This is a genomic window from Streptomyces parvulus (assembly GCF_014648855.1).
In the GTDB taxonomy this organism is placed as follows: domain Bacteria; phylum Actinomycetota; class Actinomycetes; order Streptomycetales; family Streptomycetaceae; genus Streptomyces; species Streptomyces parvulus.
On sequence record NZ_BMRX01000005.1, the window covers coordinates 57,672 to 473,321 of the forward strand.

Below are 415,650 nucleotides of genomic sequence, written 5' to 3' on the forward strand. Positions count from 1 at the left end.
TGCAGCACAGGCCGGACCTCTGGCTGGATCCGACGCAAGGGCTCGTGGTCGAGACGTACCGAGGCGGGCGGGCTCGTCCGGACGGCTCGCTCGCTCCGGCGGAAGCCTTTGTCGGCCAGGGCGAATGGGCCGACCCCACCCCCGTCCTCATGGTCGTGGAGGTCACCTCGTACGACTCCGACACCGACCGGCGTGACCGCACCGAGAAGCCGCGCGCCTACGCCGGGACGGGCATCCCCGTCTATCTCCTGATCGACCGGGACACCTGCGAGGTCAAGGTGCACAGCCGCCCCGACGGCGGGCGGTACGAGACCGTGCAGACGCTGCCCTTCGGCAAGGAGGTCGCGCTGCCCGAGCCGGTGGGGATCACCCTGGAGACCGAGGCGCTGAAGAACTGGGTGCGCTGATCGCGTCCCCAGCGGCGAGGACCCGGACCGTCAGGCGGAAATGCCGTCGATCCGGGCCATCGCGTCCTCCGCGCCGTACGGCTGCAAGTACGGCAGCCAGCGTGGGTCGCGGTGGCCGGTGCCGATGATGCGCCAGGCCAGGCCGGTGGGCGGGGCGGGCTTGTGGCGCAGGCGCCAGCCCAGTTCGACCAGGTGGCGGTCCGCCTTGACGTGGTTGCAGCGGCGGCAGGACGCCACCACGTTGTCCCAGGCGTGCAGACCCCCGCGGCTGCGCGGGATGACGTGGTCGACGCTGGTGGCGACGGCGCCGCAGTACATGCAGCGGCCCCCGTCGCGGGCGAAGAGCGCTCGTCGGGTCAGCGGGACGGGCCCCCGGTAGGGGACCCGCACGAACCGCTTGAGCCGGACCACGCTGGGTGCGGGCACGGTGACGGTCGCGCTGTGCAGGTAGGCGCCGGACTCCTCGAGGCACACGGCCTTGTTCTCGAGGACGAGGACGAGCGCGCGGCGGAGCGGTACGACGCCGAGTGGCTCGTACGACGCGTTGAGAACCAGGACATGCGGCACGGAGGCCTCCTTGTACGCCGGCGGCGCGTGGCTCGCGCCGGGACGATCCGTTGCCAGTCTCCCCTCATGCCTGGTGGAAGCGCCACCATGTCCCGGTAACGGGCTGGGAGTGTTTTCGACCACACGGGGCGCCGCGCCGGGCGGCGTGACCAGTCCCGGTGCGGGTGAGGACCGTCTCTCCCGCCCCTTTCGGGCCGTTCCGGTCCCGGTGCCCCGTTAGTGTGGTGCCTCTGCCCGTCCGGTGACCTTTCCGTGACCTTGGACCGGATCTCCCGGGACGGGCCGCCGCACCTGGAGGTATCCGCCGTGTCCCTGTCCGCCGCCCTCCGACTGGCCGCCGGGCCGTCGCCGTCCCCGACCCCCTCGGGCTCCACGACGCCGCCGGTGCCCTCTCTCCGGGACGCCCAGGAGCACGCGACGAACGCCGCGGGCTGGGTCGAGGAGAACTGGTCGACCTGGCTCGCGATCGGGCTGCGGGTGCTGCTGATCGTGGTGATCGCGGCGGTGCTGCGGGCGGTGGTCCGGCGGGCGATCACCAAGCTGATAGAGCGGATGAACCGCAGGCCCGCGACGGGCGGCAGCACCGCGCTGAGCAGTCTGCTGGTCAACGCCGAGCGGCGCCGGCAGCGCTCCGAGGCCATCGGGTCCGTGATGCGCTCGGTGGCCAGCTTCCTCATCCTCGGCACCGCCGCGCTGATGATCCTCGGCACCTTCCAGATCAACCTGGCGCCCCTGCTGGCCTCGGCCGGTGTCGCGGGCGTCGCGATCGGCTTCGGCGCCCGCAACCTGGTCACCGACTTCCTGTCCGGCGTCTTCATGATCCTTGAGGACCAGTACGGCGTCGGCGACAGCATCGACGCGGGCGTGGCCTCCGGCGAGGTCATAGAGGTCGGCCTGCGGGTGACCAAGCTGCGCGGTGTCGACGGCGAGATCTGGTACGTCCGCAACGGCGAGGTCAAGCGGATCGGCAACCTCTCCCAGGGCTGGTCCACGGCCGGCGTGGACGTGACCGTCCGCTCCGACGAGAACCTGGACAAGGTGAAGGAGACCCTCGACGCGGTCGGCGAGCGGATGAGCAAGGAGGAGCCCTGGAACGAGATGCTCTGGGGCCCCATCGAGGTCCTCGGCCTGGACTCCGTACTGCTCGACTCGATGGTCGTACGCGTCTCCGCCAAGACCATGCCCGGCAAGTCCCTCACCGTCGAGCGGGAGCTGCGCTGGCGCGTCAAGCGGGCCTTCGACGAGGCCGGCATCGCGATCGTCGGCGGGGCCACGTTCCCGGTGGACGGCGTCCCCGCCGCCGCCGACCCGACGGCCGGGATGGCGGCGCCGTCGGCGTACGCGAACACCGGATCGCCGCAGTCGGTCGCCGCGTCGCCCATCACGCCGCCGAGCACCACGAAGTAGCGGCCGGGTCCGCCGCCCCTTCCGCACCGCCCCCGAGGTAACGACTGCGTTGCCCCGGGGGCGCTCTCTTGACGCCCCCTCCCGGGCGGGCCTACGTTTCTCAGCCAACAGGAAACTTTCCTAACAGTCACTTCCGGTGGGACGCGCAGTGGACTTCCCCGTCCCCCGCTGAAAGGCTGAGCGGTCGAGAGGCAGGTGTGGACACGCATGGCAGGAACCGCCGGCACGCCGGGCACCCCGCGCGTCCTGCGCGCCATGAACGACCGGGCCGCCCTGGACCTCCTGCTGGAGCACGGGCCGCTGTCCCGGACCCGGATCGGCAAGCTGACCGGCTTGTCCAAGCCGACCGCCTCCCAGCTCCTCGCCCGCCTGGAGGCCGCCGGCCTGGTGCTGGCCGGCGGCACCACCGAGGGCAGCCCGGGCCCCGGCGCCCAGCTCTACGAGGTCAACCCGGCAGCCGCGTACGCCGCCGGACTCGACGTCACCCCGGACCGCGTCCTGGCCGCGGTCGCCGACGTCACCGGGCGCACCGTCGGCCGGTACGAGCTGCCGACCCCGGGCCGCCGCCCCGCCGCCCCCGTCGTCCAGCAGGTGACGGACGCCCTCGACGGCGCGGTGAAGGCCGCCGGGCTGGCCCGTGCCGACGTCCACCGGCTCGTCATCGGCACCCCCGGCGCCTTCGACCCGGGCACCGGGCGGCTGCGCTACGCCTCCCACCTGCCCGGCTGGCACTCCCCCACCCTGCTGGACGAGCTGGCCGCCGCGCTGCCCATGCCGGTCGAGTACGAGAACGACGTGAACCTCGCGGCCGTCGCGGAGCAGCGCCTCGGCGCCGCCCGGGGCCACGAGGACTTCGTGCTGCTCTGGAACCAGGAGGGCCTCGGCGCCGCGCTGGTCCTCGGCGGCCGGCTGCACCGCGGCTGGACCGGCGGCGCGGGCGAGGTCGGCTTCCTGCCGGTGCCGGGCGCCCCGCTGGTCCGCAAGGTCAGCCGGGCGGGCAGCGGCGGCTTCCAGGAACTCGCCGGCTCCCAGGCCCTGCCGGCCCTGGGCCGGGAGCTGGGCCTGACCGACCTGCCGCCGGGGCCGTACCACGAGGCCGCCGCGGCCCTCGTCGCCCGCGCCGCGCGGACCGACGACGCACCGCACCGCCGGCTGCTCCAGACCTACGCCACCCGCCTGGCCACCGGCCTCGCGTCCCTCGTCTCGGTCCTGGACCCCGAGCTGGTCGTGCTGAGCGGCACCGCCCTCGCCGCCGGCGGCGAGACGCTGCGCGACCTGGTCCGGGACGAGCTGGAGGAGCTGGCCGCCTCCCGTCCCCGGCTCGTCGTCGGCGACGTGACCGACCACCCCGTACTGCGCGGGGCGCTGGAGAGCGCCCTCGCGACCACCCGCGACGAGGTCTTCGACACCTCGCGCTGAGCCACCCCCCACGGCACCACCCGTACCGCATCACCCACCGCGCACCACCGCCCCCGTCCCGCCACGCCCTGCCCCAGGGAGCTGCGTCATGCCCGGAATATCCGCAAAGGCCACCCTCGCGGTCGCCGCCTCCGTCTCCATCGCCCTGCTCGCCACGGCCTGTACCGGCCAGGCGGACTCGGGCGCCTCGGACGACCCGAACGCCGAGACGACCCTCACCTTCTGGCACGGCTGGAGCGCGCCCGCCGAGGTGAAGGCCGTACAGGCCAATGTCGACCGCTTCGAGAAGGCGCACCCCAACATCAAGGTGAAGGTCGTCGGCAACATCAACGACGACAAGCTCAACCAGGCGCTGCGCGCGGGCGGTTCGAACGGGCCCGACGTGGTGTCCTCGTTCACCACCTCCAACATCGGAAAGTTCTGCTCCTCGGGCGCCTTCGCCGACCTGAAGCCCTTCATCGAGAAGTCGAAGCTCGACCTGGACGCGCTCATCCCGAAGCCGATGCTGGACTACACGCAGTTCGAGGGCGTCCGCTGCGCCCTGCCGCTGCTCGGCGACGCCTACGGCCTCTACTACGACAAGGACGCCTTCGCGGCGGCCGGCATCAAGGCCCCGCCCAAGACCTGGTCCGAGTTCGCCGAGGTGGCGAAGAAGCTGACCGAGCCGAAGGGCGACGGCTACGAGCGGCTCGGCTTCATGCCGAACTACCACGGCTACGAGACGGTCGTCGACCACTACATGTCCCAGTGGGACCACGCCTACTTCGACCAGGACGGCAAGTCGAGCGTCGCCGAGGACCCGGCCTTCGCGGAGATGTTCACGTACCAGAAGAAGCTCGTCGACGACCTCGGCGGCTTCGCGAGGCTGGAGAAGTACCGCAACACCTTCGGCGACGAGTGGGGCGCCAAGCACCCCTTCCACACCGGCCAGGTGGCGATGCAGCTCGACGGCGAGTGGCGGCTCGGCATGGCCAAGGACGCGGGGGTGGACTTCGAGATCGGCACCGCGCCGATGCCCGTGGCCGACGACGAGGTGGACGAGTACGGCAAGGGGTTCCTCTCCGGCACCGTGATGGGCATCGCGCCGCAGAGCGCGAAGAAGAACGCCGCCTGGGAGCTGGTGAAGTACATGACGACCGACACCGGGGCCGTCGTCGCCTTCGCCAACGCCATCCGCAACGTGCCCTCCACCTTCCCGGCCCTGAAGTCCCCGGACCTCGAGACCGACCCCGCCTTCAAGACCTTCCTGGACATCGCCCAGCACCCCGAGTCGAACTCCCCGCCGGCCTCCGTCAACGGCTCCACGTACCAGCTGACGCTCCAGGACTTCGGGTACCAGTACGAGTCGGGCAAGGTGAAGGATCTCAAGGCCGGGCTGGAGAAGACCGCCGAGCAGATCGACCGCGACATCGAGCAGACGAAGTAGCGGACATGACGACGTCCATGACCGCGAACACCCTCCGCGCCAAGCGCCGTTCCTCGGCGCTGCGCACGCTGGCCTTCATGTCGCCCTGGCTCGTCGGGTTCGGCGTCTTCTTCGCCTATCCCCTGGTGTCCACCGTGTACTTCTCGCTGATGAGGTACGACGGCTTCGGGGTTCCGGAGTTCCGGGGCCTGGACAACTGGGTGTACGTCTTCCAGGACTACCCCCTGTTCTGGCCCGCCCTGCGCAACACCCTGTGGCTCGTCCTGGTGATGGTGACCTGCCGGGTCGTGTTCGGGCTCGGGGTCGGGCTGCTCATCACGAAGATCAGGACGGGGGCCGGGGTCTTCCGCACCCTCTTCTACCTCCCCTACCTCGCCCCGCCGGTCGCCGCGACGCTGGCCTTCGTCTTCCTCCTCAACCCCGGCACCGGACCGGTCAACTCCGTCCTGGAGGGCCTGGGCGTCTCCGCGCCGGGCTGGTTCACGGACGCCGCCTGGTCCAAGCCGGCCCTCACCGCGCTCGCGCTGTGGGGCGTCGGCGACCTCATGGTCATCTTCATGGCCGCGCTGCTCGACGTGCCCAGGGAGCAGTACGAGGCGGCCGAGCTGGACGGGGCGTCGGCCTGGCAGCGGTTTCGGTTCGTGACGCTGCCGAACATCTCGCCGATCGTGCTGTTCGCCGTGGTCACGGGTGTGATCCAGACGATGCAGTACTACACGCAGCCGCTGGTCGCCGGGAAGGTCGCCTCCGGGATCATCGGCGGCTCCGGCCAGTCCTTCGAGCCGGGCTACCCGGACAAGTCGACCCTCACGCTCCCCCAACTCGTCTACAACCTCGGCTTCCAGCGCTTCGACTACGGCTCCGCGTGCGTGGTCGCCCTCGTACTGTTCGCGCTGGCCATGGCGTTCACCGCGCTGCTGATGCGCCGCCGGGGCGGACTGATCCAGGCAGGTGACCGATGACCCAGGTACTGGAACGTCCGCCGGTGGCCCCGGGCGGCGCGCCGCCCGCCGCACGCCGCGCCGCACACCGCCGCGTCCTGCTGGAGTGGATCGCCGTCCACGCCCTGGGGATCGCCGCCGCCCTGTTCTTCACCCTGCCGTTCGTCTTCGTGGTGCTCACCTCGCTGACGAGCGACCAGCAGGCCCTCACCCGGGACCTGTGGCCGCACACCTGGGAGTGGGGCAACTACCGCACGGTCCTGGACACCCCGGGCTTTCTCACCTGGTGGCGGAACACGCTGCTCTACGCCGGCCTGGGCACCGCCTTGACCGTCGCGTCCTCGGTGCCCGTGGCCTACGCGCTGGCCAAGTTCCGCTTCCGGGGCAGGCACCTGTCCCTGCTGCTGGTGATCTCGATGATGATGCTGCCCCCGCAGGTGATCGTCATCCCGATGTACCTGTTCTGGGCGAAGCAGCTCGACCTGTCCGGCACCCTCTGGCCGCTGATCGTCCCGATGGCCTTCGGCGACGCCTTCTCCATCTTCCTGCTCCGGCAGTTCCTGCTGACCATCCCGGACGAGTACCTGGACGCGGCCCGGGTCGACGGCTGCGGGGAGCTGCGCACCCTGCTGAGGGTCGTCCTGCCGATGGCGAGACCGGGCATCGCGGCGGTGGCCCTCTTCCAGTTCTTCTACGCCTGGAACGACTACTTCGGCCCGCAGATCTACGCCTCCGAGAACCCCGGCGCCTGGACCCTCTCCTACGGCCTGGAGTCCTTCAAGGGCGCCCACCACACCGACTGGAACCTCACCATGGCCGCCACCGTGCTGGTCATGGCCCCCGTGATCCTCGTGTTCTTCTTCGCGCAGAAGGCGTTCGTCGAGGGCGTCACACTGACCGGAGTAAAGGGTTGATGACTTCATGAAACTCACCGTGGTCGGCGGCGGTTCGACCTACACGCCCGAACTGATCGACGGCTTCGCCCGGTTGCGGGACACCCTGCCGGTCGAGGAACTGGTCCTCGCCGACCCGGCGGCCGACCGCCTGGAGCTGGTGGGCGGCCTCGCCCGCCGCATCCTCGCCCGGCAGGGGCACGGGGCCCGCGTCGTCACCACCTCCGACCTTGACGCGGCCGTGGAGGGCGCCGACGCCGTACTGCTCCAGCTGCGCGTCGGCGGCCAGGCGGCCCGCGAGCAGGACGAGACCTGGCCGCTGGAGTGCGGCTGCGTCGGCCAGGAGACGACCGGCGCGGGCGGCCTGGCGAAGGCGCTGCGCACGGTGCCCGTGGTGCTGGACATCGCCGAACGGGTCCGGCGGGCCAACCCGGACGCCTGGATCATCGACTTCACCAACCCGGTCGGCATCGTGACCCGGGCCCTGCTCCAGGCCGGGCACCGGGCGGTCGGCCTGTGCAACGTGGCGATCGGGCTCCAGCGCAAGTTCGCCGCCCTGCTCGGCGTGGCGCCCTCCGACGTCCACCTGGACCACGTGGGCCTCAACCACCTCACCTGGGAGACCGGCGTCCGGCTCGGCGGGCCCGAGGGCGAGGACGTCCTGCCCCGGCTGCTGGCCGAGCACGGGGACGCCGTCGCCGCCGACCTGCGCCTGCCCCTCCCGCTGCTGGACCGCCTCGGTGTCGTCCCCTCGTACTACCTGCGCTACTACTACGCCCACGACGAGGTCGTCGGCGAACTGCGCACCAAGCCGTCGCGGGCCGCCGAGGTGGCCGCGATGGAGCGGGAGCTGCTGGCGATGTACGGCGATCCGGCCCTGGACGAGAAGCCCGCCCTGCTCGCCAAGCGCGGCGGCGCCTACTACTCGGAGGCCGCCGTGGACCTCGCCGCCGCCCTGCTCGGCGGCGCGGGCTCCCCCCACCAGGTGGTGAACACCTACAACCGGGGCACGCTGCCCTTTCTGCCCGACGACGCGGTGATCGAGGTGCCGGCCGCGGTGGGCGCCAAGGGTGCCGCCCCGCTGCCGGTGGCGACCGTGGACCCGCTGTACGCGGGGCTGATGGCGAACGTGACGGCGTACGAGGACCTGGCCCTGGAAGCGGCCCTGCGCGGCGGCCGGGAGCGGGTCTTCCGGGCGCTGCTCGCCCACCCCCTCGTCGGCCAGTACACGTACGCGGACCGGCTCACCGACCTGCTGATCGCACACAACCGGGAGCACCTGGCGTGGGCCTGACCGCGAGCGTGCTCGCCGTCGACGCGGGCAACAGCAAGACCGACGTGGCCGTGGTGACGGCGGACGGGGAGGTGCTGGCCACGGCCCGCGGCGGGCCCTTCCGTCCGCCCGCGGTGGGCGTCGAGCGGGCCGTGGACACCCTGGCGGAGGCGGTGGCGGAGGCCCTCGCGGCGGCCGGTGCCGGCTCCGTGGACCACGTGTCGGCCTGCCTGGCCAACGCCGACCTGCCCGTGGAGGAGGAGCAGCTGGCCGCCGCCCTCCAGGCGCGCGCGTGGGGCACGCGGGTCGACGTGCGCAACGACACCTTCGCGATCCTGCGGGCCGGCGTCGACGAGCCGCTCGGCGTCGCCGTCGTCTGCGGGGCCGGGGTCAACTGCGTCGGCATGCGCCCCGACGGCCGCACCGCCCGCTTCCCCGCCATCGGACGCCTCTCCGGCGACTGGGGCGGCGGCTGGGGGCTGGCCGAGGAGGCGCTGTGGCACGCGGCCCGCGCGGAGGACGGCCGGGGCGGGCCGACGGAACTGGCCCGGACCCTGCCGGCGCACTTCGGGCTCGACTCGATGTACGCCCTCATCGAGGCCCTGCACCTGCGGCACGTCGAGCCGGCCCGGCGCCACGAGCTGACGCCCGTGCTGTTCGCCACGGCGGCGGCCGGCGACCCGCTCGCCCGGTCCGTCGTGGACCGGCAGGCCGACGAGGTGGTGGCCATGGCGACGGTCGCGCTGACCCGCCTCGACCTGCTGTCCGAACCGGCGCCGGTCCTGCTCGGCGGCAGCGTCCTCGCGGCCCGCCATCCCCAACTCGACGACCGGATACGGGAGCTGCTGGCGGCCCGCGCCCCCAAGGCGGTCCCCACGGTGGTGACGGCGCGGCCCGTGCTGGGCGCCGCGCTGCTCGGTCTCGACCGGGTGGGCGCGGGGGCCGCGGCGCGGCAGCGAGTGCGGGAGCGCTTCGCCGCCTGAGCGGCGCGGGCACGGGCGCGGCACGGGGGCGGGACCGGATCGGGGAACCGAACCGGTTCCGCCGGCGTATTCATGGGCAGGGGTGGTGCGTTGCACCCTGATCAAATCAAGATCGGGTGAAGGCCGGTGCGAATGTCGGCGCGGGCAGCGATACTTGCGGCGACGCATGACCATGGGGGAGGTCAGGAGTGACTCGACCGCCGAAGGGCAGCGCGGCGCCGCCGGGCCCCGGCGTGCCCGCGCCGCCCGCCGTGCCGCCGCAGCCCGGCCCCCCGCCCGCCGAGCGCGGTCCGGCCGGCGCGTCCCCGGCGCTCCCTCCACCGCCCGCCGCGCCCCGGCGCACCGCCTTCGCCGAGGGTGCGGACCGGCTGCGCGCGGCCGCGGTCACCGAGCCGGGCCGGCTGCGCATCATCGGCGCGCTGCTCGCCGCGCTGGTCGTCGCCTTCGGCGCCGTCACGGCCTGGCAGACGAGCGACCGCGCCGCCGCCGCCGACGACGTGCTCACCCGCAGCCAGCCCCTCAGCTCCGCCGCGGCCGGCATCTACCGCTCGCTGGCCGAGGCCAACACGGCGGCCTCCAGCGGATTCCTCGCCGGCGGCCAGGAGACCAAGGACTCCCGCGACCGGTACGACAACGGCATCCGCGCCGCCGCCGAGGGTCTCGTGACGGCCGCCGCCAACTCGGACCCCGACTCGCCGGCCGCGCGGACCATCGCCGAGCTGAACCGGCTGCTGCCCGAGTACAAGGGCCTGGTCGAGCGCGCCCGTACCTACAACCGGCAGGGCTTCCCGGTCGGCGGCGCCTACCTGCGCTACGCCAACGAGAAGATGCAGAAGGAGATGCTCCCGGCGGCGGAGGACCTCTACAAGACGGAGAACCGCCGGCTCGGCGCCGACTACGGCGACGCCAAGCCCTACCCCTGGGCGGCGATCGCCCTCGGCGTCGTCGTGCTCGCCGCGCTGGCCTGGGCCCAGCACCGCAACTACCGTCGCACCAACCGGGTCCTGAACCACGGCCTGGTCGCCGCCACCGCCGCCGCAGGCGTCGTCCTGCTGTGGCTGGTCGTCGGCCACAGCGTCGCCCGCTCCGGCCTCACCGACTCCTACGAGCACGGCGTGCGCTCGCTGAACGCGCTCAACGAGGCCCGCATCGCCTCCCTCAAGGCCCGCGGCAACGAGAACCTCACCCTGGTCTCCCGGGGCGCGGAGACCACCAAGGTGGGCGACACGACGTACGACTCCTACGACCTGGCGTTCGGCCGGAACATGGAGGACCTGGGCAAGGCCCTCGGCGCGGCGGGCCGGCTGGCCGACGACGAGGCGGGAGAGTCGCCCGTCGAGGCGGCGAACGGCAACATGGCGGAGTGGAAGAAGCGGCACGCCTCGGCCCGTGAGCAGGACGACTTCGGCAACTACCAGCAGGCGCTCGACCTGGTGATAGGCGGCGAGGGAGCCACCGTCGAGTGCTTCGACGGCGTCGACGACTCGCTCGCCCGGGCGCTCGCGCACGAGAAGGCGGAGTTCGAGCGCGCGGCCGGCGACGGCCGGGACGCCATGACCCTGCTGCCGCAGGGCGCCGGAGTGCTGGCCGGACTGGGCGCGGCCGGGGCGCTGCTCGGCATCGGCCGCAGGCTGTCGGAGTACCGGTGAGCCGGGGCGCGGGGCCGGCGGGCCGGCGGGCAGGGACACCCTGGCAAGGAGGCGCGGGAGGCGGAGGGGTCGTGAGGAAGCGTGCGCGGCGGTTGCGGACCGGGCTGAAGGGCTGGGGCGGCGTGGGCGCGATGGCCGTCGGCTGCGCCCTCGCGGTGCTGTTCGTCCTGCTCCTGCCCCTGGTCAGGTCGCACGGCGAGAGCGGCGGCCCGGGCACCGGCCACGGTCTCGCCCACGGCAGCGCGACCCGCGCCGCCGAGGAGTGCGCGGCCCCGGAGAAGCAGACCCTCGCCCCGTCGGGTGCCGACGGCCCCACCATCGACGAGATCCGCGGCCGCGAGGGCGAGAAGCGCAAGCTGATCGTCGGCGTCGACCAGAACAGCTACCGCTGGGGCTACCGCGACCCGAACAGCGGCGGCGACGCCGAGCTGGAGGGCTTCGACATCGACCTGGCGCACCGCATCGCCGAGGACATCCTCGGGGACGCGGACGCGGTGCAGTTCAAGGCCATACCGACCAACCAGCGCGAGCCGGCGATCCAGGACGGCCGGGTCGACATGGTGGTCCGCACCATGACCATCAACTGCGCCCGCCTGGAGAAGGTCGCCTTTTCCGCCCCCTACTTCCGCACCGGGCAGCAGCTGCTCGCCCCGAAGACGTCCCCGATCACCGGGTACGACGACACGCTGGCCGGCAGGAGCATCTGCACGGCGGCCGGTTCCACCGCGCTGAGCACGCTGGAGCAGGACCGGAAGGACGGCCGGCTCGCCGCCGACGCCGACCTCGGCACCACCGTGCCCAACCAGCTCGACTGCCTGGTCCGGCTCCAGCTCGGCGAGGTCGACGCGGTCGTCACCGACGGCGCGCTCGCCGCCAGCCAGGCCGCGCAGGACCCGACGGTCCAGCTGAAGGGCGACCCCTTCACCACCGAGTACTACGGCGTGGCGATGAAGAAGGACGCCGACGACCTGGTGCGCCGGGTCAACCGCATCCTGGAGCAGTGGCGCGCCGACCGGAGCGACGGCTGGCGGAACTCGTACGACACATGGCTGTCCCCGACGATGGGCGACGACCCGGCGCGGTCGGAGCCGCCGGCCCCGGAGTACCTGCGCAGGAGCTGAACGGCCGCCGTACACGGGGAAAGAGCACAAGTCAGCGACAGCGAGGGGTGATCGATGGGCGACACGGGACCCACCGGGCCGGTGATGGACCGGGACGAGGTGGACCGTGCGCTGGCGCGGCTCGGCGCGGAGCACGAGGCGGTGGAGACCTCGCTGCTCGCCCTCCAGGACCACGCGGGCCGCAGGCTCCTCGAGGGCGCCGAGCTGACCGGCGTCACCGTCGAGCGCTGGAGCGCCGCCGAGGCGTCGATCACGCTGCTGTGGTCCTACTTCGACGCGTACACCGGCGCGCTGCGCACCGCCCGGGAGATCCGCTCCCGGCGCCGCTGGTCCAGCCGCGAGGACCTGGCCGAACTGACCGAGCTGCTGCGCGGCGAGGCCGTCACCGTGGCCGGCGGCACGGCCGCCCTCGCACAGGCACCGGCCCCGGACCAAGGCCCCGGCCGGCTCAGCGAGCGCTACTCGCTGGCGACGCTGGTGGACCGGATGAACCAGCTGTACGCGACCTCCCTGGACATGGTGGTCGCCGCCGACGCGGTCTGGTCGGCGCTGCCCGCGCGGATCGATTTACTGGCCGCCGAGCTCCAGCGCACCCGCAAGCTCGCGCACTCCGTGGGCGTGCGGCCCGGCGAGCACCCGTCCGGCGACGACCTGGAGCGCATCACCCGCACCCTGACCCGGCTGCGCGAGCGGGTCATCTCCGACCCGCTGGCCTTCTGGCTGCCGGCGGAGGGCAGTTCGGCGCCCGGCGGCGGCCGCCCCGACACGACGGTGTACGACCGCGAGGCGCGCGCCCTGGAGGAGGTGCGCCGCGAGATCGACGCCGTGCTGGCCGTGCGCCAGGACGCCGAGCAGCGCATCGTGCGGCTGCGGGACGTGCTCTCCCGCGCCGACCGCACACTCGCCGAGGCGCGCACCGCGCGCGGCGAGGTGCTGGCGAAGATCGCCGCGACGGAGGTGCCGGTGGTCAGCGGGCCGCCGATCGTGCTCCAGGAGCAGCTGGCGGCGGCCGCCGAGTACCGCAGGCACGCGCAGTGGCACCGCCTGTCCCCGCTCCTGGAGTCCCTGGAGGAGAAGGCGGAGGACGAACTGCTGCGCGCCCGCGAGTCGTTGACCGCGGTCACCGCCCCGCTGGCGGTCCGCGCGGAGCTGCGCGGCCGGCTCGACGCCTACAAGGCCAAGGTCGCCCGCCTCGGTTTCGCCGAGGACCCGGAGCTGGCGGAGAAGTACGAGAGGGCGCGCCGCATGCTGTGGAGCGCGCCCTGCGACCTGCGCGTCGCCGAGCAGGCCGTGCTGCGCTACCAGCACGCGGCGGCCGAGGCCCTGGCCTCCCCGGGACGGGTGCCCGGGCAGGGCGGCCCGGCGGACCGGACGGAGCCCGGCGTATGAGCGACGAGGGGGAGGCAGCGTCATGAGTGAGGCGGGGCGGACGTGTCAGCGTCCCGGCTGCGGCGGGACCTACGAGGACATGGGCGGCGGCGAGCTGTACTGCGACACGTGCGGCCTCGCGCCGGTCGTCGCGTCGAACGGCCTGGTCGGCTCCGTGCCGACCGGCGTCACCGCGGGCGGCGGTCGGGGCTCGCGCGGGTCGGCGGGCAGCGCCGGATCGTCCCGGTCCAGCGGCCGGGGTTCGCGTGCCTCGTCGCCGTCGTCGCGCTCGTCGAGGTCCCGGCGCTCGGTCTCCGGCCGGCTCTCGCGGGCGGTGTCGGGCCGGTCGACGGGGCGCTCGGTGTCGGTGCGCAGCTCGGGCTCGGGCGCCGGGTCCACCGCGCGGGGGCGTCTGGGCGCCGGGCTCGTGGAGGTTCCGGCGGTCCCGCGGCCCGACCCGCGCGAGATGGTCATGGAGCGTCCCGAGGTGCCGGAGCGCAAGCGGTTCTGCTCGCGCTCGGACTGCGGGGCCCCGGTCGGGCGGGCCCGCGGCGAACGGCCGGGCCGCACCGAGGGCTTCTGCACCAAGTGCGGCCACCCCTACTCGTTCGTTCCCAAGCTGACGGCCGGTGACGTCGTGCACGGCCAGTACGAGGTGGCGGGCTGCCTCGCGCACGGCGGGCTCGGCTGGGTCTACCTCGCCGTCGACAAGGCCGTCTCCGACCGCTGGGTGGTCCTCAAGGGCCTGCTGGACACCGGCGACCAGGACGCGATGGCGGCGGCGATCTCCGAACGGCGGTTCCTCGCCGAGATCGAGCACGCCAACATCGTGCGGATCTACAACTTCGTCGAGCACCTCGACCAGCGCACCGGCTCCCTCGACGGCTACATCGTCATGGAGTACGTCGGCGGCAAGTCGCTCAAGGAGATCGCCAACTCCCGCCGTACACCGGCGGGCAGACGCGACCCGCTGCCGGTGGAGCAGGCCTGCGCGTACGGCATCGAGGCGCTGGAGGCGCTCGGCCACCTGCACAGCCGCAAGCTGCTGTACTGCGACTTCAAGGTCGACAACGCCATCCAGACCGAGGACCAGCTCAAGCTCATCGACATGGGCGCGGTCCGCCGCATGGACGACGACGAGTCGGCGATCTACGGCACGGTGGGGTACCAGGCGCCCGAAGTGGCCGACACCGGACCGTCGGTCGCCTCCGACCTGTACACCGTCGGCCGCACCCTGGCCGTGCTGACCTTCGACTTCCAGGGCTACACGAGCGTCTACGCGGACTCGCTGCCCGACCCGGACACCATCGAGGTGTTCCGGCGGTACGAGTCCTTCTACCGGCTGCTGGTCCGCGCCACCGACCCGGACCCGGCCCGCCGGTTCGCCTCCGCCGAGGAGATGGCGGAGCAGCTGACGGGTGTGCTGCGCGAGGTGGTCTCGCTCCAGACCGGCCGGGCCCGGCCCGCGCTCTCCACGCTGTTCGGGCCCGAGGTCCGGGTGACGGACACGGAACTGTTCCCGCGCCTGGACGGCGAGGTGTCGACGCTGGGCGCCCGGACGACGGTCCGCGGACGCCGGCGCGGCGGGGGCGCGAGCGCGTCGCTGCCGGGCGGCGCCGGGTCCGCGCCCGCGCTGCCGGGCGCCCCGGGGCCTGCCCTGGGCGCGCCGGGCGGGACGGTCACGGGGGGTGTGCCGGGCGCCGGTTCGGGCGGTGCGGCGGCGGGCGGCGGCGCGAGCGCCTCGCTGCCGGGCGCGGTGAGCGCGGTCGGCGGGCTCGGCGGCGGGACCTCCGGGCTGGTCAAGGGCGCGGACGCGCCCGCCGCGTCCCTCGCCCTGCCGGTCCCGCGGGTGGACGCGGGCGACCCCAACGCGGGTTTCCTGGCCGGTCTCATGGCGTCCGCGCCCGCCGAGTTGCTGACCGCGCTCGCCGCCGCCCCGGCGCCCTCCACGGAGACGCGGCTGCGGGAGATCCGGGCCCGGCTGGAGAACGGCGACGCGCCCGGGGCGCTGACGGCCCTCGAATCGCTGGAGGGCGAACGTCCGGACGACTGGCGGGTGGTCTGGTACCGGGGGCTGGCCGCGCTGGTGACCGGCGGGCACGAGGACGCGGCGCTGGCCTTCGACGCGGTCTACGACGCCTTCCCGGGCGAGACCGCGCCCAAGCTGGCGCTCGGCCTGTGCGCGGAGGTGCTGGGGCAGCTCGACAACGCCGCCGAGTACTACCGCCTGGTGTGGTCGACCGACCCGAGCCACGTCAGCGCCGCTTTCGGGCTGGCCCGGGTGCAGCTGGCGGGCGGCGACCGGGCGGCCGCGGTGCGGACCCTGGAGTCGGTGCCGGAGTCGTCGGTGCACTGCACGGCCGCCCGGGTGGCGGCCGTCCGGGCCCGGCTGCGGCGGCGTACGGCGGGCGCCGGGGACGTGGCCTTCCTGGACGATCTGACCGCCGCCGCGCGGCAGGTCGAGGCGCTGGACGTGTACGGTCTGGATCCGGCGCGGCGCGAGCAACTGTCGGCCGAGGTCCTCGGTTGCGCGCTGGACTGGGTACTCTCCGGAGGTCGGGGTTCCGTCCCTCCCGCCGCCGGGGGACGGACGCTGCTCGGCAGCGGCCTGGACGAACGCGGCCTGCGCTTCGGCCTGGAGCGTTCGTACCGCACGCTGGCCCGGCTGGCGCGGGGCGGCGAGGAGAGGATCGACCTGGTGGAACGTGCAAATCGTTACCGCCCCCGGACGTGGGTGTAGTTGATGTCGCAGATGCCCCAGCAGGCCGCTGTGTCCAAGTGCCCGAGCTGCGAGGAGCCCCTCGAGTCGGGTGACCGTTTCTGCGGTGCGTGCGGATACGACCTGTCCGCGGTGCCCCCGCGGCCCGACGACCACCCGGCCGTCGCCGCCGGCGGCGCCGTACCCGCCCCGGCGCCCGCGCCGGACGGCGTGGACTGGCCCGCGGCCCGCGACTCGGACGGCCAGGGCCGCCCGGTTCCCGTGCACGCGGCCGCCGAACTGCCCGGCACCGACTCGGGCGGCTCCCCGCTGCCGCCGCCGCCCGCGGCCCCGCCGGTGCCGCCCTCGCCGGGCGTGCGCTTCGACCGGCCCGGCGAACCGGAGGAGTACCCCTTGCAGGCGCCCGACCCGAGGCTGGACACCGCGGCGGCCCCGCGGCCCGACTCCCCCGCCGCCCCGGCTCCCGGCGCCAAGGTGTGCGTCGCCTGCCGCGCGGGCCGGGTCGACGACGACGGCTACTGCGAGAACTGCGGACACGCCCAGCCCCGCGAACGCGACCACATGGAGCAGGAGTCGGGCCCCGTCGCCGCGGTCAGCGACCGGGGGCTGCGCCACCACCGCAACGAGGACGCGTTCTCGGTGGGCTGCACCGCGCTGCCCGACGGCGCCCCCGCGAGCGTCGCCATCGTCTGCGACGGCGTGTCCTCCGCGACCCGCCCCGACGACGCCTCGCTCGCCGCGTCCCGGGCCGCGGGTGAGTCGCTGCTGACCGCCCTGCCGCGCGGCACGCACCCCCAACAGGCCATGCACGACGCCATCCTCGCCGCCTCGCACGCCGTGAACGCGCTGGCCGACGAGCCCGCCACCGCCCGCGAGCAGGGCCCGCACCAGAACGCGCCCGCCTGCACCCTGGTCGGCGCCGTGGTCACCGCCGGCCTGCTGGTCGTCGGCTGGGTCGGCGACAGCCGCGTGTACTGGGTGCCGGCCGACCGCGCCACCCCGCCCGCCCGGCTCACCGAGGACGACTCGTGGGCGGCGCAGATGGTCGCCGCGGGCCTGATGAGCGAGGCCGAGGCCTACGCCGACGACCGCGCCCACGCGATCACCGGCTGGCTGGGCGCCGACGCCTACGAACTGGAGCCGCACACCGCGTCGTTCAAGCCGGACCGCCCCGGCGTGGTCGTGGTCTGCACGGACGGCCTGTGGAACTACGCGGAGTCCGCCGAGGAGATGGCCGACGCCATGCCCCTCGACGCGGCCGTCCGCCCGCTGCACGGCGCCCGCGTCCTGGTCGGCCACGCCCTGGACGGTGGCGGCCACGACAACGTAACAGTGGCCCTCGTGCCGTTCCCGGCCGTGCCGCAGGGGGCAGGATCGGCCTGAGGCCCCCGCACGGGTAGGGGTACGCGCGCGGGGCGGCCTCACGGGCCGCGGGGGCGGCCCGTGCCACAGCCAACGCCCCACCCGCGTGGGGACGTAGAGGGGGATGCGATCCGGCATGGCCAATTTCTCGAAGTCGAACGTGCCGCAGTTCGCGGTGGACGTCTACCAGAACGAGTACCTGCCCGAGGGCGGCCGCGAGGTCAACGCCATCGTGACGGTCACCGCGACCGGCGGCGGCACGGTCGGGAGCGCGGTCGCCGCGCCCCACCTGTACTCGCCCGGCCAGGGCCCGTCGGCGGCCGTGGCGCTGCTGGTCGACTGCTCGGGCTCGATGGACTACCCGCCGACCAAGATGCGCAACGCCCGCGACGCGACGGCCGCCGCGATCGACACCCTGCGCGACGGCGTGCACTTCGCGGTGGTCGGCGGCACCCACGTGGCCAAGGAGGTCTATCCCGGCGGCGGCCGCCTCGCGGTGGCCGGCGCGGCCACCCGGGAGCAGGCCAAGCAGGCGCTGCGCAGGCTCAGCGCGGGCGGCGGCACCGCCATCGGCACCTGGCTGCGGCTGGCCGACCGGCTGCTGGCCACCGCGGACGTCGCCATCCGGCACGGCATCCTGCTCACCGACGGCCGCAACGAGCACGAGTCGCCGGAGGACCTGAGGGCGGCGCTCGACTCGTGTGCCGGCCGGTTCACCTGTGACGCCCGGGGCGTGGGCACCGACTGGGAAGTGAAAGAAGTCACAGCGATAGCCTCCGCGCTGCTCGGCACGGCCGACATCGTCGCCGATCCGGCGGGTCTGGCCGCCGACTTCACGCGGATGATGGAGACGGCCATGGGCAAGGAGGTCGCGGACGTCGCGCTGCGCCTGTGGACCCCGGTCGGCACCACCGTGAAGTTCGTCAAGCAGGTCGCGCCCACGGTCGAGGAGCTGACCGGCCGGCGCACCGAGGCGGGTCCGCGGGCCGGGGACTACCCCACCGGTTCCTGGGGCGACGAGTCCCGCGACTACCACGTCTGCGTCGAGGTTCCGGCCGCGGAGCTGGGCCGGGAGATGCTGGCGGCCCGCGTCTCGCTGGTCATCCCGGAGCCTGACGGCAGTGTCCAGAACCTCGGCGCGCAGGGTCTCGTACGGGCCGTGTGGACGGACGACATGGCCGCCTCGACGTCCATCAACCCGCAGGTCGCCCACTACACGGGGCAGGCCGAACTGGCCCAAGTCATCCAGCAGGGGCTGGATCTGCGCAAAGCGGGAGACATCGACGGAGCAACGGCCAAACTGGGCCGCGCGGTTCAGCTCGCGGGGGTCTCCGGAAACGGTGATACGGCGAAACTGCTTGCGAAGGTGGTGGACGTGGTGGACGCGGCGGCGGGTACTGTGCGACTGAAAGCGAAGGTCGAAGAGGCCGACGAGATGACACTCGAGACCCGGTCGACCAAGACTGTTCGTGTGAAGAAGTGACGCGGGACCATCCGCGCGACACGCCCGCAAGAGAGGGAAGCCCCGACATGCCGACCTGCCCGAACGGACACCAGTCGGGTTCCGACGACTGGTGCGAGGTCTGCGGTCACCGCATGGCCGGTGCCGTGCCGCCCCCTCCGCCGCCACCGGCCCCCGGCGGCGGCTACGGCTTCCCGCCGCCGGCCGGCCCGGGCGGCCCCGGCGGCGAGCCGCAGCTGTGCCCGCAGTGCCGCACGCCCCGGGAGGGCGGCGCGCCCTTCTGCGAGGAGTGCCGGTGGAACTTCCTCACCAACACGGCCACCTCGTACACCCCCGCCGCCCCGCGCCCGCCGGCCTCCGGCGGCCCGGCGCCCTTCCAGCAGCCGCCGGGGGGTCCGTCGTACGGCGGTGGTGACGCGTACGGCTACCAGGGCTCGCGCCCGTCCCAGATGAACCGCCCCGCCGAACCGATCCCCCCGGGTCCGCCCTTCGGCGGCGACCCGTCGGGCCGGGGCGGTCCGGGCGGACCCGGTGCCCCGACCGGTCCGGGTGGGCCGGGCGGTCCCGCGGGTGGACCCGGCGGTCCCGGAGGACCGGCCGGCGGTCCCGGTGGTCACGGCGGCCCCAATGCTCCCTCGGGTCCGTTCGGGCCCGGTGGTCCCGGTGGCCCGGCTGGGCCCGGCGGTCCAGGTGGGCACGGTGGTCCGGGACCCAACGCTCCTGGTGGCCCCGGTGGACCCGGCGGCTTCGGTGGCCAGGGCGGCCCCAACGGACCCGGCGGTTTCGGCGGCCAGGGCGGTCCCAACGGACCTCAGGGCCCCGGTGGCCCGGGCGGCTTCGGCGGCCCCGGCGGTCCGGGCGGCCCCGGGAATCCCGGTGGCCCCGGTGGCCCCGGTGGCCCCAACGGCCCCGGGGGCCAGGGCGGCCCCTCCGGTCCCCCTTCCCCGCCTCCGTTCCCCGGCGACCCGTCCCGGCCGGTTCCGCCGCCGCCCGGTCCCGGCGGTCCCGGCGGTCCCGGCGGTCCGGGTGCGCCGCAGGGCGGCTACGGCTTCCCGCAGACCGGCGCCACGCAGGCCCCGCCCCCGCCCGGACAGGGCTTCCCGCAGGAGACCGGCCGACCGCAGCAGGGCGGCCCCTCCTTCGGCGGCGGTGACGACGACTGGGTGCTCTCCCCGCCGTCGTCGGCCGGTCCCGGCGGACCCGGCGCGCCGCAGGGCGGCTACGGCTTCCCGCAGCCCGGTGCCACGCAGGCACCCCCGCCGCCCGGCGGCCCGCAGGGCGGTTACGGCTACCCGCAGACCGGCGCCACCCAGGCCCCGCCGCCGCCCGGCCAGGGCTTCCCGCAGCGGCCCCAGCAGCCCGCCACCTGGTCGGCGACGATCGGCCCGGACCGCGACTACTTCATGGCGATGATGCACCGCTCCGGCCCCGAGGCCGCGGGGCTGAACCTGCCCGCGTACTCGCCCGAGCAGCAGCGCACGCTCACCGGCAACCAGATCACCATCGGGCGCCGCCGGCACTCCACCGGCGACACCCCGGACATCGACCTGGCGGTGCCGCCGGAGGACCCGGGCGTCTCGCACCAGCACGCGGTGCTGGTCCAGCAGCCCGACGGCAGCTGGGCGGTCGTCGACCAGAACTCGACCAACGGCACGACGGTCAACGGCGGCGAGGAGCCGATCCAGCCCTTCGTGCCGGTGCCGCTCCAGGACGGCGACCGGGTGCACGTGGGCGCCTGGACGACGATCACGATCCGCCGGGGATAGCCGGGACGGCGCGGGCGGCCCGTCCGTCAGGCGAAGGGCCAGGCGTACGGGCCCTCGGGGTCGTCCAGCCACGCCCAGGCCCGCGCGCCCCGCAGCGTGATGCCGAAGCGCTCGCGCCGCGGGGCGTCCTCGCGCTCCCAGAGCGCGTACGCCTCCTGCGGGTCGAGGCTGCCCCGGCTCAGCGCCAGCAGGAAGCGGAACAGGTCGTTCTCCCGGGCCCGGCGGGGCACTCCGCCCAAGCCCGGCGCCTCGGGCGCGCGGCCGTCCGCGCCGCGCAGCGGGACGAAGTACGCGGGCGTGTGCAGGAAGCGCCCCTCGGCGTGCTCGGCGTCGCGGACGGTGAGGACGACCAGGCCGGTGGCGAGCGGCGTCAGGATCCGTCCGCCCGGGCGGCACTGGGCCGGCCAGGCGCGCGGAATCGAGGGCAGCGCGCAGGTGGCGAGGATCCGGTCGTAGGGCGCGCGCTCGGGCACGCCGCGGGCGCCGTCGCCGGTGACGACGGCCGGGTGGTATCCCGCGGCCGTCAGGTGCCGGCGGGCCGACTCGGTGATCTCCGGGTCCAGGTCGACGGTGGTGACGAGGTCGCCGTCGCCCAGGCGGTGGGCGAGGAGGGCGGCGTTGTAGCCGGTGCCGGCGCCGATCTCCAGGACCCGGTCGCCGTCGGTCACGTGCAGTTCCGCCAGCATCATCGCCATCAGCGAGGGCTGGCTGCTGGAGGAGAGCAGTTCGCCGTCGCGCATCCGGGTCGCCAGGGGGGCGTCGGCGTACGCGCCGCGCACCCAGCGCTCCCGGGCGTCGCGGTCGGGGTGCTCGCCCCACCGTCGTTCGTAACCGCCGCGGACGCCGACGTAGTAGTACGGCACGAAGAGGTGGCGCGGGACCGCGTGGAAGGCCTCCCGCCACACGGGGTCGGCCGTCCAGGCGCCGCTCAGCTCGATCTCGTGCACCAGCTCCGCCCGCGCCGAGGCCGCGAGGCGGTCCAGGTCCTCGTGCCCGCCCATGCCTCCACAGTAAGGGCCCGGGTGGGGGGACCTAAGTCCGAAGTCCTATGTCCACGTGTCTGAGACCATGGACGGCGTGAATGAGATTCGGCGCGGCACGCTTCAGGAGCAGACCTTCTACGAGCAGGTCGGCGGGGAGGAGACCTTCCGCCGGCTCGTCCACCGTTTCTACCAGGGGGTGGCCGAGGACCCGATCCTGCGGCCGATGTACCCGGAGGAGGACCTGGGTCCGGCTGAGGAGCGCTTCACGCTCTTCCTCATGCAGTACTGGGGCGGGCCGACGACGTACAGCGAGAACCGGGGCCACCCGCGGCTGCGGATGCGGCACGCGCCGTTCGCCGTGGACCGGGCCGCGCACGACGCCTGGCTGAAGCACATGCGGGTCGCGCTCGACGAGCTGGGACTCTCCGAGGAGCACGAGCAGACCCTCTGGAAGTACCTGACCTACGCGGCGGCGTCGATGGTCAACACCGCGGGCTGACCGGCCCGTCCGCCGTCCGTCGGGAGAAATGGCCCGCGCGGTGCGCGGATTCCGGTCGGCCGACGTCGAATTCCGGTCACGATCCGGTCAAGTCCGTACCTCAGGCGCTTACTTTCGCCACACGTCCTCTGACAGCATCGCCAAGAGGTCTGGACAACGGTGCCGGGGGGCCGGGTGGCGGGGTACGGGGGGTTCACGGGTTTCGTGCTGCTGCGCGCACGGGCCCACCGCCTGCTGCTCGCCGCCGCCCTCCTCACCGTGCTGCTCACGACGGCGGTCCTGGCGACCCTGACCGCCTACTCCGGCGCGGTCGGCGACGCGGCCCTGCGCCACGCCCTGGCCGACCCCCGCAACGCCGCGGACACCGCGCTGGTCGTCAAGGCGGACGTTGCCGAGGAAGGGCGCGAGGAGGCCGACCGCACCGTGCGCGAGGGCGCCCGGGACACCTTCGGCGGGCTTCCGGTCACCGTGCGCACGTTGCCGCGGTCGGGCGCGTACAGCCTGCCCGGCACGGTGCGGCCGCGCGGTGAGCGCTCGGACGACCCGGACCTCACGTACTTCGCGGCGCCGGACCCGGCGCAGGTGCGCGTCACCGAGGGGCGGCTGCCGCGCGAGGGCACCGCGTTGAAGGGCGGGGCCGTCGAGGTGGCGTTGCCGGCGGCCGCGGCCGAGCGGCTGGACGTGCGGCCCGGCACCCGGCTCACCCTCGCCGACCGCTTCGACGGCCCGGACGTCACCGTGGAGGTGACCGGCCTGTACCGGCCCGCCGACGCCGGAGACCCCTACTGGCGGCTGGACGACCTCGCCGGGCGCGGTGTGAAGAAGGGCGGCTTCACGACATACGGTCCGCTGCTCGCCGGGCCGGGCGTGCTGGGCGGCGGCCGGGTGAGCGCGGGGCCCTCCGGCTGGCTGGCGACGGCCGACTTCTCCTCGGTGACGGCCGGGCGGACGGACGGGCTGCGCGAGGCGGCCCGGGCCGGCATGGCGTGGCTGCGCGAGCGGCCGGCCCTCAGCGGCAGCACCGCGGCGACCACCTCCCTTCCCGAGACCCTCGACCGGCTCGACCGCTCCCTGCTGGTCTCCCGCTCGACGCTGCTAGTCGTCGCGCTCCAGCTGACGCTGCTCGCCGGGTGCGCGCTGCTGCTGGTGGCGCGGCTGCTGAGCGCCGAGCGCGCCGCCGAACGCCGGCTGCTGCGGGCGCGCGGCGCCTCCCGGGCGCGGCTCGGGGCGCTGGCCGCGCTGGAGGCGCTGCTGCCGGCCGTCCCGGCGCTGCTGCTGGCGCCGCTGCTCGCCGGGCCGCTGACCCGGCTGCTGGCGGGCCGAGGGGCGCTGGACCGGATCGGGCTGCGGATCGAGGTGCCCGTCTGGGGCGGCCCCGGGGTGTGGCTCGCGTCGGGCGCGGCGGCGCTCGGGTGTGCGCTGGTGGTGACGCTGCCCGCCCTGACCTCGTCCCTGACCGCCGGGGGCCGCGCCCGCGCGCTGCCCGCTCCGCTGCGCGCCGGCACCGACGTGGGGCTGCTGGTGGTGGCGGGCGTCGCGTACTGGCAGCTCTCCGGGCAGACCTCGGGCGCGGTGAGCGGCGACGGCGCCGGCGGCCTCGGCGTCGACCCGCTGCTGGTGGCGGCGCCCGCGCTGGCGCTGCTGGCCGGGACGGTGCTGACGCTGCGGCTGCTGCCGCCGGTGGCGCGGCTCGCCGAACGGCGGGCGGCCGGCGGCCGGGGACTGACCTCGGCGCTGGCGGGCTGGCAGCTCGGCCGCCGGCCCATGCGGGGCGCGGGCCCGGTGCTGCTGCTGGTCCTCGCGGTGGCGCTCGGCATGCTCGCGATCGGGCAGGGCGCCTCCTGGGAGCGCTCGCAGGGCGATCAGGCGGACTTCCGCGCGGGGGCGGCGGTGCGGGTGCAGGCCACCGGCACGGTGGGCCCCGGCCGCACCGACACCTACGGCCGGGTCGAGGGCGTACGGGAGGTGGCCCCCGCGGCCCGCGCCACGCTCCCCCTGTCGGCCGACCGCACGGCGACGGTCCTGGCGCTGGACGTGGAGCGCGCCGCGGACACGATGCTGCTGCGGTCCGACCTCGCCGAGGTGCCCGCCGGGAAGCTGCTGTCGGCGCCCGGTGCCGTCCCGGCGGGCGCACGGGTGCCCGCCGGGACGGTGCGGCTCGGGGTGAGCGCCGCCCTGGGCGGCGCGGGCGGCGCCGGGAAGGGCGGTACGGAACCGGCGGAGGTGACCGTCACCGTGCGGGACCGCTACGGCATCCCCTTCCGGCTGCCGGCCGGTGAGCTGCCCGCCGACGGCCGCCGCCACACGCTGGGCGTCGACGTCGCCCCGGGCGGCCCGCTCACCGTGACCGGCCTGGAACTGGTCACGGCCCAGCCGGTCGGCCGCGCGCAACGCCACCGCCTGACCCTGACGGAGCTGACCGCCACGACCCCCGACGGGACCGTGCGGCGGCCGGCGCTGCCCCGCTCCTGGACCGCCTCGGCGCGCGGCTCCGCCGTGGCCGGCCCGCCGGACGAGGACACCGCTCCGACCGAGCCCCGGCTCGCCCCGTCCGGACCGCCCTCGGTGGAGTACGGCACCGGGTACGTCCCGGCCGACCTGTACGGCGCGAGGTCGACGGTGACGCTGCGCCTGGACGTCGTGCAGCCCGCGCCGCCCCAGCTCACGGCCGTCGCGACCGACCGGTACCTGGACTCCGCGGGCGCCCGCGTCGGACAGCGTGTCGACGTCCAGGTGGACGGGCACAGCCTGCCGGTGCGGATCGTGCGCTCGGTCCGGGCGCTGCCCACCGCCGGCGCCCCCGAGGCGGCGCCCGAGGCGGACGGCGCCGCCGGGTCCGGGGCGGCGGCGCGGGACGGCGGCGCCCTGCTGCTGGACCTGCCGTCCGTGAACCGGGTACTCCAGGCGGAGGACGGCGGGGCCCTCGCGCCCACCGAGTGGTGGCTGCGGCCGGACCCGGGTGCCACGCGGGCGGTCGCCGCGGCGCTGCGGGCCTTCCCGGACCTCGAACCCGCGCAGGTCGTCGTGCGCGACGAGGTGGCCGAGGAGCTGCGCGACGACCCGTTCGGCGCCGGGCCGGAGGCGGCCTTCACCGCGGCGGCCGGCGTGGCGGCGGCGCTCGCCGCCGTCGGGTTCGCGGTGAGCGCGACGGGGTCGCTGCGGGAACGCGGCGCCGAGTTCGCGATCCTGCGCGCCCTGGGCGCCCCGCGCCGCCGGCTGGCCCGCGCGGTCGCCGTCGAGCAGGGCGTGCTGCTGCTCCTGGCCCTGCTGGTGGGTACGGCCCTCGGCGCGGTACTGACCCGGGCGGTGATCCCCCTGATCGTGCTCACCCCGCAGGCCGCCCACCCGGTGCCGGACGTCCTGGTGGCCCTGCCCGCGGGCCGGGTCGCGCTCCTGCTGGCCGGCGTCGCCGTCACCCCGCTCCTGGTCACGGCGGCCCTCGCGCTGCGCCGCGCCGATCCCGCGCCGGCACTGCGCGAACAGGGGGGCGAGGCGCGATGACCCACGGTTGCCCGGCGGGGACCCCCGCCCGCGCGAGCGCCCCGCCGGGAGCACCCGCGGGCGTCGGCGGAACGGGAACGGAAGGTGAGGCGCGGTGAGACCGGTGAGCGCTCTCCGGGTCCGCACCCGGCTCCGGGCGGCGCCCGGTGCGGCCTGGGCCCTCGCGGTGCTGGTCGCGCTGACCGCGTGTCTGGCCGCCGCCTTCCCGAGGGCCCTGGACCGGTACGCGGACGCCGGCCTGGACCGGGCGCTGGCGCTGGCGCGTCCCGACCGGACGAGTGTGCTGGTGACCGCCCCGCAGCCCGACTTCGGCCTCTCACCGGGGGAACGGGAGGAGGCGCTGCGTCCGGACCCGCTCGCCGTGCGGTACGCCGGGGCCGTCGCGGCCGCGGACCGCCGGGCGCCGCTCGCCGTCGACCGCGAGCAGTCGACGTACGGGGTGCGCACCACCGAGGGCGTGACGGTGCCGGAGCCCTGGCTGCCGATGCCGAGCGGCATACCGCCGCAGTTCCACTTCGCCGCGCAGCACGGTCTCGGCGACCACGCCCGGGTCGGCTCCGGGCGCCTGCCGCGGGTCGCCGGCGCCCCGGTGACGGCGAGGACGGGCGCGCTGGAGGCGGCGGTGACCACCGAAACCGCCGGCCGCCTGCGCATCGAGGTGGGCTCGGTGCTGCACGTGCCCCGCGTCGGAGGCAGCCCGCTCACCATCCGGATCACGGGCGTCCTCATCCCGCGGGACCCCGACGGCGCCTACTGGTCCACCCAGCCCGTGCTGCGCGAGCCGTCGCTGACGCGGGTGCCGGGGCCGCCGGGCGCGGACCGCGAGCAGTACTGGCTGGGCGCGCTGCTGCTGGCCCCGGACGCCGGCCCCGCGCTCCTCGGCACGTCGGGGATGCCCGTCCGCTACTGGCAGCTGGCCCCCGACACCGGCGCGCTGCACGCCCACGACGTGGACCGGCTGGTCTCGGCGGTCGCCGCGCTGGAGTCCGGGCCGGGCCTGCGCGAGATGCGCGCGGAGGTCGATCCGCTCGCGGACGTCGGCACCGACCTGGACGAGACGGCCGTCGCCTTCGAGGGGCTGCGCTCGGGCATCGGCCCGCTGGTCGCGGTGGCCGCCACCGGCGCCGGCACGGTCGCGGGGGTCGTGCTGCTGATGGCGGGCGGCCTGGCCGCCGACCGCCGCCGCGCCGAACTCGCCCTGCTCCGCGCCCGCGGAGCGTCCCTGCTGGGCGTCGCCGGGCGGCTGCTCGCCGAGACCGCCGTGGTCGCGCTGCCGGCCGGCGCCCTCGGGCTCGCCGCCGCGCTGCTCGCCCTGCCCGGCGCCCGGCTCGGACCGGCCCTGGGGGCGGCCGCCGCGGTCACCGCCGTGGCCTGCGCGGCGCTGCCCCTGCGCGCGGCCGTCGCGCACCGCGCCGTGGGGGTCCACGGCGCCCGGCGCGACGTCGCCTCCGCCCGGCCGTCCCGGCGCCGTACGGTCGCCGAACTCACCGCCCTCGTCCTCGCGCTCGGCGCGGTCGAGACCCTGCGCCGGCGCGGCGCGTCCGGCACCGGCGGCGACCTGGTGTCCGCGGCACCGGTACTGGTCGGAGTGATCGCCGCGCTGCTCCTCGTACGCCTGTACCCGCTGCCCCTGCGCCGCCTCGCCCGCCCGGCGGGACGGCTGCGCGGCGCGGTGGGGCACCTGGCGCTGGCCCGCGCGGGCCGCACCTCGGTCTCGGCGGTGCTGCCGCTGCTCGCCCTGCTGACCGCGCTGACCACGGCCGCGTTCGGCGGCTCGGTCCTCGCCGGGGTGACGGACGCCCGCGACCGGGCGGCGCTGCTCACGGTCGGCGCCGACGCCCGGATCGAGGAGACCGGGCCGCTCCCGGCCGCCCTGACCGACCGCGTGCGCCGCGTCCCGGGGGTGCGAGAGGTCGTCGAGGTGGGCCTGGCCTACCAGGCCAAGGGACCCGACGGCCGCCAGACCCTGCCGCTGGCGGGCGTGGACCCGGCCGCCTACGCGGGGCTCGCCGCACGGACCGGCCTGGGCGCGTTCGAAGCGGACGGGCTGCGGCGCGGCGGTTCCGGGCAGCCGCTGCCGGCGCTGGCCTCACCGGCCGTCGCCGAGCGCTTCGGCACCGGGCCGTTCCGCACCCGCCTGGAGGACGGCACCTCCGTCACGGTCCGGATCGCCCTGGTCCGCGACACCACCCCCGCCGTCTCCGGCGACGACTTCCTCGTCGTGGACCGCTCCGGGCTCTCCGCCGAGGCGGCCCGCCCGTCCGTGCTGCTGCTCTCCGGCGACCGTCTGGACGCGGGCGCGCTGCGCCGTGCGGCGGGCGACGACGCCGGTGCCGGGCCGGGCGCCGTGCTGCTCCGGTCCGAGGAGCGGCACCGGTACGTCGACTCGCCCCTGCAGTCGGGCGCCGAACGCGTCTACGCCGGTGCCGTCGCCGCGGGCACCGGATACGCCGTCCTCGCCCTGCTGCTGTCGCTGCTGCGCGCCGCCCCGGAACGCGCCGCCCTGCTCGCCCGGCTGCGCACCATGGGCCTCACCCGGTCCCAGGGCCGCCGTCTGCTGGTCCTGGAGTCCCTCCCGCAGGCGGTGCTGGCGGCCGCGGGCGGCGTCCTGACCGGCTGGGCGGCGATCCGCCTGCTCGCGCCCGGCCTCGACCTGACCACGATCGCCCTGGCGGGCGCGGCGTCCCCGGCGGGCCGCGCCGAACTGCGCACCGACCCCTGGTCACTGGCCCTGCCCGCGCTCGCGGTGCTGGTGGTGGCGGTGGGGGTGGCCGGCGTGCAGGCGTGGTGGTCGGGCCGCCGGGGGTCGGTGGCGGAACTGCGGGCGGGGGACGCGGGGTGAGGGCGGTCGGCACGGCGCACACCGCCGAGACGCCGATCGCCGCCCGCGCGATCCTCCGCATCGGCGGCGCCCATGGACGACCCGTATCCGCGCTGGAGGCACGATGACGACGAACCCGACCCTCGCCGACCTGGCCGACCGCGCCACCGCCTCCCGCGACCGGCCCGCCTACGGCCACGACGCCCTGATCACCTGCGACCGCCTGGTCCGGATCTTCAGCGCGGACGGGGTGGAGGTCCAGGCGCTCCAGGGCCTCGACCTGCTGGTCCGCGAGGGCGAGTTGATGGCCCTGGTCGGCGCCTCCGGCAGCGGCAAGTCCACGCTGATGAACATCCTGGCCGGCCTGGACACCCCCACCGCCGGGGCGGCCCGGGTGGCGGGCCGCGACCTGCTCACGATGACCGCGAAGGACCGCCTGGCCTACCGCCGCGAGGTCGTCGGCTTCGTCTGGCAGCAGACCTCCCGCAACCTCCTGCCGTACCTGACGGCGGCCCAGAACGTCGCGCTGCCCCTCCAGCTGACGGGCGCCCGGAGCCGGCCCGGACGGCGGGCGCGTGGCGAACGGGTCCTGGAACTGCTGGAGTTGCTGGACGTCGCCGACTGCCACGACCGGCGTCCGCGGGAGATGTCGGGAGGGCAGCAGCAGCGCGTGGCCATCGCCGTGGCGCTCGCGGGCGCGCCCGCGGTGCTGCTGGCCGACGAGCCCACGGGCGAGCTGGACTCCCACACGGCGGAACAGATCTTCGCCGCGTTCCGCACCGCGAACGAGCGGCTGGGTACCACCATCGTGATCGTCACCCACGACCAGGCGGTGGCGGGCGAGGTCCGCCGCACGGTCGCCATCCGCGACGGCCGCACCTCCACGGAGGTCCTGCGCCGCAGCGAGGTGGACGCGGCGACCGGCCGCGAGACGGTGGTGGCCCGCGAGTACGCCATGCTCGACCGCGCCGGACGGCTCCAGCTGCCCGCCGACTACACCGCGGCCCTCGGCATGCGCGACCGCGTCGCCCTGGAACTGGAGACCGACCACATCGCCGTACGCCCGGACGACAACGGCCACGACTGAGCCGCCCCGGAAGACGGCGGAGATGGCTCAGCGCACGCTGAGGCCGAGGGCGCCGGTGCCCGCCCGGCGCAGCGCGACGGACCCGTAGGGCGTACGGAGCCGGAGCCAGGGGCCCGAGGAGAACAGGACCGGCGCGTCCTGCGCGGACCGCGCCCCGGGCCGCAGGAACCCGAGGGACTGTGCCGCGTGCACGGCCCGTACCGGGAGCCCGGTGTCACCGACCGTCCGGGACCATATCTCCCGCCCGATGCGGTCCAGTTCGGCCCGGGTGCGCTGCTCCGCCGCCAACTCCCCCGTGCGGGAACGGAACTCGGCGACCGCGGCGGCGACCAGCGCGCGCAGGGCGTCCGGGGCGGGCAGTCCGGGCTGGGGCCGCCAGCCGCCGCGCGGGGGCAGCACCCCGGCCCACGGCGGCCCGGTCACCGCGCCGGGCACTCCGGCGGTGGCGGGCTGCTCGTCGACCGCCTCCAGCAGCTCACCGGCGGAGACGGTCACGTCCAGCGTGACGTCGAGCCCGTTCTCGTACGGCTTGGCGAGCCGCACCGCGCGTACGGCCAGCACCTCGAAGGAGGGAGGGCGGCCGAAGACCGCGAGGGCCGTGCCGGCCGCCTGGAGCCGGACGGCGGCCGAACGGTCGTAGTGGAGCAGCCGGGAGAGGAAGGCCGCGAGATCCGCGGCCTCCCCCTCGTCTGCCAGGTGGAGCACCGTCATGCGGCGACGGCCTCCTCCTTTTCGTCCGTGTACTCGCGCAGGAACTCCCGTTCCTCCGCGGTGATGCGGCGGGGCCGCTGGGTCTGGAAGTCGAACGGCACGATCACCGTCGAGGCGCGGACGTAGACCACGTCGCCGTCCTTGACCTCGTAGGTGATCGTGAAGGACGCCGCCCTTATCTCCGTGACCCAGAGCTCGATGTCGACCGGGTGGTGCCGGTGGACGAGCTGCCGCTTGTAGTCGATCTCGTGGCGCGCCACCACAGACCCCTGCTGGAAGTCCTTCTCCGGGCGGAACAGGAAGTCGATACGGGCCTCCTCCAGGTAGCGGAGGAAGACCACGTTGTTGACGTGGCCGTACGCGTCCATGTCCGCCCAGCGCAGTGGGCAGCGGTAGATGTGCCGCAAGATCGATCAGCCCCGGGTCAGCTTCTTGTAGGTCGCACGGTGCGGACGCGCGGCGTCGGCGCCGAGCCGCTCGATCTTGTTCTTCTCGTACGACTCGAAGTTGCCCTCGAACCAGAACCACTTGGACTCGCCCTCGTAGGCGAGGATGTGCGTGGCGACCCGGTCCAGGAACCACCGGTCGTGGGAGACGACCACGGCGCACCCGGGGAACTCCAGCAGGGCGTTCTCGAGGCTGCTGAGGGTCTCGACGTCGAGGTCGTTGGTCGGCTCGTCGAGGAGCAGCAGGTTGCCGCCCTGCTTGAGGGTGAGGGCGAGGTTGAGGCGGTTGCGCTCACCGCCCGAGAGCACCCCGGCCGGCTTCTGCTGGTCCGGGCCCTTGAAGCCGAAGGCGGAGACGTAGGCGCGGCTCGGCATCTCGACCTGGCCGACGTTGATGTAGTCCAGCTCGTCGGAGACGACGGCCCACAGCGTCTTCTTGGGGTCGATGTTCTCGCGGCTCTGGTCGACGTAGGAGATCTTGACGGTCTCGCCGACCTTGATCTGCCCGGAGTCCGGCTCCTCGAAGCCCTGGATCATCTTGAACAGGGTGGTCTTGCCGGCTCCGTTGGGCCCGATGACCCCGACGATCCCGTTGCGCGGCAGCGTGAACGACAGATCGTCGATGAGGACCTTCTCCCCGAAGGCCTTGCTGAGGTTGTTGACCTCGACGACGACGTTGCCCAGGCGCGGGCCCGGCGGGATCTGGATCTCCTCGAAGTCCAGCTTCCGCATCTTGTCGGCCTCGGCGGCCATCTCCTCGTACCGCGCGAGGCGCGCCTTGGACTTGGCCTGGCGCCCCTTGGCGTTGGACCGCACCCACTCCAGCTCGTCCTTGAGCCGCTTGGCGCGCTTGGCGTCCTTCTGGCCCTCGACCTTGAGGCGGGTCTGCTTGGTCTCCAGGTACTTGGAGTAGTTGCCCTCGTAGCCGTGCAGCCGGCCGCGGTCGACCTCGCAGATCCAGCCCGCGACGTTGTCCAGGAAGTACCGGTCGTGGGTCACGGCCACGACGGTGCCCTCGTACTTGGCGAGGTGCTGCTCCAGCCAGTTCACCGACTCGGCGTCGAGGTGGTTGGTGGGCTCGTCGAGGAGCAGCAGGTCGGGCGCCTCCAGGAGCAGCTTGCAGAGCGCGACGCGGCGCTTCTCACCACCGGAGAGGTTGGACACCGGCCAGTCGCCGGGCGGGCAGCCCAGCGCGTCCATCGCCTGCTCCAGCTGGGCGTCGAGGTCCCACGCGTTGGCGTGGTCCAGCTCCTCCTGGAGCTTGCCCATCTCCTCCAGCAGCGCGTCCGAGTAGTCGGTCGCCATCTGCTCGGCGATCTCGTTGAACCGGTCGAGCTTGCCCTTGACCTCGGCGACACCCTCCTGGACGTTCTCCAGGACGTTCTTGTCCTCGCTCAGCGGGGGCTCCTGCAGGAGGATGCCGACCGTGTAGCCCGGCGACAGGAAGGCGTCACCGTTGGACGGCTGCTCCAGCCCCGCCATGATCTTCAGAACGGTCGACTTACCGGCACCGTTCGGACCGACAACACCGATCTTCGCCCCCGGCAGGAAGCTCAGGGTGACATCGTCGAGGATCACCTTGTCGCCGTGCGCTTTACGCGCCTTGCGCATGGTGTAAATGAACTCAGCCAAGAGAAACCGTCCGGCAGCTTAATCAGGCAGTGGGCAGATACACCCCATCTTGCCGCACCGCCACCGCTGGGAGGAAACGCGTTCCGGGCGGGGGCGCTGACCTGGGGTTTCCCGGTGGGTGTCGGTCATCCGAAGTCGTCCGGCACGATGCGGAGTTTCTCCGCGATGCGGGCCAGGGCCTTCTGGTCGGCGGTGTTGAGGGCGTCGAGGACGGTGCGGCGTACGGAGCGGAGGTGGGTGGGGGCCGCCAGGTGGACGGCCTCGAAGCCGGCGTCGGTGAGTTCCGCGAGGGTGTAGCGGCCGTCGGCCGGGTCGGGGGTGCGGGCGATCCAGCCGCGCTGCTCGCAGCGTTTGACGACGTTGGACAGGCGCGAGAGCGAACCGCTGGCGAGGAAGGCCAGCTCGCCCATGCGCAGTGTGCGCCGCGGGGCCTCGGAGAGGTGGCTGAGCACGAGGTACTCGAACAGGGTGAGGCCGTGTTCCTGGCGCAGCGGTGACTCCAGTTTGCCGGGCAGCAGCAGGACGAGGGAGATCAACCCCGTCCACGCCGCCTTCTCCTGCTCGTCGAGCCACCGCGGCTCCTCGTCGCCCTTGTGCTCACCCGTGCCGCTCATGTGCCCTCCGCTGTCGTTCCGGGGCCTGCCGCCCCGCCGGCCGCATCCGCGATGACTTTGCGCTTGAAGTCATCGCGCGCTACGCTCACTTTACGCGTGAAGTCATCCGACTGAAAACACGCCCTGCGGTCAGGAAGAGGGAGCACATCATGAGCACCGTCACTTTCGGCGTCACCCCGGGCTTCGGCGAGAAGCTGCACGCGGCCCTCGGCTACAGCGGTGCCGTCCGCGTCGGCGACCGGGTCGAGATCTCCGGTCAGGGCGGGGTGGACGACGATCTCGTCATCCCCGAGTCACTGGAGCAGGAGATCATCCAGGCCTTCGACAACGTGGAGCGCACGCTCAACACGGTCGGCGCCACCTGGAAGGACGTCATCCACGTGAACTCGTACCACAAGGTCGCACCGGGCGACGACGTCATCGGCGACGACCACAACAGGGTCATGGCCGAGCAGTTCCGCCGCCGCCTCGGCGGGCGCGCGCCGATCTGGACGGAGAGCGGCGTCACGGTCCTCGGCCTCGCCGCCATGCGCGTCGAGATCCGCGTCACCGCGATCGTCGGGTCGGGGGACTGAGAACCCCGCGGTCAGTGCGGCGGCGGACGGTGCGGGGCAGGCGCCGTCCCGCCACCCTCCCGGCCGCACGGCAGCCCGTCCCCCTTGGCGGCCCCGTCAGCGACCGGTCGCCGACAAGGCCAGGCGCCGGCCGCGGAAGCGCTCGCGCAGGAGTCGGTCGTGGCTGACGACCACGAGCGTGCCGGTGTAGTGGGCGAGGGCCGCCTCGATCTCCTCCGTCAGCGACGGCGACAGGTGGTTCGTCGGTTCGTCGAGGAGGAGCAGGTCGAGGGGGCCGCAGGTCACCAGGCGGGCCAGTTCCAGCTTGCGGCGCTGTCCCGCCGACAGGTCGCGCACGCGGACGGACAGGTCCTCGGCGCGGAACAGCCCCAGCGCGAGCAGCGGGTCGGCGTGGTCGTCCGGGTGGCCCGGGCGTCCGGCGGCGTAGGCCGCGAGGAGCGTGCGGCCGTCGAAGGCCGACTCCGGGGCGCACTGCTGACGCAGGTGCCCGACCCGCCCCGGCCGGCGCACCGAACCGGCCCCGGGCGCCAGCTCCCCTGCCAGCACCTGGAGCAGGGTGCTCTTGCCGGCGCCGTTGGGCCCGGTGACGAGCAGCCGCTCCCCGGGGTCGAGCCTCAAGTGCGGGACGGAGAGGCGGCCTTCGACCAGGACCCCGTCCAGCCGGATCCCGTTGGGGTGGCCGGCCTCCGCCCGCTCCTCCGTGACCGGCGCGCCTTCGACGCGGGCGGCGAAGCGCAGGGGGGACGGCGGCGGTGGCACCGCGTGCTCCATGAGCCGCTGAAGGCGCTCGTGGGCGTTGGCGATGCGGCTCTGGGCGCCGTGGGACCGCGACCGGGCCCGGAAGGCACCGGCGCCGCTGAAGGCCCGCGGCCCCTTCCGGGGGATCCCGTCCAGCATGCCGGCGTGGGAGGCCAGCAGGGCCCGCTGCCTGGCGACCTCGTCCCGCCACTGCTCGTACTCCCATGCCCAGCGCGCCCGGTCCGCCGCCTTGGCGGTGAGGTATCCGGCGTATCCGTTGCCGTAGCGCCGTACCGTGCGCCGGTCCTGGTCGACCTCCAGCACGGTGGAGGTGACGCGCTCCAGGAACGCCCGGTCGTGCGTGGCCGCGATCACCGTGCCCCGGTGGCGGCGCAGGTGCGCTTCGAGCCAGGCGACGGCCTCGTCGTCCAGGTCGTTGGTCGGCTCGTCGAGCAGGAGCAGTTCGGGCGCCGAGGCCAGCGTCGCGGCGAGCGCGAGCCGGGAGCGCTGCCCTCCGGAGAGGGTGGAGAGCGGCCGCGCCCGGTCGAGCGGCGCGCGCTCCCCCAGGTGGCGCAGGGTCACCTCGACCCGGCGGTCCGCGTCCCGGCCGCCGCGCGCCTCGTACTCCGCCAGCAGCGCCGCATACGCGTCCAGGGCGTCCGGACCGGCGGTGTCCAGCCGGGCCTCCGCGGCCCGGATGCGGTGTTCCAGGGCCCGCAGGTCGCCCAGTACGTGGTCCACGGCGTCGCCGACGCTCGCCGTGCCGGGGAGGTCGAGGGTCTGGGCGAGATGACCGATGCCGCCCGGTGCCGTCACGGTCAGGGTGCCGTTGTCGGCCGGCTCCTGCCCGGCGAGCAGCCGCAGCAGGGTGGACTTGCCGGAGCCGTTGTCCCCGACGACGCCCACTCTCTCGCCCGGCCGGACGGTGAGGGAGACGCGGTCCAGGACGACGCGGTCGCCGTAGCGCTTGGTGACCTCGGCGAGGGCGATCTGGGACGTGGAACGGGCGGGGGCGGCGTGCACGGTGGTGACGGGGGCGGCAGGGCGCAAGGGCAGTCCTTCGCTGGGGGGCGGGGGGTGTGCGGCGGGGCGAAGTCTGATCCTCCGTCGCCAGCCGACATCCATGAGGTTAGACGATACGGTCCGTCTCGTCAAAGCGACCGAGCAAAGTCCCCGGCACCACGCCGACGTGGCAGCCGGGGACTCGGACGGCTTCCTACGCGGTCACTGCTCGCTCTTCCTCCGGAGGAACACCAGCACCGCGCCCCCGATGACCACCAGTCCGATCGCCGCGCCGCCGATCAGCGGGGTGGCCCCGGAGCTGCCGGTCTCGGCGAGGTTGGGGTTCCGCGTGGGGGTGACGACCGTGGCGGGGGCCGGTTCGCCGAGGGTCTGGGTGGTGTCGCCGGCCGCGGCGGCGCCCTGGGTGCGGCAGTCGAGGACGCCGGTGAAGCGCTGCTCGAAGCCGGCCGGGCCGCGGACGGTGAAGTCGTAGGGCCGGTCCTCCGGCAGCGGCACGGTCACCGTGCGGGTCTCACCGGGCGCGACGGTGTACTCGTCCGCCGTCAGGGAGAAGGTGAACGGCTCGTCGCCCGTGTTGGCCGCGGTGACGTCCAGGCCGCCCTCGGCGCAGTTCTTCTCGGCGGACAGCGCCGGTATCGGTCCCTGACCGGCCCAGGTGGCCGTCGCCGTCGCCGCGACTGTGGACTCGCTGGAGCCCGCCAGGATCTGGGTCTGGCTGCGGCTCTCGGAGGCGAAGGCCCGGCCGACCGGCACGGTGGTCGACGCCTGGACGGTCAGCGCCGACGTACCCGCCTCGGCGTCCTCGGGCACGTCGAAGAAGATCTGGGCGCCGTCGGTGACCTCGGTGACCGGCTCGCCCCTCTTGTCGACGATCCGCACACCGACGGCGGTGGCGTCCACCGGAGGCGTCACGGTCGCGCCGCCCGCGTTGGTGCGCACGGTGACCGGGCCGATCCGCTCACCGGGCCGGCCGGAGACCGCGGTCGGGTCCAGGGTGAGCGAGGCCGCGGGCTCGGCGAGGCCGCGGGCGCTCTTCTCCAGGTAGTCGGCGAGCCGCTCGGCCTGCGGGTCGGTCGCCTCGACGTCCGTGTGGTCGGAGTAGCGCCAGATGGCCACCTGGGTGCCGGCCGCCGCGTCCTCCTCGGTGAGCCCGCCGGGGACGCCCGCCTTCTTCGCGAGCGCGGCGAGGTCGTTGACCTGCGGGTAGGAGTTGTCCAGGATCCAGCGGATGCGGCCCGCGTCCCGGTTGGTGCCCAGCGAGGTGCCGCTCCACGGCGTCTCGTAGTACTTGGCGTCCTTCTGCGTCGGGTTCTGGATGTCGACGCAGTACGTCTGCAGCATCCCGCCGCCGTCGACGGACATCTCGAACAGGCCGGCCGGCACCTCCTGGTCGCCGCCCTCCCCGTGGATGACCGCGGTGCCGTGGGTCTTGAGCCCGCCCATGGTGGCCGTCGCCCCGCCCTGGCCGCGCGCCGTGTCCTGGGCGGCGGCCGGACCGGCACCGGCCACCAGACCGGCGACGGAGGCCGCGGACACGAGCACCGCGGCGGCGGTGCGTGCCGTGACCCGACCGGGCAGAGACAGTACGGCGAGCGAAGAAAACACCAAATTCCCCTTCGAGCAGGACCCGTTGGCGTGGGGTGAACGGTCCCACCAGCAGAATCAGCAGCCCCGCAGGGCTCGTTCGGCATCCTAAGGACCTGACGTGGCGTGACCCGGGGTGATGTTCACCCCCGCGGTGATCCGAATCGGAATCGTTATCCCCGACCCACCCCGCGAGCAGGGCTTATCGACAAATCCACCCTGTTTCGCCCGGGCACATGGGCCGATAAGCCCTACTTCGGTCAGTTCCGGCGGATGGCCCGGGTCAGGCCACTGCGGCGGGCTCCGGCTGCTGTTCGCGGTCCGTGCCGTCCGACTCCCCCGTCGGCGTCTCCCAGTTGGGCTCCGGTCGCGGCGGGGCGGCCGCCGCCTCCGTCGTCTCCGTCTTCCCGGTGCGCCTGAACGCGGCCGTGCCGCGGGCCAGATCGTGGCCGATCGCCACGGCGTCGATGTCCGCCGACGTCCGGCTCTGTCCGTCGCGGACGTCCGTGCGGACCTTCAGCCGGCCCTGGACGACCACCGGGTCTCCGACCGCGAGCGACGCCGACGCGTTGGCGGCGAGCTGCCGATTGGCCCACACGGTGAAGAAGTTGGTGTGGCCGTCCGTCCAGGCGCTCTTATCCCGGTCCCAGTAGCGCGCCGTGACCGCGAGCCGGAAGCGCGCCGACGGGCCGTTCGCCAGGTCCCGGAAGACCGGCTGGGTGGCCACGTTGCCCACGGCGCAGATCATCGTCTCGTTCATCGCGAGTCCTCCCTCCCGCACGGGCTCCTCCCGTACGGCTGCGTCCGGCGGCCGCCTTCGTCGCGACCGCCGCACGGCCAGACTGCCCGGGTCCGAGCCGGCCCGCCGAGGGCTGTGGACCACCACCCGCCTGTGGAGAACTCCGTCACCCACGAGGGTGAGGGCCGCGGCCCGCCCACGGTCGGGATCACGGCCCCCGCCCCTCCCCCGAACCCGGCGCCCGCCCCCGGAAGCCGGCGCCGCACCCCGTGCCCGCCGCGCTCCCCTGCCTACCGCGCCCCCGACCCACCCCCCGTGCCACCGCCTACCGCGCCCCCGACCCCACCCCCGTCACCCGCCCGTACTGCTCCCGCACTTCCCGGTACCGCAGCAGTTCCGCCGCCAGCGGATCCAGCACCCTGGCCCGGCCGCACCCGGCGGCCGCCTCGCGCAGCAGCCGTTCCGCCTCGTGGCCGTAGCGGCGGGCCGGTCCGCGGGCGGCCATGCGGCAGCTCCACTCGATGAGGGGGCCGCCGATGATGCCGGTCAGCATCAGCAGCACCGGCACGCCCAGGTTCGGCGACAGGAAGCCGACGATCTGGCCCAGCAGCCACAGGCCGCCCACCACCTGGGTCAGGGTCATGCACGCCTGGCCCAGCACGGCCACCGGCCACCAGCCGGGCCGCGGCGGGCGGCCCGGCGGCAGCCCCGTGCGCTCGGCCAGCTCGTCCAGGGCCTCGGGCAGCCCGTGCGCGCCCCGCAGCGCCGCCTCCCGCATGGCCTGCGCCCACGGCGCCGGCAGTCCGGCCGACGCCCGTTCGGAGACCGTGCGCACCGCCTGCTCGACACGCTGACGCGCGGTGGCCTCCTCGTCCGGCTGGACGCGCAGCGGAAGCCGGCCCGTCGCCGGTTCGCGGCGCTCGTGGTACCAGCGCCACAGCCGCAGCCAGGGCGTGCCGCACGCGCGGTTGGCGTTGCGCAGCCACGCGCGCTCGGCCGCGTCGCCCGCCGCGGTGGCGCCCACCGCGTCGGCGAGCCGGTCCGAGAACTCCTCCCGCGCCTCCTCGCTGAGGCCGGTCCGCCGCCCCGTGACGTACACGGGCCGCAGCCGGCGCGCGGCGGCGTCGACGTCGGCCGCGATACGGCGCGCCGGGGCCTGCCGCTCGGCGACGAACTGGCCTAGCACCTCCCGCAGTTCGCCGATGCCCTCACCGGTGAGCGCGGACAGGGCGAGGACGGTGGCGCCGGGTTCGCCGTGCTCCCCGAGCGCGATGCCGTCCTCGTCGAGCAGGCGCCGCAGGTCGTCGAGGACCTGCTCGGCGGCCTCGCCGGGCAGCCGGTCGACCTGGTTGAGGACGACGAGGGTGACCTCCGCGTGGCCCGCCATCGGCCGCAGATAGCGCTCGTGCAGGACCGCGTCGGCGTACTTCTCGGGGTCGACGACCCAGATGACGGCGTCCACCAGGTCCAGGATGCGGTCCACCTGCTCGCGGTGCTGCACGGCGGCCGAGTCGTGGTCGGGCAGGTCGATGAGGACCAGCCCGCGCAGCGGCGCCTCGGAGTCGGGGTGCTGGATCGGGCGCCGGCGCAGGCGGCCGGGGATGCCGAGGCGGTCCAGGAGGCTGGCGGCGCCGTCGCTCCAACTGCACGCGATGGGCGCGGCGGTGGTCGGCCTGCGGACGCCGGTCTCGGAGATCGTCACGCCGGCGAGGGTGTTGAACAGCTGCGACTTGCCGCTGCCGGTCGCGCCCGCGATGGCGACGACGGTGTGCTGCCCGGAGAGCCTGCGCCGCGCGGCGGCCTCGTCGAGGACCCGGCCCGCCTCGGCCAGGGTGTCGCCGTCGAGCCGGGTCCGGGAGAGGCCGACCAGTTCGCGCAGGGCGTCCAGCCGGGACCTGAGCTGTCCGTCGTAGGCGAGTGGCATCAGGGCGGCCGACGTGGCGGGGGGCCTGCCGGGCAGTACCGCGTACTGCTCCGTCCCGCCCTTCTCGTCCACCCGGCGAGCGATCAGCCCGTCACCCCAGGCGCCCTCCCCGTCCCCGTGGCCACCACCGCCACCGGGGACCGGACCCGAGCCGGAATCGGCGGCACCGCCCGCACCGGAACCGCCCCCGGCCCCGGGCGCACGGCCTTCCCGCTCCCCGCGAACCCGCTCGTCACCGGCCCGCCCCCCACGACCCGGCTCCCCGCCGCCCCGCTCCCCGTCGGCCGCGTCCCGCGTACGCCCGCCCCCGCGCCGCCGCAGCCACGCGCCCCGCACCGGCTCCCCGGGCGCGCCCTCGGCGTCGTGCGCACGCGCGGTCTCCGTCTCGGCGGCGGCGCGCTCCGCCTCCCGGCCCCCGGCCGCGGATTCCGCGTCGCCGGTCCGGCCCGTCCGGTCCGCGTCCTGGGTGGTGTGGTCGGTGTGCTCGGTGGGGTCCTGGTCAGTGACGGCGGTCACCGGGTCACCTCTCCTTCTGCAGTACGGACAGCGCGGCGATGAGTTCGGCCTGCGGCTCGGGGTGCACCTCAAGACCGTCGAGCGGGGCCAGCCGGCGCTCGCGCTCGACGTGCAGGACGCGGTCGACGTGTTCGTCGAGCAGCCGTCCGCCCCGGTCGCGCAGCCGCAGCGCGCCGTGGGCCCCGATCCGCTCGGCCAGCCGCTCCCCGGCGACACGGGCTCGCCGCCCGCCGAGCAGCACGGTGGCGACCAGCCCGGCCACCACGCCGGGGTCGGGAGCGAGGTTCCGGTCCAGCTCGCGGACCTCTTCCTCGGCGTACTCCTCCAGCTCCCGCCGCCAGCGCCGCACGGCCAGCCCGATCCGGTGCTCGGCGCTCTCCGGGCCGGGGTCGTGACCCGTGAGTTCCGGTGCCGCCGCGGCCGGTTCGGCCCGCCAGGCCTCGTCGACGCGTTCGTCGGCGGCGGTGACGGCGCACAGCAGCAGCGCGCTCAGGCTCTCCACCAGGGAGTCGAGGAGTTCCTCCGGGGAGCAGTCGAGGGGGAAGGCCCGCCAGCGCTTGAGAGCGTCCCCGGCGAGCACGGCCCCCGCCTGCAACCGGCCCCGTACGCGCGCGTGCTCGCCGTCGTACGCCCCCTCGACGGCGGCGGTGAGCCGCAGGGCGGCGGCGTACTGGGCGGCGGTGGCACCGGCGAGTTCGGGCATCCGGGACTTGAGGGAGTCCAGGATGCCGTGCGCCGTGCGGGCCATGGTGTGGTGCCGCGCCTCCAGGTCCTGGGCCCGGTGCACCAGCCAGGACCGCAGCGGGGCCACGGCGCTGGCCGGCAACAGCCCGCCGCCCCAGGCCGATTCGGGCAGCTCGGGCACGGTGAAGCGGGGCACGTCGCCGAGGCCGGCCTTGGTGAGCAGCGCCGCGTACTGCCGGGACACCTCGGCCACCACCTGGTGCGGCACCCGGTCGAGCACGGTGACCAGGGTGGCGTCGTACTCCTTCGCGGTGCGCAGCAGGTGCCAGGGCACCGCGTCGGCGTACCGGGCGGCCGTGGTGACCATCACCCAGATGTCGGCGGCGCAGATCAGCTCGGCCGCCAGGACGCGGTTGTCGGCGACGAGGGAGTCGATGTCGGGCGCGTCCAGCAGGGCGACGCCCGGCGGCAGGGTGTCGGCGGTCTCGACGCGCAGGACGCGCGCGGGGTTCTCGCCGGGCAGCAGCAGGTCGTCGTCCGGTTCCCGGTGCGGCACCCACACGCGCGTGAGGTCGGGCAGCACCCGCATCCCGCTGAACCAGTGGTGGTCCTCCGGGTGGCAGACCAGCACCGGTGTGCGGGTCGTGGGCCGCAGCACGCCGGCCTCGCTGACCCGCCGGCCCACGAGGGAGTTCACCAGGGTGGACTTCCCGGCGCCGGTGGAACCGCCCACCACGGCGAGCAGCGGAGCCTCGGGCTCCTTCAGCCGCGGCACCAGGTAGTCGTCGAGCTGGGCGAGCAGTTCGTCGCGGTTGGCACGCGCGCGTGGGGCACCCGCCAGGGGCAGCGGGAAGCGTGCGGCCGCGACGCGGTCGCGCAGCGCGGAGAGTGCGTCGAGCAGCTGAGGCCGTACGTCCAAGGTCACCACATGGGAAGAATGCCCAATTTTAGGGGAATTCTGAAGCATATGAGCATGTCTGCGCGCCGACCGGACACTCCGGACGGAAGCCACTACTGGGACGCGAGCGCGGTCCAGGCATAACGAGTGGACAACACCCGATGCGCGAGCGGCCAAAAGCGATGCACGATTCGTACCTGCCTGCGATTATCAGAACCGCTTCACCGAACCTCCACATCAAGGCACGGAGGGGAAGCATCAGGGACACGGAGCCGGGAGCCCTATCCTTGTCCCCGGCAACGTCACGGACCGGCCCGTACCCGGGCCCCGACGAACGAGGCCACCACACCAGGCCCCCGTAGCTCAGTGGATAGAGCAGGCGCCTTCTAAGCGCTTGGCCGCAGGTTCGAGTCCTGCCGGGGGCGCCACTGCCCGTTTGGCGAGGGGGACCGGACGACGTGCGACTGCGCTGCGCCGTACTCGACGACTTCCAGCGGGTGGCGACCGGGATCGCGGACTGGTCCCCCGTCGCCGACGACGTGGACGTCGTGTCCTTCGACACCCATTTCACCGGCGAGGACGCCCTCGCCGCCGCCCTCGCCGACTTCGACATCGTGGTCACCCTCCGCGAACGGGTGGCGTTCACCGGCTCGCTGATCGCCCGGCTGCCCCGGCTGCGGCTCCTGGTCGCCTCCGGCATGCGCAACAGCGTGATCGACTACGCCGCCGCCGAGGCGCACGGCGTCACCGTGTGCGGCACCGCCTCCTCCTCCACCCCGCCCGTCGAGCTGACCTGGGCGCTGATCCTGGGCCTCGCCCGCGGGATCGTCGAGGAGGGCAACGGGCTGCGCGAGGGCGGCCCCTGGCAGCGGACGGTGGGCGCCGACCTGCACGGCCGCCACCTGGGCGTGCTGGGCCTGGGCAGGATCGGCGGCCGGGTCGCCGCCGTCGGTCTCGCCTTCGGCATGCGGGTGAGCGCGTGGAGCCAGAACCTCACCCGGGAGCGCGCCGACGAGGCGGGCGTGGAACTCGCCCCCTCCAAGGAGGCGCTGCTGCGCGAGGCCGACTTCGTCTCCGTCCACCTGGCGCTAGGCGACCGCACCCGGGGCCTGCTCGGCCCCGCCGAACTGGCCCTGCTCAAGCCCACCGCCTACCTGGTCAACACCTCGCGGGCGGCGATCGTCGACCAGGACGCGCTGCTCGCCGCCCTGCACGACGGCCGCATCGCCGGTGCGGGCGTCGACGTCTTCGACACCGAGCCGCTGCCCGCCGCCCACCCGATGCGCACCGCGCCGCGCCTGCTCGCGACGCCGCACCTCGGCTATGTCTCGCGGGCCAACTACGCGACGTACTACGGCCAGGCCGTGGAGGCGATCCGGGCGTACCTCGACGGCTCCCCCGTACGCCGTCTGCCGGTGTCCCCGGCAGACGCTCAGGCGGTTCCCACCCGGGCGGATTCCACCGGACGGCGGTAGATCCCGTCGCTCCGGCGCAGGTGGCCGAAGTCCACCAGGTGGCGCCGGAGCGTCACATGGTCGACCTCGCCGTCCTCGCACCAGGCCCGCAGCTTCCGGTCGACGGTGCGCTCCGGGTACTCCACGCCCGGGGCGAAGGTCTCCTCGGCGATGTGCCGCAGGACCACCTTCTTCCGCGTCCAGCGGGCCGGCAGCCGCACCAGGCGGCCGTCCCGCACGAAGGTCCGCAGGATCATTCCGGTGCGGTCGCCTTCGGCCGCGCCGGGGTCGCCGGCCGGATCAGGCGCGGGGCGGGCCGCGCGGGCCAGGTCCCGGAACCGCCCGTGGGCGACGACGAGCCCGCCGCCGTCCCCGGGCGCCACCACGCCCTGCTCCCGCAGCCGGCGCAGCGCCCCGGCGGTCTCCTTCGCGGACAGTCCGGCCACCCGGGCCACCTCGGCGTCGCTGCCGGCGCCCAGTGCGACGGCGGCGAAGGCGCGGACCCTGCTCTCCTCGGAGAAGAGGCCGGGCAGCGCGGCGAGGGCGGAGGGGTCGGCGGACGCGTCGGACAAGTCGTTCGGCATGGCGGGGAGGCTAACGGACCGCCCGGCACCGGCGGCACTGGTTTTCCGCCGCCGCCCGCGACTGCCCCGCCCCGCCCCCTGTTCAAGACGGGTGATCCTCACCCTCGTCCCGTGACCCGCCGCAACCGGGTGCGTTGAACCGGCCGCGCGGTGGCGGCCTGCCGCCGTGTTCCCCGAGTCAGAAGGAGAACGTGATGTCTCGCATCGCGAAGGCCGCCGGCGTCGCCCTCGGCGCAGGCGCCGTCATGCTCAGCGGCACCGGCCTGGCCATGGCGGACGCGGGCGCCGAGGGCGCCGCCGTCGGTTCGCCCGGCGTCCTGTCCGGCAACGTCGTCCAGGTGCCGGTCAACGTGCCGGTCAACGTGTGCGGCAACACCATCAACGTCATCGGTCTGCTGAACCCCGCGTTCGGCAACGCCTGCGAGAACGGCGACGACCACAGCGACAAGAGCGGTGGCTACGGCGGCTGAGTCCCCCGCGGCACCCGAGGAGCCCCGGCCTCCCCGGCCGGGGCTCCTCGCGTCCGGGCGTCGGGCGTACCGCCGTCAGGCGTACCGGTAGATCCGGCCGACGTCCTCCAGCGCGTCCGGCGTCACGTCCCACGGCGGCAGCCGCTCGTGCCGGGCGACGACCCGCCCGCGCTGCGCGCTGCCCCGCCCGGGCGGCTCGGCGGGCAGGTAGCGGGCGCCGCGGTGCCGGGCCTGCCAGCGGGACCACTGGAGGTCGACGAAGGCGTGGTGCAGCCAGAAGACCGGGTCGTTGACCGAGGCGCCGCCGACCATGGCACCGCCGACCCACCGGTGCACGCGGTTGTGGTTGCGCCAGGAGACGCTGCCGCGGCCGGTCCCCCAGCCCTCCAGCTTGTTGCGGAAGCCCTTGCGGACCGTGGAGTCCCAGGGGGAGGCGTCGTACACCGGGTCGTCGAGCGCGCCCTCCAGGTCGCCTTTGGCCGGCAGCTTGAGGGGATCGGCGGCCCGCCCCAGGTCCCGGGTCAGGTACTCGGTGTCGGTGACGTTGACCTTCAGGGTCCAGTTGCCCTCGCCGTACGCGAACGGCCCGGTGGTGACCCGGTGGTCGGAGCGCCGCCCGGTGCCGCCGAGGAGGTCGGCGGTCCAGGGTGCGGAGGTGGTGGTGCGGTCCTTCGTCCAGTCCCAGTACGGCACGGTGACCGAGGAGTCGACCCGGCGCAGCGCGTCCTCCAGGTCCAGCAGGAACCTGCGGTGCCAGGGCAGGAAGGACGGCGCCATGTGCGCCGTACGGAGTCCGTCCTCGCCGTCGGAGACGTAGTACTCGATGTGGGTGCGGACGAACTCGTCGTACTCGCCGCGCCGTTTGATCTCCAGCAGCGCGTTGACGAAACGCCGCCGCTCGGTGCGGGTCAGCGTGCTGACGTCCTTACGCGTGTACGCCATGCCGCCCCCCGGAGTGGTGGTCGTGCTCCTCGGCCGACGGGGTGTCGCGCAGGTGCTCGCCGGGGCCGAGTTCGTCGACGGCGCCGCGGGCCGCGGCGAGGGGGGTCGGGTAGGACCGGTAGTGGTCGACCATGGTCAGCCAGCTGCCGTCGGCCCGGCGCATCAGGTGCAGCGGACGGCCGTCCACGGTCACGTGCCAGCTGCCCGCGCCGACGGCACGGCCGGCGGCCGAGCGGACGCCGCGGATCCGGCGGCCCCGGTAGGTCTCGTCGAAGGTGCCGTCGCCCTCCGGCTCGGCGGGGTGCGGTTCGGGGCGGGAGGCGGCGACCAGCGGCGCCAGGGCGACCGCGAGGGCCGGGGCGAGCAGCCCGCGCATCAGCTGCCGCCGGGTGCCGCGCGCCGGGCCGCCTCTCGCCCGGCCCGCCGCCCCGTGTTCCCGCTCGTGCTCCTCTACGGCCTCGCTCCGTGCCGCGTCCGTGTCGGCGACCATGGCTCGCTCCTCGTCCGGTTCGGTTGATCCGCACCGCTAACCGGACGAAGGGCCACTCGGTCACCGCTCGCGGGGCCAGTCGGAGCACGACCCGCCCGGGCGCGGGCGGGCCGCACGGGTTACAGCCCCGGTCCGACCCCCAGGTCGGCCACCGGGACCGTCTGGACGACGGGGGCCAGCACGCCCACCTCGGGCAGCTTGGGCCCGGGCAGACCGAGAGCGTCGGGCCGGGGCGCGGTCAGGGGCGCGTCCAGGGACAGACCGGGGGCCAGGGTGCGCAGCCCCGCGGCGGGGGCGTCCACGGCGGCGTGGTCGAAGTCGTCACCGAGGACGTGCGGCACGGGCTGGCGCACATCGGCGCCCGGCAGCCCGGCGTGCACCGGCAGCTGCGGCAGGGTCCGCTCCGGCAGCAGCCGGCCCTCGACGTAGGTCGGCCCCTCGGGCGCGCCCGCCGACGGCACGGGCAGCTCCCCGGTCACCTCCGGCAGCTCCATGCCGAGGGCCGTCTCCGCACCGCCCAGGGGCACGGGTACGGGGACCGCGTCGGCCGCGGTGGCGGGAGCCGCGGCGACGCCCACGGCGGCGGCCACACCGGTGACGACGGCGGCCAGGGTTCGTCTGGTGGTCGACTTCATGTCAGGCACGGGCCCTTTCGAGAATGCGTGGGGGACGGACGGGAGGTGCGCGGGCTCAGCCGCCCAGCGGGAGACCGCCGAGCAGGCCCTTCTTCGAGTTCAGGTCGGTGGTCGCACCCTTCACGGTGTGCAGCACGGATTCCTTGTTCTCGGTGTCGAGCGCGTCCGACTGGTGCTTCAGCGGCATGACGTCGACGGGCTCCGCGGTGAGCGCGTTCACGGCGCCGTTGAGGCTGGTGGGCGTGAGCGCGGCGGTGTCGGCGGCGTCGTAGGCGAACGCGGGCACGGCGGAGCCGGCGGCGACCAGGGAACCGGCGACGACCGCGGCGGCCTTGAGGGACTTCATCGTGTTCCTTTCTTCGGCGACCCGTGTCACCGGAGGAAATGCTGACGCCCTCTCAACGACCTGTGCCGAACACGGAAACTCCGCCTTCCGGAAGACATATGAGATCTCCGGACCCCCGGACGGCGGAACAACGAAAGGCTCGCGGAAAGAGGGAATGGGGGCGGCGGAAATACGCGAAAGGCCGCCGCGCCCCCGGAACGGGGGAGCGGCGGCCCGGGGACGCGCGGGGCGTCAGGCGGGGTTCGCCGGCAGCGGGCTCGCCGGGGTGGCGGCCTGCGGCGCGGTGGCCTCCGGCGCGCTCGGCACCGCGGGCAGGCCGGCCAGGTCGGCGGCGGGCAGGCCGTTGCCGACGAGGGTGGCGGCGACGACGTTGACGACGCCGGTCACGACGTTCTCGACGGCGGGGCTCACCTGCTCGGCGCTGCCGGCGGTGGTGGCCTTGACCAGGGCGTCGACCTGCTTCTGCAGCTCGGCGTAGGCGGTGGCCGTGAGGTCGGGCGCCGCCGCGGTCTCGTCCTGCGCGGCGACCGGCGCCGGCAGCGTGACCGGGTCCCCGGCCTCCGGCGCGGTCACGGCCGGAGGCTGGGCCGGGGTGGCCGTACCGGGGGTGGTCGCCGTGTCGTCGGTGTCGGCGTCGTCGGCGTCCGCGTCGGCCGCCTCGGCCTTGGCGAGCGCGTCCTTGACGGCGTCGGAGAGCTTGTCGGCGTCGGCGGCCGACAGCCGGCCGTCCTCGGCCTTGAGGACCGCGGTGAGCATGTCGGTGACGGGCGTGAGTACTCCGCCGAGACCGGCCAGGCTGCCGACCTGGCTCTGGAGTTCCGCCACGTCGGGCAGGGGGGCGTGGGAGGCCGCGTGGGTGCGTTCCCGGACCGATTCGCCATCGGCCGCCATCACCGCCGGCCCGGAGATGCCGATCAGCAGGCCGGCGCAGAGAGCGGTGGTGGCGATTCGTCGTGCGGGCAGACGCATGGGGGGGTTCCTTTCGGTGGTGCGTCGGATCTTGTGCCCACCGTGGAATCGCCTCTGACGCTCTGCAACCGAGCGGTGACCGCGCGCGCCCGCCCGGGATTCTCCCCGTGGGCGTCTTACCTGGTGAGACGCCCTGTCAAGGTCCGTGCGCCGTGTCGGCGCCCGCAGCCCCCATTCGGGGCAGCACACCGCCGTCCGCGCGGCAACGCGAACCGGCCGCCCGGTCGCGGAGGAACCGCGGTACGGACGGCCGGTGCGGGGGATTGCGATCCGACGTCAGTCGTTCTCGCACTCGTTGCCGAACGCCGGGTTCAGCAGGCCGATGACGTCGACGGTGTTGCCGCAGACGTTGACCGGGATGTGGACCGGGACCTGCACCACGTTGCCGGACAGGACGCCCGGGGAGTGGGCGGCGGCGGCCTGCGCGCCGCTGTCGGCAGCGGCGACACCGGCGGTGCCCGCCACCGCGGCGGCGGCGACGGAGGTCAGGGCCAGGCCCTTCGCGATACGCGACATGGGGAAGTGCTCCTTGGGGTTGTCACACACATCCGGGCGGCTGCCCGGCGCAGTGTCAACGCGTGGCAGGCATCCGGGTTGTGCCGCCAAAGGGGTGATCTCGCCGGGAGGCGGTGTTCACAAATCCAACACACTTACCCGCTTTCAACGTATTAGTACGGATAGCGGCTAGAGTCCCACTCCGTTCGAGCCTCCCGGTCGCGCCGCCGAGAGGCACCGACCGAAGGCACTCTCCGAGAACTCCGACCGCGGCGGTGACGCGCCGGTTTCCGGCTCGTTTGGCAGCGGGACGCGGCGTACGCCGGCGGACGCCGCGTCGCGGCGGACGCTCCGCCGTCAGACGCGTTCCCGCCCGTCCCGAGATTTCCGTGAACGAGGAAACGCGCATGCACCTGCCACCGACCGGCTCCCGGCCACGGGTTCTGCATGTCACCCAACCGGTGGACGGCGGGGTCGCCCGGGTCGTCACCGACCTGACGCGGGCTCAGCTCACCGCCGGCTTCGGGGTCTCGGTCGCCTGTCCGGACGGACACCTCGCGGACCGGCTCCGGTCCCTGGGCGCCGACGTGCGGCACTGGCAGGCCACCCGCTCGCCCGGCCCGGCCCTGCTGTCGGAGGTGCGCCGGCTCGCCCGGGTGACCGGCGACGTGCGGCCGGACCTGGTGCACGCCCACAGCGCGAAGGCCGGACTCGCGGCGCGGCTCGCCGTACGGGGCCGGGTCCCGACCGTGTTCCAGCCGCACGCCTGGTCGTTCGAGGCGGTCGGCGGTGCGGCCGCGCTGCTCGCGCTGCGCTGGGAGCGCTGGGGCGCGCGGTGGGCGGCGCGGACGGTGTGCGTGAGCGAGGCGGAGCGCGGGCGCGGTGTGCGGGCCGGCATCCGCGGCCGCTGGGCGGTGATCCCGAACGGCATCGACACCCGCCGCTTCCACGCCGGAACGCCGGAAGACCCGGACGCCGTCGACGACTTGGACGCCTTGCCCGCCTCGGACGACCTCGACGAGGCCGGTGGCGTGCGGCCGCGGCACGGCATCGGCCCGCACGCGCCGCTGGTGGTGTGCGTGGGGCGGCTGTGCCGGCAGAAGGGCCAGGACGTCCTGCTGGACGCCTGGCGCCGGGTGCTCGCGCGCGTGCCGGACGCCCGTCTGGTGCTGGTCGGCGACGGCCCGGACCGCGCCGCGCTCACCGCGCGGGCCTCGGCGTACGGCCTTCTGGACGGCGCCCGGGCGTCCGCGGTCCTCGCGGGCGGCGCCGACGACGTGGCCGCCTGGTACCGGGCCGCCGACCTGGTCGTCCTGCCCTCGCGCTGGGAGGGCATGGCGCTGGCCCCGCTGGAGGCCATGGCCTGCGGGCGGCCCGTGGTGGTGACCGACGTGGACGGCGCCCGCGAGGGGCTGCCGCCCGCTCTGGAGCCGCACTGCCTGGTGCCGCCCGAGGATCCCGCCGCGCTGGCCGGCGCGGTCGCCGCCTTGCTGCTCGACGCGCCGCTGCGCGCGTCGCTCGGCCGCCGGGGACGCGCGCACGTGCGGTCCGCGCACGACGTACGGCACACGGCCGAGGCGGTCGCGGCGGTGTACGGCGCCCTCCTCGACGGCGTACGGACGCCCGGGGCGCGGACCGGCGGGGGTGCCCCGTGCCCCACCCACGGCGGGCCGCCCGGCCCCCCGCGTCCCCTCCCCGGCGACCGGCCCGCGCCCGCGGGACGGTCGGCCGTCGTGCCCATCGAGTACAGGGAGTCCACCCACCCGTGACCGCGGAAAGCACCGTCCCCACCCCCGCCGGCCAGGCGCGCGACCTCGGCCAGTCCCCCGTCGCGGTCCTGCCGCGCCGCACCGGTCCCGCCGGCTACCGGCTGCCCGCCGGGCGCCCCGCGCCACGGCCGGACTCACCGCTGCCGATGCTGGTCGTCGACGGCACGGCGGCCCTGCCCGGCTCGCTGGCCCTCACCGGCGCACCCCACCAACCGCTGCTAACGGCCCTGCTGGTCGGCGCCTCGCTGCTGCTGCGCCCGCGTCCGGACCCGGCCCGGCGGACCGCGGGCGCCCTGGACGACCTGCCCGCGCTGTGCGGGCGGATCGCGGTGGTCTGGCTGGCGCTCGGGGCGCTCCTCGCGGCGTACGCCCCGGCGCACGCGCTGTCCGTGCCCACCCTGCTCCTCGGCTTCCTGCTCCACACGGCGGCGGGCTGCGCCGGGCGGGGCGCCGTGCGGAGACGGCGACGCACGGCGCTCGCGAACCGGCCGCACGCCGCCCTCGTCGTCGGCCCCGCCGCGACCGCGCAGCGCGTGGCGTCGGCGCTGCTGCGCCACCCCCGCTGCGGGGTCCGCCCGGTCGGCGTCGTCGCCGACGAGCCGGGGGGCGGCGCCGCCGACGGTCTGCCGGTGCTGACCACCGGCGAGGAGGTGCGGCGCGCGGTCGTGCAGAACGGCGTGCGCGACGTCCTGACCGTCCACCCCTCGGTCCGCGCCCGGCAGGAGCCGATGCTGCGGGCGCTGGCGGAGTCCGGCTGCGCCGTGTGGGAGCTGGACGCCGAACTCCCCTCCCGGGGCGGCCGGGACCGGCTCGCCGGATTCTCCCGCCGGCGCCTGGAGACGGGCGCGCGGGGGCCGGGCGGCGCCGGCAAGCGGGCGCTGGACGTGGGCGTGTCGGGGCTGCTGCTGCTCCTGCTCAGCCCCGTGCTGCTGACCTGCGCCGCGGTGCTGCGGGTGGTGAGCGGACCCGGCGTGCTGTTCCGGCAGGAGCGCGTCGGACAGGACGGCAGGCCGTTCACGCTGCTCAAGTTCCGCACCCACCGCCCGGCCGACGAGCACGAGTCGGCGACCCGGTGGAGCGTGGCGGACGAACGCCGGATGCCGTGGTTCTGCCGCTTCCTGCGCCGTACCTCGCTGGACGAGCTGCTCCAGCTGTGGAACGTCTTCCGCGGCGACATGAGCCTGGTCGGCCCGCGCCCCGAACGGCCCTTCTTCGTCGCCCAGTTCAGCCGGACCTACCCCGGCTACGCCGCCCGGCACCGGGCGCCCGCCGGCATCACGGGCCTGGCCCAGATCAGCGGGCTGCGCGGCGACACCTCCATCGAGGACCGGGCCCGCTTCGACAACGCCTACATCGACGACTGGTCGCTGTGGCAGGACGTCTGCATCCTGCTGCGCACCGCGGCGGCGCTGGTGCGCCCCACAGGGAGCTGACCCACGTGGCCCACGCCCTGCCCCTCCGCCCGGCGGCGCGCTTACGGCGGCTGCCGCCCGTGCTGGCCGTGGTGGCGGTCGTCGCGCTGCTAGCCCTGCCCCTCGGGCCGGACGGCGGGGGCGGCGCGCATCCGGCGGACGCGGTCTCGGCGCTGGTGGTGCTGTACGGCGTGCTGCGGCTGGTGCGGGACCGGCGGCGCCCGCTGACGCGCCGGGCGGCCGCGGTGCTGGGCCTGCCGGTGCTGGGCCTGGCCGTCGCCGCCGCGGGGGCAGCCTCGCCGGGAGCGGGGCTCGAAGGGCTCGGCCGTTACCTCCAGGTGTTCGTGCTCGTCCCCGCCGCCGTCCTGCTGCTCCTGCGCGACCGCGACGACGCGCGGCTGCTCGCCTGGGCGACGGTGATGCTCGCGGTGTGGCAGGGGGCGGTCGGCGTGCACCAGTACGTCACCGCGACCGGCGCCTCCTACCAGGGCGAACCGATCCGGGCGGTGGGCACCTTCGGGGCGCAGGACGTGATGGGGATGGCGACCGTGGTGTCCCTGGGCCTGGTCTGCGCGCTCGGTCTCGCCCTGGGGCGTACGCCGGTGCGCCACCGGCTGCTCGCCGCCGGGTGCGCGCTCGCCCTGCTGCTGCCGCTGGCGGTGTCGTTCAGCCGCGGTGCCTGGATCGCCACGGCGGTGACCTGTGCGGCGCAGTTGCTGCTGGCCGGGCCCCGGCGGGCGCTGGCGGTGGGCGCGGCCGTGCTCGCGGCCGGCGTGGTGCTGGTCGGCGGGCTGGGGGTGGGGACGGCGATGCTCCAGGAACGCGTCGGCAGCATCACGCAGGTCACCGACGCCCCGGACCAGTCGGTGACCGACCGGTACACCATGTGGGCGGCGGCGGCCGGGATGTGGCGCGAGCGGCCGCTGACCGGCGTGGGCCTGAAGGGCTTCCCCGAATACCGCGACTCCCACGCCTCCCTGGCCCTGTCCTCGGGCAGCGAGACCGACGGCGCCGGAGCGGGGTACCAACGGCAGCCGCTGCTGTCGCCGCACAACATGTACCTGCTGGTGCTGGCCGAGCAAGGGCTGCTCGGGCTGGTCGCGCTCGCCGGGAGCTGGCTGGCGCTGCTCGTGCTGGGGCTGCGCCGGCTGCGTGCCGCGCGGCGGGCGGGCGGCGGCGGCCTGGACTGCGGGCTGATCGCCTGCGGGCTGCTGGTCTGGCAGTTGACCGACTTCGCGTACGCCGACATCGGCGGGCCCTCCACGGTGCTGACGGCGGTGTGCTTCGGCCTGGCGGCGTGGTGGGCGCTCGGGTCCACGACGAGCGGAGGGGCGGCGGCACGGTGAGGACGACCTCCCGACGGGCGGCGGACGGGGGATCGGCCCCGGCGGACGCGGCATCCGTCCCGGGGGACGAGGTGTCGGTTCCTGCGGGGGCGGCACCGGTTCCCCCGGCGGCACCGGTTCCCCCGGGCGCGACGCCGGTTCCTGCCGGGGCGGCACCAGGCCCGGCGAACGGCGCCCCGGTCCCGGGGGCCGGGCCACCTTCCCCGGAGCACGACACATCGCCCCCGGCCGAAGGCACGCCGCTCCGGGCCGAAGGCACGCCGCTCCCCCCGGCCCGGACGGCCCCACCGGCACCGGACGACGAGGCACCCCACCCGGGCGCCGGGCCGACCACTCACCCGCGCCCCGAACGGGACACCGACCCACATCCCGAGCCGGCCAACCAGCCGCACCCCGAACCGGAGACCCACCCACACCCCGCCCCGGCCGCCCCCGCGGAGCAGTCCCCCGACGCCCGGTCATCGCGCAGTTTCCTCGCCCGGGCCGCGCTGCTCACCGCCGTGCTGTCGGTGGCCGGGTCGGTGCTCGGGCTGGCCCGGGACCAGGCGCTGGCCCGGCTCTTCGGGGCGGGCAGCGAGACGGACGCCTTCCTGGTGGCGTGGACCGTGCCGGAGTTCGCGGCGACGCTGCTGATCGAGGACGGGCTGGCCTTCGCGCTGGTCCCGATGTTCAGCCTGGCCCTGGCCCGCCGCGCCCGGGGCGTCCCCGGCGACCCGGTCCGCGCGCTGGTCGCCGCCACCCTGCCCCGCCTGCTGCCGGCCTTCGTCGCCGTCGCCGCCCTGGTCGCCGTCTGCGCGCCCGCGCTGGTCCGGGCGCTCGCCCCCGGCCTGGCCGACCACGCCCTGGCGGTGGACTGCACCCGGCTCACCGCCACCTGCGTCGTCAGCTTCGGCCTGGCCGGGTACTGCAGCGCCGCGCTGCGGGCGCACCGGCGGTTCCTGGCGCCCGCGGCGATCTACGTCGCCTACAACACCGGCATCATCACGGCGATGTTCGTGCTCGGCGGTCGCTGGGGGGTGCGCTCGGCGGCCGTGGGTGTCGCGGTGGGCGGACTGCTGATGGTGGCGGCGCAGCTGCCCTCGCTGCTGCGGCAGTTGCGGCGCCGGGACGCGGGCGAGAAGTCCGCCGACGCCGGTGACCCGGCCCGGCCGCTCGCCCTGGCCCTGTTCGGCACCGTGCTGCTCTTCGCGGTGTGCCGGCAGTCCCAGGTCCTCATCGAGCGCTTCCTCGCCTCCGGGCTCCCGGCCGGGGCCATCTCGCACCTCAACTACGCGCAGAAGGTGGCGCAGATCCCGATGACGCTGTCGCTGATGCTGTGCACGGTCACCTTCCCGGTGGTGGCCCGCGCGATGGCCGACGGCGACGTCGCACGGGCGCGGGAGCGGGTCGAACGGGACGTGGCGCTGGCGGCCTGCCTGGTGCTGCTGGGCGCCGCCACCGTCGTGGCCTGCGCCCCGCAGATCATCGAACTGCTCTTCCAGCGCGGCGCGTTCACCCCGGCCGACACGGCCGCGACGGCGGCCGTCATGCGCGTGTACGCCCTCGGGCTGCTCGGGCAGACGGTGGTGGGCGCGCTGGCCCGGTCCTACTTCTCGGCGGGCCGCGCCTCCTGGTACCCGCTCGGCGCGATGGCCGTCGGCATCGCGGCCACCGCCGGCGCCGGCGCCTGGGCCGTGGGCCCGTGGGGCGTGACCGGCATCGCCGCCGCCAACGCCGCCGGCATCACCGTCACCGGTGCCCTGCTGCTCGCCGGGATGGGCCCGCGCAGCGTCCCGGTGCGCGTCCGGCGGGTCCTGGGCGACCTGGGCCGGCCGGTCCTGGCGGCGGCGGTGTCGACCGGCGCGGGCACCTGGGCCGCGCGCGCGGTGACCGCCACCGCCGAGGCCCGGGGCCTCACGCCCGACGCCCGCGCGGCCCTCGCGCTCACCGCGGGCACCCTGGCCGTCGTCGCCGTCTTCGCCCTGCTCGGCCTGGTGCTGGGCGTGCAGGGCGTGCGCCCCGCCCCCCGGTCCGTCGGCTCCGCCCGGCGCCTTGGGCCCTTCCGTTCCTCCGGCACCCTCCGCTCCGTCACACGAAGGAGTCCGCATGGCCGCTCCGGCTTCCGTAGATCCCGTTGACACCCGCACCGGCGCCGGGCCGCGTCCCGGCCCCGTCCCCTGGGTGGCGATGTACCACTCCGTCGGCGATGCCACGGACGACCCGTACCGCGTCACGGTCACGCCCGACCGGCTGAGCGCGCAGCTCGGCTGGCTGCGGCGGCGCGGCCTGCGCGGCGTCTCCATGACCGACCTGCTCGCCGCCCGGGCCCGCGGCGAGGGCCGCGACCTGGTGGGGCTGACCTTCGACGACGGGTACGCCGACTTCGTCGAGCACGCGCTGCCGTGCCTGCGCCGCTGGGACTGCGGGGCCACCCTCTTCGTCCTGCCCGGACGGCTCGGCGGCGTCAACGCCTGGGACCCGCTCGGCCCGCGCAAGCCGCTGCTCACCGCCGACGGCATCCGGCGCGCCGCCGCCGAGGGCGTCGAGATCGGCTCGCACGGCCTCACCCACGTCGACCTGACCCGGGCCGACGACGCCGCGCTGAACGCCGAGACCGCCGAGAGCCGGGCGCTGCTTGCCGAGTTGACCGGCGCGCCCGTCACCGGCTTCTGCTACCCGTACGGCACGGTCGACGCCCGCGCCGCCGACGCCGTGCGAGCCGCCGGCTACGACTACGCCTGCGCCATCGACCCGGGCGCGCTGACCGGCCCGTACGCCCTGCCGCGGGTGCACGTGGGGCAGAACGACACGGCCCTGCGCCTGCTGCTGAAGACGCGGCTGCACCGCCTGCGCCGCCGTGCCGCGGCGGGGGTGTGACTGTGCCGGACCTGAAGGCGCTGCACGTCATCACCGGTCTCGGCACGGGCGGTGCCGAGCAGCAGCTCCGGCTGCTGCTGCGGCACCTGCCGGTCGACTGCGACGTGGTGACGCTGACCAACCCCGGTGCGGTCGCCGACGGTCTGCTGGCCGACGGCGTGCGCGTCGTCCACCTCGGCATGACCGGCAACCGCGACCTGGCCGCGCTGCCCCGGCTGGCCCGCCTCATCCGCGCCGGCGGCTACGACCTCGTGCACACCCACCTGTACCGCGCCTGCCTGTACGGCCGGCTCGCCGCCCGCATGGCCGGCGTACGCGCCGTCGTCGCCACCGAACACTCCCTCGGCGACTCCCAGATGGAGGGGCGGCGGCTCACCCCCGGCGTGCGCGCCCTGTACCTGGCCGGTGAGCGGCTGGGCAGCGCCACCGTCGCCGTCTCCCCCACCGTCGCCGACCGGCTGAAGCGGTGGGGCGTGCCCGCGCCGCGCATCGAGGTGGTGCCCAACGGCATCGACCTGGACCGCTTCCGCTTCGACCCGGTCCAGCGTCTGCGCACCCGCCGGCGCCTCGGCCTGCCGGAGGGCGCCTACGTCGTCGGCGGCGTCGGCCGGCTGACCCCGGCCAAGCGGTTCGACGTCCTGGTGCGGGCCCTTTCCCGGCTCCCCTCCGACTGCTGGCTGCTGCTGGTCGGCGGCGGCCCCGAGGAGCACGTGCTGCGCCGCACCGCCCGCGAGGCGGGGGTGGCCGACCGCGTCCTGCTCACCGGCGAGCGCCCCTACGTCCCCGACGGCTCCCCCGGCCCCGACCTGCCCTCGCTGACCGCCGCGATGGACGTCCTCGCGTCGCCGTCGCCGGAGGAGGCCTTCGGCCTGGCGGTCGTCGAGGGCCTCGCGTCGGGGCTGCCGGTGCTCTACGCCTCCTGCCCGGCGATCGAGGACCTGCCCTCCCGGGACGCGCCCGGGGCCCGGCGCGTCACCGGCGGCGCCGAGGAGTTCGCCCGCGCCCTCGCCGAGGTCCGGGCCGGTGCCGGACCCGGCCCCGGTCCGCGCACCGTGCCCGAGGCCGCCCGCCACTACTGCGTCACCCGCAGCGCCGCCCGGCTGATGGACGTGTACGCGGCCACTCTCACGCATCCGTTGTCCCCGGCACCCCAGGGAGTCAGTTCCGCATGACCGAGCCACTCACCCAGTCCCCGGCCCCCGCGCCGGAGCACGAGGCCGCCCCGCCCGCACCGCGCCGCGCGCCGGCCGCCCTGCACCGCTTCCGGCACCGCCTGCGGTCCCTGCCGCCCTGGTCGCCGCTGGCGGCCGGCATCGTGGCCGGCGGCCTGCTCGGCGCCGGCTACGGCATGCTCGCCACGCCCCAGTACACGGCGACCGGTTACGTCGTCGCCGTCCCCACCGACCAGTCCGACCCGGCGACGGCGCTGGGCTTCGCGCAGGCCTACGGCCGGGTCGCCACGCAGCTCGCGGTGCTCGGGGACGCGCAGATGTGGGCGGACGTGCCGGTGGCGCGGCTGGCTAAGAGCGTGCGGACGCAGACCTCGCCGGACGCGCCGATGGTCTCGGTGACGGCCACCTCCGACGACCCGGAGGAGGCCGCCGACATGGCCAACGCGGTGGCCCGCGCGCTCACCGCGCACGCGGCGGCCTCCGTCGACGACACCCACGTGGAGCTGCGGCAGTTCGCGCGGGCCACCGAGCCGGCCGAGCCGTCCTCGGCGTCCGCGGCGGTGACCGGTCTGGTGGGCGCGAGCGCGGGCGGGCTGCTCGGCGGGCTGGCCCTGCTGGTCCGGCCGCGCCGCGACCCGGCGGAGGGCGGCCGGACCACGGCGGCGGTGCCCGGACCCGCCTCGGCGGCCGGCGTGCGCGGACAGCTGTGACGGACACGCGGGCGCGCACGGCCGCGCCCCCGGCCCGCCGCACCACCGAACTGGTCACCGACGAGGCGCACTTCGCCGACCTGGCCCCGCAGTGGGCGCGCCTGTACGCCCGGTGCGGATCGGCCACGCCCTTCCAGAGCCACGCCTGGCTGCACTCGTGGTGGCGGTCGTACGGCACGCCCGGCCGGCTGCGGCTGGTGCTGGTCCGCGACGGCGGAGAGCTGGTCGCGGCCGCCCCGCTGACGCTCGTACGGCGTCCGGTGCCGGCGCTGGTGCCGCTGGGCGGGGCGATCTCGGACTACGGCGATGTCCTGGTGGACGACGAACGCGGCCCGGAGGCGGTCGCCGCGCTCACCGAGGCCCTGTCCCGGGCCGCCCGCACCGCGCTGGTCGACCTGCGCGAGGTGCGGCCGGGCGCCGCGGCCGAACGGGTCTACGACCGCTGGCGCGGACCGAGGCGCCGGCTGGCGGACTCGCTCTGCCTGGAGCTGCCCGCCCTGCCGATGGAGGAGCTGGCCGCCCGGCTGCCCTCGGGCAAGGCCCGGCAGCGGGTCCGCGCCCAGGTGCGCCGGCTGGACGCGCTCGGCGTCAAGAGCCGGACCGTCCTGCCCGGTGAGGTGGACGCGGCACTCGGGCGGCTGCTCGAACTGCACCGGTTGCAGTGGCAGGACCGCAAGGTGACCGGCGAGCACCTGAAGCCGCGGTTCCGCGACCATCTGGTGCGGGCGGTGGGGCCGATGGTGTGCGCCGGGGACGCGGTGGTCACCGAGTTCCGGATGGACGACGAGGTGGTGGCCGTGGACGTGACGCTGCTGTCGCGCCGGCTGGCCGGGGGCTACCTGTACGGCGCCCACCCCCGACTGCGGGAATGCCGCGCGGACGTGGCGGTGATGCTGCTGGACGCCTGCGCGGCCCGGATCACCGCGCCGGGGCGCGACACGCTGAGCCTGCTGCGGGGCGACGAGCCGTACAAGCACCACTGGCGACCGGACGCGGTCCCCAACCAGCGGCTGCTGCTGGCCCGCCGCCGCACCGCCCCGCTGCTCGCCGCGGCCCTCGGCGACGCCGCCGCGCGCCGGCGGGGCAAGGCCCTGCTGCGGCAACCGGAGCGGAAGGAGCGCGACGGTGGCGGCGGCACCTGACCGGTCCCGCCGCCGTCGCCGCGTACCGCTACTTGTCGCGCGCGTACCAGTCGAGCCGCATGCAGAGCTTCCCGCCGAGCCAGTACTCGACCCAGTCGCCCAGATCCAGCGGCGAGCAGCCGGCCGGCGGCCGGGGCGTGGTCTCCGGCACCGCGGGCACGGGCGGCGCGGTGGGCGTCGCGGGTGCGGTGGGCTCCGGGGTGGCGGCGGGCTCGTCGGTGCGGCCGAAGAGCACGGACCGGTAGACGGCGGTGGAGCGGGGGTTGTCGTCGCACTGCCACACACCGTGCGGGCAGTAGTCGGTGACGGTGTTGTAGACGGGCTTGTGCTCGTCCATCCAGGCCAGCATGCGCCGCATGTACTCGGGGTTGTCGCCGTTGCGGAACAGCCCCCACTCCGGATACGAGACGGGCTTCCCGTGCGCCTTCGCGAAGTCGACGTGCGCCTGGAGTCCGTAGGGCTCCTTCACCTGTTCGTCGAACTTCATCCCGCGCGGCTGGTCGTAGGAGTCCATTCCGATGATGTCGACGGTGTCGTCGCCCGGGTAGCACTGCGTCCAGGGCACGGCGTCCCGGCCCCGGCTCGGGGTGAAGTCGAACCGGAACTTCTGGCCGGGCACCGCCCGCATGGCGGTGACGATCCGCTTCCAGTACGTCTTCCAGGCCTCCGGGTCCGGCCCGCATCGGTGGGTGTAGGTGATGCCGTTCATCTCCCAGCCGAGCACGAGGACCGTGTCGGGGACCTTGAGGGCGACGAGTCGTTCGGCGAGGGCGCGGAAGTGGTGGTCGTAGTCCCCGCGGGCGCCCCGGCGCAGCAGCTCGCGCACGTCGTCGTCGTCGACTCCCTCCTCGTTGCGCTCCATCATCGGCACGTTGAGGACGAGCATCCGGTCGGCCTTGCGGGTGCGCCAGTCCGCCCACACGTCGAGGAAGCCGGGGGCGCCCTCGATGTTGCTCCAGCGGTCGCCGGGCAGGTAGGTGTGGCCGACGCGCAGTTCGGCGTCGCCGAGCCACCTGCTGAGCGCGGCCATCCGGGCGACGCCGCGCGGGCCGTAGTCCAGGTACGCGCCGAACGCGGGTGCGGCGGGCGTCTTCGCCGGGGCTCCGGGTGCCGGGGCCGCGGGCGAGGGCGCCGGCGGGGCCGGTTCGGCCGCGGCCGTGGGGACCGCCGCGGCCAGCAGCGCCGCCACCGCGACCGCCGCCGCGACACCGGCCGGCCGCCTGGACCGGTTCCGTGACTGCCGTAGGGCCATACCGGCTCCTTTCCTCGCCGTGAATTCCACTCCGTTACTGACACTCAGTCATATGAAATGCCATCACGCCACCGCCGTTACGGCTTTCGAGTGCGCCGATCGCCCGCACCGGTGAACCGATTCGAAGACGAAGGAAGTTTCCCGTGTCGCTGTTCGACACCCGCGTCCCCGCCGTTCTGCTGCGGACCGACCGGAATCCCTTTCACCACGGAACGCTGGGCGCCGTCCGTTCGCTGGGCCGCGCGGGAGTGGACGTGCACGTGGTCGCCGACTGCGCGCACAGCCCCGTCCGCGCCTCCCGTTACGTGACCGGGCTGCACACTCCCCCGCCGCCCGGCGCGTCGACGGAGGAGATCGCGGCGGCCCTGCGCCGGGTGGCGGCGCGGATCGCGCGGCCCGCCGTGCTGATCGCGATGGACGACGCGTGTGCCGTGGCGGTGAGCCGGGCGCGGGCGGAGCTGGCGCCCGCGTTCCTGCTGCCCGACCAGCCGGGCAGCCTGCCCGAACGCGTCGCGGACAAGGCCGAGTTGGCCGGGGTGTGCGCCTCGCTGGGGGTGCCGCACCCCGAGACGCTGGTCCCGGACGGTCCGGCCGAGGCCGCGCGGGCGGCGTGGCGGCTGGGGCTGCCGGTGGTGGCGAAGTGGAGCCGGCCCTGGCTGGTGCCCCCGGGCGGCGGGCTGCGCAGCACGGTACTGGTGCGCTCGGCGCGGGAGGCCGGGGAGCTGTACCGGCGGGCCGAGGAGGCCGGCAGCCGCCTGCTGCTCCAGGCCTTCCTGCCACCCGGCCCGGACCGCGACTGGTTCTTCCACGGGTACGCCGACCGCACGGGGGCGGTCCGGGCGGGCGGGCCGGGCCGCAAGACCCGGGCCAGGCCGCGCGGCGCCGGGCTGACCGCGGTGGGCCGGTGGTCGCCCAACCCGCAGGTGCAGGCGCTCGCCGAGCGGGTCACCGGGGAGCTGGGCTACCGCGGCGTCTTCGACCTCGACTTCCGGCGCTGCGGTGCCACGGGCGGCTACCACCTGCTCGACTTCAACCCGCGTCCGGGCGCCCAGTTCCGGCTCTTCACCGACTCCGCCGGGCTGGACGTCGTACGGGCCCTGCACCTGGACCTGACCCACCGGGCGCTGCCGGACGGGGTGGCGCGGCCGGGGCGGACCTTCGTGGTGGAGAACTACGCGCCGCTGAGCGCCCTGCGCCCGGCGCCCGACGGGCGGGAGCTGGCCTGGCACGCCCCGGACGACCGGGCGCCGGGGCGGGCGCTGTGGTCCCTGTGGGGGCGGCACGTCGCCGGCCGGCTGCTGGACCGGGCGCGCCGCCGGCGCGGGCGGCCCGCGGCCGGCGCCCCCGCCCGCGCCCGGGTGGTGCGCCAGGCGGGCGCGCCGCCGGCCGACCGCGCCGACCCCGCCGGCCGGGCGGGGCTGCCGGACCGGCCGGACGACGACCGGGCGGGCAGCCACTGACCCCGGACGCGGCCACGGCGAAGCCCCCGGCGGCCCGTGCGGGCCGGCCGGGGGCTCCCGGGGTGGGGCGGCGTCAGCGGGTGGCGGCGGCCCGGCCCCGGCGGTACAGGATCGCTCCGCCCGCGATCAGCACGGCACCGGCGGCCGCGGCGCCCAGCGTGCCCTCGCTGCCGGTCTCGGCCAGCACGGGCGGCTGCTCCGTCTGCGGGGTCGGCGGCGGGTTCTCCTTCTCGGCGGGCGGCGGGGGCTCCTCCTCGCTCGGGGGCGGGGGCGGCTCCTCCTCTTCGCCCGGCGGCTCCTCCTCGTCCGTGGGCGGGGTGGTGGGCGGCGGGGGCTCCTCCTCGCCGTAGCCCGGGGGCGGCGGCTCCTCCGAGGTGTTCTCGCACTCGTTGCCGAAGACCGGGTTGAGCGCGGCGATCACGTCGACGGTGTTGCCGCAGAGGTTGACCGGCACCTTGACCGGCAGCTGCGCGGCGTTGCCGGAGCCGACGCCGGGCGAGCCCACGGCGGCGCCCTCGGCGTGGGTGCCGGAGGCGGCGTCGGTGCCGGCGCCATCGGTGCCGGAGGCCGCGTCGCCGCCTCCGTACTCGCCGGCCGAGCCGCCCTTGGGCCCGTCCGACTCGTTCTCGCACTCGTTGCCGAAGGCGGGGTTCAGGGCGGCGATCACGTCGACCGTGTTGCCGCAGGCGTTCACCGGTACGTCGACCGGGGCCTGGACGGCGTTGCCGGACGCGGCGCCCGGCGAGTTCTTGGCGGCTCCGTCCGCATGCGAGTCGGCCAGGGCGGGGCTGCCGCACAGGGAAAGGATGCCCGTCGCGGCGGCCGCCGCGACCATCCCCCTGCTCAGAGTCTGTCGCACTCTCGTTGTCTTCCTGCTTGTAGAGATGGCTGGAGAACGATCCGGAGGACAGGCTGCGGAAAGGGGAAAAGCCGGCCCCGAACCAAACGAGTTGGCCAAGGCCGGCCGTGACGCAGCCGGTCGGTGCGGAACGACGTCAGTCGTTCTCGCACTCGTTGCCGAACGCCGGGTTCAGCAGACCAACGACGTTGATGCTGTTGCCGCACACGTTGACGGGAACGTGCACGGGAACCTGGATGACGTTGCCGGACAGGACGCCCGGGGAACCGACGGCGGCACCCTCGGCACCCGCGTCGGCGAAGGCCGGGGCGGCCATGCCGAGGGCCATGATCGCTCCCGCGACGACAGCAGCGCTCTTCTTCATGAAGTTTCCCTTCTCTGCGGTCATGCCTGAATGACGGCCGAAACCGCGCGAGCACAGCATTGACGGCTCGCACCATGACCTGCAGCCTGCAAACGAGGAATTGACGGCCGAAGAAACTACCGAACGTGGGACACCCCGAAATTCACTCGGATGCCTCATGCCACGGCCCGGCCGTTCCTCCAGGAGAGCGAAGAAGACAATCCGCTCCCCGGCGAATTCCCGGCCAGTCGCGGCCGGGCGGCCCACGGGGAAGTCAGTGGGCCGCCCGGACGGGCCGGGAAGGGACTCAGCCCTCGCCGTTGGCCGAGAGGACCGACAGGTCCTCCAGGACGTGCGACAGGGCGCCGTCCCGCTTGGCCTGCGTGGAGTTGTCCGCGCACTGCTGGTTCAGGTCGTCCGACAGGACGTTGATGTCCTGGATCGGCACCAGGTTGACGACGGCGGCGTTGACGTCCTCGACACCCAGGCACGGCTTGTTCAGCGAGCCCTCGACCAGCGACAGCTGGGGGCTCATGTCGCCCTTGGTCGCCGAGTTGCCGAACGACGACGAGGCGCCGTTGCCGTTGGCCACGGCCGGCCCGTTGTCGTCCCCGATGGCCAGAGCCTGGGGAGCGGCGGCAGCCGACATGCCGATCACAGAAGCGGCAGCCGCCGCGGCGACCATTGCCTTCTTGAGCACTTCGCGTTCCTTTCGTCGTAGCGACGCACTGTCCTACGGCCTCATCAACCCGGTGCGCGATGATTGGTTTCGGGCGTTCACCCGGTTGGCCCCCACGGGGTCGGGGAAAGGGCGGCGGAAGGCGCCCGAATACCGGTGGAATCCGGGGGCCGCACAGATTTCCCGCTGTCCGCCGACCGGGTGAACGGGAGAAACCCGGCCGGACTCGTGGAGTTGACCAGTGCGCTCCGGTGGACGGGGTTTCCTCAGAAAGGACTGGCCAGTGATCAAGAAGGTAGCCGCCTACGCGGCGATCGCCGCCTCCGTCATGGGCGCCTCCGCTGCCGCGGCCCCGCAGGCGATGGCGATCGGCGACGACAGCGGGCCCGTCTCGGCCAACGGGAACGGTGCCTCGCAGTACTTCGGCAACTCGGCGACCCACGGCAACATGAGCCCGCAGATGGCGCTCATCCAGGGGTCGTTCAACAAGCCCTGCATCGCGGTGAGCGACATCCCCGTCAGCGTCGTCGGACTGGTCCCGATCCAGGACATCCCGATCCTGTCGGACGACCTGAACCAGCAGTGCGCGGAGAACTCCACGCAGAGCAAGCGCGACGGCGCGCTGGCCCACCTGCTGGAGGACGTCTCGATCCTGTCGGCGAACGGCGAGGGCGGCGGGCGCTGACCATCGCCCCCGAGGGGCGGACCGCCGAGCGCATCGGCGGTCCGCCCCTTTCGCGTGTCAGCGTCCGGGCGTCGCGTACAGGGCCTCGATGTCCTCGGCGTACGCCGCGACGGCCGTGTGCCGCTTCACCTTGAGGGACGGCGTGAGCAGCCCGTTCTCCTCGGTGAACTCGCCCTCGACGAGGCGGAAGGCGCGGATCGACTCCGCCCGGGAGACGGCCGCGTTGGCGTGGTCCACGGCCTTCTGGACGTCGGCGCGCATCCGTTCGTCGCATACGACCTCGGACATCGGGGTGTCGGCGGGCAGCTTGCGGACCGACAGCCAGTGGGCGACGGCCTCCGGGTCGAGGGTGATGAGGGCGCCGACGTAGGGGCGGTTGTCGCCGACGACGAGGCACTGCGCGACGGGCGGGCGGCTGCGCAGGCGGTCCTCCAGGACGGCCGGGGAGACGTTCTTGCCGCCGGAGGTGACCAGCAGGTCCTTCTTGCGGCCGGTGATGGTGAGATAGCCGTCGTCGTCGAGGGAGCCGAGGTCTCCGGTGGCGAACCAGCCGTCGGTGAGGACGGCGGCGGTGGCCTCGGGGGCGCCGCGGTAGGCGCCGAAGACGATGCCGCCCTTGACGAGCACCTCGCCGTCGTCCGCGATGCGCACCGAGGTGCCGGGCACCGGCGGCCCGACGGTGCCGGGGCGGGGGCCCAGCGGCGGGACGATGGTCGCGGCGGCGGTGGTCTCGGTGAGGCCGTAGCCCTCGTAGACCATGATCCCGGCGGCGTAGAAGAACAGGTTGAGGTCGCGGTCGAGCGGGGAGCCGCCGCTGATGGCGTAGCGCATCCGGCCGCCCAGTTCCGCCCGCACCCGCCGGTAGACCAGCAGGTCGTACAGGGCCCAGCCGGCCCAGAGGCGGGGGGCGGGGCCCTTGCCGCGGCCGAGGAAGCGGTCCAGGTGGGCGGCGCCGAAGCGGACGGCGAGGCGGTGGGCGCGCTCGAAGGAGGCGCCGCGGCCGATCTTCTCGGCGGTCGCGCGGCCGGTGTCGTGGATCTTCTCGAAGAGGTAGGGGACGCCGACCAGGAAGGTGGGGCGGAACGACTTGAGGGCGGGGCGCAGTTCGGCGGGCCTGATGCTCGGGAAGTGACCGATCTCGATGCGGGCCAGCAGGCAGGCGATCTGGATCGTGCGGCCCAGGATGTGGGCGAGGGGCAGGAAGAGGAGCGTCGAGGCGGTCTGGCCGGTGACTTCCTTGAAGATCGGGTGCAGCAGCTCGACCGTGTTGGCGGCCTCGGCGTGCAGGTTGGCGTGGGTGAGGACGCAGCCCTTGGGGCGGCCGGTGGTGCCGGAGGTGTAGCAGACGGTCGCCACCGCGTCGGGGGTGAGGGCGCTGCGGCGCTTGGTGACCTCCTCGTCGCTGACGTCCCGTCCGAGGGCGGTGAGGTCGGCGAGGGCCGCGGCGTCGAGTTCGAAGACGCGCGGGCGCTCGGGGTGGGCGGCGGTGCCCGCGTGGACGGTGGCGGTGTTGGCGGCGGTCTCGGTGACCACGTGCCCGGCGCCGGAGTCGCGGACGATCCACTCGACCTGGTCGGCGGAGGAGGTGGCGTAGACGGGGACCGTCCGGCCGCCGGCCGCCCAGATCGCGAAGTCCAGGACGGTCCACTCGTAGCGGGTGCGGGACATGACGGCGACCCGTCCGCCGGGCTCCAGGCCGGCCGCGATCAGGCCCTTGGCCACGGCGGTCACCTCGCGGGCGAACTCCGCCGCGGTGACGGGCCGCCAGGCGCCGTCCACCTCGCGGCGCAGGAGCACCGCGTCGGGCGCCTCGGCCGCGTTGGTGAACGGGATGTCGGCGATGCTGCCCGTGGTGGGGCGGGGCGCGAGGGGGGCGGTGCGGGCCTCGCGGACGGTTCCCGAGGCGTCCCTGACGGTCTCGGTACTGGTGCGGGACACCAGGTCACCGCGTCGTCTCGCCCGTTTCAGGTCCTTGCGTACGCCCATGACGGCTCCCGGTCGCTGATCGGCTGGCGTTGTGTCGTCCGCGCCCACACTACTTACTCCTGAGTAAACTTACCCAGGAGTAAGCATAGGTCAATGGGTACGGCCGGACCGGGGCGGCTCAGGTCAGCCGGTTCGCCGTGCGGATCGCCTCGGCGAGCCGCCGCACCTCCTCGTCCTCCGTGCGGCCGGCCGGCGAGCCCGCGCGCTCGGCGAGTTCGGCGAGGCCCGGTGCGCCCGGCAGGGAGCCTCGGGAGGGCGGGGAGGAGCGGAGCGCGTCCGCGAAGTACGCGGCGGTCGCGGTGACGCGCAGACCGCGGTCGGCCTCCCAGACCGAGTCGCCCAGGTCACCGGTCTCCACGCCGCCCGACTCCTCGTGCGGGGCGCGGCTGCCGGGGTCGAGCCAGCGGACGGTGGCCGTGGCGAGGTGGCCGTCGGCGCCGGGCCGGGTGCGCACGGCGTACAGCGCGGTGACGGTGTGGCCGGGGCCGACCTCGCCGCCGTCGACGCGGTCGTCGCGGAAGTCGTCGTCGGCGACGCGGCGGTTGTCGTAGCCGACGAGGCGGTACTCGGCGACCGTCTCCGGGTCGAAGGCGACCTGGGCCTTGGCGTCGCGGGCGGTCAGCTCGACGTGGCGCGGGAGTTGCTCGCCGAAGACCTCGCGGGCCTCCTCGGCGTCCGACACGTACGTGGTGTGGCCGTCGCCCCGGTCGGCGAGGCGTTCCATCAGGGCGTCGCCGTAGTCGCTGCCGACGCCGACGCCGAAGAGGGTGATGCCGTGCTCGCGGCGCTCGTCCGCGACGCGTTCCAGGATGGTGTCCGCGTCGGTGTCGCCGGTGTTGGCGAGGGCGTCGGAGACGAGGACGACGCGGTTGGTGGCGCCCTCTCGGTGGCCCTCGACGGCGGTGTCGTAGCCGGTCTCGACGCCGGCGCCGAGGTTGGTGGACTCGGCCGGCTCCAGGCTGTCGATCGCGTCGTGCACCCGGCCGCGGTGGCCGCCGAGCCGGGTCATCGGGAGGACCGTCTCGGCCTCGTCGCTGAAGGTGACCAGCGCGACCGAGTCGTCGTCGCGCAGCCGGTCGGTCATGGTGGCGAGGGAGTCCTGGGCGAGGTCCAGGCGGCCGGGTTCGTCCATCGAGCCGGAGACGTCGATGACGAAGGTCAGGGCGGCGGGCGGGCGTTCGCCGCGCTCCTCGGCGGTGCGGGTGGCGAGGCCGACGCGGACCAGGGACCAGTCCTCCTCGCCGGTGCGGGCGCCGTCGACGCTCACCGTGAAGCCGTCGCCGTCGGGGCGCTCGTAGTCCTGGCGGAAGCTGTTGACGAACTCCTCGGGGCGGACCGTCGACGGGTCGGGCAGCCGGCCCTCGGCGAGGCTGCGGCGGGCGTAGCCGTAGGAGGCGGTGTCCACGTCGAGGGCGAAGGTGGAGAGGTGGTCGGGCTCGGGGGCGACGTCCCGGGAGTCGCCGTTCTCGTCCGTCTCCCCGGAGGGCGAGCCGCCGCGGGGGCCGTCCGGCGCGGGCGCGTAGCCGCCGGCCCCGGAGCCGGCTGCGGTGTCCTTCGCGCCGTGGGCCGCGTCGTCCCCGCCCGAGCAGCCCGTGAGCAGCAGGCCGCCCGCCGCCGCGAGCGCGAGCAGCGCGCCGGCCGGCCGCCGGGCCCGGTACCGCTTCATCGTCCTCATCGTCCCTGCCCCCTGGTTGCGTTGACGCCGACGTACGTGACTGTGACGGCGGAGCGGGGCGGAACGTGCGGGACGGGGCGTCACGGGTGCGTCTCGAAGTGGGCACGGCGGCGGGCCCGCGTGACCGGCGGGTGATCCTCCGGTGACCGGGCCGATGTCCGGCCCACGGCACCCGGCCTACGACACGACGTCCTTCCGGGAGAAGTTGCGGAAGGCCAGGGCGAACAGGACCAGGGCGTACGTCACCGACAGCGAGGTGCCCTGGATCAGGCGGGTCCAGTCCAGCTCGGGGCGGACCGTGTCGAGCCAGGCGTACTGCCAGTGGGCGGGCAGGAAGTCCCGCCAGTCGCCGAGGGCGGTCACCTCGTCCAGGACGTTGCCGATGATGGTCAGGCCGACCGCGCCGCCGACCGCGCCGAGCGGGGCGTCGGTCTTGGTGGAGAGCCAGAACGCCAGGGCGGCGGTGACCAGTTGGGAGACGAAGACGTACGCCACCGTGAGGGCGAGGCGCTCGGCCGCGGTGCCGGTGGGCAGGCTGCCGCCGGTGGGCAGCTCCAACGGCCCCCATCCGTACGCCGCCGAGCCGACGGCGAGGGCGACCAGCGGCAGCAGGACGATCGCGGCGAGGCTCAGCACGAGGGCGACGACCAGCTTGGACCAGAGCAGACGGGCGCGGGGCACCGGCGCGGCCAGCAGGTAGCGCAGGGAGGACCAGCCGGCCTCCGAGGCGACCGTGTCCCCGAAGAACAGGGCGACGGGCACCACGAGCAGGAAGCCGGCGGAGGCGAACAGGTTCACCGCGGCGAAGTTCGCCCCCGACGCGGTGGCCGAGTCCATCAGGCTGACCTGGTTGTTGGCGCCGCCCGGCTCGCCGCCGACGCGGAAGGCGACGAGCAGCACGAACGGGAGGGCGAAGAGGATGCCGCCCATGACGAGGGTGCGCCGCCGCTTCAGCTGGCGGACCAGCTCGACCCGGACGGGCAGCGTGCGGCCCGCGCGGTAGCCCTCGGCGACCTCCTGGGCGCCGGTGGGCGCGGCGCGGTCGGCCAGCGTGCTCATGCCGAGTCTCCGATCAGGGTGAGGAAGGCGTCCTCCAGACGGCGGTGGGGGCCCACCGTCTCCACGGGCACGTCCAGGCGGACGAGTTCGGGGATGAGGTCGCGGGCGGTGCCGGTGGCGTCGAGGCGGACCAGGAGGCCGCCGTCGGTGGCGGCCGCCGAGGCCACCCCGGGCAGCGCGGCGACCTTCTCGGCCAGGGGCGCGTCCACGCGCCCGGGGGTGCCCACCAGCAGCGTGTCCCCGGAGCCGACGATCTCGCCGACCGGTCCCGCCTGCACGAGGCGGCCGTGGTCCATCACCACCAGGTGGGTGCAGCTCTGCTCCACCTCGGAGAGCAGGTGGCTGGAGACGATGACGGTGCGTCCGGCCGCCGCGTAGCGGATCATCACCTCGCGCATCTCGCGGATCTGGGGCGGGTCGAGGCCGTTGGTCGGCTCGTCCAGGATGAGCAGGTCGGGCAGGCCCAGCATGGCCTGGGCGATGGCCAGGCGCTGGCGCATGCCCTGGGAGTAGGTGCGCACCGCGCGGGCCAGCGCGTCGCCGAGGCCGGCGATCTCCAGGGCCTCGTCGAGGTGGGCGTCCTCGGCGGGGCGGCCGGTGGCCCGCCAGTACAGCTCCAGGTTCTCCCGGCCGGACAGGTGCGGCAGGAAGCCCGCGCCCTCGACGAACGCGCCGACCCGGGAGAGCACGGGGGCGCCGGGGGCGATGGCGTGGCCGAAGACGCGGATGTCGCCGCCGTCCGGCGAGATCAGGCCCATCAGCATGCGCAGGGTGGTCGTCTTGCCCGCGCCGTTCGGTCCGAGGAGGCCGAGTACCTGGCCCTTCTCGACGCGGAAGGACAGGTCGCGGACGGCGTACCGGTCGGCGGACTTGGCGTACCGCTTGGTCAGGCCGGTGATCTGGAGGGGCACGCCGGCCAGCGCGGGGTCGGGGGGCGGGGCCGAGGTGCGGCGGCGGGCGGTCAGCAGCAGGGCGGCGGCGACGGCGGCTCCCGCGAGGGGGGCCCACCAGACCCAGGCGGGCAGCCCGGCCGTGGCGCCGGTGTCACCGAGGGCGGTGGGCACCGACAGGCCGCCCCGGAGGGAGACGGTGTAGGTGGCGGGCGCGGCCGGCGAGGCGTATCCGAGGTCGGTGGAGGCGAGGACCAGGCGGAGCCGGTGGCCGCGCTCCACCTCGTGGTCGACGGCGGGCAGGGTGACCGTCACGTCCTTGCCGGCCTTGGCGTCCTCGACCCGCAGGGGGGTGACCAGTTGGGCGGGGAGCACCTGCTGGGCGCCGCCCGGGCCGACGTCGTACACCTTGGCGAAGAGCACGGCGTCGTCGGTGGTGGACTGGACGCGGACGGTGGCGGTGGGCGATCCGGTGATCTGGAGGTCCTCGCGCACGGGCGCCGACTCGAAGGCCGCGTACTGGCCGGGGAAGTCGAGGGAGATCCCGACGCCGAGCGAGGAGAGCTGGGAGAGGCCACCGGACCCGCCGATGCCGGGCAGGGCGGAGACGGCGGGCGGGGCCGCGCCCGCCGGGTTCTCGAAGGTCTGCTCGCGTCCGCGCAGTGCGATCGCGCGCGGGTCGCCGCCGAGGCCGGGGTAGCTGTCGGCGCTCACGCCCTCCAGGCGCGGCTCTCCGTCGCCGCTGCCGGTGCCGACGGTGCGCGAGACGCGGAAGGCGGGGCCGGTGCCGGCCGATTCGTCGCCCTTCAGGTAGCGGTCGAACCAGGCGCCGGTGCGGGCCTCGACGCGGCCGGTCTCCAGGTCGCCGCCGTCGTGCCCGCCCGCGACCCAGTCGACGTCCACGGGGGCGCCGTTGGCCCGGATCGCCCTGGCCGCGGCGTCGGCCTGGCCGAGCGGGAACAGGGAGTCGGTCTGGCCCTGGGTCAACAGGGTGGGGACGTCGATCCGGTCGCCGACGGCCTGCGGGCTGCGCTCCCTGAGGAGCCGCACCGCCTCGGCGTCCGGCGCGCCCTTCTCCGCGACGCGCTGGTACATGCGGCAGAGCGCGGGCTCGAACTTCTCGCAGCCGCCGCCCAGGTTGACGAAGATGCCGGCCCAGAGCTTCTTGAACACGCCGTTCGGGAAGAGGGCGTCCGCCAGGTTCCAGTACGTGACGGCGGGGGCGACGGCGTCCACGCGGTCGTCGTGCCCGGCGGCCAGCAGCGCGACCGCGCCGCCGTAGGAGCCGCCGGCGATGCCCACGCGCGGGTCGCCGGCGCCGTCGAGACGGACCTCGGGCCGTGTGGCGAGCCAGTCGATCAGCCGGGAGACGTCGGCGACCTCGCCGTCCGGGGCGTTGAGCCCGATGCCGCCGGTCGACCTGCCGAAGCCGCGTGCCGACCAGGTCAGTACCGCGTACCCGTCCCGGGCCAGGCGCTCGGCCTGGGCGCGCAGGTCGGCCTTGCTGCCGCCGAAGCCGTGCGCGAGCAGGACCGCGGGGCGGCGGCCGCCGGAGCCGGCCGTGAAGTACGAGGTGTCCAGGCGCACTCCGTCACCCACCGCCACGACCCGGTCGGCGCGGTGCACCGGGGGCGGGTCGTCGCCGGCGACGGCCGTCCAGGTCCCGGCGCCGGCGAGCACGACGACGGCGGCCGCGGCGGCGAGCATCCGCCGCGGCCCCCGTAGCAGCCCTCGCACGCGGGGCAGTCGAAGATCCATGTGTCAACGGTACGGGCAGCCGCCGACAACCGAGGCCCTCCCGGGGGTGAACCACCGCCCCTCCCACGGAAGTACGGGCACGGTGGCGCGTACCGCGGGCGCGGTAGGCCGGGTTCACGGCCCGGCGGGCTCCCGCGCGTCGTCGCGTACGTCGTCGGGGACCGAGACCAGCCAGCGGGTGTCGCGGCGCGGGCGAAGGTACAGGGCCCAGTACAGGGTGGCAACGGCGGTGATGGAGCCGGTCCACAGCAGGTGGGACGCCTCCTGCTGGGTCAGCACGTAGGCGAGGACCGCGATCAGCAGGACGGGCACGGCGGGCCACAGGGGCATGCGCCACGCGTGCGCGTGCCGGTGGTCGCCGCGCCTGGCGAGCAGGGCCGCGACCGCCACCAGCAGGTACATGCCGGTGACGGAGACGCCGGTGACCCCGTAGAGCGTGTCCAGGTCGACGAAGCACAGCGCGGCGCCCGGGACGCCGACGGCGAGGGTGGCGACCCACGGTGAGCCGAAGCGGCCGAGCCGGGCGAAGAGGGAGTTCACCGGGGCGGGCCAGGCCTTGTCGCGGGCGGAGGCGAACAGGACGCGCGAGTTCTGGATGACCATCACGATGCCCGCGTTGATGATGGCGAGGGCCACGCAGAGGCTGACGAAGGTGCCGACGGCGGAGTTGGACCAGGCGGTGACCATGGCGCCGATGTCGCCGCCCGTCAGCTCCGCGAGGTCGGAGGCGCCGAAGGTGATGGCGACGACCGGCACCAGGATGATCACGGCGGAGATGGCGAGAGTGGCCAGCACCGTGCGGGCGACGTTACGGCGCGGGTCCTCCAGTTCCTCGGAGAGGTACACGGCCGTGGAGAAGCCCTGGGTGACGAAGAGGGCGATGGCGAGTCCGGAGACGACCAGCATCCCGGTCACCGGGTCCGCGCCGCCGCCCGCGCCGGCCACCTCCATGGAGGCGAGGCTGCCGAGGCCGCGCTCGCCGTGGGTGAAGCCCAGCACCGCGACGACGGCCGCGGCGATGACCTCCAGAACCAGGAAGACGCCGGTGATCCAGGCGTTGGCGCGCAGGTCGAGCAGGCCCGCGAGGGTGGCGAGCGCCATGACGCCGGCGCCGGCGAGGGAGGGGTCGAGGTGGACGACGGGGGCGAGGTAGTCGGCGGTGCCCATCGCGATCACCGGCGGCACGATCATCACGACCAGCAGGGAGAGCACGAAGACCAGCCAGCCGGCCAGCCGCCCGGCGAGGGTCGACACCATGGCGTACTCGCCGCCCGCGCTGGGGATGAGGGTGCCCAGCTCCGAGTAGCAGAACGCCACGGCGACGCAGAGCAGGGAGCCGATGGCGATGGTGAGCGCGGTGGCGGTGCCGAGGGTGCCGAAGAGGTCCGGCACGACCACGAAGAGCGTGGAGGCGGGGGTGACGCAGGAGAGCGTGAGGAGGGTGCCGCCGACGACCCCGATGGACCGCTTCAGCGTCCGCGACCGGTCCGGGTGGTCACCGGGGTCCCGGAGGTCCTCGGGGGCCGTTGGTGCCGTCGCGGCGGTCTGGGCGGGACGGAGCGTGTCGGTCATACGCGGTTTCCGATCGACTCGTGCGGCACGGTGCGCGGCGGAGCGCCACCGCCTCCGGTTCGCCCCCGCGGCAAGATGGAATACCGACGGAAACCAGTGCGTCAATGGCTGTTCATCTACGGAATCAGTCGTCTGAGGCGTGTCGATCTTTCGAAAACGGCATCAGATGCGCAGCCCCAGCGGCCGTTCCGGGTGCGCGGGATCCGTTGCGGACGGAGGGAAAAAAGTACGGCCGTCCGAATATCGGACGGCCGTACGGGGCTGACTCCGGGTGCCTCAGTGGTTGCGCGGGAAGCCCAGGTCCACGCCGGCGGGGGCGTCGGCCGGGTCCGGCCAGCGGGTGGTGACGACCTTGCCGCGGGTGTAGAAGTGCGTGCCGTCGTTGCCGTAGATGTGGTGGTCGCCGAAGAGCGAGTCCTTCCAGCCGCCGAAGGAGTGGTAGCCCACGGGGACCGGGATCGGCACGTTCACGCCGACCATGCCCGCCTCGATCTCCAGCTGGAAGCGGCGGGCCGCGCCGCCGTCCCGGGTGAAGATCGCGGTGCCGTTGCCGAAGGGCGAGGCGTTGATGAGGGCGACGCCCTCCTCGTAGGTGTCCGCGCGCAGCACGCACAGCACCGGGCCGAAGATCTCGTCCTGGTAGGCCTTGGCCGTGGTCGGCACCCGGTCGAGCAGGGAGATGCCGATCCAGTGGCCGTCCTCGTGGCCGTCGACCGTGTGGCCGGTGCCGTCCAGGACGACCTCGCAGCCCTCGGCCGCCGCGCCCTCGACATAGGAGGCGACCTTGTCGCGGTGGGCCTTGGTGATGAGAGGGCCCATCTCGGAGGCCGGGTCATCGCCGGGGCCGATCTTGATCTTCTCGGCGCGCTCGCGGATCTTCTCGACGAGTTCGTCGCCGACGGCGCCGACCGCGACGACCGCGGAGATCGCCATGCAGCGCTCCCCCGCGGAGCCGTAGGCCGCGCTCACGGCCGCGTCGGCCGCCGCGTCGAGGTCGGCGTCCGGCAGCACCAGCATGTGGTTCTTGGCGCCGCCGAGGGCCTGCACGCGCTTGCCGTTGGCGGAGGCCGTGGTGTGGATGTAGCGGGCGATCGGGGTCGAGCCGACGAAGGAGACGGCCTTGACGTCCGGGTGCTCAAGGAGGCGGTCCACGGCCACCTTGTCGCCGTGCACGACGTTGAAGACGCCGTCCGGCAGCCCGGCCTCGGTGAGCAGCTCGGCGATCCGCACGGCCGCCGAGGGGTCCTTCTCGCTCGGCTTGAGCACGAAGGTGTTGCCGCAGGCGATGGCCAGCGGGAACATCCACATCGGCACCATGGCCGGGAAGTTGAACGGGGTGATGCCGGCGACCACGCCGAGCGGCTGGCGGATCGAGGACACGTCGACGCGGGTGGCGACCTCGGTGGACAGCTCGCCCTTGAGCTGCACGTTGATGCCGCAGGCCAGGTCGACGATCTCCAGGCCGCGGGCGACCTCGCCGAGCGCGTCGGAGTGCACCTTGCCGTGCTCGGCGGTGATCAGCGCGGCGATCTCGTCGCGGTGCGCGTCCAGCAGCGCCCGGAACTTGAAGAGGACCGTGGTCCGCTGGGCCAGCGAGGACTGACCCCAGGTCAGGTACGCCTCCTTGGCGACGGCGACCGCGGTGTCCACCTCGTCGACGGAGGCGAAGGCGACCTTGGTGGTGACCTCGCCGGTGGCCGGGTTGGTCACCGGACCGTACGTGCCCGAGGCGCCTTCGGCGGTCTTGCCGCCGATCCAGTGGTTGACGATGTTCGTCATGACCGAGAACTCCTTCACAGATGGCGGCGACGGGTCGAGACGTGCCGTTGGTGCTGCTCACGGGCCGTGACCGGCGACGGTCGGGTCGCGGTGGTGGCCATGACTCCATCCCACCAGCCGGGCGCCGCGGGCGCGCCCGACACTGTGTCTGCGGTTTGGGCGCCCGCGTAGACACGTGGGGCAGTGCGGGCGGGCCGGGCTCGACGGGGGGACCTCCGGCGCGGAGCCGGTGCGAGCGGGGAGTCGGCGCTCGTGCCTCGCTCCTGCCAGGGCGAGGCGGCCTTCCCGCGCCGGAGGCGTTCGGTGGGGGGAACGGCGACGGCGCTTGCGGACCGCGGTCCGCCGGCGATCAGGTCGTGCGCCATCGCGTTCCCTTCGTGCCCGCCCGTGCGTCTCCCCGGTTTCTAGCCCCGTGCGTGCGGCCTGTCAATGTTTTGTCCGGACATTCAGACGACATGTTCCAGGCAGCCCTCCGGGTGGCGGAGTCAACGCGACGCGCCAGCGCTCCGGCGTACGCCTTTGCTGCACTCGTGTCACAAAGGCACCCTCCGTGTCACACATGTCACGCGCACGCGGGTTTTCCGTCACACCCGTGAACGGCCCCTGACCGCGCGGTACTTCGCGTCGTTCACCCGGGACACGCTTGGTGATCGCCAGCGCGGAGCCCGGCTCCCCCCGGCGGCCGTCCCCGGCCGCCGCCGTGGCACGCGCGGGGAGGTGCGACTCGTGACCGACCGAAGGCTCTGGTCCTACAAGGACATCGCGGCCCACATCCGGGTGCAGCCGGACACCGTGCGGTCCTACCGCAAGCACGGGCTGCTGCCGCCGCCCGACCACGTGGAGGGCGGCAAGCCCTACTGGTACGCGGAGACCATCCGGGCCTGGGTGGCGTCCCGGCCGAGCAACCGGAAGCGGTAGCGGCCCCCTCCGGCCCGGAGAAAACCGTTCTGTGCCCCACGGCCACGTGGGGCACAGTGCCGTCCATGGACTTTGCGGCGAAACCCGTCCTGACCGGCGAGCGGACCGTCCTGCGGCCGTTCACGGCGCGGGACGCGGACGCGATGTGGGAGATCGTCAACGATCCCGAGGTCGTCCGCTTCACGTTCGAACCCGGCACCGCGCTCACCCCGGAGCGGCTGCGTTCCTGGTACGGCGTGCGCACCGCCGACCCCGACCGCCTCGACCTCGCCGTCACCGACCGCGCGACCGGCGAACTCGTCGGCGAGGTCGTCCTGTACGACTGGGACCCGGCCGCCCGCAGCTGCACCTTCCGCACGCTCATCGGCGCCCGGGGCCGCGGCCGGGGACTGGGCAGCGAGGCGACGCGGCTCATCGTGGGCCACGGCTTCGAGTACGTCGGGCTGCACCGCGTTCAGCTGGAGGTCTACGCCCACAACGCGCGGGCCCGCCACGTGTACGAGAAGGCCGGCTTCGTGGTGGAGGGGGTACGGCGCGAGGCGGCGCTGCGCGACGGCGTGTGGGTGGACGACGTACTGATGGCCGTCCTGGAGCACGAGTGGGCCGCACGCGCGCGGCGCGGGTGACGGGTGAGGTCCGCCTCCATACCCCCTAGGGGTACAGTGGAGGGTGAGTGGTCCGCGCCGGACCACGCGTACCCGCCCGTGCACCCCCGACGAGGAGTAACGACATGACCGCCCAGACCGACACCCAGGGCTCCGTCACCACCGTCTACAAGGTGAGCGGAATGAGTTGCGGACACTGCGAGGGCGCCGTCTCCGGCGAGATCTCCGAGATCGCGGGTGTCTCCTCGGTGCGGGCCGTGGCGTCCACCGGCGAGGTCACCGTGGTCTCGGGTGCGCCGCTCGACGACGAGGCCGTGCGCGCCGCCGTGGACGAGGCCGGCTTCGAGCTGGCCGGCCGGGCCTGAGCACCGGCGTCCCGCAGCAGCAACCGCCCCCTCCGGCCGGGCCGCGCACGGCCCGGCCGGACCCGTCTGGAGCCCGGACCATGACCAGCACCACCGCGGAGACCGCCACGGCCGCCCAGGCCGGCGCACCCGAACTCGCCGAGGCCGAACTGCTCATCGGCGGCATGACCTGCGCCGCCTGCGCGGCCCGCGTCGAGAAGAAGCTCAACCGCATGGACGGCGTCACCGCCACGGTGAACTACGCCACCGAGAAGGCCCGGATCACGCACCCGGTGACCGTCCCGGTCGCCGACCTGATCTCCACCGTCGTACGGACGGGGTACACCGCCGAGGAGCCCGCGCCGGAGCCGGAGCCGGGGGACGAGGCGGAGGAGTCCGGGCCGGACGCCGCCGATCCCGGGCCGGACGCGCTGCGCACGCGCCTGACCGTCTCCGCGCTGCTGGCCGTCCCGGTCGTGCTGCTCGCCATGGTGCCGGCGCTCCAGTTCGACAACTGGCAGTGGCTCTCGCTGACCCTGGCCGCGCCGGTCGTCGTCTGGGGCGGGCTGCCCTTCCACCGCGCCGCCTGGACCAACGTCCGGCACGGCGCGGCCACCATGGACACGCTGGTCTCGCTCGGCACCCTGGCGGCGTTCGGCTGGTCGCTGTGGGCGCTGTTCCTCGGGGACGCCGGCATGCCGGGCATGCGGCACGGCTTCGACCTCACCGTCGCCCGGAACGACGGCGCCTCCGCCATCTACCTGGAGGCCGCGGCCGGCGTCACCGTCTTCCTGCTCCTGGGCCGCTGGCTGGAGGCCCGCTCCAAGCGCCGGGCCGGGGCGGCGCTGCGGGCGCTGATGGCGCTGGGCGCCAAGGACGTGGCGGTCCTGCGGGAGGGCCGCGAGGTGCGGATACCGGTGGCCCGGCTCGCGGTGGGCGACCGGTTCGTCGTCCGGCCGGGCGAGAAGATCGCCACCGACGGGACGGTGACCGAGGGCGCCTCGGCGGTGGACGCCTCACTGCTGACCGGCGAGTCCGTCCCGGCCGACGTCGGCGTCGGCGACGCGGTCACCGGCGCCACGGTCAACGCCGGGGGCCGGCTGGTGGTCGAGGCGACCCGGGTCGGCGCGGACACCCGGCTGGCCCGGATGGCGCGGCTCGTGGAGGACGCGCAGAGCGGCAAGGCCGAGGTGCAGCGGCTCGCCGACCGGGTCTCCGGGGTCTTCGTGCCCGTCGTGCTGCTGATCTCGGCGGCCACCTTCGGGGGGTGGCTGGGCGGGACCGGGGACACCGTGGCCGCGTTCACCGCGGCCGTCGCCGTGCTGATCATCGCCTGCCCGTGCGCGCTGGGCCTCGCCACGCCGACCGCGCTCCTGGTGGGCACCGGCCGGGGCGCCCAGCTCGGCATCCTCATCAAGGGTCCGGAGGTGCTGGAGTCCACCCGGCGGGTCGACACCGTCGTCCTGGACAAGACCGGCACGGTGACCACCGGCCGGATGACCCTGCACGAGGTGTACGCCCTCGCGGGCACCCCCGAGGAGGAGCTGCTGCGGCTCGCGGGCGCCGTCGAGCACGCCTCCGAGCACCCGGTGGCCCGCGCCGTCGCGGCCGGTGCCGAGCGGCGGGCCGGACGGCTGCCGGACGTCGCCGCCTTCGTGAGCGTCCCCGGCCGGGGCGTACGCGGCCGCGTGGAGGGCCGCGAGGTGGCCGTGGGGCGCCTGCACGACGAGCTGCCGCCCGCCGCGGCCCGCGCCGTGGACGAGGCCGAGGGGAACGGCCGCACGGCCGTCGTGGTCGCCTGGGACGGCGAGGTGCGCGGGGTCCTCGCCGTGGCGGACGCGGTCAGGGAGACCAGCGCCGAGGCGGTGGCTGAGCTGCGCCGCCTCGGGCTCGCGCCCGTCCTGCTGACCGGCGACAACCGCCACGTCGCCGAGTCGGTCGCCGCCGCCGTCGGCATCGACGAGGTGATCGCCGAGGTGCTGCCCGAGGAGAAGGTCGCCGTGGTGGAGCGGCTGCGGGCCGAGGGCCGTACGGTCGCCATGGTCGGGGACGGCGTCAACGACGCCGCCGCGCTCGCCACAGCCGACCTGGGCCTCGCGATGGGCACCGGCACGGACGCGGCGATCGAGGCGGGCGACCTGACCCTGGTCCGCGGCGACCTGCGGGTGGCCGCGGACGCGATCCGGCTGTCCCGGCGGACCCTCGCGACGATCAAGGGGAACCTCGTGTGGGCCTTCGGCTACAACGTGGCCGCGCTGCCGCTGGCCGCCGCCGGACTGCTGAATCCGATGATCGCGGGGGCGGCGATGGCCTTCTCCTCGGTGTTCGTGGTCTCCAACAGCCTTCGGCTGCGGGCATTTCACTGAGGTCTCGATGCGGCGGCACCCCTGGAGTCCGGCACGTACCTCACATAAGCTCTTCACAAGGCTCGCGCATCTTCCTTACGCTGGCATCCGGTCCGCGTTTCGGAGCTCTTGCGCACCTAACGGACATATGCAGCATATGCAAGAGACGCAGATCACAGTGATGCGAACGTAACCATCGAAGGGGTTCGAAGGTCTAAGTTGGCGATGTCAGGCAGCGTCTTGGGGGGCGCGACCTGGCATCTGGGGATGTCTTGGGGGACTTTCCCAGAGCTGCGTTGCCGGGGCACGTACACCGGGAAGCTTTGAGCGGCCCTCCCGGGCGTGCGCTGTCCCGGCAGACCGCACGACAGGTACGGACGTACGGGGACGTATGGCCGTAAGGATGTACACAGCACGACACAGCGAATTCAGGCGCTGTCCTCACAGACGCCCGGCCGGATCCCGTGGGGGGAATCCGCACCGGGACATGGGAAGGCGCCCTGGATCGTCGGCCCGTGGGGGGACCGGCGCCAGGGCGCCTTCTGCTGTTCCCGGGGACCGAGTCCCAGCCGGGGCCGCCGTCCCAGCCGGGACGGCCACCAAAAAATCCCGTACCGCTCGGGGCGGCACGGGACTCTCCGGAATGCGCGTGCGGGGGTGCCTTGCGGCTCAGCGCTCCTCGACCGGGACGAAGTCGCGCTCGACGACGCCGGTGTAGATCTGGCGCGGACGGCCGATGCGGGAACCCGGCTCCTTGATCATCTCGTGCCACTGGGCGATCCAGCCCGGAAGGCGGCCGAGGGCGAACAGGACCGTGAACATCTCGGTCGGGAAGCCCATGGCCCGGTAGATCAGACCGGTGTAGAAGTCGACGTTCGGGTAGAGGCTGCGCGAGACGAAGTAGTCGTCGGAGAGCGCGTGCTCCTCCAGCTTCAGGGCGATGTCCAGCAGCTCGTCGGACTTGCCGAGGGCGGAGAGCACATCGTGGGCGGCGGCCTTGATGATCTTGGCGCGCGGGTCGAAGTTCTTGTAGACCCGGTGGCCGAAGCCCATCAGGCGGACGCCGTCCTCCTTGTTCTTCACCTTGCGGATGAAGGAGTCGACGTCGCCGCCCGCGTCGCGGATGCCCTCCAGCATCTCCAGCACCGACTGGTTGGCGCCGCCGTGCAGCGGGCCCCAGAGGGCGTTGATGCCGGCCGAGATCGAGGCGAACATGTTGGCCTGCGAGGAGCCGACCAGGCGGACCGTGGAGGTCGAGCAGTTCTGCTCGTGGTCCGCGTGCAGGATCAGCAGCTTGTCCAGGGCGGAGACGACGATCGGGTCGAGCTCGTACTCCTGCGCCGGCACGGAGAAGGTCATCCGCAGGAAGTTCTCGACGTAGCCGAGGTCGTTGCGCGGGTAGACGAACGGGTGGCCGATCGACTTCTTGTACGCGTAGGCGGCGATCGTCGGAAGCTTGGCGAGCAGCCGGATGGTGGAGAGGTTGCGCTGGCGCTCGTCGAAGGGGTTGTGGCTGTCCTGGTAGAAGGTCGACAGCGCCGAGACCACCGACGACAGCATGGCCATCGGGTGGGCGTCGCGCGGGAAGCCCTTGTAGAAGTTCTTGACGTCCTCGTGCAGCAGGGTGTGCTGCGTGATGTCGTCCTTGAACGAGGAGAGCTGGTCGACGGTGGGCAGCTCGCCGTTGATCAGCAGGTAGGCCACCTCCACGAAGGAGGAGCGCTCGGCCAGCTGCTCGATCGGGTAGCCGCGGTACCGGAGGATGCCGGCCTCGCCGTCCAGGTACGTGACGGCGGATTTGTAGGCGGCGGTGTTGCCGTATCCGCTGTCCAGCGTGACCAGACCGGTCTGGGCGCGGAGCTTCCCGATGTCGAAGCCCTTGTCACCGACGGTGCTGTCGATCACCGGGTAGGTGTACTCGTCGTCGCCGTACCGCAGTACTACCGAGTTGTTGGTGTGCTCGCTCACGTCTTCCCTCACCGACGTAGTGCCTCATCTTCGAGGTGCCCTGACTGTCTCTACCATCCCCCACTTGGCTCAGGAGAGTGCACTCGGGGTCGACCATCGGGCCTATCGGCGGCACTCAGTGCCGCCAACTTGCTCATCCTGCCCCCTCTTTCCCCCTTCCGGAAGTGCTCTGTGACCTTTCCGACTCGTTTGATCGATCATTTTTTTCACAGAGGCCGGAGGTTTACCGGAAGGTTTCACGAGCGAGGGCCCGTCAGCCGGAAGTCGAGCGCCGTGCAGCGCCGGCCGGCCGACACGGTGCGCACCGCCTGTCCGATCGCCTTGCGGGAGCCGACGAGGACGACCAGCCTCTTGGCCCGGGTGACCGCCGTGTACAGCAGGTTCCGCTGGAGCATCATCCAGGCGCCGGTGGTCACGGGGATGACGACCGCCGGGTACTCGCTCCCCTGCGAGCGGTGGATGGTCACCGCGTAGGCGTGGGCCAGTTCGTCCAGTTCGTCGAATTCGTACGGAACCTCCTCGTCCTCGTCCGTCAGTACGGTGAGGCGCTGGTCCACCGGGTCGAGCGAGGTGACCACGCCCACGGTGCCGTTGAAGACGCCGTTCTCACCCTTCTCGTAATTGTTGCGAATCTGGGTGACCTTGTCGCCGACCCGGAAGACGCGGCCGCCGAACCGCTTCTCCGGGACGTCGGGGCGGCCGGGGGTGACGGCCTGCTGGAGCAGCCCGTTCAGTGTGCCCGCGCCGGCCGGGCCGCGGTGCATGGGAGCGAGGACCTGGACGTCCCGTCGCGGGTCGAGGCCGAACTTGGCGGGGATGCGGCGGGCGGCGACGTCCACGGTGAGGCGGCCCGCCTCCTCGGTGTCGTCCTCGACGAAGAGGAAGAAGTCCTTCATGCCGTCGGTGACGGGGTGCTGCCCGGCGTTGATGCGGTGGGCGTTGGTGACCACGCCCGACTGCTGGGCCTGCCGGAAGACGCGGGTGAGCCGGACCGAGGGGACGGGGCCGCCCTCGGCGAGCAGGTCGCGCAGCACCTCGCCCGCGCCGACGCTGGGCAACTGGTCGACGTCCCCGACCAGGAGCAGGTGGGCGCCCGGCGGGACGGCCTTCACCAGTTTGTTGGCGAGGAGCAGGTCGAGCATGGAGGCCTCGTCGACCACGACCAGGTCGGCGTCGAGCGGCCGGTCCCGGTCGTAGGCGGCGTCGCCGCCCGGCTTCAGCTCCAGCAGCCGGTGCACGGTCGACGCCTCGGCGCCGGTCAGCTCGGCGAGGCGCTTGGCGGCGCGGCCGGTCGGGGCGGCGAGCACCACCTTGGCCTTCCTGGCCCGCGCCAGCTCCACGATCGAGCGCACGGTGAAGGACTTGCCGCAGCCGGGACCGCCGGTGAGGACGGCGACCTTCTCGGTGAGCGCCAGCTTCACGGCGGCCTCCTGCTCGGGCGCGAGGTCGGTCCCCGTGCGCCGCTTCAGCCACCCGAGCGCCTTGTCCCACGCCACGTCCCGGAAGCCCGGCATCCGGTCCTCGCCGGTGCGCAGGAGGCGGAGCAGCTGGGCGGCGAGGGACAGCTCGGCGCGGTGGAAGGGGACGAGGTAGACGGCGGTGACGGGGTCGCCGCCGTCCGGGGCGGGGATCCGCTCGCGCACCACGCCGGGGTCGTCGCCGTCCTCCCCGGGCTCGGCCGCCAGCTCCGCGAGGCACTCGATGACGAGGCCGGTGTCCACCTGGAGCAGCTTGACCGCGTCGGCGATGAGCTTCTCCTCGGGGAGGTAGCAGTGCCCCTGGTCGGTGGCCTGCGAGAGCGCGTACTGGAGTCCCGCCTTCACCCGGTCCGGGCTGTCGTGCGGGATGCCGACGGACTGCGCGATCTTGTCCGCGGTGAGGAAGCCGATGCCCCAGACGTCGGCGGCGAGCCGGTAGGGCTGGTTCTTCACGACGGAGATGGACGCGTCGCCGTACTTCTTGTAGATGCGGACCGCGATGGACGTCGACACCTCGACGCTCTGGAGGAAGAGCATGACCTCCTTGATCGCCTTCTGCTCCTCCCAGGCGTCGGCGATCTTCTTGGTCCGCTTGGGGCCGAGGCCCGGGACCTCGATGAGGCGTTTGGGCTCCTCCTCGATGACGGCGAGCGTGTCCAGCCCGAAGTGCTGCGTGATGCGGTCGGCGAAGACCGGCCCGATGCCCTTGACCAGGCCGGAGCCGAGGTAGCGCCGGATGCCCTGGACGGTGGCCGGCAGGAGGGTCGTGTAGTTCTCCACGTGGAACTGCTTGCCGTATTGGGGGTGCGACCCCCAGCGCCCCTCCATCCGCAGCGACTCCCCCGCCTGCGCGCCCAGCAGCGCGCCCACGACGGTCAGCAGATCCCCGGCACCCCGGCCGGTGTCGACTCGGGCGACCGTGTAGCCGTTCTCCTCGTTGGCGTACGTGATGCGTTCCAGAACGCCTTCGAGCACGGCGAGCCGTCGCTCGCCGCCGGGGGCCGCGGAGGGCTGGGTGGGCATGGGTCGACGGTACCGGTGGGGTGTGACAGGGGTGGGCGGAGGCCGGTTTCAGTACGCTCCCGACGTGGACTACGCGACGATGCGCGCCATCGCCGAAGATCTTGAGACGTACGCGGAACGGCTCGAAGGAACCTGGCGCGTCGAGATCGGCCCCTCTGGCCCAGTCCTGGCCATGACGGCCCCGTCCAAGCGCCGCGAAGGGACGGTCCGTCGCATCCGCAAGCAGGTGGAGTCGCAACTTCCCGCCACCCACCCCGGCTTCACCTGCGTGAACGGCCCCTTGGTCGAACACGCCGCCCGTGGCCGTTTGCGGCGCCCCGATGCCGTCGTGATCCCCGAGGCCGCCCTCGACGAAGACGGCCTCGCTGTCGAGGCGGAGCGAGTGCTGGCCGCCGTAGAGATCACCTCACAGGGGGGCTCGGGTGACGCCCACGCCGAGAGACTGGCCGACTACCCGGCCATGGGCATTCCGCACTACATGATCGTCGATCCGCGCACCGGCACGATCGAGGTGCACTCCGAGCCGTGCAGGGGCCGCTACAGCAGCAAGGAGCCGTACATCTTCGGCGACTCGGTGCCGTTCGGGGCGTGGACGGTGGAGACGTCGGAGTTCCGCAGGTACGGCAGGGACGGCTAGCGGCGGCCGTTGTTCACGGTGCGTCATCCGGATGTGGAGGGCTCCTGCTCAGCGGCGGCGTGCCCGTCCTTTGACATGCAGCCTCTTGGCTGCCTAACCTTATAGGCAACCAATAGGCTGCATGTCAGAGAGGCGGAGATGGACGAGGTCTTCAAGGCGCTGGGGGACGGCAGTCGGCGGCGGCTGCTGGACAGTCTGAACGCGCGCAACGGGCAGACCCTGCGCGAGCTGTGCGCCGGGCTGGACATGGTCCGGCAGTCGGTCAGCAAGCATCTGGCGGTGTTGGAGGCCGCCAACCTCATCACCACCGTCCGGCGGGGCCGGGAGAAGCTGCACTACCTCAACGCCGAGCCGATCAACGCCATCGCCGAACGCTGGATCAGCCGCTACGACCGGGAGCGGGTGCGCGCACTCGCCGATCTCAAGAACGTGCTGGAGGACACCGCCATGGACGGCGACGCGTTCGTGTACACGACCTACATCAGGACCACGCCGGAGCGGCTGTGGCAGGGGCTCACCGATCCCGAGTTCACTCGGCGCTACTGGGGGGTGGAGTTCGGCACCGACTGGGCGGGCGGGTCGCCCATGGTCTGGAAGGAGGGGGGCCAGGAGACCGCGCACCCCGAGCAGGTGGTGCTGGAGTCCGATCCCTGCCGGCGGCTGGCCTACACCTGGCACACCTTCACGCCCGAGTGGGCCGAGGCCAACGGGATCGACGGCGGGACCCTCGCCAAGCTCTCCGCCGAGCGGCGGTCGACGGTCACCTTCGAGATCGAGGATCTCGAGGGGAGCGGGACGGTCAAACTGACCGTCGTGCACGACGGGTTCGAGGCCGGCAGCACCGCGCGCCAGATGATCCAGCACGGCTGGCCGGCCCTCCTCTCCGGGCTCAAGACGCTGCTCGAGACCGGAGAGGCGCTCCCCCAGCCCCGGTAGGTCAGCGGTGCAGGGTCGTCTCCCGTTCCATGCGGGTGAGCTTCTCCGGGTTGCGTACCGCGTAGAGGCCCGAGATGCGGCCGTCGTCGAAGCGGACGGCCATCACCGTGTCCAGTTCGCCGTCGAGGCGGATCAGCAGGGCCGGGTGGCCGTTGACCTGGGCCGGGTCCATCGACATCGCGACGGGCAGCTTGACCAGGCCGCCGAGCAGCAGGCGGGCGACCTTGTCGGCGCCGGTGACGGGCCGCAGGACGGCCTGCTTGATGCCGCCGCCGTCGCCCAGCAGGACGACGTCCGGGGCGAGGATGTCGAGCAGGCCCTGGATGTCCCCCGTGTTCACGGCCCGTTGGAACGCGTCCAGCGCGTCCCGGCTCTCGGCGCGGGAGACGACGCCGCGCGGACGGCGGGCCGCCACGTGGGCGCGGGCCCGGTGCGCGGTCTGGCGGACCGCGGCCTGGCTCTTGTCGACGGCCTCGGCGATCTCGTCGTACCCGAGGTCGAACACCTCGCGCAGCACGAACACCGCCCGCTCGGTCGGTGTCAGGGTCTCCATGACCAGCATCATCGCCATCGAGACGCTGTCCGCCAGTTCGACGTCCTCGGCCACGTCGGGGGCGGTGAGCAGCGGCTCGGGCAGCCACTCGCCGACGTAGGACTCCTTGCGGCGGCCGAGCGTGCGCAGCCGGCTCAGCGCCTGCCGCGTGGTGATCCGGACCAGGTACGCGCGCCGGTCCCGCACCTCGGCGAGATCGACGCCCGTCCAGCGCAGCCACGTCTCCTGGAGGACGTCCTCCGCGTCGGCGGCCGAGCCCAGCAGCTCGTAGGCGACGGTGAAGAGGAGGTTGCGGTGGGCGACGAAGGCCTCGGTGGCGGGGTCCGCCGATCCGCCGCCGGTGCCGGGTCCGGTGATGCCGTCCTGTCCGTGCGTGCCGTGCTCGCTCATGGCCGGTCGCTCCCGCTCGTTCGCCTTCGACGGTGTCACGCGCACAGGACGCCGGCCGCGGCGGTTCTGTGACACCCGCCGCGGGTGGTCCTCGTCACACCGGTGTCCCGTCACAGGCTCCGGGCCGGCGGCGTCTTGTGTGCGTCAAAGCGGCTCCGAGAGTGAGGACGGGACCATGGAAACCCGATTCAACCTGTTCGAGAACGAGATCGGCGGCAGGTTCGCCAAGCGCTTCGCGGGTACCGCCGTGGTGCTCCACAAGTCGGGCCTGCCGCGGTCCACCCAGGAACTGGTCTCGCTGCGGGCCAGCCAGATCAACGGCTGCGGCCACTGCATCGACATGCACACCAAGGAGGCCGCCGCCGCCGGCGAGAGCGCGGTGCGGCTGCACCTGGTCGCCGCCTGGCGCGAGTCCAGCGTCTTCACCGAGGCCGAGCAGGCGGCGCTGGCCCTCGCCGAGGAGGGCACCCGGCTCGCCGACGCCCACCAGGGCGTGTCCGACGAGACCTGGGCGCGGGTGCGCAAGCACTACGACGACGACCAGGTCGCCGCGCTGATCTGCCTGGTCGCCCTGATCAACGCGGCCAACCGGCTCGCCGTGATCACGCACCAGGCGGGGGGCTCCTACGAGGCCGGCATGTTCGAGGCGGCCCTCGGCTGAGCCGGGTCCGCACGACGGCGCCGCTCCCCCGGAGGAAAACGGGTGGAGCGGCGCCGTCGTGCGCAACTACCCTCCTGCCGGGCCGAGTCGACTGCCGAAGGGCGGGCCGTTGTACACCGCGTGAGACACCCCGAGTGCTGATCCGTCGCGCGTCGCACCTGTGCGCCGTGCCGCTGTCCGCTGCGGACCTCTCACCTGAAACCGGTGTACTCCTGTGCTCAACGACTGGTTCGTCATGCCCACTTGCCTGCCGCTCGTCCTGCGCCGCTGCCGTTCCTGCGGGGGCGGGCGCCTCCGGCCCAACGGCAGGTTCCGCGCCAACGCCCACCACAAGCTGATCGACGCCTGGCTCCTTGCGCTCTGCACCACCTGCGGGGACAGCGCGAAGCTCACGGTCTTCGAGCGCACGCGCGTGCGCTCGGTGCCGCCCGGACTGCTGGACCGGCTGCACGCCAACGACCCGCTGCTGGCCGCGGAGTTGCTCCAGGACCCCGCCGTCCTGCGCCGCAGCCGCGTCGCCCTGGACTGGACGGGCGCCTGGCGGCTCGACACGGGCGGGGCGGACCACCTGGACCGCGAGGTGATCGACGTCGCGGTCCGCTTCGCGGCGCGGATCCCCGTCCGGCCCGTGCGGCTCATCGCCGAAGGGTGCGGTCTCTCGCGGTCCGAGGTCGGGAGGCTGGCCGCGGAGGGGCGGGTGGTCTCCGCGGTCCGGCTGGACGCCCGGCTCACGGAGGGCTTCACCTTCACGCTCAAGCGCTAGGCGCCTGTCCAACGCCGCGCCGGGCCCCATCACGATTGGGTCTCGGCGCGGCCCACCCCCTTGCCCGCGACCCGTGTAATCGTTTCCAATCCTCCGTGTAATCGATTCCACGAGGAGGTGGAACGGCGATGGCGAGCATCAAGGACGTCGCCGCCGAGGCGGGCGTCTCCGTCGCGACGGTCTCGCGCGCGCTCAACGGCCACCCGTCGGTCAGCGCCGCCGCGCGCGAGCGCGTACTGGCCGCCGTCGAGACGCTGGGCTACCGCCCGAACGCCGTCGCCCGGTCGCTGCGCACCGACCAGACCCGCACCCTCGGCCTGGTCATCAGCGACGTCATGAACCCGTACTTCACGGAACTGGCCCGCTCCGTCGAGGAGGAGGCCCGCGCGCTCGGCTACAGCGTCATCATCGGCAACGCCGACGAGCGGCCCGACCTCCAGGACCACCACGTCACGACGCTGCTGGACCGCCGGATCGACGGCCTCCTGGTCTCCCCCACCGACGGCGGCTCCCCGCACATGCTGGCCGCCGCGCGCGCCGGGACGCCGATGGTCTTCGTCGACCGGTGGATCCCGGGCGTCGACGTGCCGGTCGTCCGGTCGGACGGCCGGGCCGCCGTGCGGGACCTCGTGGCCCATCTGCACGGCCTCGGGCACCGCCGGCTCGCGATCATCGCCGGGCCCGCCGCCACCACCACCGGACGCGAGCGCGTCGACGCCTTCCGCGAGGCGCTCGCCGCGTACGGGCTGCCCCTCCCGGCCGCCTACATCGGTCAGGGCGACTTCCAGGCCGGCAGCGGGCGCCGGGTCACCGAGGGCTTCCTCGACCTGCCCGAGCCGCCCGAGGTGGTCTTCGCCGCCGACAACCTGATGGCTCTCGGCGCCCTGGACGCCGTACGCGCGCGTGGGCTCCGGGTGCCGGAGGACATGGCGCTGGCCGCGTTCGACGACATCCCCTGGTTCGTGCACACCGATCCGCCGGTCACCGCGATCGCCCAGCCCACGCGCGACCTCGGACGGGCCGCCGTGCGCGCGCTCGTCGACCGGATCGCGGGGCGGCCCGGCGCGTCCGTCGCCCTCCCCGCGCGGCTCGTCGTCCGCCGCTCCTGCGGCGAGGCGAACCCCCAGGAACACCCGTCCCCCGTACGAAGGAGTACGCCGTGAGCAGCCGCAGTCCGGACGAGTTGCTGCGCATCGAGGGCATCCGCAAGACCTTCCCCGGCGTGGTCGCGCTCGACAGCGTCGACTTCGACCTGCGCCGGGGCGAGGTGCACGTGCTCCTCGGCGAGAACGGCGCGGGCAAGAGCACGCTGATCAAGATGCTCTCCGGCGCCTACACCCCCGACGCCGGGCGGATCCTGGCCGGCGGCGAGGAGGTGCGCATCCACGGTGCGCAGGACTCCGAGCGCCTCGGGATCGCCACCATCTACCAGGAGTTCAACCTCGTCCCCGACCTGACCGTCGCCGAGAACATCTTCCTGGGCCGGCAGCCGCGCCGGCTCGGGATGATCGACCGGAAGCGGATGGACGCGGACGCCGAGGTGCTCCTGGAGCGGGTCGGCCTGAGCGTGTCGCCCCGCACGCGGGTGCGGGAACTCGGCATCGCGCGGCTCCAGATGGTCGAGATCGCCAAGGCGCTCAGCCTGAACGCGCGCGTGCTCATCATGGACGAGCCGACCGCCGTGCTGACCTCCGAGGAGGTCGAGAAGCTGTTCGCGATCGTGCGGAGGCTGCGCGAGGACGGCGTCGGCGTCGTGTTCATCACCCACCACCTGGAGGAGATCGCCGCCCTCGGCGACCGCGTCACCGTCATCCGGGACGGCAGGAGCGTCGGGCAGGTACCGGCCTCCACCCCGGAGGACGAGCTGGTGCGGCTGATGGTCGGCCGGTCGATCGAGCAGCAGTATCCGCGCGAACGCACCGACACGGGCGAGGCCCTGCTCAAGGTCGAGGGGCTGACCCGGGACGGCGTCTTCCACGACGTCGGCTTCGAGGTGCGGGCCGGCGAGGTCGTCGGCATCGCGGGCCTCGTCGGCGCCGGGCGGACCGAGGTCGTGCGCGCGGTGTTCGGCGCCGACCCCTACGACGCCGGGACCGTGCACGTGGCGGGGGCTCCGCTGCGACGGCACGACGTGAACGCCGCCATGGCCGCCGGGATCGGGCTCGTGCCCGAGGACCGCAAGGGGCAGGGGCTCGTCCTGGACGCCTCGGTCGCGGAGAACCTGGGGCTCGTCACCCTCCGGACCACCTCCCGCGCGGGGCTCGTCGACCTCAAGGGGCAGCACGCGGCGGCCGAGCGGATCGCCGGGCAGCTCGGGGTGCGGATGGCCGGGCTCGGGCAGCACGTGCGCACCCTCTCCGGCGGCAACCAGCAGAAGGTCGTCATCGGCAAGTGGCTGCTGGCCGAGACCAAGGTGCTCATCCTCGACGAGCCGACCCGCGGCATCGACGTCGGCGCCAAGGTCGAGATCTACCAGCTGATCAACGAGCTGACGGCCGCCGGTGCCGCCGTACTCATGATCTCCAGCGATCTGCCCGAGGTGCTCGGCATGAGCGACCGGGTGGTCGTCATGGCCCAGGGACGGGTCGCCGGTGAACTCCCCGCCGAGCGGGCCACCCAGGACGCCGTCATGGCACTCGCCGTCAGCACCCCCCACACCCCAGGAACCGGAACGGAGGCCTCCCGTGGCCACTGACACGCTCAAGAGCAAGCCGGGCGCGCAGGGCGCCCCGGGCGGTGTGCGCCGCCTGCTGCTGGAGAACGGCGCGCTGACCGCGCTGATCGTCCTCGTCGTCGCCATGTCGGCGCTCTCCGGGGACTTCCTGACCGCCGACAACCTGCTCAACGTCGGCGTCCAGGCGGCCGTGACGGCGATCCTCGCCTTCGGCGTCACCTTCGTCATCGTCTCGGCGGGCATCGACCTGTCGGTCGGCTCGGTCGCGGCCCTGTCGGCCACCGTGCTGGCGTGGAGCGCCACCGAGGCCGGCATACCGGTCGCGCTGGCGGTCCTCCTGGCCGTCGCCACGGGCATCGCCTGCGGCCTGGTGAACGGCTTCCTCATCTCGTACGGGAAGCTGCCGCCGTTCATCGCGACGCTCGCCATGCTGTCGGTGGGGCGCGGTCTGTCGCTGGTCATCTCGCAGGGCTCGCCCATCGCCTTCCCGGACTCGGTCTCGCACCTCGGTGACACGCTCGGCGGGTGGCTGCCCGTGCCGGTGCTGGTGATGATCGTGATGGGGCTGATCACCGCGTTCGTCCTCGGGCGGACCTACATCGGCCGCTCGATGTACGCCATCGGCGGCAACGAGGAGGCGGCCCGGCTGTCCGGGCTGCGGGTGAAGCGGCAGAAGCTCGCCATCTACGCCTTCTCCGGTCTGTTCGCCGCCGCCGCGGGCATCGTGCTCGCCTCCCGGCTCTCCTCCGCGCAGCCGCAGGCCGCGCAGGGCTACGAACTGGACGCCATCGCCGCCGTCGTCATCGGCGGCGCCTCGCTCGCGGGCGGCACCGGTAAGGCGTCCGGCACGCTGATCGGCGCGCTGATCCTCGCGGTGCTGCGCAACGGCCTGAACCTGCTGTCGGTCTCCGCGTTCTGGCAGCAGGTCGTCATCGGTGTCGTCATCGCGCTGGCGGTGCTCCTGGACACCCTGCGGCGCAAGGCCGGCGCGACCACGCCGGCGGCCGGGACCTCCGGCGGCGGGAACCGGGGCAGGCAGGCGCTGACGTACGTCATCGCGGCCGTCGTCGCCGTCGCCGTGGTCGGCGCGACCTCGCTGCTGCACAGCGGGTCCTCGGGCGGCACGTCGAAGAAGGTCGGGCTGTCGCTGTCGACGCTGAACAACCCGTTCTTCGTGCAGATCAGGGACGGTGCCGAGGAGCAGGCGAAGAGGATGGGCGTGGACCTCACGGTCACGGACGCCCAGAACGACGCCTCCCAGCAGGCCAACCAGCTGCAGAACTTCACCAGCGAGGGCCTGTCCTCGATCATCGTCAACCCGGTGGACTCGGACGCCGCGGGCCCCTCGGTGCGCTCGGCGAACAAGGACGACATCCCCGTCATCGCCGTCGACCGCGGTGTGAACGACGCCGAGACCGCCGCGCTGGTCGCCTCCGACAACGTCGAGGGCGGCAAGCTGGGCGCCCGTGCGCTCGCCGAGAAGCTCGGCGGCAAGGGCACCATCGCCGTCCTCCAGGGCCAGGCGGGCACCTCCGCCAGCCGGGAGCGCGGGGCGGGCTTCGCGGCCGGGCTCAAGGAGTACCCGGGCATCAAGGTGGTCGCCAAGCAGCCCGCGGACTTCGACCGCACCAAGGGCCTGGACGTGATGACCAACCTGCTCCAGGCGCACCCGGACATCAAGGGCGTCTTCGCGGAGAACGACGAGATGGCGCTCGGCGCGATCAAGGCGCTGGGCTCCAAGGCCGGCAAGTCGGTCCAGGTGGTCGGTTTTGACGGCACTCCGGACGGTCTGAAGGCGGTCGGCGCCGGAACGCTGTACGCCTCCGTGGCGCAGCAGCCGAGGGAACTGGGCAGGATCGCCGTGCGGAACGCCCTGAAGGCGGCCGATGACGAGAAGGTGGAGCGGACGGTGAAGGTGCCGGTGAAGGTGGTCACCAAGGAGAACGTGGCCGGCTTCGAGGGCTGACCCGGGCGCGGCCCGGCCCGGACTGACTCGATCGGAGAAGGACTGATGTACGACTACGACCTCCTGGTCGTGGGGTCGGCCAACGCCGACCTGGTGATCGGCGTGGAACGGCGGCCGGCGGCCGGGGAGACGGTGCTCGGCTCCGACCTGTCCGTCCACCCGGGAGGCAAGGGCGGCAACCAGGCGGTGGCCGCCGCCCGGCTCGGCGCCCGTACGGCCCTGCTGGCCCGGGTCGGCGACGACGGCCACGGCAGACTGCTGCTGGACGCGCAGCGCGCGGCCGGGGTCGACACGGTCGGCGTGCTGGTGGGCGGGGCGCCGACCGGCGTCGCGCTGATCACCGTCGACCCGTCGGGGGACAACAGCATCGTGGTCTCGCCGGGCGCCAACGGCCGGCTGACGCCGGGTGACGTGCGCGCCGCCGGCAGCCTCTTCCACGCCTCCCGCGTGGTCTCGACGCAGTTGGAGATCCCGCTGGAGACGGTGGTGGAGGTGGTCCGGTGCCTGGCGCCGGACAGCCGCTTCGTGCTCAACCCGTCGCCGCCGCTGCCGTTGCCGCCGGAGGTGCTGGCGGCCTGCGACCCGCTCATCGTCAACGAGCACGAGGCGCGGGTGATCCTCGGCGACGCCCTGGTCAGCGAGCGCCCCGAGGACTGGGCCCGCATCCTGCTGGCCAAGGGGCCGCGCTCGGTGGTCGTCACCCTGGGCGCCGAGGGAGCGCTGGTGGCGTCGGGCGCCGGGGTCGCGCGGGTGCCGTCGGTGAAGGTGGAGGCCGTGGACACGACGGGCGCGGGCGACGCGTTCACCGCGGCGCTGGCCTGGCGGCTCGGCACCGGCGACTCGCTCGCCGAGGCGGCGGCGTACGCGGCCCGGGTGGGCGCGGCGGCCGTCACGAAGCCGGGGGCGCAGGAGTCGTACCCGACGGCGGCGGAGGCCGAGGCGCTGTGAAGAGGGCGGGGATACTCAACCGCCGGCTGGCCGGCGCGATCGCCGGCCTCGGGCACGGGGACGGGGTCCTGGTGTGCGACGCCGGCATGCCCGTCCCGGACGGTCCGTACCTCGTCGACCTGGCCTTCCGCGCCGGGGTGCCGTCGTTCGAGGAGGTGCTGGACGGGCTGCTCGCCGAGCTGGTCGTCGAGGGCGCGACGGCGGCGGCCGAGGTCCGGGAGGCCAACGCCGGGGCCGCCGCGCTGCTCGACGGCCACTTCCCCGGCCTGACCCTGGTCCCGCACGAGCGGCTCAAGGAGCTGTCGGCGGGGGCGCGGCTGGTGGTGCGCACCGGCGAGGCGCGGCCGTACGCGAACGTGCTGCTGCGGTGCGGGGTCTTCTTCTGACCCCTTCGTACGGTGTGGAACTTTGAGAGGGCCCGGTCGCGACCGGGCCCTCTCGGGTTTCCCCTCCCCTTCAGAACCCCGTGAATCCCCCCCGGGTCCCCCCACAGGGGTTCTGATGCCAGGTACGACCCGCGGGGTGCCGAAAGGGTTGCACGGGTCGCCGGATTTATTTTTCCGGGTCCGCGTCCCCCGCTTCCTCCGGGTCCGCGTCCCCCGCGTGCGCGGCGAACCGGGCGGCGGTCTCGGCCAGTACCTCGCGCCCGTCGCGGGCCCACAGCCCCTCGTTGAACAGCTCGACCTCGATGGCGCCGGTGTACCCGGCCGCCTCCACGTACCCCTTCCACTCCCGCATGTCGACGGCGCCGTCGCCGATCTGGCCGCGGCCGTTGAGGACGCCCTCGGGCAGCGGCGTCGTCCAGTCGGCGAGCTGGAAGGTGTGGATGCGGCCGCCCGCCCCGGCCCGGGCGATCTGCTCGGGCGCCCGGTCGTCCCACCAGACGTGGTAGGTGTCGACGGTGACGCCGACCTGGTGGGCGGGGAAGCGCTCGGCGAGGTCCAGGGCCTGCGCGAGGGTGGAGACCACGCAGCGGTCGGCGGCGAACATGGGGTGCAGCGGCTCAATGGCGAGCCGTACGCCGTGCCGCTCGGCGTAGGGGCCGAGTTCGGCGAGCGCGTCCGCGATGCGTTCGCGGGCGGCGCGCAGGTCCTTGTGACCGGCCGGCAGGCCGCCGGAGACGAGGACCAGGGTGTCGGTGCCGAGGGCGGCGGCCTCGTCGACGGCGCGGCGGTTGTCGGCCAGGGCGGCGGCGCGCTCGTCCGGGTCGACCGCCGTGAGGAAGCCGCCCCGGCACAGGGTGGTGACGGTCAGGCCGGCGTCGCGGACGAGCTTGGCCGCCGCCTCGACGCCGTAGGACCGGACCGGTTCGCGCCACAGGCCGACGTTGCCGACGCCCAGGTCGCGGCAGGCGGCGGTCAGTTCGGGCAGCGTCAGCTGCTTGACCGTCATCTGGTTGACGCTGAAGCGGGCCAGGCCGGGTGCGGTGTCGCTCACTGGGTCACTCCGTGCAGGTCGAGCAGGGTGCGCATGCGCGCCTCGGCGAGCTTCGGGTCGGGGAACAGGCCGAGTCCGTCGGCGAGTTCGTAGGCGCGGGCCAGGTGCGGCAGGGAGCGGGCCGACTGGAGGCCGCCGACCATGGTGAAGTGGCTCTGGTGGCCGGCCAGCCAGGCCAGGAACACCACGCCCGTCTTGTAGTACCGGGTGGGGGCCCGGAAGAGGTGGCGGGAGAGTTCGACGGTGGGGTCGAGCAGGGCGCGGAAGCCCTCGGTGTCGCCGGTGTCCAGGTGCCGCACCGCTTCGGCGGCGAGCGGGCCCAGCGGGTCGAAGATGCCGAGCAGGGCGTGGCTGAAGCCCTGCTCGTCGCCCGCGATCAGCTCCGGGTAGTGGAAGTCGTCGCCGGTGTAGCAGCGCACGCCCCGCGGGAGCCGGCGGCGCAGGTCGACCTCGCGCCGGGCGTCGAGCAGCGAGACCTTGATGCCGTCGACCTTGTCGGGGTGGGCGGCGATGACCTCCAGGAAGGTGCCGGTCGCCGTGTCCAGGTCGGACGAGCCCCAGTAACCCTCAAGGGCGGGGTCGAACATCGGGCCCAGCCAGTGCAGGACGACGGGTTCGGCGGCCTGGCGCAGGAGGTGGCCGTAGACCTCCAGGTAGTCCTCGGGGCCGCGGGCGGCGGCGGCCAGGGCGCGGGAGGCCATCAGGACGGCCCGGGCGCCGGACTCCTCGACGAGCGCGAGCTGTTCCTCGTAGGCCGCCCGGACCTCGGCGAGGGTGCCGGTGGTGAGCTGGTCGGTGCCGACGCCGCAGACGACGCGGCCGCCGCACGCCTTCGCCTCGGCGGCGGACCGGCGGATCAGCTCGGCCGCGCCGGCCCAGTCCAGGCCCATGCCGCGCTGTGCGGTGTCCATCGCCTCCGCGACGCCGAGTCCGTGGGACCAGAGGTGGCGGCGGAAGGCGAGGGTGGCGTCCCAGTCGACGGCGGCGGGCGAGTCGGGGGTGGTGTCCGCGAGCGGGTCGGCGACGACGTGCGCGGCCGAGTAGACCGTACGGGACGTGAAAGCGCTTCCTGCGCCGTGCCGGACGACGGCGAGGGGCTCGGTGCGCGGTTCGTGGGCGCGCAGGGTGCCGTCCGCGCCGGGCAGTCGGAGGGTCACAGCGAGATCTCCGGTACGTCGAGGCGGCGGCCCTGGGCCGAGGAGCGCAGGCCCAGTTCGGCGAGCTGGACGCCGCGGGCGCCGGCCAGCAGGTCCCAGCGGTAGGGGGCGTCGGCGTAGACGTGCCGGAGGAACAGCTCCCACTGCGCCTTGAAGCCGTTGTCGAAGTCGCCGTTGTCCGGGACCTCCTGCCACTGGTCGCGGAAGGCCTCGGTGGCGGGGATGTCCGGGTTCCAGACCGGCTTCGGGGTGGCGGAGCGGTGCTGCACGCGGCAGCGGCGCAGGCCGGCGACGGCCGAGCCCTCGGTGCCGTCGACCTGGAACTCGACCAGCTCGTCGCGGTTGACGCGCACCGCCCAGGAGGAGTTGATCTGCGCGATCGCGCCGCCCGCCAGCTCGAAGACGCCGTAGGCGGCGTCGTCGGCGGTGGCGTCGTAGGGCTTGCCGTTCTCGTCCCAGCGCTGCGGGACGTGGGTGGCGGTGAGGGCCTGCACGGACGTCACGCGGCCGAACAGCTCGTGCAGGACGTACTCCCAGTGCGGGAACATGTCGACGACGATGCCGCCGCCGTCCTCGGCGCGGTAGTTCCACGAGGGGCGCTGGGCCTCCTGCCAGTCGCCCTCGAAGACCCAGTAGCCGAACTCGCCGCGCACGGACAGGATCCGGCCGAAGAAGCCGCCGTCGACGAGGCGCTTGAGCTTGAGCAGGCCGGGGAGGAAGAGCTTGTCCTGGACGACGCCGTGCTTGATGCCGGCCGCCTTCGCGAGGCGGGCCAGCTCCAGGGCGCCGTCGAGGCCGGTGGCGGTGGGCTTCTCGGTGTAGACGTGCTTGCCGGCGGCGATCGCCTTCCTGATCGCCTCCTCGCGGGCCGAGGTCACCTGCGCGTCGAAGTAGACGTCGACGCTCTCGTCGGCGAGGACCGCGTCCAGGTCCGTGGAGACGTGGTCGAGCCCGTGCCGGTCGGCCAGTGCCCTCAGGGCGGGCTCGCGGCGGCCGACCAGGACCGGCTCGGGCCACAGCACGGTGCCGTCGCCGAGGTCGAGGCCGCCCTGTTCGCGCAGCGCCAGGATGGAGCGGACCAGGTGCTGGCGGTAGCCCATGCGCCCGGTCACGCCGTTCATGGCGATACGCACCGTCTTGCGTGTCACGTCATTCCCTTCGTACGAGCGATGCCGCGAGCCGCGGGACGAGTCGTGGGGCGAGCCTCGGGACGAGTCGTGCAGCAAGCGCTTTCTACACAGCGAAGCTAGCCTGTGGGCGGCGGTCCGGACAAGACCGCGATGCGGGCGAGTTGTTCGAGGGGGCGAACAGCGGTGTGCGGGGGCCGTAAGGTCACCGGGGACGGCGTTCGGCACAGGGGCGATGCGGAGGACGAGGACATGACGGTGACACTGGCGGACGTGGCGGCCCGCGCCCAGGTCTCCCCCGCGACCGTGTCGCGCGTGCTGAACGGCAACTACCCGGTGGCCGCCACCACGCGCGAGCGGGTGCTGAAGGCGGTCGACGAGCTGGACTACGTGCTCAACGGCCCGGCCAGCGCCCTCGCCGCGGCCACCTCCGACCTGGTGGGCATCCTGGTCAACGACATCGCCGACCCCTTCTTCGGCATCATGGCCGGCGCGATCCAGTCCGAGATCGGCGGTCCCGGCGGCCGCGCGGGCGGCGAGCGGCTCGCGGTCGTCTGCAACACGGGCGGTTCCCCGGAGCGCGAACTGACCTACCTCACGCTGCTCCAGCGGCAGCGCGCGGCGGCGGTCGTGCTGACCGGCGGGGCGATGGAGGACGCGGCGCACCAGGCGGCGGTGGCGGCGAAGCTGCGCCGGCTGTCGGAGGCCGGGACGCGGGTGGTGCTGTGCGGGCGGCCGCCGGCACCGGAGACCGGGGCCGTCGCGCTGACCTTCGACAACCGCGGGGGCGGCCGGGAATTGACCGAGCACCTGCTCGGGCTCGGCCACCGGCGGCTCGGCTACATCGCCGGCCCCCGGGAGCGGACGACGACCCGGCACCGGCTGGAGGGGCACCGTGCGGCGCTGGTCGCCCACGGGATCGAGGAGGACCCCCGCTGGACGGTCCACGGCCGGTACGACCGGCAGTCCGGCTACGAGGCGACGCTGGAGCTGCTGCGCCGGGACCCGTCCCTGACGGCGGTCGTGGCCGCGAACGACTCGGTCGCGCTGGGGGCGTGCGCGGCGCTGCGGGACTCGGGGCTGCGGATCCCGGACGACGTGTCCGTGGCCGGCTTCGACGACCTGCCGTTCAGCATCGACGCGGTGCCGGCGCTGACGACGGTGCGGTTGCCGCTGGCGGAGGCGGGGGCGCGGGCCGGGCGGGTGGCGATGGGCCGGGAGGAGGCGCCGGCCGGGGGGATCGCGACGGTGCGGGGGGAGTTGATGGTGCGGGGGTCCTCCGGAGGGCCGCGGGGGTAGGTGCCGTTGCGTGTCCTGGTGCCGTGTCCCGGTGCGGCCGTGGCGGGGGCTGCCGCCCCCGCGCCCCCGCTTCGGCCTGAACGGCCTCGTCCTCAAACGCCGGACGGGCTGAAGAGCACGCGTCCGGGTCGGGACTGAGGGCTGAGCACCCCCCGCCGGAGGGACTGAAAAGCACACGTCCGAGACCCGACTGGATGCTGAGCACCCCACGCCGGACGAGCTGAAGGCACCCGCCCGGGCAGGCGCGGAGGTCCGCGGAGCCTCCCGCCGACACCCGACGCGTGGGCAGGAGTGCGAAACGTCCCGCCGGGTACGCTCCGTGGTCATGAAGCTGGCGTTCTCCACCCTCGGTGTCCCCGGCCTGCCCCTGACCGATGTGCTGGGCCTCGCGACCGCGCACGGCTACCACGGTGTGGAGCTGCGCGCCCATCCGGAGGAACCGGTGCACCCGGGCCTCTCCGCGGACGAACGGGCCGCGGTGGCGGCCGAGTTCAAGGCGTCCGGCGTGGAGCTGCTGGGCCTCGCCGGGTACGCGCGGGTGGCCGCGCCCGGTGACGACGAGCCGGTCCTCGCGGAGGTCCGCGGCCTGCTCGAACTCGCCCGCGACCTCGGCGCCCCGTACATCCGCGTCTTCCCCGGCGGCGACGCCGGGCAGAGCTCCGAGGAGGCGGACGCGGTCGCCGCCCGGCGGCTGGGCACGGCCGCCGAGTACGCCGCCGACCTGGGCGTCGGCATCCTCCTGGAGACCCACGACTCGCACCGCACTGGGGCCGACGCGATGCGCGTGCTCGGTCTGGTCGGGCACCTCCGGGTCGGCGCCCTCTGGGACGTGATGCACACCTGGCTGGGCGGCGAGCAGCCCGTCGAGTCGTACGCGGCGCTCTCCCCGCACCTCGGCTACGTGCAGGTCAAGGACATCGCCTCCGCCGAGGACACCACCCCGCTGGCGCTGGGCGCGGGCGTGCTGCCGCTCACCGAGGTGGTGGACGTCCTCTCCCGGCACGGCTGGGACGGCTGGCTGTGCTGGGAGTACGAGAAGCGGTGGTACGAGTCGGCGGCCCCGCTGCCGGGGCTGCTGACCGCCGGCCGCGAACACCTGAACCGGCTGCTCACCGACGCGGCGTGAGGGCCGGGGTGGCCGCCCCCTCGGCCGGGACGGGCGCCGCGCCCCGCGCGCGGATCCGGCCGGGGACGCGCCGCGCCCCCGTCAGCGTCGTCAGTGCCACCCCGCCCACCAGCAGAGCCGCCGCGCACCAGCGCAGGGGCGTCACCGCCTCGCCGAGGAAGAGGGCCGCCGAACTCATTCCGAAGACCGGGACGAGGAGCGAGAACGGCGCGACCGTCGACGCGGGGTGACGGCGCAGCAGCCAGCCCCAGGCGCCGAAGCCGAAGACGGTCGACACCCAGGCCACGAAGACGATCGTGCCCGCGCCCTGCCAGTCGAGCCCGCGCAGCGCCGCGAGGTCCGCGGCCGGACCCTCCGTCAGCAGGGACAGGGCCAGCAGCGGCAGCACCGGCACGGTGCACACCCACACCATGAAGTTCAGGGCGTCGGGCGGGGACGCCTTGCGGGTGAGGACATTGGACAGCCCCCACGCGGCCGCCGCCCCGACCACCATCAGGAAGGCGCCCAGCGGGCCGGAGGCGCCCTCGTCGGCCGCCGCCACGCCGATGCCGGCCAGCGCGACGAGCATGCCCGCCGCCTGGACGCGTGAGGGGCGTTCGCCGAGGACGGCGGCGGCGATCACCGCGGTGAACACCGCCTGGATCTGGAGGACCAGGGACGACAGGCCGGCCGGCATGCCCGCGTCCATACCGACGAAGACCAGGCCGAACTTGGCCACGCCCAGCACCAGCCCCACCGCCAGGATCCACTTCCAGGCGACCTTGGGCCGCCCCACCAGGAAGACCGCGGGCAGCGCGGCCGCGAGGAAGCGCAGGGCGGAGAAGAGCAGCGGCGGGAAGTGGCCGAGGCCGATCTCGATGACCGTGAAGTTCACGCCCCAGACGGCGGCGACGAGCACGGCGAGGAGGAGGTGGGAAGGTCGCATGCGTCGAGGATCGCGCCGCCGAACCGTGTAGCACCAGCGATGATTGCTGCATGGTTGGATGAAGTACTGCTAATTGTTTCAGGCTTCTGTCGGCCCTTCCAAGGCCGTCGGCTGTTCCTGTCCCGCCCTCGGGAGGCGCCGTGCTCGATCTTCAGCGGCTGCGTGCGCTGCACGCCGTGTCCGTGTACGGAACGGTGGGCGCGGCGGCCGCCGCGCTCGGGTTCACGCCGTCCGCCGTGTCGCAGCAGATCGCCAAGCTGGAGCGGGAGACCAGGACGGTGCTCCTGGAGCGGGAGGGGCGCGGGGTCCGGCTCACCGACGAGGCGTGGCAGCTGGCCGCTGCCGCCGCCGAGCTGCTGGCCCTGGTGGAGCGTGCGGAGACCCGGCTGGAGGAGCGGCGCGGGGTGCCGTCGGGGCGGCTGACGGTGGCCGCGTTCGCGTCGGCGGCGCGCGGTCTGCTGCCGTCCGTGCTGGCCGACCTGGCCGCCCGCCATCCGGCTCTCGACGCCCGGCTCACCGAGGTGGACCCGCATCTGTCCGTGGACCTGGTGGCGAAGGGCGCCGTCGACCTGGTGGTGGCGCACGACTGGGACATCGCCCCGCTGCCGGCCCCGGCGGGGGTGGAGCAGGCGCCGATCGGCGAGGACCTGTGCGATCTGCTCGTGCCCGCGGGGCACCGCTTCGCGGGCCGGGCCGCCGTCCGGCGCGCGGAGCTGGGCGGGGAGCGCTGGATCTGCCAGCCGCCCGGCCGGGTCTGCCACGACTGGCTGATGCGGACCCTGCGGGGCGCCGGGCACGAGCCGGACATCGTGCACCAGGCGGACGAGAACCCGACCCTGGTCGCCCTGGTCGCGGCCGGGCTGGGTGTCGCCCTGATCCCCCGGCTGGGGCGCGGGCCGCTGCCGGCCGGGGTGGTGGAGGTGCCGCTCGACCCCATGCCCGTGCGGCGCCTGTACGCGCTGTGGCGGGCGGGCGCGGCACGCCGTCCGGCGATCGCGGAGACGGTGCGCACGCTGCGGGCCCACTGGCCGGCGGTGTCGGCGCGCACCGCCGCGTAGGTCCGCCGCCGGGGCCCGGGCGTCAGTCGCGGGCGCGGCGGATGTCGATGTTGCCGTGCCGGGTGCGGGCGCGGACCTCGACGGCCTCCTCGCTCCCCTCCGGGCTGCCGGACGAGGTGAGCGTGTTGCGCACCTGCCCCGAGCGGGAGTTGACGTCGAGCCAGGCGGCGGTGCCCTCGGCGACGCCGATCTCGATGGCGCCGTAGCTGGTCTGCAGCTCGACGGAGCCGCGGGCCACCCGCCCCACCCGCAGGGTGCCGTGGGCGGTGGCGGCGGTGACGGAGTCCTCGGCGCGGGTGACGTCGATGTCGCCGTTGGCCCCGTTGACCCGCAGCTCGCCGACGGCGGTGCCGACGGTGGTGGTGCCGTGCGAGTTCTTCAGGACGGCGGGGCCGTCGAGCAGGCCGACGCGCAGGCTGCCGGAGCTGGTGGCGATCTCGGAGGGGCCCTCGACGCGGTCGACGGTGATCGAGCCGTGGGACGCCGTCAGGTGCAGCGGGCCGGTCGTGTCGAAGCGGACGTCGCCGGAGGAGACCTTCACGCGGACCTGGCCGAGCCGGCCCTCGCCGAGCACCTGGGTCCAGGCGCCGGTCAGGTCGACGCGCGAGCCGGCGGGCAGTTCGACGGTCACGTCGACGGTGCCGGAGCGGCCGAACAGGCCGGCCTTGGGGGTCCTGACGGTCAGCGCGCCGCCGGCGCAGGTGACCTCGGTCTGCTCGGCGGTCCGGCCGTCCACGTCCTTCTTCTCGTTGCGCGGCCGGACCTCGACGACGGTGTCGGTGCGGTCGCCCGCCGTGAACTGGATGGAACCGGCCTCCACGTGCGCGGTGACCGAGATCGGTTCGGGAGTGTCAAAAGAAGGCATGGCTGTCCCCCTCGTGAGTCGTTGGATCGTCCCCGCTGATGGGACGTGATGCGGATGAGGTGGAGCGGGCGCGCGGCGCGCGCCGGTGCTAGCGGACCCAGCCCGTGAAGCTCTGTCCGACGTTGCGGGTGCGTTCGGCCGTACGGGGTCGGGCGCCGCCCTCGACGGCGGCGGACACGGCCCGCACCAGCCAGGCGTTGACCGACAGCCCCTCGCGGCTCGCGGCCTCCTCCGCGCGGGCCTTGAGGTGGGCGGGCAGCCGCAGGTTGACGCGGGCGGTGCCGCCCTCGTCGCCCTCGGCGGGCGCCTGCGGCCTGAAAGGTTCGGCCGGCCCGGCCGGGTCCGCCGGCTCGCCGCCGTCGGCGGGCGGCACGGTCACCACGAAGTCGGGGTCGAGACCGCGCAGCCTCAGGTCGACCGAGCCCGGCGCGAGTTCGCGGGTGATCTCGTCCATCGCGGCGGAGAGCACGTTGAGCATGGTCAGCCTGGTCGCCGACTCCAGGGGCGCGGTGAGCCGCTCGGCCAGTTCGCGGGCTTCGTCACCGCCGGCTTCGGCGGCCACCGCGAGTTCGCGGCGAAGGTGGTCGACATACGGCGTGAGGTCCATGACGTCATCATGGCACCATATTGGCCCCACACGCAAGCCGCACGGCGTCATCCCCGGCCCTGGCACCCGCCATACGCTCCCCACCTGCGAGGATCGATCGACATCGACCCGGCCGTCCCGGATGCCACCGTCCACTGCCAGCGCCCTCAGGCCGGGAATGACATCATCCGGTGCCATGTGGTGCCACGTGGCGCCACGTGGCGCCAGTACGGCGGCGGCACCCCCGCCCGCGCGACCGCGAAACCGGGAACCCCACCGCCGCCCCGCGCGTCCAACCCGCACGCCGCCGGACGAGTCTCCGGGGCGCGGTACCGGCCTCGCCGTCGGCTGCGATCGCCGGCCACCCTTCCACCGCGCCCGGGCCGGCGGCGCGGCCGCCGTCGGCCCGCCCCCTCCCTGGCGCCGGCGGCGGCCCCCGGTCCCGCCCCCGCACGGCTTGGGTCCACTCCTGTGCGCTCCCTTGACTGGCAGAAACTTCCTGGATATTGGTGGCTCCTTGGCAGTTTCCTTCAGCAGCTCTCCAGCGATCCCCCGCGGATCACTCCGGAAGGAGCGCACGTGCACCACAGCAGCACGGCCGGCACGGGAAGCACCGCACACCCCTCCAGACGTACCGTCCTCACCGCCACCGCCGTGGTCACCGCGGCCCTGGCGGCCGGCGGCGGCACGGCCCACGCCGACCCGCACCGGCCCGACGACGCCAAGCTCCGCACCCTGATCTCCCGCATGACGCTGGAGGAGAAGGTCGGCCAGCTCTTCGTCATGCGAGTCTACGGCCACTCCGCCACCGCCCCCGACCAGGCCGACATCGACGCCAACCTCGAGGAGATCGGCGTCCGCACCGCGGCCGAGCTGGTCGCGAAGTACCGGGTCGGCGGCGTCATCTACTTCGCCTGGGCGCACAACACCCGTGACCCGCACCAGATCGCCGACCTCTCCAACGGCATCCAGAAGGCGTCCCTGGAGCTGCCGCGCGGCCTGCCGGTGCTGATCTCCACCGACCAGGAACACGGGATAGTGGCCCGGGTGGGCGAGCCGGCGACCCTCTTCCCGGGCGCCATGGCCGTCGGGGCCGGCGGGTCCCGGTCCGACGCCCGCACCCTCGGCCGGATCGCGGGCGCCGAGCTGCGCGCGATGGGCATCCGCCAGGACTACGCTCCCGACGCCGACGTGAACGTCAACCCGGCCAACCCGGTGATCGGCGTGCGGTCCTTCGGCGCCGATCCGCAGGCCGTGGCGGAGCTGGTGGCCGCCGAGGTGACGGGCTATCAGCGCTCCGGGGTCGCCGCCTGCGCCAAGCACTTCCCCGGGCACGGCGACACCGCCACCGACAGCCACACCGGCCTGCCGGAGATCACCCACACCCGGGAGGAGTGGCAGCGGCTGGACGCGCCGCCCTTCCGCGCGGCGATCGAGGCCGGCATCGACTCGATCATGACCGCCCACCTGGTGGTCCCGGCGCTGGACGACTCCGGCGACCCGGCCACCCTCTCCCGCCCCATCCTCACCGGCATCCTGCGCGAGGAGCTGGGCTACGACGGGGTCGTGGTCACCGACTCGCTCGGCATGGAGGGCGTGCGGACGAAGTACGGCGACGAGCGGGTGCCGGTGCTGGCCCTGAAGGCCGGCGTCGACCAGCTGCTCAACCCGCCCGACCTCGACCTCGCCTGGAACGCGGTGCTGACCGCCGTGAAGGACGGCGAACTCACCGAGGCGCGGCTCGACGAATCGATCCTGCGGGTGCTGCGGCTGAAGGCGAAGCTGGGGCTGTTCCGGGAGGCGTACACCAGCCGCCGGGACGTCGACCGGACGGTGGGCACCCGCGCGCACCTGGCGGAGGCCGACCGGATCGCCGAGCGCACCACCACCCTGCTGGTCAACGAGGGCGGGCTGCTGCCCCTGTCGCGGCGCGGCCACCGCAAGGTCCTCGTCGTCGGCGCGGACCCGGCCTCGCCGTCGGGTACGACCGGGCCGCCCACGGGCGTGCTCGCGGGTGCCCTGACGGAGCTGGGCTTCACGGCCACCGCCCTGTCCACCGGCACCGCCCCCTCCGCCGCCGTGATCGACGGCGCGGTCGCGGCCGCCGGGGACGCGGACGCGGTGGTGGTCGCGACGTACAACGTCACGGCGGCGAGCAGCCAGCGCACGCTGGTCGCGCGGCTGCTGGAGACCGGGAAACCGGTCGTCGCGGTCGCGATCCGCAACCCGTACGACGTGGCCCACCTCCCCGGCGTCCGCGCCCAGCTGGCCGCCTACTCCTGGACGGACGTCGAGGTACGCGCGGCGGCCCGGGTGATCGCCGGGCGGGTACGGCCGCGGGGCAAGCTGCCGGTGCCGGTGGTCCGGGCGGACGACCCGGAGACGGTACTGCTCCCGCTCGGGCACGGGCTGTCCTACCGGTCGTAGGGCGTAGCGCGGCCTACGACACGCGCCGGGGGCGCCCCCGGCGACCGTGCCCGAAGCACCCCACGCGTCTGGCGTGCGCCCGCCCCGGCGGGTCACGCTGGAGCGTGATCAGGGGAAACGGCGATGCGTGAGGGACCGGCGGCGTGGGTGCTGGGGGTGCTGTGCGCCCTGCTGCTGACGGGCTGCCAGAGTCCGGCGGGCCCTGCGGGCGACGGGCCCGGCGGCACGGCTTCCGCGAGCGGACGGCCCGGCGGTGGCACGGCGTCGCGGCCGGCGTCGGCCGCGGTGCCGCCCTCCGGCTTCGGGAAGGTGTTCCTAGCGGTCGGGGAGTGCGGCTCGTTCGGCACCGTCGGCTCCACCGAGGTGCCGTGCGGCAGCGAGCGGGCCGCGGCACGGGTGGTGGCCCGGCGGGACGGACGCGCGAGCGACGGGCCGCCGTGCCCCGCCACCACCGACTTCGTCCTGCACATCAGCGAGCAGCGCCCCGCCGCCGACGAGGACGGCGACGGCGCCGTGCCCCAGGGGTACGCCTGCATGCGCAAGCTCCAGCCGCCGCACCCCGGCGACCCGGGCGAGGGCGGCGGGCCGCGCACCATCGTCGGCGACTGCGTCCACGGCACCGGGGACGGCAAGGTCCGCGAGACCGCGTGCGACGGCACGGGCGAACGAGAGCCCCGCTTCAAGGTGGTCGACGCGGTCGCGGACCGGGCCGACTGCCCCGCCTCGACCGGCCTGTACGTCCGCCTCGGCGGCGCACGGCCGGTCGGGTGTGCCCGGCCCCTGTGAGGGCCGGGCACGGTCACGGACGGCCGGTTACGGGCGCAGCGCCGGCTCGCGCTCGACGTCCCGCTTGTCCAGCTTCGCGTCGAACGACGCCAGCGGCCTGGCCGCCGACGGGTTCTCCTGGACCTTGGCGGAGGCGACGCCCGCCCAGTCGAGGATCCGGGCCGTGGCCTTCGCCTTCTGGTCGGCGACCAGACCGGCGACGTTGGCCCCGTGGTTCATGCCCGGCGCGGTGAACACGTAGGAGTCGCGCGCGCCGTGGCCGAGGCGGAACGGTTCGGCGCCCCACGGGTCGTTCTGGCCGTAGACGAACAGCATCTGGCGGGCGTTGTGCCGCACCCAGCGGTCGACGTCCCACATGGCCAGGGGCTGGAACTTCATCGGGATCGAGCGGGGCACGAAGTTGCGCGGCGGCTGGTAGCCGTAGCGGATGTACTTCTTCTCGATGTGCGGGAAGTGGATCGTGGGCGCGCCCAGCTGGGTGCCCGCCTGGTAGTAGTACGGCGTGTAGGTCTCCAGGCCCTGGTCCGTGTAGGCGGAGAAGCCGGAGATCGAGTCGACGGAGTCCCAGATCGCCTCGTCGGTGGCGTTCTTGGCGTCGGCCGGGATGTCCGCGCAGTCGGCGAGGGTGCTGTACTGCCAGAAGCCCCAGACGTAGTCGAGGACGACGGCCTCGTAGGCGCGGTCCAGGCTGCCGATGGTGTCGAAGGTGTAGCCGTTCTCGGCCGCGTACGCCTCGTACTTCTTCTCCAGCGGCGCACGGCGCACCAGCGCCTCGCGCTGCACCCCGTTCAGCTTGGCGCGGCACTCGTCGGTGCCGACGCGGGCGAAGAAGCGGTCGTAGGCCGAGTCCTCCTTGTTCACCACGTCGTTGGGGGCGACGTAGGCGACGACGCCGTCCATGTCACGGGGGTAGAAGCGCTCGTAGTAGGTGGCGGTCATGCCGCCCTTGGAGCCGCCGGTGGAGATCCAGTTCTTCTTGTAGAGCGGCTTGAGGGCCTCGAAGATGCGGTGCTGGTCGCTGGCGGCCTGCCAGATGTCCAGCTTCGACCAGTCGGCCGGCGCGGGCCGGGACGGGGTGAAGTAGCGGTACTCCATGGAGACCTGGTTGCCGTCCACGATCTGCGTCGGCTCGCGCCGGCTCGGGGTCGTGGAGACGTTGTAGCCGCCGGTGTAGAAGACGGTCGGCCGGTTCTCGTCCTTGTGCAGGACGGTGATCCGCTGCTGGAACGTGCCCTTGGACGGACGCCGGTGGTCGACCGGCTGCGTGTAGTTGAGGACGAAGAAGCGGTAGCCGGTGTACGGCTTCTCCTCGATCAGGCTCATGCCCGGTATGGACAGCAGCCGGTCCTTGATGTCGACGGCCTTCGGCTCGGCGGCGGTGGCCGCGCCCGCCGTGCTGACGGTGCCCACGAGCACCACGAGCGCCAGCAGCCATCTGAGCGCCTTGCGCATGCACCCTCCCTGGGAAACGGATGTCCGCCGGAAGCTATCGGAGCAAGTCGCGCGTGCACCAGGGGAGATGGGGAAATGGCCCGCCGGGTTCCCGGTGGGCGGGCCGGCTCAGCACAGGATCCAGCCGGAGCCGACCGAGCGCGAGGACACCTTGCCGGTCACCCACACGCAGCGCTTCCCGGCGTGCACGGTCACCGGCCCGGCCCGGTAGGCGTACCGCCCCGAGTCCGTCACCGCGCGGCCCCCGCGCGCCCGCACGCTCACCGACATCGGGCGCTTGGTGCCCGGCTTCCCGGGCACGGTGACCGCGCAGACGTAGCCGCCGCGCCGGTGGACGAGGACCGAGCCCGTCGCGAACGCGAGCGTGCGCACCTTGCGGCCCGGGCACGCCGTGGCGGCCAGCGCCTCCTGCGGCGTCGCCACGGTCAGCAGCCCGGCGGCCACGAGCAGGGCCGTGGCGAGCGCCGGCCCGCGTCGTGTCCCAGCACCGGCTCGGCGCACTGTGGTCCCCTCCGTACGGCGGTCACTGGCGTACGGATGTACGGACGCGTGCCGGGTGTCGAATGGTTGCGCGAGCGTCAGTGTGCCGCGCCGACCGGCTCCTCGGGTTCGGGCGCGCCGATGAAGGTCCGCCACAGCCGCGCGTACCGGCCGTCGAGCGCGAGCAGTTCGTCGTGCGTGCCGTCCTCGGCGACGCGCCCGCCGTCCATGACGACGACGCGGTCCGCGCGGGCGGCCGTGGTCAGCCGGTGGGCGACGACGAGGGTCGTGCGCCGGCCCGCGATCCGGTCGGTGGCCTGGTTGACCTGCGCCTCGGTGGCCAGGTCCAGCGCGGCGGTCGCCTCGTCCAGGAGCAGTACGTCGGGGTCGACCAGCTCGGCGCGGGCCAGCGCGATCAGCTGGCGCTGCCCGGCGGAGAGGTTGCGGCCCCGCTCGGCGACCTCGTGGAGGTAGCCGCCGGTGAGGGTGGCGATCATCTCGTGCGCGCCGACGGAGCGCGCCGCCGCCTCCACGTCGGCGTCGGTGGCGTCCGGCCGGCCGTAGGCGATGGCGTCCCGCACGGTCCCCGGGAAGAGGTACGCCTCCTGCGGGACGACGCCCAGCCGGTGCCGGTAGGAGGTGAGGTCGAGGGCGCGCAGGTCCTGCCCGTCGACGGTGACCCGGCCGCCGGTCGGGTCGTAGAACCGGGCCACCAGCTTCACCAGGGTCGACTTGCCCGCGCCGGTCTCGCCGACGAAGGCGACGGTCTGCCCGGCGGGGATGCGCAGGTCGATGCCGGTGAGGGCTTCCTCGGTGTCGTTCTCGGCCCCGTAGCTGAAGCGCACGTCCTCGAAGGCGATGTCGCCGTCCAGGGAGGTGACCTCGGCGGGCTTCTCGGCGGCCCGGGTGGAGGTCGGCTCGCGCAGCAGCTCCTGGATGCGGCCCAGCGAGACCGACGCCTGCTGGTAGCCGTCGAAGACCTGGGAGAGCTGCTGGACGGGCGCGAAGAACAGGTCGATGTAGAGCAGGTACGCCACCAGCGCGCCGGTCGTCAGGGTCGCGTCGTCGATCCGCCCGCCGCCCACGATGAGCACGGCCGCGGCGGCGCCCGAGGAGAGCAGCTGGACGAAGGGGAAGTAGATGGAGATCAGCCACTGTCCCCGGATGCGGGCCTGGCGGTAGCTGTCGCTGCGCTCGGCGAACCGGCGCCCGCCGTCGCCCTCGCGCCGGAAGGCCTGCACGATCCGCAGCCCCGCGACCGACTCCTGGAGGTCGGCGTTGACCGTGGAGACCCGCTCCCGGGCCAGCTCGTACGCCTTCACGCTGGCCTTGCGGAAGAAGTACGTGGCGATGATCAGCGGTGGCAGCGTCGCGAAGACGACGAAGGCCAGCTGCACGTCGATCACCAGCAGGGCGACCAGGATGCCGAAGAACGTGACGACGGAGACGAAGGCGGTGACGAGGCCGGTCTGCAGGAACGTCGACAGCGCGTCCACGTCCGTGGTCATCCGGGTCATGATCCGGCCGGTCAGCTCGCGCTCGTAGTAGTCGAGACCGAGCCGCTGGAGCTGGGCGAAGATCTTGAGGCGCAGTGAGTACAGGATCCGCTCGCCGGTGCGGCCGGTCATGCGGATCTCACCGGTCTGCGCCGCCCACTGGGCGAGCACCGCGACCAGGCCGAGCAGCGAGGCCGCCCAGACCGCACCGAGGGCGAGCCGGGTGACGCCGTCGTCGATGCCGTGCCGGATCAGCACCGGCAGCAGCAGGCCCACGCCGGCGTCCACGGCGACCAGGGCGAGGCTGATCAGCAGGGGCGTGCGGAAGCCGCGCAGCAGGCGGCGCAGTCCGTACGACTCCTCGGGCTGGACGGCCCGTGCCTCGTCGACGTCCGGGGTGCCGTCAGCCGGGGGCAGCGCGTCGACCTGGGCGAGCAGTTCGGGGGTGGCCGGGGTGCCCGCGAGGGCGGTGTCCTTCGGGGTGCGGTCACCGGTCCACAGCCGGGGCGTGACGCCGCGCTCTGCGTCGAACTCCGCGTCCAGTTCGTCGCGGACGGAGGTGTCCTCGCGCGGTCCGGCCGCGGGGACGTGGCCGGGTGAGACGCCGCCCAGTTCGTCGGGGTCGGTGAGCAGGCGGCGGTAGAGGGCGGAGCGCTCCTGGAGTTCCTCGTGGGTGCCGAGGTCGGCGAGGCGGCCGTGGTCGAGGACGGCGATGCGGTCGGCGAGGCCCAGGGTGGAGCGGCGGTGGGCGATGAGGAGGGTGGTGCGGCCCCGCATGACCTGCCCCAGGGCCTCGTGGATCTCGTGCTCGACGCGGGCGTCCACGGCGGAGGTAGCGTCGTCGAGGACGAGCAGCCGGGGGTCGGTGAGGATGGCGCGGGCGAGGGCGACGCGCTGGCGCTGGCCGCCGGAGAGGGTCAGGCCGTGCTCGCCGACGGTCGTGTCGTAGCCGTCGGGCAGCGCGCTGACGAAGCCGTGGGCCTGTGCGGCGCGCGCGGCGGCCTCGATCTCCTCGTCGGTCGCGTCGGGACGGCCGTAGGCGATGTTGGCCCGGACCGTGTCGGAGAAGAGGAAGGAGTCCTCGGGCACCAGCCCCACCGCGGCCCGCAGCGAGTCGGTCGTCAGCTCGCGCACGTCGTGGCCGCCGACGAGCACCGCGCCGCGCGTCACGTCGTAGAAGCGCGGCAGGAGCAGGGACACCGTGGACTTGCCGGAGCCGGAGGAGCCGACGACGGCGAGGGTCTCCCCGGCCCGGATCTCGAAGGAGAGGCCGTCGAGGACGGGCCGGTCGGCGTCGTAGCCGAAGGAGACGTCGTCGAACTCGACGGACGCGGGCGCGTCGGCCGGCAGGGTCTTGGTGCCGTCCTCGATCGAGGGCTCGGTGTCGATCAGCTCCAGGACGCGTTCGGTGCCGGCGCGGGCCTGCTGGGCGACGGTGAGGACCACGGCGAGCATGCGGACCGGGCCGACGAGCTGGGCGAGGTAGGTGGAGAAGGCGACGAAAGTGCCGAGCGTGATGTGCCCGCCCACCGCGAGCCAGCCGCCGAGGGCCAGCATGGCGACCTGGCCGAGCGCGGGGACCGCCTGGAGGGCCGGGGTGTAGGCGGCGTTCAGCCTGATCGTCCGCAGCCGCCCGGCGAAGAGCTTGCGCCCGACCTCCCGGAGCTTGCCGGTCTCCTGCTCCTCCTGCCCGAAGCCCTTCACCACGCGCACGCCGCTGACCGACCCGTCGACGACGCCCGCGACGGCGGCGGCCTGGGCCTGCGCGTACCAGGTGGCGGGGTGCAGGCGGCTGCGGCTGCGGCGGGCGATGAACCAGAGGGCGGGGGCGACGGCGATCGCCACCAGCGTCAGCGGCGGGGACAGCAGCGCCATGATGACCAGGGAGATCAGGAAGAGCAGGACGTTCCCGATGGTCATCGGGAGCATGAAGAGCAGGCCCTGGATCAGCTGGAGGTCGCTGGTCGCCCGGCCGACCACCTGTCCGGTGGACAGCTCGTCCTGGCGCCGGCCGTCGAGCCTCGTGATCGTCCCGTACATGTCGGTGCGCAGGTCGTGCTGGACGTCGAGCGCGAGCCGGCCGCCGTAGTAGCGCCGGATGTAGGTCATGACGTAGACGACGGCCGCGGCGCCGACGAGGAGACCGGCCCAGACAGCCATGTCCCTGGTCTTGTCGCCGATCACGTCGTCGATGATCACCTTGGTGATCAGGGGGACGAGGGCCATGACGGCCATGCCGCCCAGGGAGGCACCGAGGGCGAGGACGACGTCCTTGGGGTAGCGCCAGGCGTATCCCGCCAGTCGTCGTGTCCATCCCCGTTGCGCGTCCACGCCGTGGCCCTCCGTCGGTCGTCCTGCTCGTCCCGCTTCACCTGATCTACCGGAAGGCACCAACGCCCGCGAGCGGGGATTTCATCCCGCCGCAACAATCCGGGCCGGCCGCGGACCCGGCAGCCGCACCCGGCACGCAATCGCCACGTCCCGTACACCCGACCTCCAACATGTCCATGTCACGCTCGATCCACCGTTCTCCTCAACACGCGTAGATCGGACACCCCACATGCTCGCGACACGCACCGGACGCCGCAGGGCCGCCGCCCTCGCCGCGACAGCCGCCCTCGCCGCGCTCGCCGCCCCCTCACTGGCCGCCACCCCGGCCACGGCGACCCCGCCGGCGGCACCGGCCCCGGCGGACTACGACGACACTTACTACAAGGACGCGGCCGGCAAGACCGGCGACGACCTCAAGGCCGCGCTCCACACGATCATCAGCGACCAGACCAAGCTGTCCTACGACGCGGTCTGGGACGCCCTGAAGGCGACCGACCAGGACCCCGCCGACAGCGGCAGCGTGATCCTGCTCTACTCGGGGCTCTCCCGCGCCAAGTCCGCGAACGGCGGCGATGGCGGCGACTGGAACCGCGAGCACGTGTGGGCCAAGTCCCACGGCGACTTCGGCACCGCGACCGGCCCCGGCACCGACCTGCACCACCTGCGCCCCGAGGACGTCGCGGTCAACGCCGTGCGGGGCAACAAGGACTTCGACGACGGCGGCAGCGGCTTCACCGACAGCGGCGGCAGCCTGACCGACGCCGACTCCTTCGAGCCCCGCGACGCGGTCAAGGGCGACGTGGCCCGCATGATCTTCTACATGGCGACCCGCTACGAGGGCGGCGAGGGCTTCGCCGACCTGGAGGTCAACGGCAGCGTCGACAACGGCAGCAACCCGTACATCGGCAAGGTCTCGGTCCTGAAGACCTGGAACGACGAGGACCCGCCGGACGCCTTCGAGGAGCGCCGCAACCAGGTCATCTACGACACCTACCAGCACAACCGCAACCCGTTCGTCGACCACCCGGAGTGGGTCGGGGCGATCTGGTAGGCGGTCGGCCGGGGGAGGCCGCGGCCTCCGGGAGCACACCGTTCACCGGAACGACCCGGGCGCCGCCGTACGGACCTCGGTGTACCAGGCGCGGGCGGCGACGGTCTCGGGGTGGTCCTCGCCCAGGACCGCGGCGCGTCCCTCGGCCACCTCGCGCGCGCTCTCGGCTGCCCGCTCCCGCTTGCCCTGCGCGTACTGGGCCCGGCTGAGCTGGATGAGCACCCCGAGGACCAGGGGGTGGTCGTCCCCGTACCCCGCCCGCTGCCCGGCCAGCACCCGCAGGAAGAGCTCCTCGGCCTCGGCACCCCGGCCGGCGCGCAGGAGCCCTCGGGCCAGCGCGTCGCGCGCCCACACGGTCACCAGGTGCTCGGGGCCGAGACACCGTTCGCACTCCCCCGCCAGTTCCTCGGCCGCCGTCGTGTAGCCGTCGAACTCGTCCTGCGCGAGGCGCAGCTCCAGCATCTCGCAGCGGGCCTTGAGGGTGGCGGCATGGTCCTCGCCGAGCATCCGCCGGCGGCCGTCCAGGACGGTGTCCAGCAGCGTACGGGCTTGCGCCAGACGGCCCAGGCGGTGCAGCACCCGCTGCAGTTCGTAGGCCGCGTCCAGCGTGCGCGCGTCCTGGGGGCCCAGCGTGCGCAGCGCCTCCCGGTGGACCGGCCGCAGCAGGTCGGCGGCTTCGGCGTACCGGCCCAGCCTGAACAGGACGGTGCCCTGGCCCGCCCGGGCCTCGATGGTGGCCGGGTGCTCGTCCCCCAGTTGCCCGGCCGCCGCCTTCGCGGCCCCGGAGGCCAGGGCCAGCGCCGCGGTCCAGTCCCCCGCCTCGTACACCAGCCGCGCGAGACGGACCGCCAGCCCTACGGATTCCGCCGTCACCAGGCCGTGGCGGTGGGAGCGGTGCAGCAGTCCGGTGGCGTGCGGTGCCAGGAGCCGTACCTGGGAACGGGCCCGCCCCGACGCGGCGCCCTCCGGCGGCAGCGCCGCCCGCAGCAGCCGGCCCGCCGCTGCCGCCAGGGGTTCGCGCTCCGCCTCGGGCACGCCCGCGGCGACGCCGTCCAGCAGGACACCGTGGGCTTTCACACAGCGGTGTCCGTCCGTCTCCACCAGTTCGATCAGCGAGTGGTCGAGGAGCGCGCGCAGGGCCGGTTCGACCCGGGGCGCGGCCAGCGGCGGAACGAGGTGTTCGAGGCCGACCCCGCCCTGTGCCGCCGGCATGAGCAGGGACAGCGGTACGGGGTCCGCCGCCCAGAAGGAGAGCAGCCGCAGCAGGGCCGTCGCCTCCGGCAGGCCGGCCTCCGCCAGGCTGTCCAGGGACAACTGCCAGGTGCGGCCCACGAGATGACGGGACTGTCCGCCGCCGGTCGCCGATGCTCCCTGGTCGACCAGGGACGTCGACTCCTCGGTCAGTTTCCGGTCGTACTCGTCCATGGACCACGACTCCAGGAGCTGGTGGGCGAGATGTGCTCCGGCCAGGGTCAGCGCCAGGGGCAGGCACCCCAGGCGGCGGGCGACCTTCCGCGCGGACTCCCGGGTGCCCGCGTCCGGAGCCAGGTCACGCAGGACCAGGGCCGCGTCCTCCAGCGGGAGCACACCGAGCCGGTGGCTGCTCGCCTTCGGGGTGCGCCACAGCGCGGAGGTCGCGTGGCGGGTGGTGACCAGCACCGTGCCCGAGGGGCTCGGGCGCAGCCAGGCGCCCTCCTCCAGGACCGCGGGGTCGTCGGCGTTGTCGAGGACCAGCAGCCAGGGTTGTGCCGAGTGGTCCAGGTGGTGCCAGACCAGGTCGGCCGCGGCGCGCCTGCCGCCGGCCGCGGCGGCCAGTTCACCGGCGGTGGCACCGCGGTCGCCGGCCACGGCGAGCATGCCGGCGCGCAGGGACACGCGTTCCGAGGCGTTGACCCACAGGCCGACCCGGCCGTGGTCCCGTACGGCCTCGTGGAACAGGGCCTGGGCCACGGCCGTCTTGCCGCAGCCGCCCATTCCGTGCAGGACCTGGATGTCCCCGCCGGGTCCGGCCACGGCGGCGCGCAGGCGCTCCATGAGGTCGGTACGGTCCCGCAGCACCCCGGGCGCGCGACCGACCAGGGGCATACGGACGGAGTCGGGGGCGGTCCCCAGGGGTTCGGCCGGGGTGGTCCACGGATGCCCGAACAGCGGGGTCGACCCCGGGGCCCAGTGGTGGACGTGTTCCTCGATGTACTGGTCGCCCCCGCTCTGGTAGATCCGGGCGCTGCCGGAGGCACGGCCCTCCATCGGCCGCGGCACGCTCACCGTTCGGTGATGTGCTGGTCGCGGCCGGCCTGGTAGATCCGGGCGCTGCCCGAGGCGCGGGCCCTCAGGTGGACGTCGCGCGCGTCCGGCTCCGCGGGCAGGGAGGGAGCCAACTCGTCCAGGAGAGCGCGCAGTTCGTCGGCGACATCGGGGCGGGCGAGGAGCAGGCGCCGTACCCGTCCCTGCCACTCGGCGGTCAGCCCGGCCTCTGCTTCGTCGTCGCCTGCCTGCCGCGCGAGGAGCAGCTCCTCGCGGCCCGCTTCCAGCTCCTCGCCGACGCTCTCGGCGCGGGCGGGCTGGAAGCGGCGCCACAGAGCGACCATGCCGTCCCTCGCCGATTCCCAGGCGCTCGTGACCATCAGTGTGACGACGGTCGTGCCCGCCGTCCCCGCCAGTGCGGCGATCTCCGGATCCACGGTCCCCCCTAAGGCCGGCTCCCGATCCTAGGCCCCCGGGCCGCCGGCGGCACCGCGTGTTTCATTCCGTGTGCGTCGGCGCGAACATCCGCAGTACGGCAGGGAGGACGACCACGGACGGTCCCGGGATGGCCAGGGCCTTCGCGAGGTCCGTCTCCAGGGTCTCCGAGGACGTGCGCACGCCCGGTACGCCGAAGGACTCCGCGAGGGCGACGTAGTCCGGGCGGGTCAGTTCCGTGGCCGTCGGCTGTCCGAAGGCGTCGGTCATGTACTCGCGCAGGATGCCGTAGCCGCCGTCGTCGACGATCAGCCAGGTGACGTTCAGGCCGTACTGGCGGGCGGTGGCCAGCTCGGCGATGGAGTACAGGGCGCCGCCGTCGCCGGAGACCGCCAGCACCGGGTGGGTGGGGTCGGCGGCCGCGGCGCCCAGGGCCGCCGGGAAGCCGTAGCCGAGGCCGCCCGCGCCCTGCGCCGAGTGCATCGTGTTGGGGGCCTTGGCGTCGAAGGCCGACCACGCCCAGTAGGCGAGGATGGTCATGTCCCAGAAGGACGGGGCGCCGGGCGGGAGCGCCGCGCGGACGGAGGCCAGGACGCCCTGTTCCAGGGTGAGTTCCTGGGACTCGATGCGCTCGCGGACCTTGCCCAGTACCTCGCGCACGCGTGCGGGGGCGCTCGGGTCGGTGCGCTCCTGGACCGTCTCCAGCAGGGCCTGGAGGGCGAGGCGGGCGTCGGCGTGGATGCCGAGGGCCGGGTGGTTGGACTCCAGCTTGCCGAGGTCGGCCTCGATCTGGACGACCCGGCCGCGCGGCTTGAACGTGTGGTAGTTCGAGGAGAGTTCACCGAGACCCGAGCCGACGACGAGAAGCACGTCGGCGTCCTCCAGGAAGTCCGTCGTGTGGCGGTCCTCCAGCCAGGACTGGAGGGACAGGGGGTGCGTCCAGGGGAACGCGCCCTTGCCGCCGAAGGTCGTGACGACGGGAGCCGAGAGCCGTTCGGCGAGCTGCCGCAGCTTGCCCGAGGCGTCCGCGCGCACGACGCCGCCGCCCGCGATGATCGCGGGGCGTTCCGCGCGGGACAGCAGGTCCGCCGCGACCGCCGTCAGTTCGGGGCGCGGGGGGAGTTCCTCGGGGAAGGCGTCGCCGCCGGTGACCACGGGGACCGGCGTCTCGGACAGCAGGACGTCCTGCGGGATCTCCACCCACACCGGCCCGTGCGGGACGGTCAGCGCGGACGTCCAGGCCTCCGCGATCGCGGACGGGATCTGCGACTGGCTGCGGACGGTGTGCACGGACTTGACCACGCCCCGGAACGAGGCCGACTGGTCGGGGAGTTCGTGCAGGTAGCCGTGGCGGCCGCCGCCCAGGCCTGCCGTGGGGATCTGGCTGCTGATCGCGAGGACGGGGGCGGAGGCCGCCCGTGCCTCCTGGAGCGCGGCGAGGGAGGTGAGGGCTCCCGGGCCGGTGGACAGCAGCAGCGGGGCCGCCTCACCGGTGATCCGGCCGTACGCGTCGGCCGCGAACCCGGCGTTGTTCTCCACCCGCAGGCCGATGTAGCGCAGGTCGGAGCGGCGCAGGGCGTCAAACATGCCGAGGGCGTGCTGACCGGGCAGGCCGAAGACGGTGGTCGCGCCGAGCCCGGCCAGGGTCTCCACGACCAGGTCTCCGCCGTTGCGGCCGGGGGGAGGGTTGAGCGCGGCCTCCGTCTGGGCGGCGGTCGGACGGAGTACCAGGTCGTGGTCGTGGGTCACTTCGCTGCCTTCTCCTGCGCGATCTGGCGGGACATGATCGTGGTGAGTTCGTACGCGGTGTGGGACGCGGCCACGGACGTGATCTCGGCGTGGTCGTAGGCCGGGGCCACCTCGACGACGTCGGCGGAGACCAGGTTGCAGGATGCCAGCCCGCGCAGGATCTCCAGCAGTTCGCGGGAGGTCATGCCGCCGGCCTCGGGGGTGCCGGTGCCGGGGGCGTGGGCGGGGTCCAGGCAGTCGATGTCGATGGAGATGTAGAGCGGGCGGTCGCCGATGCGCTGGCGGAGCTGGTCGGCGACCTCGTCGGCGCCGCGCCGGTAGACGTCGGCGGAGGTGACGATGCCGAAGCCCATCTTCTCGTCGTCGGTGAGGTCCTGCTTGCCGTAGAGCGGGCCGCGGGTGCCCACGTGGGAGAGGGCGGAGGTGTCCAGGACGCCCTCCTCCACCGCGCGCCGGAACGGGGTGCCGTGCGTGTACTCGGCGCCGAAGTAGGTGTCCCAGGTGTCCAGGTGGGCGTCGAAGTGGAGCAGGGCGACCGGGCCGTGCTTCTTCGCGACCGAGCGCAGCAGCGGCAGGGCGATGGTGTGGTCGCCGCCCAGGGTCATCAGGCGGGCGCCGGTGCCGAGGAGGTCGTCGGCGGCGGCCTCCACGGTCTCGACGGCCTCGTTGATGTTGAACGGGTTGACGGCTATGTCGCCGCCGTCGGCCACCTGGGCGAGGGCGAACGGGGAGGCGTCCTGCGCCGGGTTGTAGGGGCGCAGCAGGCGCGAGGCCTCGCGGATGGCGTTGCCGCCGAAGCGCGCGCCGGGACGGTACGAGACGCCCGAGTCGAACGGCACGCCGACCACGGCGACGTCGGCTTTGCCGACCTCGTCCAGGCGGGGCAGCCGGGCGAAGGTCGCGGGTCCGGCGTAGCGCGGGATCCGGGAGGAGTCGACGGGGCCGCGGGGCGTCTCGTTGCTGCTCATGTACTGCCTTCCTTCTTACGCTTCGTCGCGTATGTACTACTGCCGTCCGACTCTACTGGGGTGCCGGGACCGGCGGTTCGGACGGGGATTCGGGGGACCGCCCGGCGAGGCGTTCGCGCCACGCGGCGAGGATCGCCTCGTCGGTGGGGCGGGTGGCCAGGGAGACGGCGACGTAGACGGCGAGGGAGGCCAGCAGGCCGTAGTAGATCGGCTCGTTGGCGAGGACGCCGAACCCGGCCATCAGGCCGACGACGGTCAGGCCGCCGACCGCGACGGCGGCGAGGGCGCCCTGCGCGGTGCCCCGCTTCCACAGCAGTCCGCCGAGGATGGGGACGAGGAGGCCGCCGACGAGGAGGTTGTAGGCGACGGTGAGCGCCTCGACGACGTCGTTGAGGGCGATGGCGATGACGACGACCAGCACGCCCATCGCGAGGATGAAGACGCGGTTGCCCTTCACCTCGTCGTGTCCGCCGTCCCGCGGCTTGCGCAGGGCGCCGCGCAGCCGGGACCAGATGTCGTTGTTGGCGACGGTGGCGCAGGCGATGAGGGCGCCGGAGGACGTGGACATCACGGCGGCCAGGGCGGCGGCCAGCACCAGTCCGCGCACACCCATGGGCAGTTCGTCCTTGACGATGGTGGCGAAGGCGTCGTCGGGGCTGGCGAGCTTCGGGTAGAGCACCTTGGCGGCGGTGCCGATGACGGCGCCGGCGACGGCGTAGACCAGGCAGTAGGTGCCGGCGATGGTGCCGCCCCACTTGGCGGTGCGGTCGCTGCCGGCCGTGAAGACGCGCTGCCAGATGTCCTGGCCGATGAGCATGCCGAACGTGTAGATCAGGACGTAGGTGAAGATCGTCTCGCCGCCGACGCCCAGCGGGTCGAAGTACTCGGTGGGCAGCTGGGCCTTCATCTCGCTGAAGCCGCCGGCCTTGACCACCGCGATGGGCAGCAGCAGGAGCAGGACGCCGATGGTCTTCACGACGAACTGCACCATGTCGGTGAGCGTGATGGACCACATGCCGCCGAGCGTGGAGTAGGCGACGACGATGGAGCCGCCCAGGATGATCGCGAGGGTGCGGTTCACGTCGAAGAGGACGTCGAAGATCGTGGCGTAGGCGATGGTCGAGGTGACCGCCAGCATCAGGGTGTACGCCCACATGACGACGCCGGAGATGACGCCGGCCTTGCCGCCGTAGCGCAGGTCGAGCATCTCGGAGACGGTGTAGACCTTCAGCCGGGCGATGCGCGCGGAGAAGAAGACCGACAGGGCGAGCAGGCCGAGGCCGATGGTGACGACCATCCAGGCGCCGGAGAAGCCGTACTGGTAGCCGAGGCCGACGCCGCCGATGGTGGAGGCGCCGCCGAGGACGATCGCGGCCATGGTCCCGGAGTACATCGCGGGGCCGAGCCGCCGCCCGGCGACCAGGAACTCGCTCTTGGACTTGGCGCGGCGCATGCCCCACCAGCCCATGGCGAGCATGCCGGCGAGATAGACGACGATCACGATGTAGTCGACGGCCATGGGGGGAGCCCTCCTTCGCGCACTCGGTCCGGGTTGACACTAGGTGGCTGAAAAGCGACTGCGAAGTGTACGTTTCATCTACTCGGGACCGCTCGACTGGAGGAAACGTCCATCATGCCGGAGCCGGCCGTCCCCTCAGTGCCCTCCGCGTCTCCCGCGCCGCCCGCGCCGCCCACTCCCCCGGTGTCCCTGGCGGCGCTGCTGTCGCGGGAGGACCTGGGCCTGCGCCAGATCGCCGGGCCCCCGGCGGCGGACGTGCGGGTGCACTGGGCGCACACCTCGGAGATGTCCGACCCCTATCCCTACCTGCTGGGCGGCGAGCTGCTGCTGACGGCGGGGGTGCACGTGCCGGAGGCGGCGGGCTCGGGGACGTACTTCGACGACTACGTGGCGCGGATCGTCGAGGCGGGCGGGGCGGCGCTCGGCTTCGGTCTCGCGCCGGTGCACGACACGGTCCCGAGGGCGCTGGTCGCGGCCTGCGAGGCGTACGGGCTGCCGCTGGTGGAGGTGCCGGAGCGGACGACGTTCTCGGGCGTGGCGCGGGCCGTGTGGCAGCTGATGGCGCGGGCCAGGCTGGCCGAGCTGCGCCGGATCTCGGAGGCCCAGCAGGGCCTGGCGGCGGCGGCCTCGCGTCCCGACCCGGTGCCGTCGGTGCTGCGCAGGCTGGCCGGCCGCCTGGAGGGGCGGGCGGTGCTGTACGGGCCGGAGGGCACGGAGATCGCGGCGGCGGGGCGGGAGCCCGGGGGCGAGGTGCGGCGGGCGCTGGAGGAGCTGGCCCGGTTCGTCACCGGGCACGCCTCCAGCACCGCCACGGACACGGTGGCCGGCACCCGTCTCGCCGCGTACGCCCTCGGCACCGGCCAGGGCTTCGTCCTCGGGGTCGCGGCCCCGCACCGGGAGTCCGGGGACCACACCATCGCGTCGGTCGCCGCCGTCCTGCTCTCGCTCCTGACCGGCGAGCACCAGAGCGGCACGGGCGCGGCCCGCTCCTCGGCGCTGGTGCGGCTGCTGCTCGGCGCCCGGCGCGAGGAGGTCGCCCCGCTGCTCGCGGGGGGCGGCGGGGAGGCGCCCCGCTGGCACGTCGTGCACGCCCGCCCCGACACGGGGACGCCCGACCCCGTCTCCGCGTCCGCCCTGGGCGCGGCCCTCGGCTCGCCCCTGGTCGACACGGCCGAGGAGGTCGTACGGGTGCTCGTACCGGTCGCCGGGTCGGCCGAACCGGCCGGGACGACCTCGACGACCGCCTCATCCCCGGCCTCGCCCCCCGCCCCCCAGCCCGGCTGGGTGCTCGGGGTCAGTGCCGCCGTCGGGCCCGCCGAGTGGCCGGCCGCCGATGTCCAGGCGGCGCGCGCGCTGGCGCGGGCGAGGGCCGTCCGGGCGCCGCTGGTGCGGCACGGCGACCGGCCCGCCCTCGCCGACCTGGTCCCGGCCGGCGAGGCCGAGGCGCACGCGCGGGCGCTGCTGGCGCCGGTCGCGGCCGTCCCGGCGCTCACCGAGACGCTGCGCGCCTGGCTCTCCCTGCACGGCAGCTGGGACCGCACCGCCGTCGCGCTCTCCGTGCACCGCAACACCGTCCGCCAGCGCATCGCCCGCTGCGCCGCCCTGCTGGAGACCGACCTCGACGACCCGGACGTGCGGATGGAGCTGTGGTTCGCGCTGCGTGACCCGCGTCCCAGCGAGTGAGGTGCCGGAGACCGGGACGGCGCGCTGCCCCACAATGGAGCCATGCCGATACCCGGGACACCCAGCCGCGCCGAACTCGCCGAACACCTCGTCAGAACCCGCATCGCGGGCGACGTCGCCACCCCCCGCGAGAACAACCTCTCCCACTACCGGAAGCTGGCGAACGGCGACCGCGGCTTCTGGCTCGGCCTGGAGCTGGGCGACCGCTGGACCGACGAGCAGGACGTGCTCGCGGTGATGGCGGAGCGCGTCGGCGTCAACGACGACCCGGAGTACCGCTACGGCCAGGACACCATCGACCCCGAGCTGACGGTCGCCGCGCTGGAGCGGATGGCGGGCCGGCTGCGCAAGGCGGCGGACGGCGGCCAGCGGGTGCTCTTCGCGACCGGCCACCCGGGCGGCCTGCTCGACGTCCACCGCGCCACGGCCGACGCGCTGCGGGGCGCCGGCTGCGAGATCGTGGTGATCCCGGAGGGGCTGACGACGGAGGAGGGGTACGTCCAGCAGTTCGCCGACGTGGCCGTCCTGGAGCACGGCGCCTCGCTCTGGCACACCCACTCGGGCGAGCCCATGAAGGCCATCCTGACCGGCCTGGAGCGCGCCGGCCGCCCCCTGCCCGACCTGGTGGTCGCCGACCACGGCTGGGCCGGGTACGCCGCCCAGCACGGCGTCGACTCCGTCGGCTACGCGGACTGCAACGACCCGGCCCTCTTCCTCGCCGAGTCCGAGGGCACCCTCCAGGTCGCGGTGCCGCTGGACGACCACGTGGTCAGCCCGCGCTACTACGACCCGATGACCGCGTACCTGCTCGGCGAGGCGGGACTCGCCGGATAGCCGGCCGGCCGGCTCACGGCCAGGGGTTGAGACCCTCCGAGCGGCGCTGCGCGAACCCGGGCGTCGGGTCCAGGTAGACCCGGCGGATCATCGGGAACTCCTCGCGCAGCCGCTGCTCGGCCCGTTCGCTCGCCCACTCGATCTGCGCCGCCGTCGCCACGTCCCGGAAGTCGACCTTGGCGGCGACCAGCGCCTCCCGGGGCCCCTGGAGAAGGGTGGTCAGCTCCAGTACGGCCTCGATGTGCTCGACGGCCACCAGCTCCGCCCGGATCCGCTCGCGCACGGACCGGGGCAGGGGGCGGCCGATGAGGAACTCGGCGTTGGAGCGGCCCAGCACCCACGCGACGTACAGCAGCAGGGCGCCGATGCACAGGGAGGCGACGCCGTCCCAGACGCCGGACCCGGTGAGCTGCCCGCCGAGCAGGCCGCCGGCCGCCAGCAGCAGGCCGGCCAGGGCGGCGGAGTCCTCCATGACGACGGCCTTGACGGCGGTGTCGGGGGTGCGGCGCAGATAGCGGCCGAAGGAGACCCGGTAGCGCCGGGCCTCGCCGCGGGCCTGCCGCAGGCCGGTGCGCAGCGAGTAGCCCTCCAGGAGGAAGGCGACGGCCAGGACGAGGTACGCCACCAGCGGGTCGCCGGGCTCCTCGCCGTGGGTGAGGGTGTGGACGCCGTCGTACAGGGAGAAGACGGCGCCGCCGACGAAGGTGGCGACGGCGGCGAGCAGCGCCCAGATGTAGCGCTCGGGGCCGTGGCCAAGGGGGTGGTCCTCGTCGGCGGGGCGCTCGCTGCGTTTGAGGGAGGCCAGCAGCAGGACCTCGGTGACGGTGTCGGCGACCGAGTGGGCGGCCTCCGACAGCATCGCGCTGGACCCGCTGATCACGCCGGCCACCGCCTTGGCGACGGCGATGCCCAGATTGGCGAAGGCGGCGACCAGGACCGTGAAGGTGCTCTCGCCGCCGCCCGTGTCGTCCCGCGCAGGTTCCGCCATGCCCCTCAGTGTTCCCGAGGGACCCGCACCACGCCTTCCTGGACGACCGAGACGGCGAGCCGACCGTCCCGGGTGTGGATGCGGGCCTGGCCGAGGCCCCGGCCGCCGGACGCGGACGGGGACTGCTGGTCGTACAGCAGCCACTCGTCGGCGCGGAAGGGCCGGTGGAACCACATCGCGTGGTCCAGCGAGGCGCCGACCACGTCGCCGACGGCCCAGCCGCCGCGGCCGTGGGCGAGCAGCACCGAGTCCAGCAGCGTCATGTCGGAGACGTAGGTGGCGAGGACGACGTGCAGCAGGGGGTCGTCCGCGAGCTTGCCGTTGGTGCGGAACCACACCTGCGAGTGCGGGTCGCGGGGCGTGCCGAAGTCGCCGAAGGGCGGGTCGTCGACGTAGCGCAGGTCGACCGCGGCGCGCGCCTCCAGGAACCGTTCGACGGTCTCGGCGGGCAGGTGCGGATAGCTGCGCAGCCGTTCCTCGCCGGTGGGCAGCGTCTCCGGGTCGGGCGCCGGCGGCATGGGGGCTTGGTGGTCCAGCCCCTCCTCGTAGCTCTGGAAGGACGCGGAGAGACCGAAGATCGGCTTGCCGTGCTGGACGGCGACGACCCGGCGGGTGGTGAAGGAGCGGCCGTCGCGCAGCCGGTCCACGTTGTAGACGATGGGGGCGCCGGGGTCGCCGGGGCGCAGGAAGTACGCGTGCAGGGAGTGCGCGTGCCGGTCCGCGGGGACCGTGCGCCCGGCGGCGACCAGGGCCTGGGCGGCCACCTGCCCGCCGAAGACCCGGGGGACGACGGCGGAGCGGGAGCGGCCGCGGTAGATGTCCTCCTCGATCCGCTCCAGGTCGAGCAGATCGAGGAGGGACTGGAGTGCTTCGCTCATGTCCTGTGCTTCTGAGGTCTGCAGACCGGTCTACAGGCCCATGTTCTTCGCGATGATCGACTTCATGATCTCGCTGGTGCCGCCGTAGATGCGGTTGACCCGGTTGTCCGCGTACAGGCGGGCGATCGGGTACTCGTTCATGTAGCCGTAGCCGCCGTGCAGCTGGAGGCAGCGGTCGATGACGCGGTGGGCGACCTCGGTGCAGAAGAGCTTGGCGCTGGCGGCCTCGGCGGGCGTCAGCTCACCGGCGTCCAGCGCCTCGGTGGCGCGGTCGGCGACGGCCTCGGCGGCGTCCACCTCGGCCTGGCAGGCGGCCAGCTCGAACTTGGTGTTCTGGAAGTGGGCGACCGGCTTGCCGAAGACGGTGCGGTCCTGCACGTACTGCTTGGCGAAGCGGACGGCGGCCTTGGCCTGGGCGTAGGCGCCGAAGGCGATGCCCCAGCGCTCGGACGCCAGGTTGTGGCCGAGGTAGGAGAAGCCCCGGTTCTCCTCGCCGAGCAGGTCCTCGACGGGGACCTTGACGTCGACGAAGGCCAGCTCCGCGGTGTCGGAGGTGCGCAGGCCGAGCTTGTCGAGCTTGCGGCCGACCGAGTAGCCCTCGGACTTGGTGTCCACGGCGAACAGGGAGATGCCGTGGCGCCGGTCGTCGGAGGTGGGCGCGGCGGTGCGGGCGCAGACGATGACCTTGTCGGCGTGCACGCCGCCGGTGATGAAGGTCTTGGCGCCGTTGAGGACGTAGTGGGTGCCGTCCTCGGAGAGCTTGGCGGTGGACTTCATGCCCGCGAGGTCGGAGCCGGTGCCGGGCTCCGTCATCGCGATGGCCCACATCTCCTCGCCGGTGACGAACTTCGGCAGGTAGCGCTTCTTCTGCTCGTCGGTGGCCAGCATCTTGATGTAGGGCAGGGCGAGCAGCACGTGCACGCCCGAGCCGCCGAACTGGACGCCCGCGCGGGCGGTCTCCTCGTAGAGGACGGCCTCGAACTTGTGGCTGTCCATGCCGGCGCCGCCGAACTCCTCGGGCACGTTGATGCCGAAGATGCCCAGGTCGCCGAGCTTGTGGTAGAAGTCGCGCGGCGCCTGGCCGGCGGCGAACCACTCGTCGTAGACGGGGACGACCTCGCCCTCGATGAAGGCGCGGATGGTCTCCCGGAACGCCTCGTGGTCCTCGTTGAACACCGTACGGCGCACCGCGCCACCTCCAGGGTACGTATCTAAGCGCTTGCTCAGACTTCACCGTACCGGCGGGTAGGGAGGGGCGTAAAGACCGGGCCCCGGGTAACCCTCGTCACTCCCCTCCCACCGCGGCGAACGCCCCCCGCGCCATCCGGTGCAGCAGCTCCGCCGTGACCGCGCGGCCCGGCAGGGAGCCGGGGCGGCCCAGGTGCGGGGTGGAGTTCAGGAGGCCGAAGACCGAGTGGACGGCGGAGCGGGCGCTGGGCTCGGCGACCGCCGGGTAGACCTCGCGGACCACCCCGACCCACAGCTCGACGTACTGCCGCTGGAGCTGGCGCACCATCTTGCGGTCGGCGTCCCGGAGGCGGTCCAGCTCGCGGTCGTGCAGGGTGATGAGCGGGCGGTCGTCGAGCGCGAAGTCGATGTGACCCTCGATGAGCGAGTCGAGGACCGCCTCGGCACCCGCCCCGGAGCCGGCCACCCCCTCGGCCTCCGCCAGCCGCCGTTTCGCCCCCGTCAGCAGCTGTTCGCTGATGCCGACCAGCAGCTCCGCGAGCATCGCGTCCTTGCCGGCGAAGTGCCGGTAGAGGCCGGGGCCGCTGATGCCCACCGCGGCGCCTATCTCGTCGACGCCGACCCCGTGGAATCCGCGCTCGGCGAAGAGCCGCGCGGCCTCCTTGAGGATCTGCTCGCGGCGGGTGGGGGCGTCGGTTCTGGTGGCCATGGGAGCAATTCTAGACAGGGAGGTTAGCGGTCGTTAACCTGAGGGAAACGCGTTAACGCTCATTAACTGGTCGATCACTGGGTGAGGGGACCGCAGGATGCACGAGGCACCGGAGCTGACGACGGCGGCGGATCCCGCGTCCGAGGCCTTTCGGGCCAACGAGGAGGCGCACCGCGTCCTCGTGGAGGAGCTGCGCGCCAAGCTCGCCGCGGCCCGGCTCGGCGGCGGGGAGCGGGCCCGGGCCCGGCACACCGCGCGCGGCAAGCTGCTGCCGCGCGACCGCGTGGACACGCTGCTCGATCCGGGCTCGCCGTTCCTGGAGCTGGCGCCGCTCGCGGCCGACGGGCTCTACGACGGGCAGGCCCCGGCGGCCGGCGTCATCGCCGGCATCGGCCGGGTCGCGGGACGGGAGTGCGTGGTCGTCGCCAACGACGCCACCGTCAAGGGCGGCACGTACTACCCGATGACCGTGAAGAAGCACCTGAGGGCGCAGGAGGTGGCGCTGGAGAACCGGCTGCCGTGCCTGTACCTGGTGGACTCGGGCGGCGCCTTCCTGCCGATGCAGGACGAGGTCTTCCCCGACCGCGAGCACTTCGGGCGGATCTTCTACAACCAGGCCCGGATGTCCGGCGCCGGCATCCCGCAGATCGCCGCCGTCCTCGGCTCCTGCACGGCGGGCGGGGCCTACGTCCCGGCGATGAGCGACGAGGCCGTGATCGTCCGCGGCCAGGGCACCATCTTCCTGGGCGGACCGCCGCTGGTGAAGGCCGCCACCGGCGAGGTGGTCACCGCGGAGGAGCTGGGCGGCGGCGAGGTCCACTCGCGCGTGTCCGGCGTGACCGACCACCTGGCCGAGGACGACGCGCACGCGCTGCGGATCGTCCGCCAGATCGTCTCCACGCTGCCGGAGCGCGGCCCGCTCCCCTGGGCCGTGGAGCCCGCCGCCGAGCCGAAGGCCGATCCGCACGGCCTGTACGGCGCGGTGCCGGTCGACTCCCGCACCCCCTACGACGTCCGCGAGGTCATCGCGCGCGTGGTGGACGGCTCCCGCTTCGCCGAGTTCAAGTCGGAGTACGGGCAGACCCTGGTCACCGGCTTCGCCCGGATCCACGGCCACCCGGTCGGCATCGTCGCCAACAACGGCATCCTGTTCTCCGAGTCGGCCCAGAAGGGCGCCCACTTCATCGAGCTGTGCGACCAGCGCGGCATCCCGCTGGTCTTCCTCCAGAACATCTCCGGCTTCATGGTCGGCCGGGACTACGAGGCCGGGGGCATCGCCAAGCACGGCGCCAAGATGGTGACCGCGGTGGCGTGCACGCGCGTGCCGAAGCTGACGGTGGTCGTCGGCGGGTCCTACGGCGCGGGGAACTACTCGATGTGCGGCCGGGCGTACTCGCCGCGCTTCCTGTGGATGTGGCCCAACGCCAAGATCTCCGTGATGGGCGGCGAGCAGGCCGCGTCCGTGCTGGCCACCGTCAAGCGGGACCAGCTGGAGGCGCGCGGCGAGGAGTGGTCCGCCGAGGACGAGGAGACCTTCAAGGCACCGGTCCGCGCCCAGTACGAGCACCAGGGGAACGCCTACTACGCGAGCGCCCGCCTGTGGGACGACGGGGTCATCGAGCCCGCCGACACCCGCCGGGTGCTGGGCCTGGCCCTGACCGCCTGTGCCAACGCGCCGCTGGGTGAGCCCCGGTTCGGCGTCTTCCGGATGTGAGGAGGGGACTCGATGGGAAGCACGATGGGGAGCTCGATGTTCGACACGGTGCTGGTGGCCAACCGCGGTGAGATCGCGGTGCGGGTCATCCGGACGCTGCGCGCGATGGGCGTGCGCTCGGTGGCGGTCTTCTCCGACGCCGACGCGGACGCCCGGCACGTGCGCGAGGCCGACGAGGCGGTACGGATCGGCCCGGCGCCGGCGGCGGAGAGCTATCTGTCCGTCGAGCGGCTGCTGGAGGCCGCCGCCCGCACCGGCGCGCAGGCCGTCCACCCGGGGTACGGCTTCCTCGCCGAGAACGCCGGGTTCGCGCGGGCCTGCGAGGAGGCGGGGCTGGTCTTCATCGGGCCGCCCGCCGACGCGATCGCCCTCATGGGCGACAAGATCCGGGCCAAGGAGACGGTCAAGGCGGCCGGGGTCCCGGTCGTCCCGGGCTCCAGCGGCAGCGGGCTGACCGACGCACAGCTCGCCGACGCGGCCCGCGAGATCGGCACGCCGGTGCTGCTCAAGCCGTCGGCCGGCGGGGGCGGCAAGGGGATGCGGCTGGTGCGGGACGCCGCCGTGCTCGCCGAGGAGATCGCCGCCGCCCGGCGCGAGGCCCGCGCCTCCTTCGGCGACCACACGCTCCTCGTGGAGCGCTGGATCGACCGGCCCCGGCACATCGAGATCCAGGTCCTGGCCGACGGCCACGGCAACGTGATCCACCTGGGCGAGCGGGAGTGCTCCCTCCAGCGCCGGCACCAGAAGATCATCGAGGAGGCGCCCAGCGTGCTCCTCGACGAGGCGACCCGGGCCGCGATGGGCGAGGCCGCCGTGCAGGCGGCGCGCTCCTGCGGCTACCGGGGCGCGGGCACGGTGGAGTTCATCGTGCCGGGCAGCGACCCGTCGTCGTACTACTTCATGGAGATGAACACCCGCCTCCAGGTCGAGCACCCGGTGACCGAGCTGGTGACGGGCCTGGACCTGGTGGAGTGGCAGCTGCGGGTGGCGGCGGGCGAACCGCTCGGCCTCGCGCAGGACGACGTCCGGCTGACCGGGCACGCGGTGGAGGCCCGGCTGTGCGCCGAGACTGTGTCCATCAAAGAGGGCGCGCGCGGCTTCCTCCCCTCCGGCGGCACCGTGCTGCGGCTGCGCGAGCCCCAGGGTGACGGGGTGCGCACCGACTCCGGGCTCAGCGAGGGCAGCGAGGTCGGCAGCCTCTACGACCCGATGCTGTCCAAGGTGATCGCCTACGGCCCCGACCGGGAGACGGCGCTGCGCAGGCTGCGGGCGGCCCTGGCCCGGACGGTGACGCTGGGCGTGCAGACCAACGCCGGGTTCCTGCGGCGGCTGCTCGCGCACCCGGCGGTGGTGGCGGGCGACCTGGACACCGGGCTGGTGGAGCGCGAGGCCGACGGCCTGGTCTCCACGGACGTGCCGGAGGAGGTGTACGAGGCGGCGGCGGCCGTACGGCTGGACGCGCTGCGGCCGCGCGGGGACGGCTGGACCGACCCGTTCTCGGTGCCGGACGGCTGGCGCACGGGCGGCGAGCCGAAGCCGGTGGCCTTCCCGATGCGGGCCACGGGACTTGAACCCGTCACGCACTCCCCGCGCGGCACCCACGCCGTCACCGACGACCAGGTGGCCGTCACCCTCGACGGCGTCCGGCACACCTTCGACCGCGCCGGCGACTGGCTGGGCCGCGACGGCGACGCCTGGCACGTGCGCGACCACGACCCGGTCGCCGCCTCCCTCACCCGCTCCGCCCACGCGGGCGCCGACTCGCTCACCGCGCCGATGCCGGGCACGGTGACGGTGGTGAAGGTCGCCGTCGGCGACGAGGTGGCCGCCGGGCAGAGCCTGCTGGTCGTGGAGGCGATGAAGATGGAGCACGTCATCTCCGCGCCGCACGCCGGCACCGTCGCCGAGCTGGACGTCGCGCCCGGCACCACGGTCGCCATGGACCAGGTGCTGGCGGTCATCGCCCCGGCCGAGGGCGGAGAGGAGCAGACGGCGTGAACACCCCCGAGCTGGGTCTGCCGATGACCGTGCCGGCCGAGGGCCTGCCCGCCCGCGTCCGCATCCACGAAGTGGGCGCCCGCGACGGCCTGCAGAACGAGAAGGCGGTCGTCCCGGCAGCGGTGAAGGCGGAGTTCGTCCGCCGCCTCGCCGGGACCGGTCTGACCACCATCGAGGCGACGAGCTTCGTGCACCCCAAGTGGGTGCCGCAGCTGGCGGACGCGGAGGAGCTGTACCCCGCCGTCGCGGACCTGCCGGTCGACCTCCCCGTCCTGGTGCCGAACGAGCGCGGCCTGGACCGCGCGCTGGCCCTCGGCGCACGCCGGGTGGCCGTCTTCGCCAGCGCCACGGAGTCCTTCGCCAAGGCCAACCTGAACCGCACGGTGGACGAGGCCCTGGCCATGTTCGCGCCGGTGGTGGCGCGGGCGAAGGCGGCCGGCGTGCACGTGCGGGGCTACCTCTCGATGTGCTTCGGCGACCCGTGGGAGGGCGCCGTCCCCGTCCCGCAGGTGGTGCGGGTCTGCCGGGCCCTGCTGGACATGGGCTGCGACGAGCTGAGCCTCGGCGACACCATCGGGGTGGCGACCCCGGGCCACGTCGACGCCCTGCTCGACGCGCTCACCGGGTCCGGCGTCCCGGTCGGCGCGCTCGGCGTGCACTTCCACGACACCTACGGCCAGGCCCTGTCCAACACCCTGGCCGCCCTGCGGCACGGCGTCACGACGGTCGACGCCTCCGCGGGCGGGCTCGGCGGCTGTCCCTACGCCAAGTCCGCCACCGGCAACCTCGCCACCGAAGACCTCGTGTGGATGCTGCGCGGCCTCGGCATCGACACCGGGGTCGACCTCGGCCGTCTCGTCGCCACCAGCGTCTGGATGGCCGCCCACCTGGGCCGACCCAGCCCGTCCCGCACCGTACGAGCCCTGGCGGGCTCGGGCGCCGACTCCCACCAGGAGCACTGATCACCCATGGACCACAAGCTCTCCCCCGAACTGGAAGAACTCCGCCGCACGGTCGAGGAGTTCGCCCACGACGTCGTGGCGCCCAAGATCGGTGACTTCTACGAGCGGCACGAGTTCCCGTACGAGATCGTCCGCGAGATGGGCCGCATGGGCCTGTTCGGGCTGCCGTTCCCGGAGGAGTACGGCGGCATGGGCGGCGACTACCTGGCGCTCGGCATCGCCCTGGAGGAGCTGGCCCGGGTCGACTCGTCGGTGGCGATCACGCTGGAGGCGGGCGTCTCGCTGGGCGCGATGCCGGTCCACCTGTTCGGCACCGAGGAGCAGAAGCGCGAGTGGCTGCCCCGGCTGTGCTCGGGCGAGATCCTCGGCGCCTTCGGGCTGACCGAGCCGGACGGCGGTTCGGACGCGGGCGCGACGCGGACGACGGCCCGGCTCGACGAGGCGACCGGCGAGTGGGTGATCAACGGCACCAAGTGCTTCATCACCAACTCGGGCACGGACATCACCGGCCTGGTCACCGTCACGGCGGTCACCGGCCGCAAGCCGGACGGCCGGCCCCTGATCTCCGCGATCATCGTCCCCTCCGGCACCCCGGGCTTCACGGTGGCCGCCCCGTACTCGAAGGTCGGCTGGAACGCGTCGGACACCCGTGAGCTGTCCTTCGCCGACGTAAGGGTCCCGGCGGCCAACCTGCTGGGCGAGAAGGGGCGCGGCTACGCCCAGTTCCTGCGCATCCTGGACGAGGGACGCATCGCCATCGCCGCACTGGGTACGGGACTCGCGCAGGGCTGTGTGGACGAGTCGGTCAGGTACGCGAAGGAACGTCACGCCTTCGGCAAGCCGATCGGCGCCAACCAGGCCATCCAGTTCAAGATCGCGGACATGGAGATGAAGGCCCACACCTCCCGCCTCGCCTGGCGGGACGCGGCCTCCCGCCTGGTGGCGGGTGAGCCGTTCAAGAAGGAGGCGGCGCTGGCGAAGCTGTACTCGTCGACGGTGGCCGTGGACAACGCCCGGGACGCCACCCAGATCCACGGCGGCTACGGGTTCATGAACGAGTATCCGGTCGCGCGCATGTGGCGGGACTCGAAGATCCTGGAGATCGGCGAGGGCACCAGCGAGGTCCAGCGGATGCTGATCGCACGGGAGTTGGGGCTGGCGGGCTGAGCCGGCCCACCGTCGCGGGGCGGGGCCGGTCGGCCCCGCCCCTGGACAAGATCTGAGGTTAGGCTAACCTACCTTCGAATTGTCCCGCGGAGCTCCGCACCGTTCGAAAGCAGTCACACCATGCGCAACGCCAGAGCTGCCCACCCGACCCGCCGCGGAATCCTCGCCGCCGGCGGCGCCATCGGCCTCGGTGCCGCGCTCGCGGCCTGCGGGGACGACGACGCGAAGAGCGGCGGTTCGGGGGACGGCGCGGGCACCGGCAAGTCCGGCCCCTGGTCCTTCAAGGACGACCGCGGCACGACCGTGAAGCTGGACTCGGTGCCGAAGAACATCGTCGCCTTCACCGGTGTCGCGGCCGCCCTCTGGGACTACGGCGTCCAGGTCAAGGGCGTCTTCGGCCCCACCACGACCAAGGACGGCAAGCCCGACGTGCAGGCCGGCGACCTCGACGTCGCCAAGGTCACCGTCCTCGGCAACGAGTGGGGCAAGCTCAACGTCGAGAAGTACGCGAGCCTCGCCCCCGAGGTGCTGATCACCACGACCTTCGACACCGCCGGCACCCTCTGGTCCGTCCCGGAGGAGTCCAAGGACAAGGTCGCCAAGCTCGCCCCGAGCGTCGCGGTCTCCGTCTTCGACCGCCAGCTCACCCAGCCGCTCCAGCGCATGTGGGAGCTGGCCGAGTCGCTGGGCGCCGACATGAAGGCCAAGAAGGTCACCGACGCCAAGGCCGCCTTCGAGAAGGCCGCCGCCCGGCTGCGCGCCGCCGCCAAGGCCAAGCCCGAGATCAGGGTCCTGGCCGGCTCCGCGAGCGCCGACCTCTTCTACGTCTCCGGCACCAACCTGTCCGTGGACCTGGAGTACTTCAAGGCCCTCGGCGTGAACTTCGTCGAGCCCTCCGAGGACGCCAAGAAGGCGACCGGCGGCTGGTTCGAGAGCCTGAGCTGGGAGAACGTCGACAAGTACCCGGCCGACATCATCATCATGGACGACCGCGCCTCCACCATCCAGCCCGCGGACATCACCGAGGGCACCTGGAAGCAGCTCCCCGCGGTCAAGGCCGGCCAGGTCATCGCCCGTTCCCCCGAGCCGATCCTGTCCTACGACAAGTGCACGCCGCTGCTGGACAACCTCGCCGAGGCCATCGAGAACGCCAAGAAGGTCGGCTGACCTTCTCCGTCTCCCGGAGCACGCCATGACGACGGCCGTAGCCGCCCCGTTCCGTTTCTTCTCCCTCCAGGTCGTACGGACGAGGCGGCTCGGTCCGTCTCTGGCCCGTGTCACCTTCGCCGGCGACGACCTGCGCGCCTTCCACTCGGACGGCCGCGACCAGTCCCTGTCGCTCTTCCTGCCGCACCCGGGCCAGTCGGAGCCCGCGGTGCCCTTGGAGCAGGGCGACGGATGGTGGCAGGCGTGGCGCGAACTGCCGGACGACGTAAGGGCGGTGATGCGCTCGTACACACTGCGGGCGCTCCGGCGCGACGTCGGCGGCGACACCGCCGAGATCGACGTCGACTTCGTGCTGCACGGCCTCGAACCCGGCGCCGCCCTGGAGGCGGGCCCCGCCGCCCGCTGGGCCGCGGCCGCCCGCGCCGGGGACCGCGTCCTGCTGCTCGGCCCCGCCGTCGCGGACAACCGGGCGATCCGCTTCCGGCCGCCCGAGGACACCGACCTGGTGGTGATCTGGGGCGACGAGACGGCCGTGCCGGCCGCCTGCGCGATCGTCGAGTCGCTGCCCGCCGGCACCCGCGCGCGGGTCTGGCTGGAGGTGCCGCACGCCGAGGACGCGCAGGACCTCGCGACGGCGGCGGACGCCGAGATCACCTGGCTGGTCCGGGACACCGCCGACGGCCCCGAGGCGACCCTGGCCACCCTGCGGGAGGCGCGGCTGCCGGACGCCGAACACCCCTACGTCTGGATCGCGGGCGAGTCCGGCTGCGTCAAGTCGCTGCGCCGGCACTTCGTGCGCGAGCGGGGCATCGACCGCAGGCGCGTCACCTTCGTCGGCTACTGGCGCCGGGGTCTGACCGAGGAACAGCTCCGCGAACAGGGCTGATGCCGCCGGGTGTTGCCACCGTGCACACGAGTGACCGCAGTCACGCGGGGGCCTGCGTTTGATCCAATCAACTTAGGTTAGGCTAACCTAAGTCGAAGCAAGGGCTCCGCCCCTTTCGCGCCCCTTCCACCCCCACCCTCTCCCTCTCGGACCGTCCCCACCGGAGGATCCCCACATGCGCTCGCACCTGCTCAACGACACCAACGCGGAGCAGTACCGCCGCTCCGTGATCGAAGGAGTCGAGCGGGTGGCCGCCAGAATCGCCACCACCGACCGCCCGTTCACCGGTGTCACGGTTGACGCCCTCTCCCCCCGCGTCGACGCGATCGACCTCGACCGGCCGCTGCACGACACGGCCGCGGTCCTCGACGAGCTGGAGGACGTCTACCTCCGCGACGCCGTCTACTTCCACCACCCCCGCTACCTCGCCCACCTCAACTGCCCCGTCGTCATACCGGCGGTGCTGGGCGAGGCCGTGCTCTCCGCGGTCAACTCCTCCCTGGACACCTGGGACCAGTCGGCCGGCGGCACGCTCATCGAGCGCAAGCTGATCGACTGGACCACCGACCGCATCGGCCTCGGCCCGGCGGCCGACGGCGTGTTCACCTCCGGCGGCACCCAGTCCAACCTCCAGGCGCTGCTGCTGGCCCGCGAGGAGGCCAAGACCGACTCCCTGGGCAAACTGCGGGTCTTCGCCTCCGAGGCCAGCCACTTCAGCGTGCAGAAGTCGGCGAAACTGCTCGGCCTCGGCCCCGACGCCGTCGTCCCGATCCCCGTCGACCACGACAAGCGCCTGCACACCGTGGCCCTCGCCCGCGAGCTGGAGCGCTGCGTGCAGGACGGCCTCGTCCCCATGGCCGTCGTCGCCACCAGCGGCACCACCGACTTCGGCTCCATCGACCCGCTGCCGGAGATCGCCGCGCTCTGCGAGCAGTACGGCGTGTGGATGCACGTGGACGCGGCCTACGGCTGCGGACTGCTCACCTCGCTGAAGTACCGGGACCGGCTGGCCGGCATCGAGCGGGCCGACTCGGTCACCGTCGACTACCACAAGTCCTTCTTCCAGCCGGTGAGTTCGTCCGCCGTGCTGGTGCGCGACGCGGCCACGCTGCGCCACGCCACCTACCACGCGGAGTACCTCAACCCGCGCCGCATGGTGCAGGAACGTATCCCCAACCAGGTGGACAAGTCGCTCCAGACCACCCGCCGCTTCGACGCGCTCAAGCTGTGGATGACGCTGCGCGTGATGGGCGCCGACGGCATCGGGCAGCTCTTCGACGAGGTGTGCGACCTCGCCGTCGACGGCTGGCGGCTGCTCGCCGCCGACCCGCGCTACCACGTCGTGGTGGAGCCGAGCCTGTCCACCCTGGTCTTCCGCTACATCCCGGGGGCCGTCACCGACCCCGCCGAGATCGACCGCGCCAACCTGTACGCCCGCCGCGCCCTGTTCGCCTCCGGCGACGCCGTGGTCGCGAGCACCAAGGTGGCCGGACGCCACTACCTGAAGTTCACCCTGCTCAACCCCGAGACGACCACGGCCGACATCGCCGCCGTCCTCGACCTGATCGCCGGCCACGCCGAGCAGTACCTGGGAGAGTCCCTTGACCGCGCTTCCTGAAGCCAGTGCCACGTACGACTTCGTGGGGATCGGCCTCGGCCCCTTCAACCTCGGCCTCGCCTGCCTCACCGAGCCGATCGCCGAGCTGAACGGCGTCTTCCTGGAGTCCAAGCCGGACTTCGAGTGGCACTCCGGGATGTTCCTGGACGGCGCCCACCTCCAGACCCCGTTCATGTCGGACCTGGTCACGCTCGCCGACCCGACCTCCCCGTACTCCTTCCTCAGCTACCTGAAGGAGAAGGGCCGGCTGTACTCGTTCTACATCCGGGAGAACTTCTACCCGCTGCGCGTCGAGTACGACGACTACTGCCGCTGGGCCGCGAACAAACTGAGCAGCGTCCGCTTCTCCACGACGGTGACCGAGGTGACGTACGACGAGCGCGAGGAGCTGTACGCCGTCGCCACCACCTCCGGCGACGTCTACCGCGCCCGCCGCCTCGTGCTCGGCACCGGCACCCCGCCGCACATCCCGGACGCCTGCCGGGGCCTGGCCGGCGACTTCCTGCACAACTCCCGCTACCTGGAGCACAAGGCGGAGCTGCAGAAGAAGGAGTCGATCACGCTGGTCGGCAGCGGCCAGTCCGCCGCCGAGATCTACCAGGACCTGCTCAGCGAGATCGACGTGCACGGCTACCGGCTGAACTGGGTGACCCGCTCGCCGCGCTTCTTCCCGCTGGAGTACACCAAGCTCACGCTGGAGATGACGTCCCCGGAGTACGTGGACTACTACCACGCGCTGCCGGAGCCCACCCGCTACCGCCTCACCTCGGAGCAGAAGGGCCTGTTCAAGGGCATCGACGGCGATCTGATCAACGAGATCTTCGACCTGCTCTACCAGAAGAAGCTGGGCGGCCCCGTCCCCACCCGCCTGCTCACCAACTCGGCACTGACCAGCGCCCGTTACGCGAACGGCACCTACACCCTCGGCTTCCGTCAGGAGGAGCAGGGCCGGGACTTCGAGATCGACACCCAGGGCCTGATCCTGGCCACCGGGTACCGCTACGCCGAGCCGGAGTTCCTCAAGCCCGTCCGCGACCGGCTGCGCTACGACTCCCGCGGCAACTTCGACGTGGCCCGCAACTACGCCGTCGACGTCACGGGCAGCGGTGTGTTCCTCCAGAACGCGGGGGTCCACACCCACAGCGTCACCAGCCCCGACCTGGGGATGGGCGCCTACCGCAACAGCTACATCGTCCGAGAGCTGCTCGGCACCGAGTACTACCCGGTCGAGAAGTCGATCGCGTTCCAGGAGTTCAGCGCATGACCACCCCCACGACCCCCACCGCGAGGATCGGCGCCCTCACCCTGCGCCCCCTCGACCCGCTCAGGGACGCCGAGCTGCTGCACGGCTGGCTCACCCACCCCAAGTCCGCGTTCTGGATGATGCAGGAGGCGAAGCTCGTCGACGTCGAGCGGGCCTACATGGAGGTGGCCGCCGACCCGCACCAGGACGCCTACGTCGGCCTGCACGACGGCGTCCCCGCCTTCCTGATGGAGCGCTACGACCCGGTCCACCGCGAGCTGACCGGCCTGTACGAGCCCGAGCCGGGCGATGTCGGCATGCACTTCCTGGTCGCCCCCACCGACCGGCCGGTGCACGGCTTCACCCGCGCCGTCATCACCGCCGTGATGACCGAGCTGTTCGCCGACCCGGCCACCGCCCGCGTCGTCGTCGAGCCGGACGTCGCCAATAAGGCCGTCCACGCCCTGAACGAAGCCGTCGGATTCGTGCCCGAGCGCGAGATCCAGAAGCCGGAGAAGAAGGCGTTGCTGAGCTTCTGCACCCGCGAGCAGTTCGAGAAGGCGGTGTCCCGATGAGCCTCGCCGACGCCGTCGCCCACCTCTCCCCCGAGCGCTGGGAGCAGGCCAACCGCCTCCTGGTCCGCAAGGCCCTCGCCGAGTTCACGCACGAGCGGCTGTTCTCCCCCGAGCCGGACGGCGACGGGTACGCGGTCCTCAGCGACGACGGCCAGACCCGCTACCGGTTCACGGCCACCGTCCGCGCCCTTGACCACTGGCAGGTGGACGCCGACTCCATCACGCGCCACCGCGACGGGGCCGAACTCCCGATCGCCGCGCTGGACTTCTTCATCGAGCTGCGGAAGACGCTGGGCCTGAGCGAGGAGATCCTGCCGGTCTACCTGGAGGAGATCTCCTCCACCCTCTCCGGCACCTGCTACAAGCTCACCAAGCCGAAGGTCACCTCCGCCGAGCTGGCCCGCGGCGACTTCCAGGCCGTCGAGACGGGCATGACCGAGGGCCACCCGTGCTTCGTCGCCAACAACGGGCGGCTCGGCTTCGGCATCCACGAGTACCTGTCGTACGCGCCGGAGACCGCGAGCCCGGTCCGGCTGGTGTGGCTGGCCGCCCACCGCTCGCGCGCCGCGTTCACGGCCGGCGTCGGGATCGAGTACGAGTCCTTCGTCCGCGACGAGCTGGGCGAGGGGACCGTCGACCGCTTCCACGGCGTCCTGCGCGAGCGGGGCCTGGACCCGGCCGACTACCTGCTCATCCCGGTCCACCCCTGGCAGTGGTGGAACAAGCTCACCGTCACCTTCGCCGCCGAGGTCGCCCGCGGGCACCTGGTCTGCCTCGGCGAGGGCGACGACGAGTACCTGGCCCAGCAGTCGATCCGCACCTTCTTCAACGCCTCGCACCCCGACAAGCACTACGTGAAGACGGCCCTGTCCGTCCTCAACATGGGCTTCATGCGCGGCCTGTCGGCGGCGTACATGGAGGCGACTCCGGCCATCAACGACTGGCTCGCCCGGCTCATCGAGGGCGACCCGGTGCTCAAGGGGACGGGTCTGAGCATCATCCGGGAGCGGGCCGCCGTCGGCTACCGGCACCTGGAGTACGAGCAGGCCACCGACCGCTACTCGCCCTACCGCAAGATGCTGGCGGCGCTGTGGCGGGAGAGCCCGGTGCCGTCGCTGCGGGAGGGCGAGACGCTGGCCACCATGGCCTCCCTCGTCCACGTCGACCACGAGGGCGCCTCCTTCGCGGGCGCGCTGATCGAGCGGTCGGGGCTCGCGCCCGCCGAGTGGCTGCGGCACTATCTGCGCGCCTACTACGTCCCGCTGCTGCACAGCTTCTACGCCTACGACCTGGTGTACATGCCGCACGGCGAGAACGTCATCCTGGTCCTGGAGGACGGGGTGGTGCGGCGCGCGATCTACAAGGACATCGCCGAGGAGATCGCGGTGATGGACCCGGACGCGGTGCTGCCGCCGGAGGTCGCGCGGATCGCCGTGGAGGTGCCGGAGGACAAGAAGCTCCTGTCCATCTTCACGGACGTCTTCGACTGCTTCTTCCGCTTCCTGGCCGCCGACCTCGCGGGCGAGGGCGTCATGGAGGAGGACGACTTCTGGGGGACGGTCGCGGAGGTCACCCGCGAGTACCAGGCGTCGGTGCCGGAACTGGCCGACAAGTTCGCCCGGTACGACCTGTTCGCGCCCGACTTCGCGCTGTCCTGCCTCAACCGGCTCCAGCTGCGTGACAACCGGCAGATGGTGGACCTCGCCGACCCGTCCGGCGCGCTCCAGCTGATCGGCCGGCTGGAGAACCCCCTCGCGGGGCGCTGACCGGCCGGCCCCGTGAACGGGCGGGCACCCCGGAGACGGTCCTCCGGGGTGCCCGTTCTCGCGTTCCGGTCAGACCGGGTTCACGTCCAGGGGACCTGCGGCGAGCGGTAGTAGTCGATGCCCATCGCCTCCCAGCGCGGCGCCTGGGCGGCGAGCCGCACCTTGTAGGTGTCCCAGTCGTGCGTCGACGCCGGGGACCAGCCCAGCTCGGCGACGCCCGGCAGCCGCGGGAAGGCCATGAACTCCAGCTGTTCGGGATCGGACAGCGTCTCCGTCCACAGCGGCGCCTCGACACCGCGGACCGCGGAGGCCGGGGCGCCCGACAGGTAGGCGGCCGGGTCCCAGTCGTAGGAGCGCTGCACCTCGACGTAGCCCGCCCAGGACAGGCCCAGCGGGGTGTCCTTGGTGTACTTCATGTCCAGGTACGTCCGGTCGGCCGGGGACAGGATCAGCCCGGTCCCGTTCCGTGCCGCCTCGGCGACCTGGGCCTTCTCGGCGTCACTGGTGCGGTCCAGGCCCCAGTACTGGACCAGCGCGCCCTCGGCCGGCGCGGCGCTCGCCAGCTGGTGCCAGCCGACGACCGTCTTGCCGTACTTCGCGACGATCGGCTGCACCCGCTTCATGAAGGCGGCGAAGTCCTCGTGCGGCGTGGAGTGCGCCTCGTCGCCGCCGATGTGGAGGTAGCGGCCCGGGGTGAGCGCAGCCAGTTCGCGCACGACGTCGTCGACGAAGTCGTACGTCACCTCCTTGCCGACGCACAGCGAGCTGAAGCCGACCTGGGTGCCGGTGTACAGCGGTGGGGCGACGCCGTCGCAGTTCAGCTCGGCGTAGGAGGCGAGGGCCGCGTTGGTGTGGCCCGGCATGTCGATCTCGGGCACGACCTCCAGGTGGCGGGAGGCGGCGTAGCGCAGGATCTCCTTGTAGTCGTCCTTGGTGTAGTAGCCGCCGGGGCCGCCGCCGACCTCGGTGGAGCCGCCGTACGTCGCCAGCCGCGGCCAGGAGTCGACGGCGATGCGCCAGCCCTGGTCGTCGCTGAGGTGCAGGTGGAGCTTGTTGTACTTGTAGAGGGCGACGCGGTCGATGTACTGCTTCACCTCGTCGACGGTGAAGAAGTGCCGGGAGACGTCCAGCATGGCGGCCCGCCAGCCGTAGCGCGGGGTGTCCTCGACGGTGCCGCCGGCCACCAGCCAGGGGCCGGGCTGGACGGAGTCCTTCTCGACGGCGGCGGGCAGCAGCTGGCGCAGGGTCTGGACGCCGTGGAAGAGGCCGGCGGCCTTGCGGGCGGTGATGGTGACGCCGGAGGCGCCGCTGTCGAGGCGGTAGCCCTCGTCGCCGTAGGAGCCCTTCGCCAGCCGGAGCCGGATGCCGCCGTGGCCCTCGGTGGTGACGGGGAGCCGGTAGCCGGTGGAGGGCCGCAGGACGCCGGCGAGGTAGTCGCCGACGCCGCGGACCTCGCGCGAGCCGTCGACGCGGATGCGGGTGCCGGGGGTGATGCGGTACGGGGCGCCGCCGGGGTCGACGGAGGCGGGGGCCGGGATCACCCGGTCCATGGGGGTCGCGTTCGCCCGGTGCACGGGGGCCGCTCCGGTGGCCATGGCGCAGGCGGCCGCCACCAGGAGCAGGGATCCGAGCAGCCGGCCGGTGCGGGGAGTCGTTCGGTGGTGCCGTCGATGAGCTCTCACGTGCGGGCTCCCTTCGCGTGCGTGCGGTACGGGGGTTGGGGGCGGGTGTGGACCACTCTCCCGCACCATCACCGCCCGCAGAAGCGGTGAAACAATCCGCGCATGGCGGAAATCATCCAGAAGGACGGAACGTGGGTCTTCGACGGCGACGCGCTGCGGCTGACTCCCGGACGCGACAAGAACGTCGGCCTGCTCCGCAGGGAGCTGGGTGAACTGCTCGTACCGCTCACGGCGTTGGCGGGCATATCGTTCGAGCAGGGCCGCAAGTCCGGGCGGCTGCGGCTGCGCCTGCGGGACGGCGCCGATCCGCTGCTGCACGCGACGGGCGGCCGGCTGACCGAGCCGCACGACCCGTACCAGCTCGTCGTGGAGTCCGACCGGTACGGCGTGGCCGAGTACTTCGTGGACGAGGTGCGCAACGCGCTGCTCCTCGACCAGGTTCCCCCGGGCCCCCTCGACGCGTACGTGCTGCCGGGTCCGGCCGTCCCGCTGTCGGTGTCCGCCGGGGACGGCGTGGCGAGCTTCGACGGGGAGCGGGTGCGCCTGGAGTGGAAGTGGCAGGCGGAGGACGCCAAGTCGGCCGCGGGCCCGCGCACCCTCCCCCTCGCCGACATCCTCGCGGTGGAGTGGCAGCCGACGGTGGGCCTGGAGAACGGCCACCTGCGGTTCACGGTGCGGGGGGCGCCGAGCAAGGTGCCGCCGAAGTACGACCCGAACGCCGTGGAGCTGTGGGGCTTCAAGAAGGACCCGCTGATGGCCCTGGTGGCCGCGGCCGTGCAGGCCCGCCTCCCGCACCCGTCGGCGCCGGCCGCCCTGGAGAAGGCCGGTCCGGCCGGGGCCGCGCCCGCCCCGGCCCCCGCGGCCGAGCACGACCACGACGCGCTGCTGCGCCGGCTGCGGGAGCTGGGTGAGCTGCACCGCTCCGGGGTGCTGACCGACGAGGAGTTCAACCTGGCCAAGCAGGCCGTACTGAAGCGACTCTGACCACACCCTGCCCGAAATCGGGCAGGATTCTTGCGTTACCGCTGTCGGTACCCCAGGATCTACCGGGTGCACGACGAACTCGTTGATCACCTGACGCGGTCCACCCCCCTCAACCGGGGCGAGGCACTGCGCGTGGTCCAGGACGTGCTCGCCTACTTCGACGAGACGACCGAGGAGTTCGTCCGCCGCCGCCACCGCGAACTCCAGGCCCAGGGCCTGGTGAACGCGACGATCTTCGAACGGATCGGGGCGGAGCTGAAATACCGCGCGGTGGCACCGCCGGAGCTGTCGCTCCGTCAGCTGCGCCGCATCGTCTACGGCTGAGAAGCCGAAGAGGAACAGAGGTTTACGTATACATGTGCGGAATCGTCGGATACATCGGCAAGCGTGACGTCGCGCCCCTGCTCCTGGAGGGCCTCCAGCGCCTGGAGTACCGCGGATACGACTCGGCGGGCATCGTCGTCACGTCGCCGAAGGCGGCCGGCCTGAAGATGGTCAAGGCCAAGGGCCGGGTCCGCGACCTGGAGGCCAAGGTCCCGGCGCGCTTCAAGGGCACCACCGGCATCGCCCACACCCGCTGGGCCACCCACGGCGCCCCCTCCGACCTGAACGCCCACCCGCACATGTCGGCCGACCAGAAGGTCGCCGTCGTCCACAACGGCATCATCGACAACGCCGCCGACCTGCGCCGCAAGCTGGAGGCGGACGGCGTCGAGTTCCTCTCCGAGACCGACACCGAGGTCCTCGTCCACCTCGTCGCGCGCTCCGAGGCCGAGAAGCTGGAGGACAAGGTCCGCGAGACCCTCCGGCTCATCGAGGGCACCTACGGCATCGCCGTGATGCACGCCGACTTCCCCGAGCGCATCGTCGTCGCCCGCAACGGCTCGCCGGTCGTCCTCGGCATCGGCGAGAAGGAGATGTTCGTCGCCTCGGACATCGCCGCGCTGGTCGCCCACACCCGCCAGATAGTCACGCTCGACGACGGCGAGATGGCGACCCTGAAGGCGGACGACTTCCGCACCTACACCACCGAGGGCACCCGCACCACCGCCGAGCCCACCACCGTGGAGTGGGAGGCCGCCTCCTACGACATGGGCGGCCACGACACCTACATGCACAAGGAGATCCACGAGCAGGCCGAGGCCGTGGACCGCGTGCTGCGCGGCCGGATCGACGACCGCTTCTCCACCGTGCACCTCGGCGGCCTCAACCTGGACGCCCGCGACGCGCGCGCCGTGCGCCGCGTGAAGATCCTCGGCTGCGGCACCTCGTACCACGCGGGCCAGATCGGCGCCCAGATGATCGAGGAGCTGGCCCGCATCCCCGCGGACGCCGAGCCCGCCTCCGAGTTCCGCTACCGCAACGCCGTCGTCGACCCCGACACCCTGTACATCGCCGTCTCCCAGTCGGGCGAGACGTACGACGTGCTGGCCGCCGTGCAGGAGCTGAAGCGCAAGGGCGCCCGCGTCCTCGGCATCGTCAACGTGGTCGGCTCGGCGATCGCCCGCGAGGCCGACGGCGGCATGTACGTGCACGCCGGGCCCGAGGTCTGCGTCGTCTCCACCAAGTGCTTCACCAACACCTGCGTCGCCTTCGCGCTGCTCGCCCTGCACCTGGGCCGCACCCGCGACCTCTCGGTGCGCGACGGCAAGCGGATCATCGAGGGCCTGCGCAAGCTGCCCGCGCAGATCGCCGAGATGCTGGAGCAGGAGGAGGACGTCAAGAAGCTGGCCGCGCAGTACGCCGACGCCCGCTCGATGCTCTTCATCGGCCGGGTCCGCGGCTACCCGGTCGCCCGTGAGGCCTCCCTCAAGCTCAAGGAGGTCTCGTACATCCACGCCGAGGCCTACCCGGCCTCCGAGCTGAAGCACGGCCCGCTCGCCCTGATCGAGCCCGCGCTGCCGACGGTCGCGATCGTGCCGGACGACGACCTGCTGGAGAAGAACCGCGCGGCCATGGAGGAGATCAAGGCCCGCAGCGGCCAGATCCTCGCGGTCGCCCACCGGGAGCAGGAGAAGGCCGACCACACCATCGTCGTGCCGAAGAACGAGGACGAGCTGGACCCGATCCTCATGGGCATCCCGCTCCAGCTGCTCGCGTACCACACGGCGCTGGCCCTCGGCCGGGACATCGACAAGCCGAGGAACCTCGCCAAGTCGGTGACGGTCGAGTAGGACCCGCTCACGGCGGGGCGGCCCGGTCCCCTACGGGATGATCACCACGGGCCGCTTCGCCCGCTTCGCGAGCCGGCCGGCGACGGAACCGAAGAGCCGGCCCACCAGTCCGTGGCTGGAGCCGACGACGATGGCGTCCGCCTCGTACTCCCGCCCCACCTCTTCGAGTTCGTGGCAGATGTCGCCGCCGCGCTCGACCAGGATCCACGGGACGTCGGCGAGGTAGTCGGCGCACGCCAGCTCCAGACCCAGCACCTCGGTGCGGTGGTCCGGCACGTCGACGAAGACGGGGGGCTCGCAGCCGGCCCACACCGTGGTGGGCAGCCGGTTGGCGACGTGCACGATGACCAGGCCGGAACTCAGCCGGGACGCCATGCCGATGGCGTACGCGAGGGCACGCTCGCTGGATGTGGAGCCGTCGAAGCCGACGACGACCCCGTGCTTGAAGGCGGGGTCGCACGACTGGCGTGGCTCTTCGGCCGCCAGGGGCTCGGCCGCCGTGGGTTCGGCGACGGGCCGCTTGCGGTCCGCGGGTTCGAAGAATTCGTGACCGGCCATAACTGTCTCGGCGTTTTTATCCTCTATGGGGGGCCAACAGTGGGCGGCTGAGCTGTGTCCGGGAATGGTCTTCCCAACCCCATACCCCCAAGGGTACGGCGGCACGCCTCCTTCGCCCAGTTCCCGCGGAGGGTCCGCCGCGGGGTTCACCGGAGCATGCCCGAGGGGCGCCCGCAACGCAATGGTTGCTGCCCTGTACAGGCGGTTTGCGCGGGATTCAACCATCGGTCACCGGTCGTGACCGACGCGGCCCGCGGGCGTTGATCTCCATGCCGCCACCCCCCAGGGAGCCTCCGTGTCCGGACCGCACCGTCCCGCCCAGCCGACACCCGCGCCGTCCCGGGACGGCGTGACCGACCTCGTCCGCTGGGCGGCGTTCAGCTGCTTCCTGGTCCCGGTCGCGCTCCTCTGGTACGGCACGTCCTTCGCCGGCGCGGCCGGCACCGCCCTGGGACTGGCCGCCGTCACCGGTGTGTGCCGCCTGCTGCTGCGGCGCTCCGAGCGCCTCGCCGCGCACCCGTACGGCGGGGAGCGCGCGGGTCGGGGCGGCCGCCGGCGCAGGCCCGCGAGGCCCGTTCGCGGGGGCGGACGGCACGCTGGGGAAAACACACCGGTCGACTGACCGGTTTTTGCGCACGGTTCCGCTTCTTTTCAGCCAACTTCCCGGGGTGGCTCATCTGCCCCCCTCACCACCCCCAAACCCCCGTTCCACCTGCACGGAAAGGCTCTCGGGGACCCCGGGCACCCTACGTGGATTGGCCACTGACACAAGGCGCACTTCCCTGGGGCGCCCCAGAGTGCAACGCTTCGTGATCGACTGGTTCACGCCAAGTTGCCATGTCGACAATGTCCCAAGTGCCGAACCGGCCATCCCGGCGCGACGGGACCCAGTAGATTCGATCTTGACTGTCTACGGCGGGGGACTCGTGCAGGACCGAGGGGAAACGTGTTGGAGCGACAGACCCGAAGGGTAGAGGGTGCCGCGACCACCGAGGGGGGCTTAGCAGCATGAGCCACGACTCCACCGCCGCGCCGGAAAGCGCCGTCCGGAAACTCTCCGGGCGACGCCGCAAGGAGATCGTCGCGGTGCTGCTGTTCAGCGGCGGTCCCATCTTCGAGAGTTCCATACCGCTGTCGGTGTTCGGGATCGACCGCCAGGACGCCGGCGTACCGCGCTACCGACTTCTGGTGTGCGCGGGTGAGGACGGCCCGCTGCGGACCACAGGGGGCCTCGAACTGACCGCGCCGCAGGGCCTGGAGGCGATCTCGCGCGCGGGCACCGTCGTCGTGCCGGCCTGGAGGTCGATCACCTCGCCGCCACCGGAGGAGGCGCTCGACGCGCTGCGCCGGGCGCACGAGGAGGGCGCCCGCATCGTCGGCCTGTGCACCGGCGCCTTCGTGCTGGCGGCGGCCGGTCTCCTGGACAGCCGCCCCGCGACCACGCACTGGATGTACGCGCCGACGCTGGCCAAGCGCTATCCGTCGGTGCACGTGGACCCGCGCGAGCTGTTCGTGGACGACGGCGACGTGCTGACGTCCGCGGGCACCGCGGCCGGGATCGACCTGTGCCTGCACATCGTGCGCACCGACCACGGCAACGAGGCGGCCGGAGCGCTGGCCCGCCGCCTGGTGGTGCCGCCGCGCCGCAGCGGAGGCCAGGAGCGCTACCTGGACAGGTCTTTACCCGAGGAGATCGGCGCCGACCCGCTCGCCGAGGTCGTCGCCTGGGCGCTGGAGCACCTCCACGAGCAGTTCGACGTGGAGACGCTGGCCGCGCGGGCCTACATGAGCCGCCGCACCTTCGACCGCCGCTTCCGGTCCCTGACCGGCAGTGCGCCGCTGCAGTGGCTGATCACCCAGCGGGTGCTCCAGGCGCAGCGCCTGCTGGAGACGTCGGACTACTCGGTGGACGAGGTCGCGGGCCGCTGCGGCTTCCGCTCGCCGGTGGCGCTGCGCGGCCACTTCCGCCGCCAGCTGGGTTCGTCTCCGGCCGCCTACCGCGCGGCCTACCGGGCGCGCCGCCCGCAGAGCGAGCGCCCGGTGGACCCGGATCCGGGCGGCGCGGGAGCCACCCGGCCGCCCGCCCCCGCGGAATCGGCCGCGCTGTCTCCCGAGGGTGCGGTCCCGTTCCAGACCCGCCGCACCCCGGCGCCGGTCCCGGCGGCGGCCGGCGTCCCGGTCCAGCGGGGCGCGTCGTGACGTAGCACTCAAAACGCCGGACGGGCGATTCAGCCCGTCCGGCGTTTGAGGACGAGGCCGTCCAGGCCGAAGCGGGGGTTCGGGGGCGGCAGCCCCCGTGACGCCCACACCGACGCCGGGGACCCGGTGAACACCGACCGGCCGTAAGGTGTCCGCATGAACGATCGCATGGTGTGGATCGACTGCGAGATGACCGGCCTCTCGCTGTCCGACGACGCGCTCATCGAGGTTGCCGCCCTCGTCACCGACTCCGAGCTGAACATCCTCGGCGAGGGCGTCGACATCGTCGTCCGCCCGCCGGAGCGGGCCCTGGAGACGATGCCCGACGTGGTGCGCGAGATGCACACCTCGTCCGGCCTGCTCGCGGAGCTGGACGGCGGCACGACCCTCGCGGACGCCGAGGCGCAGGTCCTGGCGTATGTGCGCGAGCACGTGAAGGAGCCCGGCAAGGCCCCGCTGTGCGGCAACTCGGTCGGCACCGACCGCGGCTTCCTCCTGCGGGACATGCCCACCCTGGAGGACTACCTCCACTACCGGATCGTCGACGTGTCCTCGATCAAGGAGCTGGCCCGCCGCTGGTACCCGCGGGCGTACTTCAACAGCCCCGAGAAGAACGGAAACCACCGGGCGCTCGCCGACATCCGCGAGTCCATCGCCGAACTGCGCTACTACCGGGAGGCGGTCTTCGTCCCGCAGCCCGGACCGGACTCCGACACCGCCAAGGCGATCGCCGCGAAGCACGTCGTACCCGCCAGGTAGGAGCCCCGCAGGACCCGGGAGCGGCGCCCGGAAAGCCGGGCGCGAGCACCCCTTCGGACCCTGTACACTTTTTCTCAGCCGGTCGGGAAGCCCCGCCAAGCGGGATTCGAGCACCGGCCTTGGTGGGTGTAGCTCAGTTGGTAGAGCACCTGGTTGTGGTCCAGGTGGCCGCGGGTTCAAGTCCCGTCACTCACCCTGAATGATCAAGGGCTGACCTGTGGAAACGGGTCAGCCCTTGATCTTTTTCCAGGGCCTCGGGAACAGCCGGGAACCCGGAGGCGGGCCCGCCCTTCCGACGCGCCCGCCCGGCCGATCCCGCGCTCAGGACGACGTACGCTCCACCAACTCCGTCGCCAGCACCACCTGGTGCCGCTCCAGACCCCGCGACGCCGCCGGACGGCGGTCCGCGATCTCGGTCAGGAGGAGGTCGATCATCGCGCGGCCCATCTCCTCGATGGGCTGCCGCACGCTGGTGAGCGGCGGCTCCATGTGGCGGGCTATGGCCGAGTCGTCGTAGCCGACCAGCGCCACGTCCTCCGGGATGCGCCGGCCCGCCTCGCGCAGGACCTGGCGGGCGCCCGCGGCGGTGACGTCCGAGGCGGCGAAGACCGCGTCCACGTCGGGTGCGCGGCGCAGCAGCTCCCGCATCGCGCGCCGGCCGCCGTCCTCCGTGAAGTCACCGGCCTCGATCAGGTCCTCGTCGACGGCCACGCCCGCGTCGCGCAGCGCCTCGCGGTAGCCGTCGACGCGCCGCTGGGCGCCGTAGACGTCGAGGCGGCCGGTGATGTGGGCGATGCGCCGGCAGCCGCGGGCCAGGAGGTGCTCGACGGCCGAGCGGGCGCCGCCGTAGTTGTCCGAGTCGACCGACGCCAGCGACTCCGCGGCCGAGCGCGGGCCGCTGATCACGGCCGGGATCTCCAGCTGGGACAGCAGGTCGGGCAGCGGGTCGTCGGCGTGCACCGAGACCAGCAGGACGCCGTCCACGCGGTGCGCCGCCAGGTACTGGGCGAGGCGCTCCCGTTCCCGGTCGCTGCCCGCGAAGATCAGGAGCAGCTGCATCTCGGTGTCGGCGAGTTCGGAGCCGACGCCCTTCAGCATGTCCGAGAAATACGGTTCCGCGAAGAAGCGGGTCTCCGGCTCCGGCACCACCAGGGCGATCGCGTCGGTGCGGTTGGCCGCCAGCGCGCGGGCCGCCGTGTTCGGGACGTAGCCGAGTTCCGCGACGGCCGCCTCGACGGCCGCCCGGGTGGCGTCGCTGACCCGGGGCGAACCGTTGATCACCCGGGACACCGTGCCGCGGCCGACGCCCGCCCGTGCCGCCACCTCTTCGAGGGTGGGCCGGCCACCGCTCCGCCCACGCGCTCCGTGGCTTGCCATCGGCTCCGCCTCCCGTCGACACCCCCGCACTCTGCGGCTGGCCTGGAATTTAACAGGCCGGTCGGGTGTAATGACCGGCTCCGGGTCCGTCACCGCCGCGCGGGGAGGGTCCCGGCGCCGCCCGACGCGTCCAGTTAACAGGCCGATAACTGAACGCACTTCGTCGCGTCCGCTCCCTTGACACCCCCGGCCGGACCGACGACTCTTCAACACATCACTTGTGGGAGCGCTCCCACACTACCTGGCACATACACATCCCGCACGTTCCCCGCCCGAGCCGCAGCAACGCACGAACGACATGAAGCAGCGGGCCCAACCATGTAGTTGGCCGGGGGGTCGGCACGTCAGGGCAACAGGAGGACGCAATGCGAGCAGCACGTACTCGATCCGCCCGCAAGGCGGTGGTCATCGCGGCCATCGCGTCGCTGGGCGCCGGGCTGCTGGCCGGCTGTGCCGACGACGGGAAGGACGAGGACGGCTCGTCGTCGGGCGACAGCAGCGGCAAGACCACGATCACCCTCGGTCTGTTCGGCACGATGGGCTTCAAGGAGGCGGGCCTCTACGAGGAGTACGAGAAGCTCAACCCGGACGTCAACATCGAGGAGAACGTCACCGAGCGGAACGAGAACTACTACCCCGCTCTGGTCAACCACCTCACCACCGAGAGCGGCCTCCAGGACGTGCAGGCCATCGAGGTCGGCAACATAGCCGAGGTCGTCGCCACCCAGGCGGACAAGTTCACGGACATGTCCAAGGCCGAGGGCGTCCAGTCGAGCAGCTGGCTGGACTGGAAGTGGAAGCAGGGTGTCACCAAGGACGGCCAGGCGGTCGGCCTCGGCACCGACATCGGCCCGATGGCCGTCTGCTACCGCAAGGACCTCTTCGAGAAGGCCGGCCTGCCGACCGACCGCGAGGAGGTCGGCAAGCTGTGGGCCGGCGACTGGAACAAGTTCATCGCGGCCGGCGAGAAGTACAAGAAGAGCGCCGGCAAGGACACCTACTTCATGGACTCCCCCGGCGGGCTGATCAACGCCGTCCTCAGCGGTGAGGAGGAGAAGTTCTACGACGCCGCCGGCGAGGTGATCTACAAGACCAACCCCGCCGTCAAGGACGCCTTCGACCTGACCGCCAAGGCCGCCGAGGAGGGCCTGGTCCAGTCGCAGACCCAGTTCCAGCCGGCCTGGGACCAGACCATCGCCAACAACAAGTTCGCCACCGTCGCCTGCCCGCCCTGGATGCTCGGCTACATCAAGGGCAAGTCGCAGCCCGACGCGGCCGGCAAGTGGGACGTGGCCGCGGCGCCGAAGTCCGGCAACTGGGGGGGCACCTTCCTGGGCGTGCCCAAGAGCGGCAAGAACGTGAAGGCCGCGCAGAAGCTGGTCGCCTGGCTGACCGCGCCGGAGCAGCAGGCCAAGCTCTTCGCCGTGCAGGGCAGCTTCCCCAGCGCCCCGGCCGCGTACGAGTCGTCCGAGGTGACCGGCGCCAAGAACGACATGACCGGCGACGCGCCGATCGGTGAGCTGTTCGCCAAGGCCGCCGAGGCGATCCCGGCGCAGGTGATCGGCCCGAAGGACCAGATCATCCAGCAGGGTCTGACGGACAACGGCGTCATCCTCGTCACCCAGGGCAAGTCGCCCAAGGAGGCCTGGGACAACGCCGTGAAGACCATCGACAACAACCTGGAGAAGTGACCGGAATGACCACCCGGCACGACACCGCCGCGCTCCCCTCCAAGGGGGGCGCGGCCCCGGGCCGACCGCCCGGTCAGGCGCCCTCGTCCGAGGCGGAGCGGAAACGGGCCCGGCTCTCCCGCCGCTGGCAGCGGGACATGCGCTGGAGCCCGTACGCGTTCGTCACCCCGTTCTTCGTGTTCTTCGCCGCCTTCGGCCTGTTCCCGCTGATCTACACCGGCTGGGCCTCGCTGCACACGGTGGAGCTGACCGCGCCCACCGACATGGCGTGGGCGGGGCTGGACAACTACACGCGGATCTTCGACGACGACTTCTTCTGGAACGCCGCGCGGAACACGCTGACCATCGGCGTCATCTCCACGGTGCCGCAGCTGCTGATGGCGATGGGCCTCGCCCACATCCTCAACTACAAGCTGCGCGCCTCCACCTTCTACCGCGTGGTGATGCTGGCGCCGTACGCCACCTCGATCGCCGCCGCGTCGCTGGTCTTCGTGCTGCTCTTCGGCCGCGACTACGGCATGATCAACTGGGCTCTCGACCTGGTCGGCCTGGACAAGATCGACTGGCAGAACGGCACGTGGTCGTCGCAGTTCGCGGTCTCCTCGATCGTCATCTGGCGCTGGACCGGATACAACGCCCTGATCTACCTGGCCGCGATGCAGGCGATCCCGCAGGAGCTGTACGAGTCGGCGGCGCTGGACGGGGCCAGCCGCTGGCGGCAGTTCATCCACGTCACGCTGCCCCAGCTGCGTCCCACGATCCTGTTCACGGTCGTCGTGTCGACCATCGGCGCCTCGCAGCTGTTCGGCGAGCCGCTGCTGTTCGACGCCAACAAGGGCGCCTCGGGCGGCTCCCAGCACCAGTTCCAGACGCTCGGCCTGTACCTGTACGAGCAGGGCTGGGTGAACCAGCACCTGGGCCGCGCCTCCGCGATCGCCTGGACGATGTTCCTGATCCTCATCGTGATCGGGATCGTCAACTACGCCATCTCGCGCCGGCTGCGCGCCAGTAGTTAAGGAGAACCGGCCGTGACGACGACCCTGACGAAACCCCCGGCCGACCGGGTACCCGAGCAGCCCCGGCGGGGCCGCGGATCCAAGGCGTCCCGGGCCGGCGGACAGATGCACGCCGGTCCCATCGCGTACATCATCCTCGCCCTGTTCACCATCGGCTCGCTCTTCCCGCTGGTGTGGACGGCGATCGCCGCGTCCCGCGACAACCAGCGCCTGGCCCAGACGCCGCCGCCCTTCTGGTTCGGCGCCAACCTCTTCGACAAGCTGGAGATCGCCTGGAACGACGCCAACCTGGGCGAGGCGATGCTCAACACCACGATCGTGGCGGGCATCTCCTCGCTCACCATCGTCCTCATGTCGACCATCGCCGGCTTCGCCTTCGCCAAGCTGCGGTTCAAGGGGCGCAACGCCCTGATGCTGGTGGTCGTCGGCACGATGATGGTGCCGCCGCAGCTCAGCGTCATCCCGCTGTACATGATGGTCGCCAAGCTCGACTGGACCGACCAGCTCCAGGCCGTGATCTTCCCGTCCCTGGTGAGCGCGTTCGGCGTGTTCTTCATGCGGCAGTACCTGCTCCAGGCGCTGCCCGACGAGATCATCGAGGCCGCCCGGGTGGACGGAGCGAGCAGCTGGCGCGTCATCTGGCACGTGGTGTTCCCGACGGCGCGGCCCGCGATGGCCGTGCTGGGCATGCTGATGTTCGTCCAGGTCTGGAACGACTTCCTGTGGCCGTTCCTGGTGCTGACGCAGAACGGCAACCCCACCGTGCAGGTCGCGGTCGCGGGGCTGGGCCGCGGCTTCACCCCGGACCAGGCGCTGATCATGGCCGGGGCGCTGCTCGGCACGCTGCCGCTGCTGCTGGTGTTCGCGATCTTCGGCAAGCAGATCGTGGGCGGCATCATGCAGGGTGCCGTGAAGGGCTGACCGGCGGCCGACACGGGCAGACACCAAGGGCCGACCTCTCCTCCGGTGGGCCGGGTCACCGCCGCCCCGGCCCGCATCCCCCCTCGTCCTTACTACGCGCCGGTCGTCACACGACCCGCTATGGGAGCGCTTCCATGCTTGAGTCCGCAACGCCGGTGACCCCGGTGACCTTCCCCCCCGCCTTCCTCTGGGGCGCCGCGACCTCGGCGTACCAGATCGAGGGCGCGGTGCGCGAGGACGGGCGTACGCCCTCGATCTGGGACACCTTCAGCCACACCCCCGGGAAGACGGCCGGCGGGGACACCGGTGACATCGCTGTCGACCACTACCACCGCTACCGCGACGACGTGGCGCTGATGAAGGACCTGGGGCTGGGCGCGTACCGCTTCTCCATCTCCTGGCCGCGGGTGCAGCCGACCGGCCGCGGCCCCGCCGTCCAGCGCGGCCTGGACTTCTACCGCCGCCTGGTGGACGAGCTGCTGGCCGCCGGGATCAAGCCGGCCGTCACCCTCTACCACTGGGACCTGCCGCAGGAGCTGGAGGACGCGGGCGGCTGGCCCGAGCGGGACACCGCGTACCGCTTCGCGGAGTACGCGCGGATCGTGGGCGAGGCGCTCGGCGACCGCGTGGAGCAGTGGATCACGCTCAACGAGCCCTGGTGCGCGGCCTTCCTGGGCTACGCCTCCGGGGTGCACGCGCCCGGCCGCACCGACCCGGCGGCCTCGCTGCGCGCCGCCCACCACCTCAACCTGGCCCACGGACTGAGCACGTCGGCCCTGCGGTCGGTGATGCCGGCCCGCAACTCGGTGGCGATCAGCCTCAACACCTCGGTCGTGCGCCCGCTGTCACCGAGCCCGGCGGACCTGGCGGCGGCCCGGCGGATCGACGACCTGTCCGGCGGGATCTTCCACGGCCCGATCCTGCACGGCGCCTACCCGCAGTCCCTGCTGGAGGCGACGGCGCCGGTGACCGACTGGTCCTTCGTCCAGGACGGCGACCTGGAGCTGATCCGGCAGCCGATCGACGCGATCTGCCTCAACTACTACACGCCCACCGTGGTGTCGGCGGCGGACGCCGACTCCCGGGCCCCGCGCGCCGACGGCCACGGCGCCAGCGACCACTCGCCCTGGCCGGCCGCCGACGACGTGGCCTTCCACCAGCCGCCGGGCGAGCGCACGGAGATGGGCTGGACCGTCGACCCGACCGGCCTGCACGAGCTGATCATGCGCTACCACCGCGAGGCCCCCGGTCTGCCGCTCTACATCAGCGAGAACGGCGCCGCCTACGACGACAAGCCGGGCGCCGACGGCACGGTGCACGACCCGGAGCGCGTCGCCTACCTGAACGGCCACCTCACGGCGGTCCGCCGGGCGATCGCCGACGGCGCGGACGTCCGCGGCTACTACCTGTGGTCGCTGCTGGACAACTTCGAGTGGGCCTACGGCTACGAGAAGCGGTTCGGCGCGGTGTACGTCGACTACGTCTCCCAGCAGCGCACCCCCAAGTCGAGCGCCCTGTGGTACGGCCGGGCGGCCCGTACGGGCTCGCTCCCGCCGGTGGAGTCCGCCGAGTAGACGCCCCGCGGGGCGGGAACGACCGATGCGGGGCGCGGCACCTGACGGGTGCCGCGCCCCGCTCGTGGGGCCGGTGTGGGGGAAGTCCGGCCCTACTCGAAGGCGGCGAAGGCCTTCGCGAAGGCGTTCGCCTCCTGGTCGACGGAGCTGCACGTCGCGTCGGCCGCGGGCTTCGGGCCGCCGGGGCACGCCTTGTCGCGGGTGGCGGACCACATGGACAGCCCGCCGAGACCCTTGGACGCGGCGAACTTCACCAGCTGGCCGGCGTCCTCGACGGTGAAGACCTCGGTGACGACGTCGTTGACCCCGATCATCGGGGTGACGGAGACCGCCTTCCAGGCGTCGGCCTCGGAGAGTCCGAGGACGCCCTTGACCTGCGCCTGGGTCGCGGTGGCCGCCTGCTCGGCGTAGGTGCCCATGTCGTCGCTGTACGCGGGCCCGTAGTCCATCGCCATGATGTTGACGGTGCCGATGTCGACGCCGTTCTCCTTCGCGTCGGCGAGGAGGTCGACGCCCGCCTGGGTCAGGCCCTCGGGCATGACGGGGAGGGTGAAGGAGACGTCCAGGCCGGGGTGTTCCTTCTGGAGCGCGGCGATCGCCCGGGCGCGGCGGGTGTTGGCGGCGGTGTCGGGCAGCGCGCCGCCCTCGACGTCGAAGTCGACCTTGGTGAGGTCGTAGGCGTCGACGACCTCGCCGTACGCCGCCGCCAGCGCCTCCGGCGACGTGCAGGTGGTGCCCAGTTCGGAGCCGGAGGCGCCGCCGAAGGAGACCCGGACGTCGCCGCCCCGGCCGCGCAGGGCGCCTATCTGCTGGGCCACGGCGTCGCTCGCGAGGTCGGTGACGCCGCCCCACTTGGGGGTGCAGCCGCCGCCGTCGGTGACGAAGGCGAGGGTGTAGTCCTTCACACCGGTGGCCTCGGCGTTGGCGAGGAGGTCGTAGGCCGGGTAGAGGGAGGTGTCGACGTACGGCGCGAAGCCGGCGCTCGTGGTGGTGCCCTCCCCGGGGTCGCCGGTGGGCGCGGGGGCGGTGCCGGTCGGGTCCGGCTCGGCGGAGTCGGGGGCCGTGGGCGCCGGGGTGGCCGTCGGCGCGGGCGTCCCGGTGGGGCGGCCGCTTGGCTCGGGGGCGGCGCCGTCGTCCGTCGCGCACTCGGCGCCGTCGACCAGGCAACCGGTGGGCTCGGCGGTGCCGTTGACGACGAGGCCCACGGTGACGGACTCGCCGGCCCGCAGGCCGTCCGTGTCCCACTTCGGCGGGGTCACGGTGACGTGCTGCCCGCTCACCTTCGACTCGGCGTTCCACAGCGAGCCCAGCGTCGCGCCGGCGGGCAGGTCGAACTCCAGCGTCCAGTCCGGCTTCACCGCGTCGCCGCCGTTGGTGACGACGTACTGGGCGCTGTAGCCGTTCGACCACTCGCTGGTCGTGGTGTAGACGGCGCCCACCGGGGCCGCCTGGGCGGTACTGGTGAACAGCAGCGCGCCGCCGCCGGCCACGGCCGCCGCGACCACGGTGCCGATCGCTTTGTTCCTGCCACTGGCCCTGCGTCGGTGCGTGCGCGTCATGTGCCTGCCTTCGCTGTTCACGGTGTCCCCGCGGGGAACGTGCGGGGGTGGGGGGGTGCGGCAGCACGCTAGCGACCCGGAAACGGGCAAAGAGCCTGATCCGGGCGGGGGCCGGCGATCTTAGGGCGCGCTTAAGGAAGGGATCGGGACCGATTAATGGTGGCCGCCTGCCGGGGCTGCCTGCGGCGCCGCACGGTCCCGCGGTGGCCGCGGCGCTCGGGTGCCGTCCGCCCGTCCAGCTGCACCCAGATGCGCACCTCGGTGCCGCCCAGCACGGAGGAGCCGATGCGGACGTCGCCGCCGGTCGACTCGGCCATGCGGCGCACGATGTCCAGGCCGAGCCCGGTCGAGCCGTCGCTGCCGGAGCCCCGGCCGCGGGCCATCGCCGCCTCCGGGTCGGGTATGCCGGCGCCCGCGTCCGACACGAGCACGATCACCGCGTCCTCGCCGTTGTGCAGGTCGACGGCGAAGGCGGTGCCCTCGGCGGTGTGCCGGAAGACGTTGCCGAGCAGGGCGTCGAGGGAGGCGGCGAGGTCGGCGCGGGCCACCGGGATGCGCACCGGACGGTCGGCGCCGGCCACCCGCCACTTGCGGCCCTCGTCCTCGGCGAGCGCGGACCAGAACCCCATCCGCTCGCGGACCACCTCGGCCGCGTCGCAGCCGGCGCCCGGACCGGCGGCGGCCGTCTGCGGCTTGGCGTCCCGCGCGGTGCGGATGATCGTGTCGACCTCGCGCTCCAACTGCTCGACGGCGGACCGGGTCTGCTCGGCGGCCGGCCCGTCGCCGAGCGAGGCGGCGTTCAGCCGCAGCACGGTCAGCGGGGTGCGCAGCCGGTGCGAGAGGTCGGCGGCCAGCTCGCGCTCGTTGGCGAGGAGCTGGACCACCTGGTCGGCCATGGAGTTGAACGCGACGGCGGCGAGCCGCAGTTCGGTCGGCCCCTCCACCGGCACCCGCGAGCCCAGCCGCCCCTCCCCCAGGTGGTGCGCGCCCTCGACCAGGCGCTGCGCGGGCCGCACCATCCGCACGCCCAGCCGGTCGGCGACCGCGACGGAGCCGACGACGAGGGCGGCGCCGACCGCGGCGAGCACCGCCCAGGCCGTGCCGACCCCGTTGGTGACCTCGGACTCGGGGACGTAGACCTCGACGACGGCTATCTCGCCGGAGCTGAGGGCGACCGGCTGGAGCAGCGTGGAGCCGCCGTCCACCTCGGTGGTGGAGGCGCGGCCCATCTCGCGTACGGCGGCGATGTCCTCGTCGGTGGCGCGCTGCCGGCCGATGTCGGCGGCCCGCTGCCCGGTGCCGTCGGTGCCGTCGGCCGGTTCGCCGGACGCCGGTATGTGCACGGACATTCCGTCGTCCGAGCCGGCGGAGGCGACGACGCGCTCCAACTGGTCGCGGTCGGTGGTGATGGACAGCGCGGGGGCGACGGCGGCCGCCTCCCGTTCGGCGTTGGAGAAGGCGCGGTCGCGGGCCATCTCCCGGATGACCAGGCCCAGGGGGACGGCGAAGGCCACCACGACCATCGCGGTGACCGCGAGCGACACCTTGACCAGGGCCCACCTCATCGCGGCGGCTCCGCTCCGGTGAACCCGGCGCCCCGGCCCGGTCCCTGCTCCACGGGCGGCTCCAGCTTCACGCCGACGCCGCGCAGGGTGTGCAGGTAGCGCGGCCGCGCCGCGGTCTCGCCCAGTTTGCGGCGCAGCCAGGACAGGTGGACGTCGATGGTCTGGTCGTCGCCGTAGGACTGCTGCCAGACCTCGGCGAGCAGCTCCTTGCGGGGGACGACGACGCCGGGCCGGCCGGCGAGGAAGGCGAGCAGGTCGAACTCGCGGCGGGTGAGGTCGAGGCGCACGCCGTCCAGCTCGGCCTGGCGGCGCAGGGGGTCGACGGTGAGGCCGCCGACCCGGATGACGGGCGAGGGCGCCGCCTCGGCGGGGCCGGTCCTGACCCGGCGCAGGACGGCGGCCATGCGGGCCGAGAGGTGCTCCACCGAGAAGGGCTTGGTGAGGTAGTCGTCCGCGCCCGCGTTCAACAGGCGCACCACCTCCGCCTCGTCGTCCCGGGCGGTGGCGACGATCACCGGCACGTCGGTGATGCCGCGCAGCATCTTCAGCGCCTCGGAGCCGTCCAGGTCGGGCAGTCCCAGGTCGAGGATCACCACGTCGAAGCGGAAATGGGCGACCTCGCGCAGCGCCTCGAGCGCCGTACCGACGCTGCGCACGGTGTGCGAGGCGTCGGTCAGGTGCCGGATGAGCGCCGAGCGTACGAACTGGTCGTCCTCGACCACGAGCACACTTGCCATGGGCGGCACCGTACGCCATGCGGACCAACCCGGTGCGGGCCTGTGGACAACTCCGGCGCGACCCCGCGCACAGCCCGCGGCGGGGTCATCGTCACACTCCGTCCGGGCGACACGGGTGGGGCGGGTGAGGCAGTATGACCGCGATGCGCAGAGGACTCGTCCACGTACTTGCCTGGCTGCTCGCCACCGGCGCGGCGGTCACGCTGTCGTGGTGGGGCGTCCACACGGTGATGACGGGCACGGCCTACGACGCGCCCCGCGCGCTGCCCATCACGGCGGCCGACGCCTCGGTGCGGGACGCCGGGGAGACCCCGGAGGGCGAGGACGCGCGGGCGTCCTCCACCAGCCGGCCTTCCCCCTCCCCGTCGGGCACTCCGTCGGCGTCACCGGACACGAGCGGCCCGGAACCGGACCCCACCCCGTCGCGGACCTCGCCGTCCCCCGGGCCCGAGGGCCGGACGACCCCGTCGCCCGCCACGTCCGGCGAGGTCAGGAGCTACGACACGGACGGCGGCCGGGCGGTCTTCGACCTCGGGAGGTCGTCCGCGTCTCTGGTGTCGGCGACGCCGGGTGCCGGCTGGTCGATGCAGGTGTGGAAGACGGAGTCGTGGATCCGGGTGGAGTTCACCTCGGGGGCGGACCGGGTGTCGGTGTTCTGCACCTGGCACGACGGGCCGCCGCGGGTGGAGATCGGCAGCTACTGAGCCGGCGCCGCGTCGGGCGGGCCCCGGGTCAGCGGAAGACGGACGGCGGCGGCGCGGGCGAGTCCACCGCCGCCGCGTCGGTCACCGGCGCGGCCCCTCCCGTGAGGTCGGCCAGCGCACGGCCGTGTTCCACCCTGGCCGGCTGCGGATCGGAGGCGGCGCGGCGGGTGAGTTCGGCCACCGGCAGCGGGTGGTCGCAGGCGACGAGGACGGCGTTGCCGAAGCGCTTGCCGCGCAGCACGGCCGGGTCGGCGACGAGGGCGAGTTCCGCGAACCGGTCGGCGGCGGTGGCGATCTGGCCGCGCAGGTGGGCGAGCGGCGGGCCGTCGGCGAGGTTGGCGGCGTAGAGCCCGCCGGGCGCGAGCGCGCGCCTGACGTCGTCGAGGAACTCGCCGGAGGTGAGGTGGGCCGGGGTGCGCGCGCCGCTGAAGACGTCCGCGACGACCAGGTCGGCCCAGCCGTCGGGCACCTTGGCCAGTCCGGCGCGGGCGTCGGTGGAGCGCACCCGTATCCGCGCGCCGGGGTCCAGGGGGAGTTCCCGGCGGACCAGTTGGACGAGGGCGGCGTCGCGCTCGACGACCTGCTGGGTGGAGCGGGGCCGGGTGGCGGCGAGGTAGCGGGCGAGGGTGAGGGCACCGCCGCCGAGGTGCACGGCCCGGACGGGTCTGCCCGGCGGCGCGGCGAGGTCGATGACGTGACCGAGGCGGCGCTGGTACTCGAAGGACAGGTGGGCCGGGTCGTCGAGGTCGACGTGCGACTGCGGGGCGCCGTCGATCAGCAGGCTCCACGCCCGCGGCCGGTCCCGGTCGGGGATCAGCTCGGCGCGTCCGCCGTCGACGTCCTCGACGACCGTCTCGGCGGCGGCGCGCTCGCGGCGGGTGCTCCTGGACTTTCCCATCGGACCATTGTCGGACCATTTTGGCGCACGGAGGACGCCGGGCGCCCGGAAGGCGCCGGGACCGCGAGCCGGGGCGGCTGGAGGGCAGCGCTGCTCCGGTCCCGTGAGGCGGGGGGGCCGCTCAGCGGCAGCTGTCGGCCGCCCTGATCAGCCGGGCCGCCTCGCCCAGCGCCTCGCGCAGCACCGCGGGGTCGGTCGCGAGGTCCGCCTCGCCGGGCGGCAGCAGCCAGTCGGAGCCCTCCACGGGCGGCTCGGGCGGCAGGTCGAGGCGCAGCCCGCGGCCGTCGGTCTCCGTACAGGTGCTGCCCGGCACGTCCCAGGCGGCGGCGGTGCCCGGCGGCACCAGGAACCCCAGGGTGTCGCAGCCGTCGTCGTGGATCACGGGACCCACCGCCTCGCCGGCTCCGCGCCTGAGGATGTCGACCGCCTCCAGACCCTGCCGGGTCGGCACGGTGACGACGTCGCAGGCGTCGCAGGGGGGTGCGCTGCCTCTGCTGGTATCCATCCCGGCCTCCACCACGGAAGTCCTCCTCGGAGAAACTGGCCGGGAGTCGGTGGCCTCCCGGTCACCCTCTTCAACGCGGCGGAGCGTCAACGGCTACGGCACGGGTCCGCCGCAAAGGATGGCACTTCATGGCAGATCGCGGATGAGATATCCGGTTTGTAGCCAAACAGTGCGTGGTTGGTCCGTCACAGCCGGTACGTTCTTGCTCGCCGGACACAGGGATGCCACGTGACGACATGCGGATGAACCCCGCAACTCACCCCTTTTCCGGCATGGTTCGACGGTTCGCACGAGAGGACCCGGCCATGGCGTCGTCAATGGTGACCTCCGCCCAGCCCGAACGGCCGTCGCGGCCCAACCTCGCCTTCCGGCGGCTGCGCGGCAAGCGCTCACCGGCCGAGTTCGCGGCGGCGGTGCGGCGGGCCGCGCGCGAGATCGGCGAGCGGGTCAGCTGCGACGCGCGCTACGTCGGCCGGGTGGAGGCCGGCGAGATCCGCTGCCCCAACTACGCGTACGAGCGGGTGTTCCTGCACATGTTCCCCGGCCGGACGCTCACCGACCTGGGGTTCGCGCCCCGCGCGTCGGTCCGCGGACGCCGGGCGCGCGCCGACGAGGACGCGCTGCCGGCGCACACCAGGCCGGGCGAGTGCGCCGCGGATGAGACGCGAGGGGCGGGTGAACCGTATGAGACGCAGGACACGCAGGACCCGTACGAAAAGCACGACGACCACGAGGAGAGCGACGTGCTGCGTCGCGCATTCATGACGGGCGGGGCCACCGTGGCCGCCGCCTCGCTGGGCCCGCTGGGGCTCGCGCTCGACGCCGCGGCGGCCGGACGTCCGGTGCGCCGCGCGGGGTCGGGCGAGGCCGGCGCCCTGGAGGAAGCCGTCCGCCGGATCCGGCTGCTGGACGACCGGCACGGCGCGGACGGCCTCTACCGCCGCGCGGCCGCCCCGCTGCGCACCGCGTACGCGCTGCTGGACGCCGGGGCCTCCAGCAGGGCTACGGCGGACCGGCTCTACACCGGCGCCGGCGAACTGGCCATCTCCGTGGGCTGGCTGGCGCACGACTCCGGGCGTTTCGACGACGCGCGCTCGCACTACGCGGAGGCCCTGGCCACCTCGCGGATGACCGGCGACGCGGGGCTGGAGGCGCACGCCTTCTGCAACATGGCGTTCCTGGCGCGCGACGCCGGGCGCCCGCGCGAGGCGGTGCGGGCCGCCCAGGCCGCGCAGGGCGCCGCCCGGCCGCTGGGCTCGGACCGGCTGATGTCGCTGCTGGCGCTGCGCGAGGCGGGCGGCTGGGCGGGCCTCGCCGACCGCGTCGGCTGCGAACAGGCGCTCGCCCGCGCGCAGGCCTTCTTCGACCGGGGCCCGTCGGACGCCGACCCCGAGTGGATGAGCTTCTACGGCCGCGCCGAGCTGGAGGGGCTGGAGGCGCAGTGCTGGTCCGCCCTCGGCGACTGGCCGCGGGCCGCCCGGCACGCGCGGCGGGCGGCCGATCTGCAGGACCCGCACTTCACCCGGAACCTCGCGCTGTATTCGGCGGAGCTGGCGGACGACCTGGCCCGCGGCGGCCGGCCCGACGAGGCCGCGGGCGCGGGGATGCGGGTTCTGGACCTGCTGGCCGAGGTCCAGTCCTCCCGGGTCGGCACGATGCTGGCCGGCACGGCCCGCGTGCTGCTGCCGCACCGCCGCAACCCGGGCGTCTCGGCGTTTCTGGACCGACACGCGGCCCTGCCGCGCCCGGCCTGAGGGCACCGGCCCGGGGGCGCGGGACCGGTGCTCGCGCCCGTCCCGTCAGCCCGCCAGGTGCCCCAGGTCGTTCCAGCTCTCCAGGGCCGGCTCCCCGTACGCCCAGCCCAGTACGGACAGCGAGGTCGGGTTCAGCCGTATCCGCGCCGCGAAGTCCAGGGGCAGGCCGAGCCAGCGCGCCCCGATCGACCGCAGGATGTGCCCGTGGGCGAAGACCAGCACGTCCCGGTCGGCCTCCCGGGCCCACGCGACCACCTCGTCCGCGCGCGCGGTGACGTCCGCCGTGCCCTCGCCGTCGGGGACGCCGTCGCGCCAGATCAGCCAGCCGGGCCGGACGGCCTGGATCTGGTCCGGGGTCATGCCCTCGTACGCCCCGTAGTCCCACTCCATGAGCGTGTCCCACGCGCGGGCGCGCTCGCCGAAGCCGGCGAGTTCGCAGGTCTCCCGCGCGCGGACGAGCGGACTGGTGCGCACCTCGACGCCGGGCAGACCCTCCAGCGGCGCCCGGTGCAGCCGCTCACCGAGCAGCTTGGCGCCCCGCCGGCCCTCCTCCATGAGCGGTACGTCGGTCCTGCCGGTGTGTCTGCCGGACAGCGACCACTCGGTCTGTCCGTGCCGGGCCAGCAGGATGCGCGGTGCCATGAAGAGGCCTTTCCGGGAGAAATGTCTGAGGGGGACCTCTCCATCATCCCGCACGGCGGGCGCGGGCAACCCGGGGGGCGATCCCGGCGTCTATCCGGTCCGAGGGCGCCTCGCGAAGGGGGCGCGCCGACGCCGTAGAGTGGCACGTCCGTGTCAACCGAGGCGCGTGTGACGAGAAGGGGGAGGGCGATCGGATTGCCGCACACCGAGACACCGGGCAGCGAGGCGGACCCGAAGACTCGGCTGCGCTGGTGGACCGAGCTGCCGCTCATCGTCCTCGTGTACGCCTGCTACTCCGCCGGGCGGCTGCTCGTGCGGGGCGACGTCTCCGACGCCGTCGACCACGGCCTCGCGATCCTGGACGTGGAGAAGGCCCTCTTCCTCAACGCGGAGCACCCCCTCAACCGGCTCTTCACCAGCGAGCCCTGGATAGGCATACCGGCGGACTTCTGGTACGCGTCGCTGCACTACCTGGTCACGCCGGTGCTCCTGATCTGGCTCTTCCGCTCCCGCGCGGTGCGCTACCGGGCGGCGCGCACCTGGCTGATGACGTCCACGTTCATCGGCCTCATCGGTTTCACCCTGCTCCCGACCTGTCCGCCCCGGCTGCTGGACGCGAGCCACGGTTTCGTCGACACGATGGCCCAGTACAGCTCGTACGGCTGGTGGGGCGGCGAGGCCAGCGCGCCGCGCGGGCTGGGCGGGATGACCAACCAGTACGCGGCCATGCCGAGCCTGCACGTGGGCTGGGCCCTGTGGTGCGGCGTGATCCTCTGGCGCTTCGGCGGCAACCGCACCACGAAGGTGCTCGGCGTGGTCTACCCGCTGGTGACCACCGTCGTCGTGATGGGCACCGCGAACCACTACTTCCTCGACGCGGTCGCGGGCGCCGCCGTGATGGGCGCGGGACTGCTGCTGACCCCCCTCGTGCTGCGGATCTCGAACCGGGCGCGGACCGCGCTCACGGCCCGTCTCGCCCCGCGGGGCACGGCCGCCGCACCGGTCCCGGACGGCGCGGGCTCCCCGATTGTCAGTGGCGGATGCCAGACTTCCGCGGGTGAGCGATTTCCACGGCAGCGCGAGCAGCGGTTCGGAGCGGGAGCCGAGCCGGACCCCGCCCCCTCGGACGCGGGGGACGAGACTCCGGCACCGGCTCGCTGAGCTGCGCGGACCCGACGTACCCGCCAAGGCGCTGGACGCCCGCGCGCTGGCCGCCCTCGCCGCCAACCCGGGATGCCGCAGGCGCGCGATCCTCGACGGCGCCGGGGTGGACAAGGCCTCCCTCGCGAGCGCGCTGGGCTCACCGTCGGTCTTCGGGCAGTCGCAGTTCGCCTTCATGCGGGGCAACGCCTTCGAGGCCCGGGTCAAGGCGGACGGCGGCGCCGAGCTGCTGCGCCTCGTCCACGAGAAGCTCGACGGCCGGGCCGCGGAACCCGTCGGCGCCGAGGTCCCCGACCTCTCCGCGTCCGGGCCCGAGGGCCGCGCCGCCCGCACCTCGCTGGCGCTGCGCGAGGCCACCCGGACGCCCGGCACCTGGACGCTGCTCGACCATCCGATGCTCGCCCTGGAGGTCGCCGGCTCCCCCGCCTTCCTGGAGCCGGACGCCGTGGTGGTGCATCCGGACGGCAGCTGGACGGTCGTGGAGATCAAGTCCTTCCCGATGCTGGACGGCGCCGCCGACCCGGCCAAGGTCGGCGCCGCCGCGCGCCAGGCCGCCGTGTACGTGCTGGCCCTGGAGCGGGTCGCCGCGCACCTGGACCCCGCGCCGCGCGTGCGCCACCGCGTGCTGCTGGTCTGCCCCAAGGACTTCTCCAACCTGCCCACCGCGTCCGCCGTCGACGTCCGCAAGCAGCGCGCGGTCACCGACCGGCAGCTGGCCCGGCTGACCCGGATCGAGGACATCGCCGACGAGCTGCCCGACGGCGTCTGCTTCTCCCCCGAGCTGCCGACCGAGGAACTGACCGAGGCGGTGGAGTCGGTCCCCGCGGCCTACGCGCCCGAGTGCCTGTCCGCCTGCGAGCTGGCCTTCCACTGCCGCGCCCGCTCCCGGGAGGCCGGCGCCGTGACCCGGCTCGGCCGCCCGGTCCGGGCCGAACTGGGCGGGCTCTCCACGGTCGAGGAGGTGCTGGCCGCGGCCCGCGGGGAGGCCGGCGACCCGGACGACCCGGCGGTGGCCGCGCTGCGCCGGGCGGCCGGGCTGCGGGCGGAGGCGCTGGCGATGGCCGGCGTCGGGGGCGGCGGGGTGGCCGGGTGTCGCTGATCACCACGCTCGCCCGGCTGGAGGCGGTGCGCGCCGAGGCCGCCCAGCCCGCCGCCACCGTCCGCCACCGCCATCTGTCCGACCGCCCGCTGGTCTTCGTCCCGCTGATCACCGCCGGTGAGGCCGGGGCCCCGCTGGGCGCGCTGGTCGGCACCGACCGGCACGCGCCGCGCCTGCTGGTGGTGCCGCAGCCCCGCGACCGCGATCTGCGTTTCACGTTCCTGGCCGAGCTGGCGGACGTCGTGCTGCCATACGTCGAGGCGTGCGCCGAGAGCGTGGAGGCCGCCGAGCGCACCGAGACCGACCCGGAGACGGGCAAGCGGGTCAAGGTCGAGGTCGACCTGTGCTCGGACGCCGCCCAGCTGATCGTGCCGAGCCGGGCGGGCGTCGACTTCGTGCGGCTGCTGGGCCGCTCCATGCGCTTCAGGCGTACGGCGGAGCAGGACCCGCAGACCCCGCACCCCGCGCCGCCGAGGGTGCCGCTGCTCGGCCGCTGGCTCACGCACTACGGAGAGCGGGCCCGGGTCCCCGGCTCCTCCCTGCTGCTGGCCATGACCGACCTGCTGGGCCGGCACTGGGCGACCGGCCAGTCGACGCTGGAGGACCAGCACCTGGGCGCGCTGCTGGCGTGGATCGCCCCCGCCGAGGAGGGCCTGACCGGCGCGCAGGCGGCGCGCCGGGCCGAGCTGGCCCGCGACGCGGAGGGCCAGCTGCTGTGCCCGCCGGCCGGACCGGCCACCGACCCGGCCTTCGACAACCGGCTGCTGGCCCCCGCCATCGAGCGCTACGACCGCGCGCGCACCGCCCTCGCCGCCGCCGAGGACGGCCTGGAGGCCGACGACCGGCTCGGCGCGCTCACCGCGGCCGAGCGGGAGATCCGCGCCCTGGTCGAGAGCCGTACGCGGCCCACCTGGGAGTCGGTGTGGCGGGGCCTGGACCTGCTGCGGGAGCTGCCGGCCGGTGCGCACGCCGACGACCGCTGGACCCGCGACCGCTGGTCGTTCACCTCGCACCGGGACCGGGTGCTGGCGGGCGAGCCCCCGCAGCCGCGCCGCGACGACGCGGTGACCGCGGCGAACAAGCTGGCCACGCGCGAGCGCGAGCAGGCCCGCCTGGAGGCGCAGGAGGCGCTGGACGACCCGCTGGTGATGGCGGGGCGGCGGCTGGCCGGGGAGGCGTTCGCGGGCGAGGTCGTCGACGTGGTGATGGAGTACAGCGAGAGCAGGCGGCCGAGCCCGCGCCCGCTGGTCACCGTCCGCACGGACGACCGGCCGCACCTGGGCGAGCGGGCGCGGGTGTACCGGTCGCTGGGCGGCAGGCCGCAGGCGGCGGAGTACGCGGGTCCGGGCGCCGAGGCGGACACGCTGGTGCTGCGGATCATGGACAAGATGGGGCGCGGCAGGGAGCCCGAGGCGGGGTCGGTGCCGGAGAAGGGCGACCTGGTCTGCTTCACCCTGTTCGAGCACGAGCAGCGGGGCGGCGCGAAGCTCCCCGACCCGGAGGAGACCCCGTGGACGCACGGCGGCCCGCCCGGTGAGGCGGCGGCCGTGCCGGAGGCCGCCGACGCCCAGACGGAGGAGGACGTGCTGTGACCGCCGAGACCGCCACCGCGGCCGCGCCGGCCTTCGATCCGGGCGCCGAGGCCGCGCGCGCCACCGCCGCGATCCTCCACGACACGCTGCACGGCACCGAGCGCGGTGTCGTCGTGGACTCCCCGCCGGGCGCCGGCAAGTCCACTCTCGTCGTCCGGGCGGCCCTGGAGCTGGCCGAGGCCGGGCGGCCCCTGATGGTCGTGGCGCAGACCAACGCCCAGGTCGACGACCTGGTCCTGCGCCTCGCCGAGAAGAACCCCGCGCTGCCGGTGGGCCGCCTGCACAGCAGCGACACCGACGCGTACGACAAGGCGCTCGACGCCCTGCCGAACGTCCGCACGTCGGCGAAGGCCGGGGACCTCGCGGGCCTGGCCGTGGTGCTGTCCACGGCCGCGAAGTGGGCGCACGTCACGGTGGACGAGCCGTGGCGGCACGCGATCGTCGACGAGGCGTACCAGATGCGCTCGGACTCCCTCCTCGCGGTCGCCGGGCTCTTCGAACGGGCGCTGTTCGTGGGCGACCCCGGCCAGCTGGACCCGTTCGCGACGGTGGGCAGCGAGCAGTGGGCGGGCCTCGCGTACGACCCGTCGGCGTCCGCCGTGACCACGCTGCTCGCCCACAACCCCGGGCTCCCGCAGCACCGGCTGCCGGTCTCCTGGCGGCTTCCGGCGTCGGCGGCGCGGCTGGTCTCGGACGCGTTCTACCCGTACACGCCGTTCCGCAGCGGCACGGACCACGGCGACCGGCGCCTGGCCTTCGGGGTGCCGTCGGACGGCTCCGGCCCCGACCGGGTGATCGACGAGGCCGCCGTCTCCGGCTGGGGCCTGCTGGAGCTGCCGGCTCGGCACACCCCGCGCACCGACCCGGAGGCGGTGCGGGCGGTGGCGTCGGTGGTCCGGCGGCTCCTCGACCGCGAGGGCGCGGCGACGTCGGAACGCTCCCCGGATCCCGTGCCCCTCACCGCCGGTCGCATCGCCGTCGGCACCGCGCACCGGGACCAGGCGGCGGCGGTACGGGCGGCGCTGGCCGACCTCGGGGTGAGCGACGTGACGGTGGACACGGCGAACCGGCTCCAGGGGCGGGAGTACGACGTCACGGTCGTGCTGCACCCCCTCTCCGGCCGCCCCGACGCCACGGCCTTCCACCTGGAGACCGGCCGCCTGTGCGTCCTGGCATCGCGTCACCGCCACGCCTGCATCGTGGTCTGCCGCGAGGGCGTCGACGGCCTGCTGGACGACTACCCGTCGACGGAGCCGGTCCAGCTGGGAACGCTGGTGAAGTTCCCGGACGGCTGGGAGGCGAACCACGCGGTGCTGGCGCATCTGGCGGAGCACCGGGTGGCCTGGCGACCCTGACCGCGCGACCACCACACCACACGGACCCCCTCCCCCCGGACGGAGTCCGGCACACCGCCGCAGGCGGCCGATGAACACAGCCCGGACGGCTGGGAGGCGAACCACGCGGTGCCGGCGCATCTGGCGGAGCACCGGGTGCGATTCCCTCAGGGCTAAGATTTCAGGGTCGTAACCACGCCGCGAGGGGGCAGAGATGGCGCAGCGCAGGGCCGCGAGGCGGCCGGACGCCGTGGCGGGGATCGTCGGGGACTGGGCCCGTGAACGGCCCGAGCTGGACACCTCCCCCCTGGAGGTGCTCGCCCGGCTGCACCGGTCGTATCTCCAGTACCAGTCCCGGATGACCTCGCGCCTCGACGAGCACGGGCTGTCCGTCGCCGGGTTCGACGTGCTCACCGCGCTGCGCCGGGCCGGCGCCCCGTACCGGCTGACCGCCGGGCAGCTCGCGGCCTCCGGGCTGGTCTCGTCGGCCGGGGTCACCCTGCGCCTGGACCGGCTGGAGAAGGACGGGCTGCTGGTGCGCGAACGCGACGCCGACGACCGGCGCGTGGTGTACTCGCGGCTCACCGAGGCCGGTCTGAAGAAGGTGGACGAGGTGTTCGGCGAACACCTGGAGAACGAACGCCGGATGCTCGGCGGACTCTCGCCCGCCGAGCACCGTCAACTGGCCCGCCTGCTGGCGAAGCTGGAGCGCTCGATCGTCGACTCCGACGGCCTCCCGGATCAGGACGCCGAGGCCGGCTGAGCGCCCGACTGCCGTCCGGCCTGCGCCTGGTAGAGGCGGCGCAGCCGGACCACGCCCAGGTCGTGCTGGTAGAGGTTCTCCCGCTGGTCGGCGTCGGCGGGCATGCTCTCCAGGATGACGCGGTCCTGCTCCAGCACCTCCCAGTGCCGCTCCTCGATGAGGGTCCGGTAGAGGAACCGCCAGGTGTCCCGCTGCCAGCCGCTCACCTTGCGGTACCGCCAGAAGAAGACGCCGGTGCGCCCGGCGTCCACCGGGCAGGCCATGCCGACGATGCCGAAGGGACCGCCGGGGCCCGCGGAGGGCGGGTACGGGATGGACAGGTCCACCCAGTCGACGCCGGTGTGGCACAGCTCGACCCAGTCGAAGTTGACGCCCCGCTGGTCGGTCTTCTCGAAGAAGTAGCCGCGGCCGGTCTCCCGGATGCGGAACTTGGCGGTCGTGTCGCCGGCGAACATGGTGTGCGACTCCGAGTGCAGGAAGGCGCCGTGCATCGGGTCCAGCAGGTTCTCCATGGCGAACCGCCACGGCACGTCCCACTCGGCGTAGCAGAGGAAGGCGGAGATCTCCTCGTCGGCCAGTGGTTCGGGGAGGGTGAGTTCCACCGGGTCGGGGTGCTCCTCGTCGCCGAAGTAGGCGAGGATCGCGCCGCCGGCCTCGCGCACGGGCAGCGAGGTGACGAGGGCCTTGCCCTCCAGGTTGCAGCCGGGCAGGCCGGGCACCGAGGTGACCGTGCCGGTGCCGTCGACCTCGACGCCGTGGTACCAGCAGGCGATCCGGTCGCCGAGGTGCTTGCCGAGGGAGAGGGGCGCGCCGCGGTGGGGGCAGCGGTCGGCGAGCATGGAGAGGCCGCCGTCGGACCTGCGGAAGAGCAGCCACTGCTCGCCGAGGGCGGTCACCCGGCGCATGCCGCCGCGCTCGACGAAGTGCGACGGTACGACGGGGTGCCACTGGTTGCGCAGGCCGTGGGCGTAGATGTGCTCGGCGGTGTCGCGGGTCGAGAGGGTCATGTCAGGCTCCCAGGCGGTGCATCTCGGCGCGGAACGCGTCCTCGGTCCAGGGCTCGCCCGTCGGGGTGCGCAGCTGGCGGTAGTTGAGGCCGTCGATCACGTCGGTCAGTCCGTGACCGTCCTTGGTGAAGATGTCCTCCAGGGTGTGCGCGAGTTTGCGTTCGTACGGGGTGGGCTCGTGGTCGCGGGTCTGGTGGGGGTCCAGGAAGGGCCAGGTCTCGGGCATGGCGTTCTCCGTAGGTGTGCTGCGGTTTCAGAGGTTCAGGACGAGGCGGTCAAAGGCGCAGCGCGAGACGCAGATCATCATCGTCTCGCCGGTCGCGCGTTCCGCGTCGCTGAGCAGGAAGTCGCGGTGGTCGGGGGTGCCGTCGAGGACGCGGGTCTCGCAGGAGCCGCAGATGCCCTCGCGGCAGGAGGAGGGGACGTCCAGTCCGGCGTTCTCGGCGGCTTCGAGGATGGAGGTGCCGGGCTCCACGCGCAGGGTGACGCCCGATGTCCGGCACTCGACGTCGAAGGCGCTGTCGTCGCCCTCCCGCGGCGCCGCGGCCGGTGCGGCGAAGCGCTCGGTGCGCACCCGGCCCTCGGGCGCCGCCTCCTCGACCGCGCGCAGCAGCGGCTCCGGGCCGCAGCAGTAGACGAGCGCGTCGGCGGGCAGGTCCGCGAGCGTGCCGGCGACGTCGATGTGACCGAGTTCGTCCTGCGGCACGACGGTTACGCGGCCACCGAGGGCGGCGAGTTCACCGCCGAAGGCCATCGAGGCGCGGGTGCGGCCGCCGTGGACGAGCCGGTACGGAACGCCGTCGCGGTGTGCGCTGCGGGCCATCGCGAGGATGGGGGTGATGCCGATGCCGCCGGCGATGAAGACGTAGGAGGCGGCGGGTTCCAGGGCGAAGTGGTTGCGCGGCCCGGCCACCCGCAGCCGCTGGCCCGGCCGCAGCTTGGTGTGCACGTGGCGCGAACCGCCGCGCGAGGCGGGTTCGTCGAGGATGCCGAGGCGGTAGACGCCGGTGTCAGCCGGGTCGCCGCACAGGCTGTACTGGCGGACGTGGCCGCCCACGTGCAGGTCGAGGTGGGCGCCGGGCGTCCAGGCGGGCAGCGGCTTGCCGTCGGGGTGGACCAGCTCGACGGAGAGGACTCCCTCCGCCTCCCAGGTGGTGCGGTGGACGAGGAGGTCCATTTCCTGTTCTTCTGCGGCCGAGGTGGCGTTCATGTCGGCGGGCCTCCCTACCGGGTGGGGATCTTGACGGGCGGGGTGAACGGGGTCTTCATCGGGCCGAGCGCGGCCAGGTCGACCTCGACGAGGGTCGGGCCGTCGGAGGCGACGGCCGCGTCGATCACCTTCGCGGCCTCGCCCGCGTCGCCGATCCGCGCGTACGGGAGTGCGCAGGCCTCGGCGAGCCGGGCGAAGTCGGGGGTGAACAGGTCGACGCCGGAGCGGCGTTCGGTGTAGGTGGCCTGCATGTTGCGGAGCACGCCGTACCCGCCGTCGTTGAAGACGAGGAGGGTGAGGCGGGGCCGCTCCTGGGCGAGGGTGAGGAGTTCGCCGAGGTGGACGGCGAGCCCGCCGTCCCCGGCGATCACCACGGTGGGCTCGCCGGGGCGGGCGAGGGCGGCGCCGATGCCCATGGCGAGGCCCTGGCCGATGCCGCCGCCGCGGGGGAAGACGTTGCCGCGCGGATCGTGGACCGGCAGCAGGCGGTTGCCCCAGGACGAGGACGGGATGGTCACGTCCCGGGCGACGACGCCGCCGCGCGGCAGGGCGGCGGCGAGGGCGTCGCAGATCGCGGCCTGCGGCCCGATGCCGTCGTGCAGAGCGGCCCGCACCTCGGCGCGCACGCGGCGGACCCGGTCCGTCCAGTCCGGGCCGGCCGGTCGGGCGGCCTCGGTGAGGCGGGGCAGGACGGCCGCGGCGTCGCCGTGCAGGGCGTGCGTGGCGGGGTGGACCCGGCCGAGGGCGGCGGCGTCGACGTCGATCTGGATGTGCGCGCCGGGGAGGTGGAGGCCGTAGTCGGCGGTCTCGTTGGAGCGGAAGTGGGTGCCGACGGTCACCAGGAGGTCCGCGTCGGCCAGGAGGGCGCGGGCGGCGGGCGTGGTGGCGAAGTTGCCGACGACCTGCTCGTGGTCCTCGGGGACCGAGCCGCGCCCGGAGTTGGAGGTGAGCAGGCCCGCGCCGGTGGTCTCCAGCAGGTCTCGGAGCTGGTCGCGGGCGGTGTTCGCGCCGCCCCCGGCCCAGATCAGCGGGCGGCGGGCGGTGGCCAGCAGGTCGCGGGCGGCGGCCAGCCGGGAGGGGTCGGGCACCGGAGGCCCGGGAGCGGGGTGCGTCCCGCCGTCGTCTTCCTGTGCCGCGTACTGGAGGTCGATGGGCCACTCCACGCTCGCGGGTCCGCCGGGTGCGGTGCGGGCCGCCGCGGACGCCTGTCGCAGGACGCGGCCCGCCTCGCGGGTGGAGGTGATGGTCGCGGCGTGCTTGGAGACCGCCGCGAGCATGCCGGCCTGGTCCTTCGTCTCGTGGATGAAGCCGCGTCCGCTGCCGAGGTGGGCGGACTCGACCTGCCCGGTGACGTGCAGGACGGCCGTCCCGGCGGACAGGGCCTCGATCAGGGAGCCGGCGGCGTTGCCCGCGCCGGTGCCGGTCGAGGTGAGGGCGCAGCCGATGGAGCCGCGGGCCCGGCCGTGGGCGTCGGCGGCGTTGACGGCGCTCGCCTCGTGCCGCACGGGTACGAACCGCAGCGCGGGGTCGGCCTCGACGGCCTCCACCAGGGGCAGGTTGTGGACGGAGACGATGCCGAACACGGTGTCGACGCCGAGGGACTTGAGGTGGGCGGCGAGGAGTCCGCCGCCGTGGTGGTAACGCATGCGTGCTCCTCAGAGGATGCCGCGGCCGACTCCGCCGCAGACGTCGATGCTGGTTCCGGTGATGTAGGAGGCGCGCGGCGACAGGAGCGAGACGATCGCGTAGGCGACCTCGTCGGCGCGGCCGAGCCGCCCCAGCGCGATGCCCCGGTCGGCGGCGATCGCGGCCTGCCACTCCTCGTAGCCCGGCCCGCTGTCCGCGGCGGCGTGCCTGCGGGTCCACTGGCCGGTGTCGACCAGTCCGAGGCAGACGGAGTTGACGCGGATGCCCTCGGGGGCGAGTTCGCGGGCCAGGGACACGGAGAGGTTGAGGATGCCGGCGCGGGCGGCGCTGGTGGTGATCAGCCGGGTCTCGGGCTGCTTGGCGAGGACGGCGTTGACGTTGACGACCGCGGCGGCGTCGGAGGCCCTGAGGTGGCCGCGGGCGGCCGCGAGGGGGTTGAGGACGCCGGCGAACTTCAGCTCCAGTTCGTCCCGCCAGTCGTCCGCGGTCGTCTCGTCGAGGGTCTTCATGCGGGACTGGCCCGCGTTGTTGACCAGCCCGTCGACCCGTCCGCCGAGGCGGTCGGCGGCGCGCTCGGTGAAGTCCCGTACGGCGCCGGCGTCCCGGACGTCGCAGACGCCGGTGTACAGCCGGTCCGGGCCGGCGCCGAGACCGGCCGCGGCCTCGGCGAGCCGCCCGGCGTCGCGTCCGCAGGCGGCGACGCGGGCGCCCTCGGCGAGCAGGGTCCGGACGGTGGCCAGGCCGACGCCGGAACTGCCTCCGGTGACCAGGACGGTGCGGTCGGCGAGGCCGAGGTCCATGGGTTCTCCTTGCGGGCGGGGGTGGGGACGGGGATGGGGGTGGGGAGGGTCAGTGCATGGTGAAGCCGCCGTTGACGGCGACGACCTGGCCGGTGAGGTAGCCGGACTCGTCCCCGAGCAGGAAGGAGACGAGCCCGACCAGGTCGTCGGGCCGCTGCGGCCGGGGTATCGCGCGGTTCGCCGCGTACAGGGCGTGCCGTTCGGCCGGTACGGTCTCGGTCGCCTCGACCTCGGTCAGCCCCGGCGCCACCGCGTTGACGGTGATGTCCCGTCCGCCCAGTTCGCGGGCCATGGCGCGGGTGAGGGCGACGACCGCGCCCTTGGAGGCGATGTAGTGGGCGAGGCGCGGGGAGCCGTAGAGGGCGGCGTCCGAGGCGATGTTGACGATCCTGCCCGGCCCGGTCATCAGCGGCAGCAGGTGCTTGGCGACGAGCCACGGGCCGCGCGCGTTGACGGCCATCAGCCGGTCCCAGGCCTCGACGCCGATGTCCTGGAAGTCCCGGCCGCCGACGCCGTTGGCGAGCGCCGCGTTGTTGACCAGCCCGTACACGGGCCCGTCGGCGGCGAGCCGGGCGGCCAGCGCCGCGACCGAGGCGGGGTCGGCGACGTCGAGGGCGACGGACTCGGCCGCGCCGCCCGCCTCCCGGACCGCCGCCGCCGTACGGGCGCCCCACTCCTCGTTCAGCTCGGCGACGACGACGCGGAAGCCGTCGGCCGCCGCCCGGCGGGCCATGGCCTCCCCCAGGCCACGGCCCGCCCCGGTGACGACGACCGTGCGGCGCCCGCCGGCGGGGTCAGTCACGGGTGACGCCGTACAGCGGGGAGTACTCGGGGTAGGTGGGCACCTGCGGCTTCCGGGTGCCGATGATCACGCAGAACAGGGCGTCGGTGTCGCCCTCGTTCTTCAGCGAACGGGTCACCCCGGCCGGCACGACGATCATGTCGCGGTAGCCCAGGGTGCGGTACTCGGCCTCGTCGGGGCCGCGGTGGACGCCGACGCGGACCTCGCCCTCCAGGACGAAGAAGGCCTCCTCGACGTCGTGGTGGGTGTGGGCCGGGCCCTCGGCGCCGGGCGGCAGCAGCATGTTGGAGAAGGTGAAGCCGCCGGAGGGGAGGATCCGGCCGTCGTCGTCGTGGTTGCCGGTCGCGCCGGAGCCGACGTAGCGGATCTGCGCCCGCTTGTACTGCGGGCCGGCCTTCTCCTGGAAGGAGAGGGTGCCCCAGTCCGGTTCGCGGGAGGCCTTGGAGGCGATCAGGGAGTCGGTGTACGCGGCGAGGTCGCCGCCGTCGTCGTAGGCGTCGGTGGTCAGCGGCATGGTGATCAGCCCTTCCGGGTGCGGGAGTCGGTGACGATGTGCAGGTGGGACAGGAGCCAGGCGTTGAAGTGCTCGGGCTGCTCCTGGTTGGCCAGGTGACCGGCGTCCTTGACGATCACGTAGGCGGTCCGGTGCAGACCGCCGGCCAGGACCTGTGAGGCGTCGGGGCCGGTGATCCGGTCCTTCTCCCCGCACAGGACGAGCGTGGGCGCGGTGACTCGGGCGAGTTCGCCGCGCAGGTCGGTGGCGGCCATCGACTCGGCGGCCCGCCGGTAGCCGGGCGGCCGGACCGCGTCGGCCATGGTGTCGACGACCCGCCGCACCAGCTCGGGCGGCGCGTCCTCGGACAGCAGGCGGGGGCCCCGCCGCTCCGCGAAGGCGCGCGGGCCGAGGCGCTCCAGCTCCGGGACCCGGGCGCGCATGGCGGCGGCCTTCTCGGGGCTGGTGCCGGAGCCGGGGGTGGAGTCGGCCACGGTGAGCGAGGCGACGAGGTCCGGGTGCCGGGTGGCGAGCCGCAGCCCGATCACGCCGCCCCAGGAGACGCCGACGACGTGCGCCTCGGTGTCCCGGGCGCGGATGACGGCGGCGGCGGTGTCGGCGTAGTCGTCGAGGGTGAGGTCGTGTTCCGGGTCGGCCGAGGCGCCGTAGCCGGGCGCGTCCCAGGCGACCACCCGGTGGCCGACGGCGAGGGCGGCGGTCTGCGGCGCGAAGGCGGCGGACGAGGAGCCGATGCCGTGCAGGCACAGCACCAGCGGTCCTTCGCGGCCGCTCTCCACCAGGTGCAGCCCGGCGAGGTCGTGGGCGGTCACAGGATCTGCCCCCGGCGTCCGGCCAGGGCGGCGAGGGAGCGCAGCACGGCGTACGGGACGACCTGGCTGGTGGCCGGGTTGGCCGCGTCGGGGAGGTGGCGGACCTCGAAGCGGTACGAGCCGTGCGGGCCGCTCGCCTCGATCACGTGGGACGTGTGCGCCGCCGCCGGGTCGGCGACGACGCGGACCCGTACCGCGTCGAGGTCGCCGGTCGCGAGCGCCACCGAGGCGGCCACGTTGGTGGACCTGGGGAAGCGGGCCGGCACGTCGCGCGCGGTGCCGGACATGACCTCGACGGGCGCGGTCGCGGTCCGCAGCCGGGCCAGCGTCTCCTCGTCCATCCAGGGCTGTTCGAGGGTGGCGGGCAGCTTGGTGGTGGTCAGCGTGACCTCGCCGAGCGGGCCCATGGCGCGTACGGCCTGGAGCAGGTCGAGCCCGCCGACCGCGCCGCCGGTGAAGTAGACCCGGCCGGGTCCGGTGGCCAGGAGCCGCTTGGCCAGTTCCTCGTCGGTGAGCGCGCCGGTGGACGCGACGAGCAGATCGGTGCCGGAGGCGAGGACGGCCTCGCCCCATTCCCGTACGACGCCCTGGCCGGCGGCCTCGACGACCAGGTCGCAGGCGGCGAGGGCCTGTTCGACGGTGAGCTGGGGAGCGGGCACCGCGTCGCCGAGCGGGCGGTTGTCGACGATGCCGGCGAGTTCGGCTCCCGGCACCTCGCCCGCGGCGAGGGCGCCGCCGACGACGCGTCCGATGGCGCCCCAGCCGATGAGGGCGACCTTGCGTGGGCGGTGGTTCATGCCGCTGCTCCTTCGGCGCCGGACGGGGGGTCGGTGTGCGCGCCGGTACGGGCCTCGGTGCGGGCGCCGGTACGGGCGTCCACCGGGGGCGCGGTGACGGGGCTGCCGTCGGGCGTGCCCGCCATGTGGGCGCGGATCCGCGGGGAGGGCGGGCCCGCGGTCCCCCACAGGTCGGACAGTTCGGGGGTGCGCCGCCAGACCTTGCAGATCCAGGTGTCCTCGACGATCTGGGCGACCTCGGTGGTGTACTCGCAGACCAGGCCCGTGGGGTCGGTGAAGTACGAGAAGGTGTTGTTGCCGGGGCCGTGCCGGCCGGGGCCCCACTCGGGGGTGATGCCGTGGTGCCGGAGCCGGCCGAGGCCGCGCATGAAGTGGTCGAGGGAGGTCATCTCGTAGGCCACGTGGTTGAGCGAGACCCACGGCGCCTGGTTGAAGGCGACGCAGTGGTGGTCGCTGCCGCAGCGCAGGAACGCCATCTGGTGCTCGGACCAGTCCGAGACGCGCATGCCGAGTACGTCGCGGTAGAAGGCGACGGAGGCGTCGATGTCCGGGGTGTTGAGGACGGCGTGGGTGACGCCCACCGGCAGGGACACGTCCCGGCCGCGGGCGGTGACCGCCCAGGTGTCGGCGGAGAGTTCGACCAGCCGTCCGTCGAGGTCGTGGAAGCGCAGCCCGTAGCCGCCGCCCACCTGGTCGAGCGGGCCGGGCTCGGTGACGAGCGCGATGCCGCGGGCCCGGAGCCGGCGCGCGGCCTCGTCGATCTCCGCCGGGGTGCCGACGGCGAAGACGAGCCGGCCCAGGCCGATCGTCTCCGAGCGGGTCAGGCGCAGGGCGTGGTGCTCGTCGCCGGTGCCGCGCAGCCAGCTCGCGCTGTGCTCCGCCTCGACGACCTGGAGGCCCCACACCTCCTCGTAGAAGTCGACGGCCTCGGCGTAGTCGGGGGTGAGCAGTTCGACCGAGCGCAGGGCGCGCAGGCGGCCGACCGGTGGATGGTTCATGGCGGGATCTCCCGGGGTGGGGGTCAGTTGGCCCAGGGCAGGGGCGTGGTGTCGGTGCCCCAGTACAGGGACTTCTGCCGCTGGTAGGCGCGGATGAGGTCGCGGCCCTTCTCGATGCCGAGCCCGGAGTCCTTCACCCCGCCGAAGGGGGTGGAGACGGAGAACTGCTTGTAGGTGTTGATCCAGACGGTGCCCGCCTCGATCCGCCGCCCGAGCCGCAGGGCGGCCCGCGCGTCCCGGGTCCAGATGCCGCAGGCGAGGCCGTAGACGGAGTCGTTGGCCCGGGCGACCAGGTCGTCCTCGTCCTCGTAGGGCTGTGCGACGAGCACGGGGCCGAAGATCTCCTCCTGGCAGGCGCGGGCGGAGTTCGGCAGCGAGTCGATCACGGTGGGCAGGTAGTAGGCGCCCGTCGCGTACCGCTCGCCCTCCGGTGCGGCGCCGCCGCACAGCACCCGGCCGCCCTCCTCGCGGGCGCGTTCGACGGCCGCGGCGACGCCGTCGCGGTGCGCGTGGTGGACGAGCGGCGCGACCTGGGTCTCCGGGGACGTGCCCGGTCCGACGCGCAGGCCGCGGACCCGCCGGACGAGTTCGGTGACGAAGGTGTCGTAGAGCGAGGCGTGGACGAAGAGCCGCGAACCGGCGATGCAGGACTGGCCGCTGGAGGAGAAGATCCCGTACATGACGCCCGCGAGGGCCTGTTCGGCGTCGGCGTCCTCGCGCACGATCGTCGGTGACTTCCCGCCCAGTTCGAGCGAGGCGGGCACGAGCTTGTCGGCGGCCACGCGGGCGATGGCGCGTCCGGTGGCGGTGCCGCCCGTGAAGCCGATCCTGCCGACCAGCGGATGGCGGGCGATCGCGTCGCCGACGACGCTGCCCCTGCCGGGCAGGACGGCGAGCAGCGCGGTCGGGAGCCCGGCCTCGGCGAGCGCCCGGTGGACGAGGCGCCCGAAGGCGAGGGAGACCAGCGGGGTCCATTCGGCGGGCTTGAGCAGGACGGCGTTGCCGCCGGCCAGCGCGGGCGCGGCCTTCTGCGCGTCGGAGGCGATCGGCGAGTTCCAGGGGTTGATCGCGGCGACGACGCCGATCGGTTCGTGGGTGCTCATGGTGAGGTACGGGCCGCGCGAGGGGGTGAGCGCGTCCTCGCCGGTCTCCAGGGCGGCGGCCGTGTACCGGAAGGTGCCGGCGGCGCTCAGGGCCAGGGCGCGGGTCTCGCCGAGGGTCTTGCCCGTGTCGGCGGTCTGGAGCGCGGACAGGTCGTCGGCGTGCGCCTCGATCGCGTCGCCGATCCGGTACAGGAGGCGGGCCCGGACGTGGGGCGCCAGGTCCCGCCACTCGGGGGCGGCGGCGGCCGCGGCGGCGGCGTGCGCGGCCTCGTCCACGTCCTCGGCCGAGGCGGCGTGGACGGTGGTGAGGACGGTGCCGTCGGCGGGGTCGACGGTGTGGATCGGCGTCCCGCGTCCGCGTCGCCACTGTCCCGCGATGAGGATCTCGTCGGCTGGGATGCGCGGCATGGAGGGCCTCCGGAAGGGATGCGTCTAAGTGCTCGAAATCTAAGGCCTTAAATAATTTCCCCGCAAGGGACCGGCCTCGGGAATTTTTGACGACGTCAGGAGTAAGGCTTGCCTAACCTCGGCGGGCTACCGGTAGAACTTAAGCGCTGAGACATTCAGCGCCTACACAAGTAGGGCGCCGCGCCTCTCCAGCTCACCGCCGCCGGCACGCGGTAGCTCCGCCGTGCCGTACGGCCCGAACCGTCCCGTGCGGACCCCTCGCACTCCCCGCCGCCCGGGATCCGGAGACCACACCATGACGATCGACGCAGCTCGCGACACCCCCGGCCGGCAGGGCGATCCGGCCGGGATCGCGGCCGCCATCGGCGCCCGCTTCGAACGCCTCCCCCTGTGCCGCTGGCAGGTGATGGTCCGGCTCGTCGTCGGCGCCGTCACCTTCTTCGAGGCCTTCGACCAGCTCCTCATCGCCTACGCGCTGCCCGACCTGCGGGCCGAGTGGCACCTCGGCACGGCCCAGGTCACCGCCCTGATGACGGTCGGCTCGGTCGGCATGCTGGTCGGCGCCCTGGTGTCGGGCAGGCTCGCGGACCGGATCGGCCGGGTGAAGGTGATCGCCGGGTGCATCGCCCTGTCCGGCCTCTGCAACCTCGCCCTGATCCTCTGCACCTCGCCCGAGCCGTTCATGGCCCTCAGGTTCGTCCAGGGCATGGCCATCGGCGGTGAGGTGCCGATCGCCGCCACCTTCATCGCGGAGATCACCCGCGCCCACCAGCGCGGCCGGTTCGTCCTCCTGTACGAGCTGGTGTTCCCGGCCGGCCTGACCGCGGGCGCGCTCCTGGCCGCGTGGCTCGTGCCGGTGCTGGGCTGGCGCTGGGTGTTCGGCCTGGCCGCGGTCCCCGGCCTGCTGTGCCTCGTCCTCGCCCGCTGCGTACCGGAGTCGCCGCGCTGGCTGGCCGATCACGGCCGGCACGAGGAGGCGCTGGCGACGATGGCGTCGATCGAACGGAAGGTCGAGAAGATCACCGGCGCCCCGCTGCCCGCCCCCGCCCCCGCCCCCGCGTCGCCCGTCCGGCCGGCCGCCGCGGGCAGGGGCGGCGGCCTGCGCGAACTGCTGAGCGGCAGGTACGGCAGGCGCACCCTCGTCGTCGGAGCCCTCTGGTTCACGGGCTACTTCGCGAACTACGGCATCACGTCATGGCTGCCGACCATCTACAAGGACCACTTCGAACTCAGCCTGTCCACCGCGCTGTTCTACTCGACGGTGACGAGCTGCGCGGGCCTGGCGGGCTGTCTGGTCGTCGCGCTCACCGTGGACCGGGTCGGCCGCCGCAACACGGTGATCTGGTGCACCGCGGCCGCCGCGCTGTGCCTCCTGCTCCTGGGTTTCACGGGCGGGGACTCGGCGGCGGGCATCCTGGTCTGGACGTCCCTGGCCGCGGTCTTCCTCTTCGGCTCCAACATCTGCCTCTACCTCTACACGCCGGAGCTGTTCCCCACCCGGATCCGGGCGCTGGGCTCCAGCGTGGGCGGCGCGATGAACCGCCTGGGCGTCATCCTCGGCCCGATCGTCGTCGGCGCCATCTACGCGGGCGGCGCGCTGGGCGGGGTCTTCGTGACCCTGGCGGCCGTCTCCGTCGCGGGCTCGCTGATCGCGGCGGCCTGGGCGGAGGAGACCAGCGGGCGCACGCTGGAGGACATGGCGCCGTAGCGGCCGTGGGCCGGGGGGACATGGCGCCGCGGCGGGCGCTCAGCCGGAGTGCGTGCGGGCGATGCCCGCCGCGAGCCGGCGCACCAGCTCCCTGGCCTCCCGCGGGGCGACGACCTCGATGTGGTCGCTGAACTGCAGCAACTGCCGTACCGCGGCGACCCGGTCGTACGCCACGGTGACCTCGACCCGCCCGTCCTCCCCCGGTTCGCCCGCCGACCTCAGCCGGGCGCCGAGGATCCGGCGGGCGAGGTCGAGGCTTCCGGCGTCGACGCGGGCGGTGACCACGAAGCTCCCCCCGCTCTCCAGCGCCTCCCCCAACTCGCGCGCCGTCCCGGCGAGATCGGCGCCGGGCCGCAGCCTCCGGGCGGCCTCCAGCGCGGTCCAGCGCTCCAGGCGCGACAGCGCGAACATGCGGGGCCGCCCGTCGTGGTCGGCGACCAGGTACCAGCGGCCGCCGCGCTGCGCGAGTCCGTACGGGTCGACCACGAGGTCCCGGGCGAGCGCGGCCCCGCTGCTCCGGTAGACGATCCGCAGCCGTCGCGCCGTACGCACGTCCCGGACCAAACCCGCGACGTCGGGCAGCGGAGCGGCGTCCTCGAACCACGGCCGGTTGTCGATCGCGATCACGTCCGTCAGGGCCAGCGGCAGGTCGTCCCGGGCGGGCGGCGGGGAGCGGCGCGGGGTGAGCTTGCGCAGCGCCGAGCGGGCGGCCGCCTCGCCGCCGAGCTGGCGGGCCCGGTCGAGGTCGAGGCCGACCGCCCGCAGCAGGTCCGCCTCGCCGGTGGTCAGCTTCGCCAGGTCCACCTGGTCGCCGGGGAGCAGGCTGATCCCGCCGTACCTGCCGCGTTCGGTGAAGACGGGGATGCCCGCGTCGACCAGCGCGCGCACGTCGCGCAGCACCGTCCTCGTGGACACCCCCAGCTCCGCGGCCAGCGCGTCGGCGGTGGTCCGCGGATGTGCCCGGAGGGCGGCGAGCAGCTCGATCAGGCGCTGGGGGCGGCTCATGGCGAGGTCACCTCGTCCCTCCGTAGGAGAACCCGACAATCCCTGTCAGGTTCTCACGCGAGCCTGGGAGCCGGGGGCCGAGGAGCGGCCCCCCGGAAGGAGCCCGACAGCCATGCCCGCACCGAACCTCTTCCTCGTCTACGTCAGCGACGTCGAGCGCGCGACCGCGTTCTACTCCGACCTCTTCGACGCCGAGCCGGTGGTCACCACCCCGCGTTACGTCCCCTTCGAGGTCGCCCCGGGCGTGCTGTTCGCCCTCTGGAGCGGCCGTGCGGACCGGCTCGCGCCGGGCACACCGCGCACCTCGGAGGTCGGCCTGATGGTCCCGGGTCCCGCGGCGGCCATCGACGAGATCCACGCCGCGTGGGCGGCCAAGGGCGTGACGGTGGTCGAGGAGCCCCACGACGAGGTCTTCGGCCGCACCTTCGTGGCCGCGGACCCGGACGGCAACCTGATCCGGGTGTCGCCGGTCGACTGATCGGTCCAGGCTGGTCCGGTCCGCCGCGATGAGTTCGGCCGCCCCTGCCAGTCTGTACGAGTGCCGCGGGGTCCCACGAACCCCACGGCACCCACAGCCACCACTGCCTTGGGAGCGAAGCCCGTGTCCGACACCACCTGCCACATGTCGATCTCGCTCGACGGCTTCGTCGCCGGCGCCGAGCAGAGCCGGGACGATCCGCTGGGCAAGCGCGGCCACGAGCTGCACGGCTGGCACATCGGCGACCCCCGCGCGACGGAGGCCGACGCGACGGCCAACGAGTGGCTGATGCGCCCGCGCGGCGCCTACGTCATGGGCCGGAACATGTTCGGCCCGGTCCGGGGCGAGTGGGACGAGCCGTGGGACGGCTGGTGGGGCGCCGAACCCCCGTACCACGCCCCGGTCTTCGTGCTCACCCACCACGCGCACGAACCGATCACGATGGCGGGAGGGACCACCTTCCACTTCGTCACCGAAGGCTTCGACACCGCTTACGCGCGGGCGCTCGAAGCCGCCGACGGCCAAGGGGTCGACATCGCCGGCGGCGCTTCGACGGTGCGGCAGGCGCTCAACGCCGGCGTGATCGACGAACTCACCCTCGACATCGCGCCCGTCCTGCTCGGCAGCGGCGAGCGGCTCTTCGACGGCGTCGGCACCTTCGGCTTCGAGCCCGTCGAGGTGCTCCACTCACCGCTGACCACGCACGTCCGCTACCGCAGGCGGGGGGAATAACCGGAGACCTCCTCCTGTTAAGAGGCGGAGCGACCCGCAACGTCACGAAGCAACAGGAGGCACCCCGCCATGGCCGCAGACGCCGCAGAGGAGATCCGGGGCACCGCCCAGGGCAACGCCCCCGTCCCCCTCTCCGTGCTGGACCTGGTGACCGTCGGCGCCGGCCGCACCGCCACCGAAGCCCTGCGCACCGGCGTGGACATCGCCCGCCTCGCCGAGAACCGCGGCTTCCACCGGTACTGGGTCGCCGAGCACCACTCCATGCCCGGCGTCGCCTCCTCCTCCCCCGCGGTGATCCTGGCGCACCTCGCCGCCCACACCGAGCGCATCCGGCTCGGTTCGGGCGGCGTCATGCTGCCGAACCACGCGCCCCTGGTGATCGCGGAGCAGTTCGGCACGCTCGAGGCCATGGCCCCCGGCCGCGTCGACCTCGGCCTCGGCCGCGCCCCCGGCACCGACGGGGCGACCGCCGCCGCCCTGCGCCGCACCGACCGCCTCAACGAGGGCGCCGACGACTTCCCCCAGCAGCTCGCCGAGCTGATCCGGTTCCTGGACGACGACTTCCCCGACGGGCATCCGTACGGGCGCATCCACGCCGTGCCGGGGCCCGTGCAGGCCACCTCGCCCGGGGGCGTGCAGTCGACGCACCGGCCGCCGGTGTGGCTGCTCGGCTCCTCCGGGTTCAGCGCCCGGCTGGCCGGCACCCTCGGGCTGCCGTTCGCCTTCGCGCACCACTTCTCGGCGCAGAACACCGTCCCGGCGCTCGACCTGTACCGGGACTCCTTCCGGCCCTCCGCCGTCCTGGACGCCCCGTACGCCCTGATCGGCGTCTCGGCCCTCGCCACCGACGACGAGAAGGAGGCCCGCCGCCAGGTGCTCGCGGCGGCGCTGAACATGGTGCGGCTGCGCACCGGCCGGCCGGGGCTCGTGCCGACGCCCGAGGAGGCCGAGGCGTACGACTTCAGCCCGATGGAGGAGGAGTTCGTGCGCTCCTGGAACGCCAACGTCGTCCACGGCACCGCCGACGAGGTCCGCTCCGGCCTCGACGACCTCCAGAAGCGCACCGGCGCCGACGAGCTGATGATCACGGCCAACGCCCACGGCGGCGACGTGCGCCTGCGTTCCTACGAGCTGATCGCCGACGCCTACGGCTTGCCGGCCGCCTGAACCCCGGCCGCGCCGGGCCCGGCGGAGCCGAGCAGCGCGGAGATGCGGTCCGGCGCCACCGGCCGGGAGTAGAGCCAGCCCTGGCCGGTGTCGCAGCCGATGCGGCGCAGCCGGGTCGCCTGGTCGGAGGTCTCCACGCACTCGGCGGTGACGGTCAGGCCGAGCCGGTGGGCGAGCTGGACCATCGCCTCGACGATGACCTCGTCGGCCGGGTTGGCGGCACCGGCCTCCGCGCGAGCACCGCCGGCCGCGTCGGCCTCCGGTGCCGCGTCGTACTGGAACCCGCGCACGAACGCGCCGTCCAGCTTGAGGACGGAGACCGGCAGCCGGCTGAGGTAGGCGAGGTTCGAGTAGCCGGTGCCGAAGTCGTCGATGGCGATGTGTACGCCCATGTCGCTGAGCGCCTTGAGGACCTGGAGCGGGCGGCCCGCCGAGCCCATCACGGCCGACTCGGTCAGCTCCAGCTGGAGCAGGTGCGGCGCGAGGCCCGTCTCCTCCAGGGTGCGGGCCACGTCCGCCACCAGGTCGGAGTCCCAGACCTGGCGGACCGCCACGTTGACGCTGACGAAGATCGGCGGATCGTCCGGGTGGGCCAGCTGCCAGCGGCGCGCCTGGTGGCAGGCCGTGCGCAGGATCCAGCGGCCGAGCGGGACGATCGAGCCGTCCTCCTCCGCCAGTGCGATGAACCGATTCGGCGCGAGTACGCCGAACTGGGGATGATTCCAGCGGATGAGCGCCTCGACGCCCCGCACCCGGCCGTCCTCCATGCCGACCAGCGGCTGGTACTCCAGCGCGAACTCGCCGCGCTCGATGGCGGGACGGAGCGTGGCGGCGAGCGCCTGGCGGGTCATGCGGGTGGCGTTGCGCTCGGGGTCGAAGAGCGTCCAGCGGGCCCGGCCGTCGGCCTTGGCCCAGTAGAGGGTCGTGTCGGCCGCCTGCATCAGGGCCGTGGGGGTGGTGCCGGCGGTGTGGCGCTCGACGACGCCGACCGACGCGGTGACCGAGAGGCGGCGGTCGGAGAGCTCGAAGGGCGGCTGGAGGGCGGCCAGGACCGCCTCGGCCAGGTCGGCGACCTGTTCGGTGCCGGTGGAGTCCTCCACGAGCAGGGCGAACTCGTCGCCGCCCAGACGGGCCACCAGCGGGGCGCCGCCCGCACGCGCGCCGGCGGCCTCCTCCGCGCACCGCGTCAGCCGTTCGGCCACGGCGGCCAGCAGCCGGTCGCCCACCCGGTGGCCGTGCGTGTCGTTGACGGCCTTGAAGCCGTCCAGGTCCAGGTAGCAGACACCGATCCGGCCGGTGCCGCCGTGCTCGTACGTCTCCGCCTCCAGGGCGGCCGTCAGCCGTTCGAAGAACAGCGCGCGGTTGGGCAGCCGGGTCACCGGGTCGTGCATCTGGAGGTGGCGCAGCCGCTCCTGCAGTTCGCGCCGCGCGCTGACGTCGGCGACGGACAGCAGCAGGCCCGGGGTGTCCCCGGCGTCGGCCAGCGGCTCGACGGTGACCTGCGCCCACAGGGAGTGCCCGTCGGCCCGCTTCAGGCGCCGGGTGCAGCGCAGCCGGGGCTGGCGGCCGCGCAGCACCTCGCGGTACGCGTGCCAGATGCCGGCGTCGGAGGCGAGGTCGACGAGGTCGGCCGCGGCGCAGCCCGCCAGGGCGTCCGGGTCGGTGCCGAGCAGGGCGCCGAGGGTGTCGTTGGCGCTGACGACCAGGCCCTCGCCGTCGACGACCGCCATGGCGAGGGGGGCGGCGGTGAACACCGAGCGGTAGGCCGCGGGTCTCTCACGCGCCGTACGAGGAGCCAGATTCTGGTCACTCTCTGTGACGGCCGACCGGTCGAGGTCTGCCGCGGACGCCGGCCCTTCGGAGGTTCCGTTCACCGCTCGCTCCCGCAGTGCCTCGATCTCTGTTCGTGCTCTGTTCGTGCAGGAAAGTGTGCCGATCATAGAGGCTGACACCGGGCCCTTCCAGCCGCCTTTCCGGGTTCAGGACCGAGCGGCCACTCCGAGAGATCGTTTCTGCTCACACCTGGACGGGTTCTTCATGCCTCCGACCAGTTGTGACGTTCCGTGAGTGTTGCCGGGGTGTCGGCCGGGGCGGTCTGAACGTGATCACGGGCGGCTCACCCATCCGGTGCAGGCGAACAGGGCGTAATACGACAATCATGCACAAGCTGGGTGCGGTGTCCCGTCGACCGCATCCCGGAGGTTCATGTGCCACGCCTGCGCAGCACGGCGGCGGTGTGCACCACGATGTCGGCTCTCGCGGCGACCTCCCTGATCACCGCGCCCTCGGTCGCCGAGCCCTTCTCCCCGGAGCCCTGCGCCCTCCAGCGCACCGAGGCACACCACTCCGAGGGCCTGGACACCTGGAACGCCGCCTATCCGCGGCCCGCCCGCGCCCTGGACGCGGTGATGATCTTCCTGTCCTTCCCGGACTCCCAGCCGCTGACGGCGCCGGCCGAACTCGCCGCCGACCACTTCCCGGCCACCAGCCGCTTCTTCCGGCAGGCCTCGTACGGCGCGTTCACGCTGCGCCCGCACCCGATGCGGGACTGGATCCCGATGCCGAGCCCGTCGACCTCGTACGCCATACGGCGCGACTGGCGCCCCGAGCACCGGGCCGCCTACCTGCGCGACGCACTGCGCGCCGCCGACCCGCACGTGGACTTCTCCCGGTACGACGTCGTCTACTTCGTCGCGGACCCGGACGCGCCCGGCGTGGACTCCGACGCCACGAAGGTGGTCAACCTGGACACCCCGATGCGGGCCGACGGCACCGACGTGCGGCGGGTCGTCACGGTCTTCGAGAACCACCCGCCGGACCGGCTGGTGCTGGCCCACGAGACGGGGCACGTCTTCGACCTGCCGGACCTCTACCACCGGCCGGTGGATGGCAAGGGCGACTGGGACACCCACGTCGGCGACTGGGACCTGATGGGCAGCCAGTTCGGACTCGCCCCGGACCTCTTCGGCTGGCACAAGTGGAAGCTGGGCTGGCTGGAGCCCCGGCAGGTGACCTGCGTGCTGGGCGGCGGGCCCACCCGGCTCACGCTGGAGCCGCTGGCGGCCGGTCCCGGGGTCATGGTGACCGGCGCGGCCGGGGCGCCCGCCTTCGGCCTCGGGCGGGGCACGAAGCTCGCGGTGGTGCGGACGGGCGCGGACAGCGTGCTCGCCTTCGAGGTGCGGGCCCCGGTCGGCAACGACGCCTCCGCCTGCCGGGCGGGGGTGCTGGTGTACCGGGTGCGCAGCGGGGCGGAGTCCGGCGGCGGGCCGATCGAGGTGATCGACGCCCACCCCGGCACCGAGGCCTGCTGGGCCGACTCGGTCTACCCCCCGCTCGCCGACGCCCCGGTGGGCCCGGGCGAGAGCTTCACGGTCCCCGGCGAGGGCGTGCGCGTGGAGGTGGAGGGCCGCTCGGAGTCCGGCGCGTGGACGGTGCAGATCACACCGGGGTGAGCCCCACACCGGGGTAAGCCCCAATCCCGGGACGCGAGTCCCCCGCGCCTACCAGTCGCCGGACGCTGGATCCGGGGGGGGTGCGGGTGGCGAAGCCCCCGCCACGCGCGGCGAAGCCGCGCAAAAACAACGATGGCGAGGCCGGTTCGCGCTTTCCGCGAACACGCCTCGCCATCGCCAACGTGCGCCGCCAGGGACTCGAACCCCGGACCCGCTGATTAAGAGTCAGCTGCTCTAACCAACTGAGCTAGCGGCGCCTGCTGACGTCGTAGACCTTAGCATCCTGGTCGGCGGAGGGAAAAATCGAAATCCGCACCGCGGACCGGGCCGCCCGCACCGCCGCCCAGAGCAGGATCTCCGGGCCCGGGAGCCACGGCATCCGGGTGTCCGGCGCGACCAGCCACCGGGAACCGGAACGGCCGGGCCGGCCGCCCGCCGCGGCCGGAACGGTGACCGCGTCGCCCGCGCCGTGGCACAGCAGCGGCGGCACCGCTCCCGCCCGCCCGTCGCCCCGGCCGCGGGCGCTCCACTCCTCCCACTCCAGCAGCGACGGCAGCCGCTGGGCGGTGCCCGGCGCGGCGAACAGCAGCATCCGGCCCCGGAACTCCGCCACCGGGCCGGATCCCGGGCCCTCGTCCCACAGCCGGTCCAGCATCCGGCGCCCGAAGATCGCGGGGGCGCTCACCACGTCGAAGGCGGAGCCGCAGGGCAGGACCACCGGGGCCTCGGGCCGCTCCTCCCAGAGCGCGAGCGTGCTGCGCGGATAGGCGCCAGCGGAGGCCAGCCAGGCGGCGCCGTCCGAGGTGACGTCCGAGACGCGGGGCGGGGCGTTGCGTGTGCTGCTCATGCCTCATACATCTACCGGGCGTGAGCGAGCCGCTCCGCTGGGTTGCCGGAATCGGGGACACGGGGGCGGGGAGGGGAGTATCTTGCCCACCCTTCTGGCATATGCGAAGGGTTTACTCCGTCGGTTCGCCGCGCATCAGGTCGCGCCCGAACTCCACCATCTTCTTGGCGTAGTCCTCGGTCCACTCGGCTCGCGCGGCGATGTCCGCGGCCGTCAGCCGGTCGAACCGCCGTGGATCGGCCAGCTGCGCCGCCGCGACCGCCTGGAACTCCATCGCCCGGTCCGCGGCCGCGCGGAAGGCGTGGGTCAGCTCGGTGGCCCGCTCCAGCAGGGCCCGGGGGTCGTCGATCGACTCGAGGTCGAAGAAGTGCTCGGGATCGGCGGCCGCCTCCGCCGGCTCGAAGAGCAGGGGCGCGGGGCGTAGCCGCGGTTCGTGCCGACGCGGCGTGGGCTCCGCCATGTCTTCTCCTCCTCGTACGTCACGACGGCCCTTCCCCGGGGTGCGGGGGCACTCCGTCGGAGTGGGCCACCGTCCATTGTCCCGCGCCCGCGCAAGAGGGCGGGGTGTGCCCGGCGCGGCGGCCCGGACACACCCCGCCCGCGGGCGGGACCGCGCCGCCGGCTACCCGGCGTACGTCTCGAACTCGGCGACCTTCGGGGTGCCCGAGGCGCCGGTGATCTCCAGGGTGAGCTTCGTCAGGGAGACCGCCGGGAAGCCGGCCACGCCGGCGCCGGTTCCGGTGGCGAGGACCCTGCCGGTGCCGTGGTCGACCAGCCGGTACGACCGGATGGCGCCCTCGGAGCCCGCCACCTCCCTGACGCGGACCTTGGACACGGTGGTCGGGGACGGCCACTTGACGGAGACCGAGCCGGTCGTCCCGGCCGGCGACCAGTGGGTGGCCGGGTCGCCGTCGCGCACGTTGCCGTAGCTGGTGCCGCTCGCCTTGGACGAGCCGTCGGCGCCCGCGCCGAGGCTGAGGTTGGTGCCGCTCGGCGGGTCGGTCGGGTCGGTCGGGTCCGGGGACGGCTCGGTCGGGTCCGTCGGATCCGGGTCGGTGGGGGTCGGGTCGGGGTTCTGCGGTGCGCAGCTGCCGTCCGACACCTTGAGGCCCTTGTTCGCGCCCGCCGTGGCGGCGACCACCGCCGGCACGCAGGAGGCGTCGTCCAGGGCGTAGGAGTACGGGATGGAGACGGTGGTGTTGGAGCGCGGGTCGGGTCCTGCCGGGTTGGTGTCGTCGCCGGGCTCGGACCAGGTGACGTTGTCGAAGATGTTGCCGGCGACCTGCCAGTAGCCGGCCTGGTCGGTGTAGAAGGTGCCGAGGACGTCCTTGGAGTCCTCGAAGTAGTTGCTGTCCACCTTGGCCTTGGCGCCGGCGCGGGAGTTGATGCCGGACTCGTTGAGGCTCGCGTAGTGGTTGTTGTAGATGTGCGAGGTGCCGCCGCGCAGCAGGGGGCTGCGGGAGTCGATGTTCTCGTACTTGTTGTGGTGGAAGGTGACGTACCCGTTGGACCGGTCGCTCTCGCTGGAGCCGATGAGACCGCCGCGGCCGGAGTTGCGCAGGACGCTGTAGGACAGGGTCACGTACTGGGTGTTGTCCTTCATGTCGAAGAGGCCGTCGAAGCCCGCCGACTCGCCGCCCGAGGCCTCCAGCGTGGTGTGGTCGACCCAGACGTTGCGGACGCCGCTCTCCATGCCGATGGCGTCGCCGCCGTTGGAGGTGGGCGAGCCCGACTTCCTGACGTTCCGGACCGTCACGTTCTGGATGATGATGTTGCTGGACTCCCGGATGTGGATGCCCAGTTGGTCGAAGACGGCGCCGCTGCCGACCCCGACGATCGTGACGTTGCTGATCTGCTTCAGCTCGATCTTGTCGGCGGCGGTGCTGCAGCTGTCGCCGGACACCTTGCTGGTGTTGCCGTGGTTGATGGTGCCCTCGACCTCGATGGTGATCGGGGTGGCGCTGTCCGCCCGGCCGCACAGGGCCTGGTGGATGGCGGTGCCGGTGGTGGCCCGGACCGTCTGCCCGCCCGCGCCGCCGGTCGTGCCGCCGTTCTGGGTCGCGTAGCCGGTGGCGCCACCGGCCGCGGCCGCCGCCTCGGGCATGGCCAGCACCACCCCGGTCGCGGCGGCGAGGGCCAGTGTGCCCAGCGCCGCCTGGAGTCGCAGCGCGACGGGTCTTCTCATCCTCGTTCTCCCCTTCGTTTCACATGCCGGAACGATGGCACTGTCGTGATCATGTCAATACGACAGTCGGGAAAGCGCTTTCTCGGCGTGACGATAGGGCGCGGGAAGGGGCCTGACAAGGCTTCAGGTATTTTCAGGTGACTGAACGACGGCTACATACATGACCCCCACGGCTCCCGATGTGCACCCGGACCGGACCTGGGGTACGCTCAAGCTGCCTGATCACGGGGGCCAACCCCCAAGAGCGGGCAGTGCGTTGGTGGTCCAAGGAAAGACGCCCCACTTCCCGTGGGGAAATGCAGGTGCAAGGCCTGCCCAGCGCTCCACGGAGAACCCCGGCCCCGCAGCAGCGGGACCGGGGTTCTCGTCTGTCACGGCCTGGTCGGCGGCCTCCTCAGGCCTGCACCACCGGCTCCCGGGTGAAGAGCGCGCCCAGTTCCGGCGCGTTGACCCGGCGGTCCGCCAGGCGCAGACCCTCCCAGATGGTGACCTGGTTCGCGGTCAGGACCGGTTTGCCCAGCTCCTTCTCCAGGGCGGGGATGTGGGCCGCCGTGTGCAGGGCCGTGTCCGGCAGGAGCACCGCCTCGGCCTCCGGGCGGTCGGCGGCGCGGGCCAGGGCCAGCACCTCGGCCTCGGTCCAGGTGCCGACCTCCGCCGCGGTGATGATGCCCGAGCCGACCACGCCGGTCACCTCGATGCCGGCGGCGCCGAGGAAGTCCGCGAAGAGCTGGGCCACGTCCTGCGGATAGGTCGCCCCGATCGCGACCCGCCGCGCCCCGACCTCCCGTACCGCGTGCACGAAGGCGAAGGAGGTGGACGAGGCCGGCAGGCCCGCCGTCTGGGCGAGGCCGCGCACCTGCTCCTGCGCTCCCTCCCAGCCGTGCACGAAGCTGCCGCTGGTGCAGGCCCACACCACCGCGTCGGCGCCGGCCAGCCGCAGCTCCTCGACGCCGGCCGCGAGCCTTCCGGGCGAGCCCATCTCCAGCAGCGCGTCCACCCGGTGCGCGTCCTCCCCGATGTCCGTGTGCACCAGGTCCACCCGGATGTCGCTGCCCAGCAGCTGCTCGATGCGTGGATAGTCGTCCTCGCCGGAGTGGCCCGGGTACAGGAATCCCAGTGCTGTCATGTCCACCCTTCCTGCTGCTGTTCGGTCTCCGGGCCGTCCGTGACGCCCGGCATGTCCGCCACTGCGGGGCCGGCCGGTCCCGGCACCGCGGGGCCGGTGCGCGCCGACGGATCGGTCAGCGCCTGATAAGGCCCCACGGCACGGGTACCCAGCCGGCGCAGCGCCGCCCACATCGTCACTTGGTTGGCCGAGATCACCGGGATCCGCAGCTCCGCCTCCAGCTGCGGGATGACGTCGTAGGTGGGGAGGTTCGTGCAGGAGATGAAGAGGGCGTCCGCCGCACCCTCGGCCGGTACCGCCCGGCGCGCCATCTCGGCGACGTCGCGGTACGGCACCTTCCAGATGTGCCGGGTCAGCCCCATGAAGGCGCAGCCGGTGACGGTGACCCCGGCCTCGGCGATGTACGCCTCCAGCGCCCGGGTGACGGACACGGTGTACGGCGTCACCAGCGCGAGCCGGCGCACGCCCAACTCGGCCAGCGCGTCGAGCAACGCGCCGGAGGTGGTCACGGACGGGACTGCGCCCGCCCAGGTCATCGCCTCGCACATCGCCCGCTCGCCGGCGACGCCGCCGACGAAGCTGCCCGAGGTGCAGGCGTAGGCGACGACCTCGGGAGCGATGGCGTTGAGCGTGCGCACCGCCTCGCCGAGGGTCTCGTGCTCACTCACCAGCCGCGCGAGGTCGAGGCTGACCTCCACGGGGACGAAGGGGGTCCGCGTCATGTGCAGCGAGACCTCGTCGGGCACCCATCGCCACAGTTCGCGATCGAGTGCGAAGTCGAAGGGGGCGACCACGCCGACCCCGCGTTGCGGAGCTGGTCCGCCGAGAAAGGAGATGTCCATGGCACGCACCGGCCTCACACTGAGGAAGGAGAGGGCAACGCACCGTTACGCACGGCCGTGTTGACGAAGGTAGGTTGCGGTGCGAGCGTGGTCAATCCGCCCGCGTCACTCCGAGGTCAACAGCCGGTTAACTTCCGCGTCGACACCCGAACAGCCCCCGTTCCCCGTACCGGAGACACGCCTGCCGATGAGCACGCCCACGCTTCTCGTCCTGGACGCCGAACCCCTCCCCCGGCTGGGCCGGCTGACCGGCCGGGCCCGGATCGAGCACACCGACGCGTCGTCCCTCGCCGAGCGGCTGCCGCACGCGGACGTGCTGCTCGTGTGGGACTTCACCTCGCACGCGGTGCGCGAGGCGTGGCCCGGCGGCGGTCCGCGGCCCCGCTGGGTGCACACCGCGAGCGCCGGGGTGGACCACCTGATGTGTCCGGAACTGGCCGACTCCGAGACCGTGGTGACCAACGCGCGCGGCGTCTTCGACCAGCCGATCGCCGAGTACGTCGCCGCGCTCGTGCTGGCGATGGCGAAGGACCTGCCGACGACGCTGCGGCTGCAGGGCGAGCGGACCTGGCGGCACCGCGAGTCGACGCGGGTGGCCGGGACCCGCGCCTGCGTGGTCGGTTCCGGGCCGATCGGGCGGGCGATCGCGCGGACCCTCAAGGCGCTCGGCATCACCACCGCGCTGGTCGGCCGCACCGCCCGCACCGGCGTGCACGGCCCGGACGAACTGGACCGGCTCCTCGCCCGCGCCGACTGGGTGATCGCCGCGGCACCGCTGACCGACGACACGCGCGGCATGTTCGACGCCCGGCGGTTCGGGGTGATGCAGCCCTCCGCCCGGTTCGTGAACGTGGGGCGCGGTCAGCTGGTCGTCGAGGACGACCTGGCCGAGGCGTTGAACCGGCGCTGGATCGCGGGCGCCGCACTGGACGTGCTGAGCCGGGAGCCGCTGGCGCCGGAGAGTCCGCTGTGGGGCGTCCCGGACCTGATCATCTCCCCGCACATGAGCGGGGACACGGTCGGCTGGCGGGACGAACTCGGCGCGCAGTTCGTGGAGTTGTTCGAGAGCTGGGCGGCGGGCCGGCCGCTGGCCAACGTGGTCGACAAGAAGCGCGGATACGTGCCCGGACACTGACGGACCTGGAAGGCGGGAGGGTGCATGACCGACCTCACGGAGCTGACCGCGGTGCAGCTCGTCGACGGTTACCGCAAGGGCGTCTTCAGCCCCGTCGAGGTGACCCGGGCGGCCCTGGAGCGGGCCGGGCGGATCCAGCCGGAGGTGAACGCCTTCGTCCGGCTGACCGAGGAGGAGGCCCTCGACCGGGCCCGGCGGTCGGAGGAGCGGTGGCGGCGCGGGGAGCCGTGCGGGCGGCTGGACGGGGTGCCGGTCACGGTGAAGGACATCCTCCTGACGCGCGCCCAGCCCACCCTGCGCGGCTCGCGGGCCGTGTCGCCCGACGGCCCGTGGGACGAGGACGCCCCCTCGGTCGCGCGGCTGCGCGAGCACGGCGCGGTGTTCCTCGGCAAGACGACCACGCCGGAGTTCGGCTGGAAGGGCGTCACGGACTCGCCGCTGTCCGGCATCACCCGCAACCCGCACGACCCCTCCCGTACGGCGGGCGGTTCCAGCGGGGGCGCGGCGGCGGCCGTGGCGCTCGGGGCGGGTCCCCTGGCGCTCGGCACGGACGGCGGCGGGAGCGTGCGCATCCCGGCGTCCTTCTGCGGCGTCTTCGGCCTGAAACCGACGTACGGGCGGGTGCCGCTGTACCCGGCGAGCGCGTTCGGCACCCTCGCGCACGTCGGCCCGATCACCCGGGACGCGGCGGACGCGGCGCTGCTCCTCGACGTCATCGCCGCCCCCGACGCGCGGGACTGGTCGGCGCTGGGCCCCGCGCCCGGTTCGTACACCGAGGCGCTGGCCGGCGGGGTGCGGGGGCTGCGGGTGGCGTACTCGCCCTCGCTCGGCGGGCAGGTGGCGGTGCGTCCGGCGGTGGCGAAGGGGGTCCGGCGGGCGGTGCAGCGGCTGGCGGACCTGGGCGCCTACGTGGCGGAGGTGGACCCGGACTTCACGGACCCGGTGGAGGCCTTCCACACGCTGTGGTTCAGCGGGGCGGCGCGCGTGGTCCAGCATCTGCGGGCGGGACAGCGGGAGCTGCTCGACCCGGGGCTGCGGGAGATCGTCGGGGCGGGCTCCCGGTACTCGGCGCTGGACTACCTGGCCGCGGTGGACGTCCGCATGGAGCTGGGCCGCCGGATGGGCCGCTTCCACGAGGAGTACGACCTGCTGGTCACGCCGACGCTGCCGATCACGGCGTTCGAGGCGGGCGCCGAGGTGCCGAAGGGATCCGGCCACCGGCGGTGGACCGGGTGGACGCCCTTCACCTACCCCTTCAACCTGACCCAGCAGCCCGCCGCGTCGGTCCCGGCGGGCACCGACGGGGACGGGCTCCCCGTCGGCGTGCAGCTGGTGGCCGCCCGGCACCGCGACGACCTGGTCCTGCGCGCGGCCCACGCGCTGTACGGGGCCGGGCCCGGGTAGCCGCGGGCGGCCGGCGGACGGGGCCGGCCGCCCGCTGGGGCGGCACGCGGCCCCCTACGCCCGCCGGAAGCCGAGCGTCTCCCCCGCCGCCCCCGTGCGCCACAGGTCGTTGCAGGCCTCGGCCATCGCGTCGAGGCCGTCGACGATCTGCCCCCAGACGGTGCCGGGGACCCAGCCGACGTCGGCGTTGAGCAGCAGGTTGTTGCGCTCGTAGAACAGGGCGAGGTCGACGAGGGTGGTGCCCGGGCGGACCTCGCGGTCGTAGCCGTACGCCTTGGTGCCCAGTTCGGCGCCGGCGAAGGCGAAATAGCACAGGTCACCCGGAATGGGGGTCACCGTCGGGTTCTCCAGCGGTGGCTCGGATGTCGCGAAGGGCGGGAAAAGGGCGTAGATCTCGTTGCGGGCGTATTTGGCGTGGTAGACGTCGCTGCCGAGGGGGAGCGCGTCCCAGACGGCCTGGCAGGTGATCGGGGCCCGGTCGTCGAGCAGTTGGGCCGTGCACGTGATTCCGCGCTTGACCAGCGAGACTTCGATGTAGCGATCAGCCATGCCCTCCATGGCAGTGCCCCGCGGCCCCGCGGTCAAGAGCGCGGGGCCGAGGTATCGGACTGAAAACGGTCGGCATAACCCCTCCCCCTTCGGGTAGCTGCGCGCCCATGGCTCCACCACACAGAACCCCTCCATGGGGTATATCCGACCAAAGGTCCAGGACAGCCGGACCCACACGCCGGTCGCTGCTCGCGGGGGTCGCGGCGCTCGGCGCACTGGGAGCGGCCGGCTGCTCGCGGGTGGCCACCGCGTCCGGCGAGGAGGGAGGCGACCTCCTCGACCGGCTCCGGGCCCAGGGCGTCGCCCGGCTCGGTATCGCGGGCGAGATCCCCTTCGGGTACATCGACAAGAACGGTGAGCTGACCGGCGAGGCACCCGAGCTGGCCAAGGTCATCTTCAAGCGCCTCGGAGTGGACCGGGTGCAGCCGGTGCCGACGGAGTTCGGCTCCCTCATCCCGGGGCTGGCGTCGCAGCAGTTCGACGTCGTGGCCGCCGGCATGTACATCAACCCCGACCGCTGCCAGCAGGTCATCTTCTCCGACCCCGACTACCAGATGCTCGACGCGTACATCGTGCGCAAGGGCAACCCGCTCGGGCTGCGCGACTACAAGGACGTCGTCGAGAAGAAGGCCAAGTTCGCGACGGGCACCGGCTACGCGGAGATCGCCTACGCGGTGGAGCACGGGTACAAGGAGGACGACATCCTGATCGTCCCCGACCAGGTGGCCGGTCTCAACGCCGTCGAGTCCGGGCGCGTGGACGTCTTCGCGGGGACGGCGCTGACCGTGCGCGAGGTGGTCAAGAAGTCCAGCAAGGCGGAGGCGACCGAGGCGTTCGCGCCCCTGGTCGACGGCAAGCCGCACGTCGACGGCGGCGGCTTCGCCTTCCGCCCGGACGAGACCAACCTGCGGGACGCCTTCAACGTCGAGCTGCAGAAGCTCAAGAAGAGCGGCGAACTGCTGCGCATCCTCAAGCCCTTCGGTTTCACCGAGAACGAGATGACCGATCTGACCGCGAAGGAGCTGTGCGGCGGATGACCTCGGGACTGTGGGAACTCGTACTCCAGGGCATCTGGGTCACCGTCCAGCTGCTCTTCTTCAGCACCCTGCTGGCGACCGCCGTCTCCTTCGTGGTCGGCATCGCGCGCACCCACCGGCTGTGGATCGTCCGCTTCCTCGCGGGCTTCTACACCGAGGTGTTCCGCGGCACCTCGGCGCTGGTGATGATCTTCTGGGTGTTCTTCGTGCTGCCCCCGGCCTTCGGCTGGCAGCTGGTGCCGATGTGGGCGGGCACGCTGGCGCTCGGCCTGACCTACGGCGCGTACGGCTCCGAGATCGTGCGCGGCGCGCTCGGCGCGGTCGACCCGGCGCAGCGGGAGGGCGGCATCGCGCTGAGCTTCACGCCCTGGCAGCGGATGAGGCTGATCCTGCTGCCGCAGGCCGTGCCGGAGATGATCCCGCCCTTCTCCAACCTGCTGATCGAACTGCTCAAGGGCACCGCCCTGGTCTCGATCATGGGCATGGGCGACCTGGCCTTCAGCGGCAACCTGGTGCGCCTCGCGCTCCAGGAGAGCGCCGAGATCTACACGTACATCCTGCTGATCTACTTCGTGATCGCCTTCCTGCTCACGCGCGTGATGCGCGGCCTGGAGAAGAAGCTCAAGGCGGGTGTCGGCAAGGCACCGCGGAAGAAGACGGCGGCCGTGCCGGTGCCCGAGGGAAGTGGTGTGTCGTGAACTGGGACTGGAGCGCGGTCTCCGACTTCATGCCGCACTTCTGGGACGGTCTGCTGGTCACCCTGCAGATCCTGGTCCTGGGCTCGGCGGTGTCGTTCGCCCTGGGCCTGGTGTGGGCGCTGCTGATGCGCGTGCCGAGCCGCTGGGTGACCTGGCCGATCGGCGTCGTCACCGAGTTCGTCCGGAACACCCCGCTGCTGGTGCAGCTGTTCTTCCTCTTCTACGTGCTGCCCGAGTGGAACATCACCTTCTCGGCGCTCACCACCGGTGTGGTCGCCATCGGCCTGCACTACTCGACGTACACGATGCAGGTCTACCGGGCCGGCATCGAGGCGGTGCCGGTCGGCCAGTGGGAGGCCGCGACGGCGCTCAACCTGCCGCTGCGGCGGACGTGGACGGCGGTCATCCTGCCGCAGGCCATCCGCCGCGTGGTGCCCGCCCTCGGCAACTACGTGATCTCCATGCTCAAGGACACGCCGCTGCTGATGGCGATCACGGTGCTGGAGATGCTCGGCGAGGCCCGGCTGTTCTCGCAGCAGAACTTCCAGTTCACCGAGCCCCTCACGGTGATCGGTGTGGCCTTCATCATCATCTCCTACCTGGCCTCCCTTGCCCTGCGAGCCCTGGAGCGACGCCTTGTCCACTGACACCCTGCCCAACCCCGAGAAGAGCCCCGAGCGGAGCGGCTCCGAGCTGATCCGCCTGGAGCGGGTCACCAAGAGATTCGGGGACAACACCGTCCTCGACAACCTCGACTTCGCCGTGGACGCGGGCAAGCACGTCACCCTGATCGGCCCGTCCGGCTCGGGCAAGACGACGATCCTGCGGCTGCTGATGACGCTGCTCAAGCCCGACGAGGGCACGATCACCGTGGACGGGCAGAAGCTGTTCCCGGCGAGCGAGAAGGAGCGGCGGGAGGTCCGCAAGCAGATCGGGATGGTGTTCCAGCAGTTCAACCTGTTCCCGAACATGACGGTGCTGCGCAACATCACCGAGGCCCCGGTCACCGTGCTCGGGCTGTCCAAGGACGAGGCCGTGGAGCGGGCCAGGGAGCTGCTCGACATGGTGGGCCTCGGCGACAAGTGCGACGCGCACCCCGCCCAGCTCTCCGGCGGCCAGCAGCAGCGGGTGGCGATCGCCCGGGCGCTGGCGATGCGGCCGAAGGTGCTGCTCCTCGACGAGGTCACCTCGGCGCTCGACCCCGAGCTGGTCGCGGGCGTCCTCGACCTGCTCAGGGACATCGCGCGCAGCACGGACATCACCATGCTGTGCGTGACCCACGAGATGAACTTCGCCCGGGACATATCGGACCAGGTGCTGATGTTCGACTCGGGCCGGGTCATAGAGGCCGGCCCGCCGGAGAAGATCTTCAGCGAGCCGGAGCACGACCGGACGCGGGAGTTTCTCAGCGCGGTGCTCTGAGCCCGGCCGCCGCCGTGACGACGTGGCGTGCCCCAACGTCCCAGGCCGGGGCGCCGGGGCACGCCACCGGCATATGACAGCGGGTCATCGCCGCAGCTGGGGGCGGCGAAATCTCGCCAACACCCCCTCACTCCGGGCCTCTTGGCGGCTATCGTGGAGGGGATCCGCTGTCCGGACCGGGGGCACAGGCAGGGACAGGGGCAGGGGCCTACCAGCGAGCGCAGGGGGAGACCACCGTGGCGCTTCAGCACAAGCCGACCGCGCCGCGCCACTCGGCCCAGGACGCCCTGCGCGTCCTGGAGACCGTGACGCGGCACACCTCCGGAGTCACCGCCGCCGAACTCGGCCGCGGCTCCGGCCTCGACCTCGAGCGGCTGCCGGCACTGCTGCGCATGCTGCGCCGCGAGGGCTACGTCGAGCAGACCGCCGACGGCGCCTACGTCACCGGCGAGGCCCTGGCCCGCCTGGGCTCGGCCGACGGCCGCGAGCAGGCGGTGCGCGACAAGCTCCAGCGCACCCTGGACCGGCTGCGCGACTCGGTGGGCGCCGCCGTCTACATCAGCCGGTACGTCGACGGCGAGGTCAGCGTCACCCAGTACGCCGACAGCCCGGCCACGCCCAAGGTCAACGAGTGGGTCGACTTCAAGGTCTCGGCGCACGCGACCGCGGTCGGCAAGAGCCTGCTGACCCAGCTGGACCACGCGGGCCGCCGCGATCACCTGGCCCGGCACCGGATGGCCCGGCTGACCTCGCGCACCATCACCAGCGACAAGCTCCTGCTGTCCCGGCTGGAGTCCCAGCCGCCCACGGTGCCGGTCCTCGACCTCCAGGAGTACGCGGTGGGCACGGTCTGCGCGGCCGTCCCGATCACCGCCGGCGCGTCGGTGGGCTGCCTGGCCCTGTCGCTGCCGGTGGAGCACGCGCACCGGCTGCGCGAGGCCGCCGACGAGCTGAACCGGAACGCGGCGCCGGTGCTCCTGTCGCTGACGATCTAGCGCGGTCCCCGGTGGCCGCAGTGGTCGGGAGCACCCCTCGGGACCGGGTAGTATTTTCTTCGTCGCCGGCCGCTGACAGCGGACGGCGGGAGTCATGCGCCGCTAGCTCAGTTGGTTAGAGCAGCTGACTCTTAATCAGCGGGTCCGGGGTTCGAGTCCCTGGCGGCGCACAGCACAAGATCCCCCTCGCTCCGGCGAGGGGGATCTTGTTCGTTTCCGCCCGATCGGACGGCTCAGAAGGTGACGTCCGAGCACGCGTAGAACGCGTTGCCCGTGTCGGCGATCGTCCAGACGGCGACGATCACGTGGCGTCCGCTCAGCCCGGACGGCAGGGTGCCGGAGTGGGAGAGCGTGGCCGGGGGCTGCTGGTTGTTGTAGGGCACCGTGAAGAACGGCGTCAGGTTGAGGTCGGACCGGGCCAGGTTGTGGTTCTGGTTCCAGCCCGGCTTGGTGACGTAGTACTTGAAGTCGGTCGTGGCGTGCCGGGCGGTGAACTGCCAGCGGAAGGTGTAGCTCTGCCCGCCGTTCACCTTGGTGGCGGGCCAGGCCTGGCCGTTGGGCTGCTTGGAGCTGTCCAGCGGGGCGAACGAGCCGACCCCCGCGGAACAGATCTTCCCGTCGGCCGGACCGGCGGCCGGGAAGCCCTTCGGCCCCTCGACGCTCTGCGGCTCCCACTGGATGGAGCCGCACCCGCTGACGGTGCCGTTCTGGCACACCTTCTGCCGGCTGACGGGCAGGTCGGTGTAGCCGTGACCGGTGGCGCCGCCGGACGAGAGCACGAGGGCTCCGGTGGTCGCCATACCCACCGCGGCGGCGTAGATCTTGGTCCTTGTGCGCATACTGCTGCTCCTGTGACGTGTGGGGAAGTTCAGCGAGCCGTGCAGGTCTAGACCAAGTCTCAGATTATTGCCGTTAGTTGAACATGTCCATACCAATAGCGGAACCCGCTCGCCCCTCAGTGCCCGGTGTCCCCACGCCCCGCGCAGAACGCCACCGTCAGGTCCTTGACCAGCATCTTGCGCTCGTAGTCGTCCAGTTCGACCAGCCCCCGCACGGTCAGCCGGGTCACCGTGTCCTCCACCGAGTCCACGACCGAGGTCAGCACGCTGGCCCGCTGCGCCGCGTCCAGCGCGGCGATCCGGCGCCGGTGCATCGCGGCGGCGACCTCCGGGGCGTACTCCACCCGGACCGGCCGCACCGAGAAGACCTCCAGGCCCACCGGCGCCGCGTCCGCCGCGACCAGCCGGGTCAGGGTGTCGCCGGCCACGTCGGCCGAGCTGCGGACCGTGCCCAGCGGCTCCACCGGGACCCGGGCCAGCGCGGCCTCCACGCACTCCCGCAGATACGTCTCGTGGTCCTCGACGCCCAGCGTGGCCTTCACGGTGTCCCGCACCCGCCACACCACCAGCGTCACCGCCCTCAGCGCGACCCCGTTGCCGTCGGCCGCGGGCATCGGCTCGCTGCGCCAGTGCCGCAGCCGGACGTCGACCCGGCGGCGCAGCAGCAGCGGGTTCACCCACATCAGGCCGGTGCGCCGCACCGTCCCCCGGTAGCGGCCGAACAGACCGAGCACCCAGGCCCGCCCGGTCCGGCCCCGGGCCAGCCCGCCGAACCCGAACATCCCGAGCGCCCCGGCCGCCGCGTACGCCGCCCACTGCGCGGGCCCGAGCCCCGCGCCGGCGTGCACCGGCAGCCCCAGCGCCTGGGTCGCGAGCGGCGGTACGACCCCGGCCCACCAGGAGGTGACCGCGCAGCCCGCCGCCCCGCAGAACCCGGCGGCCACACCCGCCGCGCCGGGCAGCACCCGCGCCGGACGCTCCGTCAGCTCCGGGTCGACGTACGGCACCGGGCGGGGCCGCGCCGCCTCCGGGCGCCGTGCCCGGGGCTGCTCGCCGGTGCCCTGGCGGCGGCCGACGACCGCGGGCCGCACCGGCACCGGCGCGGGGGCGGGATCGTCGCGGAACAGCAGGTGGACGGGGATCTCGGTGGTCGCCTCGTTGTGGATCAGGCGGGCGGGCCGGGGGCCGGGTTCCGCCGCGGGCGAGGGTCCGGCCGGGGCCGTGGTCTGGGGGTTCGTTGACGATGTCGTACTCATGCGTGCTCCAGCCTCCGCGCCAGACGCCTCATGAACGGGTGATCATCTCGGGCGGGCGGTCAGGAGAAGAGCCGCCGCCAGGTCTCCGGGCCCGGGTAGCCGTCCGCCGCGCCACCGCGCCAGCCCTGGGTGCGCTGGAACGCCTGGACGGCCCGCCGGTCCGCCTCGCCCCAGCGCGGACCCGGCCCGGTCGTGTAGTACCGGCCGAATCCCTTCCGCACGAGCCGCTCGCCGAGCCGGGTGACGTACGGGTTCTCCGCTCCGGGGCGGAACATCGCGCGGCCCGGGTAGCCGGCCACCCCGTGCGAGGCGGAGCCCCCGGCCGCGGCCGGCACGTCCTTGCCGCGGCCCTCGGCCAGCAGCCGCCAGGTGCCGGGTCCCGGCAGTCCGTCGGCCTCCCTGCCGCGCCAGCCCTGGGCCAGCTGGAACGCCTCGGTCGCCCTGCGGTCCGCCTCCGACCAGCGGGGTCCCGGCCCCGAGGCGTAGAAGCGGCCGGCGCCCCTGGCCGCGAGCATCCGGCCCAGCTCGGTCACGTGCCGGTTGTTCGCGCCGGGACCGAAGTACGACGCCCCGGGGTACGCCCGGGCCGCGGCCGGCGCGCCGCCGGTCCCGGCCTTGCCCTCCGCCACCCCCTTGTACCGGTAGGGCAGGTACTTCGCGGAGTTGCTCCAGTAGGCGTAGGGCGTGGCGAGCTTCCGGGCGTGCGGCGGGGTCTGCTCGTAGGCCGTGTAGGCGGTGTGTGTGGAGTCGGTCCAGCCGCCGAAGATCACCACGTGTGAGCCTTTCTGGGGGTCGGCCGCGTTGTGGAACAGCAGGATGTCGCCCGGCTGGAGTTCGTCCTTGGTGATCCGGTCCGCGACGGTGCCGAGGCTTCCGGTCCATTCGTTGGTCGGCAGCTTCCAAGCCATCGAGACGTATCCCGAGCAGTCCTGCCGGTATCCGTCGGACCAGTAGGCGGTCATGCTGTACGGCACCTTGGCGGCGACCCAGGTCTTGGCCCGGTCGATGATCTCCGTACGGCTGATGGTGGCCAGCCGGGTGCCGGGCGCGGGGGCGGGCCGGCCCGCCGGACCGTGCAGCGGGGCCCGCCCGCCCTGCGGGGTGTCCGGGTCCTCGGCCGCGGGGACGCCAGGCCGCTCGGGTGCGTGCGCGGTGGCCGGGGGCGCGGCGGCGGCGCCCGCCCCGACGGCGGCCGCCGCGGCGGTGGCGACGATCAGCGCGCGCCGACCCGCCGGGGGCCCCGGGGCGACGGGTTTCCGGCGACGGCAACCGGGACATTCACAGTCGCCCGCGGCGTCGAGTTCCTCGAATACGGGAGTGTCCATGCGATTCCCCTCACACTCCCGGTGCGCATGTCCGCGGCGGTGCACTTCGGTACATGTCCGCCAGTTTCCCAACCGGGTGTGACATTCGCATGTTGACGGTCCGAATGATGTAACCGGGTACCCCGCGGACCTCGCGGGAGCGCCCGCGGGCGGTCCGGAGCACGGTGCGACATCGGGTAGAGTTGTGCAGGTCAGCAGGCGCCGCTAGCTCAGTTGGTTAGAGCAGCTGACTCTTAATCAGCGGGTCCGGGGTTCGAGTCCCTGGCGGCGCACAGACGGCCGAAGGCCCCTCGTATCACACGGGGGGCCTTCGGTGTACCCGGGCCGGGAACGCCTTGCGATCATGAGGAAGCCCATAGAACCCTGGTCCGGTTCATGGGCCGGATGCCGAGCGAGCACCCCTGCAACCGGGGGCATCCATTCCATGTCTATATAAGGTGTCTGACGGTCGAGGGGGACCTGTCCAGGCCAGGAAAGCGACGAAACACGCATGACCCGCGTGTGGGGGGATGATTCATGACGTCGACGCCGACGGGCGCCGGACCTGACGAGGACCCGTCACAGACCACCCAGCTCCGGGTGCCCGGGCATCGGTCCTGGAACACCGGTTCGTTCCGGCGGATACGCAAGACCCTGCCGAAGTACGACTACGAGCACTACAGCCGCCTCGCGGGCCCCCTCACCCAGCCCGACCCGCACAAGCCGTACCAGGTCCAGTACCGCTCGCTGATATCCCAGGAGCCGCACCGGGTCCGGGTGGCGCTGATGCTGGCCGCCGCCCCGCTGCTGTCGGTGGTGCTGCTGGTCTGGCTGCTCCAGCCCACGCACTGGACCGAGCGCGACTACCCCGCCTTCGACTGGCTGCCCACGCTCGACATCGTGATGCTCGTGGCGATCGGCCTGATCGAGCTGTTCCGCTGCCTGAACGTGCTCTCGAACGCGCACGCCACCCTGGTCGCCCGCGACCCGGTCCCCGTGGTCCCCGAGACCGGCACCCGGGTCGCCTTCCTCACCTCCTTCGTGCCCGGCAAGGAGCCCCTGGAGATGGTGACGAAGACCCTGGAGGCGGCCGTGAAGATCCGCCACCGCGGCCTCATGCACGTCTGGCTCCTCGACGAGGGCGACGACCCCGAGGTGAAGGAGGTCTGCGCCCGCCTGGGCGTGCACCACTTCTCCCGCAAGGGCGTCTCCAAGTGGAACCGGAAGAAGGGCCCGCACCGCGCCAAGACCAAGCACGGCAACTACAACGCCTGGCTGGACGCGCACGGCGGCGAATACGACTTCTTCGCCTCGGTCGACACCGACCACGTGCCGCTGCCCAACTACCTGGAGCGGATGCTCGGCTTCTTCCGCGACCCGGACGTCGGCTTCGTCATCGGCCCCCAGGTCTACGGCAACTACGACAACCCGATCACCAAGGCCGCCGAGTCGCAGCAGTTCCTCTTCCACGCGCTGATCCAGCGCGCGGGCAACCGGTACGGCTCCCCCATGTTCGTGGGCACCTCGAACGCGGTGCGCATCAGCGCGCTCAAGCAGATCGGCGGGCTGTACGACTCGATCACCGAGGACATGGCGACCGGCTTCGAGATCCACCGTCACAGGAACCCGGCCACCGGCCGCAAGTGGCGCTCGGTCTACACCCCGGACGTGCTCGCGGTGGGCGAGGGCCCGAACGCCTGGACGGACTTCTTCACCCAGCAGATGCGCTGGTCGCGGGGGACGTACGAGACGATCCTCAAGCAGTACTGGAAGGGCTGGTACTCGCTGCCGCCGAGCAAGCTCTTCAACTACACGATGATGATCATCTTCTATCCGATGTCGGCCCTGAACTGGATCCTCGCGGCGCTGAGCTGCTGCCTGTTCCTGGGCCTGGGCGCCTCCGGCGTCAACATCGACCCCGCGGTCTGGCTGATGCTCTACGGCAACGCCTCCGCGCTCCAGATCGGCCTCTACGTCTGGAACCGCCGCCACAACGTCTCCCCGCACGAGCCCGAGGGCTCCGGCGGTGTGGCCGGCATGATCATGTCCGCGCTGTCGGCACCGCTGTACGCCAAGGCGCTCATCGACTCCGTGCTGCGCCGCAAGAGCAAGTTCGTGGTGACCCCGAAGGGCGACTCGGCCAGCCCGGACACCCTGTTCGGGACCTTCCGGTACCACTGGTACTTCATCGTGATCTTCGCCGCGTCGATCACCGCCGGCTTCGTCCTCGGGCACTCCCATCCCGCGATGATCATCTGGGCGACGTTCGCGCTGCTGATCACCGCCTCGCCGATGTTCGCGTGGCGCCACGAGCTGCGGAAGGCGAAGAAGCGGCCCGCGGCCGTCGCCGCCGAGCCCGTACCGCCCGTGCCGCCCCCGTCCCGCGGACGGCACGCGTCGCACGGCCGGCCCGCGCCCCACGGACAGCACACACCGCAGCAGCAGCCCAGCTGGACGCCCTCCCCCGACGGGGGCGACGACCAGACCATGCAGATCGCCCTTGGTGGACTTGGGGGACGTAAGGAATGAAAGACCGTGCCGGCCGCCGCCGCGCCCGTCGCTTCGCGATAGGTACGGCGGTGGTAGTCGCGCTGGCCGGGATGAACGGACCGTGGCTCTACCGCTTCGGAACCGAGAAATACCACCAGTACAAGATCAATCAGCCGGAGTACAAGGCCGCCAACGGCAAGTGGGAGATCGTCGAGTTTCCCGAGAAGTACCGGCAGAACACCATCCACGCGGCGCTGCTGCGCACCGGCAAGGTGCTGCTCGTCGCCGGGTCGGGCAACAACCAGGACAACGCCGACGACAAGCGGTACGACACGCGGATCTGGGATCCCGTCAAGGGCACCGTCAAGAAGGTGCCGACCCCGACGGACCTGTTCTGCACCGGGCACACCCAGCTCGCCAACGGCAACCTGCTGATCGCGGGCGGCACCAAGCGGTACGAGAAGCTCAAGGGCGACGTCACCAAGGCCGGCGGTCTGATGGTCGTCCACAACGAGAACCCGGACCAGCCGATCACCCTGCCCGCCGGGACCCGCTTCACCGGCAAGGAGAACGGCAAGACCTTCGTCTCCAAGGACCCGGTCCTGGTGCCCCGCGCCGAGAAGGTCTTCGACCCGGACACCGGTGAGTTCGTGCGCAACGACCCGGGCCTGGGCCGGATCTACGTGGAGGCCCAGCGCAGCGGCGCCCAGTACGAGACGGGCACGGAGGACAACTACCGCGTCCAGGGGCTGTCGGGCGCCGACGCGCGCAACACCTACGGCATCGCGCAGAAGCTCGCCCTCGACAAGAAGGACTTCCAGGGGATCCGGGACGCCTTCGAGTTCGACCCGGTCGCCGAGAAGTACATCAAGGTCGACCCGATGCACGAGGCCCGCTGGTACCCCACGCTCACCACCCTGGGCGACGGGAAGATCCTCAGCGTCTCCGGCCTCGACGACATCGGCCAGCTGGTCCCGGGCAAGAACGAGGTATACGACCCCGGGACCAGGAAGTGGACCTACACCGACAAGGTCCGCCAGTTCCCTACGTACCCGGCGCTGTTCCTCACGCAGAACGGCAAGATCTTCTACTCGGGCGCGAACGCCGGCTACGGCCCCGACGACGTGGGCCGCGACCCCGGTATCTGGGACGTGGAGACCAACAAGTTCACCAAGGTGCCCGGCCTCAGCGACGCCGACATGCTGGAGACCGCGAACACCGTGCTGCTGCCGCCGGCGCAGGACGAGAAGTACATGGTGATCGGCGGCGGCGGGGTCGGCGAGTCCAGGCTGTCCAGCGAGAAGACCCGGATCATCGACCTGAAGGCGGACGACCCGCGGTTCGTGGACGGGCCGTCCATGGAGAAGGGCACGCGCTACCCGCAGGCCTCCGTCCTGCCCGACGACAGCGTGCTGGTCTCCGGCGGCTCGGAGGACTACCGGGGCCGCGGCGACTCCAACATCCTGCAGGCCCGGATGTACCACCCGGACACCAACGACTTCGAGCGGGTGGCCGATCCGCTGGTGGGCCGCAACTACCACTCCGGTTCGATCCTGCTGCCCGACGGACGCCTGATGTTCTTCGGGTCGGACTCGCTCTACGCGGACAAGGCCAACACCAAGCCCGGCAAGTTCGAGCAGCGGATCGAGATCTACACGCCGCCGTACCTGTACCGGGACTCGCGGCCGGACCTGTCCGGCGGGCCGCAGACCATCGCGCGCGGCGACTCGGGCACGTTCACCTCGCGGGCGGCGTCGACGGTGAAGAAGGTGCGGCTGATCCGGCCCAGCGCCTCCACGCACGTCACCGACGTGGACCAGCGGTCCGTCGCGCTGGACTTCACCGCGGACGGGGACCGGCTGACGGTGACGGTGCCGGAGAACAAGAACGTGGTGCAGTCGGGGTGGTACATGATGTTCGCGACCGACGGGGAGGGGACGCCTTCCAAGGCCCAGTGGGTGCGGGTGCCTTAGTCATCCCCTGGCCAGTTCCGAGGCGTACTCCGGGTACCACTCGCCCGCCTTGGGGCCGCCCTTGCACTCGCCGTCCGACTCCCCGGGGCGCTTCACCCACAGGTAGGCGTCGACCAGGGGGTCGGACGTCTTCGTGGTGGGGGTCTCACCGAGGGCGCGGCCGGGCGGGTTGCACCAGCGTTCGTCCGGGGCGCCCCCGGTGTAGGGGCCGTTGCCGTTGCGGCTGGTGTCGATGACGAAGGGCTTGCCGCCGACCTTCGCGGAGAGCTGCTTGCCGTAGGCGGTGGACTCCTCGGTCGGGTAGAAGTTCGACACGTTGACCGCGAAGCCGTCGGCGCGCTCGACGCCGGCGCGCTTCAGCGGGTCGAAGATCTGGTCGGGGTGGCCCCAGCCGGCGTTGCCCGCGTCCAGGTAGACCTTGGTGTTCTTCAGGGCGGTGAGCTTGCCGACGGCCTCGTTCAGCAGGGCGTAGCGCTCCTCGTGGAACTGCTCCGGGGTGCAGCCGTCCACCAGGTGGAGCACGGCGTCCGGTTCCAGGACGACCGTGGCGGAGCGGTCGCCGATGCCCTTGGCCACGCCGTCGACGAAGTCCCGGTAGGCGTCTCCGTCGGCGGCGCCGCCGCCCGAGTACTGGCCGCAGTCGCGGTGCGGGATGTTGTAGAGCACGAGCAGGGCGGTGCGGCCGGCCTCGTCGGCGGCCTCGGTGAAGCCCCGGGCCTGTTCCTCGGGGTTCTCCGGGCTGATCCACTCGCCGGTCGGCTGCTGGGCGATCCGGCGGATCCGCTCGGCCTCGTCCTTCTTGCCGGCCTCGGCCAGCGACGCCACCTCCCGCGCGGCGGTCCCGTCGGGGTTGACCCAGAACGGGTCCGTCTCCTTGGGCTGCTGCGTGATCCCGGCTCCGGCGCCCGGGCCCTTGTCCTCCCCGTCGCCGGACGAGGAGCAGCCCGCGAGCAGCAGTGCCGCGCCGAGCACCGCCGCCGACGTCCGCCTCGTGGACAACGTCGCGGCCCCCCTGCTGCCGTACATCCAACCCCCCTGGGTGCGTTGCGAGGCTCAATCCTGACATACGCCTCCGGCACCCGAGCGGTTCCGGGGCGGGGCGCCCACGGCTGTGCTAGGAGGCGGTTCCGGTGAGGTAGGCGGAGACGACGACGTTGGCCGTGTAGCTGTTCGTCGTGCGGTCGAAGGTGCCGCCGCAGGTGATCAGGCGGAGTTCGGCGCGGCCCGGGTCGCGGGGGCCGTAGGCCTGGCGGGCGTCGAATCCGTCCCGGGTGAGGACCTCGACGTCGTCGACGGTGAACTCGGCGGTCGCGCCGTCGTCGCGGGTCACGCGGACCGTCTCGCCGGGCTCCAGGGCGCTGAGCCGGTAGAAGACGGCGGGCCGGGTCTCGGTGTCGACGTGGCCCACCATCAGCGCCGTGCCGGCCGCGCCGGGGGTGACGCCGTCGGCGTACCAGCCGACGGAGCCGGCCCGCTCGAACGGCGGGGGCTCGACGGCGCCCTTGGCGTCCAGTCCGCCGGCCAGGACCGGGGCGCTGATGTCGAGGCCGGGGACGTCGAGCCGTTGCGGCCGGGCGTCGCCGAGGGGGGCGTGGGCGGGGGGCAGGGGCAGGTCGGGGGGACGGCCGGCCGCCGCCATGTCGCCGGTGGCCGGCCGGGATATGCCCTCGCGGACGTCGGTGGCCTCGCGGCCCCACAGCCACAGGCCGAGGAGCAGCACGGTCCAGGCGATGCCGGTCACCAGGCGGCCCCCGGGGGCGGTGGTGGCTCGCGCGTTCTGCTCGGACATGGTCAGTCCGTCCCGCGGCTCCGGCTGCGGACGCTGCGCAGCGCGACGGCGACGGCGGCGATGCCGGCCAGGACCAGGCCGGTCACGGTGTGCGCGGTGCCGGGGGGCTCGGGCCGGGCCTCCTCGGCGCCGTCCGCGGCGGCCAGCCGGGCGCTGCCGCCGCCGCCCGCGTCGACGGGGGCGACGGGAGAGGCGGGCGCGGCCGGACGCCGGGCCTCGCCGACGTGGACGGTGCCCCGGCGGTCGTCGCCGCCGCAGGTGACGCGCACGGCGTAGGCGCCGGCCGCCACGCCGGAGCGGACCGAGGCGGCTCCGACGAGGACGCCGTCCTTCTCGGCCACGGTGAGCCGTACGTCGGAGACGAACGCCGCCGACACGGCGACGGCGGTCCGCTCGGTGCAGTCGGGCACGCGCAGCTCGACGTCGCCGCCGGGCGCGGGCGCGGACGGAGACACCGAGACGCCCGCCCCGTCGGCCGCGTACGCGGGCGCGATCGGTGCGAGGGCCGCCGTCAGGGCGGCTCCCGCACAGAGAGTGACTTTCAGTGAGCCCATCGTGTACCTCCAGTTACCTGGAGACTCCCCCGGTGACCCCGCCCCCGCATCCCGCGCGGGCCGGTGGCTCGGCCGAACGGGTTACTGCGCGGGGCCGGGGGTTTACCGGGGCTCGCGGGTCTCAGACCCGTTCGACGAGGTCGGCGATGGAGTCGACCACCTGGGAGGGGCGGTACGGGAAGTGGTCGACCTGCTCGGGACGGGTGAGGCCGGTGAGGACGAGGAAGGTCTGCATGCCCGCCTCCATGCCGGCCAGGACGTCGGTGTCCATCCGGTCGCCGATCATCGCGCTGGTCTCGGAGTGGGCGCCGATCGCGTTGAGCCCGGTGCGCATCATCAGCGGGTTGGGCTTGCCGGCGAAGTACGGCTGCCGGCCGGTGGCCTTGGTGATCAGCGCGGCCACCGCGCCGGTCGCCGGGAGCGGGCCCTCGGTGGAGGGGCCGGTCTCGTCGGGGTTGGTGCAGATGAAGCGGGCGCCGGCGTTGATCAGCCGGACCGCCTTGGTCATGGCCTCGAAGGAGTAGGTGCGGGTCTCGCCGAGGACGACGTAGTCGGGGTCGTGGTCGGTGAGGATGTAGCCGATGTCGTGCAGGGCCGTGGTCAGGCCGGCCTCGCCGATGACGTACGCCGAGCCGCCGGGCCGCTGGTCGTCCAGGAACTGGGCGGTGGCCAGCGCCGACGTCCAGATCGACTCGATCGGCACCTCCAGGCCCATCCGCCGCAGCCGGGCGTGCAGGTCGCGCGGGGTGTAGATCGAGTTGTTGGTGAGGACCAGGAAGGGCCGGCCGGACTCCCGGAGCCTCTTGATGAAGGCGTCGGCGCCGGGAATCGGCACGCCCTCGTGGATGAGGACGCCGTCCATGTCGGTGAGCCACGACTCGATGGGCTTGCGGTCTGCCATTGCGACGAACTCCTGGCGTGCGGTGGGGCATGGGCGGGGGCGCCGGAACCACGGCGTACCGACGCCCCACAGCCTAATCAGGAGCCGGTCAGAGCGACCCCGTCGATCACCCAGTACCAGTTGTTGCCGCCGCTGTAGCGGAAGCGGACGCGGGCGGTGCGGGCGCCGGAGGGCACCTGGAGGGTGACGGTCTCGGTGCGGGAGGGGACGTCGGCGGTGTAGGTGCGGACGCTCACCGGGGCCGCGCCGTCGTAGGAGACGAGGACCTCGCCCTTCTGCGGCGACTCGTGGCGGTAGTAGGTGGTGTACGTCAGCGTGGCGGTGCGGCCGCCGGTGACCGGGTAGGCGGGGCTGACCAGGGTGGAGTCGAAGGTGCCGGTGACGGGCTTGTCGTACCACTCGTCGCCGTCGGCGACCGCGAAGACGTTCCGGGCGCGGATGTTGGACTCGCGGGACTGGTCGCGCTGGGCGGAGGTCCAGAACTCGTCGGTGGTGAAGGTCCAGCCGCGCCATTCGGCGACCCCGCCGGTGCCCATCGCGGAGTTGTCGACGGTCCAGCCGGCGGGCGGGGTGTGGGTGTGGCCGAGGACGCCGGCGGGGATGCCGGTCTCGTCGGTGCGGGCGGTGAGCTTCGGGCGCAGGGCGTCGAAGTCGTCGGGGCGGGGCTGCTGGACGGGGCGTCCGTCGAGGTTCCACGCCGGGTCGATCGCGATGCCGAGGTGGGCGAGGGCGGAGGCGGCGACGTCCGGCATCTTCACGTCGTACCGGACGGAGCCCGCGGCGAGGGTGGGGCCGGTGGCGATCAGGAAGGTGGAGCGCTCGGAGAGGGTGGAGCCGCCGTGGCCGCCGGCGTCGGTGTGACCGTGGTCGGCGGTGATCATGATCAGCCAGTCCTCGGCGCCGTAGGACGGGCGGGACTTCACGGCGGCGACCATGCGGCCCACCTGGGCGTCGGCGGTGTGGATCGCGGCCAGGTACTGGCTGCTGGCCGCGCCGTGGTCGTGGCCTGCGTGGTCGATGTTGTCGAGCTGGACGAAGACCGCGTCGGGGTTGCCGTTCCCGAGCCGGTCGACGGCGCGGGAGGTGGTGCCGGTGTCGTACTCGGCGCTCGGGGTGGAGACGCGGGTGTCGACCGCGGCGGAGAAGACGGTGTCGGTGATCGGGGCCCAGGAGGAGACGGCGTACGTCGTCCGGGACGGCGCGGCGGTCTCGATCCGGGTGAGGAAGTCGGGGTACTGGGCGAAGCGGTGGCCGGTGAAGGCGTTGTCCCGGACGTTGTGCTTGTCGGGCCAGACGCCGGTGATGAGGGTGGACCAGCCGGGGCCGGACATGGTCGGCGCGAGGGGGTTGGCGTAGATGGTGCTGGGGGCGGTGAGGCCGGCCGCCATGAGGGCGTCGAGGTTGGGGGCGTCGGCGTCCTTGATGCGGGTGAGCAGGGCCCCGTCGAGGCCGATGACCAGGACCTTGGGGGTCTTGGCGGCGGCGCGGGCGGTGGTGGCGAGCGGGCCCGCGGTCACCGCGAGCGCGGCGGCGGACAGGAGCAGGGAGCGGCGGGTCGGGCGGTGCGTCACGTGAACCTCCATGAGGGGCGGAGCCGTGCGGGCGGGGTGGTGCTCAGCTGCCTGTGGCGGACTTCCACGCGTCGACGTACGACGTGAGGTTCTCCTCGATGTCGTCCCAGTCGGGTTCGAAGACCTCGACGCCGTCCATCAGCTTGGCCAGGGCGATCGCGTTGGCGTCGGTGGCCTTGACGTCCTGGCGGGCCGCGAAGCCGCCGCCGACCTCGCTGACCTGGCGCTGGGCCTTCCGGCCGAGCATGTAGTCGAGGAGCTTCCTGCCGTTCTCGTCGTGCGGGGCGTCGGTGACCAGGCCGGCGGCGTAGGGCAGGGCGAAGGTGGTGGGCCTGCCGCCCTCGCGGGCCGGGAACCAGATGCCGAGGTTCGGCATGGACTTGGACTGGGCGTAGTTCATCTGCACGTCGCCGTTGGCGACCAGCAGTTCGCCCTTGTCGACCTTGGGGGCGAGCTTGCCGGTGGAGGCCGACGGGCCGACGTTGTTGGCCTGGAGCTTCTTGAGGTAGTCCATGGCCGGCTTCTCGCCGCCGAAGTCGTGCATGGCCTTGATGAGGACGGCGGTGCCGTCGCCGGCGACGCCGGGGGTGGAGTACTGGAGCTTGTTCTCGTACGTCGGGTCGAGCAGGTCCTCCCAGGTGGTGGGGGCCTGCTTCAGCTCCTTCTTGTTCTGGATGAACCCGAAGTAGTTGTTGACGACGGCGGTCCAGGTGCCGTTCGCGGCCTTGTCGGCGCCGCTGACCTGGTCGACGCCCTTGGGCGCGTACTTCTGCAGCAGGCCCTTGGCGTCGGCCTGCTGGATGAACGGCGGGAGGGTGACGAGCACGTCGGCCTGCGGGTTGCGCTTCTCGCGGGTGGCGCGCTGCACCATCTCGCCGGAGCCGCCCTCGACGTACTCGACCTTGATGCCGGTCTCCTTCTCGAAGTCCTTGAAGACCTGGTCGTACCAGCCGTCGCCGTTCTCGCCCTTGAGGCCGTCGGCGCTGTAGACGGTGACGACGTCCTCGTCGGCGGCCGCGGAGTTGCCGCCGCAGGCGGTCAGCGGGAGGGCGAGGAGGCAGAGGGCGGTGAGCGGCAGCAGGGGCTTTGTGCGCATGGCGAGGTGAACTCCTTGCGGGAGAAGGGAGAAGGGAGAAGGGAGAGGGAAGAAGGGCGAAGTGGCGGTGGAGCGGGCGGGGCTAGCGGTAGGAGGCCCTGGTGCGGATGCGGGAGACGCCGAACAGCACCAGGAGGGTGGCCGCCATCAGCACCACGGCGACGGCGGAGCCGGTGAACAGGGCGCCCCGGTCGGTGGCCGCGTAGACGAGGACCGGCAGCGGGGTCCAGTCCGGCGGGTAGAGCATCATCGTGGCGCTCAGCTCGCCCATGGACAGGGCGAAGCAGAGGCCGGCGGCGGCGGTCAGGGACGGCAGCAGCAGCGGGAGCCGCACCCGCCACAGGACGTACGCGGGTGAGGCGCCCAGTGAGGCGGCGGCCTGCGCGTAGGCCGGGTCGAGGCGGGTGATCGCCGCGGACACCGACTGGTGGGCGAAGGCGGTGACCAGCACGGTGTGGGCGACGATCACGATCCAGCGGGTGCCGTTGAGGAGGAACGGCGGCTGGGAGAAGGCGACCAGGATCGCCAGGCCGACGACGACGGAGGGCACGGCGACCGGCAGGACGAAGAGGGCGTCCATGATCTTGCGGTGGCGCTTGTTCAGCGCGGCGGCGGCGAGCGCGGCCCAGGTGCCGACGGCCAGCGCCAGCAGGCTCGCGACGAGCGCGGTGACCAGGCTGGTGGTGAGGGCCTGGAGGGCTTCACCGCGGGTCGCTGCCCGGTAGTTGGCGATCGTCGCGCCGGAGGGCAGGACGCTGGACCAGTGGGTGGCGAAGGAGGCGCCCAGGACGACGAGCAGGGGGAGCGCGAAGAGCGGCAGGAAGAGGACGAGGAAGAGCGCCCACACGGCCCACCTCGCCTTGCGGCTATGCACCAGCACGGCGGCTCACCACCCGGTAGAGGCCGTACAGGCCCACGGAGATCAGGACGTTGACGACGGCGACCACACAGGCGCCCGGGTAGTCGGACTCCAGCATGGCCTTGCCGTACACGAGCGTCGGCAGGGTGGTGACGCCCTTGGCGCCGGTGAAGAGCACGATGCCGAACTCGTTGAGGCACAGCACCAGGACGAGGCTGCCGCCGGCCGCGAGGGCGGGCAGCGCCTCCGGCAGGATGATCCGCCGGACGATGCGCGGGGCGCGGGCGCCGAGCGAACTGGCCGCCTCCAGCTGGGCGGTGTCCAGCTGCGAGAACGCGGCGAGCAGCGGGCGCACCACGAAGGGCGTGAAGTACGTGATCTCCGCGAGGAGGACGCCCCAGGGCGTGGTGAGGAACTGGAAGGGCCCCTCTGCCGCCCCGGTGGCGTCCGTCCACAGCCCGTTGGCCATGCCGACCGTGCCGTAGATGAACAGCAGGGCCAGCGTGATCAGGAAGGAGGGGAAGGAGAGGAAGACGTCGATGAAGCGGGCGACCGCCTTCGCCCCGGGGAACGGCACGAACGCGATGACCAGCGCGAGCACGAACCCGAGCACCAGGCACCCGGCGGTCGCGGCCACCGCCAGCCACACCGTGGTCCACAGCGCCTCGCGGAACGCGTACGAGGCGAACACGTCGGCGTACGGCTCCAGCGAGGTGCCGCCGGTGTCGGGCTGGAAGGACTGCTGGACGACGAGGGCCAGGGGGTAGAGGAAGAAGACCGCGAGGAGCACCACCGGAGGCAAGGCCCACACGAGTGCTCTGAAGGGGCGCTGGGCCGTGCTCGGCTCGCGGCCGCCGCCGCCGGGGCGCGACCGGCCGGTGACGGCCCGCGGCTTGTGCATGACGTCAGTCATGGTCCACCCCGGCGGGCAGCAGCACCGCGTCGTCCGGCGCGAAGTGCAGCGTCACCTCGTCGCCATGAGCAGGCGGATCCCGCAGCTCGCGCAGGTCAGCCATCACCCGGTGACCGCCCACGTCGACGAAGAGCCGGTGCGTCGAGCCGCGCCACTGGATCTCCTCCAGCGTCCCGGCGAGCCGGTTGGGTCCGTCCCCGAGCCCGACGAGGTGCGGCCGCACGCACAGGACTGCCGACGCTCCCGGCGCGGCGCTCGACGTGTCGACCTTGACGTCCGCGCCGGCGAAGGACACTCCCCCGGCCGTGACGGTCACCGGCAGCAGGTTCGCGCCGCCCACGAAGGACGCCGTGAACTCGTCGGCCGGCGACCGGTACAGCTCCCTCGGCGTCCCGCACGCGCGCAGCCTCGCCTTGTCCATCACCGCGATCCGGTCGGCGAGGGTCAGGGCCTCCACCTGGTCGTGGGTGACGTAGAGGATCGACACGTCGGGCAGCTCGCGGTGCAGCCGGGCCAGTTCGGCGAGCATGCCGGAGCGGAGCTGCGCGTCGAGCGCCGAGAGGGGTTCGTCGAGGAGCAGGACGCCGGGGCGGATGGCGAGCGCGCGGGCGATGGCGACGCGCTGCTGCTGGCCGCCGGACAGCTCGCGGGGGTGGCGGCGGGCGTAGGCGCCCATGCCGGTCAGGTCCAGCGCCTCGGCGACCCGCTCGCGGATCTCGGCCCGGGGGACCTTGCGGGCGCGCAGTCCGAAGGCGACGTTCTCCTCCACCCGCATGTGCGGGAAGAGCGCGTACTGCTGGACGACCATGCCGATGCCGCGCCGGTGCGGGGGCAGGTCGGTGACGTCGCGGTCGCCGAGGAACACCCGCCCCGAGGCGGGCCGCACGAACCCGGCGACCGCCCGCAGCGCGGTGGTCTTGCCGGATCCGGACGGCCCGAGCAGCGCCATGACCTCGCCGGGTTCGACGGTGAGGTCGAAGGTGTCGAGGACGACATTGCCGTCGTAGGCGACGGTGACCGAGTCGAAGCGTATGCCGCTGCTCGTGGCGCTCATCAGCCGTCGACTCCCCGCAGGAGGGCGGGCAGGCCGGCGACCGAGTCGAGGACGTGGCCGGCGCCCGCCTCGCGGAAGGCGTCGTCGCGGTGGGCGCCGGTCCGCACCCCGGCGACCAGTCCCGCGCCGGCCCGTACGCCGCTGAGCACGTCGTAGGCGGTGTCCCCGACCACGGCGACCTGGCGTACGTCTTCGGCGGCCCCGGTCCGCAGGAAGGCCGCCAGCACCATGTCCGGGTACGGCCGTCCGCGTCCGCCCGCGTCGGCGGGGCACAGGGTGAGCGGCACCAGGTCGTGCCAGCCGAGGGCGCCGAGGATGGCGTCCTGGGTGACGCGGGCGAAGCCGGTGGTCAGGACGACGGTACGGCCGTCGGCGGTCAGTTCCTCGACGGCCTCGCGGGCGCCGGGGACCGGGGCGATCAGGCCGCCGTCGACCAGTTCGCCGTACGCCTTCTCGAACGTGGTGTTGGCGTGCTGGGCGCGGTCCTCGTCGCCGAACAGGTGCCGGAAGACGGAGATCTTGGACTCGCCCATGGTGGCGCGGACGTAGTCGAGCTTCTCGGCGTGGTCCGGGGTGCCGGGCTCGACGCCCAGTTCGCGGGCGGCGGCGTCGAAGGCGCGCTCGACCAGGCCGCCGTCGGCGACGGTGGTGCCGGCCATGTCGAGGACGACGAGGCGGATGTCTGTAGTGGTCATGGGTGCTGTCACCAACCCAGTTCGTTCGCGGTGGTCTCGGCTATCGCGGGTGAGCAGGTCATGCCGCGCCCGCCGGGCCCGGTGACCAGCCACACGCCGTCGCGCACGCGCTGCCGGTGCACGACGCGGCTCTTGTCGGTGCACTGCGCGTACACCCCGGCCCACCGGCGGCGGACCTTGGGCAGCGGCCGGCCCAGGAGGGACTCGACGACGCCGGTGAGGTGGTCGTAGGGGTCCTCGACGGTGTCGAAGGCGAAGGGGTGCTCGTACTCGTGGGTGTCGCCGATGGTCAGTCCGCCGTCGGCGCGCTGGACCATCAGGAGCTGCATCCGGTGCTCGGCGGCCGTGGCCGGCTGCGGCTGCCGGGCGTTCAGCTCGTCCAGGGCGGGCGAGCCGTAGGCGGGGTAGTAGCGGAAGCTGTCGGCGTCGGCGACCGAGGTGGTGAGGGGTTCGCCGAGGGGGTCGGTCTGCATCATCTGGAGGCGGACCCGCCGTACCGGCAGGTCCGGCCCGGCCAGCTCGCGGACCAGGCCGCCGAGCCAGGCGCCGGTGCACAGGACGACGGCGTCACCGGTGTGGACGTCGCCGTGGTCGTCGCGCACGGCGTTCTCGCCGACGACGTCGCGGACCTCGCGGCCGGGCAGGAAGGTGTAGCCCGGCGACTTCAGCAGTTCGGCGCGCAGGGCGAGCTGGGCGGTGCGCGGTTCGACGGCGGCGTCCCGCTCGCAGTACAGCGCGGCGTCGAAGTCGCCGCGCAGGGCCGGGTTCAGCGCGCGGGCCTCACCGGCGGTGAGGAGCTTGTGGCCGCGCGCGGCGGCGTCCGGGCGGGCCACGGCCGCCTCGGCGACCGCGCGTTCCAGGTCGCCGCGGAGCGGGGTCAGGGAGCCGTTGGGGCGGAAGCCGAGCGCCGGGATCCGGGCGCCGATCTCCTCCCACAGCTCCCGGGCCCGCAGCGCGGTCTCCAGCTCCTCGCCGCCCGCGCGGCCACTGACCCAGATCTGGCCGAAATTGCGCAGTGACGCGCCCCGGGCCTCCGTCTCTCGTTCGATCTGTACGACCTCGTGGCCGCGGTTCACTGCGTGCCAGGCGTGCATGGTGCCCACCACGCCGGCTCCGACGACTATCACTCTCACGACCGCCACGCTCCTTGCCATCGGGGAACCGGAGGAATCCGGCTGACAACGAAAGCGTGAACTGGTCGTCACGTTTGGGCTAGACCCGTTATCTTTTCGTTATCTTTGCGGGGTGGCCGCGAGGGTTGCTTTTCAGCCGCGCAGATGCGTCGTGAAGGAGAAGCGGTCGCCCCGGTAGAGGGTCCGGACCCGCTCCAGCGGGCCGCCCTCCGTGTCCCGGGAGACGCGGTGGATGAGCAGCATCGGGAGGGCCGGCGGGGTGCCGATGAGGAGGGCCTCGCGCGGGGTGGCGAGCACGGTCTCGATGCGTTCGTCGGCGTCGCCGAAGCCGATGCCCCGGTCGGCGAGGTGGGCGTAGAAGGACGAGTCCGGGTCGAAGGCGGTGTCCAGATCGGGCAGCCGGGACACGGCGAGGTAGGTGCTCTCCAGGCCGACCCGCTCGTCGTCGGCGAGCAGCACCCGCTCCAGGTGCCACACCGGTTCCCCGCGCGTGAGGCCGGTCTCGGCGGCGAGCGCGTCGGGGCAGGGGAAGCGGTCGAGGGTGACCAGCGCGCGGCCCGGGGTGCGGCCCTGGCGGCGGACGCCCTCGGTGTAGCTGGCCAGGGAGAGCGGCTGCGCCAGCTTGGGGCCGGCGACCACGGTGCCGCGGCCCTGGCGGCGCAGCTTGCCTTCGAGGACCAGCTCGCGCAGGGCCTGCCGCACGGTCTCGCGGGCGACCTCGTACCGCTCCGAGAGGTCCCGTTCGGTGGGGATGGCGCTGCCCTCCCCCAGCTCGCCGACCAGTCGGTCGATCCGCGCCTTGACGGCGTAGTACTTCGGCACGCGGCCGTGCTCCGGGATCCCGGAGCGGACGGGGGCGCCGGGGGCCTGGTCGTTCGGATAGTCCACGCAGGGATGTTCCCAGACGGAGGATTCGGGGACGGGCCCCGGTGGCGGCGGCCGGGTCAGCGGCGCCGGCGGGCCAGCGCCACGGCGCCCGTGCCGGCGGCGAGGAGCAGAGCCGCCGTGACCGCCAGGGGTGTCACCGAGCGGGAGGGGCCGGTGGCGGCGAGTTCTCCGGGGCGCTCGGCGGGACGCTCGCCCGGACGTTCCCCGGGGCTCTCACCGGCGCTTTCACCGGGGCGCTCACCCGGAACCTCGCCCGGGACGGGGAGGCCGGTGCCCGGGTCGTCCGGGGTGGCGGGGCCGGGGCTCCGCCCTGGGGTGGGGTCGCCGGTCGGGGTGTCGTCGGGGGTGCCCCCGCCGATGCGGAAGCGGTAGTCGTTCGACTGGCCGATCCACTCGCCGTCGCCCTCCCTGCGCTGGACGACGGCCGCGTTCGCGGTGACCTCGCCCGGGGCGGTGTCGGACGTCAGCGAGAGGCGGAGCTTGACGGTGAGGGTCTTGCCGGGGGCGACGGTGAAGCCGGCGAAGCGGTCGGCGTTCCCGTCCTCGGCCCGGGCTTCCGGATTGGCTTCCGGATTGGTTTCCGGGTCGGTTTCCGGGTCGGCTTCTTCCTCCGCTGGAGCCTCCGCCTCGCCGAAGGCCCCGACGAGTTCGTCCCGGTCGGTCTTCTCGAAGGCGACGGGGCGGGGGGTGGTGCCGTCGTAGAACTCCAGCTGGGGCTGGGCCGGTTCCAGGGCCCGCCCCTCGTCGACGAGGACGACGACCGGGTGGATGCCCGAGCAGGTGCGCGAGGTCGTGTTGGTGAGGTCCAGGTACCAGACGCCGAAGCCGCCGCCGGGTTCGTAGCCGGCGGGGCCGCCGTGGACGCGGGTGGTGAGCGGGAAGGTGTGGTCCTCCGGGGCCGTGCAGGCGGGCAGCGGGTCCCGGGAGTCGGCGTGCGCGGGGACGGCGGGGGCGAGGACCGGGGACGCGGCGGCGCAGGCGGCGAGGAGCGCGGCTGCCGCGACCGGGCGGGGGGACGTGGGCGTGAACAGTCGCATAAACACATGAGCGTGTCGGAGGGTTCGGTTCCACGGCACCGCCGTTCGGGGCACGCCCCCCGAACGGCGGCGGCGTTGCGCTCGTTCGGCCCCCTCCGGCTCAGCCGCCGTCCCCCCGCCCGAACAGGGGCGCGAGCAGCAGCTGCGCGGCGCCCTCGGCGACCCCGCGCGCGCCGCCGGGTGCGATCCGCACCGGTACGGCGCCCTCGCGACCGCCCTCGCGCCGGGCACGGGCGTCCAGGACGGCGCCGACCCCCTCGACGAAGGCGCCGGGTGCGGCGGCGACGGTACGGCCGCCGAGCAGGACCAGGTCGATGTCCAGCAGCCCGGCGAGGTTCGCGGCACCCGCGCCGAGCACCCGGGCCGCCTCGGCGAGGTCGCCCCGGCCGACGGCGGCGAGGCACAGGGCCTCGATGCAGCCCCGGGCACCGCAGGTGCAGGGCGGCCCGTCCAGCTGGATGACCTGGTGGCCGAACTCCCCGGCCCCGGTCCGCGCGCCCCGGTGCACCGCGCCGCCGATGACGAGGCCGGCGCCGAGGCCGGTACCGAGGTGCAGGTAGGCGAAGGACGCCGTCGCGGGGCCGCGGTCACCGCCCGCCGTGAGGCCGAGTGCCGCCGCGTTGGTGTCCTTGTCGACGACGACCGGCACGCCCAGCCGCTCCTCCAGGGCGTCCCGCAGCGGGAAGCCGTCCCACTCAGGGAAGCCGGTGACCCGGTGCAGGACGCCACGGACATGGTCGAGCGGACCGGGCAGGGCCACGCCGAGCCCGAGGAGGGTGGGGGCGGCGGCGAGGGTGCCGTCCGGCGGGCGCGGGGTGGGTGCGGCGGGGAGGGGGCTGTCGGGCGGACGCGGGGTGGACACGGCAGCCACGGGGCCGTCCGGCGGACGCGGGGTGGACACGGCAGCCACGGAGCCGTCCGGCGGGCAGAGGGTGGCGGCGGTCAGCTCGCGTGCGGTCCCGGCGACCGCCTCCACCACCGCGTCCGCGCCCGCGCCGAGGTCCAGCGGCACGCGCCGCTCCCCCACCACCGCTCCGTCGAGGTCGACCAGCACCGCCCGCAGTTCGTCCCGGTCCAGGTGCACACCGATCGCGTGGCCGGCCTCGGGCACCAGGCGCAGCACCGTGCGCGGCTTGCCGCCGGTGGACGCGCGGCGCCCGGCCTCGGCGGCCAGGCCCCGCTCCCGCAGCCGGGCGGTGATCTTGCTGACGGCCTGCGGCGTGAGACCGGTCCGCTCGGCGAGTTCGAGCCGGCTGATGCCCTCCGCGCCGGCGCCGCGCAGCAGGTCGAGGACGAGGGCGGTGTTGTGGCTGCGCAGGGCGAGCAGATTGGCCCCACCGGCTCCGCCCCGGATGCCCCGGCCGACGGCATCAAGACCGACGCCCGCACCAGCACCGGCACGGCCCCCGGCACCGGCACCCACACCGGCACGGCCCCCCGCACCACCGCCCAGGCCCGCGTCCACCCCCGTACCTCCGCCGTTCGCTCCGTTCACGCCCCCATTGTCCCCGGCGCTTGCACTTTGGCAACACCGTTGCGAAAGTGGGGGGCATGACTGGTACTCCCTCCGCCCACGCCTCCGGCGGACCGCTGCGCGTCGGTCTCGTCGGGTACGGCCTCGCGGGCTCCGTCTTCCACGCCCCGCTGATCGCCGCCACCGAGGGCCTGACCCTGGACACGGTCGTCACCTCGAACCCGGAGCGGCAGCGGCAGGCCCGCGCCGAGTTCCCGGACGTACGGACCGTCGCGACCCCGGACGAGCTGTTCGAGCGGGCCGGCGAGCTGGACCTCGTCGTCATCGCGTCGCCGAACAAGACGCACGTGCCGCTCGCGAAGAGGGCCCTGGAGGCGGGTCTGCCGGTCGTGGTGGACAAGCCGGTCGCGGGCACCGCGGCCGAGGCCCGCGAGCTGGCGGCCCTGGCCGAGGAGCGCGGCCTGCTGCTCTCCGTCTTCCAGAACCGCCGCTGGGACAACGACTTCCTCACCCTGCGCGAGCTGATCGCCGAGGGCGCGCTGGGCGACGTGTGGCGGTTCGAGTCGCGGTTCGAGCGGTGGCGGCCGAAGCCGAAGGGCGGCTGGCGCGAGTCCGGCGACCCGGCCGAGATCGGGGGTCTCCTGTACGACCTCGGCAGCCACGTCGTCGACCAGGCCCTGGTGCTGTTCGGCCCGGTCACGCAGGTGTACGCGGAGTCCGTCGTCCGGCGCGCGGGCGCCGAGGCGGACGACGACACGTTCCTCGCCCTCACCCACGCGAGCGGCGTCCGCTCCCACCTGTACGTCTCCTCCACCGCGGCGCAGCTCGGCCCCCGCTTCCGGGTGCTCGGCTCGAAGGCCGGGTACGTCAAGCACGGCCTGGACCCGCAGGAGGCGGCGCTGCGCGAGGGCGCCCGTCCCGGCCCCGGCTGGGGCGAGGAGGACGAGGCGCTGTGGGGCCGGCTGGGCTCCGGCGAGTCCCCGGTGACCGGCGGCGGGGACGCCGCGCCGACCGTTCCCGGCGACTACCCGGCGTACTACGCGGCCGTGGCGAAGGCCCTGCTGGCCGGCGGCCCGAACCCGGTGGACGCGCGCGAGGCCGCCGACGCCCTGGACGTACTGGAGGCGGCCCGGCGGTCCGCCCGCGACGGAGTGGTGGTGACCCTGTGAACGCCCAGGTACCCGAGGCCTCCCTGCCGACCGTGGCGGAGCTGGAGGAGCAGGAACGCCGCCTGGTGTTCCGCCGGTTCACCCACGAGGACGCGTGGGCGCTGGGCTCCCTGCTGGTGGAGCTGGCGCGCGAGCGCCAGGCGCCGGTCGCCATCGACATCCACCGCGGCGGCCAGCAGCTCTTCCACGCCGCCCTGCCCGGCTCCACCCCGGACAACGACGCCTGGATCGCCCGCAAGCGCCGGGTGGTGGAGCGGTACGGCTCGGCGTCGTACCTGGTCGGCTCCCGTTTCCGGGCCAAGGGCACGACGTTCGAGGACTCCTCGCGTCTCGACCCCGACCGGTACGCGGCGCACGGCGGCTCCTTCCCGGTAACCGTGGCCGGCGCCGGGGTGATCGGCTCGGTGACCGTGTCCGGCCTGCCGCAGGTCGACGACCACCGGATGGTCGTGGAGGCGCTGGAGCGCTTCCTCGGCGAGTAGTCCGGACGCCCGGCCGCCCTCGCGCGTACTCCGTACGGCGGCACCGGGAATCACGGCCCGGCCCCTCCGGTTGGCACGCGGTGTACGCATGCGCGCATGACGACCACCACGCCCCACCGGAGGGATCGCGGCTGATGAGCGACACGAAGGCTTCTTTGCGGGAATCCGTCGGACGGTACGGCGTCTGGAGCGTGCAGCTGCGCGCCGACGACCCGTCCGGGGCCGCCGAACGCGCCGAGGCAGCCGCCGAGTTGGAACAGCTCGGCTACGGCGCCCTGTGGCTGGGCGGCAACACCTCAGCCGCGCACGCCGCCCCGCTGATCGCGGCGACCTCGCGGCTCGTGGTCGGCACCAGCATCCAGAGCATCTGGGAGCACGAGGTGGCCGAGACGGCGGCGAGCTTCGCCGAGCTGGAGGTGGCGCACCCGGGACGCTTCGTGCTCGGCCTCGGCGTGAGTCACGGCCCGCGCGTGAAGGAGTACAGCCGCCCGTACTCGACGATGGTCGACTACCTCGACGGCCTGGACCGGGCCGGGATGCGCTCCGGCCACCGGGTGCTGGCCGCGCTCGGCCCGAAGATGCTGGACCTCTCCCGGGACCGGGCGGCGGGCGCCATCCCGTACCTGGTCACCCCGGAGCACACCGCCCAGGCGCGCGAGCGGCTCGGTGCGGCGCCGCTGCTGGCCCCGGAGTTCAAGGTGGTCCTCGACTCCGACCCGGCCCGCGCCCGCGCCACGGCCCGCGCCTACCTCGGCCGGTATCTGGCGCTGCCGAACTACACGAAGAACTTCCTGAACCTCGGCTTCACCGACGCCGACGTCGCGGACGGCGGCAGCGACCGCCTGATCGACGCCGTCTTCGCCTGGGGCGACGACGACACCGTCCGCACCCGGATCGACGCCTTCCTCGACGCGGGCGCCGACCACGTGGCCCTCCAGGTGGTGGAGGACGACATGTCCCGCGCTCCCCGGGAGGGCTGGCGGCGGCTGGCCTCGCTCCTGACGTGAGGTGAGCGCCCCTGAAAGGGGCGTGGGGAAGTGGGCGGCCGGCCACACCGCACGGTAGGCCGCCCACACTCCCCACGCCCCACCCCTCAGGCGTTCTTCAACTCCTGCCGCTGCCGCCCCAGCCCTTCGATCTCCAGCTCCACGACGTCCCCGGCACGCAGGTAGGGCTTCGGTTCGGGCTGGCCCATGGCCACCCCCGCCGGCGTGCCGGTGTTGATGACGTCACCGGGGCGCAGCACCATGAACTGGCTGACGTAGCGCACGACCTCGCCGACGGGGAAGATCTGCTCCGCGGTCGTGCCGTCCTGCCTCAGCTCGCCGTTCACCCACAACCGCAGGGACAGCCGCTGGGGGTCGGGTACCTCGTCGACGGTGACCAGCCAGGGGCCCAGCGGGTTGAAGGTCTCGCAGTTCTTGCCCTTGTCCCAGGTGCCGCCGCGCTCGATCTGGAACTCGCGCTCCGACACGTCGTGGGCGACCGCGTATCCGGCCACGCAGGCGAGCCCCTCCTCCGCCGACTCCAGGTAGCGGGCCGTGCGCCCGATCACGACGGCCAGCTCCACCTCCCAGTCGGTCTTGAGGGAGCCGCGGGGCACGAGCACGGTGTCGTCCGGCCCGACCACCGTGTCCGCCGCCTTGAAGAAGACGACGGGTTCGGCGGGCGGCTCGGCGCCGGTCTCGCGGGCGTGGTCGTAGTAGTTCAGCCCGATGCACACGACCTTGCCGATGTTCCCCACGGGCGGCCCGACCCGCAGCCCGGCGCCGTCCAGCGCGGGCAGGTCGCCGGCCTCGGCGGCGGACCGTATCCGGCCGAGCGCGGCCGGGTCGGCGAGCAGCGCGCCGTCGACGTCCGCCACCAGGCCCGACAGATCGCGCAGGGTCCCCTCGGCGTCGAGCAGCGCGGGGCGCTCCGACCCCTCCGTGCCGACTCGCAACAGCTTCATGTTCCCCAACTCCTCGGTCTCGGGCAGCCCGCCCGATGAGGTGCGACCTGGGTGCGGCAGGGACGCGACAACCATCGGAGGACTGGTCGATCCTCCAAGGTGCCGGTCCACTCCGCAAGACCCGGTTCACGTACTGGACCGTAGCCTCACCTGCGCGGAAGCCGCACCGGGGCCGCACCGGCGCCTCACCGGTACAGGACGGCCCGCTCCACGACGCTCCACGTCGTGCTGGTGACGACGTAGAGCGCGGCGGCCAGCGGCACGACCGCCACCGTGACGAGGGTGAAGAAGGACATGAACGGCATGACGCCGGTGATCGCCCCGAGCCCCGGCACCCGCTGCCCGCCCGCCTCCGGCAGCGGCGGCCGGTCGGCCATGGTCCGCCGGGTCAGCCGGTAGCTGACGAGGGCCACCCCGGCGACGAGCACGAACAGCGCGGCGTACACGAGCCCCGCGCCGCCGGCCGGCCCGCCGTCGCCGAGCGCGTCGGCCCAGCGCCCGCCGAGCGGCGCCGCGAACAGCCGGTGCGAGAGCAGCGGGTTGGCCTCGCCGCCGATCGAGGAGCTGGAGAAGAGGTGGTAGAGGAGGAAGAACGCGGGGACCTGGCACAGGCTGGGCAGGCAGCCCGAGAGCGGGGACACCTTCTCCCGCGTGTGCAGGTCGAGCACGGCCCGCTGGAGCCGCTCGGGGTTCTTCGCGTGCTTGCGGCGCAGTTCGGCGATCTCGGGCTGGAGCGCGGCGCGCGCCTTCTGGCCCCGGGCGGCGGCCCGGGACAGCGGGTGGACGAGGAGCCGCACGAGCGCGGTGAACAGGACGACGGCGGCCGCGGCGGCCGAGGCGCCGAAGAACGGCTGGAGCAGGTCGGCGAGGTGCTCGACCAGGCTGGCGAAAACGGACATGGTGGGTGAGCCCTCCGAGGGTCTCGTCGTGCCGGGTTGAGGAGATGGCGGCATGACGACACGCCCCGCGCGGGGGTGACTTCCGTGGCCTGGGGGGAAGCGGGTGCCCTACGCGGCGGTCGCCGGGAGGGCCCGTCCGGGTGCTCGGGGCCGGCGGCGGCCGCGGGCGTCGGGATCGCGTTGGGGCAGGAAGGCGGTGCGCAGGTCCCGGTCCCTGATGGCCGTGCGCACCCGCGTGGGCGGCACGGCGGGCGCGCAGCGCGCGGCGATGACGGCGCAGACGGCGAGCGCGGTGGAGACGGCGGCGGTCGCGGCGAGCGCGACGGTCGCGGAGAGGCTGCCGACGTCGAGGAGCGCGACGGGGAGCAGGACGAGCAGGACCGCGAGAAGGGAGGCGGGAAGGATCCGCGTGACGGCCCGGTCCCGGATCATCGGCGACTCCCCCTTCCCGTAGACGCGTTGGCCCCAGTTATACAGGACCCGGCGCGGCCGCTAGGCGGGGTCGGCGGCCGTCGGCTGCTGCTCGCTCTCGAGCGGCTGGAGCAGCCGGCGCGGTGCGAGCAGCGCCCGGCTGACGGGGTCGGCGGGGTCGGGGTCGAGGCCGGGGCCCGGCCTCATCTCGATGTCGCGTACGGCCACGAGGGTCCCGCAGGCCGGGCAGGTGTCGTACGGACTCAGCTCGGTGCCGCAGGAGGCGTGCCGGAAAACGCGCATCGGCTGTCCGCCGAGGTGCTCGCGCCCCCAGATCCCGAGCGCCCTGAGGGCGGGCCAGAGCGCGATGCCGCGGTCGGTGACGACGTACTCGTCCCGGGGCGGCGCGTCCTGGTACCGGCGCTTCTCCAGGATGCCCTCGTCGGTGAGGGCCTGGAGACGGCCCGCCAGTACGGCGCGCGGGATGCCGAGGTGGACGAGGAAGTCGTTGTAGCGCCGGACGCCGTAGAGCGCGTCGCGGATCACCAGCAGCGTCCAGCGCTCGCCGACGATCTCCAGCGCGCGGGCGATCGAGCACTCCTGCGCCGCGTAGTCCTTGCCCAGTGCCATGCCGTCCACTGTAGTCACTTTTCCCGCCCTTGGTTCAGTCACCGAACCTGTGGTGTTAGGTTGATGTGTATCAGTTCACTGACCGAACTGACACACTCCCGCATCCACCCACCGACTCCGGAAGCAGAGGGCGGACAGCCATGACCGACACCGGCACGGACCCGACCACGGCCGTCCTCGCCGAGGACCCGCGCACCGACCACGGCACGGAGCGCGCCTCGCCCCCGCACCCCGGCCGCACCCTCGCCCTGACCAGTGCGGGGACCGCCGTGGCCCTGATGACGTACACCGCGCCGATGGTCACGCTGCCCCAGACCGCCGCCGCTCTGCACACGCCGGTCTCCGCGCAGGCCTGGCTGCTCAACGGCACCCCGCTCGGCCTGGCCGCCCTGCTCCTGGTGGCCGGCAGCCTGGCCGACGACCACGGGCGCCGCCGGGTCTTCGTCGCCGGCACGCTGGCCCTCGGCGTCACCACGGTGCTCGGCGCGTTCGCGACCACGACGTGGCTGTTCACCCTGGCCCGGATCGCGCAGGGCGCGTCGGGCGCGGCGCTGCTGGCCAGCAGCCTCGGGCTGCTCGTGCACGCCTTCCCGACCCCCGCGGGCCGGCTGCGCGCGACCGGCGTGTGGGGTGCCTTCGTGAGCGGCGGCATCGCGGCGGGCCCGCTGGTCGTCGGGGCGATACCCGACTGGCGGGTGGCGTACGGCGTGCTGGGCGCCGGCGCCCTGGTGGTGGCGGCGCTGGGGGCGCGGGCCCTGTCGGAGTCCCGGTCACCGCGCGGCGGGCGGCCCGACCTCGCCGGAGCGGTCACGTTCGGACTGGCGCTGGTCGCGCTGGTGGCCGCGCTGACGCTGGGGCGGGAGGGCTGGCTGCGGGCACCGGTGGGGCTGCTGCTGGCGGCCGCCGTACTGCTGGGCGCCCTCTTCGCGGTGGTGGAGCGCCGGACGGCGACGCCCATGATCGACCTGTCGCTGCTGCGCCGCCCGCGTTTCCTGGCGTCGTCGGCGGGCGGGCTGTTCACGGGGCTGGCGATGATCGGCCTGTTCAGCTTCCTGCCGGCGCTGCTGCAACAGGCGCTCGGCCTGTCCGCGATGGACACGGCCTGGCTCCTGCTGGTCTGGTCCGGCGCGTCCTTCGTGGTCTCCCTCCAGGCCCGGCGCATCGCCCACCGCGTCTCCCCGCCCCGGCAACTCGCCGTCGGCTTCGCCCTGCACGCGGCGGGCGCCCTGTCGATGCTGGGCGCGGTCGAGGCGGGCTCCTGGCACCGGCTGCTGCCCGGCCTGGTCGTGGCGGGCGTGGGCAGCGGCCTGGTGAACGCCGCGCTGCCGCTGCTCGCGGTGGAGTCGGTCCCGGCGGGACGGGCGGCGATGGGCTCGGGCGCGCAGCAGACGTTCCGGTACATCGGCTCGTGTGCGGGCGTCGCGCTGACGATCGCCCTCGTGACGTCGGCGGGCGGCGCGGGCCGGGGCACGGACACGGCGCTGTGGGTGTCGGCGGGGCTGGCGGTGGCGGCGGGCGTGCTGGTGGGGGCGGTGCGGGAGCGGGGGTGAGCCCGGGGGGGGCGGACGGAGTGGCGGTGCCGGGCTGGGGGGCGGTGCGGGACTGGGGGGCGGTGCCGGAGTGGGGGGTGCCGGAGTGGGCGCGGGGCGGGGCCGAGCGCGGGGGCGGGGCTGAGCGCGGGGCGGCCGCGGCGCGGGGCGGCGCTGAGGGGGGGCCGGACTGTGGCGGGGCCGGATCGGGCACCCCGCCCGGCACCGGCGTACGCCCTCCGGGCGCCTCACCCTTGTCACCTCTCGGCAGTACGGTGTCCCCCATGCGCCCCGACACGCCCGCCGAGAACGTCGACCACGCCGCCGAAGCGGCCCGCCTGGAGCGGACCGCCGGCCTCTATCCCGAGGACGCGGAGGCCCTGCTGCTGCGCGCCGCGGCCCACTTGGAGGTGTCCGGCGACCGCCCCGCCGCGACGAGGCTCTACGACCGCCTGCTGTCCTCCGCCGCCGACTCCCCCGCGCTGGAGAACCCGTCCCTGGTCCGTGCCCTGAAGGCGTCCAACCTGTGGGAGTACGACCACGAGGCGGAGGCCAGGGCGATCATCGACGGCGTCCGTGCGGCGGCCCCGCGCGATCCGGCGGCCTGGGTGATCGTGGCCGAGGCCCTGGAGTCCCACGACGAGCTGGAGGCGGCGCACGAGACGTTCACGGAGGGCGCCCGCCTGCTCGTGGCCGACGGCGCGGAGCCCCCGTACCCGACCCACCCGCTCCTCTACGGCCGCCACCGCGTCCGCCGGATGCTGGGCCTGGACCACGACGAGTGGGACGCCCTGGCCGACACCCTGCACTCGATGCCGGTCTCGCTGGACGAGCTGCACGATCCGAAGCGGGTCTGGTCCCTGGGCTCGGACAACCCGGCGGACCTGGAGGCGGAGATCTCCCGCCTGCGGGCCGAGCTGGGCGCGTACCGGGAGGCCCTGTCCCGCCCGTTCCCGGTGGCGATGCTGCACTGGCCGGCCGGTGAACTGGCGGAACTGCTGGAGGCGTACCCGGCCCTGGCCGCCGAGTACCCGTCCTACGAGGACCACCTGGCGACGATAGAGGCCGCCCTGCGCGAACTGGCCTCCTCCGGCACCCCGAACCTGGGCGTGGTCCCGGGCACGGTCCCGTCCTACGAGGCCTTCGCGGCCTCGGAGAGCGCGTCCCCCACCGACCCGACGCTGCTCCCCCAGTACGCGACGACCCTGGCGGCCCGCGGCCTCGCGGTGACCTGGCCGCCGCAGCGGGGGGCGGCGTGCTGGTGCGGGTCGGGGCGGACGTACGGGGAGTGCCACGGGGCGGAGTAGTCGTCCCTCGGCGCCCCGGGGCGGAGTAGTCGTCCCTCGGCGCCCGGGGGCGGGGCGGGTCAGGCGTCGTCGCGGTAACGGGACGCGAGGTCGGTGCCCTGGCCCCGGAAGGCGGCGAGGTCCGCGCTGAAGACGTCCTCCAGGAGCCGGCGGTCCTCGACCCCGGGCGCGCTGACGGTCTCGCCCAGCTCCAGTCCGCGCAGGGCGCCGGTGACGACGTCGTCGGCGCTCATGCGGGGGACGCCGGAGAGGTCCATGCCCTGCACGGAGTGGAACTCGGTGGCCACGACGCCGGGGCACACCACGTGGACGCGGACCCCGGAGTCCTCCACCTCGGCGGCGAGCGTCTGGGACATCGCCACCAGGTGGGCGAGGGCACCGGCGTAGACGGCGCGGCGGGGCATCTGCTCCTTGCCGGCGGGGCCGGAGAAGGCGATCATCCCGGCGACGTTCACGATGGTGCCGCCGCCCCGCCGCAGCATGCCGCCGACGGCGGCGCGCATGAGCTGCGTGGGGGCGAGGACCTTGACGTTCACCAGTTCCCGGGCCTTGTCGGCGGGCAGCTCGGCCAGCGGCATGTAGTGGGCGACCCCCGCGTTGTTGACGAGGACGTCGAGGGGTTCGTCGGCGCAGTACGCCGACACCGCGTCGATCCCGGCCTCGGTGGACAGGTCGGCGGCGACCGTACGCACGCCGACCTCGGGATGCGCGGCGGCGAACTCGGCGAGGCGGTCCTCCCGGCGGCCGACGACGATCAGGTCGTAGCCGTCCGCGGCGTACCGCTCCGCGAAGGCCCGGCCGATGCCGGAGGTCGCGCCGGTGACGAGGGCGAGCTTGCTCATGTGGGGTTCCTGTCGATGCCGATGCCCGGCGCGACGGCCGGCGAGTGCGGGACGTCTCCCACCCTCGCCCCGGGGAGTGCACCGAGCCAGTTCCCCACGCGTCCGGGGGAGTGACAGGACCCCCTCTCCCGGCCCGGAGTCGGCCTAGCGTGGACGTATGAACGAGCAGCCGAATCTGCTGGGCGAGTTCCTGCGCGCGCGGCGCGAGCTGGTGACCCCCGAGGAGGCCGGCATCCCCGTCAGGGGCGTGCGCCGGGTGCCGGGGCTGCGTCGCGAGGAGGTGGCGATGCTGGCGGGCATCAGCGCCGACTACTACCTCCGCCTGGAGCGGGGCCGGGACCGCAGGCCGTCCCTCCAGGTCCTCGAAGCGCTCGCCGGGGTGCTGCGCCTGGACGACGACACCCGCGCCCACCTCGTCGGCCTGGCCGCCGACCGCCCCCGCGGCACCCGGCGCGGGCGCGGGCGCGGTCGCGGTCGCAGGGAGGCGGTGCCGCCCAGCACGGCCCGGTTCGTCGAGCTGCTGCCGGTCCCCGCCTTCGTCGAGGGCCGCCACCTAGACGTCCTCGCGGCCAACCCCCTGGCCGCCGCACTCTCCCCGCGCCTGATCACGGGCGGCAACCGGCTCCGCGACGTGTTCCTGGACCCCGACGAACAGAGCCTCTTCCCCGACTGGGAGAGAGCCGCGGCGGCCCTCGTCGCCGGCTTCCGGGAAGCGGTCGGCCCGGACACGGACGACCCCCGGTGCGTGGAGCTGGTCGGAGAGCTGTCGCTGGCCAGCCCGCTCTTCCGCCGACTCTGGGCCCGCCACGACGTACGCCCCCGCGGCAGCGCCACGGTCCTCTTCCGCCACCCCCAGGTCGGCGACCTCACCCTCAGCCGCGAGAAGCTCCACATCACGGACACGGACGGGATGATGCTGGTCGCGTTCCACGCGGCGCGGGGTTCGCGGGACGCGGAGCGGTTGGCGCTGCTGGGAGCGGCTTCGGCGGGGCGGTGACGGGGGACGAGCCGGATGGCGCCCGGCTCCATCGAGATGGACGCCCGCCCCCGCAGCCCCTGGAAGGCCAAGATGCGCACACCGGACGGCGCGGAGCCCTCTCATCGGCTCCTACACCGAGGCCACCAAGAACTAACCCCTACCCATCGGTTGGACTTCCCCGGCCACCCGATCAAGCGACGGTGCTCTGCCACCTCGTGGAACAGGACCCTTACAACGCTGCTCATCCTTAGCCAGACCTGCGGCTCGGTAGAGGAACGGGAGACAAGAGGGAGGTTGCTGGACGGAATCGATAGGCCCTTAGGAAGCCGGACGAACCTTTATGCGCCCCGAGGCGGGCGGCCTTCAGAGGCCACCCTTCGTCCGCGTTCTCACCAACAGCGTTCGGCCCACGCATTGTTGCCCCATGCCACCAACGGTAGCCTGCCTGTTGACTGTTGATGGCAACGCCTGGGTGATACGCGGAGTGACTACCTCATCCCGCAGGGAGCTGCTGCACAGTCGAGAGAAGGTATCGACTAGCGTGGAAGAGTTTCTTCATGGCCTTGATCAAAGAGTTTCAATCCGTTTCCTCTGAATCGCAGAGGCTGCACGGCCCAGTGACCTGTGGCCATCGCACCTTCACTACGGACGGTCGACGCATCCTGCAACTGGATACGTACGGATCCGCAGAACGGGTGATCCCTGACAAGATCAGCCAAAGCATTCAACTTGACGCGGACTCAGCCCGTGAACTACTCAAGATTATTACGGAGTCTTTCCCCGACATCACCCCCTAACAGTACAACTGGCGCCAAGATCCTCGCAGAAGCGCCCTGGAGCAAGTAGACCGCGCACAGGGCGCTCTGAATTATATTCGAACCAGGGTCGCGGAAACGAAAGAATCAGAGGCGCGACATCACTGCGTCTACCGCGCGAAATCCTTCGCGTATTTGCCTGACTGTCTTCAACTCGTGCTGAGGGTCCGGCCGCACCTGCATCTTCGCGCCCTTGTGGGCCGCCTCCCCCCGGGATGTGGCCCAGGCGTCTGTCACACCCACCCACGTGGAGTCAATTTCACCTTCCTGCACTCCGACCGACATGAGGATTCGCAGCAGGTTCTTTTCCTTTATTCCATGATTCTGCGTCCTAACATAGCGATTTAGATCGTTCTTCGCATGCTCTACACGCGTCGAAAGATCGGGAAACTTCTTCTTATGATTCAGGTCAGCTATAGATCCCGGAATAGGGTGACTCGTCTCGGCATGGGTGACCAGGGCCAGCAAACAGGTCGACATCACCCCGTTCGCCTTCCAGCGCTTAAAGGCGGCATTGGCTACTTCTATGGCCCGATCCTCTATAAAAGACTCAAACTCGGCATGCGTGAGCACCCGGAACGCTCTCGTGCGTTCATATATTCGTGGCGCATAGAACCCAGTGGGCTCGAATTCGCGCGGAAGGAGATGAGTACGGAGTTCGGTCACCCTACGAGAAAGCTCCCGGTAGCGAGCTGACGGCATTCTACGTACTCCTACAGCACGATACGGTTTTCTTGGAACCCCGGCACTGCCAGCTCGATCCCCAAGGATTCCGCCAGCGCTGCGCCCCACAGCGACAAACGGCGGTGTGTCGCAACCGGCGTCTTAGTCGTGGTCTGAATCGACTCAACGAATCGTGCATTGTTGTCGCACAGGCGCTGGAATGCCTCCTCTACCCGATCCCGCCGCTCCATCGCAGCGGAACACACCTGCCCATCATTGAAGTAGTACGTCATGATGTCGAATACTGCTCGATTGAAACGACCCTCATAGCCACCTTCGGACCACCGGAAAAAGGCATTGTCGCCAAAGATCTCAAACGTGGTCTCGATACCCCTGTTGCAATCCTCTCCAGCCTTACGAATCGCAGATTCCTCTTCACCCCACCGCTCATTCAGGTCATTCACGGTATCATCGAGGAATCTCTTGAGGTTTCCTGTGTAACCTACCAGGTTATATTGGAAGGCAAAGTAGCGTAGGAGGACCTCAACGTCGCGCATACGGAAGTCTGGCTTCTTGATCCGTAGAGCCTTCCGGAGCCACTCGCTATCAGATGCGGCATCATCCAGATAATCCGTAAAGTCGCCCGGATGCAGCGCCTGCCGCAATTCTTGCGGCGAAAGCTTAACGCTTCCTGTATTGAGTCGCAAGAATACTAGATTCAGGAAGTCCTCATTGGGCCATCGGCGAACAACTACAGTCCTGATTGTCTCATTCAGAAAAGCATTTAGATCATCAAGGTGATCGTCCTCTTTCTCCATTTTCTTGAGCGTGACCAGTTTCAGGTCGGGACGCACCTCCATTCCCGTTAGACCGAACCCCCTGAACCCATCCTCTTCTTCTGCCGCCGCGAAGCTAGATCCGGCAGCAAATTGCCGCAATGCCAAGAGGCGCTGCTTCCCATCCAGAACGATAAATTTTCCGCGCCGCTTCTTATCCTCAGCCAAGACAATCTGAGGAATAGGGAGCCCCAGGATGAGAGATTCGATGAATTTACTCTTCCGCGGCCTGTTCCATGCGTCTCGACGTTGAAAACGAGGATTGAGCTGAATATTGCCTCGCCGCAACTGACTCAGGATCGTCTCCGTAGTCCAGTCCGTGTCGGTGACAACAGCTCGAGTGACGTCATCAGACGTAACGCTCTCCGACGCATCACTCTCCTCTCCATCGAGGTCGTCCCAATCCGACTCCTCGTACTCGGACACGTTCTCTCCCTGGCAGTGGGCATCAGTTACGGAGACAGCAGCTTCCCACAGGTTGAAGTCGCACGACGAGAGTTGCTTCATCTGGTCAGGAGGACAAGGCCGGTGCTCGTCCGAAGACCGCGTGATGCTGCTCGGGCACCAGCAACGAAGCCAGACTCCGGAGGGCCAGCTACGCTGCCCCCATGATTCGCGCAGTGGTCTTCGACGTCGGTGAGTGCCTGGTCGACGAGACCCGGGAGTACGGCACTTGGGCCGATTGGCTGGGTGTGCCCAGGCACACCTTCCATGCCATGTTCGGTGCGGTCATCGCGCAAGGGCGGGACTACCGCGAGACGTTCCAGGAGTTCCGGCCCGGGTTCGACCTGTACGCCGAGCGCGAGATGCGAGCCGAGGCCGGACAACCGGAGTCGTTCGGGGAGGCTGACCTGTATCCGGACGTTCGCCCCGCTCTCCGGCAGCTGCGCGACATGGGCCTCATGCTCGGCATCGCCGGGAACCAGACCGTTCGCGCCGGCCGAATCCTCCGCGGACTCTTCTCCCGCGACGTAGACCTCATCGGTACGTCCGACGACTGGGGAGCGAGTAAGCCTGACCCTGAGTTCTTCAAACGGGTCGCCGAAGCCGTGTCATTCGACGCAAACGAGATCCTCTACGTAGGTGACCGCTGCGACAACGACATCCGCCCAGCGCGCGAAGCGGGCATGCGCACCGCACTCGTACGTCGCGGACCCTGGGCCTTCGTTCAGTGGGAGAGCGCCGACGCTCGCGAGCTGCCAACGTTTCGCATCGAGCGTCTCACCGAACTCAGTCAAGCGATCACGCAGTTCAACGACCCAGGACGCTGATCGTCGTGGTCCAGTCGTAAAGTCGGTCGTCCAAGTCACGTACGCATGACATGTGTTGGTGAGGCGTGAGTGCGCGACGAACGTCGCGGACCCGATCCATGCCGGTGGCGTACCACGTGAGTGCCAGCTGGTCGAGCGCATCACCCACGTACACACACGCCTCCTCGACGTTGCCACACGACGCCTCGACCGCGGCTAGATCCCCGTACACGACCGTCCGCTGCTTCTCCTCCCCAGGCGCCATGGAGTCAAGGGCCTCCAGCAGCGCCTCACGTGCCTGCGGAAGGTGACCCGCGAGGAGTTGTGTATTGCCTTTGAACGCCGAGAGCCTGGCCGGGGAGAACCAGTCCATCCACTCGGGCGACGGGTACTCATTGCCCTCGCTGAGTACGCCCTCGGCGTGAACGATCAGGTTCAAGGCCCTGCGGGTGTCGCCGCAGCGTGTCTCGCACTCGGCCTCTACAGCGTCCAGCCACGAGAGGAACTCCGCCGACGCGGAGGCACGGCGCGCGTACGTGCGTGCTGCGATCATGCGCTCGTGGGCGACCTCACGGTCCCCAGCCCAGCCGGGGATGAAGGCCATGTGCGCGATGATCGCCGAACCGAGCAGTGGGTCGTCGGCCTCGCCTGCCGCTTGGAGGGCAAGGAGAAGCGTCTCGTGGGCGAGGCTCGGCTCGCGTAGGTCGAAGAACTCGATCCGCCCAGCCAAGAGGTAGGTCTCCGCCAACGCCGCGGCGATCACGCCACGTGTGGGCTCCGCTGCCTCCGGGAGCAGGGCACACCCCAGCGTGGCGTGGGCCACGACCGCGGGGTGGAGTTTTGTCGGCGCGACCGACCAGTAGAGGCGCCGATGCGCATGGGTGACCGAGCGGAAGTCCTGCCCCGCCGTGGCCGGTTGGGTAGCCATGGAAGGCTGGGCCGATGTCGTGGGCAGGCCCAGCATTTTGGTCGGCCCCGTGACCGATGCGGGCCGCGCGAGATCGTGCTTCGCTCCGCCGGTCCCCCACGGTGGCGTGAACCCGAGCGTCTCCAGGCTCTGGCCCAACAGATGCACGAGCACCCGTTGGCAATCCGGCTGGGGCCACGGAGGATTATCGGACTCCCAACGGCGGACCTGCCGCGCTCCGACGGACAGCCCGCGGATGCCCATACGCCCGGCTTGTTCCGTAAGGGCGTCAGCCAAGTCCTGTTGTGAGTTGAACCCGGCCGCCACGCGCGCGGCCTTGAGTCGGACGTTGCCCGTCGGCCTGGACACCGGCACCTCCACAGAAGACGACTCGGTCGAGCATCCCACACAAAGTCCTTCCTTGGCCTTTCCTTCACCCCAAGGGGAGCTTCAACGTCCCCCTAGAGCCCTACTGAAGCCCTCCAGAAGCCCTATCTACCGTCAGCCTCTTCGTGGAGGCTGACTGCCGTAATCGATCGCGTTTGCAAGCAGGAGGAGTCAGTGTTCACCCAGGAGGCTCTGGACAGAGTGATTTCCGAGTGGCTCGCTCACAGCGACCCAAGCCCGGAGCGGATCCGGCGAGAGTGGGCGACCCAGGGCGTCGCGCTGTTACCCCTCGGTCAGCGGTTCGCGGCTGTGCGCATGCCCGCCCCCATCGTTCACGCGGCTGTTCAGTCACAGGACAGGGATCGGGTCGCGGTGGCGCTCGGTGAGTCGCTTGGCGGTTCGATCATTCATGACCGGCTCGTGTCGGGCGGCATGTACTACGCCTTGGTTCAAGGACACGCGGCTCTCGCCTGGGCATACCAGAGCGTCGCGACATGCCTCGGCCAGGGCACCTACCTGGGGGTCCCCCGAATCGACCGTCAGGAGCCGCCGGGCACCTACTGGGTCGTGCCGCCACGGTACGAGGGCGACCTGTGCGCGCCACGGGCGATCACCGCGTTGCTGCGGGACGGGCGGACACGATTGGCTCGGCAAGACGAAGGCGGATGTGCCGACGTCTCGGCAATTCCCGAGTCCCCTTCCGGCACCCCGAGCGCGGAAGGAACCGGCCTTTCATGACTCTGCCCGCTGACCCCGACCAGGACGCCGTGGCGTTGCGCTCGGCCATGGTGAAGGGCTTGGCAGAAGCCGAATGCTGCGCAAACCCGGCTTGGCTCACGGCTGCGGGCGTAGTGCCACGACATGCCTTCGTGCCCGGCTTCTACCTTCCGACCGTCGTACCCGAGGCGCAGGACCTCACGGTGTGGCAGCCGGTGACGCCTGGACTGGACTACGGCCGTTGGCTGGCGTCCACATACTCAGACGCCACTCTGATCACCCAGCTCTGCGGGGAGGAGACCGACTGGACGAGTCCTAAGGCCCGGCGCGGTGGTGTGCCTACTTCGAGGTTCACGCTGCCCTCGCTCATCATGCGTACGTGGTCCGACGCTGAGATTCATGAGGGGCACACCGTCCTGGAGATCGGAACGGGTACCGGGTACTCGACCGCGCTTGCGTGCGAGCTGCTGGGCTCGTCCCACGTGACCACGATCGAGATCGATTCCGCCAGGCTGGAACGAGCAGCTAGGGCTCTCAGGGCGTGCGGCTACGCCCCGACCATCGCGCAGGCGGACGGGCTCTACGGGTATTGGCCCGAGGCCTGGTTCGACCGAGTCGTGTCCGCCTGTTCCTTCCGCGTCGTGCCCCACGTGCTGATCCGGCAGGTGCGGCCAGCGGGGAAGTTGCTCGTACCTCTGTCTGGATGGCTTCACGGCGGCGCGCGCGTACTGCTCACGGTCGCCGAGGACGGTACCGCCGAGGGGCCGTTACTTCCCGGCGGCATATCGTGCATGCCTTCTCGCACGGAGTCGGCAGCGGCCCTCGGCAACTTGGCAGACTGGACCGCGGGCTTGGCTGACGCGTCCCGGCCCGCGCGGCACACCCACCACAGGCTGACCGACCCCACCGACGAGGCCTCTCACTTGAGGTTCCTCGCACAGTGTGTCGTCCCGGAAGCCCAGATGGCCTTCATCGACGGCCTCCCGCACCTGGTCGACGTCGTGTCCGGCTCCGTCGCCTCGCTTACCCCGGAGGGCGACAGCTGGAAGGTTCGGGAGGGTGGACCGCTGGCCCTGTGGACAAGAATCGAGCAGCTCATTGAGAGCTTCGATGCCGCAGGCCGGCCCGGCCCGGAGACGTTCACGCTACGCGTGGAGGGCACCGCCCAAAGCCTGCTGCACCCCCAGATGCCGGAGTTGCGGCTGCCCGTGCCGTACTGACTGGCCGAAGAGGCTCCCCCATGTGGCAGCCCGCAGGCGGGCCGACCGTGCCTCCCGCTCATTCCGCACCACAACCCGCCCCCCACCATCCCCGAAGATTTCCCCCGCCGCTCCCTTGCCGTTCGCCGGGCCTGGCTACCTTCGCCTCGCCCCGTCCGGTACAGGAGAGGTACACCCATGAGCAGCCCCGTCCGTCGGAGCGAGTCCCGGCAGTCCGTGGCCACCGTCGCGGCGGGTCGGCGGCGGGAGGGGAGTCGGGGCAGGGGGGCGTCCGCCAGCTCGGTGGAGGCGTCCTTCCTCGAGATGCAGTCACGGGCCGGCAATCGGGCGACGACCGCCGCGGTGCAGCGGGCCCGGGGGGCCGACAAGGGCAAGGGGAAGGCGGCCGAGGGGGCCGAGGGCGGGGGTGACGGGGGGAAGAAGCGGAAGAACTACCGGGACCGGATCGCCTCGCTGCTGGACCGGTTCAAGAAGAACCTCGAACCCATCGACACCTGGATCAAGGGCGTCCAGACGCCCACCAACGCCGGCTTCACCCAGCAGGCCGCCGTCGCCGCCAACGAGGGGCTCAAGCACTCCGCCGCCGCCTCCGGGACCTCCGCCGCGTCGGGGAACCTGCTCACCGAGGCCGCCGGGACCGTGGTCAGCGGGATGGACGCCTTCAAGAGCATGAAGGACGCCAAGAAGAGCGGGAACGGGGCCGAGCACCACACCGCGAACAAGAGGGCCAAGACCAAGGGGACCGACGCGGTCGTCGGCGCCGCCGGTTCGGGGGCCTACAGCGCGGCCATCGCCAAGGAGGTCACGAAGATCCAGAAGGCGGCGGACGCCGCGGTGGCGTCCGAGGCGAGCGGCGTGGCCAGTGCGGCCGTCGCGGGGATGAAGAGCGTCCGGTCGGTGTTCCGGGTCGGCGGGGCGGCCCGCAAGTACAAGAGGGTGAAGGAGCTGGGCGACCCGCAGCTCGTGCACGCCGCCTCGCTGGCCCGGCTCAACGAGTCGCGGGAGCACGCCGACTGGGCCGCGGCGGAGGCCTACGTCGCGCTGGACGCGTACTGGAAGCAGGAGGGCGAAGGACGGCTGGAGCTGATCGGCGAGGCCGTCGACGCCGCCTGGGAGGCGATGGGCGAGGCCCGGGACGCCGCCGAGACCCTCCAGCGCGCCGAGAAGGACGTCGAGAAGCTGAGCACGGTCCAGGGGTACGCGAAGAAGAAGCAGCTCACCAAGATCGGCAAGGAGACCGTCGGCGGCGCTCTGGGCGAGTCGACCAAGGCCGCCGCCGGTGTCGTCACGGCGGTCGCGGCGGGGACCGCGGGGCTCGCGACCAACCCGGTCGGCTGGGGCCTGGCCGGCGCCGGTGCCGGGCTCGTGCTCGGCGTCACCCTCTACAAGGCGCTCCGCGCGGCCACCAAGCGGTACGAGGAGGTCCGCCACCCGGAGGTCTGGGCGAAGGAGGGCGAGTCCCCCGCGGAGGCGGCGTCCCGGAAGGAGTCGCTCCAGCACGCCCTGAAGTTCTGGAAAAAGGTCTCCAAGGGCGAGCGCGCGGCCATGGCGCGTGAGATCTACGCCCTGGCCGCGGGTCCCGACATCGCCGGCAGCGGCGGTACGACGGAGGAGATGAGGCAGTCCGGCATGTCCCTGCTCATCGCGCTCAAGTCGGGCCCGGCCGACCACAGGCTCGACCAGGAGGCATGGGTGGCGAGCCTCAACGACCCGTCGAAGACGGACGGTTGGATCAAGGAGATCGCGGAGCAGCTGGCCTCCGGGTGACCTCGGTGCGCTGCCCGGCGGGCGGATCGGTCTCTCGCCGGTCCGTCCCCCGGCGGCGGCATGCACGCCTGGCAAATACCAGCGGGGCATCTCCCGGGGCCAATCCCTTTTCGGCCAAAGGGGGTCGGCCGCCATCCGCGCATTTTTCGCCCCAATTCCCCGACGTCCTCCTCTCCTGGTCACGACGTCGCCACGAGGCGTGAGCACAGGGGGTAGGGTCCCTTGCCGTACGCCGAACGACGTTTGAGGGAACGGGAGTTCGGGGCCGCGGGGAGATCCTCCGCGCGCTCCCGGGGCGCTTCGCGGTCCACGGCGTCGTCGCCCCCCGCTCGTACAGCCTCGTGTGTTGCTTGGAGTTCCATGTCGTGCGCACCCACCGTCGTCCGCCTCGCCGGCTCCTCGGCGCGCGGCGGCCCCGGGAGACACCACCGGTTCCCTCCGGCCCGCTGACGTCCCCGGCCGTGCCACGCACCGTGCCACGCGCCCGCCGGTGCGTCCCCTCGTGCCCAGCGCCCCGGCGCCGGTGTTCCGCGGTCTCGGCCCCTCCCCCACCGACGGCTTCCGATCCGTGAGGACCTGATGACTGAACTGATAGTGAGCGCCGCCGCGTTACTGGCGGCGGCCGGAGTCGGGGCCGCGTGGTATTTCCGGCGCAAACGCGACGCGGCCCGGCGCCGGGCCGATCGGCTGCGCGAGCACGCCGACCGGCTCACCCTGCAACTCGTCGCGGCGGAGCAGTGCGTGGGGCACCTCGCGGCCACCGTGATCCCCGCGGCGGCCAAGGGCGGTGAAGGGCTCGAAGGGGGCGGGCTCCTCGTGCCGGCGCAGCTCGACGGGACCCCGCTCGCCGAGCGGCTGCGCGCCGTCACGGGGGCGATGGCCTCGGCGGTGGCGGACGTACGGGGTCAGGAGCGGGCGGCGGCGGCCCGCGCCGCGGCCCAGACCGCCGAGCAACTGCGCCAGGAGACCGAGCGGCACGTGGCGCGGGTGCGGGAGGAGTCCGTCGGCGTCGCCCGCGCGGCCGTGCGCGGCTTCGCCAACAACGTCGTGGCGCGGTCGGCGCGGCTGGGCCGGGCCGTCAGCCAGGGCGTACGGCGCCACATCTCGGACGAGGCGTACGCGACGCTGGTGGAGATCGACCACCTCGCGCAGCAGATGCTGCTCACCGCGTCGGGGTACGCCGTGCTCGCCGGGGACAAGCTGTCCCGCCGGTGGCCCGCGACCTCGCTGACCGACATCACCCGCGCGGCGATGGGCCGGATCGAGGGGTACGAGCGGATCAAGCACCCCGACATGGGGTCGGTGGTGGTCGAGGGCCGCGCCGTGGAGGCGGTCGTGCACGCGCTCGCCGTCCTGCTGGACAACGCCCTGCGCTACTCGCCGCCCGCCGCCAGCGTCCACGTCTCGCTCGAACAGGGTCACCACGCGTGCTTCCTGATCGTGGACGACGCCGGGCTGCGCATGGACGACGAGCGGCTGCTGTGGGCCGGCAACGTCATGTCCGGCGAGCAGCGCGACGACATCACCCGCCTCGGCGCCCACCCGCAGACCGGGCTGCGCGTGGCGTCCCTGCTCGCGGAGAACTACGGCTTCCGCGTCGAGCTGACCGCGCCGAACATCTACCAGGGGACCCGGGCCATGGTCGTCCTGCCGAAGAACCTGATCGTCGACCCGGCGGCGAGGGCCGCGGCGGCGGCCCCGGCCGGGGCCGGCGCGGGGACCCCGGCAGCCGCCGGCACGGCGAACGCGGTCCCGGCAGCCCCCGGTACGGCGAACGCGGTCCCCGCAGCCGCCGGTACGGCGAACGCGGCAGGGGCGGCCCAGCCCGCCGCGGCCACCGTGGCCCCGACGCCCGCGCTCGCACCCGCGGCCTCCTCCGCACCCGGTGCCTCCTCCCCGGCGATCACCCCCGCCGCCCTGGCCCCCGACTCCGCGCCCGACCCCGCGCCGGACCCCGTGCACGAGCCCACCCCCCGGCACGACTCGGCCGCCCCGCACCCCGGCCAGGCGACCGCCGTAGCGGCACCACCCGGGCCCCTCGCACCCCCCGCCACCACCGCGAGCGGCCTCACCGTCCGCCGCCGCTCTCCCGCCCCCGCCCCGGCGCGCGGCCCCGCGCCCGCCGCCGCCGAGCCCGGCCGCCCGGCCGTCGCCGCCGCCTGGGCCGCCGGCACCCGGCGCGGCCGCGACGGGGAGCCCGCGCCGTCCGCCGGGAGCGCGGAACCCCGCGTCAGCGCACGCGAGTCCGCCCCCGCCCCGTCCTCCCCCGCGGACGCGGACACCCTCGGCGCGGCCCACGAGGCCACCCCCACCGCCGCCCACCACGCCCCCCACCCGGCCGCCCGCGACGCCGCTCACGACGAAGGACACTGATCGTGCAAGACACACACACCAACAGCCTGGGCTGGCTGCTCGACCAGGAGCTCGGCACCGTCGAGGGCGTCCGCTACGCCGTGCTGATGAGCGGGGACGGGCTGCTGAAGGCCCGTACGGCGACCATCGGCCAGGACGACGGGGAGAAGTTCGCCGCGCTGACCGCGGCGCTGCGCGCGGCGGGCAAGGCCTGGGACGAGTTCACCGGCGGCGCGGGCATGCGCCAGCTGCTGATCGAGTCGGTGGGCTGCATCGGGCTGACGACCACCGCCGCGCGGAACACGATGCTGTCGGTGTGCACGACCGGCCCGGACGCCGACGTCGGCCTGATCTCCCACCACATGGTGCGGCTCGCCACCCGGGTGGGGCACGAGCTGGGCACGGCGGAGCGCGTGCCGCCCGCGGAGGGCGCGGAAGGCGGCCGGACGGCATGACGGGGCCGCGGCGTGACCCCGACATGGTCAGGCCCTACGTCCGCACCGGGGGCCAGGTCCGCCCCCGTGCGGACGTGCGCCCGGAGAGCGTGGTCATCGCCGCGACCGGCCCGACGGACACCCTCGGCCCGGACGCCCGCCGGGTGATGCGGCTGTTCGCCGGTGCGGACGGCGGCCTGGCCGTCGCCGACATCGCCGCCGCGCTGGAGCTGCCGCCGTCCACGGTGCGCATCCTCGTCTCCTCGCTGATGGACTCCGGCCACCTCTCCAGCCCGGTCGCCGCGACCGAGCACCAGCCCGACTTCGACCTGCTGCAGGAGGTACTCCGTGGACTGCGCTCCATGGTCTGACCCGCCCGTCACCTACGTCCCGGCCTCGGTGACCCGGTCGGCCAAGATCGTGGTCGCGGGTGGCTTCGGCGTCGGCAAGACGACGTTCATCGGCAGCGTCTCGGAGGTGCGGCCGCTGCGGATGGAGGAACCCATCACGCAGGCCAGCGCCGGCGTGGACGACCTCAGCGGCACCCCGCACAAGACGACGACGACCGTGGCGATGGACTTCGGCCGCATCCACATGGCCGGCGGGCGGCTCGCGCTGTACCTGTTCGGGCTGCCGGGGCAGTCGCGGTTCCAGCCGCTGTGGGAGGACCTGGCGGAAGGCGCCCTCGGCTGCCTCGTGCTGGCCGACACCCGCGACCTCGACGCCTCCCACGACGCCCTCGGGCTGCTGGACGGCGCGGGCATCCCGTACGCCGTCGCCGTCAACGCCTTCCCCGGCGCGCCGGGTTATCCGGCGGCCGAGCTGCGCGAGGCGCTGGCCCTGGAGCCGGCCACGCCGCTGACCAGCTGCGACGCCCGCGACCGCACATCCTCACTGCACGCCCTGATCACGCTCACCGAGTACCTCTCCGAGCACGAGCGACAGCGCGAGCACCGCTCGGCCGACGCCCTCCTGGAGACCCGCCCATGACGCCGCCCTCCGCCGAGCCCGAGCCGACGCGCCCTCCGGGCCGGATCGCCCTGTACGAACCGGAGTTCGCCGCGGACCCGCACGCCGCCTACCGGCGCATGCGGCGCACCCACGGCCCCCTCGTCCCCGTCGACCTGGCGCCGGGCGTCCCCGCGACCCTGGTCATCGGCTACTACCAGGCCCGCCGCATCCTCAACGACCCGCTGCGCTTCCCGGCCGACCCGCGCGCCTGGGAGAAGCTGATCCCGGTGTCCTGCCCGGTGCGGCCGATGATGGAGTGGCGCCCCAACGCGCTGCGCTCCGGCGGCGCCGAGCACGCCCGCTACCGGTCCGCGAACACCCACGCCATCGACAGGGTCGACCAGCACGGGCTGCGCGCCCTCGTGGAGAAGGTCGCCGACGGCGCCATCGACGGGTTCCGCGGCGCGGGCTCGGCGGACCTGCTCACCCAGTACTCGTTCCCCATCGCCTTCAGCGTGCTGAGCGCGCTGCTCGGCTGCCCGGACGAGATAGGGCAGCGCATCGCCGACGGCATGGCGAAGATCTTCGACACCACCAACGCCCAGCTCGGCAACGAGATCCTCGCCCGTGCCGTCTCCGACCTCGTGACCCTGCGCCGGCGGCACCCCGGCGACGACATCACGTCCCGGCTGACGCTGCACCCCGCCGAGCTGACCGACGAGGAGATGGGCCACCAGCTCGTCACGCTCTACGGCGCCGGGATCGAGCCGCTGACCAACCTGATCAGCAACACGATCCTGAAGATCCTCACCGACGAGGAGTTCTCCGCCGATCTGCACGCCGGTCTCTCCACGGTGCGCGACGCGCTCGACGCGGTCCTCTACACCGACCCGCCGATGGCCAACTACTGCATCTCCTATCCGCCGTACCCCATCGACGTCGAGGGAGTGCTGCTGCCGGCCGACCAGCCGGTGGTCGTCTCGATGGCGGCGGCGAACAACGACCCGGCGCTGACGGAGGGCGTGCCCGAGGGCCGGCACGCGGGCAACCGCGCCCACCTGGCCTGGAGCATCGGCCCGCACTCCTGCCCCGCCCGTTCGCACGCCTACCTCATCGCGGAGACCGCGGTCACCCACCTCCTGGACGCGCTGCCGGAGACGGACCTCGCCCGTCCCGCGGCCGAACTCACCTGGCGGCCCGGCCCGTTCCACCGCGCCCTGGAATCGCTGCCCGTCACCTTCCCCGCCGCACACTAAGGAGCCAGGCCATGGCGTCCCAGCAGTCTCCCCTCGTTCTCGACCCCACCGGTGCCGGTCACCACGCCGAGCACCGCGCCCTGCGGGAGCGCGGCGCGGCCACGCGAGTGGACGTACTCGGTGTGGAGGCCTGGTCGATCACCGATCCGGCCCTGCTCAAACAGCTCCTGACCAGCCCCGACGTGTCCAAGGACGCGCGGGCGCACTGGCCCGCGTTCGGTGCGGTGGTCGGGACCTGGCCGCTCGCCCTGTGGGTGGCGGTGGAGAACATGTTCACCGCCTACGGCCCCAACCACCGCAAGCTGCGGCGGCTGGTGGCGCCGGCCTTCAGCGCCCGCCGCATCGAGACGATGCGCCCCGCCGTCGAGGGCATGGTGGCCGGCCTGATCGACCGGCTCGCCGCCCTGCCCGCCGGGGAGCCGGTCGACCTGCGGCAGGAGCTGGCGTTCCCGCTGCCCATCGCGGTGATCGGCCACCTCATGGGGATGCCCGAGGACCAGCTGGAGGGCTTCCGCGCCCTCGTCGACAACGTCTTCGACACGACGCTGACCCAGGCCGAGGCGCAGGCCAACACCGCCCGCCTGTACGAGGTCCTGGACAAGCTGATCGCCGACAAGAGCGCCGCGCCCGGCGACGACATGACGTCCCTGCTCATCGCCGCCCGGGACGAGGAGGGGGACGGCGCCCGGCTCTCCCACGGGGAGCTGCGCGACACCATGCTGCTGATGATCAGCGCCGGCTACGAGACCACCGTCAACGTCATCGACCAGGCCGTGCACACCCTGCTGACCCGCCCCGACCAGCTCGAACTGGTGCGCAGCGGTGCCGTCGGCTGGGGCGACGTCGTGGAGGAGACGCTGCGCCACGAACCGGCGGTCAAGCACCTGCCGTTGCGGTACGCGGTCGCGGACATCGCCCTGCCGGACGGCCGGACCATCGCCCGCGGGGAGGCGATCCTCGCCTCGTACGCCGCCGCCAACCGGCACCCGGACTGGCACGCCGACGCCGACACCTTCGACGCGGCGCGCGTGGTCAAGGAGCACCTGGCGTTCGGCCACGGCGTGCACTTCTGCCTGGGCGCGCCGCTGGCCCGCATGGAGGTCGTGCTCGCGCTCCAGAGCCTCTTCGACCGCTTCCCCGGCATCCGGCTCGCCGACCCGGCGGAGGAACTGCCGCCCGTGCCCTCGCTGATCAGCAACGGGCATCAGCGGCTGCCGGTCCTGCTGCACGCCGGCTGAACCGCCGGGACGGCGCGCCCCGGGGCGCGGGGCGTGCCGTCCGCCGGGGGGACCCAGGGGGGGCGGCGGGACCGCGGACGGTCAGCCGAACATACCCGGCTCGTAGTCGCCGGCGGGCTGCTGGGTGATGACGTTCATGCGGTTGTACGCGTTGATGATCGCGATCAGTCCGACCAGCGCGGTCAGCTGGTCCTCGTCGTAGTGCCGGGCCGCGTCGGCCCAGGCCTCGTCGGTGACGCCGCCGCCCGAGTCGGCGATACGGGTGCCCTGTTCGGTCAGTTCGAGGGCGGCGCGCTCGGCGTCGGTGAAGACCTTGGCCTCGCGCCAGGCGGCGATCAGGTTGAGGCGCAGGGAGGTCTCCCCGGCCTTCGCGGCGTCCTTGGTGTGCATGTCGAGGCAGAAGCCGCAGCCGTTGATCTGGCTGGCGCGGATCTTGACCAGTTCCTGGGTCGCCTCCGGCAGCGCCGAGTCGGTCACGGCCTTGCCGGCCGAGTTGATGTGGCGCAGGAGCTTGCCGGCGAGCGGGCTGGAGAACAGGTTGAGTCGGGCTTCCATGGGGCTCCTCCGTCGTGGTGCGTCGTGTCCCTCCGGCCTGGTGGCCAGTGGTCCGCCCGGGGGCGTACACGGCTACGACGGAATGCGCGGGCCGGATGTGACAGGGCGCGGAGGCCTGCGGGTGTGACCTGCGTCTCACCGGGTCACGGGGTCCGTTCCAGGAGCCGGAGCAGGGCGGCGGTGACCTCGGCCGGGCGTTCGTCCATCACCCAGTGCCCGGCGTCGTCCAGCATCGTCAGTTCGGCGCGGGGTACGGCGGCGGCCAGGTCCGTCGCGATCGCCGGGCTCAGGTAGGGGTCGGCGCGGCCCCAGACCACGGCCGTCGGGCAGGTCACCTCGGGCAGGCGGCGGCGCAGTTCGGGGCGGGGCGGGGTGCGGTAGTCGCCGAAGTAGTGGAGCAGCCAGCGGCGGCCCTCCGGGGTGTCCATCCAGCCGACGTAGTGCTCCAGGAGACCGGCGTCCAGGTGGCCCGCGCGCACCAGCGGCGCGAAGGTGCGGCGGTGGAGGGCGGCGTACGGCAGGCGCGTCGCGGCGGGCCGCAGGGCGGGGGTGCGTCCGGCGAGGCCGATGAGGCTGAAGGCGGCGTACCAGCGCCGGGTGAACGTGCCGTGCGCGCGGCTGTTGAGGACGGCCAGGCGGCGGACGCGCGCGGGGTGGGTCTGGGTGAGGCCGAGGGCGAGGAAGCCGCCGTAGTCGTGGCCGGCCAGGTTCACCGAGTCGAGGCCCAGGGCGTCCAGCAGGCGGCCGATCCGGGCGACCTCGCTGTCGTAGTCGAAGGGCAGGTGGAGGGGGCGGTCGGACTCGCCCCAGCCGAGGAGGTCGGGGGCGAGGACCCGGTGGCGGGCGGCGAGGGGCGGGACCTGGTGGCGCCAGCACTGGTGGCCGGCGGGGTAGCCGTGCAGGAGCAGCACGGGCTCGGCGTCGGGCGGTCCCGACTCCCAGCAGGCCACCCGGGCCCCGTCGACCAGGACCTGTCGGGCGCGGGGCCGGTCGGTGCCGGGACTCTGCGTGCTCATCGGCTGCGTGCTCCCTCGGTCCGTGTGTTCCCCGGCTGTGCCAACCGTGCGGATACCCGCGCGGGGCACGGCCAGGGCACGTCGTTCGGCCGAACGTGGGGCACGGGCGGGTGCGGCGGGGGTGCGGGGGTCGCTCACCCGGTCGCCCGTCGGGGCTCACCCCGGCGCGTGCGCGGGGCGCGGTGGTGATTAGCCTCGGTTGCACCAGTCGGCCGCGTCGGCCGGCGAACGCGGCAGGAGGCAGAGATGGCGAAGGTTCCCAGCGCGGCGGTCGCCGCGGGCGGTCTCGTCGGCGGCTACGGCGTGGCCCGCTGGACGAAGCGGCGCGAACTGGGCGGGGCCGTGCTGGCCGTGGCCGGGGCGGCCGCCGCCGAGCAGTGGCGCCGCCGGGCGGGCGGCGCGGCCGCGGGCGCCCTGACGGCCGCCTACGTGGCGGGCTTCGCCGGCTCCCACCCGCTGGCCAAGAAGGTGGGCGCCTGGCCCGCCGTCCTCGGAGTGGCCGGCGCGGTGGCCCTGGCCTCGTGGGCGGTCGCGGACCGCAACGCCTGAGCGGCGCGGGCCGGGAGGCGGCGGGGTTCCCGCTCCGGCCGCCACCCTCTCCGGGCGGGACGACCGGGAGCGGTGGTCAGTAGTGCTGAGTCAGGAGCGGTGGGTCACGGGCGGTGGGTCAGGACGTTGATGACCTTGCCGTTCGGGTCGCGGACGAAGAAGCGCCGGACGCCCCACTCCTCGTCCCGCGGCTCCCGGACGATCTCCGCGCCCGACGCCGCCACCTGCGTGTACACCGCGTCGACGTCCTCGACCTCGACGCTCAGGTCGGGGACGACGGGCGCGGTGCGTTCCTCGGTGAAGAGGCTGATCTGCGCGGTGGGGTTAGACGGCGAGGCGAGCGTCGTCACCCAGCCCATGTCCATGACCTCCTCGAAGCCGAGGAGGCCGTAGAAGTCGCGGCTCGCGTTCCACAGCTCCTCGGACTCGATGTGCAGGTTCGGGACGATTCTCCGGACGGTCATCGGGTGGCTCCTGATCCCTCGGTGACGGAGGACAGCGGCTCGGCGATGTCCTCCAGCGAGCGGCGCTCCGCCTTCACCGCGAGGAACGCCGCCACCAGCCCGGCCGCGCACATCAGTCCGGCGCCGACCTGGAAGGCGAGGACGGTGTCGCCGACCACGCCGGACTCGGTGAGGTCGGCGAAGAGCAGCGGGCCGCTGATGCCGCCGGCGGCGGTGCCGAGGGCGTAGAAGAAGGCGATGGCCATGGCCCGGGTCTCCATCGGGAAGATCTCGGAGACCGTCAGATACGCGCTGGACGCGCCCGCGGAGGCGAAGAACAGCACCACGCACCAGCAGGCCGTCATCGTCGAGGCCGTCAGCGACCCCCGGTCGAAGAGCCAGGCCGTGCCGAAGAGCAGGACGCCGGAGAGCAGATACGTGCCGGAGATCATGATCCGGCGACCGACCGTGTCGAAGAGCTTGCCGAGGAGCAGCGGGCCCAGGAAGTTGCCCGCGGCGATGACGGCGAAGTAGTAGCCGGTGCTGCCGGTCGGCACGTCGAAGAAGGTGATGAGGATGGTGCCGAAGCCGAAGGTGATGGCGTTGTACAGGAACGCCTGGCCGATGAAGAGGGAGAGGCCGAGGACGGCGCGGCGCGGGTAGCGGCGGAAGACGGTCTTGGCGATCAGGCCGAAGCCGATGCTCTTGCGCTGGTGGATGGTGATCTCACCGGCCGGCGGCGGCAGCTTCTCCCCCCGCTCCTGTTCGATCTCCCGCTCCACGGAGTCGACGAGGGTGTCCGCCTTCTCTCCCTGGCCGTGGATGTACTGCCACCGCGGGCTCTCCGGCACGTGCCGCCGTACCAGCAGGATGACCAGGCCGAGGACGACGCCGAGGCCGAAGCTGAGCCGCCAGCCGAGGTCCTTGGGGAAGATGTCGGTGTCCAGCATCACGATCGACAGCAGCGCGCCGCCGATGGCGCCCAGCCAGTAGCTGCCGTTGATGATGAGGTCGACCCGGCCCCGGTACTTGGACGGGATCAGCTCGTCGATCGCGGAGTTGATGGCCGCGTACTCGCCGCCGATGCCGAAACCGGTGAGGAACCGGAAGAGGAAGAACCACCAGGACTCGAAGGACAGGGCGGTCAGCGCGGTCGCCGCGAGGTAGACGACCAGCGTGACCATGAACAGCTTCTTGCGGCCGTAGCGGTCCGTCAGCCAGCCGAAGAACAGGGCCCCGGAGCACGCGCCCGCCACGTACAGGGCGGCGGCGAGGCCGGTGATCTGGGCCGAGCTGATGTCCAGGCCGCTGCCGTCCTCGGCGATGCGCCCGGCGACGTTGCCGACGATCGTGACTTCGAGGCCGTCCAGGATCCAGACGGTGCCGAGGCCGATCACGATCATCCAGTGCCACCGCGACCAGGGCAGCCGGTCGAGGCGGGCCGGGACGGCCGTGGTGACGGTCCCGGAGGAGGCGGGCACCGAACCCGACGACGCGTCTGCTGTCATGGCTCCCTCTCCGTCGAGTGAACGCCTCCCTTGTGCCCGGCGCCGGAGGGAACACGCCCGCCGCGCCGGGGTGGCGCAGGACCCGCCGGCCGGAGCCCGCGGGGCCTACGCCCCCAGCATGCGGGAGACCGTGTAGATCAGCAGCCCGGCCAGCGAGCCGACCACCGTGCCATTGATCCGGATGAACTGGAGGTCGCGGCCGATGTTCGCCTCGATCTTCTTGGTGGTGTGCTCGGCGTCCCAGCTCGCCACCGTGTCGGTGATCAGGGAGGTGATCTCGCGGCGGTAGGTCGTCACCACGTACACCGCGGCGCCCTCCACCCAGCCGTCCACCTTGCCCTGCACCTTGGGGTCGGAGGCCATCCGGGCGCCCAGGGACAGCAGCGACGCCCGGACCCGCAGCCGCAGCTCGCTGCGCTCGTCCTCGGCCGCGGAGACGATCATGGACCGTACGGCCGTCCAGGCGGACGCGATCAGATCCTGGACCTCGCCGCGCCCCAGCACCTCGGTCTTCAGCCGCTCGACGCGCGCGCGGGTGTCGGTGTCGGACTGGAGGTCGGAGGCGAAGTCGGCGAGGAAGCGGTCGAGGGCGCCGCGCGCCGGGTGGGCGGGCATGTCGCGCATCTCGGTGACGAAGCGCAGCAGCTCCTTGTAGACCCGCTCGCCGACCCGCTTGTCCACGAACCGGGGCGTCCAGCCGGGCGCCCCGCCCTGCACGGCGTCCATCACGGAGTCCCCGTGCAGGATCAGCCAGTCGTGGGCGCGGGAGACGACCAGGTCGACGGCGCGCTTGTGGCCGCCGTCGGTGACGATCCGCTCCAGCAGCTTGCCGATGCCGGGGGCGATCTCCTGGGCGTCGGCGCGGCGCGTGATCGCCTCCCCCACCACCGCCTGCACGTCGGAGTCCCGGAGCACCGTGAGGGCGCCGCGCAGGGCGGCGGACAGCTCGGCCGTCACCCGGTCGGCGTGCTCGGGCACGGCGAGCCAGGCGCCGAGCCTGCTGCCGATGCCGACGGCCCGCAGGCGGCGGCGCACGACGTCCTCGGAGAGGAAGTTCTCGCCGACGAACTCCCCGAGGGAGACGCCCAGCTGGTCCTTCTTCTTGGGGATGATCGCGGTGTGCGGGATGGGCAGGCCCAGCGGGTGCCGGAAGAGGGCGGTGACCGCGAACCAGTCGGCGAGGGCGCCGACCATGCCGGCCTCGGCGGCGGCGGAGACGTAGCCCGCCCAGGCGCCGGCGCCGCGGTGGGCGGCCCACTCGGCCAGCACGTACACCACGGCGACGAACAGCAGCAGGCCGGTCGCGGTGAGCTTCATCCGGCGTACGCCGCGCCGCTTCTCCTCGTCGGCCGGGCTGAAGGAGGTCATCGCGCGGTCGCGGAACGCCCCCGTGCCCTCCCCGGCAGCCCCGGTGCCCCCGGTCTCCCCGGGGCCGCCGGGAAGTTCCGCCTTCGTGCCTGCCATCCGCTCCACCCGTTCGCCGATTCCGTCCCGCTCATTGTCCCTTCCCGACCTACTCCCGGAACGGATCACAAGTTCCCCGCGTCTGTCCTGGAGGGGAACGCCCGGGGCCCGTGCGGCCTTTCCCCGTCCCATGCCTCATCATGGGTTCATCGGACCGGAGCCTCGGGGCTCCCCTCGCCCGAGGAGAACAGAACAGCATGACCCGGGGTCGTGACGGGGGTGCGGGGGCGCCTCCCACCAAGCACCGTGCCCTGCTCGCGGCGATCGTCACCCTGATAGTGGCGATTTCCGCGGCGATATACGCCGGAGCGTCCGCGGACGACGGCAGCACGGACCAGACACCGCTCGCGAGCGGCCGTTTCCCACGGGGCGAAGCAGCCCCGGCCTCCACCGGCTCCTGGGTCGGCGCGTGGTCCACCTCACCGGCGGCGGCCGAGCCGGGCACCGAGACGACCGGCATGGCGGGCCGCTCGGTGCGCAACGTCGTGCACGCCGGGGTCGGCGGCACCAGCGCGCGGATCACCCTGTCCAACCTGTACGGACAGTCCCCGCTGACGGTCACGCACGCCTCCATCGCCCTGGCCGCCGGCCCGGACACGGCGGCCGCGGTCGCCGACACGATGCGCCGGCTCACCTTCCGCGGCAGCCCCCGGGTGATCATCCCGGCGGGCGGCCAGGTGATCAGCGACGTCGCCCGCATCGCCGTCCCCTACGGCGCGGACGTCCTGGTCACCACGTACTCCCCGGTGCCCTCCGGCCCCGTCACCTACCACCCGCAGGCCCGGCAGACCAGCTTCCTGGCCGCCGGTGACCGCACGGCGGACGTCACGGCCGTCGGCTACACCACCCAGACGCCCTACTGGCGCTACCTGACCGCGCTGGACGTACTGAGCCACGAGGCGAACGGGACGGTCGTCGCGATCGGCGACTCCATCACCGACGGCTTCGGCTCCGAGGTGAACGCCAACCACCGCTGGACCGACGTGCTCGCCGAGCGGCTGCACGAGGCGGCCGGCCAGGGGCGCAAGGCCCCCCGCTACAGCGTCGTCAACCAGGGCATCAGCGGCAACCGCATCCTCACCAGCAGGGAGGGGCGGCCCGCCGACAACCCGAGCGCGCTGAGCCGCTTCGACCGGGACGTGCTGCAGCGCACCAACGTCAAGGTCGTCGTGATCGTCCTCGGCGTCAACGACATCCTGCACAGCCCGGAACTCGCCGACCGGGACTCGATCCTCGCCGGCCTGCGCACCCTCACCGACCGGGCGCACGCGCGGGGGCTCAAGGTCGTCGGCGCGACGATCATGCCGTTCGGCGGTTACCGCGCGTACACGCCGGAACGCGAGGCGATGCGGCAGGAGATCAACGGGGAGATCCGGTCCGGCCGCGTCTTCGACGAGGTCGTCGACTTCGACAAGGCCCTGCGCGACGCCTACGACCCGCGCCGGCTGCGCGGCGACTACGACAGCGGGGACCACCTGCACCCCGGCGACAAGGGCTACGCCCGCATGGGCCAGGTCCTGGACCTGGACGACCTGAAGGGCGCGGTACCGGTCGAGGCGTGAGCCGCCGCGGCGCCCGTCAGGAGTCCCGGCGGCGGCGCTCGCGGTCCCGCCGGTCGCCGTGCGGGTCGTGGAAGGTGTGGCGGGAGGGGCCCAGCTCCCCGCGGTCGGAGCCGCGGTCCAGGCGGTCCTGCTCGCGGTCCTGCCGGCGCTCCAGTTTCTCCTGCCGGCGCTCCTCCTTGATCCGGAGCCGCTCCGCGCGGGTCAGCTTGCGCTCGACCCCGACGCCGCCCCAGAACGCGAAGCCGGTCACGACCACGCGCGGGGCGCCCGGGTCGCCGGGGACACCCTCCTCGCGGTGGTCGAAACCGCCCATGATCCCGATGCCGCGCACGACGACCTCGACGCCGGGCGGCACGACCACGTTCATCCCGCCCATGATCGCCACGCAGTTGATCACGACCTCGCCGGACGCGAAGTCCGCCTCGCGCAGATCGATGTCCCCGCCGCCCCAGAACGCGAACGAGTTGAACCGCCGGGGCACCGTCCAGCGGCCCTTGCGCTGGAACCCGGACATCACCGCGACCGCCCAGGTCGACGAGGGCTCGCCGCCGGTGACCCGGCCCGCCCAGCCTCCCGAGCGCGCCGGGTCCTTGGTCATCGACACCTTGGGCGCCACCGCCGCGGTGCCGTCCGGCAGGTCCCGGGTGATCGGCGCCAGCTCCCCGTAGGTCCGCGCCCGGTACGTCGCGTCCAGCCGCTCCTCGAACTCGGTCATGTCGAGCCGGCCCTCCGCGAGGGCGTCCCGCAGGACCTCGGCCACGCGTTCACGGTCGGCGTCGGATGCGCGCAGCTCCGGGGCGTCGTCGGTCATGTACAGCAGCCTACGAGGTCACCGCGCCCGGCACTACGCGCTCGCGCGTTCCGCGTACATCTTGGCGATCACCGCTTCGATGTCCGGCTCCCGCACCGACAGATCGACCAGCGGATACCGCGCGGCGATCGCCGCCACCAGCCCCGCGGCCGACGCCGACGCCGGGAACGCCAGCCACTGCCGAGGCCCCTCCACCCGCACCACCCGGGCGGGCGCCGGCGCCTCAACCGGCGGCAGCTCCCGCTCCAGGTCCACCACGAGCGTCCGCTCGCTCTCCCCCACCTCGTGCAGCCCCGCCAACGGGCCGTCGTACATCAGCCGCCCGTGGTCGATGACCATCACGCGCGAGCACAGCTGCTCGATGTCCTGGAGGTCGTGCGTGGTCAGCAGCACCGTCGTGCCGCGCTCCGCGTTCACGTCCCGCAGAAATCCCCGCACCTTGGCCTTCGACACCACGTCCAGGCCGATCGTCGGCTCGTCCAGGTACAGCACGTCGGGGTCGTGCAGCAGCGCCGCCGCGATGTCGCCGCGCATCCGCTGCCCCAGCGACAGCTGCCGCACCGGCACCTCCAACAGCTCGGCGAGCTGGAGCAGTTCCACGCAGCGGTCCAGGTTCTCCCGGTAACGGGCGTCCGGGATCCGGTACATGCGGTGCATCAGCCGGTAGGAGTCGATCAGCGGCAGGTCCCACCACAGCGTCGTCCGCTGCCCGAACACCACCCCGATGCGGTGCGCGAGCCGCGTCCGCTCCCGGGACGGGTCGATCCCGGCCACCCGCAGCCGGCCGCCGCTCGGCGTCAGGATGCCGGTGAGCATCTTGATCGTCGTGGACTTCCCGGCGCCGTTCGGCCCGATGTAGCCGACCATCTCGCCGCGCGCCACCGTGAAGGACAGCCCGTCCACGGCCCGCACCTCGCGCCGCTCCCGCTTCAGGAAACCCGTCTTCCTGCGCACGTCGAAGACCTTCTCGACCCCGTCCAGCTCGATGAAGGCCGCGCCCCCCGCCGCCGCCCCGTCCCCGTCGGTCATCACCGTCAGCTCCCTCACCGTCTCAGCTCCCCGTACTCCGGTACGAACGCAGCCCCGCCCGCCAGGCCAGCCCCGCCAGGGCGCAGCAGGCCACCGCGACCAGCGGCGGCGTGAAGGCCACCCACTCCGGCAGCGCCAGCGGGAAGGGCCGGTCCAGCACGTAACCCGCCGGCAGCCAGTTGACGAAGGCCAGCGGCACCACGAAGGTCGCCCCCCGCACCAGGTCCTGGGCGAACACCGTCGGCGGGTACTGGAGCATCGTCGTACCGCCGTAGGTGAAGGCGTTCGCCACCTCCGAGGCGTCCTGCGCCACGAACTGGAAGGCCGCCGCCGCGACGAACACCGCGCAGAAGATCCCGGCCCCGCTCAGCAGCATCACCGGCATCAGCAGCACCTTCGCCACCGTCCAGTCGACGTCCAGCAGCACCAGGGCGTAGACCAGCACCAGCACCCCCTGCGTCACCCGGCCGAGACGGCGCAGCGCGAACCGGTCCGCCGCCATCTGCGCCAGCACCGGCACCGGACGCACCAGCAGCGTGTCCAGCGTGCCGTCGCGCACCCGCCGGCCCAGCCGCTCCATCGAGCCCACGGCCAGGTCGGCCAGCCCGAAGCTGACCCCGGACACCCCGTACAGGAACGCCACCTCGGCGAGCGACCAGCCGCCCAACGCGTCGACCTGGGAGAACATCAGCAGGATCGCCACGAAGTCCAGCACCGTCATCGCGAAGTTCGCGACCGTCATCAGCACGAAGGACGTCCGGTACGCCATCGTCGACCTGATCCACATCGCCGCGATCAGCCCGTACGCCCGCAGCCCCTCCAGGACCCGCCCGCGCCGCGGCCCCGGCCGGCCGGGCCCGTCCACCCCGGCCGCCCCCGCCGACCCGGCCGGCCCGGCGGTACCGGCCGCCTCGGTCACCTCAGCCACCCTGGACCACCACCCGACGCGTCGCCACCGACTGCACCAGCCGCCCCAGCGCCAGCAGCGCCACCGCCCACGACGCCTGGAACACGAAGACCCCCACCGGATCCGCCTCCCCCAGCAGCACGTCCGCCGGCCCCTGGAGCAGCGACGACCACGGCAGCACCCGGACCACCTCGCCGAGCGCGCCCGGGAACACGTTCAGCGGCAGCAGCATCCCCGAGCAGAACAGCCCCGCGATCCACGCCATGTGCGCCACCCCCGTGCCGTCCATCAGCCAGAACGCCGACAGCGCCACCAGATAGCGCAGCGCGAAGCCCACCAGCATCGCCAGCGCCACCGCCACCAGGAACAGCGCCCACGCGGACACCTCCCGGGGCAGCGCCACCGGAAAGAGCAGCGCCCCGAAGACGAACGGCACCACCCCGCGCCCCAGCAGCTGGAACACCGCCCGCCCCACGTCCGCCGCCAGCCACCACAGCTGGAGGTCGGCGGGCCGGTACAGATCGACGGCGATGTCACCCGTACGGATGCGCTCCATCAGCTCGTTCTCCATACCACCGCCGCCGATCGCCAGCGCGGCGAGCAGCGCCTGCCCCAGCCACACGAACGTCACGGCCTGCGCCTGGTCGTACCCCCCGAGGTGGGGTCTCTCCTCCCACAGGGCCAGGTAGGTGTAGACGAGGATCAGCCCGAAGACCGTGTTCGTGAAGACCCCGGCGGCGGTGGCCGCACGATAGGTCGCGTACCGTCTGAATCCCCCCGCCGCGACGGCCGCGTACAACCGCCCCGAGCCCACGCCCACGGCCCCTCCCCCTCCGACCGGCACCAAAGCGCAGGAGCCTAGTGCGACGGCGGCCCCCCGTGCCACGGAATTTCACGGGTGTGCCGCCGAGCGGGAACGGAACCCGCGGTGCGAGAGTCTTCATCACGGGGCCCAGAGAGCCCAGAGGGCGCAGAGCCGTACAAGGCCGTACGAGTCCAGACCGTACGACGCGAAACAGGAGTCCGTGCACGACATGAGCGACGAGCCGCAGCCGCAGCCGCAGCCGCAGCAGCCGGAACAGGGCTGGGCGCCGAGAGAGCCACAGGCGGCCGGCCAGGGGGACGCGAAGAAGGCCAGGCGGCCCAGGCGGACCGGCTGGCGCAGGCTGATCCCGACCTGGCGCATCGTGCTGGGCACCTGCGTGATCGGCCTCCTGCTGCTGGTCGGCGGCTTCTTCCTCGGCTACCACCTGGTGCAGATCCCCGCGGCCAACGCCGCCGCCACCAAGCAGTCCAACGTGTACCTGTACGCCGACGGCAGCGTCCTCGCCCGCGACGGCGAGGTCAACCGGGAGAGCGTCGGCCTCGCCCGCATCTCCAAGGACGCCCAGCACGCCGTCCTGGCCGCCGAGGACCGCGACTTCTACAGCGAGTCCGCCATCGACCCCGGCGCCATGGTCCGGGCCGGCTGGAACACCGCCACCGGCAAGGGCAAGCAGTCCGGCTCCACCATCACCCAGCAGTACGTCAAGAACTACTACCTGGCGCAGGAGCAGACGGTCACCCGCAAGGTGAAGGAGTTCTTCATCTCGATCAAGCTCGACCGCGAGAAGAGCAAGAACGAGATCCTCGAGGGCTACCTCAACACCAGCTTCTTCGGCCGCGGCGCCTACGGCATCCAGGCCGCCGCCCAGGCCTACTACGGCATCGACGCCAAGGACCTCACGGCCGGCCAGGGCGCCTACCTCGCCTCCCTGCTCAACGCGCCCAGCCAGTACGACGTCGTCGCCCACCCCGAGAACAAGCGCGCCGCCGAGTCCCGCTGGAACTACGTCATGGACGGCATGGCCGCCAAGGGCTGGCTGAGCGCCTCCGAACGCGCCGCCGCGAAGTTCCCCGTGCCCAAGGCCTCCACCATCTCCACCAGCATGTCCGGACAGCGCGGCTACGTCGTCAACATCGTCCGGGACTACCTCGTCCAGAACGGCATCGTGGACGAGGAGGAACTCGCCCGCGGCGGCTACCGCATCACCACGACCCTCCAGAAGGACAAGCAGGACGCCTTCGTCGAGGCCGTCGACGACAAGCTGATGTCCCAGCTCGACAAGGACCGCAAGGTCGACGGCTACGTCCGCGCCGGCGGCGCCTCCGTCGACCCGGAGACCGGCAAGGTCGTCGCCATGTACAACGGCATCGACTACGTCAAGCAGTACACGCCCAACGCCGTCCGCCGCGACTTCCAGGTCGGCTCCACCTTCAAGCCCTTCGTGTTCACCTCCGCCGTCGAGAACCACTCCGAGACGCAGGACGGCGACACGATCAACCCGAACACCAGGTACGACGGCACCAGCGAACGACCCGTCGAAGGCTGGAGCGGCGGCCGCTACGCCCCCGAGAACGAGGACCACCGCGACTACGGCGACGTCACCGTCCGCGAGGCCACCGACAAGTCGATCAACGCCGTGTACGCCCAGATGGCCGTCGACGTCGGCTCCGACAAGGTCATGGAGACCGCCGTCGACCTCGGCCTCTCCAAGAACACCCCGGAACTGACGCCCTCCCCCTCCATCGCCCTCGGCGTCGCCACCGCCAGCCCCCTCGACATGGCCGAGGCCTACGCCACCCTCGCCAACCACGGCCGGCACGGCACGTACACGATCGTCGAGAAGGTCATGAAGGACGGCAAGCACGAGGTCGACCTGCCCCAGCGGCGCGAGCGCCAGGCCGTCAGCCGCGAGTCCGCCGACACCACGACGTCCGTCCTGCGCAGCGTCGTCGAGAACGGCACCGCCACCGCCGCCCAGGCCGCCGGCCGCCCCGCGGCCGGCAAGACCGGCACCGCGGAGGAGGACACCGCCGCCTGGTTCGCCGGCTACACGCCCGAACTGGCCACCGTCGTCGCCGTCATGGGCCAGGACCCGAAGACCGCCGCCCACAAGTCGCTGTACGGCGCGATGGGCCTGCCCCGCATCAACGGCGGCGGCGCGCCCGCCGAGATCTGGGGCCAGTACACCCGCAAGGCGCTGGAGGACGAGCCGGTCAGCGACTTCGACCTCCAGCTCCAGAGCGGCGCCGACGTCACCGCCCCGCCGTCCTCCGACTCCTCGGACGAACCGGGCTCCGGCGACGAGAGCGGCTCCGGCGAGCCGGAGGACGAGCCCACCGGCGACGAGGGCTCCGAAACGCAGACCCCCGGCGACGGCGGCGGCACCAGCACCGCGCCCGGTGACTCCGGCGGCGACGAGACCGGCGCCCCGACCACCGGCGGACCCTCGGGCGGCGCCAGCACCGAGCCGGGCCCCACGGGCGGCGGCGACGGCAGCGGCGGCGGCGACGGAGCGAACGGCGGCACCGAGGGCGGCGGGGACGGCGGGGACACCGACGGCGCGGGCGGCGGCGGCTCGGACTCCGCCGGCACCGTCGCGGGGCTCCCCGTCCCACCCCGGCGTCAGTGACCCGAGGTCGCCTTCAGACCCACGACGGCGACCAGCAGCAGACAGATGAAGAAGATCCGGGCGGCGGTCACCGGCTCACCCAGCACGACCATGCCGAGCACCGCCGCCCCGGCCGCGCCGATGCCCACCCACACGCCGTAGGCGGTACCGATGGGGAGCGTCCGGGCCGCGTACGACAGCAGCACCATGCTCGCGACGATCCCGGCGCCGGTGAACAGACTGGGCACGAGCCGGGTGAAACCGTCGGTGTACTTCATCCCGATCGACCAGCCGACCTCGAGCAGACCGGCGACGAGCAGCAGGACCCAGGCCATGACGGCACCTCCGTGAAACGAAAAGGAACGGTGGTGCGTCGTCTTTTCGCTCAACCCGGTACGGCGCGTCTCGTCGGGTGCCTCCAAGGTAGCAAAGACAGCGGAGAGGGGCGGTGACTCCGGTCACCGCCCCTCTCCGTACCGCGGGCTCCGTACCGCGGGCCCTACAGATACAGCCCGGTGGAGTCCTCGGACCCCTCGAACCGGTCCGCGGCCACCGCGTGCAGGTCACGCTCGCGCATGAGCACGTAACCGACCCCCCGCACCTCGACCTCGGCGCGGTCCTCCGGGTCGTACAGCACCCGGTCGCCCGGCTCGACGGTCCGTACGTTCTGGCCGACGGCGACGACCTCCGCCCAGGCCAGCCGCTTGCCGACCGCCGCCGTGGCGGGGATCAGGATGCCGCCCCCGGAACGCCGCTCGCCCTCACCGGTGTCCTGCCGCACGAGTACGCGGTCGTGCAGCATCCGGATGGGCAGCTTGTCGTCCCCGGAGCCGTGCTCGTTTCTCTTGGCGCTCACGCCCCGAACCTACCTGCCCGCGCTCAGCGCCCGCGCCGCCGGGTGCCGCTCAGGGCGAGCAGCCCCACGACCCCGGCCACCACGAGGGCGACGGGCACGACCCGCTCCAGACGGGGCCTGCCCTCCTCGTCCACGAACTGCGACTTCACGTCGCTGACCGCGCTGTTGACCTTGACGTAGGCCCGCCCGAGGGTGTGGTCGACGCTGGACGCGACCTTGGCCTTGGCATCGCCCACGATCGTCTTCGGGTGCACCCGCATCCCGAGCTCGTCGAGCGTCTCGGCCAGCACCTCGCGACGGCGCTTGATGTCCGTCTCGATCTGCGCCGGGGTTCTGCTGTCCGACGTGTCCGCCACCGTACGCCTCCGAAGTCCTCTGACACTGTCCCGGACAGTCTGTCAGCTACTCGCTTCTCCGCACTGTCAGGACCCCCGGTTACGCTGATTCGATGAGCGAGCGACTCCAGCCCGGGGACCCGGCCCCCGCCTTCACCCTCCCGGACGCCGACGGCAACGAGGTGTCCCTGTCGGACCACAAGGGCCGCAAGGTCATCGTCTACTTCTACCCTGCTGCCCTTACCCCCGGCTGCACCAAGCAGGCGTGCGACTTCACGGACAACCTGGAGCTGCTGGCCGGCGCCGGGTACGACGTGATCGGCATCTCCCCCGACAAGCCGGAGAAGCTCGCCAAGTTCCGCGAGGCCGAGTCCCTGAAGGTCACCCTCCTCGCCGACCCCGAGAAGAAGGCCCTGGAGGCGTACGGCGCCTTCGGCGAGAAGAAGAACTACGGCCGCACCTACATGGGCGTCATCCGCTCCACGATCGTCGTGGACGAGGAGGGCAAGGTCGAAAGGGCCCTGTACAACGTCCGCGCGACGGGCCACGTAGCCAAGATCATCAAGGATCTGGGGATCTGACCCAGTCCCCTGCGGGGCCCGTACCGGACCTTTCCGGTACGGGCCCTTCCGCATGCCGTGCGTGACTGTCCGATAGTCGGTTCGTTACTCCGTACGAGGCTGCGAACACGCGGCCGGGGACGGAGGGGCTGATGGGGGCGAGTGCGTACGACAGGGAGCGGCTGGAGGAGGCGGCTCGGGGGGCTCGGACGTTGTCGGAGGCGCTGCGTAGGTTGGGGGTGGATCCGAAGAGCTGGAAACGGCGGTACATCTTCGATCGGATGCGGAAGCTGGGGGTGGACGTCTCACACTTCGAGCGCGAGGGAGCGAAGTGGACCAGGGAGATCCTGGAGGCGGTCGTCGCCGAATCGGCAAGTGTCTACGACGTCCTGCGTCGGCTCGGACTCCCGCCGGTCGGTGGGCACCATGCGAACATCTCCCGACGCATCAAGGCCTATGGCATCGACACCTCGCATTTCGCACCGGTGGTCCGCACGGAGCGGCAGCGACTCAACCAGCGACGCCGGACCCCGGCAGAGATCCTTGTCGAGGACACGTCGGGCAGTGTCCAGGCGGACCCCGGGCAGCCGTCTGAAGAGGGCGATGCGAGCTTGGCACGGAGGAGCGCTGCGCGCTCTGCGACGTTGAGCCCGTGTGGCTGGGGGAGCCTCTGCCCCTGGAGGTCGATCACATCGATGGCAACTGGCGGAACAACCGTCTGGAGAATCTTCGCCTCCTGTGTCCCAACTGCCATTCGACGACGGACAGTTACCGCGGCAGGGGAAAGAGGCTCTCCTCATGACCGGTCGGAGGCCCCGCCCCACGGAGGAGGAGCTGCGAACGGCAGTCGCCGCCTCGAGCTCCCTGGCCGAGGTCCTACGCAGTCTGGGCCGACCGGGCAACGGCTCACAACGTGGGCAGCTACGCAGATGGATTGCCGAGCATCAGATCTCGACATCACATTTCCTCGGGCAGGCTCATCGAAGGGGGAAACCCGCCACGAACGCCAAGCATCCGAGTGAGGTGCTGGTGAAGCACAGTGGTGCGCACCGCAGCAACACCAAGCGTCTGCGCCGGGCGATCCTCCTTGTCGGTGTCGCTGAAGCGTGCGCTCGTTGCGGCGTGGGCCCCGAGTGGCTCGGTAGACCGATGACCCTGGAAATTGATCACATCAACGGCGACTGGAGCGACGACCGGCAGGAGAATCTCCGGCTGCTGTGCCCGAACTGCCACGCCATCACCAACACGTGGTGCCGAGGAGGGCAAAGCAAGAGGCAACCGCCGACCGGTAGCATGGCCGATCACGCGGCCGTGTTGGAATGGCAGACAAGCGGCGCTTAGAACGCCGTGGGTGAAAGCCCGTGTGGGTTCGAGTCCCACCGGCCGCACACACGCACAGAGGGGGCCGCTCAACGAGCAGCCCCCTCTCAGCGTCAGCCCAACAGCTCCCGCACCACCGGCACCAGCGCCCTGAACGCCTTCCCCCGGTGGCTGATCGCGTTCTTCTCGGTTGCCGTCAGTTCCGCGCACGTTCGGGTCTCGCCGTCCGGCTGCAGGATCGGGTCGTAGCCGAAGCCGCCCGTGCCGGCGGGGGTGTGGCGGAGGGTGCCGCGGAGTTGGCCCTCGACCACGCGCTCCGTGCCGTCGGGCAGGGCGAGCGCCGCCGCGCAGGCGAAGTGGGCGCCCCGGTGTTCGTCGGCGATGTCGCCGATCTGGGCGAGGAGGAGGTCCAGGTTGGCCTGGTCGTCGCCGTGCCGGCCGGCCCAGCGGGCGGAGAAGATGCCCGGCGCGCCGTTCAGGACGTCGACGCAGAGGCCGGAGTCGTCGGCGACGGCGGGCAGGCCGGTGGCCTGGGCGAGGGCGTGGGCCTTGAGCAGGGCGTTCTCGGCGAAGGTGACGCCGGTTTCCTTGACGTCGGGGATCTCCGGGTAGGCGTCCGCGCCGACGAGTTCGTGGGGCAGGCCCGCGTCGGCGAGGATGGCCCTCAGTTCGGTGATCTTTCCGGCGTTACGGGTGGCGAGGATCAGGCGGGTCATGGGGTCCAGTATCGCCGGACCCCGGTCCGCGCACCCCGGGCCGGGGTCATCCCTACGGCGTGCAGACCTTGGTCAGTTCGCCGGCCGCGTCGGTGACGGGGCTGAGGTCGGGGGTGCTGTCGCCGTTCTCGACGGAGGTCCGGACGTTGTCCACGGCCTTGCCGAGGTCGTCGACGGCCTGGTTGACGTCCGTGTTGTCGGTCTGGTCGCCGATCCTGTCCAGGTTCTTGTCGATGGAGTCGAGGGACTCCTCCCACTGGGTGGGGTCGGACGTGTTCTCCACGGCCTGCTGGAGTTCGGTGACGCTGTCGGCTATCGCGTCCGCCGTGCGTACGCAGTCGAGGGCTTTGTCGACGGCCTCGCAGCCGGTGGTGAGGCCGGCGGTCAGGGCGACGGCGGCCAGCGCGGTGGCGACGGTCGCGGTGCGGCGAAGGCTGCGGTGGCGGCTCGCGGCCATGGATCTCGGTCCTCCCCTGGGCAACGGGCCGGGCGGCCCGTGTGCGGTGCGGCGTCGGGCGTACGGCCGGTGGGGCCGTACGCCCGTGGTGCTGTACTGCTAGGGACGCGGTCGCGAGCGGGTGAGTTGCGTGTCCGCACGCACTTCCTTGAGGCGCCTTTGGGCCGCCCTTTACCTTTCGAGGGTCTCGTCGAGGGCCTTGCGCTGGAGCGCGGCGAGGTCGGCGCAGCCGGCGGTGGCGAGGTCGAGGAGCGTGTTGAGTTCGTCGCGCGCGAAGGGCTCGGCCTCGGCGGTGCCCTGGACCTCGACGAAGCGGCCGTCGCCGGTGCAGACGACGTTCATGTCGGTGTCGGCGCGGACGTCCTCCTCGTAGCGCAGGTCGAGGAGGGGGGTGCCGTCGACGATGCCGACCGAGACGGCGGAGACGGTGCCGGTCAGCGGCTTGCGGCTGGGCCTGATGAGCTTCTTGGTCTGGCCCCAGGCGATGGCGTCGGCGAGGGCGACGTAGGCGCCGGTGATGGCGGCGGTGCGGGTGCCGCCGTCGGCCTGGAGGACGTCACAGTCCAGGACGACGGTGTTCTCGCCGAGCTGCTTGTAGTCGATGACGGCACGCAGGGAACGGCCGATGAGGCGGCTGATCTCGTGGGTGCGGCCGCCGATGCGGCCCTTGACGGACTCGCGGTCGCCCCGGGTGTTGGTGGCGCGGGGGAGCATGGCGTATTCGGCGGTGACCCAGCCTTCGCCGCTGCCCTTGCGCCAGCGTGGGACGCCTTCGGTGACGGAGGCGTTGCAGAGGACCTTGGTGTCGCCGAAGGAGACGAGGACGGAGCCTTCGGCGTGCTTGCTCCAGCCGCGTTCGATGGTGACGGGGCGGAGCTGCTGGGGGGTGCGGCCGTCGATGCGTGACATGCGGGTGAGCCTAGCGGCCATGCGGAAGGGGCCCCGACCGCGGTGTGAAGGCCGCCGCGGTCAGGGCCCCTTGCCGGTGGGCCCGGGGGCCGGGTCACATCATGTCTTCGATTTCCGCCGCGATCGGGTCGGCGTCGGTGCCGATGACGACCTGGATGGCGGTGCCCATCTTGACGACGCCGTGGGCGCCGGCGGCCTTCAGGGCGGCTTCGTTGACCAGCGCGGGGTCGTTGACCTCGGTGCGGAGGCGGGTGATGCAGCCCTCGATCTCGTCGATGTTCTCGATGCCGCCGAGGCCGGCGACGATCTTCTCAGCCTTGCTGGCCATGTTCCTTCTCCCTGATCCGAACCGCTTTGTCGCAGTAACCCACAGTTGGCCCATCTTCGCGAGCCATCGTGTGGCGGGTGCCGAATGATGGCGTCACGGCGACGGAGCGCCGTCAACTGGTCTACACCAGTGTACCGGCGACCGGATGGAGACCGGATGAGTGCCGACAGCGCGGTCAGTCCCGCTCGCGCACGCTGGAACAAGGCGTTCCAGGGCTTGCAGAAGATGGGTCGCAGTCTTCAGCTGCCCATCGCGGTCCTGCCCGCCGCGGGCATTCTCAACCGGCTCGGGCAGCCGGACGTGTTCGGCGACGACGGTCTGGGCTGGTCGAACGTCTCGAAGGTGATGATCGGTGCGGGCGGTGCGCTGCTCGACGGTTCGCTGGGGCTGCCGCTGCTGTTCTGCGTGGGCGTGGCCATCGGGATGGCGAAGAAGGCGGACGGCTCGACGGCGCTGGCGGCGGTGGCGGGGTTCCTCGTCTACTGGAACGTGCTGCGGCAGTTTCCCGAGGACTGTCCGGAGGGTGCGGAGGCCATCCCGCAGATCGGGTGCCGGCTGACCGACGGGTCGGAGACGGTGACGGCGTTCACCTACCAGAACCCGGGCGTCTTCGGCGGCATCGTGATGGGGCTGCTGACGGCCTACTTCTGGCAGCGTTTCCACCGGACGAAGCTGGTGGACTGGCTCGGCTTCTTCAACGGGCGCCGGCTGGTGCCGATCATCATGGCGTTCACGGCGATCGTGTTCGCGGCGCTGTGCCTGTGGGTGTGGCCGCCGATCGGCAGTGCGCTGGAGAGCTTCAGCGACTGGCTCAACGACCTGGGCGCGTGGGGCTCGGGCATCTTCGGCCTGGCGAACCGGGCGCTGCTGGTGATCGGGCTGCACCAGTTCCTGAACGTGCCGATGTGGTTCCAGTTCGGCACGTACACGAAGCCGGACGGCACGGTGGTGCACGGTGACATCAACATGTTCCTGGCGGGCGATCCGACGGCGGGGCAGTTCACGACGGGCTTCTTCCCGATCATGATGTTCGCGCTGCCGGCGGCGGCGCTGGCGATCACGCACTGCGCGAAGCCGCACCGGCGCAAGGAGGTCGGGGGCCTGATGCTCTCGGTGGCGCTGACGTCGTTCGTGACGGGGATCACGGAGCCGCTGGAGTACTCGTTCCTGTTCATCGCGCCGGCGCTGTACGCGGTGCACGCGGTGCTGACGGGTGTGTCGATGGCGGTGACGTGGGGGCTGGGCGTGAAGGACGGGTTCAGCTTCTCGGCGGGTCTGATCGACTACGTCATCAACTGGAACCTGGCGACCAGGCCGTGGTTGATCATTCCGATCGGGTTGTGCTTCGCGGCGGTGTATTACGTGGTCTTCCGGTTCGCGATCACAAAGTTCGATCTGAAGACTCCGGGCCGTGAGCCGGAGGACGAGGTGGAGGACGTCACGAAGGTGTAGACCTCACGTACCCTCACGTACGCTTTGAGCGTGGTCTCGCGAAGGCCCCCGGACCTCCCGGCCGGGGGCCTTCGGCACGCCCTCGTGCGTGTCTGAGCTGGGATCTTGAGCAAGTACTGCGCGTAGCGCTGCGGTTGCGGAATCGCGGGTTCCTTACGCGGCCTTCATCGTGCTACAACAGGTCTACACCACTGAGTGGTGTAGACCACCACCCGATGGAGGAAGTATGAGCACCGCCACCGACAAGGCGGCCCCCGCAAAGAAGCGGGGATCTGGTCTTTTCCAGGGTCTTCAGAAGGTCGGCCGCAGCCTTCAGCTGCCGATCGCCGTGCTCCCGGCGGCGGGCATCATGGTCCGGCTCGGCCAGGACGACATCTTCGGCAAGGACGGCCTCGGCTGGGACCGCGTCGCCGCGGTCTTCAACAACGCCGGCGGTGCCCTGACCGGATCGCTGCCGATCCTGTTCTGCATCGGCGTGGCCATCGGCTTCGCCAAGAAGGCGGACGGTTCGACGGCCCTGGCCGCGGTGGTCGGCTTCCTCGTCTACAGCAAGGTCCTGGAGGCCTTCCCGGTCACCGAGGCGGTGGTCAAGAACGGCGAGGACGTCGCCGCGACGTACAACGACCCCGGGGTGCTCGGCGGCATCATCATGGGTCTGCTGGCCGCCGTGCTGTGGCAGCGCTTCCACCGCACCAGGCTGGTGGACTGGCTCGGCTTCTTCAACGGGCGCCGGCTGGTGCCGATCATCATGGCCTTCGTCGGCATCGTGGTCGGTGTCTTCTTCGGCCTGGTCTGGGAGCCCATCGGCACCGGCATCTCCAACTTCGGCGAGTGGATGACGGGCCTCGGCTCGGGCGGCGCGGCGCTGTTCGGCGGCGTGAACCGGGCGCTGATCCCGGTCGGCATGCACCAGTTCGTGAACACGGTCGCCTGGTTCCAGCTCGGCGACTTCACCAACTCCGCCGGTGAGGTCGTGCACGGCGACATCACCCGCTTCCTGGCCGGTGACCCGTCCGCGGGCATCTTCCAGTCCGGCTTCTTCCCGATCATGATGTTCGGTCTGCCGGCCGCCGCGATCGCCATCGCGCACACCGCCCGCCCGGAGCGCCGCAAGGCCGTCCTCGGCATGATGGTCTCGCTCGCCCTGACCTCGTTCGTCACGGGTGTGACCGAGCCGATCGAGTTCTCCTTCATGTTCATCGCGCCGGTCCTGTACGTGCTGCACGCGGTGCTCACCGCGATATCCATGGCGGTCACCTGGGGCCTGGGTGTGCACGCGGGCTTCAACTTCTCGGCCGGTGCCATCGACTACGCCCTCAACTGGCACCTGGCCACCAAGCCATGGCTGATCATCCCGATCGGCCTGGTGTTCGCGGCGATCTACTACGTGACGTTCCGCTTCGCGATCGTCAAGTTCGACCTGAAGACCCCGGGCCGCGAGCCCGAGGAGGAGGTCGAGGACCTCACCAAGGCGTGAGCGTCCGCCGCACGGCATGACGAGGGCCCCGGAACCGGCAAGGTTCCGGGGCCTTCGTCATGCGTCCTTCGTGCGTCCCGCGCACGTGCGCGGCCGGGGTGCTAGACCTCGTAGACCGCGCCCGTCCTCGCGACCTCGACCGACCCGTCGTAGACCTCGCGCGCGTCGGCCAGGTTGATCCCGGGGTCGGTCCACGGCGGGATGTGGGTGAGCACCAGGCGCCGGGCGCCGGCCCGGGCGGCGGTCTGGCCCGCCTCGCGGCCGTTGAGGTGGAGGTCGGGGATGTTCTCCTTGCCGTGCGTGAAGGCGGCCTCGCACAGGAACAGGTCCGTGTCGCGGGCGAGTTCGTCCAGCGCGGGCGTGACGCCCGTGTCGCCGGAGTAGGTGAGCGAGCGTCCGCCGTGCTCGACGCGGATGGCGTAGGCCTCCACGGGGTGGGCGACCCGCTCGGTGTGCACGGTGAGGGGGCCGACCTCGAACGTGGAGGGCTTGACCGTGTGGAAGTCGAACACCTCGCTCATGGAGGAGGCCGAGGGGGTGTCGGCGTAGGCGGTGGTGAGCCGGTGCTCGGTGCCCTCGGGTCCGTAGACCGGGAGGGGGGCGCAGCGGCCGCCGTCGTGCCGGTAGTAGCGCGCCACGAAGTAGGCGCACATGTCGATGCAGTGGTCGGAGTGCAGGTGGCTGAGGAAGATCGCGTCGAGGTCGTAGAGACCGCAGTGGCGCTGCAGCTCGCCGAGGGCACCGTTGCCCATGTCGAGGAGCAGCCGGAAGCCGTCGGCCTCGACGAGGTAGCTCGAGCAGGCCGATTCCGCGGACGGGAAGGACCCCGAGCAGCCGACGACGGTGAGCTTCATGAAGCAGAAACCTCCGCTGGCGCGTGTGGAGAGACGGGGGTCGTGCGGTCCGTCGAGCGTAAGGCGCAAAACGCCGGGTCGCTCCTCCGCCAGGGTCCGTTGTGGGCGAACTCACCTGCGGTGTCACCGGTTCGGCTGGAACCGGGGCGCGTGGGGTCGCCGAAGGGGCGCACGGTCCGCGTGTGCGCCGGTACCGTCTCGGTATGCACACGTCCTGGTGGCTCGCCCTCGCGGCGGTGGTCCTGCTCGCAGCCGTCGCCACGGTCGTCGACGGCTGGGGCCGCGGGCGTCGCCCTCCCCGGCCGGGCGGCAGCCGGCGGCCGCCGGGGCGCCCCACGGGTCCCCGCGCCCGGTCCACGCGGCCGAGGCCCGCGGAGATCTGGTGGGCGAACGTGCCGTACGAGGACACGGCCGGTGCGAAGGACCGGCCGTGCCTGGTGATCTCGGTGCGCGGGCGGCGGGTGCTGGTCGCGAAGATCACCACGCGGCACCGGGACGGGCGGTCCGGGGTGATCACGCTGCCGCCCGGCTCGGTCGGGGACGCGCGGGGGCGGACGAGCTTCCTGGAGACGGACGAGCTGCGCGAGGTGCCCGTCGGGGACTTCCGGCGCCGGGTGGGTGTGGTGGACCCGGTCCTGTGGGACCAGGTCCGTCACCTCGCGCGGTAGCCCGCCGTCAGGCCCAGAGCTGGCCCTGCAGGGTCTCGATGGCCTCTTCGGTGGTGGCCGCCGTGTAGACGCCGGTGGAGAGGTACTTCCAGCCGCCGTCGGCGACGACGAACACGATGTCGGCGCTCTCGCCGGCCTTGGCCGCCTTCTTCCCGACGCCGATCGCGGCGTGCAGCGCGGCGCCGGTGGAGACGCCCGCGAAGATGCCCTCCTGCTGGAGGAGTTCCCGGGTGCGGGTGACCGCGTCGGCGGATCCCACCGAGAAGCGGGTGGTGAGCACGGAGGGGTCGTACAGCTCGGGCACGAAGCCCTCGTCGAGGTTGCGCAGCCCGTACACGAGGTCGTCGTAGCGCGGCTCGGCGGCGACGATCCGCACGTCCGGCTTGTGCTCGCGCAGGTAGCGGCCGACGCCCATCAGAGTGCCGGTGGTGCCGAGGCCGGCCACGAAGTGCGTGATCGAGGGCAGGTCGGCCAGGATCTCGGGGCCGGTGCCGGCGTAGTGCGCGCCCGCGTTGTCCGGGTTGCCGTACTGGTAGAGCATCACCCAGTCCGGGTGCTCGGCGGAGAGTTCCTTGGCGACCCGTACGGCGGTGTTGGAGCCGCCCGCGGCCGGGGAGGAGATGATCTCCGCGCCCCACATGGCGAGCAGCTCCCGGCGCTCCTGCGAGGTGTTCTCGGGCATGACGCAGACGATGCGGTAGCCCTTGAGCCTCGCCGCCATGGCCAGGGAGATGCCGGTGTTCCCGCTGGTCGGCTCCAGGATCGTGCAGCCCGGGGTGAGCCGGCCGTCCTTCTCCGCCTGCTCGATCATGTGCAGCGCGGGGCGGTCCTTGATCGACCCGGTCGGGTTGCGGTCCTCCAGCTTGGCCCAGATGCGGACGTCGGCGGACGGCGAGAGCCGCGGCAGGCGCACCAGGGGGGTGTTGCCCACCGCGGCCAGCGGGGAGTCGTACCGCATCCCGATCAGGCCATGCCGCCGGCGACGGCCGGCAGGATCGTGATGCTGTCGCCGTCGCTGAGCTTGGTGTCGATGCCGTCCAGGAACCGGACGTCCTCGTCGTTCAGGTAGACGTTGACGAAGCGGCGCAGCTGGTCGCCCTCCACGATGCGGGCCTGGATGCCCGTGTGGCGGGTCTCGAGGTCGGCGAAGAGCTTGGCGAGGGTGTCCCCGTTGCCCTCCACCGCCTTCTGGCCGTCGGTGTACTGGCGGAGGATGGTCGGGATGCGGACCTCGATGGCCATGGCTGAGGGCTCCTGTCGGGAGTTCGTGGTGGGTTCGGTGGGCGCGCGGCGGCACACGTCGGCACGCCGCGGCGCACGGCCCGGGGCCGTACGGCGGCGGCGGAGGATCAACAGATGGCGCTGTTCAGCCTGCACAGGTCGACGTGCAGCCGCGCCACGAGCAGCGTGCCCGGCGCCTTGTCGCTCACGTCGAGAAGAACCATGGGCTCATCGTATCGATTCCCGGTGCGCCTTCCGGAGTGTGATATCGCATCGTGGACGATTTTCGTCCGCGATGCGGGATGACCCATGCGATCAGTAGGCCTCCACGACCTTGACCTCCTCCTCCGTGACCTCGCCATCCACGATGCGGAACGAGCGGAACTGGAAGTCGCCGGCGCCGTCGGCGTCCGCGGTGGAGACCAGGACGTAGTGCGCGCCGGGCTCGTTGGCGTAGCTGATGTCGGTGCGGGAGGGATAGGCCTCGGTGGCGGTGTGCGAGTGGTAGATGACCGCCGGCTCCTCGTCGCGGTCGTCCAGTTCGCGGTAGAGCTTGAGCAGGTCCTGCGAGTCGAACTCGTAGAAGGTGGGCGAGCGGGCCGCGTTCAGCATCGGGACGAACCGCTCGGGGCGGTCCTGGCCCTCGGGGCCGGCCACCACGCCGCACGCCTCGTCGGGGTGGTCCTCGCGCGCGTGGGCGACGATCTGGTCGTACAGGGCCTGGGTGATGGTCAGCATGCGGCCCAGGATAAGCAGAAGGGCCGGCCCGTACCGAGGGGTGGTACGGACCGGCCCGAATGCCGGACGTCCTGAGCGGTGGACGCGCCGGGTGCCACGAGCACCCCGTGCGGCCGGACGTCCGCGATGCGCGCGAACGCGCTGGTCAGCCGATCTTCTCCAGCTCCGGATCGCCGTGCCGCTCGGTGATCCGCGGGTTGCGGCTCTTGAGCACGGCCCAGCCGATGCCGAGGGCGGCGGCCCAGCCGGCCATCACGTACAGGCAGACGCGGGCGTCGGCGTCGTAGGCGATGAGGCAGGTGACGAAGAGCAGGAAGGCGATGGCGATGTAGGAGCACACCGAACCGCCCGGAGCGGGGAAGGAGGAGGCGGGCAGGCGGCCCGCGACGACCTTGCGGCGGTACATGACGTGGCTGACCAGGATCATCAGCCAGGTCCAGATGCCGGCCGCGGTGGCGATGGAGGTGACGTAGCCGAAGGCCTTCTCCGGGACGACGTAGTTGAGGACCACGCCGATGCCCATGAAGACGACGGAGACGGCGATGCCGAACGCCGGGGTCTTGGTCGACGACAGCCGGCTGAAGACCTTGGGGGCCTCGCCGTTGTCCGCCAGGGTGCGCAGCATCCGGCCCGTGGAGTACATGCCGGAGTTGCACGAGGACAGGGCGGCGGTGAGCACGACGAAGTTGACGATGCCCGCGCCGGCCGGGATGCCGATGACGGCGAAGGCCTTCACGAAGGGGCTGACGCCCTCGGCGAACTCGGTCCACTTGACCACCGCCAGGATGACGGTGAGGGCGCCCACGTAGAAGAGGGCGATGCGCCAGGGCAGGGTGTTGATCGCCTTGGGGAGGGTCTTCTCGGGGTTCTCCGACTCACCGGCGGTGACGCCGACCAGCTCGACGGCGAGGTAGGCGAACATGACGCCCTGGAGGGTCATCAGGGACGAGCCGATGCCGTTGGGGAAGAAGCCGTCGAACTCCCACAGGTTGGAGACGGCGGCGGTGTCGCCGGCCTGGCTGAAGCCGAGGGTCAGCACGCCGATGCCGATCACGATCATGCCGATGATGGCGGTGACCTTGACCATCGAGAACCAGAACTCGATCTCGCCGAAGAGCTTCACCGAGATCAGGTTGGCCACGAACAGCAGCACCAGGAAGACCAGGGCCGACACCCATTGCGGGATGTCCGGGAACCAGTAGTGGATGTAGATGGCGGCGGCGGTGAGTTCCGCCATGCCGGTGACCACCCACATCAGCCAGTACGTCCAGCCGGTGAAGTAACCGAAGAAGGGGCCGAGGAACTCGCGCGAGTACTCGGCGAAGGAGCCGGAGACGGGACGGTAGAGCAGGAGCTCGCCGAGCGCCCGCATGATGAAGAAGATGATCACGCCCGCGAGGGCGTACATGAGGATGATGCTGGGGCCGGCCTTGGCGATGTTCGCCCCGGCGCCCAGGAAGAGACCGACGCCGATGGCGCCGCCGATCGCGATCATCTGGACCTGGCGGCTGTTGAGTCCCCGCTCGTAGCCCTCTTCCGGTGCCTTCTCCGTGTCGACCTGCGCAGAGGTCATGTGTGATGCGCCTTTCTCCATGCCGATCCGGACCTTCGGTCGGTCTCGGATCGGGTCGCGATCCCCCCGGATGATGGAGCTGAGCGGGCCTCACATCCCGCTCGGTGCCTGGCCGGCGGTTGCCGGCTCGGTGGCGCACCCGGCCGAACATTCGGGTGGTGTTCGCCGGGCGGTCGTGAAGATTTACCACGACGACGGCGCTCGTCACAGGGGCGCCCTGTGACGTGTCACACAGGTAGAAGCGGACAAAAGAAGCCCCGGGGGTGCAAAAACGGGCGCGTCTTTGACGGGATCGTTATCCGGATTTGAGGCTCCGCTGAGCGGGCCCCGAAGGCGGACGAACCGTCGCGTTCAGGGCATCAGGGTCGCGACGAGGGACTCCTGGAGCCCGCCGAGCCACAGGTACGCCATCACCATCGGCTTGCGCGGGTCCTCGTCCGGGAGCCGGAAGAGGAGGTCGGTGTCGTCCTCGTCGGCGATCTCCAGCCGGGAGCCGATGGCGAGGCGCAGGTCGTTCAGGGCGCCCAGCCACTGCCGGGACTCCTCGGCCGACAGCTCCAGCAGCGCCGTGCCCTGCCCGGCGGACCGGGAGGTCAGCGCGTCCAGCGCCCGGATCACGGCGAGCGCGGTCTCCCGCTTGCCGGCCCGCAGGTCGTTCTCGGTGTACCGGCGGAACTCGGCGGAGGACGCCCGCTGCTCCTCGGCCTCGCGGGCCTGCGGGGTGCCCTCCGGGTCGCCGTAGGCGTCCGGGAAGAGGCGGCGCAGCACGGGGTCGGCCGGGGGCTCGCTCGGGCCCTCGGCGAACAGCTCCGCGAGGGGGTCGTCGGAGGCGTCCTCGGCGGGGCCGGGGCCGATCAGCTCCAGCAGCTGGACGGCCAGCGAGCGGATGATGGAGATCTCGACGTCGTCGAGGGCGACGGCCGCGCCGCCGCCGGGGAGCGGTTCGAACTGTCCTGACATGGCGGCGATTCAGCTACTTCCGTCCTGCGGGCGGGCGTGGGTCATTTCCGGTCCTGCTGGAGGGTGGCCCACAGACCGTAGCCGTGCATGGCCTGGACGTCCCGCTCCATCTCCTCGCGCGTGCCGCTGGAGACGACCGCCCTGCCCTTGTGGTGGACGTCCATCATCAGCTTGGTGGCCTTGTCCTTGGAGTAGCCGAAGTACGACTGGAAGACGTAGGTCACGTAGCTCATGAGGTTGACGGGGTCGTTGTGCACGATCGTCACCCAGGGCACGTCGGGCTCGGGTACGGCGAAGACCTCCTCCGCCGACTCGGTCTTCTCGATCTCCATGGGTGCGGCTGCCGTCACAGGCCCCATGCTGCCACCACAGGGGGGCACCCGCACAAACGGGCCCGTGGCCGACGCCACGCGGACCGGCCGGACTTCGAAATCGTCAGAGTGACGAAATGGGGGTACGATCCGTCGTATGAACACAGCGGACCTTGGGCTGCCGGTCGACGTTCCCTCCACGGCGCTCTTCACCGACCAGTACGAGCTGACCATGCTGCGGGCCGCCCTGAAGGCGGGCACCGCCGGGCGGCGCAGCGTGTTCGAGGTCTTCACCCGGCGGCTGCCGGACGGGCGGCGCTACGGCGTCGTCGCGGGCACCGGGCGGGTGCTGGACGCGGTGGAGAACTTCCGCTTCGACGCCGACGTGCTGCGCTTCCTGCGCGAGAAGGACATCGTCGACGAGCCGACGCTGGACTGGCTCGCCGGGTACCGCTTCGGCGGCGACATCTGGGGCTACCCCGAGGGCGAGGTCTACTTCCCGGGCTCGCCGATCATGCGGGTCGAGGGGACCTTCGGCGAGTGCGTGCTGCTGGAGACGGTGATCCTCTCCATCCTCAACCACGACTCGGCCATCGCCGCCGCCGCGTCCCGGATGTCCTCGGCCGCCGGGGACCGCCCGCTGATCGAGATGGGCGCCCGCCGCACCCACGAGCTGGCCGCGGTCGCCGCCGCCCGCTCCGCCTACGTCGGCGGCTTCGCGACCACCTCCGACCTGGCCGCCGGCTTCCGCTACAACATCCCCACCGTCGGCACCTCGGCGCACGCCTTCACCCTGCTGCACGACAGCGAGCGCGACGCCTTCCGGGCCCAGGTCGACTCCCTGGGCCGGGGCACCACGCTCCTGGTGGACACCTACGACGTCGCCGAGGCCGTCCGTACGGCGGTGGAGATCGCCGGGCCCGAGCTGGGCGCCGTGCGCATCGACTCCGGCGACCTGCTGCTGGTCGCGCACCGGGTGCGCCAGCAGCTGGACGAGTTGGGCGCCACGGAGACGAAGATCGTCGTGACCTCCGACCTGGACGAGTACGCCATCGCCTCACTGGCGGCGGCGCCCGTGGACGCCTACGGCGTGGGCACGCAGCTGGTGACCGGCTCCGGGCACCCGACGGCGTCGATGGTCTACAAGCTGGTCGCCCGCGAGTCCACCGACGGCGGCCCGCTGGTGCCGGTGGCCAAGAAGTCGAGCGGCGGGAAGACGTCGGTCGGCGGACGCAAGTGGGCCGCCCGGCGGACGGGCGCCGACGGCCACGCGGAGGCCGAGGTGATCGGCACCGGCGCCGTGCCCGCGGACCTCACCGGCCGGCAGCTCCTGGTCGAGCTGGTCAGGGGCGGTGAGGTGGTCGCCCGCGAACCGCTGGACGCGGCCCGGGACCGGCACGCGGCGGCACGGGCCGGGCTGCCGCTCTCCGCGACGCAGCTCTCCCGAGGGGAACCCGTCATTCCGACGGAGTACGCGACCGAGGGCTCGGGTAACTAAAGCTGGTACGGACCGCAGACCCACGCACCACCCGCCCCCCACAGGCCTCCAGCCCCCACCGACCCCGCAATCGACCCAGTCGAAGGACACCGACCATGCGCCGCGCCTTGATCGTCGTTGACGTGCAGAACGACTTCTGCGAGGGGGGCAGCCTCGCGGTGTCCGGCGGTGCCGACGTGGCCGCCGCGATCACCGAGCTGATCGGGCAGGCGCCCGCCGGCTACCGCCACGTCGTGGCCACCCGCGACCACCACATCGCGCCGGGCGGCCACTTCGCCGACAACCCGGACTACGTCCACTCCTGGCCGGCGCACTGCGTCGCCGGCACCGAGGGGGTCGGCTTCCACCCGAACTTCGCGCCGGCCGTCGCCTCGGGCGCCATAGACGCCGTCTTCGACAAGGGCGCCTACTCGGCGGCCTACAGCGGCTTCGAGGGCACCGACGAGAACGGCACGACGCTCGCCGACTGGCTGCGCGGCCGGGAGATCGACGAGGTCGACGTGGTGGGCATCGCCACCGACCACTGCGTGCGGGCCACCGCACTGGACGCCGCCCGCGAGGGCTTCCGCACCCAGGTGCTGCTCGACCTGACCGCCGGGGTGGCCCCGGAGACCACCGAGCGGGCACTGGAGGAGCTACTGGAGGCGGGCGTGGAGCTGTCCGGGAAGCCGGTCGTCCAGTAGCCCGGACCGGAGCGGCGCCGGGGCGCTACGCCTGTGCCGTCGGGCGTCTGAGCAGGGCCCGGACGGGGTGCCACAGCTCCTGGACCAGGTCCGGTGCGGCCGCCACCCCGGCGACCGGCGCCGTGCGCCATATCAGGCCGTCCGGGTGGTGCAGGACCGCCGTGACCTCGTCCGGGGTCGGCGGGGCCGCGTTGCCCCGCAGGTAGACCGCGCGCAGCCCCAGGTTGCGCAGCCTGGTCAGGGCGCGCGCCCGGTTGTGGGCGTGGACGAGAAAGCGCACGCTGCCCTCCGGGGCGGTGGGGCTGGGCAGGTTCAGTGCCACCACCACCGTGCCGTTCGGCAGCTTGCAGAAGCCTCCTGCGGCCATGCGGTCATACCCCCGTGTCAGCCGGTGTCGGTCCGGGCGTCGGGCCCGGTGTCAATAAGAGAACCACAGGACGCACCTAAACACGGATCGGCGGTGACCCGCCAGGGGGTCACCGCCGAACACCGTCTGACCTGCACTAATGCCGTTTACCTACCTGCGGAGCCCACTTCCAGCTCGATCGTCGAGCCGTCCTTGGCCTCCTTCAGGATCTTGATCTTCGTGTTGGTGTCAGTGATCTTGACACCGCCGGTGGGGTTCGCCGGGTCGTAGTAGGTGTTCGTGCGGTCGTTGAAGACCGAGACGCCCTTCGAGCCCGGGATGTACTTCGCGACGTCCGCCTGGTGCAGCGTCATGCCGTCCGTCTTGTAGAGGCTGAACGGCGAGTCGTACGCCTGGATGCGGTTGCGCATCAGGGTGCCGTCCTTCCACTTCAGCGCGGTCGGGTGCGAGTCGATCGGCAGGACCAGACCGGCGCCGGGGTGCTGGCTGGTGTTGTTGTCCGCCTGGGAGGTGTCCCACTTCCAGATCAGCAGGCCGTTCTGGTACGCGTAGTGCTCGACCCAGTTCGGGCGCTCCGAGAAGCCGAAGTTGTACGGGCCGGTCTTCAGCGTCTTGTCGAACGACTCGTACTGGCGGTTCTCCGCGATGTAGTACTGCGCGTAGTCCTTGGTGAAGGACGCGCCCACCCGGGAGAAGCCCTTGGCGGTCCAAGCGGCGTCCGCGGTCTCGGCGTTGTCGGTGAAGAGCGCCTGGCCGTCGGCCGTCACCGTGATCGCGTCGGCCGCGAAGCCCTTCTGGGCCACCCCGCCGTCGGTCTGGTAGCGGAAGCGGAGGTCGATCTTCTTGCCGGCGTAGGCGTCCAGCGGGTAGGCGAGCTTCCCGTAGGCGTCCACGGTGCCGCTCAGGGCCGGCTTGTCGCTGCCGTCACGCTGGATCGGCTGGCCGTCGAACGTGCCGTCGAGCGCCGTCCAGTTGGCGCCGCCGTCGGTCGACGCCTCGGCGTAGAGGAAGTCGTAGTCGGCCTCGATGTCGTACCAGCCGTCCAGGGTGAGGGCGGCGGCGGACTTGCCGGTGAGGTCGACGCTGCGGGTCAGCGTGTTCCGGAGGTCGTCACCGCTGCCGCTCCACCACTGGGTCTTGCCCTCGGCGGGAGCGACGATCTCGGTGGTGACCGCCTTCTTCGGCAGCTCCACGACCAGGCCCTGCTTGTGCTTGGTGTTGTACTCGGCCAGGCCCAGCTTGTGCCAGGAGCTGACGCCCGCCTTGGCGGTGTCGTAGTTCAGCCAGCCCAGCTGGAGCTTGTCCCAGGCGTTCATGTCGCCGGGCAGGTCGCCGATCTCGTTGCGGCCGGTGCCGAGCCACGAGCCGGACGACATCAGCGTCCAGAAGCCGGTGGAGTTGTCGCCGCCGGCCGTGTCGTAGTGGTCCGGCAGGCCGAGGTCGTGGCCGTACTCGTGGGCGTAGACGCCGAGTCCGCCGTTCTCCGGCTGGATGGTGTAGTCGCCGACCCAGACGCCGGTGTCGCCGATCTGGGTGCCGCCGAGCTTGTTGTCGGCCGGGCCGGTGGCGCCGGCGTCGGTGCCGAAGGCGTACCAGCGGTGGGCCCAGATGGCGTCCTCGCCCTGGGCGCCGCCGCCCGCGGACTCGTCCTCGCCCGCGTGCACGATCTGGAAGTGGTCGATGTAACCGTCGGGCTCGTTGAAGTCGCCGTCGCCGTCGAAGTCGTAACGGTCCCACTGGTCGTACTGGGCCAGCTGCGCCTTGATCTGGGCGTCGGCCCGGCCGGCCGCCTCCTGGTCGGCGACCCATGCGGTGACGCCGTCCTGCACCGCGAACCAGGCGCAGTTGTCCGGGTCGCACTTGTTGGAGCCGTAGCGGGCCTCGTTGTAGGGGACCTTGACCCAGTCGGAGACCTCGCCGTCGACCGAGTAGCGGCCGGAGGACTGCTTCTCGTAGTACGTCTTGACCGAGTTGACGCCCTCGCCGGAACCGAAGTACAGGTCCTGGAAGTGCTCCTGGTTGTAGTCCTCCTTCCAGGCCGTGGAGTTGTCGTCCTTGCGCTTCGGCTTGGCGATCTTGTTGTGGAGCGGCCCGGGGGTACCGCCGTAGCGGCTGTCCACCTTGTCACCGAACTCGACCAGGATGGTGAAGATCTTGTCGGTCTTCTCCCGGCCCAGCTCGACGTACTTGGCGTCGCCCTTCTTGCTCTTCAGCTGGACGACGTTGGAGCCGTCCTTCTTCTTCACCGAGGCCTTGCCGGATATGACCTGGTTGAGGGCCTCCTCACGCTGGGCGGCCTGAGTGTCGCTCAGCGGGCCCTTGAGGTCGTGGGAGCGTCCGGTCTTGTCCGGGCTCGGGTCTTGGCGGTTCACGGCGTCCGGCCGGGACGGCGAGTCCGCCTGCGCGACGCCGGCCGCCGAGAGCGTCGCGGTCGCCGCGGCGAGTGCGACGGTGGTCGCCGCCGTTCTGAACGTCCAGGATCTGCTGGTCACTTGAGTTCCTCCCCCGCGTCCACGCGCGCGGATGGGGGGACAAGGACAGAGCAAAGTCCGCGCACACGTGCTCAACGCGTGTAGTCAAGTGACGACATTTGACTAGAGGTTCACCAGAAAAGACAGACCTTGACTTGAGCAGAACAAGTGCACTATGCGGAGGCCTGGTTCGCTTTGCGGACACCGGATCACGGTCCACGGGCGCGCGGTGCCGTCCACCTTTCGGACGCCATGAATCCGTGCGCCCCCCGTGCATCGGCCGTGCCGGTCGGGCTGCGCTTACTGCCGGTTCCACTCGGGCACACAGCGGGTTAGAGTCGCTTGGCTCAACGCCCGGAAGCCGGCGGACAGCCAGGCCCACAGCCCGTCCCACCCCCAGTCTTCCGAGGACACGATGGCCATGCCCCGTCCGACTGCCGCACAGTTCGCCTACGGTTCGTGCACCGTGATCTTCTCGACCTTCGCCATGCTGCTGCTGTCCCGGACGAGTTCGGGACCCGGCGTGGCCGTCATCGCCGTCGCGGCGCTCGCCCTCGGGCTGCTGGTCGCCATGACGGTCCCCCAGCCCAGGACGCGCACGGCGAGCACCGTGGCGGCCCGCGGGCCCGCCGCGGACCGGGCGCCGGTGCCGGCGGCCCGGATCTCCGCGGGGGCGGGCGAGTCGGCGCGGGGACGCGCCGCGTAGCCCGGCCTGAGGGGCGGGCGGTCAGCGGGTGCTGACCACCACCGTCTTGGCGGCCTTGTCGTGCAGGCCCTGTTTGTAGGGCCGGTCGAAGAAGCTCCAGCCGCCCGCGATGATCGTCCACACGCAGGCGCAGCAGAACGCGAACGGGATCCACAGCACCAGGGCGCGGATCAGCGACGTCTGCACCGAGGGCGTCGCTCCGTTGTCCAGGTTGGCCACGCGCATCCCGAGCCACTTCTTGCCCAGGGTCTGGCCCGTCCTGCTGATCATGAAGGTGTCGTAGCCGATGTAGAGCACGGCGGCGATCACGGACTGCCAGAGCGAGTTGCCGACCTCGATGTCCTCGCCGTCCACCTGGTACTCCTGGACGTTGAACGCCCAGCTGAGCAGCCAGACCACGATCCCCACCAGGATCATGTCGATGATCCGCGCGAGCGTGCGGCGGCCGCTGTCGGCGAGCGGGGGCATCCCGGCGAGCGGGTCGCCGGGGGCGCCGGCACCGCCGTAGGGGTCACCGCCGTAGGGACCTCCGCCACCGGGGGGCGGGCCACCGTAGGGACCTCCGCCACCGGGGGGCGGGGCACCGTAGGGACCTCCGCCACCGGGAGGCTGCGCACCGTACGGGCCGCCTCCGCCGGGGGGCGGGACACCTTGGGAGCCGCCCGCGCCGGGCGGTGGCGGGCTGTCGTACGGCGAGCCCGTGCCGCCCTCGCCGGGACCGGGCTCCGGGCCCGGCCCGGGGGACGGCGGGGGCTTCCTGAACGGGTCGTCTTCCGGCGGCTGCCCGCCGGATCCGGGGGGCGGTTCGCTGCTCATGTCCCGAGTCGAACTCGGACTCTCTCTCCCCGCATCCGGCGAGCGGCCGTCCGGAGTACGCGTTCGGGGGCGGGGCCGAAGGGTTCGTCTTCGGGTGCGGGTGCGTCGTGGCCGGTCGCGCAGTTCCCCGCGCCCCTTCGGGGCACGTCCAGTGCATGTCCCTCAAGGGGCGCGGGGAACTGCGCGAGCAACCACCGCGCACCCGCACCCGGCACGCGACAGGACCCCCCGCCCCTCCCCCGCCCCTCCCAGTCAGCCCGCGACAAACGTGCCGGCCGCCTTGTCGTGCCAGCACTGGCGCCACGGCCGGTCGAAGAGGCACCACACGACGCCGACCACGCCGACGGCCAGCAGACCGGGGACGCTGTAGACCAGCCAGCGGCGCAGCGCGGCCCCGAAGGCGGGGGCCTCGTGGGCCTCGATGTCCCGCACCTCCAGGCCGAGCAGCCGCTTGCCCAGGGTCCGGCCCCACTTGGCGGTGGGCAGCGCCTCGTAGACGACGCCGAAGACGAGCAGGACGGCGACGACGATCCCCAGGTACAGCGAGGTCGTGCCGTCGAGCAGCCAGACCGTGACCGTCTCGCCGGAGAGCTTCGCCTGGTCGATCTTGTCGTTGACGTGGTCGACCGCCCTGGTGCCGAGCGGCACGGCGGCCACGCCGGTGACGGCCGCGAGGACCACGCTGTCGATCAGCCGGGCGGCCAGCCGCTTGCCGAGCCCCGCGGGCCGGGCCGAGGCCTGGCGCCGGGCGGCGGCCTGGAACACGTCCTCGACCGGCGGCTTCCACGGCACGACGGGCTGCTCCTCCCCGCCCGCCCCGGCCAGCCGGTGCACCTGCTGTGCCCAGGAGGACTGGCCTCCGCCGGGTCCGGCCGCGACCGGCGCGGAGGGCTGCGGCGCGGCAGCCTGGTGCGGGACGGCCGGAGGGGCCGGGGCGGGAGCCTGCGGAGCGGGAGCCTGCGGAGCGGGAGATGGGGACGGCGACGGGGCCTGCGCCGAGGACGCGCGGTCGGCCGCGGCCTTCCCGGCGGCGAAGCCGGGCCCGCCCGAGCGCGGCCTTATGGCGCGGAAGGTCATCGTGCCCTCGTCCTCCTCGGCCGAAGGCGCGGGGGCGGACGCGGACGCGGGCGCGGGCGCCGCGGCGTTCTGCGCGCCCCCCGCCGGACGGCGGAAGACGAAGGTGTTGCCGCCCCGGCCGTCCTCCTCACCGGACCCGGCGTCCACCCGCCCGTCCGCCCGCGCGGCGGAAGCGGAAGCAGCGGCACCGGCACCGGCACCGGCCGGGGCGTCGGCGGACGGCCCCTCCTGCCGGGCGTGCGGGATCCTCGGGTCGGTGCCCTGCGCCGGGCCGGGCCAGGCGACGGAGCGGCCGGAGGCGTCCGGCGCACCCGAGTTCCCGGCGCGGTCGGCGCCCCACGCCGTCGCGGGCTCGGGACGGCTGCCGTGCTGGGACGCGGCGGGCGGCTGCTCCGCGACCGGGTCCTCGTCGAAGAAGTGCGGGCCGGTCTCCTCGACGGAGGGCCGCGCGCCGGGCGGCGGCGCGAGCGACTCGCCGTTCTTGGGAGCGGGCCGGCTGGTGCCCGACACCCAGGAGGCGCCGTTCCAGTACCGGACATATCCGGGAATGGAGGGGTCCGGGTAATACCCTTCGCGGGGCCTGTCGTCGCCGGGTGCCGGGGTTGGGGCGCTCATGTCCGTCGTCCCGTATCTGCTCGGGGGTGGAAGAGGGGCCCCAAACATCTATCAGACGGGCGCAATCCGCACCGCCGGTCCCGCCGTACCCGCCCCTTTCCGGGCAACCTCGTGCATGGACCTTCACACCTGGGACAGAGGTGGTGGGAAAAAAGTTCCGCGAACCCGCGTAACGCTCGCGGCTCCGGCCGCTCTCACTCGTGCGGGACCGCTCCGGGCGGCCCGTGCGGACCCGTACGAGAGAGGAAACCGCCATGCACCCCACCGTCGTGGAACGCGAACTGGAGCTGAGGCTCATCCTGTCCCCCGAGCGCGGCATCGCCGTACCGGCCCTGCTCGGCTACCACTCCGACGACCCGTACGCCGTGCACATCACCTTCCACATCGACTCCGGTCACCCGGTGCACTGGACCTTCGCACGGGACCTGCTGGTGGAGGGGGTCTTCCGCCCGTCCGGGCACGGGGACGTGCGGGTGTGGCCGTCGAAGGCGGAGGGCCGCAGCGTCGTGCTGATGGCGCTGAGCAGCCCCGACGGGGACGCCCTTTTGGAGGCGCCCACCCCGCAGGTGTCGGCGTGGCTGGAGCGGACGCTGCGCGCCGTGCCGCCCGGCACCGAGGGCGACCAGCTGGGCATCGACGACGGGCTGGCCGAGCTGCTCGCCCGGTGAGTCGCGCGGGTCAGAAGAGCTTGCCGGGGTTGAGGATGCCGAGCGGGTCGAAGACGTTCTTGACGGCCCGCTGCATCTCCAGCCCCACCGGCCCCAGTTCGCGGGCCAGCCACTCCTTCTTCAGGACGCCCACGCCGTGCTCGCCGGTGATGGTGCCGCCCAGTTCCAGGCCGAGGGCCATGATCTCGTCGAAGGACTCGCGGGCCCGCCGCGACTCGTCGGGGTCCCGCGCGTCGAAGCAGACGGTGGGGTGGGTGTTGCCGTCGCCGGCGTGGCAGCAGACGCCGATCGTGAGGTCGTACTTGGCCGCGACGCGCTCGATGCCCGCCAGCATGTCGCCGAGCCGGGAGCGCGGCACGCACACGTCGTCGATCATCGTCGTGCCCTTGACCGCCTCCAGGGCCGTGAGGGACAGGCGCCGCGCCTGGAGGAGGAGTTCGGACTCGGCCGCGTCGTCGGCGGGCACCACCTGGGTGGCGCCGGCGGCCTCGCACAGCGCGCCGACGGCGGTGAGGTCGGCGGCGGGGTCGGTGGTGTCGAAGGCGGCCAGCAGCAGGGCTTCGGTGGTCTCCGGCAGGCCCATGTGGGCGAGGTCGTTGACCGCCTTGACGGTCGTACGGTCCATCAGTTCGAGGAGGGACGGCACATGGCCGCCCTCCATGATCCGGCAGACCGCGTCGCAGGCGTCCGACGCGGAGGCGAACTCGGCGGCCAGCACCAGCTGCTCGGGCGGCTTGGGGCGCAGCGCGAGCACGGCCCGCACGACGATGCCGAGGGAGCCCTCGGAGCCGACGAAGAGGCGGGTGAGGTCGTAGCCGGCGACGCCCTTGGCGGTGCGGCGGCCGGTGGACATCAGGCGGCCGTCGGCGAGGACGACGTCCAGGCCGAGGACGTACTCGGCGGTCACCCCGTACTTGACGCAGCACAGGCCGCCGGAGGCGGTGCCGATGTTGCCGCCGATGGTGCACATCTCCCAGCTGGAGGGGTCCGGCGGGTAGTAGAGGCCGTGCTCGTTCACCGCGCGGGAGAGCGCGGCGTTGACGACGCCCGGCTCGACGACGGCGACCCGGTCGACGGGGTTGATCTCCAGGATGCGGTCCATCCTGGTCAGGGAGAGCACGACGCAGCCGTCGGTGGCGTTGGCCGCGCCGGACAGCCCGGTGCGCGCGCCCTGCGGGACGACCGGGACGCGCAGCTCGGTGGCGGTGCGCATGACGTGCTGGACGTCCTCCACGGTGCGCGGCAGCACCACGACGGCCGGGACGCCGGACGGGCAGAAGCTCGCCATGTCGTTGGCGTAGGAGGCCGTGACGTCGGGATCGGTGAGGACGGCCTCGGCCGGCAGCCCGGCGAGCAGCCTCTCGACGAGGGTGCTCCGGGCCGGCGGGGCCCCCTCGTCGGCTCCGCCGGCTCCGCCGGTCCCACTGGTCCCGCCGGTCCCGTCGGCTCCGTCGGCCGATTCCCGAGGCGCTTCGATACGGCTCATGATCACAGGGTGGCACTCGGGGCCATCGGTGTGAACCCCGTGGGCGGCGCCCGGCGGAAGTCCGGGTGTGCTCTTCATATGGGCGCACAGTGAACCCATGGAGATCCAACTCGGATGGCGGTCCCGTCGCGGACGCCGGGTGCTGATCGCCTCCGTCGCCGGGGCCGTCGTGCTCGGCGGGGTCCTGGTGCTGCTGCCCCGGGAGGGGGACGACGCTCCCCCGCCGGCGCCGGGTCCGGCCGCCGTGGCCCGGGGGGCGGTGACCACCGGGGTGCCGGCCGCCCTCGGCGACCTGGCGGTGCTGATCGGCGACCGGGAGTCGCACCTGCGGGCGCATCCGCTGGACGGGGCGTCGTGGGCGGTGCTCGGGTCGGCCTACGTCGAGCAGGGCGCCCGGACGGCGGACACCGCGAACTGGGCGAAGGCCGAGAAGGCGCTGAACACCTCGCTGAGGGTCGGGCCGGAGCGCGATCCGCAGGCGCTGGAGGGGCTGGCGGCACTGGCGGTCGCGCGCCGGGACTTCCCCGCGGCGAAGAAGTGGGGCGAGAGCGCGGCCAGGGCGGCTCCGAGGCGGTGGACGGCGCACGCGGTGCTGATCGACGCGTACACCGGGCTGGGCGACCACAAGGGCGTGGGCCGGGCCCTGGACAAGGTCCTCGAACTGCGGGCGGGCACGCCGGCCGCCAAGGCGCGGGCCGCGGCCGTCTACCGGGACCGGGGCTGGCGGGAGGACGCGGCGGCGCAGATCTCCGACGCGGCGGCGGCCGCCGCGGCGCCGGCCGAGCGGGCCGCCTATCTGGAGCAGGCGGGGCGGCTCGCCTTCGAGCGCGGTGACCCGCGGGAGGCGCTGCGCTTCTTCCAGGAGGCGCTGCGCACCGACCCCGACCAGCGGGCGGCGCAGGCCGGGCAGGGCCGGGCGATGGCGGCGCTGGGCCGTACGACGGACGCGCTGACCGCGTACCAGGCGGCGCTGGCCAAGCGGCCGAGCCCCGAGTACGCCCTGGAGCTGGGCGAGCTGTACGAGTCGCTGGGGCTCGGGCAGGCCGCGCGGGTGCAGTACGACCTGCTGCGCGCGCGGGTGCGCGGCGCGGCGGCGGCCGGGGCCGACGAGGAGCTGGTGCTCGGCCGGTTCGAGGCGGACCACGGGGACCCCGCGGCGGCGGTGCGCCGGCTGCGGGCCGAGTGGGGGCGGCAGCCGGGGACCGCGGTCGCCGACGCGCTGGGCTGGGCGCTGCACCGCGACGGCGCGGACCAGGAGGCCCTGGAGTTCGCGACGATCGCGACCGACGGCGAGCAGGGCGGCGGGGTGCGCAGCGCGCTGCACGCCTTCCACCGGGGGGTGATCGAGAAGGAGCTGGAGCGGTACGGGCCGGCCCGGCGGCACCTGCGGGAGGCGCTGATGATCAACCCGCACTTCTCGCCGCTGCGGGCGCCGGAGGCCGAGCGGGCGCTGAAGGAGCTGGGCGAGCCCTCGGAGGAGGGCCCGCCCGACTGAGGTGCGGCGGCGGCCGTCAGAGGTTGCCGCGCTTCTCCTGCTCGCGCTCGATCGCCTCGAAGAGGGCCTTGAAGTTGCCCTTGCCGAAGCCCATGGAGCCGTGCCGCTCGATCATCTCGAAGAAGACGGTCGGGCGGTCCTGGACCGGCTTGGTGAAGATCTGCAGCAGGTAGCCGTCCTCGTCGCGGTCGACGAGGATCTTCAGCTCGCGCAGGGTCTCGACGGGCACCCGGGTCTCCCCCGCCCACTCGCCGAGTGTGTCGTAGTACGAGTCGGGCGTGTCCAGGAACTGGACGCCGGCCGCGCGCATGGAGCGGACGGTCTGCACGATGTCGTTGGTGTTCAGCGCGATGTGCTGGACGCCGGCGCCGCCGTAGAACTCCAGGTACTCGTCGATCTGGGACTTCTTCTTGGCGATCGCGGGCTCGTTGATCGGGAACTTGACCTTGAGGGTGCCGTCGGCCACGACCTTCGACATCAGCGCGCTGTACTCGGTGGCGATGTCGTCGCCCACGAACTCCTTCATGTTCGTGAAGCCCATGACCTTGTTGTAGAAGCCGACCCACTCGTTCATGCGGCCGAGTTCGACGTTGCCGACGCAGTGGTCCACGGCCTGGAAGGTGCGCTTGGCGGGCGGTTCGACGATCGGGTCCGCGGCGGCGTAGCCGGGCAGGTACGGGCCGTCGTAGCCGGTGCGCTCGACGAGGGTGTGGCGGGTCTCGCCGTACGTGGCGATCGCGGCGAGGACGACGGTGCCGTGCTCGTCCTTGACCTCGTACGGCTCCGCGAGGGAGCGCGCGCCGTGCTCGACGGCGTAGGCGTGGGCGGCGCGGGCGTCCGGCACCTCGATGGCGAGGTCGACGACGCCGTCGCCGTGCTCGGCCACGTGCTGGGTGAGGAAGGTGCCCCACTCGGTGGACGGCCTGATCACCGAGGTGAAGACGAAGCGGGCGGAGCCGCTCTCCAGGACGTAGCTCGCGGTCTCCCGGCTGCCGTTCTCCGGTCCGGAGTAGGCGACCAGCTTCATGCCGAAGGCGGTGGAGTAGTAGTGCGCGGCCTGCTTGGCGTTGCCCACGGCGAAGACGACCGCGTCCATTCCCTTGACCGGGAAGGGATCGGCCTGCCGGGCGGTGTCGGGAGTGTGGTGTGTGGTCTGCGTCATAGCCGCAGGTTCGCCCCTGTCTGCAAGGTGCGCAATAGTTTGCGTTTTCAGTGGGCAACCTGACCAGTGATACGCCGGTGAGTGCGGGCGATGTGTACAGGATGACCAGCGGGGAGGGTGCGGTATGGCGGGTACGGGGATCGACCGGCTGGACGGGCGGATCATCGCGCTGCTGGCCCGGGAGCCGCGGATCGGGGTGCTGGAGATGTCCCGGCGGCTCGGAGTGGCGCGGGGTACCGCGCAGGCCCGGCTGGACCGGCTTCAGTCGAACGGAGTCATCCGCGGATTCGGTCCCGAGGTGGACCCGGCGGCCCTCGGCTACCCGGTCACGGCCTTCGCGACGCTCCAGATCCGGCAGGGCCAAGGGGCCGACGTCCGGGCGCACTTGACGACCGTGCCGGAGGTGCTGGAGCTGCACACCACCACCGGTACGGGGGACATGCTGTGCCGCCTGGTGGCCCGCTCCAACGCCGATCTCCAGCGTGTGATCGACCTGGTCGTCGGTTTTGATGGCATCGTCCGGGCCTCCACGGCGATCGTCATGGAGAACCCCGTCCCGCTGCGGATCATCCCGCTGGTGGAGCAGGCGGCCGAGGACACCGGCAGAGGCGACTGAGACCGACCCGATCCCGGAGGTGAGCGGACGTGAACTTCTGGGACTTCCTGGGCAGCCGCCACCAGCAGCTGCTCGCCGACGCCTACCAGCACGCGAGCGCCGTCTTCCAGTGCATGGTGGTCGCGACGCTGCTCGGGGTGCTGATCGGCGTCGTCACCTACCGCAGCGAGTGGGCGGGCAACCTGGCGACGGTGTCCACCTCGACGATCCTGACGATCCCGTCGCTGGCCATGATCGGTCTGCTCATCCCGATCGTGGGGCTCGGCGTGCCGCCGACGGTGACGGCCCTGACCCTGTACGGGCTGCTGCCGATCGTGCGGAACTCGATCGTCGGACTGCGCGGCGTCGATCCGGCACTGGTGGACGCCGCCAAGGGCATCGGGATGTCGCGCGCGGCCCGGCTGCTGCGGGTGGAGCTGCCGCTGGCCTGGCCGCCGATCCTGACCGGCATCCGGGTCTCGACGCAGATGCTGATGGGCATCGCCGCGATCGCCGCCTACGCCTCGGGCCCGGGGCTCGGCAACGAGATCTTCCGCGGCATCGCCTCGCTGGGCAGCAAGAACGCGCTCAACCAGGTGCTCGCGGGCACCCTCGGGATCATCATCCTGGCCCTCCTGTTCGACGCCGCGTACGTCCTGCTCGGACGCCTGACCATCCCCAGGGGGATCCGTGCCTGAGACGACCGGGACCACCACCGCGGCCGACGGGGGCGAGACCGCCGCCGGGGCCGCCACCGGCGCCACCATCGAGCTGGAGGCCCTCACCAAGGTCTATCCCGGCAATCCGCAGCCGGCCGTCGAGAACGTGTCGATGGAGATCAAGGCCGGCGAAACGGTGATCTTCGTCGGCCCCTCGGGCTGCGGCAAGTCCACCACCCTGAAGATGATCAACCGGCTGATCGAGCCCAGCGGCGGACGCATCCGCATCAACGGCGAGGACGTCACCGACATCGACCCGGTCAAGCTGCGCCGCAAGGTCGGCTACGCGATCCAGTCCTCCGGCCTCTTCCCGCACATGACCGTCGCCCAGAACATCGCCCTGGTGCCGAGGATGATCGGCTGGTCGAAGGCGCGGATCAGGTCGCGGGTGGAGGAGATGCTGGACCTGGTCGGCCTCGACCCCGGCGAGTTCCACAACCGCTACCCGCGCCAGCTGTCCGGCGGCCAGCAGCAGCGGGTGGGCGTGGCCAGGGCGCTGGCGGCGGATCCGCCGGTGCTGCTGATGGACGAGCCCTTCGGCGCGGTCGACCCGATCACCCGGGACCACCTCCAGGACGAGCTGATCCGGCTCCAGCACGAGCTGCACAAGACGATCGTCTTCGTCACCCACGACTTCGACGAGGCGATCAAGCTGGGCGACCGGATCGCGGTGCTGCGCGAGCGCTCCCACATCGCGCAGTTCGACACCCCGGAGGCCATCCTCACCAACCCGGCGGACGACTTCGTCTCCGGCTTCGTGGGCGCGGGCGCGGCGCTGAAGCGGCTGAACCTGAGCCGGGTGCGGGACGTGGCGATCACCGAGTACCCGACGGTGACCGTGGAGGACCCGCTCCAGCACATCTTCGACCGGCTGCGGGACGCGGGCACCAACGAGATCCTGCTCCTCGACCGGCACCGCCGCCCCTACAAGTGGCTGCGGCGCGGCGACCTGATGCGGGCGCGGGGTTCGCTGGCGCGGGCCGGGACGCTGGTCCACGACACGGTGACCCGGGACGCGACGCTGCGGGACGCGCTGGAGGCGGTGCTCACGGACAACGCGGGGCGGGTCGCGGTGACCGGGCGGCGCGGGGAGTACACGGGCGTCGTCGACATGGAGACGCTGATGAACTCCGTGCACGAGCTGCTGGAGGCCGACCGGCTGGACGCGCTGGAGCACCAGCACGACCTGGAGGAGACCCGGACCGGGCAGACCCAGGCCGAGCAGGAGGGCTTCGGGGGGATCGGGGGCCGGGCATGAGCGGATCCTCCCGCTCCCCCGGCGGCCGGCGCCCCGGGGGCGAGCACGAGACCGGCGGCGTGGCCTTCCGGGACGAGGCCGGGGACGAAGCGGAGCACGAGGCCGGGCGTGAGCCCCGGCGGGCGTCCCCCGAGGCGGCGCGTCTCCGGGTCGGCTGGCGGAAGCTGACGCTGCTGCCGGTGGTGCTGATCGCCGTACTGCTGGCGACGTGGCTGTGGTTCCGGCAGGCCGACCTGGACGCGCTCAGCCGGAACGCCCTGTCGAACGGCCAGGTCACCAAGGCGCTGTGGCAGCACGTCCAGCTCACGGTGATCTCCACCTTCTTCGTGCTGATCATCGCAATCCCGCTGGGCATCCTGCTGACCCGGCGGATGTTCCGGAAGGCCACGCCGGTGGCGATGGCGTTCGCCAACATGGGCCAGGCGACCCCCGCGATCGGTCTGCTGGCGCTGCTGGTGATCTGGCTGGGCATCGGCCGCCGGGCCGCCCTGATCGGCATCATCATCTACGCGGTGCTGCCGGTGCTCTCCAACACCATCGCCGGCCTGAAGGCGAACGACCCGACGCTCCTGGAGGCGGCCCGGGGCATCGGCATGTCGCCGCTGGGCGTCCTCACCCGGGTGGAGCTGCCGCTGGCCGTCCCGCTCATCCTGGCCGGCGTGCGCACGGCCCTGGTCCTGAACGTCGGTACGGCGACGCTGGCGACCTTCGGCGGGGGCGGCGGCCTGGGCGTGCTGATCACCACCGGCATCACCAGCCAGCGGATGCCGGTGCTGGTGCTCGGCTCGATCCTCACCGTGGCGCTGGCGCTGCTGGTGGACTGGCTGGCCTCGCTGGCGGAACTGCTGCTGCGGCCGCGCGGCCTGGAGGTGGGGACATGAGACGGCCCCGAGTCGGCGCCTTGAGCAGGCGTACGTGTGTGATGCTGGCCGCCGCCGTCCTGGTGGCATCCGCCGGGTGCGGGCTGACCAGCGGCTCCCCCATGGTCGACGACGTCGGACCCGGCTCGATCGGGCGGGGCCGGCCGCTCGCGGACGCCGATCTCACGGTCACCTCCAAGGAGTTCACCGAGCAGCTGGTCCTGGGCGCGATCATGGGCATCGCCTTCGAGGCGGCCGGCGCCGAGGTGCTCGACCGCACGGGCATCCAGGGCTCCGTCGGCACCCGGGCGGCGGTGGAGAACGGCGACGCGGACGCCACGTACGAGTACACGGGCACCGCCTGGATCACGTACCTGGGCAACAGCAAGCCGATCCCCGACCCCCGGCAGCAGTGGCAGGCGGTGAAGGACGCGGACGCGAAGAAGGGCCTGACCTGGCTGCCGCCGGCGCCGATGAACAACACGTACGCGCTGGCGATGAACCAGGCGAACTACAAGAAGTACGGGACGAAGACGCTCTCGGAGGTGGCCGAGCTGTCGAAGTCGGACCCGGGCGCGGTGACGCTGTGCGTGGAGGGCGAGTTCGCCAACCGCGCGGACGGGCTGCCGGGCCTGGAGAAGGCGTACGGGATGTCCGTGCCGGCCGGGAACGTCACCCAGATGGACACCGGCATCATCTACACCCAGACCGCGAAGGGCGCGTGCACCTTCGGCGAGGTCTTCACCACCGACGGCCGGATCAAGTCGATGAACCTGGTGGTGATGGAGGACGACCGCAAGTTCTTCCCGAACTACAACGCGGCCCCCATGGTCCGGACCTCCACCCTGAAGGCGTGGCCGGCGATCGCCTCGGTCCTGGACCCGGTCACCAAGGCGCTGACCAACGACGTCGCCCAGACCCTGAACGCGAAGGTCGACGTGGACGGCGAGGATCCGCACCAGGTGGCGCTGGACTGGATGAAGGAGAAGGGCTTCGTGGTGGAGGGCTAGCGCTTCTCAGCAAGCCGGGACATCACCCTTGCCGGCCTCCAGGGCCTTCAGCGAGTCGACCGCACCCTTGAGGGTGGTGACCGGGATCAGCCGCAGCCCCTTCGGCAGCTCGGCCCGCGCGTCCGAGCACTCGGCCTTCGGTACGAGGAAGACGGTCGCCCCGTCCCGCCGCGCGGCCTGCGTCTTCAGCGGCACGCCGCCCACGGCACCGACCTTGCCGCCGTCGGTGATGGTGCCGGTGCCGGCGACGACCCGGCCACCGGTGAGGTCGCCGGTACCGAGCTTGTCGACGATGCCGAGGGAGAAGAGCAGCCCGGCGCTGGGCCCGCCCACGTCCTCCAGCCGCAGGTCGACGTCGATGTCCTCGTCGCCGAGGCGCAGGTAGTCCAGGGCGGCGGTGGTCGCCGCGTCCTGCGACTCCTTCATCTGCTCCTGGTTGTACTGCTCGATCTCGCCCACGTCGTCGCCGCTCGGGTAGACGGCGTCGCGCGGCATCACGGCCCGGTCGGTGTCGAACCAGCTCCCGAGCACGTCCCCGAGGTGCACGCTCGCGTCCGGCCCGGTCGCCTCGATGGTCGTCATCCGCAACTGCCCGCTGGTCTCGCGCGTCGGCGCCCCCTTGATGGTGATGACCTCGGCCCCCCGGTTCTTCCCCAGCACGTCCGCCGTCAGCCCCGGCTGCGCCACGGAGAACGGCAACGGCGCGAAGAGCACGGCGGCAAGCAGCCCCACGACGGGGACACCGCAGACGGCGAGGAACTGGGGACGGGAGAGACGTGAGAGCACGGGGTCAATCTAACGCGGGGCTGCTGTTGGTCGGGGCGGGGGCGGGGCGGGGGCGCCTTGACCTCAGCGCCGCGGGATCAAGGCAAGCGGGAAGTCAGGGCGAGCCAGTCCTCGACTTCGGCTCTCCTGGGATCACCCGGCTCGAAGAGGTGCACTACCTCTTTCAATGGGGTGACGAGATTCTTGATCCGTCGCAATGTCAGCATTTCGGCGCGTCCCGAATTCCTCCAGTCAGCGGCGGAGGCAGCCACCTGCTCACGACTCATACCGATGGCGTGAAACACCAGGCGGGTCAGGGACTCCAGGTCTTGCAGATTCCCATCGTCCACCCGCCCGAATTCGCAAATCACATACGACCTCACATGCACCTCCGCCGCAGCCGAGACGCGTGAGTCCATCGATTCAGCCGTGGATTTTCCTCGGACCGCAGAAATAGCCAATGCGGACCATCTGAGCCTGACGTCAGCAGGCAGTACGGGATTCTGCATTCCGCCGACCGCCCGCTCGCGAATCGCTTCCCATGTCTGACCAGAAACAGATTGGGCGGCCGGCGAAGAAAGGAAGTTCTCAAGGTCTCCGACGCCCAACCGGAGGAGGCGTAGGTCTTCATGTTCCCCGTCGGCGTCACCCGCATACCCCTCAGACGAACCCGATACCCGCACGTTCAAACGCATCCCTTCCGATTTGCAGGCTCTCCATCGATGGCAGGTAGTGCCCACTGTTGTTATTGAGATCCAGGCCCAGATAGGTACCGCCGCCACCTGCGATCTCCGCCTCTCCAGCAGACAGCACGGGACGGCCTCCGGTCAGGACCGGATGCTTCAGTTCCACACCATTGACGTGCTTGGGAATGACGACGAGTTCACCATGCTCGTCGACCGCCCATTTGACCGTACCCGAGTTGATCGCTTCATCGAACCCTTCGGCTCCCACCCGAAGAGGCCTGACACCCAGGCGCTCGGCATCCGCCAACTCCTGCGCCAGTTGATCCGGCATCGTGTTCTCGTAGGGCGACAACCCAAGAGGGTCGACCCACATGTACGGGTTTCTGACGTAGGTCCTGGGGTTCGGAGAGGGGCCGAGCCCTAGGGGGTCGGGGGTTGCGTAGTGGGCCGTCTCCGGGTCGTAGTAGCGGTGGTAGTTGTAGTGCAGACCGGTTTCAGGGTCATAGTGCTGACCGGGGAACCGCAACGGCGTGTAGGCGGTGCTGCCGGTCTGCCATGTGGTGATGCCCCACAGTGTCCTGCGCGACCGCCACGCGATGTTCCCTGCCGCGTCGACGAGCTCGGTCGGCGCTCCGATGAGGTCGGTGACGATGGCGAAGAAGCGTGAGTCGACCTCTTCCTGGGTGGCTTCGTCCATGAGGCGCTCGGTCTGAGCCACGGGAGCCAGACCGTCGAAATCCCAGGTGAGCGTCACAGGATGTCGTAGCTCGGGGGCAAAGGTGGTCTGTTCCGTGACGTTCGGGCCGTCCCACGTGAAGTACGTCTCTTCGGTGACCGCCAATCCGTCAGGGGCAATCCGCTGCTTGGACGTGCGACGCCCAAAGGGGTCGTACCTGTAGCGCCACACGGATCCGTCGGGCGTTACTACAGAGGTGAGGCGGTCCTCCGCATCCCACTCGTATCGCCAGACGTCGGGTTTGCGCGACAGACGAGTTTTCCGGCGCACGACGACGCGCCCTGCTCCGTCGTACTCATACCGGACGGAGCCGGCGTGCGTAAGGCGGTTGCCGCTATACACGCGATCCCCGCGAACCTCCTGCGCGGGACTCTGCGGTGGCCAGGACGCCCTGGTCTGGTTCCCGGCCGCGTCATAGGCGTAGGACTCGGTCCAGTCGTGAGCGCTGACCTCCGTGACACGCCCGGCGTCGTCCAGGCCGAGACGGGCCGAACCGTGAACCGAGTCTTCGATGCCGACGAGTGCGTTGTCCGACCGGTACTCATAAGCGCGCCGTTGGATGACCTGTTGAGCCGCTGACAAGGTCTGCTCCGCCAAGCGGCCGACCGGGTCCCAGGTTTGATGGAGCTCAAGGACATCGCTCACACTACGCAGAACCTGGCGGCCGGCGGCGTCGTAGCTGAAGCCCATGGTCTGCCCGGAGGTCGTCAGCGACGTCGTTCGACCGGCCTCGTCATAGCCGTACACCGCCTCGGCACCGGTGGGGGTGGTCCGTTGGGTGCGTCGGCCGGTCGGGTCATAACCGAAGGACAACGTCCGGCCGTTCACCGTCTCCGCAAGCACTCGGCCCGCTGCGTCCCGTTCCCAGACCACTTCGCAATGGGGACTCGCAGTACGTAGACGCCTGCCCACGCTGTCGTATTCATAGGCCGTGATCTCGCCGTCCACCCGCTTGGCGGTCAACCAGCCCTGCGTGCCGTACTCGTAGGCAACCGACTGTCCCAGCGGATTGCTGCGCGCGAGCACTCGGCCGACGGGATCACGCCGGTACGAGATCCTGCGACCATCGAAGTCGCTCTCAGCGACGAGCCGTCCGGCTGGATCGTACTCATACGACCACGCCAAGCCGGCGGGAGCGATGACCTTGGTCAGCCGAAGAGACCGGTCGTGCTCGAATTCATATCGGGCTCCGTCCGGCCCGGTTCGCGCGGCCAACAGGTCGAAGTGGGTGTACTCGTAGCTGGTCACGCCACCGACGGCATCCGTGTGCCGGACACAGTTGCCCTCGCCGTCGTACTGCCAGGACTGCTCGGCACCGTCCGGCCCCAGCACTCGCGCGGGCAGCCCTTCCACTGTCCACCAGCGCCGGGTCTGCGATCCCAGCGCATCCGTCGTGAGCCTGGCCCTGCCGAACGCATCGTGCTCAGCGGTCACACGGTTGCCCAGCGGGTCGACCAGCTCCGCGACAAGGCCGGCAGGGTTGCATCGGACCCGTGTGGTGGCCCCGAGCGCGTCACTCATGCTCGTCAGCCGACCCGCTTCGTCGAACGCATACTCTGCCGTGCTGCCCGTGGGGTCGATGACGGCGACGCAGTTGCCGCGCTCGTCGTAATCCCGCCGCCAACTGGAACCGTCCGGGAGGACAACCGTTTCGAGATGACCGCGCTCTGTGTACGTGAGCCGCGTGGTCTCACCGTCCGGGTGACCGACGGCGAGAGGCCGTCCGGTGCTGTCGTTCGTGAACCAGGTCGTGTTGCCAAGAGCATCCGTGCTGGACAGCACGTGGTGGTGCTCGTCGTACGCCGTCGACGTTGAGTGACCCAGGGCGTCAACTTCTGTGACGACTTGACTGCTCTCATTGACGACGAAGCGGGTCACAGCGCTCTCGGCCGTGGTGAGGGTAGTGATCCGGCAGTCTGGCCACGCAGGGTCCACACCATCGTAATCGAGTGTGATCGTGATGTGCCCGGCCTCGCCGCCCTCGGCTATGCAGCGGTCGCGGTCGTCATAGCTGTACTGGTACCCACGGTTGTTGGTGTCGGTCCACGAGGTGATGCGCAGTCGCTCGTCATAGGTGAACTGGAGCGGCGATCCTGAGGAATTGATGGTCGCGGTCAGGTTTCCGTCGGTGTATCGGTACCGCTTGACGACGACGTCCGTACCATCCTCGGCCGCACCTGCCAGGCTCAGACCGATGACTCGACCGTCGTCGGTGCTGAGCTTGAGGTGGTAGCCGCCCGAGTGCCGAATCGCGTATGGAGCGCCGTAGTCGTCGTAGTCGAAATCGATCGCATGCCGGTTGCGATCGGTTATCCGCACCAGAAGCGCAATGCCGTCGACGTTGGGCCGGGCAAAATGGTGAACGTGGCCGGTTAGCGGGTCGTCGACGCGATGGCCACCGTCAGGCTGACGGGTCAGCGAACGACGGGGCCCGGCCTCGGGAAGGGCCTTCGGGTGCGAACTCGATGGATGGGGATAGGTGAGGAGCAAGCCGTCCTCGGTGACGAAGACGATGCCCGTGTCGTCGACCTCAAGGCGCTGGTCGATTGTGGAGGCCCAGGTTGGCCCGAACCACCAACCGCAGCGGTAGTCCGAGGCGACGCGGCGCGTGAACACGAGGGGCAGCAACCCCGGCAGCTTGACATCGGTCTGCGGCAGATACATGGCGCCTGTGGCCATGTCGATGGGGTCGCTGCCCTTGGAACGGACGACGGACTTGACCCGGTTGTAGGCACCCTTCGCGCCGTCTGCGACCATGCCGCGGGCGTTCTTGCCCAGCCCGCGCAGGGCCAGCCCCATGCCCTTCATGCCGCCCTTGATCCCCGCCATGGCCGCCATGCCGCCCTTGAGGCCCTTGGCCAGCCCGCCGAGGGTCGTCAGCCCCTTCATGCCGGGTATGCAGTCCAGCGCCGCCAACCCCACATCCCACAGGGACGCTTGGCCCTTGCTGTACTTGTAGAGCGTGTCCGCCAGGACCACGAGGGCCGCGACCAGCACGATCGCGCCCAGGATCGGGCCACCGATAATCATCGCGACGATGCCCACGACCGCGACGACGACCTTGCAGACCGTGACGATCGTGTCCCAGTTGTCGGAGAACCAGTCCCCGACGTCCTCCCACCACGAACGGTTCTGGATACCCGCGTCCGACGCCTCGTCGATCTTGTTCTTCGCGTCCCGCGCCGCGTCCTCACGCATCTTGCGCGCGTCCTCGGCCATCTTCTTCGCCGCGTCCAGCGCGCTCTGCGCCGAGTCCACCGCCGACTGCGCGTTCGTCTGCGCCGTCTTCGCATGCTGCGCGTCGCGCGTGGCCGCGCGGACCTTCGCCTCGTCCGGCTTGTCCCCGTCGGACTTGCTGCCCGTCGGATCGTCCTTGTACTTGTCCGCCTCCTTCGACGCCCGCGTCACCCACGAATCCGCCGACGACAGCTTCGACTGCGCCGAGGTCAGGTCCTGACGGGCCTCCCGGGCTTTGACCAGGGCCCGGTCGGCCAGGGCCTGGGCGCGCTCCAGCTTCGGCCAGAAGTCGGCGAGCGCGTCGCCGCACATCCCGTACGACTTCTCCAGCTTCTTCAGGTTCTTCGGAACCCCGGAGAACTCCTCCTTGAAGACAGCCGCCGACTTGCCCGCCCACTCCGCGAGCGTGGTCTCCCCCGCCATCCCCTTGACGAGGCGCAGTGCCTCGGACACGTCGTCCGCGAAATCGTGCAGCGTCTTCGCGAGCGTGCGCACGCGTTGCGGGTCACCCGGGGTCGGGTCCTTGTCCAGGTCCAGGACATGCCAGTCACTCGGCCTGTGGCCCACCATCACGCAACCCCCGTCGACGCACGCACATCAGCAACAACCCGTATGCACACGTGAACTTACAAGGCACGGACGTTCGGGTGAAAGGTGGGCCGCGCTCAGTCGGCCGGCGGGATGTCCAGCTCGGCCCGGACCGTCTTGCCGGGCAGGGCGACGCCCTGTGAGACGCGGTCCACCACTTCCCAGCGGTCGGCGAGGGCGTCGACCAGGAGCAGGCCTCGGCCGGTGTCGGTCAGCGGGCTCGGGGCCGGCGTTTCTCCGGGTGCGGGTGGCCTGCGTTCCGCGCGGGTGTCGGAGACCTCGATGTGGAGGTGGATGTGCGGGGCGTGGATGAGGCGCAGTTCGAAGTCGCGGCCCGGGACTCGGCCGTGGGTCACGGCGTTGGCCGCCAGCTCCGCGACGATGAGGGTGGCGGTGTCGGAGAGGGCGGTCCTGTACGGGATGCCCCACGCGTGGAGCTGGGTGGCCGCCAAGTTCCGGGCGAGGCGGGCGCCGAGCGGGGTGGAGCTGAAGCGCTGAGTGAACATACGTACGGTGACCGGCAGTTGGTGGGGCGGGAGTGGCGTCATGGGGTCACCGTGGCGTTCGGCCGCGTACTTCACCAGGTCAGCCACTCGTACGCTCCGTCAGCGTACGAGTACGAAGAGTGGACAGTGGTGGTGACGGGCTGTAAGCCTGGGCGTCTTCAAAGTGTGCGGCGGGGAGAGCGTGCGGAAGGTGGCCGCCATGGCGGACGGTGCGGTGGATGCGGGCGTGGTCGGCGGGGGCGGTGAGCCCGACGTGTCCGACAGCCTCAGGACGTTCGGGGCGGTGGTCCAGGGGTTCCGGAAGCGGGCCGGGATGACGCAGGAGGAGTTGGCCGAACGGGTCCGGTACTCCGTGCAGACGGTGGCGTCGGTTGAGCAGGGGCGGCGGTTTCCCACGGCGGAGTACGTCCGGCGGGCCGAGGACGTGCTGGATGCGGGCGGCATCCTCAGCGGCGCCGTGCGGCATCTGTCGCGGCAACCGGGGCTCGCGAGTTGGTTTCGGCAGTGGGCGGGGCTGGAGGCCACCGCCGTCAGCCTGTACACGTACGAATGCCGCGTCGTGCCTGGGCTGTTGCAGACGGAGGCGTACGCGCGGTCGGTGTCGCTGAACGTACCCCCCGTCCCGGACAAGGACGAGCTTGATCAACGTGTCGCCGCGCGGCTCGCGCGTCAGGAGCTTCTGTCGACGGCTCGTAAACCGCCAACAGCTTTCACGTTCATCCTGGAGGAGGCGGTGCTGCTGCGGGATACGGGCGGGCAGGACGTGACGCGGGGGTTGCTCGACCATCTGGTGGGGCTGGTCGAGCAGAACTGGAACGTGGAGGTGCAGGTGATGCCCTTGCGACAGCCGAAGCACGCCGGCCTGGACGGGCCCGTGCGGCTGGCGGAGACACCCGAGCACAAGTGGTACGGGTACTCCGAAGGGCAGGAGAACGGGCGCCTCATCGCCGACCCGAAAGAGATCAGCATCCTCCAACAGCGTTATGCGAAACTGCGCTCGCAGGCTCTCACCCCAGCAGACTCGCTGAGCCTGCTGACGCGGATGCGAGGAGCGCTATGAGCACGTCCGAACTGGCCTGGTTCAAGAGCAGCTACAGCGGTTCGCAGGGGGACGACTGCGTCGAGGTCGCCACCCACCCCTCCACCGTCCACGTCCGCGACACCAAGGACCGGCGCGGCCCCCAGCTCGTCCTCTCCCCCGCCGCCTGGCGCGACTTCGTCGCCCACGCCTCGCGCGGCTGAGGCGAGGTACGTCACCGCAGGGCCTCCGCCACCTCCCGGGCCGCGTGCATCACGCGTTCGCCGACGCGTTCCGGGACCACCTCGGAGAGCATGACCACGCCCACGCTGCCCTCCACGCCCGTCACGCCGAGCAGCGGCGCGGCCGCCCCGCAGGCGCCGGCCTCCAGTTCGCCGTGGGTCAGGGTGTAGCCGGGGTCCTCCGCGGTCTCGCCCGGGCGGCGGGCGGAGAGGATGGCCTTGCCGGCGGCGCCGCGTTCCAGGGGGTGGCGGAAGCCGGCCCGGTAGGCGACGTGGTAGTCGGTCCAGGTGGGTTCGACGACGGCCACGGCCAAGGCCTCCGCGCCGTCGACCAGGGTCAGGTGGGCCGTCGCCCCGATGTCCTCGGCCAGCGCGCGCAGGGCCGGCATGGCCGCCTCGCGGACGAGGGGGTGCACCTGGCGGCCCAGGCCCAGTACGCCGAGTCCGACCCGGGCGCGGCCGCCCAGGTCACGGCGTACCAGCGCGTGCTGTTCCAGCGTGGCGAGCAACCGGTATACGACAGTCCGGTTCACCCCCAGCTTGTGCGAAAGCTCGGTGACGGTCAGCCCGTGGTCCGTGTCGGCCAGCAGCTTGAGGACGCGCAGTCCCCGGTCGAGCGTCTGAGAGGTCTCCGCGGTCACGACGCCCACTCCTTAGTGGTGAGGTCGGCGGCCCCCTCGCGGCGGATGCGTCACCGAGTCCCGTCAGTGACGCGCTTCAGAGGCCGCCGATCGGCTGACGGTCCGGCCTCTAACCCGGGCCCCGTCGCTTCACGGCTGCGCTCCGCGGCGGCGCTGCCACGGGGCGTGTGCGTAGCGGGACAGTAGCGAGCGGGTCCGCTCAGCGGAAGGCTCCGTCCAGAATCCGGGCGGTAACCGTTATTCGCCGACGGTATTTGTCCCGGTACGTAACGCACACGTCCACGACGAGGGCGGCGGCGTCACTTCATCCGCGTCGCCCACTCCTGCACCTTGGCGATGCGCTGGCGCAGCTGGCCTCCGGTGGCCTCGGCGCTGGCCGGGCCGCCGCAGACGCGTCGCAGCTCGGTGTGGATCACGCCGTGCGGTTTGCCGCTCTGGTGGACGTAGGCGCCGACCATGGTGTTGAGCTGCTTGCGCAGCTCCATCAGCTCCTTGTGGGAGACCACCGGACGCCGCTCGGCGGGCAGTTCGAGCAGGTCGGCCTCGTCGTCGGGCTTCTTGCGGCTGTGCGCGATCTGGCGGGCCTGGCGCTTCTGGAGGAGGAGCTGGACCTGGTCGGGTTCGAGGAGCCCCGGGATGCCGAGGTAGTCCTGCTCCTCCTCGCTGCCGGGGTGGGCCTGCATGCCGAACTCGGCGCCGTTGTACATGACCCGGTCGAAGGTCGCCTCGGACTCCAGCGCCTCGAAGGAGAACTGCTCCTGCTCGCCGGTGTCCTCGTCCTGCTCCCGGTTCGCCTCGTCCATCTCCTTCTCGGACTCGGCGTACGGGTCCTCCTCGCCGTCCTTCTTGGGCTTGTCGAGGACGTGGTCGCGCTCGCGCTCCATCTCGTTCGCGAACGTGAGGAGGTCGGGCACGGTGGGGAGGAAGACGGAAGCCGTCTCGCCGCGGCGGCGGGACCGTACGAAGCGGCCCACCGCCTGGGCGAAGAAGAGGGGCGTGGAGATGGTGGTGGCGTAGACGCCGACCGCCAGGCGCGGCACGTCGACGCCCTCGGACACCATGCGGACGGCGACCATCCAGCGGGAGTCGTCCTGGCTGAAGGTGTCGATGTTCTTGGACGCGCCGACGTCGTCGGAGAGGACGACGGTGGCCTTGTCGCCGGTGATCTCGCGGATCAGCTTGGCGTAGGCGCGGGCGGCGTCCTGGTCGGCGGCGATGACGAGGGCGCCGGCGTCCGGGATGGCCTTGCGGACCTCGGTGAGTCGCTGGTCGGCGGCGCGCAGCACGGCGGGCATCCACTCGCCGCGCGGGTCGAGCGCGGTGCGCCAGGCCTGGCTGACGGCGTCCTTGGTCATCGGTTCGCCGAGCCGCGCCGCGATCTCGTCGCCCGCCTTGGTGCGCCAGCGCATGTTGCCGCTGTAGCTCATGAAGATGACGGGGCGCACGACGCCGTCGGCGAGCGCGGAGCCGTACCCGTAGGTGTAGTCGGCGGCGGAGCGGCGGATGCCGTCGTTGCCCTCCTCGTACGCCACGAAGGGGATCGGGTTGGTGTCCGACCGGAACGGCGTGCCGGTGAGCGCGAGCCGCCGGGTGGCCGGCTCGAACGCCTCCAGGCAGGCCTCGCCCCAGGACTTGGAGTCACCGGCGTGGTGGATCTCGTCGAGGATGACGAGGGTCTTGCGCTGCTCGGAGCGGTTGCGGTGCAGCATGGGGCGGACGCCGACGCCCGCGTACGTGATGGCGATGCCGTGGTACTCGCGGCTGAGCGGCCCGGCGCTGTACTCCGGGTCGAGCTTGATCCCTATCCGGGCCGCGGCCTCCGCCCACTGCTTCTTCAGGTGCTCGGTGGGCGCGACGACGGTCACCTGCTGCACGACGTGGTGGTGCAGCAGCCAGGACGCGAGCGTCAGCGCGAACGTGGTCTTGCCGGCGCCGGGGGTGGCGACCGCCAGGAAGTCCCGGGGCTGTTCCTGGAGGTACTTCTCCATCGCCCCCTCCTGCCAGGCCCGCAGCTTGCTGGCGGTGCCCCAGGGGGCACGGCCGGGGAAGGCCGGGGACAGGTGGTGCGAGGTGCTGGAGCTGGCGGTGGTAGTCACGGTCTCCGAAGGGGGTAGAACGGCTCGGCCACGTATGACAACCGGGCCACCCTACCGGCGCCCCGCGGCGATCGACGCGCGCACCGGGGTGGGTCACCCCCGGGTGGGACGGACGTCACAGCCGGCCCGCCACACCCGTCCGCCACCCCCGCCTCACCCGTACCCGTCGGCGCACCCGCACCCGCACCAACCTCGCCGCGACGGCCGGTGCCGGGCTCACCGCCCCCGCAGCCGCGTCGCCACCCACGCCCCCGCCAGCGCCACGCCCGCCATCGGCAGGAACACCGCCGCGAAGGCCGCCGGATGGGAACCCGTCGCCTGTGTGGCCGCGTGGCTGACCGTGCCGCCGCCGAGGGCCGCGAAGGCGGCTCCGCCGACCGACAGCAGGACGACGTTGGAGAGGCCGTCGGAGATCTGGAGGGCGGCGGAGTTGCTGCCCGCCTCCTCGGGGGCGGAGAGCTTGAGCAGGAGCACGCTGGTGGAGGAGATCACCAGGCCCATCCCGAAACAGCCGAAGCCCCAGGCGACGGCCACCGTCCAGGCGGGTACGGCGTCGATCAGCACGCTGGGTGCCGTGGTGATGGCCGCGGCCACCAGCACCATGCCGAGGGACATCAGGCGCTCGCGGTGCGGCTCCAGGCGCGGCCGGGACTGGAGCCAGGACCCCGCGGCCCAGGTCGCCCCGCCCGCGGCGAGGGACAGGCCGGCCAGCGTCGGGCTGAGTCCGCGCTGGGTGACCAGCATCAGCGGCACGAAGGACTCGGCGGCGATGAACGACCCGGCGGCGATCCCGCGCAGCAGCACCACGGAGGGCAGCCCGCGCACCGCCCGGTAGGTGCCGCGCGGCAGCAGCCCGAGGACGGCCGGGACGAGCAGCGCCACGCCCACCGCGCCGGGCAGGAGCGAGACCCAGCGCAGGTCCTGGGCGGCGTACTGGAGCAGGCCCGCGCCGAGCGAGATGGCGAGGGCGAGGCGGATGCGGCGGCCGTCGAAGGAGGCGGGCGCGTCACCGCCGCCGACGGCGCCGGAGGCGCGGGCGCGTATCTGCGGCAGCGCGAGCGCCAGCGGGAAGACCACCAGCACCGGGATGCCGACGAACACCCAGCGCCAGCCGAGGTGCTCGGTCACCGCGCCGGACGCGAGGGGGCCGACGACCGACGGGACGACCCAGCCGGCCGCGAACGCCGCCATGATCGCGGGCCGCAGCCGCTCGGGGTAGGCCCGCCCTACGACGACGTAGAGGGCGACGATCACCAGGCCGCCGCCGAGCCCCTGGACGGCGCGCCCCAGGATGAACAGCCACATCGCGCCGGCCGTCCCGGACAGCACCAGCCCGACCGCGAAGGAGACGATGCCGCAGGTCAGCGGGGCGAGCGGGCCGCGCCGGTCCGACCACTGACCGGAGAGCACCATCCCGAACAGGCTCGTCGTGAAGTACGCGGAGAACGCGAACGCGTACAGCGACACCCCGTCCAGCTCCCGCGCCGCCACCGGCATCGCGGTGCCGACCGCCGTCGCCTCGAAGGCGATCAGCACGATGACGGAGACGATGCCGATGCTCAGCGCCCGGTAGGCGCGGCTCAGCACGGTCTCGCCGGGGGCGGAGGGAGCGGCGGGCGCGCCGGAGGCCACGGCGGGTACGGCGACGTCGGTGTCGCGGGGCTCGGGGACGGTCATGGTCGCCAGGGTAAGGGCCACAGCACCGCTTGACCCCTGTCGGGCGGCGGTACCGGACCGGGACCTTGGTCGTAGGACCGCGCCCCGTTCATGAACGCCGTATGGCAGTCGCGTTGCGGCCCCGCCGGATTCCTTGAGCACCCGACCCCGGGCGCCCTACGGTCGGTCACGAGTGAAGGACACGGCCGTGTGCCCGAGTGGTTCAGGGGCTCGCCTGCAAAGCGAGTTACGTGGGTTCGAATCCCGCCACGGCCTCCACTGCCTGACCAGAGGCAATGAAAGGGTGGCGCCCCAAGCGGGTGCCACCCTTTCGGTTCGTCCGTCTCAGTTCCAGTCTCAATTGACGTTCATGAGCGGAGAAGGCGCGATGCCCCACACCGGAGGTAACGGGCGGGGCATCGCGTCAGGTCTACTCGAAGATGTTCGGGACGGGGATGCGGTTGGTCTCCGCGCGACGGCTGGCGTTCCAGGCGGCAGCAACCGACAGGTGAGCAGCCTTGAGACGGCCCTTGGTGCCGTCTGCACGAGTGTTGTTGTTGGTGGCGATGGTCTGGATCTTCGCCTTGAAAGACGTGGGGTCTCCCTGGCGCTTGAGCTTCTCCGCCAACTCCTTGGGCTTGACCACGTCCGGGTGCTTGGACACCACGATGGCGATACCGCCGAGGGTGACGGAGTGCCAGGTATCAGGGTGGCGGCCCCACGCGCCCTCGGCGATGGTGAGCGACAGGTCCAAGATGTCGGGGCCGTGCTCCGCGACGATGTCGAGGATCCCCTTGATGCCGCGCACGCCGTTGGTGGTGCGGCTGCCGACCTTGAGCTGGTGCTTCTCCAGCACAGTGTCGGTGTCCACGAAGAGCGGGTGCCCGGCCAACACGCCGATCCTGAACTCGTCGTTCGGGCCGACCTTCGAGGACTCCTTGTTCTTGATGATGAACAGGGACGCTTCGTTGGCCGTCGACAGGTCGAAGTGCACCTCGCAGTTGATGGTTTCGACGGCCTCGCGAACCCTCTTCGGGACCTTAACCTCCCCAGCCAGGATGAGCTGGCAGGCGTAGACGCGGTGCATGCCGTCCACCGCGTACTTACCGTCCGCGCGCTGCGAGAGGATCGGCGTTCCGAGCGCGGTGGGGACCAGCTTCTCGGCCATGGTCCTCGCGCGGGGCTTGTTGAGTTGGCGCTGCGAGCGGGCGTCGAACTTGATGGTTCTCGGGTCCACCTTCATGTACTTGATCGGGTGATCCGGGATGTCATAGCTGTAGTCCTTGCTGGGCAAGGCTTCTCCTTATGCGTCAGCGCCCCAGTGGGGGCGACAGCGACCTTTTTTTGTGTCAGCGCCCCAGTGGGGGCGACGGCGACGTACGTCAGCTCCCGAGATGCGGGAGACGGCGACTGACGATCAGGATATCGGGCAACTTGACTGCGTGCAGGTGGATTTGACCGTCACACTGAGCCCTCGCGGCCGTCGTCCGCCGACCTAAGCGCATCGGACTGCCAGATCAAGCCGTCTACCTGCCTCGCGACGTCGGCCCGCACGGCATCCACCATGTGCTGATACCGAGCTGCCATGGCGGTGGTAGACCACCCCATGAGGCCCATGACGGCCCGCTCGGGTACGCCGAGGATGAGCAGGACCGTGGCGGCCGTGTGACGGGCGTCATGCAGACGCCCGTCCCGGACATTTGCCTCTGCCAGTAGCGCCTTCCACTCGGCCCAGTCCCGACGGTGAGATGGACTACGGCCGGATTCGTCCGGGAACACCAGGCCGTTATCCTCCCAACGATTTCTGGCAGCTTCCCGCTCTGCCTCTTGCACTTCCAGATGAGCCCGCAATAGATCGACTAGCTGTTTCGGAAGGCCAACCGCGCGTCGGCCGGCACGCGACTTGGTGGTGGAGATCTCGGGGTTGGTGCGTCGGCGCTCCGGGCAGTAGCCGGCGGCCTTGCGTCCGCAGGGCTCCGCACACCCGTGGGCGTACTGCGGCCGGTGGCGACTGCGGCGGACTACGAGGAACCCACCGTCGAGGTCCACGTCCTCCCACTTCAGAGCCAGCGCCTCCCCTTGACGCAGTCCGAGGGCAAGGGCGACCGCCCACCGTGCGGAGTTACGGTGCTGTTCAGCGGCCTTCAGCAACCGCTGCACCTCTTGCACGCTGTAGGGCTCCACCTCGTACTCGCCCGTTTTGGGGGCTTTGGCAAGCAGTACCGGATTCTTGCCGAGGTGACCTCGCCGCACCGCCTCGTTGAGGGCGGTCCGGAAGGTGCGGTGCACCTGGTGGGCGGTCGCTGGCTTGCTGCCCGTGGCCTGCATCTTCGCGTAGAAGACTTCGATGTGTTCGGGCTTGAGCCTGTCGAGGCGGTGAGCACCCAGGCCGGGAATGAGGTGCTTCCGCACGGCGACCCGGTATCCGACCATCGTGTTGTCGTTGACCGCGAGGGCCGCCACGTGCTCAATCCAGTGCGTCAGCCACGCCTGAACCGTCCACGCCTTGCCGGGCTTACGCACCGTCTTGGCGTCCCTCTGCTTCTCCAGTTCACGGACAGCGGTCGTCACCTCGGCGCGGGTTTTCCGCTCGACATGCCGCCTGTCAGACCTGCCGTCGTCGCGTACGCCGACGGTGACACGACCGTGCCACTTGCCGTCTTTGCCCAGGTAGATGGATGAGCGGCCGTTGGGCTGTCGGGTGCGCTTCTTGTCTCCCGCCACGGGCGGACTCCTTTGGGTCGGGGTGAAACGACCGGGGCGCCATCAGTGGGGCGGCGCCCCGGTCGTGGGTGATCAGGCGGCGCGCTGCTGAGCGCGGCGGCGGGCGAGGTAGGCGGCGGGGGCGTCGGCGGGGACGCGTCGGAGTCCGCCGATGGTCAGGGACTCCAGGTCTCCGGTGCGGATGAGGGCGAAGCAGGTGGTGCGACCGATGCGGAGGCAGCGGGCGGCCTCTTCGACGGTCAGGAGAACGGGGGCCGGTTCATCGGCCTCAGCGCGCGGTGTGATCTCCACGGCAGTGGTGCTCATGGAAGGTCTCCTCTAGGACTGTCCTCGGGGGTCCCTCTGAGGGCCGCTACTTCCGCTACCGCCGCTACCGCGCAGGTCAGGGGCCTGTCGGAGGTAGCGGGAAGGGGTAGCGGTAGCGGATGGGTAGCGGGGCGGTAGCGGCAACCGGGGCCGGTTGCCGCTACCGCATCAGTGCTGGTCAGACCATGTTTTCGGTGCCCGGTAGCGGAGGTAGCGGACTTTCCGGGGGTGGGGGGCAGTAGCGGGCCCACGCGTCGGACAGATCGGCGGCGTAGTAGCCCTTCAGCACGCTCCCGGCGGTCTTGATGTTGCGGGAGGCGATGGGCTCGTTGTCCGTCGTCATGTACTCCGCGAGCATCTTGCCCAGGCGCCGGTTGTCGAGCGGCTTGCCGTGTAGGTCCGCCCACGGCGCATCGTCCAGGGCGTTCAGCCGGTCCAGGATGGCGACCGTGGGAAGCCGGTCGATGCCGACCATGACGTGATCGCGCAGGTCGGACAGCAGCCGGACACCCAAGCTGCCTTTGTCGTTGGCTTTGGACGCGGCGACCAGCGTCACGCACGCCTCCCGGGCCCGGACGGGCCAGTGGCCGCCGGCCGCGTCCGCGATGGCGAGCAGGGGCTCCCACACGTCCGCCGGCCGGTCGGTCACGCCGTCGGGCATCTCGGGCCACGCCCCCATCACGGAGTCGCGTGCCTGTTCGGTCCACTGTGCGAGCCGGTCACGGAGCTTGTGGCCCTCTGCTTCGTGGAGGCGGGCGCGGAAGGATTCCACGGTCTCGTTGCGGGCCCGGCGCCGCATCCGGATCACGACCGACCGCGTCATGATCGTGTCGGGCAGTGCCCCGAGTCCGGCGACCGCGACCGCGCAGTATGACGGGAAGGCTTGCACGGTCTGGTTGCCGCCGTCGCCGATGCACCGGTACGTGACCCCGGTGCGGCGGTGGCCGGCGTTGAGGAAGCCGCGCAGTTCCTCGTTGTCCCCTGCCTTCGGGCCGAAGATCGTGTCGATTTCATCGAAGAGGATCGTGGGCCGTCCGCTGGGGTTGGACACGGACCGGAACAGGGCGGCGGCGGACGCGTTGACCGCCGTCATGGGCTGGGGCACGAGGGTTTCCACGACCTCCAGCGCACGCGACTTCCCCGACCCCGGCTCGGGGGAGAGGAAGGCGAGCCGCGGTGTGGAGTCGAAGCAGTCGAGCAGGTGGGCGTGGGCGTCCCACAGCGCTACGGCCACGTAGGCGGCCTCGTGCGGGAAGACGTTGAACCGGCGGTGGAAAGCTTCCACCTCGCTGAGCAGCTCAGCGCCGTCGGCGGTCATGCGGCGTCCCTCCCTTCCGTGGTGGCGGTGTGCGGGCAGGCGCCCACGCGCACGCGTGCTTGCAGCTCGGTGACCGCGGCCTTGCCTCGGGCGCGTTCGTGGTGTCCGCAGGCACAGAGCCAGTCGGCGACCGGCACGCCACGGCTGCTGATCTGAAGGCCCGGGGTGATGCCGGTGACGGTGACGGGCTGCGGGTCAGAGCGAAGGGCGATGACGACGCCCTGTCGGGCGGCGCCTTTCGGCTCGCTCACGGCCACGGTGTCCACAGGCTGTGAGGCGGCGAGGGCGCCGTCCGGGGTACCGGCGATGCTGTTCAAGGGGAGGGGACGGGTGTTCACGCCGCCACCCCCGTGCGGGCTTGGTTGTGGGTGATGGACCAGTCCAGGGCGCTGCGCAGGGTGGTGCGGCACTCGGTCGCGGACAGTCCGGCCGACTCCCCCGCCCGTTGAAGAGGCATTTCCACCTCGTCCCGGGTGAGGTCGCCGGATGCGACGAACCGTCCCAGTGCCCGCGCGGCCCGCAGCAGCGTGGCGTTGCGCCGCCCCTCGGGTGCTGTCGTGACGGCGGCCGTCTCCCGGGCCAGGGCGGCATCGACGTACGGCCGATGGGCCCTGCCGGCGGGTACGACGGCGGGCCGGTTGACCGGGTGCGGCGGCACCAGAGCGTGCTTGAGCCAGTCGGGCAGGGGACGCAGCAGTGCGGGCCCCTGCACCTCGTAGCGGATGCCGTCGACCAGACTGCCGGCGGCGACCACGTAGCCGCCCCACGCGCGGGTGTCGACCAGCGGGGCGAGCGTCCCGGCGGTGTTGTGCAGCCGTACGGCGGCGGGGGCGGTGAAGTACAGGTGCTGTCCGCCGCTCGCGGTCCGCACGGTGCGGGTGCGGGGGACGGCCTGCCCGGTGCGCTCGCAGAGCGCCTTGAAGGTCGCCGCGCCGCAAGGCGCGTCCCCATTGCTCTTGTCCTTGGGCACGTCCAGGTCGACCACGAGCAGCCCGGAAGGGCCGGTGGCGATACCGACGTTGAATGGAGCCCTGGACCAGGCAGCCCGGATGCGGGCCGGGTCCGTCGTAGCCCGCTGCTCCCACTTGCGGTGCTCGTCCGCGCACGGCCCGGTACCGGGGCAGCGCTGCTCTCCGTGGAGAGCGGGCTGCTTGACCCCGGGGCGTAATGGGAAGACGTGCCAGCCGCGTTGGGCGGCGCTCAGCGCTGCGTGCAGCAGCGCAGATTGGGGGTCATGGGTCATGCTGGAGACCTCCACATGTCTGTTGTGGGCAGGTGGATAGGAGCGACCCGGTTTCATTGGCGTGAGCGGGTCGCTCCTGCTCGCCCGGGGAGCGGGTGAGCGTGGGGGATTGTCAGTGGTGGCCGCTAGATTCCGCGGCATGTCGAGTCTTGACCTTGCCCAGGGATCTCTCACCACGCGCGCGGAACTCGCTGCGGCGTACGGTGGTTCGCAGTACGGCGGCGGCATCGTGCCGGCCAACCAGTCGAAGAACATCTTCGTGTTCTCGGACCCGGCGGCCGGTAAGGAGCACGACTACACCTTCGACGGCCGCACAGACGACGACGACTTCGGTGTCCTGTACCTGTACACCGGCGCTGGTCAGGGCTCCGGGAATCAAGAGCTCACGGACCGCAACCGGTCCCTGTTGAACCACGTGCAGGCCGGTCGGGATGTGCATCTGTTCGTTGCCGACGGAACCGTGGGCGACACGGCCACGGTGCGGCAGCGGTATATCGGGCAGGTCATTGTCGACCCAGTGCAGCCTTACGAGGAGCGGTGGACGCAGGTCGGCGGCCAGCCCGGACGCCGGCTGTACGTCTTCCGCCTGCGGCCGGCGCCGGGCGTCACCCTGGCGTTGACCGATCACGACACGATGCAGACTGCCCCCACGACGGAGGCACTGCCGGTGCCGCCGGCCGTGGAGGGTGCCGCCGGCACGTCGGCGACCGCGGTGCCCACCGAGCAGCACGGCACGGACTCCACCACGGCGAACGTCACCGCCGGGGCGCGGACGGTGCTGCGTCGGGAAGGCAAGCTCGTCACCGCGTTCGAGGAGCATTTGGCGGCCCACGGGCACGTCGTGCACCGCTTTCAGATCCGTGTGACCGGTGAGCGTGGCGCCTTCCTCACGGACCCTTACGACGCGACCGACAACGTGCTTTACGAGGCCAAGGGAAAGGCCACCCGCGAGTACGTGCGGATGGCCATTGGCCAGTTGCTCGACTACCGGCGCCACATCGATGTGCCGGACGGGTTGCGCCTGGCGGTGCTGCTGCCACAGGAGCCCACCGCGGACCTGCGGTCGCTGCTGGAGGCAGAGGGCATTGCCCTGGTGACGCGGACCACGGACGGCTTTGCGGGCTTTCCACTTCCGCCGGCAACTGCCTGAACCTTGTCGGCGGCTCGCTCTGTCAGTGCTTGCCGCGGGCGAGTCGGAGGCTGATGCCGCCAACGCCGATGGGTCCGGCGGCGGCCCCGATGGCCGCGGCGGTGTGGGCGGCGAAGTCGAGCAGTGCAAGGAGCGCGGCCACGAGTCCGAACACGCCCATCACGCCGGCGCCGGCGACGGCGATCGGGAACAGGTAGTGCCGGAGCGGACGGCCGGTGCGGTCGGTGTGGTGAACGACGATGACGACGGGTGCGCCGGTGGTCTCGGCGCGTCGGTACGCGTCGGCGGGGATGTGCGGGGCGATGATCCCCGGCGGGTCGCTGTGGGTCATCAGAGCTCCCTCGGGTGTGCTGCGGGCCCGCACCACAGAGGTGGCGCGGGCCCGCGCGGGTGGAGTGTCAGACGGGTGTCACGGCCGGGTGTCAGGAGCGCGTGACAGCGCGTCTGCCTAGGGGTTTGACTGTCAGGCGGCCGTGACGGTGTCAGGCGTCAGGCGGCGGCCATCGTGGGGACGATGCGCCACCGGCCGGTCGTGTTCGTCGCCTGCAACCGGCCCTCCACGGCCGCTTCCTTGAGCCGGGCGGACACCCACGGGCGGGACAGGCTGTGCCGGTCGCACCAGTCGGTGAAGTCCTTCGGGCCCACGACCATCTGCCCGTCCTCCTCGAACTCGGCCAGCGCGGCGGCGAACAGCTCCCGGGCTTCCTCCGGCGTGGGCTTGCGGCCGGCCTCCTGCCCGAAGATCGGGGCGTCGTCCCCGTCCTCGGCCCCAGGCAGGTCCGCCTCCGGGTGGATACCGGCGTCCTCGGGGTCGACCAGCAGTCCGCCGTGGTGCATGTCGTCCTCCTCCGTGACGGCCCTCAGCGTCGCCGGCTGTGCGCCGTCGGGGGTGCGGCCGGTGTAGGCGGTGCCGGCGACGCTGAGGGCCGCGCCGGCGGTGACCGGGTCGGCGGTGGCGCCGTTGCGCTGGACCCAGGTGGCCAGCAGCTCCATCACCGGGACGGCCCGGTGGGTGAAGCGGCGGGTGCGGCCCGGGGACGGGTAGCGGTCCTCCGGGATGCCCGGGGAGACGACGTAGCAGTAACCGGGACGGCGGTTGCCCCACGCGCCGGGGTGGGCGCCCGCGGCCAGCACCTCATCCGGCAGGCAGAACCCCTCATCCCGCGGGTCACAGCCCAGCGCCACCACCGACGGCAGCGACGCCCGCGTGCTGGTGGACATCTGGTCGTAGGAGGGACGCTGAAGCGACACGATCAGCGAGATCCCCGCGGACCGGGCTTCCTGCGCGATGCCGGTGAACGCGTCGTCCCCCAGCGCCCGCAGTGTGTTGGCGGCTTCCTCGAACCAGGTGACCAGGAACGGCATCCCCGGGCAGCCGCACGACCGGCCGTCGGCGCGGCAGGAGTGCTCCGGGTCGTTCTGCGACTGCGCGGCGGCGGGTACCCACTGCCGGTAGCCGTGCGCCCCCAGCCAGCGGGTACGCGCCGGGATGACCTCCTGGACGGCGGCCACCATGACCTCCGTGTCCGCGCCACCCTCCGCAGCCCAGTCCAGACCGGGCCTGAGCGGCGCGAAGTCCTGGAACGCCTTGGGGTCGGAGAACCACACGACCACGTCCCGCCGGGACAGGACCTCCGTCAGCAGGTTCAGGGCCGTGTCGCCCTTGCCCGAGCCGGTGCCGCCGGCGACGAGGACGTGCGTGGAGTTGCGGCCCGCGTCCGGGTCACCGGGCAACCACACGATCAGCGGGGCGCCGTCGTCGTAGCGGCCGACGAGCAGCGGTTCCGCGATCGATCCGCCTAGGTTGGAGGGGCCTTCCCACTCGACGGTTTCGGCGAGCATGTCTTCCGGGACGATGACCAGGTCCCCGCGCCGGTTGGAGTCCGGGTCCGGGGTGTAGCGCACGGCGGAGGTCGGCAGGTCCAGGGCGGAGGCGAGGTTGCCGAGTGCCTTGGACATGTCGTCGTTGGTCTGCTCCCCGGGGGCGAGGGCGACCGGGGCGGTGACCCGGTTGGGCTCCACCTTCGCCGCCCCGATCTGCGCCCGCGCCAGCCCGACCTTCTCCAGCAGCCCCTTGTCCCCGCTCTCACCGGTGGCGTCGTTGCGGCGCATGACCATCCGCACGTTCCACGACAGCGCGAGCGCCGGCCCGCCCATCAGGTACAGGTCATCGACCGGCCCGGCAGTGGGACCGGCCAGGCACGCGGCGGTGACCCAGGCGGAGCCGGCGGCCACGGTGATGGCGGAGTGGAGGCGGCGCTGGGAGCTGGTGGCCTTGCCCGCCCACCACGTGACGCCGGTCAGGGCGACGGAGGCGAGGGTGAGGCCGACGCCGGCCGCGGAACTGTCGGACCACCGCCAGTTGCCCAGCGCCCCGGCCAGGCCGGCGCCGCCGACGGCGAGCCACGGGGGCAGGTGCGGCTTGGCCCGGTTCAGCAGGTACCCGCGGACGGAACCGCCGGTGGCCGTGTTCATGTCGTCGGACAGGGCGAGCGGGTACGCCCGGCCGCCCTGGTCATTCCATTTGCGTGCCATGGTCGTACCCCCTTCTACTGCTGGGCCCAGTTCATGACGGGCTGCTGCGGCTTGCGGGCACGGTGACGCACCCGCTGGATCTCCTCCTCGTACTCCTGCTGGAACACCGCGTAGCAGGCGGCGGCGTTCTTCGCCGCGTCCCGCAGCGCGTCCGCGGACCGCTGCATCTTCCGCGCGACCTTCGCGGCCCGCACCCGCGAGCCGAACGCCCGCCCGTCCGGGTCCGGGACCGCAGCCAGGACGCCCTTGAGGATCTCGGCACCCATCGCCACCTCGATCGAGAGGGTGACGGCGGCGGCCCGCAGGGTGTTGCAGTAGTTCCGCACCTGCGCCGGCGAGGTGAACTCCGGAGCCGGCAGCAGGGACTCGGCGTGCGAGCGTCCACCGCCGCCGCGGGCGCCGTTCTTGTTGTTGTTCACGGTGACGTTGACCGGGGGGACGAACGAGCCGCCCAGGGCGCCGACGAAACCGCCCGCGGCGGCGCCGGCGTTGGCGAACTTGTTGCCCTTGTTGGCGGCGCCGTTCGTGCCGCCGGTACGCGTCGAAGTTGCCATCAGACCGAATCTCCTCGGGTCAGTGGGTGCGGCGGACGATGAGCCAGGCGGACTGAGCCGCGATGAGGGTGAGCAGCCACCACAGCTCCAGCGCCCCGGCCAGCGGCCCGAACCCTGCGGCGGTGGCGAGCCAGGCGAGCGACGACGACGCGAGCGTGGCCAGGCCGATGCGCCAGGCCAGGACGGAGCCGTCGGCCGGGCGGCGGCGCTGCATCAGCAGCAGCCAGACCAGCGGGCCGGCCGCGGTGGGGGCGAGCAGTAGACCGGACCACCACGCGATGACGTGCAGCAGACCGGCCACCACGAGCGCCAGCACAGCGAGTCCGGTCGGGGCGAGGGCGCGGCGGGAGCGCCACAGCCAGCCCCCGACCACGGCGAGCGCCTCGCGGGTCAGGGAGGGGCGTTCGGGCACGACCACGACGAACGGGTCGGCGCCGCGCCGGCCACGCTGGCGGGGGATACGGACGGTGTGGACCCCGGCGGCCGTCTTGGCGCCGCGGGCACGGGTACGACTGGACACAGCAGACTCCAGGAAAGTCGGTGGGAGGTTCAGGCGGCGCGCTGTTCGTCGGCGGCCAGGCAGGGCCCGCAGATGCCGTGCCGGGTCGACAGGCAGTAGCTGTAGGTGATGCGGCAGGCGGGGCAGGTGCGGCGGGCGAGCATCGCCAGCGCGAGCGCACCCCACTTCCGCGAGGTCATCGGCCGTACCGGCTTGGCGAGGTCGACGCGGTAGAGGTAGGCCACCCGGTCGGTACCGGCACGGCGGTTGGTCCGCATGACCTGCGCCGTCACCTCCTGACCACCGGGCCGCAAGCCCAGGGCCCTAAGCTGCCGGCGCGTGGCCAGTCCGTCGGGGGCGTAGCGCCACGGGTAGGTGGGGATGCCGTGCCGGGCGCCGTGCGGGTCGTAGCACTTGCCGAACGCGCTCATCACCCGACCGCCTCAGCCGCCGTGGCCGCCCGTTCGGCGAGCAGCGTGTCCCGCAGCATTCGCGCGTTCACCGGCGACGTGCGCACTGCGCGGCGGATGCCCTCGGCAGTCACCTTCGCGTCCGGCCAATCGGCCGTCGCCGTCCGCGCTTCGGCGAGCAACTGTTCCGGGGTGCGCTTGGGCCGGGTCGACTTCGCCGCCGCCGGAACACGGCCGGTAGCGCGGCGCGGCCGAGTCGATTCCGCTGCCACCGCGCGCCGCTCGATCAGCTTGGCCGGGGCCGGTGCGATCGAGGGGAGCAGCTTGGTCGGGGGTGTCGACTTCAGGAAGCCGACGGCCACCGGTCGGGGCAACGCCGTCGCGTTCGGCGTGACCGGCGCCTGGGTCGATTCCGCCGGGTCAACCGTAGACCGTTTCGATGCGGTCTCGGTCGATTCCTCCGCATTCACGGGTGCGGTCGAGATCGGGGCGGGGCGGTGGTGGAGCACCTTGGCGACCAGGTCGGAACCGAAGTAGATCGACCCGACCGGCAACGACGTGGCGAGCAGGACCAGCGCCCAGTTCGCCGGGTCCCAGTCGGCCAGCCGCCCCCAGTCGACCGTTCGGCCGTGCAGCTCCGGGACCAGCCCGTGAACGTAGTTGAGGACCAGGGAAGCGGCGGTGTAGGCGCCCAGGACCCGCAGCGCGAACGTGCGGTCGCGGTCGGCGAGTACCAGGGTGGCGACCAGGGCGAGCGCCATGAGGCCGTCGACCACGAACGGGTACAGTGTCGCCGCCGTCTCATCCGCGCCGACCGCGCCGGCGATATCCCGCAGCGCGTTCCACGAGACCCGGAACGCCATACCGACCACGGCGACCAGCGCCAGCACCAGGGCCGCCCGCCCCTTGCCGCGCAGCCTCATGCCGCACCGCCCGGCAGGCTCACGGCGGCCGTGCGGTTGGCCAGCTCCCGGCGGGCGGCCAGCACCCGGTTCCGGGCCCGGCGGATGCGCCGCTTGTCGACCTCGTTCGGCGTACGGTCGAGGGCGATGATCTGCGCGTCGACCAGGTCGACGCCCGCCAGGATCACGGGCATCTCCTGCTCGATCGCGTCCAGCTCCGCCTTCGTCGGCTCCATGGAATCGGGGAAGGCGGTAACAGCGTCCTGAACAGTGACGATGTGGCTCATGGGTCATGGTTCCTTCCAGAGAGGAACGGCCCGAACGCGGCTCCCGGGTGGCACCCCGGGAGCCGCTTGCCGTTGGAGTCGGTTCCGGCTCCCCTCAGCGCTCCACGTACAAGACGTGCAGCGGAGGCAACCGGCCCGCAGCAGACGAGCGGCGGAGAGGTCGAACGCGGCGTTGCCGCGCGGTCCGCCTTTTCGACTCGGGGAGACGGGGCCCACCTATGCAGTTCTCAAAGAACGACCAGCGCGGGGCCCCAACTGCACGGACAATCCCGAACCGACCAGCCGTCGAAGGAAGCCCAAAGAAGCACCTCCTCTTGCTGTCCTAGGACTGCAAGCGGCCTGAAATGAGAATGCACCGCAGTCCTAGGACTGTCAACTGTCCTAGGACTGTGTGTTTCACTGGGTCTGTCGAGAGGAGTCCGGCGTGGCATCGAAGACGCCAAAGTGGCGGGAACTGGCCGATCGGTTCGCCGAGCAGATCAAGAACGGCGACCCCGCACCCGGCAAGCAGCTCCCGCAGATCAGGGACCTCGTGGACGCGGGAGAGGGGTCTAAGGCGACTGTCCACCGCGCCTACAAGGCCTTGGAAGCCGAAGGTCTAGTCACGATGACCCGTGGCCATGGCACAGTCGTGCGTCAGAAGACGCCGCTAAAGCGGCTGGGTATCGCGCGATACGACAAGGCCAAATGGAGAGACGGCGATGAGGTCGCGTTCATCGCCGACCGGGTGGCGTCCGGCCGTGCGTACCAGCGGAACGAGCAGACTCAGACCGTCAGCCGCGTGAAGGCGCCGGCGGCCGTAGCCGCAGCCCACGGCTTGACGGAAGGGGACGAGGTCTACGCTCGCGCCCGCCTAGTGAAGGAGGGCACGCAGCCGACGCACACCCTGACCAGCTACTACCGGCCGGAACACGTCGAAGGAACTCGTATCGTCGACCCGACTCCGGGCCCCGCCGGGCGAGGTGGTGGCTTTCGCGTCCTGTATGACGCAGGTTACGAAATCGACCACATGCGGGAAGAAATCTTCGCCCGGGTGCCCACGGCGGAAGAGGCTCAGCTACTCCAGCTCGCTCCCGGCGAGTGGGTGGTGGAACTTCACCGCACCACGTACACCGCAGACGGGACCGTCGTTGAGTTCGCCGTCGGAGTACACGCGGCCACTCGGTTCGCGTGGGCGTACGACTTCAAGGTGCCCGACTCAGCGAAGACGGAGGATGAGAGCAAGTGATTTCCGCTCAGGTGTGGGCTGACGCTCAGCAACTCTGGGACTTTCAGCAGATGCAGCATGAGCTGCGCCCCTGTTCTGTGGCCATCGGCCTCGGCAGTCACGATCTCGGGGTGGCCGACACCACAGCGGAACTCTTCCACCGCGGCATGGCGCCTCTCATCGTCTTCACCGGCGCGACCAGCCGCACGACACGGGAGCGCATGCCCCGGGGCGAGGCAGAGCACTACTGCGAGCGGGCGATAGAGCTGGGGGTCCCCAGCGCGGCCATCCTTGTGGAGCCGAGGGCACGGAACACGGGCGAGAACATCCAGTTCTCACGGGCACTCCTGGAAGGCCAGCAGGTGACTGTCTCATCCGCCCTCTTGGTCAGCAAGCCTTACGAGGAACGGCGCGCCTACGCAACGGCGCGCAAGCTGTGGCCAGAGGTTGAGTGGGTGAGCGCGTCCACCTCTTCGACACTTCGCGACTACATCGACTCGATCGGCGACGAGCGCCTTGTGGTCGACATGCTGGTTGGCACTCAGCAGCGGCTCATGCTCTACCCCCAACAGGGGTTCATGATCGAGCAGGAGATCCCGAACGACATCGAAGCAGCGTACGCACGTCTCCGCGACGCCGGTTTCACGAGCCGACTCGTACCGGAGACCTTGCAACGACCCTGATCAGACTGGGCCCTGCAGTCTCAGTTTCCGTCTCATTCATTCCAGTCCGACCTCGTTCACGCGGGTACGCAGCCTGATCGGGAACGCTGCGGTGAACGAGGTTGAACGACTCCGAACGCAGCCATAACCAGCCAGGACAAACCTGCAAAGCGAGTTACGTGGGTTCGAATCCCGCCACGGCCTCCACGGCTGCCGTGCGGTGCAGCAGCCAGACGCTGAAGACGAGGGTCGAGACGTCCGGGGTGAGCGGGCGTGGGGACGGGTCGGCCGGGTGCCAGGTCGAGACCCCGCCCGTGGCGCCGTCGACCACCACGTCCGCGCCGTCGCAGAGCCGGCCCAGGCGGACGAGGTGGGCGGGGGCGTCCGGGACGTGTGGGCCGTAGTGCTCCGCGAGGGTCGGCAGGGCCAGTCCGTCGGTGTCCGCCGAGAGCGGGAAGGCGTCCTCCGGCAGGCCGGTCTCCCGCAGGAAGCGGCGGGTTGGCTCGTGGGTAAGGGACGGCGGGAAGTCGATGTCCTCGAAGCGGGCGACCCGGCCCCGGCCGAACTCGCGGGTCAGCAGCCGGTGGGGCAGGTCCAGGGCGAGGCCGGAGGCGGTGTGCCGGCCCGCCGTCAGGAGCAGGCAGCCGATCACCGCCGCGGACGTCCAGAACAGCGGCGTCTCGCGCCCCGGCGGCACCGGGCAGCGGGACGGCTCCCGGGCCGAGGCCGTGGCGAGGCGGGCCAGGGTCAGCAGGGACGGCACGGGCGGCGGTGCCTTCGTCGTCTTCGTCGTGACCGCGTGCATCGTCTCCCCCGAGGCGCTTGGGTGCGGTGGGAGCGGCAGTCGTCCCCACCGCTTCGCAGCCTAGGGCCTGCCACTGACAACGCCCCGCCGCACGGGACCCGGCGGTCCCGTGGGGTAGGACGCGTCCCCCGCCGCGCGCGTTGCCTCCGGGGGCCGGGGAGGTCAGCCGGCCGTGACCACCGCGGCCTGGGGCCGGATCGGCAGCCGGTTGACCGGGCGGCCCGTGGCCGCGCGCACGGCGGACGCGACGGCCGCCGGGGAGGCCACCACCGGCACCGCGCTGACCGCCTTGGCGCCGAAGGGGGCGACCACGTCGCGTTCCTCGACGAGCTTCACGATCCTGATGTCGGGGGTGTCCAGCGCGGTCGGCAGGGCGTAGCCGGTCAGGTCGGGGTGGCGGATCAGGCCGCGCGGGGTGCGCAGGTTCTCGGTGAGCGCGATGCCCACGCCCTGCGTGACACCGGCCTCGATCCGCGCGGTCAGCTGGGCGGGGTTGAGCACCCGGCCGACGTCCTGCGCCACGGCCAGCTCCACCACCCGCACCGAGCCGATCTCGATGTCGACGTCGACCACCGCGCGGATCGCGCAGAAGGCCATGCCGACGAACGCGTCGCCCTGGCCGGTCCCGTCCAGCGGTTCGGTGGGGTGCGGGCGGCACTGGGCGGTGGCCCACAGCTCCTTGCCGTCCAGCGCCTCGGCGACGGTGGTCGACAGCACGCCGTCGTACGAGGTGATCTTGCCGTCGGCGATCTGGAGCAGCTCGGTCGACATCCCGAACTGGTGCGCCAGCGGCTGGAGGAGCTGGGTGCGGACCATCTTCGCGGCCCGTTCCACCGCGCCGCCCGACACCCAGGTGTGGCGGCCGCGGCAGCCCGGGCCGGCCGGCGGCTGGTCGGTGTCGACGGGCGCCACCTGCACCTCGTCGACGCCGAGGGTGTCCTGCACGATCTGCCGGGCTAGCGTGGTGAAGCCCTGGCCGGTCTCGACGGCCGCGCACAGCACGGTAGCCACGCCGTCCTGGACCTTCACGGTGGCGGTGGAGACCTCGTCCGCGCCCTCGGCGCCGAGCATGTGCACCATGCCGATGCCGTAGCCCACGCCCCGCCGCACCGCGCCCGGTTCGCCGGCGCCCTCGGGGCCGCCGGGCAGCAGCCACTCGTCCTCGGGGGTGTCCTTGGGCAGGGCGGGCAGCGGGAAGTCCCGCACGGCCTGGAGGAGTTCGGCGACCGGGGCGGGGCAGGTGACGGTCTGGCCGGTGGGGAGCACGTCCCCGGTGGCCAGCACGTTGCGCAGCCGCACCTCGGCCGGGTCCAGGCCCAGCTTCTTGGCGATCTTGTCCATCTGCGCCTCGTAGGCGGCGCACACCTGCATGGCGCCCTCGCCGCGCACGTGCCCGGAGGGCGGGTTGTTGGTGCGCACGGCCCAGCCCTCGATGAAGGCGTTCGGGACGACGTACGGCCCGCAGGCGAAGGCCACCGCGGCGGCCAGCGCGTCCGACGAGGTGTCGGCGTAGGCGCCCGCGTCGAGCAGGATCTGCGCCTCGACCTTCACCACCCGGCCCTCGGCGTCGGCGTGGTGGCGGTAGCGCAGGAGGGTGGGGTGCCGGTGGGCGTGGCCGAGGAAGGACTCCTCGCGCGTGGCGGTGAGCTTCACCGGGCAGCCGGTCCTGAGCGCGAGGAGCCCGAGGGGCAGTTGGAAGCCCTGGTCCTCGCGGTCGGCGGTGGCGCCCGGCACGCCGGTGACGACGATCTTCACCTGTTCCGGGGTCAGGCCGTAGCACTCCGCGGCCGCGTCCCGGTCGCCGTGCGGGTCGGTGGAGGCCAGGTACAGCTCCACGCCGCCGTCGGGGCGCGGCACGGCCAGGCCGGCCTCGGCCCCTATGGGCGCGGGGTCCTGGCGGCCGATGCGGTACAGGCCCTCGACGACGATCTCGCCGGCCGCGTCGGGGTCGCCGTGGTGCAGCGGGATGTGCCGGATCAGGTTGCCGTCGGGGTGCAGCGGCTCGGCCTCGAAGGCCTGCTCGGGGTCGATCACCGGGTCGAGCACCTCGTACTCGACGATGACGGCGGCGGCGGCCATCCGCGCGGTGTCGGGGTGGTCGGCGGCGACGGCGGCGAGGGGCTCTCCGTGGTGGCGTACGACGTCGGAGGCGAAGACCGGGCGGTCGGCGCGGCCGCGTCCGTGCAGCGCGGCGCCGGGCACGTCCTCGTGGGTGACGACGGCGCGGACGCCGGGCATCTCGCGCGCGTGGGTGGTGTCGATGGACACGATGCGCGCGTGCGGGTGCGGTGAGCGCAGGACGGCCGCCCACAGCAGTCCCTCGGCCCACAGGTCGGCGGCGTACGGGAAGGTGCCCTCGGTCTTGGCGCGCGCGTCGGCGGGCGGCAGGGACGCGCCGAGGCCGTGCGGGATGGGCTCGGCGACGGGGGGCGGCGCCTCGGCGGTTCCCGCGGCCTCCGCAGTCGCGGCGTCGTTGCTCACGCGTGGCCTCCGTCCTGGCCGTGGTTCCGGTCGTACGGGTGGCCGTCCTGGGGGCGGCCGCCGTAGGGCTGGTCGTGCGGTGGCGGGGCGTCGGGCGCGCCGGGCGGTGGCTCGAAGGCCGACGCGTTGACGCCGCCGGCGCCGGGGCCGGCCTGGTGCGGGATGCGGGGTTCGTCGCCGTCCGCGCCGGTGTGCGCGTCGGCGTGCGCCTCGCGCTCGGCGACGACCTCCTGGACCGCCTCCAGGACACCGCGGTACCCGGAGCAGCGGCACAGGTTGCCGCACAGCGCCTGGCGGGCCTCCAGGTCGGTGGGCGCCGGGTTGCCCTCCAGGAGGTTGTGCACGGTCATCGCCATGCCGGGCACGCAGAAGCCGCACTGCACCGCGCCGCGCCGGGCGAGCGCCCGCTGCACGTCCGACGGCTGCCCGTCGGCGGCCAGACCCTCGACCGTCCGCACCTCGCTGCCGGCGGAGGTGACGGCCGGGACCAGGCAGGAGGCGACGAGCCGTCCGTCGACCTGCACGTTGCAGGCGCCGCACTCGCCCTGCGAGCAGCCGTCCTTGGCGCCCGCGAGGCCGAGCCGCTCCCGCAGCACGTAGAGCAGCGACTCGCCGATCCAGGCGTCGGTGACGGGCCGGTCGGTGCCGTTGACCCGCAGCACGTAGGAGGCGAGGGGGTGTTCCTCGTGCGCGGCGGCGGGGGCGTGCTCGCCGTCGGCGGGCGGGGCGGGCTGCACGCCCGCGGGTGCGTCCGTCTCCGCGTCGGCGGGGGCGTCGGTGTGCGCCTCGCCGGCGGTCTCGGCGTTCTCGGCGTTCTCGGCGTTCTCGGCGTTCTCGGCGTTCTCCGCGGCCTCGGCTCCCTCGGCCGGGACGGCGGGGTCGGCCGGATCGTCGGCGACGACCGCGGCCGGACCCCGTACGGGCTCCTCCGCGGCCTCCGGGCCCGATTCCGCGCCCTCGTCCTCGGCCGGGTCCGCCGGGCGCTCCACGGGGCCCTCAGGGGCCTCGTCGGTGCCACGGGGGCCGTCGGCCGCCGGGTGGTGCGCCGCCGGCGCCTCGGGACCGGCGTCGGCCGCGGGTGCGTTGGCGTAGGGATCGGCGGGGTGTCCGGGGGTGCGCGGTCCGTCGGCGTCCGGCCCGGCTCCGGGGCCGTGGTCGCCCCACGGCTGTGCGGCGGGCTGGGTCGCCCAGGGCGCGGTGGCACCGCCGGGCAGGGTGGCCGGGGCGCCGGTGCCCCACTGCTCGGCCAGGGCGGAGGCGGTGAACTCGCCCGACTCGTCCGGCAGGTCCCCGCCGGCGACGGGGATGGACCACTGTCCGGTCACGTCCTGGCCGGAGCCCGGTTCCGCCTCCTCGGGCGGCGCGGCCTCGGAGAAGTCCCACTGGCCGGTGGCGCCGGGGCGGTAGGTGAACCCCTCGCCCTCGCCCTGCCCGGCGTGCGCGTCGTACGGCGTGGCGCCGCCGTAGGGGTCGTGCTGGGGCGGGTAGCCGCCGTATCCCTGCTGGGCGGCGTGCTCGTGCCCGCCGTCCGGCAGATGCCACTGGGTGCCGTCCACGGGGGCGGTCGGCATCGTCCAGGAGCCGGTGGCGGCCGGGTCCGTTCCGGCGGCGGGGGTGACCGTGATCTGCGGCGGCACGTAGCCGTGTCCGGGCGCGGCGAGCGGGGTGTCGGAGGAGGCGAAGAGCGCGTCCACGCCGCCCTCGGGGAGCTTCACGAAGGCGGTGGCGCCGTCGTCGTAGTCGCCCTGGGGCAGCGGGTCCCAGCGTCCGCCGCTCGGGGGCCCGGCCTCCCCGTGCCCGTCGTGCCGGTCGCCGTGCCGGTCGCCGTGCTGGTCGTCGGTCACGTCAGCGCCCTCCCCAGTGCTCGTCGGGCCAGCGCGGCGACGGTGCGCCGCAGGTGCAGTACGGCGGGCGGGAGCTGCGCCACGGAGCCGTCCTCGGCCGGGGCCGGGTCGGGGATGCAGGCGGCGGCGACGTACTCGCCGAAGCCGTGCAGCGCCTCCGGGACGATCGCGCGGCCGTTGTCCCAGTCGATGAGCGAGGCCACCCACTGCTCGGCCTCCAGCGGCCGCAGCGGCATCGGCGCGATGGCGCCCACGGCACAGCGCACCCCGCGCCGGGCGGGGTCGAGGACCAGCGCGACGGAGGCCGTGGCGCGGCCCGGGCCGGTGCGGCCGGTCGCCTTCAGGAAGACCTGCGGCGCGTGCAGCAGCGGCATGCGCACGTAGCCGATCAGCTCGCCCGCGCGGAGCATCTCCATGCCGGCCAGCAGGTGCGAGACCGGCATCTCCCGGCGGGCCCCGTCCGGGCCCGCGATGATCAGCGTGGCCTCCAGGGCGGCCAGCACCGGCAGCGCGTCCCCGGTGGGGGCGGCGGAGGCGATGTTGCCGCCCAGGGTGCCGGCGTTGCGGATCTGCGGCGGTCCGGCGGCCCGCGCGGCGGCGGCCAGCGCCGGGATGAGCGCGGCGAAGTCGGGGCGGCCCATGCGGGCGTGGGTGAGGCCCGCGCCGAGCAGCGCGTGGCCGTCCTGGTACTGCCAGCCGCGGATCTCGCTGATCCGGCCGAGGCCCACCAGCGCGGCGGGCCTGAGCTGGCCGGAGTTGACCGCGGCCATCAGGTCGGTGCCGCCCGCGACGGGGACGGCGGCGGGCATGGCGGCCAGTGCCGCCACGGCCTCGTCCAGAGTCGTGGGCAGCGTGACGGCCTGCGCCGCCTGCGGTGCGTGCGTGGTCAAACCGACTGCCCCTTCCCGCTGTCCCACCTGGTCCCGCCCATGTGGCCGTACGGTACGACCTGACAGGGCGGACGTGGCAACTCTGGCACATCTTTGCAGGGGCCGAACGCAGGGGTCCGCTAGGAGGCATTCGCCCGACTCGTCCACAAGACAGCGGGTATACCTGGGGATCGCCGGTGATCGGACCTACGCGCGATGCGCGCGAGTTGCCACTCTCAGGTGACGTTCGGGGGCTTTCTCCTTACTTGTTCGGTGGTGGTCCGTCGAGCGGCCGCCCGAGCACGCCGGGGCGCCGCTGCCAGGGCAGTGGACCGCCGGGCGGCCGGTAGGCGACGCCCAGGGCGTCAAGTCGCCGGTAGTGGGCGGCCATCCGGCCCTCGAAGGCGTCGAAGTCCCGGTCGGCCGGGGCGGGCAGGGCGCTCCAGGAGACCTCGGCGAACGCGGCGAGCCGCGGGAAGGTCTGGTAGTCGACGCGCGCCTGGTTCTCCATCACCTCGGTCCACACGTTCGCCTGGGTGCCGATCACATGTCCGGACTCGTCCGGTGTCAGTTCCGCCGGAACCGGCTCGAACCGGTACACGTCCTCCAGGGTGCGCACGAAGCCGATCGGCACCGGCTCGTCCTCCCCTGCGTGCTGCCGGTGGTCCAGGTACACCTGCTGCTCGGGGCACATCACCACGTCGTGCCCCGCGCGCGCGGCGGCGATCCCGCCGGCGTACCCGCGCCAGGAGGCCACGGCCGCGCCCTTGGCGAGACCGCCCTCCAGGATCTCGTCCCAGCCGATGAGCCGGCGTCCGCGTTCGCTCAGCCAGGTGTCGAAGTGCTGGATGAACCAGGCCTGGAGTTCGTCCTCGTCGGCCAGCGCGAGTTCCCTGATGCGGGCCTGCGCCGTGGCCGAGCGCCGCCACTGCTCCTTGGGGCATTCGTCGCCGCCGATGTGGATGAACTCCGAGGGGAAAAGCTCCAGGAGTTCCTCGAACACGCCCTCGTAGAACCGCAGTGTGTTCTCGGTGGGCGCGAGTACGTTCGGGGAGACGCCCCAGGTGTCCCAGACGGAGAGCGCGGTGGTGTCGATCACATCGGTGTTGCCGAGTTCCGGATACGCGGCGATCGCCGCCTGCGAGTGGCCCGGTACGTCGATTTCGGGGACGACGGTGATGTGCCGTTCGGCGGCGTAGGCGACGATCTCCCGGATGTCCTCCTGGGTGTAGTAACCACCGTGGGGTTTGTCCTCCCAGAGCGGCGAGGCGCGGTGGCCGTATTTGGTGCGGGCCCGCCAGGAGCCGGTCTCGGTGAGCTTCGGGTACCGCCTGATCTCGACGCGCCAGCCCTGGTCGTCCGTCAGGTGGAAGTGCAGGACGTTGAGTTTGTGGGCGGCCATCAGGTCCAGGTAGCGCAGGACGCCGTCCTTCGGCATGAAGTGCCGGGCGACGTCCAGCATCAGTCCGCGCCAGCGGAAGCGGGGCGCGTCCTCGATCCGGACCAACGGCAGCCGCCACCGGCGGTCGGGCAGCGGCGCGCGCCGGAAGGCGTCCGGGCCGAGCAGCTGCCGCAGCGTCTGGGCGCCCCAGAGGAGGCCGGCGGGCCCGCCGCCGGTCAGCCGCACGCCGGTCGGTGCGACGTCGAGGAGGTAGCCCTCGTCGGGCAGTGCGGCGTCGAGGGACAGGCGGATCACGCCGTCGTCCCCCGTGCCGGGGGCCAGCGGCAGGCCGGTCGCCGCGCCCAGCGTGGCGCGCAGCCACCGTTCGGTCGTCCCGGTGCCCTCGTCCGCCACCACCCCGGTCTCCGGACCGAGGGTGAAGAAACCGCCCTCGCCGGAGGTCACTTGCACGGGCTGGGGAATCACGTCCGTCACGTCCGTCACGTCAGTCCTTTACCGCTCCGCCGAGGCCGGAGACGAGTCGTCGTTGTACGAGTACGAAGAAGACCAGCACCGGAATCGTCATCACCGTGGAGCCGGCCATTACGCCGCCCCAGTCGGGATCGTCCGGCTTGTAGAAGACCAGCAGAGCCATCGGCAGCGTCGACTGCGAGGTGTCGCTGATGATGAACGACTTGGCGAACAGGAAGTCGTTCCAGGTCGAGATGAAGGAGAAGACGCTGGTCGCCACGAGCCCCGGGAAGACCAGCGGGAAAAGGATCTGCCACAGGAATCGCGAGCGGCTCGCCCCGTCCATGTGGGCGGCTTCCTCCAGGGCTTCCGGCACCGCTTTCACGAAGCCCCGCAGCATCCAGATCGCGAAGGGCAGCGAGAAGGCGATGTGGGGCAGGATCAGCGAGCCCAGGGTGTTCAGCTGGCCGGCGTCCCGCATGAGGAAGAACAGCGGGATGGTGAGCGCCTCCACGGGCACCATCTGGGCCACCAGGAACATGATGAGCAGGGTGGTCCGGAAACGGAACCGGAATCGCGTCACCGCCGTCGCCGCGAGGAACGCGATCAGCGCCGAGGCGACCACGACGGTGCCCGCCACGAGCAGGCTGTTGAGGAAGTAACGGCCGAATTCCTGCTGCCCGAAGACCCGCCGGAAGGAGTCCAGGGTGGGCGCCAGCGTCCACGGCCGCGGTTCGCTCGACTCGATCTCGCCGGCCGGTTTGAAGGCGCTCAGCACCATCCAGTAGAGCGGGAAGGCGACCACGACCGCGATCAGCAGCGCGGACGCCTCGGCCGCCAGCCGCCACGGCCGGCGCACCCGCGGGCGGGGAAGACGCAGCGGAAGATTCACAGTTCCTCCCCCTGGCGGCGCAGCAGCCGCAGGTAGACCAGCGTCACGGCGAGCAGGATCAGCAGCATCACGACGCCGATCGCCGAGCCGAGGCTGTACTGCGAGGACGCGAAGGCCTTCTGGTAGGCGTAGACGTTGAGGACCAGGTTCTGGCCGGCGATGCCGCCGCCGTTCGTCATGACGTAGATCTGGGTGAAGACCTTGAAGTCCCAGATGACCGACTGGATGGTGACGACCACCAGGATCGGCCGGAGCATCGGCGCCAGCACCGAGCGCCAGATCCGCCACTGCGAGGCGCCGTCCAGCGCGGCCGCCTCCAGCACCTCACCGGGCACGGCCTTGATCCCGGCGTAGACGGTCACCATGACGAACGGGAAGGAGCACCAGACCACTTCGAGCAGGACGAGCAGGAAGGCGCTGTAGCGCCCGTACGTCCAGGAGTGGTCGCCCAGGCCGAGCATCCGGTTGACGGGTCCGAAGTCGGGGTCGAACAGCAGCAGCCACACCGTGGATCCGGTCACCGCCGGGGTGGCCCACGCACCGAGGGCGGCCAGCATCAGCACCAGCCGCGGCACGGCCCGCACCCGGGTGAGCAGCACGGCCAGCGCGCACCCGACGGCGAGCGTGGACACGACGCAGGCGGCGGCGAACACGACGGTGGCGAGCAGCACCCGCCAGAACTCCCCGTCCCCGAACAGCTCCGCGTAGTTCCCGAACCCCCGGAAGGCCGTCGCCTCCCCACCGGACACCTGCGCCTGCGTGTACTCCAGGAAGGAGATCAGCCCGAGCTGGTAGACGGGGTAGACGAGCAGCCCACCGAGGACGACGAGAGCGGGCGCGAGATAGATCCAGGGGGTCCTGGACGCGCCCCCGAAGGGGCGCGGGGAACTGCGCGAAGTACCCCGACGCACCCGCACCCGCCCCCGAACAGCACCACCCGAGCTACTAGGCGAAACCGTCATCCGGCGGAGCCAAACGCCGCGTCCATCTTCTTCGCGGCATCCCCGGCGGCAGCGTCGACGTCCTTCTTGCCGCTGACCACCTCCTGGAACATCGTCGGCAGCACCTGCGAGGAGTCGATCGTCGCCCACGCCGGCGAGGCCGGGACGAACTTCGTGCCGGCGGCGAGCGTGTCCACGAACGGCTTCACGAACGGCTCCTCCTTGGCCACCTGCTGGCGCACGTCCGTGAAGGTCGGCAGGAAGCCCATCGCCTCGAACAGGTCGGCCTGCGCCTTCTTGGAGGCGAGCCGCTTCATCAGGTCGACGGCGAGCGTGCGGTGCGAGGTGCTCTTCAGGACGCCGATGTTGTTGCCGCCGGCGAAGGCCGGGGCGACGGAGCCGGGCTCGACTCCGGGCAGCGGCACCACCGCGTACTTGCCCTTGACCGTGCCGGCCTCCACGGCCTGGTGGCTGAAGTCGCCGCCGATCGCCATGGCCGCCTTGCCCGAGGCGAAGGCCGTGACGGTGTCGTTGCCGCCCATGCCGGCGCACTTGGCGGCCGGGCAGTTGTCGTCGCCGAACAGCGACGTGTACGCCTCGATGCCCTTGCGCGCGGCGGCGCTGTCGATCGCCGCCGCGTAGGAGCCGCCCTTGCCGGTGGCCAGTTCACCGCCGTTGGCCCAGATGAACGGCATCGCGCCGTAGGTGTAGGCACCGCCGACCGCGAGGCCGTACAACCCGGGCTTGGCGGCCCTGACCTGCTTGGCGGTGGAGGCCACCTCCGCCAGCGTCCGCGGGACGTCGAGGTCCAGTTCCTCGAAGACGTCGGTGCGGTAGTACAGGGCGCGGACGCCGACGAAGTAGGGGGCTCCGTAGACCTTGCCGTCCACCGTGACCGACTGGCGGGCGGTGGGGTCGGTGTCCTTGGCCTCGTCCCAGGCACCGAACTCCTCGGTGACGTCGGCGAGTCCGCCGTCCTTCACGTAGCCGGCCGTGTCGGTGTTGCCGAACTCGATGACGTCCGGGGCGCTCTTGGGGTCGTTGAACGCGGCCTTGATGCGCTGGGCGCGGGTCTCGACGGGGATGTACTCGACGCTGACCTCGGTGTCCTCGTGCGCCTTCTCGAAGTCGGCGAGGACCGCGTCGACGACCTTCTCCTTGGGCTTGGTGTCGACTTCCTGGAAGAGCCAGACCCGTAGCGTGCCGCTCTTCTCGTCCTTGCCGGAGGAGGAGTTGTCGGACGTCTGGGGGGCGCAGGCGGTCGCGGAGACGACGGCGGCGGCCAGCAGTACGGCCAGGCGGGGGGCGAGCTTCATGGAGTGTTCCTCCGGACGTGCGTTGCAACATATGCAATGACGGTTTCGCTCTGCACAACACCCAGGAGAGTAGGGAGTACATGAACATGTCCACAAGAGGTCTGAACCAGTTAGTGACGCCGGGGCACCGCACCCGGAACGCGCGAAGGCCCCCGGAGTGCGCGCGGGCACACTCCGGGGGCCTTCGGGACAGTCTCTTGGGGCGGAACCGCTACTTCTTGTCGCCGCCCTTGCCCTCGTCCCCGCCGCCGCTCATGGACTCGTAGATCTCCTTGCACATGGGGCAGACCGGGTACTTCTTGGGGTCGCGGCCCGGCACCCAGACCTTGCCGCACAGCGCGACGACGGGGGTGCCGTCGAGGGCGCTCGCCATGATCTTGTCCTTCTGGACGTAATGGGCGAAGCGCTCGTGGTCGCCGTCACCGTGGGACGTCTGCGGCGTCGGCTCAACGAGGGTCCCCGTACCAGTCCCGCGCTCGGGCTCGAGAGTGCTCATAAGGGCCAAGGGTACTGAAGCTCACAGGCTTCAGTTGAGCGAAGGGTCGTCCGGATACGTGGCCACCATCGCCAGGTCTCCCCGCTGGCGGCGCAGCACCTCGCGCCAGAGCCGCTCGGGGAACGGGGAGGAGACGTCACCGGGCTCGGACTCGACCACGTACCAGGCGCCCTCCGCCAGCTCGTCCTCCAGCTGGCCGGGCCCCCAGCCGGCGTACCCGGCGAAGATGCGCAGGGCGCCCACGGCGGGCGCCAGCAGCTCGGGCGGCGCCTCCAGGTCGACCAGGCCGATCGCGCCGTGCACCCGGCGCCAGCCCAGCGGCGCACGCTCACCGGACGCCCCGCCCGGGACGACCGCGACACCGAGGGCCGAGTCCAGCGACACCGGGCCGCCCTGGAAGACCACGCCCGGCTCGCCCGCCAGGTCCGCCCAGTCCTCCAGGATGTCGCCCACGTCGACCGGTGTGGGACGGTTGAGGACGACACCGAGGGAGCCCTCCTCGTCGTGGTCGAGAAGGAGCACCACCGCACGCTCGAAGTTCGGGTCCGCCAGGGCGGGCGTGGCCACGAGCAGCCGCCCCGTGAGCGAGGACACCTCGGTCATGCCTGACATGATCCCGCATGTTCCCCTCCCGTGGGGAGGCAATCGGGGGCACGGGGGTGAACACGCACCCGGCGCGCGCTCCACGGTCGTGACCCCCCGTGCGCGCCGGGGAACGCCACGTGTTGTGACGAATCCATGACGTAGCCCGACCGTGCACAGGCTTACAGAAGGGGGGTACAAGGCGATTACCCTTTCCCTTCTGGCCCCTGCCCGAACCCACGGAACGCGAGATTCATGACCGTCAACGGCGCTGATGACGTACTGCTTGTCCACGGCGGAACCCCGCTGGAGGGCGAGATCCGGGTCCGCGGTGCGAAGAACCTCGTGCCGAAGGCCATGGTGGCCGCCCTGCTGGGCAGTGCGCCGAGCCGGCTGCGCAACGTGCCGGACATCCGTGACGTGCGGGTGGTGCGCGGACTGCTCCAGCTGCACGGGGTGACGGTCCGTCCGGGCGAGGAGCCCGGCGAGCTGGTGATGGACCCGACGCACGTGGAGAGCGCGAACGTCGCCGACATCGATGCCCACGCGGGCTCGTCGCGCATCCCGATCCTGTTCTGCGGCCCGCTGCTGCACCGCCTCGGCCACGCCTTCATCCCCGGCCTCGGCGGCTGCGACATCGGCGGCCGCCCCATCGACTTCCACTTCGACGTGCTGCGCCAGTTCGGCGCGAAGATCGAGAAGCGCGCCGACGGCCAGTACCTGGAGGCCCCGCAGCGGCTGCGCGGCACGAAGATCCGGCTGCCGTACCCGTCCGTCGGCGCGACCGAGCAGGTGCTGCTCACGGCCGTGCTGGCCGAGGGCGTCACCGAGCTGTCCAACGCGGCCGTCGAGCCGGAGATCGAGGACCTGATCTGCGTCCTGCAGAAAATGGGCGCGATCATCGCGATGGACACCGACCGCACGATCCGCATCACCGGTGTGGACGAGCTGGGCGGCTACACCCACCGCGCCCTCTCGGACCGCCTGGAGGCGGCCTCCTGGGCGTCGGCGGCGCTGGCGACCGAGGGCGACGTCTACGTCCGCGGCGCCCAGCAGCGGTCGATGATGACCTTCCTCAACACCTTCCGGAAGGTGGGCGGCGCCTTCGAGATCGAGGACGAGGGCATCCGCTTCTGGCACCCCGGCGGCCGGCTGAAGTCCATCGCCCTGGAGACGGACGTGCACCCCGGCTTCCAGACGGACTGGCAGCAGCCGCTGGTGGTCGCGCTGACGCAGGCGACGGGCCTGTCCATCGTCCACGAGACGGTCTACGAGTCCCGGCTGGGCTTCACCTCCGCGCTCAACCAGATGGGCGCGCACATCCAGCTCTACCGCGAGTGCCTGGGCGGCTCCGACTGCCGTTTCGGGCAGCGCAACTTCCTGCACTCGGCCGTGGTCTCCGGACCGACCAAGCTGGAGGGCGCCGACCTGGTCATCCCCGACCTGCGGGGCGGCTTCTCGTACCTGATCGCCGCGCTGGCGGCCGAGGGCACCTCCCGGGTCCACGGCATCGACCTGATCAACCGGGGCTACGAGAACTTCATGGAGAAGCTCGTGGAACTGGGCGCGAAGGTCGAGCTGCCGGGCAAGGCACTCGGCTAGCCGGGCACGGCACGACGCCGATGGGGCGGTCACCCGGATTCCGGGTGACCGCCCCATCGGCGTCGTGCTGTGTGCGCCCCGTCAGGGGCGCGGGGAACTGCGCGACAAGCCACGATGTCGCCGCACCCGCCCACGGCCCGCAGGCCACGAGGACGGTCCGCGCAGTCACCCGGCACTCCGGGCGGAGCGCCTACTTGCCCTTGGCGGCTTCCTTGAGCTTGGAGCCCGCGGAGACCTTGACGCTGTAGCCGGCCGGAATCTGGATCGGCTCGCCGGTCTGCGGGTTGCGGGCGGTGCGAGCGGCACGGTGGGTGCGCTCGAAGGTCAGGAAGCCGGGGATGGTGACCTTCTCGTCGCCCTTGGAGACGATGTCGCCGACGACGTCGGCGAACGCGGCCAGCACGGCGTCGGCGTCCTTGCGGGTCACCTCGGCGCGGTCGGCCAGCGCGGCCACCAGCTCACTGCGGTTCATGTTGTTACTCCCGTGTTCTTCTTGCCGTTGAGGCGTGCCACGCGGCGGAGCCGCATGTTGGGCACAGCGATGCCGATGCTGCCAGGGGCCTCTGACACTCCCCGGACCCGGGTCGGTCGTCGGACCCCTCGCGCCCAGGGAGGCATCCTGCCTCCACCTGCGGCGGTAAAGCCAATCCGGCACCCCCAGGAGTCGTGAGAACACCCTTGGGAGTCACACGATGAGAGGGCCTGAGCCTTGCGCCACACTAGAGGGCGACACAAGGCCCGCCGCCGCGCGACGCGCCGGTGGAGCCGCCGGTGGTGGTGATCCTCACCACCACGCCACGGACCGCCTGCCCCCGTCGGGGGAACCTACGCCACCACTCCCGCGGCCTTCGCGGCCTCGCGCACGGCGCCCGCGACGGCACCGGCGACCTTGTCGTTGAAGACGCTCGGAATGATGTAGTTCGGGTTGATCTCGTCCTCGGTGACGACGTCCGCCAGGGCGTGCGCGGCGGCCAGCATCATCTCGGTGTTGACCGTGCGGGACTGGGCGTCGAGCAGGCCGCGGAAGACGCCCGGGAAGACCAGCACGTTGTTGATCTGGTTCGGGAAGTCCGAGCGGCCGGTGGCGACGACCGCCGCCGTCCGGCGGGCGACGGCCGGGTCCACCTCGGGGTCCGGGTTCGCGAGCGCGAAGACGATCGCGCCGTCCACCATGGCGGCCACGTCGTCGCCGTCGAGGACGTTGGGGGCCGACACGCCGATGAAGACGTCCGCGCCGTGCACGGCCTCCTTGAGGGTGCCGGTGAGGCCCTCGGGGTTGGTGTTGTCGGCGATCCAGCGCAGGGCCGACTCCGGCGCGGCGTCGACCAGGTCGGCGCGTCCGGCGTGCACGACGCCGTGGATGTCGGCGACCACGGCGTTCTTCACACCGGCCGCGAGCAGCAGCTTGAGGATGGCCGTGCCGGCCGCGCCGGCGCCGGACATGACGACCCGCACGTTCTCGATGCCCTTGCCCACCACGCGCAGGGCGTTGGTCAGGGCGGCCAGGACGACGATGGCGGTGCCGTGCTGGTCGTCGTGGAAGACGGGGATGTCCAGGGCCTCGCGCAGCCGGGCCTCGATCTCGAAGCAGCGGGGCGCGGAGATGTCCTCCAGGTTGATGCCCGCGAAGCCCGGGGCGATGGCCTTGACGATCTCGACGATCGCGTCCGTGTCCTGGGTGTCCAGGCAGATCGGCCAGGCGTCGATGCCGGCGAACCGCTTGAAGAGGGCCGCCTTGCCCTCCATCACCGGCAGGGCGGCCTTCGGACCGATGTTGCCGAGGCCGAGCACGGCGGAGCCGTCCGTCACGACCGCAACCGAGTTGCGCTTGATGGTGAGGCGCCGGGCGTCCTCGGGGTTCTCGGCGATCGCCATGCAGACGCGGGCGACGCCGGGGGTGTAGATCATGGAGAGGTCGTCGCGGTTGCGGATGGGGTGCTTCGACGCCATCTCGATCTTGCCGCCGAGGTGCATCAGGAAGGTACGGTCCGAGACCTTGCCCAGGCTGACGCCGTCGATGCCGCGCAGCTGCTCGACGATCTCGTCGGCGTGCGAGGTGGAGCCGGCCGCGATGGTGACGTCGATGCGGAGCTTGTCGTGGCCGGAGGCCGTGACGTCGAGGCCGGTGACCGAGCCGCCGGCGGCCTCCACCGCGGTGGTGAGCTGCGAGACGGCGGTTCCGCCCGCGGGCACCTCCAGCCGGACCGTCATCGAGTAGGAGACGCTGGGCGCCGTTGCCATGGCCGACTTCCTCTGCTTTCACCGTGTAACTGGGTTGTGCCGTCCGATCGTCGCACCTACCACCGAGTACGCGGTAGCCGCCCCGGATTGCGAACTTTGAGTTCGCGTGCACTTTCGGAAAACGACTTCCACCATACGAGAAGTCGCCCGTCGAGGAAAGGGGCCGCCGGAGAACGCCGGGCGGCCGGCGCGGGACGCGGCGAAGAACTCGCGGGACGGGAATTGCCTTGCGGGGATCGTTTGTTACCTTGGACGTGGCACCGGCTCGATCCAAGCCCCCGGGCCCAACCTTCGTCGCTACGAGCGACCACTTGCCGCGAGGCGAGCATGGCGGGTCGGTGCCACCTGGACAGAAGACGAGAGCCCCGCACCGCGCACGGTGCGGGGCTCTCGTGCGTCTCTCCGCCTCAGTCGCGCAGCAGGTCCGGCACCCCGCGGGCGTCCGGCTCGTCGCGCTCGCCCGAGACCACCGTGAGCTGCTGGGTGGCCCGGGTCAGGGCGACGTACAGCACCCGCAGCCCGGCGGGCGACTCGTCGGCGATCTCGGCCGGGGAGACGACGACCGTCGCGTCGTACTCGAGCCCCTTCGCCTCCAGGCTGCCCAGCGCCACGACCCGGTCGCCGAGGCCGGCCAGCAGGCGCCGGGCCTCCTCGCGCCGGTTCATGGCGACCACGACGCCGACGGTGCCGTCCACGAGGCCGAGCAGCCGGGCGGCCTCGGCGCGGACCGTGCCGCCGAGGGAGGCCTCCGCGGCGACGAAGCGCGGCTCCACGCCGGTCGAACGCACCGCCGACGGCGAGGTGGCGCCCGGCAGGGCGAGGGCGAGCACCCTGGCCGCCAGCTCGGCGATCTCCGCCGGGTTGCGGTAGTTCACGGTCAGCTCGAAGCGGCGGCGCGGGCGCGTGCCCAGGGCCTCGTCGCGGGCCTCGGCCGCCTCGTCCGGGTCGGACCAGGAGGACTGGGCCGGATCGCCCACGACGGTCCAGGTGGCGTGCCGGCCGCGGCGGCCCACCATCCGCCACTGCATCGGGGTGAGGTCCTGCGCCTCGTCGACGATGACGTGGGCGTACTCGGTGCGCTCCTGCGCCAGCCGCTCGGCGCGCTCCCACTGGGTCTCCTCGCGCTGGGGCATCAGCTCCTCCAGACCGGTGAGCTGGTCCAGCGGGTCCGCCTCGCGCCGCTTGCGGGGGCGGGCCGGGGTGCCGACGATCGCCTGGAGTTCGTCGAGCAGGGCGACGTCGTGCACGGAGTGGCCCTCGCGGCGCAGCGAACGGGCCACCTTGCGGACCTCGCCCGGGTTCAGGACGCGGCGGGCCCAGCGGCCGAGGCGCCGCTCGTCCGCCATGGCCGCGAGCACGGCGCCGGGGGTCAGCTCCGGCCACCAGGCGTCCAGGAAGCCGGTGAAGGAGTCCTCCGAGCTGACGTCCTCGTCGAAGGAGGACCGCAGCTCGGCGGCGAGCTCCGGGTCGCTGTGCCGGGTGCCGGCGCCGGACTTCTCCCACAGGGCGTCGAGGAGCAGCCGGCGGGCGCGCGGCCGCAGCAGGTTGACGGGGGCAGTGCCGCCGAGGACGGTGCGGCGGATGCCGGCCAGCTCCCCGGCCTCCAGTTCGAGGCGGCGGTTGAACGCGACGACCCTCAGCAGGGTCGGCGAGTCGGCCGGCTCCAGCGCGCCGCGCGCGGCCCGGCGCAGCACCCGGAGCATGCGGGAGGAGCCCTTGACGCGGGCGGTGGCCGGCGAGTCGTACAGCGTGGCCCCGGCGGGCGCCGCGTCGTCGGCCAGGGAGCCGATCGCGCGGATGGCGACCTGGCCCTCCTCGCCGAGGGACGGCAGCACGCCCTCGGTGTACGCCACCAGGAGCGGGGTCGGCGAGACGATCAGGATGCCGCCCGCGTACCGTCGCCGGTCCTGGTAGAGCAGGTAGGCCGCGCGGTGCAGGGCGACGGCGGTCTTGCCGGTGCCGGGGCCGCCCTCGACGTAGGTCACGGAGGCGGCGGGGGCGCGGATCACGCGGTCCTGCTCGGCCTGGATGGAGGCCACGATGTCCCGCATCGTGTGGGTGCGGGCCTGGCCGAGCGCGGCCATCAGGGCACCGTCGCCCACCACGGCCAGTTCCTCGCCGTCCAGGCGGGCGGTGATCTCGGGCCGCATGAGGTCGTCCTCGACGCCGAGCACGCGCCGCCCCTTGGAGCGGATCACCCGGCGGCGCACGACCCGGCCCGGGTCGACCGGCGTGGACCGGTAGAACGGGGCCGCGGCGGGCGCCCGCCAGTCGATGACCAGCGGGGCGTACTCCTCGTCCAGGACGCCGATGCGGCCGATGTGGAGGGTCTCGGCGATGTCGGCCGTGTTGTCGGGCCCGAGGGCGCCCTCGGCGGGCTCGACCGCCGTGTACGCGCCGTCCGGGCCCTTCCTGCCGTCCTTGCCGAGGAGCAGGTCGATGCGGCCGAACAGGAAGTCCTCGAACTCGTTGTTCAGGCGGTTGAGGTGGATGCCGGCCCGGAAGACCTGCGCGTCGCGCTCGGCGAGCGCGCCGGGTGTGCCGACGTGGCCGCGCTGGGCGGCGTCGTGCATGAGGAACTCGGCCTCGTGGATCTTCTCCTCGAGTCGGCGGTACACCCGGTCGAGGTGCGCCTGTTCCACGCCGATCTCTCGGTCCCGTACCGAGTCCTCGCGCACGGGGTCGTGCGCCGAGCCGACCGCTGAATCCTGTTGAGCCTGTGCGGCCACCGGGCCCCCTTCTGACGTGCTGGGCAGCCGTCAAAGGTACGCGAAGGGGGGCCCGGAAGCCACGGCACGCCTGGGAACGGGCCTACGCGTCCACCTCGACCAGCCGTTCGCCGTCGAAGGTCATGACCTCGAAGTGGTCGATCTGGTTGGGTTCGAAGGCGGCGCCGCCGTGCACGTAGAGCGGCTTCTTGGCCTTCTCCGTGGTGGCGTCCGGGATGCCGTACCCCCAGTCGGGGACCGTCCAGGAGCTGAGCGTCTCGCGCTCGCCGTTCTTGCCGACGGCGACCAGGGAGCACTTCTCGGGCCCCTTGACGTTCTTCAGCTCCAGGACCGCCTCGGTGCCCCAGGCCTTCTTCTCCAGGGCCACGGTGGCGCTGACCTCGGTGGCCGGATCGGTGGCGGTGACCCGGTCGGGCATGGCGGCGAAGGCGGACTCGGCGGGGCTGCCGGTCTGCTCCTGGGAGGCCTCGGTCCTGCGTCCGCCCCCGTCGTCGCCACCGCCGCCGCCCGTGGTGGCCACGGCGGCGAACGGGCCGCCGATGATCAGCGCGGCGGCGGTGCCCACCAGGTAGAAGTTGCGCCGGCGCTTGCTGGCGCGGCGCTCGGCGACCTCGTCGACCAGCTTCTCCGACAGCCGGGGGCTCGGTTTCGCGGCGAGCGACTCGGCGATGGCCGGCGTACCGGCGCCGGGCAGATCGGCGAGGGCGGCCATCATCGGTTCCATCCCGGCCAGCTCGTCGAGCTGCTGGGCGCACCACTCGCAGGTGGCGAGGTGGGCCTCGAAAGCGGTTGCCTCGGCGTCGTCGAGGATTCCGAGGGCGTAGGCGCCGACGGTCTCGTGTTCGTTCGGCACCGGTGATCCCTGCATGGGGACAGAATTACCCGTATCCCCCGGACCGAACCCCTGAACTCCCCCGTACCCGCTCATCACGCCGTCACCCCCCGCTCCTCCAGTGCCAGCTTCATCGAACGCAGGGCGTAGAACACCCGGGAGCGCACGGTGCCGCTGGGTATGCCCAGTGTCTGCGCCGCCTCATTGACGGTACGCCCCTTGAAGTACGTCTCGACGAGGACCTCACGGTGAGCCGGGGTCAGGTCGTCGAGCGCGTCCGACAGCGTCATCAGCCACAGCGCCTTGTCGATCTCGTCCTCCGCGGGGATGACCTCCAGCGGCGACGGATCGACCTCCTGCGGCCGGGCCTGCCGGCTGCGGTGACCGTCGATGACGATGCGCCGGGCGACCGTCACCAGCCAGGGGCGTACCGATCCGGTCGCACGGTTGAGCTGACCGGCGTTCTTCCAGGCACGGATGAGCGTCTCCTGGACGACGTCCTCGGCGCGCTGGCGGTCCCCCGCGACCAGCCTCAGCACATAGGCCAGCAAGGGGCCGGCGTGCTCGCGGTAGAGCGCGCGCATCAGCTCCTCGTCGGGTTCCGAGGACGATTGGGACATGCGATGTCGGGCCCTCGCACCACGTTCATTGGCCACGACGGAATCCTTGCGCACGCCCACCTCCGATGTCCGGGGGTTCCCCCAGTCGGTCGCTCGCCCATTCGGTACGGACGCGAAGTGCGGCGTGTTCAAAGAGAGATGAGAGTTTTCCCGGGGCGGTGTGACGAAGGGGGCGTGGGTGTACTTATCGGGCGAGGGCGGCGCGACGGCGGTGCCGGGCGACCCGTTCGCGGTTGCCGCAGACCTCGCTGGAGCACCAGCGCCTGCGGTGCCCGCGGGAGGTGTCCACGTAGAGGATCGGGCAGTTGTCGCCCTCGCACTGGCGCAGACCGGCCCGCGCGACCGGGTCGGTGAGCAGTTCGACGGCGTCCCGGGCGAGGGCGCCGAGCAGCGCCGCGCACTGCGGCGGGCCGGTCAGTTCGCGGGTCAGCGCGCCGTCCTCGCCGTGCACCGCGCGCGGGGCCGGGGGCGCGGCGAGCGCCAGGTCGTTGACGCGGGCCAGCGCCAGGTCGTACCGCCGGGTGCGGGGTGCCGGGCGGACGCGCACCAACCGGGCGGTCTCGCGGCGCAGTTCGCGGAAGGCGGTCAGCCAGCCGGCGTCGGCGTGGGCCAGCGGGGTGCCGGGCGGGACGAGGCCGGAGCCGGCGATCCAGGCGCGCAGCACGACCACGGAGCCGAGGCGTTCGACGGGGTGGGTGGTGGCGATGAGGTCCAGGCAGATCCGCCCGGTGTCGAAGCGCAGCTCGTGGGGGTCGGTGGCCGTGCTCATTGCCATGTTCCTGTCACCGCCTGGAGGTGGCCCCGCCGGGGTCCGGGCTGGGAGGGGGAGCAGGTGGACCGCTCCCTCTACAGTGCCTGCCCGCACCCGCGCCCGGAACCCCTCGTACCGCCCCCGAACGGAGGCGCGTCCGCGCTCCCGCGCACGGGACCGCGATCGTCCCCCGCGAGGCTCTCCGACCGCACCCCCGGCCCCACACGCCCCGCGCCACGACCGGCCGTACGCGTCTCGCCGCCAAGACCCGCCGCACTCGCCACGCCGCCGCGACCGGCCGCACTCGCCTCGCCCCCAAGACCGCAGAGCCCGCTGGCCGCACCCGCCACGCGGTACCGCGCCGGGGTGCCGCTCGAAGCCCTGCCGTCGTCATCTCGGCCCGTCGGCAGGGTCCGTCATACGGCTGTGGCCGCGCCCACCCGGCCGTGGGCCTCAGCAGGCACGCCTGGCCCACCCCTGGCGGGGCGCCGCGACGCCCGGCCCAACGCTTCCGTGCCGCCGGCCCTCACGCGTCCGTCGTGTACTTGGCGTCCGTGGCCGGGTCCAGGGCGAGGCGGTAGCCGCGTTTGACCACCGTCTGGATGAGCTTGGGGGCGCCGAGCGACGTGCGCAGGCGGGCCATGGCCGTCTCGACGGCGTGTTCGTCGCGTCCGGCGCCCGGCAGGGCGCGCAGGAGGTCCGCGCGGGAGACCACCCAGCCCGGCCGCCGGGCCAGCGTCCGCAGCAGGGACATGCCGGCGGGCGGTACGGTCCGCAGCTCCCCGTCGACGAGCACCGCGTGCCCGCGGATCTCCAGCCGGAACCCGGCGACCGGCAGGGCACGGGCCCGCGCCGGGAGTTCCCGGCACAGCACCTGCACGAGCGGCCCCAGCCGGAAGCGCTCGGGTTGGACCGTCTCGACGCCGTGCGCCTGGAGCGGCACCGCGGTGACCGGTCCGACGCAGGCCGGCAGCACGCCGTGCCCGAACGCGGCCAGCAGCTCCGGCAGCAGACCGCGCTCCTCGGCGCGCCCCAGCAGCGACGCGGCGGCGGGCGCGCTGGTGAACGTCACGGCGTCCACGCCCCGTGACACGGTGGCGTCCAGCAAGCGGTCCACGGGGCCGAGGTCCTCCGGCGGCAGCCACCGGTACACGGGCACGCCGACCACCTCCGCGCCGCCCTCCCGCAGCGCCTCCACGAACCCCGGCAGCGGCTCGCCGTGCAGCTGTACGGCGATGCGGCGGCCGTCGACGCCCTCCTCCAGGAGCCGGTCGAGCACCTCCGCCATGGACTCCGACGACGGCGACCACCGCTCCGTCAGCCCCGCGGCCCGCACCGCGCCCTTGACCTTCGGTCCGCGCGCCAGCAGCTCGACGGCGCCCAGCCGCTCCAGCAGGGCGTCGCCGAGCCCCCAGCCGTCGGCGGCCTCGACCCAGCCGCGGAACCCGATGGCGGTGGTGGCGACGACGACGTCCGGTGCCTGGTCGATGAGCTGCTTGGTCGCGGCCATCAGCTCGCTGTCGTCGGCGAGCGGCACGATCCGCAGCGCCGGTGCGTGCTGGACGGCGGCACCGCGCCGCTGGAGCAGGGCGCCCAGTTCGTCGGCCCGGCGGGCGGCGGTCACGCCGACGGTGAATCCGGCCAGCGGGCCGTGGTCAGGTCGCTGCTGTTCGTCGTCCATCGCTCGCCGCGCTCCGATCCTCACGCCCATGTGCGTACTCGCGTGCCGGCCCGAGCCTGCCAACGGTGCGTGACGGGCTCGGTTCGGCCTCATGTCCCCAGTGTTACGTCACACCTCGGCGTAGTTGAGCTGGGGCTTCGGTTCCGCCTGCCCCGCCGTGCCCTCCGGCACCTGCGGCGCCGGGCGGCGAAGGTATACCGCCCATGTGACCGCGAAACACACCGCGTAGAAGGCGAGGAAGGCCACGAAGGCGCCGGTGCCCGAGCCGGAGGAGAGGAAGGACTGGCGGAAGGCGAGGTTGATGGCGACGCCGCCGAGCGCGCCCACGGCGCCGATCAGCCCCATGGAGGCACCGGAGAGCCGCCGCCCGTACGCCACCGCCGCCTCGCCCGTCAGCCCCCTGCCCAGGGCCTTGTTCTGGAAGATCCCGGGGATCATCTTGAACGTCGAGCCGTTGCCGAGCCCGCTGAGCACGAACAGGACGACGAAGACGGCGGTGAACAGCCCGAGGGACTTCGCCATGCTGGCCGCGACGAGGACGGCGGTGGCGGCGGCCATCGCGACGAAGTTCCACAGGGTGATCCGGGCGCCCCCGTACCGGTCGGCGAGCCTGCCGCCCAGCGGCCGGATCAGGGAGCCGAGCAGCGGGCCGACGAAGGTCAGGTAGGCCGCCTGGAGCGGGGTCCGCCCGAACTGGGTCTGGAGCACCTGCCCGAAGGCGAAGCTGTACCCGATGAAGGAGCCGAACGTCCCGATGTACAGCAGCGCCATGATCCAGGTGTGCGCCTCCCGGGCGGCGTCCTTGGCGGCCCCGGTGTCGTTCTTCACCGAGGCGAGGTTGTCCATGAAGCAGGCGGCCAGGACGGCGGCCACCAGGATCAGCGGGATGTAGACGCCGAGCAGCACCCGGGGCCCGCCGCTCGCCCCGATGATCGCGAGCGCGGCCAGCTGGATCACCGGCACGCCGATGTTCCCGCCGCCGGCGTTGAGTCCGAGCGCCCAGCCCTTGCTGCGCAGCGGGAAGAAGGCGTTGATGTTGGTCATCGAGGAGGCGAAGTTGCCGCCGCCGATACCGGCCAGCAGCCCGACCAGCAGGAAGGTCGAGAAGGAGGTCCCCGGCTCCATCACCGCGAAGGCCGCGACGGTCGGCACGAGCAGGAGCCCGGCGGAGACGACGGTCCAGTTCCGCCCGCCGAAGACGGCGACGGCGAAGGTGTAGGGCACCCGCACCACGGCGCCGACGAGGGTGACCACGGACGTCAGCAGGAACTTGTCGGCGGGGCTCAGCCCGTACTCCGGGCCCATGAAGAGCACCAGCACGGACCAGAGCGTCCAGACGGAGAACCCGATGTGCTCGGAGAGCACGGAGAAGAACAGGTTCCGCCGGGCGGTCCGCTCCCCCGTCTCCTTCCAGAAGGTCTCGTTCTCCGGATCCCAGTACTCGATCCAGCGGCCGCCTGGGAAAGTCATGACGCCTCCACGGTGCTCCACAGCTCGGTCGCCCCGAAGGTAGGCAGGACGCGTTTCGGGCCGGTGGGGCTGCGGATGACCGCGAGGGAACGTCGCTCTCACCCGGCACCGACGCCGGATGAGAGGTCGCGCCGGTCAGCCCTGGGGGTTCCGGGGCTGCCAGTGGGGGTTCTGCTGCGGGTGGGGGTGGGGCTGGGGGGCGTACGGCTGCTGCGGGGGCGCGTACGCCTGCTGGTGGTACGGCTGCGGCTGCGGCGCGTACGCCTGCTGGGGATACGCCTGCGGCTGCGGCGCGTACGGCTGGTGCTGGGGGTACGCCTGCTGCTGGGGCTGGGCGTACTGGACGGGGGCCGGCGTGCCGTAGCCGCCGGGCGTGCCGTAGCCGCCGGGCGGCAGGTAGCGCACGCGGCCGGTCTCGTCGGCCACGGGTGCGAACCCGGCGGCCGCCAGCCGGGCCGCGAACTTCGCGTTGCGCCTGCGGGTGATCAGGAAGCCCACGCCCAGCAGGGCCAGGACGAGCAGCCAGACCACCGCGGCCACCTCGAAGTCGTCGGAGGAGCCGCCCGCGCGGTAGGCCAGGACCACGCAGCCGACGGTGACGCCGAGCGCGCCGTATCCCATCCGTTTCTCGGCGCTCTTGCCGGTGAGGTCGAAGTTGATGCGGGCCTTGAGGAGTTCGAAGGCGTCGGGGACGAGCGGCGGCACCGAGACCCCGTCGCCCGCGTTCGGGTACTGCGCCCAGTTCTGCGCGGCGCGGGCGCGGGCCTGCGGACTCGGGTCGGGCACGAGCAGCATCGTGAGCGAGCCGTTGGTCCCGCCGCCCTGGCGGACGTCGGCGTACTCGTAACCGAACTGCTGGGCCACGAAGGCGAGCCTGGCGAGTTTCTTCACGGACGCCATCGGACTGGTGAGCTGGACCGGTTCGCCGCTCGCCATCAACCGCAGCATCTTCTGCGTCTGCCGCTTGCTCATCGGGCCTGCTCCCCCTGACCGGCTCACGCCACTCTGTTCACTTGCGCAACCGGGGCAGTCTCGCACGCCGCCATGGCGGCCGTCAGCCCCGGTGGGCCGCCCGTGACCTCGGCCGCCCGCGCGCCGCCTTCCCTCCACCGTCCGGCCAGAGTTGCGGCTTGCGCTTGGCGGCCACGTCCTCCATCCAGCCGAACCAGACGACGCAGCTGCCGATCAGCAGCCAGGCGAGGACCAGGACCGGCCAGGGGCTCTCCAGAAGCCAGGTGAAGTGCTCGTACATGACGTCGAAGCCCCAGAGCTGGTCCCAGATGGTGGCGGCGATCAGGATGCACACGTTGTGCCACAGGTAGATCGTCACCGCCCGGGAGTTGAGCAGGGTGACCACCCGGTCCCAGCGGCGCAGCCGGCGCGGCCACTCGGACCAGGACGGGCTGACGTGCAGGAGCAGCAGCACCGTCGCGAAGGACCAGACGGCCTGGGCGAAGGGGATGGAGTCCAGGTCGTACCCGGTCTTGAAGCCCTCCCCGAAGGCGTACCAGAGGCCGAGCGCACCGATCAGCGGGGCGACCGACGGGACGACGTAGCGCGGGAGCCGCTTCAGGACGCCCTCCTGGTGGGCCATGCCCAGGATCCAGCAGGCGCCGAAGGTGCTGAAGTCGGTGAGGGCGGAGGGGATCCGCTCGCCCGGCAGTTCCAGGTAGCCGAACTGGAAGGCGGCCGAGAGCGCGATCGGCGCCAGGATCGTCGGCCAGGGCAGGGCACGCAGCGCGCGCAGCAGCAGCGGGGAGAGCAGGACGTACCAGAGGTAGGCGCGGATGTACCAGAGCGGTCCGGCGAGGTCCGAGGCCCAGTTGTCGCCCAGCAGCCCGTGAATGCCGGACAGCCCCTCGGCGTACGGCGGGTCGCTCAGCGGCAGGATCCAGAAGGTGAGGTGGAGCCACCACCAGCCGGGGTGCCCGTCGTCGTTCGGCCCCCAGCCCTGGAGCAGCATGCCGGTCACGCCGACGGCGCCGAGCAGCCACAGCGGCGGCAGCAGGCGGCGCATGCGGCCGCGGACGACCTGCACGGCGGGGCGCTTGAGGGAGCGGGCCATCAGGTTGCCGGCCAGGGCGAACATCACGCCCATGGACGGGAAGACCACGGGCAGCCACGCCCAGCCCGTCAGGTGGTAGAGCACCACGCGGAAGAGCGCCACGGCCCGCAGCAGGTCGAAGTAGCGGTCCCGGACGGGCCCCCGCCGGGCCTGCTTCTGCTGGGGCATCACCGGCGGGGCGGCGTCCGCGCCGACGGGCGCGTAGGGGGGCGGTGCGGTCACGTACGGGGCTTTCCGGGGCGGGGCGGTCGGGTCGTCGAGGAACGGAGCCGGGTCGTAGGGCGGGGTGGTCATCCGACCGGCCTCCCGTCCATGGCGCGGGAGCGCGGGGCGGGTACGCCGGGGGCCCCGCCGCCGGGCGGCGCGGACACGCCGCCGCTGCGGCGCAGCTTCTGCCAGCGCAGCCGGCCGCCGGTGAGGGCGGTGATCCAGGACTGGAGCAGCACCACGTACATGATCTGGCGGTAGAGGATCTGCTGGAGCGGCAGCGAGATGAGCGGGGTCAGCCGCTCCCGGTCCAGCCGGAAGGCGTAGGCCGCGCAGACCGCCTGGATGGCCAGGACGCCCAGCCAGGCGACGATCGTCTTCTGCGTCGGGCCGAAGACGATGCCGTAGAGCAGGAACACGTCGATCAGCGGGGCGAGCAGCGGGGCCAGCACCATGAAGAGGGAGACGAAGGGCAGGCCCACGCGGCCGAAGCGGCCGGACGGGCCCTTCTCGATCACCGCGCGGCGGTGCTTCCAGATGGCCTGCATGGTGCCGTACGACCAGCGGTAGCGCTGGGACCACAGCTGGCTGACGGACTCCGGGGCCTCGGTCCAGGCGCGGGCGTTCTCGGCGTAGACCACGCGCCAGCCGGCCCGGTGCAGCGCCATGGTGACGTCGGTGTCCTCGGCGAGCGTGTCGTCGCTCATGCCGCCGATGGGCGCGAGGGCGGAGCGGCGGAAGGCGCCGACGGCTCCGGGGATGGTCGGCATGCAGCCGAGGATGTCGTACATCCTGCGGTCCAGGTTGAAGCCCATCACGTACTCGATGTGCTGCCAGGCGCCGATGAGGCTGTCCTTGTTGCCGACCTTCGCGTTGCCCGCCACGGCGCCCACCCTCGGGTCGCCGAAGGGCTGGACGAGTTCGCGGACGGTGGAGGGTTCGAAGACGGTGTCGCCGTCCATCATCACGACGATGTCGTACCGGGCGTTGGCCAGGCCCCGGTTGAGGGCGGCGGGCTTGCCCGCGTTGAGCTGGCGGATGACCCGGACGCCCGGCAGGCCGAGGCCCTCGACGATGCGGGCGGTGCCGTCGGTGGAGCCGTCGTCGATGACGATGATCTCGATCGGGTGGTCGCTCTCCATGAGCGAACGGACCGTGTTCTCGATGCACTTGGCCTCGTTGTACGCCGGGACCAGCACCGTCACCGGTCCGGTGACCGCGGGCCCCCAGCCGAAGCCCTTGCGGCGGACCCGGCGGGCGTGGACGCCGGAGAGCAGCAGCATCAGCACGAACCGGCCGATGACCAGGGTGCCGATGATCGCCAGGCCGACCACCAGGACGTCGGTGAGCTTCTCCGAGGCCTGGACGAGGAAGACCCAGGCCTTGCCCTTCCACAGTTCGGCGCCGGTGACCGGGCTCATGGCGCTGGGCGCGTCCAGGGCCTCGGTGAGGTTGGCGAACCGGTAGCCCTTCTCCTTGAGGTCGGGCAGGAACCGGTCGAGGGCCTGCACGGTCTGGTGGCGGTCGCCGCCGGAGTCGTGCATCAGGACGATGGCGCCCTTGCCGCCCTCGGGGGTGGCCCGGCGGATGATCTCCCCGACGCCGGGCTTCTTCCAGTCCTCGCTGTCCGTGTTGTTGACGACCGTGATGTAGCCGCGGCTGCCTATGTACTCGGTGACCGGCCAGGACTTGTCGTCCATGGCGTCGGCGAAGGAGGAGTAGGGCGGGCGGAAGAGCGAGGTGCGCACGCCGGCCGCGCCGGTGATCGCCAGCTGGTTCTGCGACAGCTCCCAGTCGATGCGCTTCTTGGACTGGAAGGAGAGGTCGGGGTGGTTGAAGGTGTGCAGGCCGACCTCGTGGCCCTCGTCGACCATGCGCTGGACGAGGTCCGGGTAGCGGGAGGCCATGGTGCCGGTCACGAAGAAGACCGCGTGCGCGTCGTGCTTCTTCAGCACGTCCAGCACCCTCGGGGTCCAGGTCGGGTCCGGGCCGTCGTCGAAGGTGAGGACGAGCCGGTGGTCGGGGACGCTCAGGCTCTCGGTGCGGCCGCCCCGGACGTCGATGACCGGGCCGCCCTCCAGGATCTTCTCGGGCACGTGCGTGGTGGGCGCGGGGGCCTGGACGCGGTGGTCGGCGAGTATCTCGCTGTGCACGTAGCCGCGCAGCATGAGCATCGCGGCCAGGGCGACCAGCAGGAGCAGGGGCAGCAGCAGGCGCAGGGGCAGGCGGCGGCGGGACACCGCACGGGCGCTGCGCGCGGCCCCGTGACGGCGGGTGCGGGATGCCATCAGAGGGTGGTCTCCGGGGACAGGGGCGTGGACGGGGAGGTGTCGCCCCGTTCGGCGACGACGGTGGTGCCTGCGGCCCCGGCGAGGGGGGTGGCCGCCCCGTTGACGCCCGCGCCGCCCTCACCCGGGTCGGAGCCGGTGGTGGCGCCGCCGGTGGGCTCGGTCGGGTCGACCGTGGTGGGGTCGCCGCCGCCGGCCGGGGCGGACGGGCCGGTGGTGGAGGGCGGCGGCGCCTGCGAGGAACCCGTGGGGCCCGGCGCGGTCGATCCGGTTCCGGCGGGCTTCTCGTCGGTGCCGGTCTCGCCGGCGCCGGGGCCGGTGCTCGTGCCGGTCCGCGGGGTGTCGCCGGAGGTGGTGCCGGGCGCGGGGGCTCCGGCGCCCGGCGTACCGGTCGAGCCGGCGGCGCTGGGCCCGGCCTCCGGGGTGCCGGTGGCGGCGGGCGGCCCGGACCGCGAGGGCAACGGGGTGGTGTCGACCTGCCCGGCGGGTGCGCCCTCCTCCTGGCCCGGAACGGGCATCCAGGGGGCGTCGGAGTTGCCGGACATCAGGGTGGAGACGATGACGACGGCGTACACGGCGCAGGCGATGCCGACGAGTATGCCGAGGCGGCGGTAGAGGCGGCTGCGGCGGCCGGAGGCGTCGACGAAGACCGGTCCCTCGGAGGGCTCGTGACGGCTCTTGCGGTGTCCGCCGTCGGTGCGGTGGAGCACGCCGTCGCCGAGCTGGACGGCGTCGAGCTGGACCGTCACCTCGTGCGGGTCGTGGGTGTGCGCGGCGTCCGGGGCCTCGGCCTTCGCCTCCTCCTCCGGGGTCTCCTGCCAGGGGTCGCGCAGGAGCGGCACAGGAGGGGCGGGGACGGCCGCGGCGGCCGGACCCGGAGGGCCCGGCGGAGCGGCGGCGTCGGGCTTGCCCCAGGTGATGCGCGGCGGCCGGCCGAAGGGGTCGGAGCCCGGGTGCTCCCGGGCTATTCGGGAACCGAGTATCTCCGTCTCGCCGTTGCCGCCCGCGGCACCCGGGCGGCGCGGGCCGCGGTCGCCGGGGCCGCTGCCGAACCAGCCGGACCCGGGCCCGCCGGAGGACGGCGCGCTCATCGCGGGCTCTCCTGCGGGCGGGAAGGAGCGGGTCGGCCGGGACACCTCGGTGGGGTCAGCATCCGGTCTTGCCTCCGAGAGATCACGAACCCCGGACTCGACCTCGGGCCACTCCGGTTGGGCGTCTTTTTGCCAGTTCTTCACGCGCGCGCACTTCCCCCCACGGGACACTTCCGGGTGCGCATACGACTCCGAGCACCCGTCGGCCGAACCGGCCCCCACCAGGTTCGAGCGCCCCCTGTATCACACCGTGCTCAGGCAGAGAATGTAGCGCACGCGGAGGATCCGTGGTTGCCGCGTGTCAATTGTGGACGGACATCACAGCGCTGTCGGTGGCCGGAATCCATCCCCCGACGGGTGCCCGGAGCCAGTCGTTCTCAGCCGCGACCTGCGCCGCCGCCCGGCGCAGGGCGTTCAGCGCGGGGCGCACCAGTCCCTTCCTCCAGACCAGTGAGACCGGAGACAGCGGCACCGGATCGACGAGCGGCCGCACGACGGTCGACTCCATGGCCGGAAAGCTCACCACGGCCAGGATCGGATGCCGCGTCCGGTCCATGATCCGTCGGAACTCCTCGACGCCGACCGCCAGCGGAAGGGGTGGCGCCACCTCGATGCCCCGTCCCTCGAACAGGCGGTGCGCGAGGTCCGTCCACTCCGGCGTGCGCGGGTTCCCGGCCCCGGCGTACACCCGCTCCCCGGCGAGCGCGGAGAGCGGCACCTCGGGGAGCCGGGCCAGCGGGTGGTCCTCGGGCAGCACGACCGCCATCGGCTCGTACCGGACGGGCTGGTGGGCGAGCCCGGCGCGCAGGGCCGGGGGCAGGCCCGCGAAGCGGCCGAAGGACGCGTCGATGCGGCCGGCGGCCATCTCGGCGGCGGCGTGGGCCAGTCCGCTCTCGTAGCGCGCCATCAGCTCCTCGCCGGGGGCGAGTTCGCGGGCCCGTTCCAGCACCAGGCGGCCGGTGACCAGCCCCGGGGAGTTGAGGTCGACCAGCAGCGGGCGGGCCTGCCCCAGGGCGGCGAGGAGCTGGTCCTGGGCGTCGAGGACGCGCCGGGCGTACGGCAGCAGCCGCTCGCCGTCGGCCGTCAGCGTCACCTGCCGGGTCGTCCGCACGAACAGCTCGGCGCCCAGCTCCCGTTCCAGGCGCCGTACGTCCCGGCTGAGCGCCTGCTGGGCGACGTACAGCCGGGCGGCGGCGCGGGTGAAGTGCAGGTCCTCGGCGACGGCGACGAAGGCGCGCAGGAGGCGGGGGTCGAGGTGGGCGGGTGCGGGCATCCGGGGAACCTACAACAGGAGTGCGTCAATGGCGACGGATTAGGTGTTGGACCGCCGGGCCGCCCCCGGGCGACGGTGTCCACATGCCGCAACCCACCTTCGCACGTCCCGCTCCGCGGTCCGCCCCGGCCCCGCGGGGCACCCTCCTCGCCGTCACCGCCGACTCCCTGGTCGCCGCCGACCTCCGCCCGCGCGGCGGCCGCCCGCCCGGCCCGTACCGCCGGCTGCTGGCCACGCCCGACGCCCGCGCCTTCACCGTCGGGAACCTGATGGCGCGGCTGCCGATGGGCATGTTCAGTGTCAGCGCGGTCGTGATGATCGCCGGCACCCGTGGCTCGTACGCCCTGGCGGGTGCCGTCACCGCGACGGGGCTGGCGGCCACCGCCGTCGTCGCCCCGTGGACCGCCCGGCTCGTGGACCGGCACGGTCAGGCCCGGGTCGCCGTGCCCGCCACCCTGGTCGCCGCCCTCGGCTCGCTGGCCCTGCTGCTGTGCGTGCGGTACGGCGCACCGGCCTGGACCCTGTTCGCCGCGTACGCCGCGACCGCGACGACCCCCAACACCGGCGGCATGGCGCGGGCCCGCTGGAACCACCTGCTGAAGGGCGACGCCGACGCGCTGCACACCGCGAACTCCTTCGAGCAGGCGGCGGACGAGCTGTGCTTCATGCTCGGTCCGGTCCTCGCGGCCTTCCTGTGCACGGCGGTGTTCCCGCAGGCCGGCACGCTCGTCGGCGTGGTGCTGCTGGTGACCGGCATGCTGCTGTTCACCGCCCAGCGCTCGACCGAGCCCCCGGCCCGGCCCCGCCCCGCGGCGAGCGCGCCGTTGCGTGCCCCGGGCATGCCGCCGCTGCTGGCGGGGTGCCTGGCCATGGGCGGGATCTTCGGTGCCATGGAGGTCGTCACCATCGCCTTCGCGGACGCGCAGGGGCACCGCGCGGCGGCCGGGGTGGTCCTCGCGCTCCAGGCGGCCGGCTCCTGCGCGGCCGGTCTGCTGTACGGCGCCGTGCGGCCGGCCGGATCCGCCGCCGCCCGGCTGCCGTGGTGCGTGGCGGTGATGGCGGCCCTGCTGACGCTGCCGCTGCTCGCGGCGGCCCTCACCGGCTCCCTGCCGCTGCTGGCGCTCGCCCTGCTGGTCGCCGGGATGGCGACCGCACCGACGATGGTCACCACCATGACGCTGGTCCAGCGGCGCACCCCCGAGGGGCGTCTGAACGAGGGGATGACCCTCGCCGTGACGGGTCTGCTCGGCGGCATGGCCTGCGGCAGCGCCGCGGGCGGCTGGGCGGTGGAGCACGCCTCGGTGGCGGCCGCCTACGGCATCCCGGTGACGGCGGCGGCGGTGGCCCTGCTGCTCGCCCTGCCGCCGGCCCGGCGGGCGGCGTCCTGATGGGAGGGGACACGACGAGGGGGCAGGCGCTCGCCGTCAGCGAGTACCTGCCCCCTCGGGGACGTGGAGATGGCGGGAATCGAACCCGCGTCCAACGGTGCGGAATCAGGGCTTCTCCGTGTGCAGTCCGCTTCGATTTTCTCAGCCCCGGAGATCACGCGGACAAGTCTCCGACGGGCTCAGTCACTGTTTGGTTTCCCTCTTCACCCCGTGACCGGGATCAAGGTTTAGTCCCCTAGCTGATGCCAGGATCCGGGTCGGGAACAGCCCCGGGCTGACACTCCCGTAGTAGGAGGCTCGCTCTGCTACCTGAGATCAGGCAGCGAGGGCGAAGGCCTGCTGGGAGGAATCGCGCTTGGTGTTGGCGATTATTTTTTCGGCCTGTGGTTTACGAGATCATGGCCGCTTCCTCGACACGCTTCCCCTGCTTCGACAGCCGCTGTCGAAACCGATCATCCCCATGTTGATTTTTCAATCCCTCCGGAGAGGGGGCCGCACCCGCTGTGAGGTGCGGATGCCATCGTACGTGACCAACGCACGAGGGTGCCAGCCTATTCCCGGCGGTCAGGCCCGCTGCTTGCGGCGGATCGCCGACATGGTGCGCTCCGCCTCGCGCCGGTCCTGCTTCTCCCGGAGCGTCTGGCGCTTGTCGTACTCCTTCTTGCCCCGCGCCAGCGCGATCTCGACCTTGGCCCGGCCGTCCTTGAAGTAGAGGGCCAGCGGCACGATGGTGTGCCCGGTCTCCTGGGACTTCGACTCCAGCTTGTCGATCTCCACGCGGTGCAGCAGCAGCTTGCGCTTGCGCCGGGCGCTGTGGTTGGTCCACGTGCCCTGGCTGTACTCCGGCACGTGCACGTTGTGCAGCCAGGCCTCGTGTCCGTCCAGCTGCACGAAGCCGTCCGCCAGCGAGGCCCGCCCCTGGCGCAGCGACTTCACCTCGGTCCCGGACAGGACGAGGCCCGCCTCGTAGGTGTCGAGGATCTGGTAGTCGTGCCGCGCCTTCTTGTTCTGCGCGATCAGCTTGCGCCCTTTTTCCTTAGCCATAGTGCAACCATTTTGGCACTACACAGGGGGCGTACGGAAAGCCGATTACGCGGTCGGCCCCAGTCCGCTCAGCACCGTCCGCGCCCGTTCCAGGGCGGCCGGCTTCGCCGGGTCGACCTCCAGGTCGGGTGTGATGCCCCTGCCGTCGACGCCGCGGCCGGCCGGGGTGCGGTAGTGCCCCACGGTCAGCTCGGCCACCGAGCCGCCGGGGAGCCGGCTCGGCATCTGCACCGAGCCCTTGCCGAAGGTGCGGGAGCCGATGACCACCGCCCGGCCGCGGTCCTGGAGGGCCCCGGTGAGCAGTTCGGCCGCGCTCATCGTGCCGCCGTCGACGAGCGCGACCAGGGGTCTGGTGGTCTCGCCGCCGGACTCGGCGTGCAGGGCCCGCTGGTCGCCGTCGACGTCGTACGTGGCGACCAGGCCGCCGTCGAGGAAGGCGGAGGCCGCGGTGACCGCCTCGGAGACCAGGCCGCCGGAGTTGCCGCGCAGGTCGAGGACGACCCCCGTGCCGGACGGCAGCCGCCGCACGGCGTCCCGGACCTGTGCGCCGACGCCCTTGCTGAAGGAGAGGACCCTGATCACGGTGTCGCCGGTGGCGAGGGTGCGGACCGTCACGGGGTCCGTGGAGAGGCTGGCCCGGCGCACGGTCTCGCTCCACGCGCGCGTGCCGCGCTCCAGGCCCAGCCGGACGGAGGTGCCCGCGGGCTCCTCCTCGGCGTCGCCGCGCAGTATGGCGACGACCTCGGTGACGGGACGCCCGTCGACCCGCTCGCCGTCGACGCTGCGCAGCCGGTCGCCCTCGCGGATCCCGGCGTCGGCCGCGGGCGAGCCGGTCCGCACGCCGGTCACCTCGATGCGGCCGTCGCTCTCGCGCCGCGCGGAGAGCCCGACGCCGGTGTACCGGCCGTCCAGGGCCTCCTCCAACTCCTCGTACTCGCCGTGGGAGTAGACGGCGCCCCAGCGGTCCCCGCTGCGGCTGACCGCGCGTTCGGCGGCCTCCTCCGGGGACTTGCCGTCGGCCAGCGCCTCGGCGGCCGCCCTGGCGACCTCGTCGTGCCGCCCTGCGGGCGCCGCCGGACGTGCCGCGTCCGGTTCGGGCTCCGGGCCGGTTCCGGGCAGCGACCCGGTGACCCCGCCCGCGACGAGCACACTGGCGAACACCAAGGCCAGAGCGGCCCCGTGGCGTACGCGGCGGGGCTGACAGAACAGGTCACGACCTGACATGCCGGTGAGTCTAGGACAACGCGAGAGGGCCGAACGGTCGCTTGACCGTTCGGCCCTCTTGGTATGTGTCACACCTTCAGGTACTTGCGCAACGCGAAGAACGCGGCCAAGGCCGGCATCAGCAGGCTGGTCGCCAGGATCAGCGGCAGCTTCGTCAACACGGCGTCCCAGCCGATGAAGTTGATCAGGTTCAGCTTCTCCGACAGGGCGAGTCCGTGGTCGATGATGAAGTACCTGGCGACCACCAGGAAGCCGCAGGCGACACCACCGCCGATGAGTCCGGCGACCGCCGCCTCCATGATGAACGGCGCCTGGATGTAGAACCCGGAGGCCCCGACGAGGCGCATGATGCCCGTCTCCCGCCGCCGGCTGAACGCCGAGACGCGCACCGTGTTGACGATCAGCATGAGGGCGACGACCAGCATCAGCGCCATCACCGCGCGGGCGGCCCAGTTCATGCCGTTGAGGAGGCCGAAGAGGTTGTCCAGGATGCCCTTCTGGTCCTGCACGGACTGCACGCCCTCCCGGCCGTCGAAGGCGGTGGCGATGACCTGGTACTTCTCCGGGTCCTTGAGCTTGATCCGGTACGACTCCTGCATCTGGTCGGGCGTCAGGGAGCTGGCCAGCGGGGAGTCGCCGAACTGCTCCTTGTAGTGCTTGTACGCCTCGTCCTGCGACTCGTACGTGACCTTGTCGACGACCGTCATCTCGTCGAGGTCGGACATGATCTGCTTCTTCTGGTCCGCGGTCACCGCGCCCTTGGCGCAGTTGGGGTCGGACTCGGCGTCGCTCTTGTTGCAGAGGAAGACCGAGACGTTGACCTTGTCGTACCAGTAGCCCTTCATGGTGTTGACCTGGTCGCTCATCAGCAGCGAACCGCCGAACAGGGCCAGGGACAGGGCGACGGAGACGATGACCGCGAACGTCATCGTCAGGTTGCGGCGAAGACCGACACCGATCTCCGAGAGCACGAACTGGGCGCGCATGGCGTCTCGTTAAGCCTTTCGTTCCTCGTCGTCAGTGCTGGTAGCCGTAGACGCCGCGTGCCTGGTCGCGGACGAGGCGGCCCTTCTCCAGCTCGATGACGCGCTTGCGCATCTGGTCCACGATGTTCTGGTCGTGGGTGGCCATGATCACGGTGGTGCCCGTCCGGTTGATGCGGTCGAGCAGCTTCATGATGCCCACGGAGGTCTGCGGGTCGAGGTTGCCGGTGGGCTCGTCCGCGATCAGCAGCTTGGGCCGGTTGACGAAGGCCCGCGCGATCGCGACGCGCTGCTGCTCACCGCCGGACAGCTCGCCGGGCCTGCGGTCCTCCTTGCCGCCGAGACCGACGAGGTCGAGCACCTGGGGCACCGACTTGCGGATCTCGCCGCGGGACTTGCCGATGACCTCCTGGGCGAAGGCGACGTTCTCGCCGACCGTCTTGTTCGGGAGCAGGCGGAAGTCCTGGAACACCGTCCCCAGCTGGCGCCGCATCTGCGGCACCTTCCAGTTGGACAGGCGGGCGAGGTCCTTGCCCAGGACGTGCACCTGGCCGTGGCTGCACCGCTCCTCGCGCAGGATCAGCCGCAGGAAGGTGGACTTTCCGGAGCCGGAGGATCCCACGAGGAAGACGAACTCGCCCTTCTCGACCTCCAGGGAGACGTCCCTGAGGGCTGGGTGGCTCTGTTTGGGGTAGACCTTGGAGACGTTGTCGAATCGGATCACGGATGCACCACGGGTCGCCGGGGGTAGATGTGCGTGACCATACGCGAACCGGGGAGCGGCCCGCAGTCACCGGTCTGGGTTGCGTATCAGTTGCACGTTTTGTCCCCGCCGGGAGGACGCGCGGGGTCCCCCGGAACCTGGCACAGTGGAAGGGGAACGTTCGTGTCGGTGCGGGCGTTGTCCTGACGGAGCCGGCGGCAAGGAGGGCGAGCGCATGACGTACGACCGGTTGGTGTGCGCGAACTGCGCGTCGCCCGTGAGTGAGGGCCGGTGCCCGGTGTGCCGGGCGAACCGCGAGCGGATGCAGCAGGAGAGCCCCCTGGCGGGGCTGAACCCGATGATGCTGATCGCCCTGCTGGCGGTGCTGGTGGCGGCCGTGGCGCTGCTGGCCCACCAGACCGTCTGACGGGCGCGGAGGGGCCCGCGAGGGCCCTCGTGGACATGACGGAGGGGCCCGGAGCGCGTAGCGCTCCGGGCCCCTCCTGTGCGGCTGTGCGCCTGCGCCCTGTGTAGCCGGACGGCTACGGTCAGGCAGCGGCCCCGCCGCGACCGTTCATCATGCGCGGCAGCAGGCGGAAGCCGATGCCGCCGGCGATCATCGTGGCCGCGCCGACCAGCAGGAACGTGGTCTCGGCGGCGCCGGTCTCGGCCAGCTCGTCACCGCTGCCCTGGGCGGCGGTGTCGGAGGCCGGGGCCTCTTCGCCGGTGTCGGTCAGGGCCGAGGAACCCTCGTCCTGGGTGACGTTGTCGTTGCTGCCGCCGTCGGGGGTGGTGTTGTCGCCGCCACCACCGTTGCCGCCGGTGCCACCGGTGTTGCCGTTGCCACCGTTGTCGCCGGAACCGCCGTTGTCACCGTTGCCACCGTTGTCGCCGGTGCCACCGTTGTTGCCGTTCCCGCCATTGTTGCCGTTGCCACCGTTGTCACCGTTGCCGCCGTTGTCACCACCCTCGGTGGTGCCTTCGGACGTGCCCTCGGTGGTGCCGACCGAGGTGCCCTCGGTCGTGCCCTCGGTGGTGCCTTCCGTGGTCCCCTCGGTGGTGCCCTCGGTGGTCCCCTCCGTGGTGCCTTCCGAGGTGCCCTCGGTGGTCCCCTCGGACGTACCCTCCGTGGTGCCCTCGGTCACGCCGAGCGAGGTGCCCTCGGTGGTGCCCTCGGTCGTGCCCTCGGTGGTCCCCTCGGTGTCGCCGCCGACGCTCACGCCGAGGTCGACGTTGGTGTCGCCGACACCCGCGCTGACGCCGATGTCGAGCGCCGAGGCGGCACCCGCGGCGGTCAGCGAGGCACCGGCGGCGATCACGGCGCCGGCCGCTATGCGCGCGACGCGGACGCGCGTCTTCTTCGTCATGTGGTTGCTACCCCCAGTAGCCGAAATAGTCGGTGAGGCCGCACTCGGGGCCGTGATCGACGGGGGCGGCTGCGCTCAAGTCCCCCGGTTCACATGCGCCCCAGAAATACGCATGCCGCGCCTCACCCTTGCGAATGTTCAAAGCAACGTCAAGGCCATTGCGTACGCGATGTCCGGGTACGGGACGTATGCCGGACACAAAGGGTGTGAGTGTGATGTAAAACCCAGACATCACCGGCGAACGGCGGGCAGAGAAAAGGCAACCGCCGCCCGATGGGCGGGAGTTGCCTTGTCGACAAAGCGGCGCGTGCGCGACCGCTTCGCGTTACTTCTCCTGCTGCTTGCGCCAGCGAATTCCGGCTTCGAGGAAACCGTCGATCTCGCCGTTGAACACGGCCTCGGGGTTGCCCACTTCGTGCTCCGTGCGCAGGTCCTTGACCATCTGGTACGGGTGCAGCACGTACGAACGCATCTGGTTGCCCCAGGAGTTGCCCCCGTCGCCCTTGAGGGCGTCCATCTTGGCCTGCTCCTCCTGGCGGCGCCGCTCCAGAAGCTTGGCCTGGAGGACGTTCATCGCGGTGGCCTTGTTCTGGATCTGGGACCGCTCGTTCTGGCAGGAGACCACGATGCCGGTGGGGAGGTGGGTGAGCCGCACCGCGGAGTCGGTGGTGTTCACGCCCTGGCCGCCGGGGCCGGAGGACCGGTACACGTCCACCCGCAGCTCGGACTCGTCGATCTCGATGTGGTCGGTCTGCTCGACCACGGGGAGGATCTCGACGCCCGCGAAAGAGGTCTGGCGGCGCCCCTGGTTGTCGAAGGGCGAGATGCGCACCAGGCGGTGGGTGCCCTGCTCGACGGAGAGGGTGCCGTAGGCGTAGGGCGACTGCACGGCGAAGGTGGTCGACTTGATGCCGGCCTCCTCCGCGTACGACGTCTCGTAGACCTCGGTCTTGTAGCCGTGCTGCTCGGCCCAGCGCAGGTACATGCGCTGGAGCTTCTCGGCGAAGTCGGCGGCGTCCACGCCGCCCGCCTCGGCGCGGATGTTGACGAGCGCCTCGCGCGCGTCGTACTCGCCCGAGAGCAGCGTGCGGACCTCCATCTCGTCCAGCGCCTTCTTCACGGCCGTCAGCTCGGACTCGGCCTCGGCGCGGGTGTCCGGGTCGTCCTCCTCCTCGGCCATCTCGAAGAGCACGCCGAGATCGTCGAGCCGCCCGCGCAGGGCCTCGGCCTTCCGCACCTCCGCCTGGAGGTGGGAGAGCCGGCTCGTGATCTTCTGCGCCTCGTCCGGGTTGTCCCACAGGGAGGGCGCGGCCGCCTGCTCCTCGAGCACGGCGATGTCTGCCCTCATCCTGTCGAGGTCCAGGACGGCCTCGATCGACTCCATGGTCGAGGAGAGGGACTTCAGCTCTTCGGATACATCGACGACTGCCACGCGTCCAGCGTAACGGCTCCACCGACCGGCCCCGGCCGGGCCGTGACCACGGGCGCCGCGCGACGGTGCGCGGCCGGGGGGTGCAGGGCCGGTGCCCGGGCGCCCCGGCCGGCCGGGAGGCGGCCCCCTTGGCGGCCGCCGGGGTCAGGGCGACGCCGGGGCCGAGTTCTTCGTGTCCTGGGGGCCCGCGGGGTCCTCATCGGTGCTCGTGGCCAGCCAGGTCCCGACGCCGACGGCCGCCACCAGGGCGACCGCCCCGGCGCCCAGGGCGAGGCGGCGACGGCGCGTGGCGGCGCGGTTGCGGGCCGAGCCGGGCCGAGGGGCGCCGGACGCGCGCGGGGCGCGGGCGGTGCCCCTGGCGCCGCCCGCCAGCTCGTCCGGGGCGGGCACGCGCATCGAGGTGTGCGTGTCGCGGTTGGAGTCGGCGGGCTTCGCCCCCGGCACGAGCGGCACGGCTCCCCGGCGGCGGACCGGCTCCCCGCCGGAGGTCTGGGCCCCCGGGGACGTCGCGGACTCCTCGGCCGGGTCCTCCTCGTGCTCCGCGTCGGGCTCGTCCACGTCCAGCGGGCCCATCCCGGCCAGCATCGGCAGCAGCTCGCGCAGCCGGACGCTCAGCTCGGAGGCGCGCAGCCGGGAGGCGGGCCCCTTGGCGAGGCACTGCACGAGGAGCTGCCACAGCTCGTCCGGGATGCCGGGGAGCGGGACGACCGTCTCGGTCACGTGGCGGCGCAGCACGGCGCCGGGGTGGCCGCCGCCGAAGGGCGTGAAGCCGGCGAGCAGCTCGTAGAGGACCGTGGCCAGCGCGTAGATGTCGACCGCCGCGCGCGGGGGCAGGCCCTCGACGATCTCGGGGGCGAGGTAGTCGGGTGTGCCGATGATCTTCGTGGCGCGGGTGCGCCGCGGGGTGTCGATGAGCTTGGCCACCCCGAAGTCCGTCAGCAGCGCCGGGTGGGAGCCGCCGGGGCCGAGCGGGCCCTGCATGTCGAGGAGCACGTTCTCCGGCTTGACGTCGCGGTGCACGACCCCGGCAGCGTGCGCGGCGGCCAGGCCATCGGCGACGTCCGCGACGACGGCCACGGCGGCCTCGGGCGACAGGCGCCGCTCGCGGTCGAGGCGGGTCCGCAGGTCCGTGCCGCGGACCAGGTCCATGACGAGGGCGAGGTCGTTGCCGTCGACGACCAGGTCGCGGACGGAGACGACGTTCGGGTGATCCAGGCCGAGCAGGGCCGTGCGCTCCTGAACGAAGCGCGAGACCAGCTCCTGGTCGGACGCCAGGTCCTCGCGCAGCAGCTTGATCGCGACGGGCCCCTCGGGGCCCTCGCCGAGCCACACCGTGCCGGCGCTGCCCCGCCCGAGGATCTGGTGGGCGGTGTACCGGCTGCCGATCTTCCGTGCCAAGACTGCTCCTACCGACGCGTGTTGCGCCTAAAAGTACGCGTCCGCGGAGCCAACCTTCACAACGGAGGCGGAAATCACCCGCCGGATGTCGACAAGTCTCCGGACTCAGCCGCCGGTGGAGCCGCCGCCGCCCGATCCGCCGAGGTCCCCGATCCAGTCGGTCGCCGTGGTGAACCAGTCGCTGAGCTGCTCCCAGTAGCCCTTGCCGGTGCCGATCCAGTCCTGGAGCGGGCTCAGCTCCCAGATGAGCCAGCCGGCCACGAACATGATGACGAGCGTGAACAGGCACCCCTTGAGGCAGCCGAGGCCGGGGATGCGCATCGGGTTCGCGCCGCGCTGCCGCGGCGGGCGCGGCTCGCGCCGGGGCGGCCGGGGCTCGGGGGTGGGCGGCGGGGCGTACCGCTGGGGCTGCTGCGGCTGCGGGGTCGCGTACCGCTGCGGCTGTTGCTGCTGCTGCTGCGGGTAGCCGTACCCGGGCTGCTGGGGCGGCGGTCCCTGGGGGGCCTGCCGGGGCTGCTGCGGCGGGCGGGAGACCTGCCGCTGGGGGCGCCTGCGCAGCGGGTCCTGGTTCGGGTCGAGGTACTGGACCTGCGTCTGCTCGTTGCGGTCGCGGGCGGCGCGCAGCTGGTTCTGCCAGGGGTGCGGGTCGTCGGGCCCGCCGCCCTGGCCCTGCCCGGGCGGCACCGGGGGCATGACGGCGGTCGGGTCGGCCGCGCCCCGGTTGGGGAGTACGGCGGTGGGGTCGGCGGCGCCGGACGGGTTGCCGGTCTGCGGCAGGACGCTGGTCGCGCCGTTCGGGTCGTAGCCGCCGTTCTGGTTCTGCGGCAGGACCTGCGTCGGGTCGGCGGCGCCGGGCGTGCCGGGGACCTGTGCGGGCGCCGGGTCGGGGACGAGCAGCATCCCCACGTTCTCGGCGGCGCCGATCTGCGCGTTGTTCGCGTGCACGCCGATGCCGTCGGCGACGACGCGCAGGCCGCGCGCGAGGTTCTCGGCGCTCGGGCGTTCGTCGGGGTTCTTGCGCAGGCAGCGCTCGATGACCGTCCACAGCGGGTCGGGGACGGTGGAGGGGCGGCGCGGTTCGGCGCTCAGGTGCTGGTGCAGCACTTCTAGGGCGGAGCCGCCGCCGAACGGGGGACGGCCGGTGACCAGCTCGTACAGCAGGATGCCCGCGCCGTACACGTCGACGGCGGAGGTCTGGGGGCGGCCCTCGGCGGACTCCGGCGCGACGTACGCGGGCGTGCCGACGAACTCGTGGGTGCGGGTGAGACCGGGCGAGTCGGCGAGGCGGGCGATGCCGAAGTCGGTCAGCATCGGGTGCATCTCGCCGCCGGTCTGCCTCAGCAGCACGTTGGCCGGCTTGAGGTCGCGGTGGACCACGCCGTCCGCGTGGCTGGCGGCCAGGGCGTCGGCGATCTGGGCGGTGAGCAGGGCCGCCGCGACCGGGGTGAGCGGCCCGTTCTCCCGCAGATAACGGTGGAGGTCGGGGCCGTCGACGAGGTCCATGACGAGCGCGAGCAGCTCGCCCTCGACGACCAGGTCGCGGACCCGGACGATGTTGGGGTGGGTGAGCCGGAGCAGGACGGAGCGCTCCCGCAGGAAGCGCATCACGATGTCGGGGTCGCTCGCGAGCTCTTCCTTGAGGACCTTGATCGCCACGGTCTCACCGGGCTGCCCGGCCACGGCCGCCTCGGCGCCCGCGGTCTCCCGCTGGCGCGCTCGCCAGACGGTGCCCGTGGCGCCGCGGCCGAGGGGCTCCTCGAGGAGGTACTTGCTGCCTACCGGCCGCACGTCATCCGCTCCTAGTTGCTTGCTGGCTGTTCCGACCCACTGTAATGCCGCGCTCCCGGCGCGGGGCCGTCCTCATTCCGTGGTTGTCCCCGTGGCTGTGGCCGGTCCTCCGGTAAGCCGTACGTGCCGCTGCCGGGCCGTGTTCGAAGGAAAGACGCTCGACCTGGTCCCTTGGTTGCCGCTGCCCGGACGTGACCGATCTCAAGCCGACGGTCTTCGATCAGCTCCGGGGCACCCGTCAGGCATTTTTGGGGTCAGAGCCGACCAATCAAGATCATTTGACGGCGGGAGGCGGGCGCGTTGTCAGTGGCAGGTGCGAGGATGCGTGCAGTACTGGCCGACGTGCTCGTGTGGCGGTGGGGGAAGTCCGCGGTGGGTGACCGCGGTGACGGCTTCCGCCCGGCGTGCGGGCGCCCGCGCGAAGGGACCGCTGACGGCGATGCAGATCCGGCTGACCGTCGTAGACCCGCAGGGCCCGCATGCTTCGGCGGGGGGCCGCGCCGCGAGCAGCGACGTGCTGGTCACCGCGCCGGCCGGCACCGCCCTCGCCTCGGTCGCCTCCGCGCTGGCCGCGGCGCTCCCGGGCGGCGAGACCCCGGGCACCGGCCAAGTGGTGCTGTACGCGGGCGCGCAGCGGCTGGACACGCAGCGCAGCACCCTGGGCGAGCCGCCCCTGATCGACGGCGCGGTGCTCTGCCTGGGCGCCCCGGGCGAGCCCGACCCGCACGCCGAGCCGGCCGACGTCCCCGCCCAGCTCCACGTGGTCGCGGGCCCCGACGCGGGCGGCGTCCACCTCCTGCACGGCGGGCAGATCCGCCTCGGCCGCTCCGCCGACGCCGACGTCGCGCTGGACGACCCGGACGTCTCCCGGATGCACTGCGCCGTGACGGTCACCCAGGACGCCCGCGTCTCGGTCGCCGACCTCGGCTCGACCAACGGCACCACGCTGGACGGCACCCGCGTGGGCGACCGCCCCGTCCGCTTCACGCCGGGCGCGCTGCTGCGGATCGGCGAGTCGGCCCTGCGGCTGGTGCCGGTCCCCCGCGAGGCTCCGGCACGGGCGGCGACGACGCCGGACGGGGAGGGGTACGTACGGCTGTCCGCCGTGCCGGTGCCCGCCCCGGCCCGCGGCGACGCCGACGAGGTGGCCCACGCACGCGTGGCGGACGGCGCGACGGGTCACGGGGGCGTCGCGGACGGCCCCTCCCGGGGCGCGGATGCGGGCATCGGCACCGCGCGCGCGGGCGGCCCCTCCGGTACGGACCGTGCGGACGCCGCCCCGCGCACCACCGGAACCGGTGGGTGGGGCAGTGCGGCGGGCCTCCCCCACCAGGCCGACGCCGCTTCGGGGTACGGCGGGCCGCCCCAGGTGCCCGGCCAGGGCGGCGCACCCCGCGTGGAGAGCCACGGCACGGGCCCCGCGGCCGGCTTCCCCCGTCAGACCCCCGCGGACGGCGAGACCCACGGCGCGGCCGCGTCCTACGGTGCGGCGGGGTCTGCGCCGGGCGAGTACGGCCTGGGCGGGTACGGCAGGGGCGAGTACGGCACGGGCGAGTACGGCAGGAGCGGATCCGGCACGGGCGAGTACGGCAGGAGCGGATCCGGCACGGGCGAGTACGGCACGAACGGACCCGGCACGGGCGAGTACGGTCCCGGGCGGTACGAAGAGGACTACGCCGGGCGAGGCGGGTCCGCCGCGGGCGCGTCCCGGGACGGCGGCCACGGCGCCGTCGCCGGCCGCCCGAGCGGCACCGACGCCCGTCCGTCCGGCGGCGCGCACACCGAGGGCGCGCCCCGCGCGGGCGGCTCCCCCGCCCACACGTCCCGCGGGGGCGACGGATCCAGCCCCGCCGACCGGGCCGACCGGGGCGCGGAACCGACCGGCAGGACCCAGTACCCCACGTCACCCACGGCCACCGGCGGCCCGGACACCCGCCCCGGCCGCCACCCCGCCACGGACGGCGTCCCGTCCCCCGCCGGCCCCGCCCCGGCGGCACCCCACGCCCACCCCACCGCCGCGCACGCACCCGGACCCCGGCATCCCGGCGCTCCCGACCCCGCCGGCGACGACCGGCCCCCCGGCGGCGGCACCGGACGCAAGGGCACCCCCCTGCGCGGCACCGACCTCCCGCACGGCGTGCGGCGCCGTGGCGGGATCGGCGCGTGGGCGCGGCGGCTCACCGCGGGGCGCGGGGGCGCGCAGGACGACCCCGCGACGGGCACGCACGCCTGCGACACGGCGGCCGGACCGGTGCCGGCCGCACCCGGCGGTGCCGCCCACGCCCCGGAGACCTGGCCGGACCCCGCGTCGCTGCTGCTGACGGCGCTCGGCCCGGGGCCCCGGCTCTGGGAGCGCGGCCCGGGACACCCGGAGGCGCTGACGGTGCGGCTCGGCACGGCCGACCGGGTGGCCCCCGGCGGTGACGCGCCGCTGCCCGCGGTCCCGGTGACCGCCGGACTGCGCGAGGCGGGGGCGCTCGGCCTGGCCGGCCCGCGCGCCCGGCTCACCGGGCTGGCCCGCTCGGTGCTGGCCCAGCTCGCCGCGCTGCACTCCGCGGACACCCTGGAGATCGTCCTGATCAGCGCGGACCGCTCCCGCCCGCTCGCCGAGCGGACCGCGGAGTGGTCCTGGCTGGGCTGGCTGCCCCACCTGCGCCCGGCCCACGGCCAGGACTGCCGCCTGCTCCTCGCCCACGACCGCGAGCAGGCGACGGCCCGCGCGCAGGAGCTGGTCCGCCGCCTGGAGGACCACTCCTCAAACGCCCGGACCGGCGCCCGCCCGGCGACGGCCGCCGCCGGCACCCGGCAGCCCTCCTGGGCCCGTCCCGACGACGGCACCGACCCGGCCGGCGGCTTCGCCGGGCCGTACAGCGTGGTGGTCGTGGACGGGGACCCCGGCGGGGCCGACGTCCGCGAGACCCTGGCCCGGCTGGCGCTGGAGGGGCCCCGGGCCGGCATCCACGTCCTGTGCCTCGCCGAGACACCCGCCGCCTCCCCCACCTCCCCCGTGGCGGACACGTACGAGGCGGCCTGCGCGGTGTCGCCCGTGTTCCGCGCGTGCGGTGCCGTGGCGCTGCTCAGCGGCGACGTGGCGACGGCACTGCGGCTGCTGCGCGTCGCGCGCACCGCCGGCGAGACCCCGGCGGGCCCGGTCGGGCACGGCACCCTCGGCACGGTCGACGCCGTCTCCCCCGCGTGGGCGGAGCGGTTCGCGCGTGCCCTGGCTCCGCTGCGCACCGACGCCCCCGCGGGCGGCGACCGGCAGGCGCGGGTGGCCGCCCCGCTCCCCCAGGCGGCCCGGCTCCTGGACGAGCTGGGCCTCGCCCGCGCCACCCCGGCGTCCCTGATGGCCCGCTGGGCCGACGCCGCCGACGACGCGCACGCCCTCGGCGGTCGCGCCCACGCGGTGCTGGGCGCCGGACCACGCGGCCCCGTCACGGTCGACCTCGCCGCCGAGGGGCCGCACCTGCTCGTCGAGGGCCCGCCCGGCAGCGGCCGCACCGAGCTGCTGCGGGCGCTGGTCGCCTCCCTCGCCTCCGCCGACCGGCCGGACCGGCTCGGCGTCGTCCTGATGGACGGCCGCGACGGCGTGGGCGGCGACGGCGGACACGGCGAGGGGCTGGCGGTCTGCACGGACGTACCGCACGTCACCACCCACCTCGCCGCCAACGACCCCGTCCGCATGCGGGAGTTCGCCCAGTCCCTGAGCGCCGAGCTGAAGCGGCGGGCGGAGCTGCTCGGGCGGTCGGAGTTCCCCGAGTGGCACACCGGCCGCGAGGTGTCTGGCCGGCTGGTCACCCAGCGCACACCGCACGAGGACGCGTCCGACTCCGCGACCGGGCCCGACGACGGGGACCTCGACTTCCCGCCCAGCTCCACGATGCGGCTGCGCCCGGGAGCGGCCCGGCGCCGTTCCGCGGCCGTGCCGCCGCTGCCCCGCCTCGTCGTGGTCGTGGACGACCTCGACGCCCTGGTGACTCCCCCGCTGGGCTCCCCCGGGCGCCCCGCGGCCGGTTCGGTCGTGCGGGCGCTGGAGGCCGTCGCGCGGGAGGGCGGGCGGCTCGGCGTGCACCTGGTCGCCGCCACCGCGCCCGGCGGCCGGACGGCCCAGACGGAGCCCGCCCTCCGCGCCGCCCTGCGCATCACGCTGGACGCCCCGGCCCCGGGACCGGACGAACCGATGCCGGGCCGGGGCCGGCTGACCCGCCCGGACGGTCCGGCCGTCGTCTTCCAGGCCGGCCGCGTCACCGGCCGCATCCCGCGCACCGCGACCCTGCGCCCCACGGTGATCCCCCTGGAATGGCACCTCATGGGCGACCCGCCCACCCGCCGCCCGGTCCGCGAACTGGGCAACGGCCCCACCGATCTCGCCCTGCTGGCCAGCGCGTTGGAACGGGCGGCCCGCGAGGTGGAGGCGGCACAGGTCCCGTCACTCCTGTAACGCCGGGCACACTTCAGCCCGTCCGGCGTTTGAGGACGAGGCCGTCCAGGCCGAAGCGGGGGTCCGGGGGCGGCAGCCCCCGGCGACGCCCACACCGACGCCGGGTGCCTGGTCACGACGCGGTCACGATCACCCCGGAGACCGCGGACGCGCCCTTGCCGCCCTCACCCCCCTGGCGTACACCAGAGCGCACGGAAGAGCGCCGGACGTTCGACGAGGCACCAAGAACGGGGCAAGTGATGCGCACGAGCAGGACCATGGGGACACGCAGGACGCTGGGCAGGACCAGCCGGATCGCCGCCACCCTCGCCGCGGGGGCGCTCGCGCTCTCGCTCACCGCGTGCGGTGGCGACGACGACGGCGGTGGCGGTGGCGACAAGGGCGGTCAGCAGGACGGCGGCAAGGACACGGCCACCTCCGTCACCCTCCCGAAGCTCGACGGCGAGAGTCTTGAGGTCGCCGCCGTCTGGACCGGCGCGGAGCAGGAGAACTTCAAGAAGGTCCTCGCCGAGTTCGAGAAGCGGACCGGCGCCAAGGTGACCTTCGTGCCCGCCCAGGACCCGATCATCAACTTCCTCGGCTCGAAGATCGCGGGCGGCGCCCCGCCGGACGTGGCGATGCTCCCGCAGCCCGGCGCCATCAAGCAGGCCGTGGACAAGGGCTGGGCCAAGCCGCTCGGCGCCGAGGCCACCAAGGAGCTGGGCGAGAACTACTCGCCGGGCTGGCAGGAGATAGGCAAGGTCGGCGGCAAGCAGTACGGCGTCTACTACAAGGCCGCCAACAAGTCGCTGATCTGGTACAACGCGCAGGTCTTCGAGAACGCGGGCGCCGCCGAGCCCAAGACCTGGGACGAGCTGCTCACCGCCGCGCAGACCATCTACGACTCCGGCGTCACGCCGTTCTCCGTGGGCGGCGCCGACGGCTGGACCCTGACCGACTGGTTCGAGAACGTCTACCTCTCCCAGGCGGGCCCGGAGAAGTACGACCAGCTGGCCAAGCACGAGATCAAGTGGACGGACCCCTCCGTCAAGGAGGCGCTGACCACCCTCGCCGAGATCTGGGGCAAGAAGGACTACGTGGCGGGCGGCGCGTCCGGCGCGCTCCAGACGGAGTTCCCGGCCTCGGTGACGCAGACCTTCACCGGCGGCGACCAGCCCAAGGCGGGCATGGTCTACGAGGGCGACTTCGTGCAGGTCAACATCGGTGAGACGGACGCGGAGATCGGCACCGACGCCAAGGTGTTCCCGTTCCCGTCGGTCGGCGACACCGCGCCGGTGGTCTCCGGCGGCGACGCGGCCGTGGTCCTGGAGGACTCGAAGGCGGCCCAGGCGCTGGCCACCTGGCTGGCCTCGCCGGACGCGGCGACGATCCAGGCGAAGCTCGGCGGCTACCTCTCGCCGAACAAGAACGTCGACGTCTCGGCGTACCCGAACGACGTGCAGAAGAAGATCGCCGAGGCGCTGGTCGCGGCCGGCGACGACTTCCGCTTCGACATGTCGGACCAGGCCCCGCAGGCCTTCGGCGGCACGCCCGGCAAGGGCGAGTGGAAGGCCCTCCAGGACTTCCTGAAGAACCCGAAGGACGTCGCGGGCGCCCAGGCGAAGCTGGAGGCGGACGCGGCCGCCGCCTACGGGAGCTGACGGATGACGTCGGCCACGGCGGCGGGGACCTCACCGGGCCCCGCCGCCCCCAAGTCGCGCAGGAGCGTGACCGGCACCCGGAGGACCGTGGCGGCCCTGTTCCTGCTGCCCGCCCTGGTGCTGCTCGGCGCGCTCGTGGTCTACCCGATCGGGTACTCGCTGGTCCGCAGCTTCTACGACCAGTCCGGCGACTCCTTCGCCGGATTCGACAACTACCAGGCCCTGTTCACCGACGACGGCATCCGCACCGCCCTCAAGAACAACGTCATCTGGGTGGTGTTCGCGCCGACGGTCGCCACCGCGCTCGGTCTGATCTTCGCGGTGCTGACCGAACGGATCCGCTGGGGCACCGCGTTCAAGCTGGTCGTCTTCATGCCGATGGCGATCTCCATGCTGGCGGCCGGGATCATCTTCCGCCTGGTGTACGACCAGGACCCGGACAAGGGCGTCGCCAACGCGGTGTGGGTCGGCGTGCACGACACGTTCGCCGAGTCGTCGGCGTTCCCGAAGGCGCACCCCGGCCGCGACTCGCCGCTCGAACCCGCAGGCGGAGGCGCCTTCGTCACCAAGCGGCCGGTCGAGGCCGGCACCCCGGTGGTCGTCCCCCTCGTCGGTGTCGCCCCCGACCGGATGCCCGAGGGCGCGAAGCAGGCCGCGGCCGCCGAGCCCGAGGACGGCAAGGTCACCGGCACCGCCTGGCAGGACTTCACCCGGGGCAAGGGCGTCGGCAAGCTCGGCGGGGTCGACGTGGCCGAGCTGGGCTACGCCGGGATGCGGATCGAGGCGGTGAAGGACGGCGAGGTCGTCGCGTCGGCGAAGGCGGCGGACGACGGCACGTTCACCCTGCCCGCAGCGGCCGACGGGGCGCTGCTCAGGCTCCCCGCCGACAACTTCAAGGAGCCCTACAACGGCCTGAACTGGCTCGGCCCGTCCCTCGTCACCCCGGCCATCATCGGGTCGTACGTGTGGATGTGGGCGGGCTTCGCGATGGTGCTGATCGCGGCGGGTCTCGCCGGGATGCCGCGGGAACTCCTGGAGGCCGCCCGGGTCGACGGGGCCAACGAGTGGCAGGTCTTCAGACGGGTCACGGTGCCGCTGCTGGCGCCGGTCCTCGCCGTCGTGGCCGTCACCTTGATGATCAACGTGCTGAAGGTGTTCGACCTCGTGTTCATCATCGCGCCGGGCTCCTCGCAGGACGACGCGAACGTGCTCGCCCTGGAGCTGTACCGCAAGGGCTTCGCCTCCGACCAGCCGGGCGTGGCCAGCGCCATCGCGGTGTTCCTGCTGCTGCTGGTGATCCCGGTGATGTGGTTCAACGTACGGCGGCTGCGACGGGAGGTGCGGCGATGACGAAGGCGAAGCGGTCCCTGGGGGCGCGGCTGGCCGAGGGCGTCAGCGGCGGTCTGGTCCGGGTCTTCCTGATCGTCGTCGGCCTCTTCTGGCTGGTGCCGACGATCGGTCTGCTGCTCTCCTCGCTGCGCACCCCGCGGGACATGGCGTCGAGCGGCTGGTGGGAGGTCTTCACCAAGCCCTCCCAGCTCACCTTCCAGAGCTACGAGGACCTGCTGGCGAACGGGGACATCACGTCGTCGCTGCTCAACACCGTGCTGATCACGGTCCCGGCGACGGTCCTGGTCGTGGTCATCGGGTCGCTGGCCGGGTACGCCTTCGCGTGGATGGAGTTCCCGGGCCGCGACTGGTGGTTCCTGGCCGTGGTCGGGCTGCTGGTCGTCCCCGTGCAGGTGGCGCTGATTCCGATCGCCGAACTCTTCGGCAAGATCGGCTTGTTCGGGTCGATCGTCGGCGTGGTCCTCTTCCACGTCGGCTTCGGCCTGCCCTTCGCCGTGTTCCTGCTGCGGAACTTCTTCGCGGAGATCCCCCGGGAGCTGCTGGAGGCGGCCCGGCTGGACGGCGCGGGTGAACTGCGGCTGTTCGCGCGGGTCGTGATGCCGCTGGGCGGGCCCGCGATCGCGAGCCTCGGCATCTTCCAGTTCCTGTGGGTGTGGAACGACATGCTGGTCGCGCTGATCTTCTCGGACTCCGGGAGCCAGCCGATCACGGTCGCGCTGCAGACGCAGGTACGGCAGTTCGGCAACAACGTCGACGTGCTGGCACCGGGTGCGTTCATCTCGATGGTGATCCCGCTGGCCGTGTTCTTCGCGTTCCAGCGGCAGTTCGTCTCCGGTGTGATGGCGGGCGCCGTCAAGTAGGCCTGCGCGCAACACCCTTGGGGGGTCGGTCCGGTCACGGGTCCGACCCCTCATCCGTTCGGGGCACCGTACGGGCCGCGGATCCCCCGATTGCCGCAGCGCCCGTAACCAAGTCACTCCATTGGCCGTTCCCGGCGCGAACGCCCGCGCCGACCCCGCCGACCCATGGATGTTCCCGTGCCCAGGTTCAGTGTCATCGTGCCCGCGTACCAGGTGCAGGCGTATCTGCACGCGTGCCTGGAGTCGGTGCTGTCCCAGTCGTACCCGGACTTCGAGCTGATCGTCGTGGACGACGCCTCGCCGGACGCGTGCGGGGCGATCGCCGACGAGTTCGCGGACCGCGACCCGCGCGTACGCGTCGTGCACCTGCCGGAGAACGGGGGCCTGGGTCCCGCCCGCAACGCCGGCATGGACCGGGCGACCGGCGACTACCTGGTCTTCCTGGACGGCGACGACACCCTGACCCCGGACGCGCTGCGGGCCGTGGCCGACCGGGTGAAGGAGACCGGCGACCCCGACGTGCTGGTCTACGACTACGCCCGGACCCACTGGACCGGCGAGACCGTCCGCAGCCGGGCGGCCGCGCACCTCGGCGAGGGCGGACCGGCACCGTTCCGGCTGGCCGACCGGCCGGAGCTGCTGCGGCTGCTGATGGTGGCCTGGAACAAGGCGGTGCGGCGGGAGTTCGCCGAGCGCGAGGGCCTCGCCTTCCCGCCCGGCTACTACGAGGACACCCCGTGGACGTACCCGGTCCTGATGAGCGCGGAGACGGTCGCCACCCTGGACCGGGTCTGCGTCCACTACCGCCAGCGCCGCCGGGGCAGCATCCTTGGCACGACGAGCGAACGCCACCTGGACGTGTTCGCGCAGTACGACCGGGTCTTCGCGTTCCTGGAGGCGCACCCGGAGCACGACCGCTGGCGGCCGGTGCTGTACCGCCGCATGTGCGACCACCTGGCGACCGTCTTCACCCGCCCCGACCGCCTGCCGCGGGCCCTGCGCGCCGAGTTCCTGCGCCGGGCCCGGGTGCACTGCCGCCGCTACCGGGCCGCCGGCGCCCCCGCCCCGGCACCGGTCCGGCTGCGCCACGCCCTGCTGCGGCTGGGCCTGCGCCGCACCTGGGAGGCCCTGCGGCTGGCGTCCGCGCTGCGCCGGCGGACGGCGCCGGTCGCCGCCGGTGCGCTGCGGGCCGTCCGGACCGGCGTCCTGCGCCTGCACTACCGGGGCCAGCGCCTCCTTCCGCTGCGCGCCGACCGCGCCGTCTTCGCCGTCGAGGGCGGCCGGGGGCACGGCTGCAACCCGGGCGCGCTGGAGGAGGCGTTCCGCCGTTTCGCGCCGCACGTGCGCACGGCCTGGGCCGCCGGCCCCGCGCACCACCACACGGTCCCGCCCGCGACCCGGCGGCTGACCCCCGGCACGGCCGCCTACTGGACGGCCCTGGCCCGCTCCCGGTACCTGGTGCACAACTCCTCCTTCGGCGCCGGCCTGGTCAAGCGCCGGGGGCAGGTGCTGGTGCAGACGCAGGACGGGACGCCGCTCGCGCACGCGGGCCTGGACCTCCAGGAGCGGCCGGCCGCCGCCTCCACCACCGACTGCGCCCGGCTGCTGCGCGAGGTCGACTCCTGGGACTACGTGGTCTCCGCCAACCGCCACTCCACCCTGACCTGGGAGCGGGTGCACCCCGGCGGCTACGCCACCCTGGAGTACGGGCAGCCCCGCACCGACGCCCTCCAGCGGGCGACCCCGGCGGACGTGGCCCGGCTGCGGGAGATCCTCGGCATCCCCGAGGGCACGGTGGCGATCCTGTACGCGCCCGTGCACCGCGACTACCGCCGCACCCAGCGCGTCGCCCTGGACCTGGAGCGCGTCGTGCGCCGCCTCGGCCCCCGCTTCATGGTCCTGACCCGCGTCCACCCGGGCGACGGCCACCGGCCGGCCGCGTCCGCCGGCCGGGTCCTCGACGTGAGCGGCCACCCGAACGTGGAGTCGCTCTGCCTGGCCTCGGACGCCCTCGTCACCGACTACGCGTCCCTGATGTTCGACTACGCGGGCCTGGACCGGCCGATCGTGCTCCACGCCCACGAGCCGGAGGCGTTCGAGGCGGCCCGCGGCACCTACGTCGACCTTCGCTCCGTCCCGCCGGGCCCGGTCGCACGGGACGAGGACGAGCTGATCGGCGTCTTCGCCGGCGGCGACTGGCAGGGCGCCCGCTCCGCCCGGCTCCGGGCGGAGTTCCGCGAGCGGTTCTGCCCGCACGACGACGGCCGCGCCGCCGAGCGCGTGGTACGCCGGGTGGTGCTCGGTCAGACGCGGCTGCCCCCGGTGGTGCCGCTCGGCGACCGCCGCCCGCCCGCGGCCGCCGTCGCCCGCACCCCGCTGGCCACGGTCCCGCAACCGGCCGGGCCGCGCACCGTCACCGACAGCCGCTGAGGGCCGTTTGCCCATCGGGAGCCCGTACGCCCCGCGGCTCGCGGCCGACGGAGGGCTCCCTTCGGACCTGGACCACGAGAGAAAGAGCAGTATGCCCCGCTTCAGCATCATCGTCCCGTCCCATGGGGTCGCGGGGCGGCTCTCCCAGGCACTGGACTCGGTCCTCGCCCAGTCCTTCGGCGACCTCGAACTGATCCCGGTCTGCACCCCCGGCGACGCGGGGGCGGACGTCGCCGAGGAGCACGCGGGCCGGGACTCGCGGGTACGGCCCGTGCACGCGCCGCCCTCGGCAGGCCTGGCCGGGGCGCGCAACGCCGGGATGCGGGCGGCGACCGGCGCCTACCTGCTGTTCCTCGACGGCGACGACGTGCTCGTGCCGGGCGCGCTGGCGGCGCTGGAGGCGCGGCTGGCCGACACGGGGGGCGTGGACGTGCTGTATTTCGAGTACGAGCGGGTGCCCTGGTGGGAGGGCGAGCCCACCAATCCGGCCGCTCCGCTGCTCGCCAAGGCCCCGCGCGGCGCCTTCACCCCGGACCGGGCCCCCGACCTGACCGGGGTGCGGCTGCCCGCGTGGAGCGCCGTCCACCGCCGCACCTTCCTCACCGAACGCGGGCTCGCCTTCCCCGACGGGCACTTCACGGACATCGGCTTCGGCGCCCTGGTCGCGGCGCGCGCCGAGCGCGTGGCGGTGCTGCGCTCGGTCGTCGTACGGCACCTGGTGCGCCGGCAGGGCAACCGGCTGAACCTGCCGGGTCCGCACCACGCGGACCTCCTCGACCAGGCCGAACTGGCCCTCTCGTACGCGGCAGAACGGGGGTTGTCGTTCGAGCGCCGCGGCCCGCTCTTCGAGCACCTCTTCGCGGCGGTCCTGAAGACGGCCACGCATCCGCGGCGGCTCACCAGCCGGGAGCGCCGGGCCTTCTTCCGGCGGGCGAGCCGCCTCTACCGGCGCCACCGCCCCGCCGGCTTCCGTCCGCCGGGCGGCCGGCTCGGCGTCCAGCACCGGCTGCTGGCGTCGGGGTCGTACGCCGGGTTCCGCGCCCTGCGCGCCACCAACCGGGCCGTCGCCGGGGTGCTGCACCGGCTGCCGCGGCCGCACGGGCTGCGCACCCGGCTGCTGTACCGCCGCCACCTGCGCCGGCCCCTGGACCCGAACCTCGTCGTCTACTGCGCCTACTGGGGCCGCGGTTACGCGTGCAGCCCGGCCGCGATCCACGCCAAGGCCCGCGAACTCGCCCCGCACCTCAGGTCGGTGTTCCTGGTCGAACCGGACCAGGCGCACACCGTGCCGGAGGGCGTCGACCACGCCGTCATCGGCGGCCGGCGCTACTGGGAGGTGCTGGCCCGCGCCAAGTACCTGGTGAACAACGCCAACTTCGCCGAGGGCGTCGTCAAGCGCCCCGGCAGCGTGCACGTGCAGACGCAGCACGGCACCCCGCTGAAGTCGATGGGCGTGGACCAGTCGACGTACCCGGTGGTGGCGGCCTCCAGCGGCAGCTTCACCAAGCTGCTGGGCCGCGTGGACCGCTGGGACTACAACCTCTCCAGCAACCGGCACTCCACCCAGATGTGGGAGCGCGCCTTCCCCGGCTCCTACGAGGACCTGGAGTACGGCTACCCGCGCAACGACGTCTACTGCACGGCGACCGCCGAGGACGTCGCACGCGTCCGCCGCGAACTGGGCGTCCCCGAGGGGGCGACGGCCGTGCTGTACGCGCCCACGCACCGGGACTACGAGAGCGGCTTCGGCGCGGGAGCCCTGGACCTGGAGGCGTTCTGCGAGGCGGCCGGCGAGGACGTGGTCGTGCTGCTGCGGGCCCACTACTTCTACGACCGGGGCGGCCGCGCGGGCAGCGGCCGGATCATCGACGTCACCGCGCACCGCTCCTCCGAGGACGTGTGCCTGGCCGCCGACGCACTGGTCACGGACTACTCGTCGATCATGTTCGACTACGCCAACCTCGACCGGCCGATCGTCGTGTACGCCGACGACTGGGAGGTCTACCGGGAGACCCGGGGCGTCTACTTCGACCTGATGGCGGCGCCGCCGGGGCCGGTGGCGCGGACGCCGCAGGAGCTGGCCCGCGTCTTCGGCGACGGCTCGTACGCCGGCCCGGAGTCGGCGGCGCTGCGGGCGGCCTTCCGGGAGCGGTTCTGCGAGTTCGACGACGGCCGGGCCGCCGAGCGGGTCGTGCGCCGGGTGCTGCTCGGCGAGCCGCCCGAGGCGCTGCCGCCCGTGATCCCGCTCGCGGAGCGCGTCCCGGCCCCCGCCGCCACCCTCGTAAGGAGCTGACCCCCGCCGTGCCCCGCTTCAGCCTCATCCTTCCCTGCTTCAAGGTGCAGGGCTTCCTGCGCGAGTGCCTGGACTCGGTCCTGGACCAGTCCTTCCGGGACATCGAGGTCGTCGCCGTCGACGACTGCTCGCCCGACGGCTCGGGCGCCATCCTCGACGAGTACGCCGCCCGCGACGACCGGCTGCGCGTGCTGCACCTGGAGGAGAACGCCGGCCTCGGCCGGGCCCGCAACGCCGGGATGCCGCTCGCCACCGGCGACTACCTCTTCTTCCTCGACAGCGACGACACCCTGACCCCGGGCGCGCTGCGCGCCATGGCCGACCGGCTCGCGGAGGCCGGCGACCCGGATGTGCTGGTCTTCGACTACGCCCGCACCTACTGGTGGGGCGGCACCCGGCGCAACGCGCTGGCCCGGGTGCTGGCGGAGGCCGGGGAGGGCACGTTCACGGCGGCCGAGCGCCCCGAGATCCTCGACCTGCTGATGGTGGTGTGGAACAAGGTCTACCGGCGCGACTTCGTGGAGCGCGGCGGCTTCGCCTTCCCGCCCGGCTACTACGAGGACACGCCCTGGACCTTCCCGGTGATGTTCAGCGCGGAGCGGATCGCCACGCTGGACCGCATCTGCCTGAACTACCGGCAGCGGCGCCAGGGCAACATCCTGTCCACCACCAGCCGCAAGCACTTCGACGTGCACGCGCAGTACGAGCGGGTCTTCGCCTTCCTCGACGGCCGCCCGGAACTGGCCCGGTGGCGGCCGTTCCTGCACACCAAGATGGGCGAGCACTGCCTGGACATCCTGTCCAAGCCGGACCGGCTGCCGCCCTCCGACAAGGCCGAGTTCTTCCGGCTCACCGCGGAGATGTTCCGAGCCCACCGCCCCGAGGGCGCCGAGATCCCGGCGGAGCTGCGGGTGCTGGCGTCCGGCGCCCTCGGGTACACCGCCTACCGGCTGCGGCGCCGGTCCGGGCGGGCGGGCCGGGAGCTGGAGCGCCGGGCCCGGCAGGCGGGCGGCCGGGCCGCCGGGCGCCTGCGCGGGATCGGTACGGCGGTGCGCAGCCGCCGCCCGCTGGAGACGGACCTCGTGGTGTACTCGGCGTTCTCCCACCGCGGCGTGCTGGGCGACCCCGCCGCGATCCACCGCGCGGCGCGCGAGATCGCCCCGCACCTGCGCGGGGTGTGGGTGGTGCGGGACGAGGAGACCGCTGCGCTGCTGCCGCCGGACACCGAGCATGTGCTCCTGGGCAGCGCCGCCTACCGGCGGGTGACCGAGCGGGCGGCGTTCTTCGTCAACAACGTCAACTGGCCCGGCACCCTGGCCAAGCGCCCCGGCAGCGTCCACATCCACACCCACCAGGGCACCCCGCTCAAGTACATGGGCGTCGACCTGCTGGGCAGGCCCGGCGCCCGGCACGGCCTGGACGTGCCGCAGATGCTGCGCCGGGCCGACCGCTGGGACCACAGCCTGGTCGCGGGCCGGTACGCGGAGCGGGTGTGGGAGCGGGCGTACCCGTGCCACTTCACGTCCGTGCCGAGCGGCAGCCCGCGCAACGACGTGCTGGTGAACGCGGGGGCCGAGGAGGGCCGCCGGGTCCGGGAGCGGCTGGGCGTCCCCGAGGGACACACGGTGGTGCTGTACGCGCCGACCCGGCGCGAGTACCGGCGGGGCGGGCTGGTCGAGCGCGTCGACCCGGCCCGGCTCGCCGCCGACCTCGGCGAGGGCCACACGCTGGTGGTCCGGCTGCACCCCTCGCTGGCGACCGGTCCGGCCCGCGGCATGGGCCTCTCGGAGCTGCACCGGCGGGGCGTCCTGGTCGACGCGACGGACGAACCGCACGTGGAGGACCTGATGCTCGCCTCCGACCTGCTGATCACCGACTACTCCGCCCTGATGTTCGACTACGCCCTCCTGGACCGGCCGATCGTGATCCACGCGGACGACTGGCGGGCGTACGAGGCGAGCCGCGGCGCCTATTTCGACATCACCGAGGAGGCGCCGGGGCACGTCTCGCGCTCGTACCGCGAGCTGGCCTGGCTGCTGGCCTCCGGGGCGTGGCGGGACGAGGAGGCGGCACGGCTGCGGTCGGCGTTCCGGGCGCGGTACTGCGAGTACGAGGACGGCCGGGCCGCCGAGCGGGTGGTGCGGACGCTGCTCCTGGGCGAGCCGATGCCGGGCCGGGAGCCGGCCGGCGTCCCCGGCGCCCGCGCGGTCACCGCCGGTCACAACCTGCTCGCCTCCTCGTGAGACCGCGGCTGTGGGTGCTGGTCCTGGCCGCCGTGTTCGCCGCGCTGCAACTGGCGAACGTCACCGGCCGGGACACCCCCGACACCAAGAACTACCTGGCGTACGCGCTGAGTCTGAGCGGTGAGGGCAAGCGCGAGACGGCCACGGCCACCATCGACTACGTGTGCGCGAGCCGGGCGGAGCGGGTCCGCCGGGACCAGAGCGTGCACGTGGTCCACTTCCACCGGCCCGACCCCACCGACCGGGCGGCGGCCGAGTGCCGGGCGCAGGAGTGGCGGGTGGTGGGTCCGCAGCTGGCGGCGGGCCGGACCGGCGGGCACACCCTGCCCTATCTGCCGGACCGTTTCATGCGGATCTTCGAGGCGCGGCCGGGATATCCGCTGCTGCTGGTGCCCTTCGTGGCGGTCTTCGGCGTGACGTGGGGCCTGTGGGCGGCGGGCGTATTCGTCGCCTGCGCGGGCGGGGTGCTGGTCTTCCTGATCCTGCGGACGCTGTCGGTGCCGGCACCCCTCGCGCTGGGCGGGCAGGCGCTGTACTACGCGCTGCCGTGCGGGACGACCGCGATGCGCCCGATGACCGAGGGGCTGCTGATGGCGCTGACGCTGGCGGCGGTGTGGGGGTGTGCGCTGGTGCTGCGGGCGGGGCGGACGCGGGCGGGTCTGGCCCTGGTCGCGGGGTCGCTGGCGGCGCTGTTCACGGTGAAGCACTCCCAGGCCCTGTTCCTCGGGGTGTGCCTGGCGGCGGCGGGCGCGCTGATCGCCCTGCGGCGGCGCGGGCGGGGCGGTCCTCCCGCCCGGGATGTGCTGGTGCTCGGGGCGGTGGGGCTGGCGGGGGCGGTGGGCACGCTGGTGGCGGCGCGGCTGCTGCACTACCCGTCCGTGTCGGACAGCGTGCAGGATCTGCTCACCGACCACTTCGCGCGGCCGGAACGGGAGCGTCCGTGGCCGGAGTTCTGGCAGTTGCAGGGCAACTTCTGGCTGGAGTGGCTGCGCCGGCAGGCCTGGCAGCCGCTGCTCGTCGCGGCACTGGGCGCGGGGGCGTGGGGTGCGCTGCGGCGCGGGGGCGCGGCCGGCGGCTTCCTGGTCGCGGCGGCGTGCACGGGGATCCTGACCCAGGCGGGGCACCCGGACATCAACATCTGGGGCGAGCGGCTGATCGTGCTGGCGTGGCTGCTGCCGGTGGTGGGCGTCCCGCTGCTGCTGGAGCCCGTGGTGCGGGGTGGCAGGGTGCCGCTGCCCGCGCAGGGGCCGGCCGACCGGGTCCGGACGGCGGGCTGATCTTCACCCGTTGAGGTGACTTGGGTTCGGGGCGGTGACCACGCCGGGAACATACGCCAAATGTCCCGAATGTCCCACCCCTTGATCTCTTCGTGAGCGCCGACGTCCTCGTCCGTCGGCCGGTACGCGGCGCGACGGCGCTGCGCGGCGGCCGGAGCTGGCGCCCCACTCCGTACCAGGCGGCCGCCTTCCTGTTCTTCCTCGCCATGTCGCTGGCGTACTGGGCGGTCCCGCTGTGCTGCGACGCGGGCCAGCACGCGGCGGTCGTCGAGCGCCTGAAGGCCGACCTGCTGGATCCCCGGCACCCGATGGCCGACCTGCCCGGCGCGGGCAGCGCGTACTACTCGCCGTACGCCCTCGCGCAGGGCGTGTTCGCGCGGCTGACGGGGCTGGGCGGCTGGGAGGTCGTGCGGCTCGCCGGGCCGCTGAACCTGCTGGTGCTGCTGACCGGGCTGAACCGCTTCGTGCGGGTGCTGAGCCCCCGGCCCTGGGCGCCGGTGCTGGCGCTGGGCGCGATGACGCTGCTGTGGGGCACCGAGCGGGCCTGGTGGAGCGGCTACCTCGGCCTGATGTCGATGACGGGCAACCTCGGCTACCCGTCGACTTTCGCCATCGGGCTCACCTTCTGGGCCTGGGCGCTGACCGGGGCGCGGGCGCGGGACGGGCGCCGGGTTCGGTACGTGGGCCCGAGCGGGCTGCGCGGACTGCCCGGGTACGCGGGCCTCGGCGCCCTGTACGGGCTGGTCCTGCTGATCCACCCGATCACCTCGGTGGCCGCCGTGCTGGGCTCGGTGGCGCTGGTGGCGGGGTGGCAGCGGGGGCTGCGCGGACCGGTCGTCGGGCGCTGGGCGCTGGCGGGCGCGGTGGCGGTGGCGACGGCGGCGCTGTGGCCGTACTTCGACGTGTTCGCGCTGGCCGGCGACGGCAGCGTGGACGCGATGCACCGGGTGCTCTACCTGGACCTGCCCGGCCAGTTCTGGCTGGGGCTGCTGGGACTGCCGGCGCTGTGGGCGCGCGGGCGCCGCTCGGCGCGGGACCCGCTGGTGCTGATGTTCGCGCTGGACTGCGCGGTGGTGGCGTACGGCTGGTGCACCGGGCACTACACCTACGGCCGGATCCTCGGGCTCTCACTGGTGCCGGCCCAGTTCGCCCTGGCGGTGGAGCTGGCGGCGCCCCGGCCGTGGGGGCGGTGGCGCGGGGCGCTGGGCGCGGCGGCGGCCGCGGGGGCGGTGGCGGGGTTCCTCACGGTGCACGCGGGGGCGGTGGTGCCCCGGGCGCTGGACCCGGTCGGCTTCGAGCAGCCGCCCGACTGGCCCGACTACGCGTGGGCGGCCCGGCACATCGGCCCCGGCGAGGTCGTGATCACCGACGGCTACTACGCGGGCCACGCCATCGCCGGGTACGGGCCGAACCTCGCGGCCCCCGCCTGGCCCGACCCGGCGCTGGACGAGCGGCAACGGGCACGGCGGACGGCCGACGTCCGGGCGTACCTCGCGCCCGCGTCGACGCCCGCCGAGCGCGCCGCCGTCGTCCGCCGGTACGACGTCCGCTGGCTGCTGCTGACCCGCTGGCACCCGGTGCCGGAGGAGGCGGTCGTGGTGGCCTGGAGCGGGCGCACGGGCGAGGTCCTGGCGCGGGTGGGGTGAGCGGGGGTGCCGCCGACCGGACTACTCGATGACCAGCTCGACCGGGATGTTGCCCCGGGTGGCGTTGGAGTAGGGGCAGACCTGGTGGGCCTGCTCGACCAGCTTGCGGCCGGTCTCCTGGTCGAGGCCCTCGGGCAGCTCGACGCGGAGGGTGACGGCGAGCGCGAAGCCCTCGCCCTGCTTGCCGATGCCGACCTCGGCGGTCACGGCGGCCTCGCTGACGTCGACCTTGGCCTGCCGGCCGACGACGCCGAGCGCGCTGCCGAAGCAGGCGGCGTACCCGGCGGCGAACAGCTGCTCGGGGTTGGTGCCCTTGCCGTCGCCGCCCATCTCGACGGGGGCGCTGAGCGCGAGGTCGAGCTTGTTGTCCGAGCTGACGGCGCGGCCCTCGCGACCGTGGGTGGCGGTGGCGGCGGCGGTGTAGAGCGCGTCCATGGGAAACCCGTCCCTCTCACTGGGGTGTGTCGCTCGCGGCGACCTCTGACGCCGACAAGTAGAGCACGCAACTCGAACGTGCGCAACTAAGTTGCGCGCAACTTAATGACGTCCGGTCGGCTACCCTGGAACGCATGACCACGCCCGCGACCGACTGGCTCCGCCTGGACCAGCAGATCTGCTTCTCCCTGAACGCCGCGTCCCGCGCCTTCGGGGGCGTCTACCGCGTGGTGCTCAAGGACCTGGGGCTCACCTATCCGCAGTACCTGGTGCTGCTGGTGCTGTGGGAGCACGGGGAGCTGCCCGTGAAGCGGCTCGGCGAGCACCTGCGGCTGGACTCCGGCACGCTCTCGCCGCTGCTCAAGCGGCTGGAGGCGGCCGGGCTGGTCCGGCGGGAGCGCAGCGCGCGCGACGAGCGGTCGGTGGAGGTGCGGCTGACCCCGGAGGGCGCCGCGCTGCGCGAGCGGGCCGCCGAGGTGCCGCGCCGGATCGCCGCGGCCACGGGGCTGGACGTGACGGAGGTCCAGGATCTGCGCGACCGGCTGGAACGGCTCACCGCGGCCCTCGACGCATACGGCACCGACCCGGCCCCGGCCCCCTCCTGAGGGGTGCGGGCGCCCGCCGGGCGCCGGGATGAAGGATCATGTCCACCCAGGACCACGGTCCACCCAGGACCACTCACGAGGGGACGGCCGAAGATGACCTGGCTGATCACCGGCGGCGCCGGATACATCGGGGCGCACGTCGTACGGGCGATGACCGAGGCGGGCGAGCGGGCGGTGGTGTACGACGACCTGTCCACCGGCATCGCCGACCGCGTGCCCGACGGCGTCCCCCTGGTGGTGGGCTCGGTCCTGGACGGCGAGCGGGTCGCCCGCGCCCTGGTCGACCACTCCGTCACCGGCGTCGTGCACCTGGCCGCGAAGAAGCAGGTCGGCGAGTCGGTGGACCTGCCGCTGCACTACTACCGGGAGAACGTCGAGGGGCTGCGCGTGCTGCTCGACGCGGTCACGGCGGCCGGGGTCCCCTCCTTCGTCTTCTCCTCCTCCGCCGCCGTGTACGGCATGCCGGACGTCGACCTGGTGACGGAGGAGACCCCGTGCGCGCCCATGTCGCCGTACGGCGAGACCAAGCTGGCCGGCGAGTGGCTGGTCCGCGCCACCGGCCGGGCGTCCGGGCTGTCCACGGCCTCCCTGCGCTACTTCAACGTCGCGGGCGCGGCGAGCCCCGACCTCGCCGACACCGGCGTCTACAACCTCGTCCCGATGGTCTTCGAGAAGCTGACCGAGGGCGCCGCCCCGCGCGTCTTCGGCGACGACTACGCGACCCCGGACGGCACCTGCGTCCGCGACTACATCCACGTCGTCGACCTGGCCGAGGCGCACGTCGCCGCGGCCCGCGCCCTCCAGTCCTCGCCGGGCCGGGCGCTCACCCTCAACATCGGCCGGGGCGAGGGCGTCTCCGTCCGCGAGATGATCGACCGCATCAACGCCCTCACCGGCCACGACCACCCCCCGACGGTCACCCCCCGCCGCCCCGGCGACCCGGCCCGCGTCGTCGCCTCGGCCGACCGCGCCGCCGTCGAACTGGGCTGGAAGGCCAAATACGACGTCGAGGACATGATCACGTCGGCGTGGTCGGGCTGGGTCCGCCTGCACCCGGAGGCGGCCCGGGACTGAGCGGGCCCGCCCGTCGGCCCCAAGCCGGCCCGCCGCCCCTGCTCCGTCCAGTACTCCCGGCCCTCAGAGCGCCCGCAGCCCCGCCGCCGTCGCCCGGGCCAGGGCCGCCAGGTGGCCCTTCGGCAGCTTCGGGCTGCGGATGACCACCGCGCGCCAGTACAGCGGGCCCGAGATCAGGTCGAGGGCCAGGTCGGTGTCGAGAGCGGCGGCCAGCTCGCCCCGCTCCGTCGCCGCCGCGAGGATGCTGCTGGCGACGGAGTCCTGCCCCTCCCGCAGCGTCTTGCGCAGCGCCTCGGCGATCTCGGCGTTGCGCGCCGCCTCCGCCTGGAGGTCGGGGATGATCTGCGAGGCCAGCGGGTGGCGCAGGGCCCGGGAGGTCACCTCGTACAGCAGCCGCAGGTCGCCCTCCAGCGAGCCCGTGTCGGGTGCGGGCAGGCCCTGCACGGCCAGCGCCGAGACGAGGTCGAGCACCAGGTGCAGCTTGGAGCGCCAGCGCCGGTAGACGGCGGTCTTGCCGACCCCCGCGCGGCGCGCGATCCCCTCGATGGACATCCGCGCGTAGCCCACCGCGGCCAGCTCCTCGAAGACCGCCGCCCGGATCGCCTCCGTCACGTCCTCGCGGAGCACGGCCGCCCCGGCGGGGGCCCGGCGGCGGCGCGGGCGCGGCTGGGGCTCGTCGGCGGCGTCGGTCGTCATGCCGGACAGCATAGGGCGTCACGACGAAACGGTTGCGTTCCGGCGTCAGCACGCCGTACGCTCCCGTTACGACGATACGGTCCCGTCCCGACGTCAATGAACGCCTCGCGACGTCCGGGTGAACGACGGGAATCGCCTCCACCCCCCGAGCGAAAGCAGCGCGGATGTGAGTCAGGTCCTCGACACACCGCCCCCCACGGCGGCCGCGGCCGCCCCCGCCGAACACGACCTCGCGGCCCTCGCCGCCCGCCACGGTCTGTCGGTCAGCGGCGCCCGCCCCTCCCTGCCCACGTACGTCCGGCAACTGTGGGCCCGCCGGCACTTCATCGGCGCCTTCTCCACCGCCAAGCTCACCGCCCAGTACAGCCAGGCCAAGCTCGGCCAGGTCTGGCAGGTGATGACGCCCCTGCTCAACGCGGCGGTGTACTACTTCATCTTCGGCATGCTGATGAACACCAGCCACGGGGTGGAGGACTTCGTCCCGTTCCTGGTGACCGGCGTGTTCGTGTGGACCTTCACGCAGAGTTCGATCATGGCGGGCACCCGGGCCATATCCGGCAACCTCGGCCTCGTCCGCGCCCTGCACTTCCCGAGGGCGGCGCTGCCGGTCTCCTTCTGCCTCCAGCAGCTCCAGCAGCTGATGTTCTCGATGGCCGCCCTCGTGGTCATCCTGCTCGCGTTCGGCGTGCCGCCCGGCCCCTCCTGGCTGCTGGCGGTCCCGGCGCTGGTGCTTCAGTTCGTGTTCAACGCGGGCGTGGCGCTGGTCATGGCCCGGGTGGGGTCGAAGATCCCGGACATGGCCCAGCTGATGCCCTTCCTGCTGCGCACCTGGATGTACGCCTCCGGCGTCATGTTCAGCATCCACCACATGACCGGCCCCGACAGCGACCTGCCCTCCTGGGTCGGCCCGCTGCTCCAGGTCAACCCGGCCGTCGTCTACATCGACCTGATGCGCTTCGCCCTGATCGACAGCTTCGGCGGGGACATGCTGCCGAGCCACGTGTGGGCGATGGCCCTGGGCTGGGCCCTGGTCGCCGGGATCGGCGGCTTCATCTACTTCTGGAAGGCCGAGGAGACCTACGGTCGTGGCTGACAACACCCCCGCAGAGCGCGTCCCCACCGTCGTCGTCGACGGCGTCGACATCGTGTACCGGGTCAACGGCACCGGGGCGGGCCGCGGTTCCGCGACCGCCGCCCTCAACCGCATCCTGCGCCGCAAGAAGAGCGAGAAGGCGTCGGGCGTGCGCCGGGTGCACGCGGTGAAGAACGTGTCCTTCGTGGCGTACCGCGGCGAGGCGATCGGCCTGATCGGCACCAACGGGTCCGGCAAGTCGACGCTGCTCAAGGCGGTCGCCGGGCTGCTCCCGGTGGAGAACGGCCGCATCCACACCGACGGCCAGCCCTCGCTGCTCGGCGTGAACGCCGCCCTGATGAACGACCTCACCGGCGAGCGCAACGTGTACCTCGGCGGCCTGGCGATGGGCATGTCCCGCGCGCAGATCAAGGAGCGCTACCAGGACATCGTCGACTTCTCCGGGATCAACGACAAGGGCGACTTCATCACCCTTCCGATGCGCACGTACTCCTCCGGCATGTCCGCCCGCCTGCGCTTCTCGATCGCCGCCGCCAAGGACCACGACGTGCTGCTGGTCGACGAGGCCCTGGCCACCGGCGACCGCTCCTTCCAGAAGCGCTCCGAGGAGCGCATCCGGGAGCTGCGCAAGCACGCCGGCACGGTCTTCCTGGTCAGCCACAGCAACAAGTCCATCCGCGACACCTGCGACCGGGTGCTGTGGCTGGAGCGCGGCGAGCTGCGGATGGACGGGCCGACGGAGGAGGTCCTGAAGGAGTACGAGAAGTTCACCGGCGGCCCGGACAAGGCCGCGAAGCCCAAGGCCGCCCCCAAGGCCGCACCGAAGCCCGCGGCCGGGGCGGACTCCGACGCAAAGGCGGCCCCCGGCACGAAGGTGTCCGCCTGACGGTGCGCCGGGCCGGGGCCGTCCCCCGGTAGGCGTACCCACGATTAACCCTTTTGCCCGTTTAGTGCCACTATGACCGAACAGATACGACCCGAGGAGCGCGCCGGAAGCGACCACGACCGAGGAGACCAAGGAGTCCCCGCGATGTCCGAGACCCCCGACCTCAGCGTCGTCGTCCACGGCCCCAACGTGCAGGACCACCTGCCCGCGCTCCTCGACTCCCTGGCCTCACACCCGCTCCCCGGCACGGAGGTGATCGTCGCCGCCGTCGGGGACTGGGCCCGGGAGGCGGCCGAGCGGCACACCCCGGCGTTCACCGTGGTCCCCCTGCCCGACGGTGCCCGCGACTCGGCGGCCCGCTCGGCGGGGGCGGCACGGGCGACGGGCCGCTGGCTGCACTTCGTCCACGCCAAGGACGGGCTGCCGCCCGGCGCCCCGCGCACCGTCGCCGAGCACACCGCCGGCCTCCCCGGCACGGTGGACGTCCTCCTCCTCGACCACGTCCGCAGCACCTGGCGGGCCGCCGGCCTCCCCTCCCCCGACGGCCCCCGCCTCGCCCGCGCGGGCCGCGCCGACCTCGCCCTGGACGACCGCCCCGCGCTGCTCGGGCTGGCCCCGCTGCTCGGCAACCGTGCCGTGCGCGCCGGCTTCTGGCGGACCCACGAACGCCTCCTCACCACGGACGACGAGCCGTTCGCCGCCCTCGTCGCCCTGCTGCTCGCCGACCGCGTCGCCTGCCTGCCCCACCCGGCCTACGAGGAGCGCCGGCTGCGCCCCGAGAGCCTGCCGCCCGTGACGCCGGAGCAGCGCTACGCCCTGGTCGACCGCTACGAGACGCTGCTCGGCCTCGCCGCCGACCGGCCCGCCGTCCGCGGCGCCCTGTACGACCTGATGGTCCGCGACTGCCTGCGCACCTTCGCCCGCGCGGGGATGCCGGACGACGTGGCGCGGCAGTTCTTCCGCAGGGCGTCCTCGGCCGTGCGGCGCCTGCGCCCCGAGGAGCACCGGAGCCCCGCCGGCCTCGAAGGCGTACGCCGCTCGCTGCTGGCGGACGGCGCGTACCGCAAGTACCGCGCGCTCCAGGCCGCCAACCACGGCCGCCGCGGGGTGCGGTCGGCGGTGCGCACCGGCAGGCGCCTGGCCGGCAACCGGCTGCGCACCCTCCAGTACCGCCGCGCCCTGGCCCGCCCCGTCGACCCGCACCTCGCCGTCTTCTCGGCCTACTGGGCGCGCGGCGTGGCCTGCAACCCGGCCGCGATCGCCGCGAAGCTGGCCGAACTCGCCCCGAGCATCCACCCGGTGTGGGTGGTCACCGCGGCGAACGCCGCCCTGCTGCCGCCCGGCACCGACCACGTCGTCCCCGGCACCCGCCGCTACTGGGAGGTGCTGGCCCGCGCCAAGTACCTGGTCAACAACGTCAACTTCCCGGACGCGGTCGTCAAGCGCCCCGGCACCGTGCACCTCCAGACCCACCACGGCACCCCGCTCAAGCGCATGGGCCTGGACCAGCTGCCCTACCCGGCCGCCGCCCGGGGCCTGGACTTCCCGGCGCTGCTGGAGCGCGTCGACCGGTGGGACTTCAGCGTCTCCGCCAACGGCCACACCACCCGCATGTGGCAGCGGGCCTACCCGTCCCGCCACGTGTCGCTGGACCACGGCTACCCGCGCAACGACGTCTACTACACGGCCGGCGCCGCCGAGGTCCGCGCGGTCCGCGAGCGCCTGGGCATCCCGCCCGGCCGCCGGGCGATCCTCTACGCCCCCACCCACCGCGACTACGAGGCCGGCTGGACCCCGCGCCTCGACCTGGCGGCACTCGCCGCCGACCTCGGCGAAGAAACGGTTCTGCTGGTCCGCGCCCACTACTTCTACGAGGGCGCGTCCGCCCCGTCTGCCCCGCTGGCCGGTCTGCGCCGCACCGGCCGGCTCCTCGACGTCTCCTCCTACGAACCCGTCGAGGAGCTGTGCCTGGCCGCCGACGCGCTGGTCACGGACTACTCGTCGATCATGTTCGACTACGCCAACCTGGACCGCCCGATCGTCGTCCACGCCGACGACTGGGAGACGTACCGCACCACCCGGGGCGTCTACTTCGACCTGATGGCCGAGGCGCCCGGCCCGGTCGCCCGCAGCCAGGCGGAACTGACGGAGATCCTCACCACCGACGCCTGGCACGACGAACGCGCCGCCAAAGCCCGGACCGCCTTCCGGCGCCGGTTCTGCGAGTACGACGACGGCCGCGCCGCCGAACGCGTCGTCCGCCGGGTCTTCCTCGGCGAGGACGCACGGGCGCTGCCCCCGGTCCTGCCGGTCGAGGAACGCACCCCGGCGCCCAGTCCCGAGGAGGCCACCGCGTCATGAGAGCCGTCACGCGCCCCGTCACGAACCCGGCCGCGGGCCCGCCGGCCGCCCCCGCGTCCCCGGACGCCCCCGACGTCACCGTCACGGTCATCGTCTACAACGACGCCGAGCGCCTGCCCCGCGCGGTCGCGTCCGTGCTGCGCCAGACCCACGCCAACATCGAGGTCGTCATCAGCGACGACCACTCGACCGACGCCACCCCCGAGGTGGCCCGCGCGCTGGCGGCCCGTGACCCCCGCGTCGTGTACCTGCGGCTGCCGGAGAACAGCGGCGGGTGCAGCGCGCCGCGCAACCGCGCCCTGGAGATCGCGCGGGCGCCGTACCTGATGTTCCTGGACAGCGACGACGAACTCCCCGAGCGCGCCGTCGAGACCCTGCTCGCCGCCCACCGGGAACGCGACCTCGACTTCGCGATGGGCGCCGTGCACCGGATCCGGGTGGACGGCGGACGCCGCACCACCTGGATGCCGCACCTGGTCGCCGAGCGCCGCACCCTGGACGGCATCGAGGCCGACCCGCGGCTGCTCTTCGAGCACCTGTCGACCAGCAAGATGTACGCCCGCGCCTTCCTCGACCGGCACGGCCTGCGCTTCCCCGAGGGCATCCACTACGAGGACCAGCTCTTCTCGGCGCAGGCGTACTGCCTGGCCAGGACGTTCACCGTGGTGCCCGAGCCGGTCTACCGCTGGTACGTCGCCCCGTACGCCGCCTCCGAGACCGCCTCCATCTCCAACCAGCGGCACCTGCTCACCAACGTCCGCGACCGGGTCCACGTCCAGCGGCTCATCGACGCCTTCCTCGTCCGCAGCGGGCACGCGTCGCTGCGCGAGGACAAGGACTTCAAGTTCCTCAAGCACGACTTCCGCATGTACGCCGGCGACCTCCCCTACCGGGACGACGACTGGCTCGCCGCCTTCGCCGACCTCATGACCCCCTACCTCGACACCCTCGCCGAGGGCGCGTACGCCCGCCTGCCCCGCGCCGAGCGGGTCGTCCTCCAACTGCTGCGCGAGCGGCGCCTGTCCGACGTGCGCGTGGCCGCCCGCGGCCTGGGACACGCCGTGGCGCCGCGCCGGGTGACGCCGGACGAGGGGAGCGGCCGGACCTACTGGGGCGAGGAGGTCCCCGCCTCGGCCGAGGCGCGCCGCGAGCTGGACCTGACGGAACTGGAGCTGGACACCCGCCCGTTCTTCACCGCACTGCTCCGGCACGAGATCACCGACGTGGTGCGCGGGCCCGGTGCGTCGCTCGACCTCACCGTCCGCACCTACGACCCGGCCCTGCGCCTGCCGGTCGGCCCCCAGCGCGCCACCCTGCACCTCTCCCCCGGCCGCCGGCGGCGGCTCACGGTCCCCTTCCGGCTCTCCCCGGTCCGTCCCGGTCTCTTCGAGGGCCGGGTACGCCTGGACCTGGCGGCGGTCCGTCTGCCCCTGCACGGCTTCGAGGGCCTGCGCCATCCCGTGCTCCGGCTGCGCCTCCAGGGCCGCGTCCACACGGGCATCCTCCTGGCGCCCCTGCGCTTCCCGCCCCTCACCGCCCGCGTCCCCTACCGCGCCGGCGCCACCCCCCACCGGGTCACGGTGGAACCGGAGGGCCACAACCCCGGGCGCCTCCAGATCCACTGGCAACCGACGGGCCTCACGGCAACCGTCCTGTCCCCCACGGCCCACCGCCTCTCCACCCCCCACACCCGCCGAGCGGCTCGCTTGGCGGCGAACATCTTCCGCTGACAGCTCCAGCAACACCGACCTGAGCTGCGGGCAGTCGTGCCGCTGGGGCGGCACGGGTGGGCGGTGGGGGTCCCCCCGCTCGAGCGAAGCCGAGAGCGGGGGAGGCACCCCGTCACGCCGGGCTGCGACACCCACCCCGGCCCACCTCACCGCCGGGCACCCGACCAACACCCGTCCCGCCAAGACCCGCTCACCCCACCACCGCGTACAACACCCACCCACCCGGCCCCCGCCGAACCACCCGCAACCCCTCATCCCCCCGAACCCCAACCCCCCGGTCAACAACCCACCGCACCCCGTACTCCCGCTCAATCCCCCTCCGCACACTCCCCGACACCCCCTCCACCCCCACCGAGAAGTACCGCCGCACCGCCCCCACCCGCTCCCCCTCGTCATCGAGGAAGAAGTCGGTGTACCCCGGCGCCACCGTGTACGCCCCGGTCGCCGGAATCAGCCGCGACGGAAACTCCCGCGCCATGACCACGTCCCCGTACCCCACCCACGGCGTGATCCAGCCGTACCCCTCCCACGGCTCCCGGTACTTCTCCGCCAGCACCCCCGGCAACGCCTCCCGCCCGACCGCGTACCCCAGCACCCCCACCTGCCCCCACGCCCCCACCACCAGCGCCACCCCCAGCACCCCCGCCCACACCCCCCGCACCACCCGCCGCCCAGCCTCCCCCACCTCCACCGCCACCGCGAGCTGCGCCGGAATCACCGCGGCCGGCAGCACCCGCCCCCACGACCAGTGCCCGCTCACCCAGCCCGCCGCGAACACCAGCAGCCCCAGCGCGAAGAACAGCACCAGTACGTCCCGCCGGTCTCGCCGCCACCGCACCACCAGCGCCGCCACCCCCACCAGCACCAGCCAGTACCGCGCCCACAGGTCCCGGTACAGCGACCGGTGCACCTCGTCCATCCCGTCCCCCGCGCCGAACAGCGCGAAGATGTCGTAGTAGGGCCAGACCCACAGCACCGCCACCCCCAGCGCCAGGCCGCCCGCCACCCGGGCCCACACCCGCCGCCCGGCGTGCCGCGCGCCGATCACGACGGCGAGCGCGCCCAACGACGCGACGATCCCGGAGTACTGATGGACCAGCAGGATCACGGCCCACAGCACCCCGCACCCCAGCCAGGCCCCCCACCCCCGCGCCCGCGTCAGCCACGTCCACAGGTGGAAGGCGAGCCCGAGGGCGAGCACGCTCGGGTACGCCACCGTCAGCGCGAGCGAGTGCAGCCCGAGGAAACCGCTCCAGCTGAACTCGGTCGTCCCCCACAGCAGCACCAGGGCCAGCAGGGCCAGCGGGGGCACCGCGGGCCGCGCGCTCAGCGTGCGGGCGTACCGCCACACCCCCGTGACCAGCACCGCGAGCGACACCACCGCCCCGATCCGCAGCACCGTGAAGACGGAGAACCCGGTCACCCCGGCCAGCCATCCCAGCGGCACCGTCCACGGCGAGTAGTACGGGCTCGGGGTGTCCGCGTCGACCAGCGGGTTGCCCGGGTGGAGGAGGTCGTGGCGGAGGCGCTGGAGGGTGGCCGCGTGCATGCCCAGGTCGCCGATCCAGGGCAGCCGCACGACCACGAGGACCAGCAGGAGGAGGACGAGGGCCGCCCCGGCCTGCGGCAGCACGGTACGCGTCAGCGCGGAACGCCCGGTCACGCGATCACCTTATCCGGACATACCACCACAAGGGGACATGAAAGCGCCCCGAGTCCCTGGGACCCGGGGCGCCTCTCGTGCCCGGTCGGCCGGCTACGGCACGACCGTGGCGGTGATCGTGACCGTGACCGTCAGCCGTGCGTGCGCAGCAGCGTCCGCATCGTCCGCATCGCCACCGACAGGTTGGACAGGTCGAACGCGTCCGAACCGTGGATCTCCTCCAGCGTGGTCCGCGCCCGGCCGAGGATCGCCGCGTTCTTCTGCTCCCACGCCTTGAAGCGCTGCTCCGGCGTGGAGGTGCCGTTGCCCGCCGCCAGGACGTCGGCGGTGAGCGAGGCGTGGGCCGCGTACAGGTCCTCGCGGATCGCCGCGCGGGCCATGGACTGCCAGCGGTCGGTCCGGGGCAGGGCGCTGATCCGGTCCATCAGCTGGGTGACGCTCAGCCGGTCGGCGAGGTCGTAGTACACCTCGGCGACCTCTAGCGCCTCCTTGCCCATGCGGTCGGCCACCGACACGATGTCCAGCGTCGGGAAGGCCGAGGAGAACCCGGCCACCCGGGTGGCCGTCTCGTCCGGGACACCGGCGTCGGTCAGCTCGTCGAAGATGCGCTGGTACCACTCCGCGTCCGCGCCGCGCAGCAGCTTCGGCAGCTGCGACCAGACCTGCTCGACGCGCTCGGCGAAGAACTCCACCGTCTCGGCCAGCTCCAGCGGCTGCGGCCGGTTGTTCAGCAGCCAGCGGGTGCCCCGCTCGACCAGGCGACGCGAGTGCAGCCGGATCCGGGTCTGCACGGCGGCGTCGACCTTGGTGTCCAGGGCCTCGACCGCGTCCCACACCGGGGCGGATCGGAAGATCGCCCGGGCCGCGGTCTGCGCCCGCACGATCTCCTCCAGCGAGGCGCCGGTCTCCTCGCGCATCCGGTGCAGATACGTCGTACCGCCCGTGTTGACCGTGTCGTTGACCAGGACGGTCGTCGTGATCTCGCGGCGCAGCGGGTGGCCGTCGATCCGGTCGAGGAACTGCTCGCGCAGCGCCGTCGGGAAGTAGGCGTGCAGCAGGCCCTTGAGGTACGGGTCGTCGGGCAGCGAGGTGTGCAGCAGCTCCTCGGCGACGGTGATCTTCGTGTACGCCAGCAGCACGGCGGTCTCCGGGCCGGTCAGGCCCTGGCCGCTCTGGAGGCGCTCGCGGATCTGGCGGTCGGTGGGCAGGAACTCCAGCGCCCGGTCGAGCCGCCCGTCCCGGACCAGGTGGCGCATGAAGCGCTGCTGGGCGTGGAGCATGTCGTTGGACTGGGCGAGCGCGTTGGCGATCGCCGTGTTCTGCGCGTAGTTGTTGCGCAGGACCAGCGCGCCGACCTCGTCGGTCATCTGGGCGAGCAGCTTGTTGCGCTGCTTGACGGTCATGTCGCCGTCCTTGACCAGGCCGGTGAGCAGGATCTTGATGTTCACCTCGTGGTCGGAGGTGTCCACGCCCGCGCTGTTGTCGATGGCGTCGGTGTTGATCCTGCCGCCGGTGCGGGCGAACTCGATCCGGCCCAGCTGGGTCAGGCCCAGGTTGCCGCCCTCGCCGACGACCTGGACGCGCAGGTCGCCGCCGTCGACGCGGATGGCGTCGTTGGCCTTGTCGCCGACGTCCGCGTTGGACTCGGTGGAGGCCTTGACGTAGGTGCCGATGCCGCCGTTCCACAGCAGGTCGACCGGGGAGGTGAGGATCGCCTTCATCAGCTCGGCCGGGGTCATCTTGGTGACCCGGGCCTCGATGCCGAGCGCCTCGCGCAGGTGCGCGTTGACCGGGATCGACTTGGCGGTGCGCGGGAAGACGCCGCCGCCGGGCGAGAGGAGCGCGGTGTCGTAGTCCTCCCACGAGGAGCGCGGCAGGTCGAACAGGCGCCGGCGCTCGGCGTAGGAGGTGGCCGCGTCCGGCGTCGGGTCGATGAAGATGTGCCGGTGGTCGAAGGCCGCGACCAGGCGGATGTGCTCGCTGAGCAGCATGCCGTTGCCGAACACGTCGCCGGACATGTCGCCGATGCCGACGACGGTGAAGTCCTGGGTCTGGGTGTCCACGCCCAGCTCCAGGAAGTGCCGCTTGACGGACTCCCAGGCGCCGCGGGCGGTGATGCCCATGCCCTTGTGGTCGTAGCCCGCGGAGCCGCCGGAGGCGAAGGCGTCGCCGAGCCAGAAGTTGTAGGACTCGGCGACCTCGTTGGCGATGTCCGAGAACTTCGCGGTGCCCTTGTCGGCGGCGACCACGAGGTAGGTGTCGTCCTCGTCGTGCCGGACGACGTCCGCCGGGTGCACGACCTCGCCGGCCACCATGTTGTCGGTGATGTCGAGCAGCGCCGAGATGAACGTCTTGTAGCTGGCGATGCCCTCGGCCATCCAGGCGTCCCGGTCGACCGCCGGGTCGGGCAGCTGCTTGGCGACGAAGCCGCCCTTGGCGCCGACCGGCACGATGACGGTGTTCTTCACCATCTGCGCCTTGACCAGGCCGAGGATCTCGGTGCGGAAGTCCTCCCGGCGGTCCGACCAGCGCAGGCCGCCGCGCGCGACCTTGCCGAACCGCAGGTGCACGCCCTCGACCCGGGGCGAGTACACCCAGATCTCGAACGCCGGGCGCGGCGCGGGCAGGTCGGGGATGGCCTGCGGGTCGAACTTCATGGAGACGTAGTCGTGCGGCTTGCCGCCCGCCGCCTCCTGGAAGAAGTTGGTCCGCAGCGTCGCCTTGATCACGGTGAGGAAGGACCGCAGGATCCGGTCCTCGTCGAGGCTCGCCACCTGGTCGAGGGCCGCGTCGACCTCTTCGAGCAGGGCGTCCACGATCTCCCGCCCGGCGCGCTGGCGCTCGGGGGCCATCCGCGCCTCGAACAGGGAGACGAGCAGCCGCGTAGTGTGGACGTTGTTGCGGAGGGTGTCCTCCATGTAGTCCTGGCTGAACGTCGAGCCGGCCTGCCGCAGGTACTTGGCGTACGCCCGCAGCACCATGGCCTGGCGCCAGTTCAGTCCGGCGCTGAGCACGAGGGCGTTGAAGCCGTCGTTCTCCGCCTGGGCGTTCCAGGTGGCGGCGAAGGCGTCCTGGAAGCGCTCGCGGGCGTCGTCGCCGAGGTAGTCGGCGCCGCCGGCCACCGACTTCGGCATCCGCAGGCCGAAGTCGTAGATCCAGGCCGTGGTGCGGTCGGCGCAGCGCAGCTCGTAGGGCCGCTCGTCGGTCACCTCGACGCCGAGCCGGCTGAGCACCGGGAGGACGGCGGACAGGGAGACCGTGCCGCCCTTCTGGTAGATCTTGAAACGCCGTTCCTCCGGGCCGGCGCCGACCGGCTCGTAGAGGCTCAGCGCGAAGGTGTTCTGGTCGTCGAGGCGCTCCAGGTGGCCGAGGTCGGCGACCGCGGAGCGCGGGCCGTGGTCGGCCTTGTAGCCCTCGGGGAAGGCGCCCCCGTAGTGCCGCAGCAGCTCGGCGGCGCGCTCCTCGCCGACCTCGGCGGTCAGCGCCTCGCCGAATCCGTCGGCCCAGGACCGGGCGGCCTCGACGAGGCGGGTCTCGATGCGCTCCCGGTCGGCGTCGGAGAGCTGCGGCAGCTCGGTGCCCTGCGGCACCCGGACCACGAAGTGCAGCCGGGACAGGATCGACTCGGTGTTCCAGGCGGTGAAGTCGACGCTGGTGCCGCCCAGCTCCTCCTTGAGGATGTCGATGATCCGCAGCCGGACGCCGGTGGTGTAGCGGTCGCGCGGGAGGTAGACGAGCGCCGAGTAGTAGCGGCCGTACTCGTCCTGGCGCAGGTAGAGGCGGAGCCGGCGGCGCTCCTGGAGGTAGAGCACCGAGGTGACGATCGGCTCCAGCTCCTCGACGGGCATCTGGAACATCTCGTCGCGCGGGTACGTCTCCAGGATCTGGAGCAGGTCCCGGCCGTCGTGGCTGTTGGGCGAGAACCCGGCGCGCTCCAGCACCTCCTCCACCTTGCGCCGCACGACCGGCACCCGGCGGACGGACTCGGTGTAGGCCGCCGAGGAGAACAGGCCGAGGAAGCGCCGCTCGCCGACGACGTCGCCGTTCTCGTCGAACTTCTTGACGCCGACGTAGTCGAGGTACGAGGGCCGGTGGACGGTGGCCCGGCTGTTCGCCTTGGTCAGCACCAGCAGCCGGTGCTCGCGCGCCTTGGCCCGGGCGTCGGCGGGGAGCCGCTCGAAGGACGGGCTGACGGGGTGGCTCTCGTCGGTCTCGTGGTGCGGGTCGGAGCGCAGGATGCCGAGGCCGGTGCCGGCGACGGCGGCGAGGGAGTCGTCCTCGCGCAGCTCGTACTCGCGGAAGCCGAGGAAGGTGAAGTGGTCGTCGGCCAGCCAGCGCAGCAGCTCGCGGGCCTCCTCCAGCTCCCGCGGGGGCAGGTCGCCGGGGGTGTGCTCGCCGGGCAGCTCCTCCGCGATGCGGACGGCCGCGTCGCGCATCTTGCCCCAGTCCTCGACGGTCTCGCGGACGTCGTTGAGGACGCGCAGCAGGTCGGCGGTGATCTGCTTGAGGTCGCTGCGGTCGGTCTCGCGGTCGATCTCGACGTGGATCCAGGACTCGACGTGCGCGTCGTGCGGGAGGTCGGCGGTGGGCCCGCCCGCGAGCACCTCGACCAGCTTGCCGGCGACGTCGCGCCGCACGACGACCTGCGGGTGGACGACGACGTGGATGCCGCGGCCCTGGCGGGTCAGCTCGTTGGTGACGGAGTCGACGAGGAAGGGCATGTCGTCGGTGACGACCTCGACCACGGAGTGGCTGCACGTCCAGCCGTTCTCCTCGACCGTCGGGGTGTGCACCCGGACGTTGGCCGTGCCCTGCGGGCGGTTCTCGGCCAGCCGGTAGTGCGAGACGGCGGCTCCGAAGACGTCGACCGGGTCGCGGTCGGCCAGGTCCTCCGGGGCGGTGTGCCGGTAGTAGCGCCGGAGGAACGCGAACACGGATGCGTGGTCCGGGGACGCGGTGCCCGGGGTGTCCGGGCTGCCCTTGTCCGTCGTCCCAGTCGGTAGGTGCCCCCCGACCGGGCTGTTCTCAGCTACCCGCGCAGCCCTTTCGAGCAGCTCGGCCTTGGCTTCGTCCAGCTTGGTCTGCATTGTCCTCTGGCTCCTGTCGCGCGCCGTTGCGTGACGTTGAAGGAAGTACGGTCTCCTGCCTTCCGGCACGACGTCGAGACGCGGGGTGTCCGGTCTGCTCCGACGCTATGCCGCAAGATGAGAGGAGCGGGGGCATATCGGCCAATGTCGCCGCACCGACCGGATGTGACATCGCTCTCGCCGTCATCGTCCGGGGTGTGTGCGGCGTCGTGCGGGGAGCCCTCGGCGCCCCGTCCCGCCCGCGAGGACCAGCGACCGCCGCCCGGACACGGATGTGGTCCGTGCATACCGGGCGCAGGGCAGGGGCACCGGTGCCCCCGCGAACTATCGCGCTGATCACGCCACAAGGCTATCGCCCCCGACGGGGCCCCCGTCACGAGCCGCATGTGTACAAAACCATGCCCGGAACTTGGACGTTCCGCACAGCTGCGGACGCCGGGCCGACGCGGCCCGCGGGCTCAGGACGACAGCCGCTCCGCCTCCGCCACGGCCTCCGCAAGCGTGTCCACCACGGGCACCCCGGCCCCCTCCAGGCTGGCTCTGCTGTGCGACCCCCCGGTGTACAGCACCGCCCCGGCGCCCACGTACCGCGCGGCCACCGCGTCGTCCGCGGCGTCCCCGATCACGACCGTCCGCGCGGGCTTCACCCCGGAGACGGCCAGTTCCTCGAGATGGCGCACCATGTGCTCCGCCTTGCTGCCCCCGGAGGGCCCGGTCCGTCCGTCGACGCGTATGAAGTGCGCCCCGATCCCGAGCCCCTGGACCAGCGGGACCAGCTCCTCGTGGCCGTACATGCTCAGGATCGACTGGCTCCGCCCCGCCGCGCCCCAGCCCGCGAGCAGCTCGGCCGCCCCGTCGGTGAGCCCGCACGCCGCGCGGTGCCGGGTGTAGTGCCGGTGGAAGGTGGCGTCCATGACCTCCCACTCGGCCTCCGTGGGCAGCCGGCCGAGCAGCCGCTCGTAGAACTTCGGCACCGGTACGCAGTACAGCGCCCGGTACTGCTCCATCGTGATCGGCGTCATGCCCAGCTCGGCGAAGGCGGCGTTCGTCGCCCCGATGATCGCGTCGTTGTCGTGGAACAGCGTCCCGTTCCAGTCCCAGACGATGTGCGCCCCTGTCTGCGTCCCCATGCCCGAAAACGTACCCGTCGCCACTGACAAACGGCAGACCGCCGGGTCAGCGCCCGGCTTCGACCAGGTTCGGGATCTCCTGCGTGGCGTACCAGAGCAGCTCGTGGTCGTCGGCGCCGTCGACGACGGACCGGGCGGCGTCGTCCCCGCCGTCGGCCGCCGCGAGGGCCTCGGCGGCCGCGCTCACGTCCGCGAGCGCGTCGGCGGAGTCCACGTGCACCGCCGCCGCCTTGGCCAGCCGCAGCGGCCCGGCGACCCGCACCTCGCCCGGCGCGGCGTCCTCGGACTCCCCGGCCGGGCCGGCGGAGACCGCGCCGTCGGACACGTCGAGGGCGACCACGACCCGGCGCCGGTCCGCGTCGGAGCCGGCAGCCAGCAGCCGCAGCGAGGCCTGCGCGGCCAGCCCCAGGGCGGCGTACTCCAGTTCCTCCGTGTCGTCCGACCGGTACCAGTCGCGCAGCGCCGGCGTGACGGCGTGGGCGAGGAGCGGCCCGGTCCCCAGCTCTCCGGTCCGGTGCGCCTCGGCGAGGCCGGACAGGGTCAGGGGGACGTAGACGCGCATGGGACCGCCGCTTTCGGGTCGGGGGCTTTCGGGCCCGAGGAGCCCCGGAGGAGCCCTCGGAGGAGCCCCGGAGGAGCCCCGAGGGAGCCCGGAGGGGTCTTCAGGATACGTGCGGGTGTCCCCTTTCGGGTTCCCGCCCAGGGCGCCCCGGGCGTCCACCTCCGGCCCGGAATTCACCCGCCCCGCCCGCTCCGCACCGGCCCGGGCATGGGCCCGGTCACCCTGATAGGTGAACCTTCCGGCTCCCTCGGCGCGACCGCCCGCCTCCTTGCCGTGCGGTGCCCCGACCCCGTACAAGATCCCCAACCACTAAGTTACTGCTCGGTATCAACCGGGCCGCCGCCGAACGGGATCCCCCATGCGCAAGGTCATGACCAGGACTCAGACCCGCCCCAGCAGCCCTCCCCCGCCCGCCCCCGAGGCCCTGCCGGACCCCGGAGCCGCGTCCCGGGCACCCGGCGGTCTCCCGCCCCGCCGGCCCGGCGGGCGGCCCGTGCGCACCGCGCCGTCCGGCGGGCGCCCGCCGGGCTCCCCCGGCCGTTCCTCACGGGCCCGCACCAGGCCGGCGGACACCCGCCCGCCCACGGCGGGACAGGGCCCCGGCCGGGCACCCGGAACGGCGCCGCTCCAGCCGGGCGCCCACCGGCCCGCCCCGGCCGCCTCGGCGCCTCGCGCGACACTGCCGCTGCCGCCCCTCACCGCACCGTCCGCCGCGCCCCTGGTCCCCACCCAGACCCCGCGCCGCCCCGTCCCGCAGATCCGCCCCACGGACCGCTTCGCCGAGCTGCTCCTCCACGTGCTCAGCGGCCGGCGCCCGGTCCACTCGATGCTCCGCCACACCGTCGGCCGCGCCTACGACGACCTGGCCCACCTCGCCGAGCGGGGCCCGCTGCGCACCCGCGGCGCCCTTCCGGTGGTCCGGGACATCGGCTACTTCGAGCCCCGCCCCGGCGCCCTGGAGGTCTTCGCCCGCATCGGCGCGGGCGACCAGCTGCGCGCGATGGCCTTCCGGCTGGAACAGGGCCGGGACCTGCGCTGGCGCTGCACGGCGGTGGAACTCGGCGGCCCCCGCAGGACCCACGCGGACGACGACTGACGGCGACCGCGACGCCCTTCCACCGCCCGCGTCCGCCCCGCGCGGGAGCGCGGACACGCCGGAGGGCCGGCCACCACGGGTGACCGGCCCTCCCCTCGGCACGAGCGCCCCGCGGCGCCGCGCCGTCACTTCTTGCGGCGACGACCGCCCTTGGCCTGCTTGCGGCGCTCGGCGCGCGTCAGCCCGTCGGACTGGGCCGCCGCGGACTCGCCGTCGGTGGAGAAGTCACCCTCGACGACACCGCCCTCGCCGTCCACGGTCGGCGCGGAGAAGTGCAGGTCCCGGCGCTGCGGGGCGTCGAGGCCCTTGGCGCGGATCTCCGGGCGGGCGCCCGCCTGGGCCGGGACCGCGTCCTGCGCGCCCTTGTCCAGGGACGGAGCCGTGTCCTCGACCGGAACCTCCTCGACCTGCTGCTCGACCTGGACCTCCAGGTTGAACAGGTAGCCGACGGACTCCTCCTTGATGCCCTCCATCATGGCCTGGAACATGTCGAAGCCCTCGCGCTGGTACTCGACCAGCGGGTCCTTCTGCGCCATGGCGCGCAGGCCGATGCCCTCCTGGAGGTAGTCCATCTCGTAGAGGTGCTCGCGCCACTTGCGGTCCAGGACCGACAGCACGACCCGGCGCTCCAGCTCGCGCATGATCTCGGAGCCGAGCTGCGTCTCACGCGCCTCGTACTGCTCCTGGATGTCGTCCTTGATGGACTCCTCGATGTAGTCCGCCGTCAGGCCGGCCCGGTCGCCGGCCGCCTCCTCCAGCTCCTCGACGGTGACCTTCACCGGGTAGAGCTGCTTGAAGGCGCCCCACAGCCGGTCGAGGTCCCAGTCCTCGGGGAAGCCCTCGGCGGTCTCGGCCTGGACGTAGGCGTCGATCGTGTCGTTCATGAAGTGCTGGATCTGCTCCTGGAGGTCCTCGCCCTCCAGGACGCGGCGCCGCTCGCCGTAGATGACCTCGCGCTGCCGGTTGAGGACCTCGTCGTACTTCAGGACGTTCTTGCGCGTCTCGAAGTTCTGGGTCTCGACCTGGGACTGGGCGGACGCGATCGCGCGCGTGACCATCTTGTTCTCGATCGGCACGTCGTCCGGCACGTTCGCCATGGACATCACGCGCTCGACCATCTGGGCCTTGAACAGGCGCATCAGGTCGTCGCCCAGGGAGAGGTAGAAGCGGGACTCGCCGGGGTCGCCCTGGCGGCCGGAACGACCGCGCAGCTGGTTGTCGATACGGCGCGACTCGTGCCGCTCGGTGCCCAGCACGTAGAGCCCGCCGAGGTCCTTGACCTCCTCGAACTCGGCCTTGACCGCCTGCTCGGCCCGCTCCAGAGCGGCGGGCAGGGCCGCGGCCCACTCCTCGATGTGCTCCTCGGGGTCGAGGCCGCGCTGGCGCAGCTCCGCCTCGGCGAGGTCCTCGGGGTTGCCGCCGAGCTTGATGTCCGTACCGCGGCCGGCCATGTTCGTGGCCACCGTCACGGAGCCCTTGCGGCCCGCCTGGGCGACGATCGTCGCCTCCCGGTCGTGCTGCTTGGCGTTGAGCACCTCGTGCTGGACGCCGCGCTTGCTGAGCTGCTGCGAGAGGTACTCGGACTTCTCGACGGAGGTGGTGCCGACGAGGATCGGCTGCCCCTTGCGGTGCTTCTCCTCGATGTCGTCGACGACGGCCTCGAACTTGGCGACCTCGGTGCGGTAGATCAGGTCCGACTGGTCCTTGCGCACCATCGGCCGGTTGGTCGGGATGGGCACCACGCCGAGCTTGTAGATCTGGTGGAACTCGGCGGCCTCGGTCATGGCCGTACCGGTCATGCCGGAGAGACCGGGCTGTTCCTTGTCGTCGTGGTCGTGGCGCTTGTAGAGGCGGAAGAAGTTCTGGAGGGTGATCGTGGCGAGCGTCTGGTTCTCGTCCTTGATGTCCACCCCCTCCTTCGCCTCGATCGCCTGGTGCATGCCCTCGTTGTAGCGGCGGCCGGCGAGGATACGGCCGGTGTGCTCGTCGACGATCATGACTTCGCCGTCCAGGACGACGTAGTCCTTGTCCTTCTTGAACAGCTCCTTGGCCTTGATGGCGTTGTTCAGGTAGCCGACCAGCGGGGTGTTCACCGACTCGTAGAGGTTGTCGATGCCCAGCCAGTCCTCGACCTTGGCGACGCCCGACTCGTGGATGGCGACGGTGCGCTTCTTCTCGTCGACCTCGTAGTCACCGGTTTCCTCGATGCCCTTGAGGGTGTTGCCCGCCTCGCCCTTCTTCAGGCGGGTGACCAGCTTGGCGAAGTCGCCGTACCACTTGGTGGCCTGGTCGGCCGGGCCGGAGATGATCAGCGGCGTACGGGCCTCGTCGACGAGGATGGAGTCGACCTCGTCGACGATGGCGAAGTTGTGGCCGCGCTGGACGAGTTCGTCCTTGGACCACGCCATGTTGTCGCGCAGGTAGTCGAAGCCGAACTCGTTGTTCGTGCCGTAGGTGATGTCGCAGCGGTACATCTCGCGGCGCTGGGCCGGCGTCTGGTTGGCGAGGATGCAGCCGACGTTCAGGCCGAGGAACTTGTGGACGCGGCCCATCATCTCGGAGTCGCGCTCGGCCAGGTAGTCGTTGACCGTGACGATGTGCACGCCCTCGCCGGACAGGGCGTTGAGGTAGGCGGGCAGGGTGCCGACGAGGGTCTTGCCCTCACCGGTCTTCATCTCGGCCACGTAGCCCATGTGCAGCGCGGCGCCGCCCATGATCTGCACGTCGTAGTGGCGCTGGCCCAGGACGCGCTTGGCGGCCTCGCGGACGGTGGCGAAGGCCTCGGGCAGCAGGTCGTCCAGGGTCTCACCGTCGGCGTAGCGCTGCTTGTACTCGTCGGTGAGGGCCCGCAGCTCGGCGTCGGAGAGGTCGCGGAAGTCCTCTTCGATGGAGTTGACCTGGTCCGCGATGCGGTGCAGCTTGCGCAGGATCTTGCCTTCGCCTGCACGCATGATCTTCGAGAGGACGGACACGGGGGTTGGTCTCCTTGCCGGTCGGGCCTGGGACGGTCGGTTTCCTGTCACGGACTGAGCAACGGCCATCGTATGCGAGGACCCCGCCACCCCGGGAGGCCTGCCGTGACGGGACCGTCCACTCCTTGCATCGGGCTTCGACGTCTGACGTCACCGGGTTCAACGTCCGGGCCCCGCGGATGGTGCCGCACCCCCCGGTGAATTGAGTGGAACGTGACCGCTTGTTCACGCAGGGCAAAAAGATGGCGCCGGTCACGGGAGCCCGCCAGAATCGGCCGATGGAACCCGTCACCCTCACCACGGAACGCCTGGTCCTGCGCGCGCCCGGCCCCCAGGACACGGACGCCGTGTACACCGCCTGCCAGGACCCCGACATCCAGCGCTGGACCACGATCCCCTCGCCCTACCTCCCGGAGCACGCACGGGGCTTCACGGAGCAGATGGTTCCGGACGGCTGGGCGAACGGCTCCATGTTCACCTTCGGCCTCTTCCTGCCCGCCGGGGACCTGGTGGGCATGATCGGGGTCACGATGATCTCCCTGGGCGCCGGTGAGCTGGGGTTCTGGGCCGCCAAGGAGTTCCGCGGCCGGGGCTACACCACGGAGGCCTCCCTCGCGGTGGCCCGCTGGGCGTTCACCGAGCGGGCGATCGACCGCCTGGAGTGGCGCGCCGAGGCCGGCCACACGGCCTCCCGCGCGGTGGCCCTTCGCGCGGGGTTCACCATGGAGGGCACCCTGCGCTCCGCGGTCGGCAACAAGGGCGTGCGCCGGGACTGCTGGATCGGCTCCCTGCTCCCCTCGGACCTCGCCCTCCCGTCGACGGCCCCCTACCTGCCGGCACGCGACCAGGAGCCGCCCGCCGCCTAGCGGCACGGGCCCCGCTGTCAGTCCCACCCCTTATGGTGCGGACGTATGACGACCCTCCCGCGCCCCGCGACGGAACTGTCCGCAGACGAGGCCCGCCGCATCGCCCTCCGCGCACAGGGGTTCCTCGGCGCGCCCGACCGCCGCGCGGGCGTCCGCGGCGTCCTCAGACACCTGGGCGCGGTGCAGCTGGACACCATCTCGGTCCTCGCCCGCTCGCACGAACTCATCCCGTACGCCCGCCTCGGCGCGGTCGGCCGCGGGACCGTCGAGGCCGCCTACTGGAAGCCTGTCTCCGTGGGCGCGCCTCCGGCACGACCGCACGCCTTCGAGTACTGGTCGCACGCCGCCTGCATCCTCCCCATCGAGGAGTGGCCCCACTTCGCCTTCCGCCGCCGCGCCTACCGCGGCCGCCCGCACTGGAACCACGACCTCCCCGAGGGCACCTACGAGCAGGTCGTCAAGCAGCTGCGCACCGAGGGCCCGCTCACGGCAACGGACCTGGGCGGCGCGAAGCGGACCAGCGAGTGGTGGGACTGGTCGGGCACCAAGGTCGCCGTCGAGCGCGCGCTGATGTACGGCGAGGTGGTCTGCGTGGAGCGCCGGGGCTGGAAGCGGGTGTACGACCTCGCGGAGCGCGCCGTCCCGGCCGCGCTGCTCCATGACGACCTGGACGACGCCGAGTGCCTGCGCCGCCTGGTCCGCCTGGCGGGTGAGGCCCTGGGCGTGGGCACGCGCGCGGACATCGCGGACTATCACCGCGTCAAGGCCGAGCAGGTCGACGCGGTGATCGCCGACTCGGGTCTGGTGCCGGTCACGGTGGCAGGCTGGTCCAAGCCGGCCTGGGCCGACCCCGCGGCCCTCGAGACCGTCCCGCGCGGCCGGCACCGCACCACGCTGCTCTCGCCGTTCGACTCCCTGATCTGGGAACGGGCGCGCACGGAGCGGATCTTCGGCTTCACCCACCGCCTGGAGGCCTACGTCCCCAAGCCCAAGCGGGTGCACGGCTACTTCGCCATGCCGGTGCTGGCGGGCGGCCGGCTCGTGGGCCGCGTGGACCCGGCGCGCGAGGGACGCACGCTGGTCGCCAAGCAGGTCCGGCTGGACGGCGTCAAGGCCGCCCCGGCGGTGGCCCAGGCGCTGGTGGAGGCGGCGGGCTGGGTCGACTGCACGGACGTCCGGGTGGAGCGCGTCGACACCCAGCAGGAGCGGGCGGCCCTGACGGCGGAGCTGGCCCGCCTGCTCGCCTGACCGAGCGGCCCGGATCCCAGGAGTAGGCCCGCGTGAAGCGTGGCTGCGGCAAGCGGGGCCGCGTCAGCGGATCTCGAGGATCTTCTCCCGCATCGCGTAGACCACGGCTTCCATCCTGGAGTGCAGTTGCAGCTTCTCCAGGATGTTGCGCACGTGGTTCTTCACGGTGTTCTCGGAGATGAACAGCTCTTTCGCGATGTCCCGGTTGTTCATCCCGGTGGCGACGAGCTTGAGCACCTCCAGCTCGCGATCGGTGAGCCGCGGCGCGGGCACCAGCCGGCGCTCGTCCGTCCGCTGGATCATCGACTTGAACTCGGTGAGCAGCTTCGACGCCATGGAGGGGCTGATCTGCGACTGTCCGTCGGCGACCGCGCGGATGGCGGTGGCGACCTCGTCCGTGGAGATCTCCTTGAGGAGGTAACCGGTGGCGCCCGCCTTGATCGCGTCGTAGAGGTCGGCCTCCTCGTCGCTGATCGTCAGCATGATGATCTTCGCGCTGGGAGCGACCTCCTTGATGGAGGTGCAGGCCTCGATGCCGCCTCGCTTGGGCATCCGCACGTCCATCAGGACGATGTCGGGCAGCAGGTCGGCGGCCTTCTCCACGGCCTCGGCGCCGTCTCCGGCCTCGCCGACGACCTGGATGTCCTCCTCGGCCGCGAGCACGATCTCCAGGCCCCGGCGGAAGAGGGCGTGGTCGTCGACTACCAGGACCCTGATCGGCTCCTCGCGTGCCGCGCCCGCACCCGCGTCCGGGGCCGTGCCGACGGCGCCGTCGTCGATCCCGTGGTCGACGCCCGCACCACGCATCGGTCCGAAACTCTCCGCCATCGTTCCTCCCCCTGAAGGCTTCGGCCCGTGGTCAGGAGCCGGCGCCAACCCAGAGCAACGGCCCACCGGTTGGGCCGTGGCCGCCATGATTCCATGTCCGGCGGACAACGGGGCGACAGCGCGGCTCCGAAAGGGGTCGCACACCCTCGCGCACCGTCGCACGCCGGTGCCCCTGGGGGCGCACACGCGCTCCAGGGGCACCGGTCGACAGTCGCCGCGCGGTGGTCAGCCGCCGAGCGCGTCGCCCGCGTCGGGGGCGTGCGCCTGGGTGACCATCGTGTCCGTGGTGAGGTGGATCACGCCGTAGTCGTAGGCGTGCCGCCGGTAGACGACGCTGGGCTCCTTCGTCTCGGAGTCGACGAAGAGGTAGAAGTCGTGCCCGACCAGTTCCATCTCGTAGAGCGCCTGGTCGAGGGACATCGGTGCGGCCACGTGGGTCTTCTCGCGGACGACGAGCGGGCCGTCGCCCTGGACCTCCAGCGAGCCGATCTTCTTGGTGGGTACGCCATCCTGCTTCTCCGTCGGGACGACGTCGCCGTTCCCGTTGAGCGTCGCCGCGCCGGGTACGTGGTCGGCGACCTCGGCCGCCGGGATCCGGCGTGATCCGCGGCGCGAGAAGCGCTTGTCGTGCTGCTTGCGCAGTCGTGCGTCAAGCTTCTCCGCCGCCAGGTCGAGCGCCGCGTACGGGTCGCTCGCCGCTGCCTCCGCCCGGATCACCGGACCGCGGGAGCGGAGTGTGATCTCCACTCGGTCACAGCGGTCGGCCTGCCGGGGGTTCGGCTCCTTGGACACCTCGACGTCGAGGCTGATCACCTTGCCATCGAGCTTCTGGATCTTCTCCAGCTTCAGCTTCTCGGCCACGTGCTTCCGGAACCGCTCGGGCACCTCGGTCTTGCGGCCCTTGACGACGATGTCCACGCAGAACTCCGTTCCCGGATCGCTCCGCTCCGTTGGCGGAGCATCTCCCTTTTGCACCAGGTTCCGGAACACCCCGGAACCTCGGACTCGGTGACGTCCACCTCCTCCCCCGCGGGCGAGATCTCCACTCCCCCGGTGCGGGTGAAGACGGTAAAACCCGCGACAGGGCATTCGGATTTGGGAGGTGTGGCCTGCGCCTTTGCCTCTCCACCGAACATATCTCGCCCGGACGGATGTCGTCACCCTCTACTGCGACGTACCTCCGTTCCAGTGAATTGGACCTCTTATTACCTGCAACGACGTAAGTTCTCAGTCAGTTCCGGTTTATTTTCGAAAGAATCAGGTGAAGCCGCGACCACTGCCGCGCAGATCGCTTCCCGGATCGCGTCACCGCCTCCGTTCGGACCCGCCTTTACCGGCCCGGTCTTCCGTTCCTCTCTGCCTTCCCCCGCCGCCGACGGATACACAGGCGATCTCGCCATCCCGTACGTGTCCGGCCCCCTCCACGACTCAGCCGCGCGCAGGGCCCGTGCCGCCTCGGTCAGGGAGGCCCCCGTCGTCATCAGGTCGTCGACCAGGACGACCGGGCCGCCCCCGCACAGCAGCCGGCCGCCGCCGGGAGCCACGGCGAGGGCCCCGGCGAGGTTGTCCAGCCGCTGCCGGGCGTCGAGGCCCGCCTGGTCGGCCACGGCGTGCCGCTGCCGCAGCAGGGCGGCCACCCGCGCCGGCGTCCCGGTGCGCCGCAGCTCCCCGGCCGCCGCGAGGGCGATGCGCCGGGCCGGGTCGTGCCCGCGTCGGCGCACCGCCCGCCGCGCCGACGGCACGGGCACGAGCAGCACGGGGCCGGGTGATCCGTCCGGTCCGACGACGCCGGATCCCGCCGGTCCGCCGACGCCGGATCCCGCCGCGAGGAGCCCCGCCCGCACCGCCGCCGCCAGCGCCTCGCCGAGCGGCGGTGTGAGGGCCAGGACGCCGCGCTCCTTGTGGGCCAGCAGCGCGGCCCGCACCTCGTCCGCGTACGGCGCTGCCGCGTGCACCGGCGGCAGCCCGGCGGGCTCCGGGTCCGGTCGCACCCGGCGCGGCGGGGTCCCGCTCAGGGCGGTGCGGCACCGCGGGCACAGCACCGCCCGCATCCGGCCGCAGCCGCCGCACTCGGCCGGCAGCACCAGGTCCGTGAGATCTCGCCACCAGCCCCGCAGTCGCCCCATGGCCACCACTGTGCCAAGCCCGCCGGAACCCGGCCAGGCCTGTGGAAAACACCGGCCGGGCGCCTGTGGAAAACCGTCCCGGACGCCTCAGCCCGGATAGACCGGCGCGGTCCCCTCGGTGACCTTCTGCCACTGGAGCCCCGACGGCAGCCGCACGATCAGGTCCTCGGAGTACGCCACGAGCGGCAGCCGCTCGTCCTCGGTGGCGGCGATCTCCTTGACGCCGGTCAGGGCGGCGGGCACCGACGCCTCCGGGGTCGAGCCGTCGACCTGGACGTACCCGATCTGCTGGACGCCGCCGCGCTCGCGTCCGACCACCACGAGCCTGCTGTCGCCGGCCCACGACATGGCCGTGACCTCCTCCAGCTCTGGCGTGGCGGAGCGCAGTTCGAGGACGGTGACCGCCGGCGGTTCGCCCGCCCGCTCCTCGCGTTCGATCCGCCCGATGAGCAGCGAGCGCTCGCCGTCCTTCTCCACGACGAGCGCGATCCGCACCCCGTCCGCCGCCGCCCGCACGGCCTGTACCCGCCCGTCGAGCCCCGGGGTGCGCACCTCCACCGGCTCGCCGGCCCCCTTCTCCAGCAGCAGCAGCCGCGGGTCGGCGGGGTCCCGGTCGGCGATCCACAGGTCGCCCTGCGCGTCCCAGCTGGGCGGGGTCAGCCGGTCGGCCTCCGCCTTGCCCTTGCTGACCAGCACGGGGTCGCCGAGCGAACCGCCCGACACCAGGGAGGCGACGTACAGCGACTTGTTGTCCAGGCCGATACCGGCGGCGCTGTGCTCGTCGCGCGACACCGCCACCGCCCGCAGGGCCTTCTCGCCCTCGCCGAGGGGGCCGGGAACGGGTTCCGCGCGGGTCCCGTTGCTGCCCGCCGCGATCCGCACCAGACGCTGGTCGCCGTCGACGAAGTACAGGTAGTCGGCACGCTGTGCCGAGCCCCGCGCGGCGACCGTCTCCGCGCGGTCCTCGCCGAGCGAGCAGAGCTGCTCGCCGCCCGCGCGCAGCTCGACCTCGTCCACGGCCGGGGTGAGGTTCTGCAGCGTGTACAGGAGCTGGGCGGCCATCTCGTCGCACTGGTCCTGGTCGGCGCGGGCGGCCTTGTCGTTCAACGGGACGGTCAGCTTGCTGCGGTCGTCGGGCGTCAGCGCGCCCGCGTTCTCCGCCAGCGCCGTGCCGGTCGGGAAGCTCGACCTGACCACGGGCCCGAGCAGGCTCGACGGCCCGCCGATCAGGGAGCGCACCACCTGGGTCATGGGGTCCACCCGGCGGCGTACGTACACGGGGTCGGCGACGGCGGCCGGCTGCGGACCGGCGCCCTCGTCGGCAGCCGACCGCACCGTGGTGTTCGAGGCGAAGTAGTACCGGTTGACCGACATGTAGTTGCGCTGGAAGTCCGACTTGCCCATGACGACCCCCTGCGGCAGCTGGTCGATGCGCCACTGGCCGGTCTTGCCGTCCCGGGTCAGGTGCACCGACTGGCGGTAGGCGCCGTCGGCGGGCGCGTACGACTGCTGGGCGTCCACCGTGGCCACCTTGGCGCCCGTCAGGGTCACCGAGTAGTCGTTGGCCTCCTCGCGGCTGCCGGAGTGGTCGGACTCGGTGCCGGGCCCGCCGGCGAGCACGGTCGCCGAGTCGTCCGGCCGCCAGCTCTTCGCGGCGTCTCCGGTGAGGTACTTGCGCGCCGTCTCGTAGTGCGGGTCGTCGCTGGTCAGGGCCTCGAGGAAGCCCTGCACGATGTCGGAGGGCGGCGCGTCCTCGCGCGGCGGCATCGCGAACACCCGTACCTGCGGGTCCTGCCGCGGCGTGGACTCCACCCCGCGCAGGTCCCCGCTGTCCGGCATGGCCGCACACCCCGCCAGCAGTACGACGCCCCCGACGGTGTACGCCACCACGCGTGCCGGCCTGCGCCGACCGCCTCCCCCGCGGTCAGCGCCCACGAGATGCCTCCCCTTGCCTGCTTGGATCCTCCGGACCGGTGTCCCGGCGGCCGAGCCCCTCGGCGGGGCCGCCGTCCGGTCTGCGGGCGCCCGACACGGGCCTGGGCACCACGCGCGCGCCGTTGCCGGGCAGGGCCGTCGGGTCGGCCGTGGGGGCCGTCATCGACGACCTCGGCGGTATCGGTCCCCGCGCGGGCACCTGCGACGCCTGTCCGGCCGTCGCCTGCGCCGGGACACCGACCGCCCTGTCCACGCCGTGCGAAGCCACCCGTTGCCCGCCGGTCTCGTCGAGACCGGCGTCCTGCAGCCCGCGGTTGCGCCGCGAGTCCGCCGGCTCCAGCGGTATCGGCGAACCCCGCAGCGGCTCGTCCGCGGTCCTGGGCAGCGTCAGCCGGAACTGCGAGCCACCGCCCGGCTCACCCCACGCCTGCAGCCAGCCGCCGTGCAGCCGCGCGTCCTCCAGGGCGATCGACAGCCCCAGTCCCGTACCGCCGGTGGTACGCGCGCGTGCCGGGTCGGCCCGCCAGAAGCGGCTGAACACCCGCGTGGCCTCGCCGGGCTTGAGTCCGACGCCGTAGTCCCGCACGCCGACGGCGACCGCCCCGCCGGCCGCGGCGAGCTTGACGACGACGTCCCGCCCCTCGCCGTGCTCGACGGCGTTGACGACGAGGTTGCGCAGCACGCGCTCGACCCGTCGGGCGTCCGCCTCGGCGACGACGGGCTGCTGGTCGCCGACGACGCTGATCCGCGTGCCCTTGCGCTCGGCGAGCGGCTCGGCGCCGCTGACGACCCGCCGCACGACCACCCTGAGGTCTATCGGCTCGGCCTCCAGGGCGGCGGCGCCCGCGTCGAAGCGGCTGATCTCCAGCAGGTCGGCGAGCAGCGTCTCGAACCGGTCCAGCTGGTCGGCGAGGAGTTCCGCCGACCGCGCGGTGACGGGATCGAAGTCCACGCGCGCGTCATGGATGACGTCGGCGGCCATCCGCACGGTCGTCAGCGGCGTGCGCAGCTCGTGCGACACGTCGGACACGAACCGCCGCTGCATCCGCGACAGGTCCTCCAGCTGACTGATCTTGAGCTGGAGGTTCTGCGCCATCTTGTTGAAGGCCTCGCCGAGCCGCGCGATGTCGTCCTCGCCGGTGACCTTCATCCGTTCCTGGAGCCGCCCCGCGGACAGCCGCTCGGCGATGCTCGCCGCCATCCGCACCGGCGTGACGACCTGCCGCACCACCAGCCACGCGATGGCCCCGAGCAGCGCCACGACGAAGAGCCCCGCGGTCGCCAGGGTGCCTCTGACCAGGCTGAGGGACTTCTCCTCCTGGGTGAGCGGGAAGAGGTAGTAGAGCTGGTACGGCTCGCCGTTGGGGTCGTTGACCTGCTTGCCGATGACCAGTCCGGGCTGGGACGCCTGGTCGGAGTTGTAGACGATCCGGGTGTAGCTCTGGGCCGCCGCGGTGCCGCCGTCGATCCGCTCGCGCAGGTCCTCGGGGACGCTGACCGCCCAGTCGACCGAGCCGGACGCGCGCGGGCCGCGTCCGCTGCCGCTCTCCCCGCCCATGGGGAGCGTGACCACGTCGAAGGCGCCCTGGCCACCGCTGGAGAGCGACTTCACGAGTTCGCTCATCCACTGGATGACGTTCTGCGAGGGCCGCCCGTCCGCGGGGGTGCTGTCGTCGCCGTCGGCGCCCGCGGCCTCCTCGGCCTTCTGCTTGGCCGCCGTGAACCCGCCGGTGGCCTGGCTCTGGGAGGCCTTGACCTTGGCATCCAGCAGTCCGTTGCGGACCTGTCCGATCACCACGAAGCCGAGCAGGAGCACCACGCCCAGCGACATCAGCAGTGTGGTGACGACGACCTTGAGCTGGATGTTGCGCCGCCACAGCCGCATGACCGGCAGCAGCGGGCGCCGCACCCAGCGCATGAAGAGCCGGAGCACCGGGCTGCCCTGCACCCCGCCGTGCAGCAGCCCGCCCTCCAGCAGACGGCCGAAGCGCGAACCGGCGGGAGGGGGGCCGACAGGCCGTCCGGCGCGGGCCTCGGACCCGGGCGCCGAAGCGGCACTGTCCCTGGTCATGTCAGCTCGGTCCGGCCTTGTAGCCGACGCCGCGGACGGTCACCACGATCTCGGGCTTCTCCGGGTCCTTCTCGACCTTGGAGCGCAGCCGCTGCACATGCACGTTGACCAGCCGGGTGTCGGCGGCGTGCCGGTAGCCCCAGACCTGCTCCAGGAGCACCTCGCGCGTGAAGACCTGCCACGGCTTGCGGGCCAGCGCCACCAGCAGGTCGAACTCCAGCGGCGTCAGCGCGATGGACTGCCCCTCCCGCTTCACGGAGTGACCGGCCACGTCGATGACCAGGTCGCCTATGGCGAGCTGCTCCGGGGCCGGCTCCTCCGACCGCCTGAGCCGCGCCCTGATACGGGCCACCAGCTCCTTCGGCTTGAACGGCTTCACGATGTAGTCGTCGGCGCCCGACTCGAGACCGACCACGACGTCGACGGTGTCGCTCTTCGCCGTCAGCATCACGATCGGCACGCCCGACTCCGCCCTGATCAGGCGGCACACCTCGATGCCGTCCCGGCCGGGCAGCATCAGGTCGAGCAGCACCAGATCGGGCTTGCTCTCCCGGAAGGCGGCCAGCGCCTTGTCGCCGTCGGCTACGAAAGACGGCTCAAAACCCTCACCACGCAGCACAATGCCGAGCATCTCGGCCAGTGCGGTGTCGTCGTCGACGACAAGGACTCGTCCCTTCATAAACGACATCATCCCATTAGCTAATCGTTACCTGGCGTGACCTGGCACACAGCTCGGCGAGGGCCTCGCTCGTCACGGGTGAGACCACGCCCTCCTCGGTGACGATCGCCGTCACCAGCTCGGGCGGGGTCACGTCGAACGCCGGGTTGTACGCCTGGGTCCCCAGGGGTGCCACCGGTATCCCGCCTCCCGCTCCCGCCACCTGAGGCGCTGTGACCTCGGTCACTTCATATCCGGGACGCTGCTCCACCTCGATGGACGCCCCGTCCGGGGTGTGCGGGTCCACCGTCGTGACCGGCGCCACCACGATGAACGGTACGTGGTGATAGCGAGCGAGCACGGCGAGCGGGTAGCTCCCGACCTTGTTCGCCACCGAACCGTCGGCCGCTATGCGGTCCGCGCCGACCAGTACGGCGTCCACCTCGCCCGCCGCGAAGAGCGAACCGGCCGCGCTGTCGGTGAGCAGGGTGTACGCCATGTCGTTGCGAGCCGCCTCGTATGCCGTCAGGCGAGCACCTTGCAGCAAGGGACGCGTTTCGTCCACCCACAGGCGCCGCAGCCGGCCCTCCCGGTGCGCCGCGAGCGCCACCGCGAAGGCGGTGCCCTCCCCGCCCGACACCAGCGAGCCGGAGTTGCAGTGCGTGAGGACGCGGTGCCCGCCGGCCGGCAGCAGCTCGTCGAGGAGCGCCAGCCCGTGCGCGGCCATCCGCGCGCTGGCCCGGGCGTCCTCCTCGTGCACCGCCCGCGCCGCCGCCAGCGCGGCCGAGGCGGCCTGTCCGGCGTCGCCGCTCCTGGCGAGCGCCTCCTGGTGGGCGGCCTGCGCCCGGCGCACCCCGACGGCGAGGTTCACCGCGGTGGGCCGGGCCCCGGCAAGCGCCGCCGCGGCCTCCTCCACCTCGAAGCCCCGCACCGCGGCGAGCGCGACACCGTAGGCGCCCGCGACGCCCAGCAGCGGCGCACCGCGCACGGCGAGCGAACGGATGGCCTCGACGAGCCCGGCCGGGTCCGTGCAGACCAGCTCGACCTCCTCGGTCGGCAGCCTGGTCTGGTCCAGCAGGACCAGCACCGGGCCCTCGGGGGGTTCCTCCCAGCGGAGCACCGGGATCTCGGTCGGCCGCTTGTCCTCGCCGCTTCGCGCGTCCTGATCAGCCATGCGGTCAGTCTGCCCCCTATCCGGCGGACAATTGAAGGTGTGCAGCCCATACCGCGCCCGGTCCGCGGCCGGGCACCCCATGGCACGATGGCTGCCAACCTGCCGCCGCGACCGCGGACGGGCACCGTGAAGGAGCGACGATGAACGACACTCCGGGCTGGGCCTCGCCCGGATCCGCCCCGTCCGACGGGCGGGAGCCCGGCGCGTCCGGCCCCGCCGAGCCCGCCGACCGCCCCGCAGGCCCCGACCAGCCCGCGCCCCCCGCGGACCAGCCGGGCGCGGACCCCACGGGCCCCGGCACGAAGTGGTCCAAGGAGCAGCCGCCCCCCGGCCAGTGGTCCGCCCCCTCCGGCCCCTCCGTCCCGGGCCAGACCCCGCCGCCCCCGCCTCCCGGCCCGGGCTGGGGCGCCCCGCCCCCCGGCCCGCCCGGCGGTTACGGCGGCCAGGGCGGCGGCTACGGCGCCCCCGGGGGACCCGGCGGCTGGGGAGGCGGCTGGGGAGGCCCGCCGCCCGCGGCCAAGCCCGGCGTGATCCCGCTCCGCCCGCTCGGCGTCGGCGAGATCCTCGACGGCGCGGTCTCCACCATGCGCACCTACTGGCGCACGGTCCTCGGCATCTCCCTGACGGTCGCCGTCTTCACGGAGATCATCGTCGTGCTGCTCCAAGGCCTCGTCCTGGACAACAGCGGCACCGAGGCCCTCAACGACCCCGACGCGTCCCTGAGCGAACTCGGCGACGCCCTCACCGAGACCTCGATCAACTCGGGCGCCGTCTTCCTGATCTCCCTGATCGGCACCGTGCTGGCCACCGCCCTGCTCACGACCGTCACCAGCCGCGCCGTCCTGGGCCGCCCGGTGACCGCCGGCGAGGCCTGGCGCGACGCGCGCCCCCAGGTGCTCAAGCTGTTCGGCCTGATCGTCCTGCTGCTGCTCATCGTCGCGGGCATCGTCCTGGCCGGCATGGCGCCCGGTCTCCTCGTGACGGCCACCGCCGGCGGTGGAGCCGGTGTGGCCCTGACCGTCCTCGGCTTCCTCGCGGCCGGAGTCGTCGCTGTGTGGCTGATGGTCCGCTTCTCGCTGGCCTCCCCGGCGCTGATGCTGGAGAAGCAGGGCATCAAGAAGGCGCTGAGCCGATCCGTGAAGCTGGTGCGCGGCTCCTGGTGGCGGGTCTTCGGCATCCAGCTGCTCGCCACGATCATCGCCAACGTCGTCGCGTCGATCATCGTCATCCCCTTCGCCTTCCTCGCCGCCGCGGTCGGCGGGGACGGCGTCAGCGGCTTCCTGGAGGGCACCGGGGACGTCGGCTGGACGTTCCTCGTCGTCAGCGGCATCGGTTCGGTGATCGGCTCCATGATCACCTTCCCGATCACCGCGGGCGTCGCCGTACTGCTCTACATCGACCAGCGCATCCGCCGCGAGGCACTCGACCTCGAACTGGCCCGCGCCGCGGGCACCCAGGGCACCGGCGCCCCCGGCGCCGTCCCGGGGAGCTGACGGGGTGGGACCGGCGGGGGGAGTTCTCACAGAGGTGCTGGCGCACACCACGGTACGAACGCTGTCGCACACCGGTGACGGCGTCATGGCGGCGCTGCGCGCGTCCGGCGACGAGCCACCGGTGACGATCCCGCGCGACCCCGCGCGGGAGGCCGCCCGACGCGAGCTGTCCAAGGGCATGTACCACGAGAACGACCCCGGCTGGTTCCAACGGGCCCTGGACACCTTCTGGGAGTGGATCGACGAGCTGTTCAGCAGGGCGTCGACGGCGACGCCCGGCGGAGCGCTCGGCCTGGTCGTCGTCATCGCGGCCGTACTGGCGGTGCTGGGCGCCCTCTGGTGGCGCCTGGGCACCCCGCGGCGCGGTCCGGCCTCCGCTCCCGCCCTGTTCGACGACCGCCCCCGCAGCGCCGCCGACCACCGCGCCGCCGCCCAGGCACACGCCGCCCAGGGCCACTGGAACCAGGCCGTCCAGGAGCGCATGCGAGCCGTCGTCCGCGCCCTGGAGGAACGCGCCCTGCTCGACGTGCGGCCCGGCCGCACCGCCGACGAGGCGGCCACCGAGGCCGGCCTCGCCCTCCCCGCCCACGGCAGCCGACTGCGGGCGGCCGCCCGGGACTTCGACGACGTCACGTACGGCGGGCGCCCCGGCACCGAGCAAGTGTACCGGCGCCTCACCGAACTCGACCACGACCTGGACCGCAGCAAGCCGCACCTGGCGGGCAGCACGCCCGGTAGCGGTGGAGGCGGCACGGAGACCCGCCGGGGAGCCGCCGGATGACCACCGAGGCCACCCTCCCCACCACCTCGGCCTCGCCCACCGCCCGCCAGATCTGGACCCGCGGGCGGGGCGTCGCCCTCGCCCTCGTCCTGCTGCTCGCCGGTGCCGTGGCCATCGCCGTCGTCCGCTCCGGGGACCACCACGGCGAACTCGACCCGCGCTCCGCCGACCCCGCCGGCAGCCGCGCGGTCGCCGAACTCCTGGCCGAGCGGGGGGTCTCCACGCGCGTGGTCACCACCCTGGACGCCGCCCGCGCCGCGACCGGCCCGGACACCACCCTGCTGGTCGCCGCCCCCGACCTCCTGACGGAGCGACAGCAGACGCGGCTGCACGCCACGGTCGCCGGCTCCGGCGGCCGCACCGTCCTCGTGGCCCCCGGCGGCCGCGCCGTGGAACGCCTCGTCCCCGGCGTCACCGCCGACCCCGCGCTCAGCTTCGACTCGACGCTGGCCCCCGCCTGCGACCTGCCCGCGGCCCGGCGCGCGGGCACCGCCGACACGGGCGGCCTGCGCTACAGCACCCACCTCGCGGCCGACACCTGCTACCCCAGCCGGCGCCTGGCCACGCTGCTCCGCGTCCCCGACACGTCCGCGGAGGGCACCCCGGGCGACACCGTCGTCCTCGGCGCCCGCGACATCCTCGTCAACGACCGCCTCGACGACCACGGCAACGCCTCGCTCGCCCTGCAACTCCTCGGCTCCCGCGACCATCTGGTCTGGTACCTCCCCTCGCTCTCCGACGTCCCCGACCCGGACGAGGAGCGCGGCTTCTTCGACCTGCTCCCCTCCGGCTGGCTCTGGGGCACCCTGCAGCTCTTCATGGCCGCCGCCCTCGCCGCCCTGTGGCGGGCACGCCGGCTCGGCCCCCTGGTGCCCGAGAAACTCCCCGTCGCGATCCGCGCCTCCGAGACCGTGGAGGGCCGCGCCCGCCTCTACCGCAAGGCGAACGCCCGCGACCGCGCGGCCACCGCTCTTCGCTCCGCCACCCGCACCCGCCTCGCCCCCCTCGTAGGCGTCCCCGTCACCCGGGCGCACACGCCCGAGACCCTGCTCCCCGCGCTCTCCGCCCACCTCCACGGCGACGGACAGCCCCTGCACAGCCTCCTCTTCGGCCCGCCGCCCGGCGACGACGCGGCCCTGATCGCCCTCGCCGACCAACTCGACGCCCTCGAAAGTGAGGTACGCCGTCCATGATGGACCCGACCACTGACAACGCCGGGCAGAGCGCGGACCCGGGCAACGCCCGCACCGCCCTCGAAGCCCTGCGCGCCGAGATCGCCAAGGCCGTGGTCGGCCAGGACGCCGCCGTGACCGGTCTCGTCGTCGCGCTCCTGTGCCGCGGCCACGTCCTCCTCGAAGGCGTCCCCGGAGTCGCCAAGACCCTCCTCGTCCGCGCCCTCGCCGCCGCCACGGAACTCGACGCCAAGCGCGTCCAGTTCACCCCCGACCTGATGCCGAGCGACGTCACCGGCTCCCTGGTCTACGACGCCCGCACCGCCGAGTTCTCCTTCCAGCCCGGCCCGGCCTTCACCAACCTGCTGCTCGCCGACGAGATCAACCGCACGCCCCCGAAGACCCAGTCGTCCCTCCTCGAAGCCATGGAGGAACGCCAGGTCACGGTCGACGGCACGCCCCGCCCGCTCCCCGAGCCCTTCCTGGTCGCGGCCACCCAGAACCCCGTGGAGTACGAGGGCACCTACCCCCTCCCGGAAGCCCAGCTGGACCGCTTCCTCCTCAAGCTCACCGTCCCCCTCCCGTCCCGCCAAGACGAGATCGACGTCCTCACCCGGCACGCCGCCGGCTTCGACCCGCGCGACCTGCACGCCGCGGGCGTACGCCCCGTGGCGAACGCCGCCGACCTCGACGCCGCCCGCGCCGAGGTCGCCAAGACGACCGTCTCCCCGGAGATCACCGCCTACGTCGTCGACATCTGCCGGGCGACCCGCGACTCGCCGTCCCTCACCCTCGGCGTCTCCCCGCGCGGAGCCACGGCACTGCTCTCGACCTCCCGCGCGTGGGCCTGGCTCACCGGCCGCGACTACGTCACCCCGGACGACGTGAAAGCCCTGGCCCTCCCCACCCTCCGCCACCGCGTCCAACTGCGCCCGGAGGCCGAGATGGAGGGCGTGAGCACGGACTCCGTCATCAACGCGATCCTCGCCCACGTCCCCGTCCCCCGCTGATGGCACTCACCGGACGCGCCGCGCTCATCGCGGCCCTCGGCTCCGTCCCGATCGGCATCTGGGACCCCAGCTGGACGGGCATCCTCGCCGTCAACGCCCCGCTCGCGGCCGCCTGCGCCTGCGACTTCGCGCTGGCGGCACCCGTACGTCGCCTGCTCCTCACCCGTTCCGGCGACACGTCCACACGCCTGGGTGACACCGCGGACGTCACATTGACGATCACCAACCCTTCGCCCCGCCCGCTGAGGGCCCGCCTGCGCGACGCCTGGCCGCCCAGCAGCTGGCAGTCCGGCACCGAGGTCGCGGCCTCCCGCCACAGCCTCACGGTGCCCGCCGGAGAACGCCGGCGGACGACCACCCGCCTGCGGCCCACCCGTCGCGGCGACCGCCACGCGGACCGCGTCACCATCCGCTCCTACGGCCCCCTTGGCCTCCTCACCCGCCAGGGCACCCACCAGGTCCCCTGGACGGTACGCGTCCTGCCCCCGTTCACCAGCCGCAAGCACCTCCCCTCCAAGCTGTCCCGCCTCCGCGAGCTCGACGGCCGCACCAGCGTCCTCACGCGCGGTGAGGGCACGGAGTTCGACAGTTTGCGCGAGTACGTCCCCGGCGACGACACCCGTTCCATCGACTGGCGGGCCACGGCCAGGCAGTCCTCCGTCGCCGTACGCACCTGGCGCCCGGAACGCGACCGCCACCTCCTGCTCGTCCTGGACACCGGCCGCACCTCGGCCGGCCGCGTCGACGACGCCCCCCGCCTCGACGCCGCCATGGACGCGGCCCTGCTCCTGGCAGCCCTGGCCTCCCGCGCCGGTGACCGGGTCGATCTCCTCGCCTACGACCGCCGTACACGAGCGCTCGTGCAGGGCCGTACCGCGGGCGATGTCCTCCCGTCCCTGGTCAACGCCATGGCGAACCTCGAACCCGAACTGCTGGAGACCGACGCCCGCGGCCTCACCGCCACGGCGCTCCGCTCGGCCCCTCGGCGCTCCCTGATCGTTCTCTTCACGACTCTGGACGCGGCTCCGATCGAGGAGGGGCTGCTACCGGTCCTGCCGCAACTGACCCAGCGGCACACGGTCCTCCTGGCCTCGGTGGCCGACCCGCACGTCGCCAGAATGGCCGGATCCCGCGGCCATACGGACGCCGTGTACGAGGCCGCGGCGGCCGCACAGGCGCAGACCGAACGCCGCCGCACCGCCGACCAGCTCCGCCGTCACGGCGTCACGGTCGTGGACGCCACCCCTGACGACCTCCCGCCGGCTCTCGCTGACGCATATCTGGAACTGAAAGCGGCAGGACGCCTGTAAAAGACGAAAGGTGGGGTGCCATGGCACCCCACCTGCAATTCCCTCAAACGCAAAAAAGCCCCGCACCGTTCCCGGTGCGGGGCTTTCTTCGCAATGATTGTTCGGCGGCGTCC

Annotated in this window: 355 protein-coding genes, 7 tRNA genes, 1 other RNA gene, 2 pseudogenes and 1 riboswitch (1 of these 366 cut by a window edge); of the genes and pseudogenes, 166 read left to right on the forward strand and 199 right to left on the reverse strand. The window is 72.8% G+C overall.

All coding sequences use genetic code 11. From position 1 onward, the window contains the following. Positions 1–407, forward strand: the 3' portion of a protein-coding gene (locus IE108_RS10360; RefSeq protein ID WP_064727901.1) for a Uma2 family endonuclease. 178 nt of this gene lie to the left of the window's left edge; only the last 407 of its 585 coding nucleotides appear in the window; its start codon lies off the left edge, out of view; it ends in the stop codon at positions 405–407. Between the two features lie 30 nt (positions 408–437). Here the strand turns inward: IE108_RS10360 and IE108_RS10365 are convergent, their stop codons facing one another. Further along, positions 438–974 (reverse strand): HNH endonuclease, encoded by a 537-nt coding sequence (locus IE108_RS10365; RefSeq protein ID WP_061444733.1) that lies wholly within the window; start codon positions 972–974, stop codon positions 438–440. A gap of 306 nt (positions 975–1,280) precedes the next feature. Here IE108_RS10365 and IE108_RS10370 point away from each other — a divergent pair, with 306 nt between their 5' ends. The 14 genes from IE108_RS10370 (at position 1,281) to IE108_RS10435 (ending at position 20,763) form a co-directional block, all read left to right on the forward strand. After that, positions 1,281–2,381: a mechanosensitive ion channel family protein gene (locus IE108_RS10370; RefSeq protein WP_064731754.1), complete on the forward strand. Its 1,101-nt coding sequence runs from the start codon at positions 1,281–1,283 to the stop codon at positions 2,379–2,381. A 207-nt stretch (positions 2,382–2,588) separates the two neighbouring features. Next, the gene (locus IE108_RS10375) at positions 2,589–3,800 is read left to right on the forward strand and encodes an ROK family transcriptional regulator (protein WP_064727902.1); all 1,212 of its coding nucleotides are present in this window, start codon (positions 2,589–2,591) and stop codon (positions 3,798–3,800) included. Between the two features lie 88 nt (positions 3,801–3,888). Further along, positions 3,889–5,226, forward strand: coding sequence for an ABC transporter substrate-binding protein (locus IE108_RS10380; protein ID WP_064727903.1), 1,338 nt, complete (start codon positions 3,889–3,891; stop codon positions 5,224–5,226). Between the two features lie 17 nt (positions 5,227–5,243). Continuing rightward, a complete protein-coding gene (locus tag IE108_RS10385; RefSeq protein WP_064731755.1) occupies positions 5,244–6,188 on the forward strand; it encodes a carbohydrate ABC transporter permease in 945 nt (314 codons plus the stop codon). After that, complete coding sequence (locus tag IE108_RS10390; RefSeq protein WP_064727904.1) at positions 6,185–7,081, forward strand: carbohydrate ABC transporter permease; 897 nt, start codon at positions 6,185–6,187, stop codon at positions 7,079–7,081. Before IE108_RS10385 ends, IE108_RS10390 begins: the two co-directional genes overlap by 4 nt. A 7-nt stretch (positions 7,082–7,088) precedes the next feature. Next, entirely contained in the window at positions 7,089–8,354 is a 1,266-nt protein-coding gene (locus tag IE108_RS10395) for a 6-phospho-beta-glucosidase (RefSeq protein ID WP_064727905.1), read from the forward strand. Further along, entirely contained in the window at positions 8,345–9,316 is a 972-nt protein-coding gene (locus IE108_RS10400; protein WP_064727906.1) for an N-acetylglucosamine kinase, read from the forward strand. Before IE108_RS10395 ends, IE108_RS10400 begins: the two co-directional genes overlap by 10 nt. A 188-nt stretch (positions 9,317–9,504) precedes the next feature. After that, entirely contained in the window at positions 9,505–10,965 is a 1,461-nt protein-coding gene (locus tag IE108_RS10405) for a GlnX family signal transduction membrane protein (RefSeq protein WP_229851745.1), read from the forward strand. A 131-nt stretch (positions 10,966–11,096) separates the two neighbouring features. Then, positions 11,097–12,086, forward strand: a complete 990-nt coding sequence (locus IE108_RS10410) for a glutamate ABC transporter substrate-binding protein (protein ID WP_064731756.1) — start codon at positions 11,097–11,099, stop codon at positions 12,084–12,086. Between the two features lie 54 nt (positions 12,087–12,140). Further along, entirely contained in the window at positions 12,141–13,475 is a 1,335-nt protein-coding gene (locus tag IE108_RS10415; RefSeq protein ID WP_064727908.1) for a coiled-coil domain-containing protein, read from the forward strand. A gap of 22 nt (positions 13,476–13,497) precedes the next feature. Continuing rightward, the gene (locus IE108_RS10420; protein ID WP_079163508.1) at positions 13,498–16,194 is read left to right on the forward strand and encodes a serine/threonine-protein kinase; all 2,697 of its coding nucleotides are present in this window, start codon (positions 13,498–13,500) and stop codon (positions 16,192–16,194) included. Next, on the forward strand, positions 16,195–17,556 hold the full coding sequence (locus tag IE108_RS10425; protein ID WP_064727909.1) for a PP2C family protein-serine/threonine phosphatase: 1,362 nt from the start codon (positions 16,195–16,197) through the stop codon (positions 17,554–17,556). A 115-nt stretch (positions 17,557–17,671) separates the two neighbouring features. Continuing rightward, positions 17,672–19,018, forward strand: a complete 1,347-nt coding sequence (locus IE108_RS10430) for a vWA domain-containing protein (RefSeq protein WP_064727910.1) — start codon at positions 17,672–17,674, stop codon at positions 19,016–19,018. 47 nt (positions 19,019–19,065) lie between these two features. Next, a complete protein-coding gene (locus IE108_RS10435; protein ID WP_064727911.1) occupies positions 19,066–20,763 on the forward strand; it encodes an FHA domain-containing protein in 1,698 nt (565 codons plus the stop codon). Between the two features lie 26 nt (positions 20,764–20,789). Here the strand turns inward: IE108_RS10435 and IE108_RS10440 are convergent, their stop codons facing one another. Continuing rightward, complete coding sequence (locus IE108_RS10440; protein WP_064727912.1) at positions 20,790–21,764, reverse strand: methyltransferase domain-containing protein; 975 nt, start codon at positions 21,762–21,764, stop codon at positions 20,790–20,792. Positions 21,765–21,831: 67 nt separating this feature from the next. Here IE108_RS10440 and IE108_RS10445 point away from each other — a divergent pair, with 67 nt between their 5' ends. From IE108_RS10445 to IE108_RS10460, 4 genes are all read left to right on the forward strand, one after another. Further along, positions 21,832–22,245, forward strand: coding sequence for a globin (locus IE108_RS10445; protein ID WP_064727913.1), 414 nt, complete (start codon positions 21,832–21,834; stop codon positions 22,243–22,245). A 204-nt stretch (positions 22,246–22,449) separates the two neighbouring features. Further along, positions 22,450–25,746 (forward strand): FtsX-like permease family protein, encoded by a 3,297-nt coding sequence (locus IE108_RS10450; RefSeq protein ID WP_189397613.1) that lies wholly within the window; start codon positions 22,450–22,452, stop codon positions 25,744–25,746. A gap of 103 nt (positions 25,747–25,849) precedes the next feature. After that, positions 25,850–28,588, forward strand: coding sequence for an FtsX-like permease family protein (locus IE108_RS10455; RefSeq protein ID WP_107420155.1), 2,739 nt, complete (start codon positions 25,850–25,852; stop codon positions 28,586–28,588). A 103-nt stretch (positions 28,589–28,691) separates the two neighbouring features. Beyond that, complete coding sequence (locus IE108_RS10460; RefSeq protein WP_064727916.1) at positions 28,692–29,654, forward strand: ABC transporter ATP-binding protein; 963 nt, start codon at positions 28,692–28,694, stop codon at positions 29,652–29,654. A 27-nt stretch (positions 29,655–29,681) separates the two neighbouring features. Here IE108_RS10460 and IE108_RS10465 read toward each other — a convergent pair whose 3' ends face one another. The 4 genes from IE108_RS10465 to IE108_RS10480 all read right to left on the reverse strand — a co-directional run bounded on the left by IE108_RS10465 (position 29,682) and on the right by IE108_RS10480 (position 33,057). Further along, entirely contained in the window at positions 29,682–30,365 is a 684-nt protein-coding gene (locus tag IE108_RS10465) for a DUF8185 domain-containing protein (protein ID WP_064727917.1), read from the reverse strand. Continuing rightward, on the reverse strand, positions 30,362–30,772 hold the full coding sequence (locus tag IE108_RS10470) for an acyl-CoA thioesterase (RefSeq protein WP_064727918.1): 411 nt from the start codon (positions 30,770–30,772) through the stop codon (positions 30,362–30,364). The genes IE108_RS10465 and IE108_RS10470 overlap by 4 nt, the downstream gene beginning before the upstream one ends. A gap of 6 nt (positions 30,773–30,778) precedes the next feature. Next, the gene (ettA, locus tag IE108_RS10475; RefSeq protein ID WP_064727919.1) at positions 30,779–32,443 is read right to left on the reverse strand and encodes an energy-dependent translational throttle protein EttA; all 1,665 of its coding nucleotides are present in this window, start codon (positions 32,441–32,443) and stop codon (positions 30,779–30,781) included. Positions 32,444–32,568: 125 nt separating this feature from the next. Further along, complete coding sequence (locus IE108_RS10480) at positions 32,569–33,057, reverse strand: MarR family winged helix-turn-helix transcriptional regulator (RefSeq protein ID WP_064727920.1); 489 nt, start codon at positions 33,055–33,057, stop codon at positions 32,569–32,571. 149 nt (positions 33,058–33,206) lie between these two features. Here IE108_RS10480 and IE108_RS10485 point away from each other — a divergent pair, with 149 nt between their 5' ends. After that, the gene (locus IE108_RS10485; RefSeq protein ID WP_064727921.1) at positions 33,207–33,632 is read left to right on the forward strand and encodes a Rid family hydrolase; all 426 of its coding nucleotides are present in this window, start codon (positions 33,207–33,209) and stop codon (positions 33,630–33,632) included. Between the two features lie 96 nt (positions 33,633–33,728). Here IE108_RS10485 and abc-f read toward each other — a convergent pair whose 3' ends face one another. The 5 genes from abc-f to IE108_RS10510 form a co-directional block, all read right to left on the reverse strand. Beyond that, the gene (gene abc-f, locus IE108_RS10490; protein WP_373296960.1) at positions 33,729–35,426 is read right to left on the reverse strand and encodes a ribosomal protection-like ABC-F family protein; all 1,698 of its coding nucleotides are present in this window, start codon (positions 35,424–35,426) and stop codon (positions 33,729–33,731) included. A 168-nt stretch (positions 35,427–35,594) separates the two neighbouring features. Next, positions 35,595–36,998 carry a Cys-Gln thioester bond-forming surface protein gene (locus IE108_RS10495; RefSeq protein WP_064727922.1) on the reverse strand — a complete coding sequence of 468 codons (1,404 nt, stop codon included), beginning with the start codon at positions 36,996–36,998 and terminating at the stop codon, positions 35,595–35,597. A 262-nt stretch (positions 36,999–37,260) separates the two neighbouring features. Beyond that, a complete protein-coding gene (locus IE108_RS10500; protein ID WP_064727923.1) occupies positions 37,261–37,737 on the reverse strand; it encodes a single-stranded DNA-binding protein in 477 nt (158 codons plus the stop codon). 304 nt (positions 37,738–38,041) lie between these two features. Further along, the gene (locus IE108_RS10505) at positions 38,042–40,156 is read right to left on the reverse strand and encodes a YfjP family GTPase (protein WP_064727924.1); all 2,115 of its coding nucleotides are present in this window, start codon (positions 40,154–40,156) and stop codon (positions 38,042–38,044) included. A 4-nt stretch (positions 40,157–40,160) separates the two neighbouring features. Continuing rightward, the gene (locus IE108_RS10510; RefSeq protein ID WP_064727925.1) at positions 40,161–41,768 is read right to left on the reverse strand and encodes a dynamin family protein; all 1,608 of its coding nucleotides are present in this window, start codon (positions 41,766–41,768) and stop codon (positions 40,161–40,163) included. A gap of 322 nt (positions 41,769–42,090) precedes the next feature. On the opposite strand from IE108_RS10510, the gene IE108_RS10515 reads away from it, so the two are divergent. Beyond that, a tRNA-Arg gene (locus IE108_RS10515) sits at positions 42,091–42,166 on the forward strand. A gap of 30 nt (positions 42,167–42,196) precedes the next feature. Beyond that, positions 42,197–43,213: a D-2-hydroxyacid dehydrogenase family protein gene (locus tag IE108_RS10520; RefSeq protein WP_064727926.1), complete on the forward strand. Its 1,017-nt coding sequence runs from the start codon at positions 42,197–42,199 to the stop codon at positions 43,211–43,213. Here IE108_RS10520 and IE108_RS10525 read toward each other — a convergent pair. Beyond that, entirely contained in the window at positions 43,171–43,776 is a 606-nt protein-coding gene (locus tag IE108_RS10525; RefSeq protein WP_064727927.1) for a DUF2087 domain-containing protein, read from the reverse strand. The two genes, IE108_RS10520 and IE108_RS10525, sit on opposite strands and share 43 nt — an antisense overlap. Before the next feature lie 194 nt (positions 43,777–43,970). Between IE108_RS10525 and chpF the strand changes: the two genes are divergently transcribed. Continuing rightward, positions 43,971–44,246 (forward strand): chaplin ChpF, encoded by a 276-nt coding sequence (chpF, locus tag IE108_RS10530; protein ID WP_064727928.1) that lies wholly within the window; start codon positions 43,971–43,973, stop codon positions 44,244–44,246. 75 nt (positions 44,247–44,321) lie between these two features. On the opposite strand, the gene IE108_RS10535 is transcribed toward chpF, so the two are convergent. From IE108_RS10535 to chpG, 6 genes are all read right to left on the reverse strand, one after another. Then, positions 44,322–45,188: a tyrosinase family protein gene (locus tag IE108_RS10535; RefSeq protein WP_064727929.1), complete on the reverse strand. Its 867-nt coding sequence runs from the start codon at positions 45,186–45,188 to the stop codon at positions 44,322–44,324. After that, a complete protein-coding gene (locus tag IE108_RS10540) occupies positions 45,172–45,678 on the reverse strand; it encodes a tyrosinase cofactor (protein WP_064727931.1) in 507 nt (168 codons plus the stop codon). The genes IE108_RS10535 and IE108_RS10540 overlap by 17 nt, the downstream gene beginning before the upstream one ends. A gap of 119 nt (positions 45,679–45,797) precedes the next feature. Next, the gene (locus IE108_RS10545; RefSeq protein ID WP_064727933.1) at positions 45,798–46,313 is read right to left on the reverse strand and encodes a hypothetical protein; all 516 of its coding nucleotides are present in this window, start codon (positions 46,311–46,313) and stop codon (positions 45,798–45,800) included. Positions 46,314–46,368: 55 nt separating this feature from the next. Beyond that, positions 46,369–46,659, reverse strand: coding sequence for a hypothetical protein (locus tag IE108_RS10550; RefSeq protein WP_064727934.1), 291 nt, complete (start codon positions 46,657–46,659; stop codon positions 46,369–46,371). A gap of 231 nt (positions 46,660–46,890) precedes the next feature. Continuing rightward, complete coding sequence (locus IE108_RS10555; RefSeq protein WP_064727935.1) at positions 46,891–47,628, reverse strand: hypothetical protein; 738 nt, start codon at positions 47,626–47,628, stop codon at positions 46,891–46,893. Between the two features lie 276 nt (positions 47,629–47,904). Beyond that, on the reverse strand, positions 47,905–48,144 hold the full coding sequence (gene chpG, locus IE108_RS10560; RefSeq protein WP_064727937.1) for a chaplin ChpG: 240 nt from the start codon (positions 48,142–48,144) through the stop codon (positions 47,905–47,907). Positions 48,145–48,530: 386 nt separating this feature from the next. On the opposite strand from chpG, the gene IE108_RS10565 reads away from it, so the two are divergent. The 8 genes from IE108_RS10565 to IE108_RS10600 all read left to right on the forward strand — a co-directional run bounded on the left by IE108_RS10565 (position 48,531) and on the right by IE108_RS10600 (position 58,530). Then, positions 48,531–49,892, forward strand: a complete 1,362-nt coding sequence (locus IE108_RS10565) for a glycosyltransferase (RefSeq protein ID WP_064727938.1) — start codon at positions 48,531–48,533, stop codon at positions 49,890–49,892. After that, positions 49,889–51,325 carry an exopolysaccharide biosynthesis polyprenyl glycosylphosphotransferase gene (locus IE108_RS10570; RefSeq protein WP_064727940.1) on the forward strand — a complete coding sequence of 479 codons (1,437 nt, stop codon included), beginning with the start codon at positions 49,889–49,891 and terminating at the stop codon, positions 51,323–51,325. The genes IE108_RS10565 and IE108_RS10570 overlap by 4 nt, the downstream gene beginning before the upstream one ends. A gap of 5 nt (positions 51,326–51,330) precedes the next feature. Beyond that, positions 51,331–52,650, forward strand: coding sequence for an O-antigen ligase family protein (locus tag IE108_RS10575; protein ID WP_064727941.1), 1,320 nt, complete (start codon positions 51,331–51,333; stop codon positions 52,648–52,650). 71 nt (positions 52,651–52,721) lie between these two features. Further along, positions 52,722–54,767 carry a lipid II flippase MurJ gene (locus IE108_RS10580; protein WP_373296946.1) on the forward strand — a complete coding sequence of 682 codons (2,046 nt, stop codon included), beginning with the start codon at positions 52,722–52,724 and terminating at the stop codon, positions 54,765–54,767. Further along, positions 54,736–55,506 (forward strand): polysaccharide deacetylase family protein, encoded by a 771-nt coding sequence (locus IE108_RS10585; protein WP_226483835.1) that lies wholly within the window; start codon positions 54,736–54,738, stop codon positions 55,504–55,506. The genes IE108_RS10580 and IE108_RS10585 overlap by 32 nt, the downstream gene beginning before the upstream one ends. An 11-nt stretch (positions 55,507–55,517) precedes the next feature. Beyond that, positions 55,518–56,678: a glycosyltransferase gene (locus IE108_RS10590; protein ID WP_064731762.1), complete on the forward strand. Its 1,161-nt coding sequence runs from the start codon at positions 55,518–55,520 to the stop codon at positions 56,676–56,678. Beyond that, complete coding sequence (locus tag IE108_RS10595) at positions 56,675–57,388, forward strand: YveK family protein (RefSeq protein ID WP_107420156.1); 714 nt, start codon at positions 56,675–56,677, stop codon at positions 57,386–57,388. The genes IE108_RS10590 and IE108_RS10595 overlap by 4 nt, the downstream gene beginning before the upstream one ends. Next, a complete protein-coding gene (locus IE108_RS10600; RefSeq protein ID WP_064727943.1) occupies positions 57,385–58,530 on the forward strand; it encodes a GNAT family N-acetyltransferase in 1,146 nt (381 codons plus the stop codon). The genes IE108_RS10595 and IE108_RS10600 overlap by 4 nt, the downstream gene beginning before the upstream one ends. 28 nt (positions 58,531–58,558) lie before the next feature. Here IE108_RS10600 and IE108_RS10605 read toward each other — a convergent pair whose 3' ends face one another. Then, positions 58,559–59,782, reverse strand: a complete 1,224-nt coding sequence (locus IE108_RS10605; protein ID WP_064727944.1) for a glycoside hydrolase family 26 protein — start codon at positions 59,780–59,782, stop codon at positions 58,559–58,561. Positions 59,783–59,925: 143 nt separating this feature from the next. Here IE108_RS10605 and IE108_RS10610 point away from each other — a divergent pair, with 143 nt between their 5' ends. Continuing rightward, positions 59,926–61,242 (forward strand): carboxylate--amine ligase, encoded by a 1,317-nt coding sequence (locus tag IE108_RS10610; RefSeq protein WP_064727945.1) that lies wholly within the window; start codon positions 59,926–59,928, stop codon positions 61,240–61,242. Positions 61,243–61,315: 73 nt separating this feature from the next. Here IE108_RS10610 and IE108_RS35220 read toward each other — a convergent pair whose 3' ends face one another. From IE108_RS35220 to rdlA, 3 genes are all read right to left on the reverse strand, one after another. After that, positions 61,316–62,077 carry a chaplin gene (locus IE108_RS35220; RefSeq protein WP_064727946.1) on the reverse strand — a complete coding sequence of 254 codons (762 nt, stop codon included), beginning with the start codon at positions 62,075–62,077 and terminating at the stop codon, positions 61,316–61,318. A 160-nt stretch (positions 62,078–62,237) separates the two neighbouring features. Continuing rightward, entirely contained in the window at positions 62,238–62,465 is a 228-nt protein-coding gene (chpD, locus tag IE108_RS10620) for a chaplin ChpD (RefSeq protein ID WP_064727947.1), read from the reverse strand. A 286-nt stretch (positions 62,466–62,751) separates the two neighbouring features. Further along, entirely contained in the window at positions 62,752–63,144 is a 393-nt protein-coding gene (gene rdlA / locus IE108_RS10625; protein ID WP_064727948.1) for a rodlin RdlA, read from the reverse strand. A gap of 262 nt (positions 63,145–63,406) precedes the next feature. Between rdlA and rdlB the strand changes: the two genes are divergently transcribed. After that, entirely contained in the window at positions 63,407–63,808 is a 402-nt protein-coding gene (gene rdlB / locus IE108_RS10630; RefSeq protein WP_064727949.1) for a rodlin RdlB, read from the forward strand. Between the two features lie 57 nt (positions 63,809–63,865). Here rdlB and IE108_RS10635 read toward each other — a convergent pair whose 3' ends face one another. The 6 genes from IE108_RS10635 to mmsA form a co-directional block, all read right to left on the reverse strand. After that, positions 63,866–65,794: an AMP-dependent synthetase/ligase gene (locus IE108_RS10635; RefSeq protein WP_064727950.1), complete on the reverse strand. Its 1,929-nt coding sequence runs from the start codon at positions 65,792–65,794 to the stop codon at positions 63,866–63,868. 118 nt (positions 65,795–65,912) lie between these two features. Next, complete coding sequence (locus tag IE108_RS10640) at positions 65,913–67,460, reverse strand: vWA domain-containing protein (RefSeq protein WP_064727951.1); 1,548 nt, start codon at positions 67,458–67,460, stop codon at positions 65,913–65,915. 186 nt (positions 67,461–67,646) lie between these two features. Next, entirely contained in the window at positions 67,647–68,528 is an 882-nt protein-coding gene (locus IE108_RS10645) for an ABC transporter permease (protein ID WP_064727953.1), read from the reverse strand. Beyond that, positions 68,525–71,176 carry an alpha/beta fold hydrolase gene (locus tag IE108_RS10650; RefSeq protein ID WP_064727955.1) on the reverse strand — a complete coding sequence of 884 codons (2,652 nt, stop codon included), beginning with the start codon at positions 71,174–71,176 and terminating at the stop codon, positions 68,525–68,527. The genes IE108_RS10645 and IE108_RS10650 overlap by 4 nt, the downstream gene beginning before the upstream one ends. A 114-nt stretch (positions 71,177–71,290) precedes the next feature. Further along, complete coding sequence (locus IE108_RS10655) at positions 71,291–72,748, reverse strand: APC family permease (RefSeq protein ID WP_064727956.1); 1,458 nt, start codon at positions 72,746–72,748, stop codon at positions 71,291–71,293. Between the two features lie 276 nt (positions 72,749–73,024). Continuing rightward, on the reverse strand, positions 73,025–74,527 hold the full coding sequence (gene mmsA / locus IE108_RS10660; protein ID WP_064727957.1) for a CoA-acylating methylmalonate-semialdehyde dehydrogenase: 1,503 nt from the start codon (positions 74,525–74,527) through the stop codon (positions 73,025–73,027). 726 nt (positions 74,528–75,253) lie between these two features. On the opposite strand from mmsA, the gene IE108_RS10665 reads away from it, so the two are divergent. The 4 genes from IE108_RS10665 (at position 75,254) to IE108_RS10680 (ending at position 78,760) form a co-directional block, all read left to right on the forward strand. Further along, on the forward strand, positions 75,254–75,445 hold the full coding sequence (locus IE108_RS10665) for a helix-turn-helix transcriptional regulator (protein WP_064727958.1): 192 nt from the start codon (positions 75,254–75,256) through the stop codon (positions 75,443–75,445). A gap of 65 nt (positions 75,446–75,510) precedes the next feature. Next, entirely contained in the window at positions 75,511–76,071 is a 561-nt protein-coding gene (locus IE108_RS10670; RefSeq protein WP_064727960.1) for a GNAT family N-acetyltransferase, read from the forward strand. 104 nt (positions 76,072–76,175) lie between these two features. Further along, positions 76,176–76,415: a heavy-metal-associated domain-containing protein gene (locus tag IE108_RS10675; protein ID WP_064727961.1), complete on the forward strand. Its 240-nt coding sequence runs from the start codon at positions 76,176–76,178 to the stop codon at positions 76,413–76,415. An 80-nt stretch (positions 76,416–76,495) separates the two neighbouring features. Next, entirely contained in the window at positions 76,496–78,760 is a 2,265-nt protein-coding gene (locus tag IE108_RS10680; RefSeq protein ID WP_064727962.1) for a heavy metal translocating P-type ATPase, read from the forward strand. 648 nt (positions 78,761–79,408) lie between these two features. Here IE108_RS10680 and IE108_RS10685 read toward each other — a convergent pair. Together IE108_RS10685 and recD2 are read right to left on the reverse strand one after the other, a co-directional pair. Next, a complete protein-coding gene (locus tag IE108_RS10685; RefSeq protein ID WP_185832363.1) occupies positions 79,409–80,719 on the reverse strand; it encodes a citrate synthase in 1,311 nt (436 codons plus the stop codon). A 224-nt stretch (positions 80,720–80,943) separates the two neighbouring features. After that, complete coding sequence (gene recD2, locus IE108_RS10690; RefSeq protein WP_064727964.1) at positions 80,944–83,208, reverse strand: SF1B family DNA helicase RecD2; 2,265 nt, start codon at positions 83,206–83,208, stop codon at positions 80,944–80,946. 64 nt (positions 83,209–83,272) lie between these two features. On the opposite strand from recD2, the gene IE108_RS10695 reads away from it, so the two are divergent. Continuing rightward, the gene (locus IE108_RS10695; protein WP_189397614.1) at positions 83,273–83,845 is read left to right on the forward strand and encodes a Uma2 family endonuclease; all 573 of its coding nucleotides are present in this window, start codon (positions 83,273–83,275) and stop codon (positions 83,843–83,845) included. Positions 83,846–83,983: 138 nt separating this feature from the next. Beyond that, positions 83,984–84,781 carry an ArsR/SmtB family transcription factor gene (locus IE108_RS10700; RefSeq protein ID WP_064727965.1) on the forward strand — a complete coding sequence of 266 codons (798 nt, stop codon included), beginning with the start codon at positions 83,984–83,986 and terminating at the stop codon, positions 84,779–84,781. Between the two features lies 1 nt (position 84,782). On the opposite strand, the gene IE108_RS10705 is transcribed toward IE108_RS10700, so the two are convergent. Then, complete coding sequence (locus tag IE108_RS10705) at positions 84,783–85,769, reverse strand: RNA polymerase sigma-70 factor (protein ID WP_107420161.1); 987 nt, start codon at positions 85,767–85,769, stop codon at positions 84,783–84,785. Positions 85,770–85,899: 130 nt separating this feature from the next. On the opposite strand from IE108_RS10705, the gene IE108_RS10710 reads away from it, so the two are divergent. The 7 genes from IE108_RS10710 to rbsD all read left to right on the forward strand — a co-directional run bounded on the left by IE108_RS10710 (position 85,900) and on the right by rbsD (position 93,122). Next, positions 85,900–86,385: a carboxymuconolactone decarboxylase family protein gene (locus IE108_RS10710; protein ID WP_064727967.1), complete on the forward strand. Its 486-nt coding sequence runs from the start codon at positions 85,900–85,902 to the stop codon at positions 86,383–86,385. Positions 86,386–86,620: 235 nt separating this feature from the next. Further along, positions 86,621–87,148 carry a DUF1062 domain-containing protein gene (locus tag IE108_RS10715; protein ID WP_064731764.1) on the forward strand — a complete coding sequence of 176 codons (528 nt, stop codon included), beginning with the start codon at positions 86,621–86,623 and terminating at the stop codon, positions 87,146–87,148. A gap of 128 nt (positions 87,149–87,276) precedes the next feature. Continuing rightward, entirely contained in the window at positions 87,277–88,311 is a 1,035-nt protein-coding gene (locus IE108_RS10720) for a LacI family DNA-binding transcriptional regulator (RefSeq protein ID WP_064727968.1), read from the forward strand. Next, positions 88,308–89,843: a sugar ABC transporter ATP-binding protein gene (locus IE108_RS10725; protein WP_064727969.1), complete on the forward strand. Its 1,536-nt coding sequence runs from the start codon at positions 88,308–88,310 to the stop codon at positions 89,841–89,843. The genes IE108_RS10720 and IE108_RS10725 overlap by 4 nt, the downstream gene beginning before the upstream one ends. After that, positions 89,833–91,788, forward strand: a complete 1,956-nt coding sequence (locus IE108_RS10730; RefSeq protein WP_064727970.1) for an ABC transporter permease/substrate-binding protein — start codon at positions 89,833–89,835, stop codon at positions 91,786–91,788. Before IE108_RS10725 ends, IE108_RS10730 begins: the two co-directional genes overlap by 11 nt. Positions 91,789–91,833: 45 nt before the next feature. Next, the gene (locus IE108_RS10735; RefSeq protein WP_064727971.1) at positions 91,834–92,736 is read left to right on the forward strand and encodes a ribokinase; all 903 of its coding nucleotides are present in this window, start codon (positions 91,834–91,836) and stop codon (positions 92,734–92,736) included. Further along, a complete protein-coding gene (gene rbsD, locus IE108_RS10740; RefSeq protein WP_064727972.1) occupies positions 92,733–93,122 on the forward strand; it encodes a D-ribose pyranase in 390 nt (129 codons plus the stop codon). The genes IE108_RS10735 and rbsD overlap by 4 nt, the downstream gene beginning before the upstream one ends. A 166-nt stretch (positions 93,123–93,288) precedes the next feature. Here the strand turns inward: rbsD and IE108_RS10745 are convergent, their stop codons facing one another. Genes IE108_RS10745 through IE108_RS10755 form a run of 3 tightly spaced genes read right to left on the reverse strand, consistent with a single transcriptional unit; the run spans position 93,289 to position 96,478 of the window. Further along, a complete protein-coding gene (locus IE108_RS10745) occupies positions 93,289–94,128 on the reverse strand; it encodes a sugar phosphate isomerase/epimerase family protein (protein ID WP_189397634.1) in 840 nt (279 codons plus the stop codon). A gap of 41 nt (positions 94,129–94,169) precedes the next feature. After that, positions 94,170–95,330, reverse strand: coding sequence for a dihydrodipicolinate synthase family protein (locus IE108_RS10750; RefSeq protein ID WP_064727974.1), 1,161 nt, complete (start codon positions 95,328–95,330; stop codon positions 94,170–94,172). Continuing rightward, complete coding sequence (locus IE108_RS10755; protein WP_064727975.1) at positions 95,327–96,478, reverse strand: Gfo/Idh/MocA family protein; 1,152 nt, start codon at positions 96,476–96,478, stop codon at positions 95,327–95,329. Before IE108_RS10755 ends, IE108_RS10750 begins: the two co-directional genes overlap by 4 nt. 231 nt (positions 96,479–96,709) lie before the next feature. On the opposite strand from IE108_RS10755, the gene IE108_RS10760 reads away from it, so the two are divergent. Continuing rightward, positions 96,710–97,756 carry a LacI family DNA-binding transcriptional regulator gene (locus tag IE108_RS10760; protein WP_064727976.1) on the forward strand — a complete coding sequence of 349 codons (1,047 nt, stop codon included), beginning with the start codon at positions 96,710–96,712 and terminating at the stop codon, positions 97,754–97,756. A gap of 325 nt (positions 97,757–98,081) precedes the next feature. Then, entirely contained in the window at positions 98,082–98,882 is an 801-nt protein-coding gene (locus IE108_RS10765) for a sugar phosphate isomerase/epimerase family protein (RefSeq protein WP_064727977.1), read from the forward strand. Here IE108_RS10765 and IE108_RS10770 read toward each other — a convergent pair. Continuing rightward, positions 98,866–99,807, reverse strand: coding sequence for an EamA family transporter (locus IE108_RS10770; protein WP_064727978.1), 942 nt, complete (start codon positions 99,805–99,807; stop codon positions 98,866–98,868). The two genes, IE108_RS10765 and IE108_RS10770, sit on opposite strands and share 17 nt — an antisense overlap. A gap of 140 nt (positions 99,808–99,947) precedes the next feature. On the opposite strand from IE108_RS10770, the gene IE108_RS10775 reads away from it, so the two are divergent. After that, a complete protein-coding gene (locus tag IE108_RS10775) occupies positions 99,948–100,865 on the forward strand; it encodes a LysR family transcriptional regulator (RefSeq protein WP_064727979.1) in 918 nt (305 codons plus the stop codon). 22 nt (positions 100,866–100,887) lie between these two features. On the opposite strand, the gene IE108_RS10780 is transcribed toward IE108_RS10775, so the two are convergent. Together IE108_RS10780 and IE108_RS10785 are read right to left on the reverse strand one after the other, a co-directional pair. After that, positions 100,888–101,730, reverse strand: coding sequence for a DUF4097 family beta strand repeat-containing protein (locus IE108_RS10780; RefSeq protein WP_064727980.1), 843 nt, complete (start codon positions 101,728–101,730; stop codon positions 100,888–100,890). 88 nt (positions 101,731–101,818) lie between these two features. Further along, the gene (locus IE108_RS10785) at positions 101,819–102,337 is read right to left on the reverse strand and encodes a toxin-antitoxin system HicB family antitoxin (RefSeq protein WP_064727981.1); all 519 of its coding nucleotides are present in this window, start codon (positions 102,335–102,337) and stop codon (positions 101,819–101,821) included. A 558-nt stretch (positions 102,338–102,895) separates the two neighbouring features. Between IE108_RS10785 and IE108_RS10790 the strand changes: the two genes are divergently transcribed. Further along, on the forward strand, positions 102,896–104,743 hold the full coding sequence (locus tag IE108_RS10790; protein WP_064727982.1) for a glycoside hydrolase family 3 protein: 1,848 nt from the start codon (positions 102,896–102,898) through the stop codon (positions 104,741–104,743). Positions 104,744–104,866: 123 nt separating this feature from the next. Continuing rightward, positions 104,867–105,529 (forward strand): hypothetical protein, encoded by a 663-nt coding sequence (locus IE108_RS10795; RefSeq protein ID WP_064727983.1) that lies wholly within the window; start codon positions 104,867–104,869, stop codon positions 105,527–105,529. Between the two features lie 27 nt (positions 105,530–105,556). Here the strand turns inward: IE108_RS10795 and IE108_RS10800 are convergent, their stop codons facing one another. The 3 genes from IE108_RS10800 to IE108_RS10810 all read right to left on the reverse strand — a co-directional run bounded on the left by IE108_RS10800 (position 105,557) and on the right by IE108_RS10810 (position 111,288). Next, entirely contained in the window at positions 105,557–106,981 is a 1,425-nt protein-coding gene (locus IE108_RS10800; protein ID WP_064727984.1) for a S28 family serine protease, read from the reverse strand. A 108-nt stretch (positions 106,982–107,089) separates the two neighbouring features. Beyond that, positions 107,090–107,482 (reverse strand): hypothetical protein, encoded by a 393-nt coding sequence (locus IE108_RS10805; RefSeq protein ID WP_064727985.1) that lies wholly within the window; start codon positions 107,480–107,482, stop codon positions 107,090–107,092. Positions 107,483–107,559: 77 nt separating this feature from the next. Further along, positions 107,560–111,288: an ABC transporter ATP-binding protein gene (locus IE108_RS10810; RefSeq protein ID WP_064727986.1), complete on the reverse strand. Its 3,729-nt coding sequence runs from the start codon at positions 111,286–111,288 to the stop codon at positions 107,560–107,562. 229 nt (positions 111,289–111,517) lie between these two features. On the opposite strand from IE108_RS10810, the gene IE108_RS10815 reads away from it, so the two are divergent. Continuing rightward, positions 111,518–112,339 carry an endonuclease I family protein gene (locus IE108_RS10815; RefSeq protein WP_064727987.1) on the forward strand — a complete coding sequence of 274 codons (822 nt, stop codon included), beginning with the start codon at positions 111,518–111,520 and terminating at the stop codon, positions 112,337–112,339. 42 nt (positions 112,340–112,381) lie between these two features. Here the strand turns inward: IE108_RS10815 and IE108_RS10820 are convergent, their stop codons facing one another. The 5 genes from IE108_RS10820 to IE108_RS10840 form a co-directional block, all read right to left on the reverse strand. Then, positions 112,382–114,604 (reverse strand): tetratricopeptide repeat protein, encoded by a 2,223-nt coding sequence (locus IE108_RS10820; RefSeq protein WP_064727988.1) that lies wholly within the window; start codon positions 114,602–114,604, stop codon positions 112,382–112,384. After that, positions 114,601–115,020 (reverse strand): hypothetical protein, encoded by a 420-nt coding sequence (locus IE108_RS10825; RefSeq protein ID WP_064727989.1) that lies wholly within the window; start codon positions 115,018–115,020, stop codon positions 114,601–114,603. Before IE108_RS10825 ends, IE108_RS10820 begins: the two co-directional genes overlap by 4 nt. A gap of 61 nt (positions 115,021–115,081) precedes the next feature. Then, positions 115,082–116,767: a thiamine pyrophosphate-binding protein gene (locus tag IE108_RS10830; protein ID WP_064727990.1), complete on the reverse strand. Its 1,686-nt coding sequence runs from the start codon at positions 116,765–116,767 to the stop codon at positions 115,082–115,084. Further along, a complete protein-coding gene (gene speB / locus IE108_RS10835; protein ID WP_064727991.1) occupies positions 116,764–117,735 on the reverse strand; it encodes an agmatinase in 972 nt (323 codons plus the stop codon). The genes IE108_RS10830 and speB overlap by 4 nt, the downstream gene beginning before the upstream one ends. Before the next feature lie 52 nt (positions 117,736–117,787). Beyond that, positions 117,788–119,254, reverse strand: coding sequence for a sodium:solute symporter family protein (locus IE108_RS10840; protein ID WP_064727992.1), 1,467 nt, complete (start codon positions 119,252–119,254; stop codon positions 117,788–117,790). A gap of 114 nt (positions 119,255–119,368) precedes the next feature. Here IE108_RS10840 and IE108_RS10845 point away from each other — a divergent pair, with 114 nt between their 5' ends. Beyond that, positions 119,369–120,937, forward strand: a complete 1,569-nt coding sequence (locus IE108_RS10845; RefSeq protein WP_064727993.1) for a PucR family transcriptional regulator — start codon at positions 119,369–119,371, stop codon at positions 120,935–120,937. A gap of 42 nt (positions 120,938–120,979) precedes the next feature. Next, a complete protein-coding gene (locus IE108_RS10850; RefSeq protein ID WP_064727994.1) occupies positions 120,980–121,771 on the forward strand; it encodes a phosphatase in 792 nt (263 codons plus the stop codon). 13 nt (positions 121,772–121,784) lie between these two features. On the opposite strand, the gene IE108_RS10855 is transcribed toward IE108_RS10850, so the two are convergent. The 4 genes from IE108_RS10855 to IE108_RS10870 form a co-directional block, all read right to left on the reverse strand. Next, positions 121,785–122,759: a cation diffusion facilitator family transporter gene (locus IE108_RS10855; protein ID WP_064727995.1), complete on the reverse strand. Its 975-nt coding sequence runs from the start codon at positions 122,757–122,759 to the stop codon at positions 121,785–121,787. Between the two features lie 5 nt (positions 122,760–122,764). Next, complete coding sequence (locus IE108_RS10860) at positions 122,765–123,637, reverse strand: acyl-CoA thioesterase (protein WP_064727996.1); 873 nt, start codon at positions 123,635–123,637, stop codon at positions 122,765–122,767. Between the two features lie 30 nt (positions 123,638–123,667). Next, positions 123,668–124,825, reverse strand: a complete 1,158-nt coding sequence (locus tag IE108_RS10865; protein WP_064727997.1) for an acyl-CoA dehydrogenase family protein — start codon at positions 124,823–124,825, stop codon at positions 123,668–123,670. Positions 124,826–124,922: 97 nt separating this feature from the next. Then, a complete protein-coding gene (locus tag IE108_RS10870; protein ID WP_064727998.1) occupies positions 124,923–125,534 on the reverse strand; it encodes an SACE_7040 family transcriptional regulator in 612 nt (203 codons plus the stop codon). 97 nt (positions 125,535–125,631) lie between these two features. Between IE108_RS10870 and IE108_RS10875 the strand changes: the two genes are divergently transcribed. The 10 genes from IE108_RS10875 (at position 125,632) to IE108_RS10920 (ending at position 138,630) form a co-directional block, all read left to right on the forward strand. Next, positions 125,632–127,248, forward strand: a complete 1,617-nt coding sequence (locus tag IE108_RS10875) for a carboxyl transferase domain-containing protein (RefSeq protein WP_064727999.1) — start codon at positions 125,632–125,634, stop codon at positions 127,246–127,248. 36 nt (positions 127,249–127,284) lie between these two features. Then, entirely contained in the window at positions 127,285–129,246 is a 1,962-nt protein-coding gene (locus IE108_RS10880; protein ID WP_064728000.1) for an acetyl/propionyl/methylcrotonyl-CoA carboxylase subunit alpha, read from the forward strand. Then, positions 129,243–130,208: a hydroxymethylglutaryl-CoA lyase gene (locus IE108_RS10885; protein WP_064728001.1), complete on the forward strand. Its 966-nt coding sequence runs from the start codon at positions 129,243–129,245 to the stop codon at positions 130,206–130,208. The genes IE108_RS10880 and IE108_RS10885 overlap by 4 nt, the downstream gene beginning before the upstream one ends. A gap of 6 nt (positions 130,209–130,214) precedes the next feature. Next, positions 130,215–131,375 carry an acyl-CoA dehydrogenase family protein gene (locus tag IE108_RS10890; RefSeq protein ID WP_064728002.1) on the forward strand — a complete coding sequence of 387 codons (1,161 nt, stop codon included), beginning with the start codon at positions 130,215–130,217 and terminating at the stop codon, positions 131,373–131,375. A gap of 120 nt (positions 131,376–131,495) precedes the next feature. Then, positions 131,496–132,542 (forward strand): ABC transporter substrate-binding protein, encoded by a 1,047-nt coding sequence (locus IE108_RS10895; protein WP_064728003.1) that lies wholly within the window; start codon positions 131,496–131,498, stop codon positions 132,540–132,542. Between the two features lie 25 nt (positions 132,543–132,567). After that, entirely contained in the window at positions 132,568–133,428 is an 861-nt protein-coding gene (locus IE108_RS10900) for a siderophore-interacting protein (protein ID WP_064728004.1), read from the forward strand. Between the two features lie 175 nt (positions 133,429–133,603). Beyond that, a complete protein-coding gene (gene desA, locus IE108_RS10905; RefSeq protein ID WP_064728005.1) occupies positions 133,604–135,046 on the forward strand; it encodes a lysine decarboxylase DesA in 1,443 nt (480 codons plus the stop codon). Then, a complete protein-coding gene (locus IE108_RS10910; RefSeq protein ID WP_064728006.1) occupies positions 135,030–136,310 on the forward strand; it encodes a lysine N(6)-hydroxylase/L-ornithine N(5)-oxygenase family protein in 1,281 nt (426 codons plus the stop codon). The genes desA and IE108_RS10910 overlap by 17 nt, the downstream gene beginning before the upstream one ends. After that, entirely contained in the window at positions 136,307–136,864 is a 558-nt protein-coding gene (locus tag IE108_RS10915; protein ID WP_064728007.1) for a GNAT family N-acetyltransferase, read from the forward strand. Before IE108_RS10910 ends, IE108_RS10915 begins: the two co-directional genes overlap by 4 nt. Then, positions 136,861–138,630 (forward strand): IucA/IucC family protein, encoded by a 1,770-nt coding sequence (locus tag IE108_RS10920; RefSeq protein ID WP_064728008.1) that lies wholly within the window; start codon positions 136,861–136,863, stop codon positions 138,628–138,630. The genes IE108_RS10915 and IE108_RS10920 overlap by 4 nt, the downstream gene beginning before the upstream one ends. A gap of 80 nt (positions 138,631–138,710) precedes the next feature. Here the strand turns inward: IE108_RS10920 and IE108_RS10925 are convergent, their stop codons facing one another. Continuing rightward, entirely contained in the window at positions 138,711–140,312 is a 1,602-nt protein-coding gene (locus IE108_RS10925) for a beta-N-acetylhexosaminidase (RefSeq protein WP_064728009.1), read from the reverse strand. 102 nt (positions 140,313–140,414) lie between these two features. On the opposite strand from IE108_RS10925, the gene IE108_RS10930 reads away from it, so the two are divergent. From IE108_RS10930 to glmS, 3 genes are all read left to right on the forward strand, one after another. Further along, complete coding sequence (locus tag IE108_RS10930) at positions 140,415–141,296, forward strand: DUF4429 domain-containing protein (RefSeq protein ID WP_064728010.1); 882 nt, start codon at positions 140,415–140,417, stop codon at positions 141,294–141,296. Between the two features lie 66 nt (positions 141,297–141,362). Further along, positions 141,363–141,620 carry a hypothetical protein gene (locus IE108_RS10935; protein ID WP_064728011.1) on the forward strand — a complete coding sequence of 86 codons (258 nt, stop codon included), beginning with the start codon at positions 141,363–141,365 and terminating at the stop codon, positions 141,618–141,620. A 32-nt stretch (positions 141,621–141,652) separates the two neighbouring features. After that, entirely contained in the window at positions 141,653–143,470 is a 1,818-nt protein-coding gene (glmS, locus tag IE108_RS10940; RefSeq protein ID WP_064728012.1) for a glutamine--fructose-6-phosphate transaminase (isomerizing), read from the forward strand. 30 nt (positions 143,471–143,500) lie between these two features. Here glmS and IE108_RS10945 read toward each other — a convergent pair whose 3' ends face one another. After that, complete coding sequence (locus IE108_RS10945; RefSeq protein WP_064728013.1) at positions 143,501–144,028, reverse strand: universal stress protein; 528 nt, start codon at positions 144,026–144,028, stop codon at positions 143,501–143,503. A gap of 295 nt (positions 144,029–144,323) precedes the next feature. Between IE108_RS10945 and IE108_RS10950 the strand changes: the two genes are divergently transcribed. From IE108_RS10950 to IE108_RS10965, 4 genes are all read left to right on the forward strand, one after another. After that, on the forward strand, positions 144,324–144,650 hold the full coding sequence (locus IE108_RS10950) for a hypothetical protein (RefSeq protein WP_064728014.1): 327 nt from the start codon (positions 144,324–144,326) through the stop codon (positions 144,648–144,650). 386 nt (positions 144,651–145,036) lie between these two features. Next, the gene (locus IE108_RS10955; protein ID WP_064728015.1) at positions 145,037–146,227 is read left to right on the forward strand and encodes a helix-turn-helix domain-containing protein; all 1,191 of its coding nucleotides are present in this window, start codon (positions 145,037–145,039) and stop codon (positions 146,225–146,227) included. Positions 146,228–146,383: 156 nt separating this feature from the next. Continuing rightward, a complete protein-coding gene (gene orn, locus IE108_RS10960) occupies positions 146,384–146,986 on the forward strand; it encodes an oligoribonuclease (RefSeq protein ID WP_064728016.1) in 603 nt (200 codons plus the stop codon). Between the two features lie 122 nt (positions 146,987–147,108). Continuing rightward, a tRNA-His gene (locus IE108_RS10965) sits at positions 147,109–147,181 on the forward strand. Positions 147,182–147,307: 126 nt separating this feature from the next. Here the strand turns inward: IE108_RS10965 and IE108_RS10970 are convergent. Then, the gene (locus IE108_RS10970) at positions 147,308–148,363 is read right to left on the reverse strand and encodes a LacI family DNA-binding transcriptional regulator (protein ID WP_064728017.1); all 1,056 of its coding nucleotides are present in this window, start codon (positions 148,361–148,363) and stop codon (positions 147,308–147,310) included. Between the two features lie 365 nt (positions 148,364–148,728). On the opposite strand from IE108_RS10970, the gene IE108_RS10975 reads away from it, so the two are divergent. From IE108_RS10975 to IE108_RS10990, 4 genes are all read left to right on the forward strand, one after another. Continuing rightward, positions 148,729–150,054, forward strand: a complete 1,326-nt coding sequence (locus IE108_RS10975; protein WP_064728018.1) for an ABC transporter substrate-binding protein — start codon at positions 148,729–148,731, stop codon at positions 150,052–150,054. 5 nt (positions 150,055–150,059) lie between these two features. Next, on the forward strand, positions 150,060–151,070 hold the full coding sequence (locus tag IE108_RS10980; RefSeq protein WP_064728019.1) for a carbohydrate ABC transporter permease: 1,011 nt from the start codon (positions 150,060–150,062) through the stop codon (positions 151,068–151,070). A 12-nt stretch (positions 151,071–151,082) separates the two neighbouring features. Then, positions 151,083–151,991 (forward strand): carbohydrate ABC transporter permease, encoded by a 909-nt coding sequence (locus tag IE108_RS10985; protein WP_064728020.1) that lies wholly within the window; start codon positions 151,083–151,085, stop codon positions 151,989–151,991. A 134-nt stretch (positions 151,992–152,125) separates the two neighbouring features. Beyond that, a complete protein-coding gene (locus IE108_RS10990; RefSeq protein ID WP_064728021.1) occupies positions 152,126–153,565 on the forward strand; it encodes a GH1 family beta-glucosidase in 1,440 nt (479 codons plus the stop codon). A gap of 92 nt (positions 153,566–153,657) precedes the next feature. Here IE108_RS10990 and IE108_RS10995 read toward each other — a convergent pair whose 3' ends face one another. The 3 genes from IE108_RS10995 to IE108_RS11005 form a co-directional block, all read right to left on the reverse strand. Continuing rightward, positions 153,658–155,124, reverse strand: coding sequence for a glycoside hydrolase family 18 protein (locus IE108_RS10995; protein ID WP_064728022.1), 1,467 nt, complete (start codon positions 155,122–155,124; stop codon positions 153,658–153,660). Positions 155,125–155,255: 131 nt separating this feature from the next. Beyond that, positions 155,256–156,689, reverse strand: coding sequence for a sensor histidine kinase (locus IE108_RS11000; protein ID WP_064728023.1), 1,434 nt, complete (start codon positions 156,687–156,689; stop codon positions 155,256–155,258). Beyond that, positions 156,686–157,426 carry a response regulator transcription factor gene (locus IE108_RS11005; protein WP_189397615.1) on the reverse strand — a complete coding sequence of 247 codons (741 nt, stop codon included), beginning with the start codon at positions 157,424–157,426 and terminating at the stop codon, positions 156,686–156,688. Before IE108_RS11005 ends, IE108_RS11000 begins: the two co-directional genes overlap by 4 nt. 143 nt (positions 157,427–157,569) lie before the next feature. Between IE108_RS11005 and IE108_RS11010 the strand changes: the two genes are divergently transcribed. Next, positions 157,570–158,130 carry a hypothetical protein gene (locus IE108_RS11010; RefSeq protein ID WP_064731766.1) on the forward strand — a complete coding sequence of 187 codons (561 nt, stop codon included), beginning with the start codon at positions 157,570–157,572 and terminating at the stop codon, positions 158,128–158,130. A gap of 28 nt (positions 158,131–158,158) precedes the next feature. Here the strand turns inward: IE108_RS11010 and IE108_RS11015 are convergent, their stop codons facing one another. Together IE108_RS11015 and IE108_RS11020 are read right to left on the reverse strand one after the other, a co-directional pair. Next, a complete protein-coding gene (locus IE108_RS11015) occupies positions 158,159–159,028 on the reverse strand; it encodes a spermidine synthase (RefSeq protein ID WP_064728024.1) in 870 nt (289 codons plus the stop codon). Between the two features lie 121 nt (positions 159,029–159,149). Next, positions 159,150–159,533 (reverse strand): hypothetical protein, encoded by a 384-nt coding sequence (locus IE108_RS11020; protein ID WP_189397616.1) that lies wholly within the window; start codon positions 159,531–159,533, stop codon positions 159,150–159,152. A 305-nt stretch (positions 159,534–159,838) separates the two neighbouring features. Between IE108_RS11020 and IE108_RS11025 the strand changes: the two genes are divergently transcribed. Beyond that, positions 159,839–161,287 (forward strand): NsdA family TPR-like regulatory protein, encoded by a 1,449-nt coding sequence (locus tag IE108_RS11025; protein ID WP_064728026.1) that lies wholly within the window; start codon positions 159,839–159,841, stop codon positions 161,285–161,287. A gap of 45 nt (positions 161,288–161,332) precedes the next feature. Here IE108_RS11025 and IE108_RS11030 read toward each other — a convergent pair whose 3' ends face one another. Further along, positions 161,333–161,929, reverse strand: coding sequence for a histidine phosphatase family protein (locus IE108_RS11030; protein WP_064728027.1), 597 nt, complete (start codon positions 161,927–161,929; stop codon positions 161,333–161,335). A gap of 195 nt (positions 161,930–162,124) precedes the next feature. On the opposite strand from IE108_RS11030, the gene IE108_RS11035 reads away from it, so the two are divergent. The 5 genes from IE108_RS11035 to IE108_RS11055 all read left to right on the forward strand — a co-directional run bounded on the left by IE108_RS11035 (position 162,125) and on the right by IE108_RS11055 (position 167,878). Then, positions 162,125–163,090 carry a phosphatase PAP2 family protein gene (locus IE108_RS11035; RefSeq protein ID WP_064728028.1) on the forward strand — a complete coding sequence of 322 codons (966 nt, stop codon included), beginning with the start codon at positions 162,125–162,127 and terminating at the stop codon, positions 163,088–163,090. Next, the gene (locus IE108_RS11040) at positions 162,987–164,189 is read left to right on the forward strand and encodes a hypothetical protein (protein ID WP_079163512.1); all 1,203 of its coding nucleotides are present in this window, start codon (positions 162,987–162,989) and stop codon (positions 164,187–164,189) included. Before IE108_RS11035 ends, IE108_RS11040 begins: the two co-directional genes overlap by 104 nt. Further along, on the forward strand, positions 164,180–165,781 hold the full coding sequence (locus IE108_RS11045; RefSeq protein WP_064728029.1) for an amino acid adenylation domain-containing protein: 1,602 nt from the start codon (positions 164,180–164,182) through the stop codon (positions 165,779–165,781). The genes IE108_RS11040 and IE108_RS11045 overlap by 10 nt, the downstream gene beginning before the upstream one ends. Further along, a complete protein-coding gene (locus IE108_RS11050) occupies positions 165,778–167,136 on the forward strand; it encodes an AAA domain-containing protein (protein ID WP_189397617.1) in 1,359 nt (452 codons plus the stop codon). The genes IE108_RS11045 and IE108_RS11050 overlap by 4 nt, the downstream gene beginning before the upstream one ends. 193 nt (positions 167,137–167,329) lie before the next feature. Next, positions 167,330–167,878 carry a MarR family winged helix-turn-helix transcriptional regulator gene (locus tag IE108_RS11055; protein ID WP_064728030.1) on the forward strand — a complete coding sequence of 183 codons (549 nt, stop codon included), beginning with the start codon at positions 167,330–167,332 and terminating at the stop codon, positions 167,876–167,878. Here IE108_RS11055 and IE108_RS11060 read toward each other — a convergent pair. From IE108_RS11060 to IE108_RS11110, 11 genes are read right to left on the reverse strand one after another with little or no spacing between them, the layout of a single operon-like run. Further along, on the reverse strand, positions 167,857–168,885 hold the full coding sequence (locus IE108_RS11060; RefSeq protein WP_064728031.1) for a Rieske 2Fe-2S domain-containing protein: 1,029 nt from the start codon (positions 168,883–168,885) through the stop codon (positions 167,857–167,859). The two genes, IE108_RS11055 and IE108_RS11060, sit on opposite strands and share 22 nt — an antisense overlap. Position 168,886: 1 nt before the next feature. Continuing rightward, positions 168,887–169,111: a recombinase-like helix-turn-helix domain-containing protein gene (locus tag IE108_RS11065; RefSeq protein ID WP_064728032.1), complete on the reverse strand. Its 225-nt coding sequence runs from the start codon at positions 169,109–169,111 to the stop codon at positions 168,887–168,889. Between the two features lie 27 nt (positions 169,112–169,138). Then, positions 169,139–170,095: a PDR/VanB family oxidoreductase gene (locus tag IE108_RS11070; protein WP_064728033.1), complete on the reverse strand. Its 957-nt coding sequence runs from the start codon at positions 170,093–170,095 to the stop codon at positions 169,139–169,141. Positions 170,096–170,109: 14 nt separating this feature from the next. Next, positions 170,110–171,741: a thiamine pyrophosphate-binding protein gene (locus tag IE108_RS11075; protein ID WP_064728034.1), complete on the reverse strand. Its 1,632-nt coding sequence runs from the start codon at positions 171,739–171,741 to the stop codon at positions 170,110–170,112. A 9-nt stretch (positions 171,742–171,750) separates the two neighbouring features. After that, the gene (locus IE108_RS11080) at positions 171,751–172,542 is read right to left on the reverse strand and encodes an SDR family oxidoreductase (protein ID WP_064728035.1); all 792 of its coding nucleotides are present in this window, start codon (positions 172,540–172,542) and stop codon (positions 171,751–171,753) included. Positions 172,543–172,591: 49 nt separating this feature from the next. Next, positions 172,592–173,344: an SDR family oxidoreductase gene (locus tag IE108_RS11085; protein ID WP_189397618.1), complete on the reverse strand. Its 753-nt coding sequence runs from the start codon at positions 173,342–173,344 to the stop codon at positions 172,592–172,594. Continuing rightward, on the reverse strand, positions 173,337–173,858 hold the full coding sequence (locus IE108_RS11090) for a cupin domain-containing protein (protein ID WP_064728037.1): 522 nt from the start codon (positions 173,856–173,858) through the stop codon (positions 173,337–173,339). The genes IE108_RS11085 and IE108_RS11090 overlap by 8 nt, the downstream gene beginning before the upstream one ends. Positions 173,859–173,863: 5 nt before the next feature. Further along, positions 173,864–174,667, reverse strand: a complete 804-nt coding sequence (locus tag IE108_RS11095; protein ID WP_064728038.1) for an alpha/beta fold hydrolase — start codon at positions 174,665–174,667, stop codon at positions 173,864–173,866. Further along, on the reverse strand, positions 174,664–175,464 hold the full coding sequence (locus IE108_RS11100) for an aspartate dehydrogenase domain-containing protein (RefSeq protein WP_064728039.1): 801 nt from the start codon (positions 175,462–175,464) through the stop codon (positions 174,664–174,666). The genes IE108_RS11095 and IE108_RS11100 overlap by 4 nt, the downstream gene beginning before the upstream one ends. After that, complete coding sequence (locus IE108_RS11105; protein ID WP_226486987.1) at positions 175,461–176,462, reverse strand: VOC family protein; 1,002 nt, start codon at positions 176,460–176,462, stop codon at positions 175,461–175,463. The genes IE108_RS11100 and IE108_RS11105 overlap by 4 nt, the downstream gene beginning before the upstream one ends. A gap of 23 nt (positions 176,463–176,485) precedes the next feature. Next, complete coding sequence (locus IE108_RS11110; RefSeq protein WP_064728040.1) at positions 176,486–177,973, reverse strand: aldehyde dehydrogenase; 1,488 nt, start codon at positions 177,971–177,973, stop codon at positions 176,486–176,488. 295 nt (positions 177,974–178,268) lie between these two features. Between IE108_RS11110 and IE108_RS11115 the strand changes: the two genes are divergently transcribed. Beyond that, positions 178,269–179,681, forward strand: a complete 1,413-nt coding sequence (locus IE108_RS11115; RefSeq protein WP_064728041.1) for an MFS transporter — start codon at positions 178,269–178,271, stop codon at positions 179,679–179,681. Positions 179,682–179,720: 39 nt separating this feature from the next. Here IE108_RS11115 and IE108_RS11120 read toward each other — a convergent pair whose 3' ends face one another. Beyond that, complete coding sequence (locus tag IE108_RS11120) at positions 179,721–180,686, reverse strand: helix-turn-helix transcriptional regulator (protein ID WP_064728042.1); 966 nt, start codon at positions 180,684–180,686, stop codon at positions 179,721–179,723. A gap of 112 nt (positions 180,687–180,798) precedes the next feature. Here IE108_RS11120 and IE108_RS11125 point away from each other — a divergent pair, with 112 nt between their 5' ends. The 3 genes from IE108_RS11125 (at position 180,799) to IE108_RS11135 (ending at position 183,063) form a co-directional block, all read left to right on the forward strand. Beyond that, a complete protein-coding gene (locus tag IE108_RS11125) occupies positions 180,799–181,164 on the forward strand; it encodes a VOC family protein (RefSeq protein ID WP_064728043.1) in 366 nt (121 codons plus the stop codon). Between the two features lie 123 nt (positions 181,165–181,287). Continuing rightward, positions 181,288–181,896, forward strand: coding sequence for a dihydrofolate reductase family protein (locus IE108_RS11130; protein ID WP_064728044.1), 609 nt, complete (start codon positions 181,288–181,290; stop codon positions 181,894–181,896). Between the two features lie 69 nt (positions 181,897–181,965). After that, positions 181,966–183,063, forward strand: coding sequence for an LLM class flavin-dependent oxidoreductase (locus IE108_RS11135; RefSeq protein WP_064728045.1), 1,098 nt, complete (start codon positions 181,966–181,968; stop codon positions 183,061–183,063). Here IE108_RS11135 and IE108_RS11140 read toward each other — a convergent pair. Next, the gene (locus IE108_RS11140; RefSeq protein ID WP_064728046.1) at positions 183,042–184,937 is read right to left on the reverse strand and encodes a putative bifunctional diguanylate cyclase/phosphodiesterase; all 1,896 of its coding nucleotides are present in this window, start codon (positions 184,935–184,937) and stop codon (positions 183,042–183,044) included. The two genes, IE108_RS11135 and IE108_RS11140, sit on opposite strands and share 22 nt — an antisense overlap. Before the next feature lie 372 nt (positions 184,938–185,309). Between IE108_RS11140 and IE108_RS11145 the strand changes: the two genes are divergently transcribed. Then, positions 185,310–186,515 carry a M6 family metalloprotease domain-containing protein gene (locus IE108_RS11145; RefSeq protein ID WP_064731770.1) on the forward strand — a complete coding sequence of 402 codons (1,206 nt, stop codon included), beginning with the start codon at positions 185,310–185,312 and terminating at the stop codon, positions 186,513–186,515. Between the two features lie 183 nt (positions 186,516–186,698). Here the strand turns inward: IE108_RS11145 and IE108_RS11150 are convergent. The 6 genes from IE108_RS11150 to IE108_RS11175 form a co-directional block, all read right to left on the reverse strand. Further along, positions 186,699–186,772: transfer RNA gene (locus tag IE108_RS11150), tRNA-Lys, on the reverse strand. Then, entirely contained in the window at positions 186,763–187,362 is a 600-nt protein-coding gene (locus tag IE108_RS11155; protein ID WP_064728047.1) for a bifunctional DNA primase/polymerase, read from the reverse strand. The genes IE108_RS11150 and IE108_RS11155 overlap by 10 nt, the downstream gene beginning before the upstream one ends. 112 nt (positions 187,363–187,474) lie before the next feature. Continuing rightward, positions 187,475–187,822, reverse strand: coding sequence for a DUF8844 domain-containing protein (locus IE108_RS11160; RefSeq protein ID WP_064728048.1), 348 nt, complete (start codon positions 187,820–187,822; stop codon positions 187,475–187,477). 162 nt (positions 187,823–187,984) lie between these two features. Next, on the reverse strand, positions 187,985–189,547 hold the full coding sequence (locus tag IE108_RS11165) for a pectate lyase family protein (protein WP_064728049.1): 1,563 nt from the start codon (positions 189,545–189,547) through the stop codon (positions 187,985–187,987). Positions 189,548–189,941: 394 nt separating this feature from the next. Continuing rightward, complete coding sequence (locus IE108_RS11170) at positions 189,942–190,673, reverse strand: maleate cis-trans isomerase family protein (protein ID WP_064728050.1); 732 nt, start codon at positions 190,671–190,673, stop codon at positions 189,942–189,944. After that, a complete protein-coding gene (locus tag IE108_RS11175) occupies positions 190,670–191,515 on the reverse strand; it encodes a maleate cis-trans isomerase family protein (protein WP_064728051.1) in 846 nt (281 codons plus the stop codon). The genes IE108_RS11170 and IE108_RS11175 overlap by 4 nt, the downstream gene beginning before the upstream one ends. Before the next feature lie 187 nt (positions 191,516–191,702). Here IE108_RS11175 and IE108_RS11180 point away from each other — a divergent pair, with 187 nt between their 5' ends. Then, the gene (locus tag IE108_RS11180) at positions 191,703–192,650 is read left to right on the forward strand and encodes a D-2-hydroxyacid dehydrogenase (protein WP_064728052.1); all 948 of its coding nucleotides are present in this window, start codon (positions 191,703–191,705) and stop codon (positions 192,648–192,650) included. 24 nt (positions 192,651–192,674) lie between these two features. Further along, complete coding sequence (locus IE108_RS11185) at positions 192,675–194,054, forward strand: amidase (RefSeq protein ID WP_064728053.1); 1,380 nt, start codon at positions 192,675–192,677, stop codon at positions 194,052–194,054. A 54-nt stretch (positions 194,055–194,108) separates the two neighbouring features. Here the strand turns inward: IE108_RS11185 and IE108_RS11190 are convergent, their stop codons facing one another. Then, positions 194,109–194,603, reverse strand: coding sequence for a DUF3830 family protein (locus IE108_RS11190; RefSeq protein ID WP_064728054.1), 495 nt, complete (start codon positions 194,601–194,603; stop codon positions 194,109–194,111). Positions 194,604–194,710: 107 nt separating this feature from the next. On the opposite strand from IE108_RS11190, the gene ehuB reads away from it, so the two are divergent. The 6 genes from ehuB (at position 194,711) to IE108_RS11220 (ending at position 198,925) form a co-directional block, all read left to right on the forward strand. Further along, positions 194,711–195,640, forward strand: a complete 930-nt coding sequence (gene ehuB / locus IE108_RS11195) for an ectoine/hydroxyectoine ABC transporter substrate-binding protein EhuB (RefSeq protein WP_107420168.1) — start codon at positions 194,711–194,713, stop codon at positions 195,638–195,640. Continuing rightward, on the forward strand, positions 195,637–196,338 hold the full coding sequence (gene ehuC, locus IE108_RS11200) for an ectoine/hydroxyectoine ABC transporter permease subunit EhuC (protein WP_064731772.1): 702 nt from the start codon (positions 195,637–195,639) through the stop codon (positions 196,336–196,338). Before ehuB ends, ehuC begins: the two co-directional genes overlap by 4 nt. After that, positions 196,335–196,985, forward strand: coding sequence for an ectoine/hydroxyectoine ABC transporter permease subunit EhuD (ehuD, locus tag IE108_RS11205; protein ID WP_064728056.1), 651 nt, complete (start codon positions 196,335–196,337; stop codon positions 196,983–196,985). The genes ehuC and ehuD overlap by 4 nt, the downstream gene beginning before the upstream one ends. Further along, positions 196,975–197,760 (forward strand): ectoine/hydroxyectoine ABC transporter ATP-binding protein EhuA, encoded by a 786-nt coding sequence (ehuA, locus tag IE108_RS11210; protein ID WP_064728057.1) that lies wholly within the window; start codon positions 196,975–196,977, stop codon positions 197,758–197,760. Before ehuD ends, ehuA begins: the two co-directional genes overlap by 11 nt. A 236-nt stretch (positions 197,761–197,996) precedes the next feature. Beyond that, entirely contained in the window at positions 197,997–198,755 is a 759-nt protein-coding gene (locus tag IE108_RS11215; protein WP_064728058.1) for an IclR family transcriptional regulator, read from the forward strand. Positions 198,756–198,851: 96 nt separating this feature from the next. Further along, positions 198,852–198,925, forward strand: a tRNA-Lys gene (locus IE108_RS11220). A 63-nt stretch (positions 198,926–198,988) separates the two neighbouring features. Here the strand turns inward: IE108_RS11220 and IE108_RS11225 are convergent. The 3 genes from IE108_RS11225 to IE108_RS11235 all read right to left on the reverse strand — a co-directional run bounded on the left by IE108_RS11225 (position 198,989) and on the right by IE108_RS11235 (position 202,175). Continuing rightward, positions 198,989–199,594 (reverse strand): lytic polysaccharide monooxygenase auxiliary activity family 9 protein, encoded by a 606-nt coding sequence (locus IE108_RS11225; RefSeq protein WP_064728059.1) that lies wholly within the window; start codon positions 199,592–199,594, stop codon positions 198,989–198,991. Positions 199,595–199,710: 116 nt separating this feature from the next. Continuing rightward, positions 199,711–200,850, reverse strand: a complete 1,140-nt coding sequence (locus tag IE108_RS11230; RefSeq protein ID WP_064728060.1) for an SPFH domain-containing protein — start codon at positions 200,848–200,850, stop codon at positions 199,711–199,713. 59 nt (positions 200,851–200,909) lie between these two features. Beyond that, positions 200,910–202,175 (reverse strand): peptidoglycan-binding protein, encoded by a 1,266-nt coding sequence (locus tag IE108_RS11235; RefSeq protein WP_064728061.1) that lies wholly within the window; start codon positions 202,173–202,175, stop codon positions 200,910–200,912. Positions 202,176–202,373: 198 nt separating this feature from the next. Between IE108_RS11235 and IE108_RS11240 the strand changes: the two genes are divergently transcribed. From IE108_RS11240 to glxA, 3 genes are all read left to right on the forward strand, one after another. Next, positions 202,374–202,447 (forward strand) — tRNA-Lys (locus IE108_RS11240). Between the two features lie 244 nt (positions 202,448–202,691). Next, positions 202,692–204,683: a glycosyltransferase family 2 protein gene (locus IE108_RS11245; protein WP_064728062.1), complete on the forward strand. Its 1,992-nt coding sequence runs from the start codon at positions 202,692–202,694 to the stop codon at positions 204,681–204,683. Continuing rightward, the gene (glxA, locus tag IE108_RS11250; protein ID WP_064728063.1) at positions 204,680–206,617 is read left to right on the forward strand and encodes a radical copper oxidase GlxA; all 1,938 of its coding nucleotides are present in this window, start codon (positions 204,680–204,682) and stop codon (positions 206,615–206,617) included. The genes IE108_RS11245 and glxA overlap by 4 nt, the downstream gene beginning before the upstream one ends. On the opposite strand, the gene IE108_RS11255 is transcribed toward glxA, so the two are convergent. From IE108_RS11255 to IE108_RS11320, 14 genes are all read right to left on the reverse strand, one after another. Beyond that, entirely contained in the window at positions 206,618–207,643 is a 1,026-nt protein-coding gene (locus IE108_RS11255) for a glycoside hydrolase family 6 protein (protein WP_064728064.1), read from the reverse strand. An 88-nt stretch (positions 207,644–207,731) separates the two neighbouring features. Then, positions 207,732–208,406: a class F sortase gene (locus tag IE108_RS11260; RefSeq protein ID WP_064728065.1), complete on the reverse strand. Its 675-nt coding sequence runs from the start codon at positions 208,404–208,406 to the stop codon at positions 207,732–207,734. 2 nt (positions 208,407–208,408) lie between these two features. Beyond that, positions 208,409–208,960, reverse strand: coding sequence for a hypothetical protein (locus tag IE108_RS11265; protein WP_064728066.1), 552 nt, complete (start codon positions 208,958–208,960; stop codon positions 208,409–208,411). Positions 208,961–209,081: 121 nt separating this feature from the next. Beyond that, a complete protein-coding gene (locus IE108_RS11270; RefSeq protein ID WP_064728067.1) occupies positions 209,082–209,861 on the reverse strand; it encodes an HAD-IIA family hydrolase in 780 nt (259 codons plus the stop codon). A 77-nt stretch (positions 209,862–209,938) separates the two neighbouring features. Next, positions 209,939–211,444: an alkaline phosphatase family protein gene (locus IE108_RS11275; protein ID WP_189397619.1), complete on the reverse strand. Its 1,506-nt coding sequence runs from the start codon at positions 211,442–211,444 to the stop codon at positions 209,939–209,941. 31 nt (positions 211,445–211,475) lie between these two features. Further along, entirely contained in the window at positions 211,476–212,528 is a 1,053-nt protein-coding gene (locus IE108_RS11280; RefSeq protein ID WP_064728068.1) for a 2-aminoethylphosphonate ABC transporter substrate-binding protein, read from the reverse strand. 82 nt (positions 212,529–212,610) lie between these two features. Beyond that, complete coding sequence (locus IE108_RS11285; RefSeq protein ID WP_189397620.1) at positions 212,611–213,408, reverse strand: ABC transporter permease; 798 nt, start codon at positions 213,406–213,408, stop codon at positions 212,611–212,613. Beyond that, positions 213,395–214,300 (reverse strand): 2-aminoethylphosphonate ABC transporter permease subunit, encoded by a 906-nt coding sequence (locus IE108_RS11290; protein ID WP_079163514.1) that lies wholly within the window; start codon positions 214,298–214,300, stop codon positions 213,395–213,397. Before IE108_RS11290 ends, IE108_RS11285 begins: the two co-directional genes overlap by 14 nt. Beyond that, positions 214,293–215,354, reverse strand: coding sequence for an ABC transporter ATP-binding protein (locus IE108_RS11295; RefSeq protein ID WP_064728070.1), 1,062 nt, complete (start codon positions 215,352–215,354; stop codon positions 214,293–214,295). The genes IE108_RS11290 and IE108_RS11295 overlap by 8 nt, the downstream gene beginning before the upstream one ends. After that, entirely contained in the window at positions 215,354–216,049 is a 696-nt protein-coding gene (locus IE108_RS11300) for an HAD family hydrolase (protein WP_064728071.1), read from the reverse strand. The genes IE108_RS11295 and IE108_RS11300 overlap by 1 nt, the downstream gene beginning before the upstream one ends. 8 nt (positions 216,050–216,057) lie before the next feature. Then, on the reverse strand, positions 216,058–217,182 hold the full coding sequence (locus IE108_RS11305; protein WP_064731775.1) for a TIGR03364 family FAD-dependent oxidoreductase: 1,125 nt from the start codon (positions 217,180–217,182) through the stop codon (positions 216,058–216,060). A 132-nt stretch (positions 217,183–217,314) separates the two neighbouring features. Then, on the reverse strand, positions 217,315–218,070 hold the full coding sequence (locus IE108_RS11310; protein ID WP_064728072.1) for a GntR family transcriptional regulator: 756 nt from the start codon (positions 218,068–218,070) through the stop codon (positions 217,315–217,317). A 56-nt stretch (positions 218,071–218,126) separates the two neighbouring features. Further along, positions 218,127–219,107 (reverse strand): hypothetical protein, encoded by a 981-nt coding sequence (locus IE108_RS11315; protein ID WP_064728073.1) that lies wholly within the window; start codon positions 219,105–219,107, stop codon positions 218,127–218,129. Positions 219,108–219,207: 100 nt separating this feature from the next. After that, positions 219,208–220,602 carry an ROK family transcriptional regulator gene (locus tag IE108_RS11320; RefSeq protein WP_373296952.1) on the reverse strand — a complete coding sequence of 465 codons (1,395 nt, stop codon included), beginning with the start codon at positions 220,600–220,602 and terminating at the stop codon, positions 219,208–219,210. Positions 220,603–220,658: 56 nt separating this feature from the next. Between IE108_RS11320 and IE108_RS11325 the strand changes: the two genes are divergently transcribed. From IE108_RS11325 to IE108_RS11335, 3 genes are all read left to right on the forward strand, one after another. Then, a complete protein-coding gene (locus tag IE108_RS11325; RefSeq protein WP_064728074.1) occupies positions 220,659–221,750 on the forward strand; it encodes a Gfo/Idh/MocA family oxidoreductase in 1,092 nt (363 codons plus the stop codon). Continuing rightward, the gene (locus tag IE108_RS11330; protein WP_064728075.1) at positions 221,747–222,232 is read left to right on the forward strand and encodes a heme-degrading domain-containing protein; all 486 of its coding nucleotides are present in this window, start codon (positions 221,747–221,749) and stop codon (positions 222,230–222,232) included. Before IE108_RS11325 ends, IE108_RS11330 begins: the two co-directional genes overlap by 4 nt. A gap of 134 nt (positions 222,233–222,366) precedes the next feature. After that, the gene (locus tag IE108_RS11335; RefSeq protein ID WP_064728076.1) at positions 222,367–223,239 is read left to right on the forward strand and encodes an LLM class F420-dependent oxidoreductase; all 873 of its coding nucleotides are present in this window, start codon (positions 222,367–222,369) and stop codon (positions 223,237–223,239) included. A gap of 86 nt (positions 223,240–223,325) precedes the next feature. Here the strand turns inward: IE108_RS11335 and IE108_RS11340 are convergent, their stop codons facing one another. The 4 genes from IE108_RS11340 to IE108_RS11355 all read right to left on the reverse strand — a co-directional run bounded on the left by IE108_RS11340 (position 223,326) and on the right by IE108_RS11355 (position 226,123). Beyond that, positions 223,326–224,183 carry a fumarylacetoacetate hydrolase family protein gene (locus IE108_RS11340; RefSeq protein ID WP_064728077.1) on the reverse strand — a complete coding sequence of 286 codons (858 nt, stop codon included), beginning with the start codon at positions 224,181–224,183 and terminating at the stop codon, positions 223,326–223,328. A gap of 185 nt (positions 224,184–224,368) precedes the next feature. Next, complete coding sequence (locus IE108_RS11345) at positions 224,369–225,082, reverse strand: YidC/Oxa1 family membrane protein insertase (RefSeq protein WP_064728078.1); 714 nt, start codon at positions 225,080–225,082, stop codon at positions 224,369–224,371. A 108-nt stretch (positions 225,083–225,190) separates the two neighbouring features. After that, complete coding sequence (locus IE108_RS11350) at positions 225,191–225,514, reverse strand: DUF6412 domain-containing protein (RefSeq protein WP_064728079.1); 324 nt, start codon at positions 225,512–225,514, stop codon at positions 225,191–225,193. Between the two features lie 60 nt (positions 225,515–225,574). Next, positions 225,575–226,123, reverse strand: coding sequence for a winged helix-turn-helix transcriptional regulator (locus IE108_RS11355; protein WP_064731777.1), 549 nt, complete (start codon positions 226,121–226,123; stop codon positions 225,575–225,577). Between the two features lie 140 nt (positions 226,124–226,263). Here IE108_RS11355 and IE108_RS11360 point away from each other — a divergent pair, with 140 nt between their 5' ends. After that, complete coding sequence (locus IE108_RS11360; protein ID WP_064728080.1) at positions 226,264–227,673, forward strand: MFS transporter; 1,410 nt, start codon at positions 226,264–226,266, stop codon at positions 227,671–227,673. A gap of 263 nt (positions 227,674–227,936) precedes the next feature. Continuing rightward, positions 227,937–228,959 (forward strand): SEC-C domain-containing protein, encoded by a 1,023-nt coding sequence (locus tag IE108_RS11365; protein WP_064728081.1) that lies wholly within the window; start codon positions 227,937–227,939, stop codon positions 228,957–228,959. 59 nt (positions 228,960–229,018) lie between these two features. Here IE108_RS11365 and IE108_RS11370 read toward each other — a convergent pair whose 3' ends face one another. Further along, the gene (locus IE108_RS11370) at positions 229,019–229,801 is read right to left on the reverse strand and encodes an SDR family NAD(P)-dependent oxidoreductase (protein ID WP_064728082.1); all 783 of its coding nucleotides are present in this window, start codon (positions 229,799–229,801) and stop codon (positions 229,019–229,021) included. Between the two features lie 157 nt (positions 229,802–229,958). On the opposite strand from IE108_RS11370, the gene IE108_RS11375 reads away from it, so the two are divergent. Continuing rightward, positions 229,959–230,798: a helix-turn-helix domain-containing protein gene (locus IE108_RS11375; protein ID WP_064728083.1), complete on the forward strand. Its 840-nt coding sequence runs from the start codon at positions 229,959–229,961 to the stop codon at positions 230,796–230,798. A gap of 884 nt (positions 230,799–231,682) precedes the next feature. Here IE108_RS11375 and IE108_RS11380 read toward each other — a convergent pair. Further along, on the reverse strand, positions 231,683–232,261 hold the full coding sequence (locus IE108_RS11380) for a HEPN domain-containing protein (protein WP_159394606.1): 579 nt from the start codon (positions 232,259–232,261) through the stop codon (positions 231,683–231,685). A 47-nt stretch (positions 232,262–232,308) separates the two neighbouring features. Continuing rightward, positions 232,309–233,520: a DUF262 domain-containing protein gene (locus IE108_RS11385; RefSeq protein WP_159394607.1), complete on the reverse strand. Its 1,212-nt coding sequence runs from the start codon at positions 233,518–233,520 to the stop codon at positions 232,309–232,311. Positions 233,521–233,702: 182 nt separating this feature from the next. Between IE108_RS11385 and IE108_RS11390 the strand changes: the two genes are divergently transcribed. Continuing rightward, entirely contained in the window at positions 233,703–234,365 is a 663-nt protein-coding gene (locus IE108_RS11390; RefSeq protein ID WP_064728085.1) for an HAD family hydrolase, read from the forward strand. On the opposite strand, the gene IE108_RS11395 is transcribed toward IE108_RS11390, so the two are convergent. Next, complete coding sequence (locus tag IE108_RS11395) at positions 234,346–235,620, reverse strand: NsdA family TPR-like regulatory protein (RefSeq protein ID WP_064731779.1); 1,275 nt, start codon at positions 235,618–235,620, stop codon at positions 234,346–234,348. The genes IE108_RS11390 and IE108_RS11395 overlap by 20 nt on opposite strands. A gap of 192 nt (positions 235,621–235,812) precedes the next feature. On the opposite strand from IE108_RS11395, the gene IE108_RS11400 reads away from it, so the two are divergent. The 9 genes from IE108_RS11400 (at position 235,813) to IE108_RS11440 (ending at position 245,573) form a co-directional block, all read left to right on the forward strand. Next, a complete protein-coding gene (locus IE108_RS11400; protein WP_064728086.1) occupies positions 235,813–236,376 on the forward strand; it encodes a hypothetical protein in 564 nt (187 codons plus the stop codon). Then, a complete protein-coding gene (locus IE108_RS11405) occupies positions 236,373–237,575 on the forward strand; it encodes a methyltransferase domain-containing protein (protein ID WP_064728087.1) in 1,203 nt (400 codons plus the stop codon). The genes IE108_RS11400 and IE108_RS11405 overlap by 4 nt, the downstream gene beginning before the upstream one ends. A 177-nt stretch (positions 237,576–237,752) precedes the next feature. Next, positions 237,753–239,342, forward strand: coding sequence for a hypothetical protein (locus tag IE108_RS11410; protein WP_064728088.1), 1,590 nt, complete (start codon positions 237,753–237,755; stop codon positions 239,340–239,342). Between the two features lie 579 nt (positions 239,343–239,921). Continuing rightward, positions 239,922–241,715, forward strand: coding sequence for an ATP-binding protein (locus IE108_RS11415; RefSeq protein WP_229851750.1), 1,794 nt, complete (start codon positions 239,922–239,924; stop codon positions 241,713–241,715). Positions 241,716–241,717: 2 nt separating this feature from the next. Further along, complete coding sequence (locus tag IE108_RS11420; protein ID WP_064728089.1) at positions 241,718–242,149, forward strand: roadblock/LC7 domain-containing protein; 432 nt, start codon at positions 241,718–241,720, stop codon at positions 242,147–242,149. Then, positions 242,146–242,499 (forward strand): DUF742 domain-containing protein, encoded by a 354-nt coding sequence (locus IE108_RS11425; RefSeq protein ID WP_064728090.1) that lies wholly within the window; start codon positions 242,146–242,148, stop codon positions 242,497–242,499. The genes IE108_RS11420 and IE108_RS11425 overlap by 4 nt, the downstream gene beginning before the upstream one ends. Next, positions 242,477–243,118 (forward strand): GTP-binding protein, encoded by a 642-nt coding sequence (locus tag IE108_RS11430; protein WP_064728091.1) that lies wholly within the window; start codon positions 242,477–242,479, stop codon positions 243,116–243,118. The genes IE108_RS11425 and IE108_RS11430 overlap by 23 nt, the downstream gene beginning before the upstream one ends. Continuing rightward, a complete protein-coding gene (locus tag IE108_RS11435) occupies positions 243,115–244,335 on the forward strand; it encodes a cytochrome P450 (RefSeq protein WP_064728092.1) in 1,221 nt (406 codons plus the stop codon). The genes IE108_RS11430 and IE108_RS11435 overlap by 4 nt, the downstream gene beginning before the upstream one ends. An 11-nt stretch (positions 244,336–244,346) precedes the next feature. Continuing rightward, positions 244,347–245,573 (forward strand): cytochrome P450 family protein, encoded by a 1,227-nt coding sequence (locus tag IE108_RS11440; RefSeq protein WP_064728093.1) that lies wholly within the window; start codon positions 244,347–244,349, stop codon positions 245,571–245,573. Positions 245,574–245,654: 81 nt separating this feature from the next. On the opposite strand, the gene IE108_RS11445 is transcribed toward IE108_RS11440, so the two are convergent. Together IE108_RS11445 and IE108_RS11450 are read right to left on the reverse strand one after the other, a co-directional pair. Beyond that, entirely contained in the window at positions 245,655–246,128 is a 474-nt protein-coding gene (locus IE108_RS11445) for a carboxymuconolactone decarboxylase family protein (RefSeq protein WP_064728094.1), read from the reverse strand. 143 nt (positions 246,129–246,271) lie between these two features. Continuing rightward, positions 246,272–247,144: an alpha/beta fold hydrolase gene (locus IE108_RS11450; RefSeq protein WP_064728095.1), complete on the reverse strand. Its 873-nt coding sequence runs from the start codon at positions 247,142–247,144 to the stop codon at positions 246,272–246,274. Between the two features lie 246 nt (positions 247,145–247,390). Here IE108_RS11450 and IE108_RS11455 point away from each other — a divergent pair, with 246 nt between their 5' ends. After that, on the forward strand, positions 247,391–247,693 hold the full coding sequence (locus tag IE108_RS11455; protein ID WP_064728096.1) for a hypothetical protein: 303 nt from the start codon (positions 247,391–247,393) through the stop codon (positions 247,691–247,693). Positions 247,694–247,797: 104 nt separating this feature from the next. Here the strand turns inward: IE108_RS11455 and IE108_RS11460 are convergent, their stop codons facing one another. The 3 genes from IE108_RS11460 to IE108_RS11470 form a co-directional block, all read right to left on the reverse strand. Then, positions 247,798–248,157, reverse strand: a complete 360-nt coding sequence (locus IE108_RS11460; RefSeq protein WP_064728097.1) for a VOC family protein — start codon at positions 248,155–248,157, stop codon at positions 247,798–247,800. Next, the gene (locus IE108_RS11465; RefSeq protein ID WP_064728098.1) at positions 248,154–249,644 is read right to left on the reverse strand and encodes an MFS transporter; all 1,491 of its coding nucleotides are present in this window, start codon (positions 249,642–249,644) and stop codon (positions 248,154–248,156) included. The genes IE108_RS11460 and IE108_RS11465 overlap by 4 nt, the downstream gene beginning before the upstream one ends. A gap of 105 nt (positions 249,645–249,749) precedes the next feature. Then, positions 249,750–251,108 (reverse strand): DUF445 domain-containing protein, encoded by a 1,359-nt coding sequence (locus IE108_RS11470; RefSeq protein ID WP_064731780.1) that lies wholly within the window; start codon positions 251,106–251,108, stop codon positions 249,750–249,752. 197 nt (positions 251,109–251,305) lie between these two features. On the opposite strand from IE108_RS11470, the gene IE108_RS11475 reads away from it, so the two are divergent. Further along, complete coding sequence (locus tag IE108_RS11475; RefSeq protein WP_064728099.1) at positions 251,306–252,670, forward strand: SGNH/GDSL hydrolase family protein; 1,365 nt, start codon at positions 251,306–251,308, stop codon at positions 252,668–252,670. A 16-nt stretch (positions 252,671–252,686) separates the two neighbouring features. Here IE108_RS11475 and IE108_RS11480 read toward each other — a convergent pair whose 3' ends face one another. Genes IE108_RS11480 through IE108_RS11495 form a run of 4 tightly spaced genes read right to left on the reverse strand, consistent with a single transcriptional unit; the run spans position 252,687 to position 256,237 of the window. Then, complete coding sequence (locus tag IE108_RS11480) at positions 252,687–253,481, reverse strand: DUF1707 SHOCT-like domain-containing protein (protein WP_064728100.1); 795 nt, start codon at positions 253,479–253,481, stop codon at positions 252,687–252,689. 33 nt (positions 253,482–253,514) lie between these two features. Further along, entirely contained in the window at positions 253,515–254,510 is a 996-nt protein-coding gene (locus IE108_RS11485) for an ABC transporter ATP-binding protein (protein ID WP_064728101.1), read from the reverse strand. A gap of 22 nt (positions 254,511–254,532) precedes the next feature. Beyond that, the gene (locus tag IE108_RS11490) at positions 254,533–255,438 is read right to left on the reverse strand and encodes an ABC transporter permease (protein WP_107420170.1); all 906 of its coding nucleotides are present in this window, start codon (positions 255,436–255,438) and stop codon (positions 254,533–254,535) included. Further along, complete coding sequence (locus tag IE108_RS11495) at positions 255,431–256,237, reverse strand: ABC transporter permease (RefSeq protein ID WP_107420171.1); 807 nt, start codon at positions 256,235–256,237, stop codon at positions 255,431–255,433. The genes IE108_RS11490 and IE108_RS11495 overlap by 8 nt, the downstream gene beginning before the upstream one ends. 214 nt (positions 256,238–256,451) lie before the next feature. On the opposite strand from IE108_RS11495, the gene IE108_RS11500 reads away from it, so the two are divergent. Continuing rightward, a complete protein-coding gene (locus IE108_RS11500; protein WP_189397621.1) occupies positions 256,452–258,872 on the forward strand; it encodes a transglycosylase domain-containing protein in 2,421 nt (806 codons plus the stop codon). On the opposite strand, the gene IE108_RS11505 is transcribed toward IE108_RS11500, so the two are convergent. The 3 genes from IE108_RS11505 to IE108_RS11515 all read right to left on the reverse strand — a co-directional run bounded on the left by IE108_RS11505 (position 258,866) and on the right by IE108_RS11515 (position 260,063). Beyond that, on the reverse strand, positions 258,866–259,186 hold the full coding sequence (locus IE108_RS11505; protein WP_055417143.1) for a DMT family transporter: 321 nt from the start codon (positions 259,184–259,186) through the stop codon (positions 258,866–258,868). The two genes, IE108_RS11500 and IE108_RS11505, sit on opposite strands and share 7 nt — an antisense overlap. 32 nt (positions 259,187–259,218) lie before the next feature. Continuing rightward, a riboswitch (guanidine-III (ykkC-III) riboswitch) is annotated at positions 259,219–259,284 on the reverse strand. Positions 259,285–259,350: 66 nt separating this feature from the next. After that, the gene (locus IE108_RS11510) at positions 259,351–259,653 is read right to left on the reverse strand and encodes a GroES family chaperonin (protein WP_167307483.1); all 303 of its coding nucleotides are present in this window, start codon (positions 259,651–259,653) and stop codon (positions 259,351–259,353) included. Positions 259,654–259,730: 77 nt separating this feature from the next. Continuing rightward, positions 259,731–260,063, reverse strand: coding sequence for a DUF3618 domain-containing protein (locus tag IE108_RS11515; protein ID WP_064728103.1), 333 nt, complete (start codon positions 260,061–260,063; stop codon positions 259,731–259,733). A 92-nt stretch (positions 260,064–260,155) separates the two neighbouring features. Between IE108_RS11515 and bcp the strand changes: the two genes are divergently transcribed. The 4 genes and pseudogenes from bcp (at position 260,156) to IE108_RS11535 (ending at position 261,990) form a co-directional block, all read left to right on the forward strand. After that, positions 260,156–260,623: a thioredoxin-dependent thiol peroxidase gene (bcp, locus tag IE108_RS11520; RefSeq protein WP_064728104.1), complete on the forward strand. Its 468-nt coding sequence runs from the start codon at positions 260,156–260,158 to the stop codon at positions 260,621–260,623. 131 nt (positions 260,624–260,754) lie between these two features. Next, positions 260,755–261,404 (forward strand): annotated as a pseudogene (locus IE108_RS11525) (HNH endonuclease signature motif containing protein). A 221-nt stretch (positions 261,405–261,625) separates the two neighbouring features. Further along, a complete protein-coding gene (locus IE108_RS35225; protein ID WP_308433774.1) occupies positions 261,626–261,943 on the forward strand; it encodes an HNH endonuclease in 318 nt (105 codons plus the stop codon). Then, positions 261,908–261,990, forward strand: a tRNA-Leu gene (locus IE108_RS11535). The genes IE108_RS35225 and IE108_RS11535 overlap by 36 nt, the downstream gene beginning before the upstream one ends. Before the next feature lie 45 nt (positions 261,991–262,035). On the opposite strand, the gene rdgB is transcribed toward IE108_RS11535, so the two are convergent. The 4 genes from rdgB to IE108_RS11555 form a co-directional block, all read right to left on the reverse strand. Next, positions 262,036–262,638: an RdgB/HAM1 family non-canonical purine NTP pyrophosphatase gene (gene rdgB, locus IE108_RS11540; protein WP_064728105.1), complete on the reverse strand. Its 603-nt coding sequence runs from the start codon at positions 262,636–262,638 to the stop codon at positions 262,036–262,038. A 52-nt stretch (positions 262,639–262,690) separates the two neighbouring features. Then, a complete protein-coding gene (locus IE108_RS11545; RefSeq protein ID WP_064728106.1) occupies positions 262,691–263,095 on the reverse strand; it encodes a DUF8711 family protein in 405 nt (134 codons plus the stop codon). A gap of 171 nt (positions 263,096–263,266) precedes the next feature. Beyond that, positions 263,267–264,004 carry a ribonuclease PH gene (rph, locus tag IE108_RS11550; protein ID WP_064728107.1) on the reverse strand — a complete coding sequence of 246 codons (738 nt, stop codon included), beginning with the start codon at positions 264,002–264,004 and terminating at the stop codon, positions 263,267–263,269. A 94-nt stretch (positions 264,005–264,098) separates the two neighbouring features. After that, positions 264,099–264,332, reverse strand: a complete 234-nt coding sequence (locus IE108_RS11555) for a PTS sugar transporter subunit IIB (RefSeq protein ID WP_064728108.1) — start codon at positions 264,330–264,332, stop codon at positions 264,099–264,101. 156 nt (positions 264,333–264,488) lie between these two features. Between IE108_RS11555 and IE108_RS11560 the strand changes: the two genes are divergently transcribed. Beyond that, complete coding sequence (locus tag IE108_RS11560; RefSeq protein ID WP_064728109.1) at positions 264,489–265,784, forward strand: PTS transporter subunit EIIC; 1,296 nt, start codon at positions 264,489–264,491, stop codon at positions 265,782–265,784. A gap of 226 nt (positions 265,785–266,010) precedes the next feature. Next, complete coding sequence (locus IE108_RS11565) at positions 266,011–267,261, forward strand: PTS transporter subunit EIIC (RefSeq protein WP_064728110.1); 1,251 nt, start codon at positions 266,011–266,013, stop codon at positions 267,259–267,261. Between the two features lie 101 nt (positions 267,262–267,362). Here IE108_RS11565 and IE108_RS11570 read toward each other — a convergent pair whose 3' ends face one another. Further along, complete coding sequence (locus tag IE108_RS11570) at positions 267,363–268,115, reverse strand: MBL fold metallo-hydrolase (RefSeq protein WP_064728111.1); 753 nt, start codon at positions 268,113–268,115, stop codon at positions 267,363–267,365. Positions 268,116–268,318: 203 nt separating this feature from the next. Between IE108_RS11570 and IE108_RS11575 the strand changes: the two genes are divergently transcribed. Further along, positions 268,319–268,783 carry a type II toxin-antitoxin system PemK/MazF family toxin gene (locus tag IE108_RS11575; RefSeq protein WP_064728112.1) on the forward strand — a complete coding sequence of 155 codons (465 nt, stop codon included), beginning with the start codon at positions 268,319–268,321 and terminating at the stop codon, positions 268,781–268,783. Between the two features lie 7 nt (positions 268,784–268,790). Here IE108_RS11575 and IE108_RS11580 read toward each other — a convergent pair whose 3' ends face one another. The 7 genes from IE108_RS11580 to clpS form a co-directional block, all read right to left on the reverse strand. Then, complete coding sequence (locus IE108_RS11580; RefSeq protein WP_064728113.1) at positions 268,791–269,741, reverse strand: PLP-dependent cysteine synthase family protein; 951 nt, start codon at positions 269,739–269,741, stop codon at positions 268,791–268,793. A 5-nt stretch (positions 269,742–269,746) separates the two neighbouring features. Then, on the reverse strand, positions 269,747–270,025 hold the full coding sequence (locus IE108_RS11585) for a MoaD/ThiS family protein (RefSeq protein ID WP_064728114.1): 279 nt from the start codon (positions 270,023–270,025) through the stop codon (positions 269,747–269,749). Positions 270,026–270,132: 107 nt separating this feature from the next. Further along, on the reverse strand, positions 270,133–270,228 hold the full coding sequence (locus tag IE108_RS35315; protein WP_019065921.1) for a putative leader peptide: 96 nt from the start codon (positions 270,226–270,228) through the stop codon (positions 270,133–270,135). A gap of 91 nt (positions 270,229–270,319) precedes the next feature. Continuing rightward, the gene (locus IE108_RS11590; RefSeq protein ID WP_064728115.1) at positions 270,320–270,742 is read right to left on the reverse strand and encodes a M67 family metallopeptidase; all 423 of its coding nucleotides are present in this window, start codon (positions 270,740–270,742) and stop codon (positions 270,320–270,322) included. Positions 270,743–270,887: 145 nt separating this feature from the next. Then, the gene (locus IE108_RS11595) at positions 270,888–272,315 is read right to left on the reverse strand and encodes an amino acid permease (RefSeq protein WP_064728116.1); all 1,428 of its coding nucleotides are present in this window, start codon (positions 272,313–272,315) and stop codon (positions 270,888–270,890) included. A 351-nt stretch (positions 272,316–272,666) separates the two neighbouring features. Beyond that, positions 272,667–273,275 carry a DUF2017 domain-containing protein gene (locus tag IE108_RS11600; protein WP_064728117.1) on the reverse strand — a complete coding sequence of 203 codons (609 nt, stop codon included), beginning with the start codon at positions 273,273–273,275 and terminating at the stop codon, positions 272,667–272,669. 41 nt (positions 273,276–273,316) lie between these two features. Continuing rightward, on the reverse strand, positions 273,317–273,634 hold the full coding sequence (gene clpS, locus IE108_RS11605) for an ATP-dependent Clp protease adapter ClpS (RefSeq protein WP_064728118.1): 318 nt from the start codon (positions 273,632–273,634) through the stop codon (positions 273,317–273,319). A 109-nt stretch (positions 273,635–273,743) separates the two neighbouring features. On the opposite strand from clpS, the gene IE108_RS11610 reads away from it, so the two are divergent. Both IE108_RS11610 and IE108_RS11615 read left to right on the forward strand, forming a co-directional pair. Then, a complete protein-coding gene (locus IE108_RS11610) occupies positions 273,744–275,084 on the forward strand; it encodes a nicotinate phosphoribosyltransferase (protein WP_064728119.1) in 1,341 nt (446 codons plus the stop codon). 95 nt (positions 275,085–275,179) lie between these two features. Further along, positions 275,180–275,767, forward strand: coding sequence for a nicotinamidase (locus tag IE108_RS11615; RefSeq protein WP_064728120.1), 588 nt, complete (start codon positions 275,180–275,182; stop codon positions 275,765–275,767). A 25-nt stretch (positions 275,768–275,792) separates the two neighbouring features. Here IE108_RS11615 and IE108_RS11620 read toward each other — a convergent pair whose 3' ends face one another. Together IE108_RS11620 and IE108_RS11625 are read right to left on the reverse strand one after the other, a co-directional pair. Further along, the gene (locus tag IE108_RS11620) at positions 275,793–276,134 is read right to left on the reverse strand and encodes a hypothetical protein (protein ID WP_064728121.1); all 342 of its coding nucleotides are present in this window, start codon (positions 276,132–276,134) and stop codon (positions 275,793–275,795) included. 146 nt (positions 276,135–276,280) lie between these two features. Beyond that, positions 276,281–278,626, reverse strand: coding sequence for an immune inhibitor A domain-containing protein (locus IE108_RS11625; protein ID WP_064728122.1), 2,346 nt, complete (start codon positions 278,624–278,626; stop codon positions 276,281–276,283). 400 nt (positions 278,627–279,026) lie between these two features. Here IE108_RS11625 and IE108_RS11630 point away from each other — a divergent pair, with 400 nt between their 5' ends. Then, positions 279,027–279,311, forward strand: coding sequence for a hypothetical protein (locus tag IE108_RS11630; protein ID WP_064728123.1), 285 nt, complete (start codon positions 279,027–279,029; stop codon positions 279,309–279,311). A 21-nt stretch (positions 279,312–279,332) separates the two neighbouring features. Here IE108_RS11630 and IE108_RS11635 read toward each other — a convergent pair whose 3' ends face one another. Then, the gene (locus IE108_RS11635; protein WP_079163519.1) at positions 279,333–280,127 is read right to left on the reverse strand and encodes an RDD family protein; all 795 of its coding nucleotides are present in this window, start codon (positions 280,125–280,127) and stop codon (positions 279,333–279,335) included. Positions 280,128–280,379: 252 nt separating this feature from the next. Beyond that, positions 280,380–281,819, reverse strand: coding sequence for an RDD family protein (locus IE108_RS11640; protein WP_064728125.1), 1,440 nt, complete (start codon positions 281,817–281,819; stop codon positions 280,380–280,382). A 254-nt stretch (positions 281,820–282,073) separates the two neighbouring features. On the opposite strand from IE108_RS11640, the gene IE108_RS11645 reads away from it, so the two are divergent. After that, the gene (locus IE108_RS11645) at positions 282,074–282,487 is read left to right on the forward strand and encodes an SsgA family sporulation/cell division regulator (protein WP_064728126.1); all 414 of its coding nucleotides are present in this window, start codon (positions 282,074–282,076) and stop codon (positions 282,485–282,487) included. 10 nt (positions 282,488–282,497) lie between these two features. On the opposite strand, the gene IE108_RS11650 is transcribed toward IE108_RS11645, so the two are convergent. Next, entirely contained in the window at positions 282,498–283,979 is a 1,482-nt protein-coding gene (locus IE108_RS11650) for an FAD-binding oxidoreductase (protein WP_373296954.1), read from the reverse strand. A gap of 91 nt (positions 283,980–284,070) precedes the next feature. On the opposite strand from IE108_RS11650, the gene IE108_RS11655 reads away from it, so the two are divergent. After that, positions 284,071–285,468, forward strand: coding sequence for a tetratricopeptide repeat protein (locus IE108_RS11655; protein ID WP_064728127.1), 1,398 nt, complete (start codon positions 284,071–284,073; stop codon positions 285,466–285,468). A gap of 16 nt (positions 285,469–285,484) precedes the next feature. Here IE108_RS11655 and hppD read toward each other — a convergent pair whose 3' ends face one another. Continuing rightward, on the reverse strand, positions 285,485–286,630 hold the full coding sequence (gene hppD / locus IE108_RS11660) for a 4-hydroxyphenylpyruvate dioxygenase (RefSeq protein ID WP_064728128.1): 1,146 nt from the start codon (positions 286,628–286,630) through the stop codon (positions 285,485–285,487). Positions 286,631–286,754: 124 nt separating this feature from the next. Between hppD and IE108_RS11665 the strand changes: the two genes are divergently transcribed. Genes IE108_RS11665 through IE108_RS11685 form a run of 5 tightly spaced genes read left to right on the forward strand, consistent with a single transcriptional unit; the run spans position 286,755 to position 291,072 of the window. Further along, positions 286,755–287,246, forward strand: a complete 492-nt coding sequence (locus IE108_RS11665; protein WP_064728129.1) for an Lrp/AsnC family transcriptional regulator — start codon at positions 286,755–286,757, stop codon at positions 287,244–287,246. A 29-nt stretch (positions 287,247–287,275) separates the two neighbouring features. Next, on the forward strand, positions 287,276–287,923 hold the full coding sequence (locus IE108_RS11670) for an ABC transporter permease (protein WP_064728130.1): 648 nt from the start codon (positions 287,276–287,278) through the stop codon (positions 287,921–287,923). After that, a complete protein-coding gene (locus tag IE108_RS11675; RefSeq protein WP_064728131.1) occupies positions 287,916–289,202 on the forward strand; it encodes a betaine/proline/choline family ABC transporter ATP-binding protein in 1,287 nt (428 codons plus the stop codon). The genes IE108_RS11670 and IE108_RS11675 overlap by 8 nt, the downstream gene beginning before the upstream one ends. Continuing rightward, the gene (locus tag IE108_RS11680; RefSeq protein ID WP_064728132.1) at positions 289,199–290,083 is read left to right on the forward strand and encodes an ABC transporter permease; all 885 of its coding nucleotides are present in this window, start codon (positions 289,199–289,201) and stop codon (positions 290,081–290,083) included. Before IE108_RS11675 ends, IE108_RS11680 begins: the two co-directional genes overlap by 4 nt. 41 nt (positions 290,084–290,124) lie before the next feature. Beyond that, positions 290,125–291,072, forward strand: coding sequence for a glycine betaine ABC transporter substrate-binding protein (locus IE108_RS11685; RefSeq protein WP_488192243.1), 948 nt, complete (start codon positions 290,125–290,127; stop codon positions 291,070–291,072). A gap of 6 nt (positions 291,073–291,078) precedes the next feature. Here the strand turns inward: IE108_RS11685 and IE108_RS11690 are convergent, their stop codons facing one another. The 4 genes from IE108_RS11690 to IE108_RS11705 form a co-directional block, all read right to left on the reverse strand. Further along, complete coding sequence (locus IE108_RS11690; protein WP_064728134.1) at positions 291,079–291,858, reverse strand: S16 family serine protease; 780 nt, start codon at positions 291,856–291,858, stop codon at positions 291,079–291,081. 77 nt (positions 291,859–291,935) lie between these two features. Next, entirely contained in the window at positions 291,936–292,445 is a 510-nt protein-coding gene (locus tag IE108_RS11695) for a hypothetical protein (protein WP_159394608.1), read from the reverse strand. Positions 292,446–292,497: 52 nt separating this feature from the next. Further along, entirely contained in the window at positions 292,498–297,066 is a 4,569-nt protein-coding gene (locus IE108_RS11700; protein WP_079163821.1) for a DUF6531 domain-containing protein, read from the reverse strand. Positions 297,067–297,161: 95 nt separating this feature from the next. After that, positions 297,162–297,632, reverse strand: coding sequence for an ATP-binding protein (locus IE108_RS11705; RefSeq protein ID WP_064731785.1), 471 nt, complete (start codon positions 297,630–297,632; stop codon positions 297,162–297,164). A gap of 157 nt (positions 297,633–297,789) precedes the next feature. Here IE108_RS11705 and IE108_RS11710 point away from each other — a divergent pair, with 157 nt between their 5' ends. Then, a complete protein-coding gene (locus tag IE108_RS11710) occupies positions 297,790–298,650 on the forward strand; it encodes a helix-turn-helix domain-containing protein (RefSeq protein ID WP_064728137.1) in 861 nt (286 codons plus the stop codon). After that, positions 298,647–298,832, forward strand: a complete 186-nt coding sequence (locus IE108_RS11715) for a DUF397 domain-containing protein (protein WP_064728138.1) — start codon at positions 298,647–298,649, stop codon at positions 298,830–298,832. The genes IE108_RS11710 and IE108_RS11715 overlap by 4 nt, the downstream gene beginning before the upstream one ends. Before the next feature lie 11 nt (positions 298,833–298,843). Here IE108_RS11715 and IE108_RS11720 read toward each other — a convergent pair whose 3' ends face one another. The 3 genes from IE108_RS11720 to IE108_RS11730 form a co-directional block, all read right to left on the reverse strand. Further along, positions 298,844–299,491: an IclR family transcriptional regulator gene (locus tag IE108_RS11720; RefSeq protein WP_064728139.1), complete on the reverse strand. Its 648-nt coding sequence runs from the start codon at positions 299,489–299,491 to the stop codon at positions 298,844–298,846. Positions 299,492–299,790: 299 nt separating this feature from the next. Next, positions 299,791–301,587 carry a DEAD/DEAH box helicase gene (locus IE108_RS11725; RefSeq protein WP_064728140.1) on the reverse strand — a complete coding sequence of 599 codons (1,797 nt, stop codon included), beginning with the start codon at positions 301,585–301,587 and terminating at the stop codon, positions 299,791–299,793. Between the two features lie 216 nt (positions 301,588–301,803). Beyond that, complete coding sequence (locus IE108_RS11730; RefSeq protein WP_064728141.1) at positions 301,804–303,264, reverse strand: MFS transporter; 1,461 nt, start codon at positions 303,262–303,264, stop codon at positions 301,804–301,806. A gap of 183 nt (positions 303,265–303,447) precedes the next feature. Here IE108_RS11730 and IE108_RS11735 point away from each other — a divergent pair. Continuing rightward, positions 303,448–303,522, forward strand: a tRNA-Cys gene (locus IE108_RS11735). 151 nt (positions 303,523–303,673) lie between these two features. Here IE108_RS11735 and IE108_RS11740 read toward each other — a convergent pair. The 6 genes from IE108_RS11740 to IE108_RS11765 all read right to left on the reverse strand — a co-directional run bounded on the left by IE108_RS11740 (position 303,674) and on the right by IE108_RS11765 (position 308,834). Beyond that, positions 303,674–304,537, reverse strand: coding sequence for a ParB N-terminal domain-containing protein (locus tag IE108_RS11740; protein ID WP_064728142.1), 864 nt, complete (start codon positions 304,535–304,537; stop codon positions 303,674–303,676). A 167-nt stretch (positions 304,538–304,704) separates the two neighbouring features. Continuing rightward, a complete protein-coding gene (locus tag IE108_RS11745; RefSeq protein ID WP_064728143.1) occupies positions 304,705–305,967 on the reverse strand; it encodes a tyrosine-type recombinase/integrase in 1,263 nt (420 codons plus the stop codon). Positions 305,968–306,039: 72 nt separating this feature from the next. Next, on the reverse strand, positions 306,040–306,273 hold the full coding sequence (locus tag IE108_RS11750) for a helix-turn-helix domain-containing protein (protein WP_064728144.1): 234 nt from the start codon (positions 306,271–306,273) through the stop codon (positions 306,040–306,042). Between the two features lie 178 nt (positions 306,274–306,451). Next, on the reverse strand, positions 306,452–307,591 hold the full coding sequence (locus IE108_RS11755; RefSeq protein WP_064728145.1) for a DUF3631 domain-containing protein: 1,140 nt from the start codon (positions 307,589–307,591) through the stop codon (positions 306,452–306,454). Further along, on the reverse strand, positions 307,588–307,908 hold the full coding sequence (locus IE108_RS11760) for a hypothetical protein (RefSeq protein WP_229851772.1): 321 nt from the start codon (positions 307,906–307,908) through the stop codon (positions 307,588–307,590). The genes IE108_RS11755 and IE108_RS11760 overlap by 4 nt, the downstream gene beginning before the upstream one ends. A 17-nt stretch (positions 307,909–307,925) precedes the next feature. Then, on the reverse strand, positions 307,926–308,834 hold the full coding sequence (locus tag IE108_RS11765) for a bifunctional DNA primase/polymerase (protein ID WP_189397623.1): 909 nt from the start codon (positions 308,832–308,834) through the stop codon (positions 307,926–307,928). A gap of 139 nt (positions 308,835–308,973) precedes the next feature. Here IE108_RS11765 and IE108_RS11770 point away from each other — a divergent pair, with 139 nt between their 5' ends. Then, positions 308,974–309,984, forward strand: coding sequence for an SRA domain-containing endonuclease (locus IE108_RS11770; protein WP_064731788.1), 1,011 nt, complete (start codon positions 308,974–308,976; stop codon positions 309,982–309,984). 22 nt (positions 309,985–310,006) lie between these two features. Here IE108_RS11770 and IE108_RS11775 read toward each other — a convergent pair whose 3' ends face one another. The 7 genes from IE108_RS11775 to IE108_RS11805 all read right to left on the reverse strand — a co-directional run bounded on the left by IE108_RS11775 (position 310,007) and on the right by IE108_RS11805 (position 315,171). Next, positions 310,007–310,315, reverse strand: coding sequence for a hypothetical protein (locus tag IE108_RS11775; RefSeq protein ID WP_064728146.1), 309 nt, complete (start codon positions 310,313–310,315; stop codon positions 310,007–310,009). A 158-nt stretch (positions 310,316–310,473) separates the two neighbouring features. After that, entirely contained in the window at positions 310,474–312,519 is a 2,046-nt protein-coding gene (traB, locus tag IE108_RS11780; RefSeq protein ID WP_064728147.1) for a plasmid transfer protein TraB, read from the reverse strand. 14 nt (positions 312,520–312,533) lie between these two features. Next, entirely contained in the window at positions 312,534–313,073 is a 540-nt protein-coding gene (gene traA, locus IE108_RS11785; RefSeq protein ID WP_064728148.1) for a plasmid transfer protein TraA, read from the reverse strand. A 19-nt stretch (positions 313,074–313,092) separates the two neighbouring features. Next, positions 313,093–313,593, reverse strand: a complete 501-nt coding sequence (locus IE108_RS11790; RefSeq protein ID WP_064728149.1) for a hypothetical protein — start codon at positions 313,591–313,593, stop codon at positions 313,093–313,095. A gap of 29 nt (positions 313,594–313,622) precedes the next feature. Further along, the gene (locus IE108_RS11795; RefSeq protein ID WP_064728150.1) at positions 313,623–314,003 is read right to left on the reverse strand and encodes an RRQRL motif-containing zinc-binding protein; all 381 of its coding nucleotides are present in this window, start codon (positions 314,001–314,003) and stop codon (positions 313,623–313,625) included. Then, complete coding sequence (locus IE108_RS11800) at positions 314,003–314,905, reverse strand: DUF2637 domain-containing protein (RefSeq protein WP_064728151.1); 903 nt, start codon at positions 314,903–314,905, stop codon at positions 314,003–314,005. Before IE108_RS11800 ends, IE108_RS11795 begins: the two co-directional genes overlap by 1 nt. Further along, positions 314,902–315,171, reverse strand: coding sequence for a DUF6284 family protein (locus tag IE108_RS11805; RefSeq protein WP_064728152.1), 270 nt, complete (start codon positions 315,169–315,171; stop codon positions 314,902–314,904). The genes IE108_RS11800 and IE108_RS11805 overlap by 4 nt, the downstream gene beginning before the upstream one ends. Before the next feature lie 424 nt (positions 315,172–315,595). On the opposite strand from IE108_RS11805, the gene IE108_RS11810 reads away from it, so the two are divergent. Both IE108_RS11810 and IE108_RS11815 read left to right on the forward strand, forming a co-directional pair. Further along, positions 315,596–316,399, forward strand: coding sequence for a GntR family transcriptional regulator (locus IE108_RS11810; protein WP_064728153.1), 804 nt, complete (start codon positions 315,596–315,598; stop codon positions 316,397–316,399). Next, on the forward strand, positions 316,396–317,061 hold the full coding sequence (locus IE108_RS11815) for a YdcF family protein (RefSeq protein WP_064728154.1): 666 nt from the start codon (positions 316,396–316,398) through the stop codon (positions 317,059–317,061). Before IE108_RS11810 ends, IE108_RS11815 begins: the two co-directional genes overlap by 4 nt. 154 nt (positions 317,062–317,215) lie before the next feature. Here IE108_RS11815 and IE108_RS11820 read toward each other — a convergent pair whose 3' ends face one another. The 10 genes from IE108_RS11820 to IE108_RS11865 all read right to left on the reverse strand — a co-directional run bounded on the left by IE108_RS11820 (position 317,216) and on the right by IE108_RS11865 (position 329,139). Beyond that, a complete protein-coding gene (locus tag IE108_RS11820; protein WP_064728155.1) occupies positions 317,216–317,845 on the reverse strand; it encodes an SUKH-4 family immunity protein in 630 nt (209 codons plus the stop codon). Positions 317,846–318,007: 162 nt separating this feature from the next. Then, on the reverse strand, positions 318,008–320,326 hold the full coding sequence (locus tag IE108_RS11825) for a xanthine dehydrogenase family protein molybdopterin-binding subunit (protein WP_064728156.1): 2,319 nt from the start codon (positions 320,324–320,326) through the stop codon (positions 318,008–318,010). After that, positions 320,323–322,170 (reverse strand): 2Fe-2S iron-sulfur cluster-binding protein, encoded by a 1,848-nt coding sequence (locus tag IE108_RS11830; RefSeq protein ID WP_064728157.1) that lies wholly within the window; start codon positions 322,168–322,170, stop codon positions 320,323–320,325. The genes IE108_RS11825 and IE108_RS11830 overlap by 4 nt, the downstream gene beginning before the upstream one ends. After that, complete coding sequence (locus IE108_RS11835; RefSeq protein ID WP_064728158.1) at positions 322,167–323,060, reverse strand: FAD binding domain-containing protein; 894 nt, start codon at positions 323,058–323,060, stop codon at positions 322,167–322,169. The genes IE108_RS11830 and IE108_RS11835 overlap by 4 nt, the downstream gene beginning before the upstream one ends. 241 nt (positions 323,061–323,301) lie before the next feature. Next, complete coding sequence (locus IE108_RS11840; RefSeq protein WP_373296961.1) at positions 323,302–324,915, reverse strand: beta-N-acetylhexosaminidase; 1,614 nt, start codon at positions 324,913–324,915, stop codon at positions 323,302–323,304. A gap of 10 nt (positions 324,916–324,925) precedes the next feature. Continuing rightward, positions 324,926–325,783 (reverse strand): carbohydrate ABC transporter permease, encoded by an 858-nt coding sequence (locus IE108_RS11845; protein ID WP_064728160.1) that lies wholly within the window; start codon positions 325,781–325,783, stop codon positions 324,926–324,928. Further along, a complete protein-coding gene (locus IE108_RS11850) occupies positions 325,780–326,745 on the reverse strand; it encodes a carbohydrate ABC transporter permease (protein ID WP_064728161.1) in 966 nt (321 codons plus the stop codon). Before IE108_RS11850 ends, IE108_RS11845 begins: the two co-directional genes overlap by 4 nt. Next, positions 326,742–328,040: an extracellular solute-binding protein gene (locus IE108_RS11855; RefSeq protein ID WP_064728162.1), complete on the reverse strand. Its 1,299-nt coding sequence runs from the start codon at positions 328,038–328,040 to the stop codon at positions 326,742–326,744. The genes IE108_RS11850 and IE108_RS11855 overlap by 4 nt, the downstream gene beginning before the upstream one ends. A 211-nt stretch (positions 328,041–328,251) precedes the next feature. Then, on the reverse strand, positions 328,252–328,536 hold the full coding sequence (locus IE108_RS11860; RefSeq protein ID WP_030402030.1) for a DUF3039 domain-containing protein: 285 nt from the start codon (positions 328,534–328,536) through the stop codon (positions 328,252–328,254). 30 nt (positions 328,537–328,566) lie between these two features. Further along, positions 328,567–329,139: a YqgE/AlgH family protein gene (locus tag IE108_RS11865; protein WP_064728163.1), complete on the reverse strand. Its 573-nt coding sequence runs from the start codon at positions 329,137–329,139 to the stop codon at positions 328,567–328,569. A 234-nt stretch (positions 329,140–329,373) separates the two neighbouring features. On the opposite strand from IE108_RS11865, the gene murA reads away from it, so the two are divergent. Continuing rightward, positions 329,374–330,720, forward strand: a complete 1,347-nt coding sequence (gene murA / locus IE108_RS11870) for a UDP-N-acetylglucosamine 1-carboxyvinyltransferase (RefSeq protein WP_064728164.1) — start codon at positions 329,374–329,376, stop codon at positions 330,718–330,720. A 190-nt stretch (positions 330,721–330,910) separates the two neighbouring features. Here the strand turns inward: murA and IE108_RS11875 are convergent, their stop codons facing one another. From IE108_RS11875 to IE108_RS11935, 13 genes are all read right to left on the reverse strand, one after another. Next, the gene (locus IE108_RS11875) at positions 330,911–331,192 is read right to left on the reverse strand and encodes an HU family DNA-binding protein (RefSeq protein ID WP_003990598.1); all 282 of its coding nucleotides are present in this window, start codon (positions 331,190–331,192) and stop codon (positions 330,911–330,913) included. A gap of 353 nt (positions 331,193–331,545) precedes the next feature. After that, the gene (locus tag IE108_RS11880) at positions 331,546–332,961 is read right to left on the reverse strand and encodes an NAD-dependent malic enzyme (RefSeq protein ID WP_064728165.1); all 1,416 of its coding nucleotides are present in this window, start codon (positions 332,959–332,961) and stop codon (positions 331,546–331,548) included. A 407-nt stretch (positions 332,962–333,368) separates the two neighbouring features. After that, a complete protein-coding gene (locus tag IE108_RS11885) occupies positions 333,369–335,690 on the reverse strand; it encodes a HelD family protein (RefSeq protein ID WP_064728166.1) in 2,322 nt (773 codons plus the stop codon). Between the two features lie 82 nt (positions 335,691–335,772). Beyond that, positions 335,773–336,558 (reverse strand): zf-HC2 domain-containing protein, encoded by a 786-nt coding sequence (locus IE108_RS11890; RefSeq protein ID WP_064728167.1) that lies wholly within the window; start codon positions 336,556–336,558, stop codon positions 335,773–335,775. Positions 336,559–336,617: 59 nt separating this feature from the next. Continuing rightward, positions 336,618–337,142, reverse strand: coding sequence for a sigma-70 family RNA polymerase sigma factor (locus tag IE108_RS11895; RefSeq protein WP_007450155.1), 525 nt, complete (start codon positions 337,140–337,142; stop codon positions 336,618–336,620). A 184-nt stretch (positions 337,143–337,326) separates the two neighbouring features. Then, positions 337,327–337,917: a CGNR zinc finger domain-containing protein gene (locus tag IE108_RS11900; RefSeq protein ID WP_064728168.1), complete on the reverse strand. Its 591-nt coding sequence runs from the start codon at positions 337,915–337,917 to the stop codon at positions 337,327–337,329. A gap of 502 nt (positions 337,918–338,419) precedes the next feature. Beyond that, positions 338,420–339,574, reverse strand: a complete 1,155-nt coding sequence (locus IE108_RS11905; RefSeq protein WP_064728169.1) for a uroporphyrinogen-III synthase — start codon at positions 339,572–339,574, stop codon at positions 338,420–338,422. Positions 339,575–339,682: 108 nt separating this feature from the next. Continuing rightward, positions 339,683–341,044 carry a nitrate/nitrite transporter gene (locus tag IE108_RS11910; protein ID WP_064728170.1) on the reverse strand — a complete coding sequence of 454 codons (1,362 nt, stop codon included), beginning with the start codon at positions 341,042–341,044 and terminating at the stop codon, positions 339,683–339,685. A 135-nt stretch (positions 341,045–341,179) separates the two neighbouring features. Beyond that, positions 341,180–342,016: a hypothetical protein gene (locus IE108_RS11915; RefSeq protein ID WP_064728171.1), complete on the reverse strand. Its 837-nt coding sequence runs from the start codon at positions 342,014–342,016 to the stop codon at positions 341,180–341,182. Between the two features lie 82 nt (positions 342,017–342,098). Beyond that, positions 342,099–343,403 carry an acyltransferase family protein gene (locus IE108_RS11920; RefSeq protein ID WP_079163522.1) on the reverse strand — a complete coding sequence of 435 codons (1,305 nt, stop codon included), beginning with the start codon at positions 343,401–343,403 and terminating at the stop codon, positions 342,099–342,101. Then, positions 343,400–345,604, reverse strand: a complete 2,205-nt coding sequence (locus IE108_RS11925) for a bifunctional polysaccharide deacetylase/glycosyltransferase family 2 protein (RefSeq protein ID WP_064728172.1) — start codon at positions 345,602–345,604, stop codon at positions 343,400–343,402. The genes IE108_RS11920 and IE108_RS11925 overlap by 4 nt, the downstream gene beginning before the upstream one ends. Then, on the reverse strand, positions 345,604–346,695 hold the full coding sequence (locus tag IE108_RS11930; protein ID WP_064728173.1) for a hypothetical protein: 1,092 nt from the start codon (positions 346,693–346,695) through the stop codon (positions 345,604–345,606). The genes IE108_RS11925 and IE108_RS11930 overlap by 1 nt, the downstream gene beginning before the upstream one ends. Before the next feature lie 301 nt (positions 346,696–346,996). Further along, complete coding sequence (locus IE108_RS11935; protein WP_064728174.1) at positions 346,997–347,968, reverse strand: LysR family transcriptional regulator; 972 nt, start codon at positions 347,966–347,968, stop codon at positions 346,997–346,999. A gap of 83 nt (positions 347,969–348,051) precedes the next feature. On the opposite strand from IE108_RS11935, the gene IE108_RS11940 reads away from it, so the two are divergent. Next, positions 348,052–349,356, forward strand: coding sequence for an MFS transporter (locus IE108_RS11940; protein WP_064728175.1), 1,305 nt, complete (start codon positions 348,052–348,054; stop codon positions 349,354–349,356). Positions 349,357–349,417: 61 nt separating this feature from the next. Here IE108_RS11940 and ssrA read toward each other — a convergent pair. The 5 genes from ssrA to ftsE form a co-directional block, all read right to left on the reverse strand. Then, positions 349,418–349,816, reverse strand: a transfer-messenger RNA (tmRNA) gene (gene ssrA, locus IE108_RS11945). A gap of 104 nt (positions 349,817–349,920) precedes the next feature. Next, positions 349,921–350,400: an SsrA-binding protein SmpB gene (gene smpB, locus IE108_RS11950; RefSeq protein ID WP_064728176.1), complete on the reverse strand. Its 480-nt coding sequence runs from the start codon at positions 350,398–350,400 to the stop codon at positions 349,921–349,923. Between the two features lie 45 nt (positions 350,401–350,445). Then, positions 350,446–351,624: a S41 family peptidase gene (locus IE108_RS11955; RefSeq protein ID WP_189397624.1), complete on the reverse strand. Its 1,179-nt coding sequence runs from the start codon at positions 351,622–351,624 to the stop codon at positions 350,446–350,448. 68 nt (positions 351,625–351,692) lie between these two features. Then, the gene (gene ftsX / locus IE108_RS11960; RefSeq protein WP_064728178.1) at positions 351,693–352,610 is read right to left on the reverse strand and encodes a permease-like cell division protein FtsX; all 918 of its coding nucleotides are present in this window, start codon (positions 352,608–352,610) and stop codon (positions 351,693–351,695) included. Positions 352,611–352,641: 31 nt separating this feature from the next. After that, positions 352,642–353,331, reverse strand: coding sequence for a cell division ATP-binding protein FtsE (ftsE, locus tag IE108_RS11965; RefSeq protein WP_043372426.1), 690 nt, complete (start codon positions 353,329–353,331; stop codon positions 352,642–352,644). Between the two features lie 214 nt (positions 353,332–353,545). Between ftsE and IE108_RS11970 the strand changes: the two genes are divergently transcribed. Then, positions 353,546–353,737, forward strand: coding sequence for a hypothetical protein (locus IE108_RS11970; RefSeq protein ID WP_064728179.1), 192 nt, complete (start codon positions 353,546–353,548; stop codon positions 353,735–353,737). Positions 353,738–353,858: 121 nt separating this feature from the next. Here the strand turns inward: IE108_RS11970 and IE108_RS11975 are convergent, their stop codons facing one another. From IE108_RS11975 to IE108_RS11990, 4 genes are all read right to left on the reverse strand, one after another. Then, positions 353,859–354,677, reverse strand: a complete 819-nt coding sequence (locus IE108_RS11975; RefSeq protein ID WP_064728180.1) for a hypothetical protein — start codon at positions 354,675–354,677, stop codon at positions 353,859–353,861. 325 nt (positions 354,678–355,002) lie between these two features. Then, positions 355,003–356,109 carry a peptide chain release factor 2 gene (gene prfB, locus IE108_RS11980; RefSeq protein ID WP_064728181.1) on the reverse strand — a complete coding sequence of 369 codons (1,107 nt, stop codon included), beginning with the start codon at positions 356,107–356,109 and terminating at the stop codon, positions 355,003–355,005. Between the two features lie 144 nt (positions 356,110–356,253). Next, positions 356,254–357,507 (reverse strand): serine/threonine-protein kinase, encoded by a 1,254-nt coding sequence (locus IE108_RS11985; RefSeq protein ID WP_064728182.1) that lies wholly within the window; start codon positions 357,505–357,507, stop codon positions 356,254–356,256. Positions 357,508–357,612: 105 nt separating this feature from the next. Then, entirely contained in the window at positions 357,613–359,295 is a 1,683-nt protein-coding gene (locus IE108_RS11990; protein ID WP_064728183.1) for a serine/threonine-protein kinase, read from the reverse strand. A gap of 439 nt (positions 359,296–359,734) precedes the next feature. Between IE108_RS11990 and IE108_RS11995 the strand changes: the two genes are divergently transcribed. From IE108_RS11995 to IE108_RS12035, 9 genes are all read left to right on the forward strand, one after another. Further along, complete coding sequence (locus IE108_RS11995) at positions 359,735–363,736, forward strand: FHA domain-containing protein (RefSeq protein WP_064731790.1); 4,002 nt, start codon at positions 359,735–359,737, stop codon at positions 363,734–363,736. Positions 363,737–363,975: 239 nt separating this feature from the next. After that, on the forward strand, positions 363,976–365,376 hold the full coding sequence (locus IE108_RS12000; protein WP_064728184.1) for an ABC transporter substrate-binding protein: 1,401 nt from the start codon (positions 363,976–363,978) through the stop codon (positions 365,374–365,376). A 3-nt stretch (positions 365,377–365,379) separates the two neighbouring features. Beyond that, positions 365,380–366,726, forward strand: a complete 1,347-nt coding sequence (locus IE108_RS12005; protein WP_229851774.1) for a carbohydrate ABC transporter permease — start codon at positions 365,380–365,382, stop codon at positions 366,724–366,726. Beyond that, positions 366,723–367,586: a carbohydrate ABC transporter permease gene (locus IE108_RS12010; RefSeq protein ID WP_064728186.1), complete on the forward strand. Its 864-nt coding sequence runs from the start codon at positions 366,723–366,725 to the stop codon at positions 367,584–367,586. The genes IE108_RS12005 and IE108_RS12010 overlap by 4 nt, the downstream gene beginning before the upstream one ends. A gap of 177 nt (positions 367,587–367,763) precedes the next feature. After that, positions 367,764–370,016: a bifunctional glycosyltransferase/CDP-glycerol:glycerophosphate glycerophosphotransferase gene (locus IE108_RS12015; protein WP_064728187.1), complete on the forward strand. Its 2,253-nt coding sequence runs from the start codon at positions 367,764–367,766 to the stop codon at positions 370,014–370,016. A 91-nt stretch (positions 370,017–370,107) separates the two neighbouring features. After that, positions 370,108–372,309 carry a bifunctional glycosyltransferase/CDP-glycerol:glycerophosphate glycerophosphotransferase gene (locus IE108_RS12020; protein ID WP_064728188.1) on the forward strand — a complete coding sequence of 734 codons (2,202 nt, stop codon included), beginning with the start codon at positions 370,108–370,110 and terminating at the stop codon, positions 372,307–372,309. Between the two features lie 8 nt (positions 372,310–372,317). Next, entirely contained in the window at positions 372,318–374,552 is a 2,235-nt protein-coding gene (locus IE108_RS12025; RefSeq protein WP_064728189.1) for a bifunctional glycosyltransferase/CDP-glycerol:glycerophosphate glycerophosphotransferase, read from the forward strand. Next, the gene (locus IE108_RS12030) at positions 374,549–375,829 is read left to right on the forward strand and encodes a hypothetical protein (RefSeq protein ID WP_064728190.1); all 1,281 of its coding nucleotides are present in this window, start codon (positions 374,549–374,551) and stop codon (positions 375,827–375,829) included. The genes IE108_RS12025 and IE108_RS12030 overlap by 4 nt, the downstream gene beginning before the upstream one ends. Before the next feature lie 92 nt (positions 375,830–375,921). Next, entirely contained in the window at positions 375,922–377,475 is a 1,554-nt protein-coding gene (locus tag IE108_RS12035; protein ID WP_064728191.1) for a hypothetical protein, read from the forward strand. A gap of 21 nt (positions 377,476–377,496) precedes the next feature. Here IE108_RS12035 and IE108_RS12040 read toward each other — a convergent pair whose 3' ends face one another. After that, on the reverse strand, positions 377,497–377,910 hold the full coding sequence (locus tag IE108_RS12040) for an organic hydroperoxide resistance protein (RefSeq protein WP_064728192.1): 414 nt from the start codon (positions 377,908–377,910) through the stop codon (positions 377,497–377,499). A gap of 134 nt (positions 377,911–378,044) precedes the next feature. Between IE108_RS12040 and IE108_RS12045 the strand changes: the two genes are divergently transcribed. Together IE108_RS12045 and galE are read left to right on the forward strand one after the other, a co-directional pair. After that, complete coding sequence (locus IE108_RS12045) at positions 378,045–378,515, forward strand: MarR family winged helix-turn-helix transcriptional regulator (protein WP_064728193.1); 471 nt, start codon at positions 378,045–378,047, stop codon at positions 378,513–378,515. Positions 378,516–378,608: 93 nt separating this feature from the next. Next, the gene (galE, locus tag IE108_RS12050) at positions 378,609–379,589 is read left to right on the forward strand and encodes a UDP-glucose 4-epimerase GalE (protein ID WP_064728194.1); all 981 of its coding nucleotides are present in this window, start codon (positions 378,609–378,611) and stop codon (positions 379,587–379,589) included. Positions 379,590–379,652: 63 nt separating this feature from the next. On the opposite strand, the gene IE108_RS12055 is transcribed toward galE, so the two are convergent. Continuing rightward, the gene (locus IE108_RS12055; protein ID WP_064731791.1) at positions 379,653–380,285 is read right to left on the reverse strand and encodes a TetR/AcrR family transcriptional regulator; all 633 of its coding nucleotides are present in this window, start codon (positions 380,283–380,285) and stop codon (positions 379,653–379,655) included. A gap of 166 nt (positions 380,286–380,451) precedes the next feature. Here IE108_RS12055 and IE108_RS12060 point away from each other — a divergent pair, with 166 nt between their 5' ends. The 4 genes from IE108_RS12060 (at position 380,452) to IE108_RS12075 (ending at position 386,355) form a co-directional block, all read left to right on the forward strand. Then, positions 380,452–381,378: an ABC transporter permease gene (locus IE108_RS12060; protein ID WP_064728195.1), complete on the forward strand. Its 927-nt coding sequence runs from the start codon at positions 380,452–380,454 to the stop codon at positions 381,376–381,378. Further along, entirely contained in the window at positions 381,371–382,264 is an 894-nt protein-coding gene (locus IE108_RS12065; protein WP_064728196.1) for an ABC transporter ATP-binding protein, read from the forward strand. Before IE108_RS12060 ends, IE108_RS12065 begins: the two co-directional genes overlap by 8 nt. A 144-nt stretch (positions 382,265–382,408) precedes the next feature. Beyond that, positions 382,409–384,625 carry a CDP-glycerol glycerophosphotransferase family protein gene (locus IE108_RS12070; protein WP_064728197.1) on the forward strand — a complete coding sequence of 739 codons (2,217 nt, stop codon included), beginning with the start codon at positions 382,409–382,411 and terminating at the stop codon, positions 384,623–384,625. Next, positions 384,622–386,355 carry a glycosyltransferase family 2 protein gene (locus IE108_RS12075; protein WP_064728198.1) on the forward strand — a complete coding sequence of 578 codons (1,734 nt, stop codon included), beginning with the start codon at positions 384,622–384,624 and terminating at the stop codon, positions 386,353–386,355. Before IE108_RS12070 ends, IE108_RS12075 begins: the two co-directional genes overlap by 4 nt. A 190-nt stretch (positions 386,356–386,545) precedes the next feature. Here IE108_RS12075 and IE108_RS12080 read toward each other — a convergent pair whose 3' ends face one another. The 4 genes from IE108_RS12080 to IE108_RS12095 form a co-directional block, all read right to left on the reverse strand. Next, entirely contained in the window at positions 386,546–388,018 is a 1,473-nt protein-coding gene (locus IE108_RS12080) for a putative glycosyltransferase family protein (RefSeq protein WP_229851776.1), read from the reverse strand. Between the two features lie 131 nt (positions 388,019–388,149). After that, the gene (locus IE108_RS12085) at positions 388,150–393,105 is read right to left on the reverse strand and encodes an NAD-glutamate dehydrogenase (protein ID WP_064728199.1); all 4,956 of its coding nucleotides are present in this window, start codon (positions 393,103–393,105) and stop codon (positions 388,150–388,152) included. 458 nt (positions 393,106–393,563) lie between these two features. Continuing rightward, positions 393,564–394,235, reverse strand: a complete 672-nt coding sequence (locus IE108_RS12090) for an HAD family hydrolase (protein WP_064728200.1) — start codon at positions 394,233–394,235, stop codon at positions 393,564–393,566. Between the two features lie 46 nt (positions 394,236–394,281). Beyond that, positions 394,282–394,797 (reverse strand): DUF6912 family protein, encoded by a 516-nt coding sequence (locus tag IE108_RS12095; protein WP_064728201.1) that lies wholly within the window; start codon positions 394,795–394,797, stop codon positions 394,282–394,284. Positions 394,798–395,155: 358 nt separating this feature from the next. Here IE108_RS12095 and IE108_RS12100 point away from each other — a divergent pair, with 358 nt between their 5' ends. Further along, complete coding sequence (locus IE108_RS12100) at positions 395,156–395,893, forward strand: Rv3235 family protein (protein ID WP_064728202.1); 738 nt, start codon at positions 395,156–395,158, stop codon at positions 395,891–395,893. A 125-nt stretch (positions 395,894–396,018) separates the two neighbouring features. Here IE108_RS12100 and secA read toward each other — a convergent pair whose 3' ends face one another. Beyond that, positions 396,019–398,865 carry a preprotein translocase subunit SecA gene (gene secA, locus IE108_RS12105; RefSeq protein WP_064728203.1) on the reverse strand — a complete coding sequence of 949 codons (2,847 nt, stop codon included), beginning with the start codon at positions 398,863–398,865 and terminating at the stop codon, positions 396,019–396,021. Between the two features lie 278 nt (positions 398,866–399,143). Between secA and IE108_RS12110 the strand changes: the two genes are divergently transcribed. Continuing rightward, positions 399,144–399,731, forward strand: a complete 588-nt coding sequence (locus tag IE108_RS12110) for a GNAT family N-acetyltransferase (protein WP_064728204.1) — start codon at positions 399,144–399,146, stop codon at positions 399,729–399,731. A gap of 45 nt (positions 399,732–399,776) precedes the next feature. Next, entirely contained in the window at positions 399,777–400,979 is a 1,203-nt protein-coding gene (locus IE108_RS12115; RefSeq protein WP_064728205.1) for a winged helix-turn-helix domain-containing protein, read from the forward strand. Between the two features lie 63 nt (positions 400,980–401,042). Here the strand turns inward: IE108_RS12115 and IE108_RS12120 are convergent, their stop codons facing one another. From IE108_RS12120 to mtnA, 7 genes and pseudogenes are all read right to left on the reverse strand, one after another. Next, a complete protein-coding gene (locus IE108_RS12120) occupies positions 401,043–401,807 on the reverse strand; it encodes a response regulator (RefSeq protein WP_064728206.1) in 765 nt (254 codons plus the stop codon). Positions 401,808–402,032: 225 nt separating this feature from the next. Then, on the reverse strand, positions 402,033–402,725 hold the full coding sequence (hpf, locus tag IE108_RS12125; protein WP_064728207.1) for a ribosome hibernation-promoting factor, HPF/YfiA family: 693 nt from the start codon (positions 402,723–402,725) through the stop codon (positions 402,033–402,035). 313 nt (positions 402,726–403,038) lie between these two features. Continuing rightward, a pseudogene (locus IE108_RS12130) lies at positions 403,039–403,924 on the reverse strand (ComF family protein). A 96-nt stretch (positions 403,925–404,020) separates the two neighbouring features. Then, positions 404,021–405,868, reverse strand: coding sequence for an LpqB family beta-propeller domain-containing protein (locus IE108_RS12135; protein WP_064728209.1), 1,848 nt, complete (start codon positions 405,866–405,868; stop codon positions 404,021–404,023). Continuing rightward, positions 405,858–407,939, reverse strand: a complete 2,082-nt coding sequence (gene mtrB, locus IE108_RS12140) for an MtrAB system histidine kinase MtrB (RefSeq protein WP_064728210.1) — start codon at positions 407,937–407,939, stop codon at positions 405,858–405,860. The genes IE108_RS12135 and mtrB overlap by 11 nt, the downstream gene beginning before the upstream one ends. A gap of 1 nt (position 407,940) precedes the next feature. Beyond that, positions 407,941–408,630, reverse strand: coding sequence for a two-component system response regulator MtrA (mtrA, locus tag IE108_RS12145; RefSeq protein ID WP_189397631.1), 690 nt, complete (start codon positions 408,628–408,630; stop codon positions 407,941–407,943). 4 nt (positions 408,631–408,634) lie between these two features. Further along, positions 408,635–409,771, reverse strand: coding sequence for an S-methyl-5-thioribose-1-phosphate isomerase (mtnA, locus tag IE108_RS12150; protein WP_064728212.1), 1,137 nt, complete (start codon positions 409,769–409,771; stop codon positions 408,635–408,637). A 140-nt stretch (positions 409,772–409,911) separates the two neighbouring features. Between mtnA and IE108_RS12155 the strand changes: the two genes are divergently transcribed. From IE108_RS12155 to IE108_RS12175, 5 genes are read left to right on the forward strand one after another with little or no spacing between them, the layout of a single operon-like run. After that, the gene (locus IE108_RS12155; RefSeq protein WP_064728213.1) at positions 409,912–411,264 is read left to right on the forward strand and encodes a DUF7847 domain-containing protein; all 1,353 of its coding nucleotides are present in this window, start codon (positions 409,912–409,914) and stop codon (positions 411,262–411,264) included. 34 nt (positions 411,265–411,298) lie between these two features. Next, positions 411,299–412,045: a DUF4129 domain-containing protein gene (locus IE108_RS12160; protein WP_373296958.1), complete on the forward strand. Its 747-nt coding sequence runs from the start codon at positions 411,299–411,301 to the stop codon at positions 412,043–412,045. Further along, entirely contained in the window at positions 412,042–413,238 is a 1,197-nt protein-coding gene (locus tag IE108_RS12165) for a DUF4350 domain-containing protein (protein WP_064728214.1), read from the forward strand. The genes IE108_RS12160 and IE108_RS12165 overlap by 4 nt, the downstream gene beginning before the upstream one ends. After that, the gene (locus tag IE108_RS12170) at positions 413,238–414,227 is read left to right on the forward strand and encodes an AAA family ATPase (RefSeq protein WP_079163526.1); all 990 of its coding nucleotides are present in this window, start codon (positions 413,238–413,240) and stop codon (positions 414,225–414,227) included. The genes IE108_RS12165 and IE108_RS12170 overlap by 1 nt, the downstream gene beginning before the upstream one ends. Next, positions 414,227–415,537, forward strand: coding sequence for a DUF58 domain-containing protein (locus tag IE108_RS12175; RefSeq protein WP_064728216.1), 1,311 nt, complete (start codon positions 414,227–414,229; stop codon positions 415,535–415,537). Before IE108_RS12170 ends, IE108_RS12175 begins: the two co-directional genes overlap by 1 nt. The last annotated feature ends 113 nt before the right edge of the window (positions 415,538–415,650 follow it).

Excerpts from the sequence above, each read along its gene's own strand:
- mtnA (WP_064728212.1), bottom strand. The coding sequence starts at position 409,771 with ATGGCTGATCAGGACGCGCGAAGCGGCGAGGACAAGCGGCCGACCGAG.
- IE108_RS11655 (WP_064728127.1), top strand. The coding sequence starts at position 284,071 with ATGGAGATCCAACTCGGATGGCGGTCCCGTCGCGGACGCCGGGTGCTG.
- IE108_RS11920 (WP_079163522.1), bottom strand. The coding sequence starts at position 343,403 with ATGACCACCCCGCCCTACGACCCGGCTCCGTTCCTCGACGACCCGACC.
- IE108_RS12090 (WP_064728200.1), bottom strand. The coding sequence starts at position 394,235 with ATGGGGACGCAGACAGGGGCGCACATCGTCTGGGACTGGAACGGGACG.
- IE108_RS11060 (WP_064728031.1), bottom strand. The coding sequence starts at position 168,885 with ATGACCCTCTCGACCCGCGACACCGCCGAGCACATCTACGCCCACGGC.
- IE108_RS11775 (WP_064728146.1), bottom strand. The coding sequence starts at position 310,315 with ATGACCCACAGCGACCCGCCGGGGATCATCGCCCCGCACATCCCCGCC.
- IE108_RS11055 (WP_064728030.1), top strand. The coding sequence starts at position 167,330 with ATGGCGCAGCGCAGGGCCGCGAGGCGGCCGGACGCCGTGGCGGGGATC.
- IE108_RS11860 (WP_030402030.1), bottom strand. The coding sequence starts at position 328,536 with ATGAGCACTCTCGAGCCCGAGCGCGGGACTGGTACGGGGACCCTCGTT.
- IE108_RS10565 (WP_064727938.1), top strand. The coding sequence starts at position 48,531 with ATGCACCTGCCACCGACCGGCTCCCGGCCACGGGTTCTGCATGTCACC.
- IE108_RS12100 (WP_064728202.1), top strand. The coding sequence starts at position 395,156 with ATGCGCAAGGTCATGACCAGGACTCAGACCCGCCCCAGCAGCCCTCCC.
- glmS (WP_064728012.1), top strand. The coding sequence starts at position 141,653 with ATGTGCGGAATCGTCGGATACATCGGCAAGCGTGACGTCGCGCCCCTG.
- IE108_RS10815 (WP_064727987.1), top strand. The coding sequence starts at position 111,518 with ATGCTCGCGACACGCACCGGACGCCGCAGGGCCGCCGCCCTCGCCGCG.
- IE108_RS11450 (WP_064728095.1), bottom strand. The coding sequence starts at position 247,144 with ATGAGCACGCAGAGTCCCGGCACCGACCGGCCCCGCGCCCGACAGGTC.
- IE108_RS11425 (WP_064728090.1), top strand. The coding sequence starts at position 242,146 with ATGACGGGGCCGCGGCGTGACCCCGACATGGTCAGGCCCTACGTCCGC.
- IE108_RS11895 (WP_007450155.1), bottom strand. The coding sequence starts at position 337,142 with ATGTCCCAATCGTCCTCGGAACCCGACGAGGAGCTGATGCGCGCGCTC.
- IE108_RS11170 (WP_064728050.1), bottom strand. The coding sequence starts at position 190,673 with ATGACAGCACTGGGATTCCTGTACCCGGGCCACTCCGGCGAGGACGAC.
- IE108_RS12020 (WP_064728188.1), top strand. The coding sequence starts at position 370,108 with ATGCCCCGCTTCAGCATCATCGTCCCGTCCCATGGGGTCGCGGGGCGG.
- IE108_RS10465 (WP_064727917.1), bottom strand. The coding sequence starts at position 30,365 with ATGACGGTGCTCCACCTGGCAGACGAGGGGGAGGCCGCGGATCTCGCG.
- IE108_RS11325 (WP_064728074.1), top strand. The coding sequence starts at position 220,659 with ATGACTGGTACTCCCTCCGCCCACGCCTCCGGCGGACCGCTGCGCGTC.
- IE108_RS11705 (WP_064731785.1), bottom strand. The coding sequence starts at position 297,632 with ATGACGCCACTCCCGCCCCACCAACTGCCGGTCACCGTACGTATGTTC.
- IE108_RS35220 (WP_064727946.1), bottom strand. The coding sequence starts at position 62,077 with ATGGTCGCGGCGGCCGCCGCGACGGGCATCCTTTCCCTGTGCGGCAGC.
- IE108_RS10380 (WP_064727903.1), top strand. The coding sequence starts at position 3,889 with ATGCCCGGAATATCCGCAAAGGCCACCCTCGCGGTCGCCGCCTCCGTC.
- IE108_RS11405 (WP_064728087.1), top strand. The coding sequence starts at position 236,373 with ATGACTCTGCCCGCTGACCCCGACCAGGACGCCGTGGCGTTGCGCTCG.
- recD2 (WP_064727964.1), bottom strand. The coding sequence starts at position 83,208 with ATGCCCACCCAGCCCTCCGCGGCCCCCGGCGGCGAGCGACGGCTCGCC.
- chpG (WP_064727937.1), bottom strand. The coding sequence starts at position 48,144 with ATGTCGCGTATCGCGAAGGGCCTGGCCCTGACCTCCGTCGCCGCCGCC.
- IE108_RS11500 (WP_189397621.1), top strand. The coding sequence starts at position 256,452 with ATGAGCGACGAGCCGCAGCCGCAGCCGCAGCCGCAGCAGCCGGAACAG.
- IE108_RS11295 (WP_064728070.1), bottom strand. The coding sequence starts at position 215,354 with ATGAGCGCCACGAGCAGCGGCATACGCTTCGACTCGGTCACCGTCGCC.
- ehuB (WP_107420168.1), top strand. The coding sequence starts at position 194,711 with ATGGCTCCACCACACAGAACCCCTCCATGGGGTATATCCGACCAAAGG.
- IE108_RS12155 (WP_064728213.1), top strand. The coding sequence starts at position 409,912 with ATGAACGACACTCCGGGCTGGGCCTCGCCCGGATCCGCCCCGTCCGAC.
- IE108_RS11315 (WP_064728073.1), bottom strand. The coding sequence starts at position 219,107 with ATGCGACTGTTCACGCCCACGTCCCCCCGCCCGGTCGCGGCAGCCGCG.
- IE108_RS10840 (WP_064727992.1), bottom strand. The coding sequence starts at position 119,254 with ATGGCCGTCGACTACATCGTGATCGTCGTCTATCTCGCCGGCATGCTC.
- IE108_RS12055 (WP_064731791.1), bottom strand. The coding sequence starts at position 380,285 with ATGACGACCGACGCCGCCGACGAGCCCCAGCCGCGCCCGCGCCGCCGC.
- IE108_RS10880 (WP_064728000.1), top strand. The coding sequence starts at position 127,285 with ATGTTCGACACGGTGCTGGTGGCCAACCGCGGTGAGATCGCGGTGCGG.
- IE108_RS12045 (WP_064728193.1), top strand. The coding sequence starts at position 378,045 with ATGACCACGCCCGCGACCGACTGGCTCCGCCTGGACCAGCAGATCTGC.
- IE108_RS11075 (WP_064728034.1), bottom strand. The coding sequence starts at position 171,741 with ATGCGTTACCACCACGGCGGCGGACTCCTCGCCGCCCACCTCAAGTCC.
- IE108_RS11975 (WP_064728180.1), bottom strand. The coding sequence starts at position 354,677 with ATGACGAAGAAGACGCGCGTCCGCGTCGCGCGCATAGCGGCCGGCGCC.
- desA (WP_064728005.1), top strand. The coding sequence starts at position 133,604 with ATGCGCTCGCACCTGCTCAACGACACCAACGCGGAGCAGTACCGCCGC.
- IE108_RS11465 (WP_064728098.1), bottom strand. The coding sequence starts at position 249,644 with ATGACAGCAGACGCGTCGTCGGGTTCGGTGCCCGCCTCCTCCGGGACC.
- IE108_RS11750 (WP_064728144.1), bottom strand. The coding sequence starts at position 306,273 with ATGAGCACCACTGCCGTGGAGATCACACCGCGCGCTGAGGCCGATGAA.
- orn (WP_064728016.1), top strand. The coding sequence starts at position 146,384 with ATGAACGATCGCATGGTGTGGATCGACTGCGAGATGACCGGCCTCTCG.
- IE108_RS11335 (WP_064728076.1), top strand. The coding sequence starts at position 222,367 with ATGAGCGACACGAAGGCTTCTTTGCGGGAATCCGTCGGACGGTACGGC.
- IE108_RS10395 (WP_064727905.1), top strand. The coding sequence starts at position 7,089 with ATGAAACTCACCGTGGTCGGCGGCGGTTCGACCTACACGCCCGAACTG.
- IE108_RS12110 (WP_064728204.1), top strand. The coding sequence starts at position 399,144 with ATGGAACCCGTCACCCTCACCACGGAACGCCTGGTCCTGCGCGCGCCC.
- IE108_RS11865 (WP_064728163.1), bottom strand. The coding sequence starts at position 329,139 with ATGACCGAGGTGTCCTCGCTCACGGGGCGGCTGCTCGTGGCCACGCCC.
- IE108_RS11910 (WP_064728170.1), bottom strand. The coding sequence starts at position 341,044 with ATGACTTTCCCAGGCGGCCGCTGGATCGAGTACTGGGATCCGGAGAAC.
- IE108_RS10605 (WP_064727944.1), bottom strand. The coding sequence starts at position 59,782 with ATGGCCCTACGGCAGTCACGGAACCGGTCCAGGCGGCCGGCCGGTGTC.
- IE108_RS10460 (WP_064727916.1), top strand. The coding sequence starts at position 28,692 with ATGACGACGAACCCGACCCTCGCCGACCTGGCCGACCGCGCCACCGCC.
- IE108_RS11100 (WP_064728039.1), bottom strand. The coding sequence starts at position 175,464 with ATGAACCACCGCCCACGCAAGGTCGCCCTCATCGGCTGGGGCGCCATC.
- IE108_RS11360 (WP_064728080.1), top strand. The coding sequence starts at position 226,264 with ATGACCGACACCGGCACGGACCCGACCACGGCCGTCCTCGCCGAGGAC.
- IE108_RS11730 (WP_064728141.1), bottom strand. The coding sequence starts at position 303,264 with ATGACCGTCCCCGAGCCCCGCGACACCGACGTCGCCGTACCCGCCGTG.
- IE108_RS10375 (WP_064727902.1), top strand. The coding sequence starts at position 2,589 with ATGGCAGGAACCGCCGGCACGCCGGGCACCCCGCGCGTCCTGCGCGCC.
- IE108_RS10555 (WP_064727935.1), bottom strand. The coding sequence starts at position 47,628 with ATGCGTCTGCCCGCACGACGAATCGCCACCACCGCTCTCTGCGCCGGC.
- IE108_RS12170 (WP_079163526.1), top strand. The coding sequence starts at position 413,238 with ATGGACCCGACCACTGACAACGCCGGGCAGAGCGCGGACCCGGGCAAC.
- IE108_RS11390 (WP_064728085.1), top strand. The coding sequence starts at position 233,703 with ATGATTCGCGCAGTGGTCTTCGACGTCGGTGAGTGCCTGGTCGACGAG.
- IE108_RS11155 (WP_064728047.1), bottom strand. The coding sequence starts at position 187,362 with ATGAGCAGCACACGCAACGCCCCGCCCCGCGTCTCGGACGTCACCTCG.
- IE108_RS11700 (WP_079163821.1), bottom strand. The coding sequence starts at position 297,066 with ATGGTGGGCCACAGGCCGAGTGACTGGCATGTCCTGGACCTGGACAAG.
- IE108_RS11260 (WP_064728065.1), bottom strand. The coding sequence starts at position 208,406 with ATGTCCGAGCAGAACGCGCGAGCCACCACCGCCCCCGGGGGCCGCCTG.
- IE108_RS10430 (WP_064727910.1), top strand. The coding sequence starts at position 17,672 with ATGGCCAATTTCTCGAAGTCGAACGTGCCGCAGTTCGCGGTGGACGTC.
- IE108_RS11900 (WP_064728168.1), bottom strand. The coding sequence starts at position 337,917 with ATGGCAATGAGCACGGCCACCGACCCCCACGAGCTGCGCTTCGACACC.
- IE108_RS11880 (WP_064728165.1), bottom strand. The coding sequence starts at position 332,961 with ATGGCAACGGCGCCCAGCGTCTCCTACTCGATGACGGTCCGGCTGGAG.
- murA (WP_064728164.1), top strand. The coding sequence starts at position 329,374 with ATGACCGTCAACGGCGCTGATGACGTACTGCTTGTCCACGGCGGAACC.
- IE108_RS11160 (WP_064728048.1), bottom strand. The coding sequence starts at position 187,822 with ATGGCGGAGCCCACGCCGCGTCGGCACGAACCGCGGCTACGCCCCGCG.
- IE108_RS11585 (WP_064728114.1), bottom strand. The coding sequence starts at position 270,025 with ATGGCCATCGAGGTCCGCATCCCGACCATCCTCCGCCAGTACACCGAC.
- IE108_RS11225 (WP_064728059.1), bottom strand. The coding sequence starts at position 199,594 with ATGCGCACAAGGACCAAGATCTACGCCGCCGCGGTGGGTATGGCGACC.
- traB (WP_064728147.1), bottom strand. The coding sequence starts at position 312,519 with ATGGCACGCAAATGGAATGACCAGGGCGGCCGGGCGTACCCGCTCGCC.
- IE108_RS10765 (WP_064727977.1), top strand. The coding sequence starts at position 98,082 with ATGAAGCTGGCGTTCTCCACCCTCGGTGTCCCCGGCCTGCCCCTGACC.
- IE108_RS11770 (WP_064731788.1), top strand. The coding sequence starts at position 308,974 with ATGTCGAGTCTTGACCTTGCCCAGGGATCTCTCACCACGCGCGCGGAA.
- IE108_RS10585 (WP_226483835.1), top strand. The coding sequence starts at position 54,736 with ATGGCCGCTCCGGCTTCCGTAGATCCCGTTGACACCCGCACCGGCGCC.
- IE108_RS10890 (WP_064728002.1), top strand. The coding sequence starts at position 130,215 with ATGGACCACAAGCTCTCCCCCGAACTGGAAGAACTCCGCCGCACGGTC.
- IE108_RS10445 (WP_064727913.1), top strand. The coding sequence starts at position 21,832 with ATGGACGGCGTGAATGAGATTCGGCGCGGCACGCTTCAGGAGCAGACC.
- IE108_RS11460 (WP_064728097.1), bottom strand. The coding sequence starts at position 248,157 with ATGACCGTCCGGAGAATCGTCCCGAACCTGCACATCGAGTCCGAGGAG.
- IE108_RS11265 (WP_064728066.1), bottom strand. The coding sequence starts at position 208,960 with ATGGGCTCACTGAAAGTCACTCTCTGTGCGGGAGCCGCCCTGACGGCG.
- IE108_RS11480 (WP_064728100.1), bottom strand. The coding sequence starts at position 253,481 with ATGACCGACGACGCCCCGGAGCTGCGCGCATCCGACGCCGACCGTGAA.
- IE108_RS10715 (WP_064731764.1), top strand. The coding sequence starts at position 86,621 with ATGCCCACTTGCCTGCCGCTCGTCCTGCGCCGCTGCCGTTCCTGCGGG.
- IE108_RS11680 (WP_064728132.1), top strand. The coding sequence starts at position 289,199 with ATGAGCGGATCCTCCCGCTCCCCCGGCGGCCGGCGCCCCGGGGGCGAG.
- IE108_RS10930 (WP_064728010.1), top strand. The coding sequence starts at position 140,415 with ATGGCGGAAATCATCCAGAAGGACGGAACGTGGGTCTTCGACGGCGAC.
- IE108_RS11245 (WP_064728062.1), top strand. The coding sequence starts at position 202,692 with ATGACGTCGACGCCGACGGGCGCCGGACCTGACGAGGACCCGTCACAG.
- IE108_RS10650 (WP_064727955.1), bottom strand. The coding sequence starts at position 71,176 with ATGGATCTTCGACTGCCCCGCGTGCGAGGGCTGCTACGGGGGCCGCGG.
- IE108_RS10440 (WP_064727912.1), bottom strand. The coding sequence starts at position 21,764 with ATGGGCGGGCACGAGGACCTGGACCGCCTCGCGGCCTCGGCGCGGGCG.
- IE108_RS10720 (WP_064727968.1), top strand. The coding sequence starts at position 87,277 with ATGGCGAGCATCAAGGACGTCGCCGCCGAGGCGGGCGTCTCCGTCGCG.
- IE108_RS11850 (WP_064728161.1), bottom strand. The coding sequence starts at position 326,745 with ATGACGGTTTCGCCTAGTAGCTCGGGTGGTGCTGTTCGGGGGCGGGTG.
- IE108_RS10995 (WP_064728022.1), bottom strand. The coding sequence starts at position 155,124 with ATGACGCGCACGCACCGACGCAGGGCCAGTGGCAGGAACAAAGCGATC.
- glxA (WP_064728063.1), top strand. The coding sequence starts at position 204,680 with ATGAAAGACCGTGCCGGCCGCCGCCGCGCCCGTCGCTTCGCGATAGGT.
- IE108_RS11175 (WP_064728051.1), bottom strand. The coding sequence starts at position 191,515 with ATGGACATCTCCTTTCTCGGCGGACCAGCTCCGCAACGCGGGGTCGGC.
- IE108_RS11445 (WP_064728094.1), bottom strand. The coding sequence starts at position 246,128 with ATGGAAGCCCGACTCAACCTGTTCTCCAGCCCGCTCGCCGGCAAGCTC.
- IE108_RS11710 (WP_064728137.1), top strand. The coding sequence starts at position 297,790 with ATGGCGGACGGTGCGGTGGATGCGGGCGTGGTCGGCGGGGGCGGTGAG.
- IE108_RS11345 (WP_064728078.1), bottom strand. The coding sequence starts at position 225,082 with ATGTCCGTTTTCGCCAGCCTGGTCGAGCACCTCGCCGACCTGCTCCAG.
- IE108_RS11765 (WP_189397623.1), bottom strand. The coding sequence starts at position 308,834 with ATGACCCATGACCCCCAATCTGCGCTGCTGCACGCAGCGCTGAGCGCC.
- IE108_RS11455 (WP_064728096.1), top strand. The coding sequence starts at position 247,391 with ATGGCGAAGGTTCCCAGCGCGGCGGTCGCCGCGGGCGGTCTCGTCGGC.
- IE108_RS11875 (WP_003990598.1), bottom strand. The coding sequence starts at position 331,192 with ATGAACCGCAGTGAGCTGGTGGCCGCGCTGGCCGACCGCGCCGAGGTG.
- IE108_RS12000 (WP_064728184.1), top strand. The coding sequence starts at position 363,976 with ATGCGCACGAGCAGGACCATGGGGACACGCAGGACGCTGGGCAGGACC.
- IE108_RS11915 (WP_064728171.1), bottom strand. The coding sequence starts at position 342,016 with ATGAGCAAGCGGCAGACGCAGAAGATGCTGCGGTTGATGGCGAGCGGC.
- IE108_RS11755 (WP_064728145.1), bottom strand. The coding sequence starts at position 307,591 with ATGACCGCCGACGGCGCTGAGCTGCTCAGCGAGGTGGAAGCTTTCCAC.
- IE108_RS10640 (WP_064727951.1), bottom strand. The coding sequence starts at position 67,460 with ATGAAGCGGTACCGGGCCCGGCGGCCGGCCGGCGCGCTGCTCGCGCTC.
- IE108_RS10485 (WP_064727921.1), top strand. The coding sequence starts at position 33,207 with ATGAGCACCGTCACTTTCGGCGTCACCCCGGGCTTCGGCGAGAAGCTG.
- smpB (WP_064728176.1), bottom strand. The coding sequence starts at position 350,400 with ATGGCTAAGGAAAAAGGGCGCAAGCTGATCGCGCAGAACAAGAAGGCG.
- IE108_RS11955 (WP_189397624.1), bottom strand. The coding sequence starts at position 351,624 with ATGTCAGGTCGTGACCTGTTCTGTCAGCCCCGCCGCGTACGCCACGGG.
- IE108_RS10855 (WP_064727995.1), bottom strand. The coding sequence starts at position 122,759 with ATGGCGGAACCTGCGCGGGACGACACGGGCGGCGGCGAGAGCACCTTC.
- clpS (WP_064728118.1), bottom strand. The coding sequence starts at position 273,634 with ATGGGGCCTGTGACGGCAGCCGCACCCATGGAGATCGAGAAGACCGAG.
- IE108_RS10595 (WP_107420156.1), top strand. The coding sequence starts at position 56,675 with ATGACCGAGCCACTCACCCAGTCCCCGGCCCCCGCGCCGGAGCACGAG.
- IE108_RS10670 (WP_064727960.1), top strand. The coding sequence starts at position 75,511 with ATGGACTTTGCGGCGAAACCCGTCCTGACCGGCGAGCGGACCGTCCTG.
- ftsX (WP_064728178.1), bottom strand. The coding sequence starts at position 352,610 with ATGCGCGCCCAGTTCGTGCTCTCGGAGATCGGTGTCGGTCTTCGCCGC.
- IE108_RS11510 (WP_167307483.1), bottom strand. The coding sequence starts at position 259,653 with ATGCTGCACGACCGCGTACTCGTGCGGCAGGACACCGGTGAGGGCGAG.
- IE108_RS12085 (WP_064728199.1), bottom strand. The coding sequence starts at position 393,105 with ATGCAGACCAAGCTGGACGAAGCCAAGGCCGAGCTGCTCGAAAGGGCT.
- IE108_RS12115 (WP_064728205.1), top strand. The coding sequence starts at position 399,777 with ATGACGACCCTCCCGCGCCCCGCGACGGAACTGTCCGCAGACGAGGCC.
- IE108_RS11165 (WP_064728049.1), bottom strand. The coding sequence starts at position 189,547 with ATGAGAAGACCCGTCGCGCTGCGACTCCAGGCGGCGCTGGGCACACTG.
- IE108_RS12070 (WP_064728197.1), top strand. The coding sequence starts at position 382,409 with ATGTCCGAGACCCCCGACCTCAGCGTCGTCGTCCACGGCCCCAACGTG.
- ehuC (WP_064731772.1), top strand. The coding sequence starts at position 195,637 with ATGACCTCGGGACTGTGGGAACTCGTACTCCAGGGCATCTGGGTCACC.
- IE108_RS11590 (WP_064728115.1), bottom strand. The coding sequence starts at position 270,742 with ATGCTGACCATCACCCAGGCCCTGTACGACCAGATCGTCGCCCACGCG.
- IE108_RS11800 (WP_064728151.1), bottom strand. The coding sequence starts at position 314,905 with ATGAGGCTGCGCGGCAAGGGGCGGGCGGCCCTGGTGCTGGCGCTGGTC.
- IE108_RS10920 (WP_064728008.1), top strand. The coding sequence starts at position 136,861 with ATGAGCCTCGCCGACGCCGTCGCCCACCTCTCCCCCGAGCGCTGGGAG.
- IE108_RS10420 (WP_079163508.1), top strand. The coding sequence starts at position 13,498 with ATGAGTGAGGCGGGGCGGACGTGTCAGCGTCCCGGCTGCGGCGGGACC.
- IE108_RS10525 (WP_064727927.1), bottom strand. The coding sequence starts at position 43,776 with ATGCCGAACGACTTGTCCGACGCGTCCGCCGACCCCTCCGCCCTCGCC.
- IE108_RS11630 (WP_064728123.1), top strand. The coding sequence starts at position 279,027 with ATGCCCCGTCCGACTGCCGCACAGTTCGCCTACGGTTCGTGCACCGTG.
- IE108_RS11415 (WP_229851750.1), top strand. The coding sequence starts at position 239,922 with ATGACTGAACTGATAGTGAGCGCCGCCGCGTTACTGGCGGCGGCCGGA.
- IE108_RS11010 (WP_064731766.1), top strand. The coding sequence starts at position 157,570 with ATGCGCAGAGGACTCGTCCACGTACTTGCCTGGCTGCTCGCCACCGGC.
- IE108_RS11805 (WP_064728152.1), bottom strand. The coding sequence starts at position 315,171 with ATGAGCCACATCGTCACTGTTCAGGACGCTGTTACCGCCTTCCCCGAT.
- IE108_RS10540 (WP_064727931.1), bottom strand. The coding sequence starts at position 45,678 with ATGGTCGCCGACACGGACGCGGCACGGAGCGAGGCCGTAGAGGAGCAC.
- IE108_RS11300 (WP_064728071.1), bottom strand. The coding sequence starts at position 216,049 with ATGACCACTACAGACATCCGCCTCGTCGTCCTCGACATGGCCGGCACC.
- IE108_RS10980 (WP_064728019.1), top strand. The coding sequence starts at position 150,060 with ATGACCACCCGGCACGACACCGCCGCGCTCCCCTCCAAGGGGGGCGCG.
- mtrB (WP_064728210.1), bottom strand. The coding sequence starts at position 407,939 with ATGACCAGGGACAGTGCCGCTTCGGCGCCCGGGTCCGAGGCCCGCGCC.
- IE108_RS11255 (WP_064728064.1), bottom strand. The coding sequence starts at position 207,643 with ATGTACGGCAGCAGGGGGGCCGCGACGTTGTCCACGAGGCGGACGTCG.
- IE108_RS10545 (WP_064727933.1), bottom strand. The coding sequence starts at position 46,313 with ATGAAGTCGACCACCAGACGAACCCTGGCCGCCGTCGTCACCGGTGTG.
- IE108_RS10635 (WP_064727950.1), bottom strand. The coding sequence starts at position 65,794 with ATGGGCGTACGCAAGGACCTGAAACGGGCGAGACGACGCGGTGACCTG.
- IE108_RS10550 (WP_064727934.1), bottom strand. The coding sequence starts at position 46,659 with ATGAAGTCCCTCAAGGCCGCCGCGGTCGTCGCCGGTTCCCTGGTCGCC.
- IE108_RS11470 (WP_064731780.1), bottom strand. The coding sequence starts at position 251,108 with ATGGCAGGCACGAAGGCGGAACTTCCCGGCGGCCCCGGGGAGACCGGG.
- IE108_RS11565 (WP_064728110.1), top strand. The coding sequence starts at position 266,011 with ATGAGCACCGCCACCGACAAGGCGGCCCCCGCAAAGAAGCGGGGATCT.
- IE108_RS11355 (WP_064731777.1), bottom strand. The coding sequence starts at position 226,123 with ATGGCACTGGGCAAGGACTACGCGGCGCAGGAGTGCTCGATCGCCCGC.
- IE108_RS11005 (WP_189397615.1), bottom strand. The coding sequence starts at position 157,426 with ATGGCAAGTGTGCTCGTGGTCGAGGACGACCAGTTCGTACGCTCGGCG.
- IE108_RS11070 (WP_064728033.1), bottom strand. The coding sequence starts at position 170,095 with ATGAACGCCACCTCGGCCGCAGAAGAACAGGAAATGGACCTCCTCGTC.
- IE108_RS10850 (WP_064727994.1), top strand. The coding sequence starts at position 120,980 with ATGCCGATACCCGGGACACCCAGCCGCGCCGAACTCGCCGAACACCTC.
- chpF (WP_064727928.1), top strand. The coding sequence starts at position 43,971 with ATGTCTCGCATCGCGAAGGCCGCCGGCGTCGCCCTCGGCGCAGGCGCC.
- IE108_RS11545 (WP_064728106.1), bottom strand. The coding sequence starts at position 263,095 with ATGGCCGCGAGCCGCCACCGCAGCCTTCGCCGCACCGCGACCGTCGCC.
- IE108_RS11290 (WP_079163514.1), bottom strand. The coding sequence starts at position 214,300 with ATGACTGACGTCATGCACAAGCCGCGGGCCGTCACCGGCCGGTCGCGC.
- IE108_RS11970 (WP_064728179.1), top strand. The coding sequence starts at position 353,546 with ATGACGTACGACCGGTTGGTGTGCGCGAACTGCGCGTCGCCCGTGAGT.
- IE108_RS11925 (WP_064728172.1), bottom strand. The coding sequence starts at position 345,604 with ATGGCATCCCGCACCCGCCGTCACGGGGCCGCGCGCAGCGCCCGTGCG.
- IE108_RS11410 (WP_064728088.1), top strand. The coding sequence starts at position 237,753 with ATGAGCAGCCCCGTCCGTCGGAGCGAGTCCCGGCAGTCCGTGGCCACC.
- IE108_RS11435 (WP_064728092.1), top strand. The coding sequence starts at position 243,115 with ATGACGCCGCCCTCCGCCGAGCCCGAGCCGACGCGCCCTCCGGGCCGG.
- IE108_RS11275 (WP_189397619.1), bottom strand. The coding sequence starts at position 211,444 with ATGGAGGTTCACGTGACGCACCGCCCGACCCGCCGCTCCCTGCTCCTG.
- rdgB (WP_064728105.1), bottom strand. The coding sequence starts at position 262,638 with ATGACCCGCCTGATCCTCGCCACCCGTAACGCCGGAAAGATCACCGAA.
- IE108_RS11610 (WP_064728119.1), top strand. The coding sequence starts at position 273,744 with ATGAACACAGCGGACCTTGGGCTGCCGGTCGACGTTCCCTCCACGGCG.
- IE108_RS10860 (WP_064727996.1), bottom strand. The coding sequence starts at position 123,637 with ATGAGCGAAGCACTCCAGTCCCTCCTCGATCTGCTCGACCTGGAGCGG.
- IE108_RS11855 (WP_064728162.1), bottom strand. The coding sequence starts at position 328,040 with ATGAAGCTCGCCCCCCGCCTGGCCGTACTGCTGGCCGCCGCCGTCGTC.
- IE108_RS11230 (WP_064728060.1), bottom strand. The coding sequence starts at position 200,850 with ATGAGTACGACATCGTCAACGAACCCCCAGACCACGGCCCCGGCCGGA.
- IE108_RS11555 (WP_064728108.1), bottom strand. The coding sequence starts at position 264,332 with ATGGCCAGCAAGGCTGAGAAGATCGTCGCCGGCCTCGGCGGCATCGAG.
- mmsA (WP_064727957.1), bottom strand. The coding sequence starts at position 74,527 with ATGACGAACATCGTCAACCACTGGATCGGCGGCAAGACCGCCGAAGGC.
- IE108_RS10845 (WP_064727993.1), top strand. The coding sequence starts at position 119,369 with ATGCCGGAGCCGGCCGTCCCCTCAGTGCCCTCCGCGTCTCCCGCGCCG.
- speB (WP_064727991.1), bottom strand. The coding sequence starts at position 117,735 with ATGAGCAGCAACGAGACGCCCCGCGGCCCCGTCGACTCCTCCCGGATC.
- IE108_RS11940 (WP_064728175.1), top strand. The coding sequence starts at position 348,052 with ATGCCGCAACCCACCTTCGCACGTCCCGCTCCGCGGTCCGCCCCGGCC.
- mtrA (WP_189397631.1), bottom strand. The coding sequence starts at position 408,630 with ATGATGTCGTTTATGAAGGGACGAGTCCTTGTCGTCGACGACGACACC.
- chpD (WP_064727947.1), bottom strand. The coding sequence starts at position 62,465 with ATGAAGAAGAGCGCTGCTGTCGTCGCGGGAGCGATCATGGCCCTCGGC.
- IE108_RS10955 (WP_064728015.1), top strand. The coding sequence starts at position 145,037 with ATGAGCCACGACTCCACCGCCGCGCCGGAAAGCGCCGTCCGGAAACTC.
- IE108_RS10900 (WP_064728004.1), top strand. The coding sequence starts at position 132,568 with ATGACGACGGCCGTAGCCGCCCCGTTCCGTTTCTTCTCCCTCCAGGTC.
- IE108_RS10785 (WP_064727981.1), bottom strand. The coding sequence starts at position 102,337 with ATGGACCTCACGCCGTATGTCGACCACCTTCGCCGCGAACTCGCGGTG.
- IE108_RS11370 (WP_064728082.1), bottom strand. The coding sequence starts at position 229,801 with ATGAGCAAGCTCGCCCTCGTCACCGGCGCGACCTCCGGCATCGGCCGG.
- IE108_RS10710 (WP_064727967.1), top strand. The coding sequence starts at position 85,900 with ATGGAAACCCGATTCAACCTGTTCGAGAACGAGATCGGCGGCAGGTTC.
- IE108_RS10800 (WP_064727984.1), bottom strand. The coding sequence starts at position 106,981 with ATGCGCAAGGCGCTCAGATGGCTGCTGGCGCTCGTGGTGCTCGTGGGC.
- IE108_RS11580 (WP_064728113.1), bottom strand. The coding sequence starts at position 269,741 with ATGCGGTACGACTCCCCGCTGGCCGCGGTGGGCAACACCCCCCTGGTG.
- IE108_RS11685 (WP_488192243.1), top strand. The coding sequence starts at position 290,125 with ATGCTGGCCGCCGCCGTCCTGGTGGCATCCGCCGGGTGCGGGCTGACC.
- IE108_RS11930 (WP_064728173.1), bottom strand. The coding sequence starts at position 346,695 with ATGAGCGCGCCGTCCTCCGGCGGGCCCGGGTCCGGCTGGTTCGGCAGC.
- IE108_RS11145 (WP_064731770.1), top strand. The coding sequence starts at position 185,310 with ATGTCGGCTCTCGCGGCGACCTCCCTGATCACCGCGCCCTCGGTCGCC.
- IE108_RS11795 (WP_064728150.1), bottom strand. The coding sequence starts at position 314,003 with ATGAGCGCGTTCGGCAAGTGCTACGACCCGCACGGCGCCCGGCACGGC.
- bcp (WP_064728104.1), top strand. The coding sequence starts at position 260,156 with ATGAGCGAGCGACTCCAGCCCGGGGACCCGGCCCCCGCCTTCACCCTC.
- IE108_RS11180 (WP_064728052.1), top strand. The coding sequence starts at position 191,703 with ATGAGCACGCCCACGCTTCTCGTCCTGGACGCCGAACCCCTCCCCCGG.
- IE108_RS11640 (WP_064728125.1), bottom strand. The coding sequence starts at position 281,819 with ATGAGCGCCCCAACCCCGGCACCCGGCGACGACAGGCCCCGCGAAGGG.
- IE108_RS10945 (WP_064728013.1), bottom strand. The coding sequence starts at position 144,028 with ATGGCCGGTCACGAATTCTTCGAACCCGCGGACCGCAAGCGGCCCGTC.
- traA (WP_064728148.1), bottom strand. The coding sequence starts at position 313,073 with ATGGCAACTTCGACGCGTACCGGCGGCACGAACGGCGCCGCCAACAAG.
- IE108_RS12165 (WP_064728214.1), top strand. The coding sequence starts at position 412,042 with ATGACCACCGAGGCCACCCTCCCCACCACCTCGGCCTCGCCCACCGCC.
- IE108_RS35315 (WP_019065921.1), bottom strand. The coding sequence starts at position 270,228 with ATGGTTCTTCTCGACGTGAGCGACAAGGCGCCGGGCACGCTGCTCGTG.
- IE108_RS11365 (WP_064728081.1), top strand. The coding sequence starts at position 227,937 with ATGCGCCCCGACACGCCCGCCGAGAACGTCGACCACGCCGCCGAAGCG.
- IE108_RS11110 (WP_064728040.1), bottom strand. The coding sequence starts at position 177,973 with ATGCCGCGCATCCCAGCCGACGAGATCCTCATCGCGGGACAGTGGCGA.
- IE108_RS12010 (WP_064728186.1), top strand. The coding sequence starts at position 366,723 with ATGACGAAGGCGAAGCGGTCCCTGGGGGCGCGGCTGGCCGAGGGCGTC.
- IE108_RS10500 (WP_064727923.1), bottom strand. The coding sequence starts at position 37,737 with ATGAACGAGACGATGATCTGCGCCGTGGGCAACGTGGCCACCCAGCCG.
- IE108_RS10435 (WP_064727911.1), top strand. The coding sequence starts at position 19,066 with ATGCCGACCTGCCCGAACGGACACCAGTCGGGTTCCGACGACTGGTGC.
- IE108_RS11935 (WP_064728174.1), bottom strand. The coding sequence starts at position 347,968 with ATGCCCGCACCCGCCCACCTCGACCCCCGCCTCCTGCGCGCCTTCGTC.
- hppD (WP_064728128.1), bottom strand. The coding sequence starts at position 286,630 with ATGACGCAGACCACACACCACACTCCCGACACCGCCCGGCAGGCCGAT.
- IE108_RS10875 (WP_064727999.1), top strand. The coding sequence starts at position 125,632 with ATGCACGAGGCACCGGAGCTGACGACGGCGGCGGATCCCGCGTCCGAG.
- IE108_RS12005 (WP_229851774.1), top strand. The coding sequence starts at position 365,380 with ATGACGTCGGCCACGGCGGCGGGGACCTCACCGGGCCCCGCCGCCCCC.
- IE108_RS11125 (WP_064728043.1), top strand. The coding sequence starts at position 180,799 with ATGCCCGCACCGAACCTCTTCCTCGTCTACGTCAGCGACGTCGAGCGC.
- IE108_RS10795 (WP_064727983.1), top strand. The coding sequence starts at position 104,867 with ATGCGTGAGGGACCGGCGGCGTGGGTGCTGGGGGTGCTGTGCGCCCTG.
- IE108_RS11485 (WP_064728101.1), bottom strand. The coding sequence starts at position 254,510 with ATGACCGACGGGGACGGGGCGGCGGCGGGGGGCGCGGCCTTCATCGAG.
- IE108_RS11890 (WP_064728167.1), bottom strand. The coding sequence starts at position 336,558 with ATGCAGGGATCACCGGTGCCGAACGAACACGAGACCGTCGGCGCCTAC.
- IE108_RS11015 (WP_064728024.1), bottom strand. The coding sequence starts at position 159,028 with ATGGGAAAGTCCAGGAGCACCCGCCGCGAGCGCGCCGCCGCCGAGACG.
- IE108_RS11340 (WP_064728077.1), bottom strand. The coding sequence starts at position 224,183 with ATGAAGCTGTTGCGAGTCGGCACGGAGGGGTCGGAGCGCCCCGCGCTG.
- IE108_RS11270 (WP_064728067.1), bottom strand. The coding sequence starts at position 209,861 with ATGGCAGACCGCAAGCCCATCGAGTCGTGGCTCACCGACATGGACGGC.
- IE108_RS11440 (WP_064728093.1), top strand. The coding sequence starts at position 244,347 with ATGGCGTCCCAGCAGTCTCCCCTCGTTCTCGACCCCACCGGTGCCGGT.
- IE108_RS11350 (WP_064728079.1), bottom strand. The coding sequence starts at position 225,514 with ATGATCCGGGACCGGGCCGTCACGCGGATCCTTCCCGCCTCCCTTCTC.
- IE108_RS11635 (WP_079163519.1), bottom strand. The coding sequence starts at position 280,127 with ATGAGCAGCGAACCGCCCCCCGGATCCGGCGGGCAGCCGCCGGAAGAC.
- IE108_RS10655 (WP_064727956.1), bottom strand. The coding sequence starts at position 72,748 with ATGACCGACACGCTCCGTCCCGCCCAGACCGCCGCGACGGCACCAACG.
- IE108_RS10990 (WP_064728021.1), top strand. The coding sequence starts at position 152,126 with ATGCTTGAGTCCGCAACGCCGGTGACCCCGGTGACCTTCCCCCCCGCC.
- IE108_RS11665 (WP_064728129.1), top strand. The coding sequence starts at position 286,755 with ATGGCGGGTACGGGGATCGACCGGCTGGACGGGCGGATCATCGCGCTG.
- IE108_RS10390 (WP_064727904.1), top strand. The coding sequence starts at position 6,185 with ATGACCCAGGTACTGGAACGTCCGCCGGTGGCCCCGGGCGGCGCGCCG.
- IE108_RS10770 (WP_064727978.1), bottom strand. The coding sequence starts at position 99,807 with ATGCGACCTTCCCACCTCCTCCTCGCCGTGCTCGTCGCCGCCGTCTGG.
- IE108_RS11375 (WP_064728083.1), top strand. The coding sequence starts at position 229,959 with ATGAACGAGCAGCCGAATCTGCTGGGCGAGTTCCTGCGCGCGCGGCGC.
- IE108_RS11505 (WP_055417143.1), bottom strand. The coding sequence starts at position 259,186 with ATGGCCTGGGTCCTGCTGCTCGTCGCCGGTCTGCTCGAGGTCGGCTGG.
- IE108_RS11105 (WP_226486987.1), bottom strand. The coding sequence starts at position 176,462 with ATGAACCATCCACCGGTCGGCCGCCTGCGCGCCCTGCGCTCGGTCGAA.
- IE108_RS11190 (WP_064728054.1), bottom strand. The coding sequence starts at position 194,603 with ATGGCTGATCGCTACATCGAAGTCTCGCTGGTCAAGCGCGGAATCACG.
- IE108_RS11560 (WP_064728109.1), top strand. The coding sequence starts at position 264,489 with ATGAGTGCCGACAGCGCGGTCAGTCCCGCTCGCGCACGCTGGAACAAG.
- IE108_RS11135 (WP_064728045.1), top strand. The coding sequence starts at position 181,966 with ATGGCCGCAGACGCCGCAGAGGAGATCCGGGGCACCGCCCAGGGCAAC.
- IE108_RS10700 (WP_064727965.1), top strand. The coding sequence starts at position 83,984 with ATGGACGAGGTCTTCAAGGCGCTGGGGGACGGCAGTCGGCGGCGGCTG.
- IE108_RS10415 (WP_064727908.1), top strand. The coding sequence starts at position 12,141 with ATGGGCGACACGGGACCCACCGGGCCGGTGATGGACCGGGACGAGGTG.
- IE108_RS12075 (WP_064728198.1), top strand. The coding sequence starts at position 384,622 with ATGAGAGCCGTCACGCGCCCCGTCACGAACCCGGCCGCGGGCCCGCCG.
- IE108_RS10760 (WP_064727976.1), top strand. The coding sequence starts at position 96,710 with ATGACGGTGACACTGGCGGACGTGGCGGCCCGCGCCCAGGTCTCCCCC.
- IE108_RS10915 (WP_064728007.1), top strand. The coding sequence starts at position 136,307 with ATGACCACCCCCACGACCCCCACCGCGAGGATCGGCGCCCTCACCCTG.
- IE108_RS11595 (WP_064728116.1), bottom strand. The coding sequence starts at position 272,315 with ATGACCTCTGCGCAGGTCGACACGGAGAAGGCACCGGAAGAGGGCTAC.
- IE108_RS11090 (WP_064728037.1), bottom strand. The coding sequence starts at position 173,858 with ATGCCGCTGACCACCGACGCCTACGACGACGGCGGCGACCTCGCCGCG.
- IE108_RS11620 (WP_064728121.1), bottom strand. The coding sequence starts at position 276,134 with ATGGCCGCAGGAGGCTTCTGCAAGCTGCCGAACGGCACGGTGGTGGTG.
- IE108_RS11020 (WP_189397616.1), bottom strand. The coding sequence starts at position 159,533 with ATGGATACCAGCAGAGGCAGCGCACCCCCCTGCGACGCCTGCGACGTC.
- IE108_RS11115 (WP_064728041.1), top strand. The coding sequence starts at position 178,269 with ATGACGATCGACGCAGCTCGCGACACCCCCGGCCGGCAGGGCGATCCG.
- IE108_RS11475 (WP_064728099.1), top strand. The coding sequence starts at position 251,306 with ATGACCCGGGGTCGTGACGGGGGTGCGGGGGCGCCTCCCACCAAGCAC.
- IE108_RS12120 (WP_064728206.1), bottom strand. The coding sequence starts at position 401,807 with ATGGCGGAGAGTTTCGGACCGATGCGTGGTGCGGGCGTCGACCACGGG.
- IE108_RS11065 (WP_064728032.1), bottom strand. The coding sequence starts at position 169,111 with ATGCCCGAGACCTGGCCCTTCCTGGACCCCCACCAGACCCGCGACCAC.
- IE108_RS11000 (WP_064728023.1), bottom strand. The coding sequence starts at position 156,689 with ATGAGGTGGGCCCTGGTCAAGGTGTCGCTCGCGGTCACCGCGATGGTC.
- IE108_RS12175 (WP_064728216.1), top strand. The coding sequence starts at position 414,227 with ATGGCACTCACCGGACGCGCCGCGCTCATCGCGGCCCTCGGCTCCGTC.
- IE108_RS11080 (WP_064728035.1), bottom strand. The coding sequence starts at position 172,542 with ATGGACCTCGGCCTCGCCGACCGCACCGTCCTGGTCACCGGAGGCAGT.
- IE108_RS10675 (WP_064727961.1), top strand. The coding sequence starts at position 76,176 with ATGACCGCCCAGACCGACACCCAGGGCTCCGTCACCACCGTCTACAAG.
- IE108_RS10745 (WP_189397634.1), bottom strand. The coding sequence starts at position 94,128 with ATGACGGTCAAGCAGCTGACGCTGCCCGAACTGACCGCCGCCTGCCGC.
- IE108_RS11280 (WP_064728068.1), bottom strand. The coding sequence starts at position 212,528 with ATGCGCACAAAGCCCCTGCTGCCGCTCACCGCCCTCTGCCTCCTCGCC.
- IE108_RS10680 (WP_064727962.1), top strand. The coding sequence starts at position 76,496 with ATGACCAGCACCACCGCGGAGACCGCCACGGCCGCCCAGGCCGGCGCA.
- IE108_RS11645 (WP_064728126.1), top strand. The coding sequence starts at position 282,074 with ATGCACCCCACCGTCGTGGAACGCGAACTGGAGCTGAGGCTCATCCTG.
- IE108_RS11905 (WP_064728169.1), bottom strand. The coding sequence starts at position 339,574 with ATGGACGACGAACAGCAGCGACCTGACCACGGCCCGCTGGCCGGATTC.
- IE108_RS10410 (WP_064731756.1), top strand. The coding sequence starts at position 11,097 with ATGGCCGTCGGCTGCGCCCTCGCGGTGCTGTTCGTCCTGCTCCTGCCC.
- IE108_RS10975 (WP_064728018.1), top strand. The coding sequence starts at position 148,729 with ATGCGAGCAGCACGTACTCGATCCGCCCGCAAGGCGGTGGTCATCGCG.
- IE108_RS11600 (WP_064728117.1), bottom strand. The coding sequence starts at position 273,275 with ATGTCAGGACAGTTCGAACCGCTCCCCGGCGGCGGCGCGGCCGTCGCC.
- IE108_RS10970 (WP_064728017.1), bottom strand. The coding sequence starts at position 148,363 with ATGGCAAGCCACGGAGCGCGTGGGCGGAGCGGTGGCCGGCCCACCCTC.
- IE108_RS10870 (WP_064727998.1), bottom strand. The coding sequence starts at position 125,534 with ATGGCCACCAGAACCGACGCCCCCACCCGCCGCGAGCAGATCCTCAAG.
- IE108_RS10535 (WP_064727929.1), bottom strand. The coding sequence starts at position 45,188 with ATGGCGTACACGCGTAAGGACGTCAGCACGCTGACCCGCACCGAGCGG.
- IE108_RS11715 (WP_064728138.1), top strand. The coding sequence starts at position 298,647 with ATGAGCACGTCCGAACTGGCCTGGTTCAAGAGCAGCTACAGCGGTTCG.
- IE108_RS12040 (WP_064728192.1), bottom strand. The coding sequence starts at position 377,910 with ATGGACGCGCTCTACACCGCCGCCGCCACCGCCACCCACGGTCGCGAG.
- IE108_RS10385 (WP_064731755.1), top strand. The coding sequence starts at position 5,244 with ATGACCGCGAACACCCTCCGCGCCAAGCGCCGTTCCTCGGCGCTGCGC.
- IE108_RS11820 (WP_064728155.1), bottom strand. The coding sequence starts at position 317,845 with ATGCACGCGGTCACGACGAAGACGACGAAGGCACCGCCGCCCGTGCCG.
- IE108_RS11235 (WP_064728061.1), bottom strand. The coding sequence starts at position 202,175 with ATGGACACTCCCGTATTCGAGGAACTCGACGCCGCGGGCGACTGTGAA.
- IE108_RS10780 (WP_064727980.1), bottom strand. The coding sequence starts at position 101,730 with ATGCCTTCTTTTGACACTCCCGAACCGATCTCGGTCACCGCGCACGTG.
- IE108_RS11570 (WP_064728111.1), bottom strand. The coding sequence starts at position 268,115 with ATGAAGCTCACCGTCGTCGGCTGCTCGGGGTCCTTCCCGTCCGCGGAA.
- IE108_RS11995 (WP_064731790.1), top strand. The coding sequence starts at position 359,735 with ATGCAGATCCGGCTGACCGTCGTAGACCCGCAGGGCCCGCATGCTTCG.
- IE108_RS11575 (WP_064728112.1), top strand. The coding sequence starts at position 268,319 with ATGCACACGTCCTGGTGGCTCGCCCTCGCGGCGGTGGTCCTGCTCGCA.
- IE108_RS11030 (WP_064728027.1), bottom strand. The coding sequence starts at position 161,929 with ATGGCACCGCGCATCCTGCTGGCCCGGCACGGACAGACCGAGTGGTCG.
- IE108_RS10735 (WP_064727971.1), top strand. The coding sequence starts at position 91,834 with ATGTACGACTACGACCTCCTGGTCGTGGGGTCGGCCAACGCCGACCTG.
- IE108_RS11185 (WP_064728053.1), top strand. The coding sequence starts at position 192,675 with ATGACCGACCTCACGGAGCTGACCGCGGTGCAGCTCGTCGACGGTTAC.
- IE108_RS11025 (WP_064728026.1), top strand. The coding sequence starts at position 159,839 with ATGGCGTCGTCAATGGTGACCTCCGCCCAGCCCGAACGGCCGTCGCGG.
- IE108_RS12095 (WP_064728201.1), bottom strand. The coding sequence starts at position 394,797 with ATGCGCGTCTACGTCCCCCTGACCCTGTCCGGCCTCGCCGAGGCGCAC.
- IE108_RS10645 (WP_064727953.1), bottom strand. The coding sequence starts at position 68,528 with ATGAGCACGCTGGCCGACCGCGCCGCGCCCACCGGCGCCCAGGAGGTC.
- galE (WP_064728194.1), top strand. The coding sequence starts at position 378,609 with ATGACCTGGCTGATCACCGGCGGCGCCGGATACATCGGGGCGCACGTC.
- IE108_RS11120 (WP_064728042.1), bottom strand. The coding sequence starts at position 180,686 with ATGAGCCGCCCCCAGCGCCTGATCGAGCTGCTCGCCGCCCTCCGGGCA.
- rph (WP_064728107.1), bottom strand. The coding sequence starts at position 264,004 with ATGTCACGCATCGACGGCCGCACCCCCCAGCAGCTCCGCCCCGTCACC.
- IE108_RS11615 (WP_064728120.1), top strand. The coding sequence starts at position 275,180 with ATGCGCCGCGCCTTGATCGTCGTTGACGTGCAGAACGACTTCTGCGAG.
- IE108_RS10895 (WP_064728003.1), top strand. The coding sequence starts at position 131,496 with ATGCGCAACGCCAGAGCTGCCCACCCGACCCGCCGCGGAATCCTCGCC.
- IE108_RS10480 (WP_064727920.1), bottom strand. The coding sequence starts at position 33,057 with ATGAGCGGCACGGGTGAGCACAAGGGCGACGAGGAGCCGCGGTGGCTC.